Origin of the sequence: Streptomyces canus (assembly GCF_030815415.1) — a bacterium.
Taxonomy (GTDB): Bacteria; Actinomycetota; Actinomycetes; order Streptomycetales; family Streptomycetaceae; genus Streptomyces; species Streptomyces canus_F.
In genome coordinates, this window is sequence record NZ_JAUSWW010000001.1 from 8,484,701 (window position 1) to 8,940,701 (window position 456,001).

Annotated in this window: 392 protein-coding genes, 20 pseudogenes and 1 riboswitch (2 of these 413 cut by a window edge); of the genes and pseudogenes, 195 read left to right on the forward strand and 217 right to left on the reverse strand. The window is 71.7% G+C overall.

All coding sequences use genetic code 11. The features are described 5' to 3' along the window. A protein-coding gene (locus QF037_RS39295; protein ID WP_307033639.1) for a 4-hydroxybenzoate 3-monooxygenase crosses the window boundary here: on the reverse strand, positions 1 to 628 show its 5' portion. It extends 596 nt beyond the left edge of the window; the window shows 628 of its 1,224 coding nt (coding positions 1–628); it begins with the start codon at positions 626 to 628; its stop codon lies off the left edge, out of view. Positions 629 to 637: 9 nt separating this feature from the next. Between QF037_RS39295 and QF037_RS39300 the strand changes: the two genes are divergently transcribed. Next, the gene (locus tag QF037_RS39300; protein WP_307033641.1) at positions 638 to 1,558 is read left to right on the forward strand and encodes a radical SAM protein; all 921 of its coding nucleotides are present in this window, start codon (positions 638 to 640) and stop codon (positions 1,556 to 1,558) included. Here the strand turns inward: QF037_RS39300 and QF037_RS39305 are convergent. Further along, positions 1,515 to 1,922, reverse strand: coding sequence for a CoA-binding protein (locus QF037_RS39305; protein ID WP_307033642.1), 408 nt, complete (start codon positions 1,920 to 1,922; stop codon positions 1,515 to 1,517). The two genes, QF037_RS39300 and QF037_RS39305, sit on opposite strands and share 44 nt — an antisense overlap. A 366-nt stretch (positions 1,923 to 2,288) precedes the next feature. Between QF037_RS39305 and QF037_RS39310 the strand changes: the two genes are divergently transcribed. From QF037_RS39310 to QF037_RS39335, 6 genes and pseudogenes are all read left to right on the forward strand, one after another. Further along, positions 2,289 to 2,990 carry a hypothetical protein gene (locus tag QF037_RS39310; protein WP_307033644.1) on the forward strand — a complete coding sequence of 234 codons (702 nt, stop codon included), beginning with the start codon at positions 2,289 to 2,291 and terminating at the stop codon, positions 2,988 to 2,990. Further along, positions 2,987 to 3,528: pseudogene (locus QF037_RS39315) on the forward strand (SixA phosphatase family protein). Before QF037_RS39310 ends, QF037_RS39315 begins: the two are co-directional and overlap by 4 nt. Further along, on the forward strand, positions 3,525 to 3,959 hold the full coding sequence (locus tag QF037_RS39320) for a DUF6210 family protein (protein ID WP_307033646.1): 435 nt from the start codon (positions 3,525 to 3,527) through the stop codon (positions 3,957 to 3,959). Before QF037_RS39315 ends, QF037_RS39320 begins: the two are co-directional and overlap by 4 nt. 52 nt (positions 3,960 to 4,011) lie before the next feature. After that, entirely contained in the window at positions 4,012 to 4,638 is a 627-nt protein-coding gene (locus tag QF037_RS39325) for a YigZ family protein (RefSeq protein WP_307033648.1), read from the forward strand. A 51-nt stretch (positions 4,639 to 4,689) separates the two neighbouring features. Further along, positions 4,690 to 5,862: an exonuclease SbcCD subunit D gene (locus QF037_RS39330; RefSeq protein ID WP_307033650.1), complete on the forward strand. Its 1,173-nt coding sequence runs from the start codon at positions 4,690 to 4,692 to the stop codon at positions 5,860 to 5,862. 34 nt (positions 5,863 to 5,896) lie between these two features. Then, positions 5,897 to 8,890 (forward strand): AAA family ATPase, encoded by a 2,994-nt coding sequence (locus tag QF037_RS39335; RefSeq protein WP_307033652.1) that lies wholly within the window; start codon positions 5,897 to 5,899, stop codon positions 8,888 to 8,890. Position 8,891: 1 nt separating this feature from the next. Here the strand turns inward: QF037_RS39335 and QF037_RS39340 are convergent, their stop codons facing one another. After that, positions 8,892 to 9,338, reverse strand: coding sequence for an Lrp/AsnC family transcriptional regulator (locus QF037_RS39340; protein WP_307033654.1), 447 nt, complete (start codon positions 9,336 to 9,338; stop codon positions 8,892 to 8,894). Between the two features lie 145 nt (positions 9,339 to 9,483). On the opposite strand from QF037_RS39340, the gene QF037_RS39345 reads away from it, so the two are divergent. The 3 genes from QF037_RS39345 to QF037_RS39355 all read left to right on the forward strand — a co-directional run bounded on the left by QF037_RS39345 (position 9,484) and on the right by QF037_RS39355 (position 11,525). Beyond that, positions 9,484 to 9,966, forward strand: coding sequence for a rhodanese-like domain-containing protein (locus tag QF037_RS39345; RefSeq protein WP_307033656.1), 483 nt, complete (start codon positions 9,484 to 9,486; stop codon positions 9,964 to 9,966). 165 nt (positions 9,967 to 10,131) lie between these two features. Then, positions 10,132 to 10,650: an immunity 21 family protein gene (locus QF037_RS39350; protein ID WP_307033658.1), complete on the forward strand. Its 519-nt coding sequence runs from the start codon at positions 10,132 to 10,134 to the stop codon at positions 10,648 to 10,650. A 41-nt stretch (positions 10,651 to 10,691) separates the two neighbouring features. Then, positions 10,692 to 11,525 carry an SDR family oxidoreductase gene (locus QF037_RS39355; RefSeq protein WP_307033659.1) on the forward strand — a complete coding sequence of 278 codons (834 nt, stop codon included), beginning with the start codon at positions 10,692 to 10,694 and terminating at the stop codon, positions 11,523 to 11,525. Positions 11,526 to 11,549: 24 nt separating this feature from the next. Here the strand turns inward: QF037_RS39355 and QF037_RS39360 are convergent, their stop codons facing one another. Together QF037_RS39360 and QF037_RS39365 are read right to left on the reverse strand one after the other, a co-directional pair. Continuing rightward, positions 11,550 to 13,238 (reverse strand): DUF885 domain-containing protein, encoded by a 1,689-nt coding sequence (locus QF037_RS39360; RefSeq protein WP_307033661.1) that lies wholly within the window; start codon positions 13,236 to 13,238, stop codon positions 11,550 to 11,552. 32 nt (positions 13,239 to 13,270) lie between these two features. After that, positions 13,271 to 13,762 (reverse strand): Lrp/AsnC family transcriptional regulator, encoded by a 492-nt coding sequence (locus tag QF037_RS39365; protein WP_307033663.1) that lies wholly within the window; start codon positions 13,760 to 13,762, stop codon positions 13,271 to 13,273. 60 nt (positions 13,763 to 13,822) lie between these two features. On the opposite strand from QF037_RS39365, the gene QF037_RS39370 reads away from it, so the two are divergent. Next, the gene (locus tag QF037_RS39370; RefSeq protein WP_307033665.1) at positions 13,823 to 15,025 is read left to right on the forward strand and encodes a trans-sulfuration enzyme family protein; all 1,203 of its coding nucleotides are present in this window, start codon (positions 13,823 to 13,825) and stop codon (positions 15,023 to 15,025) included. A gap of 4 nt (positions 15,026 to 15,029) precedes the next feature. Here QF037_RS39370 and QF037_RS39375 read toward each other — a convergent pair whose 3' ends face one another. From QF037_RS39375 to pdxR, 5 genes and pseudogenes are all read right to left on the reverse strand, one after another. Next, entirely contained in the window at positions 15,030 to 16,424 is a 1,395-nt protein-coding gene (locus QF037_RS39375; protein WP_307033667.1) for a GNAT family N-acetyltransferase, read from the reverse strand. A 141-nt stretch (positions 16,425 to 16,565) separates the two neighbouring features. Further along, positions 16,566 to 19,208, reverse strand: a complete 2,643-nt coding sequence (locus QF037_RS39380; protein WP_307033669.1) for a DUF7824 domain-containing protein — start codon at positions 19,206 to 19,208, stop codon at positions 16,566 to 16,568. After that, the gene (locus tag QF037_RS39385; protein WP_307033671.1) at positions 19,205 to 20,608 is read right to left on the reverse strand and encodes an SWIM zinc finger family protein; all 1,404 of its coding nucleotides are present in this window, start codon (positions 20,606 to 20,608) and stop codon (positions 19,205 to 19,207) included. The genes QF037_RS39380 and QF037_RS39385 overlap by 4 nt, the downstream gene beginning before the upstream one ends. Positions 20,609 to 20,762: 154 nt before the next feature. Continuing rightward, positions 20,763 to 22,333: pseudogene (locus QF037_RS39390) on the reverse strand (alkaline phosphatase D family protein). Positions 22,334 to 22,483: 150 nt separating this feature from the next. Further along, a complete protein-coding gene (pdxR, locus tag QF037_RS39395) occupies positions 22,484 to 23,959 on the reverse strand; it encodes a MocR-like pyridoxine biosynthesis transcription factor PdxR (protein ID WP_307033674.1) in 1,476 nt (491 codons plus the stop codon). A gap of 47 nt (positions 23,960 to 24,006) precedes the next feature. Between pdxR and QF037_RS39400 the strand changes: the two are divergent. Then, positions 24,007 to 24,795, forward strand: a pseudogene (locus tag QF037_RS39400) (DMT family transporter); the annotation flags it as partial. An 81-nt stretch (positions 24,796 to 24,876) separates the two neighbouring features. On the opposite strand, the gene QF037_RS39405 reads toward QF037_RS39400, so the two are convergent. Beyond that, positions 24,877 to 25,707, reverse strand: coding sequence for an alpha/beta fold hydrolase (locus tag QF037_RS39405; protein WP_266832571.1), 831 nt, complete (start codon positions 25,705 to 25,707; stop codon positions 24,877 to 24,879). A gap of 142 nt (positions 25,708 to 25,849) precedes the next feature. Here QF037_RS39405 and QF037_RS39410 point away from each other — a divergent pair, with 142 nt between their 5' ends. Continuing rightward, positions 25,850 to 26,731: an RNA polymerase sigma-70 factor gene (locus QF037_RS39410; protein ID WP_307033676.1), complete on the forward strand. Its 882-nt coding sequence runs from the start codon at positions 25,850 to 25,852 to the stop codon at positions 26,729 to 26,731. 166 nt (positions 26,732 to 26,897) lie between these two features. Next, positions 26,898 to 27,659 carry a GntR family transcriptional regulator gene (locus QF037_RS39415; RefSeq protein ID WP_307033678.1) on the forward strand — a complete coding sequence of 254 codons (762 nt, stop codon included), beginning with the start codon at positions 26,898 to 26,900 and terminating at the stop codon, positions 27,657 to 27,659. A gap of 190 nt (positions 27,660 to 27,849) precedes the next feature. Here QF037_RS39415 and QF037_RS39420 read toward each other — a convergent pair whose 3' ends face one another. The 3 genes and pseudogenes from QF037_RS39420 to QF037_RS39430 form a co-directional block, all read right to left on the reverse strand. Then, the gene (locus QF037_RS39420; protein ID WP_307033680.1) at positions 27,850 to 29,007 is read right to left on the reverse strand and encodes an ROK family protein; all 1,158 of its coding nucleotides are present in this window, start codon (positions 29,005 to 29,007) and stop codon (positions 27,850 to 27,852) included. Positions 29,008 to 29,106: 99 nt separating this feature from the next. Then, on the reverse strand, positions 29,107 to 29,769 hold the full coding sequence (locus tag QF037_RS39425) for a response regulator transcription factor (protein WP_307033682.1): 663 nt from the start codon (positions 29,767 to 29,769) through the stop codon (positions 29,107 to 29,109). Positions 29,770 to 29,783: 14 nt separating this feature from the next. Further along, a pseudogene (locus tag QF037_RS39430) lies at positions 29,784 to 30,954 on the reverse strand (sensor histidine kinase). A gap of 108 nt (positions 30,955 to 31,062) precedes the next feature. Between QF037_RS39430 and QF037_RS39435 the strand changes: the two are divergent. Genes QF037_RS39435 through QF037_RS39445 form a run of 3 tightly spaced genes read left to right on the forward strand, consistent with a single transcriptional unit; the run spans position 31,063 to position 33,138 of the window. Continuing rightward, positions 31,063 to 31,983, forward strand: a complete 921-nt coding sequence (locus tag QF037_RS39435) for an ATP-binding cassette domain-containing protein (RefSeq protein WP_307033685.1) — start codon at positions 31,063 to 31,065, stop codon at positions 31,981 to 31,983. Position 31,984: 1 nt separating this feature from the next. Then, positions 31,985 to 32,710, forward strand: a complete 726-nt coding sequence (locus QF037_RS39440) for an ABC transporter permease (RefSeq protein WP_307033687.1) — start codon at positions 31,985 to 31,987, stop codon at positions 32,708 to 32,710. A 41-nt stretch (positions 32,711 to 32,751) separates the two neighbouring features. Then, entirely contained in the window at positions 32,752 to 33,138 is a 387-nt protein-coding gene (locus tag QF037_RS39445; RefSeq protein WP_307033689.1) for a hypothetical protein, read from the forward strand. A 4-nt stretch (positions 33,139 to 33,142) separates the two neighbouring features. Here the strand turns inward: QF037_RS39445 and mug are convergent, their stop codons facing one another. From mug to QF037_RS39490, 9 genes are all read right to left on the reverse strand, one after another. Further along, the gene (gene mug, locus QF037_RS39450) at positions 33,143 to 33,688 is read right to left on the reverse strand and encodes a G/U mismatch-specific DNA glycosylase (protein ID WP_307033691.1); all 546 of its coding nucleotides are present in this window, start codon (positions 33,686 to 33,688) and stop codon (positions 33,143 to 33,145) included. A 13-nt stretch (positions 33,689 to 33,701) separates the two neighbouring features. Then, positions 33,702 to 35,144, reverse strand: coding sequence for an adenylosuccinate lyase (gene purB, locus QF037_RS39455; protein WP_307033693.1), 1,443 nt, complete (start codon positions 35,142 to 35,144; stop codon positions 33,702 to 33,704). 83 nt (positions 35,145 to 35,227) lie between these two features. Beyond that, positions 35,228 to 36,010, reverse strand: a complete 783-nt coding sequence (locus QF037_RS39460; RefSeq protein WP_307033696.1) for an SGNH/GDSL hydrolase family protein — start codon at positions 36,008 to 36,010, stop codon at positions 35,228 to 35,230. Positions 36,011 to 36,080: 70 nt separating this feature from the next. Next, positions 36,081 to 37,103, reverse strand: a complete 1,023-nt coding sequence (locus QF037_RS39465; RefSeq protein ID WP_307033698.1) for a hemolysin family protein — start codon at positions 37,101 to 37,103, stop codon at positions 36,081 to 36,083. Next, a complete protein-coding gene (locus QF037_RS39470) occupies positions 37,100 to 38,443 on the reverse strand; it encodes a hemolysin family protein (protein WP_307033700.1) in 1,344 nt (447 codons plus the stop codon). Before QF037_RS39470 ends, QF037_RS39465 begins: the two co-directional genes overlap by 4 nt. A 171-nt stretch (positions 38,444 to 38,614) precedes the next feature. After that, the gene (locus tag QF037_RS39475; protein ID WP_307033702.1) at positions 38,615 to 39,040 is read right to left on the reverse strand and encodes a GNAT family N-acetyltransferase; all 426 of its coding nucleotides are present in this window, start codon (positions 39,038 to 39,040) and stop codon (positions 38,615 to 38,617) included. 58 nt (positions 39,041 to 39,098) lie between these two features. Next, a complete protein-coding gene (locus tag QF037_RS39480) occupies positions 39,099 to 39,956 on the reverse strand; it encodes an LLM class F420-dependent oxidoreductase (RefSeq protein ID WP_307033704.1) in 858 nt (285 codons plus the stop codon). A gap of 74 nt (positions 39,957 to 40,030) precedes the next feature. Next, positions 40,031 to 42,598 carry an ABC transporter permease gene (locus QF037_RS39485; protein WP_307033706.1) on the reverse strand — a complete coding sequence of 856 codons (2,568 nt, stop codon included), beginning with the start codon at positions 42,596 to 42,598 and terminating at the stop codon, positions 40,031 to 40,033. A gap of 4 nt (positions 42,599 to 42,602) precedes the next feature. After that, positions 42,603 to 43,475, reverse strand: a complete 873-nt coding sequence (locus QF037_RS39490) for an ABC transporter ATP-binding protein (protein ID WP_307033708.1) — start codon at positions 43,473 to 43,475, stop codon at positions 42,603 to 42,605. Positions 43,476 to 43,677: 202 nt separating this feature from the next. Between QF037_RS39490 and QF037_RS39495 the strand changes: the two genes are divergently transcribed. Both QF037_RS39495 and QF037_RS39500 read left to right on the forward strand, forming a co-directional pair. Next, positions 43,678 to 43,917, forward strand: coding sequence for a toxin-antitoxin system HicB family antitoxin (locus QF037_RS39495; RefSeq protein ID WP_307033709.1), 240 nt, complete (start codon positions 43,678 to 43,680; stop codon positions 43,915 to 43,917). Between the two features lie 43 nt (positions 43,918 to 43,960). After that, a complete protein-coding gene (locus QF037_RS39500; RefSeq protein ID WP_307037592.1) occupies positions 43,961 to 44,299 on the forward strand; it encodes a fic family toxin-antitoxin system, toxin component in 339 nt (112 codons plus the stop codon). On the opposite strand, the gene QF037_RS39505 is transcribed toward QF037_RS39500, so the two are convergent. Further along, the gene (locus QF037_RS39505) at positions 44,300 to 44,983 is read right to left on the reverse strand and encodes a class I SAM-dependent methyltransferase (RefSeq protein ID WP_307033711.1); all 684 of its coding nucleotides are present in this window, start codon (positions 44,981 to 44,983) and stop codon (positions 44,300 to 44,302) included. It abuts the gene before it with no gap. Positions 44,984 to 45,056: 73 nt separating this feature from the next. Further along, positions 45,057 to 45,743, reverse strand: a complete 687-nt coding sequence (locus tag QF037_RS39510; RefSeq protein WP_307033713.1) for an esterase/lipase family protein — start codon at positions 45,741 to 45,743, stop codon at positions 45,057 to 45,059. Positions 45,744 to 45,858: 115 nt separating this feature from the next. Between QF037_RS39510 and QF037_RS39515 the strand changes: the two genes are divergently transcribed. Further along, the gene (locus QF037_RS39515; protein WP_307033715.1) at positions 45,859 to 48,207 is read left to right on the forward strand and encodes a helix-turn-helix transcriptional regulator; all 2,349 of its coding nucleotides are present in this window, start codon (positions 45,859 to 45,861) and stop codon (positions 48,205 to 48,207) included. A 72-nt stretch (positions 48,208 to 48,279) separates the two neighbouring features. Here the strand turns inward: QF037_RS39515 and bioD are convergent, their stop codons facing one another. Genes bioD through bioB form a run of 3 tightly spaced genes read right to left on the reverse strand, consistent with a single transcriptional unit; the run spans position 48,280 to position 51,497 of the window. Beyond that, the gene (gene bioD / locus QF037_RS39520) at positions 48,280 to 48,996 is read right to left on the reverse strand and encodes a dethiobiotin synthase (RefSeq protein WP_307033717.1); all 717 of its coding nucleotides are present in this window, start codon (positions 48,994 to 48,996) and stop codon (positions 48,280 to 48,282) included. Position 48,997: 1 nt separating this feature from the next. Next, on the reverse strand, positions 48,998 to 50,278 hold the full coding sequence (locus QF037_RS39525) for an adenosylmethionine--8-amino-7-oxononanoate transaminase (protein ID WP_307033719.1): 1,281 nt from the start codon (positions 50,276 to 50,278) through the stop codon (positions 48,998 to 49,000). Then, positions 50,271 to 51,497 carry a biotin synthase BioB gene (bioB, locus tag QF037_RS39530; protein ID WP_307033721.1) on the reverse strand — a complete coding sequence of 409 codons (1,227 nt, stop codon included), beginning with the start codon at positions 51,495 to 51,497 and terminating at the stop codon, positions 50,271 to 50,273. The genes QF037_RS39525 and bioB overlap by 8 nt, the downstream gene beginning before the upstream one ends. A 147-nt stretch (positions 51,498 to 51,644) precedes the next feature. Between bioB and QF037_RS39535 the strand changes: the two genes are divergently transcribed. Then, the gene (locus QF037_RS39535) at positions 51,645 to 52,772 is read left to right on the forward strand and encodes an 8-amino-7-oxononanoate synthase (RefSeq protein ID WP_307033723.1); all 1,128 of its coding nucleotides are present in this window, start codon (positions 51,645 to 51,647) and stop codon (positions 52,770 to 52,772) included. 36 nt (positions 52,773 to 52,808) lie between these two features. Here the strand turns inward: QF037_RS39535 and QF037_RS39540 are convergent, their stop codons facing one another. Together QF037_RS39540 and QF037_RS39545 are read right to left on the reverse strand one after the other, a co-directional pair. Further along, positions 52,809 to 53,030, reverse strand: coding sequence for a DUF397 domain-containing protein (locus tag QF037_RS39540; protein WP_307033725.1), 222 nt, complete (start codon positions 53,028 to 53,030; stop codon positions 52,809 to 52,811). A 10-nt stretch (positions 53,031 to 53,040) separates the two neighbouring features. Beyond that, a complete protein-coding gene (locus QF037_RS39545) occupies positions 53,041 to 53,910 on the reverse strand; it encodes a helix-turn-helix domain-containing protein (RefSeq protein ID WP_307033727.1) in 870 nt (289 codons plus the stop codon). A 212-nt stretch (positions 53,911 to 54,122) separates the two neighbouring features. Here QF037_RS39545 and QF037_RS39550 point away from each other — a divergent pair. Then, positions 54,123 to 54,580, forward strand: a pseudogene (locus QF037_RS39550) (ATP-binding protein). A gap of 97 nt (positions 54,581 to 54,677) precedes the next feature. Here the strand turns inward: QF037_RS39550 and QF037_RS39555 are convergent. The 3 genes from QF037_RS39555 to QF037_RS39565 all read right to left on the reverse strand — a co-directional run bounded on the left by QF037_RS39555 (position 54,678) and on the right by QF037_RS39565 (position 56,656). After that, entirely contained in the window at positions 54,678 to 55,151 is a 474-nt protein-coding gene (locus QF037_RS39555; protein ID WP_307033731.1) for a C40 family peptidase, read from the reverse strand. 3 nt (positions 55,152 to 55,154) lie between these two features. Next, positions 55,155 to 55,353, reverse strand: a riboswitch (cyclic di-AMP (ydaO/yuaA leader). Between the two features lie 351 nt (positions 55,354 to 55,704). Further along, entirely contained in the window at positions 55,705 to 56,013 is a 309-nt protein-coding gene (locus tag QF037_RS39560) for a hypothetical protein (protein ID WP_307033732.1), read from the reverse strand. 7 nt (positions 56,014 to 56,020) lie between these two features. Further along, the gene (locus QF037_RS39565; protein ID WP_307033734.1) at positions 56,021 to 56,656 is read right to left on the reverse strand and encodes an ATP-dependent Clp protease proteolytic subunit; all 636 of its coding nucleotides are present in this window, start codon (positions 56,654 to 56,656) and stop codon (positions 56,021 to 56,023) included. A gap of 64 nt (positions 56,657 to 56,720) precedes the next feature. Here QF037_RS39565 and QF037_RS39570 point away from each other — a divergent pair, with 64 nt between their 5' ends. After that, positions 56,721 to 57,017, forward strand: a complete 297-nt coding sequence (locus QF037_RS39570; protein ID WP_307033736.1) for a type II toxin-antitoxin system Phd/YefM family antitoxin — start codon at positions 56,721 to 56,723, stop codon at positions 57,015 to 57,017. Positions 57,018 to 57,074: 57 nt separating this feature from the next. Here the strand turns inward: QF037_RS39570 and QF037_RS39575 are convergent, their stop codons facing one another. Next, positions 57,075 to 58,079, reverse strand: coding sequence for an ABC transporter permease (locus tag QF037_RS39575; protein ID WP_307033738.1), 1,005 nt, complete (start codon positions 58,077 to 58,079; stop codon positions 57,075 to 57,077). Positions 58,080 to 58,196: 117 nt separating this feature from the next. Here QF037_RS39575 and QF037_RS39580 point away from each other — a divergent pair, with 117 nt between their 5' ends. From QF037_RS39580 to QF037_RS39615, 8 genes are all read left to right on the forward strand, one after another. Then, positions 58,197 to 58,844 (forward strand): TetR/AcrR family transcriptional regulator, encoded by a 648-nt coding sequence (locus QF037_RS39580; protein WP_307033740.1) that lies wholly within the window; start codon positions 58,197 to 58,199, stop codon positions 58,842 to 58,844. A gap of 112 nt (positions 58,845 to 58,956) precedes the next feature. Continuing rightward, complete coding sequence (locus tag QF037_RS39585) at positions 58,957 to 59,259, forward strand: urease subunit gamma (RefSeq protein WP_262059644.1); 303 nt, start codon at positions 58,957 to 58,959, stop codon at positions 59,257 to 59,259. An 11-nt stretch (positions 59,260 to 59,270) separates the two neighbouring features. Beyond that, complete coding sequence (locus QF037_RS39590) at positions 59,271 to 59,582, forward strand: urease subunit beta (protein WP_307033743.1); 312 nt, start codon at positions 59,271 to 59,273, stop codon at positions 59,580 to 59,582. Then, on the forward strand, positions 59,575 to 61,296 hold the full coding sequence (locus QF037_RS39595; protein WP_307033745.1) for an urease subunit alpha: 1,722 nt from the start codon (positions 59,575 to 59,577) through the stop codon (positions 61,294 to 61,296). The genes QF037_RS39590 and QF037_RS39595 overlap by 8 nt, the downstream gene beginning before the upstream one ends. Then, positions 61,296 to 61,970, forward strand: a complete 675-nt coding sequence (locus QF037_RS39600) for an urease accessory protein UreF (RefSeq protein WP_307033747.1) — start codon at positions 61,296 to 61,298, stop codon at positions 61,968 to 61,970. The genes QF037_RS39595 and QF037_RS39600 overlap by 1 nt, the downstream gene beginning before the upstream one ends. A gap of 224 nt (positions 61,971 to 62,194) precedes the next feature. Then, positions 62,195 to 62,872, forward strand: coding sequence for an urease accessory protein UreG (gene ureG / locus QF037_RS39605; RefSeq protein WP_266832493.1), 678 nt, complete (start codon positions 62,195 to 62,197; stop codon positions 62,870 to 62,872). Next, positions 62,869 to 63,624: an urease accessory protein UreD gene (locus tag QF037_RS39610; protein WP_307037595.1), complete on the forward strand. Its 756-nt coding sequence runs from the start codon at positions 62,869 to 62,871 to the stop codon at positions 63,622 to 63,624. The genes ureG and QF037_RS39610 overlap by 4 nt, the downstream gene beginning before the upstream one ends. 113 nt (positions 63,625 to 63,737) lie before the next feature. Continuing rightward, positions 63,738 to 65,339 (forward strand): alpha/beta hydrolase, encoded by a 1,602-nt coding sequence (locus QF037_RS39615; protein ID WP_307033750.1) that lies wholly within the window; start codon positions 63,738 to 63,740, stop codon positions 65,337 to 65,339. A 36-nt stretch (positions 65,340 to 65,375) separates the two neighbouring features. On the opposite strand, the gene QF037_RS39620 is transcribed toward QF037_RS39615, so the two are convergent. The 5 genes from QF037_RS39620 to QF037_RS39640 all read right to left on the reverse strand — a co-directional run bounded on the left by QF037_RS39620 (position 65,376) and on the right by QF037_RS39640 (position 70,207). Then, a complete protein-coding gene (locus QF037_RS39620) occupies positions 65,376 to 66,389 on the reverse strand; it encodes an NAD-dependent epimerase/dehydratase family protein (protein WP_373463983.1) in 1,014 nt (337 codons plus the stop codon). Positions 66,390 to 66,463: 74 nt separating this feature from the next. After that, complete coding sequence (locus QF037_RS39625; protein WP_307033754.1) at positions 66,464 to 67,189, reverse strand: lysophospholipid acyltransferase family protein; 726 nt, start codon at positions 67,187 to 67,189, stop codon at positions 66,464 to 66,466. Between the two features lie 333 nt (positions 67,190 to 67,522). Then, the gene (rocD, locus tag QF037_RS39630; RefSeq protein WP_307033756.1) at positions 67,523 to 68,746 is read right to left on the reverse strand and encodes an ornithine--oxo-acid transaminase; all 1,224 of its coding nucleotides are present in this window, start codon (positions 68,744 to 68,746) and stop codon (positions 67,523 to 67,525) included. After that, positions 68,743 to 69,567: a dimethylargininase gene (ddaH, locus tag QF037_RS39635; RefSeq protein ID WP_307033758.1), complete on the reverse strand. Its 825-nt coding sequence runs from the start codon at positions 69,565 to 69,567 to the stop codon at positions 68,743 to 68,745. The genes rocD and ddaH overlap by 4 nt, the downstream gene beginning before the upstream one ends. 124 nt (positions 69,568 to 69,691) lie before the next feature. After that, on the reverse strand, positions 69,692 to 70,207 hold the full coding sequence (locus tag QF037_RS39640) for an Lrp/AsnC family transcriptional regulator (protein ID WP_307033760.1): 516 nt from the start codon (positions 70,205 to 70,207) through the stop codon (positions 69,692 to 69,694). Between the two features lie 78 nt (positions 70,208 to 70,285). On the opposite strand from QF037_RS39640, the gene QF037_RS39645 reads away from it, so the two are divergent. Genes QF037_RS39645 through QF037_RS39660 form a run of 4 tightly spaced genes read left to right on the forward strand, consistent with a single transcriptional unit; the run spans position 70,286 to position 74,367 of the window. Then, positions 70,286 to 71,050 carry a LytR/AlgR family response regulator transcription factor gene (locus QF037_RS39645; RefSeq protein ID WP_307033762.1) on the forward strand — a complete coding sequence of 255 codons (765 nt, stop codon included), beginning with the start codon at positions 70,286 to 70,288 and terminating at the stop codon, positions 71,048 to 71,050. Beyond that, on the forward strand, positions 71,047 to 71,418 hold the full coding sequence (locus QF037_RS39650; protein ID WP_046262946.1) for a hypothetical protein: 372 nt from the start codon (positions 71,047 to 71,049) through the stop codon (positions 71,416 to 71,418). Before QF037_RS39645 ends, QF037_RS39650 begins: the two co-directional genes overlap by 4 nt. Then, on the forward strand, positions 71,415 to 73,127 hold the full coding sequence (locus tag QF037_RS39655; RefSeq protein WP_307033765.1) for a sodium/solute symporter: 1,713 nt from the start codon (positions 71,415 to 71,417) through the stop codon (positions 73,125 to 73,127). The genes QF037_RS39650 and QF037_RS39655 overlap by 4 nt, the downstream gene beginning before the upstream one ends. A gap of 34 nt (positions 73,128 to 73,161) precedes the next feature. Further along, positions 73,162 to 74,367 (forward strand): sensor histidine kinase, encoded by a 1,206-nt coding sequence (locus QF037_RS39660; protein WP_307033767.1) that lies wholly within the window; start codon positions 73,162 to 73,164, stop codon positions 74,365 to 74,367. 23 nt (positions 74,368 to 74,390) lie between these two features. Here QF037_RS39660 and QF037_RS39665 read toward each other — a convergent pair whose 3' ends face one another. From QF037_RS39665 to QF037_RS39695, 7 genes are all read right to left on the reverse strand, one after another. After that, on the reverse strand, positions 74,391 to 74,567 hold the full coding sequence (locus tag QF037_RS39665) for a hypothetical protein (protein ID WP_046262943.1): 177 nt from the start codon (positions 74,565 to 74,567) through the stop codon (positions 74,391 to 74,393). 13 nt (positions 74,568 to 74,580) lie between these two features. Next, the gene (locus QF037_RS39670; protein WP_307033769.1) at positions 74,581 to 76,428 is read right to left on the reverse strand and encodes a serine/threonine-protein kinase; all 1,848 of its coding nucleotides are present in this window, start codon (positions 76,426 to 76,428) and stop codon (positions 74,581 to 74,583) included. Between the two features lie 116 nt (positions 76,429 to 76,544). After that, the gene (locus tag QF037_RS39675) at positions 76,545 to 77,882 is read right to left on the reverse strand and encodes a PASTA domain-containing protein (protein WP_307033771.1); all 1,338 of its coding nucleotides are present in this window, start codon (positions 77,880 to 77,882) and stop codon (positions 76,545 to 76,547) included. Positions 77,883 to 77,983: 101 nt separating this feature from the next. After that, a complete protein-coding gene (locus QF037_RS39680) occupies positions 77,984 to 78,934 on the reverse strand; it encodes a cytochrome c oxidase assembly protein (protein WP_307033773.1) in 951 nt (316 codons plus the stop codon). Between the two features lie 175 nt (positions 78,935 to 79,109). Further along, a complete protein-coding gene (locus tag QF037_RS39685) occupies positions 79,110 to 80,135 on the reverse strand; it encodes a 6-phosphofructokinase (RefSeq protein WP_266832467.1) in 1,026 nt (341 codons plus the stop codon). Positions 80,136 to 80,326: 191 nt separating this feature from the next. Next, positions 80,327 to 81,055, reverse strand: coding sequence for a type 1 glutamine amidotransferase (locus tag QF037_RS39690; protein ID WP_307033775.1), 729 nt, complete (start codon positions 81,053 to 81,055; stop codon positions 80,327 to 80,329). Between the two features lie 16 nt (positions 81,056 to 81,071). After that, positions 81,072 to 82,310, reverse strand: a complete 1,239-nt coding sequence (locus QF037_RS39695) for a MurT ligase domain-containing protein (protein ID WP_046257292.1) — start codon at positions 82,308 to 82,310, stop codon at positions 81,072 to 81,074. Between the two features lie 103 nt (positions 82,311 to 82,413). On the opposite strand from QF037_RS39695, the gene def reads away from it, so the two are divergent. Continuing rightward, the gene (def, locus tag QF037_RS39700; protein WP_307033777.1) at positions 82,414 to 82,959 is read left to right on the forward strand and encodes a peptide deformylase; all 546 of its coding nucleotides are present in this window, start codon (positions 82,414 to 82,416) and stop codon (positions 82,957 to 82,959) included. 64 nt (positions 82,960 to 83,023) lie between these two features. Here the strand turns inward: def and QF037_RS39705 are convergent, their stop codons facing one another. Continuing rightward, positions 83,024 to 83,668: a TetR family transcriptional regulator gene (locus tag QF037_RS39705; RefSeq protein ID WP_307033779.1), complete on the reverse strand. Its 645-nt coding sequence runs from the start codon at positions 83,666 to 83,668 to the stop codon at positions 83,024 to 83,026. Between the two features lie 173 nt (positions 83,669 to 83,841). Between QF037_RS39705 and QF037_RS39710 the strand changes: the two genes are divergently transcribed. Beyond that, a complete protein-coding gene (locus tag QF037_RS39710; protein WP_307033781.1) occupies positions 83,842 to 85,104 on the forward strand; it encodes an acyl-CoA dehydrogenase family protein in 1,263 nt (420 codons plus the stop codon). 35 nt (positions 85,105 to 85,139) lie between these two features. On the opposite strand, the gene QF037_RS39715 is transcribed toward QF037_RS39710, so the two are convergent. The 11 genes from QF037_RS39715 to QF037_RS39765 all read right to left on the reverse strand — a co-directional run bounded on the left by QF037_RS39715 (position 85,140) and on the right by QF037_RS39765 (position 96,879). Then, positions 85,140 to 86,372, reverse strand: coding sequence for a vWA domain-containing protein (locus QF037_RS39715; protein ID WP_307033783.1), 1,233 nt, complete (start codon positions 86,370 to 86,372; stop codon positions 85,140 to 85,142). After that, positions 86,369 to 87,610, reverse strand: a complete 1,242-nt coding sequence (locus QF037_RS39720) for an AAA family ATPase (protein ID WP_307033785.1) — start codon at positions 87,608 to 87,610, stop codon at positions 86,369 to 86,371. Before QF037_RS39720 ends, QF037_RS39715 begins: the two co-directional genes overlap by 4 nt. Positions 87,611 to 87,661: 51 nt before the next feature. Then, positions 87,662 to 89,038: a hypothetical protein gene (locus QF037_RS39725; RefSeq protein ID WP_307033787.1), complete on the reverse strand. Its 1,377-nt coding sequence runs from the start codon at positions 89,036 to 89,038 to the stop codon at positions 87,662 to 87,664. Positions 89,039 to 89,125: 87 nt separating this feature from the next. Further along, on the reverse strand, positions 89,126 to 89,647 hold the full coding sequence (locus QF037_RS39730; RefSeq protein ID WP_307033789.1) for a cupin domain-containing protein: 522 nt from the start codon (positions 89,645 to 89,647) through the stop codon (positions 89,126 to 89,128). After that, entirely contained in the window at positions 89,644 to 90,861 is a 1,218-nt protein-coding gene (locus QF037_RS39735) for a cytochrome P450 (protein ID WP_307033790.1), read from the reverse strand. The genes QF037_RS39730 and QF037_RS39735 overlap by 4 nt, the downstream gene beginning before the upstream one ends. Position 90,862: 1 nt before the next feature. After that, positions 90,863 to 91,924, reverse strand: a complete 1,062-nt coding sequence (locus QF037_RS39740) for a type III polyketide synthase (protein ID WP_307033792.1) — start codon at positions 91,922 to 91,924, stop codon at positions 90,863 to 90,865. 172 nt (positions 91,925 to 92,096) lie between these two features. After that, on the reverse strand, positions 92,097 to 92,333 hold the full coding sequence (locus tag QF037_RS39745) for a DUF6213 family protein (RefSeq protein WP_234762360.1): 237 nt from the start codon (positions 92,331 to 92,333) through the stop codon (positions 92,097 to 92,099). A 25-nt stretch (positions 92,334 to 92,358) separates the two neighbouring features. Further along, a complete protein-coding gene (locus tag QF037_RS39750) occupies positions 92,359 to 93,744 on the reverse strand; it encodes an NADP-dependent succinic semialdehyde dehydrogenase (RefSeq protein ID WP_307033795.1) in 1,386 nt (461 codons plus the stop codon). 65 nt (positions 93,745 to 93,809) lie between these two features. After that, positions 93,810 to 94,271: an NUDIX domain-containing protein gene (locus tag QF037_RS39755; RefSeq protein ID WP_307033797.1), complete on the reverse strand. Its 462-nt coding sequence runs from the start codon at positions 94,269 to 94,271 to the stop codon at positions 93,810 to 93,812. A gap of 11 nt (positions 94,272 to 94,282) precedes the next feature. Continuing rightward, positions 94,283 to 95,821, reverse strand: coding sequence for an ATP-dependent DNA ligase (locus QF037_RS39760; protein WP_307033799.1), 1,539 nt, complete (start codon positions 95,819 to 95,821; stop codon positions 94,283 to 94,285). Positions 95,822 to 95,952: 131 nt separating this feature from the next. Then, positions 95,953 to 96,879, reverse strand: a complete 927-nt coding sequence (locus tag QF037_RS39765) for an NAD(P)/FAD-dependent oxidoreductase (protein ID WP_307033801.1) — start codon at positions 96,877 to 96,879, stop codon at positions 95,953 to 95,955. 65 nt (positions 96,880 to 96,944) lie between these two features. Here QF037_RS39765 and QF037_RS39770 point away from each other — a divergent pair, with 65 nt between their 5' ends. The 6 genes from QF037_RS39770 to QF037_RS39795 all read left to right on the forward strand — a co-directional run bounded on the left by QF037_RS39770 (position 96,945) and on the right by QF037_RS39795 (position 102,208). Then, positions 96,945 to 97,517 carry a helix-turn-helix domain-containing protein gene (locus tag QF037_RS39770; protein WP_307033802.1) on the forward strand — a complete coding sequence of 191 codons (573 nt, stop codon included), beginning with the start codon at positions 96,945 to 96,947 and terminating at the stop codon, positions 97,515 to 97,517. Between the two features lie 111 nt (positions 97,518 to 97,628). Then, positions 97,629 to 98,606, forward strand: coding sequence for an NADPH:quinone oxidoreductase family protein (locus tag QF037_RS39775; protein ID WP_307033805.1), 978 nt, complete (start codon positions 97,629 to 97,631; stop codon positions 98,604 to 98,606). Beyond that, positions 98,603 to 99,787, forward strand: a complete 1,185-nt coding sequence (locus tag QF037_RS39780; protein ID WP_307033807.1) for an acyl-CoA dehydrogenase family protein — start codon at positions 98,603 to 98,605, stop codon at positions 99,785 to 99,787. Before QF037_RS39775 ends, QF037_RS39780 begins: the two co-directional genes overlap by 4 nt. Further along, positions 99,784 to 100,866 carry an acyl-CoA dehydrogenase family protein gene (locus QF037_RS39785; RefSeq protein ID WP_307033809.1) on the forward strand — a complete coding sequence of 361 codons (1,083 nt, stop codon included), beginning with the start codon at positions 99,784 to 99,786 and terminating at the stop codon, positions 100,864 to 100,866. Before QF037_RS39780 ends, QF037_RS39785 begins: the two co-directional genes overlap by 4 nt. A 172-nt stretch (positions 100,867 to 101,038) precedes the next feature. Beyond that, positions 101,039 to 101,902: a phosphatidylinositol-specific phospholipase C/glycerophosphodiester phosphodiesterase family protein gene (locus tag QF037_RS39790; protein ID WP_307033811.1), complete on the forward strand. Its 864-nt coding sequence runs from the start codon at positions 101,039 to 101,041 to the stop codon at positions 101,900 to 101,902. 111 nt (positions 101,903 to 102,013) lie between these two features. Beyond that, positions 102,014 to 102,208, forward strand: coding sequence for a hypothetical protein (locus QF037_RS39795; RefSeq protein ID WP_307033813.1), 195 nt, complete (start codon positions 102,014 to 102,016; stop codon positions 102,206 to 102,208). A gap of 3 nt (positions 102,209 to 102,211) precedes the next feature. On the opposite strand, the gene QF037_RS39800 is transcribed toward QF037_RS39795, so the two are convergent. Next, entirely contained in the window at positions 102,212 to 103,450 is a 1,239-nt protein-coding gene (locus QF037_RS39800; RefSeq protein ID WP_307033815.1) for a phosphodiester glycosidase family protein, read from the reverse strand. A 65-nt stretch (positions 103,451 to 103,515) separates the two neighbouring features. Continuing rightward, positions 103,516 to 103,875: a DUF779 domain-containing protein gene (locus QF037_RS39805; protein WP_307033817.1), complete on the reverse strand. Its 360-nt coding sequence runs from the start codon at positions 103,873 to 103,875 to the stop codon at positions 103,516 to 103,518. A gap of 61 nt (positions 103,876 to 103,936) precedes the next feature. On the opposite strand from QF037_RS39805, the gene QF037_RS39810 reads away from it, so the two are divergent. Next, positions 103,937 to 104,392, forward strand: a complete 456-nt coding sequence (locus QF037_RS39810; RefSeq protein ID WP_307033819.1) for an SRPBCC domain-containing protein — start codon at positions 103,937 to 103,939, stop codon at positions 104,390 to 104,392. A 3-nt stretch (positions 104,393 to 104,395) separates the two neighbouring features. Here QF037_RS39810 and QF037_RS39815 read toward each other — a convergent pair whose 3' ends face one another. After that, the gene (locus tag QF037_RS39815; RefSeq protein WP_307033821.1) at positions 104,396 to 104,848 is read right to left on the reverse strand and encodes a MarR family winged helix-turn-helix transcriptional regulator; all 453 of its coding nucleotides are present in this window, start codon (positions 104,846 to 104,848) and stop codon (positions 104,396 to 104,398) included. 184 nt (positions 104,849 to 105,032) lie between these two features. Here QF037_RS39815 and QF037_RS39820 point away from each other — a divergent pair, with 184 nt between their 5' ends. Beyond that, a complete protein-coding gene (locus QF037_RS39820; RefSeq protein WP_307033823.1) occupies positions 105,033 to 106,001 on the forward strand; it encodes an alpha/beta hydrolase in 969 nt (322 codons plus the stop codon). A 33-nt stretch (positions 106,002 to 106,034) separates the two neighbouring features. On the opposite strand, the gene QF037_RS39825 is transcribed toward QF037_RS39820, so the two are convergent. The 5 genes from QF037_RS39825 to QF037_RS39845 all read right to left on the reverse strand — a co-directional run bounded on the left by QF037_RS39825 (position 106,035) and on the right by QF037_RS39845 (position 111,683). Further along, complete coding sequence (locus tag QF037_RS39825; RefSeq protein WP_307033825.1) at positions 106,035 to 107,297, reverse strand: YhgE/Pip domain-containing protein; 1,263 nt, start codon at positions 107,295 to 107,297, stop codon at positions 106,035 to 106,037. 76 nt (positions 107,298 to 107,373) lie between these two features. Next, positions 107,374 to 109,185, reverse strand: a complete 1,812-nt coding sequence (locus QF037_RS39830; protein WP_373463868.1) for a SpoIIE family protein phosphatase — start codon at positions 109,183 to 109,185, stop codon at positions 107,374 to 107,376. A gap of 52 nt (positions 109,186 to 109,237) precedes the next feature. Continuing rightward, complete coding sequence (locus QF037_RS39835; RefSeq protein ID WP_373463869.1) at positions 109,238 to 109,918, reverse strand: class I SAM-dependent DNA methyltransferase; 681 nt, start codon at positions 109,916 to 109,918, stop codon at positions 109,238 to 109,240. Positions 109,919 to 110,079: 161 nt separating this feature from the next. Beyond that, a complete protein-coding gene (locus QF037_RS39840; RefSeq protein WP_307033827.1) occupies positions 110,080 to 111,255 on the reverse strand; it encodes an ATP-grasp domain-containing protein in 1,176 nt (391 codons plus the stop codon). A 41-nt stretch (positions 111,256 to 111,296) separates the two neighbouring features. Next, positions 111,297 to 111,683: a hypothetical protein gene (locus QF037_RS39845; protein ID WP_307033829.1), complete on the reverse strand. Its 387-nt coding sequence runs from the start codon at positions 111,681 to 111,683 to the stop codon at positions 111,297 to 111,299. A gap of 341 nt (positions 111,684 to 112,024) precedes the next feature. On the opposite strand from QF037_RS39845, the gene QF037_RS39850 reads away from it, so the two are divergent. From QF037_RS39850 to QF037_RS39870, 5 genes are all read left to right on the forward strand, one after another. Next, positions 112,025 to 113,011, forward strand: a complete 987-nt coding sequence (locus tag QF037_RS39850) for a hypothetical protein (RefSeq protein ID WP_307033831.1) — start codon at positions 112,025 to 112,027, stop codon at positions 113,009 to 113,011. Positions 113,012 to 113,119: 108 nt separating this feature from the next. Then, positions 113,120 to 114,955, forward strand: coding sequence for an HSP90 family protein (locus QF037_RS39855; protein ID WP_307033833.1), 1,836 nt, complete (start codon positions 113,120 to 113,122; stop codon positions 114,953 to 114,955). Positions 114,956 to 114,957: 2 nt separating this feature from the next. After that, positions 114,958 to 117,921, forward strand: coding sequence for a tetratricopeptide repeat protein (locus tag QF037_RS39860; RefSeq protein WP_307033836.1), 2,964 nt, complete (start codon positions 114,958 to 114,960; stop codon positions 117,919 to 117,921). Positions 117,922 to 118,032: 111 nt separating this feature from the next. Further along, positions 118,033 to 118,986 (forward strand): SMI1/KNR4 family protein, encoded by a 954-nt coding sequence (locus QF037_RS39865; RefSeq protein ID WP_307033838.1) that lies wholly within the window; start codon positions 118,033 to 118,035, stop codon positions 118,984 to 118,986. A gap of 87 nt (positions 118,987 to 119,073) precedes the next feature. Further along, positions 119,074 to 119,949 (forward strand): DUF3592 domain-containing protein, encoded by an 876-nt coding sequence (locus QF037_RS39870; protein ID WP_307033840.1) that lies wholly within the window; start codon positions 119,074 to 119,076, stop codon positions 119,947 to 119,949. On the opposite strand, the gene QF037_RS39875 is transcribed toward QF037_RS39870, so the two are convergent. The 4 genes from QF037_RS39875 to QF037_RS39890 are packed head-to-tail and all read right to left on the reverse strand — an operon-like array spanning position 119,942 to position 125,417. Continuing rightward, positions 119,942 to 121,186: a CHAT domain-containing protein gene (locus QF037_RS39875; RefSeq protein ID WP_307033843.1), complete on the reverse strand. Its 1,245-nt coding sequence runs from the start codon at positions 121,184 to 121,186 to the stop codon at positions 119,942 to 119,944. The genes QF037_RS39870 and QF037_RS39875 overlap by 8 nt on opposite strands. 17 nt (positions 121,187 to 121,203) lie before the next feature. Further along, the gene (locus QF037_RS39880) at positions 121,204 to 122,844 is read right to left on the reverse strand and encodes a hypothetical protein (protein ID WP_307033845.1); all 1,641 of its coding nucleotides are present in this window, start codon (positions 122,842 to 122,844) and stop codon (positions 121,204 to 121,206) included. A 3-nt stretch (positions 122,845 to 122,847) separates the two neighbouring features. After that, positions 122,848 to 124,056 (reverse strand): hypothetical protein, encoded by a 1,209-nt coding sequence (locus QF037_RS39885; RefSeq protein ID WP_307033847.1) that lies wholly within the window; start codon positions 124,054 to 124,056, stop codon positions 122,848 to 122,850. After that, positions 124,056 to 125,417 (reverse strand): hypothetical protein, encoded by a 1,362-nt coding sequence (locus QF037_RS39890; RefSeq protein WP_307033849.1) that lies wholly within the window; start codon positions 125,415 to 125,417, stop codon positions 124,056 to 124,058. The genes QF037_RS39885 and QF037_RS39890 overlap by 1 nt, the downstream gene beginning before the upstream one ends. Before the next feature lie 114 nt (positions 125,418 to 125,531). On the opposite strand from QF037_RS39890, the gene QF037_RS39895 reads away from it, so the two are divergent. Next, a complete protein-coding gene (locus QF037_RS39895) occupies positions 125,532 to 125,957 on the forward strand; it encodes a hypothetical protein (protein WP_307033851.1) in 426 nt (141 codons plus the stop codon). A gap of 80 nt (positions 125,958 to 126,037) precedes the next feature. On the opposite strand, the gene exaC is transcribed toward QF037_RS39895, so the two are convergent. The 6 genes and pseudogenes from exaC to xylB form a co-directional block, all read right to left on the reverse strand. Then, positions 126,038 to 127,561: an acetaldehyde dehydrogenase ExaC gene (gene exaC, locus QF037_RS39900; RefSeq protein ID WP_307033853.1), complete on the reverse strand. Its 1,524-nt coding sequence runs from the start codon at positions 127,559 to 127,561 to the stop codon at positions 126,038 to 126,040. Between the two features lie 95 nt (positions 127,562 to 127,656). After that, positions 127,657 to 128,958: a GAF domain-containing protein gene (locus QF037_RS39905; RefSeq protein WP_307033855.1), complete on the reverse strand. Its 1,302-nt coding sequence runs from the start codon at positions 128,956 to 128,958 to the stop codon at positions 127,657 to 127,659. Positions 128,959 to 129,048: 90 nt separating this feature from the next. Further along, entirely contained in the window at positions 129,049 to 129,654 is a 606-nt protein-coding gene (locus QF037_RS39910) for an N-acetylmuramoyl-L-alanine amidase (RefSeq protein WP_307033857.1), read from the reverse strand. 43 nt (positions 129,655 to 129,697) lie between these two features. Beyond that, positions 129,698 to 130,712 (reverse strand): annotated as a pseudogene (locus QF037_RS39915) (acetamidase/formamidase family protein). A 283-nt stretch (positions 130,713 to 130,995) separates the two neighbouring features. Beyond that, a complete protein-coding gene (locus QF037_RS39920) occupies positions 130,996 to 132,204 on the reverse strand; it encodes an ROK family transcriptional regulator (protein ID WP_307033859.1) in 1,209 nt (402 codons plus the stop codon). Positions 132,205 to 132,304: 100 nt separating this feature from the next. Next, positions 132,305 to 133,750 carry a xylulokinase gene (gene xylB, locus QF037_RS39925; protein WP_307033861.1) on the reverse strand — a complete coding sequence of 482 codons (1,446 nt, stop codon included), beginning with the start codon at positions 133,748 to 133,750 and terminating at the stop codon, positions 132,305 to 132,307. A 146-nt stretch (positions 133,751 to 133,896) separates the two neighbouring features. Between xylB and xylA the strand changes: the two genes are divergently transcribed. The 3 genes from xylA (at position 133,897) to QF037_RS39940 (ending at position 136,537) form a co-directional block, all read left to right on the forward strand. After that, positions 133,897 to 135,063 (forward strand): xylose isomerase, encoded by a 1,167-nt coding sequence (gene xylA / locus QF037_RS39930; protein ID WP_307033863.1) that lies wholly within the window; start codon positions 133,897 to 133,899, stop codon positions 135,061 to 135,063. A 397-nt stretch (positions 135,064 to 135,460) separates the two neighbouring features. Then, positions 135,461 to 136,057 carry a hypothetical protein gene (locus tag QF037_RS39935; RefSeq protein ID WP_307033865.1) on the forward strand — a complete coding sequence of 199 codons (597 nt, stop codon included), beginning with the start codon at positions 135,461 to 135,463 and terminating at the stop codon, positions 136,055 to 136,057. A 75-nt stretch (positions 136,058 to 136,132) separates the two neighbouring features. Next, positions 136,133 to 136,537 carry an NUDIX hydrolase gene (locus QF037_RS39940; RefSeq protein ID WP_307033867.1) on the forward strand — a complete coding sequence of 135 codons (405 nt, stop codon included), beginning with the start codon at positions 136,133 to 136,135 and terminating at the stop codon, positions 136,535 to 136,537. Here the strand turns inward: QF037_RS39940 and QF037_RS39945 are convergent. Genes QF037_RS39945 through QF037_RS39955 form a run of 3 tightly spaced genes read right to left on the reverse strand, consistent with a single transcriptional unit; the run spans position 136,524 to position 141,169 of the window. Next, entirely contained in the window at positions 136,524 to 137,075 is a 552-nt protein-coding gene (locus tag QF037_RS39945; protein ID WP_307033869.1) for a GNAT family N-acetyltransferase, read from the reverse strand. The genes QF037_RS39940 and QF037_RS39945 overlap by 14 nt on opposite strands. A gap of 6 nt (positions 137,076 to 137,081) precedes the next feature. After that, positions 137,082 to 138,317, reverse strand: coding sequence for an SWIM zinc finger family protein (locus QF037_RS39950; RefSeq protein ID WP_307033871.1), 1,236 nt, complete (start codon positions 138,315 to 138,317; stop codon positions 137,082 to 137,084). Next, positions 138,314 to 141,169, reverse strand: a complete 2,856-nt coding sequence (locus QF037_RS39955) for a DEAD/DEAH box helicase (protein WP_307033873.1) — start codon at positions 141,167 to 141,169, stop codon at positions 138,314 to 138,316. The genes QF037_RS39950 and QF037_RS39955 overlap by 4 nt, the downstream gene beginning before the upstream one ends. Positions 141,170 to 141,415: 246 nt before the next feature. On the opposite strand from QF037_RS39955, the gene QF037_RS39960 reads away from it, so the two are divergent. Then, a complete protein-coding gene (locus QF037_RS39960) occupies positions 141,416 to 141,598 on the forward strand; it encodes a hypothetical protein (RefSeq protein ID WP_266832363.1) in 183 nt (60 codons plus the stop codon). An 11-nt stretch (positions 141,599 to 141,609) separates the two neighbouring features. Here the strand turns inward: QF037_RS39960 and QF037_RS39965 are convergent, their stop codons facing one another. Continuing rightward, positions 141,610 to 142,995 (reverse strand): tannase/feruloyl esterase family alpha/beta hydrolase, encoded by a 1,386-nt coding sequence (locus QF037_RS39965; RefSeq protein WP_307033874.1) that lies wholly within the window; start codon positions 142,993 to 142,995, stop codon positions 141,610 to 141,612. 233 nt (positions 142,996 to 143,228) lie between these two features. On the opposite strand from QF037_RS39965, the gene QF037_RS39970 reads away from it, so the two are divergent. Continuing rightward, positions 143,229 to 146,591 carry a hypothetical protein gene (locus QF037_RS39970; RefSeq protein ID WP_307033876.1) on the forward strand — a complete coding sequence of 1,121 codons (3,363 nt, stop codon included), beginning with the start codon at positions 143,229 to 143,231 and terminating at the stop codon, positions 146,589 to 146,591. 6 nt (positions 146,592 to 146,597) lie between these two features. Here QF037_RS39970 and QF037_RS39975 read toward each other — a convergent pair whose 3' ends face one another. Both QF037_RS39975 and QF037_RS39980 read right to left on the reverse strand, forming a co-directional pair. Then, a complete protein-coding gene (locus tag QF037_RS39975) occupies positions 146,598 to 147,422 on the reverse strand; it encodes a hypothetical protein (protein WP_307033877.1) in 825 nt (274 codons plus the stop codon). 134 nt (positions 147,423 to 147,556) lie between these two features. Next, complete coding sequence (locus QF037_RS39980; protein ID WP_307033879.1) at positions 147,557 to 147,853, reverse strand: hypothetical protein; 297 nt, start codon at positions 147,851 to 147,853, stop codon at positions 147,557 to 147,559. 300 nt (positions 147,854 to 148,153) lie between these two features. Here QF037_RS39980 and QF037_RS39985 point away from each other — a divergent pair, with 300 nt between their 5' ends. Continuing rightward, positions 148,154 to 149,509: an NAD(P)/FAD-dependent oxidoreductase gene (locus QF037_RS39985; protein ID WP_307037602.1), complete on the forward strand. Its 1,356-nt coding sequence runs from the start codon at positions 148,154 to 148,156 to the stop codon at positions 149,507 to 149,509. A gap of 3 nt (positions 149,510 to 149,512) precedes the next feature. Here the strand turns inward: QF037_RS39985 and QF037_RS39990 are convergent, their stop codons facing one another. Beyond that, positions 149,513 to 150,190, reverse strand: a complete 678-nt coding sequence (locus QF037_RS39990) for a class I SAM-dependent methyltransferase (protein ID WP_307033881.1) — start codon at positions 150,188 to 150,190, stop codon at positions 149,513 to 149,515. Positions 150,191 to 150,304: 114 nt separating this feature from the next. On the opposite strand from QF037_RS39990, the gene pgm reads away from it, so the two are divergent. After that, positions 150,305 to 151,945, forward strand: a complete 1,641-nt coding sequence (pgm, locus tag QF037_RS39995) for a phosphoglucomutase (alpha-D-glucose-1,6-bisphosphate-dependent) (RefSeq protein WP_307033883.1) — start codon at positions 150,305 to 150,307, stop codon at positions 151,943 to 151,945. Positions 151,946 to 151,971: 26 nt separating this feature from the next. Here pgm and QF037_RS40000 read toward each other — a convergent pair whose 3' ends face one another. After that, entirely contained in the window at positions 151,972 to 152,496 is a 525-nt protein-coding gene (locus tag QF037_RS40000) for a PadR family transcriptional regulator (protein WP_307033885.1), read from the reverse strand. Between the two features lie 146 nt (positions 152,497 to 152,642). Here QF037_RS40000 and QF037_RS40005 point away from each other — a divergent pair, with 146 nt between their 5' ends. After that, a complete protein-coding gene (locus tag QF037_RS40005) occupies positions 152,643 to 153,398 on the forward strand; it encodes an alpha/beta fold hydrolase (protein ID WP_307033887.1) in 756 nt (251 codons plus the stop codon). An 18-nt stretch (positions 153,399 to 153,416) separates the two neighbouring features. Here the strand turns inward: QF037_RS40005 and QF037_RS40010 are convergent, their stop codons facing one another. After that, positions 153,417 to 154,016, reverse strand: coding sequence for a class I SAM-dependent methyltransferase (locus QF037_RS40010; RefSeq protein WP_307033889.1), 600 nt, complete (start codon positions 154,014 to 154,016; stop codon positions 153,417 to 153,419). 152 nt (positions 154,017 to 154,168) lie between these two features. On the opposite strand from QF037_RS40010, the gene QF037_RS40015 reads away from it, so the two are divergent. From QF037_RS40015 to QF037_RS40045, 7 genes are all read left to right on the forward strand, one after another. Next, entirely contained in the window at positions 154,169 to 154,942 is a 774-nt protein-coding gene (locus tag QF037_RS40015) for an MHYT domain-containing protein (RefSeq protein WP_307033891.1), read from the forward strand. A 45-nt stretch (positions 154,943 to 154,987) separates the two neighbouring features. Then, complete coding sequence (locus tag QF037_RS40020) at positions 154,988 to 157,537, forward strand: sensor histidine kinase (RefSeq protein WP_307033893.1); 2,550 nt, start codon at positions 154,988 to 154,990, stop codon at positions 157,535 to 157,537. After that, positions 157,534 to 158,004 (forward strand): roadblock/LC7 domain-containing protein, encoded by a 471-nt coding sequence (locus QF037_RS40025; protein WP_373463870.1) that lies wholly within the window; start codon positions 157,534 to 157,536, stop codon positions 158,002 to 158,004. Before QF037_RS40020 ends, QF037_RS40025 begins: the two co-directional genes overlap by 4 nt. A gap of 22 nt (positions 158,005 to 158,026) precedes the next feature. After that, complete coding sequence (locus QF037_RS40030) at positions 158,027 to 158,440, forward strand: DUF742 domain-containing protein (RefSeq protein WP_307033894.1); 414 nt, start codon at positions 158,027 to 158,029, stop codon at positions 158,438 to 158,440. Between the two features lie 147 nt (positions 158,441 to 158,587). Next, the gene (locus QF037_RS40035; RefSeq protein ID WP_307033896.1) at positions 158,588 to 159,193 is read left to right on the forward strand and encodes a GTP-binding protein; all 606 of its coding nucleotides are present in this window, start codon (positions 158,588 to 158,590) and stop codon (positions 159,191 to 159,193) included. Positions 159,194 to 159,325: 132 nt separating this feature from the next. Then, entirely contained in the window at positions 159,326 to 159,739 is a 414-nt protein-coding gene (locus QF037_RS40040; RefSeq protein ID WP_307033898.1) for a roadblock/LC7 domain-containing protein, read from the forward strand. Positions 159,740 to 159,864: 125 nt separating this feature from the next. Beyond that, a complete protein-coding gene (locus QF037_RS40045; RefSeq protein ID WP_307033900.1) occupies positions 159,865 to 160,776 on the forward strand; it encodes a DUF6397 family protein in 912 nt (303 codons plus the stop codon). Positions 160,777 to 160,798: 22 nt separating this feature from the next. Here QF037_RS40045 and QF037_RS40050 read toward each other — a convergent pair whose 3' ends face one another. Continuing rightward, the gene (locus QF037_RS40050; protein WP_307033901.1) at positions 160,799 to 161,665 is read right to left on the reverse strand and encodes an acyl-CoA thioesterase; all 867 of its coding nucleotides are present in this window, start codon (positions 161,663 to 161,665) and stop codon (positions 160,799 to 160,801) included. 19 nt (positions 161,666 to 161,684) lie between these two features. Next, on the reverse strand, positions 161,685 to 164,198 hold the full coding sequence (locus QF037_RS40055) for a DEAD/DEAH box helicase (RefSeq protein ID WP_307033904.1): 2,514 nt from the start codon (positions 164,196 to 164,198) through the stop codon (positions 161,685 to 161,687). Positions 164,199 to 164,343: 145 nt separating this feature from the next. On the opposite strand from QF037_RS40055, the gene QF037_RS40060 reads away from it, so the two are divergent. Next, positions 164,344 to 165,138, forward strand: a complete 795-nt coding sequence (locus QF037_RS40060; RefSeq protein WP_307033906.1) for a metal-dependent hydrolase — start codon at positions 164,344 to 164,346, stop codon at positions 165,136 to 165,138. 80 nt (positions 165,139 to 165,218) lie between these two features. Here the strand turns inward: QF037_RS40060 and QF037_RS40065 are convergent, their stop codons facing one another. The 4 genes from QF037_RS40065 to QF037_RS40080 all read right to left on the reverse strand — a co-directional run bounded on the left by QF037_RS40065 (position 165,219) and on the right by QF037_RS40080 (position 170,007). Beyond that, a complete protein-coding gene (locus QF037_RS40065; RefSeq protein ID WP_307033908.1) occupies positions 165,219 to 165,482 on the reverse strand; it encodes a type B 50S ribosomal protein L31 in 264 nt (87 codons plus the stop codon). A gap of 15 nt (positions 165,483 to 165,497) precedes the next feature. Further along, positions 165,498 to 165,959: a DUF5709 domain-containing protein gene (locus QF037_RS40070; protein ID WP_307033910.1), complete on the reverse strand. Its 462-nt coding sequence runs from the start codon at positions 165,957 to 165,959 to the stop codon at positions 165,498 to 165,500. A gap of 485 nt (positions 165,960 to 166,444) precedes the next feature. After that, positions 166,445 to 168,226 carry an ABC transporter ATP-binding protein gene (locus QF037_RS40075; RefSeq protein WP_307033912.1) on the reverse strand — a complete coding sequence of 594 codons (1,782 nt, stop codon included), beginning with the start codon at positions 168,224 to 168,226 and terminating at the stop codon, positions 166,445 to 166,447. Continuing rightward, positions 168,223 to 170,007 carry an ABC transporter ATP-binding protein gene (locus QF037_RS40080; RefSeq protein WP_307033914.1) on the reverse strand — a complete coding sequence of 595 codons (1,785 nt, stop codon included), beginning with the start codon at positions 170,005 to 170,007 and terminating at the stop codon, positions 168,223 to 168,225. The genes QF037_RS40075 and QF037_RS40080 overlap by 4 nt, the downstream gene beginning before the upstream one ends. A gap of 136 nt (positions 170,008 to 170,143) precedes the next feature. Here QF037_RS40080 and QF037_RS40085 point away from each other — a divergent pair, with 136 nt between their 5' ends. The 3 genes from QF037_RS40085 to QF037_RS40095 all read left to right on the forward strand — a co-directional run bounded on the left by QF037_RS40085 (position 170,144) and on the right by QF037_RS40095 (position 174,288). Next, positions 170,144 to 170,854 (forward strand): L,D-transpeptidase family protein, encoded by a 711-nt coding sequence (locus QF037_RS40085; RefSeq protein ID WP_307033916.1) that lies wholly within the window; start codon positions 170,144 to 170,146, stop codon positions 170,852 to 170,854. A gap of 222 nt (positions 170,855 to 171,076) precedes the next feature. Next, entirely contained in the window at positions 171,077 to 172,708 is a 1,632-nt protein-coding gene (locus tag QF037_RS40090; protein WP_307033918.1) for a peptide-N4-asparagine amidase, read from the forward strand. Positions 172,709 to 172,887: 179 nt separating this feature from the next. After that, positions 172,888 to 174,288: a cation:dicarboxylate symporter family transporter gene (locus QF037_RS40095; protein ID WP_307033920.1), complete on the forward strand. Its 1,401-nt coding sequence runs from the start codon at positions 172,888 to 172,890 to the stop codon at positions 174,286 to 174,288. 59 nt (positions 174,289 to 174,347) lie between these two features. Here QF037_RS40095 and QF037_RS40100 read toward each other — a convergent pair whose 3' ends face one another. Next, a complete protein-coding gene (locus QF037_RS40100) occupies positions 174,348 to 174,806 on the reverse strand; it encodes a MarR family winged helix-turn-helix transcriptional regulator (protein WP_307033922.1) in 459 nt (152 codons plus the stop codon). A 94-nt stretch (positions 174,807 to 174,900) separates the two neighbouring features. Here QF037_RS40100 and QF037_RS40105 point away from each other — a divergent pair, with 94 nt between their 5' ends. Together QF037_RS40105 and mltG are read left to right on the forward strand one after the other, a co-directional pair. After that, positions 174,901 to 176,703, forward strand: coding sequence for an ABC transporter ATP-binding protein (locus tag QF037_RS40105; protein WP_307033924.1), 1,803 nt, complete (start codon positions 174,901 to 174,903; stop codon positions 176,701 to 176,703). Between the two features lie 43 nt (positions 176,704 to 176,746). Next, the gene (gene mltG, locus QF037_RS40110; RefSeq protein WP_307033926.1) at positions 176,747 to 177,604 is read left to right on the forward strand and encodes an endolytic transglycosylase MltG; all 858 of its coding nucleotides are present in this window, start codon (positions 176,747 to 176,749) and stop codon (positions 177,602 to 177,604) included. A gap of 12 nt (positions 177,605 to 177,616) precedes the next feature. Here the strand turns inward: mltG and QF037_RS40115 are convergent, their stop codons facing one another. From QF037_RS40115 to QF037_RS51125, 5 genes are all read right to left on the reverse strand, one after another. Further along, positions 177,617 to 178,684, reverse strand: a complete 1,068-nt coding sequence (locus QF037_RS40115; protein ID WP_307033928.1) for an NAD(P)-binding domain-containing protein — start codon at positions 178,682 to 178,684, stop codon at positions 177,617 to 177,619. Positions 178,685 to 178,730: 46 nt separating this feature from the next. Next, entirely contained in the window at positions 178,731 to 179,753 is a 1,023-nt protein-coding gene (locus QF037_RS40120) for an ABC transporter substrate-binding protein (protein ID WP_307033930.1), read from the reverse strand. A gap of 41 nt (positions 179,754 to 179,794) precedes the next feature. Continuing rightward, the gene (locus QF037_RS40125) at positions 179,795 to 180,571 is read right to left on the reverse strand and encodes an ABC transporter ATP-binding protein (RefSeq protein ID WP_307033932.1); all 777 of its coding nucleotides are present in this window, start codon (positions 180,569 to 180,571) and stop codon (positions 179,795 to 179,797) included. Next, a complete protein-coding gene (locus tag QF037_RS40130) occupies positions 180,544 to 181,422 on the reverse strand; it encodes an ABC transporter permease (RefSeq protein WP_307033934.1) in 879 nt (292 codons plus the stop codon). Before QF037_RS40130 ends, QF037_RS40125 begins: the two co-directional genes overlap by 28 nt. 156 nt (positions 181,423 to 181,578) lie before the next feature. After that, positions 181,579 to 181,662, reverse strand: coding sequence for a putative leader peptide (locus tag QF037_RS51125; RefSeq protein ID WP_349817350.1), 84 nt, complete (start codon positions 181,660 to 181,662; stop codon positions 181,579 to 181,581). Positions 181,663 to 181,784: 122 nt separating this feature from the next. Here QF037_RS51125 and QF037_RS40135 point away from each other — a divergent pair, with 122 nt between their 5' ends. Next, positions 181,785 to 182,207 (forward strand): secondary thiamine-phosphate synthase enzyme YjbQ, encoded by a 423-nt coding sequence (locus QF037_RS40135; protein ID WP_307033936.1) that lies wholly within the window; start codon positions 181,785 to 181,787, stop codon positions 182,205 to 182,207. A 38-nt stretch (positions 182,208 to 182,245) separates the two neighbouring features. On the opposite strand, the gene QF037_RS40140 is transcribed toward QF037_RS40135, so the two are convergent. The 5 genes from QF037_RS40140 to QF037_RS40160 form a co-directional block, all read right to left on the reverse strand. Then, positions 182,246 to 182,884, reverse strand: a complete 639-nt coding sequence (locus QF037_RS40140) for a restriction endonuclease (RefSeq protein WP_307033938.1) — start codon at positions 182,882 to 182,884, stop codon at positions 182,246 to 182,248. A gap of 189 nt (positions 182,885 to 183,073) precedes the next feature. After that, positions 183,074 to 183,970: a S1 family peptidase gene (locus QF037_RS40145; protein ID WP_373463984.1), complete on the reverse strand. Its 897-nt coding sequence runs from the start codon at positions 183,968 to 183,970 to the stop codon at positions 183,074 to 183,076. Positions 183,971 to 184,175: 205 nt separating this feature from the next. After that, complete coding sequence (locus QF037_RS40150; protein ID WP_307033942.1) at positions 184,176 to 185,009, reverse strand: alpha/beta fold hydrolase; 834 nt, start codon at positions 185,007 to 185,009, stop codon at positions 184,176 to 184,178. An 88-nt stretch (positions 185,010 to 185,097) separates the two neighbouring features. Further along, entirely contained in the window at positions 185,098 to 186,303 is a 1,206-nt protein-coding gene (locus QF037_RS40155; RefSeq protein WP_307033945.1) for an SGNH/GDSL hydrolase family protein, read from the reverse strand. 136 nt (positions 186,304 to 186,439) lie between these two features. After that, positions 186,440 to 187,513, reverse strand: coding sequence for a LacI family DNA-binding transcriptional regulator (locus tag QF037_RS40160; protein WP_307033947.1), 1,074 nt, complete (start codon positions 187,511 to 187,513; stop codon positions 186,440 to 186,442). A gap of 281 nt (positions 187,514 to 187,794) precedes the next feature. On the opposite strand from QF037_RS40160, the pseudogene QF037_RS40165 reads away from it, so the two are divergent. Both QF037_RS40165 and QF037_RS40170 read left to right on the forward strand, forming a co-directional pair. Beyond that, positions 187,795 to 188,252: pseudogene (locus tag QF037_RS40165) on the forward strand (MMPL family transporter); the annotation flags it as partial. Positions 188,253 to 188,424: 172 nt separating this feature from the next. Continuing rightward, positions 188,425 to 189,345, forward strand: a complete 921-nt coding sequence (locus QF037_RS40170) for an NAD(P)-dependent oxidoreductase (protein WP_373463872.1) — start codon at positions 188,425 to 188,427, stop codon at positions 189,343 to 189,345. A gap of 54 nt (positions 189,346 to 189,399) precedes the next feature. Here QF037_RS40170 and QF037_RS40175 read toward each other — a convergent pair whose 3' ends face one another. Continuing rightward, positions 189,400 to 190,263 (reverse strand): glycoside hydrolase family 16 protein, encoded by an 864-nt coding sequence (locus QF037_RS40175; protein ID WP_307033951.1) that lies wholly within the window; start codon positions 190,261 to 190,263, stop codon positions 189,400 to 189,402. A gap of 254 nt (positions 190,264 to 190,517) precedes the next feature. Between QF037_RS40175 and QF037_RS40180 the strand changes: the two are divergent. From QF037_RS40180 to QF037_RS40190, 3 genes and pseudogenes are all read left to right on the forward strand, one after another. After that, positions 190,518 to 191,777, forward strand: a pseudogene (locus QF037_RS40180) (condensation domain-containing protein). 156 nt (positions 191,778 to 191,933) lie between these two features. Further along, a pseudogene (locus QF037_RS40185) lies at positions 191,934 to 192,245 on the forward strand (isocitrate lyase/phosphoenolpyruvate mutase family protein); the annotation flags it as partial. Between the two features lie 31 nt (positions 192,246 to 192,276). Continuing rightward, positions 192,277 to 192,702 (forward strand): isocitrate lyase/phosphoenolpyruvate mutase family protein, encoded by a 426-nt coding sequence (locus QF037_RS40190; RefSeq protein WP_307033953.1) that lies wholly within the window; start codon positions 192,277 to 192,279, stop codon positions 192,700 to 192,702. Here QF037_RS40190 and QF037_RS40195 read toward each other — a convergent pair. Then, a complete protein-coding gene (locus QF037_RS40195; protein ID WP_307033955.1) occupies positions 192,677 to 194,044 on the reverse strand; it encodes an MFS transporter in 1,368 nt (455 codons plus the stop codon). The genes QF037_RS40190 and QF037_RS40195 overlap by 26 nt on opposite strands. A gap of 114 nt (positions 194,045 to 194,158) precedes the next feature. After that, positions 194,159 to 195,070 (reverse strand): amidohydrolase family protein, encoded by a 912-nt coding sequence (locus tag QF037_RS40200; RefSeq protein ID WP_307033957.1) that lies wholly within the window; start codon positions 195,068 to 195,070, stop codon positions 194,159 to 194,161. A gap of 170 nt (positions 195,071 to 195,240) precedes the next feature. Here QF037_RS40200 and QF037_RS40205 point away from each other — a divergent pair, with 170 nt between their 5' ends. Then, positions 195,241 to 195,672 carry a hypothetical protein gene (locus tag QF037_RS40205; protein WP_307033959.1) on the forward strand — a complete coding sequence of 144 codons (432 nt, stop codon included), beginning with the start codon at positions 195,241 to 195,243 and terminating at the stop codon, positions 195,670 to 195,672. Between the two features lie 2 nt (positions 195,673 to 195,674). On the opposite strand, the gene QF037_RS40210 is transcribed toward QF037_RS40205, so the two are convergent. Then, positions 195,675 to 196,106: a DUF6174 domain-containing protein gene (locus QF037_RS40210; RefSeq protein WP_307033961.1), complete on the reverse strand. Its 432-nt coding sequence runs from the start codon at positions 196,104 to 196,106 to the stop codon at positions 195,675 to 195,677. 89 nt (positions 196,107 to 196,195) lie between these two features. Continuing rightward, a complete protein-coding gene (locus QF037_RS40215; RefSeq protein WP_307033963.1) occupies positions 196,196 to 197,155 on the reverse strand; it encodes a trypsin-like serine peptidase in 960 nt (319 codons plus the stop codon). Between the two features lie 208 nt (positions 197,156 to 197,363). Between QF037_RS40215 and QF037_RS40220 the strand changes: the two genes are divergently transcribed. Next, positions 197,364 to 198,569: a cysteine desulfurase-like protein gene (locus tag QF037_RS40220; RefSeq protein WP_307033965.1), complete on the forward strand. Its 1,206-nt coding sequence runs from the start codon at positions 197,364 to 197,366 to the stop codon at positions 198,567 to 198,569. Positions 198,570 to 198,600: 31 nt separating this feature from the next. Here QF037_RS40220 and QF037_RS40225 read toward each other — a convergent pair whose 3' ends face one another. Beyond that, positions 198,601 to 199,422, reverse strand: a complete 822-nt coding sequence (locus QF037_RS40225) for a DUF1684 domain-containing protein (protein ID WP_307033967.1) — start codon at positions 199,420 to 199,422, stop codon at positions 198,601 to 198,603. A gap of 159 nt (positions 199,423 to 199,581) precedes the next feature. Between QF037_RS40225 and QF037_RS40230 the strand changes: the two genes are divergently transcribed. Beyond that, a complete protein-coding gene (locus QF037_RS40230; protein WP_307033969.1) occupies positions 199,582 to 202,956 on the forward strand; it encodes a pyruvate carboxylase in 3,375 nt (1,124 codons plus the stop codon). 7 nt (positions 202,957 to 202,963) lie between these two features. Here the strand turns inward: QF037_RS40230 and QF037_RS40235 are convergent, their stop codons facing one another. Continuing rightward, positions 202,964 to 203,428, reverse strand: a complete 465-nt coding sequence (locus tag QF037_RS40235; protein ID WP_307033972.1) for a hypothetical protein — start codon at positions 203,426 to 203,428, stop codon at positions 202,964 to 202,966. A 26-nt stretch (positions 203,429 to 203,454) separates the two neighbouring features. Here QF037_RS40235 and QF037_RS51130 point away from each other — a divergent pair. From QF037_RS51130 to QF037_RS40255, 3 genes and pseudogenes are all read left to right on the forward strand, one after another. After that, a pseudogene (locus tag QF037_RS51130) lies at positions 203,455 to 204,393 on the forward strand (MFS transporter); the annotation flags it as partial. A gap of 49 nt (positions 204,394 to 204,442) precedes the next feature. Continuing rightward, entirely contained in the window at positions 204,443 to 205,360 is a 918-nt protein-coding gene (locus QF037_RS40250; RefSeq protein WP_307033976.1) for a TIGR01777 family oxidoreductase, read from the forward strand. Between the two features lie 75 nt (positions 205,361 to 205,435). After that, on the forward strand, positions 205,436 to 206,989 hold the full coding sequence (locus QF037_RS40255; RefSeq protein WP_373463873.1) for an MFS transporter: 1,554 nt from the start codon (positions 205,436 to 205,438) through the stop codon (positions 206,987 to 206,989). On the opposite strand, the gene QF037_RS40260 is transcribed toward QF037_RS40255, so the two are convergent. From QF037_RS40260 to QF037_RS40280, 5 genes are all read right to left on the reverse strand, one after another. Next, complete coding sequence (locus QF037_RS40260) at positions 206,978 to 207,787, reverse strand: helix-turn-helix transcriptional regulator (protein ID WP_307033978.1); 810 nt, start codon at positions 207,785 to 207,787, stop codon at positions 206,978 to 206,980. The genes QF037_RS40255 and QF037_RS40260 overlap by 12 nt on opposite strands. A 180-nt stretch (positions 207,788 to 207,967) precedes the next feature. Then, the gene (locus tag QF037_RS40265; protein ID WP_307033980.1) at positions 207,968 to 208,720 is read right to left on the reverse strand and encodes an SDR family NAD(P)-dependent oxidoreductase; all 753 of its coding nucleotides are present in this window, start codon (positions 208,718 to 208,720) and stop codon (positions 207,968 to 207,970) included. 9 nt (positions 208,721 to 208,729) lie between these two features. After that, positions 208,730 to 211,648: a glycosyl hydrolase 115 family protein gene (locus QF037_RS40270; protein WP_307033983.1), complete on the reverse strand. Its 2,919-nt coding sequence runs from the start codon at positions 211,646 to 211,648 to the stop codon at positions 208,730 to 208,732. 310 nt (positions 211,649 to 211,958) lie between these two features. Continuing rightward, a complete protein-coding gene (locus QF037_RS40275) occupies positions 211,959 to 214,013 on the reverse strand; it encodes a calcium-binding protein (RefSeq protein WP_307033985.1) in 2,055 nt (684 codons plus the stop codon). A gap of 108 nt (positions 214,014 to 214,121) precedes the next feature. Further along, positions 214,122 to 214,529, reverse strand: coding sequence for a DUF5997 family protein (locus QF037_RS40280; protein ID WP_307033988.1), 408 nt, complete (start codon positions 214,527 to 214,529; stop codon positions 214,122 to 214,124). 58 nt (positions 214,530 to 214,587) lie between these two features. On the opposite strand from QF037_RS40280, the gene QF037_RS40285 reads away from it, so the two are divergent. Then, the gene (locus tag QF037_RS40285; RefSeq protein WP_307033990.1) at positions 214,588 to 215,340 is read left to right on the forward strand and encodes a LysR substrate-binding domain-containing protein; all 753 of its coding nucleotides are present in this window, start codon (positions 214,588 to 214,590) and stop codon (positions 215,338 to 215,340) included. Between the two features lie 3 nt (positions 215,341 to 215,343). Here QF037_RS40285 and QF037_RS40290 read toward each other — a convergent pair whose 3' ends face one another. Then, complete coding sequence (locus tag QF037_RS40290; protein WP_307033992.1) at positions 215,344 to 218,169, reverse strand: beta-L-arabinofuranosidase domain-containing protein; 2,826 nt, start codon at positions 218,167 to 218,169, stop codon at positions 215,344 to 215,346. Positions 218,170 to 218,379: 210 nt separating this feature from the next. Here QF037_RS40290 and QF037_RS40295 point away from each other — a divergent pair, with 210 nt between their 5' ends. Together QF037_RS40295 and QF037_RS40300 are read left to right on the forward strand one after the other, a co-directional pair. Next, positions 218,380 to 220,998, forward strand: a complete 2,619-nt coding sequence (locus QF037_RS40295; RefSeq protein WP_307033994.1) for an ATP-binding protein — start codon at positions 218,380 to 218,382, stop codon at positions 220,996 to 220,998. Positions 220,999 to 221,107: 109 nt separating this feature from the next. Further along, positions 221,108 to 222,523 (forward strand): FAD-binding oxidoreductase, encoded by a 1,416-nt coding sequence (locus QF037_RS40300; RefSeq protein ID WP_307033996.1) that lies wholly within the window; start codon positions 221,108 to 221,110, stop codon positions 222,521 to 222,523. 4 nt (positions 222,524 to 222,527) lie between these two features. Here QF037_RS40300 and QF037_RS40305 read toward each other — a convergent pair. Next, positions 222,528 to 224,065: pseudogene (locus tag QF037_RS40305) on the reverse strand (acyl-CoA carboxylase subunit beta). A 90-nt stretch (positions 224,066 to 224,155) separates the two neighbouring features. Between QF037_RS40305 and QF037_RS40310 the strand changes: the two are divergent. Further along, positions 224,156 to 224,788 (forward strand): TetR/AcrR family transcriptional regulator, encoded by a 633-nt coding sequence (locus tag QF037_RS40310; protein ID WP_307033998.1) that lies wholly within the window; start codon positions 224,156 to 224,158, stop codon positions 224,786 to 224,788. Between the two features lie 7 nt (positions 224,789 to 224,795). On the opposite strand, the gene QF037_RS40315 is transcribed toward QF037_RS40310, so the two are convergent. Together QF037_RS40315 and QF037_RS40320 are read right to left on the reverse strand one after the other, a co-directional pair. Continuing rightward, entirely contained in the window at positions 224,796 to 225,491 is a 696-nt protein-coding gene (locus QF037_RS40315; protein WP_307034000.1) for an HAD family hydrolase, read from the reverse strand. A 13-nt stretch (positions 225,492 to 225,504) separates the two neighbouring features. Then, positions 225,505 to 225,981 carry an Lrp/AsnC family transcriptional regulator gene (locus QF037_RS40320; RefSeq protein ID WP_307034002.1) on the reverse strand — a complete coding sequence of 159 codons (477 nt, stop codon included), beginning with the start codon at positions 225,979 to 225,981 and terminating at the stop codon, positions 225,505 to 225,507. A gap of 211 nt (positions 225,982 to 226,192) precedes the next feature. On the opposite strand from QF037_RS40320, the gene QF037_RS40325 reads away from it, so the two are divergent. Continuing rightward, positions 226,193 to 227,686 carry an FUSC family protein gene (locus QF037_RS40325; protein ID WP_307034004.1) on the forward strand — a complete coding sequence of 498 codons (1,494 nt, stop codon included), beginning with the start codon at positions 226,193 to 226,195 and terminating at the stop codon, positions 227,684 to 227,686. A gap of 165 nt (positions 227,687 to 227,851) precedes the next feature. Then, on the forward strand, positions 227,852 to 228,877 hold the full coding sequence (locus QF037_RS40330; protein WP_307034006.1) for a lactonase family protein: 1,026 nt from the start codon (positions 227,852 to 227,854) through the stop codon (positions 228,875 to 228,877). 89 nt (positions 228,878 to 228,966) lie between these two features. Here the strand turns inward: QF037_RS40330 and QF037_RS40335 are convergent, their stop codons facing one another. From QF037_RS40335 to QF037_RS40350, 4 genes are all read right to left on the reverse strand, one after another. Further along, the gene (locus QF037_RS40335; protein WP_307034008.1) at positions 228,967 to 229,887 is read right to left on the reverse strand and encodes a sirohydrochlorin chelatase; all 921 of its coding nucleotides are present in this window, start codon (positions 229,885 to 229,887) and stop codon (positions 228,967 to 228,969) included. Between the two features lie 119 nt (positions 229,888 to 230,006). Continuing rightward, positions 230,007 to 230,993 carry an N-acetylglucosamine kinase gene (locus QF037_RS40340; RefSeq protein WP_307034010.1) on the reverse strand — a complete coding sequence of 329 codons (987 nt, stop codon included), beginning with the start codon at positions 230,991 to 230,993 and terminating at the stop codon, positions 230,007 to 230,009. A gap of 20 nt (positions 230,994 to 231,013) precedes the next feature. Next, a complete protein-coding gene (locus QF037_RS40345; protein ID WP_307034012.1) occupies positions 231,014 to 231,691 on the reverse strand; it encodes a uracil-DNA glycosylase in 678 nt (225 codons plus the stop codon). A gap of 72 nt (positions 231,692 to 231,763) precedes the next feature. Beyond that, positions 231,764 to 232,849, reverse strand: coding sequence for a WD40/YVTN/BNR-like repeat-containing protein (locus QF037_RS40350; RefSeq protein WP_307034014.1), 1,086 nt, complete (start codon positions 232,847 to 232,849; stop codon positions 231,764 to 231,766). 281 nt (positions 232,850 to 233,130) lie between these two features. Between QF037_RS40350 and QF037_RS40355 the strand changes: the two genes are divergently transcribed. Then, on the forward strand, positions 233,131 to 233,730 hold the full coding sequence (locus tag QF037_RS40355; protein ID WP_307034016.1) for an Rv1733c family protein: 600 nt from the start codon (positions 233,131 to 233,133) through the stop codon (positions 233,728 to 233,730). A gap of 11 nt (positions 233,731 to 233,741) precedes the next feature. Here QF037_RS40355 and QF037_RS40360 read toward each other — a convergent pair whose 3' ends face one another. Both QF037_RS40360 and QF037_RS40365 read right to left on the reverse strand, forming a co-directional pair. Further along, complete coding sequence (locus QF037_RS40360) at positions 233,742 to 235,745, reverse strand: HEAT repeat domain-containing protein (protein WP_307034018.1); 2,004 nt, start codon at positions 235,743 to 235,745, stop codon at positions 233,742 to 233,744. A 123-nt stretch (positions 235,746 to 235,868) separates the two neighbouring features. Continuing rightward, on the reverse strand, positions 235,869 to 237,509 hold the full coding sequence (locus QF037_RS40365) for a DNA alkylation response protein (RefSeq protein ID WP_307034020.1): 1,641 nt from the start codon (positions 237,507 to 237,509) through the stop codon (positions 235,869 to 235,871). Between the two features lie 65 nt (positions 237,510 to 237,574). On the opposite strand from QF037_RS40365, the gene QF037_RS40370 reads away from it, so the two are divergent. Then, positions 237,575 to 238,306 carry a PaaX family transcriptional regulator C-terminal domain-containing protein gene (locus QF037_RS40370; RefSeq protein WP_307034022.1) on the forward strand — a complete coding sequence of 244 codons (732 nt, stop codon included), beginning with the start codon at positions 237,575 to 237,577 and terminating at the stop codon, positions 238,304 to 238,306. Between the two features lie 63 nt (positions 238,307 to 238,369). On the opposite strand, the gene QF037_RS40375 is transcribed toward QF037_RS40370, so the two are convergent. Then, positions 238,370 to 239,173: a pectate lyase gene (locus tag QF037_RS40375; protein WP_307034024.1), complete on the reverse strand. Its 804-nt coding sequence runs from the start codon at positions 239,171 to 239,173 to the stop codon at positions 238,370 to 238,372. A 31-nt stretch (positions 239,174 to 239,204) separates the two neighbouring features. Beyond that, a pseudogene (locus QF037_RS40380) lies at positions 239,205 to 239,441 on the reverse strand (pectate lyase); the annotation flags it as partial. 345 nt (positions 239,442 to 239,786) lie between these two features. Between QF037_RS40380 and QF037_RS40385 the strand changes: the two are divergent. Next, positions 239,787 to 241,139: an extracellular catalytic domain type 1 short-chain-length polyhydroxyalkanoate depolymerase gene (locus QF037_RS40385; RefSeq protein ID WP_373463874.1), complete on the forward strand. Its 1,353-nt coding sequence runs from the start codon at positions 239,787 to 239,789 to the stop codon at positions 241,137 to 241,139. A 332-nt stretch (positions 241,140 to 241,471) separates the two neighbouring features. Here the strand turns inward: QF037_RS40385 and QF037_RS40390 are convergent, their stop codons facing one another. Next, complete coding sequence (locus QF037_RS40390) at positions 241,472 to 242,551, reverse strand: NADH:flavin oxidoreductase/NADH oxidase (RefSeq protein ID WP_307034028.1); 1,080 nt, start codon at positions 242,549 to 242,551, stop codon at positions 241,472 to 241,474. A gap of 120 nt (positions 242,552 to 242,671) precedes the next feature. Here QF037_RS40390 and QF037_RS40395 point away from each other — a divergent pair, with 120 nt between their 5' ends. After that, positions 242,672 to 243,025, forward strand: a complete 354-nt coding sequence (locus QF037_RS40395) for an ArsR/SmtB family transcription factor (RefSeq protein WP_307034030.1) — start codon at positions 242,672 to 242,674, stop codon at positions 243,023 to 243,025. On the opposite strand, the gene QF037_RS40400 is transcribed toward QF037_RS40395, so the two are convergent. Together QF037_RS40400 and QF037_RS40405 are read right to left on the reverse strand one after the other, a co-directional pair. Continuing rightward, positions 242,945 to 244,333, reverse strand: a complete 1,389-nt coding sequence (locus QF037_RS40400; protein WP_307034032.1) for a nucleobase:cation symporter-2 family protein — start codon at positions 244,331 to 244,333, stop codon at positions 242,945 to 242,947. The genes QF037_RS40395 and QF037_RS40400 overlap by 81 nt on opposite strands. Positions 244,334 to 244,421: 88 nt before the next feature. Next, on the reverse strand, positions 244,422 to 245,801 hold the full coding sequence (locus QF037_RS40405) for an FAD-dependent oxidoreductase (protein ID WP_307034034.1): 1,380 nt from the start codon (positions 245,799 to 245,801) through the stop codon (positions 244,422 to 244,424). A 199-nt stretch (positions 245,802 to 246,000) separates the two neighbouring features. Here QF037_RS40405 and QF037_RS40410 point away from each other — a divergent pair, with 199 nt between their 5' ends. Beyond that, the gene (locus tag QF037_RS40410; RefSeq protein WP_307034036.1) at positions 246,001 to 246,462 is read left to right on the forward strand and encodes a DUF6214 family protein; all 462 of its coding nucleotides are present in this window, start codon (positions 246,001 to 246,003) and stop codon (positions 246,460 to 246,462) included. 28 nt (positions 246,463 to 246,490) lie between these two features. Here the strand turns inward: QF037_RS40410 and QF037_RS40415 are convergent, their stop codons facing one another. Next, positions 246,491 to 247,159, reverse strand: coding sequence for a DUF305 domain-containing protein (locus QF037_RS40415; protein WP_307034038.1), 669 nt, complete (start codon positions 247,157 to 247,159; stop codon positions 246,491 to 246,493). A gap of 64 nt (positions 247,160 to 247,223) precedes the next feature. On the opposite strand from QF037_RS40415, the gene QF037_RS40420 reads away from it, so the two are divergent. Then, entirely contained in the window at positions 247,224 to 248,723 is a 1,500-nt protein-coding gene (locus tag QF037_RS40420) for an LVIVD repeat-containing protein (RefSeq protein WP_307034039.1), read from the forward strand. Here the strand turns inward: QF037_RS40420 and QF037_RS40425 are convergent. The 6 genes from QF037_RS40425 to QF037_RS40450 all read right to left on the reverse strand — a co-directional run bounded on the left by QF037_RS40425 (position 248,711) and on the right by QF037_RS40450 (position 253,032). After that, the gene (locus QF037_RS40425) at positions 248,711 to 249,388 is read right to left on the reverse strand and encodes a TetR/AcrR family transcriptional regulator (protein ID WP_307034040.1); all 678 of its coding nucleotides are present in this window, start codon (positions 249,386 to 249,388) and stop codon (positions 248,711 to 248,713) included. The two genes, QF037_RS40420 and QF037_RS40425, sit on opposite strands and share 13 nt — an antisense overlap. A gap of 153 nt (positions 249,389 to 249,541) precedes the next feature. After that, positions 249,542 to 250,258 carry an HAD family hydrolase gene (locus QF037_RS40430; RefSeq protein ID WP_307034042.1) on the reverse strand — a complete coding sequence of 239 codons (717 nt, stop codon included), beginning with the start codon at positions 250,256 to 250,258 and terminating at the stop codon, positions 249,542 to 249,544. Between the two features lie 9 nt (positions 250,259 to 250,267). Continuing rightward, complete coding sequence (locus QF037_RS40435) at positions 250,268 to 250,768, reverse strand: hypothetical protein (RefSeq protein ID WP_307034044.1); 501 nt, start codon at positions 250,766 to 250,768, stop codon at positions 250,268 to 250,270. Beyond that, on the reverse strand, positions 250,765 to 251,436 hold the full coding sequence (locus QF037_RS40440) for a phosphatase PAP2 family protein (RefSeq protein WP_307034046.1): 672 nt from the start codon (positions 251,434 to 251,436) through the stop codon (positions 250,765 to 250,767). The genes QF037_RS40435 and QF037_RS40440 overlap by 4 nt, the downstream gene beginning before the upstream one ends. 54 nt (positions 251,437 to 251,490) lie before the next feature. Then, on the reverse strand, positions 251,491 to 252,426 hold the full coding sequence (locus QF037_RS40445; RefSeq protein ID WP_307034048.1) for a M56 family metallopeptidase: 936 nt from the start codon (positions 252,424 to 252,426) through the stop codon (positions 251,491 to 251,493). Between the two features lie 75 nt (positions 252,427 to 252,501). Beyond that, complete coding sequence (locus tag QF037_RS40450; RefSeq protein WP_307034050.1) at positions 252,502 to 253,032, reverse strand: DUF5134 domain-containing protein; 531 nt, start codon at positions 253,030 to 253,032, stop codon at positions 252,502 to 252,504. A gap of 163 nt (positions 253,033 to 253,195) precedes the next feature. On the opposite strand from QF037_RS40450, the gene QF037_RS40455 reads away from it, so the two are divergent. The 4 genes from QF037_RS40455 to QF037_RS40470 all read left to right on the forward strand — a co-directional run bounded on the left by QF037_RS40455 (position 253,196) and on the right by QF037_RS40470 (position 258,604). Then, a complete protein-coding gene (locus QF037_RS40455) occupies positions 253,196 to 254,806 on the forward strand; it encodes an FUSC family protein (RefSeq protein ID WP_307034052.1) in 1,611 nt (536 codons plus the stop codon). Further along, a complete protein-coding gene (locus QF037_RS40460; RefSeq protein ID WP_307034054.1) occupies positions 254,803 to 255,339 on the forward strand; it encodes a MarR family winged helix-turn-helix transcriptional regulator in 537 nt (178 codons plus the stop codon). The genes QF037_RS40455 and QF037_RS40460 overlap by 4 nt, the downstream gene beginning before the upstream one ends. Positions 255,340 to 255,456: 117 nt before the next feature. Beyond that, positions 255,457 to 257,970 (forward strand): cellulosome protein, encoded by a 2,514-nt coding sequence (locus QF037_RS40465; RefSeq protein WP_307034056.1) that lies wholly within the window; start codon positions 255,457 to 255,459, stop codon positions 257,968 to 257,970. Between the two features lie 136 nt (positions 257,971 to 258,106). Next, a complete protein-coding gene (locus QF037_RS40470; RefSeq protein WP_307034059.1) occupies positions 258,107 to 258,604 on the forward strand; it encodes a cupin domain-containing protein in 498 nt (165 codons plus the stop codon). Between the two features lie 26 nt (positions 258,605 to 258,630). Here QF037_RS40470 and QF037_RS40475 read toward each other — a convergent pair whose 3' ends face one another. Both QF037_RS40475 and QF037_RS40480 read right to left on the reverse strand, forming a co-directional pair. Next, positions 258,631 to 259,683, reverse strand: a complete 1,053-nt coding sequence (locus QF037_RS40475) for an aldo/keto reductase (protein WP_307034061.1) — start codon at positions 259,681 to 259,683, stop codon at positions 258,631 to 258,633. Between the two features lie 89 nt (positions 259,684 to 259,772). Beyond that, positions 259,773 to 260,537, reverse strand: a complete 765-nt coding sequence (locus tag QF037_RS40480; RefSeq protein WP_307034063.1) for a VOC family protein — start codon at positions 260,535 to 260,537, stop codon at positions 259,773 to 259,775. A gap of 171 nt (positions 260,538 to 260,708) precedes the next feature. Here QF037_RS40480 and QF037_RS40485 point away from each other — a divergent pair. Continuing rightward, a pseudogene (locus QF037_RS40485) lies at positions 260,709 to 261,577 on the forward strand (GNAT family N-acetyltransferase); the annotation flags it as partial. A gap of 41 nt (positions 261,578 to 261,618) precedes the next feature. Here the strand turns inward: QF037_RS40485 and QF037_RS40490 are convergent. After that, the gene (locus tag QF037_RS40490; protein ID WP_307034065.1) at positions 261,619 to 262,011 is read right to left on the reverse strand and encodes a VOC family protein; all 393 of its coding nucleotides are present in this window, start codon (positions 262,009 to 262,011) and stop codon (positions 261,619 to 261,621) included. A 70-nt stretch (positions 262,012 to 262,081) separates the two neighbouring features. On the opposite strand from QF037_RS40490, the gene QF037_RS40495 reads away from it, so the two are divergent. Continuing rightward, positions 262,082 to 262,612, forward strand: a complete 531-nt coding sequence (locus QF037_RS40495) for a GNAT family N-acetyltransferase (RefSeq protein WP_307034067.1) — start codon at positions 262,082 to 262,084, stop codon at positions 262,610 to 262,612. 15 nt (positions 262,613 to 262,627) lie between these two features. Here QF037_RS40495 and QF037_RS40500 read toward each other — a convergent pair whose 3' ends face one another. After that, the gene (locus tag QF037_RS40500; RefSeq protein WP_307034070.1) at positions 262,628 to 263,311 is read right to left on the reverse strand and encodes a glycerophosphodiester phosphodiesterase; all 684 of its coding nucleotides are present in this window, start codon (positions 263,309 to 263,311) and stop codon (positions 262,628 to 262,630) included. A 381-nt stretch (positions 263,312 to 263,692) separates the two neighbouring features. On the opposite strand from QF037_RS40500, the gene QF037_RS40505 reads away from it, so the two are divergent. From QF037_RS40505 to QF037_RS40530, 6 genes are all read left to right on the forward strand, one after another. After that, complete coding sequence (locus tag QF037_RS40505) at positions 263,693 to 265,090, forward strand: DUF6421 family protein (protein WP_307034072.1); 1,398 nt, start codon at positions 263,693 to 263,695, stop codon at positions 265,088 to 265,090. A gap of 50 nt (positions 265,091 to 265,140) precedes the next feature. After that, positions 265,141 to 265,890, forward strand: coding sequence for an SDR family NAD(P)-dependent oxidoreductase (locus tag QF037_RS40510; protein ID WP_307034074.1), 750 nt, complete (start codon positions 265,141 to 265,143; stop codon positions 265,888 to 265,890). Next, complete coding sequence (locus QF037_RS40515; RefSeq protein ID WP_307034076.1) at positions 265,887 to 266,957, forward strand: threonine aldolase family protein; 1,071 nt, start codon at positions 265,887 to 265,889, stop codon at positions 266,955 to 266,957. Before QF037_RS40510 ends, QF037_RS40515 begins: the two co-directional genes overlap by 4 nt. A gap of 83 nt (positions 266,958 to 267,040) precedes the next feature. Further along, positions 267,041 to 267,634, forward strand: a complete 594-nt coding sequence (locus QF037_RS40520) for a transglutaminase domain-containing protein (protein WP_307034077.1) — start codon at positions 267,041 to 267,043, stop codon at positions 267,632 to 267,634. A gap of 8 nt (positions 267,635 to 267,642) precedes the next feature. Further along, positions 267,643 to 268,347, forward strand: coding sequence for a B3/B4 domain-containing protein (locus QF037_RS40525; protein WP_307034080.1), 705 nt, complete (start codon positions 267,643 to 267,645; stop codon positions 268,345 to 268,347). Between the two features lie 26 nt (positions 268,348 to 268,373). Then, on the forward strand, positions 268,374 to 269,567 hold the full coding sequence (locus QF037_RS40530) for a hypothetical protein (protein WP_307034082.1): 1,194 nt from the start codon (positions 268,374 to 268,376) through the stop codon (positions 269,565 to 269,567). Positions 269,568 to 269,573: 6 nt separating this feature from the next. On the opposite strand, the gene QF037_RS40535 is transcribed toward QF037_RS40530, so the two are convergent. The 3 genes from QF037_RS40535 to QF037_RS40545 form a co-directional block, all read right to left on the reverse strand. Beyond that, on the reverse strand, positions 269,574 to 270,596 hold the full coding sequence (locus QF037_RS40535; RefSeq protein ID WP_307034084.1) for a hypothetical protein: 1,023 nt from the start codon (positions 270,594 to 270,596) through the stop codon (positions 269,574 to 269,576). Between the two features lie 172 nt (positions 270,597 to 270,768). Continuing rightward, positions 270,769 to 271,497, reverse strand: a complete 729-nt coding sequence (locus QF037_RS40540) for a lysophospholipid acyltransferase family protein (protein ID WP_307034086.1) — start codon at positions 271,495 to 271,497, stop codon at positions 270,769 to 270,771. Positions 271,498 to 271,685: 188 nt separating this feature from the next. Beyond that, positions 271,686 to 272,102 carry a DUF4395 domain-containing protein gene (locus tag QF037_RS40545; protein ID WP_307034088.1) on the reverse strand — a complete coding sequence of 139 codons (417 nt, stop codon included), beginning with the start codon at positions 272,100 to 272,102 and terminating at the stop codon, positions 271,686 to 271,688. 76 nt (positions 272,103 to 272,178) lie between these two features. Between QF037_RS40545 and QF037_RS40550 the strand changes: the two genes are divergently transcribed. From QF037_RS40550 to QF037_RS40565, 4 genes are all read left to right on the forward strand, one after another. Continuing rightward, positions 272,179 to 272,592 carry a thioredoxin family protein gene (locus QF037_RS40550; RefSeq protein WP_307034090.1) on the forward strand — a complete coding sequence of 138 codons (414 nt, stop codon included), beginning with the start codon at positions 272,179 to 272,181 and terminating at the stop codon, positions 272,590 to 272,592. A 208-nt stretch (positions 272,593 to 272,800) separates the two neighbouring features. Then, complete coding sequence (locus tag QF037_RS40555) at positions 272,801 to 273,310, forward strand: flavin reductase family protein (protein WP_307034092.1); 510 nt, start codon at positions 272,801 to 272,803, stop codon at positions 273,308 to 273,310. Between the two features lie 214 nt (positions 273,311 to 273,524). Next, positions 273,525 to 274,313, forward strand: coding sequence for an electron transfer flavoprotein subunit beta/FixA family protein (locus tag QF037_RS40560; protein WP_307034094.1), 789 nt, complete (start codon positions 273,525 to 273,527; stop codon positions 274,311 to 274,313). Between the two features lie 53 nt (positions 274,314 to 274,366). Continuing rightward, on the forward strand, positions 274,367 to 275,329 hold the full coding sequence (locus QF037_RS40565) for an electron transfer flavoprotein subunit alpha/FixB family protein (protein WP_307034096.1): 963 nt from the start codon (positions 274,367 to 274,369) through the stop codon (positions 275,327 to 275,329). A gap of 62 nt (positions 275,330 to 275,391) precedes the next feature. On the opposite strand, the gene QF037_RS40570 is transcribed toward QF037_RS40565, so the two are convergent. Beyond that, positions 275,392 to 276,255, reverse strand: a complete 864-nt coding sequence (locus tag QF037_RS40570; RefSeq protein ID WP_373463875.1) for an endonuclease/exonuclease/phosphatase family protein — start codon at positions 276,253 to 276,255, stop codon at positions 275,392 to 275,394. Positions 276,256 to 276,458: 203 nt separating this feature from the next. Between QF037_RS40570 and QF037_RS40575 the strand changes: the two genes are divergently transcribed. The 3 genes from QF037_RS40575 to QF037_RS40585 all read left to right on the forward strand — a co-directional run bounded on the left by QF037_RS40575 (position 276,459) and on the right by QF037_RS40585 (position 279,881). Further along, on the forward strand, positions 276,459 to 277,754 hold the full coding sequence (locus QF037_RS40575; protein WP_307034100.1) for a DUF6986 family protein: 1,296 nt from the start codon (positions 276,459 to 276,461) through the stop codon (positions 277,752 to 277,754). An 18-nt stretch (positions 277,755 to 277,772) separates the two neighbouring features. Then, entirely contained in the window at positions 277,773 to 278,024 is a 252-nt protein-coding gene (locus QF037_RS40580; protein ID WP_307034103.1) for a DUF7660 family protein, read from the forward strand. Positions 278,025 to 278,102: 78 nt separating this feature from the next. Continuing rightward, a complete protein-coding gene (locus QF037_RS40585) occupies positions 278,103 to 279,881 on the forward strand; it encodes a serine/threonine-protein kinase (protein ID WP_307034105.1) in 1,779 nt (592 codons plus the stop codon). Here the strand turns inward: QF037_RS40585 and QF037_RS40590 are convergent. Then, positions 279,827 to 280,605, reverse strand: a pseudogene (locus tag QF037_RS40590) (hypothetical protein). The gene QF037_RS40585 and the pseudogene QF037_RS40590 overlap by 55 nt on opposite strands. 514 nt (positions 280,606 to 281,119) lie before the next feature. Next, on the reverse strand, positions 281,120 to 282,169 hold the full coding sequence (locus QF037_RS40595) for a LacI family DNA-binding transcriptional regulator (RefSeq protein WP_307034107.1): 1,050 nt from the start codon (positions 282,167 to 282,169) through the stop codon (positions 281,120 to 281,122). A gap of 194 nt (positions 282,170 to 282,363) precedes the next feature. Here QF037_RS40595 and QF037_RS40600 point away from each other — a divergent pair, with 194 nt between their 5' ends. The 4 genes from QF037_RS40600 (at position 282,364) to QF037_RS40615 (ending at position 285,428) form a co-directional block, all read left to right on the forward strand. Then, the gene (locus tag QF037_RS40600; RefSeq protein ID WP_307034109.1) at positions 282,364 to 283,311 is read left to right on the forward strand and encodes an ROK family protein; all 948 of its coding nucleotides are present in this window, start codon (positions 282,364 to 282,366) and stop codon (positions 283,309 to 283,311) included. 132 nt (positions 283,312 to 283,443) lie between these two features. Continuing rightward, complete coding sequence (locus QF037_RS40605) at positions 283,444 to 283,935, forward strand: HEAT repeat domain-containing protein (protein WP_373463985.1); 492 nt, start codon at positions 283,444 to 283,446, stop codon at positions 283,933 to 283,935. Between the two features lie 129 nt (positions 283,936 to 284,064). Continuing rightward, positions 284,065 to 284,250, forward strand: coding sequence for a hypothetical protein (locus QF037_RS40610; protein WP_307034113.1), 186 nt, complete (start codon positions 284,065 to 284,067; stop codon positions 284,248 to 284,250). Between the two features lie 137 nt (positions 284,251 to 284,387). Then, positions 284,388 to 285,428, forward strand: a complete 1,041-nt coding sequence (locus tag QF037_RS40615; protein ID WP_307034115.1) for an NUDIX hydrolase — start codon at positions 284,388 to 284,390, stop codon at positions 285,426 to 285,428. Here QF037_RS40615 and QF037_RS40620 read toward each other — a convergent pair. Next, positions 285,398 to 286,456 (reverse strand): protein kinase family protein, encoded by a 1,059-nt coding sequence (locus QF037_RS40620; RefSeq protein WP_307034117.1) that lies wholly within the window; start codon positions 286,454 to 286,456, stop codon positions 285,398 to 285,400. The two genes, QF037_RS40615 and QF037_RS40620, sit on opposite strands and share 31 nt — an antisense overlap. A gap of 239 nt (positions 286,457 to 286,695) precedes the next feature. Then, entirely contained in the window at positions 286,696 to 288,051 is a 1,356-nt protein-coding gene (locus QF037_RS40625) for a dipeptidase (RefSeq protein ID WP_307034119.1), read from the reverse strand. Positions 288,052 to 288,183: 132 nt separating this feature from the next. Here QF037_RS40625 and QF037_RS40630 point away from each other — a divergent pair, with 132 nt between their 5' ends. After that, positions 288,184 to 289,422, forward strand: coding sequence for a geranylgeranyl reductase family protein (locus tag QF037_RS40630; protein WP_307034121.1), 1,239 nt, complete (start codon positions 288,184 to 288,186; stop codon positions 289,420 to 289,422). Here the strand turns inward: QF037_RS40630 and QF037_RS40635 are convergent. After that, complete coding sequence (locus QF037_RS40635; RefSeq protein WP_307034123.1) at positions 289,412 to 289,861, reverse strand: nitroreductase/quinone reductase family protein; 450 nt, start codon at positions 289,859 to 289,861, stop codon at positions 289,412 to 289,414. The two genes, QF037_RS40630 and QF037_RS40635, sit on opposite strands and share 11 nt — an antisense overlap. 147 nt (positions 289,862 to 290,008) lie before the next feature. On the opposite strand from QF037_RS40635, the gene QF037_RS40640 reads away from it, so the two are divergent. Next, entirely contained in the window at positions 290,009 to 290,746 is a 738-nt protein-coding gene (locus QF037_RS40640) for a TetR/AcrR family transcriptional regulator (RefSeq protein ID WP_307034125.1), read from the forward strand. On the opposite strand, the gene QF037_RS40645 is transcribed toward QF037_RS40640, so the two are convergent. Then, entirely contained in the window at positions 290,695 to 291,486 is a 792-nt protein-coding gene (locus QF037_RS40645) for an AfsR/SARP family transcriptional regulator (RefSeq protein WP_307034127.1), read from the reverse strand. The two genes, QF037_RS40640 and QF037_RS40645, sit on opposite strands and share 52 nt — an antisense overlap. Before the next feature lie 198 nt (positions 291,487 to 291,684). Between QF037_RS40645 and QF037_RS40650 the strand changes: the two genes are divergently transcribed. From QF037_RS40650 to QF037_RS40660, 3 genes are read left to right on the forward strand one after another with little or no spacing between them, the layout of a single operon-like run. After that, a complete protein-coding gene (locus QF037_RS40650; RefSeq protein ID WP_307034129.1) occupies positions 291,685 to 293,826 on the forward strand; it encodes an MMPL family transporter in 2,142 nt (713 codons plus the stop codon). Positions 293,827 to 293,879: 53 nt separating this feature from the next. Beyond that, complete coding sequence (locus QF037_RS40655; RefSeq protein WP_307034131.1) at positions 293,880 to 295,100, forward strand: sensor histidine kinase; 1,221 nt, start codon at positions 293,880 to 293,882, stop codon at positions 295,098 to 295,100. Beyond that, entirely contained in the window at positions 295,097 to 295,762 is a 666-nt protein-coding gene (locus tag QF037_RS40660; protein ID WP_307034133.1) for a response regulator, read from the forward strand. The genes QF037_RS40655 and QF037_RS40660 overlap by 4 nt, the downstream gene beginning before the upstream one ends. Here the strand turns inward: QF037_RS40660 and QF037_RS40665 are convergent. Beyond that, positions 295,723 to 296,016 carry a DUF6332 family protein gene (locus QF037_RS40665; RefSeq protein WP_307034135.1) on the reverse strand — a complete coding sequence of 98 codons (294 nt, stop codon included), beginning with the start codon at positions 296,014 to 296,016 and terminating at the stop codon, positions 295,723 to 295,725. The genes QF037_RS40660 and QF037_RS40665 overlap by 40 nt on opposite strands. A gap of 75 nt (positions 296,017 to 296,091) precedes the next feature. Then, a complete protein-coding gene (locus tag QF037_RS40670; RefSeq protein WP_307034137.1) occupies positions 296,092 to 297,573 on the reverse strand; it encodes an MFS transporter in 1,482 nt (493 codons plus the stop codon). Positions 297,574 to 297,658: 85 nt separating this feature from the next. Here QF037_RS40670 and QF037_RS40675 point away from each other — a divergent pair, with 85 nt between their 5' ends. Then, entirely contained in the window at positions 297,659 to 298,057 is a 399-nt protein-coding gene (locus QF037_RS40675) for a MarR family winged helix-turn-helix transcriptional regulator (RefSeq protein WP_307034139.1), read from the forward strand. A gap of 15 nt (positions 298,058 to 298,072) precedes the next feature. Here QF037_RS40675 and QF037_RS40680 read toward each other — a convergent pair whose 3' ends face one another. Both QF037_RS40680 and QF037_RS40685 read right to left on the reverse strand, forming a co-directional pair. Next, on the reverse strand, positions 298,073 to 298,804 hold the full coding sequence (locus QF037_RS40680; RefSeq protein WP_307034141.1) for a maleylpyruvate isomerase family mycothiol-dependent enzyme: 732 nt from the start codon (positions 298,802 to 298,804) through the stop codon (positions 298,073 to 298,075). A 116-nt stretch (positions 298,805 to 298,920) separates the two neighbouring features. Continuing rightward, on the reverse strand, positions 298,921 to 300,126 hold the full coding sequence (locus QF037_RS40685) for an MFS transporter (protein ID WP_373463876.1): 1,206 nt from the start codon (positions 300,124 to 300,126) through the stop codon (positions 298,921 to 298,923). A 99-nt stretch (positions 300,127 to 300,225) separates the two neighbouring features. Here QF037_RS40685 and QF037_RS40690 point away from each other — a divergent pair, with 99 nt between their 5' ends. After that, positions 300,226 to 300,846: a DUF6629 family protein gene (locus QF037_RS40690; RefSeq protein ID WP_307034145.1), complete on the forward strand. Its 621-nt coding sequence runs from the start codon at positions 300,226 to 300,228 to the stop codon at positions 300,844 to 300,846. Positions 300,847 to 301,021: 175 nt separating this feature from the next. Here QF037_RS40690 and QF037_RS40695 read toward each other — a convergent pair whose 3' ends face one another. Next, positions 301,022 to 301,984 (reverse strand): nitronate monooxygenase, encoded by a 963-nt coding sequence (locus QF037_RS40695; protein ID WP_307034147.1) that lies wholly within the window; start codon positions 301,982 to 301,984, stop codon positions 301,022 to 301,024. A 59-nt stretch (positions 301,985 to 302,043) separates the two neighbouring features. On the opposite strand from QF037_RS40695, the pseudogene QF037_RS40700 reads away from it, so the two are divergent. Next, positions 302,044 to 303,012, forward strand: a pseudogene (locus tag QF037_RS40700) (LacI family DNA-binding transcriptional regulator); the annotation flags it as partial. A 20-nt stretch (positions 303,013 to 303,032) separates the two neighbouring features. Here QF037_RS40700 and QF037_RS40705 read toward each other — a convergent pair. Further along, on the reverse strand, positions 303,033 to 303,446 hold the full coding sequence (locus tag QF037_RS40705) for a VOC family protein (protein ID WP_307034149.1): 414 nt from the start codon (positions 303,444 to 303,446) through the stop codon (positions 303,033 to 303,035). 183 nt (positions 303,447 to 303,629) lie between these two features. On the opposite strand from QF037_RS40705, the gene QF037_RS40710 reads away from it, so the two are divergent. Next, positions 303,630 to 305,108, forward strand: coding sequence for a glutamate--cysteine ligase (locus QF037_RS40710; protein ID WP_307034151.1), 1,479 nt, complete (start codon positions 303,630 to 303,632; stop codon positions 305,106 to 305,108). 6 nt (positions 305,109 to 305,114) lie between these two features. Here QF037_RS40710 and QF037_RS40715 read toward each other — a convergent pair whose 3' ends face one another. After that, on the reverse strand, positions 305,115 to 306,215 hold the full coding sequence (locus QF037_RS40715) for a Gfo/Idh/MocA family protein (protein WP_307034154.1): 1,101 nt from the start codon (positions 306,213 to 306,215) through the stop codon (positions 305,115 to 305,117). Continuing rightward, positions 306,185 to 306,895, reverse strand: a complete 711-nt coding sequence (locus QF037_RS40720; protein WP_307034156.1) for a ThuA domain-containing protein — start codon at positions 306,893 to 306,895, stop codon at positions 306,185 to 306,187. Before QF037_RS40720 ends, QF037_RS40715 begins: the two co-directional genes overlap by 31 nt. A 209-nt stretch (positions 306,896 to 307,104) precedes the next feature. Between QF037_RS40720 and QF037_RS40725 the strand changes: the two genes are divergently transcribed. Both QF037_RS40725 and QF037_RS40730 read left to right on the forward strand, forming a co-directional pair. Then, positions 307,105 to 309,285 (forward strand): RICIN domain-containing protein, encoded by a 2,181-nt coding sequence (locus tag QF037_RS40725; protein WP_307034158.1) that lies wholly within the window; start codon positions 307,105 to 307,107, stop codon positions 309,283 to 309,285. A 39-nt stretch (positions 309,286 to 309,324) separates the two neighbouring features. Beyond that, entirely contained in the window at positions 309,325 to 310,014 is a 690-nt protein-coding gene (locus QF037_RS40730) for a class E sortase (protein ID WP_307034160.1), read from the forward strand. Here the strand turns inward: QF037_RS40730 and QF037_RS40735 are convergent. Beyond that, positions 310,002 to 310,580 (reverse strand): helix-turn-helix domain-containing protein, encoded by a 579-nt coding sequence (locus QF037_RS40735; RefSeq protein ID WP_444972121.1) that lies wholly within the window; start codon positions 310,578 to 310,580, stop codon positions 310,002 to 310,004. The two genes, QF037_RS40730 and QF037_RS40735, sit on opposite strands and share 13 nt — an antisense overlap. Before the next feature lie 160 nt (positions 310,581 to 310,740). Between QF037_RS40735 and QF037_RS40740 the strand changes: the two genes are divergently transcribed. Then, the gene (locus QF037_RS40740) at positions 310,741 to 311,949 is read left to right on the forward strand and encodes an RNA-guided endonuclease InsQ/TnpB family protein (protein ID WP_307034162.1); all 1,209 of its coding nucleotides are present in this window, start codon (positions 310,741 to 310,743) and stop codon (positions 311,947 to 311,949) included. Here QF037_RS40740 and QF037_RS40745 read toward each other — a convergent pair. Continuing rightward, on the reverse strand, positions 311,946 to 312,119 hold the full coding sequence (locus QF037_RS40745) for a hypothetical protein (protein ID WP_307034164.1): 174 nt from the start codon (positions 312,117 to 312,119) through the stop codon (positions 311,946 to 311,948). The genes QF037_RS40740 and QF037_RS40745 overlap by 4 nt on opposite strands. On the opposite strand from QF037_RS40745, the pseudogene QF037_RS40750 reads away from it, so the two are divergent. The 9 genes and pseudogenes from QF037_RS40750 to QF037_RS40790 all read left to right on the forward strand — a co-directional run. After that, positions 312,048 to 312,872, forward strand: a pseudogene (locus QF037_RS40750) (intradiol ring-cleavage dioxygenase); the annotation flags it as partial. The gene QF037_RS40745 and the pseudogene QF037_RS40750 overlap by 72 nt on opposite strands. Further along, positions 312,869 to 313,937 (forward strand): annotated as a pseudogene (locus QF037_RS40755) (maleylacetate reductase). The pseudogenes QF037_RS40750 and QF037_RS40755, both read left to right, overlap by 4 nt. A 26-nt stretch (positions 313,938 to 313,963) precedes the next feature. Next, positions 313,964 to 314,874 (forward strand): annotated as a pseudogene (locus QF037_RS40760) (YceI family protein). A 98-nt stretch (positions 314,875 to 314,972) separates the two neighbouring features. Next, positions 314,973 to 315,872, forward strand: a complete 900-nt coding sequence (locus tag QF037_RS40765) for an SCO3242 family prenyltransferase (protein ID WP_307034166.1) — start codon at positions 314,973 to 314,975, stop codon at positions 315,870 to 315,872. 59 nt (positions 315,873 to 315,931) lie between these two features. After that, positions 315,932 to 316,795 carry a sugar phosphate isomerase/epimerase family protein gene (locus tag QF037_RS40770; protein WP_307034168.1) on the forward strand — a complete coding sequence of 288 codons (864 nt, stop codon included), beginning with the start codon at positions 315,932 to 315,934 and terminating at the stop codon, positions 316,793 to 316,795. 50 nt (positions 316,796 to 316,845) lie between these two features. Beyond that, positions 316,846 to 317,562, forward strand: a complete 717-nt coding sequence (locus QF037_RS40775; RefSeq protein ID WP_307034170.1) for an EboA domain-containing protein — start codon at positions 316,846 to 316,848, stop codon at positions 317,560 to 317,562. Then, positions 317,562 to 318,416 (forward strand): TatD family hydrolase, encoded by an 855-nt coding sequence (locus tag QF037_RS40780; RefSeq protein ID WP_307037608.1) that lies wholly within the window; start codon positions 317,562 to 317,564, stop codon positions 318,414 to 318,416. The genes QF037_RS40775 and QF037_RS40780 overlap by 1 nt, the downstream gene beginning before the upstream one ends. 7 nt (positions 318,417 to 318,423) lie before the next feature. Further along, positions 318,424 to 319,608 (forward strand): metabolite traffic protein EboE, encoded by a 1,185-nt coding sequence (gene eboE / locus QF037_RS40785; RefSeq protein WP_307034172.1) that lies wholly within the window; start codon positions 318,424 to 318,426, stop codon positions 319,606 to 319,608. After that, entirely contained in the window at positions 319,605 to 320,981 is a 1,377-nt protein-coding gene (locus QF037_RS40790; RefSeq protein WP_307034174.1) for an alkaline phosphatase family protein, read from the forward strand. Before eboE ends, QF037_RS40790 begins: the two co-directional genes overlap by 4 nt. Before the next feature lie 85 nt (positions 320,982 to 321,066). Here the strand turns inward: QF037_RS40790 and QF037_RS40795 are convergent, their stop codons facing one another. The 5 genes from QF037_RS40795 to QF037_RS40815 form a co-directional block, all read right to left on the reverse strand. Beyond that, complete coding sequence (locus QF037_RS40795) at positions 321,067 to 321,858, reverse strand: ABC transporter permease (protein ID WP_307034176.1); 792 nt, start codon at positions 321,856 to 321,858, stop codon at positions 321,067 to 321,069. Further along, positions 321,855 to 322,847 carry an ATP-binding cassette domain-containing protein gene (locus QF037_RS40800; RefSeq protein WP_307034178.1) on the reverse strand — a complete coding sequence of 331 codons (993 nt, stop codon included), beginning with the start codon at positions 322,845 to 322,847 and terminating at the stop codon, positions 321,855 to 321,857. Before QF037_RS40800 ends, QF037_RS40795 begins: the two co-directional genes overlap by 4 nt. 115 nt (positions 322,848 to 322,962) lie before the next feature. Continuing rightward, positions 322,963 to 323,805: a DUF4097 family beta strand repeat-containing protein gene (locus QF037_RS40805; protein WP_307034180.1), complete on the reverse strand. Its 843-nt coding sequence runs from the start codon at positions 323,803 to 323,805 to the stop codon at positions 322,963 to 322,965. Between the two features lie 95 nt (positions 323,806 to 323,900). Next, positions 323,901 to 324,413, reverse strand: a complete 513-nt coding sequence (locus QF037_RS40810; protein WP_307034182.1) for a toxin-antitoxin system HicB family antitoxin — start codon at positions 324,411 to 324,413, stop codon at positions 323,901 to 323,903. A 196-nt stretch (positions 324,414 to 324,609) separates the two neighbouring features. Next, on the reverse strand, positions 324,610 to 325,797 hold the full coding sequence (locus tag QF037_RS40815) for an MFS transporter (protein WP_307034184.1): 1,188 nt from the start codon (positions 325,795 to 325,797) through the stop codon (positions 324,610 to 324,612). A gap of 132 nt (positions 325,798 to 325,929) precedes the next feature. Between QF037_RS40815 and QF037_RS40820 the strand changes: the two genes are divergently transcribed. Further along, the gene (locus tag QF037_RS40820; RefSeq protein ID WP_307034187.1) at positions 325,930 to 326,853 is read left to right on the forward strand and encodes an LLM class F420-dependent oxidoreductase; all 924 of its coding nucleotides are present in this window, start codon (positions 325,930 to 325,932) and stop codon (positions 326,851 to 326,853) included. Here QF037_RS40820 and QF037_RS40825 read toward each other — a convergent pair. Both QF037_RS40825 and QF037_RS40830 read right to left on the reverse strand, forming a co-directional pair. Next, complete coding sequence (locus QF037_RS40825) at positions 326,843 to 328,300, reverse strand: tryptophan 7-halogenase (protein WP_307034189.1); 1,458 nt, start codon at positions 328,298 to 328,300, stop codon at positions 326,843 to 326,845. The genes QF037_RS40820 and QF037_RS40825 overlap by 11 nt on opposite strands. Positions 328,301 to 328,337: 37 nt before the next feature. Further along, positions 328,338 to 336,074 (reverse strand): type I polyketide synthase, encoded by a 7,737-nt coding sequence (locus QF037_RS40830; protein WP_307034191.1) that lies wholly within the window; start codon positions 336,072 to 336,074, stop codon positions 328,338 to 328,340. Between the two features lie 250 nt (positions 336,075 to 336,324). Here QF037_RS40830 and QF037_RS40835 point away from each other — a divergent pair, with 250 nt between their 5' ends. The 3 genes from QF037_RS40835 (at position 336,325) to QF037_RS40845 (ending at position 340,107) form a co-directional block, all read left to right on the forward strand. Then, a complete protein-coding gene (locus QF037_RS40835; protein WP_307034193.1) occupies positions 336,325 to 337,476 on the forward strand; it encodes a S1 family peptidase in 1,152 nt (383 codons plus the stop codon). Between the two features lie 434 nt (positions 337,477 to 337,910). Continuing rightward, entirely contained in the window at positions 337,911 to 338,486 is a 576-nt protein-coding gene (locus QF037_RS40840) for an IS607 family transposase (RefSeq protein WP_307028721.1), read from the forward strand. Next, the gene (locus QF037_RS40845) at positions 338,479 to 340,107 is read left to right on the forward strand and encodes a transposase (RefSeq protein WP_307034194.1); all 1,629 of its coding nucleotides are present in this window, start codon (positions 338,479 to 338,481) and stop codon (positions 340,105 to 340,107) included. Before QF037_RS40840 ends, QF037_RS40845 begins: the two co-directional genes overlap by 8 nt. Here the strand turns inward: QF037_RS40845 and QF037_RS40850 are convergent. Then, the gene (locus QF037_RS40850; RefSeq protein WP_307034196.1) at positions 340,087 to 341,145 is read right to left on the reverse strand and encodes a LacI family DNA-binding transcriptional regulator; all 1,059 of its coding nucleotides are present in this window, start codon (positions 341,143 to 341,145) and stop codon (positions 340,087 to 340,089) included. The two genes, QF037_RS40845 and QF037_RS40850, sit on opposite strands and share 21 nt — an antisense overlap. 148 nt (positions 341,146 to 341,293) lie before the next feature. Between QF037_RS40850 and QF037_RS40855 the strand changes: the two genes are divergently transcribed. After that, entirely contained in the window at positions 341,294 to 342,349 is a 1,056-nt protein-coding gene (locus QF037_RS40855) for a glycoside hydrolase family 5 protein (protein ID WP_307034198.1), read from the forward strand. A gap of 74 nt (positions 342,350 to 342,423) precedes the next feature. Here QF037_RS40855 and QF037_RS40860 read toward each other — a convergent pair whose 3' ends face one another. After that, positions 342,424 to 342,942, reverse strand: coding sequence for a CGNR zinc finger domain-containing protein (locus tag QF037_RS40860; protein WP_307034200.1), 519 nt, complete (start codon positions 342,940 to 342,942; stop codon positions 342,424 to 342,426). Between the two features lie 26 nt (positions 342,943 to 342,968). Between QF037_RS40860 and QF037_RS40865 the strand changes: the two genes are divergently transcribed. Further along, positions 342,969 to 343,484: a GNAT family N-acetyltransferase gene (locus tag QF037_RS40865; protein WP_307034202.1), complete on the forward strand. Its 516-nt coding sequence runs from the start codon at positions 342,969 to 342,971 to the stop codon at positions 343,482 to 343,484. 19 nt (positions 343,485 to 343,503) lie between these two features. Here the strand turns inward: QF037_RS40865 and QF037_RS40870 are convergent, their stop codons facing one another. The 3 genes from QF037_RS40870 to QF037_RS40880 are packed head-to-tail and all read right to left on the reverse strand — an operon-like array spanning position 343,504 to position 346,324. Then, positions 343,504 to 344,490: an ABC transporter substrate-binding protein gene (locus QF037_RS40870; RefSeq protein ID WP_307034203.1), complete on the reverse strand. Its 987-nt coding sequence runs from the start codon at positions 344,488 to 344,490 to the stop codon at positions 343,504 to 343,506. A gap of 8 nt (positions 344,491 to 344,498) precedes the next feature. Beyond that, complete coding sequence (locus QF037_RS40875; protein WP_307034205.1) at positions 344,499 to 345,266, reverse strand: ABC transporter ATP-binding protein; 768 nt, start codon at positions 345,264 to 345,266, stop codon at positions 344,499 to 344,501. A 2-nt stretch (positions 345,267 to 345,268) separates the two neighbouring features. Next, positions 345,269 to 346,324, reverse strand: coding sequence for a FecCD family ABC transporter permease (locus tag QF037_RS40880; protein WP_307034207.1), 1,056 nt, complete (start codon positions 346,322 to 346,324; stop codon positions 345,269 to 345,271). Between the two features lie 313 nt (positions 346,325 to 346,637). On the opposite strand from QF037_RS40880, the gene QF037_RS40885 reads away from it, so the two are divergent. Then, positions 346,638 to 346,922, forward strand: a complete 285-nt coding sequence (locus QF037_RS40885; protein ID WP_307034209.1) for a hypothetical protein — start codon at positions 346,638 to 346,640, stop codon at positions 346,920 to 346,922. Here QF037_RS40885 and QF037_RS40890 read toward each other — a convergent pair. The 6 genes and pseudogenes from QF037_RS40890 to QF037_RS40915 all read right to left on the reverse strand — a co-directional run bounded on the left by QF037_RS40890 (position 346,852) and on the right by QF037_RS40915 (position 351,007). Beyond that, positions 346,852 to 347,946 carry an acyltransferase family protein gene (locus QF037_RS40890; protein WP_307034211.1) on the reverse strand — a complete coding sequence of 365 codons (1,095 nt, stop codon included), beginning with the start codon at positions 347,944 to 347,946 and terminating at the stop codon, positions 346,852 to 346,854. The genes QF037_RS40885 and QF037_RS40890 overlap by 71 nt on opposite strands. A 120-nt stretch (positions 347,947 to 348,066) precedes the next feature. Continuing rightward, complete coding sequence (locus QF037_RS40895; protein ID WP_307034213.1) at positions 348,067 to 348,753, reverse strand: LuxR C-terminal-related transcriptional regulator; 687 nt, start codon at positions 348,751 to 348,753, stop codon at positions 348,067 to 348,069. Positions 348,754 to 348,858: 105 nt separating this feature from the next. Next, on the reverse strand, positions 348,859 to 349,293 hold the full coding sequence (locus tag QF037_RS40900; RefSeq protein ID WP_307034215.1) for an acyl-CoA dehydrogenase family protein: 435 nt from the start codon (positions 349,291 to 349,293) through the stop codon (positions 348,859 to 348,861). Positions 349,294 to 349,777: 484 nt separating this feature from the next. Then, positions 349,778 to 350,023, reverse strand: a pseudogene (locus QF037_RS40905) (acyl-CoA dehydrogenase family protein); the annotation flags it as partial. Between the two features lie 54 nt (positions 350,024 to 350,077). Continuing rightward, complete coding sequence (locus QF037_RS40910; protein ID WP_307034217.1) at positions 350,078 to 350,608, reverse strand: DUF2269 domain-containing protein; 531 nt, start codon at positions 350,606 to 350,608, stop codon at positions 350,078 to 350,080. 81 nt (positions 350,609 to 350,689) lie between these two features. Beyond that, a complete protein-coding gene (locus QF037_RS40915; protein ID WP_307034219.1) occupies positions 350,690 to 351,007 on the reverse strand; it encodes a hypothetical protein in 318 nt (105 codons plus the stop codon). On the opposite strand from QF037_RS40915, the gene QF037_RS40920 reads away from it, so the two are divergent. From QF037_RS40920 to QF037_RS40935, 4 genes and pseudogenes are all read left to right on the forward strand, one after another. Then, positions 351,006 to 351,353 carry a hypothetical protein gene (locus tag QF037_RS40920; protein ID WP_307034221.1) on the forward strand — a complete coding sequence of 116 codons (348 nt, stop codon included), beginning with the start codon at positions 351,006 to 351,008 and terminating at the stop codon, positions 351,351 to 351,353. The two genes, QF037_RS40915 and QF037_RS40920, sit on opposite strands and share 2 nt — an antisense overlap. A gap of 2 nt (positions 351,354 to 351,355) precedes the next feature. After that, positions 351,356 to 353,437, forward strand: a complete 2,082-nt coding sequence (locus QF037_RS40925; protein ID WP_307034223.1) for an ATP-binding SpoIIE family protein phosphatase — start codon at positions 351,356 to 351,358, stop codon at positions 353,435 to 353,437. 37 nt (positions 353,438 to 353,474) lie between these two features. Continuing rightward, entirely contained in the window at positions 353,475 to 353,978 is a 504-nt protein-coding gene (locus tag QF037_RS40930; RefSeq protein WP_307034225.1) for a TetR/AcrR family transcriptional regulator, read from the forward strand. Further along, positions 353,963 to 354,102 (forward strand): annotated as a pseudogene (locus QF037_RS40935) (ABC transporter ATP-binding protein); the annotation flags it as partial. The gene QF037_RS40930 and the pseudogene QF037_RS40935, both read left to right, overlap by 16 nt. A gap of 34 nt (positions 354,103 to 354,136) precedes the next feature. Here the strand turns inward: QF037_RS40935 and QF037_RS40940 are convergent. Continuing rightward, entirely contained in the window at positions 354,137 to 354,454 is a 318-nt protein-coding gene (locus QF037_RS40940) for a hypothetical protein (protein WP_307034227.1), read from the reverse strand. A gap of 180 nt (positions 354,455 to 354,634) precedes the next feature. Here QF037_RS40940 and QF037_RS40945 point away from each other — a divergent pair, with 180 nt between their 5' ends. Beyond that, positions 354,635 to 355,585: a zinc metalloprotease gene (locus QF037_RS40945; RefSeq protein ID WP_307034229.1), complete on the forward strand. Its 951-nt coding sequence runs from the start codon at positions 354,635 to 354,637 to the stop codon at positions 355,583 to 355,585. A 3-nt stretch (positions 355,586 to 355,588) separates the two neighbouring features. Here QF037_RS40945 and QF037_RS40950 read toward each other — a convergent pair whose 3' ends face one another. Then, positions 355,589 to 356,515, reverse strand: a complete 927-nt coding sequence (locus QF037_RS40950) for a LysR family transcriptional regulator (RefSeq protein WP_307034230.1) — start codon at positions 356,513 to 356,515, stop codon at positions 355,589 to 355,591. A gap of 50 nt (positions 356,516 to 356,565) precedes the next feature. On the opposite strand from QF037_RS40950, the gene QF037_RS40955 reads away from it, so the two are divergent. Beyond that, complete coding sequence (locus tag QF037_RS40955; protein WP_307034233.1) at positions 356,566 to 357,261, forward strand: type 1 glutamine amidotransferase domain-containing protein; 696 nt, start codon at positions 356,566 to 356,568, stop codon at positions 357,259 to 357,261. 43 nt (positions 357,262 to 357,304) lie between these two features. On the opposite strand, the gene QF037_RS40960 is transcribed toward QF037_RS40955, so the two are convergent. After that, positions 357,305 to 359,587 (reverse strand): heavy metal translocating P-type ATPase, encoded by a 2,283-nt coding sequence (locus QF037_RS40960; RefSeq protein WP_307034236.1) that lies wholly within the window; start codon positions 359,585 to 359,587, stop codon positions 357,305 to 357,307. Between the two features lie 178 nt (positions 359,588 to 359,765). Here QF037_RS40960 and QF037_RS40965 point away from each other — a divergent pair, with 178 nt between their 5' ends. Beyond that, the gene (locus QF037_RS40965; protein WP_307034238.1) at positions 359,766 to 360,722 is read left to right on the forward strand and encodes a hypothetical protein; all 957 of its coding nucleotides are present in this window, start codon (positions 359,766 to 359,768) and stop codon (positions 360,720 to 360,722) included. Position 360,723: 1 nt separating this feature from the next. On the opposite strand, the gene QF037_RS40970 is transcribed toward QF037_RS40965, so the two are convergent. From QF037_RS40970 to QF037_RS40980, 3 genes are read right to left on the reverse strand one after another with little or no spacing between them, the layout of a single operon-like run. After that, complete coding sequence (locus QF037_RS40970) at positions 360,724 to 361,782, reverse strand: FecCD family ABC transporter permease (protein ID WP_307034240.1); 1,059 nt, start codon at positions 361,780 to 361,782, stop codon at positions 360,724 to 360,726. Next, entirely contained in the window at positions 361,779 to 362,825 is a 1,047-nt protein-coding gene (locus QF037_RS40975; protein ID WP_307034241.1) for a FecCD family ABC transporter permease, read from the reverse strand. The genes QF037_RS40970 and QF037_RS40975 overlap by 4 nt, the downstream gene beginning before the upstream one ends. Beyond that, the gene (locus tag QF037_RS40980; RefSeq protein WP_307034243.1) at positions 362,815 to 364,443 is read right to left on the reverse strand and encodes a (2,3-dihydroxybenzoyl)adenylate synthase; all 1,629 of its coding nucleotides are present in this window, start codon (positions 364,441 to 364,443) and stop codon (positions 362,815 to 362,817) included. Before QF037_RS40980 ends, QF037_RS40975 begins: the two co-directional genes overlap by 11 nt. 176 nt (positions 364,444 to 364,619) lie before the next feature. Here QF037_RS40980 and QF037_RS40985 point away from each other — a divergent pair, with 176 nt between their 5' ends. The 9 genes from QF037_RS40985 to QF037_RS41025 are packed head-to-tail and all read left to right on the forward strand — an operon-like array spanning position 364,620 to position 387,457. Continuing rightward, positions 364,620 to 365,963, forward strand: coding sequence for a salicylate synthase (locus QF037_RS40985; protein ID WP_307034245.1), 1,344 nt, complete (start codon positions 364,620 to 364,622; stop codon positions 365,961 to 365,963). A gap of 7 nt (positions 365,964 to 365,970) precedes the next feature. Next, positions 365,971 to 367,272 (forward strand): enterobactin transporter EntS, encoded by a 1,302-nt coding sequence (gene entS, locus QF037_RS40990; RefSeq protein ID WP_307034247.1) that lies wholly within the window; start codon positions 365,971 to 365,973, stop codon positions 367,270 to 367,272. 46 nt (positions 367,273 to 367,318) lie between these two features. After that, complete coding sequence (locus tag QF037_RS40995; RefSeq protein ID WP_307034249.1) at positions 367,319 to 368,122, forward strand: alpha/beta fold hydrolase; 804 nt, start codon at positions 367,319 to 367,321, stop codon at positions 368,120 to 368,122. Positions 368,123 to 368,169: 47 nt separating this feature from the next. Then, positions 368,170 to 368,595, forward strand: a complete 426-nt coding sequence (gene panD / locus QF037_RS41000; protein WP_373463877.1) for an aspartate 1-decarboxylase — start codon at positions 368,170 to 368,172, stop codon at positions 368,593 to 368,595. A gap of 3 nt (positions 368,596 to 368,598) precedes the next feature. Continuing rightward, on the forward strand, positions 368,599 to 368,817 hold the full coding sequence (locus QF037_RS41005; protein ID WP_307034251.1) for an MbtH family protein: 219 nt from the start codon (positions 368,599 to 368,601) through the stop codon (positions 368,815 to 368,817). Next, positions 368,817 to 371,951: an amino acid adenylation domain-containing protein gene (locus QF037_RS41010; RefSeq protein ID WP_307034253.1), complete on the forward strand. Its 3,135-nt coding sequence runs from the start codon at positions 368,817 to 368,819 to the stop codon at positions 371,949 to 371,951. The genes QF037_RS41005 and QF037_RS41010 overlap by 1 nt, the downstream gene beginning before the upstream one ends. Then, positions 371,948 to 376,318 carry an amino acid adenylation domain-containing protein gene (locus QF037_RS41015; RefSeq protein WP_307034255.1) on the forward strand — a complete coding sequence of 1,457 codons (4,371 nt, stop codon included), beginning with the start codon at positions 371,948 to 371,950 and terminating at the stop codon, positions 376,316 to 376,318. Before QF037_RS41010 ends, QF037_RS41015 begins: the two co-directional genes overlap by 4 nt. Next, positions 376,315 to 384,021 carry a non-ribosomal peptide synthetase gene (locus tag QF037_RS41020; RefSeq protein ID WP_307034256.1) on the forward strand — a complete coding sequence of 2,569 codons (7,707 nt, stop codon included), beginning with the start codon at positions 376,315 to 376,317 and terminating at the stop codon, positions 384,019 to 384,021. Before QF037_RS41015 ends, QF037_RS41020 begins: the two co-directional genes overlap by 4 nt. 16 nt (positions 384,022 to 384,037) lie before the next feature. Then, entirely contained in the window at positions 384,038 to 387,457 is a 3,420-nt protein-coding gene (locus QF037_RS41025) for an amino acid adenylation domain-containing protein (RefSeq protein ID WP_307034258.1), read from the forward strand. Positions 387,458 to 387,514: 57 nt separating this feature from the next. Here QF037_RS41025 and QF037_RS41030 read toward each other — a convergent pair whose 3' ends face one another. Together QF037_RS41030 and QF037_RS41035 are read right to left on the reverse strand one after the other, a co-directional pair. Beyond that, positions 387,515 to 388,519, reverse strand: a complete 1,005-nt coding sequence (locus QF037_RS41030; protein ID WP_307034260.1) for an iron-siderophore ABC transporter substrate-binding protein — start codon at positions 388,517 to 388,519, stop codon at positions 387,515 to 387,517. A gap of 32 nt (positions 388,520 to 388,551) precedes the next feature. After that, entirely contained in the window at positions 388,552 to 389,529 is a 978-nt protein-coding gene (locus QF037_RS41035; RefSeq protein WP_307034262.1) for a methionyl-tRNA formyltransferase, read from the reverse strand. Positions 389,530 to 389,612: 83 nt separating this feature from the next. On the opposite strand from QF037_RS41035, the gene QF037_RS41040 reads away from it, so the two are divergent. Next, a complete protein-coding gene (locus QF037_RS41040) occupies positions 389,613 to 390,920 on the forward strand; it encodes a lysine N(6)-hydroxylase/L-ornithine N(5)-oxygenase family protein (protein WP_307034264.1) in 1,308 nt (435 codons plus the stop codon). Between the two features lie 44 nt (positions 390,921 to 390,964). Here the strand turns inward: QF037_RS41040 and QF037_RS41045 are convergent, their stop codons facing one another. Beyond that, on the reverse strand, positions 390,965 to 392,791 hold the full coding sequence (locus tag QF037_RS41045; RefSeq protein WP_307034266.1) for a glycoside hydrolase family 15 protein: 1,827 nt from the start codon (positions 392,789 to 392,791) through the stop codon (positions 390,965 to 390,967). A 58-nt stretch (positions 392,792 to 392,849) separates the two neighbouring features. Further along, complete coding sequence (locus QF037_RS41050) at positions 392,850 to 393,629, reverse strand: DeoR/GlpR family DNA-binding transcription regulator (protein ID WP_307034268.1); 780 nt, start codon at positions 393,627 to 393,629, stop codon at positions 392,850 to 392,852. A gap of 137 nt (positions 393,630 to 393,766) precedes the next feature. Between QF037_RS41050 and QF037_RS41055 the strand changes: the two genes are divergently transcribed. Both QF037_RS41055 and QF037_RS41060 read left to right on the forward strand, forming a co-directional pair. After that, positions 393,767 to 394,651, forward strand: coding sequence for an SIS domain-containing protein (locus tag QF037_RS41055; RefSeq protein ID WP_307034270.1), 885 nt, complete (start codon positions 393,767 to 393,769; stop codon positions 394,649 to 394,651). Between the two features lie 8 nt (positions 394,652 to 394,659). Further along, a complete protein-coding gene (locus tag QF037_RS41060) occupies positions 394,660 to 395,508 on the forward strand; it encodes a class II fructose-bisphosphate aldolase (RefSeq protein ID WP_307034272.1) in 849 nt (282 codons plus the stop codon). A 5-nt stretch (positions 395,509 to 395,513) separates the two neighbouring features. Here the strand turns inward: QF037_RS41060 and QF037_RS41065 are convergent, their stop codons facing one another. Beyond that, positions 395,514 to 396,647 (reverse strand): methyltransferase, encoded by a 1,134-nt coding sequence (locus QF037_RS41065; RefSeq protein WP_307037612.1) that lies wholly within the window; start codon positions 396,645 to 396,647, stop codon positions 395,514 to 395,516. A gap of 67 nt (positions 396,648 to 396,714) precedes the next feature. Between QF037_RS41065 and QF037_RS41070 the strand changes: the two genes are divergently transcribed. Together QF037_RS41070 and QF037_RS41075 are read left to right on the forward strand one after the other, a co-directional pair. Next, entirely contained in the window at positions 396,715 to 397,389 is a 675-nt protein-coding gene (locus QF037_RS41070; protein ID WP_307034274.1) for an alpha-ketoglutarate-dependent dioxygenase AlkB family protein, read from the forward strand. Between the two features lie 36 nt (positions 397,390 to 397,425). Continuing rightward, positions 397,426 to 398,670: an ROK family protein gene (locus QF037_RS41075; RefSeq protein ID WP_307034276.1), complete on the forward strand. Its 1,245-nt coding sequence runs from the start codon at positions 397,426 to 397,428 to the stop codon at positions 398,668 to 398,670. Here QF037_RS41075 and QF037_RS41080 read toward each other — a convergent pair. Continuing rightward, positions 398,656 to 399,495: a helix-turn-helix transcriptional regulator gene (locus QF037_RS41080; RefSeq protein WP_307034278.1), complete on the reverse strand. Its 840-nt coding sequence runs from the start codon at positions 399,493 to 399,495 to the stop codon at positions 398,656 to 398,658. The two genes, QF037_RS41075 and QF037_RS41080, sit on opposite strands and share 15 nt — an antisense overlap. A 101-nt stretch (positions 399,496 to 399,596) precedes the next feature. On the opposite strand from QF037_RS41080, the gene QF037_RS41085 reads away from it, so the two are divergent. Continuing rightward, entirely contained in the window at positions 399,597 to 400,304 is a 708-nt protein-coding gene (locus tag QF037_RS41085; protein WP_307034280.1) for an SDR family NAD(P)-dependent oxidoreductase, read from the forward strand. Here the strand turns inward: QF037_RS41085 and QF037_RS41090 are convergent. Next, positions 400,271 to 400,585 carry a hypothetical protein gene (locus tag QF037_RS41090; RefSeq protein WP_307034282.1) on the reverse strand — a complete coding sequence of 105 codons (315 nt, stop codon included), beginning with the start codon at positions 400,583 to 400,585 and terminating at the stop codon, positions 400,271 to 400,273. The two genes, QF037_RS41085 and QF037_RS41090, sit on opposite strands and share 34 nt — an antisense overlap. Before the next feature lie 12 nt (positions 400,586 to 400,597). Here QF037_RS41090 and QF037_RS41095 point away from each other — a divergent pair, with 12 nt between their 5' ends. The 3 genes from QF037_RS41095 (at position 400,598) to QF037_RS41105 (ending at position 402,059) form a co-directional block, all read left to right on the forward strand. Further along, positions 400,598 to 400,810 carry a hypothetical protein gene (locus QF037_RS41095; protein WP_307034283.1) on the forward strand — a complete coding sequence of 71 codons (213 nt, stop codon included), beginning with the start codon at positions 400,598 to 400,600 and terminating at the stop codon, positions 400,808 to 400,810. A 309-nt stretch (positions 400,811 to 401,119) separates the two neighbouring features. Further along, entirely contained in the window at positions 401,120 to 401,599 is a 480-nt protein-coding gene (locus QF037_RS41100; protein ID WP_307034285.1) for a helix-turn-helix transcriptional regulator, read from the forward strand. A 10-nt stretch (positions 401,600 to 401,609) separates the two neighbouring features. Then, positions 401,610 to 402,059, forward strand: coding sequence for an RpiB/LacA/LacB family sugar-phosphate isomerase (locus QF037_RS41105; protein WP_307034287.1), 450 nt, complete (start codon positions 401,610 to 401,612; stop codon positions 402,057 to 402,059). Positions 402,060 to 402,071: 12 nt separating this feature from the next. Here QF037_RS41105 and ilvY read toward each other — a convergent pair whose 3' ends face one another. Continuing rightward, positions 402,072 to 402,923, reverse strand: coding sequence for an HTH-type transcriptional activator IlvY (gene ilvY, locus QF037_RS41110; RefSeq protein WP_307034289.1), 852 nt, complete (start codon positions 402,921 to 402,923; stop codon positions 402,072 to 402,074). Positions 402,924 to 403,011: 88 nt separating this feature from the next. Between ilvY and QF037_RS41115 the strand changes: the two genes are divergently transcribed. Next, positions 403,012 to 404,481 (forward strand): ketol-acid reductoisomerase, encoded by a 1,470-nt coding sequence (locus QF037_RS41115; RefSeq protein ID WP_307034291.1) that lies wholly within the window; start codon positions 403,012 to 403,014, stop codon positions 404,479 to 404,481. 47 nt (positions 404,482 to 404,528) lie between these two features. Further along, positions 404,529 to 405,071, forward strand: a complete 543-nt coding sequence (locus QF037_RS41120; protein WP_307034293.1) for a GNAT family N-acetyltransferase — start codon at positions 404,529 to 404,531, stop codon at positions 405,069 to 405,071. A 15-nt stretch (positions 405,072 to 405,086) separates the two neighbouring features. Here the strand turns inward: QF037_RS41120 and QF037_RS41125 are convergent, their stop codons facing one another. The 6 genes from QF037_RS41125 to QF037_RS41150 are packed head-to-tail and all read right to left on the reverse strand — an operon-like array spanning position 405,087 to position 408,174. After that, complete coding sequence (locus QF037_RS41125) at positions 405,087 to 405,476, reverse strand: tautomerase family protein (RefSeq protein WP_307034295.1); 390 nt, start codon at positions 405,474 to 405,476, stop codon at positions 405,087 to 405,089. Positions 405,477 to 405,503: 27 nt separating this feature from the next. Continuing rightward, positions 405,504 to 405,680 (reverse strand): DUF1272 domain-containing protein, encoded by a 177-nt coding sequence (locus QF037_RS41130; RefSeq protein ID WP_307034297.1) that lies wholly within the window; start codon positions 405,678 to 405,680, stop codon positions 405,504 to 405,506. A gap of 24 nt (positions 405,681 to 405,704) precedes the next feature. Next, the gene (locus QF037_RS41135; RefSeq protein WP_307034299.1) at positions 405,705 to 406,613 is read right to left on the reverse strand and encodes a phosphotriesterase family protein; all 909 of its coding nucleotides are present in this window, start codon (positions 406,611 to 406,613) and stop codon (positions 405,705 to 405,707) included. Then, positions 406,610 to 407,194, reverse strand: coding sequence for a DUF4865 family protein (locus tag QF037_RS41140; protein WP_307034301.1), 585 nt, complete (start codon positions 407,192 to 407,194; stop codon positions 406,610 to 406,612). The genes QF037_RS41135 and QF037_RS41140 overlap by 4 nt, the downstream gene beginning before the upstream one ends. Positions 407,195 to 407,205: 11 nt before the next feature. Continuing rightward, positions 407,206 to 407,601 (reverse strand): (R)-mandelonitrile lyase, encoded by a 396-nt coding sequence (locus QF037_RS41145; protein WP_307034303.1) that lies wholly within the window; start codon positions 407,599 to 407,601, stop codon positions 407,206 to 407,208. A 12-nt stretch (positions 407,602 to 407,613) separates the two neighbouring features. Next, positions 407,614 to 408,174 carry a TetR/AcrR family transcriptional regulator gene (locus QF037_RS41150; RefSeq protein WP_307034305.1) on the reverse strand — a complete coding sequence of 187 codons (561 nt, stop codon included), beginning with the start codon at positions 408,172 to 408,174 and terminating at the stop codon, positions 407,614 to 407,616. Positions 408,175 to 408,351: 177 nt separating this feature from the next. Here QF037_RS41150 and QF037_RS41155 point away from each other — a divergent pair, with 177 nt between their 5' ends. The 3 genes from QF037_RS41155 to QF037_RS41165 are packed head-to-tail and all read left to right on the forward strand — an operon-like array spanning position 408,352 to position 411,964. After that, a complete protein-coding gene (locus tag QF037_RS41155; RefSeq protein WP_307034307.1) occupies positions 408,352 to 408,642 on the forward strand; it encodes an SHOCT domain-containing protein in 291 nt (96 codons plus the stop codon). Next, the gene (locus tag QF037_RS41160; RefSeq protein ID WP_307034309.1) at positions 408,639 to 409,406 is read left to right on the forward strand and encodes an ABC transporter ATP-binding protein; all 768 of its coding nucleotides are present in this window, start codon (positions 408,639 to 408,641) and stop codon (positions 409,404 to 409,406) included. The genes QF037_RS41155 and QF037_RS41160 overlap by 4 nt, the downstream gene beginning before the upstream one ends. Then, positions 409,403 to 411,964 carry an ABC transporter permease gene (locus tag QF037_RS41165; protein ID WP_307034311.1) on the forward strand — a complete coding sequence of 854 codons (2,562 nt, stop codon included), beginning with the start codon at positions 409,403 to 409,405 and terminating at the stop codon, positions 411,962 to 411,964. Before QF037_RS41160 ends, QF037_RS41165 begins: the two co-directional genes overlap by 4 nt. A 32-nt stretch (positions 411,965 to 411,996) precedes the next feature. Here the strand turns inward: QF037_RS41165 and QF037_RS41170 are convergent, their stop codons facing one another. Both QF037_RS41170 and QF037_RS41175 read right to left on the reverse strand, forming a co-directional pair. Then, positions 411,997 to 412,536, reverse strand: coding sequence for an ATP-binding protein (locus QF037_RS41170; RefSeq protein WP_307034313.1), 540 nt, complete (start codon positions 412,534 to 412,536; stop codon positions 411,997 to 411,999). Positions 412,537 to 412,722: 186 nt separating this feature from the next. Continuing rightward, on the reverse strand, positions 412,723 to 413,046 hold the full coding sequence (locus QF037_RS41175; protein ID WP_307034315.1) for a hypothetical protein: 324 nt from the start codon (positions 413,044 to 413,046) through the stop codon (positions 412,723 to 412,725). 331 nt (positions 413,047 to 413,377) lie between these two features. Between QF037_RS41175 and QF037_RS41180 the strand changes: the two genes are divergently transcribed. Continuing rightward, positions 413,378 to 414,502 (forward strand): PLP-dependent cysteine synthase family protein, encoded by a 1,125-nt coding sequence (locus QF037_RS41180; RefSeq protein ID WP_307034317.1) that lies wholly within the window; start codon positions 413,378 to 413,380, stop codon positions 414,500 to 414,502. 110 nt (positions 414,503 to 414,612) lie between these two features. On the opposite strand, the gene QF037_RS41185 is transcribed toward QF037_RS41180, so the two are convergent. Next, on the reverse strand, positions 414,613 to 415,083 hold the full coding sequence (locus QF037_RS41185; RefSeq protein WP_307037613.1) for an SRPBCC family protein: 471 nt from the start codon (positions 415,081 to 415,083) through the stop codon (positions 414,613 to 414,615). Between the two features lie 52 nt (positions 415,084 to 415,135). Beyond that, a complete protein-coding gene (locus QF037_RS41190; RefSeq protein ID WP_307034319.1) occupies positions 415,136 to 415,966 on the reverse strand; it encodes a DeoR/GlpR family DNA-binding transcription regulator in 831 nt (276 codons plus the stop codon). A 292-nt stretch (positions 415,967 to 416,258) separates the two neighbouring features. On the opposite strand from QF037_RS41190, the gene QF037_RS41195 reads away from it, so the two are divergent. Further along, complete coding sequence (locus tag QF037_RS41195; protein ID WP_307034321.1) at positions 416,259 to 418,550, forward strand: hypothetical protein; 2,292 nt, start codon at positions 416,259 to 416,261, stop codon at positions 418,548 to 418,550. A 9-nt stretch (positions 418,551 to 418,559) separates the two neighbouring features. Here QF037_RS41195 and QF037_RS41200 read toward each other — a convergent pair whose 3' ends face one another. The 4 genes from QF037_RS41200 to QF037_RS41215 form a co-directional block, all read right to left on the reverse strand. Next, positions 418,560 to 420,998 (reverse strand): right-handed parallel beta-helix repeat-containing protein, encoded by a 2,439-nt coding sequence (locus tag QF037_RS41200; RefSeq protein ID WP_307037616.1) that lies wholly within the window; start codon positions 420,996 to 420,998, stop codon positions 418,560 to 418,562. 190 nt (positions 420,999 to 421,188) lie between these two features. Then, positions 421,189 to 421,794 (reverse strand): Rv1733c family protein, encoded by a 606-nt coding sequence (locus QF037_RS41205; protein WP_307037618.1) that lies wholly within the window; start codon positions 421,792 to 421,794, stop codon positions 421,189 to 421,191. A gap of 169 nt (positions 421,795 to 421,963) precedes the next feature. Beyond that, positions 421,964 to 422,794, reverse strand: coding sequence for an MOSC domain-containing protein (locus QF037_RS41210; RefSeq protein ID WP_307034323.1), 831 nt, complete (start codon positions 422,792 to 422,794; stop codon positions 421,964 to 421,966). Positions 422,795 to 422,836: 42 nt separating this feature from the next. After that, on the reverse strand, positions 422,837 to 423,274 hold the full coding sequence (locus QF037_RS41215) for a DUF6643 family protein (protein WP_266831761.1): 438 nt from the start codon (positions 423,272 to 423,274) through the stop codon (positions 422,837 to 422,839). A gap of 294 nt (positions 423,275 to 423,568) precedes the next feature. On the opposite strand from QF037_RS41215, the gene QF037_RS41220 reads away from it, so the two are divergent. Further along, positions 423,569 to 424,843, forward strand: a complete 1,275-nt coding sequence (locus QF037_RS41220) for a TerD family protein (RefSeq protein WP_307037620.1) — start codon at positions 423,569 to 423,571, stop codon at positions 424,841 to 424,843. Between the two features lie 4 nt (positions 424,844 to 424,847). On the opposite strand, the gene QF037_RS41225 is transcribed toward QF037_RS41220, so the two are convergent. Next, on the reverse strand, positions 424,848 to 426,014 hold the full coding sequence (locus QF037_RS41225) for a glycosyltransferase (RefSeq protein WP_307037622.1): 1,167 nt from the start codon (positions 426,012 to 426,014) through the stop codon (positions 424,848 to 424,850). Between the two features lie 66 nt (positions 426,015 to 426,080). Here QF037_RS41225 and QF037_RS41230 point away from each other — a divergent pair, with 66 nt between their 5' ends. Both QF037_RS41230 and QF037_RS41235 read left to right on the forward strand, forming a co-directional pair. Further along, complete coding sequence (locus QF037_RS41230) at positions 426,081 to 426,866, forward strand: glutamate racemase (protein ID WP_307034326.1); 786 nt, start codon at positions 426,081 to 426,083, stop codon at positions 426,864 to 426,866. A 94-nt stretch (positions 426,867 to 426,960) separates the two neighbouring features. Further along, positions 426,961 to 427,506 carry a hypothetical protein gene (locus QF037_RS41235; protein WP_307034329.1) on the forward strand — a complete coding sequence of 182 codons (546 nt, stop codon included), beginning with the start codon at positions 426,961 to 426,963 and terminating at the stop codon, positions 427,504 to 427,506. A gap of 1 nt (position 427,507) precedes the next feature. Here the strand turns inward: QF037_RS41235 and QF037_RS41240 are convergent, their stop codons facing one another. Beyond that, a complete protein-coding gene (locus tag QF037_RS41240) occupies positions 427,508 to 428,581 on the reverse strand; it encodes an O-antigen ligase family protein (protein WP_307034330.1) in 1,074 nt (357 codons plus the stop codon). 235 nt (positions 428,582 to 428,816) lie between these two features. On the opposite strand from QF037_RS41240, the gene lnt reads away from it, so the two are divergent. The 4 genes from lnt to QF037_RS41260 all read left to right on the forward strand — a co-directional run bounded on the left by lnt (position 428,817) and on the right by QF037_RS41260 (position 433,764). Next, on the forward strand, positions 428,817 to 430,427 hold the full coding sequence (lnt, locus tag QF037_RS41245; protein WP_307034332.1) for an apolipoprotein N-acyltransferase: 1,611 nt from the start codon (positions 428,817 to 428,819) through the stop codon (positions 430,425 to 430,427). A 10-nt stretch (positions 430,428 to 430,437) separates the two neighbouring features. Continuing rightward, the gene (locus tag QF037_RS41250; RefSeq protein ID WP_307034334.1) at positions 430,438 to 430,917 is read left to right on the forward strand and encodes an NUDIX hydrolase; all 480 of its coding nucleotides are present in this window, start codon (positions 430,438 to 430,440) and stop codon (positions 430,915 to 430,917) included. A 54-nt stretch (positions 430,918 to 430,971) separates the two neighbouring features. Beyond that, positions 430,972 to 431,772: a 3-hydroxybutyrate dehydrogenase gene (locus tag QF037_RS41255; protein ID WP_307034336.1), complete on the forward strand. Its 801-nt coding sequence runs from the start codon at positions 430,972 to 430,974 to the stop codon at positions 431,770 to 431,772. Between the two features lie 66 nt (positions 431,773 to 431,838). Next, positions 431,839 to 433,764 carry a helix-turn-helix domain-containing protein gene (locus QF037_RS41260; RefSeq protein WP_307034338.1) on the forward strand — a complete coding sequence of 642 codons (1,926 nt, stop codon included), beginning with the start codon at positions 431,839 to 431,841 and terminating at the stop codon, positions 433,762 to 433,764. Between the two features lie 62 nt (positions 433,765 to 433,826). Here the strand turns inward: QF037_RS41260 and QF037_RS41265 are convergent, their stop codons facing one another. Next, a complete protein-coding gene (locus QF037_RS41265) occupies positions 433,827 to 435,212 on the reverse strand; it encodes an MFS transporter (RefSeq protein ID WP_307034340.1) in 1,386 nt (461 codons plus the stop codon). A 270-nt stretch (positions 435,213 to 435,482) separates the two neighbouring features. Here QF037_RS41265 and QF037_RS41270 point away from each other — a divergent pair, with 270 nt between their 5' ends. Further along, positions 435,483 to 436,376 (forward strand): alpha/beta hydrolase, encoded by an 894-nt coding sequence (locus QF037_RS41270; RefSeq protein WP_307034342.1) that lies wholly within the window; start codon positions 435,483 to 435,485, stop codon positions 436,374 to 436,376. 27 nt (positions 436,377 to 436,403) lie between these two features. Here QF037_RS41270 and QF037_RS41275 read toward each other — a convergent pair whose 3' ends face one another. The 5 genes from QF037_RS41275 to QF037_RS41295 form a co-directional block, all read right to left on the reverse strand. Then, complete coding sequence (locus QF037_RS41275; RefSeq protein WP_307034343.1) at positions 436,404 to 437,231, reverse strand: SCO2400 family protein; 828 nt, start codon at positions 437,229 to 437,231, stop codon at positions 436,404 to 436,406. A 197-nt stretch (positions 437,232 to 437,428) separates the two neighbouring features. Further along, on the reverse strand, positions 437,429 to 438,082 hold the full coding sequence (locus QF037_RS41280) for a DNA alkylation repair protein (protein WP_307037624.1): 654 nt from the start codon (positions 438,080 to 438,082) through the stop codon (positions 437,429 to 437,431). A gap of 125 nt (positions 438,083 to 438,207) precedes the next feature. Continuing rightward, the gene (locus QF037_RS41285) at positions 438,208 to 439,059 is read right to left on the reverse strand and encodes an SDR family oxidoreductase (RefSeq protein WP_307034345.1); all 852 of its coding nucleotides are present in this window, start codon (positions 439,057 to 439,059) and stop codon (positions 438,208 to 438,210) included. 75 nt (positions 439,060 to 439,134) lie between these two features. After that, positions 439,135 to 440,628 (reverse strand): family 43 glycosylhydrolase, encoded by a 1,494-nt coding sequence (locus tag QF037_RS41290; RefSeq protein ID WP_307034347.1) that lies wholly within the window; start codon positions 440,626 to 440,628, stop codon positions 439,135 to 439,137. Next, a complete protein-coding gene (locus QF037_RS41295) occupies positions 440,625 to 443,030 on the reverse strand; it encodes a discoidin domain-containing protein (protein ID WP_373463878.1) in 2,406 nt (801 codons plus the stop codon). Before QF037_RS41295 ends, QF037_RS41290 begins: the two co-directional genes overlap by 4 nt. 77 nt (positions 443,031 to 443,107) lie before the next feature. Between QF037_RS41295 and QF037_RS41300 the strand changes: the two genes are divergently transcribed. Both QF037_RS41300 and QF037_RS41305 read left to right on the forward strand, forming a co-directional pair. Beyond that, positions 443,108 to 443,413 (forward strand): transposase, encoded by a 306-nt coding sequence (locus QF037_RS41300; protein ID WP_075033595.1) that lies wholly within the window; start codon positions 443,108 to 443,110, stop codon positions 443,411 to 443,413. Next, positions 443,410 to 444,303: an IS3 family transposase gene (locus tag QF037_RS41305; protein ID WP_307027911.1), complete on the forward strand. Its 894-nt coding sequence runs from the start codon at positions 443,410 to 443,412 to the stop codon at positions 444,301 to 444,303. Before QF037_RS41300 ends, QF037_RS41305 begins: the two co-directional genes overlap by 4 nt. Here QF037_RS41305 and QF037_RS41310 read toward each other — a convergent pair. Beyond that, complete coding sequence (locus QF037_RS41310; protein WP_307034349.1) at positions 444,248 to 445,198, reverse strand: hypothetical protein; 951 nt, start codon at positions 445,196 to 445,198, stop codon at positions 444,248 to 444,250. The two genes, QF037_RS41305 and QF037_RS41310, sit on opposite strands and share 56 nt — an antisense overlap. A gap of 108 nt (positions 445,199 to 445,306) precedes the next feature. Next, positions 445,307 to 446,335: a LacI family DNA-binding transcriptional regulator gene (locus tag QF037_RS41315; RefSeq protein ID WP_307034351.1), complete on the reverse strand. Its 1,029-nt coding sequence runs from the start codon at positions 446,333 to 446,335 to the stop codon at positions 445,307 to 445,309. Between the two features lie 170 nt (positions 446,336 to 446,505). Between QF037_RS41315 and QF037_RS41320 the strand changes: the two genes are divergently transcribed. The 4 genes from QF037_RS41320 to QF037_RS41335 are packed head-to-tail and all read left to right on the forward strand — an operon-like array spanning position 446,506 to position 451,589. Next, complete coding sequence (locus QF037_RS41320) at positions 446,506 to 447,825, forward strand: ABC transporter substrate-binding protein (RefSeq protein ID WP_307034353.1); 1,320 nt, start codon at positions 446,506 to 446,508, stop codon at positions 447,823 to 447,825. Between the two features lie 28 nt (positions 447,826 to 447,853). Continuing rightward, entirely contained in the window at positions 447,854 to 448,816 is a 963-nt protein-coding gene (locus tag QF037_RS41325) for a carbohydrate ABC transporter permease (RefSeq protein WP_307034356.1), read from the forward strand. 16 nt (positions 448,817 to 448,832) lie between these two features. Next, a complete protein-coding gene (locus tag QF037_RS41330) occupies positions 448,833 to 449,660 on the forward strand; it encodes a carbohydrate ABC transporter permease (RefSeq protein ID WP_307034358.1) in 828 nt (275 codons plus the stop codon). Between the two features lie 39 nt (positions 449,661 to 449,699). Next, the gene (locus tag QF037_RS41335) at positions 449,700 to 451,589 is read left to right on the forward strand and encodes a glycoside hydrolase family 127 protein (protein ID WP_307034360.1); all 1,890 of its coding nucleotides are present in this window, start codon (positions 449,700 to 449,702) and stop codon (positions 451,587 to 451,589) included. Here QF037_RS41335 and QF037_RS41340 read toward each other — a convergent pair. Beyond that, the gene (locus QF037_RS41340) at positions 451,578 to 454,745 is read right to left on the reverse strand and encodes a glycoside hydrolase (protein WP_307034362.1); all 3,168 of its coding nucleotides are present in this window, start codon (positions 454,743 to 454,745) and stop codon (positions 451,578 to 451,580) included. The genes QF037_RS41335 and QF037_RS41340 overlap by 12 nt on opposite strands. Before the next feature lie 77 nt (positions 454,746 to 454,822). Here QF037_RS41340 and QF037_RS41345 point away from each other — a divergent pair, with 77 nt between their 5' ends. Further along, positions 454,823 to 454,996 (forward strand): hypothetical protein, encoded by a 174-nt coding sequence (locus tag QF037_RS41345; RefSeq protein WP_307034363.1) that lies wholly within the window; start codon positions 454,823 to 454,825, stop codon positions 454,994 to 454,996. Next, positions 454,993 to 456,001, forward strand: the 5' end (the start) of a protein-coding gene (locus tag QF037_RS41350; protein ID WP_307034365.1) for a galactose-binding domain-containing protein. It continues 1,046 nt past the right edge of the window; the window shows 1,009 of its 2,055 coding nt (coding positions 1–1,009); its start codon is at positions 454,993 to 454,995; the stop codon falls past the right edge of the window. The genes QF037_RS41345 and QF037_RS41350 overlap by 4 nt, the downstream gene beginning before the upstream one ends.

Here is a 456,001-nt window from a genome sequence, read left to right on the forward strand (position 1 = left end):
ACGGCGGGGCCTCGGCGAGCAGCGCCAGCCAGCCGATGCCGTAGTCGAAGCGGGAGACGTGCGCGCGCTCCGGCGTCAGTACGGCGCGGGTCGCGCCGCGTGCACCGTCACAGCCCGCGACGAAGTCGCAGCGGATCAGCACCCGTTCGCCCGACTCCGGGTCCGTGTACGACACCGCCGGGCGGTCGGTGTCCAGGTCGTGCAGCTCCACGTCCCGCACGCCGAACCGTATGTCGCCGCCGCGCACGTCGGCGTACTCGCGCACCAGGTCGGTCACCAGCAACTGCTGCGGATAGATCCAGTGGTGATGGCCCGTCAGCTCGGCGTACTCGAACCGGTACCGCTCCCCGCCGAACCGGAACTCGCACTCGGCGTGCCGCTGCGCCCGCTCCAGCAGGCTCACCGCGAGGCCCCGCTCCTCCAGACCGCGTACGGCCCACTCCTCCAGAACCCCGGCCCGCGGCCGCCGCTCGATGAACTCTCGGGTCTCGATCTCCAGGACCACACAGTCGAGGGAGGCGGCCCGCAGAATGTTCCCGATGGTCAGCCCCGCGGGCCCGGCGCCGATGACGACGACCGGACTGCGGTGTACGGCACCGGAGTTGGAGCGGGGGGTGGGGGAAGTCATCCGAGCATTATGTCGCGCGACGGTGACACCGGCGCCTGCAAGGTGCGCCGGCGCGAGGGCGACCGGATCCTGACCGCGACCCGGGGCACCACCGTCGAGCACTGGTCGTCCGTCGAGCGCAAGCCCTTCTACCACTTCCGGCCCGGCCTGCCGCTGCTGACACTGGCCCCGCCGGGCTGCTCGTTCCGCTGCGACCACTGCGTCAACCACCGTGTCTCCCAGTACGGCAGGGACCCCGACAGCCGCGTCGCCCCGCGCGACACGGACCCCGAGGCGCTGGTGCGGAACGCGGTGGAGCGGGGCGGCGGCATCGCCCTGTCGTACTCCGAGCCCTCCCTCGCGGCCGAGCTGACCCTCGAACTCGGCGCGCACGCGCGGACGTCGGGCGTCCCGGTGGTCTGGAAGAGCAACGGCTTCCTCACCCCCGAAGCCGTGGAGCGCGTCGCGCCGGTCCTCGCCGCCGTCAACAACGACCTCAAGGCGGCCGGCGAGGAGGAGCACCGCCGGCTCACGGGCGCGCCGCTCGCCCCGGTCCTGGAGACGATCCTGTCGCTGAAGGACGCCGGGGTGTGGGTGGAGATCAGCACACCGCTGATCCCCGGGACCAGCGCCGAGGACGAACAGCTCGCGAGGATCGCCGAGTTCGTCGCCGGGCTCGGCCCCGACACCCCCTGGCATCTGCTGCGCTTCACCCCGACCTACCGGATGCACCGCCAACGGCCCACCTCACCGGAGCGGTTGGGGCGCGCGATGCGCATCGGACGGGGCGCGGGACTGCGGTACGTGTACGTCGAGCGGGCGCTGAGCCCAGAAGGACGCGCCACCCGATGCCCGGGGTGTACATCAACGCGTGCGGGGGGCAGGGGTGGTCAGGAACTCCGGCCGGTCAGCCGAGCCTGGGGATCTCGATGGCCGGGCAGCGGTCCATGACCATCTCCAGACCGGCTGCCCGGGTGCGCTCGTACGCGGCCTCGTCGATCACTCCGAGCTGGTACCAGACGGCCTTGGCGCCCTTCGTGACGGCCTCGTCGGCGACGGCACCGGCGAGGTCGCTGTTGACGAACACGTCCACGACGTCGACGTCGAAGGGGATCGCCTCCAGCGAGGGGTAGCCCTGCTCGCCGTGGACCGTCTCCGCCTTGGGGTGCACGGGCACGATGCGCTTGCCGTACCGCTGGAGCACGTCCGCGACGCCGTAGGCCGCGCGCCGCTGGTTCGACGACAGGCCCACGATCGCCCAGGTGTCGCCGCTCTCGGTGAGGATCTTGCGGATCGTTGCTGGGTCGCCGTACACGCTCGGCCTCCTTGAAAGTCCTGCCAGGGCTGATGTGCGCGACAACAGCGGACCGGGCACCGGGATTCCCGCGGCTCTCCCGGAGCGCAACGCGGGACACCGCGGACCTTCACCGGAGCACGGGCCGGATCCTCGATCACGCGGACCCGCGCAACCCCGATGGCGACGGAGGCGGCCCGGCACGAGTGTCGGGCCCTGCGGCGCTGTCCCCCCCATCGCCGACCACGGCCTGGTCGGAGACCTCCAGACGGCGGCGACCGGGCGGAGCGCTGAGTCGGCACGTACCGTTCCTCAGGACTCCGCCACCCTGACCGGAATCCGCGCCACCTGACTGCGCACGACCCCGACCCCGCCTACGCTCACTCCGTGCTGCACATCATCGACGCCCGAACCGGCGACCCCGTCCCTGCCCGCCGTGGCCCGACCCGCGTCGAGGCACATGTGCCCGGGTACGACGGCACCGCCCTGCGCGTGCTGCTCGTCGCCGACGTCCTCGCCCGCGCCCTGGAGATCGGGGGCACACCGGTCTGGTCACTGCTCAGCGCCGAACGGGACCGGGCGGAGCTACGGGCGGGCGCCGCGGCCCTCGGCATCCGGCCTTTCGAGGACGGCCGGGACAGCGGCCCGGGCGCGGGCGGGCCGCAGGTCATCCATGTGGTCGCCGAGGGCGGGTCGACACCCGACGGGGTGCGGCTCGCCGTCGCGCCGGTCGCGGGTTCCCCGGAGGACACCGACCCCGGTGTGCTGCGGCTGGCGTTGCTGTCCCACCGCCGTGGCCTGCCCGTACGGCTCGACGCGGCCGCCGTGTCGGAGGCCCACGACACACTCGTATGCTGGCGCCGAGCCGTCGCCGGATGGGCGCGCAATCCGTCGAAGCCGGTCCCCGAGGACGTCCGCGGAGAGCTGCGTACCGCCTGGGAGGACGATCTGGATGTCCCCGGGGTGCTGCGCGTCCTGCGTGGGGTCGAGGCCTCCGACCTCCCGGAGGGCGCCCGCTTCGAGACGTACGCCTACGCCGACCGGCTCCTCGGTCTGGAACTGACCCGCGACCTGGGGACCCTCGCGTGATCGCGCGCGCCGGCGCGGGCCCGCTGCGCCGCCTGGTCGTGCTGCGGCACGCCAAGTCCGCCTGGCCCGAGGGCGTTCCCGACCACCGGCGTCCACTGGCCCCGCGCGGCCGCCGGGACGCACCGCCGCGGGCCGCGCGCTCGTCGAGGCCGACTTCCTGCCCGACCTCGCGCTGTGTTCCACCGCCGTCCGCGCCCGTCAGACCTGGGACCTCGCCTCCGCCCAGTGGGGCACTCCGCCACCCGTCCGGCACGACGAGCGCCTCTACGGTGCCGACGCGGCCGAGCTGCTGGACGTCGTGCACGAGGTGCCCGCCGAGGTCGAGACGCTGCTGCTGGTCGGCCACAACCCCGGTCTGGAGGAGCTCGTACTCGATCTGGCGGGTGACGGCCTGGACGACACCCTGGAACGCGTCCACGTGAAGTTCCCCACCTCCGCCATCGCGGTACTGACCTGGCGCGGCACCGGATGGGAGGCCCTGCTCCCCGGCACGGCACTGCTGACCGCGGTGACGGTGGCCAGGGGCAAGAAGGAGTGACCGAGGCCAAGCGGTACGTCTTCCTCGACCCCGACGGCACCGGAACCGATCAGGGCTGGATGTTCGTGGTCGTCGCGGCGCCGACCGGCGTGGTCTACCGGACCCAGGGCGGAGGTCACGGCTGTGTGCCCTACGAGCAGGAGGGCTATCTGCTCCCTGTGTTCGGGCGGGACCTCGACGACGAGCTGAAGCAGATCTTCGCGCGGGAACTGAAGGGATGCGGTTCGCGCGGCCTGGACTGGTCCGAGGAGCTCCTGGTAAGGCTCAGGAAGGCGGTAGCCGTCCACCTCTACGGCTCCGCCAACCGCGACGACACCTGGCCCAGCCCCCTCGTCCTGGACGAGTCCCGCCTCGCCGAGGCCGACGAGGCCTGGGTCCCGGTCCTCGCCCCCGACGGCCCCGGCTTCCTGGCCTGGGAGAACTCCGACTAGCCGACGCGCACCCCCGGCCGTCGCCCCGGGACGGTCCGCATAAGGTGGCCGGATGCCGGACGAGTACCGCACAGTCGCCCACGCGGGCGTGCACGAGACCGAGGTCAACCGCTCGCGCTTCCTGTGCGCCCTCGCCCCCGCGGCCACGGAGCGGGAGGCGCAGGACTTCATCGCCTCCGTCCGCAAGGAGCACACCGACGCCACCCACAACTGCTTCGCCTACGTCATCGGCGCCGACGCAGCGATCCAGAAGGCGAGCGACGACGGCGAACCAGGCGGCACCGCGGGCGTCCCCATGCTCCAGATGCTGCTGCGCCGCGACATGCGGTACGCCGTCGCCGTCGTCACCCGCTACTACGGCGGCGTCAAGCTCGGCGCGGGCGGTCTCATCCGCGCGTACGGCGGAGCGGTCGGCGAGGCCCTGGACGTCCTCGGCACGATCACCCGCCGCCGCTTCCGACTCGCCACGGTCACCGTCGACCACCAGCGCGCCGGCAAGCTCCAGAACGACCTCCGCTCGACCGGCCGCGAGGTACGCGACGTGCGCTACGCCGAGGCCGTCACGATCGAGATCGGCCTGCCGGACGCGGACGTACCGGCCTTCGAGGCCTGGCTCGCCGACGTCACCGCCGGGACGGCCGGGTTCGAACTGGGTGGAGAGGCCTATGGCGATGCCTGAAAGGCCGGTAACCACCCGTGATGTCAGACCCGGCCGTTAGTCTCGGGGATCATGCGACTGCTGCACACTTCCGACTGGCATCTCGGCCGGGCGTTCCACCGCGTCAACATGCTCGGGGCGCAGGCCGAGTTCATCGGCCATCTCGTCACCACCGTGCGCGAGCGCGGCGTGGACGCCGTGGTCGTGTCGGGAGACGTGTACGACCGGGCGGTGCCGCCACTCGCCGCGGTCGAGCTGTTCGACGACGCCCTGCACCGGCTGGCCGACCTCGGTGTGCCCACGGTGATGATCTCCGGGAACCACGACTCCGCCCGTCGACTGGGCGTGGGCGCAGGCCTCATCGACCGCGCGGGCATCCATCTGCGGACCGAGCCCGCGGCATGCGGGACACCGGTGGTGCTCGCGGACGCCCATGGGGACGTGGCCTTCTACGGGCTGCCGTATCTGGAACCCGCCCTGGTGAAGGACGAGTTCGGTGTGGACAAGGCCGGTCACGAGGCCGTGCTCGCCGCCGCCATGGACCGCGTCCGCGCCGACCTCGCCGCACGCGCGCAGGGACAGAGCAAGACGCGGTCCGTCGTCCTCGCCCACGCCTTCGTCACCGGCGGTGAGGCCAGCGACAGCGAGCGGGACATCACGGTCGGCGGAGTGGCCGCCGTGCCGGCCGGCGTCTTCGACGGCGTCGACTACGCGGCGCTGGGACATCTGCACGGCTGCCAGACCATCACCGAGCGCGTGCGCTACTCCGGCTCCCCGCTGCCGTACTCCTTCTCGGAGGCCGGCCACCGCAAGAGCATGTGGCTGGTCGACCTGGACGCCGAGGGCGCGGTGAGCGCCGAGCGCATCGACTGCCCGGTGCCCCGCGCGCTGGCCCGCATCCGCGGAACGCTGGAGGATCTGCTCGCCGACCCGGAGCTCACACGCCACGAGGAGGCGTGGGTCGAGGCGACCCTCACCGACGCGGTCCGCCCCGCCGACCCGATGGCCCGTCTCACCGAGCGCTTCCCGCACACCCTCAGCCTCGCCTTCGATCCCGAGCGGGCCCCGGACGACCCCGACGTGTCCTACGCCCAGCGGCTCGCGGACCGCAGCGACCAGGAGATCGCCGAGGACTTCGTTGCCCATGTGCGCGGTGCGGGGCCCGACGAACACGAACAGGGTGTGCTGCGGGACGCGTTCGACGCGGTCCGGGCGGACGAGACGGTACGGGAGGTGGCGCGGTGACGCCCCGCGCGACGCAGACAGGGGAGGGCGCCCGGTGAGGCTGCACCGTCTGGACATCACCGCGTTCGGGCCCTTCGGCGGCTCCCAGAGCGTGGACTTCGACGCACTGTCGACGGCCGGTCTCTTCCTGCTGCACGGACCGACCGGCGCGGGCAAGACCTCCGTCCTCGACGCCGTCTGCTACGCGCTCTACGGCTCCGTCCCGGGCGCCCGCCAGTCCGGCCAGGGCATGACCCTGCGCAGCGACCACGCCGCTGCCGCCACCCGCACCGAGGTCCGCCTCGAACTGACCGTCGCCGGACGCAGGTTGGAGATCACCCGGCAGCCGCCGTGGGAGCGTCCCAAGAAGCGCGGTTCGGGCAGCACCCTGGACAAGGCCCAGAGCTGGCTGCGCGAGTACGACGCCCAGGCCCGTACCTGGAAGGACCTCAGCCGCTCCCACCAGGAGATCGGCGAGGAGATCACCCAGCTGCTCGGCATGAGCCGCGAGCAGTTCTGCCAGGTCGTGCTGTTGCCCCAGGGCGACTTCGCCCGCTTCCTGCGCGCCGACGCCGAGGCGCGCGGCCGGCTGTTGGGCCGGCTCTTCGACACCCACCGCTTCGCCGAGGTCGAGAAGCGCCTCGCCGAACGCCGCCGTGCCACCGAGACCCAGGTACGCGACGGCGACACCGAACTCCTCGCCGACGCCCACCGTATGCAGCAGGCGGCCGGTGACGCCATGCGGCTCCCCGACGCCGCACCGGGCGAACCGGGCCTCGCCGACGCCGTTATGAGCGCCGCCGCGATCGCCCGCAGCACCGCCCGTGAACAGCTGACCATCGCCCACAGCCGTCTCACGGCCGCCGAGTCGGCCCAGGCCGCCGCCGAACGCACACTGGCCGACGTACGCGAACTGGCGCGGCTGCAACAGCGGTTCGCACAGGCGCGGGACCGGGCCGCCCTGATGGCGGAGCGCTCCGACGGCTACCGGCAGGCACAGGCCCGCATGGAGCGGGCCCGCAAGGCGGAGGCCGTGGCGCCCGCGCTGGAGCTGCGGGAGGCCGCAGACGCCGAGCACGGCAGAGCGGACGTCGCACAGGCACGTGCGCGTGCCCTGCTGCCGGAGACCTTCGCGGGCGCCGGTGCGGCCGGGCTCGCGGCCGCCGCCCGCCGGGCGGCGGAGGAGCTGGGCGGGCTGGAGTCGGCGCGGCGCGGCGAGCAGCGGCTGGCGGAACTCGTCGCCGAGCGGGCGGGGCTGGACCGTCAGGAGCGTGCGGACGAGGACGTTCTCCAGGAGGCGGAGGCGTGGCTCGTCGGGTGGGAGACGATCCGCGCCGGGCTCCAGTCCCGGATCGACTCCGCGCAGGAGGCCGCGACGCGGGCCGAGCAGCTCGGAGTGCAGCGCGAGCCCGCGCAGAAGCGGCTCAACGCCGCACGGATGCGGGATCAGTTGGCCGGCGACACGGACACCATCGCCGATCGCCTCCGCGTCGCCCAGGAGGAGGCGCTCGCGGCCAAGGCGCACTGGCTCGACGTCAAGGAACAGCGCCTGAACGGCATCGCCGCCGAGCTCGCCGCGCAGCTCGCGGACGGTGAGCCCTGTGCCGTCTGCGGTTCGGCCGACCACCCGGCCCCGGCCCGCAAGGACGCCGGGCACGTCGACCGGGAGGCCGAGGAGCGCGCGCTGGCCGCCTACCAGCAGGCGGACGAACGGCTCGTCGAGCAGGAACGGCGCCTGGGCACCGTACGCGAGGCGCTGGCCGCCGCCACGGCGGAGGCAGGGGACACCCCCACCGGGCAACTCGCCTCAACGTTCGAGGAGTTGGAGCGGCTGTACGCCCAGGCTCACCGGGACGCCTCGGACCTGCACCCCGCGCGCGAGGAGCTCCGCCGTGCCGAGGCCGAGCACGAGCAGCGGACCACCGCACGGCAGCAGGCCGAGGTCCGGGCGGCCTCGCGGGTGGGGCACCGGGAGCGGTTGGACCAGGAACGGGCCCTGCTGGAGGCGGAGTTGACCCAGGCGCGCGGCCCCGCCGACAGTGTGACCGCGCGGGCCGCGCAGCTGGAGCGGCAGACCGCCCTGCTCACCGACGCCGCCGACGCCGCCCGCGCCGCCGAGGACACCGCCCAGCGACTCAAGGACGCCGACGCCCGGCTCGCCGACGCCGCCTTCCGGGCCGGCTTCGACACACCGCAAGCGGCGGCGGAAGCCCTTCTCGACGACGCCGCCCACCGCGAACTTCAACGGCGGCTCGACGCCTGGCAGTCCGAGGAGGCCGCCGTGCGGGCCGTCCTCGCCGAACCCGAGACCGCGGATGCCGCCCGGCAGCCGTCTGCCGACCTCGCGTCGGCAGAGCGGGGAGCCGCTTCTGCGGCCCAGCGGGTGCGCGACGCCGCCTCCGCGCGCGACGCCGCGGCCCGGCGCTGCGCCGACCTGGACCGGCTCTCCACGCGCGCGGCCGGCTCAGTCCGCCGACTCGCCCCGCTGCGCGAGGAGTACGACCGCGTCGCCCGCCTCGCCTCCCTCGCGGCGGGGACCTCGGCGGACAACGAGCGCAAGATGCGGCTGGAGTCGTACGTCCTGGCGGCCCGCCTGGAGCAGGTCGCCGCCGCCGCGAGCGTGCGGCTGCTGCGGATGTCCTCCGGTCGCTACACCCTCGTCCACTCCGACGACCGGGCGGGGCGCGGCCGCAGCGGGCTCGGGCTGCATGTCGTCGACGCCTGGACCGGCCGTGAGCGGGACACCGCCACGCTCTCCGGCGGCGAGACGTTCTTCGCCTCGCTCGCCCTCGCCCTCGGGCTCGCGGACGTCGTCACCGACGAGGCCGGCGGGGTCCGCCTGGACACCCTCTTCATCGACGAGGGGTTCGGCAGCCTCGACGACCAGACCCTCGACGAGGTCCTCGACGTCCTCGACTCCCTGCGTGAACGCGACCGCAGCGTCGGCATCGTGAGCCATGTCGCGGATCTGCGGCGCCGTATCCACGCACAGCTGGAGGTCGTGAAGGGGCGGGCCGGGTCGGCGCTGCGCCAGCGCGGCACGGAGTGAGTCAGCGGCCCAGCGGGCGGCGGGGGAGCGGCGAGGAGTAGACGACGCTCGTGGTCACCGAGCCCAGCGAGCCGATCTTGCCCGACACTTCCTCCAGGTGCCGCATCGACCGGGCGGCGACCTTGATGACGAAGCAGTCGTCACCCGTGACGTGGTGCGCCTCCAGGATCTCCGGCGTCACCTCGACGAGGTCGTGGAACGGCTTGTAGTTGCCGTTCGGGTACCGCAGCCGCACGAACGCCAGGATGGGCAGCCCCAGCAGGTCCGGGTCGACCACCGCGGAGTACCCCTGGATCACCCCCGCCTCCTCCAGCCGGCGCACCCGCTCGGTCACCGCGCTCGGGGACATGGAGACGGCACGGGCGAGCTCGGCGAAGCTGGCCCGGCCCTCCCGCTGGAGGACATCGAGAATGCGCCAGTCGGTGGCGTCCGGGGAAAACGCGGTCATGCCCGAGAGATAGCAGGGGAATCACCGGCGGATCAAGCCGGAGGCCGGGGATCGACACTTCTGAATCGTGATCACCGGCCGTAGATTTCTGGTCGTGGAGAGTCGTGGACATACGCCACGAGAACCGTCAGGGAAAGGCCAGAGCATGAGCACCAGCACCGCCGTCGTCAACCCCGTCCTGCGGGTCGCCCCCGCGGCTCCGGCCGAGGCCGCCGCCTACTTCCGTGCGAGCCTCGTCTTCCACGCCGACGTGTCCGACGTCGCCGCCGCCCTCGCCGCCGACGGCGACCCCGGTTTCGTCGTCCTCGACTCCCGTTCCACCGAGGCCTGGGACCAGGGCCACATCCCGGGCGCCGTCCACCTGCCGACCGCGCTCGTCCCGGAGCAGGCCGAGCAGCTCCTCGACAAGAACGTGCCGGTCGTGACGTACTGCTGGGGCCCCGGCTGCAACGGCGCCACCCGCTCGGCCCTGGCCCTCGCCGAACTCGGCTACCAGGTCAAGGAGATGCTCGGCGGCTTCGAGTACTGGGCGCGTGAGGGTTTCGCGTTCGAGACCTGGGAGGGCGCGGAGCGCCGGGACACCGACCCGCTGACGGCGCCGGTGGGCGCGGAGAGCTGCGGGTGCTGAGCCTGGCGCTCCGCCGCAGGGTCATGCTGGTGCGCCTGGCGCTACGCCGTCAGTCCGTGCTGCTGAACCGGACGCTCCGCGAACGGGCGCGATAGCTGAATCCGATGTTCCGCTTTTTTGGCATCCACCGACGCGAGCTGTCATGCACGCGGTAGATTCCGCGTCATGGTGCGATATGCGGAGCCGGGCGCGGCGGAGTGGGTCGAGTCGGGCGGCGGGCCGCTGATAGCGGTGCCGGAGACGGTGCTTCCGTTCTGGGCGGGCGCCGACGGCGACGAACTGGCCTCGGACTACGACCGGGCCTGCGAGGTGGACGGATACGTCGGACTGCTGCCCGTCGGGGACAGCGCCGCGCTCGTGCTCGGCGACGAGCCCGCCTCCACCACGTATCTGCCGGACCACGGCATCTTCGTACGGTGGTCCGCGGGGGAGTCCGAGGAGCGGCTGCTGGCCGAGGTGCCGACGGCGCTCGACACCGCCGTGTGGGGGCCCGAGGTCGCCTGGAACGTGCCGGGACCGGTGCTGCTGTTCGACGCCGCGTGGCCCGGGAGCGACTCGCTGCGCACCGATCATGTGTGGATCGCGCTGGACCCCGGCCGTTACGCGGTGCGGGCGGCGCATGTGCGGCCCGGCCCGGAGACATGGCTGGGACTCGTACAACTGAGGCCGCTGGCGCACGAATAATCATGTGCGCCACAGAAGCGCCCTGACCAACATGGTCGTCCATGCCCCGACTCCCGCACCCCGCACCCGAATCGCTCCGCCGCGACCCGCTGCCCCTGCGCGGTCGCACCGCCCTGGTCACCGGCGCCAGCAGACGCGGCGGCATCGGGCACGCGGTGGCCCGCCGGCTGGCCGCCTACGGGGCGAGCGTCTACCTGCACCACCACGTGCCGCACGACGCCGCCCAGCCGTGGGGCGCCGACCGCCCCGAGGACGTGCTCGCCTTCGTGCGCGCGGCACAAGGCGATCCACAGGCCCGGATCGCAGCGGGCCCCGGTGACCTGTCCGACCCGGCCGCCCCAGCCGAACTGATCGACACCGCCGTTTCCGCGCTCGGCGGCCGCCTCGACATCCTGGTCGCCAACCACGCCCTCAGCGGCAGTGACGGCACCCTCGACGAGATCGACGCGACCATGCTCGACGCGCACTGGGCGGTCGACACCCGCTCGGTACTGCTGCTCGTGCAGGCCTACACCCGCCGCCGCTCGGACACCCCGGGCGGCCGGATCGTGATGATGACCTCCGGCCAGGACATCGCCGGCGGCATGCCGGGCGAGATCGCCTACGCCCTCCAGAAGGGCGCCCTGGCCTCCGTCACCCGCTCGCTCTCGACCGCGCTCGCCGAGCAGGCGATCACGGTGAACACCGTCAACCCCGGCCCCGTGGACACGGATTACCTCACCGGCGAGGCGTACGAGGCCGTCGCGGCCCGCTTCCCCGCCGGCCGCTGGGGCATGCCGGACGACCCCGCCCGCCTCATCGCCTGGCTGGCGACGGACGAGGCGGGCTGGGTCACCGGGCAGGTGATCGACTCGGAGGGCGGATTCCGGCGCTGACTCCGAGCGGGTTCCGGCGCTGACTCAGAGCGCGGAGAGCTCGTCCACCAGATCGTCGAGGCCGAGGGAGCCCTGCGAGAGCGCCGCCATGTGCCACGCCTTGAGGTCGAAGGCGTCGCCGTGGCGGCGCCGCGCGTTCTCCCGGCCCAGCAGCCACGCCCGCTCGCCCAGCTTGTAGCCGATCGCCTGGCCCGGAATCGTCAGATAGCGGGTCAGCTCGCTCTCCACGAAGTCCGCCGGACGGCTGCTGTGCGCCCCGAAGAACTCCTGCGCCAGATCCGGCGTCCACCGCTCGCCCGGGTGGAACGGCGAGTCGGCCGGGATCTCCAGCTCCAGATGCATGCCGATGTCCACGATGACCCGCGCGGCCCGCATCATCTGCGCGTCGAGATAGCCGAGCCGCTGCTCCGCGTCCGTGAGGAACCCGAGCTCGTCCATCAGCCGCTCCGCGTACAGCGCCCAGCCCTCGGCGTTGGCACTGACGATGCCGACCGTGGCCTGGTAGCGGGAGAGGCTGTCGGCGACGTGCACCCACTGCGCGAGCTGGAGGTGATGACCCGGGACGCCCTCGTGGTACCAGGTCGAGACCAGGTCGTACGCCGGGAAGCGGGTCTGCCCCATCGTCGGCAGCCAGGTGCGGCCCGGGCGGGAGAAGTCCTCCGACGGAGGCGTGTAGTACGGGGCCGCCGCGCCGCCGGGCGGCGCGATGCAGGACTCCACCTTCCGTACCCGCTCGGCCAGTTCGAAGTGCGTGCCGTCCAGCGACTCGATCGCCTGGGTCATCAGGGCCTGGAGCCAGTCCCGGACCTCGTCGACGCCCTCGATGTGCTTGCCGTGCTCGTCGAGGTGCGCGAGCGCCGCCCACGGCGTCTCGGCGCCGGGGAGGATCTTCTCGGCCTCCTTCTTCATCTCGGCGAGGAGGCGGTGGTACTCGGACCAGCCGTACGCGTACGCCTCGTCCAGGTCGAGGTCCGTGCCGTTGAAGTAACGCGACCAGTGGGCGTAGCGCTCACGCCCCACCGTGTCCGGCGCGCCCTCGATCGCCGGCACGTACACGTCCCGCATCCAGTCCCGCAGCTCGGCGACGGAGGCGGTCGCGGCGCGGGCGGCCTCGTCGAGATCGGCGCGCAGGGCCTCGGGACCGTCCGCCGCGAAGTCCTCGAACCAGCCGCGGCCCGCACCCGTGTCCGCCCATTCGGTGAGCTGCTCGACGAAGGTGGCCGTGGGGCGCGGGGACGCGTACAGCTTGCGTTCCAGGCCGAGCGCGAGGGACTCGCGGTACCCCGCGTACGCGGCCGGCACGGCCCGCAGCCGTTCGGCGATCGCCGCCCACTCCTCCTCGGTCCCGGTCGGCGTCACGGTGAACACCTCGCGCACCGAGTGTGCCGCCGTCGCCATGTTGCCGACCGAGCGCAGCCCCTCGTCCGCCTGGTGCACGGCGAGCTCCGCGGTGAGCCGCTCGCGCAGCAGCCGGGCGCAGCGGCGCTCGCTGTCACTGTCCGCACCGGGCTGCCGCTCGGCCTCGTCGAGCCGGGCGAGTGTGGCCCGCTGCAACTGTGCGAGCGCCTCCTGGCCAGCCGGTGAGGTGTCGGGCAGCCTGCTCGAACTCTCCTTCACGCCGAGGTACGTACCGGTGATCGGATCGAGGGCGATGAGGTCGTCGACGTAGGTGTCGGCGACCTCACGGGGCAGCTGGCTCTTGGTCTCTGACATGCGGTCCATCCTCATACGAGGGGCCGCGCACGTCACGCGGATTGAGCCGAGGGCGTAGGCGGCAGCAGGGGTCCGCAGTCCCACTGCTGGAAGATCAGACGCGTCTCCACCCGGGCCACTTCACGATGGGCGGTGAACTCGTCCAGGACCAGCCGCTGCAGGTCCGTCATGTCCGCGACCGCGACATGGACCAGATAGTCGTCAGGGCCGGTCAGATGGAAGACGGTCCGTGACTCCGGAAGTGCCCGGATGCGCTCCACGAACGGCCCCACCAACTCCCGCCGATGCGGCCTGACCTGCACGGACAGCAGTGCTTCAAGGCCGCGCCCCAGCTTCGTCGGGTCCAGCCGCAGCTGATGGCCGAGGATCACGCCGGCGCGCCGCAGCCGGGTCACCCGGTCCAGACAGGTCGACGCCGCGACCCCCACCTGGGCGGCGAGGTCGCGATAGGTGGTCCGGGCGTCGTTCTGCAGCAGCCGCAGAAGATGAAGGTCCACCGGATCCAGTACGACAGATTCGGCCATTGGTCGAACGTAGCACGGTGTTTGGATCACTTACCCCGGTCGGTGTTCACTCTTGCCCGCATGGAGACGACGCCTGCGCCCATGAGAGCCCTGGCCACCGAAGCCGTTCACGCCGGCCGCGACGACCTCGCCCGGCAGGGACTGCACGCCCCGCCCATCGACCTGTCGACCACCTACCCCTCGTACGACAGCCGAGGCGAGGCCGCCCGTATCGACGCCTTCGCCACCACAGGCGCCGACCCGGAGGGCCCGCCCGTCTACGGCCGTCTCGGCAACCCGACCGTCGCCCGCTTCGAGACGGCCCTGGCCCGTCTGGAGGGCACCGAGTCCGCCGTGGCGTTCGCCAGCGGCATGGCCGCGCTGAGCGCGGTACTTCTCGTACGGGCCTCCCTCGGCCTGCGCCATGTCGTCGCCGTCCGCCCCCTGTACGGCTGCAGCGACCACCTGCTCACCGCCGGACTCCTCGGCTCCGAGGTGACCTGGACCGACCCTGCGGGCATCGCGGACGCGCTGCGCCCCGACACCGGCCTGGTCATGGTGGAGTCCCCGGCGAACCCGACCCTGGCCGAGGTGGACCTGCGGGCGGTGGCCCATGCCTGCGGCTCGGTCCCGCTGCTCGCGGACAACACCTTCGCCACGCCCGTGCTCCAGCGCCCTGTGGAGCAGGGCGCGCGGCTGGTGCTGCACAGCGCCACCAAGTACCTCGGCGGGCACGGAGACGTGATGGCGGGGGTGGTGGCCTGCGACGAGGAGTTCGCCGGACGGCTGCGGCAGGTCCGTTTCGCCACGGGCGGCGTCCTGCACCCCTTGGCCGGATATCTGCTGCTGCGCGGCCTCTCCACCCTGCCGGTCCGCGTCCGCGCCGCTTCCGCCAACGCCGCCGAACTGGCCCGCCGCCTCGCCGCCGACCCCCGGATCGCCCGGGTCCACTACCCGCGCATCGGCGGCGCGATGATCGCCTTCGAGGTCCACGGCGACCCGCACGAGGTGATCGCGGGCGTCCGCCTGATCACCCCGGCGGTGAGCCTGGGCAGCGTGGACACCCTGATCCAGCACCCGGCGTCCATCAGCCACCGCATCGTGAACGAGGGCGACCGGCGGGAGGCAGGGGTCAGCGACCGGCTGCTGAGGATGTCGGTGGGGTTGGAGGACCTGGAGGATCTCTGGTCGGATCTGAACAACGCGCTGGGCCTTGTGCCGGGAAGGGGCGCGGGGAACTACGCGATCAGCCACAACGCCCCCGCAGTCGCCGGCGCCCCCTGAGTCGCTACGGCGCTTCTGCGTTCGTCACACTGACCATGCCCTCTCCCAGCGCGGCGACCCCGTCCAGCCGCGCAGTGATCACCAGGGTCCCCTCCTCGATCTGATAGTCGAGGGGGAGCCCCAGCCCCCGCATCGCCGCGACCATCCCCGTGTTGGACGCCTGAGTCACCGCGTACACACTCTCGCACCCGGCCTCAAGAGCCATCCCCACCAACCTGCGGAGCAACTCCGCACCGATACCGCGCCGCTGCCACTCGTCCTCCACGAGCAGCGCGACCTCCGTCTCGTCCCCGTCCCACAGCAGATGACCCAGCCCGACCATCCGGCCCGAGGTCGTCTCCACGGCGACGGTCCGCCCGAAGCGCGGACTGAGCAGGTGGTTCAGGTACCGGTCCGCGTCGCCCACCGGCCCGTGATATCGCAGCGACAACGTCCGCTGCGAGCAGCGCTCGTGCATCGCCTTCGCCGCGTCCAGGTCGCCGACGTCGGCCCGGCGTACGGTGATGTCGTTGCCCTCGGGCAGCGTCAGTACGTCCTGGCTGCGCGGCACCCGGGGGCCGAGCACCGCGTCCAGCTCCACCAGGGCCCGCGCCCGCGCGAACTCGGTCGGGGTGAACGGCAGATAGGGCCGCTCGACGGTGATCACTCCGCCTTCCGGCGCCCGCAGCCGCATCACCGTGTCCTCGAGCGCGCCCTCGGTGGGCACGGTCTCGGGCCCCGGACCCGCGGGCGACTGCCGGATCGTGCACCGGCCCAGCAACTGCCGCAGCGTCAGCGGGAGTTCCGCCGCGTCCAGCGCGGTACGGGTCGCGAGACCGAGGACCCGGGTCGGAGCGTCGACCAGGTCGTGGGCGTCGGCCCGCTCGATCCAGGTACCGGCACCGCCGGCCAGCGAGACCGCCCGGGTGATGCCGGACGCCTCCAGCGAACCGGGCGCCCGCAGCAGGAACTCGTCCACCGTGCCCTCGGCCAGTGGATGCGTCTGCAGGCTGAGGATGTCGACCCGGTGACCGGCGAGCGCCGTGCACAGCGCGGCCAGTGATCCCGGCTCGTCCTTCACCGTCGTCCGCATCCGCCACAGCGTGTTCGCCCCGGCCTCGGCCGGGGACTGCTCGGACGGCCCGGCCTGCTCCGGGGAGAGCGGCCGGGCGTCGATATCGGTGGCGTCGATCGGCGGTGCGTGACCGTGGTGTCGTGCCCACCATGTGTGGAACGCCGCCGTGGCGACCAGTGCGACCGCCGAGATCAGCAGCAGCGCCGGACCGTCGGGTCCGTGCCCGACCAGATTCGCGACGGCGTCCGCCACCGCGACCGCCGTGAAGAGTGCGGCGAGTTCGATGACGTCCCGCCGCCAGTGGTGGACCGGACGGCCATGCCTCGCACGCGTCACATCGGACATTTCTCGTTTCATACAGCCACTGTGAAGGAACGGTGTTGCGTGATCACGAACGCTTTGTGACCGGGCGGTAAAGACTAGATCTGCACCATTTGTGGCTGTTCTTACGTTTGCGCTGAGGCAGACGGTGCAGGGGAGCGACGGTCAAGCGGCCGCCGCCAGAGCCAGCGCGCCGTGCAACCGCCGGGCCTGCGTCACCAGTCGGGACGAGCCGCGCCGGTCCGCGACCCGGGCCAGATGCGGCAGCTCGCCCCGCGCCCCGGACCGCTCGGCGCACTCCGCGGCCACGGCCAGCAGTTCACCCAGGCCCCGGACCTTCGCGGCCTGGCCGTCCGGACCGCCGGTGGCGAGGTCGGCGAGCAGCACGGGCAGGGTGTGCCGCAGCAGCCCCCAGATGGTGGCGTTCGCCCCGGTCGCCGCCGCCGCACGCACCGATTCCGCCAGCCGCAACGGCTTCACGGCCCCGCGTCGCACCAGCTGTCCGAGGTCCGCGCCCAGCAACGCCCCATCGAGCTGCGCCCGCGCGGCGAGTACCAGCAGGGCGTCCACGGCGGCGAGTCGATCCTCCTCGTGCCGGGCCCCGAGCCCGTACGCCAGGCACAGATGCACGGCGTCACCCGCCTCGCCGCCGGACTCGGCGAGCAGCGGAAGTACGGCGGCGGCTCCTCGCGCGTCGTCGACGGCGACGGTCGAGACATCGCGCAGGACGCGGGCCGCGACGAGTTCGCGGCGCTCGGGGAGGAGAGCGAGCCAGTGCTGACGGGCGGTGTCGTCCCAGTGGTGGCAGTGCCAGTGGTCCCCGTACACATTCACCGGCCGGCCCAGATGACGGAACTCGCGGCCGAAATCCTCCTGCAGCTCCGGGAGTTCACCGAGCTCCACCACCAGGCGCGCTCCCGCCGTCCGCCGCCGGTACGTGGGCAGCGCCGGCGGCCCCGAGGCGAGCCATCGGGCCAGGCGCTTCCCCTCCGGTGTGCCGAGCGCCGCCGCCTTCTCGGCCGCCGCCGCGGACGCCGCCTTGTCCGTGCGGCGCACGCGGAGCAGCGCCTGGTCGAAGTCCGCCGCCGACACCCGCGCACCGAGGCACCGGTACTCGTCGAGGCGGGCCACCAGCTCGTCGGGCTCCAGCAGCCCCGTGGTCCAGCCGGGTGTGGACAGCAGGAACGGCAGCGGATCGGTGGCGATCCGGTACGCGACCTCCGCGACGCGGGCGTTGAAGGCCTGCGCCAGCGGGCTGTGTACGCAGGCGCGCGCCGACGTGCCGTGCTGGACCGCGCTGTGGAGCGTGTCGGTACGCACCTTGCCCAGCAGCGTCGCCAGCACCACTTCGAGGGAGGACAGACGGCCACCGAAGGCGTACTGCCGCTCATGCTCGGGGTCGCCGACAACCCACCACAGGCGTGCCACGACCGGGCCGAGCGCCTCGATCAGGGAGTCCCGGTCCTGGTGGGCACGGCGCACGAGCCCGTCCAGGGTGCGCTCGAACGTCGCCACGTCCCCGCCGGACGCCAGCAACGCCCCCACCTCCTCGGCGAGTTCGGCGGCCGACCCGGGCGCGGGAGCGAGCCGCACCGGCTCCGGGGCCGGTGGCAGCACCTCCTCGTGAACCACGGTCTGCGATGCCGCCGGTGCCGCCCCCAGCACGCCGACCGCCCGGATGCGCAACGCCGGGATCAACTGGTCCGCCGAGACGATCAGTTCGTCCCGCACCCCGGCGCCGGCCTTCCCGGCATACCGCTCGACCAGCTTCAGCGCCCGCTCCTGCACATCCGAGTCCTCGTGCCCGAACGCGTGGGCGGCGGTCGGCAGCAGCTCGTCGACCGTGCCGGCGTTCCGTGCGAGCACCTTGCCCAACAGGGCGAGCTGGGCCCGTACCAGCTTCTTCTCCGTACGGAACAGCACGGCGGCCGACATCTCGGCGAGCCGGCGCACGGGCAGGGCGCCGTCCAGGGCCAGGGAGCCCAGGACCGACTGTGCGTGCGAGGCCACCGTCGACGTGCCGTCCGCGGCGAGGGCCAGCCAGTCCGCCGTCCGTTCGCGCTCTTCGTCGCGAGTGAGGTCCAGTGTCGTGAGGAGGCGGAGGAACACCCGGTGATCGGCGGGCCGGCCGCCCCGCAGGAGCCGTGCGACACACGCGTCGACCATCGTCCGCCGGTCGAGCGTGCCCTCGGCCGTGAGCCCGGCCAGAGCCCCGGTCCAGCTGTTCGGTCCGTCACCGGACAACCACCCCAGCAGGGAACCCATGTCGTCCGTCTCGAAGACGGCGGCCACCAACTGCGCGAGATGCGGCTCCCGGCGCAGCCGGTCCTGCACGGTGCCCTCGCGAGGCCAGGTGGTGCCGACGTGGAGCAGCCAGCCCCGGACGTACGCGTCCGTCGTCGGCACCGGACAGCCCGAGAGCCGCACCAGGCCGGACACCAGCTCGTACGCCACGTCGGCACCGGCCGGACGCTGTGCCAGCCGGTGCGCCACGTCCGCCAGCCACGCGGGATCACGGTCGCCCAGCACATCGAGCAGCACCGCCGGCTGCGCCTGCCACCAGCTCATGTCGGAGGCCCCGAGCCAGCTCGCCACCGCCGCCGCACCGGTCTGGCAGGCCGCGCCCGCCACGTGCAGGGCAGGGTGCGCGCGCCGCGCGGCCGTACCCCAGCGATCCGCCCGGAGCTCCTTGCGCAGCTCCTTCAACTCGGGGAAGGCCGCCCGCCGTTCCGCGTCCGTCATGCCGTCCAGCAGACCCAGCACCTCGGCCGTCCGCCCGCCCCGCACCGCGTCGATGAGCTCGCTCATCGCACACCCCCGTCGACCCGAACCGTCTCCTGCTCCACCGCGGCACCCCGCCGCGTCATGCGCACCGCCAGCGCGTGCTTGCACGGCCCGCGCCCGCCCCGGTACTTCGCCCACCACAGGCAACTGCAGCTGAGCACCCCCGCCTCGTCCCGGACCCGGTGCACATGTCCGTCCTCGGCCGTGACCGTGCCGCCCGTGCCCTCCGGGGCGACCGCACCCGCCGCCACCAGTGCCCGGGCCGACCGCAGCCGCGGGTTGTGGCGCTCCACGCGCTCGGCGTCGTAGGGCAGCTCCCGGTGGAAGTAGGCCGCCTCCGCCGTGTCGTACCCGACGCGGCCCGAGGTGCCCAGGCGGACCAGTGCCGCCCGGACCCGGTCGGTAGTCAGTCCCGCCGCGGCGGCGAGGTCGGCGACGTCGACGCGGGGTTCCCATGCCAGGAGCACCGAGAGCAGCTCGGCGTCCTCCGCGGCCTCGTCGGTCGCGAGCGCGTCGAGGACGCCGCCCTCGCCGGAGAACCCGCGTGAGGAGTCGGGCGACAGCGTCAGGGTGAGCCGCATGCCCGGCAGGACGGCCTCCCAGGCGCCGGCCGTGGCGGCACTGCCGGAGCCCGGGGCGACCGCCGGGCCGTACACCCGCAGGGCCGTCGCGTGCCGCAGCACCCGCTGGAGCGCGACCAGCCGCTCCGGCCCCGGCAGGCACACCGCACCCGGCACCGCGCGGGTGGTCGGCCGCAGCGTGCCGCCCGCCGGCACCACCCAGCGCGGGGCGCCGCGTCCGCCGCCGCGAGGCAGCGTCCGCAGGAACCGCACGGCCTCGGCGGCGGGCAACTCGGCCCGCAGGTCGAAGCCCGCGGCGATCACCTGGGCCTCCGCGAAGCCGCGCAGCCAGCGGTCGGGGAGCGGCACCTTCTTCTCCACGACCGGGCCGTCGAGCGTGGTCACGGCCAGCTCCTCGGGGCCGACCCGCAGATGGAGCGGGTCGTCCGCGCCGATCCGCGAGAGCGCCTCGCGCAGCGGGTTGTTGACGTCGACGTTCGTCGTGCCGTGTCCCACCTCGCCGCCGTCCAGGCCGGGCGCCAGCACGTCGAGGCGGGCGTAGACCCCGCCGCAGCCGGAGAAGGACTCGAAGCGCAGCCGGTCGCCGTTGCCCGTAACCACCGGGTCCAGCGAGGCGCGCAGCTGCGGCTGGAAGTAGCGCGCGGCCGCGACGTCGGCCACCGCGAGCAGCCCGGCGGAAGCCACCTGAGGGGACGTCAGGAAGCCCGCGAAGAACCGCGGATGGTCCTCGGCGCCCGAGGGCGTCGCACCCCGTGAGGTCTCGAGCCCCAGGCGCTGTGAGCCCGCTGCGGACTCCAGTGCGGAGGGTCGGCGATAGGCCACGGCCTGCAGAGATCGCGTCATGGAAAGACCGTAGGGGCGACCACTGACAATCGGCCCTGACCTGCGAAAACGCCCTGGGTGAGCGGGAGTTCGCAGGGTCATGGGCCGGGAGAACACGCAGGCCGCGCACCGGGGGATGACGCCGGGACGCGGCCCGCCTACGAGAGTACGGGAGTCACTGGCCCACACGGCCCGGCTGGAGCACCTGTGTGAACAGCACGGTGCCGTCCGACTCCCGCAGCCGGACCGTCAGCTCACCGCTGCCGCCGTCGATGTCGACCTCGCCGAAGAACTGGTAGCCGCCGGCGGGCGAGACGTTCGCGGTCGGCGGCGCCTTGACGAACACCCGCTCCGCGCCGAAGGTGCCGTCCAGCGTGTTGGCCTGGAAGGCGCCGGCGTTGAGCGGGCCCGACACGAACTCCCAGAACGGTTCGAAGTCGGTGAAGGCGGCCCGGGACGGTTGGTAGGCTGGGCCGAGGTGTAGTGGACGTCGGCGGTCAGCCACACCGTGCCGGTGATCCGCCGGTGCTTGATGAACCGCAGCAGCTCCGCGATCTGCAGCTCACGCCCGAGCGGTGCACCCGGGTCGCCCTGGGCGACGGCCTCGATGTTCGGTTTGCCGTCCGTGCCGTCCGGCACGACCAGTCCGAGCGGCATGTCCGAGGCGATCACCTTCCACACCGCCCGGGAGCGGGCCAGTTCCCGCTTGAGCCAGGCCAGCTGCCCGGCGCCGAGGATGCCCTGCGGGTCGGTGCTCTGGTCGTCCGGCGAGTTGGCGTTGCGGTAGGTGCGCATGTCCAGCACGAACACGTCGAGGAGCGGGCCGTGGTGGACCACCCGGTACACCCGGCCGTCGGGGCGGCGCAGGGTCGAGACCGGGAAGTACTCGGAGAACGCCTGGCGGGCGCGCGCGGCCAGCACGTCGATGTTCTTCTCGGTGTAGCGGGAGTCGGCGAGGATCTCGCCGGGGAACCAGTTGTTGGTCACCTCGTGGTCGTCCCACTGGACGATCGAGGGGACCTGGGCGTTGAACCGCCGGAGGTTGTCGTCGAGCAGGTTGTAGCGGAAGTTGCCGCGGAACTCGGCCAGCGTCTCGGCGACCTTCGCCTTCTCCTCGGTGGTGACATTGCGCCAGGTGCTGCCGTCGGGGAGGGTGACGGACGCCGAGAGCGGGCCGTCGGCGTAGATGTTGTCGCCGCTGCAGACGAAGAAGTCGGGGTCCAGGGCGGCCATCGCGTCGTAGATCCGGTATCCGCCGAGGTCCGGGTTGATGCCCCAGCCCTGCCCCGCCAGGTCGCCCGACCAGACGAAACGCACGCCGTCGCGCCTCCTGGCCGAGGCCGTGCGGAACGTGCCGGTGACCGGCTCGCCGGTACGGCGCGGGTCGTCGGGGTCGGCCAGCCGTACGCGGTAGTGGATCTGCTCGCCGGGCGGGAGGCCGTGCAGCCGGGTGGTGCCGGTGAAGTCGGTGTCCGCGCCGAGCAGCGGGCCGTGCCAGCGGCGCGGGTTGCGGAACGACTCGGTCGCGGACGTCTCGACGATCATGCGCGCCGGACGGTCGGAGCGCACCCACACCAGCCCCGAGTCCGAGGTCACGTCGCCCGTCTGCACGCCCCACCCCGCCTCGGGACGCCCGGATCGGGCGAAAGCCGGTGCCGAACCGGCGGCGGGCAGGGCCAGGGCCGCCGAAGCGACCAGGGAGCCGCGCAGGACGGTGCGGCGGGCGGGGAGCGGACGATGTGACATGGATGCGCCTCCAAGGACGGGATCCGGCCAGTGTGCGATGCCACAACTACTCGTGCGCCGCAGCGCACACGCAAACCACAAGTGAACAACTGACCGCGGGCGTAAGGGAACCGGTGTGCGATTCGCGGACACGACGAGGTACGCCGACCCTCACCCGGAGCCCGCGTCGGCCATCAGCCGTACGCCCGAACGGATCCGCGCGGGGGACAGATGCGCGTATCCGACCACGAGCCGGGTCTCCGCGGAGCCTTCGGCACGCGCGTGCGTGCAGTCCGACAACGGACGGACGGCCACCCCGGCCGCGGCGACGCGCGCGAGGAAGTGCTCCTCGGGCCCGTAGTGCTCCGGCAGCGTGGCGATGACGTGCAGCCCCGCGGCGATCCCGGACACCTTCGCGCCGGGGAAGTACTCCTCCAGAGCGGCCACGAGTGCGTCGCGCCGCTGGCGGTAGGCGCGCTGGCAGCGGCGCAGTTGACGGTCGTAGTCACCGCGCTCCACGAAACGGGCGAACAGCGCCTGGTCGAGTGTGGGATGGCCGAGGTCCATGGTCCGTTTGCGTTCGATCACCTCGTCGGCGAGTGACTCCGGTACGAGCAGCCAGCCCAGCCGCAGTCCCGGGGCGAGGGACTTGCTGACGGAGCCCGCGTAGGCCACGCGGTCGGGATCGAGGCCCTGGAGCGCGCCGACCGGGGCACGGTCGTAGCGGAAGTCACCGTCGTAGTCGTCCTCCAGGACGAACCCGTCCACGGACCGCGCCCAGTCGAGCAGTTCGGCTCGCCGGCGCGCGGAGTACGCGATCCCGGTGGGGTACTGGTGAGCCGGTGTGGTCACGACGGCCCGCACGCCCGAGGCCCGCAGGGGTTCGACGGCCAGTCCGTCCTCGTCCAGCGGCACGGGCACCGTGGTGACGCCCGCCGCGGCGTACAGGCCGTCGTGCTGCGGACTGCCGGGATCCTCCACGCCCACCTCGCGCAGCCCGCGCGCGTGGAGGGCGAAGCCGAGCAGGCTCGACGCCTGGGCCACCCCGGACACCACCACGATCCGCTCCGGGTCGGCCACCACGCCACGGCGGCGGGCGAGGAGTTCGGCCAGGGCGGTGCGCAGCCGGGGCAGCCCGCGCGGATCGGGATAGCCGAGTTCGTGGTGCGGCAGCTCCGCCAGCACCCCGCGCTGTGCCGCGGCCCAGGCGGCGCGCGGGAACAGGGACAGGTCGGGCGTCCCGGGCACGAAGTCCGCGCGGGCGCCGGGGGGACGCGGCGCGAGATCACGCGCGCGCGGTTCGACGGAGCGCACGGCACCGCCCACCCAGGTCCCCGCCCCCCGCCCGCTGCGCAGATACCCCTCGGCCGTCAGCTGCTCGTACGCCTCCGTCACGAGCCCGCGCGACACACCGAGGTCACCGGCCAGGTCCCGGCTCGACGGCAACCGGGTCCCCGGCGGGAGCTTCCCCGACCGGACCGCCTCCCGCAGCGCCGCCTGCAGCGCACGTCCACGCGAGCGTGCGGGTGCGGAGCCGAGCGGGAGCAACAACTCCCAGGCGGCGGAGCCCGCCCGCTCGTCCGACACGGGGCCGGACTCGCCGCCCGACGCCGTGGCCCGCTTCCGATTGGTCTCCGATGACGTCATGGGAATGGACCTTAATGCGGACCACCCCGCTCCCTAGCGTCGTTCCCATGAACGCCACCACCACCCGCGGAACGCTCCTCGCCGCACTCGCCTGCGTCCTCGTCGGCGCGTCCTTCACCGCCAACAGCGTCCTGGGCGACTACCCCTACGCGGGCGGCCAGTTCCTGCGTTACAGCCTCGCCTGTCTGCTGCTCGTGCCGCTGGTGGGGCGCGGTGCGACGGCCCGGCTGCGGGCGCTCGCGCCCCGGCGCTGGGCCCGTCTCGCGCTGCTCGCGGCCGTCGGCATGGTCGGCTTCAACATGGCCGTCATCGCGGCGGAACGTACGGCCGAGCCCGCCGTCCCCGGTGTCTTCGTCGGCTGCGCGCCGGTCGTGGTGGCCGTCGTCGTGCCCCTTCTGGACGGCCGCCGTCCCCAACGTGCCGTCCTGTACGGGGCGTTGCTCGTGGCCCTGGGCGCCTTCACGGTCCAGGGCTGGGGGCGGACGGACGGCGCGGGCCTGGCGTTCTCGGTGTGCGCGTTGGTGGGAGAGGTCGGTTTCGCGGTTCTCGCCGTGCCCGTGCTGCGGCCTTTGGGGCCACGGCTGCTGTCGGCGACGGTGTGCGGGATCGCCGCGCTCGAGTCCCTGGCGGCCGGACTGGTCGTGGACGGCACGGCGTGGCTGCGCCCGCCCGACCGGACCGAGGCCGCCGCGCTGCTGTGGCAGGCGGCGGTCGTCACGGTCGTCGGGTTCGTGTGCTGGTACATGGGCATGCAGCGGATCGGCGCAGAGCGCGCCACGCTGTTCTCCGGTCTCATCCCGGTCGCCGCCGCCTGCACCGCCCCGCTCGTCGCAACGGGCTCCTACGGTGTGGCGCAGGCCGCCGGGAGCGCCGTCGTCGGCGCCGGAGTCGCCCTGGGGTCTCGTGCGTCGAACAGGTCAGCGGCTGCCGTCGAGGATCACGCGCGCGACGAGCGCCGGGTCGTCGTTCATCGGGCAGTGGCCGCAGCCGGGCAGCCGCACGAGGCGGGCCTTGGGGATGATCTGCTTGGCGCGGACCCCCTGCCGGCGCAGGAGCAGACGGTCCTTGCTGCCCCAGGCCACGGTGACCGGAACACCGGGGATGTCGTCGACGAACTGCACGGAGCCACCCGCGCGGAGGGTCTCGGCGAAGCCGGTCGCGTTCACGAGCGCGAGGGTCTCGGCGACGACGGCCTCCGGTGAACGGCGGGCCGGGCGGGCGTAGATGGTGCTGGTGAGCGCGGTGCGGCCGGCCGCCGAGCGGGACAGCCGCTCGACCATCGGCCGGGGCATCCGCAGGGCTATACCGCGCATGGTGAGCAGCACGGCGAAGGCGTAACGCCGCTCCGCCTCCGACCAGAACCCCGCGGGGGAGAGGGCGGTGACGGACCGTACGAGCTTCTCGCGGCCGAGTTCCAGGGCGAGCAGGCCGCCGAGCGAGTTGCCCGCGACATGCGGCCGGTCGAGTTCCAGCGCCTCGCAGAAGGCGCCGAACACGGCGGTCGTGGTGGCGAGGTCGTAGGTCAGTCCGTCCGGCAGCCCCGGGGACGCGCCGAAGCCGGGCAGATCCACGGCGATGACCTCGCGCTCGGTCGCCAGGATGTCCACGACCGGGTCCCAGGCCTGCCGGTGGTGACCGATGCCGTGCAACAGGAGCAGCGGTTCGCCGCTGCCCACGCGCGCGTAGTCGACGGTCACGGTCCGCGGGCCGTGCGGGGAAGGGACCTTGAACGAGACAGTGGCGGCCATGTACGTGTGCTCCTCGTCTGGGACTCGCAGCCGGACGGCGTGTAGACAGCTTGTCAGCAATTGCTACCGACGGGTAGCCCCTTTGTGTGGCACGTGCCGGACTCGCCTGGACAGCACGCGGGACGTCGGCTGGGATGGTGTCGTGACCACCGACACCGTGACCGACGTATTCGAAGAACACCGCCCCGTCCTGGTGGGCGTCGCCTACCGCATGCTGGGCCGGGTGGCAGACGCTGAGGACGTGGTCCAGGAGGCCTGGCTGCGCTGGTCCGGCGCGGACCGCAGCGAGGTGCGCGAACCGCGCGGCTACCTGGTGCGTGTCACGACCCGCCTGGCCATCGACCGGCTGCGCCAGGTCAAGGCGCGCAACGAGGCGTATGTCGGCCCATGGCTGCCGGAGCCGTACGTCACGGACTTCGGGGACATGGTCCCGGACACCGCGGAGCGCGCCGTCCTCGCCGACTCGGTCTCCCTCGCCGTCCTCGTCGTCATGGAGTCCCTGTCGCCGCTGGAGCGGGCGGTGTTCGTGCTGAGGGAGGCCTTCGGCTACCCGTACGCGGAGATCGCGACCATGCTCGACAAGGGTGAAGCGGCCGTGCGCCAGCTCTCCGGGCGGGCCCGCAAGCACGTCGAGGAACGACGGCCCCGCTACGACGTCGACCCCGTCCAGCGCCGGGATCTCACCGAGCGCTTCCTCGCCGCCGCCGCTGAGGGCGACCTCCAGGGGCTCATGTCGATGCTGGCCCCCGACGTCCGCCTCGTCAGCGACAGCGGCGGCAAGTCCAAGGCGCCGCTGCGCGTCATCGAGACGGCGGACAAGGTGGGCCGCTTCCTCGTCGGCGCCGCACGCAAGGGCGTCCCGGACATGTCCTTCCGCTTCCTGGAGCTCAACGGCGGCCCCGCGTTGCTGCTCCTGTCGGGCGACAAGCCCGACTCGGTCTTCCAGTTGGACGTGGTCGACGGCCGGATCCAGTCGGTCTACGTCGTACGCAACCCCGACAAACTCCAGTCGCTCGCCGCGTAGCGAACCGCAGCGCGAAGCCCCCGTCCCACGACGGGGGCTTCGTCGTCATCGAGGATTGGTCTTGACCAAGGGTGGGGGCCGCCCTATGGTCGCAGAGAAGTGAAACAACCTTTAATAAACAAGGGCGCTAAAAAGCCGCCGGACCACGGCGATTGCGGAGGACAGGGTGGGGACCACGCAGCTGGAAACGGTGCCGGAACCGAAATACTGGCACCTCAAGACCGTGCTCACTGAGGCGCTGGACTCCGAGTTCTCGGTGGGGGAGATCCTGCCCAACGAGCGCGACCTCGCCGCCCGGTTCGGCGTCGCGCGCGCCACGCTCCGCCAGGCCCTGGAGCAGCTCGAGCTGGAAGGCCGGCTCCAGCGCCGCCGCGGCGTCGGTACGACCGTCGCCCCGCCCCGCGTGGGTGTCGCCGTCGGCACGGAACACCATGTCTGGCCGGGCACGGCCCCGGACGCCTGGCAGTCCGTCGACAGCACGCTGGACGTCCCGTCGGCAGCCGTCGCCGGGGCACTGGAAACCGGCCACGACGAACCCGTGCACATCGTCCGACGCTCCCGTATGACGCACGGTCAGCCCGTCGCCGCGGAACTGCTCTACATCCCGCAGTCCTCGGTGCCCGACCTCTCCGCCATAGACGCCCCGTCCGGTGCGGCCCGCGCGCGTGCCGTACTGCGCGAGCTCCAGCGCCTGGGGCTGGAGGGCCAGGACAGCGCCGTGGAACTGGGCTCGGCCCGCGCCGACGACGCCAAGCAGCTGGACCGGCTGCCCGGGGCACCCGTCCTCGTCGTGACGACCCGCTTCTTCTCGCAGGGCCGCACCGCCGCGCTGTCCGTCGCCACCTACCGCGCCGACACCTGCCGGCTGACCTTCGGCGACTCCGGCGGCGTGGAGATCCACGAGGACCCGGAGCGCCGGGCGTCCTGACCGCCGCAGCGCCCGACGCCTCGCGCCCCGGAGCGACTCCGGGGCGCGAGGCGTTTCGACGACAGCCGGCCGGAGCGCCCTGAAGGAGCGCCGGGCGGTGATCAATACGCGGCTCCGCCACGCACGCGCGACCGGCCACGACGGCGCCGCCCACGGACGACCGCAGCTCCCGGCACCTCCCACGGAGCGCTCAGCGCCGCGCCGTCACCGTGCCCTCCACCGCGAAGAGCTGCTCCTCCACATGGTCCAGCGCCAGCCGCAGCGCCCCCGTCGCCACGGCGGCCTCGCCGAGCAGCGACAGCGTCACCTTCGGCGGCCGCAGACAGTAGCGCGCCAACTCCAGCCGCAGCGGCTCCAGTACGTCGACGATCCCGGTCGCCCAGCCACCGATGACGACCAGCTCGGGGTCGAGGGCGAGGGACAGGGCGGCCACGTCGTGGACGAGCCGCTGGAGGAAACGGTCGACGGCCGCCCGGGCCCGCTGGTCGCCCTCGCGGGCCTGCGCGAAGACCTCGGCGACGGCCTGCTCGTCGAGCGGGTGCAGCGGCTCGTCCGTGGTGGACAGCAGCTTCTCCGGCGTCACCTCGCGGCCGAGCAGATGCAGCGCGCCGATCTCGCCCGCCGCCCCGCCGTACCCCCGGTGCAGCCGCCCGCCGATCAGCGCCCCCGCGCCGGGACTCAGCCCCGCCAGCACGAACACGACGTCGTCGGACTCGGTGGCGGCACCCTTCCAGTGCTCGGCGACCGCCGCCGCGTTGGCGTCGTTCTCCACCAGGACCGGACACTTGAAGGAACGGCTCAACCGCTCACCGAGGCGCAGCCCCGTCCACTGGGGCAGCGCGGCGCACAGCCGCACGGTGCCGTCCGCCTCGACGATCCCGGGCGAGGCGGCCCCCACCGCCCGCAGCGACTCGCGTGCGACGCCGGCCCGGCGCAGCAGGTCGGCCACCGCGGTGCGCAGCCGCTCCAGGCGCTCGTCGGCCGACGCCGTCTCGGAGACGTCCTTGGCGACGGCGCCGAGCACCCGGCCGTCCAGGTCGGACAGGAGCGCGGCGACCCGGTGGGGCCCGATGTCGAGGCCCAGCAGATGCCCGGCCTCGGCCCGGAACCTGAACCGCCGCGCGGGCCGCCCCTGCCGGCGTACGACACTCTCGTCGGCCGCCTTCTCGACGACGTACCCCGCCTCGATGAGCCCCTCGACCACGCCCTCGACGGTCGGCCGGGACAGCCCGGTCACCCGCGTGATCTCGGTCAGCGTGGCGCAGTCCGTGGCGCGCAGCGCGTGCAGCACCACCGCGGAATTGATCCTTCGCAGCAGCGAGGGATCCCCGCCGGTCAGCCGCCCCAACGTCCGTCCTCCCAGCTCGTGCGCGTGTTGGCCGGATCGTACTCGTAGGGACGGAGCCGGGCGAGTGCGGGGACCCGGGAGATCGTGAGCGGGTCCCGGTCAGCCGGGCGCCACGAACCCCGACTCGTACGCCGCGATCACGGCCTGCGTGCGGTCCCGCGCCCCGAGCTTCGCCAGTACGCCGCTGACGTGGGACTTCACGGTCTCCGTCCCGACGATCAGCCGCTCGGCGATCTCCGCGTTGGACAGCCCGCGGGCCATCAGCCGCAGCACCTCGGCCTCCCGCTCGGTCAACTGGGCCCGCTCCATCGCCGCCCGGGCCGCACGATTGCCGCCGCCCTCCCCGTACTCGGCGGCGAGTCGCCGCACCGACGCCGGGAACAGCAGCGACTCGCCCTCGGCGACCAGCCGCACCGCGTGCACGATCTCGGCCGGCCGGGCCCGCTTCAGCAGGAACCCGTCGGCTCCGGCCCGCAGCGCCTCGTACACGTACTCGTCGTTCTCGAACGTCGTCACCACCAGGATCTTCGGCGGCTTCTCGATCGTCCGCAGCACCGCGCGCGTGGCCTCGATCCCGTCCAGCAGCGGCATCCGTACGTCCATGGCGACCACGTCGGGCCGCAATTGCCGCACCAGCGGGATCACCGCGGCCCCGTCCGCCGCCTCCCCGACGACCTCGATGTCGGGCTGCGCCTCCAACACGGCCCGCAGACCCGCGCGTACGAGGGGTTCGTCGTCGACGAGGAGAACGGTGACCGGCATCCGGCCAGCGTAGATCAGCGCAGCGGCAGCTCCACCCGCACCTGCCAGTCACCCCGGTCGGGGCCGGTGTGCGCGCTGCCGCCCAGCAGGGCCGCGCGCTCGCGGATGCCGCGCAGACCGCTGCCCCGGCCCGGCCCGGGTATGTCGGCCGTCAGTGGATTGCGGACCTCCAGAGCGAGACCGTCCGCCACGACCGCGATGCGCACCCGGACGGGGACGGCCCCCGCGTGCCGCAGCACATTGGTCAGCGACTCCTGGAGGATGCGGTACCCCTCGCGGGAGACCGGTCCGGGCAACGTGTCGACGGGCCCGGTCACCTCGGCGTCGACCTTCGCGCCGGAGACGCGGGCGGACTCCAGCAGACGGTCGCAGTCCGCCAGCGTCGGCCGTCCGCCGACCGGCCGCTCGGACTCGCGCAGGATCCCGAGCACCCGTTCCAGATCCTCCAGGGCCGCCCGGCCGGTCTCCTCGATGGCGCCCAGGGCACGGTCGGTGAAGGCGGGATCACCGGCCGCGCGGGCGGCGCCCGCCTGGACGACGGCCACGGTCAGCGCGTGGCCGATGGAGTCGTGGAGCTCGCGGGCGATGCGGGTGCGCTCCAGGAGCTGCTCGGTGCGTTCCTCCATGGCGGCCAGGCGATCGGCCGGCGAGGGGCCCAGGAGACGGTGGGCGAGTGCCGTGATGAGCCGGCCCGAGCCGACCACCGTCACCGCCAGCGTGACGAGCGCCGGGGGTACGAGCAGGACGTGCCACCAGGCGTGGCCGTGGAGCGGGACCAGCAGGCCCTCCCCGACGTCACGGCCGAACGCCGACGCCACCAGGTCGACGGTCGCGATGAGCAACTGGACGGTGAACACCGACGTCGCGCAGCCGATCAGCAGCCGCGCCTCCAGCCAGACGACGACCCGCCCCCGGTCGCCCCAGGTGGCGGACGGCGTCACGACGATGTCGGTGCCCGCGCTGTCATGCCGGTGACCGGTCAGCAACAGCCGTGCCTGCAGACCCTCCACGGTGCGCATCGCGGGCACCAGCCGCGACGGGCGCGAGGACCACGCCGGCCATCACCCAGGTCCACCACGCCTCCTGGACGAACAGCCACATGCTCGGCCACACGATCGCGACGAACAGATGCAGCAACCGTGTGTACGTCACCGCCCGGCCGAACGGGCGCAGCAAACGGACCATTGCGTCATCGTGCCAGCCGCCACTGACAGCGAGCCTCCCCCGCACGGGGGAGACGATCTCCACCCGCGGGGGAGGCCCCGCCCCCGCCCCACCGGCCAGGCTGCACCCATGACCAGCATCGAAGTCCAGAACCTGACCAAGGAGTTCGGCACCCGACGAGCCGTGGACGACCTCACCTTCACCGTCCTCCCCGGCCGCGTCACCGGCTTCCTCGGCCCCAACGGAGCCGGAAAGTCGACCACCATGCGGCTCGTGCTCGGCCTCGACCGGCCGACGTCCGGCACCGCCACGATCGGCGGCCGCGCCTACGGAGGCCTCGGCGAACCGCTGCGCCATGTCGGCGCCCTGCTCGACGCGCAGGCCGCGCACGGCTCCCGCACCGGCCGCGACCACCTGCGCACGCTCGCCGCGAGCAACCGCATCCCGGACGCCCGCGTCGACGGACTGCTGGAGGAGACCGGCCTCGCCCCGGTGGCCCGGCGCCGGGTGAAGACGTACTCCCTGGGCATGCGCCAGCGGCTCGGCATCGCGGCCGCGCTGCTCGGCGACCCCGAGGTGGTCATGCTCGACGAACCCTCCAACGGTCTGGACCCCGAAGGCATCATCTGGATCCGCGGGCTGCTGCGCCGGCTCGCGGGGGAGGGGCGCACCGTCCTGGTCTCCAGCCACCTCATGAACGAGACCGCGTCCTTCGCCGACCACCTCGTGGTCCTCGGCCGGGGCAGGCTCCTCGCCGACACCCCGATGCGCGGGTTCATCCACGCACGTGTGCAGCCACGGGTACGGATCCGCACCACGGACCCCACCACCCTTAAGGCCGTCCTGACCGAACACGGGCTCGGCGGCGTCGAGCACGAGGACGGGCACTGGACCGTCCACCACGCGCGCGTGGACGACATCGGCCGCCTCGCGTCCGCCGCGGGCATCCCGATCCTCGAACTGACCGCGCAGGAGGGCACGTTGGAGCAGGCCTATCTGGACCTCACCGCCACCGAGGCCGAGTTCACCGCACAGCCGCAGGAGGCCTGACATGTCCTACGCACCCGTTCTGCACGCCGAGTGGCTGAAGATCCGTACGCTCCGCTCGCTCCTCGGGGCGCTGGCGGCGCTGTTCGCGGCGACCACGGCGTTCTCCGCGCTCGCCGGTGTCTCCGAGACGTCCGACCCTGACTTCGACCCGCTGTTCACGGCGTTGTCCGGGGTCGCGCCCGGTCAGATCGCCGCGATCTCCTTCGGCGCCATGGCCGTGTCCTCGGAGTTCCACGGGGGCGCGCTGCGGCTCTCGCTCGCCGCGGTGCCGCGGCGCGGACGGTGGTACGCGGCCAAGCTGACCGCGATCGCCGTGCCGACCCTGGTCGTCGGGCAGATCACCGCCCTGGCCGCGCTCCTGGTCGCGAGGGCGGGCCTGGGCGACGCGGCGAGCGGTCTGACGGTGGGGGAGCAGGCACGCGGTGTGGTGGGCTGCGGCCTCTACCTCATGCTGATGGCGCTGCTGGCGGCCGGCCTCACGGCCCTGCTGCGCAGCGGGGTGGGCGCGCTGTCCCTGCTGATCCCGTTCGTCCTCGTCGTCTCGTTCGTGATCGGGGACGCGGTGGGCGGCGCGACGGACTTCCTGCCGGACCGGGCGGGACAGGTGGTCCTGTACGAGTCCTACGACGGCCGGTTGGGGCCGTGGGCGGGGCTGGGGGTGACCGCGCTGTGGACGGCGGCGGTACTGGTGGCGGGCGCGTGGAGCGTGCGCCGCAGGGACGCCTGACGGCAGGCCAGTTGTCAGTGGGACCCGGTTTACTGGATCACATGGACATCGCGAAGGACCTCGCTCTGATCGACACGCTGTGCGCCCGGGACTTTCCCGCGGGGCACAGTGGCTATCACGCCGCGTGGTTAGGGCCCGGGGACTGGCCGGACGCGAGTGATTGCTATGCCTACGAGGCGGCTGTCGCCGAGCGGTTGACGGACAGGTGGGGCGAGCCGTCGCGCTGGGGGACGGTCACCCTCCAGGAGCGCATCGCGCGGGGTGAGGTCATATCCGAGCCCTGGGCGATGCTCGCCGCCCTGGCGATCGACCTGCGTACGTGGGACATACCCGGCAGCGACCGCCGGGCCGTCCTGGCGGTGGCCGACCGCAACGGCGAGGACCAGCCCCGACTCCGGGTGTTCGTCACCGACACCGACCCCCCGTGATCCGTCAGGCGTGCGCCGCCACCCGCAACCGCCCGAACTCCTCCGCCATCGTCGCCGTCGTCCAATGCGCGTTCAGCCCGCTCGGATTCGGCAGCACCCACACACGCGTGTCCCCGAACGTCCGCTCCTGCGGACCCACCCGGGCCTTCTTGTCGTCGAACGCCGCCCGGTACGCGGTGACTCCGACCACCGCCAGCCAGCGGGGCCGCAACCGCGCCACCTTGAGCGCCAGTTGCCGCCCGCCCTCGCGATACTCCTCGGCGCTCAGCTCGTCCGCCCGCGCGGTCGCCCGCGCCACGACGTTGGTGATGCCGAGCCCGTAGGACAGCAACTCCTGCTGCTCCGACGGCTTCATCAGACGAGGCGTGAACCCGGACAGGTGCAGGACCGGCCAGAAGCGGTTGCCGGGACGGGCGAAGTGATGGCCCGTGGCGGCGGTCATCAGACCCGGGTTGATCCCGCAGAACAGCACGTGCAGACCGTCCGCGACGACGTCCGGTACCAGACGGTCGCGGGCGGCCTCCAGCTCCGCGGGGGTGAAGCGCGTCATGCCGTGCGCCGGATCAGAGGATCGCGCCGGGCGTGTAACCGGCGGCCTCCGGGTGCTGCTTCACGATCTCCTCGATCCGGCCGACGACCACACCGACCTGGTCGGCCGCGGCGCCCGTGAAGGACAGCTTGTCCGCCATCAGCGCGTCCAGCTGCGCCCGGTCGAGCGGGATGCGCTCGTCCGCGGCCAGCTTGTCGAGGAGCTCGTTGCGCTCGGCGCCCTGCTCGCGCATCGCGAGCGCGGAGGCGACGGCGTTCTCCTTGATCGCCTCGTGCGCGACCTCACGGCCGACGCCGGCACGCACCGCGCCCATGAGCACCTTGGTGGTGGCGAGGAACGGCAGGTAGCGGTCCAGTTCGCGGGCGACGACCGCCGGGAAGGCGCCGAACTCGTCGAGGACCGTCAGGAACGTCTCCAGCAGACCGTCGAGCGCGAAGAACGCGTCCGGCAGCGCGACCCGGCGCACCACCGAGCAGGACACATCGCCCTCGTTCCACTGGTCGCCCGCCAGTTCGCCGGTCATGGACGCGTAGCCGCGCAGGATGACCATGAGGCCGTTGACGCGCTCGCAGGACCGCGTGTTCATCTTGTGCGGCATCGCGGAGGAACCGACCTGGCCCGGCTTGAAGCCCTCGGTCACCAGCTCGTGCCCGGCCATCAGCCGGACCGTCTTGGCCAGCGAGGACGGCGCCGCCGCCAGCTGCACCAGCGCGGTCACGACCTCGTAGTCCAGGGAGCGCGGGTAGACCTGGCCGACCGAGGTGAACGCCTGCGAGAAGCCCAGGTGCCGGGCGATCCGCTGCTCCAGGTCGGCCAGCTTCGTAGCGTCGCCGCCGAGCAGGTCGAGCATGTCCTGCGCGGTGCCGACCGGGCCCTTGATGCCGCGCAGCGGGTAGCGGCCGAGCAGCTCCTCGACCCGGCCGTGGGCGACGAGCAGCTCGTCGGCGGCGGTCGCGAACCGCTTGCCGAGGGTCGTGGCCTGCGCGGCGACGTTGTGCGAGCGGCCGGCCATGACCAGCTCGCCGTACTCGCCGGCCAGCTTGGCCAGACGGGCCAGGACGGCCACCGTACGGTCGCGCATCAGCTCCAGCGAGAGCCGGATCTGCAGCTGCTCGACGTTCTCGGTGAGGTCGCGCGAGGTCATGCCCTTGTGGACGTGCTCGTGCCCGGCGAGGTCGTTGAACTCCTCGATCCGCGCCTTCACGTCGTGCCGCGTGACCTTCTCGCGCTCGGCGATGGAGGCCAGGTCGACGGTGTCCAGGACACGCTCGTAGTCGGCGATCGCCTCGTCCGGCACCTCGATGCCGAGATCCTTCTGGGCCCGCAGTACGGCGAGCCAGAGCTGCCGCTCCAGCTTCACCTTCTGCTCGGGCGACCAGAGCGTGGCGAGCTCGGCGGAGGCATAGCGTCCGGCGAGGACGTTCGGGATGCGGGGCTTGGCGGGAGCGGAAGTCACGTGTACGGATTCTACTGGCGATTCGTGCAGGCCAGCGCCAGGGATGTCTTCGGTGGAACCTACGAGACCCGCGTCACGCCGGGTTACGCCGTCGGACCCTCGTACGGCAGCAGGTCGGGCCGCTTCGCCGGCAGGCCGTCACCCGAGGAGCGGCCGGTGAGGCGGCGGCCTATCCAGGGGAGCAGGTACTGCCGGGCGAACCGGGCGTCCGCGGCCCGTCGCGCGGCCCAGCCCGGCGGCAGCGTGGCCGGCATCGGCGTGCGCCACTCGGTGTCCTCGGGGTCGTAGCCCAGTGTCTGCCAGACCGCCTCGGCGACGCGGCGGTGGCCCTCGGCCGTGAGGTGCAGCCGGTCCACGTCCCACAGGCGCGGATCACCGAGGGACGGCGCCCCGTACAGGTCGACGACGATCGCGCCGTGCTTCGCGGCCAGCTCGTCGACGCACTCGAAGAGCTCCTCCATGCGTGGCCGGAAGCGCTCCAGGACCGGCCCCTGACGGCCCGGGCTGCGCATCAGTACGAGCTGCTCGCAGGCCGGGGCGAGCCGCTCCACTGCCTCGGTCAGCAGCGCGCGTACCCGCCCCATGTCGCACTTGGGCCGCAGGGTGTCGTTCAGCCCGCCCACCAGCGTGATCACGCCGGGCCGCATGGCCACGGCCACATCGACCTGCTCCTCGACGATCTGCTGGATGAGTTTGCCGCGGACCGCGAGGTTGGCGTACCGGAAGCCGGGCGTCACAGCGGCCATCCGGCCGGCCAGGACATCGGCCCAGCCCCGGTAGGAGCCGTTCGGGAGCAGGTCCGACATGCCCTCGGTGAAGGAGTCGCCGAGCGCGACGAGGCTGGTGTGTGCGGGGTTCTTCTGCATGGCGGAGAAAATGCTAACCCGTTCACATACCCGGCGGTCGGTCAGCCTCCCCGGACGCCCGGCCGGGCCCTCACGCCCGCTGTCCGAACAGCTCCCGCAGCACGTCCTCCATCGTCACCAGCCCCGCCAGCCGCCCGTCGCCCCCCAGCACCGCCGCGACATGCGTACGGCTGCCCCGCATCGCCGTCAGGACGTCGTCCAGCGGTGTGCTCTCCCGCACGCGCGCGATGGGCCGCATGTCCCGGACCTGGAACGCCAGATCCCGCGGGGAGGCGTCCAGCGCGTCCTTCACATGCAGATAGCCGAGGATGCGCCGCGCGTCGTCCACCACCGGGAACCGGGAGAACCCGGACTCGGCCGACAGCCGTTCCAACTGCTCCGGGGTGACGCCCACGCGCGCGTAGACGACCCGTTCCAGCGGCAGGACGACATCGCGCACCGGCCGGCGGCCCAGCTCCAGGGCGTCGTGCAGCCGCTCCCGGGTCCGGTCGTCGATCAGACCCGCCTCGTCGGAGTCCTTGACCAGCCGGGCCAGCTCGGCGTCCGAGAAGGTCGCCGTGACCTCGTTCTTGGTCTCCACCCGCAACAGCTTCAGCAGGGCGTTGGCGAACGCGTTGATCGCGAAGATCACCGGGCGCAGGCCCCGGGACAGGGTGACCAGCGGCGGGCCCAGCACCAGCGCGCTGCGCACCGGCTCCGCGAGCGCGATGTTCTTCGGCACCATCTCGCCGAGCAGCATGTGCAGATACGTCGCCGCGGTGAGCGCGATCACGAACGACACCGCGTGTCCGGCGCCCGCCGGCACACCGAGCGCGTGGAACACCGGCTCCAGCAGGTGCGCGATCGCCGGTTCGGCGACCACACCGAGGATCAGCGTGCACAGGGTGATGCCGAGCTGCGCCGCCGCCATCAGCGCGGACACATGCTCCAGACCCCACAGCACGCTCTTGGCGCGCCGGTCGCCCTCCGCCCCTTCTTCGACGTATCGCTCGATCTGCGAGCGCCGTACGGAGATCAGCGCGAACTCGGCCCCCACGAAGAAGGCGTTGACGACGAGGGTCGCCAGGCCGATCAGCAACTGGATCGCGGTCACTTCCGGGCCTCCCCTTCGAAGGATTCCGACGTGTCGTCGAGCGGAGCGTGCAGCAGCACGCGCGCGGCCCTGCGCCCGGAGGCGTCCACCACGTCCAGCCGCCATCCGGCGACCTCCGCGGTGTCGCCGACGACCGGGATGCGGCCGAGCTCGGTCGCCACCAGGCCGGCCAGGGTCTCGTACGGCCCCTCGGGAGCCCGCAGGCCCACGCGCGCGAGATGGTCGATGCGTGCCGAGCCGTCGGCCGAGTACAGGACGCGGCCCTCGTCGTCGGTCCCGGCCGCCGCCAGGTCGGGTGTCTCGTGCGGGTCGTGCTCGTCGCGGACCTCGCCGACGACCTCCTCGACGATGTCCTCCAGCGTGGCCACCCCGGCCGTACCGCCGTACTCGTCGATGACCACGGCCATCGTGCGCTTGCCGGACAGCCGGTCGAGCAGTCGGTCCACGGTCAGCGACTCGGGGACGAGCAGCGGCTCGCGCATCAGTTCGGAGACGGGGACTCGGGCCCGGCGCTCGGCCGGGACCGCCAGGACGTCCTTGATGTGGGCGGTGCCCACGACCGAGTCGAGGTTGCCGCGGTAGACCGGGAACCGGGACAGGCCCGTCGCGCGCGTGGCGTTCGCGACGTCCTCGCAGGTCGCCTGGGCGTCCAGGGCGATGACCTGCACGCGCGGCGTCATCACGTTCTCCGCGGTCAGGTCGGCGAGGTTCAGGGTCCGCACGAAGAGTTCGGCGGTGTCGGCCTCCAGCGCGCCCTGCTTGGCGGAGTGCCGGGCCAGGGCCGCGAGCTCCTGCGGTCCGCGCGCGGCGGCCAGCTCCTCCGTCGGCTCGACGCCGAAGAGACGCACGATGCGGTTCGCCGTGTTGTTGAGGTGGGTGATGAAGGGCCGGAACGCCGCGCTGAACCAGCGCTGTGCGTTGCCCACCCGCTTGGCCACGGCCAGCGGCGAGGAGATCGCCCAGTTCTTCGGCACCAGCTCGCCGACGACCATCAGGACGACGGTCGACAGCGCCGTACCGAGCACCAGCGCGACCGACGAGGCCGCCGAGCGGGACATGCCCAGCGACTCCAGCGGACCGGCGATCAGCTTGGCGATCGACGGCTCGGCGAGCATGCCGACCACCAGGTTGGTGACCGTGATGCCGAGCTGCGCCCCGGAGAGCTGGAAGGTCAGATTGCGCACGGCCTTCAGGGCGCCCGACGCGCCCCGCTCGCCGCGCTCCGCGGCCCTCTCCAGGGCGCCGCGCTCGACCGTGGTCAGCGAGAACTCGGCGGCGACGAAGGCACCGCAGGCCAGCGAGAGCAGGATCGCCACGAGCAGGAGGAGCACTTCGGTCATCGGGTCACCTCCGTCCCATGATCGGACAGGGTGCGGGGGATCGCGCGATCTCGCGTACTACTGGGAGGCTCGCCCATGGGCGGACGCTCACACCTTTCCTTGGAGGACCGAGTGGTCCCCCAATGTTAAAGGACCGGCAAAGGGGGGCCGGACGGTGAGGTGCTTCCCCGATCAGTCGGTGAGGTGCTTCACCCAGCGCCGCCACTTCTCCTCGGGCGCGTACCCGGCGGCCCGCCACGCATGCTGCCCCGTCTCGTTGCGGACCAGCACCATCGCGTCCGCGCGGCGCCCGCCGAGCCGTACGAACCGCTCCTCCGCGGCCGTGAGCAGCGCCGAGCCGATGCCCTGGCGGCGCCGCTCCGGGTGCACCGCCAGCCGGTACAGATGGCAGCGCCAGCCGTCGAAGCCCGCGATCACCGTGCCGACCAGTTCACCGTCCCGCTCGGCCAGGATCAACGCCTCGGGATCACGCGCCACGAGCCGTTCCACGCCGTCCCGGTCGTCGCTGATGCTCGTGCCCTCGGCGGAGATCTTCCAGAAGACCAGCACGGCGTCGAGGTCCGCGGGTTCGGCGGCGCGAAGGTGCAGTTCCGTCATACGGCGATCCCATCACGCACGCCGGACGGGTACGCGCCGAATTTCAGCATGCGGACGGTCACTTGCCGCCCAGCTCGGCGACGACCGGCGCGAACGCCTCCATGTACGGCTCCAGGACGGTCAGGTAGGTGAAGCCGTACGTGTCGCGCTGGGCCAGCACCTGCGCGGTGATCTGTTCCAGGGTGCCGACCAGGAGGATGGGCAGCTCCAGCGCCTGCTCCACGGTCGCGTCCGGCACCCGTTCCACGAGCGGTGCCACGGCGGCCGCGCGGTCGTCGGTGACGGCCACCATCTGGATGAGGAGGTTCAGCTCGGCCGGCTCCTCGCGGCCGGCCGCCAGCTCCTTGTACCGGGCGAGACGTGCCGCGAAGTCCGCGCCCGCCATCGGCACCAGCTTCCCCTCGGTGCTTCCCGGCACCAGGGACGCACCCGTGAAGGCCGCGATGTCGGCGTGCTCGGCGGCGAGCCCCAGCATCCGTTCGCCGTTGCCGCCGAGCATCAGCGGCACCTGCGAGTCCAGCAGCCGCCCCAACTCCTCGACGGTGCGCTGAAGATGGTCCACGCGCGCGCGTGGCGAGCCGAAGGGCAGCCCCGCCGCGTCGTGCTCCGCCTGTACGTACCCGGTGCCGAGCCCGAGTTCGAGGCGCCCGCCCGTCAGCGCGTCGGTCGTGGCCACCTCGCGCGCGAGCAACGCCGGGTTCCAGAAACCCGCGTTGAGCACGAACGTGCCCAGCCGCGGCCGTTCGGTCGCCCCGGCCGCCGCGACCAGCGCCGGGAACGGGGCGGGCATACCCAGATGGTCGGGGACGAGGATCACGTCGTACCCGAGCTCCTCGGCCCGGCGGCACTTGGCCCGCCACTCGTCGGCGGGCGCCGGGTCGATGAAGCTGACACCGAAGCGGAACGGACGCGGCATGAACTCTCCTCGTTCGCGGGCGACTTGAGATCACACCGATTCCCTCACCCGCCGGAGACGGCCGCCATCGCGCCTCACTCGTGCGCGATGGCCGTCAACACGTTCATCCGGGACGCCCGCAACGCCGGCAACAGCGCCGCCACGACACCCACCACCGCCGAGCCGACCACGACCGCGACGATCGTGCCCCACGGGATCGCCAGCGCCGACATGCCCTGCAACGCCAGCACCTGCTGGACGCACACCCCCCACACCAGGCCCAGCGCCAGCCCGAGGACCGCGCCGAACACCGCGATCACCACCGATTCCAGGCGGATCATCCGGCGCAGCTGACGCCGGGCGAGCCCGATGGCGCGCAGCAGCCCGATCTCCCGGGTGCGCTCCACGACGGACAGGGCGAGGGTGTTGACCACGCCGAGGACCGCGATCACGATCGCGAGCCCGAGCAGTGCGTACACGAGGTAGAGCAGAACGGCGATCTGGTCGTGGACCAGGTCCTTGTAGTCGGCGATGTCGCGCACCTGGACCTGCGGATACGGGTCGAGCGTCTTCTCCAGGTTCGCGCGCAGCTTGTCCGAGCCGGTGCCGGAGGCGGCGTTCACATAGAGCCCCGAGTCCTGCCCGCCGGGCGCGTACCGCTGGAGCGTGTCCAGGCCGAAGTAGATGCCGCCCTGCGTCCCGAAGCCCTCCGCGGACTCCTGGTCGGTGAGGGCGCCCACGGTCAGTTCGGCCGTCTTCCGGCTCTGGAACTCCACGGGGATCGTGGAGCCGATCCGCACGCCGTGGTCGCGCGCGAAGTCCGCGTCCATGGCGATGCTTCCGGAGGCGAGCGCGGCCGCGGTGTCGCCCTGTGCGTACGTGATGTTGGCGACGTCGTCGAGCTGCGGGTCGTAGGCCGCCGCGGTCGTCTTGACGCGGTCGCCGTCCGGCAGGCGTACGGCGACCGGGGCGAACTGCGAGCGGACCACGAGCCCCACGCCGTCCGTGTCGCGGACCTTTTCGGTGACCTCCTGCGGGAAGGGCACGAAGTTGCTGTTCTGGACGACGAAGTCGGCGCCCAGCGTGTCGTCGATCTGCTGGTCGAAGGACTTGGTCATGGAGGCGCTGGCGACGGACATGCCGCCGACCAGGGCGAGTCCGACCATCAGCGCGGCCGCGGTGGCGCCGGTGCGGCGAGGGTTGCGCAGGGCGTTGCGCTGGCTCATCCGGCCGATCGAGCCGAACAGCGCGGGGAACGCCCCGCCGAGGACACGGATCACCGGGCGCACGAGGAGCGGTCCCGCGATCACGGTGCCGATCAGCGTCAGGACGACACCGAGGCCCAGCAGGGACGCCGACGACGACGTGTCCGAGGAGAGGACACAGCCCAGCAGGGCTGCCGCGCCGGCCCCGAAGACGACGCCGCCCACCAGGGCGCGCATCTTCAACGGCCGGCCCACGCCCGCGATCTCGGCGTCCGCCAGCGCGGCCATGGGCGAGACACCGGCCGCGCGCCGGGCGGGAAGGAAAGCCGCCACGAAGGTGACGCCCACGCCGACGACGTACGCGGCGACCGGGGTGCCCCAGCCGATGACCATCTCGCTCGACCTGATGTTCATGCCGAGTGTGTTCATCAGCGCGATGAGCCCGGCGGCGAGTCCGATCCCGGTCGCGAGGCCCAGCGTCGAGCCGACCACACCGAGCAGCATCGCCTCGGTCAGCACCGAGCGGCGCACCTGGCGCCGGTCGGCACCCAGCGCCCGCAACAGGCCCAGTTCCCGGGTCCGTTGGGCGATGAGCATCGAGAAGGTGTTGACGATCAGGAAGACACCGACGAGGACGGCGATGCCCGCGAAGCCGAGCATGACGTACTTGATGACGTCGAGGAATCCGCCCAGTGACTCGACGTCGGACTTGGCCTGCTCGTCGGCGGTCCGGATCTCGTAGTCGCCGGTGCCGATCGCGGCGGCGACGCGCTGCTTCAACTGCGCGTCGCTCACGCCGTCCTGCGCGTCCACGGAGATGCCGGTGGCCGCGTCGGCGTCGCCGAGCAGCTTGGTCTGGGCGGTCGGGGTGTCCAGGAAGAGCAGGGTCGCCCCGGGGTTGGTGGTGGTGAACGTGGCGATGCCGACGAGCCGGACCTTGAAGGTGCCCTGCGGTCCGATGACGCTGAGCGTGTCACCGATCTTCAGGTCCTTGCGGTCGGCGGACTCCGAGTCGAGCAGGGCCTCGCCCGCGCCGTGCGGGGCGTGACCCGAGGTGAGTTCGACCGGACTGCGCGGACCAGGGCTCCAGTCGGTGCCGATGGTGGGGGCGCCGGTGGTCGAGCCGACCGCCTCGTTCTCGCTGTCGGCGACGGTGATGTTCTGGACCTCGGCCTCCAGACGCGCGTCGGCGACCCCGTCGATCCCGGACACCCGGTCCAGGAGCGAGGCGGGCAGGGTGGCCGTCATGCCGGAGGGGATCGCCTCGTTCAGCTCCTCGCGCGGGCTGACCGTGACATCGGGAGCGGTCGAGGCGAAGAGCCGGTCGAAGGTGCGGCTGAGCGTGTCCGAGAAGATCAGGCTGCCCGCGACGAACGCCACGGACAGGACGACGGCCAGCGCGGACAGCAGCAGCCGTCCCTTGTGGGCGAGGAAGCTGCGGAGCGTCGCCTTCAGCACGGCCTCAGTCCTTGTCGAGGGAAGGGGCGTCCGCGGGTGCGGCCCCCGGTGGCGGGCTCTCCTCGTGGTGCCCGCGGATCACGTCGGACCCGGGGGTCTGGGGGGAACCCCCGGTAAAGAGGCGCATGCGTTCCAGGACGGCCTCCGCCGTGGGCCGCTCCATCTCGTCCACGATCCGTCCGTCCCCGAGGAAGAGGACCAGGTCGGAGTGGGCGGCGGCGCCCGGGTCATGGGTGACCATGACGACGGTCTGGCCCAGTTCGTCGACGGCCTCGCGCAGGAAGCCGAGGACCTCCAGACCGGCCCGCGAGTCCAGGTTGCCGGTCGGCTCGTCCGCGAAGATCAGTTCAGGCCGGGAGGCCAGCGCCCGGGCACACGCCACACGCTGCTGCTGGCCGCCGGAGAGCTGGGCGGGCCGGTGCTTGAGCCGGTCCCGCAGCCCCAGGGTGTCGATGACCTGGTCCAGCCACTTCTCGTCGGGTTTCTTGCCCGCGATGTCCATGGGCAGGGTGATGTTCTCGGCGGCGTTCAGGGTGGGGATCAGGTTGAACGACTGGAACATGAACCCGATCCGGTCCCGGCGCAGCCGCGTCAGATCACGTTCCTTCAGCCCCGTGATCTCAGTGTCGCCGAGCCAGACCTGGCCGGCCGACACGGTGTCCAGCCCGGCCAGGCAGTGCATCAGCGTGGACTTCCCGGACCCCGACGGACCCATGACCGCGGTGAACCGGCCGCGCGCGATCTCCACGTCCACCGAGTCCAGGGCGATCACCGATGTCTCGCCCGAGCCGTACGCCTTGGTCAGACCGTGGGCGCGGGCCGCGATCCCGTCGGCCGACGCATGGCCCGGGGCGTGCTCCGCAGCGGGTGTGGACAAGGCCGCCTCCTCAAGGACGTACCGACTCCTCGGTCCCGGCCGAGGGTAGTGTGATCCACCCCACATCCGAAATCCTCCTGGGGTGCCGGTCGCTCTCCATCGCAGGTCGGGTCCCTGATTTCCGTGTAAGGGGCACGCTTAGGGGGCGGGCTCCGTCGGTACGCCCTTGCCCCTGCTAGCACTCCGGCGCTAGCGTCGAGGTATGGCGAAGACCCAGCTGAACGTAAGAGTGGACGAGGGCACCGCCCGCGCCGCTCGCGAACGCGCTCTGGCCCGCGGGATGAGTGTCAACCGCTACATCGAAGAACTCGTCAAGCAGGACACCGGGGAGGTCGGCCACACCTTCGTGGAGGCCGCCGCCGACTTCATGAAGCAGTACGAGAACGTCTTCGCCGAGGAACTGGGCGGGGAACGCGAGGGCTCGCGCGAAGGTCGCCGCTGATCCCTTGAGCCACCTCATCAGGATCGACCTCGCCTGGCTTCTCATGCTCGCCGACCAGAAGACCCCGGGAGACCCCCAGGTCACCGACTGGGGCGCCCTCGTCGCCGCCGTCGCGCGCCACGAGGCCGAGATCTTCGACGTCCCGGTCTACGACAGCCCGCACGCCCGGGCCGCCGCCCTGCTCCAACTCCTGATCCACGTACCGGCGTTGGAGCGCTCCAACGCCCTGTTCGCCTCCGCCGTCGCCTACGCCTATCTCGTGGCGAGCGGCCTCAAGGTCGTCACCTCGCCCGAACAGGTCCGGGAACTGGCCCGACTGGTCAAGAGCGGTGAGGCGTCCGTGCACGACATCGCGCAGGAACTGCGCCAGTGGAGCCTGTGATCAGCTCTCGGCGGGGCGCCATGCGGTGCCCAGCACACAGTAGGAGGACGGTAGCCTCGGCCCCTTCTCCGGCATCAACACCTGCCTATAGGGGCCGAGTTCGAAGCCGGCCTCCCGCAGGGCCGCGATCGGATCGCGGGACAGATGACAGCCCCCGCTCAGGGGCGGCCACACGGTTCGGTCCAGGGCGCGCTGAGTGAGACGCATCGCCTGCCCGCCGCCCCGGCCGTGCTCGAAGAACCGCACGGCACCGCCGGGCCGCAGCACCCGCCGTATCTCCGCCAGCGCCCGTGGCAGGTCCCGCACGCTGCACAGCACCAGCGAGACCACGACGGCGTCGAAGGCCTCGCTCTTGACCGGCAGCGCCTCCGCCGCACCCGGTACGACGTCGACGGGCACCCCGGAGCGCAGGGCGGCGTCCACCGCCAGCCTGCGCAGCGTGCGTTCCGGTTCGATCGCCACGACCTCCGAGACCGTGCCCGGATAGTGGGCGAAGTTCAGCCCGTTGCCCGCGCCGATCTCGATGACCCGCCCGGACACTCCGGCGAGCAGTCGTTCCCGCACACCGGCCATGCCGGCGCGGGTCTCCGCGGCGACGCTGACACGGGCGTAGTAGCGGGCGAAGAGCGGGTGGTGCACGGGATCGCGCGGCAGCTTGCCGGAACCGGCGGACCGTAGCGGCATGACGACCTCCCGGACAGGACGGGGTCCACCCCGATTCTCCCCCGGATGCGCCCCGCGCACCCTCGCTCGCGCGCTACGCGACGAAGTTGCGCACCTGCTCGTACACGCCGTGGTCGTTGTTCATGTCGGTGTGCGAGACGCACCCGACCTCGACGTTGGTCGCACCGCTCAGGATCGCGGTGGTGTCCGGGGTGAGCGCGTCGTCGCAGTTCGACCAGTAGCTCGCGTACGAGACGCTCCCCGGAGTCTCGTCACCGGAGTTGAGCGAGGCCAGGAACGAGCTGCCCGTGTACATCTGGGCACACGACGTATACAGCCACGAACACCAGGAAGCGGTCGTCGTGCCGTGGTTGACGCCCGCGGTCGACACGAAGTCGTCCACGTACGCCGTCCCGCCGAGGTTCTTGAGGTAGTAGCGGGAGTTGAGCGCGCCCATGGAGTGGACGACCAGGTCGACCTTCGACGCGCCGGTCTGGGAGAGCACGCTCTGGATCTTGGCGGACAGCTGCTGGGCGGTGGTGACGTTCGACTGCGTCCAGTCGTACGACCAGGCGAACAGCTCGGAGGAGGAGTAGCCGTCGGCCTTGAAGTCGGCGATCCAGTCGTCCCAGCTGCTCGCGGAACTGCTCAAGCCGTGGACGAAGACGATCGGATTGTGGGTCGCGGCCTGAGCGGGGGCCGCGGAGAGGGGGAGTGCCAGAAGGAGCGATGAGACGACGGCCGAGACGGCCGCTGAAATGCGACGCCGGGAGCGCTGCATGATGCCTCCTGAAACGGGTGGGGTTGTCAGGAGTGTCAGGCGGGGTCTACGCGCGCCGCATCGGCGAACTCGCCGGTCTTTACGTGTCAATTAACTCGCCAGTAACGTCAAAGGTGTGCTGACTCCTGTAACCCCACCGCCCCTCGAGGGCACGTCGTCACCGCAGCCCGCGGAGGCGTGGCAGGACCTGGCCGCCGGACTCCCGGAGGGCGTCCGGGTGCGGCTGCTGCGCGCGGTGCACGGCGATCCGCGCGCGGCCGCCGAGGCCGTACGGCTGCTCGGCGCACGCCAGTCGGCGGGGCTGGACCCGCTGCCGACGGAACCGGCGGAACTGGCCCCGGCGTTGCTGCGCGCACACCGTGCGCAGATCAGGGAACTGCCGGACGACACCCGGCTGTTGCTGCTCCTGGCCGCGGCCGATCAGTACCCCGTCGCCACCCACGCCTTCCTGCGGGCCGTGGCCGCCGCCCGGCTCGACACCCGGCCCCTGGAGGCCGCCGAGGCGGCCGGGATCGCGCACGCCTCGGCGACCGGGGTCGTCTTCCGCGACACATGGACGAGGATCGCCGCGTACGAGTCGGGATCCCCGGCGGACCGCCGCGAGGTCCACCGGCTGCTGGCCCGGGTCCTGCGCACCGGTGGTGAAACGTCCCTGCGCTCCTGGCACCGCGGCGCGGGTGCGCTCGGCCCGAGCACCCGGCTGGCGGCGGAACTCGGAGTGGCAGCGACGAGGTCCCGCGACGCGGGCCGCCTCCAGCAGGCCCGCGCCCTCGCCGAACGCGCCGCCGCGCTGAGCCCCGACCGACAGGGACAGACCCGGCTGCTGACCCGCGCGGCGGCGTACGCCTGGCAGGGCGGGGACGGGGACCGGGCCCGCCGGCTGGCCGCACCGGCCGACGGCGACGCGCTCAACGGGGTGCTCGCGCTGCGGGCCGGCAACGCGGCGGAGGCGTTCGACGCGCTGCTGACGGCCGTGGTGACGGAACAGGGCGACAGCGCCGAGCCCGCGGAGACGGACGCGAGGCAGACCCCGCCCCGAGGCGCCGGACATGCCGCTTTCACGGCGTCGTCCCCGATGCCCCTGAACGGCCTGCTCTCGCCGTCCGTCGATCCCTCGCCCCCACCGCGCCCCCGCACCACGGCCCTCGACGTCCCCGACCCCGCCCTCCATCTCCTCGCCCGCGCCACCGAGGCCGCCATCTACACCGGTGACCTGCGTCGATGCCGGGACGCGGCCCAGGTCGCCCGGCGGCTGGGGATCGTGCCGCCGGGCACGCTCGGCGGGCTCGCGGCGGCGTTCGAGGGGCGGTACGAGGATGCGCGGGACCTTCTCGCGGCGGCGGCCGGACGGTGCGGGCCCGGTGGCGACCCCACCCTCCTCGTGCACGCCGGCATCGCCGCACTCCTGCTCGGCGACCACACCCTCGCCGCCGCCGCGACCGTCCGCGCGGCCGCCTCGGCCCGGGTGCGCGGCGCGACGGTCGTCGTGGCGCAGGCCATGGAGTTCCGCGCCTACGCCGACTTCTGGACCGGACGCCCGCGGGCCGGCGAGGCCGCCGCGACGGACGCCCTCTGGCAGGCGTACGCCACCGGTCAGGACAACGGCGCCTGCCATCTGCAGGCCGCCCTCGCCATGTTCGCGGCGCTGACCGGCGACGCCGAGGTCTGCCGGGAACGCGCCGCCACCGCACGGTCGTACGCCCGCTCCCACGGCCTCGGTCTGCCCGCCGCCCTCGCCCAGTGGGCGCTCGCCTATCTCGACCTCAGCAGTGGCCGGTTCGCCGCCGCGGCGGCCCGGCTGCGCGCCCTCGCCGGCTTCGGCCCGGGCCACGGCCACCGGGCGATCCGCCACATGGCCACCCCGCACTACGTCGAGGCGGCCGTCCGCACCGACGACACCCGGGTCGCCCGTGCCGCCCACGCCGACTACCACCGCTGGGCGAGCGCCGTACGCAGCCCCGACGACCTGGCGCTCAGCGCCCGCTGCCGCGCCCTGCTCGCACCCGGCGCCGAAGCGGTCGAGCACTACCGCACCGCACTCGACCTCCACGCCCGCGGCACCCGGGACTTCGAACGCGCCCGCACCGAGCTGCTGTTCGGCAGCGCACTGCGCCGACTGCGCCACCGCACCGAGGCCCGCGACCGCCTGCACAGTGCCCTGGAGGCCTTCGAGCACTTCGGCGCCCCGCACTGCGCCGCCCAGGCCCGCACCGAACTCCGCGCCCTCGGCGCTCCCGCGACCCCGGCGCAGGGCGCCCCCGACGACCCCACCGTCCGTCTCACGGCCCAGCAGCTCATGGTCGCCCGCATGGCCGCCGAGGGCGCCACCAACCGCGAGATCGCCACCCGCCTCGCCCTGAGCCCGCGCACCATCGACCACCATCTGCGGGGCGTGTTCACCCGGTTGGGGATCCGGTCGCGGATCGAGCTGGTGCGGTTGCTGGGCGAAGAGGAGGCGCGGTGACGACGCAGGGACCGGCGGTGCCACGGGAGTCGACGCAGAATGCCGGACCCCGCTGACGCCGACCGGATCCGGTCAGTCGGCCGTCCGCTCCCGGAACACCTCCGCGTCCCACACCCCGTCCAGCCGCGGCGCCAGCCAACCCGGCGCCGCCGCACGGAAGTCGGCGGGGGCCAGCGACCCCGCGCCCACGGGCAGCGCCCCGAGCAGCGGCGCCCCCGAGACCTCCGGCAGATCCGCCACGTTGCAACGCGACGCCAGATCCGGGGAGTCGGGCCAGCTGCCGATCACGACACCGAGGAAGTCCAGGTGCCGGGCGCGCAGTTCACGGGCCGTCAGTTCCGTCGTGTTCAGCGTGCCCAGGCCCGCCGACGCCACCACGAGCACCGGAGCCCCCAGCAGTTCCGCCGCGTCCGCCAGGGTGCCGCCCTCCTCGTCGAACCGCACGAGCAGTCCGCCGGCCCCCTCGACCAGCACCAGGTCGTGCTCGGCGGCCAGCTTGGCGGCGGCCTCGGCGACCTCCCTCGGGCGCACCGGCGGGAGTCCGGCCCGCCGGGCCGCCGTCGCGGGGGCCAGCGGCTCCGGGTAGCGGGCGACTTCCGCGGTCGTCACCGGTCCCGCCAGCCGCGCGACCTCCTGCGCGTCCCCGGGCTCGTCCGGACGTACGCCGGTCTGGGCCGCCTTGAGCACGGCCACGGACCGGCCTGCCGCCACCGCGGCGGCAGCGATCGTGGCGGTGGCGACGGTCTTGCCGACCTCCGTGCCCGTACCCGTGATCACCAGTACCGACATGTCATCCCTCCCCGGCCGCCGCGCACACCGCGCGCGCGACCCGTGCCACGTCCGCGTCCCCCGTGACATACGGGGGCATCGTGTAGATCAGGTCGCGGAACGGCCGCAGCCACACGCCCTCGCGCACCGCCGCCGTCGTGGCGGCCTTCATGTCCACCGGGCGGTCGAGCTGGACCACGCCGATCGCCCCGAGGACCCGTACGTCCCGCACACCCGGCAACTCCCGGGCCGGCGCCAGCCCCTCCCGCAGGCCCGCCTCGATCCGTTTGACCTCGGCGAGCCAGTCCTGGCCGAGCAGCAGCTCGATCGAGGCACAGGCCACGGCCGCGGCGAGCGGATTGCCCATGAACGTGGGGCCGTGCGCGAGCACCGGGACCTCGCCCCGCGAGATGCCGTCGGCCACCTCCGACGTGCACAGCGTCGCCGCCATCGTCAGATAGCCGCCGGTCAGCGCCTTGCCCACACACATCACATCCGGCGTCACCGCCGCATGATCCGCCGCGAACAGCGCGCCCGTACGCCCGAAACCGGTCGCGATCTCGTCGAACACCAGCAGCACGTCGTGCGCGTCGCACGCCTCCCGCAGCACCCGCAGATACGCGGGGGAGTGGAACCGCATCCCGCCCGCGCCCTGCACGACGGGCTCCACGATCACCGCGGCCAGCTCGTCGGCGTGCCGTGCGATCGCCGAGCGAAGCTCCTCGGCGTACTCCTCCTCGTACTCGACCGGCGGAGGCCCCACGAACACCTGGCGCTGGAGCACTCCGGTCCACAGTTCGTGCATCCCGCCCTCGGGATCGCACACCGACATCGGCTGCCAGGTGTCGCCGTGATAGCCGCCGCGCCAGGTCAGCAGCCGCTGCTTGGCGGGGCGGCCCAGCGACCGCCAGTACTGCAGGCACATCTTCACCGCGACCTCGACCGACACCGATCCGGAGTCGGCGAGGAAGACATGCTCCAGACCGTCGGGCGACATGTCGACAAGGAGCTTCGCGAGCCGTACGGCGGGCTCGTGGGTGAGCCCGCCGAACATCACATGACTCATACGTCCCAGCTGCTCGCGCGCGGCCTCGTTCAGCACCGGGTGGTTGTAGCCGTGGATGGCCGACCACCAGGACGACATGCCGTCGACGAGCTCACCCGAGCTGTCCGCCATGCGCAGCCGCACCCCGCTCGCCGACTCCACGACGAGCGGCTCGGCGCGGCCCGGCATCGGACCGTACGGATGCCAGACATGCCGCCGGTCGAGCTCCAGCAGCTCGGAGACGGACAGCTCAGGCATTGGGCGCGAGATCCGTTCCGGCACCGCGGCGACGTACGGCGACCAGGTCCGTACGGGGCTCGTTCACCGCGGGCTCGCTCACGGCCGGCTCGGAAGCCGAACCGCAGACAGTGCCGCACCCGGCACTCTCGTGGGAGCCGCACCCGGCGCCCTCGTGCGATCCACAGCCCGCGCTCTCGTGCGATCCGCATCCGCCCCCGGCGGCGGCCACGTCCGCCCGGTGCTGCGGCAGCGTCACCTCGCCCGCGCCCTCCACCTCGAACCCGGCGTCCGCGATCATGTCCAGGTCGGCCTTGCCGGCCTGGCCCTCGCTGGTGAGGTAGTCGCCGAGGAAGATCGAGTTGGCCAGGTTCAGGGCGAGGGGCTGCATGCTGCGCAGATGGACCTCGCGGCCGCCCGCGATGCGCACCTCGACGTCCGGGCAGACGAACCGGACCATCGCCAGGATGCGCAGACAGCGCTGCGGGGTGAGGTTCCACTCCTTGGCCAGCGGGGTGCCCTCGAAGGGGATCAGGAAGTTGACCGGCACCGAGTCCGGGTCCAGCTCGCGCAGCGAGAAGACCACGTCGACCAGGTCCTCGTCCGACTCGCCCATACCGGCGATGAGCCCCGAGCACGCCGACAGACCGGCCGCGTGCGCCTTCTGCACGGTGTCCACGCGGTCGGCGTAGGTGTGCGTGGTCGTGATCTCGCCGTACGTCGCCTCGGACGTGTTGAGGTTGTGGTTGTAGGCGTCGGCGCCCGCCTCGCGCAGCCGCTCGGCCTGGCCGTCGGAGAGCAGACCGAGGCAGGCGCACACCTCGACGTCCTCGTGTCGGTCCTTGATCGCCTTGATGGTGTCGGAGACCCGGTCCACGTCCCGGTCCGTCGGCCCGCGACCGCTCGCCACCAGACAGACCCGCTTGGCGCCGCCCGCGAGTCCGGCCGCGGCGGCCTGGGAGGCCTCGTCCGGCTTGAGCCAGGTGTACTTCAGGATCCCGGCCTTCGAGCCGAGGCGCTGCGAGCAGTAGGAGCAGTCCTCGGGGCACAAGCCGGACTTGAGGTTGACGAGGTAATTCAGTTTCACCCGTCGGCCGAACCAGTGCCGGCGCACCTTTCCGGCCGCGGCCACCACATCGAGCAGGTCGTCGTCGGAGGTGGCGAGGACGGAAAGTGCTTCCTCGCGGGTCGGCAGCTCGCGCCGAAGCCCCTTGTCCACCAGCGTGTTCAGCAGGTCCATGAAAACTGATCCTGTCCTAAGGAGCCGTCTCGGGCCAAGGAGAGTTCGTACAACAGCGGCCATTCACTGTGTGGGTATTGCCACACAGTGGGTGGCTGCTCGCCCCACTAGTGTCTGTTCGCTGCCTACAAAACCCTCGGAGGACCCATGGCGTTCGGCTGGATCGACGAGCAGGCGCTGCTGCGCCGTCGCGCCGGACTCGTACGCACCCTGCGGCCCCGCCCCGCGGACTCGCCGCTCCTGGACCTGGCGAGCAACGACTACCTGGGCCTGGCCCGCCACCCCGAGGTCACCGAAGGCGCCGCGCGCGCCGCTCGGACCTGGGGCGGAGGCTCGACCGGATCCCGACTCGTCACCGGCACCACCGAGCTCCACAGTCAGCTGGAACTCGAGCTGGCCGAATACTGCGGCTTCGAGGCGGCCCTCGTCTTCTCCTCCGGCTACGCGGCCAACCTCGCCGCGGTCACCGCACTGGCCCCGCACGGCTCACTGATCGTCTCCGACGCCGGCAACCACGCCTCACTGATCGACGGCTGCCGACTGGCCCGCGGCACGACACAGGTCGTCGGCCACGCCGATCCCGAGGCCGTGCGCAAGGCACTCCAGACGCACGAGGGCCCCGCGGTCGTCGTGTCCGACACCGTCTTCTCGGTGGACGGCGACGCCGCCCCCCTGGCCGGGCTCGCCGAGGCATGCCGGGAGCACGGCGCGGGGCTGCTGGTCGACGACGCCCACGGCCTCGGCGTGCTCGGCGACGGCGGCCGCGGCGCCCCGCACGCGGCGGGACTCGCGGGCGCCGACGACGTCGTCGTGACGGTCACGCTGTCCAAGTCGCTCGGCAGCCAGGGCGGCGCCGTCCTCGGCCCCGCCCGGGTGATCGACCACCTGGTCAACGCGGCCCGGACCTTCATCTTCGACACCGGGCTCGCCCCCGCCGCGGCGGGAGCGGCCCTCGCGGCACTGCACCTGCTGCGCCGCGAGCCCGCGCGCGCGGCGCGGGCCCGCGAGGTGGCCGCCGAACTGCACGCACGGCTGACCGCCGCGGGTCACGAGGCGGTACGCCCGGACGCCGCGGTCGTCTCCGTGCGCGCGCCGTCCCCGGAGCAGGCCGTGCGGTGGGCGGCGGACTGCCGCACCGCGGGTCTGGCCGTGGGCTGCTTCCGTCCCCCTTCCGTGCCCGACGGCATCTCACGGCTCAGGCTGACCGCCCGCGCGGACCTCTCCGAGGCGCAGATCGAACGCGCTGTATGTGTGATCGGTGAGACACGACCATGAGTCGGCGTGACACGGCCGTGCCCGGGGTGGAAGGGATCAGAACGCGGCCGTGAACTCCGCCCAGCTCCCGGGGGAGAAGAGCAGCGCGGGTCCGGACGGGTTCTTGGAGTCGCGCACGGCGAGCAGCCCGGTCCCTGGACCGGTGTGCGGCCGAGCCGTCTCGACACAGTTGTTGGCTCCGGTGCTGTAACTGCTGCGCAGCCACCGCACCGGATGCAGATCAGTACTGGAAGGTATGTTCCGAGGCATTGCGGACATGGGTGCCTCCTTACGCGCCGTCACCTATCCCGGCGATGTAATCCAACGAGTCCTCGGGCGAAAGGGCGTGGATCTGAAGAGCGTTGAAGGCCTCGGTATAGGCCTGGAGGTCTTCTTTCCGCTCGAGGTAGAGGCTACTCGTCAAGTGGTCGAGAACAACCACGTCCAGATCAGATCTGCTCGAAAATGAGAAGATTACGAAAGGCCCGGTGATGCCGATGTGGGCTCCCGCGGCGAACGGCAGTACCTGAATCCGGACTTGGGGCAACCGGGCCGCCTCCATGAGCCGCCGCAGTTGTCGCGCCATGACGTCGGGCCCGCCGATCTCCCGGCGCAGTACAGCCTCGTCCAGCACCGCGCTCAGCTTCAGCGGCGGTTCGGCCCGCAGCACGTCCTGTCTGGCCAGCCGGACCTTCACCAGCGCGTCGAGCCGCTCGTCCGGCTCCGTGCCGAGCCCGTTCACCGCGGCCCGGGTCACCGCACGGGCGTACTCGGGCGTCTGCAGCAGCCCGGGCACCACGGCGGTCTCCAGCGTGCGCATCGCACCGGCCTGGGACTCCAGACTGATGAAGTCGCGATACGTCGGTGGCAGTACCCCGCGGTACTGGTGCCACCAGTGGTGCCGCCCGCCGCCCTCGTCGGAGCCCGCCAACGCCAGGAGCAACTCGCGCAGTTGGGTATCGTGCACCGCGTAGGCGTCCAGCAGTAACCGCACGTCGGCCGGTTTCACGCCGCTGGCGCCGGTTTCGATCCGGCTCACTTTCGACTGGTGCCAGCCCACCAGCCGGGCCGCCTCACCACTGGTGAGCCCCGCACTGGCGCGCAACGCACGCAGTTCGGCGCCCAGTTTCCGGCGGCGTACCGCGGGACCGTGCTGCATGGGCTACTCCTTACTCCTTCCGGGCCGCCCAAATACGGTCTTCCGTCGGAGAGTTCACCGCTTCGAGCGACAGATATATGCATATCTTGGTGGATCGGCACCGTGACCGGGCGGGTAATGGCAGTCTGGCGATGAAGCACCAGTCCGGGACCGTACTCGAACCATCCGCTCCGTGTCGGACTACGGTCCCGTGGGAAAGGGACGACGTCGCCATGGCAGACCATCTGGAAGCATCCGTCACTCTGCCGAGCGATCCCGCCTCGGTCTCCACGGCCCGCACCTATGTCATCGGCACCCTGGCGGAATGGGGCCTGCCGTCGGACACCGAGGCGGCCGACACGATCCGGCTCATCGTCTCCGAACTCGCCACCAACGCCGTACAGCACACCTTCGGACAGTCACCCACCTTCACGGTGGACATCCAGCTCGACCGTGACGAACACCTGCGCATCGGGGTCACCGACAGTCATCCGCGGTTCCCGAAGCGGCTGCCGGCCGCCGTCCAGCAGGACAACGGCCGTGGCATGGTCATCATCCGCTGGCTGACCGCGGAGTGCGGAGGCAAGCTGAGAGTCCGGCCCACCCGTGAGGGCGGCAAGACCGTCTCCATCGAACTCCCGTGGACGGTACCGGCCGAGCCGGTCTCCCAGCGGGGCAGCAGGAACCGTAGAGAGGCGCCTCCGGAAGTCGGAGGCGCCTCTCAGGGCGTGACGGCCGGCCCGCGAGGGTGACGGCAGGTCAGGTAGCCATCACCCTCACGGGACGGGTCACTTGACCCGGCCGTACCAGACGCTCTTGGTCCAGATTTTCTGCAGCTTCACGACCTCCCCGCTCTTCGGGGAGTGCCAGATCTTTCCCTTCCCGGCATAGATGCCGACGTGGTACACGCTGGAGCCGGAGTGGAAGAACACGAGGTCTCCGGCCTTGCGGTTCCCCACGGAGATGTGGCGGGTCTTGTTGTACTGCTGGGCCGCCGTCCGAGGCAGGCTTTTGCCAGCCTTCTTGAACGAGTACAGCGTGAGCCCGGAGCAGTCGAACCGATGCGGCCCCGCGGCGCCCCACTTGTACGGGGAGCCCTTTTTGGAGGCAGCGACCTGAAGTGCCTTCGTCGCCGGTGTCGCGGCCTCGGCGTCGGATGCGACGCCCGGGACCACGAGGGAGCCGCCCACGGCGGCGATGGTCAGAGCCGAGGCCGTACCGGCCCGGGCCATGAGCGACGGGACACGATTGAGCGCAGACATGCGCAACCCTTCGTCAGCCGCCTGTGAAGGATGACCTGTCGGATTCGGGCTGGCGAAGTTGCCCGGCCGCATACTGCGGCTTCACCCCAAGGGCTGCTCGGAACGGCTGTTGACGGCCGATCCGGCGACCCGTCGTGCCTGGGTCCTCCACTCCTGCCGATCCACTCCTGTCGACCGGTCATCCGGGCGGCGGCAGGACTCGGCGTCCGCCCGGATCGCCCCGCCGCTGCGGCGGGGTCTTGTCGTCAGACAGGGATCTTCACGTACTTCACGCCGAAAAACCCAATGGAATCGGGGATTTGTGGCGTTACTCACCACTCACCCGTTCGGGTGGACACTCGTCTGTTCGAGGGAGCGTCGACAGGGTCGAGGACCCCCGGACCAGCGACGGAGGTACTCATTCCGGAGCCGGGCTACGCGCGTTGCGCAACCTCGGCGGCCCTGTCGAAGGAGGGGTGTCTACTCCGAACGGGGGTACGCCGTTTGGTCCGTTTGAAGGCCGGTCCGGACGCGCCGCCACGCGGCCGGGCGCGCCGGACCGGCTGCCGTCACGTCAACTGTCGGAGTGCGGCGGCACCGTGACCCGGGCCGTGCGCCGCTCGCCGTCGAGCACCCGCAGCGCCCGCGCCAGGGTCATGGCGTGCACCTCGGTCTCGCCGCGCCGATGCATGGTCGCCAGCGCGTCGCGCAGTTCGGCGGCCTTCGTCACCAGCGCCTGGGCGGCCCGCAGGCCGCGGTAGGTGTCGCCGTGGCGCGCGGGGTTGATACGGCCGAGCAGGTCGACCACCTCGAGGTAATGGTCGATCAGCTCGCCCTCGGCGCGCGTCAGGGCGGGCAGCGGAGGAAGCTCCGGCGGCAGCATCGCCCGCTCACCGGGCGCCGGGCGTGGTGCGCGACGCCTTGCGGCTGGGGATGATCCCGTCCACCAGGCCGTACTCCACGGCTTCTTGCGCGTCCAGGATCTTGTCCCGCTCGATGTCCGCGGTGACTTGCTCGTGGGTGCGCCCGGTGTGCCGTACGAGCATCTCCTCCAGCCGGAACCGGATGCGCCCCAACTCCTCCGCCTGAATGGCCAGATCGCTGGCCTGGCCCTCCACCGGCTGGGGCAGGGACGGCTGGTGGATCACCACGCGTGCCCCGGGCAGGGCGAACCGCCGGCCCGGGGTGCCCGCCGCCAGCAGCACCGCGGCGGACGAGCCGGCCTGCCCCAGGCAGACCGTCTCCACGTCACAGGTGACGAACTGCATCGTGTCGTAGATCGCCGACATCGCGCTGAACGAGCCGCCGGGGGAGTTGATGTAGAGGGAGATGTCCCGGTCCGGATCCTGGTGCTCGAGGTGCATGAACTGGGCCATCACATCGTTCGCCGACGTGTCGTCGACCTGTGTCCCGAGGAAGACGATCCGCTCCTCCAGGAGCTTCGAGTACGGGTCCATCGTCCTCGAGCCGGAGCTCGTGCGCTCCGTGAACTCGGGCAGCACATAGCGGGCGGACGGTCGGGTCATGAGGCACCCCTCCTTCTGTGTCTGTAAAAAATGTACAGGATGTACTTGACGCTAGAATGGGGTCATGGCCTACGAGATTCCGGTGACGCAAGCCAGGGCTGAACTCGCCGACCTGATCAACCGCGTGGTGTACGGCGGTGAGCGCGTCGTCGTGACCCGCCACGGCAAGCCGCTCGTTGCCCTTGTCTCCGCCGCCGACCTGGAACGACTGGAGAAGCTCGCGGAGCCCGTCGGGCCGGCCGAGCTCGCCGAGGAGCAGGTGATCACCGCGGTCTCCGCCGTCCGGGAGGTCGCGTCCGCTCCCCGCGAACAGCAGCGCTTCGGCATCACGGCGCACCACGGGGGGACCGGGGCCTCCTGAGACACGGAAAGACCGTGCACCCGCAGGGGCGCACGGTCAGAGGCGCGGGGCGGTCCGTCAGCCGACCCGCGCGAGCTCTCGCTCCGTCACCCGGGGCTCGGCGTTCTTCCTCCGGTCCTTGAGTGCGCTTCCGAGCAGGACCGCGCCGAGGCCGAGCGCCGCCCACCAGGCCAGGGTCAGGGCGGGGCCCGTCGCCGCCGCGCCGTCGAAGTACGCCACGGAGCGCGTCAGGGTCGCGCTGGCGCCCGGCGGCAGCCACTGGCCGATGGCGCCGGCCGGCTCGGGCAGCATCTGCGGTGCCGAGGCCGCGCCGGACCACGGGTTGCCGAACAGCATGATCACACCGGCGACGATGCCCACGCCGGCGGTGCCGAGCAGAGCGGCGAGACCGGCGACGGCGCCGCTCACGGCCAGCGCCGACAGCCCGAAGACCCCGGCCTGCGCCCACCAGCCGCCCGTGATGACTCCGAGCCAGCTGTCCGCGACGCCGGCGGCGGCGACGCCGACCAGGGCGGAGGCGCCGACCAGGACGAGCACGGCACGCGTCCCGCGCAGCCCGCTGAAGGTCACCACCGCGCCCGCCGCCATACCGGCCAGGGCCAGCGGCAGCACGCTCGCGTTGAGGGCGGCACCCCGCGGGTCCGCGGCCGGGGCGGCCACCACGTCGACCGTCCTGACCTGTGCGCCGTCGGCGGCCGCCTGCTCCGCCACCGCCTGCTGGAGCAGCTGGGCGACGACCGGGCTCGCGGCCGAGGCGGTCAGCAGCCTGGGGCCGTCGGCGGTGACGACGACCGCCCCGTATACGGTCCGGTCCTCGATGGCGTCCCGGGCCGCGGCCTCGTCCTTGTAGTGGTGGAGCTCGAACGCTCCCTCGTGCTGTGTCAGTTGCTTCTCCACCTGGGCGGTCGCGGCGGCGGGCCCGGCCACGCCGAGCGGCAGGTCGCGGGGGGCGGTGCGGGCGGCGGGCCAGGCGAAGGCCCACAGGGCGAGCGCCGCGATGACCGGGACGAGGAGGGCGACTGCGATCATGCGGCGGGCGTTCCCGGTGGGGGCGGTGGACATGGCGTGTTCCTTCCGAGCGGAATCCAAAAAGAAGGATCGTTCGTTTTAGTTGCGCCACCACCGTCCTGCCGCCGCCGCCTCTTGTCAAGAAGGAACGTTCGTTTTAAATTGGTGACCATGGCCCGTGTATCCCAGGAACACCTCGACGCCCGTCGCCGGCAGATCCTCGACGGCGCCGCGGTCTGCTTCGCCCGCAACGGCTTCCACGCCACGTCCATGCAGGACGTGCTGAAGGAGGTCGACCTGTCGGCCGGAGCGGTGTACCGCTACTTCAGCGGCAAGGAGGAGCTGATCGCCGCGGTCGTCGGAGAGGTGCTCGACTCGGTCCGCGCGGCCTTCGAGGAGGCGTCGCACCAGAGCCCGCCCCCGCCGCCGGACGACCTCCTCACCCTGGTCATGGGCCGGACCCTGGCCGCCCGGGCGAACCTGACCGTCGACGGCGAGCCCGCCTTCCCGCGGCTCGTCATCCAGGTGTGGGGGGAAACGCTGCGCAACAAGGAACTGGCGGTCGTGCTGCACGGCGGATACGCCGGGGTGCGTCAGGCCTGGACGCGGATCGTCGAGGGCTACCAGGACGCCGGGATGATGAGAGCCGACGTACCGTCGGACCACGTGGCCCGCACGATGATCGCGGTCGCGGTCGGATTCCTCGCCCAGCAGTCCCTCTTCGGCCCCGCCCCGGTCGAGGTCCTCCGCGACGGCCTACGGGCGTTGATGAGCATGCCGGACCCGCGCACGGGGACCGGTGGATCACAGCTCGGTTAACTTGCTTGAAATGCGGTCCAACTAGCCTGCCGCCACGCCACCAGGGACTTTGCCCCGGGGCGGAGGCAACCGGACCCCGCACGGTCCGGAGCGAGGACTGTGAGGTGGGACATTGCAACTGACCCCGCACGAGCAAGAGAGGCTGCTCATCCACGTGGCGGCCGACGTGGCCGAGAAGCGCCGGGCCCGCGGGCTCAAGCTCAACCACCCGGAGACGGTCGCCCTCATCACGTCGCACATCCTCGAAGGCGCCCGTGACGGCCGTACGGTCGCCGAACTGATGGCCTCCGGACGCAAGCTGCTCACCCGGGACGACGTCATGGAGGGCATCCCCGAGATGATCCACGACGTCCAGGTCGAGGCGACCTTCCCGGACGGCACCAAGCTCGTCACCGTCCACGACCCGATCGTCTGACGGGGGCTGCCGTGATTCCCGGAGAGATCCTTTTCGCCGAGGGCCCGATCGTCTACAACGAGGGCCGTGAGGTCACCCGCCTCACCGTCCTCAACGCCGCCGACCGGCCCGTCCAGGTCGGCTCCCACTACCACTTCGCCGAGGCCAACCCCGGCCTGGAGTTCGACCGTGCCGCCGCGCACGGCAAGCGGCTGAACGTCGCCGCCGGCACCGCCGTGCGCTTCGAACCCGGGATCCCCGTCGACGTCGAACTCGTCCCGCTCGCCGGCGCCCGGATCGTGCCCGGACTGCGCGGGGAGACCGGAGGTCCCCTCGATGCCTGAGATCTCGCGTGCCGCGTACGCCGACCTGTTCGGCCCGACGACCGGCGACCGCATCCGGCTCGCCGACACCGACCTGATCGTCGAGATCGAGGAGGACCGTTCCGGCGGGCCCGGACTCGCCGGTGACGAGGCGGTGTTCGGCGGTGGCAAGGTCATCCGCGAGTCCATGGGACAGTCGCGTGCTACGCGCGCAGACGGCACCCCGGACACCGTCATCACGGGCGCGGTGATCATCGACCACTGGGGGATCGTCAAGGCCGACGTCGGCATCCGCGACGGCCGGATCACCGCGATCGGCAAGGCCGGCAACCCGGACACGATGAACGGCGTCCACCCCGACCTGGTCCTCGGCCCCGAGACCGAGATCATCGCGGGCAACGGGCGCATCCTCACCGCCGGCGCGGTCGACGCGCACGTCCACTTCATCTGCCCGCAGATCGCCGACGAGGCGCTGTCCGCCGGTGTCACCACGCTGGTCGGCGGCGGCACGGGCCCCGCCGAGGGGTCGAAGGCGACCACCGTCACCCCCGGTCCCTGGCACCTCGCCCGCATGCTGGAGGCGATGGAGCAGTACCCGCTCAACATCGGCTTCCTCGGCAAGGGCAACACCGTCTCGCACGAGGCGATGCTCTCCCAGATCCGCGGCGGAGCACTGGGTCTGAAGCTCCACGAGGACTGGGGCTCGACCCCGGCCGTCATCGACGCCTCGCTGACGGTGGCGGACCGGACGGGTATCCAGGTCGCCATTCACACGGACACCCTCAACGAGGCCGGCTTCGTCGGCGACACGCTTGCCGCGATCGCCGGACGCGGCATCCACGCCTACCACACCGAGGGTGCGGGCGGCGGGCACGCGCCGGACATCATGACCGTCGTCTCCGAGCCGCACGTCCTGCCCAGCTCGACCAACCCGACGCGGCCCTTCACCGTCAACACCGCCGAGGAACACCTCGACATGCTGATGGTGTGCCACCACCTCAACCCGGCGGTACCGGAGGACCTGGCGTTCGCCGAGTCCCGGATCCGGCCGACGACGATCGGCGCGGAGGACATCCTCCACGACCTCGGCGCCATCTCGATCATCTCGTCCGACGCCCAGGCCATGGGCCGCGTCGGCGAGGTCATCCTGCGGACCTGGCAGACCGCCCACGTCATGAAGCGCAAGCGGGGCGCACTGCCCGGGGACGGTCGCGCGGACAACCACCGGGTACGCCGGTACGTCGCGAAGTACACGATCAACCCGGCGATCGCGCAGGGCCTGGCCCGGGAGGTCGGGTCGGTGGAGACCGGCAAGCTCGCCGACCTCGTGCTGTGGGAGCCCGCGTTCTTCGGGGTCAAGCCGCACCTCGTCGTCAAGGGCGGGCAGATCGCCTACGCGCAGATGGGCGACGCGAACGCGTCGATCCCGACCCCCCAGCCGATCCTGCCGCGGCCGATGTACGGGGCGATCGGACGGGCGCCGGCCTCCAACTCGTTCAACTTCGTCGCCCCACTGGCGATCGAGGACGGGCTGCCGGAGCGGCTTCAGCTCGGGAAGCGGTTCGTGGCGATCGAGTCGACGCGCGGGGTCACCAAGGCGGACATGCGCGAGAACGACGCGCGGCCCCGGGTACAGGTCGATCCCGACAGCTTCGCCGTGCACATCGACGGAGAGCTGGTCGAGGCCACGCCCGCCGCCGAACTGCCCATGGCCCAGCGTTACTTCCTGTTCTGATGTCCAGGGGAGCACTTCTCGTCCTGGCCGACGGCCGCTTTCCCGCCGGAGGGCATGCGCACTCCGGTGGGGCCGAGGCGGCCGTCAAGGCCGGGCGGATCACCGGGGCGGCGAGCCTGGAGGCGTTCTGCCAGGGGCGGCTGTGGACAACGGGGCTGGTCTCCGCGTCGCTGGCCGCCGCTGCCGTACTCGGGGTGGATCCCGTGGAGTTGGACGCGGCGGCGGATGCGCGTACGCCGTCGCCCGCGCTGCGGGTCGCTGCGCGGAGGCTGGGGCGGCAGTTGATGCGTGCCGCGCGGGCCGCCTGGCCCTCGGGTGAACTCGACGCCCTGGCGCGGGAGTTCCCCAAGGGGGCGCACCAGCCCGTGGTGTTGGGTGTCACGGCTCGGGCGGCCGGGCTCGATGCGGTCGACGCGGCGTACTGCGCGGCGTACGAGAGTGTGAGCGGGCCGGCGTCGGCGACGGTGCGGTTGCTGAGTCTCGATCCGTTCGATGCGACGGGGGTGCTGGCGCGGCTGGCGCCGGAGCTGGACCGTGTCGCGGATCGGGCGGTGGAGGCCGGTCGCAGGGTGCGGGGCGAGGGTGTGGGTGCCTTGCCCGCGGCTTCCGCTCCGCTGCTGGAGATCTCGGCGGAGTTGCATGCGGCTTGGGCCGTGCGGCTGTTTGCGTCGTGACTATTCTCGCCCCCGCCGCCCCTACCCGTCCCATCCTCCAGGGGCTGCCGCCCCTTCGACCCCGCCCCTGGGGGCTCCGCCCCCAGACCCCCGTCGGCCCTTAAGGGGCCTCGTCCTCAAACGCCGGACGGGCTGAAGTGCCCAGACCCGCCGCTGACCTGTGAAACGCCGTTCAGGTCAGCCTCCACCGACCCGCACCCGACCACCACGTGTAGGAGCCGTACATGCACCTCGACCACCACCACGACGGCCCCGCCGCCCTCAGCGCGGACGCGCATCGGCCCGACGGTTCGCGCCGTGCCCTGCGGATCGGGCTCGGCGGGCCCGTCGGATCGGGTAAGACCGCCACCGTTGCCGCGCTGTGCCGTGCGCTGCGTGACGAGTTGTCCCTCGCGGTCGTCACCAATGACATCTACACCCGCGAGGACGCGGAGTTCCTGCTGCGTGAGGCCGTGCTGCCGCCCGAGCGGATCACCGCCGTGGAGACGGGGGCCTGCCCGCACACCGCGATCCGGGACGACATCTCGGCGAACCTGGAAGCGGTGGAGGATCTGGAGGACGAGATCGGGCCGTTGGATCTCGTGCTGGTGGAGAGCGGTGGGGACAACCTCACCGCGACCTTCTCCAAGGGGCTCGTCGACGCGCAGATCTTCGTGATCGACGTGGCCGGCGGGGACGACATCCCGCGCAAGGGCGGCCCCGGTGTGACCACTGCCGATCTCCTCATCGTCAACAAGACCGACCTCGCCCCCTATGTCGGCTCGGATCTCGCGCGGATGGCGGCCGACGCCAAGGCGCAGCGGGCCGAACTGCCGGTCGTCTTCCAGTCGCTCAGGAGCGAGGCCGGGGTGGCGGACGTCGCCGCGTGGGTGCGTGCGCAGCTGGCCGCGTGGACCGCATGACGGCGGGCGTGAAGGCCACCGCGCGGATCGGGGCGCGGGACGACGGACGCGGCGGTACGTCGCTGCCGGTGCTGGAGGGCGACGGACCGCTGGCGTTGCGGCGGACCCGGGGGAGTGCCGACGAGGCGCGGGTCATGCTCGTCGGTGCGATGAGCGGGCCGCTCGGCGGGGATCACTTCACCGTCGAGGCCGAGGTGGCCGAGGGGGCCCGGCTGCGGGTCGGGTCGGCCGCCGCCACCATCGCACTGCCGGGACAGGCCAAGGGGGAGTCCCGGTACGACGTACGGCTCACCGTCGCCGACCGGGGAGAACTGCACTGGCTGCCGGAGCAGTTGATCTCCGCGCAGGGCAGCGAGCTGTACGTCACCACGTGGGCCGACGTGGCGGCGACCGGGCGGCTCGTCCTGCGTGAGGAGCAGGTGCTGGGGCGTGCCGCGGAGCAACCCGGTCGGCTCACCAGCCGTCTCACCCTGTGTGTGGCCGGGCGTACCGTCCTCGACCAGGAGCTGGCCTGCGGGCCCGGGGCGCCGGCCGGCTGGGACGGTCCCGCCGTGCTGGCGGGACATCGGGCCGTGGGGCAACTGATCGTCGTACAGCCAAAGTTCGCCGCGGAGCCGGTCGCCGCGCGCGTCCTCGGGGACGGTGCCGTGGTCGTGCCGCTCGCCGGACCGGCCGTTCTGGTGAGCGCCGTGGCGCCGGACGCGCTGAAGCTGCGCAGGGTCTTGGACGAGGCACTGGCCTCGCTCGGGTAGCGAACGGCCCTCTCCGTTTATCGGATTGGTAAAGAAGCGGCGGCCACCCCTGTTCTCAGGCAACGCACAGCCGCGAGGATCCCCTTGTCATCAACGACATAGGGGAGTTCCAGTTGAGGCACCACAGATCGACAAGGCGGGCCGCGGCGTTCGGCTCGGCCGGAGTGCTCGTCACGGCGACCCTGATAGCGGGTGCCGTCACGGCCCCCACCGCCAGCGCGAGTGCGGCCGGCCGGCACGGCCAGGACCGTGAGGCCCGCGGCGCCGCCATCGCCGCCGCCCGCGCCGAGAAGGCCGGGATCGACTGGCAGGACTGTCCCGCCGACTGGGGGCTCGAGAAGCCGATCCAGTGCGGCTGGGTCAGCGTGCCGCTGGACTACGCGAAGCCGGGCGGCAAGCAGATCAAGCTCGCCGTCGACCGGATCGGCAACACCGGGACCAAGGCCGAGCGCCAGGGCGCGCTCATCTACAACCCGGGCGGTCCCGGCGGCTCAGGCCTGCGCTTCCCGCGCCGGGTCACCACCAAGGCCCCGGTGTGGGTCAACACGTCCAAGGCGTACGACTTCGTGGGCTTCGACCCGCGAGGCGTGGGCCATTCGGCGCCGATCTCCTGTATCGACCCGCAGGAGTTCGTGAAGGCGCCCAAGGCGGACCCGGTGCCCGGCTCCGAGGCCGACAAGCGCGCCCAGCGCAAGCTCGCCCGTGAGTACGCGGAGGGCTGTGCCGAGCGCAGCGGCGAGATGCTGCCGCACATGACCACGCCGAACACCGCGCGCGACCTGGACGTCATCCGCGCCGCGCTCGGCGAGAAGAAGCTCAACTACCTCGGCGTCTCCTACGGCACCTACCTCGGCGCCGTCTACGGCACGCTGTTCCCGGGGCATGTCCGCCGTATGGTCGTCGACAGCGTCGTCAGCCCCTCGCGGGAGAAGATCTGGTACGAGGCCAACCTCGACCAGGACGTCGCCTTCGAGATGCGCTGGAAGGACTGGCAGGACTGGGTCGCCGCCAACGACGCCGCCTTCCACCTCGGCACCACCCGTGCCGAAGTCCAGGCGAAGTGGCTGGAGTTGCGTGCCACGGCCAAGAAGAGCCCCATCGGTGGCGTCGTCGGCCCCGCCGAGCTGATCGGCTTCTTCCAGAGCGCTCCGTACTACGACTCCGCGTGGGTCTCGACGGCCACCGTGCTCAGCAAGTACTTCGCCGGCGACACCCAGGCGGTCGTCGACGCGGCCGCCCCCGACCTGTCGGACACCGCGGGCAACGCCACCTCGGAGAACGGCAACGCCGTCTACACGGCCGTCGAGTGCACCGACGCCAAGTGGCCCACCAGCTGGAAGAAGTGGGACCGCGACAACACCCGGCTGCACAAGGACTACCCGTTCCTCACCTGGGCCAACGCCTGGATGAACCTGCCCTGCGCGACCTGGCCGGTCAAGCAGCAGACCCCGGTGGACGTCAGGACCGGCAAGGGACTGCCCGGGGTGCTGATCGTCCAGTCCGAGCGTGACGCGGCGACCCCGTACGGCGGTGCGGTCGAACTGCACAAGCGGTTCAAGGGCTCCCGTCTGATCACCGAGAAGAACGCCGGCTCCCACGGTGTGACCAGCCTGGTCAACCCGTGCATCAACGAGCGGGTGGACTCCTATCTGCTCAGCGGCAAGCTGGACGCCTCCGACGTCACGTGCGGACCGCACGCGACGCCGAAGCCGTAACACCAGAGGGGCGGCCCCGGTCGGGCCGCCCCTCTTTCATGCCGTGAACCAGGCGTCCTCCGCGGCGTAGTCGAAGAGGTCGCCGTACGACTTCGCCATCTTCGGGTACGCCTCCCGCCAGTCCCGTCCGGCCAGGTTCCGCTCGATCCAGTCGACGGTCGCGGGCAGCGTCTCCGCGTAGCGGACCACCGCCCGGTAGCCCAACTCCCGCTCGGCCGCGCCCATGTCGCAGACGATCGGCACGGGCACCGACCACGGGGTGTCCCCGACCCCGAGAGCCGGAGGTGGCCCGTCCACGAGCACGTCCTCCCGTTCCACCCCCATCACGGCGTCGATGGCCCGGGCGATCTCCGCCACCGTCGGCGCGTCGGGGTCGACGGCGTTCAGGACGCGAGTGCCCGGCCGTGCGGCGGCCAGCCGGATCAGTTCCGCGATGTTGTGGACGCTCGCCGGGTGGAATCGGCTCCTGCCGCCGTAGGCGAGGACACGCCGGGTCCTCCCGTCCAGGTTCCGCTTGACGAACCAGAGCTCGCGCGGTGTCCGGCAGTGCGGCCCGTGGATGGCACCGGCCCGCAGCAGTGTGGTGGGCAACCGCTCCCCGGCGCCCAGCAGTTCGCGCTCCAGCGCGGCCTTGCGGGTGCTGTACGACTGCTCTCCCGGCTGAACGGTCCGCTGGTCCTCGGTGATCCCCACCGGGTACTCGGGGAAGCCGTCCGGCTCGTCCTGGGTGTCGAAGTTGCGGCCCTTGTCGTCCTCGTACACCGACACGCTGGACATGACGACGGCGGACCCGACACGATCGGCGAGGCCGGTCAACTGCCGTGCGTGCGCGGCCCCGTAGGCCACCATGTCGACCAGCACCTCGCACCCGTCACCCACCGCGGCGGCGAGCGCCGTACCGTCCTCGCGATCGGCGCGGGCGACCCGTACCTCCGCGGGCCAGTCCTCGTCCCGCCCGCCGCCCCTGGAGACGGCGGTCACCTCCCACCCGTCGCGGGCCAGCGCACCCACCGCCGCCCGGCCGATCTGCCCGGTCGCCCCGATCACCACAGCACGTCGCGTCATACGGCGACAGTACGGCGGCCGGCTCAGGGCGTTCCAGGGCCTTCTGCCGACAGCAGAGGTCAGCGCAGGGGGATCCGCGGGAACCGGCGTTCCTTCTCGGACCGCTCCGCGGCTTCCGCGGCCTTCGCGACGGCCGCGTACTCGTCGACGTACTCCTGCCCGGAGAGGTTGAGGATGGCGTAGATGATCTCGTCCGTGATGGCGCGCAGGATCGCCTTCTCGTTCTCCATGCCTTCGTAGCGGGAGAAGTCGAGGGGTTCGCCGAAGCGGATGGTCACGGGGTGGATGTTGGGGATGACCTTGCCGGGCGGCTGGGCCTCGAAGGTGCCGATCATCGCGCAGGGGATGACGGGCACCCCGGCCTTCAGCGCCATCACCGCCACACCGACCTTGCCCTTGTAGAGCCGGCCGTCGTGTGACCGCGTGCCCTCCGGGTAGATCCCGAGCAACTCGTCCTTGCCCAGCACCCCGAGCCCCTCACGGATGGCGGCCTGGCCGGCCTCCTTGCCGGTGCGGTCGACGGGGATCTGCCCGGCGCTGCGGAAGAAGAACGCGGTGAGCCGGCCCTTCACACCCGGGCCCGTGAAGTACTCCTTCTTCGCGAGGAAGGTGATGCGGCGCTTGAGGATCGCCGGCATCAGGAAGTGGTCCGCGAAGGACAGGTGATTACCGGCGACGATCGCCGCCCCGCTCGCCGGCACGTGCTCGAGCCCCTCGATCCGGGGCCGGAAAACCAGTCTCAGCAGGGGGCCCAACAACACGTATTTGAGCAGGTAGTAGAACAACTGGACGCTCCTCACTCCGGCAAATCGGCTCAACCGCCGCGTTCCAGCAGGTCAACCGGCGTGTCGTGGGGGTGCCAGTGTATGTGCATGCGGGGGCGCGCGGAACTGGGTCGCGGGCGGGGGGAGGCGACCGCGGGATCAGCCTGGTGCTACTGGCGGGTAGGCGGCAATGAGATCGCTCAGCATGACGGATTCGCGAGCATGGGTGGCGGAGAGGGAGGCCTTGCGTCCCGGCGCGATGAGGGGCGTGTGCTTCGACCGGGGACAAGGACGGGGCAGGCTCCCCGTGACCGTCCGGGAACGGTCGCGGGGAGCCTGCCCCTCGCCGGGTACTCAGCCCCGGGTCAGCACCTTCTCCAACGCCCCGAGCGCACCGGAGAGCTCATCCCCCGTGATCGTCAGCGGCGGCGCCAGCCGGATCGTCGAGCCGTGGGTGTCCTTCACCAACACGCCTTCCCGCATCAGCCGTTCACTGATCTCCCGCCCGGTCCCGAACACCGGGTCGATGTCGACGCCCGCCCACAGCCCGCGGGCACGGAAGCCGAGGACGCCCTTGCCGACCAGCTCCGACAGGCCGTCCCGCAGCACCACACCCAACTCGGTGGCTCGGCGCTGGAATTCGCCCGTCTCCAGGAGCTCGACCACGGCCGTGCCGACCGCGGCCGCGAGCGGGTTGCCGCCGAACGTGGAGCCGTGCTCACCCGGTCGCAGCACGCCCAGCACGTCCCGGCGGGCCACCACGGCGGACACCGGGACGATGCCGCCGCCGAGCGCCTTGCCGAGGAGCAGCATGTCCGGGACGACCGGCTCGTGCTCGACGGCCAGCGTGCGGCCCGTGCGGCCGAGGCCGGACTGGATCTCGTCCGCGATGAAGAGACAGCCCTTGCGGCGGGTCAGTTCGCGGACGCCGGTGAGGTAGCCCTCGTCCGGGATCACGACCCCCGCCTCGCCCTGGATCGGCTCCAGGAGCACCGCCGCCGTCGTGTCGTCGACGGCCGCCTCCAGGGCCGCCAGGTCGTTGTACGGCACGATCCGGAAACCGGGGGTGAAGGGGCCGAAGCCGGCGCGGGCCGTCTCGTCGGTGGAGAACGACACGATCGTCGTCGTACGGCCGTGGAAGTTCTCCGCGGCGACCACGATCGTCGCCCGGTCAGCGGGAACCCCCTTCACGTCGTACGCCCACTTGCGGGCCACCTTGATGCCGCTCTCGACCGCTTCGGCGCCGGTGTTCATCGGCAGCACCATGTCGAGACCCGTCAACCGGGCCAGGCGCTGGGCGAACTCGGCCAGCTTGTCGTTGTGGAAGGCCCGTGAGGTGAGGGTCAGACGCTCCAGCTGGCGGTGGGCCGCCTCGATCAGCGCCGGGTGGCGGTGGCCGAAGTTGAGGGCCGAGTAACCGGCCAGCATGTCCAGGTAGCGGCGGCCCTCGACGTCCTCCACCCAGGTGCCCTCGGCGCGGGCGACGACCACGGGCAGGGGGTGGTAGTTGTGCGCCAGCACCGGTTCCTCGGCGCTGATCAGATCGGCGGAGGAGCGCGTGTGTACGGCAGCGGTCATGAGCGGATCTCCTGGGTGCAGCACTTGATGCCGCCGCCGGCCTTGTGGAACTCGGAGAGGTCGACGGGGACGGGGACATAGCCGTGGTCGTCGAGGCGCGCGGCCAGCGCCTCGGCCTGCGGTGCGATGAAGACATGGCGGCCGTCGGACACCGAGTTCAGTCCGAACGCCATGGCGTCGTTGCGGGTCGCGAGCACCGCGTGGGGGTACAGCCGTGCGAGTACCTCGCGGCTGCCCGGGGAGAACGCCTCCGGGTAGTACACGATGTTGTTCTCGCCCTCGGAGTCGTCCAGGACGAACAGCGCGGTGTCCAGGTGGTAGAAATGCGGGTCCACCAGCGTCAGGCTGATCACCGGGTGGCCGAAGAACTCCTGCACCTCGCGGTGGGCCTCCCGGGTCGTCCGGAAGCCGGTGCCGGCCAGTACGTACCGGCCCGTCCAGACGAGATCGCCCTCGCCCTCGCAGACCGACGCCGGACGGTGGACCTCGTAGCCCGCCGTCTTGAACCACAGGTCGTAGTGCGTGGACTCGGGGCGCCGCTGGGGCGCGTGGAACAGCGAGCCGAAGACACGGCCGCCGACGACGACCGCCGAGTTCGCGGCGAAGACCATGTCGGGGAGACCGGGGACGGGGTCCAGGGCGTCGATGGCGTGGCCGTGGGAGCGGTAGGCGCCGATCAGCGCCTGCCACTGCTCCTGGGCCAGGTCCACATCGACGTGGGTGTCGGGATGCATCCAGGGATTGATCGCGTACTGCACGGCGAAGTGTCTGGGTTCGCAGACGAGGAAACGCCGTCGGCGCGGCACACGGGAGTCGGACACAGAGGGGTTCCTCCGCTTCCTACGGTGTCTACTGAGGGTTGACACCAAGGTAAGAAGTGGCGGTCACGCCCGACAAGCAACAAGAATTGCGTGTCTGCGCAGGAATGCTGCGTCTTTCTCCGGTTCAACGCAGGTCTGGTGCGCGCTGCGAGGTTTCGGCCGGTGCGGGCTGGCTCGCCCCCGCCTCCGGGCTCTCCGGGATCAGATGGGACAGCACCATCACACTGATCGTCTTGCGGATGAAGGGCTCGATCCGGATCCGTTCCAGCACCTCCTCGAAGTGCTCCACGTCCCGCGCCCGCACATGCAGCAGCGCGTCCGCACCGCCCGTCACGGTCATCGCCGCGGTGATCTCCGGATGGTTGCGCACCACCTCCGCGAGCCGCCGCGGCGGCGCCGCACCCTCGCAGTACACCTCCACGTACGCCTCCGTGCGCCAGCCCAGCGCCGACGGCTGCACCGTGGCCGTGAACCCGGTGATCACGCCGGTCTCGCGCAACCGGTCCACGCGCCGCTTGACCGCCGTGGAGGACAGCCCCACGGCGGTGCCGATCTCGGCGAAGCTCGTCCTGGCGTTCGCCATCAGAGCGGTGATGATCTTCCGGTCGAGCTCGTCGAACGGTGCGGGCGCGCTGTGCATGTCGGCACTGTATCCAGCGGGAACGTCCCTACCCCGGCACGTGTGCAGACGTGCGAATTACTCCTACACTCCGGGTTCATGCTGCGCGCCCTGGCTGTCGACGACGAACGCCCCTCGCTGGAGGAACTGCTCTACCTCCTGAACGCCGACCCCCGGATCGGCACCGCGGAGGGCGCGGGCGACGCGACCGAGGCGCTGCGCCGCATCAACCGGGCCCTGGAGTCCGGGCCCCTGGGCCCCGAGGCGATCGACGTCGTCTTCCTCGACATCAACATGCCCGGCCTCGACGGCCTCGACCTGGCCCGGCTGCTCACCGGGTTCGCCCGGCCGCCGCTGGTCGTGTTCGTCACCGCCCACGAGGACTTCGCCGTGCAGGCCTTCGACCTCAAGGCCGTGGACTACGTCCTCAAGCCCGTCCGCAAGGAACGCCTCGCGGAGGCGGTCCGTCGCGTCGTCGAACTGCGCTCGGCCGAGATCCGCGGCACCACCCCGCGCATCCCCGTCAGCGAGCCCGACCCCGACCACATACCCGTGGAACTGGGGGGCGTGACCCGTTTCGTCAGCGTCGAGGACATCACCCACGTCGAGGCCCAGGGCGACTACGCCAGGCTGCACACGACCAAGGGCAGCCATCTCGTCCGCATCCCCCTGTCCACCCTGGAGGAGCGCTGGCGCTCCCGCGGATTCGTCCGTATCCACCGCCGCCACCTGGTCGCCCTGCGCCACGTCGGCGAACTGCGCCTCGACGCCGGCACCGTCAGCGTCCTGGTCGGCTCCGAGGAACTCCAGGTCAGCCGCCGCCACACCCGCGAACTGCGGGACCTGCTGATGAGGAGGCCGTGACGGTGCCCCAGAACCAGAACCCCGCCGAACGCCGGGTCGTCGTCACCGGACCGCCCCGGCAGACCCGCCGCGTCCCCGGCTACAACCGCCCCCGCACCGAGATCGACGAGCAGACCACCCTCGGCCACACCTACGTCCGCTCCCTCATGCGCACCCAACTGCGAGCCGCCCTCACCGTGTTCGCCGTCCTCGGCCTGCTCGTCGGCCCGCTCCCGCTGCTCTTCGCCGCGATGCCGGACGCCCGCCGCGTGGAATGGGCGGTCCTCGGCTTCGGCCTGTACGTCCCGCTCGTGCTCCTCGCCCGCTGGTACGTGCGGCGGGCGGAGCGCAACGAACGCGACTTCGTACGCCTCGTAGAAGACCGATGAACTCCAGCTACGCCGTTCCGGCCGTCGCCCTCGTCGTGGTCGCCACCGTCCTCGTCGGCGCCTTCGGCCTGCGCATCTCCCGCACCACGTCCGACTTCTACGTCGCCTCGCGCACCGTCGGCCCCCGGCTCAACGCGGCCGCCATCAGCGGTGAGTACCTCTCCGCCGCGTCCTTCCTGGGCATCGCGGGCCTGGTCCTGGTCCAGGGCCCCGACATGCTCTGGTACCCGGTCGGCTACACCGCCGGCTACCTCGTCCTGCTGATCTTCGTCGCCGCCCCGCTGCGCCGCTCCGGTGCCTACACCCTGCCCGACTTCGCCGAGGCCCGGCTCGCCTCCCAGGCGGTACGACGACTCGCCGGGGCCTTCGTCGTCGGCGTCGGCTGGCTGTATCTGCTGCCCCAACTCCAGGGCGCGGGGCTCACGCTGACGGTCCTGACCGGGGCGCCCGACGGGCTCGGCGGAGTGATCGTCGCCGTCGTCGTGGTCGCGACCGTCGCCGCGGGCGGCATGCGCAGCATCACCTTCGTGCAGGCCTTCCAGTACTGGCTCAAGCTCACCGCGCTGCTCGTCCCCGCCCTCTTCCTCGTCCTCGCCTGGCAGGGCGACGGCGCTCCCACCCACGCCTTCGAGGAACCGGCCACCTTCCGCGAACAGCGGGTCGTCCGCGTCGACGACAGCCTCGACCTGGAACTCGACCGCCCGCTGACCGTCACGGTCGACGGCACCGTCGACGGCCGCACCCACGAGGACACCGAACTCCGCCTCCCCGCCGGCACCCACCACATCGACGCCGGCACCCGGCTGACCTTCGCCCAGGGTGCCCCCGTCCCCGAGGCCGACCGCAACCACGGAGCCGGCCTGTCGCCCTCCCAGGCCGAGACCCGCGGCGAACGCCCGCTGTACGCCACGTACGGACTGATCCTCGCGACCTTCCTCGGCACCATGGGCCTGCCGCACGTGGTGGTCCGCTTCTACACCAGCCCGCACGGCGTTGCCGCCCGCCGCACCACCGTCGCGGTCCTCGGCCTGATCGGCGCCTTCTACCTCCTGCCACCGGTCTACGGCGCCCTCGGCCGCCTGTACGCCCCCGAACTCACCCTCACCTCGAACGCGGACGCCGCCGTCCTGCTGCTGCCCGACCGGATGATCGGCGGCCTCGGCGGCGACCTGCTCGGCGCACTGGTCGCCGGGGGAGCCTTCGCGGCGTTCCTGTCGACCGCCTCGGGGCTGACTATGGCGGTGGCCGGCGTGCTCGCCCAGGACGTCCTCCCCTCCCGCGGCGTACGGCACTTCAGACTCGGCACGGTCCTCGCCATGGCCGTACCGCTGGCGGCGAGCGTCCTGGTCGGCGGCCTGCCGGTCGCCGACGCGGTCGGGCTCGCCTTCGCGGTGTCGGCCTCCTCCTTCTGCCCGCTGCTCGTCCTCGGCATCTGGTGGCGCCGTCTGACCCCGCCCGGCGCGGCCGCCGGGATGCTGGTGGGCGGCGGCTCCGCCCTGGTCGCCGTGGCCGCGACGATGGCCGGCCTGCCCGGCACCGGAGCGCTGCACGCCGTGCTCGCCTGGCCCGCCCTCTGGTCGGTACCCCTGGCCTTCCTCACCATGGTCCTGGTGTCCCTGGCCACCCCGGGCCGGGTCCCGGCCGGAACGGCGGCTGTCCTGGCGCGTTTCCATCTGCCGGAGGAGCTGCGGGCGGAGGTGAAGGCATGAGGACATCCCCGAAGAGCCTGATCGGGGCGGCCGTATGAGCGGCTTCCTCGCCGGCCTCTGTGTCGCGATCCTCCCCCTGCTCGCCGCCGGCTTCTGGCTGGGCCGCCGCACCGCGCGCCCCGAGAGTCTGCGCGGCCTCGGCACCCCCGTCGAGCACGCCACCTTCGAGACCCTGCACACCGCCTCCCTCGCCGCGCCTCCGCTCAGGGCGGGCCTCACCGAGGAGACCGCCGGCAAGTCGGCCCGCCGGCTGCGCACGCTCCTCGGCACGGACGCCCTGTGCCTGACCGACCAGAAGGCGGTACTGGTCTGGGACGGCATCGGCGGCCACCACCGCGCCCAGATCATGGAGCGGCTCGCCGGACCCCTGGAGACCGGCCGCGGCGAGGCCTTCCCGCTGACCTGCGACCACCTCGACTGCACGGTCCGCTGGGCCGTCGTGGCACCGCTCACCGTCGACGACCGGATCCATGGAACCCTCGTCGCCTTCGGGCCCCACGAGTCCGCCGTCCTCGTCCGGGCCGCCGGGGAAGTCGCCCGCTGGATCTCCGTCCAGCTCGAACTCGCCGACCTCGACCAGTCCCGCACCCGCCTCATCGAAGCCGAGATCAAGGCCCTGCGCGCCCAGATATCCCCGCACTTCATCTTCAACTCGCTCGCCGTGATCGCGAGTTTCGTCCGCACCGATCCCGAGCGCGCCCGCGAACTGCTTCTGGAGTTCGCCGACTTCACCCGCTACTCGTTCCGCAGGCACGGCGACTTCACCACCCTCGCCGACGAACTCCACGCCATCGACCACTACTTGGCGCTGGTGCGGGCCCGCTTCGGCGACCGCCTCTCCGTCACCCTCCAGATCGCCCCCGAGGTGCTGCCGGTCGCCCTGCCCTTCCTCTGCCTGCAACCGCTCGTCGAGAACGCCGTCAAGCACGGCCTGGAAGGAAAGGCCGACAAGGCCCACATCAGCATCACCGCACAGGACGCCGGAGCCGAGGCGCTCGTCGTCATCGAGGACGACGGCACGGGAATGGACCCCGCCGTGCTGCGCCGCATCCTCGCCGGAGAGGTCAGCCCCTCGGGAGGCATCGGACTGTCCAACGTCGACGACCGGCTCCGCCAGGTCTACGGCGACGACCACGGCCTCGTCATCGAGACCGCCATAGGGGCGGGAATGAAGATCACCGCCCGGCTGCCGAAGTACCAGCCGGGGGTGCACTCCGCCGGGCGCCTGAGCCGTGAATAGGCCTCAGACGCCGTGCGTGGGCCTCAGGTACTGCGCGTGACGACCATCCCGAGGGTGATCAGGCCCAGCACGACCCAGCCGAACCACAGCCAGCCGTTGCTGCCGAGCGCCACCGTGTAGGCCGTCACCACGACGAGACCGCCGACGGTGAGCACCCCCATCGTTCTGGTCGAGCCATCCGTGGAACCGGTACCGGGCATCGCAACACCCTCCTCAGGATTGGTCTCCCTCCATGGTGCCCCCGTTCTGCTTCCTGACGGTGCAGACGACGAAATGTGTGCCCGCCTTCCAGGGGCCTTCGCTCGTCCAGGAGCCCGCGGTGAACACCGACGGGTCGAAGCCGTAGTCCCGTGGCGGCACCTCCCGCCCGCACGCCACGTCCGACTCGGTGCGCGCCTCATCGAGCGTGACGTCGGCACCCAACCGGGTGAACCCGAGCACTTCCTCGTCATGCGCCCCCGCACAGGACATCAGCCGGGCGGACCGATTCGACCGCACGTCCAGACAGTCCCGTTTCTGCATGTTCGACACGTCGGAGAACGCGGAGCCGGGCTCGCGGTGATCGCCGAGCGGCCCGTACACCGGCCCGTGCACGCCCAGCACCAGACAGGCGGTCCGCTTCCCGGCGGCCACGAAACCCGCCTCGCTCGGCACGACGGCGAAGCTGCGGACATCCGCCAGCCTCCCGCGGAGCTCCTCGGTCCGCTCCTCGCACGCCGCCGGGCCCCGCTCCCGGGCTTCGGCGGCGGACGCGGCCCCGACGAAGGCCAGCACCTGTCCGTCGGCCGCGCTGCCGCAGCCGGGCTCCAGGCGCAGCCGCGGAGTGCCCTTGAAGGCGCCGGTGTCCCCCCAGTCGGCGAGCACGCAGTCGCCGTCCTTGAGAGGCCGGGAGAGCCCGATCCGGGTGCCGTACGGCTGTGCGGTCCCGCCCTCCTTCCCGTCGGCGGGCGGCTGCTGGGCCACGGCGTACCAGACCCCGCCCCCGGCGATGGCCAGCCCCAGCAGACCGGCGAGGGCGGAGTGCAGGGCCCGGGGGCGGGTACGCCGCCTGCTGCCGCCCGAGGTGACCAGGGGTCCGAAGCCCTCCGGGGCGGCCGGCGGCGGTGGCACCGGTGCGGGCGGAGGCGGCATCGGTTGGGCCCAGGGAGGCTGCGATCCGAGGTCGGTCCGGGTCCGGGCACGGGCCTCCGCCTGCGACACGACGAGCTGTGACAGCGCCGTCTCCGCCTGGGTCGCGGTGATCCGCCGCCCCGGGTCCTTGACCAGCATCGCCTCGAGTACGGGGCCCAGGGCGCCGGCCCGCCGCGGTGGCCGCGGCTCGTCCATGACCACCGCGGTGATCTCCGCGAAGTGCGACTCTCGGTCGAACGGACCGCGGCCCTCCACGGCGTGGTACAGCGTGCAGCCCAGCGAGAACAGGTCCGCCGCCGGGGTGGGCGACCCGCCCGTGGCCCGCTCCGGCGCCAGATAGCCCGCCGTGCCCACGAGTACGGACGTCAGCGTGTACCGCGTCTCGCCGGCGTCCGGCTGCACGGAGATGCCGTAGTCGGTGAGCAGGACACGGCCGTACGGCGACCCGGAGCGGTCCGGTGCGAGCAGGATGTTCGCCGGTTTCACGTCCCGGTGCATGACGCCCCGCTGGTGCCCGGCGGTCAGCGCGTCCAGCACAGCCAGGCCGACCCGGGCGCACTCCGCGGGCTGCAGCGGGCCACGCCGGGCGACCAGGTCGCGCAGGTCCACCGCGCCCGCCACGTACTCCATGACGATCCACGGCAGCCCCTCGTGCTCCAGTACGTCGTGCACGGTGACCACGTGCGGATGGCCGCGCAGCCCCGCCGCGTACCGGGCCTCCGCGCGGGCCCGCGCCACCCGGGCCTCCCGGTCGTGGCCGGCTTCCGCCTCGTCCCGGAAGACGATCTCCTTGAGCGCGACCTCGCAGGCGAGTCTCTGGTCGTGGGCGAGCCAGACATGGCCCATGCCGCCGCTGCCGAGCTGGTTCAGCAGCAGATAGCGGCCGGCGATGATCCGGCCCACTCCCGACGTCGATGGTCCTGAAGGCATCCGGCGACTCCCGGGATCTGCGGGGCGCCAAGCGCTCCGCTGGACGTGCGGTGCTTCGTCTGCGGGTCCGTCGTGGCCGGCCGCGCGGTTGCCCGCGCGGACTCCGTCGGCCCCGCTCAGACGGTGGCGCTTTCCGTGGGCTCCTCGGCGGCGGGCTCACTGGTGGGCGGCTCGCTCGTGACCGGCGCGGTGCTGGTGGCCGGGACGCTGGTGGTGGCCGGAGGCGGTGGTGGTGCGCTGGTCGTCTGCGGGGGTGCTGTGGTGACGACCGGGGGTGAGCTCGTCGCCGGTGAGCTGCTCGACGGGGGCGGCGACGGGCTGCCGCTCGACGGCGGGGGCGCGGAGCCGGCCGGGCCGGACGGGGGCGGGGGCGAGCCGCTGCCGGACCCCGAGCCCGCACCGGGACCCGGTGTCGACGGCTCGGAGGGCGGCGACTGCGGGGGTGCGGTGGTCGTGGGCGGGGGAGTGGTCGTGGACCCGTCCGAGGGGCCGGAGTCCCCGGCCACGCTCAGCATCACGTACTGCCCGAACCCCAGCTCGGTCCCGGCCGGCGGATCGGTCGCCGTGACCCGGGCGTCGTCCGGCGGCAGCCCCTCGCTGTCATAGCCGGCCGCGAGCCCCTTGTCGGTCAGCGAGCGCCGGGCCTGTCCGAACGTCTCCCCGGCGAGGTTCGGCACCGCGCGCTTCTCCCGGGTGTCGAACATGGCGTCCTTCGCTCCCGAGGTGCCGACCGGCCGGCTGATACCGCGGTCGGTGTCCTCGACGTCGACGAGGACGATCTTCTCCAGGGGCCGGGGCGCGGGCCGCACCGCGACGACGGAGGAACGGTCGTACCCCTTCCACTCCTGGTTCCCGTCCTCGAACTTGACCGAGATACGGTTCGTGTCACCCGCGAAGGGCCGCAGCGGATTTCCGCACGAGCACTTCACGGCGGGCCTGCCCTGCACATCGATCAGAATCGCGATTCCGGCCTGGAGCAGGGAATCGTAGGGAACAGCCTTTCCCTTTTTGTAGTCGTGGTTCTTCACGAGAGTGTCGTGACGCAACAGGACGGGCGTGAGCCGCTCGAGATAATCCGGTATCCGATCCGTGGAGATTTTGAGGGCACGTGCCCATGCCTGTGCCTTCTGGTCGTTCCTGGGATCGGTGAGGAATTGCTCGAGCTGGTCGACGTCACAGACGGTCGGCTGCTTCGAACCCCCGTACAGACCGGGGGTGTCGCCCTGTTGCAGACTGCCCCGCACGGACCGCGACGCGACCTGCGCGTCCTTCCCCAGCCCGCTGTTCTCGTCGAAGAAGGGATCGAGCGCGGGCACGCTCGCGGCGACCGCCTTCACCAGCGTCAAAGGCGTCCCGCGGTCGCAGCCGCTGAGCGCCAGTACACAGACCAGCAGCACCGCGATCCGGCGGATCGAAGATTTCCCGGCCCTTTGCAGAAAAACGCGAATTGTCATTACCGCTCCCCCCGGCGGTTCCCCAACGCGTTTCATGCTAACGAACGGAAAACCATTCCCGACGGATTGAGGAAAAAGAGCGGGCTGAGGGGAAAGAGGTGTCAGCGACTGCGTGCGTCGAGTGAGGCCAAATAGGCGTTGTACGCCTCGAGTTCCTTGTCCCCGTCCCGGTCGGCGGCCCGGTCCTTGCGCTTGGCCTGCCGCTGCTCGGAGCCGTACCACTGGAACAGCAGCGCGATCAGCACCAGCACGGACGGGATCTCGCTGAACGCCCAGGCGATACCGCCCGCGGCGTTCTGGTCGGAGAGCGCGTCGATACCGAGTGAGGCGGGCGGGTTCTCGAACGTCTTGACCATCGGGGCGGACGCCATCATCAGCGCGATCCCGAAGAACGCGTGGAACGGCATGCCCGCGAACAGCTCCAGCATCCGCATCAGATAGCCGGGCCGGGTGGGACCGGGATCGACACCGATGATCGGCCAGAAGAACACCACGCCCACGGCGAGGAAGTGCACCATCATCGCGACGTGCCCCGTCTTCGAGCCCATCAGGAAGTCGAAGATCGGCGTGAAGTACAGCGCGTACAGGCTCGCGATGAACAGCGGGATGGTGAACGCCGGATGCGTGATGATCCGCATGTACCGGCTGTGCAGCAGGGCGAGGAGCAGCTCACGCGGCCCCTTGCGCCCCCTGCCCGCGACCGGCAGCGCGCGCAGCGCCAGGGTCATCGGGGCGCCGAGCAGGATGAGGATCGGCGACAGCATGCTGATGATCATGTGCTGCACCATGTGCACGCTGAACATGACCATCCCGTAGTCGTTCAGCCTGGTGCACATCACCAGCCCGATGGACAGCACACCGGCGATGTACGACACGGTCCGCCACACCGACCAGGCGTCCCCCCGCCGCCTGAGCCGCACGACCCCCCACACGTACAGAGCCAGCCCCACGAGGCAGGCGACGAGAAAGAACGGGTCGGCCGACCACTGAAGACCCCGCCCCAGCGTGAACGGCGGCAGATCCATGGTCATGCCGTGCCCGCTGTGATCCATACCGCCGGCTCCTGATTCGTGGGGGTTGTGCAAGTCTGTCCGCACCCACACTAGAACTGCCCCCGGCCACATCTTGGACCGGGGGCAGGTTGACCCACCTAGGGGCGCGGGGAACTGCGCGACCCGCCACGACGAACCCGCGGCCTGCGACGCTCAAGCGCCCCGACGGCGAGACTCAGAGCACGCACTCAGCCTCTTCGTACCGCTCCGCGGGAACCGTCTTCAGTGTCTCCACGGCCTCGGCCAGCGGCACCATCACGATGTCCGTCCCCTGGAGAGCGGTCATGTGACCGAACTCCCCACGGTGCACGGCCTCAACCGCATGCCACCCGAAACGGGTCGCGAGCACCCGGTCGTACGCGGTCGGCGTACCACCCCGCTGCACATGCCCCAGGATGACCGGCCGCGCTTCCTTCCCCAGCCGCTGCTCCAGCTCGATGGAGAGCTGGCGGGCGATCCCGGCGAACCGCTCGTGCCCGTAGATGTCCTTCGCGCCCTCGTCAAACTCCATGGACCCGGCGGCCGGCTTGGCCCCCTCCGCGGCGACGACGATGGCGAACCGCTTGCCCGCCTCGAACCGTTCGCCGACCCGCTTGGCCAACTCCTCGATGTCGAAGGGCCGTTCCGGTACGACGATGGCGTGCGCGCCGGCCGCCATGCCCGAGTGCAGCGCGATCCAGCCGGTGTGCCGCCCCATGACCTCGACGACGAGCACCCGCTGGTGCGACTCGGCGGTGGTCTTGAGCCGGTCCAGGGCCTCCGTTGCCACCCCCACGGCCGTGTCGAAGCCGAAGGTGACGTCCGTGACCGCGATGTCGTTGTCGATGGTCTTGGGCACGCCGACGATGGGCAGACCGGCGTCCGACATCAGCCGGGCCGCCTTCAGCGTGCCCTCGCCGCCGATCGGGATGATCGCGTCGAGACCGAGGTCCTGGACATGCCCCTTGGCCCGCTCGACCCCGTCACGCAGATGCGAGGGCTGGACCCGGGAGGAGCCGAGGATGGTGCCGCCGCGGGCCAGGATGCCGCCCACCGCGTCGAGGTCGAGCTTGAGGTAGTCGCACTCCAGGAGGCCCTTCCAGCCGTCCCGGAAGCCGATGACCTCGTCGCCGTGGTCGACGACGGCACGGTGCACGACGGACCGGATGACGGCGTTCAGGCCGGGGCAGTCGCCGCCGGACGTGAGGACACCAATGCGCATAGCCCGAAACAACCTTCTCAACGTGGGCCGGGGACCGGACCACGCTGTCCGGCTCGATCCCCGCCACCCTAGCGGCAGGAGGGGGCGGGGCCGTACCGTGCGTCCGCCTGCTGGACGACCCCGCTCAGGTGTGCGGAGCCATCGTCAGACGGGCTGGTAAAAGCCGCCTGGAGCGCAGGTGAACTCGCAGCTCAGGCAGGCTGCTGGGCAGCGGCGATGCGCTCGGTGCGCAGCGCCTCGTACCACCGGTCGTCGGTGGGCGGCAGCGCGTTCACGTCGAGCGCCAGCTTCAGCAGCAGGTCGGCGATGAGCGGGTTGCGCGCCAGCACCGGGCCGTGCATGTACGTACCGAAGACGGTGTCGTTGTACGCGCCCTCCGTGCCGTCGCCCGTGCCGTTGCCGTTGCCGAACTTGACGCGGGCGAGCGGGCGGGCCGTCGGTCCGAGGTGGGTGATGCCCTGGTGGTTCTCGAAGCCGGTCAGCGGGGGCAGACCGAGTCGCGGGTCGATGTCCCCGAGCACGTCACCGACGCACCGCGCGCCCTCGCCGCGCACCGAGACCACGTCCAGCAGCCCGAGGCCGGGCTCCCGCTGGCCGAGGTCGTTGATGAACTCGTGGCCGAGGATCTGGTAGCCGGCGCACACCGAGAAGACGATCGCGCCGTTCTCCACGGCCCGGTGCAGTCCGCCGTCCCGGCGCAGCCGCTCGGCCGCGAGCCGCTGCGGACGGTCCTCGCCGCCGCCGATGAGATAGATGTCCCCGGAGGTCGGGATCGGCTGGTCGCTGCGTACGTCGAGACGGGCCACGTCGAGACGGCGCTGCCGCGCCCGGCGCTCCACGACCAGGACGTTGCCCTGGTCGCCGTACGTGCTGAGCAGGTCGGGATAGATCCAGACGATCCGCAGCTGGTTGTCGCTCACAAAAGTCCCCTGAGTGTCAGTTGCCGACGCGGCGGCGCAGGTCCTGGAAGGCGGTGTAGTTCGCGATGACCTCGATGCGGCCCGGCGGGCACATCTGGACGGCCTGGTCGAGGTTCTCGCAGACCTGGAAGTGCTGGTTGGCGACCTCCAGGCGCACCGCGAGGTCCAGCTTCCGGTCGCCGACGACGCAGATCGGGTGCCCGGTCAGCCGCGTGTAGTCGACGTCCCACAGCCAGGAGGTGTCGGTGCCGTCGGCGCCGCGCGCGTTCACGGAGAGGATCACCGGGGTGGGCGGCGGATCGATCAGGCTGAACGTTTCGAGCCAGCCCGCGGGGTTCTTCGCGAGCAGCAGTCGCAGGTCCCGCTCCTGGAACTGCACGACGTCGTAGCGTCCGGCCACGGCCTGCACCTGGTACATGCGTTCCAGGGCGACCTGCGGCGGCACCCCGAAGACGGCGGCGACGGCGGCGGAGGAGGCGGCGTTGGCCTTGTTGGCGCGGCCGGGCAGCTGGAGATGGATGGGCCACGCGGAGCCGTGCGGGTCGAGCACATGGTCCCCGGACAGCGCCCAGCTCGGCGTGGGCCGGCGGAAGCCGCACTCACCGCAGAACCAGTCGTCGCCGGGCCGCTGCATCACACCACCGCAGGACGGGCAGGACCAGGCGTCGTCCTTCCACATCTGTCCCGCGGCGACCCAGATCACATTGGGGGAGGAGGAGGCCGCCCACACCACGAGCGGGTCGTCGGCGTTGGCGATGATGACGGCCTTGCTGCCGGCCAGCCCCTCGCGCCAGTTCTCGGCGAGCATGCGGGTCTCGGCGGCCCGGTCCAGCTGGTCGCGGGAGAGGTTGAGCAGGGCGATGCACTTCGGGTCGGTGTCGCGGGCGACACCGGCGAGGTACTTCTCGTCGACCTCGATGACGCCGTAGCGCGCCTCCGAGCTGCCCGCGAGGGCCGAGGTGATGCCGGCCGGCATGTTGGCGCCGAGCGCGTTGGAGACGACGGGCCCGGCGGCGCGCAGGGCCTCCGCGATGAGCCGGGTCGTCGTGGTCTTGCCGTTGGTCGCCGACACCAGGACGACGTCCAGGTTCTGGGCGAGCCGGGCGAGAAGGTCGGGGTCGAGTTTGAGTGCCACCCGGCCGCCGATCACCGAACCGCTGCCGCGCCCCGCGGCGCGCGATGCCGCTGCGACCGCCTTACCGGCGGTCACGGCGATCTTGGCCCGCGGCGTGAGCGGGTCCGAGTTGCCTGCCATCAGTTCTCGATCCTCCTTGCGTACGCGCCGCGCCTGACGGCAACGTGGTGGTGGTCAGCCTATCGAGATCCATTCGCACTCCCGAATCCGTACCCTTGCCGGCATGCGACACGGTTTGATTCCGGGCACCCGCGGACGCGTGCGGCCGATGACTCTCTTCGGCGATCCGGTACTGCACTCCCCCTGCGAGGACGTCACCGACTTCGGTCCCGAACTGGCGTCCCTGGTCGAGGATCTGTTCGCCACGATGTACGCCGCCCAGGGCGTCGGCCTGGCCGCGAACCAGGTGGGCGAGTCCCTGCGGGTCTTCGTCTTCGACTGCCCGGACGACGATGACGTACGACACCTGGGCCATGTGGTGAACCCACGGCTGGTGGAGGCGGACGGTGTGGTGCTGCGCGGCCCGGAGGGCTGCCTGTCGCTACCGGACCTGGAAGCGGGAACGGAACGGTACGACCACGCGGTGGTCGAGGGCTTCACGATGACCGGGGACCCGGTGCGCGTCCACGGCACAGGCTTCTTCGCGAGGTGCTTGCAGCACGAGTGCGACCACTTGGACGGCAGGCTCTACGCGGACCGCGTGAAGGGCCGGCGCCACCGCAGGCTGATGCGCCAAGTGGCGCGAGCCTCATGGCGCCGGGTCACCTGACCCACTCAGGGGCGCGGGGAACTGCGCGACCAGCCCCCACCGGCCGGTGGTCGACATACGACCGTCAGAACCCCGGACCGCCCACTTTGTCCCCGGCCGCCGCAAGCCGCCCCCACAAGAGGTCGGCCAGACTTCGCACCAACTCCGCACGCGAGCACGGCCGTTCCCCCAGCCACCAGTCCCCGGCGGCGTGCATCATCCCGACGATCCCGTGCCCCCACACCCGGGCCAACTGCTGCCCCCCGGGCCCGAGATCCAGCCGGTCCTCGATGACCTGGGCCAACTCCTCGCCCATGCGTCGAAGCAGCGGCACGGAGTGCTTCCCGACATCGAACCCGGGTTCTCCGACCTGCCCGCCGTCCGCCGGATGCATCAGGAACCGGTACACCTGAGGCCGCGCCTCGATCGCCGCGAGATACGTGTCGAGCGTGGCCTCCACCCGCTCGCGCCGCTCCGCCGGAGCGTCCAGCGCGGCCCGCAGAGAATCCAGCAACGCGTCCGTATGCCTCTTGGCCAAAGCCGCGTAAAGTCCCCCCTTGTCACCGAAGTGACGGTAGAGGATCGGCTTGGTGATGCCGGCTTCCGCGGCGATCGCGTTCATGGAGGCCTGTGGTCCGTCACGCAGGACTACTCTGTCCGCGGCCTCCAGCAGCTCGCGCCGGCGGCGATCGGCGGACCGTTGCTGATCGGTCCGCTGCGTGGTGTCCATGAGCTCTCCCCACCCGTGCTGATTCGGTGACGCCTGCGCAAACTAACACTCACCATGCCCCACGCATCGAACGGGCTACCGAGCGGTCATCAGGAGTTGACTTTTCCTACCGACGGGTAACAGACTCGAGTTACCGCTAGTAACATTGCACGTGCGCCGCCGCTGGAGGGGACATGGCCGAGTTCACCATGGAGCTCAACGACGAACAGAGGGAGGTCCGGGACTGGTTGCACGGCTTCGCGGCCGATGTGATCCGGCCTGCGGCCGCCGAATGGGACGAGCGTGAGGAGACTCCCTGGCCGGTCATTCAGGAGGCCGCCAAGGTCGGTATCTACTCACTCGACTTCTACGCCCAGCAGTACTTCGACGCCACCGGCCTCGGCATTCCGATGGCCATGGAGGAGCTGTTCTGGGGCGACGCGGGCATCGCCCTGTCGATCGTCGGCACCGGGCTGGCCGCCGTGGGCGTCCTCGCCAACGGCACCGAGGAGCAGATCGGTACCTGGATCCCGCAGATGTACGGCGACGCGAACGACGTCAAGGTCGCCGCGTTCTGCTCCTCCGAGCCCGACGCCGGCTCGGACGTGGCCTCGATGCGCACCCGTGCGGTGTACGACGAGGCCAAGGACGAGTGGGTGCTCAACGGCACGAAGACCTGGGCGACCAACGGCGGTATCGCCAACGTCCACGTCGTCGTCGCCGTCATCGACTCCGAGCTCGGCTCCAAGGGCCACGCGTCCTTCATCATCCCGCCGAACACCCCCGGCCTGTCCCAGGGCCAGAAGTTCAAGAAGCACGGCATCCGCGCCTCCCACACCGCCGAGGTGGTGCTGGAGAACGTCCGCGTCCCGGGCTCCTGCCTCCTCGGCGGCAAGGAGAAGCTGGACGAGCGTCTGGCCCGCGCCCGTGAGCGCGCGAAGGCCGGCGGCATGGGGGTCCCCCCGCTCGAGCGAAGTCGAGAGTGGGGGAGCGTGAAGAACGCGGCGATGGCCACGTTCGAGGCCTCCCGTCCGGCCGTCGGCGCGATGGCGGTGGGCACCGCCCGGGCCGCGTACGAGGTCGCCCTCGACTACGCCAAGACCCGCGAGCAGTTCGGCCGCCCGATCATCGACAACCAGGGCGTCGCCTTCCAGCTCGCCGACATGCGCACCTCCATCGACGCCGCCCGTCTCCTGGTCTGGCGCGCCTCCTGGATGGCCGTCAACGGCAAGCCGTTCACCGCTGCCGAGGGCTCGATGTCGAAGCTCTTCGCGAGCGAGACGGCGAAGAAGGTCACGGCCCAGGCGATCCAGATACTCGGCGGCAACGGCTACACCCGGGAGTACCCGGTGGAGCGGATGCACCGTGACGCCGCGATCTACACCATCTTCGAGGGCACGAGCGAGATCCAGCGCCTGGTGATCGCCCGCACCCTGTCGGGGATGCCGATCCGATAGCGCCGGCGGGGGCGCCGGCACGGCAGCCGGCGCCCCTACCCGATCTCCACCACCCGGGCCCAGTCGGGCGGGGAGTCCGGCACGTAGTCGGGATCGTCCTCGTCCCAGGAAGCGGACCGCGGGAAGAGTCCCACCACCGTCCGGCACGGTGGCCGGGTGTCCGGCCAGGGTGTCTGGCCGTCCGTCAGGACCACGACGACATCGGGCTTGGGACGCGCCCGCAGCGCCCTGGCGAAGCCCGTCCGCAGATCCGTGCCCCCGCCGCCCGTCAGCGGGATGCCCTCGCCGCGGCAGAGCGGATGGATGAACTGGGCCGCCGCGTCGCACGGCAGCACCGAGACCAGGTCGCGCCGGCCGCCCACGGCACGCGCGATGGCGGCGACCTCCAACAGCGCACTGCCCAGTTCGGCATCGCTGACCGACCCGGACGTGTCGATCACCACGCAGACCCGGGGCGGTCTGCGCCGCAGGCTCGGCAGCACGGCACCGGGCACGGACGCCGAGCGCCGCGAAGGGCGGCCGTACGTGTAGTCCTCGCCCACGCCGGGGCCGGAGGCCGCCGAGCGGACCGCCGCGCCCAGCAACTCCCGCCACTGCTGCGGCGGATGGAACGCGTCCTGCGCCCACCGCTGCCAGCCCTGCGGGGTCGTCCCCGGACGCGCGGTGATGCCCTGGGCCACCCGGAACCGGACCGCGTCCCGTTCCTGCTCACTCAGGCCGTGCGCGCCCTTCGGCCCCAGGTCCCACTCCCGGTCCAGTCCGTCGGCGCCGCTGCCGCAGTCCAGCCAGGAGAGATCCTGCGTCAACGGCCCGAGCCGGAACTGGCGCAGGTAGTCCTCCATGAGCTGCCCGGCGGGCAGGCGCAGGGACTCCGGGCGGACCGCGCCCTCGGGCCGGACCAGGCCGTCGCCGAAGGCGTCGTCGTTGATCTCGCAGTCCGCGGCGATGTTCATCCGCAGCCGTTCCCCGGCTCCGGTCAGCCCGCGTTCCCGGGCCACCCGGTCCCCGCGCCCGTGATGGTCGCGCAGCAGGTGCGACACCTCGTGCACCCACACCCCGGCCAGCTCCTCGACGGGAGTCCGGTCCACGAACCCCGGTGAGACATAGCACCGCCAGTGCCGGTCGACGGCCATGGTCGGCACCCGTGGTGACGCGACGGTGTGCAGGGCGAACAGGGCCGTCGCGAGATAGGGCCGGGCCCGCGCGGCCTGGAGCCGGGCCGCGAAGAGCTTGTCGAGGTCCAGCGCCCCGCGCGCGTCCCCGCTCAACGGCCCGCCCTCACCGCGGCCTTGGCGCGCGACGCCGCCTCGTCGGCCCGCCGGGACAGGGTCACCACCCCGGCGAGCTGCTCGATCGACGCAGGCACGTCCCAGTCCTCCCGCCGCAGCGAGGCGAGCGTGCTCGCGGGCACGACCACCAGGTCCGGCGCCCCGGTCTCCACCGCGCGCACCAGCAGCGCCCACGCGGCGTCCCAGCGGGCCCGGTCCGGCCGTGCGCGGACCGCCGCCACCACCCCGTCGAGCGCGGCCTGCCGCAGATCGCCCCGCTCGGGCAGCACGGCCCCCGTCGGATCGGCGAGCAGCAGCTCGGGGTCGGGCAGATCCATCCGGTCGACGCTCGCCAGCAGTTCGAGCCCCGGCCCGTCGCCCACGGTCCCCCGGACCAGCAGGGACAGCACATCCCGGGAGGAACCGGCCGCGCTCGCGAAGGCGATCAGGCTCAGCGTCATGTCCCAGCTGCGGGGCGAGGGCCAGGGGCCGCCCCGGCGGGTCTCGCTGTTCGGCAGCCGGTGCACGAGCGCGGGGCGGGCGGCGAGCAGCCCGCACACCGCACGCCGCGCGAAGTCCACGGCCTCCGGCAGCTTCTCCGGGGCGAGCCGAGGCAGCGTCGCCCGGGGCCAGGTTCCGCCGAGACCGCGTACGACGACCTCGTGGTCGTGGGTCCACTGCAGATGGACGAACCGGTTGGCCAGCGGCGGGCTCAGCTCCCAGCCGTCGGCCGCCGAGGACCGCGGGTTGGCGGCGGCCACGATCCGGACCCCGGGCGGCAGTTGAAGGGCGCCGATCCGCCGCTCCAGCACCAGCCGGAGCAGAGCGGCCTGCACGGCCGGCGGCGCGGTGGACAGCTCGTCCAGGAACAGCAGGCCCCGGCCGGCCCGGACCAGGCGTACGGCCCAGTCCGGCGGGGCCATGGGGACGCCCTGTTCCGCGGGGTCGTCCCCCACGACGGGCAGCCCCGAGAAGTCGGAGGGCTCGTGCACGCTGGCGATCACCGTGGTCAGGGGCAGGTCCAGGGCCGTGGCGAGCTGGGTCAGGGCCGCGGTCTTGCCGATGCCGGGCTCGCCCCACAGCAGCACGGGCAGATCCGCGGCCACGGCCAGGGTCAGGGCCTCCAGCTGGATGTCGGGGCGCGGCTCGGTGGTGGTGTCGCGGAGCAGGGTCAACAGGTCGGCGGCGACGGCGAGTTGAGAGACAGGGGGAGCAGCAACGGGCGTACAAGTGGGCATGTGTCATCACCTTGGGTAGCAGGAAGGGACGTGAGGAGGGTGGGTGCGGGGTCAGCCGCGGGTGGCGAGGCGTGGGCGCGAGCGGTGGGCGCCCGGACGGGGGCGGGCCTCGTCGAAGCGGACGCGACCGGGTCCGGGGCCCGCCATGCCCGCCCTGAACAGCCCGTAGACGATCCGCTGTCGTGCGGCCGCCTCCAACTCGTCCCGCAGCGCACCGCCGCGCAGCACCGCGTCGGGGCCGAGCAGCCCCTCCACGACGGCCAGCGCACCGGAGACGTCCCCGTGGGCGAGGCGTTCACGGACGTCGTCGAGGCACTCCGGATGCCGGTGCGTCTCGTCGATGACCCGCAGACAGGGCAGCGGCGTGCCGCTCAGTGCGGCCAGCAGCTCTTCCCGCCGGACCTCGTCCGGATCGTGGTCCAGCGGGGCCAGCACCCCGTCGACCAGGCCGATCCGGTGCAGGGCGCCCCGGCAGTCGACGAGCCGAGGCCGTCCCGCCGGGTCCGGCGCCGCGGCCTCGGCATCCGGCACATGTCCCGGTACGAGGGCGGGGGCGACCAGCGGATGCAGCCGCCCGGCCTCGATCGCACCGGCGCGGAGGAGCTCCAGGTCGGGCAGTACCCAGGTCGCCGCGTCGGGCAGCACCGGCAGCGCGGAGGCGTCGGCAGATCTGGACGCCTCGGTGATCCGCATCGCCGGCGGCCCGTCCCGGTCGGCGGCCAGGTCCAGGGCCAGCCGCTGCCGGGCCCCGCACCGCACGATCACGCGACCGTCGGAACGGCCCTCGGCGCGGAGCAGGATCGCTGCCTCGGCCGCCCACCGCTCGACGGCACAGCGGCGCCCCGGCGGCACCAGCCGCAGGACAGCCGGATCCGTGACGGGAGGGTCGTCGACGCCTGAGCGGACCCGCAGCTCATCGACCCTGCGCGCATCCCACAGATGACGGTGCAGGTCGAGCCGGTACCGCCGGTGGGGCGGGGGATGCGGGTGCCGGCCGCCACCGGCCCCGGACGATCCGTCCCACAGCGCGAGACTGATCCGCTGCCCGGCATCCGCCCAGGCGGGCGGGGTTCGCACCACGAGGTGCACCGGCCGCACGCCGGGACTGTCGTAGCGGGCCAGCGTGAGGGTCACGCCCGGGCGCAGCAGCCCGTCGGGAGCGATTCTCGGCATGTGCCAGCGCAGCAGATCGGGAGCCAGATGCCGGAGATCGGCCCGGACCCGGGCGGCGAGCTCCGCGCCATGGACACGCGCCACGGAACGCGGCTGGAGATCGACATCGAACCCCGCGGCGGCACAGGCACCGCCCCAGTCACCGGCGAGGCGTCGAGCGGTCGCGGTCTCGATCATCGAGGGCGGCACGGCGAACTCGCGCACGCGCAGCCAGAAGGAAAGGCGGGAATCCCCGGTCACGGGCGAAGTGAGCATCAGCACTCACCTTGCGCGGACGGGTCCCCCAATCTGTGAACGGAGTGAATGGTCATCGAGCCGATCGTAGCTTCAACTCCCACCGTGTCAACGGTGTTTCAGCGGCGTCAGCTGCTCGATGTCGTACCGTCCGCGCAGTTCCTCGATCGCCGCGTCGTCCGGCGGACCCCCGTCGCCGAGGATCTCCAGGAGCTCCTCGAAGTACCGCTCGTGGTCCGGCGGCGGGGACGCCTGGAAGAACATCTTGGCGGGGGAGTCCGTCGGGTTCGCGAACGCGTGAGGGCAGCCGGGCGGTACGACGATGACCGTCCCCGGCGTCGCGCGCACCACCCGGCCGCCCGAACTCGACTCCCAGCGCTGCCAGTTGTCGGGGGTGCGGATTCGCGGCTCGAAGGCGAGGACGTCCAGCTCGCCTTCGAGGACGTAGAACAACTCCTCGCTGCGGGTGTGCACATGGGCACCCACATCGAAGCCGGGCGGCACGATCACCTCGAAGGTGGACGCCGCCTGGGAGTGCGGGCCCGTCACCTTGAAGGTCACGTGCTGGGCCGGGGTCTGGACGACCCGGCCGTGCCCCGGCGGCACCAGGAGCCCTTCGGTAGCCGTCACCACGTCACCGGAAGGGCCTCGGGACCGCGGATCAACGCGCCCTTCCTGAAGGGGACCTGGTCCTGTGGCACCGCCAGCCTCAGACCCGGAAGACGGTCCAGCAGAGCGTCGACCAGCAGCTCGGACTCCAGTCGGGCCAGCATGCCGCCGGGACAGTAGTGCGGGCCGAAGCCGAAGGACACATGGGGGTTGGGGCTGCGGGAGAAGTCGATCGTCTCCGGGTAGGGGAAGACACCCGGGTCGCGGTTCGCGGACAGGTACGACACGTAGACCGCGTCGCCCGCCCGGATCCGTACGCCCTGGATCCCGACATCCTCCAGGGCGATCCGGGACAGACCGACCGCGTTGCGGTGCGGGATGTAGCGCAGCAGTTCGTCGATGGCCCGGGGGCGGATGTCCGGTTCGGCGCGCAGCCGGTCGGCGAGGCCCGGGCGGGTGAGCAGCAGGTAGAACATCTGGCCGCTGTTGTTGGTCACGGCCTCGCCGCCGATCTGGAGCAGGACCGCGAGGCCCACCGCCTCCTCCAGCGTCACCTCACCGCGCCCCACGGCCGCCCCGAGCAGGGACGCCACGTCCTCGCCGGTGCTGCCCTCCCGGAGCCCGATGAGGTCGGCGAAGTAGGCACCCATCTCGTTCCTGGCCTTCTCGCTGACGTTCTTGCCGTGCGAGGAGGACAGGATCAGCTGGGTCCAGGTGTGCATGCCGTGCCGGTCGGCGGCCGGGACGCCCATCAGCTCGCAGATGACCGCGATGGGGAACGGCGTCAGGACGGTGGCCGTCAGATCGGCCGGCGGGCCGTCCTGCAGCAGTTCGTCGACCAGTTCGTCCAGCATCCGCCGGGACTTCTCGCGGATCCGCTCCACGCCCTTCGCGGTGAACGCGGCGGCCACCGAGCGGCGCAGCCGGGTGTGGTCCGGCGGGTCCAGGAAGCCCACCGCGCCGCGGGCCGGGATGAAGTGCGGGGCGAGCCGGGTGACCTCGGGCTGGTCCATGACGGCCGCGCGGCTGAAGCGGGGGTCGTTGGTCACCATGCGTACGTCCTCGTACCGGGTGACCAGCCAGGCCCAGCCCTGGCCGTTGGGCAGCTGGATCCGGGTGACGGGGCCCTCGCGCATCAGCTCGGTGAGCACCGGGTCGAAGTCCACGCCGTTCAGGTCGAGCGCGGGCCAGTGCCGGATGGGGGGCAGGATCTCGGTGATCGTCTCTTCGGTCATGTCATGCCGTCTCTGCGTAGCGCTGCCAGCGGCCCAGGGCCATTTCCGCGGTGATGCCGGGTCCGAACCCGGCGAGCAGCCCGCGCGCCCGGTCGTGCGCACCGCCCTCGTCGAACAGCCGGCGCAGCGCGTCCAGCACGACGGCGCTGGCGATGTTGCCGTACTCGGTGAGGGTGGCCCGGCTGAACCGGAAGGCGTCGGGGTCGACCTGGAGGAACTTGCTGAGGTCGTCGAGTATTCGGGGCCCGCCCGCGTGGACGATGTAGAAGTCCGGGTCGGCGGCGTCCCAGCCGTGCAGCCCCGCGAGGTCCTGGAGCGCGGGCGCGAGCGGCTCCATGGTGGCCGGCACCCGCTTGTCCAGCTGGAAGTGGAATCCGGTGGCCCGGACGTCGTACATGATCCACTCCTCGGTCTTGGGGATCAGATACGACCCGCTGTGCTCCAGCGAGATCCCCTCGCCGCCCCGTCCGCGCACCACGGCGGCGGCGATCCCGTCCCCGAACAGCCCGTTGGAGAGGAGGTTCCCGATGCCGAGGTCGGTGGGCTGGTAGCACAGCGAGCAGAACTCACAGGCGACGATGAGGGCGTTGGCCTCGGGGTAGGCCGTGCAGAAGTCGTGCGCCCGGTTGATCGCGGCCCCGTCGGCCGCGCAGCCCAGCTGGGCTATGGGGAGCTGCCGGGTGGTGCTCTCGAAGCCCATCTCGTTGATCAGCCAGGCCGTCAGCGAGGGCATCATGAAGCCCGTGCAGGACACGTAGATGATGACATCGATGTCCCTGGTCAGAACCCCGGCGTCGTCGAGCGCCCGCTGCACCACGGCCGGCACCCGCGTCTTCGCCTCGGCCACGTAGACCTTGTTGCGCTCCTCGAAGCCCGGGTGCTTCAGCGTCTCCTCGATGGGCTGCACGATGTGGCGGGTGCGGACCCCGGTGTTCTCGATCAGCCGGAGGGCCAGAGCCAGTTGGGGATGGTCGGAGTGCCGGGAGCGAGCCAGCTCCAGCGTCTCCTCCATCGTGATCACATACTCCGGGACGGACACCGAGGGTCTGCACAATGTCGCCATGAACCGTGCCTGCCTTCACCTCAGGAAGTGGTCCAGTCCACGATCACCTGAGAGTCCGACGACTTCGCGCGGGACTACTCCGAACGCAGGACGCCTGGAGACACCTGAAGGGGCGCGGGGAACTGCGTGACCAGCCACGACGAACCCGTAGACGGCATCGACAAAGCACCCCCTACGGCGCACTCCCGCTGCTGTGCGCGATGCACGCCACATCGATACGATCCGCAAGCTTCGCGAGCTCGATGGTCAACGCCGCCACGGTGTCCTCGTCGAGCCCGTCCTCCCCGGCCTCGACAAGATGCAGCCACCGCCCACCCACGGTCCGCAAAAGCTTGCTCACATCGGCCGCAGCCACCTGCAAGGTCCCGCGGTCATCGACGATCAGAGGCAAAGTCACTTCGCGGTTCACATCGGGGATGTTAGCCGCGCAAGCGTCACGCTCCGTGCCAAACCGTCGTGATGTTGCAGAACTCGCGGATTCCGTGCCCGGACAGCTCACGCCCGTACCCGGACCGCTTCACCCCGCCGAACGGGAACGCCGGATGCGAGGCGGTCATGCCGTTGAAGAACACACCGCCGGCCTCCAGATCCCGTACGAACCGGTCGACCTCGGCCTCGTCCCGGGTCCACACGTTCGAACTCAGTCCGAAGGGTGAGTCGTTGGCGATGAGCACGGCCTCGTCGAGGTCGCCCGCGCGGTACAGCGTGGCGACCGGCCCGAAGGCCTCCTCGCGGTGGATCCGCATCTCGCGGGTGATGCCGGCGAGTACGGTCGGCGGGTAGTACCAGCCGTCCCCGTCGGGCCGCTCCCCGCCGCACAGCACGCTCGCGCCACCGCGCCTGGCGTCGTCGACCAGCTCCTCCAGATCCGCCCGCCCCTGCTCGCTCGACAGCGGACCGACGTCCGTCCCCTCCTCCAGCGGATCACCGACCTTCAGCGCCTTCATACCCTCGACGAACCGTTCGGCGAAGGCGTCGTACACGTCCGTGTGGACGATGAACCGCTTGGCGGCGATGCAGGACTGCCCGTTGTTCTGGACACGCGCCGTGACCGCGATCCGCGCGGCCCGGTCGATGTCGGCGGACGGCATGACCACGTACGGGTCGCTGCCGCCCAGCTCCAGCACGGTCTTCTTCACCATGTCCCCGCACACCGACGCGACCGCCCGCCCGGCGGGCTCACTGCCGGTGAGTGTCGCCGCCCTGACGCGTTCGTCGCGCAGGATCTCCTCGACCTCGCCGGAGCCGATGAGGAGGGTCTGGAAAGTGCCCTCCGAGTAGCCCGCCTGGTGGAAGAGGTCCTCCAGGAAGAGGGCGGTCTGGGGGACGTTGGAGGCGTGCTTGAGGAGACCGACGTTGCCGGCCATGAGCGCGGGCGCGGCGAACCGGATCACCTGCCAGAGCGGGAAGTTCCACGGCATCACCGCGAGCACCGGACCCAGGGGGCGGTAGCGCACACGGGCCCGGGACGCGCCCGAGTCCTTGACGTCGTCGTCGGCCGGCTCCTCGTCGGCCAGCAGCGACTCGGCGTGCTCGGCGTACCAGCGCATCGCCTTGGCGCACTTGGCCACCTCGGCGCGGGCCTGCTTGACCGGCTTGCCCATCTCGGTGGTCATGATCCGCGCGATGTCCGGCTGCAACCCGTCGAGCAGACCGGCGGCCCGGTGCATCAGCCGGGCCCGTTCCGCGAAGGGCGTCGTCCGATACGTGCGGAACGTGGCCTCCGCGAGCTGGAGCCTGCGCTCGATCTCCTCGGGGCCCATGGCCTCGTATGTCTTGAGCGTCTCGCCGTTCGCAGGGTTCACCGTCGCGATGGGCATGACCGACCTCCTGGGCAGCGGACTGTGTTTCGACCTTCCCGCGCGGCGGCGCCCGCCGCAACGTGTCAGGGCGAGTGCTCCGCCAGCCGGTCGAGAAACGTGGTCTGTGCCGTGACGATCACGGTCCGGGCCCGGTCCAGGGCGAACCACGCGACGCGGTCCAGTTCGGGGAACTCCTGCTGCCGGCCCGACTTCGGCGGCCACTCCATCCGGAAGGTGCCCGGCACGACGGTCACCGGATCGAGGTCCGCCTCGATCGCCCACGCCGTGACGACCTTGCCGTTGGTCTGCTTCACCTCACCGAGCGCCACGGCCTCCCCGTCGGGCGGCGGCAGGCCGAGCTCCTCCTGGAACTCGCGCCGAGCGGCGTCCCAGGCGGATTCCTCGTCGGGCACGTACTCGCCCTTCGGCACGGTCCAGGCCCCGGCGTCGCGGCGCGCGAAGAACGGGCCGCCCATATGGCCCAGCAACACCTCGAGGCCGCCATCGGTGTGCCGGAACAACAGCAGGCCGGCGCTCGTCCTCACTCCCGGATGCTTCACGGCTTGACTCCCGGGTGCGCGGCCAGCAGCGTCTCCACCGTGTCGGCCTCCTCCGGCCGTTTGTCCTCCCGGTAGCGGACCACGCGGGCGAAACGGAGCGTGACGCCGGCCGGGTATCGGGTGGACCTCTGGAGACCGTCGTAGGCGATCTCCACGACGAGTTCGGGGCGTACGGTCACCACGTAGCCGTCGGTGTCGACGGCCAGTTCCTGGAGCCGCTCGGTCTGCCAGGTCAGCATCGCGTCGGTCATGCCCTTGAAGGTCTTGCCGAGCATGGCGAAGCCGCCGTCGGCGGTGCGGGCGCCGAGGTGGAGGTTGGAGAGCTTGCCCGTGCGGCGGCCGTGGCCCCACTCGGCCGCCAGGACCACCAGGTCGAGGGTGTGCACGGGCTTGACCTTCAGCCAGGACGCGCCACGGCGGCCCGCGCTGTACGGGGCGTCGAGTGACTTCACCACCACGCCCTCGTGGCCGCGCTCCAGCGTCTCGGCGAGGAAGGCCTCGGCCGCGCCGACGTCCTCCGGGCCGGACACCGGTGTCCGCCGCACCCGCATCGGCTCGGGGACCAGCCGCGCCAGCTCCGCGTGCCGCTCGGCGAAGGGGAGGTCCAGCAGATCGCGGTCGTCGACCGACAGGGCGTCGAAGAAGACGGGGGAGACGGGGACCTCGGCGGCGGCCGTCGTCACGTCCACCCGGGAGCCCACACGTCCGGCCGTCTCCTGGAAGGAACGCGGTCGCCCTTCCGCGTCGAAGGAGATGACCTCCCCGTCCAGAATGAAACGCTCGCCCCTCAACTCCAGTGCGGCAGCCGTCAGTTCGGGCAGCCGGTCGGTGATCTCGTCGAGGGTGCGGGTGTAGATCCGTACGTCGTCGCCGCTGCGGTGCACCTGGACCCGGATGCCGTCCAGCTTCTCCTCGACCACGCACGCGCCCAGCTTCTCGACCGCCTCGGCCACCGAGGACGCGCTGTGCGCCAGCATCGGCAGGACCGGGCGGCCGACGGTGAGCCGGAAGCGGTCCAGAGCGGCGGGGCCGTCCGCGAGCAGGGCCTCGGCGACCGTCTGGAGGGAACCCGCGAGCATCACCGCCCGGCGGACGTCGGCCGGCGGTGCCTCCGTCGCCTGCGCGAGCCCCTCCGTGGCGACCGCGTCCAGCGCGCCCTGCCGTACCTCGCCGCTGATCAGCCCGAACAGGAACCGCTGCTCGTCCTCGGTGGCGGCGCCCATCAACTCCCCGACCAGCCGGGTTCGTTCGGCCTGTGAGCCGGTGCCCGAGACCTTGCCGAGCTCGGTGAACAGGGTGTCCACGTCACGGACGGCCAGGCTCGGCACGGCGGCCGGGGCGACCGGGCGGCTCAGCACCTTCCAGCCCACCCCGAGCCGCCCTTGCGGCAGCCGTCCCGCCAGATACGGGATGACGACCGGCACGTCGTCCGGCTCGGCCTCCCGGAACAGCTCGGCGAGCAGCGCGATCTTCTTCGAGCGCGCCGAGGTCGCGGCGACCGCCTGGGACACCTGGGCCAGCCGGGCAAGCAGCATGCATCCAGGGTGCGGGACGCTTCGCTGGATTTCATGCCGAGTGACGGGTTGCGTTTCGTCCGCGGGTGCGTGGGGGCTGGTCGCGCCCCGCGGCGGAGCCGCTGATCGACACGGCCCGGCCCCGCGCCCCTTCAGGGCGTTGCGTCGAGGTCGGTCATCAGCAGGTCGCCGTTGATGGTGGCCCCGGCCCGGTAGCCGCCCGCCGCCGCGTTGACCACCTGCTCGCCGAAGCCCATCGCGTTGCCGGCAGCCCAGACACCGGGCACGGTGGTCTGGCCGGTCGGGTCGACGACGGGGTACGAACCGAAGGGGGTCTCGTTCAGCTTCGCGCCGAGCCGCGCGAGAAGATCCGTCCGGGGGACGGCCCGGGGGGCGGTGAAGACGACCTCGCGTGCGAACGTCTTGCCGTCCTTCAGGCGTACGGCCGTGAGGCGGTCCTCGGCCACCACCAGCTCGGCGACCTCGCCGGGCACGACCTTCACGCTCGCGGCGGCGAGCCTGCGCACGTCGTCGGCCGACAGGTCGGTCTCCGCGAGCTCGTGCAGGAAGAGCGTCACTTCCTTCGACCACTGCGACACCATCAGCGCCTGGTGGACGCTCAGCGGAGTGGTCGCGAGCACGCCGAAGGCCTGGTCGCGGACCTCCCAGCCGTGGCAGTAGGGACAGTGCAGCACGTCCCGGCCGAAGCGCTCGGCGACGCCGGGCACGGGCGGGAGCTCGTCCTTCAGGCCGGTCGCGATCACGAGGCGCCGGGCCCGGACCGTGCGGCCGCTCGCCAGCGTCACGGTGAAGTCGGCGGTGACATCCACCGCGCGGTCCTCCACGAGCTCGACGCCGTACCGTGCGATCTCCTCCCGGCCGATCGCCAGGAACTCGGCGGGCGGCATGCCGTCCCGTGTCAGATAGCCCTGCATGTGCGCGGCGGGCGCGTTGCGCGGCTCGCCCGCGTCGATGACGAGGGTGCGGCGCCGGGCCCGGCCCAGGACGAGAGCCGCGGACAGGCCCGCCGCGCCGCCGCCGATCACGATCACTTCGTAGGTCTCGCTTGTCTCCGTCATACCGACACGGTCGTCCCGCGGATGCGGGATTGACAAACTTCTTTGCTGATTCTGCAATATGCGACATGACTACCGATGACGTTCTCGCGGAGGTCGGGCCCCGGCTGCGACGGATCCGGAAGGACCGGGAGGTGACGCTCGCGGCGCTCTCCGAGTCGACCGGGATCTCCGTGAGCACCTTGTCCCGGCTGGAGTCCGGTCTGCGCAAGCCCAGCCTGGAGCTGCTGCTGCCGATCGCGCAGGCCCATCAGGTGCCGCTCGACGAGCTGATCGGGACGCCCGCGGTGGGGGACCCGCGGGTGCGGTCCAAGCCGCTCGTGCGGCACGGGCGCACCTACTGGCCGCTCACCCGGCAGCCCGGCGGGCTCCAGGCGTACAAGGTGCTGGTGCCGCAGGGCCGGGAGGAGCCCGAGCCGCGCACCCATGAGGGCTACGAGTGGCTGTACGTGCTGGCCGGCCGGCTGCGGATGGTGCTGGGCGAGCACGACGTGGTGCTCGCGGCCGGGGAGGCGGCCGAGTTCGACACGCGGGTGCCGCACTGGTTCGGGTCGACGGGGGAGGGGCCGGTGGAGTTCCTGAGCCTGTTCGGTCCGCAGGGGGAGCGGATGCACGTACGGGCGCAGCCCCGGAGGTCGTGACGCCCGCGTGATGCCCGCTACTGTTCCGCGGCGGGCTGTTCCCTGATGGGCAAGCGACCGCTTAGTATGCGGTGGACCCCGTCAGACGATGCAGTCGCGTGGAGGCACCGCATGCAGGCATGGCAAGTGCACGAGAACGGCGAGCCGAGCGAGGTGATGCGCCTCGAGGAGGTGGCGACACCGACGCCCGGCGACGGCCAGGTCCTGCTGAAGGTGCGTGCCGCGAACATCAACTTCCCCGATGTGCTGATGTGCCGCGGCCACTACCAGGTGCAGCCGCCGCTGCCCTTCACGCCGGGCGTGGAGATCTGCGGCGAGACCGAGGACGGGCGCCGCGTGCTCGCCAACCCCGCGCTGCCGTACGGCGGTTTCGCCGAGTACGCCGTCGCCGATGCCGCCGGGCTGCTGCCCGCGCCGGAGTCGCTGGACGACGCGGAGGCGGCCGCGCTGCACATCGGGTACCAGACGGGCTGGTTCGGTCTGCACCGGCGAGCCCGTCTGGAGGCCGGTGAGACGCTGCTCGTCCACGCCGCCGCCGGTGGGGTCGGCAGCGCCGCCGTGCAGCTCGGGAAGGCGGCCGGCGCCACCGTGATCGGTGTCGTGGGCGGTGCCGACAAGGCCGCGGTGGCGCGGGAGCTGGGCTGCGACGTCGTGATCGACCGGCGAGCGGAGAACGTCATCGCCGCCGTGAAGGAGGCCACCGGCGGCCGGGGCGCCGACGTCATTTACGACCCGGTCGGCGGCGAGGCCTACACGCAGTCCACCAAGGTCGTCGCCTTCGAGGGCCGGATCGTGGTCGTGGGCTTCGCCAGCGGGACCATCCCCAGCCCGGGCCTCAACCACGCACTGGTGAAGAACTACGCGATCCTCGGCCTGCACTGGGGCCTCTACAACACCAAGAACCCCAAACTGGTCCAGCACTGCCACGAGCAGCTCACCGAACTCGCCGCCCGGGGCGCCATCAAGCCGCTGGTCAGCGAGCGGGTGCCGCTGAGCGAAGCCGCGGCCGCGGTCCAGCGGGTCGGTGCCGGGGTCACGACGGGCCGGGTCGCCGTCGTCCCGTCTCTGCCGAACGGAGCCACCGCATGACCGACGCAGTCGAACTCAAGCGCCGCACAGCGGAATTGCTGGCCGCACACCCGCCGGCCACCACGGACCGCCTCGACTTCCTGAAGGCCCGCTTCGACGCCGGCCTGGCATGGGTGCACTACCCCGAGGGCCTCGGCGGACTCGGTGCCGCGCGCTCCCTCCAAGCCGTCGTGGACGCCGAGCTGGAGGCCGCGGGCGCCCCCGACAACGATCCGCGACGCAACGGCATCGGCCTCGGCATGGCCGCGCCGACCATCCTCAAGTACGGCACCGACGAGCAGAAGCAGCGCTTCCTGCGCCCCCTGTGGACCGGCGAGGAGGTCTGGTGCCAGCTCTTCAGCGAGCCCGGCGCCGGATCCGACCTGGCCGGACTCGGTACGCGGGCCGTCCATGAGAGTGGGGGAGAGTGGGTGGTGAACGGCCAGAAGGTGTGGACGTCCAGCGCGCACAACGCCCGCTGGGCCATCCTCATCGCCCGCACCGACCCGGACGTGCCCAAGCACGCGGGCATCACGTACTTCCTGTGCGACATGACCGACCCCGGCGTCGATGTGCGGCCGCTGCGCCAGATCACCGGCGAGGCCGAGTTCAACGAGGTCTTCCTCACCGACGTCCGCATCCCCGACTCCCGCCGCCTCGGCGAGATCGGCGACGGCTGGCGGGTCGCGCAGACCACGCTCAACAACGAGCGCGTCGCCATCGGCGGTATGCGGCTGCCCCGCGAGGGCGGCATGATCGGCCCGGTCTCCAGGACCTGGCGCGAGCGCCCCGAGCTGCGCACCCACGATCTGCACCAGCGCCTGCTGAAGCTGTGGGTCGAGGCCGAGGTCGCCCGTCTCACCGGCGAACGACTGCGCCAGCAGCTCGCCCTGGGCCAGCCCGGCCCCGAGGGCGCCGGCATGAAGCTCGCCTTCGCCCGCCTCAACCAGGAGATCAGCGGCCTGGAGGTCGAACTCCGCGGCGAGGAAGGCCTGTTGTACGACGACTGGACCATGCGCCGGCCCGAGATGGTGGACTTCGTCGGCCGCGACGCCGGCTACCGCTACCTCCGCTCCAAGGGCAACAGCATCGAGGGCGGGACCAGCGAGGTCCTGCTGAACATCGTCGCCGAGCGCGTCCTGGGCCTGCCCTCGGAACCGCGCACCGACAAGGACGTCGCATGGAAGGACCTGTCCCGATGAAAAAGGCGCCCGACCTGCTGTACTCGGAGGAGGAAGACGCGCTGCGGTCCGCCGTACGGGACCTGCTCGCCGACCACTGCGACGCCCCCGGCGTCATCGCCCGCACCGAGTCCGACGCCCCGCACGACCTCGCTGCCTGGAAGGCCCTCGCGGACGGCATGGGCCTCGCCGGACTCCTGGTGCCGGAGGCGCAGGGCGGCCAGGGTGCCACGCACCGCGAAGCCGCTGTCGTGCTGGAGGAGTTGGGGCGGGCGGTCGCCCCGGTGCCGTACCTCACCAGCGCCGTCGTCGCGACCGAGGCGCTGCTGGCCTGCGGCACCGAGGACCTGCTCGCCGAGGTGGCATCGGGACGGAAGATCGGCGCCCTCGCTGTCTCGCTGCACGTCGCCGCGGGCGGCGCCTACAAGGTCGTACGCCATGAAGGCGGCTCCCTGCACGGGGAGTTGACCGGCATCGCGGACGCCACGGCCGCCGATGTGCTGCTGGTCCCGGCGGACGACGGCGGGCTGTACGCGGTGGACGCCTCCAGCGCGACCGTCACCCCGCAGGTGTCCCTGGACCTGACCCGGCCGCTCGCGACCGTGACCCTGGACGGTGCGCCCGGTCGTCTCCTGGGCGACGCCGAACCCGCCGTACGACGGGCGCTGCGGTCCGGAGCCGGGCTGCTCGCCTCCGAGCAACTCGGGCTCGCCGACTGGACGCTGACCGAGACCGTGCGCTACCTGAAGGAGCGCAAGCAGTTCAACCGGTCCGTCGGCGGGTTCCAGGCGCTCAAGCACCGGCTCGCCCAGCTGTGGCTGGAGGTCGTCAACCTGCGGGCCGCGGCGCGCAACGCGGCCGACGCGCTGGCGAGCGGCGAGGACGCCGATGTGGCGGTCGCCGTCGCCCAGTCCTACGCGGCCTCCGTCGCCGTGCACGCCGCCGAGGAGGCCCTCCAGCTGCACGCCGGCATCGGTATGACGTGGGAGCACCCGGTCCACCTGTACCTCAAGCGGGCGAAGGCCGACTCCATCGCCTACGGCACCGCGGGCGCCCACCGTGCCGCACTGGCCGAACTCGTGGACCTCCAGGCCCCCTGACGTTCACCAGGAAAAGCCCGTCCCACCTGGGGCGGGCTTTTTCGTGCGCCCCGCGCGGGGGCGATGAACAGACGGCGGCAGTCCGGCCAACTCCTGTCACGAGCATGCCCTTTGAGGGACCGGCGACCCCATACTCGCCGGTGTCCCGTACCGCCCTCAAAGGGAGGCAGGCATGGCCCTCACCACCCGTCGCAGAGCCCTCACCACCCTCGGCGCAGCCCTCGCGGGCGCCGTCGCGCTGCCCGCCACCGACGCGTTCGCGGGTGAACAGAGGCACCGCCCGCGGCCGTTGTGGCGGGCCCACGCCCACAACGACTACGAGCACCCCCGCCCCCTCCTCGACGCCCTCGACCACCGCTTCGGCAGCGTCGAGGCCGACATCTTCCTCGTCGGCGACCAGCTTCTCATCGGCCACACCGCGGACGACCTCGACCCGGCCCGCACCCTGGAGTCCCTCTACCTCGACCCGCTGGCCGCCCGCGTGAGGGCCAACCACGGCTCGGTGTACCGGGGTCACCGGGGGCCCCTCCAGCTGCTCATCGACATCAAGACCGAGGGCTCCTCGACGTACCTCGAACTCGACCGGCATCTGCGCCGCCACAAGCACCTGTTCACCACGTACGCCCGCGGCCGTGTCCTGCCCGGCCCGGTCACGGCCGTCATCTCCGGCGACCGTGCCGCCCGCGCGCCCATGGAGGCGCAGACCGTACGACGGGCCTTCTACGACGGTCGCCTCGCCGACCTCGGCAGCCCGGCGCCCGCCTCCTTCATCTCGCTGATCAGCGACAACTGGACGCTCAACTTCACCTGGCAGGGCGTGGGAGCCTTCCCCGACGCCGAGCGGCAGAAGCTGCGCGGCATCGTCCGGGCCGCCCATGCGCGCGGGCAGAAGGTGCGCTTCTGGGCCACGCCGGACCTGGCGGGTCCCGCCCGTGACGCGCTGTGGGGCGAACTGCTCGCCGCCGGCGTCGACTACCTCAACACCGACGACCTCGCCGGCCTCGAAACCTTCCTGGACGCCCACCGGCCGGCGTAGACACCACACGTTCGGCGGACAGGTCAGCCGCCCGGACGAACCCTCCGCTACGCCACACTTGCGCCCGAACGCCGTGAACCGGGCGTACTGGCGTGGCGGAGGAGGCCGACGATGGCGATTTCCATCTCTGTGGTGATGTTGCTGCTGGTCCTGGCGGTGATCTTCCTGCGCAACGGAGGGCTGAAGGTCTCGCACGCACTGGTGTGCGCACTGTTCGGCTTCTACCTGGCCAGTACGAGCATCGCCCCGACCATCCACAGCGGTCTGACGGCGACGGCGGACATCGTCAGCAGCCTCCGGCCCTGAGGGTCATCCGGTCGAGAAGACCCCGATGCCGTTCGGTACCGGGCGTTCGGCGCCGCCGGTGGGGTGGTTGCGCACCGATACGGCACTCGCCCCGGGCTCGCGGGCGACCAGCGTCGACGATCCGCCGCCGTCCAGGCTGAAGGCGTCGACCGAGCCCAGCCCCTTCATGGTGTCCGCGACTTCGGCGACGGTCAGACCCGTGCGGTACGCGACCGCGCCGTCCACCGCGAGCAGCAGCACCCGCCGGCCGCCGTCCGCGATCCCCACGGCGGTGCGCACGGCCGCGGTCGTGCCGTCCAGGCCGGGCAGCGGCTGTCCGTCGTCGAGGACCGGGTAGCCGCCGATGGCGAAGCGGTACGGGATCCGGGTCGCGGAGGCGACCAGGCCGTGCCGGACCTGTACGTGCTCGCCGACGGAGAGCTTCCGTAACTGCCGCGCGCCCTCCTCCCGGCCGACGAGCACGGTGGTGTCCGCTGCGACGGGGCCGCCGCCCGGGGTGTCGGCGGCCGCCACGACCTGGCCCCGGCGGACCGTCACCTCGTAGGTGTCCGTGCTGCACGGGGCGGCCCGGTCGGTGTCCGTGCCGCAGGTGGCACGCACCCGGGAGGCGCTGCCCCAGGCGCTGGTGAAGGCGCCGACGGAGTTCACCGGCAGCGCGTACTGGTTGAGCCCGCCCAGCGGGAGCCGCGTCCCGGGAGCGCGGACGGACCCGGTCAGGGACAGGCTGTCGAGCCGGGCCCGTCGGTCGACCCCCATGCCGAGCACGTTCCTCGTGGAGGTGCCCGGTGGCATCGCGGGGCCGAAACGCTGGCCGTCGGGCACGGCCGCCTTGAGTGTGCGGCCGTGCGCGATCGCCGGGCCCACGCTCGCGCCGGTCGCCTCGACGCCGGGGTGCTGGGTCTCGGTGATGTTGAAGAAGTCACCGTTGACACCCGCGACCGCGCCCTGAGTGTCCGCCAGTTGCGAGACGGGCGCCCGCGCCGCGACCGCTCCCGGATGCAGCAGGTCGAGCCGGACGTGCGGATCGCGCAGGTCGACGGTGAGGACATGAACACGCGTGGGGCCCTTGGCCGCCTGGATGTCGTACTGCCGGTACGTGACGCCCGACGCGATCCGGACGGTGTCCTGCGCGGCGCCGGCCGGTGCCGCCCCCGTCAGGACCGCACCGGCCAGCGCACCGCATGCCGTGAGAAACGTCAGTACCGCTCTGCCTGCTCGGAACCTGTTCTGACGAAGCGTCACAGTCCCCCCTGAGGTCTCGTCAACTGTCCCAGGACTCAGACGAAGTGCACCAGACGGCGGTCTGTCTAGGAGCCGAGAAGACGGGAACGGATCAGGAAACGCACTCCTTCCGGTGCTTCGAGCGAGAAGCCGCTGCCCCGCCCCTCGACCACGTCGACGATCAGCCGGGTGTGGCTCCACACCTCGAACTGGCTGCGCGACATCCAGAACGTCACGGCCTCCCCGACGCCCTCGACCTCCAGCTCCGCGAGCAGCACGTCCGAGCCGCCGGTGCGGAACTCGCCCGCCGGGTAGCACATGGGGGCGCTGCCGTCGCAGCAGCCGCCGGACTGATGGAACATCAGCGGACCGTGCACCTCGTGCAGCCGGCGCAGCAGATCGGCGGCCGCGGGGGTGAGCTCGACGCGGGGGGTCTCCTCATACATGCGCCCCAGACCAGCACGCGCCACGTTGCGAGAAGGTTGCACCCCGGAGCAGGGTGGGGCCATGTACTCGACCCGTGTCTCCTGTCGTGTGAACGCCCCGCGTGCTGCCGTCTACCGGATGCTCGTGGACGCCGACGCGCTCGCCAGGTGGCGGGTGCCCGAGGGGATGAGCAGCGAGGTGCACGCCTTCGACGCCCGGGAGGGAGGCGCGTTCCGTATCTCGCTCACCTATGACCTGCCGACCGGCACCGGCAAGTCCGGCTCGCACACCGACACGTACCACGGCCGTTTCCTGGAGCTCGTGCCGGACGAGCGGGTGGTCGAGGAGTTCGAGTTCGAGACCGGGGACGCCGCGCTGCGGGGCACGATGACGATGACGACCACGCTCACCGACGTGGCGGGCGGGACCGAGGTCGTCGTCCTGCACGAAGGGATTCCCGACGCCGTGCCGGCGGACCAGAACGAGGAGGGCACGCGGATGGCGCTGGCCCATCTCGCGCGGCTGGCCGAGGGCTGAGCGTCAGACCTCGCCGACGTTGGTGGTGAGCAGGCGGAGCAACTGCTTGGCGGTGGCGTCCTGTTCGGGGGTCAGTCCCATGGCGTCCCCGATGGCCACCGGCACGGTCCGCGCCCGCTCGCGCAGTGCGGCTCCCGCGTCGGTGAGGGTGAGGGAGACCGAGCGCTCGTCCTCCGGGCGGCGTTCACGGCGCAGCAGGCCGTTCGCCTCCAGGCGCTTGAGCAGCGGGGAGAGGGTGCTGGACTCCAGCTGGAGCGCGGTGCCCAGATCGCGTACCGAGATCGAGTCCTGCTCCCACAGCACGAGCATGACCAGGTACTGCGGGTAGGTCAGCTGTAGCGCGTCCAGCAGGGGCCGGTAGCGGGCGGTGACCGCGCGGGAGGCGGCGTAGAGGGCGAAGCACAGCTGGTCGTCGAGGAACAGGGAACCGTCCTGCTTCGGTTCGGCGGTGCTCATGGCCTGGCTCCTTTGATGGGGTCCTCCCGATTCTATCGAGCCATAAACAGTCGCGAAATAGGTAGTCGTACTCGATTAAGTTGTGCACGACTAAATAGAGCGCTACAGTCATGGATGTGCCGCCGCTCCTGGCGAACAGCGTCGACGGAGCGCGCCCGCGGCCACCCGTTGCGAGGAGACAGCCATGTCCGACCAGACCGGCACCCGCCCCGTCCTCGAGCCCGCCGCCCAGGCCTTCGTCGAGGCGACCGCGAACCCGCCGTACCTCTTCGACCTGGGCCCCGTCGAGGGCCGTAAGGCGGTCGACGAGGTGCAGTCCGGGGAGATCACCAAGCCCGCGATCGACGAGGAATGGATCACCGTGTCCGGCGGGCCCACCGGCAGCGTCCGCACCCGGATCGTGCGCCCGGCGGGCGCTGAGGGCACCCTTCCCGTGATCCTCTACATCCACGGCGCGGGCTGGGTCTTCGGCAACGCCCACACCCACGACCGCCTGGTCCGTGAACTCGCCACCGGCGCCAACGCCGCGGTCGTCTTCCCCGAGTACGACCTCTCCCCCGAGGCCCGCTACCCGGTCGCCATCGAGCAGAACTACACCGTCGCCCAGTGGATCGTGCAGGAAGGCACCTCCAAGAACCTGGACGCCACCCGCATCGCGGTCGCCGGGGACTCCGTGGGCGGCAACATGAGTGCCGCGCTCACCTTGATGGCCAAGCAGCGCGGGGACGTCCCGCTGGTCCAGCAGGTGCTGTTCTACCCGGTCACCGACGCCGCCTTCGACACCGGCTCCTACCACCAGTTCGCCGAAGGCTACTTCCTGCGCCGCGACGCCATGCAGTGGTTCTGGGACCAGTACACCACCGACGAAGCCGACCGCGCCCAGATCACCGCCTCCCCGCTGCGCGCCACCACCGAGCAGCTCACCGGCCTGCCCCCGGCCCTCATCATCACCGGCGAGGCCGACGTCCTGCGCGACGAGGGCGAGGCCTACGCCAACAAACTCCGCACAGCCGGCGTCCCCGTCACCGCCGTCCGCTACCAGGGCATCATCCACGACTTCGTCATGCTCAACGCCCTGCGCGAAACCCACGCCGCCCACGCCGCGATCGACCAGGCCATCACCACCCTGCGCACCGCGCTCGGTACGGCGTGACCGTGTGAGCCGCCTCATGCGTCGCGGCCCGTCTCAGGCGGGCTGCGGCGTCAGGCGGCTGTGGCCCTTGCGGTCGTAGTAGGCGGTCATCGCGAAGCCGAAGAGGATGGCGAGGGCGGCGCCGATCGCGGTCATCGTCCAGGCGCGGGTGAGGCCCGCGTCGCCGCGGGCGTCGAAGTAGAGGATCGCGCGGACGCCGTCGCCGAGCTGGCGCATGGGCTCGAAGTGGGACAGGAAGCGGTAGAAGGCCGGCACCGCCTGGAGGGGGACGGTGGCGCCCGAGGACGGCAGGCCCAGGACGATGAACACGAACATCGACACGAGCTGTCCGATGCCGCCGAACGCGGCGTTGATCGCCTGCACACCCAGGCCGACCGCGAGTGACGCGCAGTACGAGTAGATCCACAGCAGCGGGAGATGGGTCGCGTCCATGCCCAGGATCGCGACGCAGGCGAGCATCACCAGGGAGACGGTGAGCACGGTGATGCCCGCGGTCATCGCCATCTTCAGCAGCAGCGTCTGGGTGCGGTTGATCGGCACGGTGGGCAGCCGGGTGTGCCAGGGGCCGATCTCGTTGTCGGCGTAGCCGAGGCCGGTGTCGACGCCGTTGCTGACGATGTTGCCGCCCATGAAGCCGGCGAGGACGAGCAGCAGCGTGTAGTAGAAGGCGGTCAGCCCCAGGCCGCTGTGGATGCCGACGGGGTGGCCCACCTCGGTGGTGACGGCCACGGGGTCGGCGAGCAACAGCTTCTGCGTGGCGTCGGCGCGTGGGGCCGACCGGGTGAGCTGCTTGCCGATGGTCTGCGAGGCCTGGTGCGCCGTCTGCGTGCTGATCTGACTGGCGAGGGAGGAGCCGAGGCTGCCCTTGCCGGGGTTGGTGAGCACCGTGAGCGTCGGCCGCGCGGTGGCGCCGGTGCCGGTGAGCGCGCCCACGGAGGCGGTGAAGTCGGCGGGGACGACGAGGGCTCCGTAGACCTTGCCCGAGTCCAGCTCGTCCTGGGCCTGCGTCCGGGTGAGTTGCCGCCAGTCTGCCTTGTCGCTCGACGTGTCCGACATGATCGCCGCGGCGATCTGCGTCCCCAGGTTCTGCTCCTGCCCGGCCGGCGGCTTGCCGGTGTCGGCGTTGACGAGCGCGATCGGCAGGTCCTTGAGGTCGCCCTGCGGATTGACGATGCCGCCCATGTACAGCAGGGACAGCAGCAGGGCGAGCAGTCCGCTCAGGAGGGTGGGTACCAGCCACAGCTTGGGGCGGCCGAGCAGTGCGGAGGCACGGGCCTGGGGAGCGGGGTCGTTCATGGCTCTCCGGGGGGTGGGCGGTGACGCGTTCCTCCCAGTGGTACGCGATCATGGCCCGTCCCGCGCGCGGAGCGGCTCACGCGGCCGGGTCGCGGGGCAGCGGCTGTTCGAACCAGACCACCTTGCCCGTGCTCACCCTGGTCGCCCCCCAGCGCCGTGCCAGCTGGTCGACCAGGAACAACCCCCGGCCGCCCTCGTCGCTCAGGCGTGCGTGCCGCATTCTCGGCACCGCGGTCGAGTCGTCCTCCACCTCGCAGCGGAGCACGTCCGTGCGCAGCAGCCGCAGGGTGATCGGCCGGCCGGCGAACCGCACGGCGTTCGCCACCACCTCGCTGACCAGGAGCTCGGTGGACTCCAGCAGGGATTCCAGGCCCCATTGGCGCAGCGTTCTGCGGGTCAGCCGCCGGGCCTGTCCCGCGGTCTGCGGACGCGGGGCCAGGTACCAGTACGCGACGGTGTCCGGCAGGATGCCCTCGAACCGGGCGGCGAGCAGCGCGATGTCGTCGTCCCGGTCGCCCGCGCCCAGGGTTCCGAGCGCACGGTCGCACAGCTCCTCCGGCGCCGGAGCGGTTCCCGAGGCGGCGCCCGCCCGCAGCCGCGCGCACAGTTGCTCCACCCCGGTCATCACGTCCGAGTCGCGGGACTCCACCAGACCGTCCGTGTACAGCAGCAGGGTCGCCCCGGCCGGTGCGTGCATCTCGACGGACTCGAAGCCACCACCGCCGACACCGATCGGCGCCCCGGGCGGCACCCGCACGACCTCCGTGCTGCCGTCGGGATGCAGGAGCACGGGCGGCGGATGGCCGGCGTTGGACATCAGCAGCCGGTGCAGCACGGGGTCGTACATGGCGTACAGGCAGGTCGCCGTGTGCTCGCTGCCCAGCCGCTCGGCCTGCTCGTCGAGGTGGTGCAGGATCTCGTCGGGGGAGAGGTCGAGCCCGGCGAGGGTCTGCACGATCGTGCGCAGCTGGCCCATGATCGCGGCCGACGTCATGGAATGGCCCATCACGTCGCCGATGACCAGTGCGACACGGTTGCCGGGCAGCGGGATCGCGTCGTACCAGTCGCCGCCGACCTGCGCGGTCCGTGAGGACGGCAGATAGCGGCTGGCCAGCCGGACTCCGGTCGGCTCGGGCAGCGACGCCGGGAGCATGGTGCGCTGCAACGCGTCCGCGACGGCCGCCTCGCGCGCGTAGAGCACCGCCTTGTGGATGCCGAGAGCGGTGTGGGTGGCGAGCTGGGAGGCGACGAGGAGGTCGTCGTAGGTGAAATCCGGCCGCTCGGGGCCCCGGAGGAGCACCACACTGCCCATGACATGGCTGCGACCGTGCAGCGGAGCGATGATCAGCCGCCGTCCGGGCGGCACCGCGCCCGGCGCGTTCGTCACCCCCAGCAGCTCGGCCACCACGGAACGCAGACCCGGGGTGTTCCCGAACACCGGTCGCCCGGCCCGGAGCAGCTTGGTGAGCAGACCGTCCGCGGCCGGCTGTACGGCATCGGCCGCCTGGACGGTGGCGGCGTCCGGGGCGGGTGCCGTGGTGTGCAGCCGTAGGACACCGGGGTCGGCGGTGCTCTCGTCGCCCACCGGAAGCGGCGCGTACAGATGGACGAACGCCGTGTCGGCGAAGGCCGGGACGGCCGCCCGGCACAGTTCGCCCAGTGTCTCGTCGAGGTTCATGCCGCGGGCGATCTGGCGGGTCGCCGCGTCGAGATAGCGGAGCCTGTCGGTCTGCGGCGCGGAGGCGATCGGGCGGCCGGCGGGTGCTTCCGGGGGCGGCGGGCGCATGGCCGCGCCGCCCGCCTCGGGCCGACGCGGGGCACCGGAGGGCTCGTGCACCCCGGCCGACTGCCCGCCGGTGCCGCCATCGGCTCCGGGCTGCTTCGTCACGCGTTTCCTTCCGGCCGTACGGGCCCGCGCGGAGCGGGCGGTTCAGCGGCTGTCAGCCACGCCGTCGGCAGCGCAGGAAGATCTGCACCTCGGGCGGCACGTCCACGGACGCCGGAGCGTACGAGTACGAGGACTCCTCGGCGATCTCGAAGCCCTCCGCCTCCACGACCTCACGCAGCTCGTCCCTGAGATAGCCGGAGACCCGGATGGTGCTGCCGATGAACGGGATCGAGAAGTCGTCCACATCGGCTTCCACCATCGACAGGGCGAACAGACCGCCCGGAACGAGCAGGTGGTGGATGGTCCGCACGGCGAGGGGGATCTCGGCTCGAGGCAGCATGAGCAGGGAGAAGAAGGCGGCCACCGCGTCGAACCGCCCGAGGTCCCGGGGGCCGTCGGGCCGCAGGTCCGCGATGTCGGCCCGGTGGAATGTCCCGGTGGGCACATAGCGCTGGGCGAGCGTGACCATCCGGTCCGACAGGTCGACCCCGACGACGTCCAGGCCGCCGTCCGCCAACTGGCGCGCGGTCGGGATCCCGGTGCCGCAGCCCAGGTCCAGTACGCGCGACCCGGCCGGCAGGGACCTGATGAGCCACTCGGCGGACGCGACCTGGCCCTCCTTGTGCGGGAAGGCCTCGTCGTAACGGTCGCCGATGGCGTCGAAGGCCTCGGCCTGGCCGGTGCGGTCGAGCCGCAGGCTCCCGTAGCCGAGCTCGTCGGCGGGGTTGCTCACGAGTATTCTCCTCCTTCGACGCAATATGGATAATTTTTTCACATTTATACGGATTGGGGCGCGGGCAGGCAGCTGATCACACCGGCCGGGTCGGCGTGCCAGCAGGTTCTCCTCCCCCGTGAGCAGAAGGATCTCTCCCTCGCCGCCGGTGAGGCGCGGGACTACCGTCCCGTCCGGCGGCGGAGGTCCTCGAGGATCGCCGGGATCGTGTCCGGGTCCTGTGCCGTCACCACCACGACGACCTCGTCCTCGGGGGAGGGCCACTCGGCGGCGACCCGCACGCCTGGGTGTTCCGCGAGACGGGACAGCAGTGCCGGGAGGTCGGCGTCGGCGGGGGCCGGCAGCAGGTGCATCGCCGCGGTGGTCACGAAGGGGGCGGGGCGGGGCAGTTCGCCGTCCGCGAGGGTCTCGACGAGCGAGCGGTACGGGTCTGCCGCGCCGTCGGTGGCGAGGGGCACGAGGTGGGAGTTGATCAGGTCGCCGCCGAGCCGTGCGCCGATCTCCAGGACGACGGGGCTCTCGGCGGCGTAGCGCAGGTCCACGTGGAAGCCGCCGGTCTCGATGCCCACGGCGCGCACCGCGCGTTCGGCCGCCTCGTGGACCCGTTCGAGCTGTTCCGCGGTGAGCGCGGACGGGACGACCGTGGTGGTCGTACGGAGTTCCCCGGGGGCCAGGTACTTGTCGGACACGGCGAGGATCACCACCTCGTCCCCGTGCACCAGCCCGGAGACCGAGTGCTCGCTGCCGTCGACGAACTCCTCGACGAGGAAGGCGTCGGAGTCCTCGTAGTTGAGGGACGTCAGCTTCATCAGCTCGTCCGGTTCCGTGTCCGCGTCGAGCACGACGGAACCGCGGCCGCCCGAGGAGTGGGCGAGCTTGAAGATCAGGGGAAGGCCGAACTCGCCGACCGCGGCCATCAGTTCCTCGGCCGTGGTTCCGGTGCGCCAGCGGGGGTTGAGGCCGTGCGGTTCCAGCGCCCGGCGCTGCGCCGCCTTGTCGAGGCACACGGCGGCCGCGGTGACCGAGGGCCCGCGCAGGCCGAGCGCCTGCGACACCCTGGCGGCGATGTCCACGTACCGGTCGCCCCAGCACAGCACCGCCGCGGGCCGGTGCCCGCCGTCCTGTGCCTGCCGCAGGGCGCGGGCCGCCACGTCCTCGGCGGGCTCCGTCCGGGTGAAGGCGGCGATCCGGTCGTCGGGCAGTCCGAGATGGCCGAGGCCGGTGTCGGAGTAGACGTACACGGCGTGGCCCAGTTGTGCGGCGGCGTCGATCTCGGGCTGCCACTCCAGGGGCGAGCGGCGCAGGCCGAGGTGGAGGACGGAACGGTCGGGGGACATGGGAGGGCCTTCCTGGGATCGGTGTGCGGGAGCGGAGGGTGTCACAGTGCCGCCGCGGCGGGTACGTGGCGTCGCTGGTACCAGGTGTTGCCGAAGTCCGAGACGACCAGGGCGGGTCCGGTGTGCTCCGAGCGGTCCGCGTGCGGCTGGTAGACGCTCTGGAGGACACGGCCGATGGCGATGGCCGCGCGCAGCTCCGGGACGCCGTAGGTCTCGCCGTCCGTGCGCATCAGGCGGACGTCGCGGATCCCGGGCCGGTGGGCGCCGGCCAGGGTCAGGCCCAGCGGGACCCGGATGGCGCGGCTTCTTCCAGCGCGCGGGATCGCCGAACCGCTCAGAACGGTCGCCTGGGCCGGATCCGGCTCGCCGACGCGGGTTACCGCCAACTGGTCGACACTGTCGGAGAAGAGGCTGCGCGCGTGCTGCACTTCCGAGAAATGCGGTGCATGTCCGCCCCATCGCCGAGCCCTCAGCTCACGGCGACGGTGACGTGATGCTCCGTGGGCACGGCTGCCTCGCCAGGCCCTGCGTCACCATAAGGTTGCCATCAAGCAACCTCAAGGGGCCGTCTTGTCCTACGAGATGGAACGTGTCACTCCGACCCCGATGATCATCTTCCCTGGCCAGACGGTCTTCCCCGGGTCGGTGTTCTGCGCCTTGAACGCCGTGTCCGGACCTTGAAGCACTGGTGAAAACCCTGTGGAAGCGTTGTCGGTGGGGCCCTTTATGCTGCACCGGACGATCACGCGGGACCAGGGGAGGGCACGGCATGTTGGGCAAGCTGTTCGGGAGAAGTGCGGAGAGACCGGCGCACCCACATGCCCTTCCGCCGCGCAAGCAGAAGCACGGGACGTACGCGTTGCGCGCGCTGGGGGACGCTCGCGTGCTCGCGCTGGTCGAGGCTGCCGACGCGGGCGACTGGTCGGCGGTCAAGGCGGCGCTGGCCCCCTTCGACCTCGGACGCGAACAGGCGGTCCTGGGGCAACTGACCGATGTGGACGGTGTGGAGGAGTGGATCGTCCGGGCCGCCGAGGAGGACAGGGACGACAAGGAGCTCAGGGCGACCGCACTGCTGATATCGGGTGCGCGCCATGTCGCCTGGGGCTGGGAGGCACGCACCTCCGCCCGTGCCGTGGACGTCGGTCGCGAGCAGTGGCAGACCTTCTACGAGCGGCTGCGCATCGCAGAGGAGCATCTGCTCGAGGCCGCCGAGCTGCGGCCCGGCTGGGTCACACCGTGGCGCCATCTGCTCACCTCGGGACGCGGTATGTCCGTCGACGACAGTGTCCAGGAGACCCGGCTCGCGGCGGGTCTGCGCCGTGATCCGCTGAACCTGGACATCCATCTGGAGTGGGTGTCGCACCTGCAGCCCCGCTGGGGCGGAGAGCCGGGCCAGGCCCTGGAGTTCGCCCGGAAGGCCTTCGCCGCCGCGCCCGACGGGCACCGGCTCGGCTGTGTCATCGCCATGGCACATATCGAGGAGTGGGTGGAGTCCGATGACCGCGAGTGCCTGCAACAGCCGCGGATCCGGGCCGAGTTGAGAGAGGCCGCGGAGCGCAGCATCCTGCACCACGCGTACGAGCGCCGCCTGGGCTGGCAGGGCGACTACAACACCTTCGCCATGGCCCTCTCGCTGGCGGGCAGCAGCACGGCCTCCAATGTCTTCCGCGAGCTCGAGGGTGTGATCACCCAGTGGCCGTGGACCTTCATGGCGGACCCCGAGAAGGCGTACGCGCGTTTCCGCAAGGCCTTCTGAGCCACCGGCCATACCGCGGCTGCACCGGCCACGCCGTCGACGCCCGTCTTCGGCCGGCTCCGCGGACCACCCTCCACCCCTGCCGTTCCCTCGACCCCGGACTGCCTCATGCCCCTGCGCGACTCCTCCGCCCACCAAGCCGCCACCGACCGTACCTTCCAGGTCGACCTCCGCGGCCTGGTGGACCTCCTCTCCCACCACCTCTACTCCAGCCCCCGCGTCTACCTGCGTGAACTGATGCAGAACGCGGTCGACGCCCTCACCGCACGGCACGCCATCGAGCCCCACGGCGCCTTCGGCATCCGCCTGTACGCGGACGGCTCCGTCGTACGCGTCGAGGACGACGGCGTCGGTCTCACCGAGGACGACGTACACACCTTCCTCGCCACGATCGGCCGCAGCAGCAAACGCGCCGAGGGGATCGCCGAGCAACGCGCCGACTTCATCGGCCAGTTCGGCATCGGCCTGCTCTCCTGCTTCCTGGTCGCGGACGAGATCCACGTCCTGAGCCGCTCCGCCCGCACCGCGGACGCCCCGGCCGTGGAGTGGCGGGGGCGCGGCGACGGCAGCTACACCGTCCGCACCCTGCCCGCCTCCGCGCGTCCCCGGCCCGGCACCACCGTCACGCTGACCCCGCGCGCCGACGCCGACGAGTGGACCCGCCCGGCCCAAGTGCACGCCCTGGCCCGGCACTTCGGCTCCCTGCTGCGCCATCAGGTGACCTTCGACGACGGCACGGGCGAGAGCGCACCGGTCAACCCCGAGCCCGCGCCCTGGTCGCGTACGTACCCCACACCCGGAGCCCGCTCCCGCGCCCTGGCCGCGTACGGCGAGGAGGTCTTCGGCTTCACGCCGCTGGACACCATCGAACTGGACCTGCCCGCCGTGGGTCTGAAGGGCATCGCGTGCGTGCTGCCCGAGGCGGTCCCGGCCGGGCGCCGTCACGGCCACCGGGTGCACGTCAAGGGCATGCTGCTGTCCGAGCAGGCCGAGGAGATCCTGCCCGAGTGGGCGTTCTTCGTCCGCTGCGTCGTCGACGCCGAGAGCCTGCGCCCGACGGCGTCCCGCGAGTCCCTGTACGAGGACGACACCCTCGCCGCCGTCCGCGACGCCCTCGCCGAGCGGCTGCGCGCATGGATCGCCCGGGCCGCCGCCAGCGACCCGGACCTGCTGCACCGCTTCCTCCAGGCCCACCACCTGGCCGTCAAGTCGCTCGCGGTGCACGACGACGAGATCCTGCGGATGCTGCTGCCCTGGCTGCCGTTCGAGACCACCGACGGCCACTGCACCCTCGACGAGTTCGCGCGCACCCATCGCACGGTGCTCGTGACGTCGAGCGTGGAGGAGTTCCGACAGGTCGCGGCGATCGCCTCGGCGGCCGGGCTGGGCGTCGTCAACGGCGGTTACACCTACGACCGTGAACTGGTCCACCGGCTGCCCGAGATCAGGCCCGAGGTCAGCGTCGCCGACCTCGACCCGGCGACCCTCACCGCCCATCTCGACCCCGTCGACCGGGAGACGGAACTGGCCGCCGCGGCCTACCTCGCCCAGGCCCGCGACGCCCTGTCCGTCTTCGACTGCGACGTCGCGCTGCGCACCTTCCAGCCCGCCTCCGCACCCGCCCTGCTGGTGGACAGCCGCGAGGCCCGGCACGAACGCACCCGCTCCCAGCTCGCCCGGGAGCAGGAGGGCGGCCTGTGGGGCGACATCCTCGGCGCCCTGCGCCAGGAGGCGCCGCGGGCCCAGCTGATCCTCAACCAGCTCAACCCGCTGGTCCGTACCGCCGTCACCATCGACGAGCCCGAGCTGGCCCGCACCAGCGCCGAAGCTCTCTACGGACAGGCCGCGATGCTGTCCCGGCGTCCGCTCAGGCCCGCCGAGTCGAGCCTGATCAACCGCTCCTTCCTCGACCTTCTCGCCCACGCCCTGCGCAAGGACAGCTGACGATGCCGACCGCACACCTTCCCCAGAACACGGACGAACTGTTCCAGGCGCTCCAGGAGAACGACCGGCGCCCGTACGGCCGTACCCGCACCGTCACCGCCGAGGAACTCGTCGACGCCGCCGAGCAGTTCGAGGACCCCGCCGTCCTCATCCACGCACTCCTCGAACTCCAGGAGGCGTACACCTACGGATCCGAACCCCGGAAGTCGCCGGTCGTCTTCGCGCGGCTGCTCACCCTCTTCGACGAGCAGCCCGACATCTTCGACGAGCGCCTGCGCCACATGCTGTTCTGGCGGTTCAAGTGGGTGGCCCACGCCCTGCGCCAGCTGCCCGAGATACCCCTGACCAGCCTGCGCCAGTGGCTGACGGAGATGCGCGACCGGTACGAGAAGGCCGACCTCGGCCTCCAGCCCTACTACGGACAGGCGTACCAGCTCGCCGTCCACGTCGGCGAGGACACCGCCCTCGCCTACGAGTTGTGGGCAAGCCGCACCCGCACCCGGCTCAGCGACTGCGAGGCCTGCGAGACCTGTCAGCGCGCCCGCTACCACCTCAGGGCGGGCGACGACGAGCGGGCCCTGCGCACCTGGGAGCCCGTCCTGGCCGGGAAGGAGTCCTGCAAGGAGGAGCCGGCCCGCTCCGCCTCGTACGCGCTGCTGCCCCTGCTGCGTACCGGCCGCACCGACCGGGCCCGCGAACTGCACCTCGTCGGCTACCGCGCCTGCCGCCGCAACCCCTCGATGTCCGAGGAGGTCGGCCGGCACCTGGAGTTCTGCGCGCTCACCGGCAACGAGGCACGCGGTCTGGAACTGCTCGCCGAGAACCGGAACCTGTTCGACGAGGTCGACTCGCCGCTGGACCAGTTCGGCTTCCTCACCGGCGTGGAGGTCCTCCTCCAGCGCGTCGAAGTCCTCGGCCACGGCGACCTGCCCACCGTCGGATACGCGGGCCGCACCTGGACGGTGTCCGGGCTGCGCGCCGAGGTCCGCAAGCGCGCCGACGACCTCGCCGCCCGCTTCGACACCCGCAACGGAACCACGGCCCACGCCGACCGCCGCAGGGCCCGTCTCGACCGGGCCCCGCTCCTGGACGCGCTGGAACTGACCCTGCGCCCCCGCAGCCTCGACGACGCGGCCCCGGCACCGGTCACCGTGCCCGTCGCCCGTACGACCGCCGCCGTCCCCGAAGCGCTGCCCGAACTCGTTCTCAGGGCGCGAGCGGCGGAGGAGGAGGGGCACCCGGACGCAGTCGCCTGCTGGGCGCGGCTGCGCACGCTGGCGGCCGCCCGTGACTACACCCACCCCGACGACCCGGCCGTGGGCTCGCTCCTGCGGCTGCGCGCGGACCTGCTGGCCGACGAAGGGAACCGGGCGGGCGAGAAGGACGGGTTCGCCGACGCCGCCGCCCTCCACGAGGAGGCCGCGGCCCTGTACGACGACGCCGGACTGCCCGGCCACGCGGCGCTCGCCCGCGCCTGCGCCCTGCTCGCCACCGCCGAGATCCCCGCGGAGCGGGCGGAGGGGGAGAGCGACGCAGGGGAGAGCGCCGACGGAGCCGAGGCGAAGGCCGCGGCGCTGACCGCCGCGCACGCGTCCATCGTCCGCCTCCATGAGGAGACGCCGGGACTCGCCCCGTACCAGGAGGCCCGCCTGCTGCGGCTGCGGGCGACCGCGCTCGCCCTGCGCCTGCAGACCTCGGGCAGTGAGGACCATGTCGCACCGGTCTTCGCCGAGGTGGACGCGCTGCACGCGTTCGCCACCCGGCACGCCCTCGACGGGCAGATCTCCGGCGCCCTGCTGCTGCGGGCCAGCACCCACGCCATCTCCGGCAACCTGCCCACCGCGGTCACCGAGATCGACGCGCTCCTCGACCGGCTGAAGGCGCAGGGCCCCGCCTGGCACCTGCCCCGCACGCTCGGACTGCGCGGCCGGTTCCGGTTCGGCCTCCAGGACGCGCAGGCCGCGCACGCGGACCTGTCCGAGGCCCTGCGACTGGCCGCAGACTGGCCCGCCGACACCGTCGACACCGCCCGCCTCCACGGGGACATGGCCCAGGCCTGCCTGTACCTGGGCCGCCCCGAAGAGGCACTACGGCATCTGACGCGCTCCGCGGAACTGGAACTGTGCCGCGGCAGCCGGACGGACGCGTTCTGCACCTACAGCAACGCCGCCCAGCTCAGCCTCGACCTGGGCCGTGTCGAGGACTGCATCGCGCTGCTCGACTCCCTGCTGGCCGAACCGGACGTCACCGGCGGGGAGTTGAACGACCGGATCGTCGCCCAGCTGCGGCTGACCCGCGCCCGCGCGCTGCACACGGGGGAGGACCTCAAGGCCGCCACGGCGGAGTTCGTCGCCCTGTCCGCCGAGTCGGCCGGCTGGGACGACGACCCGGGGAGCCACGCCATGATCGCCGCGGAGACCGCCGTACTCCTCGGCGAGTCCGGCGAGTTCGAGCGGGCCCGCGACGTCGCGGACCAGGCCCTCGCCGCCCACGCCCGGGCCCCGCGCTTCGAGCACCTCAGCAACTCCCTGCGCGAACTCGCCCGCCTCCAGGCCCAGCAGCAGGGCCCCGACGGCCTGACCGAAGCGCTCGCCTACCTCACCGACGCGGGCCGCGTCGCCGACGAGGCGCGCGCCGCCGACTACCAGGCCCATGGCCGCTCCCTGGACAGCGCCCTGGCCTACGAACACGGTCGGGTCAACGCCTACGCCGGTGCGTACGACGACGCCCTGATCGCCCTGGACAAGGCCCTCGCCCTGCTCGGCGAGCCGGGGCGGGACGACGACGCCGGCGAATGGGCCGAGTGCGTCCGCCTCGCGGGCGCCGTGGAGGGCCTCTACCTGGAGCGCCCCGCCCCCGCCCTCACCCGCCTCGACGCGGCCGTCTCCCACCTGACCGCCCTGGGCCACACCGAGGAGACCGAGCCCCTGACCGCGTTGGCGGCCCGACTGCGCGACGAGGAGTGACGCGACGGGCGCCCGGCGTGGACGTGCGGCGGGCACGTCCGAGCCACCGCCGACTTCCGCGCCCTCCCGTGTGAAGGGCTGTGTCCCCCGATCCGCAAGGAGCATCAGGCCGTGAACATCGAGATCGCCCCGCACGTCCGTGAGACCGCTTCCCAGCTCGGAGAGGGTGTGCCCTATGCGCTGAAGGTCCTGGCCGGCCGGCTGGCGGACGACCCGGACATGGGAGAGCCCTCGGCTCTGCCCGGCATCCTCACCGTGATGATCGACGGCGACCTCTTCGAGGACTGCCCCGCCCTGGCCGTCGGCTACATTCGCGAGCTCGACCGGCTCGAGATCCGGTACGTGACCCCGGCCTCCTTCGTCCAGCCCGCCGCCGACAACCCCGACCGGCAGGAACCGCAGGGGCGGCATCAGGAGCGGCCTGCCGTTCCCGGGGCCGAGGCGGTCACCGTACGGGAGGTCGCGGACGCCTGGCGGCGCATCACCGGCTGGCTCCGGGCCAATGCCCCCGACTCTCATGCGGCCCTTCGGGCCGGCGCGAGCGCCGCTGCCGTCGCCGCCGTGGAGGGTGACCTCGGCATCCCGTTACCCGTGGAGCTGCGCGCCCTGTGGCTGCTGACGGCGGGCGACGACGGAGCCCACGGCTGGGGCTGCCTTCCGGGCAACAAGGCCCTGATGACCCTGGAGGCCGTGAGCGCCGTCCACCGCATGAAGACGGCCGCGCAGGTACAAAAGGACCCCCTCAACTCCGGTCGCCCCGAGGAGGAGCGGGTCACGGTGTGGCGGGCCACCTGGATTCCGGTGATCGCCCTCGGGCCGACCGATCACACCTCGGGCCTGTACCTGGACGCCGCAACCGGCTTTCTGGGCCGTTGGTCCCGCTACCACGAAGAGCCGGACGAGGAACGCGACACCCTGGTCACCTATCTGGAAGAGATGGCCGACACGCTGGAGTTCCCGGCCCTGGCCGCGCGGGACAAGCCGGGCCTGATCGGTGGGACGTTGGTGTGGCTCAGCAGCATCGACCCCGTGCGGGGAGACAGGTGGCAGCCCCTGACGGGCTGACACCGGCAGCCGACAACAGATCACCGCATGTCCGGCCCGACCCGAACCTGGGATCGGTAGGAGTCCCGGCAACGAAAGCCTCGCCGCATGGACCTGCAGAAGATGCTCGGGCTGTGGTGGACGGTGCCCGCGGGGCTGGCGTTGCTGGGTTACGCGTGTTCGCTGGCCGGGCTGACGCGGCCGCAGCGGGCGGTGTGGGTGACGGCTCGGGTCGTGGAGGTGCATCCGCCGGGACACGGTGAGCCGGGGGAGCACGGGATACCGGTGACGATCGTGTACCAGGACCCCGGCACCGGTCGGGAGTTCAGGCTGCGGCACGAGAACAGGCGTGGCGACCGGGTGCAAGTGGCCTGGGTGGGACAGGAGTTCCCGGTCCGGTTTGCGCGGCGGCGGCCGGAGCGGTTCTTCCTCATGCTGGACAGCGAGGGGCGGACCTCCGGGACCGGCGGGCCGAACTGCATGGTGATCCTGCTGGTGTTGGGACTGGTCGTCCAGTCGTTCTTCGCGTGGGGCTGGCAGTGGGGGCTGATCTGCGTCGGTGGCCTGCTCCTCCTCGTCGTCGCGCTGAGCCGGGACGGCGAGCACGTCCGCGCCCGCGCCGCTCAACTGGCCGAGGGCGTCACCGTCCAGGGTCGCGTGATCGCCGTCACCAGGGACGTCCACTCCGACGCCGAAGGCGGCGAGAGCGTCAGCCACGCCTCCGTCGTCGCCTTCACCACCCACGAGGGCGTCGAGGTCACCGCGCTGTGCGCGCAGGGCATCCGGAACATCGCCGGGTCCCTCGGCCGCGACATTCCCCTCCGTTACGCGCCCGCCGATCCGTCCCTCCTCACCGCCGACCCCGACCACGAACGCCGTGAGCGCACGTCGCACAGCAGGTTCGTCGCCACCCTGCTGGTCACCGGGATCGCCCTGGTCGGGGTGGGCGGTTACTGCCTCCACCACCCCTGGCTCCTCACCTGACGATGCAGGTCAGAGCCGCCCAGAGGAGAGGCGAGTGCTCGATCGGGCCGTCGGCGCGCCACCGGTCGAGCTGCTGCCGCTGCCAGGCACCGAGACGGCGGACCGGGTCATGGTCCTCGTGGGCCGCGTCCACGGCGACCACGGCCTCCGTGAGGGGCCGTACGGACTGAGGCAGACCGGCCAGGCGGTGGAAGGCGAAGCTGGTGGGGAGCACCCAGCGGGTGGCGGTGACCAGGTGGGCACCGTTGTGGATCAGCGCCGTCGCCAGGCCGAAGGACTCGGCGAAGCGGAGATCGCCGCCGCTCTCGCAGGCGATCAGCGCGACGCGCGGCGGTGCGGGCCAGAGTTCAGCGCCCGGCACGCCGTCCGCGCGCAGCGGGAGCGTGCCGAGGAGAAGGTCCTTGGCGGACAACGGGCGGTGGGTGCGCACCGGTTCGGTCATCCCCGTGGTCTCCGGGCCGCAGCACAGGTGGAGGGTGATGTCCTCGCTCTGCCCGCCCTCGACGGGGGCGCCGCTGACGTGACCGACGTACATCAGGCGACGGGCACCCTTGCGCAGCGCCTCGCCCAGCCAGTCGCGGTCGAGGTCGGTGCGGCGGAAGGCCTCGGCGGGGGTGGCGACGGACGGTACGACGGTGCCCGCGTCGAGCCTCCGCTGTACGAGGGACAGCAGTGCCGGGTCCGAGCCGGGCTGCCCCAGGACCGAGCCGAGCGGGGAGTCGGCGCGGAAGCCGGGAACACGGGGGTCCAGGACGAGAACCACGGCGTCCGAGTCCGGGTCCTGATCGGTCGGGGTGGTGCCTGCGTGTCGTAGCGATGCCGGTGCCGTGGTGGCGATGTCCACGAGGTCGATCAGCCGTACGTCGCTGTCGTCACCGTCCACGGCGAGCAGCTCCCACGGGACCTGGGCGACCCGGGGCGACGGCTGGAGCCGCATCAGCGGACGGCCCAGGTGCGCGGACACCTGGCGGATCTGGTCGGTCAGGCCCGGCGGCCACAGCACCTCGGCCAGCATGCGGGAGAGGCGGCGCTCTCCCTCGTACGTGGCCAGCGCGCCGGACTCGAACACGCGCCGCATGCCTTCCGCGCCGCCGCCCGGCAGTTCGGCGGCCAGCGCGCGGACGGCCTCGTCCACGTCCGGACCCGGGGCGTACCCGGTGCCGAAGCCCTGGGCCCCACGGACCCATGTCCAGGTCATGTGCAGGTCACCGGCGTCGGCGAGGCGGACCTGGACCACCGGACGGTTCGCGTCGGTCAGAGCGTCGGCGGACAGAACGGCACCTCTTCCTCGCTCACGATCCGCCGGTGATAACGGAACTCGGCTGCCTGGACGTACTCCTGGAGCGCGGTACGGCCGCCCGCCTCCGCCGACATCACGATCTTCGGTGGCGGTGCGACCCGCAGGCCGACGGAGGCGGCGGCCTCGGCCGCGATGCCGCCCAGCGTCAGGGGAGCGTCGTCATCGGGGGCGTACGTCTTCATGGCGGCGTCCGGGAAGACCGCCGCCTTGTCGGTGGTTGATGTGCGGCTCAGCGCCAGCGAGGCGCCCGCGCACCGGTGTTCCACCAGTTCGAAGATCAGCCCTTGGTCGTTGCTGCGGAGGGCCAGGCGGAAGACCAACTGCATCGCCTCGTCGGCCAGTTGGAGCCACTGGCTGCGGGCGTGGGCGGTGGCGAAGTCGTAGCGGGCCGCTTCCAGCGTCAGGGCGGCGGGCAGGGCGAGGGACAGAGCGTTGGCGAGCGAGGTGCGTTCGTGGACGCCGTGGTCGGTCCGGTTCAGGTTGTCCTCAAGGGTTCGCGCGAGCATCAGGTCCACCTGGGCGCACCGCTCGTACACCCCGCGTTCCTGGTACACGTCCCGCGCGCCCTGGGCGAGCCGCTTCATCTCGTCGATGTCACCCCGCTCGTACGCGTGCCGGGCACTCATCAGCATGGTGTCGGCGGCGGCGATCGCGGCACCGACCTGCTGGAAGCGGGCGAGGCTGGAGGCCGTCAGAGCGGCAGCTCCGGCCGCGTCCCCGCGGTGTGCGGCGATGGCGGCACGGGCCTGTTCGCAGACGGCCAAGTCCTCGGCCTGGCCCTGCCGTTCGAAGATCTCGGCGGCCTCCGCGTACAGCTCCTCCGCTCGGTCGAGGTCGCCCGCCCGCAGCGCCGCGTACGCCCGGTGGGAGAGCACCTGTTGACGCCCCGCGTGGTGGCCCAGCGTCAGATAGGCCTCCTCCGCGCGGGCGAAGTAGTCCTCCGCCTGCTCGAACCGCATGGTCGAGGCGCAGACGACCCCCAGACAGTCCAGCAGATACGGCTCGGTCGGCGGCGCGTCGGCCAGCAGCGCGGAGGCCAGTTCCTCGGCCGCGCCCCACGTGCTGCGGTCCATCAGCAGATGCACCCGGCTCAGGCCGGTCTCGGCGGTGCGCAGTCCCTCGGGGTCGTCGAACTCCGACAACAGGGCCGTCGCCTCGTCCATCACCTCCTGCGCCTCGTCGAACCGCCCCGTCCTGCGCAGCAGTTCGACCTTGGCCAGGAGTGTCTTCAGCAGGACCTCCTGCCACAGCCGGCGGCCGTTCGGTCCCATCGGCACGGACGCGATGCCCCGCACCAGATCGAGTGACCGCCCGATGGACAGGGTCGCCCCGGGCAGATCCGTGGCCGCGAGCTGAACCGTCCCGATGTCGGACAACAGGTGCCCGCGCAGCAGCTCTACGTCGGGGGAGTCCTCGAACGACTCTGCCACGGCGAGGAGTTCGCCGTAGACGGCCAGCGCCGCCGGGAGATCCGGGGTGAGTTGATGGCGTTCGGCGAGCGCGAAGCCGCTGTCGAAGGGCTCGCCGTAGCTGAGCCCCGCCGCCTGCTCTTCCCGGTCCGCGGCGGCGGCCGGGTCTTGCGGGTCCTCCTGCATGGGCTAGAAGTCCTCCTCCACGGCAGCGGTGGCCACGATCTCGGCGAGGAACGAATCCGGGTGTGCGGCCGCGCTGTCGTGCGGTGCCGCCGCGACGCCGAGCCGGTGCCGGGCCAGGGCTCGTACCGCCTCACGCGCCGCACGGTCATCGGTGTCCGGTCCCGGGTCGAACCCCGGCAGCAGGATGCCGACTTCGATGCTCGGCGTCGTCGACGCCGGGATGTCCAGGTCCGCCCGGCCGCTCCACACGTCGTCCCGCCTGGCCAGCGGAACGCGGTCCGACGGGCTGCCGTCCACGTGGACCTCCGCCGCGAGGTGCACCCCGCCCACGGGGGCCGCGATGTCGGCGACGACCTCGACCTCGATCCGCCGCCCGGCGCCGAGCGCGTACGCCGTCCAGGACACGGCGCCCTCGGACGCGTCGACGAAGCCGGGGGGATAGCGGCACCAGTCGTTGGTCCCCGAGCCCCGGGCGATCACGCGGTCGGTCGCGGTGCGGAGACTACCTGCCGCGAGGGTGAACTCCTGCTGTCGTGCGAAGAGTTCGCTGAGGTCGAGCGGTGTGGCAGTCGGCCGGTGGTCCTGTTCCAGGGCCGGCCCGAGGCGCCGTAGTGCCTCCCCGTCCAGCCCGACGTTGTCGGCCGCGTCGTCGATCAGCCGTAGAACGCGGTCCAGTTGGCGAGGCGGGGCCGCCGACCGCCGCCAGCGGATCAGCGGGTCGAGCGCGGCCAGGTGCTCCTTCAGCAGCTCGGTGCCTTCCAACTCTCCTGACGCGTCGAGGAGTTGCTGGCATTCGTGGGTCAGTGCGGCCAGCTCGAGGCCCAGCACGTCCGGTTCGAGCGCGGGAATCCCGTCCAGGTACGACGTCGGCCACCAGCGGGCCGCCCAGTGCCCGAGGGCGAGGCGGGCGGCAGCCTCGGCGAGCGCGGTCGGCTGCTCGGGCAGCGTCAGCTCGGCGGCCGGCGTTCCCGACGCGACGGCGTCGACAGCGGCGGCCGTACGCTCGCCGTAGAGCGCCCACAGCCACTGCTGGGCCCGGCCCACGTCATGGATCTCCGCTGCCGGCAGGCCTGTCGGGCCCAGGACGGGCCAGGTCAGGACGGCGCCCGCGACGTCGAGGACGGCCCGGGTGAAGGGGGGACCGGCGGAGGGTCCCGCGATGTGTACGGTGCGGTCCTCGGCTCGCGTGATGGCACAGCGCCGTTCAGGCATCACGCGCTCCTCGGCTCGGCGGCGGGCTCGGCGGCCGCCGACAGGGTGCGCAGTGCGGTACGGACTCGTGCGCGGTGGTCCATCATCACCGAGCGGGCGACCCCGTCGAGCACGCCCCAGGCCGATGCCGCGTCGGGCAGTGCCGCGTCGCGGACGTCGCGTCCGTGCAGCCTTACCCAAAGGCGCCGCATGTACGCGGCCCACGGGGTGCGCAGGTCCTGGGCGAGGGCGTTCAGTACACCGCCGTCCGGATCGGGGCGGGGGGAGACGGTCATCCTGCGGGCTCGGAGGACCGAAGCCTCCCGCTGCCAGCGGCTGTTGACGATGCGGTGGGCCGCCGTCGGCCCCGCCACAGAGGTCCCGGCGCCCAGCGGATCGAGGCCCACCGCGAGGCGGCCGCCGAGCACGACGGTGACGCGCAGGCTCTCGTCGTACAGGCCCAGCGGGGCGCAGCTGCGGTCGACCTCCCGCCGGACGAGCTCCGGCACGGTCGGCAGTTGCTCGCGGTGGGTCGACGCCTGGAGCACGGTGAAGAGCCGTTCGAAGAGCGTGCGGTCGAACGGCGCGGGGAGTGTGGCGGTCGAGGCGCTCCGGCCGACCTCGGGGCGTGGGGGCACGCGGTGCGCGGTCAGTCCGAGGTGCGGGGGTACGTCGGCGCGGTCCCAGACGTCGGCCGGGTGCGCCGCCCACAGGGCTCGCCCGAGCAGGCTGCCGTGCCCGGCCCGGACCATGGCGGCGAAGGCCGGCGAATCGGCCTCCGCCGCACCGCAGGCCTCGAGGACCTCGGCCGCCAGGCCCGTATCGGCGGCACCCGGTGCCGCTGCGCGTCCCTCCCACGCCGCTGCCAGCTCGGCGTCGAGCCGGGCGCACCGGGCGGCGTCCGCCAGATGCTCCTTCAGTGCCTCCACCGTGCGTCCGCCGGAAGCGTCCACGACGTCTTCGAGTACCGCCCTCGCCACCGCGTCCGCGCCGGGCCCCGGCGCCCCGTGCTCGGTCGCCAGCTCGAAGCACCGCTGGAAGTACAGGTCCTGGGGGTTGCCCGCCACGATGCCCAGCGCCCGGCGGGTCTTCTTCAGCAGCGTGAACCACTGTGCCGTCGCTTCCAGAACCGCACCGGACTCCCGTATCAGCGCGTCCAGTTGCTCCGCCTCCCGCGCGTCGAGGAAGTCGGCGGCGAGCTCCGGACGCAGCGCGGGCCGGACGATCAGCGGCAGCACGATCAGCTTGACCGTCCGGGTCAGCGGCGCGCCACCGGGCCCGCTCAGCGCCCGGGGACCCGGCCCGAGGCCGCGCCAAGCCGTGTCGATGACCATCGCGCGCGGACGGCGCTCGCCGGTCGACGGCTGGCTCGGGGACGGCATGGGCAGAGCGTACGTCCTGGGGGAACTGGTGGTCGAACCTGGGATCGGTAGGTGCTGCCCGCCTCCTAACGTCCACACCACCAGGCAGAACGGACCGGAAGGGCAGGCACAGCAATGGGAATCTTCGGCAAGCGCAAGAGCCGCGAGGAGAAGGCCGCCAAGATCGTGGAGCAGGTGGCCGGCGGCAAGGGTTTCTACGGCCGTATGACGCGCGCGACGCTCGGCGGCGAGGACTACGCCAAGCTCCAGCAGACGATCGGCGCGTACCACTCCGGAGCCGCTGTGCGGCAGTTGCTGGCCATGGGCGTGCCGACGACGCCCGCCGTCGTCGTGTCGATCAGCGACACCGGCAAGCTGGTCAACTTCGACCCGGTCGTCGACCTGGTCCTCCAGCTGACCGGGGCCACCGCCGACCCGATCACGCTCCAGACCATTGTCTCGAAACTGCGCATCCCCCGCGCCGGTGATCAGGTACTGCTGATCGCGGATCCCGCCAATCCCGGCGGCTACCTCTACGCGGGAGACGGGGCGACGCCGTGACGACACCGCCGTACGAGGTGTTTTTATCGTGTCGGCTTGCCTGGAGCGCAACGATGACTCCAGGCAACCGACTTCCGGCTCTAGAAGAACCCGAGTTTCTTCGGACTGTAGGAAACGAGCAGGTTCTTCGTCTGCTGGTAGTGGTCCAGCATCATCTTGTGTGTCTCGCGGCCGATCCCGGACTGCTTGTAACCGCCGAAGGCGGCGTGTGCCGGATAGGCGTGGTAGCAGTTGGTCCAGACGCGGCCTGCCTGGATGGCGCGGCCGGCGCGGTAGGCGGTGTTGATGTCGCGGGTCCAGACGCCTGCTCCGAGGCCGTACAGGGTGTCGTTCGCGATCTTGATGGCGTCGTCGAAGTCGTCGAAGGACGCGATGGAGACGACCGGTCCGAAGATCTCCTCCTGGAAGATCCGCATCCGGTTGTCGCCCTCGAAGATGGTCGGCTGGACGTAGTACCCGCCCTTCAACTCGCCGTCGTACTCGATGCGTTGGCCGCCGGTGAGAATCTTCGCGCCTTCCTGCCGGCCGATGTCGAGGTAGGAGAGGATCTTCTCGAGCTGGTCGTTGGAGGCCTGGGCGCCGATCATCGTGTCGGTGTCGAGGGGGTGACCCGGCTTGATCAGTTCGGTGCGGGCGACCGCCGCCTGAAGGAACTCGGCGTAGTGGCCGCGCTGGACCAGGGCCCGGGACGGGCAGGTGCACACCTCGCCCTGGTTGAGGGCGAACATGGTGAAACCCTCAAGGGCCTTGTCGCGGAAGTCGTCGTCGTGCGCCCACACGTCATCGAAGAAGATGTTGGGGGACTTGCCGCCGAGTTCGAGTGTGACCGGCTTGATGTTCTCCGAGGCGTACTGCATGATCAGCCGCCCCGTCGTCGTCTCGCCCGTGAACGCAACCTTCGCCACCCGCGGGCTCGACGCGAGCGGCTTGCCCGCCTCCACTCCGAAGCCGTTGACGATGTTGACCACGCCCGGCGGCAGCAGGTCGGCGATCAGGCTCATCCAGTAGTGGATGGACGCCGGGGTCTGTTCGGCCGGCTTGATGACGACCGCGTTGCCCGCGGCGAGGGCGGGGGCGAGCTTCCACACCGCCATCAGGATCGGGAAGTTCCACGGGATGATCTGCGCGACCACGCCGAGCGGTTCGTGGAAGTGGTACGCCACCGTGTCGTCGTCGACCTCGCCGAGCGAGCCCTCCTGCGCGCGGATCGCCCCCGCGAAGTAACGGAAGTGGTCGATGGCGAGCGGGATGTCGGCCGCCAGCGTCTCGCGCACCGGCTTGCCGTTCTCCCAGCTCTCCGCGACGGCCAGCGGCTCCAGATACGCCTCCATACGGTCGGCGATCTTCAGCAGGATGTCGGAGCGCTCGGTCACCGACGTACGGCCCCACGTCGGGGCGGCCGCGTGTGCCGCGTCGAGCGCCCGCTCCACGTCCTCCGCCGTGCCGCGCGCGACCTCGGTGAACGGCTGCCCGTTGACCGGCGAGGGGTTCTCGAAGTACTGCCCACGGGCCGGCGGTATGTACTCGCCGCCGATGAAGTGGTCGTAGCGCGCCTGGTAGGAGACGATCGCGCCCTCGGTGCCGGGCGCCGCGTAACGGGTCATGCTGGTCTGCCTCCCTGCAGCAGCGCTGCCCGCCGTTGGGCAGCTCTCTGCGCGAGGCTAGGGACGGGGACGTTGCAACTACGTTGCCGTCGGCTTCAGGGACCGGGGCGGAGCGCCTCCGGTGCCGCGACTCCCCGGCGCCGTACGCCCGGTGCCGACAGCTCCGCCTCCAGCGCCGCCAGCCGCGAGCGCGCCGCCGCCGTCGGACGGGCCGCCACCAGGGCCCGCCACACCTCGAAGTCGTCCTCGCCCCACGGCGTGTGCGCCCAGTCCGCCAGCAGATCCGGGTCGCGGCGGGCGATCAGCGCGGTACGGAGACCGTCGGCGAGACGGCGTCTGAGGCGCACCACCGAGGGGGCCTGGGAAGCGGGCAGCAGCGGACCGGAGTACGCCGTCGCCGCCGCCGTGACCGCACCGGTCTCCAGCCGCCGCTCCACGACGGAGACATCGGACTCGACCGGCACGGTGAGCCGGTAGGGGCGCGAGGCCAGCAGGCCGGGGCCGAGAACCCTGCGCAGCCGGGCCAGTTCGGCGCGCAGTGTCACCGGCGTCACCGACTCGTCCTCGTACAGCGCGCACAGCAGCTCGTCGCCGGTCAGCCCCTCCGGATGACGGGTCAGCAGCACCATGATCTCGCTGTGCCGGCGGCTGAGCCTGATCCGGCGGCCCCCGGTGAGCAGCTGGGCCTCGTCCCGGCCCAGTGCGGTCAACTCGGGCAGGCCGGCCGCGGGCATCTCCGGGGCGAGCAGCGCCAGATGGGACTCCGCGGCCCGCGCGACCGCCTGGACGAAGCCCAGACTGTGCGGATGCGCGAGCCCGTCCCCGCCGGTGATATCCACGGCACCCAGCACCCGCCCGGTACGGGGATCGTGCACCGGAGCCGCCGCGCAGGTCCACGGCTGCACCCGCCGGATGAAGTGCTCGGCGGCGAACACCTGCACCGGCCGGTCGAGGGCCACCGCCGTCCCCGGCGCGTTGGTCCCGACCGCGGTCTCCGCCCACCGCGCCCCCGGCACGAAGTTCATCAGCCCCGCCTGCCGCCGGGTCGACGCATGCCCCTCGACCCACAGCAGCCTGCCGTGCGCGTCGCAGACCGCGAGCAGATGCTCCCCGTCGGCCGCGAACGTACCCAGCAGTTCACGGAAGAGCGGCATCACCCGGGCCAGCGGATGCTCGGCCCGATAGACACCGAGGTCGCCGTCCATGAGCTCGACGCTCGCGCTCCCGTCGGGCCCGACACCGGCCCGCGCGGAACGCCGCCATGAGTCCGCCACCACCGGGCGCACCGGCCGCGGCACGGTACCCGCCTCGGTGAACGTCTCGTGCGCGAGGCGCAGCATCCGCGCACGCTCGGAGGGGTCGGCCCCCGGCTCCAGGGCCACCCACGGATCGGTCAACTCGGCCTCCGAAAGGCGATGCGGCTGGAGACATCGTCACTCCCGGTACGCGCGCGGACAACCTTTTCGACCGGCGTCACCCGAACGACGTCACTGCCCGGCGCGCTCGACCAGCCTCATATAGCGCTCCCAGTCCCAGTGCGGCCCGGGGTCGGTGTGGTCCGAACCCGGCACCTCGTAGTGCGCGATGATGTGCGCCCGGTCCCTCGGGATCGCGTACTTGGCGCAGATGTCGGCCGTCAGCCGCGCCGACTGTTCGTACAGGACGTCGGTGAAGTACGCGGGGCGGTCGACCCACCCCTCGTGCTCGATGCCGATACTGCGCGTGTTGTAGTCCCAGTTCCCCGCGTGCCAGGCGATGTCGGCCTCGCGGACGCACTGCGCGATGTTGCCGTCCCGGGAACGGACCACGTAGTGGGCGGACACCTGCTTTCCGGGACTTCGGAAGACACCCAGGGTCTTGCGGTAGCTCGTCTGCGTCACATGGATGATCACGAGGTCGATCGGGTGGCTCGTCGGGCGGTTCGCCGAGGTGCGGTTGGCGGACGTCGCCGGCTGCCACTCGGCGAGCGGGTGGTCGACGGCGTGGGTGTCCGCTCCGGCGCGCGCCTCCGGTAGCAGCGCGTACGGGACGACGGTGAGGGCGGCGCCCTTCAGGAGCCGTCGTCTGCTCGGCAGCGGTCTTGCCCGTTCCATGGACGATCGCCTTTCGGAGGTGCGGTGTTGATCAAGACGCGGGTCAGGGACGGACGGTTGCCGCGATCTCCCTCAGCCGCGCGTGCACACCACGGTGCGTCTCCCGTGCGGGCAGCCACTGTTTGCGGATCTTCGCCACGCACGTGTAGTTTGGTGTCGCACACATTGGCCAGCGGCGATTCCACGGCCTGGGTCGCGAACTGGTACGCGTCCAGTTCACTGAACCCGTAGTCGCGCACCAGCCACCGCACCAGATCGAGTTGGGATATCCGGAACGCGTCTTCCAGCGGCCGCGCCGACCCCGTCGAGATGATGTGGGTGTCCGACTCGATGCGCGGCCAGGGTGTCGCGATCCCCTTCAGCAGCTCCACGATCACGACGGTGTTCATCGCGCACTCGACGGCGACCCCGCAGGTCTCGCCCTCGCCCTGCCGGGCATGTCCGTCGCCGAGGCTGAGCAACGCGCCCTCGACGTTCACACCGAGGTAGCAGGTGACGCCGGCTCGCATCTCCGGTGTGTCCATGTTCCCGCCGTGTGCGTCGGGCACCAGCGCCGAGCGGACCTCCAGGTTGGCGGGGGCCACTCCCACGGTGCCGTGCATCGGGTCCATGGGCAGCTCGGCCTCGAAGTCGCTGTCGTGTGCGCGGAACAGCGCTGTGCGGCGGGTCCGGTCCAGCTGCCAGATCCAGACGGTCTCCGGGAGGGGCGGCTGCAAAGTGGCCGTCGTGTGGGTCGATGTGAGCGCGCCGAAGAGGGGGACCGTGGTGGATGCGGCCCAGTCCCGGGCCGGCTCGATCGACACGAAGTGCACGGCGACCGTGTCGCCCGGCTCGGCGCCCTCCACGTGGAAGGGACCGGTCTGCGGGTTCAGGAACGGGAACTCGCACACTTCGGAGACCAAGTCCTTCTCCGACCGCACCCGTCCGGCGAAGCAGTCCTCGGTGAACAGGTCGAGAACCGTGCCGGGCACGATGCGTGCCACGGGCGGCGCACCGCCGAACGTCCAGGCGTACTCGCCCGGTTCGGGCCGCACGGTCAGGATCCGGGGGTCGCTCATGGCTGCACTGCTCCGTTTCGCGGAAGGCCGGCGGGGAGGGCTCCTTGACGTGGACGCGGGTCGTTCCGGCCGCGCGTCCCGGGTGGCGTCGTATCAGGACGATCAGCACCAGGAGAGGCGGATACCGCACCGGCTGGAGCGACTCGCGTGCATCACGTTACGGCGCTTGCGGGTTGGGCAGAAGGACGCGGCGGGTTTCGGTGGACGGCCTGCGACCTGTGGATAACTCGCTCACTCAGGCGAGTGAACGAGGCGTGCGGGCCGGAGCGAAGTCGCCCTGGGGTCAGGCCCGTTCGGCCACGGCGGCAGGGTCGTCGAGGACAGCCCGTACCACCGAGTGCGCGGCCCCCAGCAACGGCCCCTCGGGACCCAGCCGCGACACGGACACCGGGCACGGCGGTCCCGCCGTCCGCCGGGCCAGCTCGGCCTCCAGCGAGGGCAGCAGCCAGGGTGCGAGCCCGGACAGCTCACCGCCCAGCACCACGTTCTCGGGGTCCAGCAGATTGACGGCTCCGGTCAGCGCGACGCCGAGGGCCCGCCCGGCATCCCGCAGGGCACGGCGTACGTCCTCGTCCCCTTCGGCGGCACGCGCCGCGAGCAGCCCGACCCGGTCGCCCCCTGGCTCCAGACCGGCCGCCCGCAGTACGGCCTCCTCACCGGCGTACTGCTCCAGGCATCCGCGCCCGCCGCACGGGCACTGCGGTCCCTCGGGTTCCACCGGTACGTGCCCCAGCTCGCCCGCGAAGCCGCGGGTCCCGCGCAGCAGACCGCCGGCCACGACGACGGCCGCACCGATGCCGATCTCCGCCGACACATGCAGGAAGTCGAGCGGGGTGCCGTCGCCGAGCCAGAGTTCGGCGAGGGCACCGAAGTTGGCCTCGTTGTCCACGGCCAGCGGGAACGCCGTGGGCAGCAGGGCGCCGAGGTCCGTGTCGTGCCAGTCGAGGTTCGGGGCGCGCACCACCGTGCGGCCGTCGCGCGCCACCAGGCCGGGCACGGCCACGGCGAGCCCCGTCGGCCACAGGCCCTCGCCCTCCGCCTCGGTGACGACCTGGTCGATCAGCTCGGTGAGTTCCTCGATCACCGGCCCGGGGGAGCGGCCGCGGTTCGCACCGTGCCGTACGGCCCGGGCCCGCACCTGGCCGCGCAGATCGACCGCGCAGACCGCGAGGTGGTCGACGCCGACCTCGGCGCCGATCCCGGCGGGACCGTGCGCGCTGACGGCGAGCGCCGACCCGGGCCGGCCCACCCGGCCCGGCCGCTCGGGGCCGAGCTCCTCGAGCAGGCCCGACCGTATGAGCTCGTCGACGAGAGTCGACACGGCGGCACGGGTCAGCCCGATCCGTGAGGCGACGGCGGCCCGGGAGAGGGGTCCCTCGGCGCTGACGGTGTGCATCACGCGGGCCAGGTTGCGGCGGCGCATGCCCTGCTGGGTGTCCGGCAGTGCGCGCCCCGGTCCGGCCGGGTGGGCGTCGTGCAGCGGTGCGGTCATGCCTCCGTCAGTCCTCTGGTGATCCATACGGTTCTCCGCGAGCCCGTCAGGCGGTGGCGACCTCAGTGGGCCGCCGGGCGCCTGTCCGGCGGCGGACGTCTCAGCCGGTCTCCGTCGGCCTGTCCAGCAGCGGAGCCGCGTCGGAGAGTACCCCGGAGATCCTCGCCATCGTCGTCTCGTCCCGCTCCACGGCCTCCAGCACCGGGCCGGCGGTCGTGTTCCAGCGCCGGGCGACCGCGGCCGGGTCCTCGCCGGTCAGCAGGCCCGCCGCCTGGGCGGCCGCGCCGAGTGCGACGAGCTCCTTGGCTTCGGGGATCTGCACGGGACGGCCCGAGAGCCGGCGTACGGTCTCCTGCCAGGCCCTGCCGCGGGCGCCGCCGCCGATCAGCAGCAGCGGGACCGAACGGTCCGCGTCCTCGTCGAGGACCAGGTCGAGCGCGCCCAGCAGCGCGTGGACGGCACCGTCGTAGGCGGCCTGGAGGAGCTGGCCGCCGGTGGTGTCGTGCCGCAGGCCGTACAGGAGTCCGGAGGCGCCCGGCAGCGCGGGGGTGCGCTCGCCGTCCAGGTAGGGCAGGAGCGTGACACCGGTGGTGGGCTCCACGGCCTCCCGGTCGAGGCCGAGGAGGGCGGCGACGCGGTCGACGGCGAGCGTGCAGTTCAGGGTGCAGGCCAGCGGGAGCCAGTCGCCGTGCGCGTCGGCGAAGCCCGCCACGGTGCCGGTCGGGTCCGCGGGGCGCCGCTCGGAGACCGCGTACACCGTGCCCGACGTGCCCAGGCTCAGCACGGGGGTGCCGGGACGCAGTCCGAGGCCCAGCGCGGCGGCCGCGTTGTCGCCGGTGCCCGGGGCGACCAGGGTGCCCTTGGAGAACGGCAGGTCATGGCGGTCACGCACGGTCCCCGCCACCTCGCCAGGGCGAACCACGCGGGGCAGCAGGGCGGGGTCGAGACCGACGTGCGCGAGGGTCTCCTCGTCGTACGCCTCGGTCGCCGACGCCCACCAGCCGGTGCCGGAGGCGTCGCCGCGGTCGGTCGTGCCCTGGCCCGTGAGGCGCTCGGTGAGGTAGTCGTGCGGCAGGCGCACCGCCTTGGTGGCGCGGATCGCGTCCGGCTCGTTCTCGGCGAGCCAGGCCCACTTCGTGACCGTGAAGGACGGGCCCGGCACGCTGCCGGTGCGCTCGGCCCAGGCCTTCGGCCCGCCCAGTTCCTCGATGAGCCGGGCGGCCTGCGGCGCGGAGCGCACGTCGTTCCACAGCAGGGCGGGGCGGACCGGCTCGCCCTGCGCGTCCAGCGTGACGAGGCCGTGCTGCTGCCCGCCGATGGACACGGCGGCGGCCTCGCGGGCCGCGTCACCGCACTGGTGCAGGGCCTCGCACAGCGCGTCCCACCACTGGCGCGGGTCGCTCTCGCGCCCCGCCCCGGAGGAGACGGTGTGCGATGCCTGACCGCTCGCCACCACCCTTCCGGTCGACGCGTCGACGACCAGGGCCTTGGTGGACTGCGTGGACGTGTCCACGCCGACGACGAGCGGACCCTCGGCAGCTGACATCGGGCTCTCCCTTTTGCGTGCTCAAGCGGCTCGTGTCTCCGTCCGAAGACCGTCGGAGACATCTTGTCTCTTCCCAGAGACGCGATCGCATACTAATTTGTAAACGGCCATGACGAAATAGTCGCAAGCGAGCAAGGAGCCGCGACATGAACTACCAGCCCACCCCCGAGGACAGGTTCACCTTCGGCCTGTGGACCGTCGGCTGGCAGGGAAGGGACCCGTTCGGCGACGCCACGCGGCCTGCCCTCGACCCTGTCGAGACCGTGCGGCGCCTGGCCGAGCTCGGCGCCCACGGGGTGACCTTCCACGACGACGACCTGATCCCCTTCGGGTCCTCGGACGCCGAGCGCGAGGGCCACATCAAGCGCTTCCGGGAGGCCCTCGACGCGACCGGCATGAAGGTGCCGATGGCCACCACCAACCTCTTCACGCACCCCGTCTTCAAGGACGGCGCGTTCACGGCGAACGACCGTGACGTGCGCCGCTACGCCCTGCGCAAGACGATCCGCAACATCGACCTGGCGGTCGAGCTCGGCGCCGAGACCTACGTCGCCTGGGGCGGCCGCGAGGGCGCGGAGTCCGGTGCCGCCAAGGACGTACGGGTGGCCCTGGACCGCATGAAGGAGGGCTTCGACCTCCTCGGCGAGTACGTGACCGAGCAGGGCTACGACCTGAAGTTCGCGATCGAGCCCAAGCCGAACGAGCCGCGCGGCGACATCCTGCTCCCCACGGTCGGGCACGCCCTGGCGTTCATCGAGCGCCTGGAGCGCCCGGAGCTCTACGGCGTCAACCCGGAGGTCGGCCACGAGCAGATGGCCGGGCTGAACTTCCCGCACGGCATCGCGCAGGCCCTGTGGGCGGGCAAGCTCTTCCACATCGACCTCAACGGCCAGTCCGGCATCAAGTACGACCAGGACCTGCGCTTCGGCGCGGGCGACCTGCGGTCCGCCTTCTGGCTGGTCGACCTGCTGGAGACCGCCGGTTACGCGGGTCCGAAGCACTTCGACTTCAAGCCGCCGCGGACCGAGGACTTCGACGGTGTCTGGGCGTCGGCCGCGGGCTGCATGCGCAACTACCTCATCCTCAAGGAGCGGGCGGCCGCCTTCCGTGCCGACCCGCAGGTCCAGGAGGCGCTGCGGGCCGCGCGTCTGGACGAGCTCGCGCAGCCCACGGCGGCGGACGGCCTGAAGTCGCTGCTCGCGGACCGTACGGCCTTCGAGGAGTTCGACGTGGAGGCCGCCGCCGCGCGCGGTATGGCCTTCGAGCAGCTCGACCAGCTGGCGATGGACCACCTGCTGGGCGCCCGCGGCTGAACGCACGCGCGCGTGCGTGTGTGATCGGTCTCCGCGGCTGACCGGCCCCGTGCGGAATGCTCCGGAACGATGCCGTCCTTGGCATGAGTCGGTATCAACTTCCGTGCGGGGGTCGCGCCGTGCCCCGTGCCCGGCCACCCTGGACGGTATGGCCATGCCGCCCGTACCGCCTCAGCCGCCCGGGCCGCCGGACGACACGCCGCCCTACGGCGGCGGCTTCGGCCCCCCTCCTGAAGGCTTCGGCTCCCCGGGAGGGGGCTATGGGCCGCCGGGCGGGTACGGGCCGCCTCCCGGAGGCAACGGACCGCCCTCGTACGGGGGATGGGAGCCGCCTCCTCCGCCGGAACCGCCCGGTGGCCCGGGCCGGGGCCGCAATCCGCTGTTCATCCTGCTCACCGTGCTCGTGGTAGGTGCCGCCGTCGCCGCGATCGTGCTGATGGCGTCGGGCAGCGACGACGACTCGCCGGGCGGCAAGCCCAGCGCGAGCGCGAGCAGCTCACCCCGCCCCACGCTGAGCCTGCCGAGCGGACTGCCCAGCGAGCTCCCGACGAAGCTGCCGACCCGACTGCCCTCGCAGTTCCCCACCGACCTGCCGAGCGAGTTCCCGAGCGGCCTCGAGTCGCTGTTCCCGTCCTTCGCGTCCGACGAAGTGCCCTACTACATGCTGCGGACCGGCGACTGCTTCGACACCGACGGCGACCGGCCCGGGCAGGCGGCCAAGCGTCCCTGTGGGAAACCCCACGACGCCGAGGTCGTGAAGATCGCGGAACTCCAGGGCGACTACACGACCGACGCGGCCCTGAAGAAGGCCGCGTCGGACCTGTGCGAGCGGACCCTCGACAGCAAGGCGGCGGACCAGCCCGGCGGTACCGTGCGCGGCACACTGGTGCAGCACCCGGACCCCGCCGGCTACCGGCTCGGCATCGACAACGTCGCCTGCAGCCTGGCCGCCGACACCCGGGGCACCCGCAAGCTGACCGCGCCCCTGACGTGATCGGACGCCGCGCGGCAGCCGCACGTACGTCACCGTCGGCAGGGGCTCGTCCGGGCGTGGGTGAGGATGGGGCCCATGACGCAAGAGGTACTGGAAGTCGTGGCGGCCGCGATCGTCCGCGAGGGGCGGCTCCTGGTGGTGAGCAAGCAGGCGGCTCCCGAGGTCTTCTATGTGCCGGGCGGCAAACCGGACCCGGGCGAGGCGCCCCTGGAGACCCTGTACCGCGAACTGGACGAGGAGCTTGGGGTACGGCCCCTGGAACCGCGCTTCCTGGCCGATGTCGAGGCCGTGGCGGCCCTCGAAGGCGTCCCCATGCGGATGTCCCTCTACGGTGCCCGCCTCGCCCAGGTGCCCCGACCCGCCGCCGAACTCGCGCATCTGCGCTGGATCACCGGGCACGAGGACGACATCCGGATCGCGCCGGCGGTCAGGGACCACGTCCTGCCGATGCTGTGGCAGGGCCGCCTCACGGAGTCGTAGCAGCCTTCGCGGGTGCCAGGAACACGACCACGTCCGTCTCCTGTCCGGGCAGCGGTTCGGGCTCCGTCCAGCCGATACGCCGGTAGAACGCGAGCGTGTCGTGCGCCTGGTCCCAGGTCAGCAACCACGCCCGGCCCTCGGGCACGGTGGCGGTGAGAGCCGACAGCAGCCGACGGCCCAGACCCGTGCCGCGGGCGCGCGCCCGTACGCCCAACTCATCGACCTCGAAGGCACCGACCAGCAGCGCGTCGACGCGGTCGGCGCCGAGCCGTCGGGTGACCTTGCCGTACGCGCGGTCGCTGCGGAAGGGAGACGGCGTGGTCCAGCCCGTGACGAAGCCGTCCACCCCACCGCTGTCCGAGAGCGCCAGAACGGCACGGAAACCGGGGCGGCGCGCGTCCGTCTCCAGCCGCTCCCGGAACGCCGAGCGGGTCTCCTCGGCGTTCCGGTGGTCCCACGGCGGGGCGGTGAAGATCTCGGTGTACGCCTCGGTGAGCTCGTCCGCGACGGTGAGGATGTCCTGGCCGAAGTGCCTCATGGCACGTCAACCTATCTCCAGGGCCTCCTGAGCCGCCGCGGCCAGCGCCGTCGCGGGATCCTGGACCGCGCCCCCCGCGGGCACCCAGCGGCCCCGCTCCTTCCGGTACGGCCACCAGCGGCCGTCCCGACCGAGGCGCAACTGGCTCGAAGAGCCCACGACCGTCCACCGGTTGCCCCTCGCCCGCAACGACGGCCGCTCCTCCTCGTCCCACGCCGAGTCGAGCGCGGCACGCGCGCGTGCGAGCGTTTCACCCCCGACCGTCCATTCCTCCTCGAGCACCTCCAGCGCGGCCACGCCTCCGTCCCGCCACGCGCGCAGGGCGAGCGCCAACTCCTCCGTGGTGCGCCCCGACCCCTCCGACAGCCGCTCCAGCACGGCCGTCCCGGGAGTGCCCACCGCGAGGCGGACGGCGTCCTGGGCGAGCGTCAACTCGTCGTCGAAAGCATCCTGTTCGGCCAGCAGACGGTGTGTCCGTGCCGCGGTCCGGGCAGCCAGGAACTCCAGAGCGGCCGGATCGACACCGGAGGGGGCCGGCGTCTCGGTGTCCAGGGAGGGCGGTACGCCGGGCTCCTCGGGGAGTTCCGGCAGGGCGGGCAGTGGCGGAAGGATGTCCCCGGCCGCGTACGCCTCGGCGGCGTCCACGCCCTCCCGATGGGCCGGAGCCTCATCGGGTACGGCGGTGCGGTCCTGGAGGGCGTCCAGCAGGGCGCGTTCGCCGCGGCCCCGCATCAGCAGCAGGACGAAGGGGTCCTCGTCCAGCAGCCGCGCCACCTGGTAGCAGAGCGCCGCCGTGTGCCCGCAGTGGTCCCAGGCGCCGCAGTCGCACTCGGGCTCCAGATCGCCCATCCCGGGCAGGAGCTCGACACCCGCGGCCGCCGCGTCCTCGACCAGGTGCGGAGGCATGTCGCGGTCCAGGAGAGCCGCGACATGGCCGGCGCGCTCGACGGTCATGTCCAGGAAGCGGTCCCACTGGTCGTCGGAGAGCTGCTCGAGCAGCACATCGGCCCGGTGCGGGGTGCGGTCGCGGTCCTGCACGACGGCCGTGATCCGGCCCGGCCGTACCGACACCGCGCCGACGGCTCCCGCGCGCGCGAGCCTTCGGCCGGTCTTGACCTGCGCGGTGTCGAGCGCGGCGTCCTCCAGCGCCTTCAGCCAGGCCTGGCCCCACCAGCTCTGCGCGAAGCCCCTCCCGTGCGCGGGAGGGAACGCGGCGAACGTACGCTCCGTCTCGTCACTCATCGTGTGCCCCCTCGCAGTTCGACCAGATCCGCCAGCTCCGCGTCCGTCAGTTCCGTGAGCGCCGCCTCCCCGGCGCCGAGCACCGCGTCGGCCAACTCCCGTTTGCGGCTCAGCATGTCGGCGATGCGGTCCTCGATGGTGCCCTCGGCGATCAGCCGGTGCACCTGCACCGGCCGGTTCTGCCCGATCCGGTACGCACGGTCGGTGGCCTGCGCCTCCACGGCCGGGTTCCACCAGCGGTCGTAGTGCACGACATGCTCGGCCCGGGTGAGGTTCAGCCCCGTGCCCGCCGCCTTCAACGACAGCAGGAAGACCGGGACCTCACCGTCCTGGAAGTGCTGCACCATCTCCTCCCGCCGAGCGACGGGAGTGCCGCCGTGCAGGAACTGCGTGGGCACTCCGCGGGAGGCCAGGTGCCGCTCGATGAGGCGGGCCATCTGCACGTACTGCGTGAAGACCAGCACGCTCGCCCCCTCGGAGAGGATGGTGTCGAGCAACTCGTCCAGGAGCTCCAGCTTTCCGGACCGTCCGACGATCCTCGGCCGGTCCTCCTTGAGGTACTGCGCCGGGTGGTTGCAGATCTGCTTCAGCCCGGTCAGCAGCTTCACGATCAGCCCCCGCCGCGCCATGTTGTCGGCGCCGGAGATCTCCGCGAGCGTCTCGCGCACCACCGCCTCGTACAGACCCGCCTGCTCCTTGGTGAGCGACACCGCGCGGTCCGTCTCCGTCTTCGGCGGCAGCTCCGGAGCGATGCCCGGATCCGACTTGCGGCGGCGCAGCAGGAACGGGCGCACCAGCCGCGACAGCCGCTCGGCGGCCCTCGGGTCCCGGCCGCCCTCGATGGCCTGCGCGTACCGCGCGCGGAACGTGCCGAGGCGGCCCAGCAGGCCGGGAGTCGTCCAGTCGAGGATGGCCCACAGCTCCGACAGGTTGTTCTCCACCGGGGTGCCGGTGAGCGCCACGCGTGCGCGTGCGCCGATGGAACGCAGCTGCCGTGCCGTCGCCGAGTACGGGTTCTTGACGTGCTGCGCCTCGTCCGCCACGACCATGCCCCACGACACGTCGGCCAGCCGGCCGGCGTCGAGCCGCATCGTGCCGTACGTGGTGAGCACGAACTCCCCGTCGGCCAGGGCGTCCAGGTCCCGGCGCGGCCCGTGGAAGCGGCGCACGCGCGTGCCGGGGGCGAACTTCTCGATCTCGCGCTGCCAGTTGCCCATGAGGGACGTCGGGCAGACCACGAGCGTGGGTCCGGCGGTGGAGGCATCCGTCTGCCGGTGCAGATGCAGGGCGATGAGCGTGATCGTCTTGCCGAGTCCCATGTCGTCGGCGAGACAGCAGCCCAGCCCCAGGGAGGTCATCCGCGCCAGCCAGTTGAGGCCGCGCCGCTGGTAGTCCCGGAGCGTGGCCGCGAGCTCCGCGGGCTGCTCGACCGGCTGTTGTGCCTCGGGGTCCGCGAGCCGCTCCCGCAGGGCCGCGAGCCATCCTGTGGGGTGCACCTCGACCCGGTGGCCGTCGATCTCCGTGGAGCCCGTGAGAGCGGCGCCGAGCGCGTCGACGGGGGTGATCTTGCGGTCCTGCTGGGCGCGGGCCCGGCGTACCTCCTGCGGGTCGACCAGGACCCACTGGTCGCGCAGCCGCACGACAGGGCGGTTCGACTCGGCCAGCCGGTCGAGCTCCTCGCGGGTGAGCTGCTGGTCGCCGAGTGTGAACCGCCAGTTGAAGGCCAGCAGCGCGTCGGCGGAGAGGAACGACGGCGCGTCCGAGGAGAGTCTGCCGGGCTCCGACGCGTCGTCCGGCGGACCGACCACCGCGCGGGCCGTCAGTTCGCGGGCGAGCTCCTTGGGCCAGTGCACGTCGACGCCGGCGACGGCGAGGGTCCGGGCGCCTGCCGAGAGGAGATCGATGACCTCCTCGTCGGCGAGCTCGATCTCGTCCGGGACGGCCGCCGAGAGCAGGGGCGCGAGCGGCGGCCAGGCGCGGGCCGCGCGGCGCAGCGCGAGCAGGGCGTCCATCCGCGCACGAGAACCGAACGCCCCGCCCGGTCCCGCCCACACCTCGGCGGCGTCCGCGACCAGCGCCGGATCGCCCATGTCGTGCACCTGCAGCACGGCCCGGAACGCCGGTACGGCCTCGTCCTGCGCCACGGTCGACAGACCCGCTACCTCGATCCGCAGCGACAGCCGTACGCCCGCGTCGTGACCGGCGGCCACATCGGCCGCCCAGGCCCGGTGACCGGGCACGTGCTGCGGTTCCCGCGCCGCGTAGGCGGGACCACCGGTCACGAGCGACGCGGCGGGGGAGCGGGGCAGCGTGTCGGCGATCGCGTCGAGAAAGGCGCGCAGCAGCCGCTCGGGGTCGGGCAGCCGCAGCGGTACGCCGCCGTCGAGCGGTACGGCGTGCGCCTCGGGCGGCATCGCCGCGGCCAGCGCCCGGACGCGCTCGACGTCCTCGGGGCGCAACGGGCCCACGCGCCAGGCGTCGTGGTCGCCCTCGGACAGGCCGGGCAGCAGCAGTCCGCGGGCCGCGAGCTGCAGTGCGTGGACGGCGGCCGTGCCCCAGAACACGGTCGCCCGGTGGCCGTTCGTGGCGGCACGCGCACGCGTGAGGACGGGCAGGGCCGCCCGCACCGGCAGCAGCACGGCCGGCACGGTCACCGTCTCCACCCCCTCTTCGCCGGGCACGACGACGGTCAGGTCCTCGACGGACCCCGACGCGACGGCCGGCGGCGCGTCACCCGCGGGGTCCCAGAAGGCGACGGAACCGGTGCGGGCGGGGTCGCCGGGGACGAACACGGCACAGCATCGGGCCAGTTCAGCGATCTCGGACGGTGTTGCCGCGGGAATCCTCGGCACAGGAATGCGACACTCCTCAAACTTGACTACTCGGTGCGGAGTGGCCGAGGGTACAGCACGTGCCCGGCCGACCCGGAATGGCCGGGCCGTGATCTGGGTCACCTCATGGAGAGGTTGGGTATCCCTGTCTCAGGGGCGCCTAGGGGTAGCGACTCAGGGACGTCTCAGGGTCGTGGTGCGGAACCGTGGAGAGCGCGGGCCCGTTCTCAGGACAGAGAGCGGCAGTGGCCGCGGAGGAGGCGACACATGTCGAAGAACGCGAAGATCGCCGCAGGAGGTGTGGCGGTCGGCATCCTTCTGCTGATCTGGCTGCCGTGGTGGGCCGCGCTCCTGATCGTCCTGGGAGTACCGGCCGCCGCGTACCTCACGCTGGACCCCTCGCAGCGGCGCAGGTTGCGCCGTGTCACACGCAAGGAGCTCGGTCGCTGAGACCCCTTGGGCTACCGGGCCGCCTCGGCCCGGTCGGCCAGGGTGCAGGAGTCGACCACGTCGCCGCTCGCGGGCCTGCTCACGGCATGGTCCGCGGGCGGCGGGGTGCCCCGCTCCACCCATGACACCAGCGCGTCGAAGGCCGACCGGTAGCAGGGCAGGATCGGCCGCAGCCGATCCGGATAGGTGTCGTACAGGCCGTCCACGTGCGTGCCGCCCTCGACCGTGTAGTAGCGGTGCAGACGGCCCCTGCCGCTCGCGTCGATCATGCGCGCGTACACGTCGGAGTCGGCGGCCTCGGGCAGCAGCGCGTCCAGGTCGCCGTGCAGGGTGATCAGCGGGCGCCCGATCCGTCCGGTCAGCGCCACCCGGGCCACGGCGCGATGGACGGATGCCGGGCGTGCGGCGTAGTCGTAGACCGCATCGCCAGCACAGGGCGCCAGCACCTGCTCCGTGGTCGTCCCGGCGGTCGGGCCGGGGCAGGCGGGGTCGTAGGCCGGGTCGAACTCGGCGCGGTAGATCTTCTGCGTGACTCCCCAGTAGGCCTTCTCGTGGTACGGCCACAGGAACTCCGAGCCGCGCGCGAAGCCCACCGCGTACAGGTCCTCGTCCCGCGCCGAACCGGTCATTCGGGCCACGGCCGCGGGCAGCGAGGTGAGCAGATTCGGGCCGTCCGCGGTCCACAGCGCCCCCTCCCAGTCCACGCCGCCGTCGTACAGCTCCGGATGGTTCTCCAACTGCCGGCGCGTCAGATAGCCGCCGTTGGAGATGCCCGTCATGTACGTGCGCCTCGGCGCGTGTCCGTAGCGCCGGGCCACCGCACGCTTGGCCGCCCGTGTGAGCTGGGTGGTGCGCGCGTTCCACTCGGCGACCGCGTCACCGGGACGGGTGCCGTCGCGGTAGAAGTCGGCGCCGTTGTTGCCCTTGTCGGTCGCGGCGTACGCGTAACCCTGCGCGAGCACTTGGTCGGAGATCGCCGTGTCCGTGGCGTACTGCCTGCGCGTACCCGGCGCGCCGGTGACGACGAGCCCGCCGTTCCAGCGGTCCGGCAGCCTGATCACGAACTGGGCGTCGTGCTGCCATCCGTGGGTGGCGTTGAACCGGGAGGAGTCCGGGAAGTAGCCGTCGATCTGCACACCCGGAACGCCGGACGGGGTGCGGGTCGCCCTGGCCGTCAGCCCCGCCTGGTCGGCCATGTCGGTGTACGGGGTGCCGGCCAGCCCGGTGGTCGTCAGGTCCGTGAGGCACGCGCCCCGTTGGAAGGCCGCGCCCGGCACGTGGACGCGGTCCTGTCGTGCGCAGTGACCGTCTGTCGTGCCTGCGGCGGGAGTCGGCCAGGTGAGGGCGCTCGCCACCAGTGTGGCGGCGAGGAGCGGGACGCCTCGGGACAGCTGCATGAGGGCCTCCAGGACGGGTCGGGGAGTCGCGGGCTGCCTCATGGTGCGAGTGCCGTACGACGCCATCCATGGGGCGGGGCCACATGGAATGAGGGCGCCGTATGTGAAGTGCCGTACGGAGAAAGGAGATCGAAGAGGCGCGAGAAAACAGTTTGCGCAGGTGACCGGCGGCACCCCACCATGACCGACATGACTTTCGGAAAGGGGGCCCAGCGACTCCACGGTGAGCGCTGATGGCCGCATACGAGGCGTCCCCGACGCCGTCCCGACAGCCCCAGAACCCGCCGGCGCCCATGACGTCCGCCTGGCTGAGGTCCCACTTCGACACCCTGCCCTTCCCGGCCCGTACGAGCGCCCTGGCGCGGTACGCCCGCACCCTCGCCCCGGGCGCCTACGAGACGCTCCACCACGCCCTCGACCACGGCGATCCCGCCGACCGGCACACCGCCCTCTTCCTCGCCGTGGTCCGCCGCGACCTGGAACGGGTGGCGGAGGCTCTCGCGGACCCGCTGCTGGGACGCCGGGCCCGCTCGGCGGCCATCCGGCTGCCCGTACCCGAACAGGCCCTGGAACGCCTGGCGCTGAGCGACATCAGGGCCGTACGCCACGACACCTATCGCCTCCTCAAGCTGAGCCGCCGCACGGCACTGGCGGCCAGGCTGCTGCCGCGGATCCACGAACGCCACGGCGGCCGGGAAGCGGCCGCACTTCTGTCCGCCTGCCCTCCCGAAACGGTGGCCGCATGGCTGCCCCGCGTCGACCCGGCACCCGGCGTCCTCAACTCCCTGGCCCGCACCGCCCCCTACGCCGTCGCCGTACACGTGACGGCTCAATGCGCGCACCGGCCCCAGCACTCGACCCGCCAGTTCCGTGCCGTCGCGTCGCTCGCCGCCCGGCGTGACCCACACGCGGCACTCCTGCTGCTGGACCGGACACCGCTGCTCCTCACTCCCGCAGCCGTCCTCTCCGCCCTGACCCGGCCCGCCGAAGCACTGGCCGTGCTGCGCACACCACCCCCCGGCCCCGGCGACCGTGAGCGCCTCGTCCCTGTGGGCCCGCTGCCGCCCTCGCTGCGCCGCAAGCTCCTCGCCCTGCCCGCCCGCGACCTGGTGGAACTCGCCGAGCACTGCCGCTGCACCGGACGCCGGCCCACCGCCCCGGGCCGCACCGACGTCACCCCGGACGGTCTGCTCGGTCTCCTCCCACCCGCCGAGCGGCGCCGCATCGTCGAGAAGCACACCAGCACGACGTCACGGCCCGTCCCGGCGCTGGTGGGCGCGCTGGCCGCCCTCGAACCCGCCGACCGGGCAGATCTGGTCCGCCCCTCGGCGGTGGGCAGCGAACGCCGCCCATGGGCCCTGGTCCGAGCGGCACAGGCGCTGCCGCTCGCGGAGGGTGAACCGTTGCTGAAGGCGCTCGCGGACAATCACCGCCTCCAACACCGCTCCCTGGCCTGGCCCGCCCTGCTGGTCTGCGCCGAACTCGAGGGCGACCCCGAACAGTTCGCACGCGTCGCCGCCGACTGCGAACGGGCCTGGCACGACCAGGACGCCGTGCGCCGTCCCGCGCTCGAACAACTCGCGGGCGCCGCCGGCCGCTTCCTCGCCGCACTGCCCGAACGCGTCCTGCGTGACGCCGTCCTCACCACCGTCCAGGCTCGCGACGCGACGGAAGGCACCGTCAGGGCCGCGCGCCGGCTGCTCCAGCGGGTCGTCGAGCGGGCGGCGGCGACCGGCCGACCGGACCGGGCGGCCTACGCGGCCGGACTGCTCGGCGAACTCGTCACACGGCCGGAACGGACCGGGACGCTGCCCCCGTTGCACATCGGCGAGACGACCGCCCGGGCCATCTGGACGGCGATCGCACCGACGGCCCTGCGCCGGCCCGAGGTGGGCACCGCCCTCGCCGAACTCCTCGCGACACACCTCACCGCGCTGCCGGAACTCGACGCCGAGGCACGGCGGGTCGCCGTCGAGTGCGACGATCCGCACCTCGCGACGCGTGCCGCGGCGGTATGGGTGCGGCCGCCGCGGCTGCGCGAACAGCGCTGCGCCGAACTGATCGCCCTGGACCCGACCTTCGTCACCGTTCCCGTCGTCCTGCGGACCGTCGCCACCCGCCGCACCGATCTGCTCGACCCCGTCCTGGCCGCCGCACGCGAGGGCCTCACGGGGCGGCTGCGGACCCGCCGGACCGCGTGGACACCGCACCTCGCGCCCGGCCTCGCCGGAAGATGGCTGCCTGCCCAGCGGGACGCCTGGGAAGAGCACCACGCGCGCGTGGTGCTCGACGAATCGGCTCCGCTGCGCGTGCGGACCGATGCGGCGCGGCTGCTGAGGGACCCCGAACGTCTGACGGCGCTCGCGCAGGACGCCCCACAACCGGTGGCAGCGGCGGCCCTCGGGGCCCTCGGCGACGTCCCGGACCGCGATCCCGTGACTCTCCTGCTGCGCCACGCGGGAACCGGGGGCGTGCGCGGCCGCGCCGCGATGGCCTCGGTGCGGCGGCTGATCGCACGGCTGCCGGACGACGACGCGGTACCCCTGCTGGCACCGGTGGCCTGCGCCGCGGACAGCCCGGTGGGCGCCCGCAAGGAAGCCGTACGGGCGCTGGCCGACCTCCCACGGCAGGACGCCTTCCAAGCCCTCCTGGCGGCCTGGGACGTGCCGCACCAGCATCGGGACGTGCGCGCCGTCCTCGCCCGCGTCCTGCTCCCGGCGATCGACCGCCGGGACGTGGCCGACCGTCTGGTGGGGGCCGTCCATGAGGCCGCCGTGCGCGACGAGGTCGTGCACGCGCGCGTGGGCCTCGGTTTCACGGTGCCGAGGGAGGCTTACGCCGCCTTCCTGGTGCGGCTGGTCCAGACGGGCGACGAGGACACCGTGGTCGCCGCTTGCCAGGTGCTTCCGACGTGGCCGGCGCCCGCCGGGGCCGGCGGGGCCCATGCGCTCGCGGACGCCCTCGCGGCCCCGGCCCGCCCGCGCAAGGTGTGGGACGCGGCCGCGCGCCAACTCGTCCGGCTGCCGCCCGGTCCGCTGACCGAGGCGGCGCTCAGAGGCGCATTCGACGCCCTGGCCGCACGAGCCGTGGACCCACGCACGCGTGCCGACGCGCTGCGGCGGCTGCACGCGTGCGCCGAGTACTCGGATCCAGGAGGGTGCGAGGAGCCGCCGACCATGCTGGACGCGCTCGCCGACACACTGGAGTCCGTGGGACTCCACGCCGATGCCGCCCGTGTGAGCTGGGACTGCGCCATGGCGCTCGTACGCAACGGCGAACACGACGAACACCGGTGGGAAAGAGTCGCGCGGCAGTGCGAGGCGGGGGCGGGACGGCTGCCGGCGCGGCACGACGTACCGGCCGATCTGCACCGGCCACGTGTGCGTGCCGCGCTGCTCGCCGCCGCGCGGACCCTCCGTGCCCGAGGCTCCGCCGTGACCGGCCGCCTCGCGTTGGACCTCGTCCGGGCCGGCGGCCGGGCGGCGTCCTGGGACGAACCCTGGCGAGCCGAACTCGACGCCCTCAGAGCTCACCAGGACGCGGACACCGTCGTGGACGCCCTGCTGGTGGACCCGGACGGCCGCGGCCGTCGATGACCCGGCTCAGAGGGGACGTACGGCCATCTTGTCGAGCGCCTCCAGCAGCCCCGGCAGCTCCGGGCCGCGGCCCACCGGCAGAACCTCGCCGGGCTCGTCGTCGAGCAGCACGAACGCGATGTCGTCGGTCCTGGCCACGAGCGACCAGCCGGGGCCGTCGGCGCGCAGGGTGCGGGCGTCGCCAGGCGCGAAGGACGACCGGACCCGGCCCAGGGGCGGCGGCGTCTCCACGTACCCGCGGGCCTCCGCGAGGACACGCCGGATGCCGCTGTGGCCGCTGGGAGAGTCCCCCTCGCCCTTGTCGGCGGACTCGACCGGTTCCGGCACCGGGAAGTCGGCGTCGTTGATCTGCTCACGCCACGTGGCCCACTGGAGGGCGATCTCGTCGGCCCCCAGCCGGCGCTGAGCCGGTCCCCACGTGCTGGTGTCCGGCGGTGTCAGCGGGGGACCGTCGACCTCCGGCGCGGGATCGTGCGGCGCGGGCACGTTCGGAGCCGCGACGGCGACCGCGAGGGGCCAGCCCGGCAGGGCGGCCACGACCGTGCGTTCGTCGGGCGACAGGTCGTACTCCATGCCGCAGTCCCAGGACGCGATGGCGACGGCGACCAGCGAGACGTCGTCGATGACGACCGTCCAGCGGGAGCCGTCGCCGTCCTGGCCGAGCACCAGGCCGTACCCGTCGGCGAGCGGCGCGAGACCGAGCGCCGCACAGGCCTCCGGATAGTCGTCGCCCAGCACGCTCGGGAACTTCGCCGGCGTCAACAGCACCGCCGTCAGCACATAGAGCGCGTCGTCCGCGGCGGCGACGGTGTCCTCGTCCGTCCCGGCCATCCCAGCCTCCCCATCGGTATGTCCAACGGCGCGCACCCTAGTGTGCGCGGAAGCCGCTTGTCACGACTCCCCAGCCCACCCGGAGCTGCTGTTTTCCGGCCGGACAGGGCGAATCGGCCTCTTTGGACCGTGGATCAGGCCGCCGGAAGCCCCAGGAGGGCGCGGGCCACGGTCTGCGGCGACTCGTCGCGTTCCCGCGCGAGCGCGATGACCGCCCGGCACGCCAGCTCGCTCACCCCGAACGACAACGCCTCCGGAGACACCCAGCCGACGGCTTCGTCGATCTGGTCCTGGTCGTCCTCGGCACACGCCGAGACGTACACCGCCGCGGCCTCGAACAGGTTGTGCGTGCGTTTGTCCCGGCCGTTGTCCGTATCGGCGCGCACGGTGTCGAAAAATCTGGCGAAGGACTTGCGGACCCTGCCGAACATGCTGACCACCTTCCCCCTGCGTGGTTGGCTGACCGATCGTTCATCTCCCCCTACTCAACGTAGGGTTGGATCTCCGGCGGCAGAAGGGGGCGGCACGGTGAAGGCGCCGCCGAGGCACTCACCGGTGGCGGGTTCGAGACGCTCTGAAGGGCCGGAACACGGTCAAGCCGCCTTGCAGCGAAGGATACTTGTGCCTTCTCACCACATGGCGACCAAGGGAGCGGATCGGTGAACTCTGCCGTAGGAACGGGCCGTCGGAGCGAGGGCGGTGGCGGTCGGGGCGGGCGGCATGCGGTCGTCGTGGGCGGCAGCATCGCGGGACTCCTCGCGGCGCACGTCCTGGCCGGGCACTGCGACCGCGTGACCGTCGTCGAGCGTGACCGGTTCCCGGAGGCCACCGGGTCACGGCCGGGCGTACCCCAGGGCAGGCATCCGCACGTCCTGCTGGAGGGCGGGCAGACGGCCCTGGAGTCGCTGCTGCCGGGCTTCCTGACGGAACTGGAGGAGGCGGGGGCGCCGCGGGTGGGGATGCCGTCGGACATGGTGCTGTGGCAGAACGGCCGCTGGCTCCGCCGGTGGCCCGCGTCGACGCACATATACACCGGCTCCCGCGCGCAGCTGGAGGAGCTGATACGGCGGCGGGTTCTCGCCAATCCGGTGATCGGCGTGGTGGAGGGGGCCGAGGCCGTCGGGCTTCTCGGTGATGCCTCGCGCGTACGGGGCGTACTCCTGAGGGAACGTTCCGGCGACGCCGGCGCGGAATCCCGGGCCCTGGAGGCCGACCTGGTGGTCGACGCCTCCGGCAGCGGCACCAAGGCGCCGCAGTGGCTCGCGGCGATCGGCGCCGAGAGCGCGCACGAGGAGACCATCGACACCGGACTCGCCTACGCCTCGCGCGTCTACCGCGGGCGGAAGGGCACCCTCGACGGCGAGACCCTCGGCCACTACGTCTATCCCGGGCCCGACCAGGTCAACGGCGGTGGTGCGCTGCCCCTGGAGGACGGCAGCCATCTGGTCATCGTCTCGGGGCTGCGCGGCGACGAACCGCCCACGGGCGACGACGAGTTCGAGGCGTACGCCAAGCGACTGGCGCATCCGCTCCTGGACCGCTGGCTGGAGGAGGCCGAACCGCTCACGCCGGCGTTCGGCTACCGGCGGACCGCGAACATCCGGCGCCGCTACGACCTGCCCGGCCGCCGCCCGGCCGGATTCCTCGCCACCGGCGACGCCCTGTGCACCTTCAACCCGATCTACGGGCAGGGCATGGCCATCGCCGCGATGAGCGCGGTCGCCCTGCGCGACACGCTCGCCGACCGTCGCCGCACCCCCACCACGCGCCGTGTGCAGCGGGCGCTGCTCGCGGCATCCCGGCAGGCGTGGGACATCTCGGCCGGAGCGGACCGCGGGATGCCGGGCGCGGTCGGCACCGCGGTCGCCGCCGGCCCCGCGGCCCGTGTCGCGGGCTGGTACCTGCGCCGGGTCACGGAACGGTCGCCCGGCGACCCCGTCGTGGGGCGTGCCTTCCGCGCCGTGCTGGTCCTCGCCGAGCCCGTGACCGCCCTGTTCGCCCCCTCCGTCGCGCGGGCCGTTCTCTTCAGCCGGCCCGGGCCGACGCCCGCCGAGCCGCCGGCGAGCCCGGAACCACGGGAGCGCTGAGCGTCAGAGCCCGGTCTCGTCGCGGCGGCAGTACAGGAAGAGATGGGGCTCGGGCTCCGCAGCGGGGTGGTCCGGGGTGAAGGTGAGGCTGTGCCGGGACAGCACCGTCAGCCCGGCCGCCTCCACCATGCCGATCACGTCGTCCTCGGCGAAGCTCGTCGCGCGGACCGGCTGGCCCATGAAGACCACCTCGAGGTCCTCCACGTCGGCGGGCACGGTGGCCAGCACCAGATGCCCACCGGGCCTAAGGGCCAGGGCCAGGCGCCGCATCAGTGCCGACTGCTGGGCGCGGGTCATCTGGAGCAGCGAGAAGAACACGCACACGCCGTCCAACGAGTCCGCGTCCAGCGGGACATCCCGGATGTCGGCGCTGCGGAACTCGGCCCCGGGCACCTGACGGACGGCGAGTTCCACCATGACGGGGGAGACGTCGACGCCCAGCACCGAGTGCCCCGCCCCGACGAGCGCCGCCGCGGTGGGCCGCCCGGTGCCGCTGCCCACGTCCAGCGTCCGCGCGGCGGGCGGCAGCCGCTCGATCAGCCACTCCAGCGCGGACAGGTGCGCGGGGGCATGGGCGAACGCCTTCTCGTAGTCGGCGCCCAGCGCGTCGAACAGCACGGCAGCGGGCGGCCGTTGGTCCTCGTGCGTCACGTCGGTGTCCCTTCGTTCGCCGACCCGCATCGTCGCATCCGTCGTACGTGTGCCACAACGGTCGCCCGGTGCGCGTCCCGGCGCACCGGACAGGGGAGAATGGGCCCGTAACCCCACGATCGACTCTTGCGGAGGAGCGGGCACATGCAGGACGCGCGAGCGGGACAGGTCGCCGGGCCCGAGGACCTCATCGATGTGGCCCGCCTGGTCACGGCGTACTACGCGCTGCACCCCGACCCGGCCGAGCCCGGGCAGCGAGTGGCGTTCGGTACCTCCGGACATCGCGGCTCGTCGCTCGCGGCGGCCTTCAACGAGGACCACATCGCCGCCACCAGCCAGGCCATCTGCGAGTACCGCGCCGCCCAGCGCACCGACGGCCCGCTCTTCCTCGGCGCCGACACCCACGCCCTGTCCGAGCCCGCGCGGATCACGGCGCTGGAGGTGTTCGCCGCCAACGACGTGGCCGTCCTCATCGACCAGGCCGACGGCTACACACCCACCCCGGCGGTCTCGCACGCCATCCTCGCCCACAACCGGAACCGCACCTCCGGCTTCGCCGACGGCGTGGTGGTCACCCCCTCGCACAACCCGCCCGCCGACGGCGGCTTCAAGTACAACCCGCCGAACGGCGGCCCCGCCGGGTCCGAGGCGACCTCCTGGATCCAGGACCGCGCCAACGAGATCATCACCGGCGGTCTGAAGGACGTACGGCGCATCCCCTACGCCCGTGCCCTGGCCGCGCCCGGCACCGGCCGCCACGACTTCCTCGGTACCTACGTGGCCGACCTGCCGAACGTGCTGGACCTGGACGCGATCCGGGCCGCCGGCGTGCGGATCGGCGCCGACCCGCTGGGCGGTGCCTCGGTCGCCTACTGGGGCCGGATCGCCGAACAGCACCGGCTCGACCTGACGGTGGTCAACCCGCTCACCGACCCCACCTGGCGCTTCATGACTCTGGACTGGGACGGCAAGATCCGCATGGACTGCTCCTCGCCGTACGCCATGGCCTCGCTCATCGAGCAGCGCGACCGGTTCGACATCGCCACCGGCAACGACGCCGACGCCGACCGCCACGGCATCGTCACACCCGACGGGGGCCTCATGAACCCCAACCACTATCTGGCGGTGGCGATCTCGTATCTGTTCTCGCACCGGGAGCAGTGGCCCGCGAGCGCCGGGATCGGCAAGACCCTGGTGTCCTCCAGCATGATCGACCGGGTCGCGGCGGACGTCGGCCGGCCGTTGGTCGAGGTTCCGGTCGGCTTCAAGTGGTTCGTCGACGGCCTGTCGGACGGCTCGCTGGGCTTCGGCGGCGAGGAGTCGGCGGGCGCGTCCTTCCTGCGCCGGGACGGCTCGGTGTGGACCACCGACAAGGACGGCATCATCCTGGCGCTGCTCGCCTCCGAGATCACGGCGGTCACGGGCAGGACCCCGTCGCAGCACTACGCCGGTCTCACGGACCGCTTCGGCGCCCCCGCCTACGCGCGCGTGGACGCCCCGGCCTCCCGCGAGGAGAAGGCGCTGCTCGCCAAGCTGTCCCCGCGCCAGGTCACCGCCGACACCCTCGCCGGCGAGCCGGTCACCACGGTGCTCACCGAGGCCCCCGGCAATGGTGCCGCCCTCGGCGGCATCAAGGTCGCCACCGCCAACGCCTGGTTCGCGGCCCGCCCTTCGGGCACGGAGGACGTCTACAAGATCTACGGGGAGTCATTCCTCGGCGCGGACCATCTGCGGCAGGTCCAGGAGGAGGCCAGGTCCGTGGTGCTCGCGGCGCTGGGTGCGTGACGCCCACGACCGGCGGTGAGGTGTCCTCAGCCGTCCAGTGAGGCAAGGGTGGCCCGCAGCCAGGTGAGTTCCGCCTGGGACGTGGCGCGCGCGATCGTCAGGATTCCGCGCCGGAAGGGATCGTCCAGCTCCTCGGCGCGCAGCGGCCGGTCACCCTCGTAGAAGAAGCTCGCGGGTTCCTCCAGGAACGCCAGCCTGCGCCGCAGTACGGCCGCCTGCGCCGCGGTGTCGTCCAGGTGTCGGAGGAACGCGAGCAGGGTGAACCAGCGGTTCTCGTCGGTGATGTCGCGCTGTACTGGCTCGGCGAGCCTACGGCGCAGATCGCGGCGGCCGTCCTCGGTGAGCGTCAGGACGTGCCGTGGCGCGGCGACGGAACCGGGCTCCGTCGCGCGCTCCAGCAGCCCGGCCTTCTCCAGGCGCTTGATCGCCGGATAGAGCGTGCTCTCCGCGATGGGCTTCACGTGCCCGGTCAGCGCCGCGATGCGTTTGCGCAGCTCGTAGCCGTGCAGGGGGGCGTCGTACAGGAATCCGAGGATGGCGAGCTCCAGCATGCCCGCATTCTGCCGTACGACCGGGGTACATCGCTCAACGAATACATCGCATTCTTAATACATCGTAACCGATGTATTGTCGTGGCGATGGCTCGCAAGGGCGGCTCGCGAGGGTGCCGCCAAGGACGCCGCTCAGGGAGGACGCGATGAAGCAGGCCGAGTTCGACGGCAAGGGAAGCCGCATCCGCTGGACGGAGGTGCCCGGCGAGGAACGCACGCGCGTGTACGTGCACGGACTGGGGTCGGTCTCGTGCGTGTACCACGCCCATATCGCGGCCCGGCCCGAACTCGCGGGCAACCGCAGCCTGTTCGTGGACCTGCCCGGACACGGCATCAGCGACCGGCCCGAGCACTTCGGTTACACACTCGACGACCATGCCGGCGCGCTGGCGGCGGCGCTGGACGCGGCGGGTGTCACGGGTGCCGAGCTCATCGCGCACAGCATGGGCGGCGCCGTCGCCCTGGTGCTCGCCCACCGGCGCCCCGAACTGGTCTCCCGCCTCGTGCTCACGGAGGCCAACCTGGACGCGTTCCCACCGCTCGCCGCGGGCAGCAGCGGCATCGCCTCCCACGAGGAGGAGGCCTTCGTCGACGGTGGCTACGCGCGCGTGCTGGAACAGGTCGGGCCGCTGTGGGCGGCGACCATGCGACTGGCCGACCCGCGCGCGCTGCACCGGACGGCCGTCGGGCTGAGGCGCGGCTCCGACCCTGTCATGCGCGACATCCTCGAAGCTCTCACCGTGGAGCGCGTGTATCTGCAGGGCGAGTTGAGCGGTGAACTCGAGGGCAGGGGTGAACTGGAGGCCGCGGGGGTGCGCGTGGTGACCGTGCCGGGCGCGGGACACAACGTCATGTTCGACAACCCCGACGCCTTCGTGGCGGAGGTCGCCGGGTGGGGCTGAAGGGGCTGGGCCGCAGGGTCAGTCGTCCCGCGCGGCCAGTGCCAGGAACCGGGTGTCCTCGTCGGCGTACGACGTCATGCGCCACCCGGAACCGGCCAGCAGAGACCGGAGGTTGGGCTCTGCACGCAGGTCGTCCGGCGTGATCTGCCGGCCCTGTCGTGCCGCGAGCGCGGCCCTGCCGATCGGGTGGAAGAGCGCCAGGGTGCCGCCCGGACGCACCACACGCGCCAACTCCCGCAGGTTCTCGGCCGGATCGGGCAGATGGGAGATCAGCCCCGCCCCGAACACCGCGTCGAGGGACTCCGCACGCAGCGGCAGCGCGGCCACGTCGGCCAGCAGCAACTGCCCGTCCCGGTCCCGTCCGGCCCGTACGGCGGCCTGGAGCATGGCCGGCGTCACATCGGCCCCGAGGACCACTCCCGAGGGGCCCACGGCCGCACGCAGGGGCGGCAGGGCGCGTCCGGTGCCGCAGCCGGCGTCGAGCACGCGATCCCCCTCACGCAGCCCGAGGACGGCGACCGCGGCGGCGTAGGCGGGGCCGTCGTCGGGGAAGCGGGCATCCCAGTCGGCGGCTCGGGCGCCGAAGAACTCCTGAACATGTGTGTGGTCGTCGCTCATGGTCCGCATGATCTCTCACCGACAAGGATGATGCTCCTGCGCACACGTTCGAGCGCGGCGCGATCGTTCAGGTGCATCTCTGCGTCATATTCCAACACCTTTCGAACTGCGCCCCCTTTGTGCGCCCATGCCCCGACTAGCGTCCCGGAGCCATGGGACACCTGGACCACGCCGCACTCGGCTGGCTGACCCCCGTGCTGTCGTACGTGATGGCCTGCATCGGCGCCGCACTCGGGCTGCGCTGCACCGTCCGCGCGCTCGGCGCCACGGGGCGTTCACGCCGCAACTGGCTCATCACCGCCGCCTCCGCGATCGGAACCGGCATCTGGACCATGCACTTCGTGGCCATGCTCGGTTTCAGCGTCACCGGCACCGACATCCGCTACGACGTTCCGCTCACCATCGTGAGTCTGCTCGTCGCCATGATCGTCGTCTGTGCCGGCGTCTTCGCCGTCGGCTACAGCAAGGACCGCGCGCGGGCGCTCTTCCTGGGCGGGCTCACCACCGGACTCGGCGTGGCGAGCATGCACTACCTGGGGATGGCCGCCGTCCGTCTGCACGGCGACGTGAAGTACGACCCGGCCCTCGTCGGGCTGTCCGTGTTGATCGCCGTCGTCGCCGCGACGGCTGCCCTGTGGGCCGCGCTCAACATCAAGTCGCCCGTCGCCGTCACCGTCGCCTCGCTCATCATGGGAGCCGCGGTGAGCAGCATGCACTACACCGGGATGTTCTCGGTGGGCGTGCGCGTCAGCCCTTCCGACACGGCCCTGCCCGGGGCCACCGCGATGCAGTTCATCTTCCCCCTCGCCGTCGGCCTCGGGTCCTATCTCTTCCTGACCTCCGCCTTCGTCGCGCTGTCGCCGACCTCGGGGGAGCGCGAGGCGTCCGCCTCGGCCCAGCGGCCGGCCGAGAGCGCCGCCCGCTGACGGGCCGCCGGGCCCGCCCACCGACCACTTCCGAGGCAGGAGGCCATGCGTACATCCCGTAGGACCCCCACGAACGGCGCCGAGCCATCGGCACCGTCCCCCGCCCGCGGCCGCCGCGCCCACGCCGGACCACCGGCCGACGAACGCCTGGACGAGCCGGTAGGAGCCGTACCGGACGAGACGCCCACGCGCGCGGGACAGTGGCTGATACGCCCGCGCACCGTGCGCGCCAAGATCGTCTGCCTGCTGATGGTGCCGGTCGTCTCGCTGCTGGCCCTGTGGGCGTACGCCACCGTCACCACCGCCCAGGACGTCTCCCGCCTGCGGCAGTTGCAGCGGGTGGACGCCGAGATCCGGGCCCCTGTCGCGGCCGCCGTCGCCGCGCTCCAGGCGGAACGCGCGGCCGCGGTGCGCTATGCGATCGTCCCGACCGGCGGCCGCGGCGCAGACCTCAAGACCCTCGCGGAACGCACGGACAAAGCCCTGGACAAACTCCGGCTCGGCGACGACAACACCGTCGCCGACGGCGAGGAACTGCCCGCCGGAGTGGCCCAGCGTCTCGAGACCTTCGTGGCCGGTGGTGAGCAACTGCGCTCCGTGCGGACCGCGGTGCTCGACCGCCGCGCCGGCTGGGACGAGACGTACGGGCGCTATACCCGGACCATCGCCACGGCCTTCGGCGTGGGCGGCGCCCTCACCGGCATCCAGGACGCCGAACTGGGCTCCGACGCGCGCGTGCTGCTCGAATTCTCCCGCGCGGGAGAGGCGTTGGCCCAGGAGGACGTCCTGCTGGCCGGCGCACGTCTCGCCGGGCGCATCGACGGCGAGCGGCTGAGGCTGTTCACCGGCGCCGTCGAAACCCGCCGAACCCTCACCGAGGCCGCCGTCGCCGACCTGCGCGGCCCCGAACGCGCCGCCTGGCAGGACCTCGCCGACGGCAGCGACTACGCGGCCGTGGACACCGTCGAGGACAAGGTCCTCGCGAGCCGGGCGGGCGCGTCGGCGATCGCCGCGGCGCCCGAGGCCACCTGGAGCAAGGCACACGCGCGCGTGCAGGACGGCATGCGGACCATCGAGGCGGACGCCGGGCGCGGCGTCGCGGACCAGGCGGACCCGTTCACCCGCGGTCTGCTCACCCCGGCGGGTGCCGCCGTCCTGTTCGGCCTCGCCGCCGTCGTCGCGTCGCTCGTCATCTCCGTACGCATCGGACGCGGCCTGGTCATCGAGCTCGAGGGCCTGCGCAACCTCGCCCTGGAGATCGCGCGGCGCAAACTCCCCGAGGCGATGCGGAAGTTGCGCGCCGGCGAGGAGATCGACGTCCAGGCCGAGGCCCCGCCCGGACCGCCGTCGGAGGACGAGACGGGGCAGGTCGCCGAGGCACTGGGGACCGTGCACCGCGCCGCGCTGCGGGCCGCCGTGGAACGCGCCGAACTCGCCAGCGGCATCTCCGGGGTGTTCGTCAACCTCGCCCGCCGCAGCCAGGTCCTCGTGCATCGCCAGCTGAGCCTGCTGGACAACATGGAACGCCGCTCCGAGGACCCGGGCGAGCTGAGCGACCTCTTCCGGCTCGACCACCTCACCACTCGTATGAGGCGGCACGCGGAGAGCCTGATCATCCTCTCCGGAGCGGCACCCGGCCGGGCCTGGCGCATGCCGGTCTCCCTGACCAACGTGGTGCGCGCGGCCGTCTCCGAGGTGGAGGACTACGCGCGCGTGGAGGTACGACAGCTCCCCGAGGCGTCCGTCATCGGCGGGGCCGTCGCCGACGTCACCCATCTCCTGGCCGAGATCGTCGAGAACGCCGCGCAGTTCTCGCCCCCGCACACGCGGGTGCGCGTCACCGGTGAACCGGTGGGCAACGGCTACGCGATCGAGGTCGAGGACCGGGGGCTGGGGATGGGCAAGGAGTCCCTCGCCGAGGCCAACCACCGCATCGAGCAGTCCGAGGCGCTCGACCTGTTCGACAGTGACCGGCTCGGGCTCTTCGTGGTCAGCAGGCTGGCGGCCCGGCACGGCATCAAGGTCCACCTGCGCACCTCGCCCTACGGCGGCACCACGGCCGTCGTCCTGCTGCCCACCTCCCTGCTGCACAGCGGTCCGGAGGAACGTTCCCCCCGCAAGGCCGTGGACCAGGAACACGTGTACGCGCGCGTGCCCGGCGCCGTCAGGCCGCCGCAGGAGTCCGTGCACGCCCCGGCCGACCGGCCGGCACTGGTGGCCCCCGCACCGGTCGCGGCGGAGGCCAGGGCGGAGGTCGCGGCGCCGGCGAGGGCGGAGTCCGGGTCCGACACCCCACCCCCCGGAGTCACCACCTTGCGACTGCACCGTCCCCCGGACGACTCCGAGGAATCGGACGACCTCCCGCGCCGCGTCCGCCAGGCGAACCTCGCCCCTCAGCTGCGCGAACGACGTACGGAGGAACCGGAACCACACTCCGACCCTCGGGGTGAGGACCAACGCACCCCCGAGCTCGTACGGGACCGGATGGCGGCCTACCGCGACGGCTGGGCACGCGGCGGCGGCCGCCGTCCCGGTCGCGGCGCCGCCCCGGATCCCGCCGCGGTCAGCGACAGCAGCGAAGGAGACCCCGCATGATCCAGGACCCCAGCATGAGGGACGGCGTGGGGGTCCCCCCGCGCGAGCGGAGCCGAGAGTGGGGGAGGTCCGGTGAACTCGACTGGCTGCTGGACGACTTGGTGCTGCGCGTCAGCGAGGTACGGCACGCCGTGGTGCTGTCCAACGACGGCCTGGCCGTGGGGGCGTCGACCGATCTGCGCCGCGAGGACGCGGAGCACCTGGCCGCGGTGGCCTCCGGCTTCCACAGCCTGGCCAAGGGCGCAGGCCGCCACTTCGGGGCGGGCGGAGTGCGCCAGACCATGGTCGAGATGGACGACGGCTTCCTGTTCGTGGCCGCCGCCGGTGACGGCTCCTGCCTCGCCCTGCTCACCGCTGTGACCGCCGACATCGGCCTGGTGGCCTACGAGATGGCACGGCTCGTCAAACGCGTCGGCGAGCACCTGTACACGGCGCCGCGCGTCGCCGCGCGGCCTCCCGCCGGATGAGACGAGAAGGCGGTCCACGCTCATGACGGAGGACATGACGGACGCCCCGCGGGAGCAGGGCAGTCAGTGGTACGACGGCGAGGCGGGGCCTCTCGTCCGCCCGTACGCCATGACGGGCGGACGCACCAAACCCGGCCCCACCGGGGTGCGTTTCGACCTCATCGCCCTGGTCACCCTGGACGCGGCCGCGCCCGGCGTCGACGACGACACCGCGCTCGGACCCGAACACCGGGTCCTGATCGAACTGTGCCGTATCGAGACCCAGTCGGTCGCCGAACTCGCCGCGGACGCCGACCTGCCCCTCGGCGTGGTCAGGGTGCTCCTCGGCGACCTGCTGGAACTCGGCTGCGTCACCGTCAGCCGTCCGGTACCGCCCGCGCAGCTTCCTGACGAACGGATTCTGCGCGAGGTGATCGAAGGACTGCGGGCACTGTAGATGAAACTTCGTAACCGAACGTGCGTGAACCGGCCACATCGGTCAAATAGCGGTGCAACCCCGCGAAGGGGTGCCGCAGTTGTCATCATGCTGACTTCGCACACCTGCACCGTCGGCCGTTACCGGTACTCCCGAGAGAAGTGATCAATGGTCTCCGAGACTTCCGATGCCCAGGGCGGCGAGTCGACCGCGCTGGCGTTGAAGATACTGGTCGCCGGCGGATTCGGCGTGGGCAAGACCACCCTGGTGGGCGCGGTCAGTGAGATCAGGCCGCTGCGCACCGAGGAACTCCTCAGCGAGGCCGGTCAGTTGGTCGACGACACCGGCGGCGTGGACCAGAAGGTCACGACCACGGTCGCCATGGACTTCGGCCGCATCACCATCCGCTCCGGTCTCTCCCTCTACCTCTTCGGCACCCCCGGCCAGGACCGCTTCTGGTTCCTGTGGGACGAGTTGTCGCAAGGCGCCCTGGGCGCCGTGGTCCTCGCGGACACCCGGCGACTGGAGGACTGCTTCCCGGCGGTCGACTACTTCGAGCACCGGCACATCCCGTTCGTCGTGGCCGTCAACTGCTTCACGGGTGCCCGCACCTACAACGCCGGGGACGTCTCCCGCGCCCTCGACCTCGACAGCGGCACCCCCGTGGTGCTCTGCGACGCCCGGGACCGTGACTCGGGCAAGGAAGTGCTGATCCGGCTCGTCGAGTACGCGGGACGAATGCACACCGCCCGACTGCTCGACTCGGTGGGATGACCCGGTGACCGAGCAAAGGTTCGGCCATCTTCCGCGGCTTGGCCCGTCCTCCTTGCCGAGGCCCTGGCCGTCGGGAAGGGTGGCCGGGAGATCCTCCGGCCAGGGGGAGACGTCACACGGGGAGACGGAGACATGGCGCAGAACCAGGGACTCGGCTGGTTGCTGGACGATCTGACGGAGCGTGTCAACCACGTACGCCACGCACTGGTCCTGTCCAACGACGGGCTGGTGGCGGGAGCGAGCACGGGGCTGCGCCGCGAGGACGCGGAGCACCTCGCCGCCGTCGCGTCCGGACTGCACAGCCTGGCCAAGGGGTCCGGACGCCACTTCGGCGCGGGCAGAGTGCGCCAGACGATGGTCGAGTTCGACGACGCGGTGCTGTTCGTCACCGCGGCGGGGACCGGCAGCTGTCTGTGCGTGCTCAGCGGCGCGGAGGCCGACATCGGGCAGATCGCCTACGAGATGACCCTGCTCGTCAATCGCGTGGGCGAGAACCTCGGCGTGGACGTCCGCCGACCCGAACGGAGCTCGGCCATGGACCTCTGACCTGCTCCTTTTCCTCCCCCGCGGAGTTATCCACAGGCTCACCAGGAGATCCGCCGGACCGGTTACGGTTTTTTCACGGCGAGCGCACACAGCGTGAGCGACCGACTCCACGGGGGAGTACGACCATGTCAGGCAGCACCGTCACCGCATCCCACCAGCTCTCCTGCGCGCCGAGCCGCGCGGCACGGGAACTGGGGCTCAAACGAAGCGAGTTCGACCTCGCCGTCCACCTCGGCCACATCTGGACCGTCCCCGACGAAGGCGGTGGAGGCCGCCGCGTCACCCGCTCCGAGCTCGACCGGCTGCGCACCGAGGACGGCTTTCCCGACGTGCTGCTGGAACGTGTGCGGGTCGTGGGCACCAGCGAGGGCGCGGCCGTCATGGATGTGCCCGTCAGCAGGTTCACGCGCCTGGCGCGACTGGGCGTGGTGGCGCCGGTGCGCTTCTATCTGAACCGGTACCGGGCGGTGGTCTGGCTGTATCTGGCCGAGGAACTCCGGCAGTTCGCCGCCGATGAGGAGAACTCCCGCCTGCTGAACGCCCGTCGTACGCCCGAGGGGATGCGCGACCTGCTGGACGCGGGGCTGGATCTGAGGGCACGCAACTGGCGCGGACGTCACCGGGAGTTCCTGCTGCGAGTGGCCGACGGCCCCTGGGAGAGCGCAGGGGCCCTGGCCGCCTTCCTCCACCCCGTTCAGATCTCGGAGATCGTTCCGGACCCCTATGAACGCTCGCATCTCATCCGCTTCCGGCCGGGCCCGCCGGCCCAGGGCGCGCAGGGATCACCCGCCGCCTACCTCGCCGAGAGGATCATGACGGCGGACGACCCGGACGAGATCAGCCGGCTGAGGGCCGATCTGACCCGGACGCTGGAGGACGCCCGCAGGCTCCGGCCCGCGCCACGACCCGCCGCGAAGCAAGCGCCTCCCGTGCCGGAGCAGAGGTCCACCGCCTGCGAGCAGCCGTTCGCCACCCCCGCCGGCCCCGAGCAACCGTCCCGTGGCCTGCTCGGCTGGCTGCGTCGCAAAAGCGCGTGACGCGCCGCGGCAACCGGGTGATCTACAGCGCCCGGAACAGCCCTTCCTGGACGACCGACACCAGCAGCCGCCCCTCCACGTCGTAGATCCGCCCGCGGGCCAGCCCCCGGCCGCCCGTCGCGACGGGCGACTCCTGGTCGTACAGGAACCACTCGTCCGCGCGGAACGGCCGATGGAACCACATGGCGTGGTCCAGCGACGCGATGTCGAAGCTCCGGGGGCCCCACAGGGGTTCGACCGGGATACGGACGGCGTCCAGGAGGGTCATGTCACTGGCGTAGGTCAGCGCGCAGGTGTGCACGACCGGATCGTCGCCGAGTGGCCCGACGGCGCGCATCCACACCGCGCTGCGCGGCTCGGCGTCCTTGACCTCCTCGGGCGTCCAGCGCAGCCGGTCCACATAACGGATGTCGAAGGGCTGGCGGCGCGCCATCCGCTCCAGCTGTTCGGGCAGCGCGCCCAGATGCTCCCGGATCTCGTCCGTGACCGACGGCAGCGACTCCGGGTCCGGGACCTTGCGGGCCGGCGGCAGCTGGTGCTCGAAGGAACCTTCCTCAGGCTTGTGAAAGGAGGCGGTGAGATTGAAGATCGTGCGGCCCTGCTGCACCGCGGTGACCCGGCGGGTCGTGAACGACCTGCCGTCCCGCACCCGTTCGACCTGGTACACGATCGGCACACCCGGCCGGCCCGGGCGCAGGAAGTACGCGTGCAGCGAGTGCACCGGGCGGTCGCCCTCGGTGGTGCGGTTGGCGGCGACCAGCGCCTGGCCCGCCACCTGGCCGCCGAAGACCCGCTGGAGGGATTCGTTCGGGCTCAGGCCGCGGAAGATGTTGAGCTCGATCTGCTCCAGGTCGAGCAGGTCGACCAGCTTTTCGGCCGGGTTCGTCATGGGTGGGATTCTCCTGTGCTCACAGCTGACCGACATCGGAGACGCGGACGACCGCGCGGCCCTCCGCGTCGGAGGCCGTCAGATCGACCTCCGCGCTGATGCCCCAGTCATGATCGTCGTTCGGGTCGTCGAAGATCTGGCGGACCCGCCACAGACGGTTGTCCGGCTCCTCCTCGATCAGGAGCAGCTTGGGGCCGCGGGCATCGGGACCGGTGCCGAGGTCGTCGTACTCGTCCCAGTACTTGTCCATCGCCTCGCCCCAGGCATCGGCGTCCCAGCCGGCCTCGGCGTCCAGCTCGCCCAGCTCCTCGACCTGGTCCAGGGCGGCGAGCTCGACACGGCGGAACATGGCGTTGCGGACGAGGACCCGGAAGGCGCGCGCGTTGGTGGTGACCGGCTTGACCTCGTCGGCCTTCTCCTGGGCCTCCTCGGCGGTCATCTCCTCCGGGTTGGCGAGCTGCTCCCACTCGTCCAGCAGGCTGGAGTCGACCTGGCGCACCATTTCGCCGAGCCACTCGATGAGGTCCTGGAGATCCTCCGACTTGAGGTCGTCCGGGATGTTGTGGTCGAGCGTCTTGTAGGCGCTGGCGAGGTAACGCAGGACGATGCCCTCGGTGCGGGCGAGCTCGTAGAAGGACACCAACTCCGTGAAGGACATGGCCCGTTCGTACATGTCCCGGATGACGGACTTCGGGGAGAGCGGATGGTCGCCGACCCAGGGGTGGCTCTTGCGGTACGTGTCGTACGCGTGGAAGAGCAGCTCCTCCAGAGGCTTCGGGTAGCTGATGTCCTGGAGGCGCTCCATGCGCTCCTCGTACTCGATGCCGTCCGCCTTCATCGCGGCCACGGCCTCGCCCTTCGCCTTGTTCAGCTGGGCGACGAGGATCTGACGCGGATCGTCCAGCGTCGACTCGACGACGGAGACCATGTCCAGCGCGTAGGAGGGCGATTCGGGGTCGAGGAGTTCGAACGCGGCGAGCGCGAAGGTGGACAGCGGCTGGTTGAGCGCGAAGTCCTGCTGGAGGTCCACGGTGAGGCGGACGATGCGCCCGCTGGCGTCCGGCTCGTCGAGCTTCTCGACGATGCCGCCGTCCAGCAGCGAGCGGTAGATCGCGATCGCCCGCCGGATGTGCTTCAGCTGCTGCTTGCGCGGCTCGTGATTGTCCTCCAGCAGGTGCCGCATCGCGTCGAAGGCGTTGCCGGGACGGGCGATCACCGACAGCAGCATCGTGTGCGTGACCCGGAAGCGGGATGTGAGCGGCTCGGGGTCGGAGGAGATGAGCTTGTCGAAGGTGTTCTCCGTCCAGGCGACGAAGCCCTCCGGAGCCTTCTTGCGGACCACCTTGCGGCGCTTCTTCGGGTCGTCGCCCGCCTTGGCGAGCGCCTTCTCGTTCTCGACGACATGCTCGGGCGCCTGTGCGACGACGTAGCCCGCCGTGTCGTAGCCGGCCCGCCCGGCGCGTCCGGCGATCTGGTGGAACTCACGGTTGCGCAGGGTGCGGACGCGGTTTCCGTCGTACTTGGTGAGAGCCGTGAAGAGCACCGTGCGGATGGGGACGTTGACGCCCACGCCGAGCGTGTCCGTGCCGCAGATGACCTTCAGCAGACCGGCCTGCGCGAGCTTCTCCACCAGACGCCGGTACTTGGGCAGCATGCCCGCGTGGTGGACGCCGATGCCGTGCCGCACGTAACGGGAGAGGCTGCGGCCGAACTTGGTGGTGAAGCGGAAGTTGCCGATCAGGGCGGCGATCTGCTCCTTCTCCTCCTTCGAGCACATGTTGATGCTCATCAGCGCCTGCGCCCGCTCCACGGCCTGCGCCTGCGTGAAGTGCACGATGTAGACCGGCGCCTGCCTGGTCTGCAGGAGCTCGGTCAGGGTCTCGGTGAGCGGGGTGAACTTGTACTCGTAGTACAGCGGCACCGGACGGGTCGCCGAGCGGACCACCGCCGTGGGGCGGCCGGTGCGCCGGGTGAGGTCCTCCTCGAACATCGAGACATCGCCGAGCGTGGCCGACATCAGGATGAACTGTGCCTGGGGCAGCTCCAGGATGGGGATCTGCCAGGCCCAGCCGCGGTCCCCCTCCGCGTAGAAGTGGAACTCGTCCATGACGACCTGGCCGACGTCAGCCTGCTTGCCGTCGCGCAGCGCGATCGAGGCGAGCACCTCGGCGGTGCAGCAGATGACGGGGGCGTCGGCGTTGACGGACGCGTCGCCGGTCAGCATGCCGACGTTCTCGGTGCCGAAGATCTTGCACAGCTCGAAGAACTTCTCCGAGACCAGCGCCTTGATCGGCGCGGTGTAGAAGGTGACCTCGTCCCGGGCCAGCGCGGCGAAGTGCGCGGCCGCCGCGATCATGCTCTTGCCGGAGCCGGTGGGCGTCGACACGATCACGTTCGCACCGGAGACCACCTCGATCAGCGCCTCCTCCTGATGGGGGTAGAGCGTGAGACCGCGCTCCACGGCCCACGACTCGAAGGCTTCGTAGAGGGCGTCGGGGTCTGCGGTCTGCGGCAGCTGATCGATGAGGGTCACCCACCCATCTTGCCTGCCCTCCTGCTCCATAGGGGAATCGGATGCGGGGGCGAAGATCACGAGCAGTACGCTGTGTCGCCGACAGAGCGTCAGCACGGCCGTTCAACTGGACAGCGGCACAAGAGAAATGGGGCGGGCCACGGCGATGATGGGACCAGCACACTCACTGTCGGGGGCTGCCGCCTGGCTCGGCGTCGGAGCCGCGGCCGCCGCGACGGGCCACACGATGCCCTGGCCGGTCCTGCTGGCCGGCGCCCTGATCTGCGCGGGGGCGGCGCTCGCCCCCGACCTCGACCACAAGGCGGCCACCATCTCGCGGGCCTTCGGGCCGATCTCACGGGGCCTGTGCGAGATCGTCGACAAGCTCTCGTACGCCGTCTACAAGGCGACGAAGAAGCAGGGCGACTCCCGTCGCTCCGGCGGCCACCGCACCCTCACCCACACCTGGCTGTGGGCCGTGCTGATCGGTGCGGGCGCCTCGGTCGCGGCGATCACGGGCGGGCGCTGGGCGGTCCTCGCGCTGCTCTTCGTGCACATGGTGCTGGCCATCGAGGGACTGCTGTGGCGGGCGACCCGCGGCTCCAGCGCCGACATCCTGGTCTGGCTGCTGGCCGCGACCAGCGCGTGGATCCTCGCCGGCGTTCTGGACAAGCCGGGCAACGGCTCGGACTGGCTGTTCACGGCGCCGGGCCAGGAGTACCTGTGGCTGGGCCTGCCCGTCCTGCTGGGCGCGCTGGTCCACGACATCGGGGACGCGCTGACGGTCTCCGGCTGCCCGATCCTGTGGCCGATCCCGGTGGGCCGCAAGCGCTGGTACCCCATCGGGCCGCCCAAGGTCCTGCGGTTCCGGGCGGGCAGCTGGGTCGAGCTGAAGGTGCTGATGCCGGCGTTCATGCTGCTCGGCGGCGTGGGCTGCGCGGCGGCGCTGAACTTCATCTGAGGAAGGGGCCGGGAGCAGACGACCGGGGCGGCCTCAAGGGGTGCTCGCCCCGTACCGCCCAGGCCCGCCTCGGTCGACGCTCATTCGGCGCCCTGCCCCGTTCCACCGCCGTACCGTCGCTCGAACTGCGCGATCCGTCCCTCCGAGTCCACCGTCCGGGCCTTGCCGGTGTAGAACGGGTGGCTCTCCGAGGAGATCTCCACGTCCACGACGGGGTAGGTCTCGCCGTCGTCCCACTCGATGGTCCGGTCGCTCGTGGCGGTGGACCGGGTCAGGAAGGCGTAACCGGCGGCGCGGTCGCGGAAGACGACCTCGCGGTAGTCGGGGTGCTTGTCCTGCTGCATGTGTGCTCCTCGGGGTCAGCCGGACAGGGCGTCCTCGTCGACGATGTGCATCGCGGCCTCCTCGGCCGACGCCGCCGCGCCGTCGATGCCCACGTCCGTGGCGATCAGGCCACTCTCGTCGTCCTCATGGGCGCCCTCGTCAGGGGCCACGAGCCGGCCGGAGCGGCGGGCGCCGACCTCGCTGTCCAGGAGTTCGCCGTCGCCGCCGTCGTAGTCGCCGATGCCGTCACCTTCGGGGACGGGGGCCTCCGGCAGCTCCTCGGCGAGCCGCTCGTCCAGGGTCTCGCGGCCGGCCGCCGTCACACCGGTGTGCTCGACCGCCCAGGGACGCTCCGGAGGCGACCAGCCCCGGTCGAGAGGGTCGCCGACACCGTCGTCCTCGAGGGTGTCCTCCGCGTCCAGCAGGCCGGCGTCGTCCTGGACCTCGGACCCGTCGGGCTGGTAGACGTCGTCTCCCCATCCGTCGGAGCTGTTCACGGATACCTCCAGGTGGTGGGGCCGGGCCCGTGGCCACCGCGGCCGTCCGCGGTGCGGGCACAAGCTGCGTCCGGCGCGAAACGCGTGGTTTCCGGACGCTCCCCGAACCGGTGCCGCTCTCCAGCCTTCCACCCCTTTTCACCCCGGCGCAACGGCACGGCGCGCGGACGGGCCGCGCGGCACGGGGTTCGGGTCACGTCGTGCCTGGTCGGTGACGGGTCCGGTCCACCGGGACGGGCCACGCCTGACCAGGTCGGCGGAGGGCCCGAGGCCCGGGGACGGTCCGCTGCCCCGCACCGGAGCGGCGCACGGCCTCCGGCCCAAGCGGACCACAACTCCGCCACCGGATCGGTCGCGCGGCTCGCACCGCCCGGGCCGCCCAACCCGTCGCCGGACGGTGACGCGAGGGCGTGCACGCCCACCGAACGGCCAGGGAGCCGCGGCACCGGAGTACGACGGCTCCCGAGACCGGCCGGGCCGCGGTGTCAGCCGTGCCACGACCGCCACAGCGACGCGTACGCCCCGTCCGCCGCCACCAGCTCGTCATGGCTGCCCAGCTCGCTGATGCGGCCGTTCTCCACGACCGCGATGACATCCGCGTCATGGGCGGTGTGCAGACGGTGGGCGATGGCGACCACCGTGCGGCCGTCGAGGACACGGGCCAGGGACCGCTCCAGATGCCGGGCCGCGCGCGGGTCCAGCAGGGACGTCGCCTCGTCGAGGACCAGCGTGTGCGGGTCGGCCAGCACCAGACGGGCCAGCGCGATCTGCTGCGCCTGGGCCGGGGTGAGGGCCAGACCGCCCGAGCCGACCTCCGTGTCCAGCCCCTCGTCCAGGGCCCGCGCCCAGCCGTCCGCGTCGACGGCGCCCAGCGCCGCCCACAGTTCCGCCTCGACGGCGGAGGTACGGGCCAGGAGCAGGTTGTCGCGGAGCGAGCCCACGAAGACGTGGTGCTCCTGGTTCACCAGGGCCACGTGCGAGCGGACCCGCTCGGCCGGCATCCGGGACAGTTCCGCACCGCCCAGGGTGATCCGGCCGTCCCGGGGCGCGTAGATCCCCGCGAGCAGCCTGCCCAGGGTGGACTTGCCCGCCCCGGACGGGCCGACCAGCGCCAGCCGGGTGCCGGGGGCGACCTCCAGGGACACCTTGCGCAGCACGTCCACGCCCTCGAGATAGCCGAAGTGCACCCGGTCAGCGTGCACCTCGCGCCCGTCGGGACTCACCGAGTCGTCGCCGGCGTCCGGCTCGACGTCCCGGACACCGACCAGCCGGGCCAGCGACACCTGGGCCACCTGGAGCTCGTCGTACCAGCGCAGGATCAGCCCGACGGGGTCGACGAGCATCTGCGCGATCAGCGCACCGGTCGTCAGCTCACCGACGTCGATCCAGCCGTGCAGGACGAACACACCGCCGACCATCAGGACCGAGGAGAGGATCAGCACGTGGGTGACGTTGATGAACGGGAAGAGCACCGACCGCAGATACAGCGTGTAACGCTCCCACGCCGTCCACTCCTTGATCCGCTGCTCCGACAGTTCGACGCGACGCGCGCCGAGGCGATGTGCCTCGACGGTGTGCCCGGCGTCCACGGTCTCCGCGAGCGCGGCGGCGACGGCCGCGTACCCGGCGGCCTCCGAGCGGTAGGCGGACGGCGCCCGCTTGAAGTACCAGCGGCAGCCGACCACCAGCACCGGCAGGGCGAGCAGCACGGCGGCGGCCAGCGGCGGCGCGGTGACGACGAGCCCGCCGAGCAGCAGGACGACCCACACCACACCGATCGACAGCTGGGGCACGGCCTCGCGCATCGCATTGGCCAGCCGGTCGATGTCGGTCGTGATCCGGGACAGCAGATCCCCCGTCCCGGCCCGCTCCAGGACACCCGGCGGCAGCCCGACCGACCGCACGAGGAAGTCCTCGCGCAGGTCGGCCAGCATCCGCTCGCCGAGCATCGCGCCGCGCAGCCGTACCTGCTGCACGAACACGGCCTGGACGACGAGCGCGAGCACGAACAGCCCGGCGGTCAGCTCCAGATGAAGTTCACGAGCCTCTTCGGAGACCCGCTCCACGAGCCCGCCGAGAAGCCACGGCCCCACCATCGACGCCAGCACGGACACCGTGTTGACGGCGATCAGGCCCAGGAAGGCACGACGGTGCCGACGGAACAGTTCGGTCACGTACGCGCGCACGGTCGCGGAGCCACCGACGGGCAGGGTGTTCGCCGTCGTCGGGGCCGCCGGGTCGTACGCCGGTGGCGCCACGCCGATCATGCCGTCTCCTCGATCTCTTCCAGTACGCCCGTCAGGGCGTCGTCGTCGGTGGACTGGGTCTCGCGGGTCACGACCGCGCGGTACCGGGGTTCCTTGTGCACCAGTTCGCGGTGCACGCCCACGGCCACGACCTCGCCCTCGTGCACCAGCACGACCCGGTCCGCACGGTCCAGGAGCAGCGGCGACGAGGTGAAGACCACGGTCGTGCGGCCGGAGCGCAGGTTCCGGACGCCCTCGGCGATCCGGGCCTCGGTGTGCGAGTCGACGGCGGAGGTCGGCTCGTCCAGGACCAGTACCTCCGGGTCCGTGATCAGCGACCGGGCCAGGGCGAGCCGCTGGCGCTGGCCGCCCGACAGGGAGCGTCCGCGTTCGGTGATCCGGGCGTCCAACGGGTCCTCGGTGCCGAGCGAGCCCTGCACGAGCGCGGCGAGGACGTCGTCGCACTGCGCCGCCGTCAGCGCCTCCCTCGGGTCGATGTCACCCGAGGCGGGCACGTCGAGCAGCTCGCGCAGCGTGCCGGACAGCAGGACCGGGTCCTTGTCCTGGACGAGGACGGCGGTCCGCGCGACCGAGAGCGGCAGCTCGTCCAGCGGCACCCCGCCCAGCAGCACGGACGTCCCCTCCTCGGCGGGGTGGCCGCCGAGGCGTTCCGCCAGCAGTCCCGCCGCGTCCGGGTCGCCGCACACCACGGCGGTGAGCCGGCCGGACGGCGCGAGCACACCGGTCGCCGGGTCGTACAGGTCTCCGGACGGCGCGTCACCGGCCAGCGAACCCTCCTCGGACGTGGCGCGCTCCAGCGACAGCACCCGCGCGGCCCGGCGGGCCGAGGGGCGCGAGAAGGAGTACGCCATGGCGATCTCCTCGAAGTGCCGCAGCGGATAGGTGAGGATCATGACCGAGCTGTAGGTGGCGACGAGTTCACCGATGGTGATCCGGCCCTCGCGGGCCAGTCCGACGCCGTGCCAGACGACCGCGATCAGCAGCAGCCCCGGCAGCAGCACCTGGATCGCGGAGATCAGGGACCACATGCGGGCGCTGCGCACGGCGGCATGGCGCACCTCCTGCGAGGCGCTGCGGTAGCGGTCGAGGAAGAGCTCCTCGCCTCCGATGCCGCGCAGCACCCGCAGTCCGGCGACCGTGTCCGAGGCCAGCTCGGTGGCACGGCCCGCCTTCTCCCGCTGGAAGTCGGCGCGCCGGGTGGCGCGGGGCAGCAGCGGCAGTACGGCGACCGCCAGCACCGGCAGACCCACGGCGACCACGACGCCGAGCGCCGGCTGGTAGACCACCAGGCCCACGCAGACGATCACGACGGTGAGCGCCGCGGCGGTGAACCGGGAGACGGCCTCCACGAACCAGCCGATCTTCTCGATGTCACCCGTGGAGACGGCCACGACCTCACCGGCCGAGACCCGTCGGGTGAGCCCCGAGCCCAGCGAGGAGGCCTTGCGGGCCAGCAGCTGCTGGACGCGGGCGGCGGCGGTGATCCAGTTGGTGATGGCGGTGCGGTGCAGGAAGGTGTCGCCGATCGCGCTGCCGGCGCAGGCCAGTGCCAGCAGCCCGCCCGCGAGGGCGAGCCGGCTGCCGGACCGGTCGACGACGGCCTGTACGGCGAGTCCCACACAGAACGGCAGGGCGGAGACGGACACGAAGTGCACCAGTCCCCAGGCCAGGGACCTGAGTTGGCCGCCCAGCTGATTCCTGAAGAGCCACCACAGGAACCGGGGACCCGAGCGCGCGTCCGGCACACCCGGGTCGGGATACGGAAGGTCGTGAATCTGCATGACGGATGACGTCCCAGTGGCTCGTGTCAGGGGGGTGGGGGGACCGCGGACGGCGGTAGCAAACCGTGAAAGGTTCGCGTCATCGCGGGGTCGGAGGCAAACGGTTTTCCGGTCGGGCGGATGCGACCATGGCGGGGTGGCGAGCGATGGACGACGTGCGGTGGCCTGCGGGATCCTCCTGGCGGCCCTGGCCGCCTGCGCGAGCCCCCGGACCGAACCGGCGAAACCCGCGGCGAGACCTACGGCCGCCGCCCCCGCCGCAGCCCCCACCGGCGTCCCGGGCATCGGCGACCGCTTCCGGCACCGCATCCCCGACGACTCCCGCCAGATCGTCGCGGTCTACGGCGACGGCAGGAACTCGCCGGACTCCACGGTCGTTCTCTACACGAAGCACGGCTCCGCCTGGGAACGCACCCGCAGTTGGCCCGCGCACAACGGCAAGAAGGGCTGGACCACCGACCACCGCGAGGGCGACAAGCGCAGCCCTGTCGGCGTGTTCACCCTCACCGACGCGGGCGGCGTCCTGGAGAACCCCGGCTCGAAACTCCCCTACACCCGCTCCACCGCCTTCGCGGCCCCGCGCTGGTGGGCCGAGTCCCACTGGCACGACTTCGACTACGTCATCGCCATCGACTACAACCGGGTCAAGGGCACCCCGCCGAACGACCCCACCCGGCCCGGCGGCGACGCCAAGGGCGGCGGTATCTGGCTGCACATGGACCACGGCAGCGGTACGTCCGCCTGCGTCAGCCTGTCCAGATCGGCGATGCGGTACCTGCTGCGCACGCTCGACCGGGACCGGCATCCTGTGGTGGTGATGGGGGACAGGGACGGCCTGGCGAGCTAGTGCCGCGGCAGGCAACGTTTGCCCCGTCGCGACGCCCGGCACGCACTCTCGCCGCACCGGCCGAAAGCCCAAGTACGTCCAGTACGAGGGCTTCCGGCCGGCACGCCGAGAGCACGCACCGGACGCCGCTCCTTGACGGGCAAACGTTGCCTGCCGCGGCACTAGCACTCGCGGGGGAGGCGTCATTGCGGAAGGCACCCGACTCGCCGTAGAACACCGGCCATGAAGAGACGGATCATCATGTCCATGCTCGCCGGAGCGACCCTCCTGGCGAGCACCCTCCTCGGGGCGACCCCCGCCCAATCCACCGATGCGCACGTCCAGTCAAGCGGCAGGCCCACTCAATTCACCGACGTCCCCCCCGAGTTCGGCTCCGACTGGCACGACCCCATCACCGCCGCCCCACCCGTCACCAGACCCTCCGGCAGGTCCTGTGACGTCACGCTCGCCGAGGCGCAGTTCCGTGACTTCGCGCCGTACAAGGGCACTTACACCCCGCCCGAGGGCTGCGGCGACCGCTGGAGCAAGGTCGTGCTGCGGATGGACGGCAAGGTGAAGGGGCGTCAGTACGACCGGCTCGGCTATCTGCACGTCGGCGGGATCGAGATCTTCCGTACGTCGACCCCGCAGCCGTCGCCCGACGGGATCGAGTGGTCGGTCGAGAAGGACGTCACGCGCTACAGCGACACCTTCCGCTCCGGCCACGACGTCGAGATGCTCATCGGGAACGTCGTCGACGACACGTACACCGGCATCATCGACGTCAAGGTCACCCTGACGTTCTACGCCGGCCGCCCCGCCGCGACCCCCGACCGGGTCCTCACCCCGACCGACGGCACGATCACCACCCCGCGCAACAGCGAACGCATCGTCGCCGAGGTGTACGCCACCGGATCCGGCGGCGGCTGCGAGGAGTACTGGTATCTGACGGTGCCCGACGAGGCGCCGTACTCCTGCAAAGCGACGGGCGGCCCCTACCGCGAGGTGCAGATCAAGGTCGACGGCCGACTCGCCGGGATCGCCGCGCCGTTCCCGCACGTGTGGACCGGCGGCTGGTCCAACCCCTTCCTCTGGTACGTCGTTCCGGGACCGCGCGCCTTCGACGTCAAGCCGATCGAATACGACCTGACGCCGTTCGCCGGGATACTCAACGACGGCCGTCCCCACCGCATAGAGGTCGACGTCGTCGGCGTCCCCGAGGGACAGACCGGCTGGAGCGCCCCCGTGAACGTCCTGGTCTGGCAGGACGCGAAGAGCACGCGGGTCACCGGCAAGCTCACCACGCACACCGTCGGCGACCTCGCCGACTCCTCGACGTACGCCCCCGGTTCGGAGCACCGCCTGGACACCGAGGGTGCGCACCGGCTCACCGTCGCCGGATACGTCGACACCTCGCACGGCCGGGTGACCACCACGGTCCGGCGCGCGCTCAGCAACACGTCCACCCACCGCTGGACCGACGGCGAGAACGTCGACGCACTCCAGGCCACCTGGGCGGACGACGAGTCGGTCACCGTCGACGGACGGGGCCCCGCCCGCACCACGCGTACGCATCGGACGTACACCATGGACGGCACCACCACGCTCGGTGCGGACGACCGGCTGCGGACCGTGCTGACGCTCGGCGACCGGGCCGCGGTCACCGTCACGCGCCATGGCCGCCGAACAGCGTGGTCGCGGCTCGACGACACCTACACCGGCGATGCCACCTGGACCGTCAACGTCCCGCGCGACCAACGGCACGCGGTCGGCACGACGAGCGAGCGCTACCGGCTGTACGGACCGGAGGGCTGTTACGACCGCTCCCTGACCAGTGTTCAGGGGGTGCTCACCGAGGATCGCCGAGGCTGCTGAAGGCAGTTGTGTGCGATGCGTCACTCAGGGACGTGATTTACGCGGCGGAAACACGGCGGTCTTGCGGGAGATCAACGGCGCCTTCAAAGTGATCGCCACGGAAGCCGCTTTCCGTATCGCAGAAGTCCCCGACGTCCCCTCGGGGCCTCTGTGCAACGACGTCCCCCCAAGGAGTGCCCGTGCCGCCGTCCGTCCCGTCCCTGCCGCGACGCGTCGCACGCATACTGCGTACCTCACTCTTCGCCCAGGTCGCCGTCGCGCTGGTCCTCGGCATCGTTGTCGGAAAGCTCTGGCCCGACTTCGCCTCCGACCTCCAGCCGCTCGGCGACGGCTTCACCCGGCTCATCAAGACGATCATCTCGCCGCTCGTGTTCTGTGTGGTCGTCGTCGGTATCGCCAAGGCCGGTGACCTCAAGGCCTTCGGCCGGATCGGGCTCAAGGCCCTGATCTGGTTCGAGGTCGCGAGCACGCTGGCCCTGATCATCGGTCTCCTCGCGGCCAACCTCGTCCAGCCGGGCTCGGGGATGAACGTCGACCCGTCCACGCTGAACAGCGCGGCGGTCGACGCGAAGACCGGCGGCGGCTCGCTGCCCTCGACAACCGAGTTCATCGTCAACGCGATCCCCACCAGTTTCATCGGCGCCTTCGCCGAGAACGAGCTCCTCCAGGTGCTCATCCTGGCCTGTCTGGTGGGTGCCGCGCTGCTCCACCTCGGCCACACCAAGGTGCCGAAGGTGCTGCCCGCCATCGAGCAGGCCCAGGAGATCATCTTCGCGGTCGTCGGCTTCATCATGCGCCTCGCCCCGATCGCGGTGTTCGGCGCGATGGCCGTCCTGATCGGCCAGTACGGCCTCGGGGTCATCGAGACCTACGCCAAGCTGATCATCCTGTGCTACGCGGCCGCCGCGCTCTTCATCGCGCTGCTCGCCGTCGCCCTCAAGGCGGTCACCGGGCTCAGCCTCTGGAAGTTCCTGCGCTACATCCGTGAGGAGATGCTGCTCGCGCTCGGCACGGCGTCCACCGAGTCCGTCATGCCGCGTGTGATGCAGAAGCTGCGCAAGGCCGGCGCCCGCGACGACGCCGTCGGTCTGGTGCTGCCGACCGGCTACTCCTTCAACCTCGACGGCGCCTCGCTCTACCTCTCCATCGGCACGCTGTTCATCGCCCAGGCCGTGGGCGTCGACCTCAGCCTCGGCCAGCAGATCACCGTGGTGCTGGTGCTGATGCTGACCAGCAAGGGCATGGCGGGTATCCCCGGCTCGGCCTTCCTCGCCCTGTCCGCGACCGCCTCCTCGCTGGGCGCGATCCCGGCCGGTGCCGTCGCCCTGCTGCTGGGCGTGGACCGCATCATGGACTCGATGCGCGTCGTGACCAACCTGCTCGGCAACTGTGTCGCCGTCTTCGCGGTGTCCCGCTGGGAGGGCGCGCTGGACCTGGAGAAGGCCAAGAGGGTCCTGGACGCGGGGGAGGCCGACCCCGAGCCCGGCACTGACCCCGCCCTCGAGCCGGAAGAGGCCGAGAACCCGATCGCCGCGGTACCCACCCAGAAGGCCAAGGAGACAGCCTCCGAAGCCAGTTGACGGCAACTGAACGAAAAAGGAGGGCCGCGGCGACCAGCCGCGGCCCTCCTTTCATGCCCTCAACAGCGCTTCCCCGGCTCGGGCACGGCTCCGTCCACCAACGTGTCCAGCAACCCGCCCAGCACCTCGCGCTGCTCCTCCGTCAGCGGCGCCAGGATCTCGGCCGCCGCCGACCTCCGAGCCCCCCGCAGCTCGCGCAGCGCCTTGTGCCCGTCGTCCGTGAGCTCGATCCGGATGACCCGCCGGTTCGTCGGATCCGGCACCCGTCGTACCTTGCCGCTCGTCTCGAGACCGTCGACCAGCGACGTCACCGCGCGCGGCACGACCTCCAGACGCTCGGCCAGATCGGCCATGCGCGGCGGCGAGCCGTAGTGCGCGAGGGTGCGCAGCAACCGCGACTGGGCAGGAGTGACACCCAGGCCGCTCTGCTCGATGTGCCGCTTCTGGATCCGGTGCACGCGCCGCGTGAACCGCAGCAGCTGCTCGGCGAGCGGGCCGTCGGAATCGGGGGTGGTCATACGGGAACAATAACAGGACCATGTTCATTGTGAGTGTAGGTAACAATGAGCTAAGGTCCGTGAGTCCCTCACGACGAGTCTCCCGAAGGAGCCCATGCACCCCGACAACGAACCCGCCAGGCCGTCGCCCGGCGACTCCGAGGAACAGCCCCGCCAGGTGCGCCGCATCCTGAAGCTGTTCCGCCCCTACCGCAGCCGGCTGGCCGTGGTCGGCCTCCTGGTCGGCGCCGCGTCCCTGGTCTCGGTCGCCACTCCTTTCATGCTGAAGGAGACGCTGGACGTCGCGATCCCCGAGGGCCGCACCGGCCTGCTCAGTCTGCTCGCGCTCGGCATGATCCTCAGCGCCGTGCTGACCAGCGTCTTCGGCGTCCTGCAGACCCTGATCTCCACGACGGTCGGCCAGCGCGTCATGCACGACCTGCGCACCGCCGTCTACGACCGCCTCCAGCGCATGTCGCTCGCGTTCTTCACGCGCACCCGCACCGGCGAGGTCCAGTCCCGCATCGCCAACGACATCGGCGGCATGCAGGCGACCGTCACCTCCACCGCCACCTCGCTGGTCTCCAACGTCACGAGCGTGGTCGCCACGATCGTCGCGATGATCGCCCTCGACTGGCGCCTGACCGTGGTCTCCCTGCTTCTGCTGCCGGTGTTCGTGTGGATCAGCCGCCGCGTCGGCAACGAACGCAAGAAGATCACCACCCAGCGCCAGAAGCAGATGGCCGCGATGGCCGCCACGGTCACCGAATCCCTCTCGGTCAGCGGCATCCTCCTCGGCCGCACCATGGGCCGCTCCGACTCGCTCACCCAGTCGTTCTCGGACGAGTCCGAGCGCCTGGTCGACCTCGAAGTCCGCGCGAGCATGGCCGGCCGCTGGCGCATGGCCGTCATCACGATCGTCATGGCCGCGATGCCCGCCGTCATCTACTGGACCGCGGGCCTCGCCCTCCAGATGGGCGGCCCGGACGTCTCGATCGGCACGATCGTCGCCTTCGTCTCGCTCCAGCAGGGCCTGTTCCGCCCGGCGGTCAGCCTGCTCGGCACCGGCGTCCAGATCCAGGCCTCGCTCGCGCTCTTCCAGCGCATCTTCGAGTACCTCGACCTGCCGATGGACATCACCGAGCGGGAGCGCCCGGTCCACCTCGACACCATCAAGGGCGAGGTCCGCTTCGAGGACGTCGAGTTCGGATACGACGGCAAGAGCGCCCCCATCCTCGACGGCATCGACGTCACCGTCCCCGCGGGCGGCAGCCTCGCGGTCGTCGGCCCGACCGGCGCCGGAAAGTCGACGCTCGGCCACCTGGTCCCGCGGCTGTACGACGTGACGGGCGGCCGCGTCACCCTCGACGGGATCGACGTGCGCGACCTCGACTTCGACACGCTCGCCCGCGCGGTCGGCGTCGTCTCCCAGGAGACGTACCTCTTCCACGCCACCGTCGCCGACAACCTGCGCTTCGCCAAGCCCGACGCCACCGACGAGGAACTGCACGCGGCGGCGAGAGCGGCCCAGATCCACGAGCACATCGCCGGTCTGCCCGACGGCTACGACACGGTCGTCGGCGAGCGCGGCCACCGCTTCTCCGGTGGCGAGAAACAGCGCCTGGCCATCGCCCGGACGATCCTGCGCGACCCGCCGGTCCTGATCCTGGACGAGGCGACCAGCGCCCTGGACACCCGTACCGAAGCGGCCGTCCAGGACGCCATCGACGCCCTGTCCGCCAACCGCACCACGCTCACCATCGCGCACCGGCTGTCCACCGTCCGGAGCGCCGACCAGATCGTGGTCCTGGACTCCGGGAGCGTGGCCGAGCGCGGCACGCACGAGGAGCTGCTGGAGAAGGACGGACGGTACGCCGCCCTCGTACGCCGGGATGCTCAACTGGAACCGACAAGCTGAAGATATGCCGGGTTAGTAACGATATGGGGGTTACCGTGCCCGCATGTACCAGAACACTCCGTCACGGAGCTCGATTCGACTGACCCGCCGGGGCCGCCTCGCCCTCATCGCGACCGGGGCCGTCGTGGCCGGCACCGCCGTGGCGGTGCCGCTGCTGGGCCTGGACAGCGACAAGGACGCCAAGCCCACTTCGCTGGTGATCCCGGAGGGCTGGCGCGCGAGCCAGATCTACGACGCCGTCGACAAGGTCCTCGCCCGTCCGGCCGGCACCACCAAGAAGGCCCTCGCCAAGGCGAACCTGAAGCTGCCGACCGACGCCGAGGGCAATCCGGAGGGCTACCTCTTCCCGGCGACGTATCCGCTGAACGACAAGACCACGCCCGAGGCGCTGCTGACGTCCATGGCCGACACGGCCCACCAGAAGTTCAACGGCGCCCCGATCGCCGCCGGGGCCCAGCGCAACGCCATGAACGTCTACCAGGCCGTCACCATCGCGAGCATCGTCCAGGCCGAGGCCGCCACCAAGGCCGACATGGGCAAGGTGGCCCGGGTCATCTTCAACCGCCTCGAGCGCGGGATGCCCCTGCAGATGGACTCCACCATCAACTACGCGCTGGGCCGCTCCACGCTCAGGACGAGCGAGGCGGACACGCGGATCGACAGTCCTTACAACTCGTACCAGCGCATGGGCCTGCCCCCGACCCCGATCGACAACCCGGGCGAGGAGGCCGTGCGCGCGGCGATCACCCCGACGCCCGGTGACTGGCTGTACTTCGTCACGGTCAAGCCGGGCGACACCCGCTTCACGGCCGACTACCAGGAGCACCTGCGTAACGTGGCCGAGTTCAACGCCCAGCAGAAGAGCGGCGGTTCGTCCGCTTCGCAGCAGCCGCCGAAGTGACCCTGCGGGGCCTCAGGCGGCGACCGTCTCCCCTTCCAGCAGCCGCCTGATGTCCCGTACGGCCGCGCGGCCCGCCCGGTTGGCGCCGATGGTGCTGGCCGACGGGCCGTAACCGACGAGGTGGATACGGGGGTCGGCGACCGCGCGCGTCCCCTCGACGCGGATCCCGCCACCCGGCTCACGCAACTTCAGCGGCCTCAGATGATCGACGGCGGCCCGGAATCCGGTCGCCCACAGGATGACGTCGACGTCCGCACGCCGCCCGTCGTTCCACTCCACCCCGTCCGGAGTGATCCGGTCGAACATGGGCTGACGGTCCAGGACCCCGTCCTCGATGCCCTGCCGGATCGCGTCGTTGAGCGGCAGCCCGGTCACCGAGACCACACTCCTCGGCGGCAGCCCCTGCCGCACCCGTTCCTCGACGAGCGCCACAGCCTCCCGGCCGATCTCCTCGGTGAACGGGCCCTCACGGAAGACCGGCGGACGCCGCGTGACCCATGTGGTGGAGGCCGCGAACGGCGCGATCTCCAGCAGGTGCTGGGTGCCCGACGCGCCCCCGCCCACCACGAGGACCCGCTGCCCCGCGAACTCCTCGGGCCCCGGGTACTGCGCGGTGTGCAACTGCCGCCCCCGGAACGTCTCCTGGCCGGGATAGCGCGGCCAGAAGGGCCGGTCCCAGGTGCCGGTCGCGTTGATCAGCGCCCGAGTCGCCCACGTCCCGGCCGAGGTCTCCACCAGGAGGCGCCCGTCCGTGCCCTCCCGCACCGCGTGCGCATCGACGGGCCGCCGCACCCGCAGGTCGAAGGCGCGCTCGTAGCTGTCGAAGTACTCGGCGATCACATCGGAGGACGCGCGCGCGGGATCGGCGTCGGTGAGCTCCATGCCCGGCAGGGCGTGCATCCCGTGCACCTTGCCGTACGTCAGCGAGGGCCACCGGAACTGCCAGGCGCCGCCCGGGCCGGGGGAGTGGTCCAGGACGACGAAGTCGCGCTCGGGCTCGAAACCGGTCCGGCGCAGGTGATAGGCGCTGGACAGACCGGCCTGACCAGCGCCTATGACGACGACCTCGATGTTGTTCACATTTCTACCAACTGCGCCGGGGTCGCAGATCTTCCCGGCGGCCGGCCTACGACTTCTCGCCGCGCGCGGGGGTCGTGGACGGCGGCAGATCCGCGTTGAAGCGCGTGTCCACGTAGTCCGCGAAGTCGACCTTGTGCGGGATCAGCTTCAGCTCGGTGAAGGCGTCCGCGATCTCCTGCTCGGAGGCGATGAGCGGCTTGTCGACCGCGACCGAGATCCGGCTGGCGTTGGTGCGCTTCACCGACGCCAGCGCCACCTCGTACGGTAGGCCGGTGTCCTTCGCCCACACCTCGGCCCACTCCTTCTGATGGTCGTGGACCCACGCGGTCGCCCGGCGCAGCCGCTCCAGGTAGTCCCTGATCGCGGCGGCCTTCTTTTTGTCCCGCAGTGCGCTCGGCGCCGCCACCTGGAAGGTGAGGCCGTTGGTGACGCCGTCGCCGGTGGTGAGGACGCGGCCCTGCTTGCCCTCAAGGATCTGGGAGGTGTACGGGTCCCAGACCGCCCACGCGTCGACCTTGCCGGAGGTGAACGCGGCCAGCGCGTCGGCCGGCTGGAGGTACTTGACCTTGACGTCGCTCAGACTCAGACCGGCCTCCTTGAGGGAGGCGACCAACTGGTAGTTGGCGGAGGAACCCTGAGCCACGGCGACCGACCTGCCCTTGAGCTGCTCGGCCTTCGTCAGCTTCGAGTCGTTCGGTACGAGGATGGCGTCACCCTTGGACGTGCCGTGGAAGGCGGCCACGACCTTGATCCGGGAGCCGGCTCCGGCGGCGAACACCGGCGGGGTGTTGCCGACGCCGCCGATGTCTACGGCCTTGGCGTTGACGGCCTCCAGCAGGGGCGGGCCGGAGGTGAACGTCGACCACTTGATCTTGTAGTCGAGGTTCTTGAGTTCACCCGCGGCACGCAGGATCGCCTCCGAACCCCCCTTCTGGTCACCGACCTCGAGGGTGAGCGAGCCCTGGCCGTCGGTGCCGGTCCCCGTACCGGCGGTGGCGTTGCCGCCGCAGGCGGTGAGCAGGAGGGCGAGGGGGAGGAGCAGTGCGGCGGGGGCGAGGCGTCGTCGCATGGGGGTTCCGTTCTGTGGGGTCGCTGTTGTCGTGGGGGGTTTCAGGCGGCTTCGGCGGCGGTGTCGACGCCCAGACGTTCCAGGAGGCCGGCGCGCAGCTCCGCGAACCGGGGGTCGGTGATGTCGCGCGGGCGGTCGAGGTCGATGCGCTGCTCGTGGGCGATGACCCCGTCGTCCATCACCAGGACACGGTCGGCGAGCAGGACGGCCTCCTCGACGTCGTGCGTGACGAGCAGCACGGCGCAGCCGCGGCGCTGCCACAACTCGCCCACCAGACGCTGGGCCTTGATACGGGTGAGTGCGTCGAGCGCGCCGAACGGCTCGTCGAGCAGCAGGAGATCGGGCTCGCGGACCAACGCCCTGGCCAGCGAGGCGCGTTGGGCCTCGCCACCGGAGAGGGTCTTGGGCCAGGCGTCCGAGCGGTGGCCCAGTCCGACCTCGTCCAGGGCCTTGTCGGCGACGGTCCGTGCGGGCTTGCCCGGCAGGCCGAGCAGGACGTTGCGCCACACCTTCTTCCACGGCATCAGCCGGGGTGCCTGGAAGGCGACAGCCTTGCGGCGCGGCACCAGAACGGTGCCCTCGATGTCCCGGTCGAGGCCGGCGAGGATGGGCAGCAGGGTGGACTTGCCGCAGCCGCTGCGGCCGAGAAGGGCCACGAACTCGCCGGGCCGGACGTCGAGTTCGAGGTCGTCGATGACGGCGCGGCCGTCGAAGGAGCGGGTCAGCCCTTCGACGCGGACCGCATGCGGGGCGCGGGGAACCGGGGGCGTGTCCGGCCCCTCGGTAGTGGTCACCGGCCGGTGAACGTCGGTCGCCATTGCAGCAGCAGCCTTTCGAGGGAGCGGACGATGAAGTCGGCGAGCAGGCCGAGGAAGGCGTAGACGATCAGGCAGACCACGATCACGTCGGTCCGCAGGAAGTCCCGTGCCTGGACCATGAGGAATCCGATCCCGGAGTCCGCGTTGACCTGCTCGGCGAAGACCAGCGCCAGCCAGGCGATGCCGAGGGAGTAGCGCAGACCGGTCAGGGCGCCGGGCAGCGCTCCCGGCAGGACGACGTGCCGCACCAGCCCCCATCGCGAGAGACCGAGGGACTCGCCCGCCTCGATCAACTGGGCGTCGACACCGCGGATACCGGCGTAGACATTGAGGTAGAGCGGGAAGGTCACGCCGAGCGTGATGATCGCGACCTTGGGTGCCTCGCCGATGCCGAACCAGATGATGAACAGCGGGATGAGACCGACGAACGGCACGGTCCGCAGCATCTGGACAGGGGCGTCCACGAGGTCCTCGCCGATCCGGAACAGGCCCGAGACGAGGGCGAGTCCGGTGCCGACGAGGGTGCCGAGAAGCAGACCGACGGCGACGCGCTGGAGGGAGATGGTCATGGCGGAGGCCAGCGAGCCGTCGGAGATCAGATCGCTCGCGACCTGCGCGATCCGGCCCGGTGAGGCGAGTACGTCGGAGGCCAGCACACCTGTGGCGCTGAGGAGTTGCCAGAGCACCAGCAGGAGGACCGGGCCGGTGGTGCGGCGCAGCCAGCGGGGGACGCGGGTGCGTCGGGAGGAGACGGGGACGATGGGTTCGAGGTCGAGCGGGGCGTCGCCCGACCCGGACTTGACCGAAATATCGGATTCGTGGGGGTGTGGTGGGGCATGGCTGATGCTCATGAGTGCTCCACGGAGGGGAGAGCGGCCGATGAGGGGGAGTTGGGGGGCCGCGACCGTGCGCCGTCGTCTCAGGTGTGCACCGGTGTGAGGGGGTGCGCGCGGATCAGACGTGCGGGCAGAGCGGAGCGCAGGCGCGAGGGGGTGCGAAAAGGGGCGTCAGCAGCCGCGGCGACACGCGGCGGAGGCCACCCGCAGCAGGTCGATGTGACCGCGCGTGGTGAGCAGAGCTGAACGCAACATGCCGCCGAAAGTAGCCAGATGGCGTGGCCATGGTCAATGGTGTCTCGCGGAGTGGACAGGCCGTATCAACGGTCGGGCGGCCGGTCACCCGCGACACCGGGCGAATGGGCGAGGATGGGTGTATGTCAGATGCGTTCACCACCCGAGTCCTGAACATCACTTCCGGTTCGACGGAGCGGGTCGTCGACCTGACCGCCGACTGCGAGGCGTTCCTGCGGGAGGCGGCCGCCGGCCGCGAAGGACTCCTCAACATCTTCGTCCCGCATGCCACCGCGGGCATCGCGATCATCGAGACGGGCGCCGGCAGCGACAGCGACCTCCTCGCCGCCCTGCACACCCTCCTCCCCTCCGACGACCGCTGGCAGCACCGGCACGGCAGCCCCGGCCACGGCCGCGACCATGTCCTCCCCGCGTTCGTACCACCGCACGCGACACTGCCGGTGGTGGACGGGCGGCTGGAGCTGGGGACGTGGCAGTCGGTGTGTCTGGTGGATACGAATCGCGACAACCCGGACAGGAAGGTCCGGTTGTCGTTCCTTGGGTGAGGCCCTGATCGCGAGGTCGCTTGAGACTGCCCTGTCGGTCACTTGCCGTACGCCTGCTTCCAGCGCGCCCGGTGGCGGGAATCTCCCTGTCCATGGCCGTTCACGCCGCTCAACGACAAGAGGGAAGCACCGTTGTTCCACAATCCGAGGTGATCCCGGTGCACGGCGAGGATGCCGTGCTCCACCGCGAACTTCTCCGAGGGGCGACTGAATCGCGTAGTCGTCACGAACACGGCCACATCTGCCCGGAAGTGCACTCTGGCTCCCAGCAGATCGCGCAACTCCCGACTCGCGATGGTGCTGCTCGGTGCGTACCGCTTGCATTGGACCACCATGGTCCGGCCGTCCGGGAGACGCCCGAGGACGTCAGCACCGTTGTCGTGCGAACCACCCACCCGCCGGACCTCCGTGCACCCGTCGCGGCGGCACAAGCCCGCCACCAGCTCCTCGAACTCCGTGCCGGTCATGGCATCCACCTCGGCGAGGGTCCGGCGGCCGGCCTTCACTTCCTCGTCCTGTCGCCAACGGCGGTCCCGTGCACGCACCATCCGATCCGTGCGCCACAACCACCAGCCGAGCGCCCCGATGCCCCCGAGCAGCAGGGCCGCCGTGACATACGGCCACACGGCCGACCAGTACGCCACCAAGAGGGCAAGCAGCACACCGCCGCCGATCACGGCCGACTTCAGCCGAGCCTTCCGCCTCCTCCGAGCAGCTGCGCCCCGTCCACGCCGAGCAGTCATCCCCGCCTCCCCCTGCCGTCCCTGATGGGCAGTCTGGGCAGTTCAGAGCCGAGCGAGAAGGGCGCGAGTCAGCCATGGTCCGATCGGCTCACACGCGTCAGTTCGGCACCGACCGCGTCGCCGTCAGTACACCGACAGCCCGTAGGCGCTCAGCGCTTCCTGGATGGGCTGGTAGAACGTGGTCCCGCCCGAGGTGCAGTTGCCGGAGCCGCCGGAGAGGATGCCGAGGACCTTGTCGCCGGCGTAGAGCGGGCCGCCGCTGTCGCCGGGTTCGGCGCAGATGTTGGTCTGGATCAGGCCGTAGACGATGTCTCCGCTCGCGTAGTTGACGGTCGCGTTGAGCGCGGTGACCCTGCCGCAGCGGACGCCGGTGATCGCTCCCCGGCGGCAGACGGTCTGGCCGACATAGGCGGTCGCGGTCCCGGTGATGTCGACGGATCCGATGGTGCCGGGGTGCGGTACGGCCGGATTGGAGTACCGGACGACACCGAAGTCGTTGCCGGGGAAGCTGGTGGCGGTGGTGGAACCGATCGTCGTGGTCTGGGCGGAGCTGGTGTACCAGGTGGTCGCGCCGTCGGTGCAGTGGCCCGCGGTGACGAAGTAGTAGGTGGATCCGCTCTGTACGTTGACCCCGGCCGAACAGCGCCAGGCGGACGTGTAGATGCCGTCGCCGCCCGAGAGGAGGGTGCGGAGCGGGCCGTCGAGCCGTTCGAGGCGCGCGGCACCCGGGAAACGCCCGGTGGTGCGCCGCAGTTGGGCCAGGTCGGTCTCCGTGACCGTGGAGTCGGCGAGCACCCGTAACGTCCCGGAGCGCTCGTCGACGGCCCAGCTCGTCCCCGCGATTCCCAGGTAACCGACGGCCGAGGCGGCGTCGGAGACCGAGGTGGCCGAGGGCGCGGCGCCGGCCGTGGGCTCCGCGGCCGCGCCGGCGTCGGACACCGCGAGCGCGGTCACGACGAGCAGGCTCAGCACCGAGGCGATCAGCCGTGGACGTCTGGTGGTGGTACGGCGTGCTCTGATCACCGAAGTCTCCCCGAGGTCGGTAGGCCGGGTTCGCGGCAGGCCCGAACGGTCGTCGGGCGTGCCGTACTTCCGTGCGTGGTGCTCCGGCGCCGTGATGCGTGCGCGATTGTTCAGGGCGCGGTGGCGGCGGGACGCGGCCTCAGTGTGCCCGGCCGCGCCCGGCGTGGGTAGGCGGTCGTCGGCCGACCTGGAACCGATGGGGTCAGGCGGCGGCCCGGAGGTGTTCGAGCAGCAGACGGTTCAGCGACTCGGGGGCCTCCTCGGGGATCCAGTGGCTGACATCTCGCAGGGTCTCGAACCGGTACGGTCCCTTGACCCACTGCGCGGTCTCCCGCGCGGCCGCCGGTCCGAACGCGAGGTCCGCCGTGCTCCAGACGTACAGCGTGGGTACGTCGATGACGCCGATGGCGCGTTCGGGGCGGCCGGCCCGGTACCAGTTCAGCGCCGCCGTGAGGGCGCCAGGCCGGGACAGATGCCGCACGTAGGCCTCGGCACTGGACTGCGGGACCTTCCCGGCGTAGAAGGCGCGCAGCTTCTCGGCGTCATGGGCCAGCATCTCGTTCTCGGTGGCGGGAGTCTCACGCCAGTCGATCATGTAGCGCGACCGTGCGCGCTGGTCGTCGTCGGTGCGCAGCGCGTGGGCGAGGGCGCCGGGATGCGGGGTCGAGACGACCGTCAGCGTGCGTACGCGGGCGGGATGGGTATCGGCCGTCCACCAGGCCACGGCGCCTCCCCAGTCGTGGCCGACCAGGTCGAACGTCGTCCAGCCCAGCCACTCCGTGATCGCGACGACGTCGTCGACCAGGATGTCGACGCGATAGTCCTCGGACCGCTCGGGGCGGACCCCGGGGGAGTAGCCGCGCTGGTCGGGAGCGACCACGCGGTAGCCGCGCGCGGCCAGTGTCGCGATCTGGTGCCGCCACGCCGCCCTCGTCTGCGGGAAGCCGTGCAGGAGCAGTAGCGGGCGGCCGTCCGGCGGGCCCGCCACCGTGGCGTCGAACGTGCCCGCGGAGGTGGGGATGCTCAGCTCGGCCACGGCCGCCTCCTTCATACCGACTGGTCGGTCAGCCTTCTTGCGCAGGGCCGGGATGTCAAGGCGGAGGGTGCCGGGCGACGGCGTGGACTCATGCCGAGGCCGGTCGGGCGGTCTCCGCTGTCGGAGAGGAGCCGCCGCGACTACCGGGACGTCGCCGACCGGTGGGAAGGGGCTCGCCGAACGACAAGGGCAGGAAGCGCTCGGCCATGCGGGCGTAGCCGACCGCGTTCGGATGCAGGCCGTCCGGGAGGTCGGCGATGTCCTCGGGCCCGAACAACGCCGTTCCGTCGATGAGCCGGAGTCGGTCGTCGCCGTCCTTGCGGCGCTGCTCGACGTGCTGTGCGAGCAGCTCGCGGATGCGGGTGAGGGTGAGTGCCCCCAGGGAGAGTTCGACGGGGCGGTCGACGGTGTGCACGCGCAGGTCGGGGCCCACGAGGGTGGGGCCGGGCCGGTTTTCGGCGGCCGGGCAGTCGATGGGGGTGATGATCAGGATCGGGGTGTCCGGGTGCCCGTCACGGATCGTGTCGAGGAATCCGTGGAAAGCCGGCACGAAGGTGCGCTCCCGCATGCTGTCGGCGTTCAGGACGTTGATGCCGAGTTCGAGACTGATCGTGTCCGCGGGCAGGTCCCGGATGGCGCGGGCCATGAAGGGGTCGAGATGGCACTGCCCGCCCAGGGCGAGGTTGAGCAGGGACAGGCCCGCGGAGCGGGCGACGATCGCCGGCCAGGTCCCGGTCGGCCGGTCCGCCTCCGCGCACTGGCTGATCGAGCTTCCGTGATGCACCCACAGCGGGCCGCTCGCGGGAGCCGCACGCACCGACGCCCCGTCCGGCACCCGTACGTCGAGCAGTTCGAGCCTCGAGGCGACAGGGAGCCAGACCTCGACATGGCGCTCACGGCAATCGGGGCCGACGGGGAAGCGGACGGTGGCGGGTTCGGCCGGCCGGGTCTCCTGGTCCCCGGAGACGGGGTCGAGGAAGAGCAGGGACTGTCGCGTGGCCACGACCGGTTCGCGCAGTTCGCCGTCGACCACCAGGTCGAAGACAGCGCCGCCGGCCGGCATGCCCGGCGGCAGGACCACGGTCAGCCGGACATCGAGCTCGATGTCGGTGGCGTCGGTGAGCAGGTCGAACCGGACACCCGAGGGCACGGCACTGTTGAATGCGAAGGCCTCGTCGGCCAGTTGGGCGCGCCCCGCCTCCGGTGACCGGTGCAGGGTCACTCCGGACGGGCCGGTGGTCTTCCCGAGGGCGCCGACGACACCTTCGAGCGCGAGACCGAGGACGGATTGCACAGCTGGGCCTTTCGGTCGTGGTCCTCGATCCGCCGGGTCACCTCGGGACGGTGGCGTCCTCGCCGGGCGGCGCGGTGACCTCGGTGACCTCATCGGCCACCGTGTTCCCCGGGACGCCGCGGACAATCGCGCATCCTCACCTCCCGGACCTCCCGGTGACGGCCGGGGGCGGGGGAGCCGTCGAGGCGCGGACGACGAGGTCGACCGGCGGGGCGCTCGCCGGCAAGGGGTCGGCGTCCGGGTTCTCGATGGCGTGCACCAGACGCTTGAGCCCCTCGTGTGCCACGGCATCGAAGGGCTGCCGCACCGTGGTCAGGGGCGGAGTGACGTAGGCGGCGACCGGAATGTCGTCGAAGCCCACCACGCTGACGTCGCCGGGCACGTGCCGCCCGGCCTCCGTCAGTGCGCGGACCAGCCCGATCGCCATGTCGTCGTTGGCGGCGAACACGGCGGTGACCTCGGGGTCCTGAGCCAACGCGCGGCCCGCCGCATACCCGGACGCGGCCGACCAGTCCCCCTCGACGACGGGGGGCACGTTCCTCCCGCGCGAGACCAGAGTGGTCCGCCACCCCTCCAACCGGTCCCGGGCGGCGAACCACCGCTGCGGACCCGCCAGGTGATGGACCGTCACATGACCCAGCCCCAGCAGGTGTTCGGTGGCGGCACGGGCCATGAGATCGGCGCCCCCGCCCGCGGAAAGCACCGCCGGGGAGCTGAGAGGCGGCGGCGGAGCGCCGATCACCAGGACCGGGACGTCGACACGGAGGGGTCCGGCTTCGCCGCCGCCCGGCTCGTCGATCGGCTCGGAGATCACGATGCCGTCCACGCCCTGGTCGAGGAGCGAGTCCACGGCACCGGCGAGCCCGGCCGGGTCGCCCTCCATCGTGTTGACCACGCGCAGCGCGTACCCCGTGTCCCGGACGACCCGTTCGACGCCCATGAGGAGGGACGCGGGCCCGTACAGGGCGGTGCCCAGCGTGATCACACCGATCGAGCGGGTCCGTCCCGACGCCAGTGCCCGGGCGGCGTTGTTGCGCCGGTAGCCGAGCTGTTCCGCGGCTTCGAGGACGCGTCTGCGTACCTCGGCGGAGACATAGGGCTCTTCGTTGAAGACTCTCGACACCGTCTTCTGGGAGACCCCGGCCAGACGCGCCACATCCACACCGTTCGGCGCCGCGGAGCTGCCGCTCCGTCCTGTGCCTCGCTTCATGGTGTCCCCCGGTTGACCGCACGATCGGGCCGCAATGATGCCAGACGCCACGGCCCGACCTCGGAGATGTCGTACCGGCGAAGGACCCGGCGGCCCGGACACGTACTGCGGTTTCAGCAGCGGGTCCTGCGGATGCGGTGGTCGGGAGCGCCAGTAGCCGCACGACGACGGGAGGGGGTCCGCCAGGACAGCCTGATCGGGTAGACGAGACCAGATGCGGAGTTCCCTGACGTGGCCACTTTTCTGTATCGACCGGGCCGGCCGGCCTTTCAAGCGCTCCTGCATCAGGTCGTACGCCTTCTGCGTCCGCGGTGAACGTCGTCCACCAGGACATCACCGGCACGAAGGGCGTCGTCTCGGTCGCCGCGCCGCGCTTCAACGATGCCGGCGACACGGCCGTGTTCACCGCGACACCGGGCACCAGCCCGACCGACGACTCGTCCCCCTCAAGGCGGCGCTGGGCTTCCTGCTCTCGGTTCTCGCGGCTCTGGGCGCGATCGTCCTGATCTTCCAACAGGGCCACGGAGCAGGTGTGTTCGGGGTGGAGCAGACCGGTCCGATCATGAGTCTGATGCCGATCTTCCTGGTGGGCATCGTGTTCGGCCTGGCGATGGACTACGAGGTCTTCCTCGTCTCGCGGATGCGGGAGGCGTACATCCACGGCGAACCGGCCGTCGTCTTCGCGGGCTTCATCGGCGAGAGCGACTCGATGATCAAGATGATCGGTTTCGGCTTGGCCACCGAAGCCGGGTGCCCGCGATCGCGCGCAACTCGTGGTGATCGCGTACCAGCCGGGCTCGTAAGGCCTGCGTCCCCCTCGGGGCCCGGCAGGCAGGTGACCGACCAGGGCCCCGCGGCGTGAGGGCGTTCACGAGCGTCACGGCGTCCTGGTCGACGAGCGTCCGAACCCTATGCTCGGGTCCCCACCCCCAAGGGAAGGTGACGTCATGACCGACCAGCTCACCGTGAGCGTCCTCGGCACCGGAATCATGGGTGCCGCGATGGCCCGCAACCTCGCCCGTGCCGGACACACCGTCCGCGCCTGGAACCGCAGCCGCGCCAAGGCCGAACCGCTCGCCGCCGACGGCATCGCCGTCGCCGGCACCCCCGCCGAGGCCGTCGAGGGCGCCGACGTCGTCCTGACCATGCTCTACGACGGTCCCGCCGCCCTCGACGTCATGCGGCAGGCCACCTCCGCGCTGCGCCCCGGCACCGCCTGGGTGCAGTCCACCACCGCCGGTATCGAGGGCGTCGCCGACCTGGCCGCCTTCGCCCGCGAGCAGGACCTCGTCTTCTACGACGCCCCCGTGCTCGGCACCCGCCAGCCCGCCGAGGCCGGACAGCTCCTCGTCCTCGCCGCGGGGCCGGTCGAGGGACGGCACAAGGTGACGCCCGTCCTCGACGCCGTCGGCGCGCGCACGGTGTGGACCGGCGAGGACGGCGCCGAAGGCAGCGCCACCCGGCTGAAGCTGGTCGCCAACAGCTGGGTCATCGCGACCACCAACGCGATGGGCGAGGTCCTGGCCCTGTCGAAGGCGCTCGACGTCGACCCGCAGAACTTCTTCGACGCCATCGCGGGCGGCCCGCTGGACATGGGATACCTGCGCGCCAAGTCCGCGCTGATCCTCGACGACAAGCTGTCCCCGCCCCAGTTCGCCGTGTCGACCGCCGCCAAGGACGCCCGGCTGATCGTCGAGGCCGGCGAACGGGGCGGGGTCCGGCTCGACGTGGCCGCCGCGAGCGCGGAGCGCCTGGAGCGTGCCGCCGCGCAGGGCCACGGCGACGAGGACATGGCCGCCGCGTACTTCGCCAGCTTCGACGAGAAGGCCTGAGTCACCGCAGGTGAGCCGGGCGCGGACACCTCGGCCCGGGCAGGTTCGGGCGGGTCACTTCCAGTCGTAGGCGTACGCGGCGACCCAGGTGATGTCGAGCTGGGCACTGCTGCCCGGAGCCGCGCCGGGGCCTTGCAGGGCGCTCTCGTTCTGGAGCACCCAGGACAGGGGCTGCCGGGGGACCTCGCGGGTGTCGTGCCCCACCTGCCGGCCGTCCACGAAGAAGCGCACATGGCCGGGCGTCCACTCGGTGGAGACCGTGTGCCACCGCGTCCAGTCCTCGCTCCCCGGGAAGTAGCCCTGTTCACCCCCGCCGCACGGATGGTGGAAGGCCGTGAGGTCGCCGGTCCACTCGCCCTCGGGGTGGTCCATCTCGCAGCCTCCGCCGTAGTGCAGCCAGGCCGACTTGTAGCCCGGGGCGAGTTCGGTCACCTTGATACGGGCGCTGTACTTGCCGTACTTCATCTGCATGACGGCACGAGGTACCACCGCCGCAGCGTGCACGGGACCCCCGTCGGCGGGCCGCCACATACGGATGAACATCCTGCCGTCGCCGTTCTCCGCGGGACCCACGCTCACGGTGTCCTCCGGGTGGTAGACACCCACGACCTGCCGGCCGCGGTCATTGGCCGTGTCACGCCAACCGGTCGGATAGGCCCACCAGTTGTCGCGGTACGCACCGCGCAGGCCCCCGCAGTACGCGGCCGAGGTGTCGACGGCGTGGTCGCAGTCGCTGAACCGGCCCAGCGGCACCCGGTCACCGTTGAAGTCCTCGGCGAGGACCTGCCAGAACGGCCCGCAGTCGCCGCGGGGCAGTTCGGTGCCGGTGGCGCGGCAGGCGTCGGCCGCACCGTCTTCCCCCGCTGCTCCGTCGGCACGGGGGATGCCGAGGACGGCGGCCAGGAGCACGAGCCCCATGGACGCCGGCAGAGCGCGCTTACGACCGTTCGGTGCTGCGTGTGATCCCATCGGGAGGCCCTCCGGTCCTCGGTGCGCCGATGTCGTACGACGGGAAGTGCCGCGCGAGGGAGCATCCTTGCCGCGAGCCGGTGCGAACACCATCCCCAAAACGGCCGGAGTACCGGAGCGTCAGCCTCCAGTCGCGTCGCTTCGGGCCCGTCCGCTCGTTGATCTCTCCGCGCGGTGAGCGATGATCGGAGAGCCCGGTGCGCATGACCGACCTCCAGCGGTGCGAGATCCGGCCCGGAAAGCTCGTGGAGTGGACCCTGCATCCGGCGTCGGTGGGCGCGGCGCGGGCGTTGCCGGACGACGCGAGGCCACCGGCGTACGTCCAGGAGTCCCACATCCGCACGGCACGGACGGTGCGGGAGGACGGGCTGTTCGTGCCGACCTGGCTCGGTACCGCCTTCGACATCCCCGGACGCGTCGAACTCGACGTTCTGCAGGGCGCGTTGGAGGCTGGATGCTGCGGCACGAGACGCTACGGTTCACCCTCGACTCCGATGCCGTCGCCCTGCATCGCGAGGACATCGGCGAGTTCGCGGACGCGGTGACGCTGACCCGGTACCTCCAGGACCGTTTCGACGTCGTCGCCGACGCGCTCACCTGGCCCAACTTCCTGTTCACGGCCGTCGTACGGGACGACGGAGCGAGTGTGTACATGGCGTTCGACCACAGCAACGTGGACGCGTACTCGATCCACCGCATCACCGCCGAGATCCACGAGCTGTACGCGGCCGGCCTCGAAGGGCGGGTGGTCGCGTCCGAACCGGTCGCCGGCTACGTCGACTTCTGCGCCGATGAACGCCCGGACGCCGACCGGATCGACGACACCCACCAAGTCGTCGGCCGCTGGCGGGAGTTCATCGTGAGGCGTACTGCCGTCCCTACGGCGGCAGTCTGGTCGGGATCGTCGCGGCCGTCGCGCTCGCCGCCCGCGAGATCAGCGGCCTGAGCGTGTACCGCACCGTCGCGCCCTTCCACACCTGGGTCAAGTCCCGCTGGGCCGACCCGGTCGGCTGGTACGTGGGCGGGGCGCCTGTCGCGATCCCGGTGGAGCGGGCCGTGGACTCGACGCCGCCCTGGCACTGGTCCGCGCCGCGCTGCGCGACACCCGGGCGCTGCCCCGGATGCCCCTGGCGCGCGTCCTGCGCCTGCTGGGCGCGGACTTCCGGCCCACCTCACCGGACCTGTACTCGATCCTCTCGTACGTCGACTCGCGTGACATCCCCGGTGCCGGGCGCTGGCCGGAGCTGAAGGCGTACGGGCTGATCAGGGTGTCGTACGGCGACCAGGTGTGCGCGTGGGCCACCCGGGTCCCCGAAGGCCTGCAGTTCGCCTGCCGACTGCCGGACACGCCGGTCGCCGACAAGAACATGCGGCGCTGTGCGGAGCTTCTGCGGGCCCGGATCGTCGCGGTGGCGCGCGAGACCGGGACCGTGGGCGCAGCGGCCGCGGCCCACCGGGGGTAGAGCCTTCGGCAGGTTCGAGTCCCGGCGGGCGGTGATGTGACCGTCGGGGCGGACGAGCAGTACGTTCGGTGCGTGAACATCGACAGCCGAGAACGAGCCGAGCGTTTCGTCGAGTTGCACCGGGAGGGGTGTTTCCTGCTCCCCAACGCCTGGGACGTGGGAAGCGCCCGGGTCCTGGAGTCGGCCGGCTTCCCCGCCGTGGCCACCACGAGCGCGGGGGTCGCCTTCTCGCTCGGGCGCCCGGACCACGACTTCCACGACGAGAAGGCGCCGGACGGGCGGATCGGCCGCGACACCATGATCCGCCGGGTCCGTGAGATGGCGGACGAACTCCGGGTGCCGCTCAGCGCGGACCTGGAGGACGGGTTCGGTGAGGCGCCCGAGACCGTGGCGGAGACCATCTCGATGACCCGCGCGGCAGGCGCCGCGGGGGGCAACATCGAGGACTTCACCGGCGACCGCGCCCGGCCCCTGTACGAGGAGCCGCTCGCGGTGGACCGTGTCCGCGCCGCCCGTGCCGCCGCGGACCGCCGCAGGCGATCCGTTCGTCCTGGTCGGCCGGACGGATGTGCTGCTGGTCGGAGGCTCGCTCGACGAGGCCGTACGGCGCGCCAACGCCTATCTGGCGGCCGGCGCGGACTGCGCGTTCGTGCCGGGAGCCGCCGACGCCGAGACCATCGGCACCCTGGTGCGGGAACTCGACGGCCCGCTCAATGTCGTCATGGGGCTCACCGGCAACGCACTGGCCCTGGACGACCTGCGCGAACTCGGGGTACGCAGGGTGACCGTCGGCGGCAGCATCGCCCGCGCGATGTACCGTCACCTCCTCACCGCCGCACGGGAGTTGGCCGAGCGAGGCACGTTCTCCTACGCCGACGATCAGCTCTCCCAGGCGGACCTCAACGACCTGTTCCGGCAGGGCTGACACTCGACACACTCGGGACGGTGGGGCGGGCGGCGGAGTCGTCGAGGGTGCCGCGGTGGGTCTCGCGGACGAAGCAGACGGTCACCGCGGTGACGGCGGCGCCGCCGCAGAGCAGCAGGGCGACGGGGGTGCTGTTGCCGCTCCCGGCCACCAGGCTTCCGGCGATCATGGGGGAGAAGCCGGCGCCGACGAGCGTGGCGCCCTGATAGCCGAGGGAGGCGCCGGTGTAGCGGACCTTGGTGCCGAACATCTCGGTGAGCAGTGCGCCCAGCGGGCCGTACATCGTGGACTGGGCGATGCCGTGACCGAGGACGACGGCGAGGATCAGCAGCCCCGGCGACTTCGAGTCGACCAGCGCCAGGACGGGGAAGGCGAGCGCGGCCGAGGCGATGGCTCCGGCGAGGACGACCGGGCGGCGGCCGATCCGGTCGGAGAGCGCGGAGGCACACGGCAGCACGACGAGCGCGACGCACGCGGAGACGGTGAGGGCGTTGAGCACCTGCGGCCGGGCGTACCCGATGCCGGTGGCGTACGCGATCATGTAGCTGGTCAGCAGCGACTGTGCGGTGAAGGCGCCGATGCCGACACCGCAGGCCAGCAGTACGGGGCGCGGGTTGCGCAGGACGTCGAGGATGGGCAGCCGGGACTCGGCGCGGTCCTTCTTCACCTCGGCGAAGAGCGGGCTCTCCACCACCTTGAGCCGGACGAAGAGGCCGACGCCGAGCAGGGCGACGCTGAACAGGAACGGCACCCGCCAGCCCCACGCCGCGAAGTCGTCCTTGGGGAGGGTGACGACGTACGCGACGACGGCGGTGGACAGCAGGGAGCCGAGCGGGGCTCCCATCTGCGTGAAGCTGGACCACAGGCCGCGGCGCCGCTCTCCGGCGTGCTCGACGACCATCAGAGTCGCGCCGCCCCACTCGCCGCCGATGGCGACGCCCTGGACGACGCGCAGGGCGATCAGCAGGACCGGGGCCCACACACCGATCGTGTCGTACGTGGGCAGCAGGCCGATGAGGAAGCTGGCGCCGCCCATCAGACCCATGGTGAGCAGCAGCATCGACTTGCGGCCGAGCCGGTCGCCGAAGTGGCCGAAGAGGATGCCGCCGAGCGGACGGGCCACATAGCCGGCGGCGAAGGTGCCGAACGCGGCGATCGTGCCGACGGCCGGATCGGCGCCGGGGAAGAACAGTTCGCCGAAGACGAGCGCGGCGACCGTGCCGTAGACGAGGAAGTCGTAGAACTCCACGGCGGTGCCGAGCAGCCCGGAGGCGGCGACCAGGCGCAGCTGCCGGGTTCGCTCGGCGGCCGTGGACGGTGATGCGACGGGGGACGGGGGCATCGCGGTCTCCCTTGACCGGGGGTAGGACACCGCGAAAGTAGGCTCTAACGTCACTGCAGTCAAGAAAGTGCACAACATTAGGGCGCGGGGCGGCTCGATACGCCCCACCCGGGTTCAGTGGTTCTCGCCGGTCAGCAGCCGCCGGGGGTTTGCGGTCCGGAAGGCATGGGCAATGGTCGCGCCCAGACCGAACCCGGGATGGCGCGGGGGCTCCGCGTACGGCCGGTCCGAGCCCTGGACCACGGCGTTCATCCCGAGGGCGCGGACCACGGCGTCCACCGAGCGCGGACCGTAGGAGGACGTCTCGACGAAGACATCCGGATCCACCGCTGCCGAGCCGTCGCCCCGGGCGGCGAAGCGCTCCCCGTGCAGCGGGGCCAGCCCGGCGAGCAGCGCGAAGCACACCCGCAGGCGAGGGTGGCGGGGGCGGCCGAAGGCGCGGAAGGCGAACCAGGCGGCGTGCATCTGCTGGACGTAGGGCACCATCGCGGGCCACCAGCTGGGCCACCAGCCGGGCCCTTCGGACCCGCCCGGTGCGGGCCCGGGGTGCACGAAGAGCGGCAGGTCGCGCTCCTCCAGCAGGTCGAGCAGCGGGGCGCAGCGCGCGTAGCCGGCGGAGTCCAGCAGGGCGTCGGCCGGGAGCTGGAGCCCCACGAAGCCCCCGTCGAGGTCCTCGGCCGTCGCCTTTGCGTCGATGTCCAGCACACCCGCGGCGGCCCAGGCGCCGAACGGCTCGGGGAGGGTGGCCGCGCCCTCGTGGTAGGCGTCGAGGAGCGGGCGGGCCTCGGCCGACGGCAGCCACTCCACGCCGATCGGGGCCGACAGCGAGACGAGCGCCCGCCCCGCACCGTCGGCGCGGGCGAGTTCGGCACGCCGGGCGATGTCGTGGTCGGCGGGCGGGATGTCGTACGGCGGCTCCCCGTCCAGGTGCAGCGTCCAACCGTGCAGATACGGCGGCTCACGGCGTGAGCGCAGGGCCGCCACCAGGGACGGCGTCCACAGATGCTGGTGCACGTCGACGTTCATGACACTTCTCCCACCCAGGCGCGCAGCGTGCTCCGGACGTCCTCCTCACTCAGGATCTCGCGGGCCCCCGCCGCCACGTCCACCCCGCGGCGGACCGGACTGAACACCCACCGCCTCGCACCCGTACCTCCTGGCATACGTCCGGCCGACGTCCCGAAACGGAGAGGTACGTGTCCCAGCGCGCCCGCAGTCCGCTCACCGCCCGCCTGCTACTGGCGGGCGGGCTGGCCCTGCTCACCCTGACCACGGGGTGCGGCGCGGGGTCGGACGAGTCCAAGGTGAGCAGCGCCACGAAGGTGACGGCCGCGCCTTCCGCCGGGGTCGTGGCTCCCGCGAAGGTGGAGGTCATCGCCGGGCTGGTCGGCTGCAAGGTCAAGATCCGCACGGACGCCGACGAGTTGAGGGAAGGCGTGTGCCACGGCAAGGACGGTGACTTCCTCATCACCACGTTCCCCGAGGAGCGGTTCAAGCTCACCTGGCTGGACGCCGCCTCCATCTACGGCGGCAAGTACCTCGTCGGCACCCGCTGGGTGGTCAGCGGCCCGGAGGCGCTGCTGAAGAAGTTCCGCCCCGAACTCGGCGGGAACATCAAGCAGTTGTAGGGCTAGTCGGCGGCCGGTTCGTAGTCGGTGATGTCGTAGCGGACCTCGTCGTCGACGGCGTTCTCCTCCCAGTCGAGCTCGATGTGCGTCGGATGCCCGTCCGCCGCGGTTCGAGCCCGCGCCGTGTCCGCGTCGTCGCCCCGTGCCTGCTCCAGCTCCTTCAACAACGCGCCCAGGGTGGGCACTGGGTCGGGCAGCTGCCGTACGACCCGACGCGCGCTGTCGTCGAGGCCGACCGCCTTGGTGACCTCGCTGCCTCGGACCGTGATCCGGAAGGTGCCGATGAGGGCCCGTTCGCCCTCGCTCGACGTCAGCGTGTACGTGTACGAGGCGGGCTCCTCCCAGGCGGGCGCGGCCGGTTTCGCCTCCTCACCGCAGGCGGCCAGGCCGCCCACCAGCACGGCCACAAGGAAGAGCGAGCGGACGACGGTCATGGCGGCCCCTTCGAAGACGGTTACCGCTACGACGCCGGCCGGCCCCGGGACGTTCGGGGCCGGCCGGCGCACGTACCGTCAGGAGCTGTTCAGGACGACTGGGCCGCCCGGTACAGGTTCTGTGCGTCCGCGCCGAAGTACGGGCCGTACATCGCGTTCGGCAGGAAGTTGTACTTGAAGCTGTTCACCGAGGACTGGAGTCCGGTGCCGGTGGCCTCGTCGAACTGGGTGAACCAGGGGCCGCCGCTGGCGCCGCCGGTCATGTTGCAGGTCAGACCGTGGTCGCTGGAGAGCAGGAAGTCGCGGTAGGTGGTGCCGCTGCAGTAGATGAACTTCTGGCCGTCGTACGGGGCGGCGGCGGGGAAGCCGAAGGCGTACATCGCCTTGCTGTAGCCGGTGTTGAACGCCAGGCCCTGACCGCCGACGACATCGGTCAGCAGCTGTCCGTTCAGCGGGGCCACCACGGCCGCGCCGATGTCGTAGTTGATGTCCTCGCTCGCCGTCCACTGCGGGGTCGACAGGGTCTTGGTCGCCGACCAGGTGCCGTGCGGCGTCTGCCCGTCGTGGTACCCGGGTGCGAACACCCAGTTGGTGTGCCAGGCGCCCTCCAGTTTCACGCAGTGCCCGGCCGTGAGGACGGTGGACTTGTTGGCGCTGGTGACGGCGTTGCCGGAGCAGGAGGCGGTACGGCCCTGATAGGTGAAGAACACCCGCCCGGCGGTCTGGACGACCGCTCCGCCACCGGTCCACGCGCCGCCGCCGTCGGGAAACGCCAGCGTTCCGACGGGCGAGGCGGGGGCGCTGGGTGCGATGAGCGTCTTCCTGCCCTTGCGGGGCTCGGATGCCGTCACCTCGGAGCGGTCGACGGACAGGACGTCGAGCGGAGTCGCCTGGCGCATCCGCTCCGGTGTCCAGAAGGCCTGGGTGCGTTGCTGCGCCGTGAGCGACACGGTTCCCGGGTCGGGGGCGGCGCCGGCCGGCGTGGTGAGGACGCCGGCGGTCAGCAGTGCGGCTGCGCCCACCAGGGCGGCACGAAGTCTGCCTATCACGCGGTCTCCTTCTGCGGTGGGGGTCGGAGGGTGTGACCGTTCTGCGCGCAGAGTGCCACCGAACGCCCTATTTGGGCAGGTGCACGTCAGAATGATGGCCGAAAAGACGCACCCTCTCTCCGCCGACGACACAGGGGGCGATCTCGCCGCCGCCCGGAGGATGGGGTTGACTTCGAGCCCCGGCCCGGAACCACGACAGGAGCCCTCCGTGACGTACGACATCACCGCCCTCCGCTCCCAGTTCCCCGCCCTGACCGCCAAAACGGCCCACTTCGACGGCCCGGGCGGCACCCAGACACCCCGGCCCGTGATCGACGCCATCGCCGACGCGCTGTCACACCCGCTGTCCAACCGGGGCAGCGTGACGCTGGGGGAGCGCAACGCGGAGAGCCTCGTCAGCGGGGCCCGCCGGGCCATGGCCGACCTGCTGGGCGCGGACCCGAGGGGGATCGTCTTCGGCCGCAGCGCCACACAGCTCACCTACGACGTCTCCCGCACCCTCGCCGACACCTGGTCGCCCGGTGACGAGGTCGTCGTCACCCGCCTCGACCACGACGCCAACATCCGCCCCTGGGTCCAGGCCGCCGAGCGGGTCGGTGCCACCGTGCGCTGGGCCGACTTCGACCCGGCCACAGGCGAGTTGACCCCGGACGACATCGGCGCCGTGCTGTCCGACCGCACGCGCCTGGTCGCCGTCACCGCCGCCTCCAACCTGATCGGCACCCGTCCCGACATCGCGGCGATCTCCCGACTCGTGCACGAGGCGGGCGCGTTCGTGTATGTCGACGGTGTCCATCACACCGCTCACAGCCTGGTCGACCTGGAGTCGCTCGGCGCGGACTTCTTCGTCTGCTCCCCGTACAAGTTCCTGGGCCCCCACCACGGAGCCCTCGCCGCCGCTCCGGAGTTGCTGGAGACCCTGCGCCCCGACAAGCTGCTGCCCTCCACCGACGCGGTCCCCGAGCGGTTCGAACTGGGCACCCTGCCCTATGAGTTCCTCGCCGGGACCAGGGCGGCGGTCGACTTCATGGCCGGCCTCGACGCGACGGCGACAGGCACGCGACGCGAGCGTCTGGCAGCGGCCTACGCGGAGCTCGAAGCACACGAGCACACCCTGCGCACCCAGCTCGACAAGGGCCTGGCCGCGCTGCCCGGCATCACGATCCACTCCAGGGCGGCAGACCGCACCCCCACCCTGCTGCTGACCTTCGAGCACCACGCCACGACCGACGCCTACGGCTTTCTCGCCGAGCGCGGCATCCAGGCCCCCTCCGGCTCCTTCTACGCCATCGAGGCCTCCCGCCACCTGGGCCTCGGCGACAGCGGCGGCCTCCGCGTCGGCCTCGCGCCCTACAACGACTCCGAGGACGTCGACCGGCTCCTGGCAGGGCTGGGGGAGTTCCTGGCGCGCTGACGGGCCGTCCGACCGTCAGCGTGCCCCTCCGTCAGGGCTGTCCGCCCCGCTCCAACGGGATCCGCTCGCCCGCCTCGACCGCGACCGGCAGCCGGTTCTCCGCCGGCGGCAGCGGGCAGGTGGCCAGGTCGGTGTAGGCGCAGGGCAGATTCCCGGCGCGGTTGAAGTCGAGGGTGACCTGGCCCTCGGCGTCGGGAGCCGCGATCTGGAGCGATCGGTTCGCCGCGTACGTCGTCACGCCCGAGGTCTCGTCCGTGAACAGCGCCATCAGCGCGCCGGGCCCCCTGCCGTTGAACGCCGTGAGGCGGTGCCGCACGCCGGCCAGCTCGAACTCGACCTGGCCGGGGGAGTCGTACACGTGCTCAAGGCCCTCGACGGCGGCGCCCACGGTCACCGGGCGCGGCTCGGGGAAGGGCAGGAAACGGCCGGGGACGACCCAGCGCGGGTCGGGGGCGTAGGCCGGGGTCCGGGTGAAGGACGTACGCAACGGGTTGTCGGGATGGCGCGGGCGCACGATGTCCTGTCCGCCGCGCTTGGCTACCTCGATGACCGCGTCACCCGCGCCCACGTACACGCTGTCCCGTTCCGCGACGACACCGAAGTCGTACCGGCCGCGCACCGGCTCCCCGTCGACGGTCAGCTCCTCGCCCTCGGCCAGCTCGACCACCACCCCTTCGGCGGTGCTCGACCAGGCTCCGGGCGCGTCCTCGAAGCGCTCCGGCTCCGGGCCCAGCCAGTGCAGGCCGGTGATCGCGAGGAAGCCGTGCGGGCCGGAGAGGACCGCCTCCTTCTGCCGGTGCCACTCCTGCCATTCCTGTGCGAAGCTCACTCGGTCGATGTCCTGGACGGTCATGTCCGCTCCCTCGCGCTGCGGTGGTGGTGCTCCGTGCAACCGCCGTACCGTCGCAGATCATCCCCAAACGGCAATCCGCGCGTGACCCGGCTCTCATGGCACGACGGAGACATTGCCGAGACGATGGGGGGCGTCACCGGCAGGCCGAAGGGATCCGGAATGCTCCGCAAGGTACTGGTAGCCAACCGTGGTGAGATCGCGATTCGCGCGTTCCGAGCCGGTTATGAGCTGGGCGCGAGGACGGTCGCCGTCTTCCCCCACGAGGACCGCAACTCGCTGCATCGGCTCAAGGCCGACGAGGCGTACGAGATCGGCGAACCGGGACACCCCGTGCGGGCCTATCTCTCCGTCGAGGAGATCATCCGGGCCGCCCGTCAGGCGGGCGCCGACGCCGTCTACCCGGGCTACGGGTTCCTGTCCGAGAACCCCGAGCTCGCGCGGGCCTGCGAGGAAGCCGGCCTCACCTTCGTCGGGCCGAGCGCGGAGATCCTGGAGCTGACGGGCAACAAGGCCCGCGCCGTGGCCGCCGCCCGCGCGGCCGGCGTACCGGTGCTGGGCTCCTCCGAGCCCTCCAGCGACGTGGACGAGCTGGTGCGGGCCGCCGAGGACATCGGGTTCCCGGTGTTCGTCAAGGCCGTCGCCGGTGGTGGCGGGCGCGGTATGCGCCGGGTCGAGGAACGCGCGCAGCTGCGGGAGTCCATCGAGGCGGCGGCCCGTGAGGCGGCCTCCGCGTTCGGCGACCCGACGGTGTTCCTGGAGAAGGCCGTCGTGGACCCCCGGCACATCGAGGTACAGATCCTCGCCGACGGCCAGGGCAATGTCATCCACCTCTACGAGCGCGACTGCTCCCTCCAGCGCCGCCACCAGAAGGTCATCGAGCTCGCCCCCGCGCCGAACCTCGACCCGGAGCTGCGCGACCGGATCTGCGCCGACGCCGTGCGCTTCGCCCGCGAGATCGGCTACCGCAACGCCGGCACCGTCGAGTTCCTGCTCGACCCGGCCGGCAACCACGTCTTCATCGAGATGAACCCGCGCATCCAGGTCGAGCACACGGTCACCGAGGAGGTCACCGACGTCGACCTCGTCCAGTCCCAGCTCCGTATCGCCGCCGGCGAGACCCTGGCCGACCTCGGGCTGTCCCAGGAGACGGTCGTCCTGCACGGCGCCGCACTCCAGTGCCGTATCACCACCGAGGACCCCGCCAACGGCTTCCGCCCCGACACCGGCCGCATCAGCGCCTACCGGTCGCCCGGCGGCTCCGGCATCCGCCTCGACGGCGGAACCACCCACGCCGGTACGGAGATCAGCGCGCACTTCGACTCGATGCTGGTCAAGCTCACCTGCCGGGGCCGGGACTTCGGCACCGCCGTCAAGCGCGCCCGGCGTGCCGTCGCCGAGTTCCGGATCCGCGGTGTGGCCACCAACATCCCGTTCCTCCAGGCCGTCCTCGACGATGCGGACTTCCAGGCGGGCCGTGTCACCACGTCGTTCATCGAGCAGCGCCCGCACCTGCTGACCTCCCGCACCTCGGCCGACCGCGGCACGAAGCTGCTCACCTACCTCGCCGACGTCACGGTGAACAAGCCGCACGGCGACCGCCCCGACCTGATCGAGCCCACGACCAAGCTCCCGCGCCAGACCGCCGAAGTGCCCCCGGCCGGCTCGAAGCAGCAGCTCACCGAACTCGGCCCCGAGGGCTTCGCCCGTTGGCTGCGGGAGTCCCCGACCATCGGTGTCACCGACACCACGTTCCGCGACGCCCACCAGTCGCTGCTCGCCACCCGCGTCCGCACCAAGGACCTCCTCGCGGTCGCCCCGGTCGTCGCGCGCACCCTGCCCGAGCTGCTGTCCCTGGAGTGCTGGGGCGGCGCCACCTACGACGTCGCCCTGCGCTTCCTCGCCGAGGACCCGTGGGAGCGGCTGGCCGCGCTCCGCGAGGCCGTCCCCAACATCTGCCTCCAGATGCTGCTGCGCGGCCGCAACACCGTCGGCTACACGCCGTACCCGACCGAGGTGACCGACGCCTTCGTGCAGGAGGCCGCCGCCACCGGCATCGACATCTTCCGCATCTTCGACGCCCTCAACGACGTCGGCCAGATGCGTCCGGCGATCGAGGCCGTACGGGAGACGGGCACCGCGGTCGCCGAGGTCGCCCTCTGCTACACCTCCGACCTGTCGAACCCGGGCGAGCGGCTCTACACCCTCGACTACTACCTGCGTCTGGCCGAGCAGATCGTCGAGGCGGGCGCCCACGTCCTGGCCGTCAAGGACATGGCCGGACTGCTCAGGGCTCCGGCCGCGGCGACCCTCGTCTCCGCCCTGCGCCGGGAGTTCGACCTCCCCGTCCACATCCACACCCACGACACGGCGGGCGGCCAGCTCGCCACCTACCTGGCCGCGATCCAGGCCGGTGCCGACGCCGTCGACGGGGCGGTCGCGTCCATGGCGGGCACCACCTCGCAGCCCTCCCTGTCGGCGATCGTCGCCGCGACCGACCACTCCGCCCGCCCCACCGGCCTCGACCTCCGGGCCGTCGGCGACCTGGAGCCGTACTGGGAGAGCGTCCGCCGGATCTACGCCCCCTTCGAGGCGGGCCTCGCCTCCCCGACCGGTCGCGTCTACGACCACGAGATCCCCGGCGGCCAGCTCTCCAACCTGCGCACCCAGGCCGTGGCCCTGGGCCTCGGCGACCGGTTCGAGGACATCGAGGAGATGTACACCGCCGCCGACCGCATCCTCGGTCACCTGGTGAAGGTCACCCCGTCCTCGAAGGTGGTCGGCGACCTCGCCCTGCACCTCGTCGGCGCCGGGGTCTCCCCGCAGGACTTCGAGGCGACGCCGGACCGGTTCGACATCCCCGACTCCGTGATCGGCTTCCTCCGCGGCGAACTGGGCACCCCGCCCGGCGGCTGGCCGGAGCCCTTCCGCAGCAAGGCACTCGAGGGCCGCGCCGACGCCAAGCCCGCTCCGCAGCTGACCACGGAGGAGCGCGACGGACTGGAGAAGGACCGGCGCGTCACCCTCAACCGCCTCCTCTTCCCCGGCCCGACGCGCGACTTCGAGACGCACCGCCAGTCCTTCGGCGACACGAGCGTCCTGGACAGCAGGGACTTCTTCTACGGTCTGCGCCCGGGGAAGGAGTACGCCGTCGACCTCGAACCCGGCGTGCGCCTCCTGCTGGGCCTGGAGGCCGTCGGTGAGGCCGACGAGCGCGGTATGCGCACGGTGATGTCCACCCTGAACGGCCAGCTCAGGCCCATCCAGGTGCGCGACGCGGCCGTCGCGTCGGATATCCCGGTCACCGAGAAGGCCGACCGCTCCAACCCCGGCCACGTCGCCGCCCCGTTCGCCGGAGTCGTGACCCTCGCGGTCGCCGAGGGCGACGAGGTCACGGCCGGCGGCACGATCGCCACCATCGAGGCGATGAAGATGGAGGCCGCCATCACCGCCCCCAAGGCGGGCAAGGTCTCCCGGCTCGCCATCAACCGGATCCAGCAGGTGGAGGGCGGCGACCTGCTCTTCGTGATCGGCTAGGACAGGGTCAGACCTCGAGCGCTCCCGCGGGGTGGCCGTACCGACGGCCGCACGCGGTGAGGGCGAGGACTCCGGTGCCGGTGATCCGGGTCCTCGCTCCGGGGTCGACCGAGAGGCGGACGGCGATGTCGGTGGCGTAGCAGGTGTCGGGTATCCCGAGGTCCCTCTTCACCTGGACGTAGCGGGCGTAGAACGCCTCGACGTCCAGCGGACCCGCCCCGTCGGGCAGGTCGCCGACAGCGTCGAAGGCGTCGCCGGTGTCCACGTGCTCGTGCGGCAGCCGGTAGCCGGACTCGGCCGGGTGCCCGGGGCCCTCGTCGCCCTTCTCCGCGGCGTCGAACGCGTCGTAGAAGCGCACCACTTCTCCGCCCTCGGCGATGCACCAGGCCGTCCAGCCGTCGCCGCAGCTCATGCCGTACCACTGCGCGGCCCCGAATCCGCGGCTCAGGTCGGCGCACCGCTCACACACCACCTCGGTGCGGGCCTTCTCCCGGTCGCCTGATCGCCCTCGTCTACAGCGCGCTCGTCCTGCCGCAGAGCAAGAACACCGCCGCCGCGGGGGAGAAGTTCGACATACCCGGCGTCGCCCTGCTCGCCGTGGGTCTGCTCGCCGTCGTGTTCGGTGTGGTCAAGGGCGAGACGTGGGGCTGGACTTCGGCCGGCACCCTCGGCGCGATCGGCGCGGGCGTGGTCGTCCTGCTGGTCTTCGGCCTCTACGAGACGCCTGAACTTCTTCGTCCTGCTCGGCACGATCTTCTTCGTCATGCTCTACCTGCAGAACGTGCGCGGCCTCTCCCCCGTCGAAGCCGGCGTCCGCACCCTGCCGTTGAGCCTCGCCTCCGTGGTCGCCTCCCCGCTCGGCGCCGCCCTGACCGAGCGGTTCGGCGCCCGGTTCACCATGCCGCTGGGCATGCTGCTCCAGGCCGCCGCCATGTTCACCATGCTCACCTGGAGCGCCGACTCCTCGTACGCCACATGTGGCCGCCCTTCATCGCGATGGGCCTGGGCGTCGGCATGGTGATGTCCGCCTCCTCGGAGGCCATCGCGGGCAACGCCCCGGTGCGGGACGGCGGTGTCGCCGGAGGTCTCCAGGCCACCGCGCTGCAGATCGGCGGCGCGCTCGGGACCTCGGTCCTGGTCTCCGTCATCAGCAGCCGGGTGGGCTCCACCCTCACCGGCGAACTGACCGACGCCGGGGTGCCCGCGCGGACGGCACACGGGCTGGGCGCGGCCCAGGACGCGGTGGCCATGGGGGTGGCGCCGGTCTCCGACGCGATGCCGGCACAGCTGAAGGCCGCGGTGGTCGAGGGCGGTGACGACGCGTTCATGAACGGTGTGCACACGGCGGTGCCGGCGACCGGTGTCCTCGAGGTGCTGGGCGCGATCGCGGCGGCGATCGGGGTGCGGCGGGCTCCGGCCGTGGAGCAGGGAGTATGATGTTTTAAATCTAAAGCATCTCGCGTGTCCCTCCGGATCGGGGTCCCCCATGCACGTCGTCATCAGCGGTTCTTCGGGATTGATCGGCGGCGCCCTGGCCGCGTCACTGCTGGACGACGGGCACCGGGTGACCCGACTGGTCCGCCGGGAGCCGCGGTCCCGCGACGACGGCAGCGCGGAGGCAGGGTGGGATCCGCAGGCGGGTCTGCTGGATCCCACCGTGCTCGAAGGCGCCGACGCGGTGGTCGGACTGGCCGGGGCAGGCGTGGGGGACCGCCGCTGGACACAGACGTACAAGAAGCAGATCCGCGACAGCCGTGTCCTCGGCACCACCGCCCTGGCGACGGCGATCACGGCCTGCGAGAAGCCACCGCCGGTGTTCGTGTCCGGTTCGGCCGTCGGCTACTACGGCGAGACCGGCACGGCCGAGGTCGACGAGTCGGGCGCGCCCGGCCGGGACTTCCTGGCCGGCGTCTGCCAGGAGTGGGAGTCGGCCGCCCAGGGCGCCGGCGCGGTCGGCACGCGGGTCGTGAACACCCGCTTCGGCATCGTCGTGTCGCCCCGCGGCGGGGCGATGGGACGCCTGCTGCCGCTCGCCCGCGCGGGCCTCGGCGGGCGCCTCGGCAGCGGCGACCAGTACTGGAGTCACCTCTCCCTGACCGACGCGGTCCGCGCCCTGCGCCACATCATCGCCACGGACGGCATCACCGGACCCGTCAACATGACGTCCCCGCACCCCGCCACCAACCGCGACGTCACCGCCGCCGTCGGCAGGGCCCTGCACCGGCCGACCGTCTTCGCGGTGCCGGGCTTCGCACTGCGGCTCGTCCTGGGCGAGTTCGCCGACGGCATCCTGATGAGCCAGCGCGTCGTGCCGGGCGCCCTGTCGGCCTCCGGTTTCACCTTCGAGCACCCGACCATCGACGCGGCGCTCGCCGCCGCGGTCGGCCGAGAGGGTGTCGGCTGATCGAGTGGTGACGTTCTTGGGGCAGGCGTACGGTCGAACAGTGGACGCCACCGTTCACTGAAAGCGCGATATCTCATGACCAGTGACTCGCAGCCGACTTCCGCAGTCCAGGCCCCCACCGGGAACACCGGCGGTGGCGGAAACAACCTGGCACTGCTGGTCATCGCCTCGTGTCAGCTGATGGTGGTCCTCGACATCACCATCGTGAACATCGCGCTGCCGGACATCCAGCGTTCCCTGGACTTCTCCACCACCAGCCTCGCCTGGGTGGTCAACGCCTACACGCTGACTTTCGGCGGTCTGCTGCTCCTCGGCGGCCGCGCCGGTGACATCCTCGGCAGACGGCGGGTCTTCATCTGCGGTGTCCTGCTCTTCGTCCTGGCCTCCCTGCTCGGCGGGTTCGCGCAGAACGAGGCCCAACTCCTGTCCGCACGCGCCCTCCAGGGCGTGGGCGGCGCCATCGCCTCCCCGACCGCCCTCTCCCTGATCAGTACGACCTTCCGCGAAGGCCCGGAACGCAACCGGGCGTTCGGGGTGTTCGCCGCGGTCTCGGCGGGCGGCGGAGCGATCGGGCTGCTCGCCGGCGGCATCCTCGTCGAGTATCTGAACTGGCGATGGGTGCTCTTCGTCAACGTCCCCATCGGACTGCTCATCGCCCTCGCCGCGCCCCGCTGGATCAGGGAATCCGAACGCCACCCGGGCCACTTCGACTTCACCGGCGCACTGACCTCCACCGTCGGCATGGTCCTGCTGGTCTACGGGTTCATCAGAGCCGCGCAGGAAGGCTGGCGGGACGCGCTCACGCTGGCCTCGTTCGGCGCGGCCGTCGTCTTCCTCGCGCTGTTCATCATGGTCGAACGGCGTTCCCGGCAGCCGATCACACCGCTGCACATGTTCGCCGACCGCAACCGCGCGGGCACCTACGGCATCATGCTGTGCCTCGCCGCCGCGATCTTCGGCATGTTCTTCTTCCTCACGCTCTTCGTGCAGAACGTCCTGAACTTCAGCCCGTTGGCCACCGGGTTCGCCTTCCTGCCGGTCAGCGCGGTCATCGCGGTCGGAGCCGGGCTGGCCTCGCGGTTCCTGCCCGTCTACGGGCCCAAGCCGTTCATGGTGGTGGGCGCGATCCTGGCCGCGGCGGGACTGGCCTGGCTGACCCTGACCGATGTCCACTCCACCTACGCGGGCAGCGTCCTCGGCCCGATCCTCGTCTTCAGCCTGGGCATGGGCATGGAGTTCGTCTCGCTCACCCTGATGGCGCTCTCCAACGTGCCGGTCCAGGAGACCGGCGCGGCCTCCGGACTCCTCAACGCCACGCAGCAGGTGGGCGGTTCGCTGGGACTGTCCATCCTGGTCACGACGTTCGGCACGGCCAGCACCAACGAGGCGGAGAAGCAGGTCCCGCGCTTCCTCGACCAGGCGACCCCGGCCGAACTCCTGCGGTTCAAGCGCACCGGGCAACTCCCCGGCCACTGGGGCGACGAGGTCCTGACCGCCGGAGTCTCGGCCGCCTTCGTCGTGGCGGCGATCTTCGCCGTCCTCGCCGCGCTGATCGCCGTCCTCGCCATCCAGGTCCGCCCGTCCGACCTGGAACGCCTCAAGGGCGACGGCGTGCCCTCACCCCCGTGACGCCGGCGCGGGCACAAGCCCCAACCGCTGGGCGCGCAGCACCGTCCCGAGCCGGTCATGAGTGCCGAGCTTCCGGTAGACGTTCGCGACGTGCTTGTGCACCGTCCGCTCGGATATGCCGAGGCGACGGCCCATGGCGGCGGCCGTCAGGGAGTCGCCCAGCAGGAGCAGCACGGTCGACTCCCGCGGTGTCAGCCCCACGTCGTCGCCGCTCGGCACGACCACCCGCTGAAGGAGCTGCCGTTGCTGCTCTATCCCCGCCAGCAGCGGCTGAAGCCGCCCGGCGACCACGATTTCCTCATCGGTGAAGTCCCGCCCGGAGCGGTAGACGAGGCAGCCGGTGATCGGCGCCCTCGACTGCGGCAGCGGAATCCCCAACGCGTGGTCCACGTCCATGATGTCGTCGAGCAACCGCGCGGTCGGGCTCGCGGACCAGTTCCGCCCGGCCGCACGACGTGCCGTCACGGGCTCCCGGTCCGGGCTCGCCCCGTAGTGCTCCGCGAAGGGATACCCGGCCCGCAGCAGCCCCACGGCCTCGTCGCCGAGCCCGTCGAACTCCGGTTCCACACCGGGCGACAGACCGATCGTGCCCCCGCTCTCGCTCCAGTCGTCCAGCTTGTAGATCAGGACCTCGGCCCCGATCAGGCCCGGCAGCGCACCCGCCACCAACGGCCACAAACGCCCCGGATCCCGCTCGTGGAGTGCGGCGACGGCCACCGCCAGCATGCGTTCATAGGCTCCGCCCAGCCCCTGTGCCACGTTCGCGCTCCACTCGTTCGCATACGCAGTTGTACCCATACCTGCGCAACCTCTTGCCCCTCCAGAATGCAACAGAGCAACAGCGACGTTCTCGTGTACTCCAGCACATCGGCGCCCCGGCGACCGCAGACAGGGGAGAACAGGCCCGGAGGGGATGCCTGGTTCTCTCCCGCTCTCCGTGCGGACCGCCGGCGCGGGGGACCGGCGGTCCGCACGGAGCTACGGTCCGTCCGGCCGCATCGCGTCCGAGATGGACTTGACGCCACCGTGAGCCGTGAGACCGCCGTCCACCGGGATGTCCGTCCCGGTGATGAACGAGGACTCGTCGGAGATCAGGAAGACCACGAGCGGGGCGATGTCGTCGGGCCTGCCGCTGCGCCCGAGCGGCGTCTCGCGGATCGTCGTCTCACGGAACGCCTCGGTGGCCGCGGCCGTCATGTCCGTCTCGATGTAGCCCGGATGGATCGTGTTGACCCGGATGCCCCGCGGCCCCAGCTCCATCGCCGCGATCCTCGACACCCCGCGCAGCGCCCACTTGCTGGCCGTGTAGGCGACGGGGTAGTAGCCGGTCAGCGCGGCGGACGAACCGACGTTGACGATCGACGAGCCGGGCGGCATCAGCGGGGAGAGCCGCTGGATGCCGAGCAGGGGGCCGGTCGTGTTGACCGCCTGCACCTGCGCCATCTCCTCGGGGCCGACCTCCCCGAGCCGCCCGCGCCGGATGACGCCCGCGTTGTTGACCAGACCGTGGACATGGCCGTACGTCGCTCTCAACTCGGCGGCCAGCTCCGCCCAGTCGGTCTCGCTGCTCACGTCGAGGCGGCGGCAGCCGTCGCCCTCCGGCCGTACGTCGGTGGCGATCACCTCGGCCCCGGCCCAGGTCAGGGCGGCCGCCTCCGCGGCGCCCTGACCACGGGCCGCGCCCGTGACCACCACGACTTTCCCGGCCAGCCGGGATGTGCTCTCACTCATGCGGGCAACCTACTGCCCCGGCACGTCCAGCCCCGGCTCGTAGGCGGGCTCGGGGTTGAACACCGGGTGATAACTCTCGGGCGGAGCAAGGTAACTGACGGGCGCTCCACCGGTGTCGACGACGATCTGGTCCACGGCGATCGCCGCGTCCACCATGAAGATCCGCAGCATGTGGTCACCGGCTTCGGTGACGGTCACGGTCGCCGTCAGTTTCTCGACGCCGTCCTCCACCTGACGCGCCCACGCGTCCCCCCGGTTGCCGGTGGCGACCGACTGCCCGGTGAGCACGGTGGCCGGCTGGTCGTCGAGCGCGACGGCCACCCGCCGATGGCCGCGCTCGTCGAGGGAGGGCAGCCGGAACACGGTGACCGGGAAGGTGCCCGTGCTCGCGAACCGCACCCGGTATCTCAACTCCGGTGCCCGGTCGGCGAAGTCCTGGGTGACCGCTGCGGCCGTCGACGGGACCGCCTCCATCGCGCCCGTACGACGACCGAGTCCGCGTACGACCCGCCAGCGCGCCCCGCCCCGCGCCACCCGCTGCGCGAAGTGCGCGGCGTCGATCGACACGAACCCGTTGGCCTCGACGAACCCCCGGGCCCGCCGCAGGGCCCGCTCCCCGTCGTTGACCACCCGCACCGGCACCTCGGCACTCTGGCCGGCCCCGGCGAAGGTGACCGTCGTGTCGAGCGTGCCCTCGGGTGCCCGCGCCCAGTCGACCTCGACCCACACCCGGGTCTGCTCGGTGAGGGATCCGCCCGCCGAGCTCAGCCGGAGCCAGGAGGCGCCGGGCTCGGCCGTCCAGTCCAGGGCGAGGAAGCCGGTGTTGAAGACGTCCACGAACCGCCGGTCGCGGGTGTAGGAGGAGAAGGACAGCGGCCGGGCCGCCCCGGTCTCGTTCCCCTCGGCCGCCACCCCCAGCCCCGAGGTCTCGCGCCGGGCCACCCGGGCGACGCTCGGCCGCCCCGGCGCCTTGGGGATCTGCGAGGGGTACGGGTTCACGATCCCGTCCCACTTCCCGCCCGCCACCTCGGTGTTGTACCGCTTGGTGAGCGCCGCCTCCTGAGTGTGGGCGGCCTCGGCCAGGTCCGCGAACCGGTTGGTCCCCGCACCGCGCCCCTGTGTCAGCGCCAGCCCGTTGCGGTCCGCCCAGTAGTACTTGAGGTTCATCAAGTAGGCGCCGTGAACCGGGTATTCGACCAGTTCGTAGAAGGCGTCCCGGTACGCCTCGGGCAACTCGGCGCCCACCGCCCGCACCCGGTCCAGCAGCCGGTCGTACGCACCCAGCCGGCGTCCCGCCTCGTCACCGTGGTGGATCACGGACAGGATCCCGCGGGCGATGAACTCCGGCCGCAGCTCCGCCGCCAGCCGGTAGTACTCGGTGCGGATCGCCGCGATCTCCCGCCGGTGCAGACGTCCGAACTGCCGCCCGGCCCACTCGGCGAGGAAGTCCTCCACGTCGTCGGCGTCCCACCGGTCCACGTCCCAGGCCATGTCCATGGAGAAGGACAGCCCGGTCTCGATCGACTTGAGGTCACCCACGTTGAAGATCCACATGCGGTCGACGCCGTGCTCGTACACACGGCGCAACTCCTGCCAGACCTTGGCCAGTTGCGTGGTGTCCAGCCACAGATAGCTCTTCGGGCGGCCCCAGTAGGAGAGGTGGTAGTAGATGCCGTTGCCGCCCGGGCGGGCGCGCTCCGCGTCGTTCGGCAGCTGGCGCATGTTGCCGTGGTTGTCGTCCGGCCAGATCAGGGTCACGTCCTCGGGGACCTGGACGCCCGCGTTGTAGAGGTCCAGCACCTCCTTGTACGGGATGAAGATCTGCGGTTCGGCCGCCGGACCGACCTCCTCGGTCAGGGTCCGGCGCTGGTCGGCGATGATGTCGTTCATCACGACGACCTTCTCGGGGATCGTCGTCGCGTACTTCGTCTCCAGCGCGCTGTCGTGCAGCCCCCGCATGCCGAGTGTCCAGCTGCTCTCGTACGCCGCGTTCTGTCTCGCCCGGGCTCTCCAGTAGTCGGAGATGACCGCCGGGTTCACGGTGTAGTCGTACACCGGCGGGGTGCCGTCCGCGTTCGGGTGCTCGGCGGCCCACGGCTCCCACTCGTGGACGCCGTTGCGCAGCAGCGCCTCGGGGTGGCTGGAGCCGACGACGATGCCGTAGCGGTCGGCCAGTTCGGGGTTCTCGCGGTGCTTGTTGAAGAAGTCGGAGTAGGGGTGCATGGCCGGCCACAGGTAGTTGGCCTTGAGCCGGAGCAGGAGCTCGAAGACGCGCTTGTACGTCTCGGGGCCGATGTTCTTGTCGGTCTCCTGGGTGCGGTGCGACCAAGTGGTCAAGTTCTGCTCGTCGTTGATGAAGATCCCGCGGTAACGGACGGACGGCTCACGCCGTTTGACGGTGTCCGCCGGGACCGCCACGGTGTCACGGTGCTCGACCGGCACGTCGGCCCACCAGTACCAGGGGGAGACCCCGATGCGCTCCGAGGTGTCGTAGACGCCGTAGACGGCGCCCCGCCGGTCGCTGCCCGCGATGACCAGGGCGCGCCGCACACCGGGCACCGGGCGCTCCACCACCTGGGTCACGGAGGCCTCCCAGCGCCCCCGGACCCCGGAGACGTCGAGCCGTCCCGCCGCGACGAGGCGGTCGATGACCGGACTCGAGCCGATCGTGCCCACCAGGACCAACCGGTCCGTCTTCGTGGGCAGTTCGTGCAGCAGTCCCGGCCGTACTCCGCCGACCCGCTCGATGTCCTCCCGCAGATCGCCGGCGGCGCGGATCACGGCGGGGTCGTCGACGGCGTCCACGAACACGTCGACGGCGGCGCCCTCACCCACCAGGAGGAAGTCGGGCCGGCCGGAGTCCGCGGCCCGGGCGGTCGCGGCGGGCAGCAGCCCGGGAAGCAGGGGAGCCGCTCCTGCTGCGGCCATTCCCCGCAGGAAGGACTTACGGGTCCACGACGTTGGCTGGCCGTTCGGTTCGTGGTGCGGCACGGAACGCTACCTTTCCGCGCCGGTCCGCGTCGGCTCGCGCACGGAACTGTCGGCGGAGCTCGGCGCATGACGGACTGGCTGGCTGCTTAGAAAGCGCTTGCCGCGCAGCCTAGGCCAGGGGTTCCCAGGGCGTCCAGAGTGGTGCGTGGGGTGACTTGGGGGCCGCCACTGTCACGGACGCGTGGCGACGAACGGGCGGCGGCCCTCCGGGGCATGGAGGGCCGCCGCCGTGTGACTGCGCCGGAGATCAGGGGCAGCTGATGCGGATGTCGCCCGCGTCGGTCGTGCAGGTGTCCGTGTTGAAGCCGCCGTTGGCGGTGTCGTTGCCGGAGACGCTGTCGACCGTGTTGAGGTTGTCGGTGCCGTAGTTGCCGATCAGGTTGTCGTTGCCGGGGCCGCCGTTGAGCGTGTCGTCGCCGAACTGGCCGTCGAGGCGGTCGTTGCCGTATCCGCCGTGGACGGTGTCGTTGCCGTAGCTCGCGTCGACGGTGTCGTCGCCGCCCAGGGCGCAGATCACATCGTTGCTGTAGGTGCCGGTGAGGGTGTCGTTGCCGCTGGTGCCGATACGGGTGCAGCCGCGGGCGTTGTTGACGGTGGTGGTCTTGGTGGCCGTGTTGTTGGCGGCGGCCGGGTCGGTCGTGGTGGCCGTGACCGTGGCGCGGTCGGTGAGGGTGCCGGTGGCGCGGGGCTCCACGACGACCGTCACCGTGGCACCGGGGCCGGCGGCGGAGATGCTGCCGAGGGCGCAGGTGGCGCCGGTGGCGGTGATCGTGCAGCTGCCCTGGGTGGTGGTGGCGGAGACGACCGAGGCGGCGAGTCCGCTGAGGGTGTCGGTGAGGGTGACGCCGGTCGCCGTGGTGCCGGCGGTGGTGTTGGTGACCGCCACGGTGTACGTGGCACGGTCACCGATGCTCACCGTGCCGGTACCGCTCTTCGTGACCGAGAGGTCCGTGCCGCTCGGCGGCGGTGGCGTGCTGCCGCCTCCCAGGAAGCGGGCCAGCGCGAAGTCGCTGTTCGGACCGCCCGAGCCGGCGACGACGATCCTGCTGGCGGAGTCGAGCTTCACGCCGCGTGCCGTGTCGACGCCGCCGAAGTCCGCGGTCGCCTGACCGGCGGTGCCGAAGCCGCTGTCCAGACTGCCGTCGGTGTTGTACCGCAGGACCGAGAAGTCGCTGCCCGCGGTGCCGGCGGCGACGATCCGCCCGTCCGGCTGGAGCACCATGTCGGCGGCACGGGCCGCGGGTGTGAGCACCCGGCCGTCGCCGTCGAAGCTCGTGTCCAGGCTGCCGTTGGTGTTGTAGCGGGCCAGCGCGGCCCGGTCGTCGCTGCCGCCCGCCGCGACGATCTTGCCGTCGGGCTGGACCGCCAGCGACTCCACACCGTCGTAGCCGCCGAAGTCGGTGCGGACGATGCCGTCGCCGTCGAAGCCGGTGTCCACGCTGCCGTCGGTGTTGAAGCGCATCAGCGCGAAGTCGAAGCGAGTGGAGCCGACCTCGCCCCCGACGACGATCTTCCCGTCGGCCTGCAGGGCCAGGGCACGGCCCTCCCCGCCCTCCTGGAGGACCGGGCCCGCCGGATTGGCGGTCACCGTGCCGTCGCCGCCGAACGTGCTGTCCGGGGTGCCGTCGCCGGTGAGGCGGAGCACGGCCATGCGGCCCCCGGTGTAGCCGGCCGCGACGATCCTGCCGCTGGAGTCGATCGCCACGTCGAGGGCCTCGGTCGGGCCGTCGATGTCGGCGAAGACCCGGCCGTCGCCGCTGAAGGTGTCGTCCAGGGTGCCGTCCGCGTTGTAGCGGACCACCACGAACCAGCAGCAGTTCTCGTACTCCCGCCAGCTGCTGCCCACCACGACGATCTTGCCGTCGGCCTGCAGGACCACGGCGTGGGCCTCGCTCCACTGGAAGTTCGTGTCCATGGTGTTGACGGCGGTCGTCACCGTGCCGGGGGTGTCGCCGTCGCGGCCGCCGAAGGCGGTGTCCAGGGTGCCGTCGGTGTTGTGGCGGGTCAGCGCGAAGCGGCTCTCCAGCACCGACTCGTCGGTGGAGGTGCCGACCGAGACGATCTTTCCGTCGGACTGCACCGCCACGTCATTGGCGTGATCGTCGTCGGCGAAGCCGGTGAGGACCTTGCCGTCGCCGCTGAAGCCGGGATCCAGGTCGCCCGGGGCCGCGAGGGCGGTGCCCGGAAGGGTCAGGACGAGTGCCAGGACGGTGACCGCGACCGTCCCGGCCCGGGCCAGGAGGGACCGGCGGCGGCGTCCGTCGTGTCGGCGCCGTGCTGACCGCACATGAGGTGTGAGCATGCGCGACAGCCTTCCGTCGCCGGATCGCGCAGGCGGTCACCACGAGCTGCGTCGCACTCACCGGACGCGGGAATCCATCCGAGCGGCGGAGCGCGGGGGCGGCTGAGCTCAGTCGCGGGTGTCGCGCTCGGCCTTCTCCGCCTCCTCGGCGCGCTTCTTCTTGATCCGGACCGTCTCGGTGCGGACCTCGGCCTGGGTGGCGCGCTCCTTGGCCAGCCACTCGGGCTGCTCCTGCTTCAGCGCCTCGATCTGCTCGGTGGTGAGCGGCTCGGTGACGCCGCCGCGCGCCAGGCCCGCGATGGACACGCCGAGCTTGGCCGCGACCACCGGACGGGGGTGCGGTCCGTGGGCACGGAGATCCTGGAGCCACTGGGGCGGATCGGCCTGGAGTTCGGTGAGCTGTGCCCGCGAGACGACACCCTCACGGAACTCGGCGGGGGTGGCCTCGAGGTACACACCCAGTTTCTTCGCCGCGGTCGCGGGCTTCATCGTCTGGGTGCTCTGGTGCTGCGTCATGGTGTCCAGGGTATCGACTGGGTGAACGTCCGCCGACCACGGCCGGTAACCTGGCCAGGTGACAGGCTCGGAAGAACCCCCGCAGTTCCGGCTCGCCTACGTCCCCGGCGTGACCCCCTCGAAGTGGGTGCGGATCTGGAACGAGCGACTGCCCGACATCCCGCTGACCCTCCTCCAGCTCTCCGTCGCCGAGGCGCGCGACGCGCTGCGGGACGGGGCCGCGGACGCCGGTCTCGTACGGCTGCCGGTGGACCGTACGGTGCTCAGCGCCATCCCGCTCTACGAGGAGAGCACGGTCGTCGTCGTCCCGAAGGACCACGTCGTCGCCGCGGTCGACGAGGTCACGACCGAGGACCTGGCCGACGAGATCGTGCTGCACCCCCTGGACGACGTCCTGGAGTGGCCGCGGCTGCCGGGACAGCCCGCCTTCGAGCGTCCCGCGACCACGGAGGACGCCGTCGAACTGGTCGCGGCCGGCATCGGCGTCCTCGTCGTCCCCCAGTCGCTCGCCCGGCTGCACCACCGCAAGGACCTCACCTACCGGCCGGTTACGGACGCCCCCGTGTCGTCCGTCGCGCTGTCGTGGCCGGAGGACGCGACCACGGACATGGTCGAGGACTTCATCGGCATCGTCCGCGGCCGCACGGTGAACAGCACCCGCGGCCGCCCGGCCGCTCAGGACATGGCCAAGGCGAAGGCCGACCCCAAGAAGCAGCCCAAGCGCCCCGACGCGGCCGGCGGGCGACGCAAGCCGCCTGCCGCCAAGAAGACCCAGGGCGCCAGGCGCGGCAAGCCCCGGCGCCGCTCGTAGACTTCAGGACACGTAGGTCGCCTGCCCCGCCGTGCTGATCACCACCTGGCCGTTCGCCTGGGAGAGCAGCCCGGCGGACACCCAGGCGTTCACGGTGCTCGTCACCTTGGTCACGAGCGCGCTCTTGCTCGCGAACGGCGCCCCCGCCCAGATCTCGTCGAGCAGCGTGGTGCCGTCGGACTTCGCGGGGTTGGCGATCCCGGAGTCCAGGGTGCCGAAGACGACCTTGGGCTCCGCGCGCCGGAAGTAGGCGTGCGTCGGATTCTCCGACCCCTCCAGGAAGGGCGCGAACTCCGTACCGTTGAGGGTGTAGTGGAGGGGCTTGCCGCTCACCGGCGCGAGGGTGGGCAGCAGGTCGCCGGACAGAGCCGCGTTGGCGTACAGCCCGAACGACAGGTAGCTCGTGGCCGAGTTGCGGGCGACCAGGTTGACCGGCCCGTAGAAGAGGGTCTGCAACGCCGGGTCGTCCAGGGCCTTTTCGACCCGCAGCCGGAAGGGGACGGTGATCCGGACGACGTCGCCCGCCTTCCAGGTCCGGGACACCGTGAAGTAGCTCCCGGCGGCCGGAGTCCCGCTCGCCGCGGTGCCGTTGACGGTCACCTTGAATCCGGACGTGGCCCACGACGGCACCCGCACCTTCAGGGCGAAGGCCGCGCTGCCGCCGCCGAAGGTGAGCGTGGTGCCCTGTTCGCGCGGGTAGTCGGTGGTCTGAGTGACGGTCACCCCCTTCTCGGCCCAGGTCAGTCGGGAGGGGCTGTAGAGGTTCACGTAGAGCGTGCCGCCGTCGGCGCCCTTGAAGTACACCGAGTCCTGGTACTTGGTGGCGCTCTCCATGCCGGTGCCCTCGCAGCAGGTCGTTCCCTGCTTGGGCGTGTAGTCCCGCACATGACCGGGCGTCAGCCCGATGAAGTAGGTGACGAGTGGCTTCTCCGCGTCGGCCTTGTCCTGCTTGGAGCCGAGTACCTGGTTGAGCAGCGCCCGCTCGTAGTAGTCCATGTACTTCGGGGTCTGCTCGTGGAAGAACAGCGTCCGGCTGAGCTTGAGCATGTTGTACGCACAGCACGTCTCGGCGTTGGTGTCGCTGATCGTGCCCGCGATCAGTCCGGAGGCCTTCCAGAACTCACCGGTGCTGGTGCCGCCGATGCCGTACATACGGTTCGGTACGACCATGCCCCAGAAGTTCCTCGCGGCGGTCAGGTAGCGCGTCTCGCCCGTCGCGTCGTACAGCCGCAGCAGACCGGTGAAGATCGGTATGTGCTGGTTGGCGTGCAGCCCGCCCAGCGTGTCGGTGTTCGCGGCGCAGGCGTCGATGAGGGAGTCGAGGTCGAACAGCTTGGCCAGCGCGAGGTGTTCGGCCTTCCCCGAGTTGGCGTGCAGGTCGACGATCGCCTCGACGATGCCGCCGAACTCGCCGCTGGAGAACAGCCCCCACATGCGCTGGAGCGTCGCCTCGGGCAGGACGGACAGCCGGGAGTACATCCAGTCGCCCATGCCGGACGCGAGGTCGAGGGCGCGCGCGTCGTCGGTGGCGGCGTACGCGTCCAGCAGACCCCGCAGGATCTTGTGCGCGGTGTAGTAGGGCGCCCACACCTTGGTGTAGTCGCTGGCGGTCCTCGTCTCCAGGTCGATGAACTGCGTCTCCGGGTACGCCGCCAGGAACCCGGGATGGCTCGGCCCGCCCCAGGTACGGCGCAGCGTGGCGGTCAGACCGCGGCCGGAGCCGTCCGGGAACGTGCCGCCGCCGGTGGCCTGGAACCAGTACGAGACGAGGTTGCCGAGTCCCGCCGTGGAGAGCTTGGCCTCGTTGGTCTGGAGCGAGGTGATCTCGGCCTGGGTCAGCGCGCGCGACCAGACGTTGAACTCGTCGTAAGCGCCCGCGTACACGGGATCGCCCGCGTAGTTCGAGCGGCCGAGCCAGTTGTTGGCGAGGGTGCCGAGCGCCGCCGGGTTGAGGGTCATCGCGGTGTTCGTGGCGACGGCCGTGCCGTTGACGTACAGCGTGCCGGTGCTGCCGGAGATCGTGACGGCCAGGTGGCTCCACTGGTTCAGCGGCAGAGCGGCCGTGCCGTTGAGGGCCTGCTCGCCGCCCGCGCCGTTGGTGGTGATGGCGAACCGGGGCACACCGTTCGCGTTGCGGGTGGCCAGGTACATGTACCGGGTGGTGTTGTTGCCGAAGTCGAAGGCACGCTGCCAGTTGGCGTCGTGGGTGGGCTTGACCCACACCGACAGGGTGATCGCGGAGGCGCCGCCGAGGACCGCGGCGGGCAGGTCGACGTACTGGTAGGAGCCGCGCACGTTCTCGTGTGCGGCGCCCCACTTCCCGGTGACGGCAAGCATCTTCGGGTCGGTGCGCAGGGCGGCGCGGGCCTCGGTCAGAGCGGTGATCATGGTGGTGATCTTGTCCGCGAACACCTGCTCGCCGGTGCTCGCGTACGCCTGCGCCAGCATGGTCAGGAAGTGGCCGGTGTAGTGCCCGCGCAGATTGCCGTTGGCCTCGCCGTCCAGGCCCTCCCAGCCGCCGGGCGCGACCGCGCCGCCGGTGGAGAGGCCCGCGTTGGCGCGAAAGACCTGGAGGAGCCGGTTCACGTCGTACCCGCGCGCGTGGTCGAGCATCAACTGCCGCTTGTCGGCGAAGACACCGGGTCCGAGGGCCACCTCGTCGAGCGCGAAGGGCTGCACGGTCCAGGCGGAGGGCGCGGCCGCGGCTGCGGCGGAGGTGGCGGACGTGGCCGCGGTGGCCCGGCCGCTCGCCGCGTACGAGAGCGCGGGTGCGGCCGCGGCGAGGGCGGCGGCCTGGAGGAGGTTCCGTCTGGAGAGGGGCGGTGCCATGTGTGCTCCTCTATCGGTGTTCTATATGTCGAACGTCATTCGAATAGTCGACCAGACGATAGGGAGGGGGCGGGTGAGCGTCAATGGGTCCGGAGCGATCAGTTCCGGCCGCTCGGTCGAGAGGTCACTGCTCGCCGGTCTCCCGGGTCGTGGAGGGCCGAAGGCGCGGAGGCGGGGCCCGTCCGGTGCCGCGGTGGCAGAATCTGCCGCGTGGACCGGTGGCTCCTCGAACGCGAGCCCGAACTGACGCGACTGGCCGCGGCCGCACGACAGGCGGCTGACGGCGCCGGTGCGGTGGCGCTCGTCTTCGGCGAGGCCGGAATCGGCAAGTCGAGTCTGGTGAAGGCGATGCCGGAGCGGCTGCCCGAGCGGGCGCGCGTCCTGGTCGGACAGTGCGACGACCTCGCCACCCGGCGCCCCCTCGGCCCGTTCCGCGACCTCGTCGGCAGCGTCGGCGCCGACCTGGCACGGGCTGTCATGGAGGGCGGCGACCGGCACCGCGTCTACGAGGCCCTGTACGGCGAACTCGCCGGCACCCCGCATCCGGCGGTCCTCGTCGTCGAGGACGTCCACTGGGCCGACGAGGCCTCGCTGGACGCCCTGCGCTTCCTGGTCCGGCGCATGGAACAGCTGCCAGCCCTCCTCGTCCTCACCTACCGCGACGACGAGTTGAGCCGCGACCACCCCCTGCGCCACCTCCTCGGCCAGGTCTCCCGCACGCCCCGAGTGCACCGGCTGCCCCTGGCCCGGCTGTCCCTCGACGCCGTCCGCACACTGAGCGCCCCCGGGTGCCTCGACGCCGCCCAGGTGTACGAGGTGACCTCGGGCAACCCGTTCTTCGTCGCCGAGATCATGGCCGCGGGCGGCACCGGGGGAGTGCCCCCGACCGTCGTCGACGCCGTCCTCGCCCGGCTGCGCGGACTGGACGCGGCCACGCTGGACGCGCTGGAGCAGCTCGCCGTCGTCCCCTCGGCCGTCGAACGCCCGCTGGTGGACGCGCTGCTGGCGGATGGTGTGGCCGTACTGGCGGAGGCCGAGCAGCGCGGACTGCTCGCCGTGGCACCCGAGCGCGTGGCGTTCCGGCACGAGCTGATCCGGCGCGCCGTCGCCGACTCCCTGCCCGCCGCCCGCCGTATCGCACTCAACCGCAACGTCCTGGCCGCACTCGTCGCCCGGCCCGGCTCCGACGCCGCCCGCATCGTCCACCACGCCGACCGCGCCGGCGACCAGGACGCCATCGCCCGCTACGGCCCGGACGCGGCCAAGGACGCGGCCGGCGCCGGCGCCCACCGCGAGGCCGCCGCCCAGCTCCGCCTCGTCCTGCGGCAACGCCATCGCTACGCCCCGGCCGAACTCGCCGAGCTGCTGGAACGCCATGCCGTGGAGAGCTACACCATCGCCGACTCGGCCACCGCCGTCACGGCCCAGCGCGAGGCCGTCGCTCTGCGCCGCTCCCTCGGCGACACGCTCGCCCTCGGCGCCGACCTGCGCTGGCTGTCCCGCATCCACTGGTGGGCCGGGGACGCCGACCAGGCCCAGGAGGCCGCCCGGGAGGCCGTCACCGTGCTGGAACACGCCGGCGACGACCGTCTCCTCGCCCTCGCCGTCAGCAATACCGCCCAGCTGCGCATGCTGTCCGACCGCTACGCCGAGGCCGTGGAACTCGGCGAACGCGCCATCGTCCTGGCCCGCAAGGCGGGCGACGCGGCGATCCTCTCCCACGCCCTCAACAACGTCGGCTGCGCCCGCTGGCGCGGAGGGGACCCCGCCGGGCGGTGGCAGCTGGAGGAGAGCCTCGACGTCGCGCTCGTCGCCGGCGAGGTCGAACACGCCTGCCGGTCCTACGCCAACCTGATCTGGACCCTCCTCGACCACCTCCGGTACGAAGAGGCCGACACGTTCCTGGTCCCGGCGATGGACCTCGCCGACCGCGCCGAACACCTCGGCTTCCTCAACTACCTCCACGTCGAGCTGGCCGTACGGCGGCTCGCGGCCGCCGACTGGGACGACGCCGAGAAGCACGCCGAGTACGGCATGCACGACTTCGTGCCCGCCCGCTGCCCCGCGCTCACCGTGCTCGCCCGGGTCCGCACCCGCTGCGGCCGGCCCGGCGCCGCCGAACTCCTCGCCGAGGCCTGGCAGATCGCCGTACGGACCAGGGAACTGCAACGCACCGGCCCGGTGGCGGCGGCCCTCGCGGAGGCGGCGTGGTTGCGCGGCGACCTCGCCGCCGTCGTCGCGGCGGCGGGACCCGTCCACGCCCAGGCCGACCGCCTGCCCGGCATCCCGTACCGCGCCGAGCTCGGCTACTGGCTCACCAGGGCGGGGCACCGCGTGTCACTGGAGGACTCGGACCATCCGTACGCGCTCCAGGCCCGCGGCCAGTGGCGCACGGCCGCCACCCTGTGGGAGGCGGCGGGCTGCCCCTACGAACACGCCGTCGCCCTCGCCGAGAGCCCCGACCCCGCCGACAAACTCAGCGCGCTCGCCGCCCTGGACGCCCTGGGCGCCGAGCCCCGGGCCCGGCTGCTCCGCACCGAACTGCGGCAGCTCGGCGTCCGCCACATCCCGCGCGGCCCCCTGGCCGAGACCCGCGAGAACCCCGCGGGCCTGACCCGGCGCCAGCTCCAGGTCATGCGGCTGCTCACGGAAGGCCTGACCAACGCCGAGATCGCGGCCCGGCTCGTCGTGTCCGTACGCACGGTCGACAACCATGTACGCGCCGTCCTCGACAAACTCGACGCGCCCTCCCGACGGCACGCCGCCGACCGCGCGGCGCGGCTCGGGCTGCTCCCGGAACGTGAAGCTTCGCTTCCCGGCGAAACGTAGGTACCCGGCGGCCCCGAGCTGGGTGACGGCCACGGATGTCCACTGTGGTGTGACGCGAGTAGAATATACGAATTGACCCGAATCGCCCGATTCCTGAACGGGGGACCGCATGACCACCACGATCGCTCAGGCGGCACGCAGGGAACTGACCGGATTCACCGGGGAGTTGATCGGCCCGGACGACGCCGCCTACGAAGAGGCCCGGACCGTCTACAACGCCATGATCGACCGGCGCCCCGCACTCGTCGCCCGTTGCGCCGACGCGGACGCCGTCGCCGGCGTCATCGCCTTCGCCCGCGCACACGACCTGCCCCTCGCCGTCCGCGGCGGCGGCCACCACGGCGCCGGTCTCGGCACCGTCGACGACGGGGTGGTCCTCGACCTGTCACCTCTGAAGGAGGTCCAGGTCGACCCGGACGCCCACACCGTACGGGTCGGCGGCGGCTGCGTCTGGGGCGAGGTCGACCGCGCCACCAACGCGCACGGTCTCGCCACCCCCAGCGGCATCATCTCCACCACCGGTGTCGGCGGCATCGCCACCGGCGGCGGACTCGGCCATCTCACCCGCAAGTGCGGGCTGACCATCGACAACCTGCTGGAGGTCGACGTCGTCCTCGCCGACGGCCGGAAAGTGCAGGCCAGCGGCTTCGAGAACAGCGACCTGTTCTGGGCGATCCGCGGCGGCGGAGGCAACTTCGGTGTCGTGACGTCCTTCCTGTTCCGGCTCCACGAGATCAGCACCGTCGTCGCCGGACCGACCTTCTGGGCCGTCGAGGACAGCGCCGAAGTCCTCGCCGCCTACCGGGACTTCCTGCCGAACGCGCCCCGCGAGCTCAACGGCTTCTTCCTGCACGGCACCGTGCCGCCGGCCCCACCGTTCCCCGAGGAGATCCAGCTCCGCAAGACCGCGGGCGTGGTGTGGTGCTACGCCGGCGCCGACCCGGAGGCGGCCGCCCGCGAGATGGCCCCGCTCCTCGACGCCCTGCCCCAGCCGCTGCTGCACGCCCCCATGCCGATGCAGCACCCCGACATCCAGTCCGCGTTCGACGGGCTCTACCCGCCCGGCCACCAGTGGTACTGGCGCGCCGACTTCGTCGAGAACATCCCGGACGACGCCGTCGAACTCCACGCCAAGTTCGGCGCCGAGGTCCCCACCATGCAGTCGACCATGCACCTCTACCCGATCGACGGCGCCGCCCACGACGTGGGCCAGGACGACACCCCCTGGGCCTACCGCCACGCCCGCTGGGCGTCGGTCTACGCCGGTGTCGACCCCGACCCGGCCAACGCCGAGCTGATCAAGCGGTGGACGGTCGACTACTTCGACGCGCTGCACCCGTACTCGGCGGGCGGCGCCTACGTGAACATGATGATGGACGAGGGCCAGGAACGCGTCCGGGCCAGCTACCGCGGCAACTACGACCGGCTGGCCCGCATCAAGGCCGACCGCGACCCGGACAACGTCTTCCGCCTCAACCAGAACATCCAGCCGGCGGCGAAGCCCTCGCACGAGACGCGGCCGTAGCGGCTCACCAGGTATCGACGAACGGGCGGTGCCCCGGCCGCGGGGCGGGGCACCCCTGAAGTGGCGCGAGGATCCAGTCCCGCGACCCGGCCGGGTCGATCACCGCGTCGATCTCCAGCGCCGCCGCCGTGTTGACCGCCTTCCCGCGTTCGTACAACTCGGCGACCCGCGCCTCGAAGGCACGCGTCCGCTCGGCCGGGTCCGCGATCGCCGCCAACTCCTTGCGGTAGCCCAGCCGGACGGCACCCTCCAGCCCCATGCCGCCGAACTCCCCACTGGGCCAGGCGGCGGTGGCCACAGGGGCGCGGGTCGAGCCGCCCATCATCGCCATCGCGCCGAGTCCGTACGCCTTGCGCAGCACCAGACTCACCAACGGCACCCGCAGATTCGCACCGGTCACGAAGAGCCGCGCGAAGTGCCGTACGGTCGCGGTCCGTTCGGCGTCCGGGCCGACCATGAACCCGGGGGTGTCGCACAGCGAGACGACCGGCAGCCCGAACGCGTCGCACAACTGGAGGAAACGCGCCGTCTTGTCGGCCGCGTCCCGGTCGATCGCCCCGCCCAGATGCGCCGGATTGCTCGCGATCAACCCCAGCGGACGCCCCTCGATCCGCACCAGGGACGTCAGCACCCCGATGCCGAACCCGGCCCGCAGCTCCAGCACGGACCCGCTGTCGGCCAGCCCGCCCACCACCGCCCGCACGTCGTACAACTGCCCTGCGGCCTTGGGAAGTACGACAGATACCGCCGGGCGGTCCGCACCGCCTCCGCCTCGTCCGCGACGGCGATGTCGACCACCCCGTTGGGCATCTGCACCGACAGCGGCCCGACCTCCTCCGGCCGGTACGCACCGAGCCCACCGCCCTCGGTCATCGCGGGCCCGCCCATTCCGATGCTCGCCTCGGGCGTCGCGATCACCACGTCACAGCAGCCGAGCAGCGCGGCATTGCCCGCGAAGTACCGCCCCGAGACGACACCGACGAGCGGAACGAGCCCCCTGAGTCGCCCCATCCGCTGGAAGGTGGTCACATCGAGCCCGGCCACGGCGGTGGTGTCCGTGTCCCCGGCCCTGCCCCCGCCGCCCTCGGCGAACAGCACGACGGGCAGCCGCCGTTCCTCCGCGAGCTCCAGCATGCGGTCGGTCTTGCGGTGGTTGTGCAGGCCCTGGGTACCGGCCAGGACGGTGTAGCCGTACGACATCACCACGCACGGTTCGCCGCCGCCGCGCGCGGTGCCGGTGACCATGCCGTCCGCCGGCGTCGACCGGATCAGGTCGTCCAGTGAGCGGCGCCCGCGCTGGGCGGCGACGGCGAGCGCGCCGAACTCGGTGAACGAGCCCGCGTCGCACAGGTCCTCGATGTTCTCGCGGGCGGTACGACAGCCCAGGGCATGCCGTTTCGCGACCGCCTCGGGCCGGTTCTCGTCCAGTCCGAAGGAGTGCCGGTGCCTGACCTCGGCCAGGTCGGGGCGCTCGGCGTCCGGATCGGCGGCCTGCGGGGACGCCTCCTCGTCGGCCTGCCCGGACACCCCGTCCAGAGCCACCAGCAGCTGCCCGTCGCCCCCACGCGCGCGTGCACCGCACCCACGAGCCCCGCACCGGGCGCCCGTACGACGTGTTCACATGCTCGCCGCGTGACCCGCACGCGGAAGCCCTGGGCGGTCCGCACCGCCCGCGACCGCACCGAGGCGCCGGCCCGGGCACGCCTCCTCGACGCCGCCGAGACCGTCTTCGCCGGGCTCGGCCACGGCCCGGCCACCGTCGCTGACATCACCGCCGAGGCGGAGGTGTCCAGGGCGGGCTTCTATGTGTACTTCGCGTCCAAGGAAGAGATCTTCCGTGTTCTCGCGGCACGCGTACGGGACGCGTTCCTCGCCGCCCAGGACGTGCCGGGCGTCGACACGGACGACACCCGTGCCGTCGCCGAGGCGTCCGTCGGCGCCTTCATAGCCGCCTATGTGCAACACCTGCCGCTGCTGCGGCTGTTGGAGCAGCAGGCGCGCACCGACGCGGACGTGGGCGCGCTGTGGGAGGAGATCAGGGAACGGCCCGTCCACTGCCTCGCCCGCTACATCGGTCGTCTGGTGGAGCAGGGGCGTGCGACTCCGCCCGCCGAACCGCTGACCCTGGCGCGGGCAGTGGGCGGCAGGTGCGTGGAGTTCGCGCGCGTGAGCGCCGAGCGGCCCGACCGGTACGACGACGCGGTCCGCGAAGTCACCGCCCTCTACCTGCACTTGCTCGGAGTGCCGGGAGGAACGGCGCCATGACGCCGGATCAGGACGACGAGGCCGTGCGCGCGAGCCAGTCGTACGCGGACCGTGCCGTGAACTCCGCCTGACCGCCGCGCAGCAGCAGACTCGCCGTGGTGAACTCCGGGGCGTCGGCCTGCGCGGCGACGTACGGGATCGCGATGCAGCGCATCCCGGCCGCGTGTGCGGCGGCGGCACCCGGGGCCGCGTCCTCCAGGACCACGCAGTGCGCCGGGTCCACGCCCAGCCGGCGGGCCGCCTCCAGGAAGACGTGCGGGGCGGGCTTGCCGCGCTCGACCTCGTCGGCGGAGACGACGGTACGCAGGAAGGTGTCGAGTCCGGTGCCCCGGAGGATCGCTTCGATGGCCTGCGGTGACGAGCCCGAGGCCACGGCCGTCGGAACGCCCTCGGAGGCCAGCAGCTCCACGAACTTGCGCATCTCGGGGTAGACGGGGGTGTTCGCCCGGGCCAGTTCCAGATAGCGGCGGTTCTTGGCGGCGAACAGCTGCTCGACGGAGGCGTCCAGGCCGTACTCCCGCTTCCAGAGCCCGACCGTCTCCAGGGTGCTGATGCCGACGTACCGCTCGTGCTCGGTCCAGGTGAAGTCCGGTACGCCGTGCTCGGCGAGGATCTGGCGGCCGGCCTCGTAGTAGTTCGGCTCGCTGTCCACGAGCGTTCCGTCGAGATCGAAGATGACCGAGAGGGTGCCGAGCTTGCTCATGGTGTTCAGGATGTCAGGTGCGGACGGAGCGGCCGATCGACTCCACGAGCGCCAGTAGCCGCTGCGGCACCCGCTCGCGCAGCGCCACCTCCGTACGGGTGCGGACCACTCCCGGCAGGCTGATCACCTTCTGGATCACGTCCTCGAGATGCGCGTTGTCCCGCGCCACGACCCGCGTCAGCAGATCTCCGCCGCCCGCGATCGAGAAGGCCTCCACGATCTCCGGTACGGAGGCCAGTGCGTCGCCCACGTCGTCGAGCCGGCCCTGGGTGACCTCGATGTGCACGAAGGCCAGCACCGGGTGGCCGAGGGCCGCGGGGGAGAGGGTCGGACCCGTGCCGGTGATCACACCGTCGCGCTCCAGACGGTCCAGGCGGGCCTGGAGCGTGCCGCGGGCGACGCCGAGGACACGGGCGTACTCGCGCACGCTCGTGCGGGGCTGCTCCAGGAGCAGCCGCAGGATGCGGGTGTCGAGCTCGTCCACGGCCATGGTGCGCGGCCTCTCCTCGTCCGTGGTCCGTTGGCCCGCTGATGGACGGACAAGGACCGATTCCGCTGTACCAATGGCCCAGGATATCCGATGCCACTTGAGCCAGCAGCGGCGGCGATGCTGCAATGAGCCTGTCGATGGCGCTGCGGACCCCGCGGCGCCTTTTTCGTGCCGGGATTCGGGCCGGGACATGAGCAGGGGGCGGACAGCAGTGCTGAAGAGGGTGTTCATGGCCCCGGACCCGGGGCGCGTACGGCTGCGCTTCGCCGCGCGGGCCGTGCTCGGCATCGGGCTCGCGGTCGCCGTCTGCGGCCTCGCCGGACACTCCCTCGTCGGCGCGGTCACCGGCGGGCTCGCCGCGCTGCTCGCCCTGTTCACCGTCACCGACGCCACGGTCCGCGCGCAGGCGGTCACCACCGCGCTGCTGCCCGTCGTCGGACTTCCCGTGCTCGCCGCCGCGGCCGCGCTGCACGGCCGACCCGTCGCCCGCGACCTCACCTTCCTCGCCGTGATCGGCGCGGGCGTGTACGCGCGCCGCTGGGGTCCGCGCGGCCACAGCCTCGGCGTGTTCGCGTTCATGACCTTCTTCGTGGCGCAGTTCCTGCGAGCGACCCCGGACCGGCTGCCCGAGCTGTACACGGCCGTCCTGCTGTCCGTGCTGATCGCCGCCGCGGTGCGCTTCGGCGCGTGGTGCTACGAGCGCCGACTGCCGCCGGCCCCCGTGCCCGCACCGCCCGCCGGCACCGGCCTCGCCCGCGTGACCACCCGCCAGGCGGTCCAGGCGACCGCCGGCGCGGCCCTCGCGCTCGTCGTGGGCCAGCTGGTGTCCCCGGAGCGCTGGTACTGGGCCGTCGGCGCGACCTGGTGGGTCTTCGTCAACACCACCTCGCGCGGGGAGACCCTCGTCCGCGGCTTCCGGCGGGTCCTCGGCACGGTGATCGGCCTCGGCCTCGGCCTGCTCGTCGCCGTTCCGGTGGCGGGGTCTGCGGTGCCCTCGGCCGTACTCCTCGCCCTGTGCGTCTTCGGGATCTTCTACACGGCCGCGGTGTCGTACACGTGGATGATGCTCTGCGTCACCGTCCTCGCCGAGCTGCTCTACGGACTCCTGGGCCTGCTCACCCCCGGTCTGCTCGCCCTGCGCCTGGTGGAGACCGGTATCGGGGCGCTCGGCGCGATGCTCGCCGTGCTGTTCGTGCTGCCGGTCAGCACCCACACCACCACCGACGCCTGGATCCAGCGCGCCCTGCGCTGCGTCCACGCCTGCACCGCCGAGGCCGCCGCCCGTCTACGCGGCGTGCCGGGCGCCGACCCGGCCCCGCGCGTGGCCGAACTGGAGCAACTCCTCGGGCGGGTACGGCTGTCCGTCGCACCGCTGGTGCACCCGCTCAACCCGATGCTCGGCCGCAAGCGGCGCGCCCGCCGGGTGCTCGCCCTGCTCGACGACTGCGCCCGTGAGGTCCGCGGCCTGGTCGCCGTCGCCGCCGACGCCGAGGCCTCGCACGACGCCCGTCTCGCCGCCGCCTGCTGGCGGGTGGAGACCGCGGTGGAGGCGCTCACCGGGGGAAGGCGCGAGGACGTGGAGCGGGTGGACGGTCCGCCCGCCGCGGAGCCCGCGCTGGCCCATCTCCACGGTCTGGAACGGGCCCTCACCGAGCTGGCGACGCCCCTGCGGACACCGTCCGGGTCGCCCCTGGTCGGAGCCTGACCTCCCGTCGGCCCGTGCGGGAGCGGTTCGCGGGCGGTCGTCGCTTCCGTCGCGGGTTCATGAAAGTTGTGGAAAGTCGAGGGGGTCGTCCCCCATTTGGTCTAGACCGTTGATGATCCGCTGCTACGGTCGCCCCGAACGGCACAGGACCGAGAGGGGACAGCGGTGGCAGAACGGCAGCGGAGGGCCTTCATCGGGTCGTTCACGGCGGCCGGGGGCCCCGGCATCGTGACAGCCGCGGTGGACCCGGAGAGCGGCGCCCTGACGCCCCTGAGCAGCGTGGACCGCGTACCCGACCCCGCGTATCTGGCCCTGGCGCCCGACGGCGGCACGCTCTACGCGGTCAGCGAGACCGCCGACGGCGCGGTGGCCGCGTACCGGGTCACCGGCGACAAGCTCGAGCCGGCCGGCGCGCGGGTGCGGGTCGGCGGCGACGGGCCCACCCACCTGGGCCTGTACGACGGTCACGTCCTGACCGCCAACTACGGCTCCGGCAGCGTCACGGCCGTGCCCGTCCGCTCCGACGGCACCCTCGCGTCCGCTGCCTCCGGCGTGCTGCGGCACACCGGCTCGGGCCCGCACGCCCGCCGCCAGCAGGGCCCGCACCCCCACCACGTCCAGGCCGACCCCAGCGGGCGCTGGGCCGTCACCATCGACCTCGGCACGGACTCGGCGCGGGTGTGCGCGCTGACCGGCGGCAGCCCGGTCCTCCATCGCGAGATCGCCCTGCGCCCCGGCTCCGGCCCCCGCCACCTGGCCTTCCACCCGGACGGCAGGTACGCCTACGTGCTCAACGAACTCGCCCCGACCGTCACCGTCTGCCGCTGGAACGCCGCCGAGGGCCTTCTGGAGCCCCTCACGGAGGTCCAGGTGCTGCCGGAAGCCCCGGCCGGCGACGCCTACCCGTCGGGCATCGTCGCCGCACCCGACGGCCGGTTCGTCTGGACCGCCACCCGCGGTGAGGACGTCCTGTCCACGTTCGCCGTCGAGGGAGAGCGACTGCGGCTCATCGGGACCGTGCCCTGCGGGGGCCACTGGCCACGGGCGCTCGCCGAGTCCGACGGCTTCCTCTACGTCGCGAACGAACGCTCCGGCGACGTGACCTGGTTCGCGGTCGACCCGGACACGGGACTTCCGCGCCGGAGCGGCTCCACCGACCTGACCGCCGCGTCCTGCGTGGTCCTCGGCTGAGCCCCACCGGACTTCCCGGCAACGCCGAAGGGCCCGCTCCCGCGCCGGGAGGGGCCCTTCGGCATGTCTTACGGTGGTCAGGCGCGACGTCAGCGCGTCGGCGCGCCCTGTGGCTGCTGCGGCGCGATGCCCAGCGCCGTCGTGTACTTGGCCAGGGCCAGCTTGCCGATCGCCGGGTAGGGGCCGAGCGCCTCCGCGGCCGCACAGCCCGCCTCCTTGGCCGCCTCCCCGATCAGACCCGGGTCGATCTCCGGCCCTATCAGGTACGGCGCCAGCGCCAGGTTCTGCGAGCCGGAGCCGCGCAGCTGGTCGGCCACCGAGGCGATCGAGCCCTCCTGGTCGAGCGCGGCGGCCATCACCGGCACGGCGAGGCGCGCGGCGAGCAGCATGCCGGTGATCCCGGCCGCCTGCACTGCCTCGTCACCGCCCACGGAGGCCAGGATGATGCCGTCCGCGGCGGTCGCCACGGTGAACAGCCGGGCCCGGTCGGCACGGGCCAGACCGGCCTCCGACAGACGCACGTGCAGCGCCTCGGCGAGCAGCGGGTGCGGGCCGAGCACATCGGTCAGGTCGGCCGCGACACGGCTGTCCATGACGGCCTGGCGGACGACCCGCAGCAGCGCGCTGTCCGGGCCGGCCAGCAGCGGCACGACGACCGCGACGGGGCCCTCGGGCTCCTTGACGTCCACACCGGCGGCCCTGGCCTGCTCGTACCGTGCGGCGCGCTCCTGGGCGGTGTGCGTGAGCACCGACTGGAGCGTGGGGAACTCCGCGTCGTCCCCGTCGAGGTACCCGATCCGGGCGTCCAGGCCGGGGAGCTCGGAGCGGGCGATGCTCACGACCTCTTCGGCGAGGCTGCGCGTGGCGGCGCTGGGCGTTCCCGGCACCGCGAGAACAAGCGCGGGCGCGCCCTCGGGAGCCGCCAGCGGCTCGGGACGGCGGTGCCGTCCGGGCTGGCGGGGGCGCGGCATTCGTACTGGCAGGCCGGCGGGCCCAGTGGGGGAGCTCATGGCGCCGCATGTTACTGGCTTACTGGGCTTCCCTGTTCGGGGAGGGTGCAGGTGAGCGGTATCCGTCCGGTTTTGTCTGATGAGTTACGTACGGATCGGAAGCGGCGGCCGTGTCTGGATCAGTCGCTCGTTCCGGTCACGACGTACAGCATCGTTTTGTCACCCGGCAGAGTGAGCGCCCCCGTGGCGAGGTCGGTCGCGATCCGCACGGACCCGTGCAGCGGATCTCCGGCCGCCGGCACCCGCCGTGCGTGGGGCAGCCGTCTCGCCAATTCCTCCTCCAGGGGTACGAGAAGGGGGTCGCCGATCTTGAACAGGCCACCGGTGAGGGCGACATCGGGCGTTCCCCCGGCAGGGCAGACGGCGGCCGCGGACTCGGCCATGTGCCGGGCGGCGGTACGCAGGATGTCCGCGGCGACGGGGTCGTCCGGGGCGCAGGCGGCGACCTGGGGGACGAAGGAGGCGAGGACGGCCGGACGGTCCGGACGCGGATAGAGCAGCCCGGGCAGCCCGGGCATCGCCCCGAACAACTCCTCGGCCCGGGCCCGCAGTCCGGTCGAGCCCCCCGGCCGCCCGTCGTAGGCACGCAGCGCGGCCTCCAGGCCGGCCCGTCCGATCCAGGCGCCGCCGCCGCAGTCGCCGAGGAGATGGCCCCAGCCGTCCGCACGGCGCCAGCCCGTCAGATCCGTCCCGATGGCGATCAGACCGGTGCCGGCGGCGACAACGGCACCGGGTGCCGACCCGAGGGCGCCCGCGTAGGCGGTGACGGCGTCGGCGACGAGAGCGACCCGCCCGGCTCCGAACTCCCGCTCCAAGGCGTCCGGGAGCTCGGCACGCAGGGCATCGCCGAGGGTGCTGAGACCGGCGGCCCCGATGACGGCGGTGCGCAGCCGGGCGACACCCGCCTGTGCGGTCAACGTCCGCACCATCGGCACCAGTTGTTCCATCAGGTGTACGGGGTCGATGCCCCGCGCCCCGGTGCGCACCGGTTCCCGTGACTCCCGCTGCGCCAACGCCCCGCGCCGCACCGTTCCGACGACGGCCCGCAGCCCGGAGCCACCCGAGTCGACGGCGAGAAATCCGGAGTCGTCGACCGGGAGAGCCACGGGGGACGCCCCCGCCCCGGTCACGGCAGGCGCCAGTCCACCGGCTCTCCGCCCTGCCCGACCAGCAGGTCGTTGGCCCTGCTGAACGGGCGGGAGCCGAAGAAGCCGCGGTCGGCCGACATGGGGGAGGGGTGGGCGGACTCCACGGACGGGAGGTTGCCGAGGAGCGGGCGGAGATTGCGGGCGTCGCGGCCCCACAGGATGGACACCAGCGGCTTGCCGCGCGCGGCAAGCGCCCGTATCGCCTGTTCGGTGACCTCCTCCCAGCCCTTGCCGCGGTGCGCGGCCGGCTGGCGCGGGGCCGTGGTGAGCGCCCTGTTGAGAAGCAGCACGCCCTGCTGGGTCCATGGCGTCAGATCGCCGTTGGATGGCTGGGGCAGGCCCAGGTCCGTGTTCAGTTCCCGGTAGATGTTGATCAGGCTGCCGGGCAGCGGTCGCACCTCCGGGCCCACCGAGAAGCTCAGCCCGACCGCGTGTCCCGGCGTCGGATAGGGATCCTGTCCGACGATCAGGACGCGGACGTCGTCGAAGGGCTGCTGGAAGGCCCGTAGGACGTTCGGCCCGGCCGGGAGATAGGTGCGTCCCGCGGCGATCTCGGTCCGCAGGAAGTCGCCCATCTCGGCGATGCGTCCGGCGACGGGTTCGAGGGCCTTCGCCCAGCCCGGTTCGACGATTTCATGCAAGGGTCGTGGAGGCACGGCGTCACCCTACTGCCGTACGGACAGCGGTGATCAACCGGTGGCCAAAGCCCGGCCGTCCCCCCTCATGACTCATCCGACCACCGCGGCCCGCACGCACAGCACGTCCGGCAGATGCGACGCGAGCTGGCGCCAGCTGTCGCCGTCGTCGGCCGATGCGAACACCTCGCCGTTGCGGTTGCCGAAGTACACACCGGCCGGGTCCGCGTCGTCGGTGCACAGCGCGTCCCGCAGCACCGTGCCGTAGTGGTCCTCCTGCGGCAGTCCCGCCGAGAGCGGCTCCCAGCTCTTGCCCGCGTCCGCCGTGCGGAAGACCCGGCAGCGGTGGTCGGCCGGGACCCGGTCCGCGTCGGCGTTGATCGGGAACACATACGCCGTGTCCCCGCGGTGCGGATGCGCCGCCGCCGCGAAACCGAACGTGGACGGAAGCCCCTCGCCGATGTCCGTCCAGTGCGCGCCCGCGTCGTCGCTGCGGTACACACCCCAGTGGTTCTGCAGATACAGCCGGTCCGGGGTCGCCGCGTCCCGCGTGACCTTGTGCACGCACTGGCCGAACTCCGGGTCCGGATCGGGCAGGAACACCGCGGAGACACCGGAGTTGGAGGGGGCCCAGCTCGCCCCGCCGTCGGTGGTCCTGAACACCCCGGCCGTAGAGACGGCGACCGTCACGGCCCGCGGGTCCCTCTTGTCGGTCAGGACCGTGTGCAGCCCCTCACCGCCGCCGCCCGGCACCCACTTGGACCGCGTGGGGTGCTCCCACAGCGGGCGGACCAGTTCGAAGGTCTCGCCGCGGTCCTCGGAGCGGTACAGCGCGGCCGGTTCCGTGCCCGCGTACACCACGTCCGGCTCCGCGGCCGCCGGGTGCAGCTGCCAGACCCGCTCCAGCGAAGCCCCGGTGTCCTTGGGGAACTTGACGGCCGGCTGGGCCGGCTCGGTCCAGCTGCGCCCCAGGTCGTCGGAGTGGAACACGGACGGGCCCCAGTGCGCGCTGTCGCCGCCGGCCAGCAGCCGTGGTCGCTCGCCTCGGGTGTCGATCGCGACCGAGTACACGGCCTGTGCGTTGAAGTAGGGACTCTCGTCGAACTCCCAGGTCCCACCCCGCCTGCGCCCGATGAACAGACCCTTGCGGGTGCCCACGGCGAGCAGTACCTCGGTCATGCCGACCACCTCCATGACGTCGTTGTCCCGGATATCGGCCAGTCTGCACCCCGGCACTGACAGTCACCCCCGCAAACCGCTCCGCCGCAGGTCAGGGGCGAGTCAGAGCAGGGACGGCAACCGCTTGCGGGAAGCCGCGCGCCGCTGTGCGCACGTCGCGGCCGTGGGATGTGACGCGTGCGACGGCCGTGTCGGGGGCCGGTCCGTGAGCACCGGGGAGCCGTCCCCCGTATGGAAAGGCGGTCCGGCATGTTCGCGCGTTCAGGAGGAGGAAGCCTTCGATGGCGTTGCGTGGTTCGAAGGTGTGGTCATGGCGCTGGCGGCGCAATCCGCTCAAGCGCCGCGCCGACAAGGTGGAGGCCTGGATCGTGCTCGGGGTCTGGCTGCTCACCGCCCTCACCGGGGTGCTCGCCGGTATGGGCGCCACCCGCTCCGTCGAGCGCAGCCTGGCCCGCGAGCGCGTCGAGTGGCGGCAGGTCGAGGCACGGCTCGTGGAGGAGGCGCCCGGGACGTTCGCCGGGCAGACCGGGACGGCGAGCAGCGACCAGGTGTGGGCGAAGGTGCGCTGGGCGGCGACGGACGGCTCGTCCCACACCGGCCAGGTCCGCGTCCGCCCCGGCAGTCCCTCGGGCACCACGGTCGGCGTATGGACGGACCGGGAGGGCCGCCTGGTCACCCGCCCGACCACCGCCTCCCAGGCCGCCCTGCGCGCCTGGCTGATCGGCGGCCTGGTCGGTGCGAGCGCCGCCTTCGTGCCCTTCGTCGGCGGCCGCATGCTGCGTGGCCGACTGGAATGCCGCCGCATCGACCAGTGGGACACCGAGTGGGAGCGGTTCGGGCCGATGTGGAGCGGGCGGCGGGCCGAGGGCGGCTCGTGGTGAGGAGACCGCGCCTACGCGTCCCTCAACGCCTCCCGGCACACGTCCAGCAGGCGCTCGTCGGTGAAGACGTCGTGCATTCCGTATCCCTCGGGTGCCGTGTGCCGTCGCGGGGCGGCCAGTTCGGTCCGGAGCAGGTCATGCAGTGCTACTCCGTCCGGGCCCATGGCCGCGACGCACTCGGCGATGGGGACGCGGGTGTCCGCATTCCGGGCCCACGCGTCGCGCAGCACCGGCAGGGCAAGCTCCGTATCACCCGCGATCCGCCACAGCGCGCACGCCACCGACTTGCGCTCCCACGGGTGAGACGCCCCGACCCGCCGCCGCAGCCCGTCGACCGCGGGCCCGGCCACCGGTCCCATCCGGGCGAGTACGTCGGCCGCGGCCCAGAGCTGACCGGGGCCCTCACCCTCCAATGCCCGCAGGAGAACCGGCAGGACAAGCTCGGCGTCACCCTCGACAGCCCACAGTGAAGCCGCCGCCGCGACCGCGCTCTCGCTCTCCAACAGCCCCCGGACCACCGGTATCGCCTCGTACGCCGCAGCCCCGAACGCCCCGAGCGTCCGCAGCCCTTCTACCGCCAAGGCGTCCCTCGATCGGTGGTCCTCCGGCGTCCCGAGCAGCAACCGCAGCACCAGCGGCACGCTCTCCCGGTCGTCGAGTTCCCTCAGCGCCATCAGCAGCGGACCGGCACGGTCGTAGGCGTCCGACGCGTCGAGGGGGACGTTCGCGAGCCTTTCCCGCAGCGCGGGCGCGAGCGGGGCCGCGGCCTGCCCCAGGTGCCGGACGACCCGGCCCAGCTCGTCGGGCACGTCGGACCCCGCGAGCACCTCGCCCAGGACCGGCACCGCTCGCGGATCCCCGCACCTGGCCAAGGCCTTGAGCGGCCCGCCCAACCACGAAGGGCTGCGCTCGAAGGGCTGCACCCACAGATCGGGACGGCGCGTCACCAGCGCGGCAAGGTCATCGGCTGCGGGTGCGGCCAGTTCGAACAGGCCCTCCAGGACGGACGTCGCGGCCGCGAGCAACCGGCCGTCCTCGGTGCTCAGTTGGGTCCCGATCAGGGCGACGGGTCTGGTGTGGTCGCCGCGCCACTCGCCGATCAGGCCCATCGACATCCACACGGCGTTGCACCGGTCGGTCGGGTCAGGGCTGGTCAACTGTCCGTTGAGCAGGGCGATCCGGTCGCCCACCCGGTCGCCCAGCGCGGTGTGCAGGGTGCGCAGCAGCTGAGCTCCCTCCTCGTCCGAGGGGCGCAGCCGCCGCAGCCGGCCGACCAGCGTGTCCGTGTCCGGACGGTCGGGTTCGCCCGGCGCGACGGGCCGGTGCGCGGACCGCTCCCGGAGCAGCGCGACGACCGTGGGCACCAGGTCGGCCGGGAGCCGGTCGGGAGCGCAGCCCGCGAGCTGCCCGAGCGCGGCCAGCCGCAGCCCGGGGCCGAACGGCGGTGCGCTCTGGGCCTCCAGGAGGCGGACGGCCTCCGCCGCGTGCCCGGGGTGGTGGCGGGCGAGGAACCCGAGCCCCTCGGCCAGCGCGAGGAGCACCCGGTCGTCCCGCTCCACCCTGATCCGTTCCCGCAACAGGCCCAGCACAGGTGCCGGTTCGTCGAGGAATCGCACGACGGCGCCCGCGGCGGCCCCGCGCACCGCGGCGTCGGCGTCCCCGGTCAGCCGCTCGAAGACCTCGGCACCCGACCGCACGGCCGTCCTGGCCATGGCGTACGGGCCGTCCTCGGGCAGCTCGCCGTCCCCGCCGATGCTGACCAGGAGCTCCACGATCTCGGCCCGCTCCTGCACCTCCTCCCGCGCGGCGAGCGCGAAGAGGAACGGCACACAGGCGAGTGTCGAGTCGTACACGTCTCCCTGGTGGTGCACGGCCCCGTACATCCCGTCGAGCGCGATCTCCCGCTCGGCGGGGTCCGCGGAGGCCAGCCCTTTCAGCAGGCCGGGCACGTCCTTCGCGCTGCCGTACGCATGCCGCATCGAAGCCCAGTCGACCTCGTCGATCCCCGTGAACACGCTGTCCTCCCCCATGCGAAACGCCAACTGATCGGAGTCTGCACCACGGCACTGACAACGAAGCGGAATCGCGGGGTGACTGTCTGCCAACGGCCCTACGGTGGCCGGTCGTTGCCGTCCGGGTCAGTCTGCCCCGGGCAGCGCACGCCCCAGGATCGCGCCCAGGCCGACCGTGTCGGGAAGCGTGCCGAACGCGTGCCCCCAGTCACCGCCGAGGCGGGTCGCGCAGAAGGCGTCGGCGACCGGGGCCGGGGCGTGGCGGACCAGCAGGGAGGCCTGAAGGGTCAGCGCCATCTGTTCCACCAGCCGCCGGGCGCCGCTCTCGGACGCCGAGGCCAGCAGTCCCCGCAACCGGGCCACGGCCGCGTCCAGGCGGGCGTCCGCCCCCTGCGCCAGGGCGAGTTCGGCGAACAGGGCGTCCGCCGTGCCGGGCTCCTTCACCAACGCCCGCAGCACGTCGAGGGCGTTGACGTTCCCCGAGCCCTCCCAGATCGACAGCAGGGGAGCCTCGCGGTAGTGGCGGGGCATGCCCGAGTCCTCCACGTAGCCGTTGCCGCCCAGGCACTCCAGGGCTTCCGCGGTGAAGGCCGGACCCCGCTTGGTGACCCAGTACTTGCCCACGGCCGTCGCGATGCGCCGGAAGGCCTGCTCGCCCTCGTCGCCGCGCACCGCACGGTCGGCGGCCCCGGCCAGCCGCAGCGTGAGCGTCGTCGCGGCCTCGGACTCCAGGGCCAGATCCGCGAGCACGTTGCGCATCAGCGGCTGGTCGGCCAGCCGGGCACCGAACGCGGTCCGATGGCGTGCGTGGTGGCCCGCCTCGACGAGCGTCTTGCGCATCAGCGTCGCCGACATCATCACGCAGTCCAGACGCGTGCAGTTGACCATGTCGATGATCGTCTTGACGCCCCGCCCCTCGGGCCCGACCAGCCAGGCGACGGTCCCGTCGAACTCGGGCTCGGAGGAGGCGTTCGACCGGTTGCCCAGCTTGTCCTTGAGCCGCTGGATGCGGAACGTGTTCCGGCTGCCGTCGGGCAGGACGCGCGGCACCAGGAAGCACGACAACCCCTCCGGTGCCTGTGCCAGGACCAGGAAGACGTCGCACATCGGCGCCGACGTGAACCACTTGTGCCCGCGCAGCGTGTAGACCCCGGGCTCGGCGGTGGGGGTGGCCGTCGTGCTGTTCGTGCGGACGTCGGAGCCGCCCTGCTTCTCGGTCATCCCCATGCCCGCCAGCAGACCGCGCTTCTCGGTCGGCACCCGCAGGACCGGGTCGTACTCCCGGGCGGTCAGCAGCGGTTCGTAGACCTTCGCGAGCTCCGGCTGGTGCCGCAGGGCCGGGACGGCGGCGTATGTCATCGAGGTCGGACAGCCGTGCCCGGCGTCGGTGTGTCCCCACGCCAGCCCGCCCGCGGTACGGGCGACATGGGCGCCCGGCCGGTCGTCGGCCCAGGGCGCCCCGGCCTGTCCCTCGGTGACCGCGACCCGCATCAGGTGGTGCCAGCTCGGATGGAACTCGACCTCGTCGACCCGATGCCCGTACCGGTCGTGCGTGCGCAGCACGGGCTCGTGGCGGTTGGCGAGCTCGGCCCACTCCTGGGCCTCCGCGCTCCCGGCCAGCCTTCCGAGCCGCCGCACGTCCTCCTCGGCCCAGCCGGCACCCTCGCGGCGCAGCCCCTCCAGCAGGGCCATGTCCTCGGACGCGTCGTACGGAGCCAGGGGAGGGGGCTGATTGGTGACGTCGTGCGTCGCGCTCGTGGAGTCCATGGACCGAGTGTTGCACTATCGATGCGGCCGTAGCAATCATGCAATACGACATACAGTACGTGACCATGCGGACGAACATCACGGTGCGGCCCGACGAGCTGGAACTGCGCCCGCTCTCCGCGCGCTCGGTCGTGCTGAGCCTGCTGCTGGGGGTGCATCCGCCCGAACTGCCGGTGAAGGAGCTCGTGCGCCGCGTGGAGCCCTTCGGCGTCGGCGGCTCCACCGCGCGGGCCGCGCTCAGCCGGATGGTCGCGGCCGGTGACCTGCGGCGCACGGACACCGTGTACCGGCTCAGCGACCGGCTGCTGGAGCGTCAGCGGCGCCAGGACGACGCCGTGCATCCCCGCACGCGCGCGTGGGGCGGCGACTGGGAGATGCTCGTGATCACCGCGACGGGACGCGGCCCCGCCGAACGGGCCGACCTGCGCACCCGGCTGACCGCGCTACGGCTCGCCGAGCTCCGCGAGGGTGTCTGGCTGCGGCCCGCCAATCTGCGCCGCCCACTGCCGGACGACCTCGCGCAGGTGGCCGAGCGCTGTACCGCCCGCCCGGACCGCCCCGCGGGCGAACTGGCCGCCGCCCTCTGGCCACTCGACGCCTGGGCGGCCACCGGCCGGGCGCTGCTCGCCCACGCGGCCCGCGCGGATCGCCCCGCGGAGCTCTTCACCGCCTTCGCGGCGGTCGTACGGCACCTGCTCGCCGATCCCGTCCTGCCCGGCGAACTCCTGCCCGGCGGCTGGCCGGGCGAGGCCCTGCGTGCCGCGTACGCGAACTACCGGCGGGAGCTGGGCACATGATGCGGCGGCCGTGCGAAGCGCCGTGCGGGGACGCTTCGTACGGCCGCCTTCACCGTGGGGGGACTACTTGTAGGTGATGTCCGACGTCGAGTACTTGCAGTAGGTGCCGTCGGGGTTGGTGCCGTTGGTGGTCGGCTCCTTGCCCGAGTTGTTGCCGATGTACTTCTGGCACGGGATGATCTTCTTGCTGGTGTCCCCGACGATCGTGATGCCCCGCAGGGTCGCGCTGTCGCCGTAGTTGGTGTTGATGCCGACGAGCTTGCTGCCCTTGTAGGTCGCCTCGATGGTGTTGAGGTTGATCGTCCGCTTGTACTGCGTGGAGCAGTTGCCGCAGGAGCGGACGAAGGTGCCGAAGTTCTTCACGGCGAAGTTGGAGACGTTGAGCGTCCCGGCGCCGTTGAACTGGAACACCTTGTCGCTGGCTTCCTTCGCGCCGCCGCCGGAGATGGTGTAGACGTTCGACGACGAGGAGCCGCGGAACGTCGCCGCGTCCTCGCCGACGTCCTCCCACCAGACGTTCTGCAGCGTGCAGCTGCCCGAGCAGTGGATGCCGTCCGCTGCGGGGGCGCCGATGATGACGTTCTTCAGGACGGTGCCGGCCGCCAGCTCCAGGATCGGGCCCTGGTCCTCGTCCTGGTTGTCACTGCCCAGGGCGCCCGAGCCGTACAGGCGCTTCATCCCGTAGTCCTTGGTGCCCGACAGCTGGATGGTCGAGGAGACGGCCTGGCTGCCGTTCGCCGTCGGCCATGTCGCGGCGCTCGCCGTCGGCGCACCCAATGTCGTGATCATGACAGACGAGAGGCCGAGGGCGGCCAGCGCGCCGGTCGGTGCGCGCCTGCGGGTGCGCGGTAGTGCTGGTGAAGTCATGTCCCGATGCCTTCTTCCAGTTGGGGGGTTGTCAGAGCTTTCCGGCGCCCGCGCCGGACGTCACCGAGGCGGACTCCGCGGTGTAGCCGTAGGGCGGCGCGGTGAACGTGCCGACCCGGGAGATCTCGGTGGCGGCCCCGCCGAGATCGTTGCCGCACAGATTCGCGTAACCGTCCACGTCACTGCTGCGGTTCGTGGTCACAGCGACTCCCGTGTTGCGGAAGACGTTGTTCTCCACGAGCATCTGGGTGCCCATGTGCGAGGAGACGTTGCCGTTGTCGGAGCCGACGTCGACCTGACCGCTCAGCGATAGCAGACCGCCGCTGGTGACGGGTAAGTGAGGGCGAGTACGCATGTGGGGTGCGTCCCTTCGGGCGGACTTACTCGATCATGTACGTGAACGCCGTACGCCAATCTAAACAGGGATGTGCGGACATTGTGACCTTTAGAGCTTCTCGTTCAGCCCGTTGGTCACGCTGCTGAACGGAACGTAGGGGGCAAGCGCTTTCTAGTCAACGCTTTGCGCACAACGGATTGCGTCGGCAACAGGGTGCGTGGGAGCGCTTCCATGGCAGCCATGTGCATGTCACCATGCCTGTTACTCCCCTCAGCGATGCCCCCACGAGCCGCCATCACGAAGGGATCCACCGTGTCCGCCACTGCCGGCACCCTCGCGAGGAGACCGCTGCGCGCGGTCCTCGTCGCGCTCAACGCACTGCTGGTGGCGTTACTCGCCGCCGGCTTCCTCGCCGCCCCGCAGGCCTCCGCCCGCGAGGAGGCCGCCCCGACCGCGACGCTCACCGAGATCACGAACTTCGGTACGAACCCCAGCAATCTGCAGATGTACCTGTACGTCCCCGAGAGCGTCACCGAGAACCCGGCGATCGTGGTCGCGGTCCACTACTGCACCGGTTCCGGCCCGGCGATGTACTCGGGCACCGAGTACGCCTCGCTCGCCGACCAGTACGGGTTCATCGTCGTCTACCCGTCGGTCACCCGCTCCAGCAAGTGCTTCGACGTCGCCTCGCCCCAGGCGCTGCGGCGCGGCGGAGGCAGCGACCCGGTCGGCATCAAGTCCATGGTCGACTGGACCGTCGACGCGTACGACGCCGACACCAGCCGGATCTTCGCCACCGGTATCTCCTCCGGCGCGATGATGACCAACGTCCTGCTCGGCGACTACCCCGACGTGTTCGCCGCGGGTGCCGCCTTCTCGGGCGTGCCGTTCGGCTGCTTCGCCACCACCGACGGCTCCGAGTGGAACAGCGCCTGTGCCCAGGGCACCGTGACCCGCACCGCACAGGAGTGGGGCGACATCGCCCGCGCCGCCTACCCCGGTTACACAGGACCCCGGCCGCGCATGCAGGTGTGGCACGGCACCGAGGACGACGTGCTGCGCTACCCCAACTTCGGCGAGGAGATCAAGCAGTGGACGAACGTCCGCGGCGTCAGCCAGACTCCCGCGGCCACGGACACACCCCAGTCCGGCTGGACCCGCACCCGCTACGGCGGCACCGGTGACCAGGCCCCGGTGGAGGCCATCAGCCTCCAGGGCGTCGGCCACAACCTGTACGCCTGGGGCATGGCGGCCCGAGTCCTCACGTTCTTCGGTCTCGACAGCGACGGCCCCGCACCCCAGCCCCCGGCCGGGCCCTGCAAGGTGAGCGTGACCACCAACGCCTGGAGCACCGGGCTGACCGCCTCGGTGACGATCACCAACACCGGCACGAGCACGCTCAGCGGCTGGCAGCTCGGCTTCACCCTGCCCACCGGCCAGACCATCACCAACGGCTGGAACGCCACCTACGCGCCGGGCTCCGGCGCGGTGACGGCGACGAACGCCTCGTACAACGCCACGCTCGCCCCGAACGCGAGCGTCAGCATCGGCTACCAGGCGACGCACACCGGCAACAGCGCGGCGCCGGGCGCGTTCACCCTCAACGGAACGGCCTGCACGACCGGTTGACGTCCCCAGGGCGGCCGGAGCTCTCCGGCCGCCTTCCGGCGGTTCAGTACGGCAGCAGGCGCCCCGAAGGTGTCCTGCGGTCGATCTTCTCGTCCCGGGGTGCCGCGGGTCGGCGGCTGACGCGGATGCGGGTCTGGCGGCTCATGGCGCCCTCCTGACGTTCGATGCCGCCAGCCTTGTCGCCGGGAGCCCCCGGCGCATCGTGCCTCTGGAGACACCGACCCCGATCTTCCGGGAGTACACGCCGGGGGCGCCGTACTCCGGAGGGAGGACCACGGGGAGGGGTCCACACGTTCAACGCCCAGGTGGTGCCCCGCCGCCCCGCGTGAGGCTCAGACCGACCGGTGGTACTGGTCCGGCACCCGCACGTCCCCGCCCAGCTCCCGCGCCGCGTGCCGCGCCCACGACGGGTCGCGCAGCAGCTCACGGCCCAGCAGTACCGCGTCCGCCTCGCCGTTGACCAGGATCTTCTCGGCCTGCTCGGGCTCGGTGATCATGCCGACCGCGGCCACCGGCAGCGAGGTCTCCGCCTTCACCCGGGCGGCGAAGGGGACCTGGTAGCCGGGGCCGGTCGGGATGCGGACGCCGGAGGCGTTGCCGCCGGTGGAGACGTCGAGGAGGTCGATGCCATGGGCCTGGAGGTCGGCGGCGAAGCGGACCGTGTCGTCCGCCGTCCAGCCGCCCTCCTCCAGCCAGTCGGTCGCCGAGATACGGAAGAACAGCGGCTTGTCGTCCGGCCACACCTCCCGTACGGCGTCCACGACCTCGAGGGCGAAGCGGGTGCGGTTCTCGTACGAGCCGCCGTAGGCGTCCGTGCGGTGATTCGAGTGCGGGGAGAGGAAGTTGCTGATCAGATAGCCGTGGGCGCCGTGGATCTCGGCGACTTCGAACCCCGCGGCGAGAGCGCGACGGGCCGCGTCGGCGAACCGGCCGACGACCTCCTGGATCTGAGCGTCCGTCAACTCGGTCGGCACCGCGTGCCGTTCGTCGAAGGCGAGCGGGCTCGGCGCCAGCGGCTGCCATCCGTACCCGTCCGTGCCGAGCGGCGCGCCGCCCTTCCACGGCCGGTCCGTGGCCGCCTTGCGGCCGGCGTGTGCGAGCTGGATGCCCGGCACCGTGCCCTGGGACACCAGGAAGCGGGTGATCCGGCGGAACGCCTCGACCTGGGTGTCGTTCCAGATCCCCAGGTCGTACGGGGAGATCCGGCCCTCGGGGCTCACCCCTGTCGCCTCGACGATGATCAGGCCCGTGCCGCCCGCCGCGCGCGCCGCGTAGTGCGCGAAGTGCCAGTCGCCGGGCGCCCCGGTCTCCGGGCCCTCGGGGGCCGCGGAGTACTGGCACATCGGCGGCATCCACACCCGGTTGGGGATCGTCAGATCGCGCAGGGTGTAGGGCTCGAAGAGGGCACTCACGGCGGGCTCCAATCGTCACGGGACCGAGGGGTCGACTCGTACGATAGGCATCGTAGTACGTAGAGTGTCAAACTACGAGAGGCCTCGTACAATGGGCTCCCCGAAGAGTCTGGAGCCACCGTGACCTCTCCCGCCGTCAGCAGCCGCGATCTTCCGCACCCGGCGCGCGAGGAGATCCGGCTGGAGCCGGTCCTGCACGCGCTCTCCGACCCGATGCGGCTCCGGATCGTGCGAGAGCTCGCCGCCGTGGGCGACGAGCTCACCTGTTCGCAGTTCGAGCTGCCGGTCACCAAGTCCACGACCACGCACCACTTCCGCGTGCTGCGCGAGGCCGGGGTGATCCGGCAGATCTACCGGGGCACCGCCAAGATGAACGGACTGCGCAAGAGCGACCTAGACGACCTCTTCCCGGGACTTCTCGACAGTCTCCTCGGTGCCGCCTCCCGCCAGGACGGCCGCCTCGGGAGCGACTGAACCGGCCTTCGAGGGAAGGTGGTTGAACAGCAGGTTCAGCACGATCGCCGTCAGGCAGCCCGCGCTGATGCCGCTGTTCATCACTGTCTGGAACCAGTCCGGGAACTTCTCGTAGACCGTCGGCACCCCGACCGGCAGCATGCCGACGGCGACCGAGACGGCCACCACCGTCAGGTTGTTGTTCCCCTTGAAGTCGACCTGGGTCAGCGTCCTCAGCCCGCTCGCCGCGACCGTCCCGAACATCACCAGACCCGCACCGCCGAGCACCGGTGCCGGTATGGCCGCCACGACCGCGCCCAGCTTGGGCAGCAGGCCGAGCAGGACGAGGATGCCGCCCGCCGCGGCGACCACCCAGCGGCTGCGGACCCGGGTCATGCCGACGAGACCGACGTTCTGCGCGTACGCGGTGTACGGGAAGGTGTTGAAGACGCCGCCGAGGACGGTGGACAGGCCGTCGGCGCGCAGGCCGTCCGCGAGGGAGCGCGGCTCGACCTTGCGGTCCGTCATCTCCCCGACCGCGATCAGGTCACCGGTCGTCTCGGTCATCGTCACCAGCGCCACGACCAGCATCGAGACGATCGCCGAGAACTCGAAGGTGGGCGCACCGAAGTGGAACGGCGTGCTGACGCCGAGCCAGTCCGCGTCCCCGACCCCGTCGAAGTCCGTGAACCCGAACGGAACGGCGACCGCGAGCCCGACCACGATGCCGGTCAGGACGGCGATCCGGCTCAGGAAGGCCGGCGCGAACCGCTGCACACCCACCACGACGAGCAGGACGAACGCGGCGAGCCCGAGGTTCTTCGGCTCCCCGAAGTCGGCCGCACCGACACCGCCCGCGGCCCAGTTGCCCGCGACCGGGAGCAGGGACAGCCCGATGATCAGGATCACGGTGCCCGTGACCAGCGGCGGGAAGAAGCGCAGCAGCTTCCCGAACACCGGCGCCAGCAGCATGATCGCGAGTCCCGCGACGATCACCGAGCCGTAGATCGCGGGCAGTCCGCCGCCGGTGGTGCCGATCAGCACCATGGGCGACACGGCGGCGAACGTACAGCCCTGCATGATCGGCAGACGCACGCCGAAGCGCCAGAACCCGATGCACTGGATGAGCGTCGCTATTCCGCACACCAGGAGGTCGGCGGTGATGAGGTACGCGAGGTCGGCGGCCGACAGTTTCATCGCACTGCCGACGATCAGGGGGACGGCCACGGCTCCGGCGTACATCGCGAGGACGTGCTGGAGGCCGAAGGCGGCCAACTGGCGTACGGGTGGGACTTCGTCGACGGGATGTACGGGAGCGGTTGTCGTCATGAGCGAGACCGTAGGCTCCTTGAACAGTTTGTTGATTTCCGAGCTGTTGCCGCTGTGTGTCATGCCCACCCGGGCACATTCCACTCTGCTACGAGGTGCTCCTCCGCGCCGCGGCCAGCAGCGATTCCCAGTCCGGCAGCTTGACCACGCTCCGCCCGAGCGTGGTCCCCAGCTCCGCCTCCGCCCGTTCGATGGCGCACCACCCCGTCCACTCGACGGGCTCGATCCCGTCCGCCCTCAGCGCCGCCATTGGATCACCGGGCAGCTCCCTGCGCAGGAGAGCGGCGGCATCCTCCAGCAACGACGTCACCGTCTCCTTCGCACAGGGGCGATTCGTGCCGATGACTCCCGTCGGGCCCCGCTTGATCCAGCCGGCCACGTACTCGCCCGGCGCGACGGCCCCCTCGCGCAGCACCCGCCCGCCGAGGTGCGGCACCGTACAGGTCGCGGGGTCGAACGGCAGCCCCTCCAGCGGCACCCCGCGATAACCCACCGACCGCAGCACCAGCTGCGCCGCGATGTCCTCGTACCGGCCCGTCCCCGTCACCCCGCCCCGTCCGTCGGGCACCGTCCGTTCGAAGCGCACCGCGGCCACCCGTCCTCCCCCACGCTCGGCTTCGCTCGAGCGGGAGGTGCCCCCACCGGCGAGGATTTCGACGGGACGCAGGAAGAAGCGCATACGGATCCGGCGCGCCGCGGACCGCCCGGGAGCGGTGGCCCAGCCGCGCAGCACCTCCACATTGCGGCGCGCTGCGGCGGGCAGCGCGGAGGGGTCGAGGTACGCCGGGTCCAGCGCCAACTCCTGCGGATCCACCGTCACTTCCGTGTCCGGCAGCGCGCCCAGCTCGCGCAGCTCCTTGGTGGTGAATCGAGCCTGGGAGGGGCCTCGGCGACCCACCATGTGAACCTCGGTCACCCGGCTCGCCGCCAGCGCGGAGAGCGCCGCCTGCGGCATGTCCGTGGGGCTCAGCTCCGCGGCGCCCCGGGCCAGCATCCGCGCCACGTCGACCGCGACGTTCCCCACGCCGATGACCACGGCCGAGCGGGCGTCGCGGACGAATCCGTCGTCCACGGCGTCCGGATGGGCGCTGTACCAGCCCAGGAACTCGGTCGCCGACCAGCTGCCCGGCAGGTCCTCGCCGGGCACGCCCAGATGCCGGTCGGTGGCGGCCCCCACGCAGTACACGACCGCGTGGTACAGCTCCCGCAGCCGGGCGGCGGGCACCCCGTCCTCGCCCACCCGCACCCCGCCGAGGAAGCGCACCCGCTCGTGCTCCAGGACCGTGCGCAGATTGCTCTGGAGGGACTTGATCTTCTCGTGGTCCGGCGCCACCCCGTAGCGCACCAGGCCGTACGGGCACGGCAGCCGGTCCAGTACGTCGACGCGGACCGAGGGATCCAGCTGGACCAGGCTCTGAGCGGTGTAGCACCCGCTCGGCCCGGAGCCGACAACGGCGACACGAAGCACGGCGGTACTCCTTACCCGAGGGATCAGAGGAGATCGCTGATGTCTCCAGCATCGCACCGTCGCAGCTGCGCTGACAGGGTGCTGTACGGGTCCGTGGACGCGTGTCCGTTGGTATGGAAAGTGATCATGCGGTTACTTTGCGTGTGTGCCAGAAGCATCGTTTCTTAATCTTTCTGATCGTTGCCCGACGGACGGTGCGGTGTCCGTGTGGCCCGCGTGGGAAGTGCGGGAGGGCGAGGGCGTGACAGCCTGGTTCCACGTCCGGCTGGCGTTCACCGACGGTGCCCGGGTCGACGCGCTCGCCGTCGTGGCCGAGGGGCAGGTCTCGGTGGAGGACGTCCGGGCCCAGCCGGCCCTCTCGCTGGACGACCTCGCGGTGTTCGCCGACTGGATCGAGGGCCCGCTCTTCGAGGCGTGCGGTGCCGGACCGGCGGAAGGGGGCGACGAGCCGGCCGGTTCGCGGCGCGCCCGGCCGGCCTGGCCGCGCGGCGTGGAGGGCCGCCTGCTGCTCGCCCAGGAGTACCGGGCGGCCCAGGAGGACGGCGTCGACCCGGTGCTCGCGGTGATGTGCGCGACCGGGCACAGCCGCCGCAAGTCGCTCCGGCTGATCGCGCAGGCGCGCGACGCCGGGTACCTGACGCCACGTCACGCCCGGCGCTGAGTGCGGCTGTTGCGCTCGGCGAGGGCCTTTACTGCATGTCCCGCATCCGGGAGATCTCGGCCGTCTGCTGGGCGACCACGTCGTCGGCCATCTCCTCGATCCGGATGTTGTTGCCCTGTCCCTTCACGTCGGTGGCCATGGTGATCGCCCCTTCGTGATGCGTGATCATCAGAGTGAGGAAGAGCTGGTCGAAGGCCGTGCCCTCGGCGGCCCGCAGCTTGTCGATCTGCGCCTCGGTGGCCATCCCGGGCATCGAGGCGTGGTCGTGCGCGTCGCCCTCCTGGGTCTCCTGTTTGCCGTACGTCTTCAGCCAGCTCCGCATGGCGGCGATCTCCGGCCCCTGGGCCGCCTTGATCCGCTCGGCCAGCTTCTCGACCTTCGTGGACTTCGCGCGCTCCGGGGCGAGTTCGGTCAACTCCAGTGCCTGTGTGTGGTGCTCGATCATCATCCGGGCGTACGAGACGTCCGCCGAGTTGGGGGAGTCGTCCTCGGCGCGCTGGTCCGCGGCCTCGTCGGCGGAGAGGGTGCGGTTCGCCTCGCCGGGCTTGCCGGGCACGAGCACCGACGGTCCGCTCGGGGCCGGTTCCGCGTCCGAGGCCGTGTCACAGGCCCCAAGTCCCAGCATCGCGAGGGCGGTGAGGGTCACCGGGGCGAAAAACTTCATTGCGATCTTGTTGCCCCCTGTTGGTATGTGCATGGCGAAGACAATACTTCGGTGGTGCGTGACCCGTTCCGAGGTGAACGGAACCAGGGAGGAAACAGTGATCCTGTTGAAGAACCCCCGAACCCGGCACAGACGACTGGGAGTTGCCGCGGCCGCGGCCGGGCTCCTGGCGGCGATGCTGACGGCGGGACCCGCGGCCGCGACCCCCGACCCCGGGGACGGCCCGACCGTGGGCGAAGAAGTGTCCCGGAGCACCGAGGCCGAGGTCCGGGCCGCGATAGCCGACGGGGAGATACCCGGCAAGGACGAGATCGTCCACTCCGCCAATATCGAGCACGTGGCCAACTCGCCCAAGGCCTTGGCGAGTCTCAACTCGGACCTGACGTTCCAGGGCAAGTACGCCTTCTCCGGCAACTTCGACGGCTTCGTCATCTATGACATCAGCAACCCGAAGGCACCGAAGACCGTGTCCCAGGTCCTGTGCCCCGGTTCCCAGAACGACATCTCGGTCTCCGGGAACCTGCTCTTCCTGTCGACCGACTCCTCGCGCACCGACAACAGCTGCAACAGCACCACGCAGCCCGCGACGGAGAAGTCCTCCTGGGAGGGCATCAAGGTCTTCGACATCAGGGACAAGGCGAACCCGAAGTACGTCGCCGCCGTCGAGACCGCCTGCGGCTCGCACACCCACACGCTGGTGCCCGAGCGCAAGAACGTCTACGTCTACGTCTCCTCGTACTCGCCGAACGCCGCCTACCCCGACTGCCAGCCGCCGCACGACGGCATCTCCGTCGTCAAGGTGCCGCGCAACTCCCCCCAGAACGCGGCGGTCGTGAGCTTCCCGGTGCTGTTCCCGGGTGAGGGCCCGGACGGCGGCGGCAACCCCGGCGGACCCACCAACCCGGGCGTCTCCAAGACCACCGGCTGCCACGACATCACGGTGCTGCCCTCGAAGGACCTGGCGGCGGGCGCCTGCATGGGTGACGGCATCCTGTTCTCCCTCAAGGACCCCGAGAACCCGAAGGTCATCGACCGGGTGCAGGACAACGTCAACTTCGCGTTCTGGCACTCGGCGACCTTCAACCAGAAGGCGAACAAGGTCGTCTTCACCGACGAGCTGGGCGGCGGCGGCGCGGCCACCTGCAACGCGGCGATCGGTCCGAACCGTGGCGCCGACGGCATCTACGACATCGTCGGCAAGGGCGACAAGCGCAAGCTCGTCTTCCGCAGCTACTTCAAGATCCCCCGCTACCAGGCGGACGTCGAGGTCTGCGTGGCCCACAACGGCTCGCTGATCCCGGTCAAGGGCAAGGACATCATGGTCCAGGCCTGGTACCAGGGCGGCGTCTCCGTCTGGGACTTCACCGACTCCTCGAAGCCGAAGGAGATCGCCTACTTCGAGCGCGGCCCGGTGGACACCGAGCAGCTCACCACCGCCGGTCCCTGGTCGGCGTACTACTACAACGGCTACATCTACTCCAACGACATCGCCAAGGGCTTCGACGTCCTGAAGATCAACGACCGGCGCACGGACCCGGCCAAGCGGGTACGGCTGGGCGAGCTCAACGTCCAGACGCAGCCTGACTACTTCGACTGACCGGCCGCGGGATCCCCGGTCGCGAAGAAACGCGACAGATCGGTCTCGTACGTCCCGCCGGACGCCTCATCGGTGTCCGGCGGGACGCCCAGTTCCCATTCCAGCCGGTAGCGCCCGAACAACTCGGCCCGCAGCACCGGGATCGGCATCGGGACCCCGGGCACCAGGGCCGCGTAGACCGAGCCCATGAGCAGGGCGCGCAGCATCGGATAGTCGGCGTCGACGTCGCCCGAGCCGTTGCGGGCGACGGTGTCCCTCAGCAGTTCGGCCAGGCGCCGCTGCTCCGGGCACGGCAGGAAACCCTCGGCGTGCAGCAGGCCGGCCATGTGCTGGCGCATCAGCACGGGCCGATCCCGGGCCAGGCCCAGAATCGCGTCGATGGCCCGCGCCATCCGCTCCTTGCCGTCGTCGGTGCGCGGCTCGCGCTCCAGCGCCTCCTCCAGCGTGCGGTGCATCAGCCGGTGCACGGCGGACTGCACGAGCTGGCGCTTGCCGGGGAAGTAGTACGACGTCAGCCCACGCGCCGAACCGGCCCGGTCCGCGATGTCCCCGAGCGTCGTCGCCTCGTAGCCGTGCTCGGAGACCAGCTCGACGGCCGCCTGCAGGAGCCGCTCCCGGGAACGACGGCGCAACTCTTCATTGACCGAGGCGCTGCGCGGGGACATGCTGTAACTCCTGCGTTGACTGGTTACCAGCCAACTATACTCAAGTCGTCCGGACCGGCCGGTGAAACGGCTGGTCAGGGCTGCCGTCTGTCTCGGGCGACGCGGGGGATCGCCCGAGACGGGCGGTTCTTCCGCCCCAGTGGTGGCCTGAGGCTACTTACCGGCGGCGTTCTCCCGTGCCCCGTCCACGAGATCCAGCACCGCCAGCAGCCCGTCCGGGCGCTCGGTCACCGGAAGATGGTCCACGAAGTGCACCCCGCAGCCCAGCGCGGCCGCACCGCCGTCGGCCCGCCGGTCGTCACCGACCATCAGGGTCTGGCGCGGGTCGGCCCCGAGGCTCTCGCAGGCGAGGGCGAACAGCCGCGGATCCGGTTTCTGGACGCCGTGCTCGTACGACAGCGCATACGTGTCGACGTACGGGTCGAGGCCGTGCTCCCGGAACACGGGCCGCAGGTCCCACCCGATGTTGCTCACGATCCCGACGCCGATCCCACGCTCGCGCAGCGCCCGGAGCACCTCGGCGGCGTCCGGGTAGGGCTGCCAGGCGGACGGCGACCGGTGCCGGTCGTAGAGCCGGTCGTACAGCCGCGGGTCGGGCAACGGCACCTGCCGGGAGAGCCCGGTGTAGGTGGCCCGGTGCAGCTCGGCGCTCTCGTCCCGGGTCGCCCACCGGCCCGCCAGCTCCTCGGGCACCCGTACGGGATTCGCCCCGCCCGGCAGCGCCCCCGCCACCTCCAGCGCCGTCGCCGCCGCGGTGATCTCGGCCTCGGGGAGCGCGATCCCGGTTTCGGCGAGCGTTCCGCGCAGCCAGGACTCGGTGGACTCGATACGGAACAGGGTCCCGGAGAAGTCGAACAGCACTGCGATCATGCACAGATCCTACGAGTCGACGTTCCACTCGACGGGAAGATCACTGCCGCAGAACACGCACACGAACTCGCTCTCACGCACCACGGAACACTCCCGGCACCGCTCGCAGCGACGGAACACCACCTCGTGGGTGAAGCGGCCGGGATGGCCGACGCCGGCGGAATCCAGGGCACGGGCGACCGCGTGCCACGACGTGAGGTCCGGGCAGTAACCGGTGGACTGGTTGCTGATCTCGTGGGCCGTCCACGGTCCGGACGCCCGGCTGAAGGCCATCTCGCCGGCCGCCAGCACGGAACCGCCGCCCGCGCAGGCCACGTGCTCGCTGCGCCGTGGCGCGAGCCGCAGCCGGCCGTCCAGATCCACGACGAAGGTGTACGGCTCCCGGGCCTCGGCCTCGCCGCGCTCGACCGCCCAGGCGCCCAGGTCGACCGGTGACCCGATGGCACGGCCCCCGGCGCCGGGGCGGACCAGCGCCCGGATCTCCGCCGGTCCCACGTAGCGGTAGCTCACGTCTTCCGCCGTGCGTGCACGAACACCGCCACGGCCACCACCAGCACCCCCAGCAGCCAGCCGCCCACGACGTCCGAGGTCCAGTGGACGCCGAGCCAGATTCGGGTGACGCCGACGCCGACGACGGAGACGAGGGAGACGGCCAGGACCGCGCGGAAGACGCGGCGGTCGGCGCCGTGGTGGTGCAGGAGCCACAGCAGGAGACCGCAGACGACCGTGGCGGTCATGGCGTGGCCGGAGGGGTAGGCCGCGTAGTGAGCCGAGTCAACAGGGTCCCGCCAGAACGGGCGGGGACGGTCGACGGCGGCCTTGAGCCCCTGTTGCAGCAAGGTGCCCAGCAAGCACGTGATCCCCAGCCACAGGGCCGTCCACCACGCCTGGCGCCGCCACATCAGCCACAGTGCGACCACCGCGCACAGCAGTCGCATCGTCCACGGATCCCACACCCAGTCGGTGAGGATGCGGAAGGCATGGGTCAGCCCTGACTCGTCCACCGCCCAGCGGTGCGTGGTCGTCGCGATGTCGTTGTCGAGGCTCATCAGCGGGTGCCACCGGATCGCGACCAGGATGAGCAGCAGTACGGAGCACACGGTCAGGACACCGGCCGAGTGGAGGGCGGTGCGCTGGCCCTGCGGGCGGGACGGGGCGTCGACGGTCGGCGAGTGCATACTACGATCCTCGCCGACCGGCGGGGCAGGAGGCGAATTCCGCCGGACAGGCCCCTAGCCGAGCGCGCGCAATCCCGGCACGAACGCCACCAGCACCGGAACCACCGGCACCAGTGCCGCCGTCGCCGTCAGTCGCAGCCGGCGGGCCGCCGTGAGCCGGTCCCGGGGAGTCAGCAACCGGTTCACGCGCTGCGGGACATGGGCCTGCGGGGTCGGACAGGGCCCGAACACGCCCCGGTCCTCGTTGAGTTCCACCAGTGCCAGCGCGGTCGTCAGACGCCCGAAGCGGCGGGAGGCCATGTCGTCCGCGGCGAGCTCGACGAGCCGGTGCATCTCGTCGCGGAACGCGGCGAACACCGGAACCTGCGGAAACCCGCCCGCCAACGCGCCGGAACTGTGCAGCAGCCAGTCGTGCCGGGCCTGCGCGTGACCCTCCTCGTGGGCCAGCAGAGAGTCCAGCTGGCGCCCCTTGAGGCGGCGCAACGCGGCCGTGGTGATGACCAGTTGGGGCGCCGACCCGGGCAGCCACCAGGCGTCGGGACGCTCGCCCTCCAGGACCACGAGAGGGCCGGCGCCCCGCTCCTCGCCGGGCAACATCGGGGCCCGCACCAGGAGTTCGGCCCTGCGCAGCCGACGCCGAGTATGCGCCCGTACGATCTCCCGGACCAGCATCGCCGCGCTCCACACCCCGCCCAGCGCCAGCGTCACCGCGGTCGTCGCCGCCCAGCTGCCGCCCCTGCCGAGCGCGTACGCCTCCACGACCCCGGACGGCGCCGGTGCGAAGACATGGCCGCGCACCGCCTGCCAGGCCGCGGCCGCGCTGAGCGTCATCGACAGGGCACAGCACAGGAGCACGGCCGCCACCGCGCACTGCCACACCCACAGGGCGACCACGGGTTCACGGTCCACCCAGTCGGCCCGGGCGAGCAGCCGGGGAGCGAGGACGGCGGTCAGCGCGCCGAGCAGCAACAGTGCCGCGGGGACCATCATGGGAGCAGCCTATGAGCGGCTCGCCACCCAGGGGTACGGACCGCGAGGGCAAAGTGACGCAGGACACGGAGGTGTTCAGAGCGTCGCCAGCATCGCGACCATGGCGATCCCCATCGACAGCCGGCACGCCCGCGCCAGCTCCGGCCGGTCGCCCCAGCCGACGGTCCCGCCCCCGGCGGCCACGGGCACCAGCCGCACCCCGGACAGCAGGACGTACCCCACGAAGTAGAGGAGTAACACCCCGGTCAGCAAGGGGATCCCGGATCCCGCGTGATGCCCGGGCGAGGCGGCCATCACGACCGCCATGTAGACCATGGCCGACGCCCCCACCAGGTGGTGCAGATGGTGGGTGCTCGCCCGTGCCGCCCACAGTGCCCGTAAGGCCGCTGCGCCGAACACGAGGGCATAGACGGACCAGGCCCACGGCGGCGGGGTGAACACCGCCGCCGGTACGGCCATCGCGGCCATGCCGAAGCCCATGAGCGCCTCGCCGCCGGCCGCACGGCGCTGCTCCTCGACCTCGCTGCGCATCCGCAGCAGACAGTAGGCCCCGGTCGCCGCGCACAGCGCCACCAGCAGCCAGCCGGGCGAAGCCGGTCCGTGCACACGCACCTCCCCGCTCGACGGTCGGTCAGGGATGCGATGCCCCGCCACTGTGGCGCGCACCCGGGCGCAAGGGTGTACACGGGGAGCATTCGGCGGAGCACGGCAGGTCAGCGAAGGCCCGTGAGAATCGTTTACGAGTAAAACACCTGCTAATGTTATCGGTATGAGCTGCGCGACCCCACGTCTCCCCCTCGCCGGCGTCCTGCGCCTCGGCCGGCCCTCGGACATCTGGTTCAAGCCCGCCCTGAGCGTGGTCGTCGCGGTCGCCCCGCCCAATCTGACCCTGCTGGCACTCGGCCGGCTCGACCTGGCGATGTACACGATGGCCGGGTCGCTGTGCGCGCTGTACGCCCACAACCGCCCCTACGCCGCCCGGGCCCGCGCCCTGGCCTGGGTCGTGCTCGGCATGCTCACCGGCCTCGCCGTCGCCCTCGTCGCCGCGTCGCTCACCACGAGCGCCGTGGCGCTGGTCACGGTCGGCGCCCTCCTGGCCGCGGCGCAGAAGGCCCTGTGCGACGCGGCCCGTACCGGCCCGCCCGGCAACGTGATCTTCACCTTCATCAGCTCCGCCGCCCTGTTCGCCCCACAGACCCTCGGCCAGGTCCCCGGCCACCTGGCCCTCGCCGCCACGGCGGGCGTCTGGGCCTGGCTCATCGGCATGGCGCCAGGCCTGGTCCGCCCGCACGGCCCGGAACGCCGGGCCACCGCCCACGCGCTGCGCACCGCCGCCGCGTACGCAGAGAAGCCCGACGACCCCCGCGCCAGGGCCGCCGCAGCCGCCGCCGTCCAGGCCGCCTGGCAGGCACTGCTGTCCGCCGGCGCCCGCAACGAGCCCCGCCGCGCCCTCGACCGCCTCGTCGTCCGCGCCGAGGTCGCCCTCGCCGCCCCTGGCGACACCGACCCCGAACGGCTGCGGGCCTGGGCGCGTGACCTGCGCGGCAACGGACCGGTCCCGCGGACCGAGGACCGGGGCGAACTGCTCGGCATCGACGCCGAACTCAGCCTCGACAGCGTCCCGTGGTGGCGCCGGCTCGGCCCCCTGACCCCGCTCGCCCTGCGCACCGCCCTCGGGTGCACCCTGGCCGGATACGCCTCCCTGGCCTTCGGCGTCGGCCGCCCGTACTGGGCCCTGGTCACCGCAGCCTCCCTCTACCAGGCCAACCTCACCCTCACCTGGAGCCGCGGCGTCCAGCGCGTGGTCGGCAATCTCGCCGGTGTCCTCCTCTTCGCCGCCGTCGTCCCGCTCGCCCACCTCGGCCCGGCCGCCCTCGTCCTGTGCTGCCTCGCCTTCAACTTCGGCGCGGAGGCGCTGATCAGCCGCAACTACTGGCTCGGCAGCGTCTGCGTGACCCCGATGGCGCTGCTCATCACCGAGTTCGCCGGCTTCCAGGAGCCCGGCCGGCTGATCACCGAGCGGGTCGTGGACACCGTCGTCGGCGCCCTGGTCGGCTTCGTCGCCGCGCTCGCCGTCACCGACCGGCGCGCCGGCGACCGCGTCGAGCACGCCCTGAGCGCCGTGGACCGCGCCCGCGAGCGCACGGCTCGCCTCCTCGCCGAGCCGGACCCGGCCACCGCTGCCCTGGAGTCGGCGCGCCGGACCCTGGCCGCCGCCCTGGTCGAGCTGCGTGGCACCGTGGACGCCGCGTCCGGCGAATGGTGGCAGCGCGCCCTGCCCCAGGAGCGGGTCGTGCTCGCCGAGCAGGCGGGACACCGTACGCTCGCCGCGACGACACGACGGCTGACCAGCGCGACGACGGAGGACGTACGGCCATGACGGCGCAGACCAGCGGGGGAGACGGCCCGAGGACGGACACGGTCGCGGCGGTCGTCCGGCAGTGGCAGACCGTCCATCCCGGCCTCGACACCGGGCCCATGGAGATCATCGGCCGTATCAACCGCTCCGCCGCCCTCCTCCAGCAGGCCGAGGACGCCCCGCTGCGGCGGGCCGGTCTGAGCCGCCCCGAGTTCGACCTGCTCGGCGCGCTCCGCCGCACCGGCCATGAACTGACCCCGGGCGACCTGGCCCGTGAGACCTTCTCCTCGGGCGCCGCCGTCACCAAGCGCCTCAAGCAGCTCACCGGGCGCGGACTGGTCGAGCGCCGCGGTGACACCCGCGACCGCCGGGTGGTCCACCTCCGCCTGACAGACGCCGGCCGCGATCTCGTGGACGGGATCCTGCCCGAGCAGCTCGCGTACGAGACCGCGGTGCTGTCCGTGCTGGACGGGGGGAAGCAGGGGGAACTGGCCTCACTGCTCGGCGAGTTGCTGACGCGGCTGGAAGGCCGTCTCGGAGCGCTCCGCGTCTGACCGGCCGTTGCGCAAATTCCGGAAGCGGCTCCTCCATTGACGTGATCCACACCTGCTCCCTAGGTTCGGTTCGATGCGCCGACTCGTGTGCGAAATACCGGGCGAAGGAGAGATGTCGTGGCAGCCGAAACGCTCACCGTCGACCTCGGCACCGAGACGGGCCCCTTCCACGGCGGTGCGAGCGGCACGCTCTACGGCCTCTACGGCGACGGTGTGCCCAGCCGTGCCGTCGTCGAGGGCATGTACGTCCGCACGGTCGCCACCAAGGCCCAGGACGGCATCCAGCACCCCGGCGCGGACGCCCTGGAGATCCTGCCGTCCTTCGTCGCTGCCGGCGGCCGGGACGTCTACCTCTACATGCCGGACATCCTGCGCGGCTTCCCCTACGAGTGGCCCGGCGCCACCGGCGAGGAACGGCTGGCCGGCTTCACGCAGAGCATCCGCAGGCAGGTCCGACAGGTCCTGACCATGGGTGCGTTGAAGTCCCACGTCGTCTACGTCCCGTTCAACGAACCCGAGGGCAACATGTTCGGCGAGGGGGAGTGGAGTTACGACGGCATCTCGTGGCACACCGACCCGGGGCACTACTTCGCCGCCTGGCGGGACACCTACCGGCTGATCAAGGGCCTCGACCCGGACGCCCGTATCGCCGGACCCAACACCTGCATCCTGTATCCCGAGGTCAAGGGCTTCCTCGCCTTCGCCAAGGAACACGACGTCCTGCCCGACGTGATCACCTGGCACGAGCTGTCCTCGCCCGCCGAGGTGCGTACGAACGTGGCCAAGTACCGCGCGTGGGAAAGCGAGTTGGGCATCGGACCTCTGCCGGTCAACGTCAACGAGTACGCCCACAACTACCACTTGTCCGTCCCCGGGCAGATGATCCAGTGGATCTCCGCGATCGAGGAGTCCAAGATCGACGCCGACATGGCGTACTGGAACATCGCCGGCAACCTCAACGACTCCGCCGTCGAGGCCAACAAGGCCAACGGGCAGTGGTGGCTGTTCAACGCCTACGGCCAGATGACCGGGAACACGGTCGCGGTGACGGCGCCACAGCCCAACGTCCAGTACACGCTCCAGGGCGTCGCCACGCTCGATCGGGAGAAACGGCAGGCACGGGTGCTGTTCGGAGGGTCGAGCGGTTGTGCCGACATCGTCGTGAAGCAGGTCGACCTCCTCGGCGCGACCGTCCGTGCACGGCTCCAGGAGATCCCCTGGACGGGCCAACTCGGCGCCTCCGCCCAGCCGCTGATCCTGAGGGATGAGCAACTCCCGGTGGCGGACGGCAGGGTGACGCTGCCCCTGACCGGACTCGACGAGATGTCCGCCTACCAACTGATTCTGTCGCCCGGCGGCGACGGACCTGTCCGCCCGCAGCCGTCGGCGGGCTGGCGCAGGACCTACGAGGCCGAGGACGCCGCCTACACGGGCGGCGGCTACTCCAAGAACGGTCCCGAGGGGTCCCCGGCGGACGTCGACAAGTTCGCCACCTCCGGCGGCTACCACGTCGGTGGTCTGCGCACCGGCTCCGACGGCGTGCTCGCCTTCGACGTCGAGGTCCCGCGGGACGGGACATACGAGGTCCGTGTCCACGCCAACGCGCACAACCTCGCCGAACCGGTGCGGGAGCACGGCCCCACCAACGTGTTCCTGCGCGTCGACGGCGAGGACCCGCGCGAGCTGCTGCTGCCGCTCGGCTACAAGCCGGCCGTCTGGGGCCACACCGACGCCGAGGTGGAGCTGACCGCGGGCCGCCACCTGATCACCCTCGCGGCACAGGACCCCGACCTCGGTGCCACCCGTGGCGACGCGGTCGTCGACCGGCTGGAGCTGGTCCTGCGCGACACGGAGAGGGTCGCGCGCTACGACGCCGGGTACGCGGCCCTCGCCGGCGGAGCGCGCGTGAGCGGCCCCGCCGCCGTGCTTCCGCCCGGCGGGAGCGCGACGTTCTGGGTGCACGCGGCCGACGACGGCGAGGCGACCCTCGCCCTGCACGGAGACGGCGAGGGCCTGCTGGCGGTCAACGGGGAGGAGATCGGTCGGATCGGGGCCGAGGACCTCCCTGTCTTTCTGGCCGGGGGCGTCAACAAGGTCACGGTCGCGGCTTCGGAAGATCTCCTTGTGGAACAGGTGACCGTCGGTCCGGCGCGCGGGCTGCTGCCCACCACGACGTACCCGGCGCAGGAGGGCGTACTTACCGGCACCGCGAAGGCGACCGCGTTCTCCTACGCCACCGGCGGCAAGGCCGTCGACGGCATCGGCCGCGGGCCCGCCAACGCGCTCACCCTGACGGTGACGGCGGACCGCCCCGGACGCCACGCGCTGACGATCCGCTACTCCAACGGCGAGCAGCCGCCGAGCACCCACTACAACCCGGACCCGGTCTGCCGTCACGCCGACATCACCGTCAACGGGGACGGCACCCGCCGCGTCCTGTTCCCCACCACCTTCCACTTCAACAACTTCTGGCGGCTCTCCGTCCCCGTCACCCTCCAACAGGGCGCGAACACCGTCACGTTCACCGCCGACGAGCTCCCCGACTTCGACGGCACCGGCACGAACGCCCATGGACAGCGCTCCGCCCACGCCCCGGTCCTCGACTCGGTGACGGTGACACCGCTCGCCTGACGACCGCATCGAGAAGAAGCAGGCCTAGGTCTGAGGCCCTCGTTCCCCGGATCCGCCAAGATCGACCGCAGGTCCGATGCGGCCGTCCGGGGGGCGGGCCAGGCTTCCGATGGAGACCTGCCAGAAGGAGCGCAGCATGTCCTACCCGGAACAAATCCCGTACCCGGAGCCCCGCTACCACGGCGACAAGGGTGAGGTGAACGCCGTCTTCCGCCCCGCCGACACCCCCGCGGGGGTCTCCTCGCCCGGCGGTTCGACCCACTTCCTCGCCACCCATGCCTCGACCGGCGGCGAGTTCGGCCTCTACAAAGCGGAGTTGGGCCCACGGTCCGCCGGCGCCAGTACCCACTTCCACAAGGCGATGTCGGAGTCCTTCTATGTCCTGTCGGGCGAACTGGAGCTCTACGACGGCGAGAAGTGGGTCACGGGCCGCGCGGGCGACTTCCTGTACGTGCCGGTCGGCGGCCTGCACGCCTTCAAGAATGTGACCGACGAGCCGATGTCCATGCTCATGCTCTTCTCCCCGGGCGCCCCGCGCGAGGAGTACTTCGAGCGGGTCGCGGAGATGGCGCAGCGCGGTGGCGAGGAACTCGAGCAGTTCCGCGTCCGGCACGACAGCTATTTCGTGGACTAGAAGGGACTGGAAGGGAAGAGAAGGGGCTAGAGGACGTCGGTGGCCGTACGCCGGTACCCGGAGCGGCGGTCGTCGATGTCCGCCCAGCGGTCGCCGTAGATCGTCCGGACGACGTCCGGGTCCCTCACGAAGTCGTGCGGGAAACCCAGCGACACCGCGCTCACCTCGTCCAGGCGGGCGACCGCGTCGGCGTCGAGGCGGACGTCGACGCCGGCGAGGTTGTCGGCGAGCTGGTGCTCCTTGGTGGCGGCGATGATCGGAACGATGTTGCCGGGCCGCTGGAGCAGCCAGGCCAGCGCCACCTGGGCCGGACTCCAGCCGCCCTGTTCGGCGACCTCCAGGACGGCGGTGACGACCTCTTCCTCCTGTGCGCTCGGCTTGCCGCCCCAGGAGTCGAGCCGGCCCGACTCGCCCCGCCGGTATTTACCGGTCAGCTTCCCTGCCGCCAGCGGCGCCCACGCCAGCACCGCCTGGCCGAACGCCCGCGCCTGCGGCAGCAGTTCACGCTCCGGCGTCCGCTCCAGCAGGTTGTAGCGCAGCTGCGAGCCCGCGAACGCGGTCCAACCCCGCAGCTCCGCCAGGGTGTTGGCCTGCGCGATCTCCCAGGCGGGCCAGTCCGAGACACCGACGTACAGCACCTTCCCGGTCCGTACGAGGTCGTCGAGCGCCCGCATCACCTCGTCGACGGGGGTGAAGTTGTCCCGCGCGTGCACCCACAGGACGTCGAGCCGGTCGGTGCGCAGCCGATTCAGGCTTGCCTCCACCGACCGCACCAGGTTCATGCGGTGGTTGCCGGCCGCGTTGACATCCCCCGCGTGGGTGCCGCACGTGTACTTGCTGGCCAGCACGAACTCCTCACGCCGGCCCTCCAGCAGTTCACCGAGGATCCGCTCCGAGCCGCCGCCCGAGTAGATGTCGGCCGTGTCGATGAAATTGCCCCCCGCGTCGGCGTAGGCGTCGAGGAGCCTGCCGCTGGTCTCCTTGTCGGAGCCGGCGCCCGGGTCCTCACCCATCACCATCGTGCCGAGGCTCAGCTCGCTCACGCGCAGTCCGGTCCTGCCGAACAGTGTGTAACGCACGATTCAGTTCCCCCTCCGGGCAGTTCGTGCGTACGACGCTATGGGCTGGAGCGCACTTCAACGCAAGCGCGTTTCGTGGCGGCGGCGGATCAGTGTTCCGCGCCCGCCAAGTACACCCCGAACATCGCCCCTTGGGGGTCCCGCAGCACCGCGATGCGCAGACTCTCGGGCACCGTGGTGGGCTCCATCAGGACCGTGCCGCCCGCCTCCGTCGCCGTGGCCGCGCTCGCGTCCACGTCCGCCACCGCGAAGTACGGCAGCCAGTGCGGCGGCACCTCGGGCGGGAACTTGTCGTCCATCGTCACCATGCCGCCGAAGTCGGCGCCGTCGAGGCCCCACTGTGTGTAGTGCTCCGAGGCGTTGACACTCCAGCCGAACACCGCGGTGTAGAACTCCACCGACCGCTCGGGCTGTCTGCTCATCAGCTCCACCCAGCCCAGCGAGCCCGGCTCGTTGAACAGACCCGCCCCTTCGAAACCCTGCGCCTGCCACACATGGAAACCGGCGCCCTGCGGATCGGCGACGGAGGCGAAGCGCCCCATGCCGGGAACGTCCCCGGGCTCGAACACCCCAGTGCCACCAGCCGACTTGATTTTCTCCACCGTGGCGTCGACGTCCGCCACGGCGAACGTCACGAACCACGTGACCGGCTGGGGCTCCCCGCCCAGCGGGACGAGCGCGGCGACGGGGAGATGACCCACGTACGCGATCGTGTAGCCGCCCATCTCCTCGCGGGAGTCGGTCTCCGTCCGCCAGCCGAAGAGCTCGCCGTAGAAGCGCCGGCCGGCCTCCAGATCCGGGGTTCCCAGCTCGGCCCAGCAGGGCCCGCCGGCCACCGGCCTGTCGAGTTTCATGGCGTCACGGCCTTCCTGCCGACGCGGGCGTCCCCTTTCGCACGCTAGCCCCGCTCGACCGCCGCTGCCATCCGGCGTCGCGCTCTGGCCCGGTGACGGTGAGCCCGCGTACCCTCGACGGCGTACCGCACCTCATGGCGGCCTCCCCTCACCACCGACCGGAGGTCTCCCATGCCCGCCCCAGAGGTGCGCCCCTTCCGCCGCGACGACCGCGAGCAGCTCACCGAGTTGGTCAACGTCTCCGTCTCTCCACGAACACCGTGCTGAGCGCCCTGGAACGGCAGCCCGACGAGTTCATCACCGACCGTTGGGTGTGCGAGCGCGTCACGCTCGTCGCCGAACAGCGCCGGTCCGTGGTCGCGGCCGCCCATCTGCTGCGTTACCGCGACGACGCCGAGGTCGGCGCGTCCTACCGGGAGGTGGGCGAGATCCACTGGTTCGTCCACCATCCGCGAGCGTCCTTCCGGCCGGATCCGCAGGAGGCCGTCGACCTGCTGATGTCCGCCTGTCTGGCCCGGCTCGCCCGCTGGAACGTCCGCGTGCGGTACGCCGACGGCTCCCTGCCCGCCCCCTTGGTCTACGGCCTGCCCCGCAACGGGCCGCACATCCGCGCCACGTACGAACGAGCCGGCTTCCGGCACGTCGGCGACACGGAGATCCTGCTGATCGCCCGTGTCACGGACCTCCCGGCACCGAAGCCGCGGCCGGGCGTCACGGTCGAGCGCACCCTGGGCGAGTGCGGTACCCGTTTCACGGCCTACGACGGGAAGCACGCCCTCGGCTTCATCGAGGTCGACACTGCCCTGGCCCGCCCCGAGTGCCACACCCGCGCCGCGGGCCTCGCCGACATCGGCAACCTGCACACCGAAGCCGACGGAGAGGAGCGCCGGCTCCTGGGCCACGCGGCCGCCTGGCTGGACCTGTGCGGCGTCGACCGCCTCATCGCCTACGAGAACGCCTCGGACACCCAGGCCCTCACCCTGCTGACCGCAGCCGGCTTCCACGAACTGACCCGCACCGACCGAGGCTGGGAACACCGGGCCTGGACGAGGATCCGGAGCCGCACCGCCACGTCGTCGCGTCAGATGCCCGGGCGGAAGCGGATCGGGTGGTCCTCGGGTACCTCGACGAGGACGATCCGGCAGCCGTCCGGATCGGTGATCCACATCTCGATCAGTCCCCAGGGTTCCTTCACCGGCGGCCGTACGATCTCGACGCCCTTCGCCACCAGCTCCTCGTGTGCGGCTGTCACGTCCGCGACCTGCATCCACAGCTGCACGGCCGGGGACGGGGGCGTTTCGGAGCGTCCTGAGAGCTCCAGGAAGCCTCCGCCGAGGAAGTAGACGGTGCCGCGCTCGGGCCCGGTGCCGAACTCGCGGTAGACGCCGAGGCCGAGCTGCTCGCCGTAGAAGGTCCGGGAACGCTCGGGGTCGGTGGGGTGGAGGAGGGTCCGGCCGCTCAGTACATGCACCATGCAGCGGAGCCTAGTGGGAGCGCTACGCTCTCCGTGCCCCGTGCCGTGCCCGAGAGCGGAGATACGCCTCATGACCGCTGGACTCACGTTCCGCGATGCCGTCGACACCGATGTGGACACCCTGGTCGCGCTGATCGAGTCGGCGTACCGCGGGGACTCCAGCCGGACGGGGTGGACCACCGAGGCGGACATCCTCGAGGGACAGCGGACCGATCCGGAGGGCGTTCTCGAGGTCATCAAGGCGCCCGACAGCCGGCTGCTCACCGTCGAGCGCGACGGCGAGGTCGTCGCCTGCTGCCAGCTCGAACACCGCGGGAGCCACGCCTACTTCGGGATGTTCGCGGTCAGCCCGAAGCTCCAGGGCGGCGGCCTCGGCAAGGTGATCATCGCCGAGGCCGAGCGCCGGGTCCGCGAGGAGTGGGGCGCCACGGAGATGCAGATGACGGTGATCTCCGTACGTGACGACCTGATCGCCTGGTACGAGCGCCGCGGCTACCGCCGTACGGGCCGGATGACCCCGTTCCCGTACGGCGACGAGCGCTTCGGTGTTCCGCAGCGCGACGACCTTCGGTTCGAGCTGCTGGTCAAGCCGCTGGTGTGACGTTCATGCAGAGGGCTACGCGGTGAAGCGGGCGGTGCGTTTGATCTCCGGGTAGTCGGTGGTCGCGCCGTCCAGCTGCAGGGCCCGTACGAGCCGCAGATGGTCCTGGGTGTTCACCACCCAGCCGATGATCCTGAGATCCGCCTTGCGGGCGGCCTCCACGACCTCCAGCGTGATCCGGCGGATGTTCAGACAGACGGTCGCGGCACCGGCCTCCACGGCACGGTCGACGATGTCGGTGCCGTACCGGCTGGCGATCAGCGCGGTCCGCACGCCCGGCACCAGGCGGGAGATCTCGGCGATCGCCTCGTCATGGAACGAGGACACCTCCACCCGGGCGACCAGGTCCCGCCTGAGCATGACCTCGGCCAGCGCCCGGGCCGCCTGCATGTCCTTGATCTCGGCCTGGAGCGGCGATCGCACCGCGTCCAGGACCTCCTCGAAGACGGGCACGCGCTCACCGCGGCCCGCGTCCAGGGCGCGTAGTTCGGCGAGGGTCTTCTCGGCGATCGGACCGGAACCGTCGGTCGTGCGGTCCACGTCCGTGTCGTGCATGACGACCAGGGCACCGTCCTTGCTCAGGTGCAGGTCGAGTTCGATGACGTCGAGGCCGGCCTGCTGGGCGGCCACGAAGGAACGGAGGGTGTTCTCGGGTTCGAGACCCATGACCCCGCGATGACCGATGGTAAGGAAGTTCAAGGTACAACTCGCTTCCGTCGACGGCGGCTCGGCGTCCGCGCGGACCGGAGCGGACGATCGCGCGGGCAGATCCGCAGCCTAGTGCGCCCGGCCGGTGATGTACCCGCGCGTACACGGGGGATCGGGGTGGCGCGAGGGGCGGACCTGCCCGGTACGGCTCCGGGTGGTCACCCTGGGGTGGGCGAGTCCTGCGGACATTGACCACGCGGGTCCGCCGAGAAGGGCACGTATACCCACCTGAGTGGCGCTCATGGCATCCGGCAGGAAAAAGTTTCGTGACCATGCGGTCGCGCGGGATAATCTCCCGAGTCTGCACTTGCTGGAAGGAAGTCCCTATGCATACGGTGTCCTGACGTGAGGTTCTCCCGTGGAGGATGGGGCATGACGGAAATTCTTGTGCAGGCGGCGACGGGGGAGCAGGCTCCTCCCGTGACCAGGGTGGTGGAGCACCCGGCCTGGCCCGTGCTCAAGGATGAGGTGGAGCGGATCCGGCCCTGGCAGGCCAAGGACGGGTCGATCGACTTCACCGCCGAGGGTGCCCCGGGGCGCGCGGACGCCGAGGCTGTCGTACGGCGGGTCGTCGACGCCGTCGAGGAGCTGTCCCCGCTGCTCCCGCATGACAGCGCTTATCACAGGGCCCTGGTCGAGGACCTGAAGCGCTGGGCCGACGGCGGCTTCGAGGTGCCCGACTTCCTCGACTCGCTGCTGGCCTTCCAGCCCGCCAAGGGGCGCGCGGACGGTCTCCAGCACCTGGTCGTCTTCCCGATGTACACCCAGAACGGCAATCCCGACCGCAATCTCGAAGCGGTCGTGCTGCGCATGGTCTGGCCCGAGTGGCTGGCCGAGCTGGAGCGCACGCGCTACGACAACCCGCTGTTCTGCGGCATCAAGTTCGAGGACTTCACGGCCGGCTACGACACCAACTCGGCCGTCCTCTTCCCGGAGACCATCGCCGTGCGTGAGGCGCCGGAACGATTCTCCTGGGGTGGCATCTTCTGCGACCGCGAGGCCGCCCGCTTCCGCCGGGTGACCGACGCCGCCATCGGCATCCTGGGCCTGGAGCTGCCCGAGGACGTCGCCGCGATGGTCCACGACCAGACGCGCTGCGAGGAGGCCTTCGTCCTGTGGGACATGGTCCACGACCGCACCCACAGCCACGGCGACCTGCCCTTCGACCCCTTCATGATCAAGCAGCGCCAGCCGTTCTGGATGTACGGCCTCGAAGAGCTGCGCTGCGACCTCACCGCCTTCAAGGAGGCCGTGAAGCTGGAGGCGGAAGGCGTCTCGCAGGCCCGCGACGTGCAGTTCGCGGTGCTCTTCGACCGCATGTTCCGCTTCCCGGTCACCGGCGAGCGGGTCCGCAACTACGACGGCCTCGGCGGCCAGCTGCTCTTCGCCTACCTGCACAAGCACGACGTCGTCCGCTGGACCGACAACAAGCTGCACATCGACTGGCAGCGCGCCCCGCAGGTCACCAACCAGCTGTGCGCCGAGATCGAGGACCTCTACCGGGCGGGCATCGACCGTCCGAAGCTCGTCCACTGGTTCGCCGCCTACGACCTGGTGTCGCAATACCTCGCCCCGCACCCCGGCTCCCGCTGGGCCAAGGGTCCCGACGCCCTCGACCTGAGCCAGCCGCCGCGAAAGCTCGTCGATGACGTGCTTCCGGACGAGTTTCCGCTGAGCATGTTCTATGAGGCCCTCTCCAAGAAATTGAAGACGGTGATCGCCTCGACCCGGGGCATCACCGCGAAGAACGCCGAGCGGATCGCCGCGTGAGTGACAGCGGCACCGAGAACACTGCACGGCAAGCTCAGGAGGCGAAGAACATGGCGGGGAACGGAGCTCTCAGCGGTGCGGTGATCGCGGTGGCCGGCGCGGGCGGTCCCGCGGGCCGCGCGACACTGCTGCGCCTCGCCGAGGCCGGGGCGACGGTCGTCGGCGCCGACAACGACCCCGAGCGCCTCGCGGAGGCCGTGGACGCGGCCCGCTACAGCGCCGGTGGCGCCTCGGTCACCGGTGAGCCGGTCGACCTGCTGGACCTGGAGTCCACCCGTGACTGGGCCGCGCGAATCGAGAAGGACTTCGGCGGTGTCGACGGCGTGGTCCACCTCGTCGGTGGCTGGCGCGGCAGCGAGACCTTCATCAAGACGAGCCTGGACGACTGGGATTTCCTGGAGCTGCTGCTCATCCGCACCGTGCAGCACACCTCCCTCGCCTTCTCCGAGGCGCTCCAGCGCAGCGACCGTGGCCGCTACGTCCTGATCAGCGCCGCGGGCGCCACCAAGCCCTCCGCGGGCAACGCCGCCTACGCCGCCGCCAAGGCGGCCGCCGAGGCCTGGACGCTCGCCATGGCCGACTTCTTCCGCAAGGCGGGGGCCGGTGAGGAGCTCACCTCGGCCGCCACCATCCTGGTGGTGAAGGCGTTGGTGCACGACGCGATGCGCGCCGAGCGACCCAACGCGAAGTTCGCGGGCTTCACGGACGTCAAGGACCTCGCGGGGGCCATCGCCGACGTCTGGGAGAAGTCCGCCGGGGAAGTGAACGGAAACCGTCTGTGGCTCACCGAGAAGCCGTGAACCCTCCGAAGACCGACGCCCGCCGGCACCACGACCCGGACAGCCGGGGCTTCGCCAGCGACAACTACGCCGGCGCCCACCCGGAGGTGCTCGCCGCCCTGGCCCTGGCCAACGGCGGGCACCAGGTCGCCTACGGCGAGGACGACTACACCGAGAACCTCCAGACGATCGTCCGCAGCCACTTCGGCGCCACGGCCGAGGCGTTCCCCGTCTTCAACGGCACCGGCGCCAACGTCGTCGCCCTCCAGGCGGTCACCGACCGCTGGGGCGCGGTGATCTGCGCGGAGAGCGCGCACATCAACGTGGACGAGGGCGGCGCCCCCGAGCGCATGGGCGGCCTCAAGCTGCTCACGGTGCCCACGCCGGACGGCAAGCTCACGCCCGAGCTGATCGACCGGCAGGCGTACGGCTGGGACGACGAGCACCGCGCGATGCCGCAGGTCGTCTCGATCACCCAGAGCACGGAGCTGGGCACCCTCTACACACCGGACGAGATCCGCGCCATCTGCGACCACGCCCACGCGCACGGCATGAAGGTGCACCTGGACGGCTCCCGCATAGCCAACGCGGCCGCCTCCCTGGACGTCCCGATGCGGACGTTCACCAACGCGGTCGGCGTCGACATCCTCTCGCTCGGCGGGACCAAGAACGGCGCGCTGTTCGGCGAGGCCGTCGTGGTCATCAACCAGGACGCCGTCAGCCACATGAAGCATCTGCGCAAGCTGTCCATGCAGCTCGCCTCCAAGATGCGCTTCGTTTCGGTCCAGCTGGAGGCGCTGCTCGCCAAGGACCTGTGGCTGCGCAACGCCCGCCACTCCAACGAGATGGCCCAGCGGCTCGCGGAGGGTGTCCGTGCCGTGCACGGCGTGGAGATCCTCTACCCGGTGCAGGCCAACGGCGTGTTCGCCAAGCTCCCGCACGACGTGAGCGTGCGCCTGCAGAAGCGGTTCCGGTTCTACTTCTGGGACGAGACGGCGGGCGTGGTGCGCTGGATGTGCGCCTTCGACACGACCGAGGAGGACGTGGACGCGTTCGTCGCGGCCCTGAAGGAGGAGATGGCGCACTAGCGGCCTCTCACATCATGCATAGATATGCGGTCGCCTGAAAAAGCATTGACTCTCGGGTGATCGCATTCCTATGCTCTGCGGTCATGGAGCTGATCCAGAACACCCCTGACCTGTCCGCGTACTTGGCCGCCGACGAGGTCATCGACCATGACCATCCACGGGTACGCGAGACGGCCGCGCGCCTCGCCGCGGAGGCCGCGGACTCGTATGCCTATGCGCAGCTGGCTTTCGAGTTCGTGCGCGACACCATCCCCCACTCGCAGGACTCCGGCGACCCTCGCGTCACCTGGCGGGCCTCCGATGTGCTCGAACAGGGCACCGGCATCTGCTACGCCAAGGCCCATGCGCTGGCCGCGCTGTTGCGGGCCGAGGACATCCCGACCGCGCTCTGCTATCAGCGGCTGGCGGACGACGACGGGGACGGACATGTCGTGCACGGCCTGGTCGCGCTCCGGTTCAACGGGGCCTGGCACCGGCAGGACCCCCGCGGCAACAAACCGGGGGTGGACGCCCGGTTCTCCCTCGAAGGCGAGCGGCTGGCGTGGATTCCGGACCCGCAGTCCAATGAGGTGGACTACCCGGTGCTGTACGCTGAACCGCATCCCACCGTGTTGAGTGTCCTGCGGGCCGCCCCCGACCGGCCCTCCCTGTGGAAGACGCTCCCCACCGCACTCTGAGGCAGCCGATGACCTTCTCCCTGACCGTGTCCGACGAGGTACGCGCGCTCGCGCCCGGCTTCACGCACGTCGCCGTCGAGGCGCACGGCCTCGTCAACGGACCCAGCACCGAAGCGAGTTCGGCGCTGCTCGACGACGCCGCCCGCCGTCTCGCCGTACGTCTGGACGGGCGGCCCCCGCACGAGGACCCGCACATGGCCGCCTGGCGCGAGGCCTACACGGCGTTCGGCTCGAAGCCGTCGCGCACCCGCAACTCGGCGGAGGCGCTGGCCAAGCGGGCTCTGGCGGACGGCGGGCTGCCCCGGATCAACCTGCTCGTCGACCTCTACAACGCCCTCAGCGTCGCCCATCTGATCCCGGTCGGCGGCGAGGACATCGACCGCATCGAGGGTGGGATGCGCCTGGTGCGGGCGACCGGCGACGAGGTCTTCGTGACCGTCGCCGGCGGCGAGGAGGTCGTCGAACACCCGGACGCCGGCGAGGTGGTCTGGCGCGACGAGCGGGGCGTGACCTGCCGGCGTTGGAACTGGCGCCAGGGACCGCGCACCCGGCTCACCGAGGCGACCGTCTCCGGGATCTTCCTGCTCGAGAGCCTCGCCCCGATGCCGGTCCCCGAGGTGGCGGCGGCCGCCGCCGAACTCGCCGAGCTGCTGGAGAAGTTCAGCCCCGGAGCGCGTATCGAGGTGCATGACGCCGACCCGGTGCGCGCCTGATCCGTCGCAGTCGCTAATCTCCCGGCATGCGTGATGGGGGAGCAGTGGACGACAGCACGAGCGTGGACGCGGAACAGCCGGCAGGACCTCTCGCCCGGCTGAGAAAGCACTGGCTGCTCACCTCGGCCGTGGCGCTGGCCGTGCTGGCGACGGCCACGGCCGTGCCGGTCGTCCTCGCCGACTCCGGGGACGGCCCCCCGTGCCAGGAGATCCCCGCGTCGACCCGCGCGCTCGCGAAGGACCCGGCGGCCGCCACCCGCGCCCTCGACCCGGGCGACGAACTGACCCTGTTCGGCGCCGTGCGCGACCTCCTGATGCACGAGAACCCGTGCGGGGACGGCGGCAAGGTGCTCGGCCAGGTCGTCGACGCGGCCACCCGCGCCCCGGCCGGCGGCAAGCCCCACACCCTCGCCCAGGCCCGCGCCGCCTACGCGGTCGTGGCCGCCTTCGACGACAAGGACGTGCCCGCCGGGATGGCGCCCGGCCTGGCCCGCCTGCTCGCCGAGTACATCGTGGACGCGAACCGCTACCTCAGCTCCGACGACGAGTCCTACACCCCCGCCGCCGACGCCACGTCGTCCGCCCCGGACGACACCGGCTGGACGCCTTACGGCCGCTTCCTCGCCCCTGGTGAGGCACACGCCGACTTCGAGCACGCCCAGCCGTATTCCTCCGTGGGCGCCGACCCGGAAGCCCTGATGGCCGAACTGGCCGAGGACCCCGAGGCGTTCGCGATCCTCTACGACGCCCAGCGCGCCTACCTCGCGTACTACCTCGAACGCCTCACCCGGATGGGCACGGACCCCGACTACCACCCGGAGCCGGACCAGGACGGTACAGCCCAGTCCACCGACACCTGGGTCGACATCGACCTGGAACACCTCGCCGACCGCGTCGGCACGCTGATGAACCTTCGGGCGCGCTACGCCAGGGAGGGCACCATCCCCGACCTCGCGGCCTTCGACAAAGCCGTACGGCAGCACACGCGGGGTGCCTACCGGGCGGCCGCGCGGCGGTTGAGCAGTCGGCCGCCGGTGGGGGACATTGCCGAGCGGCCGGTCTCCGGTCCGGTCGGAGGGGATCTGATGGACGGGCGGCACCAGTTGTTCACCGTGCTGGACGCCTGGACGAAGGCGCGGAACGTGCCGCGGGAACGCGCGGCGGACATGCGGCAGTTGCTGGACGACCGGTACGTCAGGGCGCTCTGGATGACGTTCTGAGCGGACTCAGCCGCCGAGCCGCAGACCGGTGCAACTCCGCTGCCGCACCTGCTCGCGGGCGAAGGCCGCGAGCAGCTTCCGCTTGTCGGCCTCGTCGACCCCGGGAGCGTCCTTGGCGGCGCTGAGGGCGAAGTGGGCCGCCTCGCCGTCGCAGCGGGCCGTCGCCGTACGGGCCGCGGGCAGGCGGCCGTCCTCGGCGATCAGACGGCCGCTCCAGTCGCCGTACCAGGCGGCGAACGTCAACTGGGGCCGCAGGTCGCCGGAGTCTGCGTCCCGCGCGTACAGGTCGCAACGTCCCACCGGACCCGCGTCGTTCATCAGCGTCGCGACCTGCCACTGGGACGTCTTGAGCAGTCCCGACTTGAGGGCCCAGCCGCAGGCGGTGTCCGCGGACCTGTCCAGAGAAACCGTCCTCGGGTCCTTCTCCGGATCCACCGGTGCGGCGTCGCCGCCGGGCGCCTTCAACGGCTCGGCGCCGCAACCCAGCCGCTCGGACGCGGAGTTGGTGAGGGCCACGGCCGTCTCGTAGGCGGCGGGCGTGCCCCACAGGGTGTCCCGGCCCAGCCGGGTGCGCACCAGCAGCTTGGGCCGCCGGCCCTCGTCGTCCTTCTCGAGGGCCGGACAGGGCACCAGGAGCTGGAGGTCGCCGAACTTGTCGATGAAGCCCGGCATTCCGTCCGGCATCGGCGCCATGGTGTCGAACCCCGTCTCCGGGAAGACCGTCATCAACTCCCGGTCCACGTCGTCCCGTCGGGTGTACGCCTCCATCCGCAGCAGGCGGTCGCTGCGCAGTTCGTCGCCCTCGAAGTCGAGGGAGCAGCCGTAGTCGCCGAGTTCCGGATGGGAGGCGCTCGTCGCGTCCTTGAAGTGCGAGCCGTTGCGCCCGAGTTCCCGCACCGCGTCCACGGGCAGCGCCCCGTCGCAGGCCGTGCGCAGCAGCCACCAGTCGTTGACGTACGGAGTGGCGACCCAGCCGCCGATCCCCAGAACGACCGCGGCCGTGACCGACACCTTGACCCAACGCCGCATGCACAGCCCCCGTAGCGAACCCCGGACATCTGACTTCCGGTCACCGCACGGACTCTATCGGGCCGAACTGCGCGCCGAAGAGGCGCGGGGCTGTGCCGAGACGCGGCTCCGCGGCGGGGTGTGACCAGCCTTCACCGGCCCGCGGCGGCAAGAGGACCGGTCCCGCCGAGTCTCAGCGGGCTTCCGCCGCCTTGACTTCCTCGGGCGTCGGCGCGGTCCCACCGAGGTGCGCCGGCATCCACCACGTGTCGTCGGCGTCCTTCGGCCGCACCGGATAGGCGCGCTGCGCGGCTTCCAGCATCTCCTGGACGCGCTCCCGCAGCTGACGGGTGATCGCGCCCGCGTACTTGTCCTTGGACGCCTCGATCGCCTCGCCCACCCTGATCGTGATCGGGATGTGGCTGCGCTTGAAGTTTTTGGGGTGGCCCTTGGTCCACAGCCGCTGCGTGCCCCACACCGCCATCGGGATCAGCGGGACGCCCGCCTCCTGGGCCATGCGCGCGGCACCGGACTTGAAGGACTTCAGGGTGAACGACGGCGAGATCGTGGCCTCCGGGAAGACCCCGACGATCTCGCCGGAGCGCAGCGATTCCAGCGCGTGCTGGTACGCGGTCTCACCCTGCTTGCGGTCCACGGGGATGTGCTTCATCCCGCGCATCAACGGTCCGGAGATCTTGTGCCGGAAGACGGACTCCTTCGCCATGAAGCGAACGAGTCGTTTCTGCGGGAGCGCCGCCAGGCCGTCGAAGATGAAGTCCAGGTAGCTGATGTGGTTGCTCACCAGCACGGCGCCGCCCGAGCGCGGGATGTTCTCCGAACCCTGGCAATCGATCTTGAGGTCCCACGCCTTGAACAGCGTGCGCGCGAGGCCGATAGCGGGTCGATAGACAAGCTCTGCCATGGACGGGGTGGACCCTTCCTTCTCTGCTGGGAACGACGGCTCCCGGCGGGAAAGTTACGGCGCCGTAGGTTTACGGCATCTCGCAGATCGTGCCCCAAGAACGGACCGGGGGCCAGTCCTCGTGCCCGTGAACGGCGAGATCCTTGTCACGTCGCCTGCTTGATCCACCTCGTGCTTTTGCGTCGCCTTTACTGCACGCGTACCGTCGCCCGCCGTACGAGGAGGTACATCTCGCAGCCCAGGCAGTACCCGAACGCGGAGTTGAGAAAGGCGGCCGCGAGCGCCGCACCGGTCGCGGCGAGTCCCAGCCACGTCGGTCCGAGCGCGTAACCGGCGAGCCCCACGACGGCGAATGCGAGCCCGACGGCCTGAGCGAACCGTGGCGGCTGAGGCGCCTCGAACTCGGTCGGCGGGCCGAGCCGGGGCCGTACGGCCTTGCGGAACAGCCAGCCGTACGGCGAACGGGCCACTCCGCCCGCCGCGCCCAGCGCGAACGCCAGGGTCTGCCAGGCCAGGAGCCACACGTTGCCGGTGATCAGTACGACCGCCAGTACTAGGGTCGTCACGGCCGCCCCGAAGCGCGGTCCCCTCACGTCGATGTCCATGAATCAAGCATTCCGCATGGGGAACGGTCAGTGGCGCCGGGAATCTTTGCAGTCTCGTGAACGCTGGAGCTGGGTGATGGCCGGAGTTGTGGTGTGTGTGATGGTGCTCGTCGCCGCGAGCGCCTATGGAGTGCTGCACAAGCGGCGGAGCGGGAGAGTACGCGTGCGCGGGCGGGACGACGGCAGGCGGCTCGGCGCGGCCGAACTGGGCGGGGAGTTGGGGGAGCGCGCCACGCTCGTCCAGTTCTCCAGCGCCTTCTGCGCGCCCTGCCGTGCCACCAAGCGGATCCTGGGCGAGGTGGTCGAGATGGTGCCCGGAGTCGCCCACATCGAGATCGACGCCGAGGCCCATCTGGACCTCGTACGCGAACTCGACATCCTCAAGACGCCGACCGTGCTCGTGCTGGACGCCGACGGCCGTGTCGTGCGGCGGGCCAGCGGGCAGCCGCGCAAGGCGGACGTCATCGCGGCGCTGGGGGAGGCGGTTTGACCCGGCTCACGCGGACGGTGAGGCATCTCCCATATGCCGGGACGTACTTGACTGTGCGCACCACCTATCGTCAGCCTGACCGTATGCCTTCGGAACTCCTTCTCTTCGGGCGGGTCCACGTCGACCTCGCCCACACGGCGAGCGCGCGCTGTCCGGGTTGTTGAGCACCCACGGACCCTCTCGCCCCTCCTTGCCGAAGGATCACTCCATGACGGCCTCGCCGGAACTCCGTACCCCTCAGCTCGCTTCCGCCGACCTCCTGCGCTCCGTCTTCCGGCGGCACGCGGCGGGGGTCGCCGTGATCACCGCCGGTGGTGAGGGAGGTCCGGTCGGCTTCACCGCCACCTCCCTCGCCTCGGTCTCCGTCGAGCCCCCGCTGCTCTCCTTCGGGATCGGTGTCGGCGCCTCCAGCTGGCCGGCGATATCCGAGGCCGACCATGTCGGCGTGCACATACTCGGCGAGCACCAGCAGGAGCTGGCCGCCACCTTCGCCCGCAGCGGCGCCGACCGCTTCGGCGCACCGACCGCCTGGCGGGAGGGTCCCGAAGGCGTTCCCGTCCTCGACGACGTCCTGGCCTGGCTGGTGTGCCGGGTCGCCGCGCGGGTGCCCGCCGGGGACCATCGCATCGTCCTGGCCGAGGTGCTTCTCGGCGATCCGGCCGGTGCCGGCCGTCCGCTCGTCTACCACCAGGGCCGGTTCGGCGGTCTGCGCGACTGACGCCCACTTCTGCGAAGCGGTCGAGTTCCGATTACGCTGCGTTGCGAAGGTCACAGTTCAAAGCGCTTGCTTAGCGGGAACGAACTGGGTGTACTGACGAGTAATATTTCGTTCGGAGCGCGGGTCGCCCCGAACGGGATCGGCCGCTTGGGGCGCCTATGCTGCCTGCAAGTAGGCAGCAGAGAAATGTCGACGCAGCAGTAGGAGAGCCGGCGTGAGCTTGAGGATCGTTGTCACCGTGAAGTACGTGCCCGACGCCACCGGCGACCGGCACTTCGCCGATGACCTGACCGTCGACCGTGACGACGTGGACGGTCTGCTCTCCGAGCTGGACGAATACGCGGTCGAACAGGCCCTGCAGATCTCGGAGAACTCCGACGACGACGTCGAGGTCACCGTCCTGACGGTCGGTCCCGAGGACGCCAAGGACGCGCTGCGCAAGGCGCTGTCCATGGGCGCCGACAAGGCCGTCCACGTGGAGGACGACGACCTGCACGGCACCGACGCGATCGGCACCTCGCTGGTGCTGGCCAAGGCGATCGAGAAGGCCGGCTACGACCTGGTGATCTCCGGTATGGCCTCCACCGACGGCACGATGGGCGTGGTCCCGGCACTGGTCGCCGAGCGTCTGGGCGTCCCGCAGGTCACGCTGCTGTCCGAGGTCTCCGTCGAGGACGGGATCGTGAAGGGCCGCCGCGACGGTGACTCCGCCACCGAGCAGCTGGAGGCATCCCTCCCGGCCGTCGTGTCGGTCACCGACCAGTCGGGCGAGGCGCGTTACCCGTCCTTCAAGGGCATCATGGCCGCCAAGAAGAAGCCGGTTCAGTCCTGGGACCTGTCCGACCTCGACATCGAGGCCGAAGAGGTCGGTCTCGAGGGCGCCTGGACCAAGGTCGACTCCGCGGCGCAGCGCCCGGCGCGTACCGCGGGCACGATCGTCAAGGACGAGGGCGAGGGCGGCAAGCAGCTCGCCGAGTACCTCGCGGGCCAGAAGTTCATCTAAGGCTCACCCCCCTTACCGCCCTGAAGCTTCGCAATTCGCAGGAGAGCATTCCCATGGCTGAAGTTCTCGTCTACGTCGATCACGTGGACGGCGCCGTCCGCAAGCCCACGCTGGAGCTGCTGACGCTGGCCCGCCGCATCGGCGAGCCGGTCGCCGTCGCGCTGGGCAACGGCGCCGCCGACACCGCCGCCGCGCTCGCCGAGCACGGCGCCGTCAAGGTCCTCACGCATGAGGCCGCCGAGTACGCCGACTACCTGGTCGTCCCGAAGGTGGACGCCCTCCAGGCCGCGTACGAGGCCGTCTCCCCCGCCGCCGTACTGGTGCCGTCCTCCGCGGAGGGCAAGGAGATCGCCGCCCGTCTCGCGCTGCGGATCGGCTCCGGCATCATCACCGACGCCGTCGACCTGGAAGCCGGTGACGAGGGCCCGGTGGCCACCCAGTCGGTGTTCGCCGCCTCCTTCTCCACCAAGACCCGGGTCGCCAAGGGCACCCCGGTCATCACCGTCAAGCCGAACTCCGCCGCCGTGGAGGCCGCCCCGGCCGCCGGCACCGTCGAGGCCCTGTCGGTGTCCTTCGGCGCGCTGGCCACCGGCACCAAGGTCACCGCGCGCACCCCGCGCGAGTCGACCGGGCGCCCGGAGCTGACCGAGGCCGCGATCGTGGTCTCCGGCGGCCGTGGCGTCAACGGCGCGGAGAACTTCGCGCTCATCGAGTCCCTGGCCGACTCCCTCGGCGCGGCCGTCGGCGCCTCGCGCGCCGCGGTGGACGCGGGCTGGTACCCGCACACCAACCAGGTCGGCCAGACCGGCAAGAGTGTCTCCCCGCAGCTGTACATCGCCTCCGGTATCTCCGGCGCGATCCAGCACCGGGCCGGCATGCAGACCTCCAAGACGATCGTCGCGATCAACAAGGACGCCGAGGCCCCGATCTTCGACCTCGTCGACTACGGCGTCGTCGGCGACCTCTTCGACGTCGTCCCCGCCCTCACCGAGGAGATCAACACCCGCAAGGGCTGATCGCACTCAGGCGTGACGAGGCCCCCGTGACCGCTCTCCGAGCGGGCCGCGGGGGCCTCCTCTCATGCCAGGGTGAGCGAGGCCTGCACCGGCAGATGATCGCTCGGGAACTGCCCGTGCCGCGCGAAGGTGTTGATCCAGGCGCGGTGGACGGTGGCGCCGAACGTCGCGAGGATCCAGTCGATCCGCTCGCCGCCGGGAGTGAGCGGCTTGTAGCCGTGGAAGGTCGCGTACAGCTCACCGCGCTCGGCCGCGGCGTCCCAGGTGTCGACGAGTCCGGCGGCCAGGAGCGTGTCGTAGGCCTGGTTGTTCCCGGCCGCCGCGTTGAAGTCGCCGGTCACGACGACCGGGGAGGAGCGGGCGAGTTCCGCGATCCGCTCGGCGACGAACGACGCGGAACGCTCGCGCGCGTACTGGCTCACATGGTCGAAGTGGGTGTTGAGGACGTGGAACTGGCGCCCGCCACGGGCCCGTTCACGGAAGCGGACCCACGTGACGATCCGGGGGAGGGCGGCTCCCCAGGTGTTCGAGCCGATGGTCCTGGGGGTGTCGGAGAGCCAGTAGGTGTCGTGCTCGACGGGGGACAGCCGGCGGGTGTCGTAGAAGATCGCCGTGGACTCGTCGTGGCTCCCGCCCTCGCGGCCGGTGCCGATCCAGTCGTAGTGCGGGCCGAGATCGGTGTGGATGTCCCGCAGTTGCTGGTAGAGGCCCTCCTGGGTGCCGATGAGCGTGGGGGACTCACGGCGCAACAGCTCGCGCATCACCGGGCGGCGGGCGGCCCAGCTGTGGGGTTCGGAGGTGCTCGCGAAGCGCAGATTGAACGTCATGACCTCCATCCGGCGGTTGCCCGACCTGGCGACGGAGGCGGGCATCGAGGCCATCAGCGGAACGGCGACCGCCGCGGCCACCACGGTTCTCAGACCCATGCGGCGCGTCATCCTGTTGGTGTGCGACATGTAATCCCCTCCCGACGGGTCAGGATGAATGCCCGGACCGCAGTGCGAAAGAGGGCGTCTGGAATGACGGGGGTGACTCATGCTGCGGACGGGTGTTGACCGGCAGGAACTCCATGGATAACTTCGTTCTACGGATTGTTGATTCCGTAGAGCGGAAAATAGGAGGGTGTGGCATGGGTCAGGGCCAGCAGGAGCAGGTGGCGACGAGCCTCGCGGGTGCCGTCAGCGAGGAGATCAGCGCCTCCCTCGCGCCGGTCGACGCCGAGCTGGAGCGCCGCTACCCCGGTGACCCCGGCACCCGCCAGCCCGTCCACACCGTCTACGTCCCCGGCGACGCCTTCGCCGCCGACACCCTGCGCTCCTGGGGCGACCAGGCCCACGCCGCCCTCGACGAACACGCCCCGGACGCCGCGTCCTTCGCCGCCGTACTGGGCCTGTCCGACGAACTCGCCGAGCCGGTGTACTCCCGGGTGCGCGCCAAGCTGGCGCGCGAGCCCATCGAGGACCTGCGGGTGGACTTCGAGGACGGCTACCAGGGCAAGGACGAGGACCAGGACGCGGCCCGTGCCGCCCGCCTGATCGCCGAGGCGTACCGGAACGGCACAGCGGCCCCGTACATGGGCATCCGCATGAAGTGCATGGAGACGGCGGTACGCGACCGCGGCATCCGCACCCTGGACATCTTCCTCACCGGCCTGCTGGAAGCCGGCGGTCTGCCCGAGGGGCTCGTCCTCACGCTGCCGAAGGTGACGTACGCCGAGCAGGTCACCGCCATGGTGCGCCTCCTCGAGGAGTTCGAGAAGGCGCGCGGCCTCGAGCCCGGCCGGATCGGCTTCGAGATCCAGATCGAGACCAGCCAGTCCATCCTCGCCACCGACGGCACCGCCACGGTCGCCCGGATGATCCAGGCCGCCGAGGGCCGCGCCACCGGTCTGCACTACGGCACCTTCGACTACAGCGCCTGCCTCGGCGTCTCCGCCGCCTACCAGGCCAGCGACCACCCGGCCGCCGACCACGCCAAGGCGATCATGCAGGTCGCGGCCGCGGGCACCGGCGTACGCGTCTGCGACGGCTCCACGAACGTCCTGCCGGTCGGCCCGACCGCGAAGGTCCACGACGCCTGGCGCCTGCACTACGGCCTCACCCGCCGCGCCCTGTCGCGCGCCTACTACCAGGGCTGGGACATGCACCCCGGCCACATCCCGACCCGGTACGCCGCCGTCTTCGCCTTCTACCGCGAGGGCTTCGAGCAGGCCGCCGCCCGTCTCGCCCGCTACGCCAACCACACCGGCGGCGACGTCATGGACGAGCCCGCCACCGCCAAGGCCCTCGGCGGCTATCTGCTGCGCGGCCTGGACTGCGGCGCCCTCGACATCGCCGAGGTCGCCCGCCTGACCGGCCTGACCAGGACCGACCTGGAGCGCTTCGCGGCACCCCGACGCGGGGACCTGACGATCTCCGGCCAGTAGGGCCCGTAGATTGCGGCCATGACGCTCGCACCCGATGACGAGACACGCACCCGCGAGGAACTGGCCGCGTTCGTCCGCGCACTGCACGAGGAGTGCCTCCAGCGCGGTGACGAGTGGGAGAACCGCACCGTCGACACCTTCCTGGAGGCGCTCTCGGCGTGGATCGACTCCGCGCCGGGCTGGTACCGGAACTTCGACAAGGACCGCCCCGCCGGGGGCGACTGGACCTTCCTGGCCCGGGCGTTGCGTGCGGCGACCGACTACGAGTGACGGGCGGCGCCCGAGGAGCCGTGCGTGACGGATTAGTCTGGGCGACACGCGCGGACGGGTCACAGGAACGGGGCAACGGTGTCATCGGGGGAGAACGGACGGACGGACGAGACCGGCCGAGTGCTGGCCGGGCGCTATCGCGTCGTGGCTCAGCTCGGCCGGGGCGGCATGGGCGTGGTCTGGCGGGCCGTCGACGAGGTCCTCGGCCGTGAGGTCGCCGTCAAGGAACTGCACACCTACACCGACTCCGAGGTCCCCGAGCTCGCCGGCCTGCGGCTGCGCATGCAGCGCGAGGCCCGCGTCGCCGCCCGGGTGCGCCATCCCGGTGTCGTCGCCGTCCACGACGTGACCGAGGTCGACGGCCGCCCGCTGATCGTCATGGAGCTGGTGGACGGACCCTCCCTGGACGACGTCCTGCGCGAGCGCGGCCCCCTCGATCCGGCCGAGGCGGCCGGGATCGGCGCCGAGGTCATGGACGCGCTGGCGGCCGCCCACCGCGTCGGCGTCCTGCACCGGGACGTGAAGCCCGGCAACATCCTGCTCGACCGGTCGGGGCGCGTCGTCCTCACCGACTTCGGCATCGCGACGATGGAGGACCTGGGCGACGGCTCCGCCGCCCACCTCACCCACAGCGGCGAACTCGTCGGCTCCCTCGACTACTTGGCACCCGAACGTGCCCAGGGCGCCGACCCCGGCCCGGCCTCCGACATCTGGGCCCTGGGCGCCACGCTGTACGCCACGGTGGAGGGCTCCTCGCCCTTCCGTCGTACGTCCACCTTCTCCACCCTCACCGCGATCGTCACCGAGCCGCTCCCGGAACCCGCTCGCGCGGGAGCGCTCGGACCCGTGCTCCGGAGGCTGATGGACAAGCGGCCCGAGGGCCGCCCGGAGGCGGAGGAGGCGCGGGAACTGCTGCGGGCGGTCGCGGACGCAGGCGGCACGGATGCACCGACGACGACCCTGCGGGGTACGGCGGGGGCGGCGTCGGCGGAAAGGGAGCGCGGTGTGCCGTCGGTGCCGCCGGGATTCGGGCCGGTGACGCCCCTCGCTCCGGCAGGACAGGGCTTCGCGACGGATGGACCGGGCTCGGAGGGTTTCGGCCCTCCCGGCCAGGGCGTCCCCGCCCCGCAGGGCTACGGTGCTCCCGGCCATGCGGGACCGCCTCCGCAGGGCTTCGGTACAACTGCCCCGGGACCGCCGGCCCCGGCTGTCACCGGACCCGCGCACACCACGCGACCCTCCCCCCGCAGGGGCCGCGTGCTCCTCGCCGCCACGGCCGTCACCGTCGTTCTGGCATCGGCCGGAGTCACCGTCGCCCTGTTGAACAACGGCGGAGACAAGGAGACCGGCGCGCGACCCACGGCGTCCGCCACCGGCGTCGGAGTCACCTCCTCGGCGAGCGGCCGTGGCGGCGCCGTCCGCACGGACGATCCCCAGCCCACCGGGCAGGAGGCCGAGAGGACCCCGAAGGCGACCGGGACACCGGGCCGCACGACCGGGAGTACCCCCACGGGCCGGGCCACCACGTCCTCCCCGACGAAGACCGCGGGCGGCGGTGACGCGACGCCCCCCGCCCCGGCCTGCTCCTCCATCGGCGGCGGCAAGTACAACTGCACGGTCTGGAAGACCGCCGACTCCTACACCGCCTCCGGGACCGAGGTCGGCATCCTCAAAGCGGGCACCAACTACTTCTACTGCCAGCAGAACCTGGGCCGCCGGGTGACGGACGGCGAGTGGACCAACGTCTGGTGGGCCAGGACCGACGACGACAGCGGCAACACGAACGTCTACGTCAGCGACGTCTACATCAAGGGCGGCGACAACGACGAACCGGTGCCGGGACTCCCCGTCTGCTGAGCCCGCACGTGGCGCTCCAGGCCGGACGAGGTGACCAGCTTCTCTCCTTGAACAGCCGCGTGCCCTGCCGGCACAGTTCCCGGTCGGCCCGTGCCCGGGCGCAGAACTCCTCGGGCGTGACCCCGAACAGCTCCCTCAACCGGGCGGAGCCGACGAGGAGTTCGGTGAGCAGCGCCCGCTGGCCCGGGTGGGTGCGGGGGACGCCGGTGCCGTCGTGGAGGACACCGTGGCGATTGACGTACACGTACACGCCCGGGAGTCGCGTGCCGTCCGCCAACTCGGTCCGGACCTCGGGGGAGGGCAGCCAGACGCGCTGGTAGTTGCCGCTCGGCAGCGGTACCCCCTCGCTCGCGTCGACCACCGCCAACTGCTCCGCGTCGAGCCAGGTCACGAACAACTCCCGTACGGCAGCGGGTGCGTCGACCGGCGAGGCGGACACATAGCCCAGCAGGCTCACATGCGCGGAGACGCCGACGTCGATACCCGTGACACGGGTCCGCACCATCGGAATGGGGGAGGTGATCCCGTACTCGGCCATCTTGTGGCGCAGTTGGGCCGGACTGGCGTTGGAGCCGACGGCGAGAACGGGGACGCGGTCCTCGTACAGCAGCCGGTCCAGGGGGAGGAGACGGCCCCCGTCCAACAGCCCGGAGTCGGCCGGCCAGGCACCCGGATAGAGCAACGGATGATCACGCGGCGCCTCGGCCAGCCCCAGAGCCTCCAGGGTGCGGCCGTCCGGGGCGGGTCCCGAGTCTCGTAGGCCGCTCCGTCGGCCGGCCGCGACCGAAGACAGCCGCGAGGGGGACTCCGACGCCGAACCCGGCTGTGACGGACCGCTCGCGTGTCCGTCCCGGTCTGGCTGGGGCTGCCGTGGATCGCCTGGTGTCGCGTTGGGCGGTGAACCTGTCTGTGGCAGGCCGGGCGTGTTTGCGCCCGGGGCGGGAGAGGGCTGCTGTGGATCGTCTTTCGACGCCTCGGACGCCGGACCTGGTGGTGACGGGCAGTCGGCGTGTCCGTCCCGGTCTGGCTGGGGCTGCCGTGGATCGCCTGGTGTCGCGTTGGGCGGTGAACCTGTCTGTGGCAGGCCGGGCGTGTTTGCGCCCGGGGCGGGAGAGGGCTGCTGTGGATCGTCTTTCGACGCCTCGGGCACCGGGCCAGGCTGTGACGGACCGCTCGCGTGACCGTCCGGGACCTGTTCGGGTTGAGCTGCCTCGCGTGTGCGTTGCTCCACCGGCCGCTCAGTCCGCCGGCGGCAGTTCGCCTGAGCCGCGGGTGATCAGGCGGGTGGGCAGCTCGATGCGTTCCGGGACGAGCAGAGTGCCGTCGAGCTGGCGGAAGAGGCGCTCGGCGGCGGTGCGGCCGAGGGCTGCCGCGTCCTGGGCCACGACGGTGACGCCCGGCTGGAGCAGGTCGGCGAGCTCGATGTCGTCGAAGCCCACCAGGGCGATGCGGCGCGGATGCTCGGCGAGGACGCGGATCACGGTGACCGTCACCCGGTTGTTGCCCGCGAAGACCGCGGTGACCGGCGTCGGTCCGGAGAGCATCTGCTCGGCCGCCCGGCGCACCCGCTCGGGGTCCGTGACGCCGAGGGACATCCAGGCGTCCTCGACCGGTATGCCCGCGTCCTCCATGGCGGCCCGGTAGCCGCGCAGCCGCTCGGCGGCGGTGTGGATGCGGGGCATGTCGCCGATGAAGCCGATCCGGCGGTGCCCGTGGGCGATGAGGTGAGCGACGCCGTCGCGGGCACCCCCGAAGTTGTCGGAGAGGACGACGTCGGCGTCGATCTGTCCGGCCGGACGGTCCACGAACACCGTGGCGACGCCCGCCTTCAGCTCGGGCTCGAGATACCGGTGGTCGTCACCGGCCGGGATGACCACCAGCCCGTCCACGCGCCGCGCGCAGAGCGCCAGGACCAACTCCTGCTCCCGGTCCGGGTCCTCCGCACTGGAGCCGTTGATCAGCAGGGCGCCGTGGGCACGGGCCACTTCCTCGACGGAACGGCTCAGCGGACCGTAGAAAGGGTCCGCGAGATCCTCCAGGACCAGCCCGATGCTGGCGGTGCTGCCTTTGCGCAGCACCCGCGCGCTGTCGTTGCGGCGGAAGCCGAGCGCGTCGATGGCCTCCTGGACCCGGCGCTCGGTCTCCGGCGTGACGCCCGGTTCGCCGTTGACCACACGGGAGACCGTCTTGAGCCCGACCCCGGCGCGCGCGGCCACGTCCTTCATCGTCGGACGGTTGCCGTAACGCGAGGTGGAGAGACGATCTGCGCGGCGGGTGGAGTCGGGCACGATGCGGCGTCCTGTTCCTGTCGTCCGAGAAAGGTGCGGCGTTCATGATTTTGTATGAGGATGTGGCGTCGAGCATAGAGCCTGGACAACGTTGTCAGATGCAGGGGACACTGTCCACCGCAATCTCCGGTTCCGTGCCCCCACCCCGGGATCGGCCCACACTTGCTCATGGTTGACCGGGAGATCACACACTGATGCACACCGACCTCGTGGCCGCGCTCGACATCGGCGGCACCAAGATCGCCGGAGCGCTGGTCGACGACCAGGGCCGGATCCTGGTGCGAGCCCAGCGCGCCACGCCCGCCAAGGAGGACGGCGAGACCGTGATGGGGGCCGTCGAGGAGGTGCTCGGCGAGCTCACCGCGTCGCCGTTGTGGGGAAGCGCCTCCGCCCTCGGCATCGGCAGCGCGGGACCCGTGGACGCCTCCGCGGGCACCGTGAGTCCGGTGAACGTGCCCGGCTGGCGCGACTATCCGCTGGTCCGGCGGGTCCGGGAGGCGACGGGCGGACTGCCCGTCGAGCTGATCGGCGACGGTGTGGCGATCACCGCGGCCGAGCACTGGCAGGGCGCGGCCCGCGGCCACGACAACGCGCTGTGCATGGTCGTCTCGACGGGCGTCGGCGGCGGTCTGGTCCTGGGCGGACGTCTGCACCCCGGTCCGACGGGCAACGCCGGCCACATCGGCCACATCAGCGTGGATATCGACGGCGACCCGTGCGCATGCGGTTCGCGCGGTTGTGTGGAGCGCATCGCCAGCGGCCCGAACATTGCCCGCCGGGCCGTCGAGAACGGCTGGCGCCCCGGCCCCGACGGCGACACCTCCGCGGCGGCGGTGGCCTCCGCCGCCCGGGCCGGCGACCCGGTCGCCGTGGCCTCCTTCGAGCGGGCCGCGCAGGCCCTCGCCGCCGGTATCGCCGCCACCGCGACACTCGTCGAGATCGACATCGCGGTGATCGGCGGCGGTGTCGGCAAGGCGGGCGACGTCCTCTTCACGCCGCTGCGCAAGGCCCTGACCGAGTACGCCACCCTGTCCTTCGTGCAGCGTCTGGTGGTCACACCGGCCCAGATGGGCACCGACGCGGGTCTGGTGGGTGCGGCGGCGGCCGCGCTCGCGAAGCGCGCGGACGTGGCCGCGGTCTGACCGGTCCTCGGCAGGAACGTTCACTCGGCGGCTGGACCCGACGGACGACCGTCGGGTCCAGCCGCCGAGTGCGTTCAACAGGCCGATGAGTGCCCGGTTTCACCAACATCCAGTTCCGGCCATCTGCGCAGGCTGGTCGCGGGCGACGATCCGCTGCTCGCGGCCAAGGCGGCCTACGCGGCCGGGCAGCTGGCGGGCGACGCCGGGCAGGACGTCGTGACCACGGCCGCCCGCAGCGACGACCCGACGCTGCGGGTCGCGGCGGCCAGTGCCGCGGCGAGTCTGCCTCCGGAGTCCGCCGCCGCGGTCCTCTCCGACCTGGTCGCGGACGACGACCCCGGCGTGCGCAAGGTGGCTCTGGCAGCCGTCCCCGCGGACCCGCCGACGGAGCTGGCCGACCGTATTCAGCAGGCCGCCCTCGCCCCGCAGGCGGTGCCGGCCGAGCCCGTGCCGAACGGTGAGCAGCCGCTGGGCACGATGCCCGGAGAGCGGGCCGACAGCGGGCTGATGCCCGGCGAGGGCCCCACGACCGGCCTGATGCCCGGCGAGGGACCGGGCGCCGACCGGGGCATGGGGGACTCCGGCATTCAGCCGAAGCCGGGAAAGATGCCCGGCGAGGAGTGAGATCCGGCAGAGCACGGGTGCCCGGGCCCAGGCGTCACCGCGCGCCGGACCCGGGCACTGCCCTACGTCCGCCGGCCGCTTTCGTCGGTGTTCCCGTGACTCCGGGTCGCCCGCGCCGTTGATCAGGGCATGAAGAAGCGCACCATGCTCGCCATCGCCACCATGGCCACCGGTTTCGTCGTCGCCGCGGTCACCCCGTCGCACGCGCTCGGGGACGACCTGCCCGACCTGGACAAGACCGTCAGCACGCTCGGCGACACGATCGCCAGCGACAGCCTCTCCGTCGACGACACCGCCCTCGGGCAGAACGGCTGAGGCCGACCGAACAAGGCGCCGGTGCCCCTCACGTCAGGGGGTGCCGGCGCCGTCGTATGCGCCCCCTCAACTGGGGCTGGTTTCCGTGGCAGGGTGAAGCGGGCAAGCCTCAGGGGGCCAACAGAAGAGGGGGAACCGTGATCGTCTGGATCAACGGTGCGTTCGGTGCGGGGAAGACCACCACCGCACGAGAACTGATCGAACTGATCCCGAACAGCACGCTCTTCGACCCCGAGGTCGTCGGCGGAGCGCTGACGCACCTGCTCCCGCCCAAGCACCTCGCCGAGGTCGGCGACTTCCAGGACCTGCCGATCTGGCGACGTCTCGTGATCGACACGGCCGCCGCCATGCTGGCCGAACTCGGCGGGACCCTCGTGGTCCCCATGACCCTGCTGCGCCAGGAGTACCGCGATGAGATCTTCGGTGGCCTCGCCGCCCGCCGGATCACGGTCCGGCACCTGCTTCTCGCTCCGGCCGAAACGATCCTGCGGGAGCGAATAGCCGGGCGGGAACTCCCGCCGGCCCTGCCCGACGGCGACATACGGATACAGCAGTGGTCGTACGACCACATCGAGCCGTACCGCACCGCCCTCGCCTCCTGGCTGACCGCCGACGCCCACCCCGTCGACAACGGTGCCCTCACCCCGCACGAGACGGCCGTCCGCATCGCGGAGGCGGTCGGATCCGGTTCCGTACCCGTCTGCGACATCGTGCAGACCCCCGAACCGACCGCCGAGACGCTCGCCGCCGGAGTCCTCCTCTTCGACGAGCAGGACCGGGTGCTGCTCGTCGACCCCACCTACAAGGCCGGCTGGGAGTTCCCCGGCGGCGTCGTCGAACCCGGTGAGGCCCCCGCGCGGGCCGGTATCCGCGAGGTCGCCGAAGAGACCGGGATACGGCTGGAGGAGGTGCCGCGGCTCCTCGTCGTCGACTGGGAACAGCCGCGGCCGCCCGGCTACGGCGGTCTGCGCCTTCTCTTCGACGGCGGCCGCCTCGATTCTGCAGAGGCTGAGCAGGTCCTTCTGCCGGGGCCCGAACTGCGCGCCTGGCGCTTCGTGACCGAGGCGGAGGCCGCCGAGCTGTTGCCGCCGGTGCGGTACGAGCGGCTGCGTTGGGCCCTGCGGGCGCGGGAGCGTGGGGCGGCGCTCTATCTGGAGGCGGGCATTCCGGCGCCCTGACCCCAGGAGTCGTACGGCGGTGTCGTGAGCCTGCTCTCCTCCTGGAACCGCCTGCTGAACTCGTCCATCGCGACTGCTGTCCGCGCATGCCGTGCGATGACGTCGGCGGCGGCCTCCGGGATGCCCTCCGCCCGGGCGCCGTCGGCGCACGCGCGGATGAAGGCGGAGCGTTGATCGCCGCGGTAGCCGTACAACTCGGTGACGAGCCACAAGACCAGGTACAGGGAGGTGTACGCGCGGTCGTAGGGGCGATGGCGGTCGAAGAAGTCGCGCTCGGACGGGGTGAGTTGGAAACGTGAGGTGAGGGAGAGGCCGTAGTCGGACAGGTAGAGCCGGCGGCCGTCGGTGAGGATGTTCCCGAAGTGGGCGTCCATGTGCAGGAGTTCGTGGATGTGGAGGAAGGAGGTGACGTCCGCCAGCCCCTGTTCCACCAGGCGGCAGGCGCTCTTCGCGCGGCCCGCTGCCAGCTGGGCGCGAAGCCAGTCGTGGACGGTGTGCGGGATGTACTCCAGGAACAACGCGACGCTCGCGGTGGCCGTCCGTATGGCCTCGACGTGCTGGCGCAGCCCCGGATCGCCGCCCCAGTAGCCGACGGTGCTTTCCACGTCCGCCAGTTGGGTCGGGAGGAGGTCCCCGGACTCGGGCAGGGCCCGCCAGTGAAACATCAGCGGGAAGCCCGAGAAGGTGTCCGCCAGCACCCAGTCGGTGGTCATCTCGTGCACGGTGAGCTCCCGCCAGACGCCGAAGCCTGGACTGGGGATGGCGCCGATGCCGTAGTGGCAGTACGGCGGCACCCGGAAGAGGTTCGCCGTGGACCGGACGTTCTCCGGCCGCAGTTCAAGGTCGGTCAGCGGCACCCGCTTCACGAAGACCCGTCTGCCGTCCACCTCGACACGTGCCGTACGTCCGCCGATCCCCGTGCCGAGCGGCGACCCGGAATCCACCAGCTCCTTGAGCTCGGTGTCGCTGAGGAGTGCGAGGGACGTGGCGATGTCGGCATGGGCGGTGCGGCGCTCGGTGCGGAACATGGACTCATCCTCGGCCGGATGCCGTGGATGAGTCCGCCGATCTCCGCAGCGCCGCCGAGGCTTGGCCGATCACCGGATCCCCCGTGGCCGAAACAGGCCACTTCCGCGCCGAGCGCGTCTTGGCGGCCTCCGCATGACAGAGGCGCTCTCGGCGTCGGGGCGCCGAAGACCGGCCTGGCCGACGACCGCGGAAAGGCCCCCGTCCGTGGGCGAGGGCCTTCTGGTGACGGTGGAGTCGGTCAGCCTGCCGCGTAGTTGCGCAGGAACAGTGCCTCGGCGACCGAGAGGCGCTCCAGCTCCTGCGGGGAGACGCTCTCGTTCACCGCGTGGATCTGGGCCTCCGGCTCGCTCAGGCCGATGAGGAGGATCTCGGCGTGCGGGTAGAGGGCGGCGAGGGTGTTGCACAGGGGGATGGAGCCGCCCTGGCCCGCGTACTGCATCTCCTGGCCCGGGTAGGCGACCGACATGGCCTCGGCCATCGCCGCGTACGCCGGGCTGGTCGTGTCGGCGCTGAAGGCCTGGCCCTGGCCTGTCTGCTCGGTGCGGATCCGGGCGCCCCACGGGGTGTGCGCCTCCAGGTGGGCCTGGAGCAGCTTGGTCGCCTCGGCGGCGTCGACGCCCGGCGGCACGCGCAGGCTGACCAGGGCGCGGGCGCTCGCCTGCACGGACGGGGTGGCGCCGACGACCGGCGGGCAGTCGATGCCGAGGACCGTGACGGCGGGGCGCGCCCAGATGCGGTCGGCGACCGTGCCGGAGCCGATCAGCTGGACGCCGTCCAGGACCTTCGCGTCCTCGCGGAACTGCTGCTCGTCGTACTGCAGGCCGTCCCACCCGGTCTCGGGGGCCAGGCCGTCGACCGTCGTCGAACCGTCCTCGGCGCGCAGCGAGTCCAGTACGCGGATCAGCGCGGCCAGCGCGTCGGGCGCCGCGCCGCCGAACTGGCCCGAGTGCAGGTTGCCCTGGAGCGTGTCGACCTGCACGCGGACCAGGGTCATGCCGCGCAGGGTGGAGGTGACCGTCGGCAGACCGACCCGGAAGTTGCCCGCGTCGCCGATGACGATGGTGTCGGCCTCCAGGAGGTCCGGGTGCTCCTCGGCGTACCGCTCCAGACCGCCGGTGCCCATCTCCTCGGAGCCCTCGGCGATCACCTTGACGTGCACCGGCACCCCGCCGTTCGCCTTCAGTGCGCGCAGGGCGAGCAGGTGCATGATCACGCCGCCCTTGCAGTCGGCGGCACCGCGGCCGTACCAGCGGCCGTCGCGCTCGGTCAGGTCGAACGGCGGAGTGGTCCAGGCGGCCTCGTCCAGCGGCGGCTGCACGTCGTAGTGCGCGTAGAGCAGGACCGTCTTCGCGCCCGCGGGGCCGGGCAGGTAGCCGTAGACCGACTGGGTGCCGTCCGGGGTGTCGAGCAGGGCCACGTCCTGGAAGCCCTCGGCGCCGAGCGCGTCGGCGACCCAGCGGGCGGCACCCTCGCTCTCGCTCCTGGGAAACTGGTCGAAGTCCGCCACCGACTTGAATGCCACCAGTTCGGTGAGCTCCGCCCGCGCCCTGGGCATCAGCGAGGCGACGGTCTCGGCGACCGGATTCGACGACATGGGCACGCTCCTTGTAGGTGCGACGTTGTACATGTGGGTATGGAGATCCTCCCACAGTGGCCTGCGACGATGACGGTCGTAGGATGCGGGAGGCAGGTGCGGCAACGGGCTTGATCGGAGCAGTAGACCATCGTGACCAGCGAGAACTCTTCGGCGGACGACGCGCAGCAGGTGTGGGACGTCGTCGTGGTGGGTGCGGGGCCGGCAGGTGCCTCGGCCGCGTACGCGGCGGCGGTGGCCGGCCGGCGTGTGTTGTTGCTGGAGAAGGCGGAGCTGCCCCGCTACAAGACGTGCGGCGGCGGCATCATCGGTCCCTCGCGCGACTCCCTGCCGCCCGGCTTCGAGCTGCCGCTGCGGGACCGGGTGCACGCGGTGACCTTCTCGCACAACGGCCGCTTCACCCGGACGCGTCGCTCCAAGCAGATGCTGTTCGGGCTGATCAACCGGCCCGAGTTCGACCACCAGCTCGTCGAGCACGCCCAGAAGGCCGGCGCCGAGCTGCGCACGGGCGTCGCCGTCCAGCGGGTCGAGCAGCACGGCTCGGCGGTGCCGGACCGGCGTACCGTCGCCGTGGTCCTGCAGGGCGGCGAGACGGTGCTCGCGCGGGCGGTCGTGGGCGCGGACGGCAGCGCCAGCCGGATAGGAGCTCATGTCGGGGTCAAGCTCGACCAGGTGGATCTGGGCCTGGAGGCGGAGATCCCGGTGCCGCAGACCGTCGCCGAGGACTGGCAGGGGCGGGTGCTCATCGACTGGGGGCCGATGCCCGGCAGTTACGGCTGGGTCTTTCCCAAGGGCGACACCCTCACGGTCGGGGTGATCTCGGCGCGCGGTGAAGGGGCCGCGACCAAGCGGTACTTGGAGGAGTTCATCGGGCGGCTCGGCCTCGCCGGGTTCGAACCGGGCATCTCCTCCGGTCACCTGACCCGCTGCCGGGCCGACGACTCGCCGCTGTCCCGCGGCCGGGTGCTGGTGTGCGGGGACGCGGCGGGACTCCTGGAGCCGTGGACACGCGAGGGCATCTCGTTCGCGCTGCGTTCGGGGCGGCTCGCGGGGGAGTGGGCGGTGCGGATCGCCGAGGCACATGACGCCGTGGACACCCGGCGCCAGGCCCTGAACTACGCGTTCGCCATCAAGGCGGGGCTGGGCGTGGAGATGAGCGTCGGCAAGCGGCTGCTGATGGCGTTCGAGCGCCGCCCCGGCCTCTTCCACGCGGCGCTGACCGGGTTCCGGCCGGCCTGGAGGGCGTTCATGGAGATCACCCGCGGGTCCACGACGCTGGGTGAGCTCGTCCGCGGCCGTCCCATGGCCCAGCGTCTGCTGGCCACGCTGGACCGTCGCCAGGTACCCGACGGCGACGAGGTCACTTCCTGACGGTGATCCGGAAGACGGGGTGGTCCTGGGCCGCCGCGACGATCTCCTCGTCGGAGGACTTCGCGGTGACCCCCTGGAAGTACTGGTTGACCTCCCAGCCCCATTTCTCCAGGTAGGTCCGCAGGATCGGGAGCTTCTCCGTGTCGGGTAGCTCCACCGCGGTGAACTCGCGGACCTTGCGGCCGACCCGCAGCTCCCCGCCGCCGGCCACCCGCATGTTGCGCACCCACTGGGAGTGGCCGCGGGCCGAGACCAGGTACTGCTCGCCCTCGTAGGTGTGCGGGTTGACCGGGATGCGCTGCATCTTGCCGCTCTTGCGGCCGCGCACCGACATCTCCGCCATCCCCGCCAGGCTGAAGCCGTGCCGGGCCAGCCAGCCGAAGACGCTGTTGAAGCGGACGTTGAGCGGGCTGCCCTTGAGGTAGTACGGCTGCGACATGGTGACCCCCATCGGATGGAGAGCGGTGCTCTCGCTGTGCCCTCAGTCTGCGTCAGAACGGTGCTCCAAAGCAAGAGCACTGCTCTCTTTTTTGTCCGGTGCTCTTGTTTGTGTGCACCGCTCTGTATTCATGGGACACTGGCACCCATGAGCACCGCACACGGCGCCCGTGCCCGGGCCAGGATCGAAGTCACCGCGGCCATCAAGGACGCGGCGCGCAGACAGCTCGCCGCCGACGGTGCCGCGAAGCTCTCGCTGCGGGCCGTCGCGCGCGAGCTCGGCATGGTGTCGTCCGCGCTCTACCGGTACTTCCCCAGCCGTGACGACCTGCTCACCGCCCTCATCATCGACGCGTACAACTCCCTCGGCGAGAGCGCGGAGGGAGCGCACGACAAGGCCGCGGCCGCGGGGCCGGCCGAGCGCTGGACCGCGGTGTGCGAGGCGGTGCGCGGCTGGGGACTGCGGCATCCGCACGAGTACGCGCTGATCTACGGCTCGCCGGTGCCCGGCTACACCGCGCCCGAGACCACCGTCCCGGCCGCCTCCCGCGTCGGCCTCGTCTTCATCGGCATCGTCCGCGACGCCCACCGGGGGGCCGCCCTGAGCGAGCCCCGGCTCTCCGCCGGACTGCGCCCCGAAGCCGAGCGGATGGCCGCCGACCTCGCCCCGGACCTGCCGCCCGGGTCGGTGGCGGCGCTCGTCGCGGCCTGGGCCCAGCTGTTCGGGCTGGTGGGGTTCGAGCTGTTCGGGCAGTTCAACCGGGTCGTCGAGGACCGCGACACGTTCTTCCGGCAGGCCGTGACCCAACTCGCCCACGGGGTGGGGCTGGCGGCTCAGCCGACCGGCACGACCGGCGAGGGCGACGGCAGCAGTTCCGGATCCTGACGCAGCACCCGCGCATGCAGGGACCGCAGCGCCGGTCCCGGGTCCGCGCCCATCGCCTCCGCGAGCCGCTGCCGGGTTCCCTCGTAGGCGCTGAGCGCGTCGGAGGGGCGGCCGAGGCGGCACAGGGCGAGCATCAGCAGCTCGGCCAGCCGCTCGCGCAGAGGGTGCGTCGCCACGAGGCGGACCAGCTCATGGACGTACTCGAAGGAACGGCCGAGCGCGATCTCGCCCTCCAGCCGTGCCTCCAGGACGGTGAGCCGCTTCTCCGCCCAGCGCAGCCGCTCCGCCGCCAACCAGGGTGCCCGCAGACCCTCCGCGAAGTCACCGCGCCACAACTCCTCGGCCCGACGCGCCAGTTCGACCGCTCGCCGCACCTCACCGGTGTCGCGCGCGGCGAGCGCCTCGTCCACCAGGAGCCGCCGGTCGGCCAGGTCGCCGATGACGGCGCCGGTCAGCCGGTACCCCGTGCCGGTCCACTCCAGCAGCACACCGTCCCCGAGCGCGCGGCGCAGCCCGGAGACGTACTTCTGCACGAGGTTGCGCACATGCACCGGCGGCGCCCCGCCCCACACCGCCTCGACCAGCCCGTCGTACGACAGGGTCCGCCCCTCCTGGAGCAACAGCACGGCGAGAACCGCGCGCTGCTTCGGCGGGCCCAGCGGGATCTCGGCGCCGTCGCGCAACGCCCTCAGCGGACCCAGCAGTTCGCATCGCACGGTCCCGGCAGTCCCCTCACCCATGCGTCGAGCCTAACGCCGTCCGAGCCTCATTCCGGGATGACCAGCCCCCGCGCGCGACGAAGGTCCACGGCTTGACGCCGTCACGCATCCGTTCGATGTCCTTCGCGTCTTCCAGTGGATCTTCCAGCGGGCCTTCCAGCGAGCGGGCGGACTGTGGGCGCGTCACTCGATCCCGAACTCCCCTGGAAGGGCTGCCCCATGCTCACCCGGCTCGGCCGTCTGGCGGTGCGGCGCAGTCGCGCCGTGCTGACCGGCGCACTTCTCGTCCTGCTCGGTCTCGGCGCCTACGGTGCCGGCGCCCAGCAGGATCTCGATCTGTCGCGCTGGAGCGCGCCCGGCACCGAGTCGGTGCGTGCCGGGGACCTGTTGCGTGAGGACTTCCGCACCGGGAACCCCGATCTCGCCCTTCTGGTCACGGCACGCGACGGTGACGTGGACAGTGCGCGCACCGAGCGGGCCGCGCGTGAACTCGTCGCGGAGGTCGCGGAGTTGCCGCTGGCCAGGGACGTGACCTCCTACTGGGACGCCGGCAGCTCCGCCCTGCGCGGCGAGGACCGGCGGCGCGCCCTGGTCCTCGTTCACCTGGCGGGCAACGCCACCGAGATCCGCGAGGAACTCGCCGCCCTCTCACCCCGGTTGACCCGCACCACCCCCGAGCTCGACGTCCGCGTCGGCGGGCAGGAGGAGATCTCCAGGCAGGTCGGCGAGGAGGCCCGCGCCGACTTCCTGCGGGCGGAGGCCTTCGGCCTGCCGGTCGTGGTGCTGCTGCTGATCCTGGTCTACCGGCGCACCGTGGCCGCACTGCTGACCGTGGGCGTCGGGCTGCTGTCCGTCCTCGGCGCACTCGCGGGCCTGCGCCTGCTGGCGCAGTTCACCGAGGTGTCGACGTTCGCCGCGAACCTGGCCCTCGTGCTCGGCCTCGGACTGGGCGTCGACTACGGCTTGTTCGTCATCCACCGCTACCGCGAGGAGCGCGGCGCGGGCCGCGACCGGGAGGCGGCCGTTCTCGCGGCGACCGTCGCCGCCGGCCGCACGGTCGTCTTCAGCGGGATCACGGTGGCCGTGTCGCTGTGCGCGCTGCTGGTGTTCCCGTTCTTCTTCCTGAGCTCGTTCGCGTACGCCGGTGTCCTCGTCGTGCTCTGCGCGGTCGCCGGGGCCGTGCTGGTCCTGCCGGCCGCGCTCGCCCTGTGGGGTCACCGTGTGGAACGGCCCGCCGCACCGGCCTCCGGTTTCTGGCACCGCACCGCGCTGGCGGCCATGCGCCGCCCGCTCCTCGCCGGTGCCGGAGTCCTCACGGTCCTGCTCGTCGCCGCCGCACCCCTGCTCGGCCTGCGTTTCGGCCTCCCCGACGAGCGCACCCTCCCCGCGGGCACGTCCTCGCGCACCACCTCCGAGATCGTCCACCGCGAGTTCGCCGCCGAACCCACCGACACCGTCCAGGTGGTCCTGACCGAACCCGCTGACACGCGCGCGTACGCCGCCCGGCTCTCCCGTATCCCCGGCGTGCACCAGGTCGACGCCCCCGACGGCGCCTACCGGGACGGCCGGCGCACCGGAGCCCCCGGCCAGGACCGGCTGACGGCACCCGACGGGCGTGCGCGCCTGGCCGTCGTACCCACACAGGAGGCGATGTACGGGAACGTCCCCGCCCTCGTCGAACGCATCCGGGACACCGCCGCCCCGGCCCCCGCCCTCGTCGGCGGCTACCCGGGCGAGACCACCGACTTCCGCGCCACCCTCCTCGACCGGCTGCCGATCGCCGTGGGCCTGGTGCTGGTGGCGACGTACGTGATCCTCTTCCTGATGACCGGCAGCGTGCTGCTGCCGCTGAAGGCGACCGTGCTCAACCTGCTCAGCCTGTCGGTGATGTTCGGCTGTCTGGTCTGGGTCTTCCAGGACGGACACCTGTCCGGGCTCCTCGGCTTCACCCCGACCGGCTCGATCGAGCCGAGCATCCCGGTGCTGATGTTCTGCGTGGCGTACGGGCTCTCCATGGACTACGAGGTGTTCCTGCTGGCCCGCATCAAGGAGGAGCACGAGCGGACCGGCGACACCGGGCGCGCGGTCGGTGAGGGCATCCGGCGCAGTGCGCCGCTGATCACCGCCGCGGCCGGGATCCTCGCGCTGTCCTTCCTGTCGTACGCCACCGGAGGCGTCGTCTTCCTCAAGGAACTCGGCGTCGGCACGGCCCTGACGATCCTCGTCGACGCCACCCTCATCCGGGTCGTCCTGCTGCCGGTGACGATGCGGCTCGCGGGGCGGGCGAACTGGTGGGCGCCGACGTGGCTGCGCCGGCTGCGGGTCAGGGAGGGCGACGTACTTCGCGGGGAGTACGTGTGATGACCACGCCCGGCTGACGTCCCGGGCGGCGGGCGGCGTCTAGCGTGGCGGACATGGACGAGCAGCGGGTATCCGGAGGTCTGTGGTGGCGGCACGGGCCGCCGTGGTGGCACCGCCGGAACGAGGCGGAGCTCGCTTCCCGGTGGCCCTGGCTGTCCACCGCGCTGATCACGGTCTTCGTGCTCGGCGGATCCCGCTTCGCCGCCGACCAGCAGGTGCCCGAGCGGGCCCCGCTCGACACCTTCGCGCGCGTGCTGCTCGTCGTGGCGGCCGGACTGCTGCTGTGGCGCCGGCGGTACCCGGTGGCCGTGGTGTTCGGCACGGCGGCCGCCACGATGCTCTACCTGGGCGCCGGATACCCCTACGGACCGGTCTTCGTGACCTTCGCGCTGGGCTGCTTCAGTGCCATCGTCGCGGGTCACCGCAAGGCCGCCTGGACGGCGCTCGGCCTCCTCTGGACCGGGCATGTCCTGGTGGCCCACTGGCTCTACCAGTGGCTGCCGCCGTCCGGGGACGACGCGGCTTCCTGGGGCTCGGAGGGGGTGGTGGCCGCCTGGGGTGTCGCCATCGTGGCGCTGGCGGAGGTGGCCAGGACCCGTCGCGAGCAGTGGGTGCGGGAGCGGGCCGAGCAGGCGCAGGCGGCGCGCCGGCGCGCCGACGAGGAGCGGCTGCGGATGGCCCGCGAGCTGCACGACGTCCTCGCGCACAGCATCTCGGTGATCAATGTGCAGGCCGGCGTCGGCCTCGCCCTCCTCGACAGCGACCCCGAACAGGCACGCACGGCGCTCACCACCATCAAGGCCGCCAGCAAGGAGGCGCTCGGCGAGGTCCGCCAGGTCCTCGACACCCTGCGCACCCCCGGGGACGCGCCCCGCGCGCCGGCCCCCGGGCTCGACCGGCTGCCGGAGCTGGTGGAGCAGGCGGCGAGCGCGGGACTGGCCGTGCGGATCGAGGGGGAGGCCCCGAAACTCGCGCCGGGCACGGATCTCGCCGCGTTCCGCATCGTCCAGGAGGCGCTCACCAATGTCGTACGGCATTCGGGATCGCGGCACGCGCGCGTGCACCTCGCTCATGACGACGGGACGACGCTACGGCTCCGTATCGACGACGACGGGCCCGCGACCGGCACCGACGCGGGCGGCAGCGGCAACGGGCTGGCCGGAATGCGGGAGCGGGCCGCGGCCCTGGGTGGCACGATCGAGGCCGGGCCACGTCCCGACGGAGGCTTCCGGGTGCTCGCCGTACTGCCCCTCACAGTGAAGGAGAACCGGTGATCCGCGTACTGCTCGCCGACGACCAGTTGCTTGTCCGGGCCGGATTCCGGGCACTGCTCGACGCGCAGCCGGACATCGAGGTGGCGGGCGAGGCCTCCGACGGCGAGGAGGCGGTGCGCCTGGTGCGAGAGCTGCGCCCGGACGTCGTCCTGATGGACATCCGGATGCCGGTGCTGGACGGTCTCGCGGCGACCCGCCGGATCACCGACGACGAGCGGCTGTCCGGCGTCAAGGTGGTCATGCTCACCACCTTCGAACTCGACGAGTACGTCTTCGAGGCGATCCGCTCGGGCGCCTCCGGGTTCCTGGTCAAGGACACCGAGCCGGAGGAACTCCTGCGCGCGGTCAGGGCGGTGGTGGAGGGAGACGCGCTGCTCTCGCCGGGGGTGACGCGGCGGCTCATCGCCGAGTTCGCAGCCCGATCCAAGGAGCCCGCGACGGCCGACGCCCTGGCCCGGCTCACCGAGCGGGAGCGGGAGGTGATGGCCCTGGTCGGCATCGGCCTGTCCAACGAGGAGATCGCCCGGCGCCTGGTGGTCAGCCCGCTCACCGCGAAGACCCATGTCAGCCGCACGATGGTGAAGCTGGGAGCCCGTGACCGGGCCCAACTCGTGGTGCTGGCCTACGAGTCGGGGTTGGTGCGGCCGGGCTGGCTGGGCTGAGCCGTGTCGTCCTCGCGCCGGAAGCGCAGCAGCACACTGAGGACCCGGGCCACGAACAGCACCGGCGCCAGCGCGAGGGCCATGTGCGTCAGGAGCTTCTCCACCGTCTGCGGCAGCTCGAAGAGCAGCGCCGGGCCCGCGAGCGCCCCGAAGACGACTGCCGCCGCGAACGCCGCCGTGAACAGCGCGTATCCGATCTCGACGGTGATCGCGTCCCGCGCGGCCTGATCCCGTCGTCCCCCGTATGCGGTCATACGACGAGTGTCACAGCCGTGCGCCCGACGGAGCAAGCACTCCGCCGGGCGCACGACAGGGGAGGCGTCCCCCTCTCAGTCGCGCACGGTCACGCGCTCCGCCTCCTCCTGGGATGTGGACGTGGCGACCACGACGGTCTTCCGACGGGGCCGGACCCGCAGTCCGGTCAGCGAGATCAGCAGGCCCGCGACCGCGACGCCGGTGACCACCGTCAGGCCGGGGAGGTAGCTGTCGAGGACGGCTTGGGGAGAGGCGTTCTCCGCGGGGGCGTTCGCCGTCAGCACCGCCGTGACGACGGCCAGGAAGAGCGCGCCGCCCACCTGGACCGAGGTGTTGAGCAGGCCCGAGACCATGCCCTGCTCGTGTTCGTCGACGCCGTTGGTGGCCTGGACGTTGAGCGAGGGGAAGGTCAGCGCGAAGGCGGCGCCGACGAGCAGCATGGTCGGCAGGATCACCGACGCGTAGACCGGGTCGAGGTCGATGCGCAGGAACAGCAGATAGCCGACGACCATCAGCGCGAAGCCGGTCACGATGAGCCGCGGGGTGCCGAACCGGTCGATGACGGTGCCCACCTTGGTCGCGGACAGCGCCACCAGTGTGCCCGCCGGCAGGAAGGCCAGCGCGGTGTGCAGCGCCGACCAGCCGAGCACCTGCTGCATGTAGAGGGTGACCAGGAACTGGAAGCCGATGTAGCTGCCGAGGAACGTCAACGCGCCGAGCTGGGCGCGGACCTGTGGGCCGGAGCGTAGGACGCCGAGCCGGATCAGAGGGCTGGGGCTGCGCCGCTCGACGGCCACGAAGGCGGTCAGCAGGACGGCGACGGCCACGAAGGACAGGATCGTGCGGGCGGAACCCCAGCCGGCCTCCGCCGCCTGGACGACGGTGTACACGAGGAGCAGCATCGAGGTGGTGCCGAGGACGGCGCCCGGGATGTCGTAGCCGCCGGTGCTCTGTTCACGTGCGCTGGGCGGCAGCAGCTTCAGGCCCGCGATCAGGGCGATCAGCGCGACGGGGGCGGGCAGCAGCATGGTGTAGCGCCAACTGGCCTCCGTGAGCAGGCCGGAGAAGACCAGGCCCATCGAGTAGCCGGTGGCGCCGCAGGTGGTGTAGATCGACAACGCGCGGTTGCGGAGGGGGCCTTCGGCGAAGGTCGTGGTGATGATGGACAGGCCGGCGGGCGCGGTGAACGCGGCACTCAGGCCCTTGATGAACCGGCTGGCGATCAGCAGCGGCCCGGAGTCGACGAGGCCACCGAGCAGCGAGGCGACCGCGAAGACGCCGAGGGCGACGAGGAACACCTGGCGCCGGCCCAGCAGGTCGGCGGCGCGACCGCCGAGCAGCAGCAGGCCGCCGTACCCGAGGATGTAGCCGCTGACGATCCATTGCAGGGTCGAGGTCGACAGGCCGAGGTCGGCGCCGATGGACGGCAGGGCGACGCCCACCATCGACACATCGAGCGCGTCCAGGAACATCGCGGCGCAGAGCACCAGCAGCGTGCCCCACAGTCGGGGAGTCCAACGTCCCGCGGACGCCGGGGTGTTGAGCGGAGAGGTCATGCCGGAGACACTACATGCGCATGCATTGAATGCAAGGGCACTTAATTACGGTGCAATAATTTCTGCTCTCTGCTACGGTGCGCCCATGGCGGCGAAGAAGGCCGAGCAGACGCTCGTGGACCAGTGGCGGGACATCCTGGCGCTGCATGCGCGCACCCAGTGCGAACTGGACCGTGCGCTCCACCGACACGGCCTGTGCGCCAGCGACTTCGAGGTGCTCGACGTCCTCGCCGACGTGCGGCGCGCCACAGGCGGTGACTGTTCCTATCGCGTCCAGGAGATCTCCGAGCGGGTCCATCTGAGCCAGAGCGCGCTGTCGCGACTGATCGCCCGGCTGGAGAAGGACGGACTCGTCGAGCGCGGCATGTGCTCGGAGGACCGGCGGGGTGTCCGGGTGGTGCTCACGCCGAAGGGGCGCACGCTGCACGGAGAGGTGCTCCCGGTGCAGCGTGCGGTGCTGACGAAGATGCTGGACGCGGACTGATCGGGCGGCCGGGGCTCAGATCCCGGACGTCGTGCGCCACAGTTCGGCGAGCGTGCCGTCACCCGTCACGCCGGGGAACGGCACGCGATTCCACAGCGACAGGTACAACTGGGCTGCGGGACCGGTGATTTCACACTCCGCGTCCCCCTCCGCGCTCCGCACGGCCGCGGGCGGCTCCTGGGACAGTCGTACGGTCCACACGGCATCCTCGGTGTCCGTCGCCCACACCCGCAGCACCCGGGGCCGCTCGCTGCGCACCCTGCTCCTGGTGCGGGCGTGGAATCCGGTCAGCAGTTCGTCGATGCCGTCGGCGGCGAACTCCGGCGCGATGCCGCTCGGCGTGCCGCCCCGCGCGGACTCCGCGTCGAAGCGGTGCACCGCGGTCTCGTGCGCCTGCCTGCGCGCCCAGAACGCGAGCGGCGAGGGTGCCGGCAGGAACTGCCAGCACTGCGTGTCCGGATCGGCGGAGGTGAGGGTGTCCACGAGGCGTCGGTGCCCCTCACGGAACCACGCCAGGAGCTCGGCACCGTCGAGGTCCGGCGAGCCTCCGAAGGGGCGGGGGGAGGCGTGCGCCTCGGCGACGTGCGCCTCCGCCCAGCGGTGCACCGCCCCCGTGTGCCGCACCAGATCCCGCACCTGCCACTCCGGGCAGGTCGGCACCTTGGCCCCCGTGCCGGCCTGTTCGGCGGCCGCGGCGAGCAACCGGCCCTCCTGGTCGAGGATGCGGACGAACTCGGCAGTTTCCATGAGGGTGAGTGTGCCGCATGGAGCGCGGTCGAAGAGGCGCCCGGCGGATCACTGAGCAAGTTGTCCGAGTCTCAGGGGAGTTGAGGCGAGGAACTGGTCGGCGTCCGTCACGCGCCTCAACTGTGACGTCGTGTGAGGAACCCGATGACGGCTGCCGTGGCGGCGAGGGCGGCCACGCTGGTGAGGGCGATGGGGAGGGAGAACCAGTCCGCCATGAAGCCGATCGCGGGCGGGCCCAGGAGCATGCCGCCGTAGCCGAGGGTGGAGGCGGTGGCGACGCCGCTGGGGCCGGCGAGCGTTCCGGCGCGTTCGATGGCGACGGGGAAGAGGTTGGCGAGGCCGAGTCCCGCGATGCCGAAACCGAGGAGCGCCGCCCACAGTTCGGGGGCGAGCGCGCCGAGCAGCATGCCGGCCGCCGCGGTGGATCCGCCGGCGATCACCGTGCGGGTGCGGCCGAGGCGCTCCAGCAGTGTCGTGCCGGTGAGCCGGCCGATGGTCATGGTGAGGGCGAAGCAGGAGAAGCCGACGGCGGCGACACCGGGGGAGGTGTGGAGGTCTTCCCGGAGATGCAGCGCACTCCATTCGGCCATGGCTCCCTCGCCGTACGCCGTGCAGAGGGCGATCATCCCGAAGACAATCACCAGCCCCCGGGTCCGCCGGTCCAGCCGGCGCGGGGCGGTGCCCGCTCGCGGTTCCGTCCGCTCGGGCGACACGGGCGGTTCGATCCGCAGCAGCGCGCGTCCTGCCACGGCCGTCACGAGCAGACCGATGACGGTGAGGCCGAGCAGATGACGGGTGGGGGAGAGGTGGGCGGCGACCACCCCGCCGAGGCCGGCGCCGACCATGCCGCCGAGGCTGAAGGCCGCGTGGAAGCTGGGCATGATGGGGCGCTTCAGGGTGGTGACCAGGTCGACGGCGGCGCTGTTGAAGGCGACGTTGATCCCTCCGTACGCACTCCCGAAGATCAGCAGTACGGCGCCGAGGGCCAGTGGGGAGTGGGTGAGTGGGGGCAGGGCCACGCTGAGGGAGAGGAGTACGGCGCACGCGACGGTGACCTGGTGGTTGCCGTAGCGGCGGCACAGGCGGCCGGTGAGCGTCATCGTGATGACGGCTCCGGCGGAGACGCCGAGGAGCGCGAGGCCGAGGGTGCTGGCGGTGGCGTGGGTCTGCTCCTTGATGGCGGGAATGCGGACGACCCAGCCCGCGAAGATGAAGCCGTCGAGGGCGAAGAAGGCGGTCAGGATGATGCGGAGGCGGGTGAGGGCGTTCCCTTTGTCACCCGGCACGTCGTTGTGCGTTCGGGTTTTGTTTATTAGCGGCACAAAGTCAGGCTAGGTGGGGCGGCGTGCCGGGGCAAGGGCATGGGGTTCGGCTTGGGCTTCCGGTGTGCGGCGGTGTCGGATCGTTGCCATGGTGGTGCCATGTGCTGGAGTGGCACGGCCGATCTCGTTGCCGGTGCCGGGATCGTCGGTGTCGGTGCGGTCTGTGTGGCGCGGGTGCGCAGAGGGGGCGATCTCCCGATGGCTTCGGTGCCGTTGCTGCTCGGTGCGCATCAGCTGGCCGAGGCCCGCGTCTGGCAGGTCGAGGGCGGGACCGGTCCCGCGACCGTCGTATGGGCGGTGATCGCTCTTCCCCTCCTGGCGGTGTGGGTGCCGCTGGCCGTGCTGTGCGCGGCACCGCGCCAGGCGTGGGGGCGGCTGGCGGTTCCCGTGGTGTGCGGTGTCGTGACCGCCGGTGTGATGGCGTACGCCATCATCACGCGGCCGGTGCGTGCGGAGATCCGCGGTCATACCGTCGGCTACGTCGTCGGGCTGCCCCACACCGAAGTGCTCATCGCCGGTTATCTGCTCGCCACGGTCGGCGGCCTGCTGATCTCCGGCGACCGTTGGCTGTTCGGGTTCGGAGTTCTGGCGGCGTTGGGTGCGCTGGCGTGCTGGGCGATGTGGCGGCTGGAGTTCGTCTCGACCTGGTGTGCGTTCGCGGCGGTGTGCTCGTTGGTGGTCTTCGGGTGGGTGCGCGGGCGGTCGGCGTATTCCCCCTGAGCGTGGTGGTGTTGCTCCTGGGATCGGTGATCCTGCCAGCGGGAGAGGGCTGGTCGGTCCTGACGGCCGTGGCGCAGGGTGGGTTTATGAACACCGGTGAGCCGTCACAGCTCCGCAGCCGTGTGACACCGCTGCGCTGCCTCAAGGGAGACATGTACGTACCGAGCAGGACCGGTCAGCGGCCCGCCGCTCTCGCCAGAGCCGCTTCGGCTTCGGCGGCCAGGGTGGATACGAGTGCGGTCGCGGGAGGCCGATCGGTGACGAGGTCGACCGCCTCGCCCGCCCAGACAGGCGACCGGGGTACGGCGCCGCGTTCCACGTCGGCGTCGTAGGCCTTGCGGGCAGCCGCGGGATCCGCGGCGAGTTCGGCCTCGCGGCCCCGCCATCGGTCGAGGTAGGTGTGTCCGAGGGTGCGAGCCGTGTACTTCGAGGGCCAACGGGAGCTTCGGGCGATGTCGAGGATGCGGTTGCGTTCGGTGTCCTGTCCCCGTCCCCGGACCAGGGCCTCGGCGACCGAGGGATCGACGAGTGCCTCGGCCGTGGCCTGGAAGCGGGTTCCGATCAGCGCCCCGGCGGCCCCCAGGGCCAGGGCGGCGGCCACCCCCCGGCCGTCGGCGATGCCACCGGCTGCCAGCACCGGCACCGGTGCCACCAGATCCACCACGACCGGTACGAACGGCAGCGTGGACCGCCCGTGCAGGGCGCCGTGGCCACCGCTCTCGGTGCCCTGCGCCACGATGACATCGGCGCCCAGGTCCACCGCCTGCCCGGCCTCCTCCAGATCGGTGACCTGGAGGAGCACCGCCACGCCGGCCTCATGGACCCGGTCGACGAACGGGCTCGGATCTCCGAAGGAGAACATCACCGCGGCGGGGTGGTGTTCCAGCACCTGATCGACCGCACGCAGCTCGGTCGCCCAGGTCTGGAACCCGACGCCCCACGGTTCCTCGACATCCGCCAGGATCGGCAACTCCCGGGCCAGCAGATCCGGATGCCCGCCTCCCGCCCCCAGCAACCCCAGCCCGCCACCGCGCGAGACGGCCGCGGTGAGCGCACCGCCCGCCGAACCGCCCATGGGGGCAAGGGCGATGGGATGCCGCACACCGAACAACGTCGTGAAAGCCGTCGACAACGTCATGCGCGGCATCGTCTCATCCACGCGCCGCCTCCCTAGGAGGCGAGCTCCTTCGTGATGCGAAGGCGGGCGTCTCCCGGGCGCTGGTCTCGATCGTGTTCCGCAACCAGCCGGGGGCGAGTGAGGAGACCCGGCAGCGGGTGCTGCGGGTGGCCGACGAGCTCGGCTAGCCCGCGGCCCGGTTGCTGGCCCGGGGGCGCAGTCGCACCATCGGCGTGATGTTCACCGTGCGCCAGACCTTCCAGACGGATCTCATCGAGGGGATCTGTCCGGAGGCGGAACGGCTCGGCTACGACGTGCTGCTCTCCGCCACCGCCCAGGGCCGCAGCGAGGAGAAGGCCGTCGAGGCGCTGCTCGGCCACCGCTGCGAGGCGCTGATCCTGCTGGGCCCCGACGCCGGGCCCGCCTGTCTCGACGAGTTCGGACAGCGTGTGGCCACCGTCTCGGTGAGCCGCAGGGTGCCGCGGGCCCGTGTGGACTTCGTGCACAGCGCGGAGGGCAAGGGCGTACGGCAGGCCATGGATCACCTGGTGGAGCAGGGGCACCGGCGGATCGTGCACATCGACGGTGGCCGTGGTCCCGGGGCGGCCGACCGGCGCCGTTCCTATCGGGCGGCGATGCGCCGGCACGGGCTGGAGGCGGAGGCGCGGGTCGTCCCGGGTGAGCACACCGAGCAGGCCGGCATCGAGGCAGGCCTGCTGCTGGTGGCGGAGCGCGACCAGGGGCTGCCCCTGCCGACGGCGGTCCTCGCGGGCGACGACCGGTGTGCCATGGGCCTGTTGATGGCGCTGACGCGGGCCGGCGTGGAGGTTCCGCGTGACATGTCCGTCGTCGGCTACGACGACAGCCACCTCTCACATCTCATGCCGATCGGGCTGACGACCGTACGCCAGGACGCCGTGCTGATGGCGGAGCACGCGGTGCGGTTCGCCGTGGAACGCCTGTAGCGCCCGGAGCTGGAGCCGCGGGAGGCGGTGCTGGATCCCAAGCCGGTGATCAGGGGGACCAGCGGGCCCGCCCCGCGGGCGTAGGGCGGGCGGACCGGCCTGGCTCAGCCCTGGGGCTCGGTGATGTTGACCATCCACGGGATGCCGAAGCGGTCCGTGCACATGCCGAACACATCGCCCCACATCTGCTTGTCGAGCGGCACGGCCACCGAACCGCCGGCCGAGAGCTTCTCCCAGTAGCCGCGCAGCTCCGCGTCGTCGTCGCCGCTGAGGCTCACCGAGAAGTTGCTGCCGGGGGTGTGTTCCATGCCGGGCGGGGAGTCGGCGCCCATGAGGGTGAAGCCGCTCGGGGTCTCCAGCATGCCGTGCATGATCTTGTCGGCCTCGGGGGAGTCCGGCTGGCCGAAGGCGCCGTAGGTGTTGAGCGCGAGCGTGCCGCCGAAGACCTCCTTGTAGAACTCCAGCGCCTGTCGGGCGTCTCCGTCGAAGCTGATGTAGGGATTGAGTCGCGAGTCCATGAAACCCTCCCGGAACGGGGTGAAGAGTCAGTAGTCCGGAGGCTAGCCCGGGGCACTGACAACGGCATTCCGGGCGGGCGGGTCGGGCCGCTGTGGTGTGCCCTCGTTCCTTGACTGTCCCGGGCGCGTCCGAAGTGCGACGCTGGGACGAGACACATGCGCCGAGGGGACTCGGAGGGCACGATGGGACGAGATGTGCCGGCCCTGGTGTTCACGCGGGAGGACCGCCGTCGGTACCGGGACAAGATGCACACCTGCCTCGATGTGCTGGCGCAGATGCTGCGCGAGTCGGGGTTCGAGAGCGAGCGTCCGCAGGTCGGGCTGGAGATCGAGCTCAACCTGGTGGACGACGACGGGCTGCCCGCGATGCGGAACACCGAGGTGCTCCAGGCCATCGCCGACCCGGCCTGGTCGAGCGAGCTGGGGCGCTTCAACCTGGAGATCAACATCCCGCCCCGTGAGCTGACGGCCGGCGGCCCCGGCGCCTGGGAGCAGGCGATCCGCGACGCGCTCAACCACGCCGAGGAACGTGCCTCGGCCGTGGGCGCGCATCTGATCATGATCGGCATTCTGCCCACCCTGGGCGAGGCGGACGTCGGCGAGCACGCCCTGTCCGGCGATCCGCGGTACCGGCTGCTCAACGAGCAGATCTTCGCGGCACGGGGCGAGGACCTGCGGATCACGGTGGACGGCGTGGAACGCCTGGCGATGTACGCCGACGCCATCACGCCCGAGGCCGCCTGCACCAGCACCCAGTTCCATCTGCAGGTCGCGCCGAAGGAGTTCGCGGACTACTGGAACGCGGCCCAGGCCGTCGCGGGCGTACAGATCGCCCTGGCGGCGAACTCGCCCTACCTCTTCGGCCGGGAGCTGTGGCGCGAGACCCGTATCCCGCTCTTCGAGCAGGCCACCGACACCCGCCCGCAGGAGATCAAGGCGCAGGGCGTGCGGCCCCGGGTGTGGTTCGGCGAGCGCTGGATCACCAGCGTCTTCGACCTCTTCGAGGAGAACGTGCGCTACTTCCCCGCCCTCCTGCCGGTGTGCGACGAGGAGGACCCGCAGGCGGTGCTGAACGGCGACGGAGTGCCGGAGCTGGGGGAACTGACGCTGCACAACGGCACGATCTACCGCTGGAACCGCCCCATCTACGCCGTCACCGACAGCGGACCGCATCTGCGCATCGAGAACCGGGTCCTGCCCGCCGGACCCACCGTGGCCGACATCATCGCCAACGGAGCCTTCTACTACGGCCTCACCCGCGCGCTGGTCGACGAGGACCGGCCGGTGTGGACGCGGATGTCCTTCTCGGTCGCCGAGGAGAACCTCCACGCGGGGGCCCGCGACGGCATCGACGCCCGTCTGTACTGGCCCGGCGTCGGCGAAGTCCCGGTCACGGAACTGGTGTTGCGACGGCTGCTGCCCCTGGCCCACCGGGGCCTGGAGCTGGCCGGCATGGACACGGAGTGGCGCGAACCGCTGCTGGGCATCATCGAGCAGCGCTGCGTCAGCGCCCGCAACGGCGCCCTGTGGCAGGTGGAGACGGTCCACCAGATGGAGAAGGAGGGCATCCACGACCGCCAGGAGGCGCTGCGGCGGATGACCTCGGCCTACATGGACTACATGCATCTCAACGCGGCGGCGCACACCTGGCCCGTGGACTGAGAGCGGTCAGCCCCTCCATTCCCGGGCGGGCGTCAGTGGCACGGGGGCGGGCGGGCGCGTCGACGTCGTCAGCTCGATGCGCCGGCCCTCGGCCGACGAGCGGAGCAGTGCGGTCATCGTCTCCAGTACGTGCAGGGCGAGTTCACCGCCGGCGCGGGGCGCCCGTTGGTCGTCGGCGGCGATGAAGTCCAGCAGGCCGATGCCCCGGGAGCCGTCGACGTAGCCCGCCGACCGCGGGAGGGTGCGCCACTGGGTGCCGCCGAGTTCGAAGAGACGGACCTCGCCGTCGAAGTGGTTCGGATCCGGCACCGTGAGGGTCCCGGTCTCGCCGTGGACCTCGATCGGCGCGGCGGTCGTGGTCACGCCGTCGAAGCTCGTCGTGATCGTCGTCAGCGTCCCGTCGGTGTGTTCGAGCACTCCGGAGACATGGCTGTCGACCTCGACCGGTATCCGCTCGCCCGCACGGGGGCCGGAGGCGATGACGCGCTCGGTGCGCAGCCGGCTGGACGCCCCGGTCACGGCCCGCACCGGGCCCAGGAGATGGACCAGGGAGGCGAGATAGTACGGGCCCATGTCCAGGAGGGGACCGCCTCCTGGGGTGTAGTAGAAGTCCGGGTGGGGATGCCAGCGTTCGTGCCCCGGGGTGATCATCACGGCCGAGGCGAACAGGGGGCGTCCGATGCGCCCCGCCGCGACGGCCGCCCGGGCCGTCTGGATTCCGGTGCCCAGGACGGTGTCGGGTGCGCACCCCACCCCCACGCCCGCTTTCGCGGCCGCCTCCAACACGGCGTGGGCGTCGGTGAGTTCGGCGGCCAGCGGCTTCTCCCCGTACACGTGCTTGCCGTGCGCGATCGCGCCGAGGGCGATCTCGGCGTGGGCCGCGGGGACGGTGAGGTTGAGGACCGTGTCCACGTCCGGGCTGCTCAGCAACTCCTCGACGGTCAGCGCCCGGACGCCGGGGAACTCGGCGGCGACCGCTGCCGAGCGGGCGGCGTCCAGGTCGGCGACCGCGGTGACACGGACGGCGGGAAGGCCGATCAGCGTGTCCAGATAGGCGCGGGAGATGACGCCGAGACCTACGACGCCGATGCGGTGCGCGTCGCCCACAGCATGCCCCTCTCGATGACGGTACGGACGTTGGGGTTCTCCAGCACGTCGAGGCTGTGCCCCGGCGTCGTCACGACGATCCGCCCGGCGCCCCACTGCCGGGTCCAGACCGCCGGCGTGGTGACCGGACGGTGCCAGGGCTGCCACGGCCGGGCCGGGTGGGTGGTGGTGGCCAGTACGTCGATCAGGTCGTCGTGGAGCACCCAGTACTGCTCGGTGGTCAGCTCGAAGTCCTCGAGGCCCGCGGTGACGGGGTGTTCGCGGCCGAGTTCGGTGAGGGTGACGGTGTGCGGCAGGAAGTTGTCCGACTCGTCCCCCCGACGCTCGCACGGCTCCTTGCCGGGGTGGGTCGCGAACTGGCCGCCCACCAGGTGGAGATAGTCGGAGGAGGCGCGGAAGGAGTCGGCGATCCCTCCGTGCCAGCCGGTGAAGCCGGTGCCGGCCACGACCGCCGCGCTCAGCCCCGCCAGTTGCTCGGCGGTGATCTCCGACATCGTCACGCACTGCACGACGAGGTCGGTGTCGGCCAACTCGGCGGTGTCGGCGTAGACATCGGTCGACTCCTCGACTCGAACGGCGTACCCGTTGCTTCGCAGGAAGGGCACGAACAGCTCCGTGGCCTCGACCGGCCGGTGCCCCTCCCATCCGCCTCGGACCACCAGGGCCTTCTTCTGCGTCATCTCGATCCTTTGCCCAGCCGGTGAACAGCGCCTTCACTATGCGCCAATCGCCCGCCCCTACGAAAGAGTTGCCGACTTTCGCGAAACTTTCGGCGGGTGGGCACCGGGAAAGGTGCTGGTCTGCACCAAACCCTTGACATGTCCATACCTCACTTCTTAAATCACGCAGTGAACTAAGTCGCCGCCCCCCACCAGAAGCGGATGTAGCCATGCTTCGACGACTTCCCCGACCATCCGTCGCCCTGGCGGCCACGGCCGTCATCGCCTCGACGCTCACCGTCCTGCAGCCCACCGAGGCCGCCGCCGCCCCGCCGACCGGCTGGTCCACGGTGGTGAACGGCGGCAGCGGCAAGTGCCTGGACGCCCGGTCGGCCGCGACCGTGAACGGCACCGCCGTGCAGCAGTACGCCTGCAACAACACCACCGCCCAGCAGTGGAGCTTCACGCCGACCAGCGACGGCTACGTCCGGATCAACAACCGCAACGACGCAGCGCAGGTCGTGGACGTCAGCGACGTGTCCACGGCGGACAACGCGGCCGTGCACCTGTGGACGTACGGCGGCGGCAACAACCAGCAGTGGCAGGCCGTCGACGAGGGCGGCGGCGCATACCACTTCGTCAACCGCAACAGCGGCAAGTGCCTCGACGTCCCCTCCGCCTCCACGGCCGACAGCGTCCAACTGGTGCAGTACACCTGCAACGGCACGGCCGCCCAGCGCTTCCAGATCGCACCCGTGAGCAGCGCGCCCGGGGACGTCGACCTCGGCCCCAACGTCGTCGTCTTCGACCCGTCGATGCCGTCGGCCACCATCCAGAGCCGGCTGAACCAGATCTTCCAGCAGCAGGAGACGAACCAGTTCGGCTCCCAGCGCTACGCGGTCATGTTCAAGCCCGGCACCTACAGCAACGACGTCAACGTTGGCTTCTACACCCAGGTCCTGGGCCTGGGTCAGTCGCCCGACTCGGTCACGATCAACGGCGCCGTGCATGTGGAGGCCGACTGGTTCCCGCCGCAGAACGCCACCCAGAACTTCTGGCGCGGCGCCGAGAACCTCTCGGTCAACCCCACCGGCGGCACGGACCGTTGGGCGGTCTCGCAGGCCTCCGGCTACCGGCGTATGCATGTCCGCGGCAACCTGGAGCTGAGCGACGGCGGCTGGTCCAGCGGTGGCTTCATGGCCGACAGCAAGATCGACGGCCAGGTCCGCTCCGGCACCCAGCAGCAGTGGCTGACCCGCAACTCCCAGCTCGGCAGCTGGACCGGCGCCAACTGGAACATGGTCTTCGTCGGCAGCCAGGGCGTCCCCGGCAACAGCTTCCCCAACCCGCCCTACACCACCGTGAACCAGACCCCCACGGTCAGGGAGAAGCCCTTCCTGTACGTCGACGCGGCAGGCGCCTACAAGGTCTTCGTCCCGTCCGTACGCACCAACTCCTCGGCCACCACCTGGGCGAACGGCAACGCCGCGGGCACCTCGCTCGGCATCGACCAGTTCTACGTCGTGAAGCCGGGCGCGACCGCCGCACAGATCAACGCCGCGCTGGCCGAGGGCAAGAACCTCCTGGTCACCCCCGGCGTCTACCACCTGAACCAGACCCTGCGGGTGACCCGCCCCGACACCGTCGTCCTCGGGCTCGGCCTCGCCACGTTCATCCCCGACAACGGCATCACGGCCATGACGGTCGCCGACGTCGACGGAGTCAAGCTCGCGGGCGTCCTCTTCGACGCCGGCACCACCACCTCGCAGACCCTCGTGGAACTCGGCCCGTCCGGCGCCGCCACCGACCACTCGGCGAACCCCACCTCACTGCACGACGTGTACTTCCGCGTCGGCGGCGCGGCCGTGGGCAAGGCGACCACCAGCCTCGTCGTCAACAGTGACGACGTCATCGGCGACCACATGTGGATCTGGCGCGGCGACCACGGCAGCGGTATCGGCTGGAACACCAACACGGCCGACACCGGGCTGGTGGTCAACGGCGACGACGTGACGATGTACGGCCTGTTCGTCGAGCACTACCAGAAGCACCAGACCATCTGGAACGGCAACGGCGGCCGCACGTACTTCTACCAGAACGAGATGCCCTACGACCCGCCCAACCAGGCCGCCTGGATGAACGGCTCCACCCAGGGCTACGCCGCCTACAAGGTCGCGAACTCGGTCACCAGCCACCAGGCCTACGGACTCGGCAGCTACTGCTACTTCAACGTCAACCCGGGCGTCACCGCGGAGCACGCCTTCGAGGTCCCCGGCAACCCCAACGTCCGCTTCCAGAACATGGTGACCGTCTCCCTCGGCGGCACCGGCACCATCCGGCACGTCATCAACGACCGGGGAGGCCCCTCCAACTCCTCGACCAACGTGGCGAACCTGGTGAGCTATCCGTGAGGGGAACGCCGTTTCCGGGCCGTTCGTTCACCATGCGAGATGCCTGCGTCCCGAGCTCGTAGCGCCCTCCTCGCCGGTACCGTCATCGCCCTGCTCCTCGGCTGCTCCGGCGGCGGGGGAGCGGGCGGTGAGCCCACGACGGACCGGGGAGCGGCACCACCTGTGACGGGCCCGGCGCAGTCCACCCCGACGTCGGCACCCGCGACCCCTTCGACGCCCCGACCCGCATCGCTCACCATCGCGGCGATCGGTGTCGAGAACCTGCGGGTCATCCCGTACGAGGGCACGACGGACGACACGGCGGGTACGAGGATCCAGAACCGTGGCCTCGCCGCCGGCCCCTACGGCGAACAAGGCGGCGTCGGCCCCGGCGAGATCGGCAACCACCTCGTCACGGCCCACTGTCTCTCCAACGGCGGCCCCCTGCGCCGGCTCCCCGACCTCGACGAAGGCGACTCGGTCCAGGTGGGCTCGGGCGGAACGGTCTACACGTACGAGATCACCGACACCAGGACCACCTCCTTCCGCTCCGCACGCTCCCTCGCCGAACAGCGGGCGGCGGTCCCGGGTTTCCCCGGCAGGCGCCCCACCCAGGCTGTGATCACGATCTCCACGTGTCTGACCCTGGAGGACGACGCGGCCGGCAACTACTGGCGCGACGACCACGGGAACCCCGAACACCGCGTCGACAAGATCGGCGTACTGTCGGCCGCGCGTCAGCCCCGATAACCCCGCAGCTTCCGGTACAGGGTCGCCCTGCCGATCCCCAGGGCCGCCGCCGTCCGGGCCTTGTTGCCGCCGTTGAGGCGGAGGGCCTCCAGGATGGCGGCGCGCTCGGCGCGTTCCATCGGCGTGAGGGGACGGGGCGCGGGTCCCTCGCGGACGGGGTCGGGGAGTTCGGTACGCCGGACCGGTCCCGTCGAGCGGCGACCCTCGGTCAAGGCCCGGACCAGGTGGGCGAGTTCGGTGATGTTCCCGGGCCACGGGTGCCGTTCCAGTGCGCGCAGCGCGTCCAGGGTCCAGGTGAGCGGAGGTTGTCCCGGTGTCGGCCCGGGGGTCAAGGATGTCAGCAACTCCCGTATGTCGTCCGGACGTTCACGCAACGCGGGGAGGCTGACCGAGCGGGCCGCCAGCGTGTCCAGCAGCCGTTGGAGACAGGGGCCCGGCGCCGCTTCGGGGGTGTAGGTCACGAGCAGAGGCACGCCCGGATGCGTGTCGAGGAGTGAGTTGAGGGTCGCCGTGTCGGGCGGGGCGAGACGCTCCACGTGACGGATGAGAAGCGGGCGGCCCTTCATCGGTGTTCTCCTTCGTGGATACCCCGGCGTTTAGGCCGGGGAGGAAACGAAGCTCCTGCGGAGCAGGGCAGGGAAGCCGGTTCGCCGCCAGGGCGGATCGGCGTGCACCATCTACCCGCCGACTCCCTTTGCTCACAGGAAAACTGATGCGGTGTTAGGTGTGATGCAGCAGGTCAAGCGGGCGTTCAAGTACCGCTTTTACCCCACCGGCGAGCAGGCGGCTGAGCTGTCGCGCACGTTCGGCTGTGTCCGCCTCGTCTACAACAAGGCGCTGGAGGAACGCACCCGGGCCTGGTACGGCGAGCAGCGCCGCATCTCCTACGTGCAGTCCTCCGCCGTGCTCACGGCGTGGAAGAAGACCGAGGAACTGGCCTTCCTGGCGGAGGTGTCCTCGGTTCCGTTGCAGCAGGCGCTGCGCCATCTTCAGACGGCGTTCGGGAACTTCTTCGCCCAGCGCGCGAAGTATCCGCGCTTCAAGTCCCGCAAGAAGTCGCGTGCGTCGGCCGAGTACACCCGCAGCGCTTTCACCTGGCGCTTGGGCAGGCTGACTTTGGCGAAGATGGCCGAGCCGTTGGACATCCGCTGGTCGCGTCCGCTGCCCGAGGGCACGGAGCCGACCACGGTGACGGTGTCCCGCGACGCGGCGGGCCGCTGGTTCGTGTCCCTGCTGTGCCAGGACACCATCGCCCCGGCTCCCGCCACCACGCACGCGGTGGGCCTGGACGCCGGGATCACCTCCCTGGTGACCCTGTCCACCGGAGAGAAGGTCGCCAACCCCCGGCATGAGAGGCGTGACGGGGCCCGCCTGGCCCGCGCGCAGCGTGAGCTGTCGCGCAAGGCGAAGGGCTCGGCAAACCGGGAGAAGGCCCGCCGCAAGGTCGCCCGTGTGCATGCGCGGATCGCCGACCGGCGCCGTGATGTCCTGCACAAGCTGTCGACTCGGCTCGTCCGTGAGAACCAAACGGTCGTGATCGAGGACCTGAGCGTCCGCAACCTGCTGAAGAACGGCACGCTCGCACGCGCCATCAGTGATGCGTCGTGGACACAACTGCGCGTCATGCTGGAGTACAAGTGCGCCTGGTACGGGCGTGAACTCGTCGTGATCGACCGCTTCTTCCCCAGCAGCAAGCTGTGCGGGAACTGCGGGACGGTCCGCGGGAAACTGCCGCTGAACGTCCGCGAATGGACGTGCGTCTGCGGCGCGGTGCATGACCGCGACGTGAACGCGGCGCGCAACATTCTGGCCGCCGGGCTGGCGGCGTCTGCCTGTGGAGACGGTGTAAGACCTCAACGGGAGTCCTCCCGGACGGGGCGGTCGTCGGTGAAGCAGGAACCCCAGCGGGCGACCGCTGGAATCCCCCGCCTTTAGGCGGGGGAGGAAGTCAACAACTCTTCGAGCTCAGCGCCGAGTTCGCTCTCGGCCACGTCCACGGTCACCGGGTCGGTGACCAGCTCCCGGGCGAGCAAGTCGACAGCTTCGACGGCACCACGGACCCCCGGCTGCGCGCACTGCTCGCCGCCCTCACCCGCCATCTGCACGCCTTCGTCCGTGAGACCGAGCCGACCATGGCGGAGTGGGAGAAAGCCGTCGACTTCCTGACGGCGACCGGGCAGACCTGCACGGACACCCGGCAGGAGTTCATCCTGCTGTCGGACGTGCTCGGCGTCTCGATGCTGGTGGAGACGGTCAACAGCGACGAGGGCGGTACCGAGAGCACGGTCCTGGGGCCCTTCCACATGACCGAGTCACCGGTCCGTGCCCTCGGCGCGGACATCGACCTGGTCGGCGGCGGCGAGCCGTGCGTGGTCAGCGGGCGGGTGCTGTCGGCGGACGGCACCCCGCTGCCGGGTGCGCTGCTCGACGTCTGGCAGGCCGACGGCAACGGCTTCTACGACGTCCAGCAGCCCGAGGTCCAGCCCGCCGGCAACGGACGTGGGCTGTTCACGGCCGACGACGAGGGGCGCTTCTGGTTCCGCACCTGTGTGCCGAGCCCGTACCCGATCCCCACCGACGGTCCCGTCGGGAAGCTGCTGCGGGCCACGGGCCGGCACCCCTACCGTCCGGCCCACATCCACTTCATCGCCACGGCCGACGGGCACGAGCCGGTCACCACGCACCTCTTCGTGGCGGGCAGCGACTACCTCGACTCGGACGCGGTGTTCGCGGTCAAGCGGAGCCTCGTCCAGGACTTCACCCCCACCGACGACCCTTCCCTGGCACGGGAGTTCGCCGTCCCCAACCCGTTCCGCCACGCCCGCTTCGACCTCGTGCTCAACCCGGTGGACTCATGAGGGAGTTCACGTACGAGGCCCAGCCGATGCGGGTCGTCCTGCGGCCCGGCGCCGCCGTGACAGCGATCCCCGGCGAGGCCGAACGGCTCGGACTGCGGCGGGTGTTGGTGGTCAGCGGGCCGCGAGGCGCGGAGACGGCCGGGCCGTCGCGGACGCGCTCGGCGATGCCTGTGCGGGGCTGCATGCCGAGGCCCGGATGCATGTGCCCGTCGAGATCGCCGACCGGGCTGTGGAGGTGGCGCGGGGCGCCGGAGCCGACGGCTGCGTGGCCGTGGGCGGCGGTTCCGCGATCGGGCTGGGCAAGGCGATCGCGCTCCGCACCGGACTGCCGCTGATCGCCGTGCCTTCCACGTACTCCGGCTCCGAGATGACCCCCGTCTGGGGCCTGACCGAGCACGGGGCCAAGCGCACCGGCCGCGATCCCTCGGTCCTGCCCCGCAGTGTCGTCTACGACCCCGAGCTCACCCTGTCCCTCCCGGTGGACCTCTCCGTGACCAGCGGCGTCAACGCCCTCGCGCACCCGGCCGAGGCCCTGTACGCGCCGGACACCTCGCCGCCGGTGTCACTGATGGCCGAGGAGGGCGTACGGGCCATGGCCGGTGCCCTGCCCGCGCTGGCCGCCGCTCCCCGGGACCTGGAAGCCCGCGGCCGGGCCCTGTACGGGGCCTGGCTCGCGGTGCCGTGCTCGGCGCGACCACCATGGGACTGCACCACAAGCTCTGCCATGTCCTCGGCGGCACCTTCGGCCTGCCGCACGCCGAGACGCACACCGTGGTCCTGCCCTACGCCCTCGCGTACAACGCGCCCGCCGCACCCGAGGCCATGGCGGCGCTCGGCCGGGCGCTGGACACGGCCGACGTGCCGGGTGCGGTGCGGGACCTCGCCGGCGGGACCGGCGTACCGCGCTCGCTGGCCGAACTCGGACTGGCCGAGGCCGATGTGGCGGTCGCGGCACGGTTGGCGGCCGAGCAGGCGTACCCCAACCCGCGGGCGGTCACCGCGGAGGGCGTGCTGGCCGTGCTGAGAGCGGCGTACGACGGCGGCCGGCCGCGCACAGATTTCTGAACGACCAGAACGGAAAGGTGAACCCCATGCCCCTCGGACTGCTCCGGCGGCGACTGAAGAATGCCTCCGGAGGTGCCGCGGGCCTCGCACTGCCGGTCCCGGCCGGCGCGGGCGCCGTCTGCCGCGAGGTCCTCGACCCGGTGAACCAGCCGCTCGGCGGCGCCGATGTCACGGTGACCGAACTCCGCAGCCACCAGGTCGCGGCACGCGGCACCACGATCCGTACGGACTGTTCCTGGCCGCGCTGCCACCGGGCGGCTACAGCCTGATGATCGCGGCCGAGGGACTGGAACCGCACCGCGAGAGCGTCGACGTCGTCGCCGACGCGGGCCTGTCGTCCCAGCGCGTCTGGCTCCAGCCCGCCCGGCAGGCCGAACTCCCGGTCCCCGGCACCTGGCTCTTCGACCCGCCGCACACCGCGATCCGGTTCATCGCCAAACACGTCGGCATGGCCCATGTGCACGGCCGGTTCGAACGGTTCGAGGGCGGTATCCAGGTCACCCAGGACGTCGGTGACTCCCGTGTCCATGTGCGCATCGACGCCTCCAGCATCACCACCGGCAACAACACCCGGGACGCGCACCTGCGGTCCGCCGACTTCCTCGACGTCGAGCACTTCCCGTACATCGACTTCAGGAGCACCCGCTTCGCCTACCGGGGCGGCAGCAGGTGGTCGCTGCTGAGCACGCTGACCATGCACGGCGTGAGCCGGTCGGTGTCGCTGGACACGAACTACCTCGGCATGGTCAACGGCGGCTACGGGGAAGAGCTCCGGTGCGCCGCCCTCGCCAAGGCCGAACTGCACCGGGAGGACTACACCCTCAACTGGCGTTCCATGCTGGCTCGTGGGATCGCCGTGGTCGGGCCGACCGTCCAACTGGAGCTGGACGTCCAGGCGATGTACCGCACACACGACACACCTACGCCGCCCGAGTAGGTCACTCGGCGGAGAGATGGCACACCCTGCCTGTAAATTCCTCACAGGTCGAGATAAGAGGATGTCCAAAACTGAAGTGATGGGCGTAGGGTCCGATCATGGACGGCCTCAAAAACCGCAATTCCTCCCCCCGCCTCGCTGATCTGGCGCAACTTGTGCGTCTGCCCGCAGCGTTGAGCGTGCCCGGTGATGTCCTGGCCGGTGCCGCCGCGGGCGCCGGGACACCGCCGCCCCGCATCCTCGGCACGATGGCCTCGTCCATCGCCCTCTACTGGGCCGGGATGGCGCTCAACGACTACGCGGACGCGACCGTCGACGCGGTGGAGCGGCCCCAACGCCCCGTGCCCTCCGGACGAGTCGAGCGCCGCACCGCGCTCGCCACCGCCTGCGGACTCACCGCCGCCGGACTCGGCCTCGCCGCCCTGACCGGCGGGCGGCGGGCGCTCGCTGTGGCGCTGCCGCTGACCGGACTGGTCTGGGCGTACGACCTCGGCCTCAAGTCCACCCCGGCCGGCCCCGCCGCCATGGCGGGCGCGCGGACGCTGAACGTCCTGTCCGGAGCGCGGCCGGGACACAGGGTGGCCGCACTCCCGGCCGCCCTGCTGGTCGGCGCGCACACCTACACCGTCACGGCGCTGAGCCGTCACGAGGTGTCCGGCGCCCCGCGCGAGGTGCCCGCCGCCACGCTGGCCGGCAGCACCGCAACCGCCGTGGCCGTCGCGGCACTTCCGGGCCTGCGACGGCACGCCAGAACGGCCCGGATCGGCGCGGCCGTGGGAGCGCTCGCCTACCTCGCCTCCTACGGCACCGCCCAGGCCCGCGCGGCACGCGAACCGTCCGCGACGAACGTGCGCAACGCCGTGGGCACCGGGATCATGTCGCTGATGCCCCTCCAGGCGGCGCTCACCGCGGGCGGCGGCAGGGCGGGGCTCGCCGGGGTCCTGGCCGCGGCGCATCCCCTGGCGCGCAGGCTCGCGCGGAAGGTGTCGCCGACGTGACCCCGATAACCGCCGACGATCCCTCGAGAGCCGCTCGAGTTTCCCCGACACCGGCCGCAGTGCCCGCAAAGCCCGCCGTACCCGCCGAGCGTCTCCGGTTCGGGTTCGGCACCAACGGCTTCGCCTGCCACCGCCTCGACGACGTACTGACCGTCCTCGCCGACCTGGGCTACGACTCCGTCGGCCTCACCCTGGACCACGGCCACCTCGACCCGTACGCCTCCGACCTGCCCCGCCAGGTCGACCGCCTGGCACGGCGGCTGGACCGCCTCGGTCTCGCCGTCATGGTGGAGACCGGAGCGCCGTACCTCCTGGATCCGTGGCACAAGCACCACCCCACCCTGATGTGCCCGTCCGACACCGAGCGGCGCGTCGACCTGCTGGCGCGCGCGGTGCGCATCGCGGCCGAACTCGGTGCCCCGGCCGTCCATCTGTGCAGCGGCCCGGCGCCGCGGGACATGCCCGAGGACGAGGCCTGGAAGCGGCTGGCCGCGGGCTGCGAAGAGATCCTGGAGATCGCCGGTGAGCACGGTGTGGCCCTGGGCTTCGAGCCCGAGCCGTACATGTTCGTCGACACCGTGCAGCGCGTCCTGGACCTGCGGCGGATGCTCGGCGATCCCGACCTGTTCGGCATCACCCTGGACATCGGGCACGCCCACTGCGTGGAGGAACTCGGGCTGCTCGACTGCGTCGCGCTGGCGGCGCCCCACCTGGTGAACGTGCAGATCGAGGACATGCGGCGCGGGGTCCACGAGCACCTCGAGTTCGGCGCGGGCGAGATCGACTTCCCGCCCGTCCTGGCCGCGCTGAAGGCCTCCGGCTATCGCGGGCCGGTCTCGGTGGAGATCCAGGGCGCGTCCCTGGACGCACCTGATGTCGCCCGCCGCTCCCTGGAGTTCCTGAAGGCCGCCGAGCCGTTCTGAGGCCGCGCCCTTCCTCCGACATCAGCACATCCGAACAGGAGACCTGTGCCGTGGACCCGCACATATCCACTGCCCTCGACCGCCACCTCACCCCCGACGCGCAGCTCTGGCTGACGCGGGCCGTCACCCGCGTCGGACAGGACGCCACCGCCGTACGCACCCTCTTCCCGGCCGTCGGCCGACGCTGCGGGCGCGGCCCCCTCGTCCCCGGCTGGACGGTGGCCGACGCCGCCCGCGCCCGACTGCTCACGGCCCTGCCCCTGCGCGGAGCCGAGCTCGCCGAGGAGGTCACCGCCCTCCACCGGTACGGGGACGCCGCCGAACAGCGGGCGGTACTGCGTTCGCTGGCCCTGCTGGAGAAGAGGGACCCCTCCTTCGCGGGCCTGGGCCTGCCGCTCGTCCACACGGCCCTGCGCGGCAACGACACCGGCCTGATCGAGGCGGCCCTCGGCCCGTACGCCGCACGCCACCTGGACCACGACGGCTACCGGCACGCCGTACTGAAGTGCGTCTTCTGCGAGATCCCCCTCGACCGGATCGCCGGCCTGGACGAGCGCGCGGACCGCGAACTCGCCCGCATGCTCGCCGACTTCGCCCATGAGCGGGTCGCCGCCGGCCGGGCGGTCCCCGCGGACGTCTGGCCGATCCTGCGCGCCCACCCCGGCACGCTGGAGGCCTCCGGGCTGCCCGCCGAGGCCGACTCACCCGTCCCCGCCCGCCGAACCGCCGCCGAACGGGCCCTCGCCGCCTTCACCGGAGCCGCATGATGCGCATCTTCGAGCCCCACATCCACATGACCTCACGCACCACCGACGACTACGAGGCCATGTACGCCGCCGGCGTCCGCGCGGTCGTGGAACCCTCCTTCTGGCTCGGCCAGCCGCGCACCTCGGTGGAGAGCTTCACCGACTACTTCGACGCACTGCTCGGCTGGGAGCCGTACCGCGCCGCGCAGTTCGGCATCCAGCACTACTGCACCATCGCCCTCAACCCGAAGGAGGCCAACGACCCGCGCTGCACCGGGGTGCTGGACATCCTGCCGCGCTATCTGGCCAAGGACCGCGTGGTGGCCGTCGGTGAGATCGGCTACGACTCCATGACGCCCGAGGAGGACGACGCCCTGGCCCGTCAGCTCCGACTCGCCGTCGAGCACGAGCTGCCCGTGCTGGTCCACACCCCGCACCGCGACAAGGCCGTCGGCACCCGCCGCACCCTCGACGTCGTACGGGAGTCCGGCATCCCGCCCGAGCATGTCCTCGTCGACCACCTCAACGAACTCACCGTGGGCATGGTCGCCGACAGCGGCTGCTGGATGGGCTTCTCCATCTACCCGGACACCAAGCTGACCGAGGACCGCATGGTGCGCATCCTTCAGGAGCACGGCACCGAGCGGATGCTCGTCAACTCGGCCGCCGACTGGGGGCGCAGCGACCCGCTCAAGACCCGGAAGACCGCCGACGCGATGCTCGCCGCCGGCTTCGACGACGACACCGTCGACCAGGTCCTGTGGCGCAACCCCGTGGCCTTCTACGGGCAGAGCGGCCGACTCGACCTGGAGGATGTCAAGGCCGACGACACGGCCCTCTTCGAGGGCAACTCGATCAAACGCGGCGGAGAGTGACCCCGCCGTGCGCTTCGGACACCCCGACGGCACCAGCGTCCACCTCGCCTATTGCAGCAACGTCCACCAGGCCGAGGACCTCGACGGAGTGGTGGACCAACTCGCCGCGTACGCCGAGCCCGTACGTGAGACCCTCGGCGCCGACCTGCTCGGCATCGGCCTGTGGCTGGCTCGCGATGTGGTCACCGAACTGTCCGCCGCTCCCGACGCCGTACGCCGGCTGCGCGCCGAACTGACCGCGCGCGGCTTGGAGACGGTCACCCTCAACGCCTTCCCCTACGGCGGATTCCACCGCGAGGTCGTGAAGAAGGACGTCTACCTGCCCCACTGGGCCGACCCCGCCCGGCTGCGGTACACGGTCGACTGCGCCCGGGTCTTGGCGGGACTGCTGCCCGACGACGCCCGGCGCGGCAGCGTCTCGACTCTTCCGCTGGCCTGGCGTGCACCGTGGCCGGCCGAGGCGCGGGACTCCGCGCGGCGGGCTCTCGACCAACTCGGCGGGCAGCTCGCCCGGTTGGCGCGGGAGACCGGCCGTACGATCAGGGTCGGGTTCGAGCCCGAGCCCGGATGCCTGGTGGAGAACACCGTCCAGGCCGCCCGGGAACTCGGGGGAGTGGACCCCGAGTGGCTCGGGATCTGCCTCGACACCTGCCATCTCGCCGTCCAGTTCGAGGAACCGGCCGCCGCACTGCGCCGGCTCGCCGACGCCGGGCTCCCGGTCGTCAAGGTGCAGGCGTCCAGCGCGCTCCAGGCCGACGACCCCGCCGACCCCGAGGCGCGGCGCGCCCTCGCCCGGTTCGCGGAACCCCGGTTCCTGCACCAGACGCGCACCGCCCCGAACGGCACCGTCACCGGAGTGGACGACCTTCCCGAGGCACTGGCGGGCGGGCTGGACCCCGGCTCGCCCTGGCGGGTGCACTTCCACGCACCCCTGCACGCCGCGCCCGAGCCGCCGCTCAGCACCACGGCGGACGAACTGACCTCCGCACTGGGCGCGTTGCTCGGCGGTCCGGAGGCCGCCTGCGACCACATCGAGGTCGAGACCTACACCTGGTCCGTCCTTCCCGAACACCTGCGGCCACGCGACCGTGAGGGCCTTGTCGCGGGTCTGGCCGCCGAACTCACCTGGGCGCGCAACAGGTTCGAGGAACTCGGCCTCAAGCCCCTCTCAGGAATGGAGCCCGTCTCATGACCCGACTGGTCGTCCTCGACATCGTCGGCCTCACCCCCCGCATGCTCCGCCACATGCCCGCTGTCTCGGCCGTCGCCGAACAGGGCTTCCAAGCCCGGCTCAACACCGTGCTGCCCGCCGTGACCTGCTCCGTGCAGTCCACCCTCCTCACCGGCGCGCCACCCTCCGAGCACGGAATCGTCGGCAACGGCTGGTACTTCCGGGACCTCGGCGAGGTCCTGCTGTGGCGCCAGCACAACGCCCTCGTCGGCGGGGAGAAGATCTGGGACACCGCCCGCAAGTCCGAGCCCGGCTACAAGGTCGCCAACGTCTGCTGGTGGTACGCCATGGGCGCCGACGTCGACCTCACCGTCACCCCCCGCCCGATCTACTACTCCGACGGCCGCAAGGAACCCGACTGCTACACCTGGCCGCCCGCCCTGCACGACGAACTCACCGACAGGCTGGGCGATTTCCCCCTGTTCACCTACTGGGGCCCGAACGCCGGCCTGCCCTCCAGCCAGTGGATCCTCGCCGCCGCCCGCCAGATCTTCGACGAGCACCGCCCCGACCTGACCCTGGTCTACGTCCCGCACCTCGACTACGAGCCCCAGCGCTCCGGCCCCGACTCCCCGCAGACCGCCCGTGAGGCCCGCCGTCTCGACGACGCCCTGCGGCCCCTGCTGGAGCACTTCCGGCGTGAGGACGCGACCGTCGTCATCCTGAGCGAATACGGCATCGCGCCCGCCTCCCGCCCCGTCGACATCAACCGCGCCCTGCGCCGGGCCGGACTGCTCGACGTGTACACCCAGGACGGCATGGAGTACCTCGACCCCTGGACGTCCCGCGCCTTCGCCGTCGCCGACCACCAGATCGCCCACGTCTATGTCCGCGACCAGGCCGACACGGCGGCGGTGGCGAAGATCGTCGCCGAACTCCCGGGAGTGGACCAGGTGTTGGACGCCGAGGGCAAGGCGGCCCACGGCCTCGACCACGAACGCTCGGGAGAGCTGGTCGCCGTGGCGGAGTCCGACGCCTGGTTCACGTACTACTACTGGCTGGACGACGACCGCGCCCCGGACTTCGCCCGCCAGGTGGAGATCCACCGCAAGCCCGGCTACGACCCCGCCGAGCTCCTCTACGACCCCGCGGTCCCTGCCGTGAAGGCCCGCGCCATCGGCCAGGTCGCCCGAAAGAAGGCCGGCCTGCGTTACCGCATCCGGACCGTCCCGCTGGACCCCTCCGGCGTACGCGGCAGCCACGGCCGTCTGCCGCAGGACCCGCAGGACAGCCCCGTACTGCTGTGCTCGCGACCCGACAGCGCACGCGACGAGATCGACGCGACCGACGTGAAGGACCTCCTCCTGACCCTGGCCGGCATCACCACCGACTGAACACCGGCCTGGGGACGCCGTCGAGGGCACCGGCCGCCTGGTGCGGCCGGTGCCCTCCGGTGGGCAGTGGGGCGAGTCGTCGCCCCTACTTCGGGTCGCGGTCGAAGAGCGACTTGGACCAGAAGTAGCCGAGCGCCGTGAGACCCAGGCACCAGGCGACGGCGAGCCAGCCGTTGTGGCCGATCTCGGTGCCGAGGAGCAGTCCGCGCAGGGTCTCGATGGCCGGGGTGAAGGGCTGGTACTCGGCGATGGGCCGGAACCAGCCCGGCATCGCGTCCACCGGGACGAAGGTGCTGGAGATCAGCGGCAGGAAGATCAGCGGCATCGCGTTGTTGCTCGCCGCCTCGGGGTTCGGGCTGGACAGGCCCATGCCGACCGCGATCCAGGTGAGCGCCAGGGCGAAGAGCGCGATCAGCCCGAACGCGGCGATCCATTCCAGGACGGTGGCGTCGACGGAGCGGAAGCCGATGGCCACCCCGACGGCCCCGACGAGGATCCCACTGGCGACGCACTGCAGCACGCTGCCGATGACGTGCCCGATCAGTACCGACCCGCGGTGGATCGCCATGGTGCGGAAGCGGGCGATGATGCCCTCGTTCATGTCCATGGAGACGGACACCGCGGTGCCGATCGTGGTGGAGCCGATGGTCATCAGCAGAATGCCGGGCACGAGATACGCGATGTACTCGGAGCGGTCCGCCCCGCCGCCCCCGATGCCGGCGCTCATCGCGTCGCCGAAGACGTAGACGAAGAGCAGCAGGAGCATGACCGGGGTGAGCAGCAGGTTCAGGGTGAGCGACGGGTAGCGGCGGGCGTGCAGGAGATTGCGGCGCAGCATCGTGGACGAGTCGCGGACGGCGAGGGACAGGGTGCTCATCGGACGGACTCCTTGGGCTTGTCGGTGTCGCCGGTCAGGGCGAAGAACACGTCGTCGAGGTCGGGGGTGTGGACCGTCAGTTCGTCGGCCTCGATGCCGGCCGCGTCCAACCAGTCGAGGAGGGAGCGCAGTTCGCGCTGGCTGCCGTCGCTGGGGATCTGCAGGGCCAGTGCCTCGTCGTCCCGGGTGACCTCACGCAGCGCCCCGGCGGCGCTCCGGTAGGCGTCCGGGTCGGTGAAGCGGAGCCGGACGTGACCGCCGGGGATGAGCCGCTTGAGCTCCTCGGCGCTGCCTTCCGCGGCGATCTTGCCGTCGTTGAGCACCGCGATGCGGTCGGCGAGTTGGTCGGCCTCCTCCAGGTACTGCGTGGTGAGGAAGACGGTGACCCCGTCCGTGATCAGCTCGCGGATGATCTGCCACATGGTGTGACGGGAGCGGGGGTCGAGACCCGTGGTCGGCTCGTCGAGGAAGATGATCCGCGGACTGCCGACGAGGGTCATGGCGATGTCGAGTCGGCGCTTCATGCCGCCGGAGTAGGTGGAGGCGGGCTTCCTCGCGGCCTCGGTGAGGTCGAACCGTTCCAGGAGTTCGGCGGTGACCCGACGTCCCTCCTGCTTCGGCAGGTGGTGCAGGTCCGCCATCAGGAGCATGTTCTCCTCGCCGGTGATCAGACCGTCGACGGCGGAGAACTGCCCGGTGACACCGATCGCGGCCCGTACCCCGTCCGGTGACACGGCGATGTCGTGGCCCGCGACCTGGGCCTGCCCGCCGTCGGCGGTGATCAGCGTGGACAGGATCTTCACGGCGGTGGTCTTGCCGGCGCCGTTCGGCCCGAGCAGCGCGAACACCGAACCGGCTGGGATGTGCAGATCGATGCCGTCGAGGACGACCTTGTCGCCGTACGACTTGCGCAGACCGATGGCGGAGACGGCGGCCGGCGACGGGTGACCGTCGCCTTGCCTGGGCGTGGGCATGACAGAAGAAGGCATGGGGCCCTCCGATCGAAGGCTGAAGGAGAACGAGGAGAAGGAGAACGAGGGGAAGGAGAACGAGGGGAAGGAGAGCGAGGTGAGCGGCTGGTGTGACAGGCAGGGCAGGTGGCGGTCAGACCTTGGCACGGAGGACGTCGATGTTGCCCCAGTTGGTCCGTGCGTGGACCTTGACGGTGTCCTCGGTCTGCTCCGGGGCCTCGGAGGCGGCGAGCGAGTTGCGTACCTGGCCGCGGTTGGAGCTGACGTCGAGCCAGGCGGCGGTGCCCTGGCGGATCCCGATCTCGATGGGGCCGTTGGAGGTCTCCAACCGGACCTCGCCGCGGGCGACTTCGGCGACGCGAAGGTGGCCGTTGGTCGTGGTGCCGGTGACCGATGCCTCGGCGCGTGCGATGTCGATGCCGCCGTTGGCGCCGTTCACCCGCAGCTCGCCGGTCACGGCCCCGACGGTCGTGGTGCCGTGTGTGTTCTTCAGGACGGCGGGTCCGTCGACGACGCCGACGCGCAGGTTGCCGGAGCTGGTGGTCAACTCGGCCTCGCCCTCGACCCGGTCGACGGTGATCGAGCCGTGCGACACGTTCAGCTGGAGCGGCCCCGTGGTGTCGAGACGGACGTCACCGGTGGAGGTCTTCACGCGGACCTCACCGAGCCGGCCCTCGCCGAGCACCTGGATCCAGGAGCCGGTCAGCTCCACGTGCGAGTCCGTGGGCAGGTCGACCGTCACGTCGACGGCGCCGCTGGGCCCGACGAGGCGGCGCTCCTTCGTCCTGATGGTCAGCACCCCGCTCGTGTACACGACCTCGGTCTGTTCGGCGGCCCGCACGTCCTTGTCCTTCTTCGGGTCGCGGGGCCGCACCTCCACGACGGTGTCGGGGCGGTCGCCCGCGGTGAGCTGGAGGGAACCGGCCCCCACGTGCGCGGTGACCGAGATCGGTTCGGAAGTGTCGAAAGAAGGCATGACTGTCCCGTCCTCTTGGGTCTTCAAGGCGTCCCCGCTGGTGGGACGTGGTGTGGGTGGTGGTGTCGATGTCCTGGGGCCGGGCGCGGGTGCGGTCAGCGCACCCAGCCCGTGAAGCTCTGGCCGAGGGTCTGGGTCTTCTCCGTCGTACGCGGCCGGGTGCCGCCGTCGACCGCGGCCGACACGGCGCGCACCAGCCACGCGTTGACCGACAGGCCCTCGCGGCTCGCGGCCTCCTCGGCGCGCGTCTTGAGGTGGGCCGGAAGCCGCAGATTGATCCGGGCGGTGCCGCCCTCGTCACCGTCGGCCGGGGCCCTGAGCGGCTCGGTGGGCGCGGCCGGCTCCGCGGGGGCAGCGCCGTAGGTGGGCGGCGGTGTCACCACGAAGTCGGGGTCGAGCCCGCGCAGCCGTACGTCGACCGAGCCGGGGGCGAGATCGCGGGTGATCTCGTCCATCGCGGCGGAGAGCACGTTGAGCATGGTCAGCCGAGTCGCCGACTCCAGGGGAGCGGTCAGCCGCTCCGCCAGCTCGCGGGCTTCGTCGCCACCGGCTTCGGCGGCCACCGCGAGTTCGCGGCGGAGGCTGTCGACATACGGGGTGAGGTCCATGACGCCATCATGGCACCACAGTGGCGCCACGCGCAAGCCAAAGAGTGGCGCCAGTGGCGTCACTTCGTTGCTTGACGGGTCTGACCTGCGATAACGCAGTGATGCCTGTATGGCTGACGGTGGTGCCGTGCGTATTCGGGCGTCATGGCGAGCACGGAATGGTGCCAGGTGGTGCCATGTGGTGCCACCGCACCCATCAGCTGAGAAAGAGCAGAAGCAGGACGACCGCGACCGACACCGTCAGAAGCCCACCCCCGGTGACGGCCCAGCCTGCCCCGAACGCGGCCCCCGCCACACCGTGCGCCAGGTCGCCCAACCGGGGCCCGCCCGCGGCCACCACCGTGTCGATCCCCTGGAGCCGGCCCCGCATCCCGTCCGGTACGGCCGACTGCAGAACCGTCCGACGGAAGACGCCCAGCACGAGGAGTGCGCCGCCCGCCAGGGCCAGCCAGCCCGCCGCCGCGACCAGCGAGCCGGTCGCCCCGAACCCCGCGACGGCCAGACCCCAGACGCCCACCGAGACCGCGACCGCGACGCCGTGCCGGTCCACGCGGGTGAGGGCCCCGGAGAAGAGCCCGGCCAGCACCCCGCCCGCCGAGAGAGCGGCGTACAGGACGCCGATGTCCGACGGCCGGAAGGTCTCCCGGGCCAGTTGCGGGAAGAGGGCCGTGGGCAACCCCAGGAACAGCGCGGCGAAGTCGGCGAGATACACCAGCAGCAGTACCTGACGCCGCGCCACGAACCGAAAGCCGTCGGCGATCTCCCGGACGCCGGCCCGCTTCCTCCCGGCGCGGTCGAGGGGAGGGAGCGGGGGCAGCCGCCACACCGCCCACACCGTCGCGCAGACGGCGACGGCATCCGCCAGATACAGCGTCCGCGCACCCACCACCGGCAGCAGCACTCCGGCCAGCAAAGGACCCGCGATCCCGGCGGACAGGACGACCGTCGACTGCAGGGCGTTGGCCGCCGTCAGCGACGCGGACGGCACCAGACGCGGAACGACCGCCCGCCCCACCGCGGCATTCGCGCCGAACAGGGCCTGCTGTACGCCCACCAGCACCAGCAGCACACCGGCCGACCGCAGACCCGCGCGGGCCTGGGCCCACAACAGCAGCGAGGTCACACCGATCCCGGCCGTCGTCACCAGCAGCACCCGCCGCCGGTCGCGTACATCGGCCAGCGCGCCTCCCCACAGCGCGGCCGCGGCCATCGGCGCGAAGCCCACCAACCCGGCCAGTCCGACGTAGGCGGACGACCCGGTGAAGCCGTAGAGCTGCAACGGCACCACGACCGCGGTGAGTTGAGCTCCCAGGCCGGTCACGAGGCCGGCCGCCCACAGTCGTCTGAAGGCAGCCCCGCGCAACGGTCGTACATCCACCAGCACCCGCGCCTCCTCGCCCGCCCGGCCGGTGCACCGATGCTGCGGGCTCCCCTTGGGGCAAGGTCAACGAGCGCTTCACACGCTTGTCATGTGCGAGCAGGAATGCGTCTCCCGCACGTGTCGGTTGCCCGGGGTATGACCATCGGTGTAGCACTCCCTGTCCAGAACCGGATCGATCCCACGGTGCAACTCGCCCGGGAGGCACATGAGTTCGGGCTGCGCTCCGCGTGGTTCGGGCAGACCTTCGGATACGACTCGCCCTCGCTCGCCGCGATCGTCGGCCGCGAGGTGCCCGGACTGCATGTCGGGACCGCCGCGATCCCCGTCTTCGGCCGCCACCCGCTCCTCGTCTCGAGCCAGGCCCAGACGGCCCAGGCCGCCACCGGAGGCCGGTACCACCTCGGGCTCGCCCTCGGCACCAAGCACCTGACCGAGACCGGCTTCGGTATTCCGTACGAGCGCCCGATCGCCCGGCTCCGCGAGTTCCTGACCGCCCTGCGCCTGCTGACGGAGACCGGGGGCGCCGACTTCCACGGTGAACTGCTCACGGCCGCCCCGCCGTTGCCCGCGTCGGTGCCCGGCGGCGCCGAGCCTCCGGTGCCGCTCCTCGTCGCCGCCATGGCCCCGCAGGCCCTGCGCGTCTCGGGTGAACTCGCCGACGGCATCCTCCCGTTGCTGGCCGGGCCGCGCGCCCTCGCCGAGCACATCGTCCCGGCCGTCACCTCGGCGGCCGAGGCGGCGGGGCGACCGGCGCCCCGGATCGTGGCCTTCGTGCCCGGCGTGGTCACCGCCGACGTCGAGGCGGTCCGGGAGGCGGCGACCGAGTCGCTCGCCTTCTACGAGCAGTTCCCCTCCTACCAGCGGGTCATCGGCCTCTCCGGTGCCACCCGCGCCGCCGACCTGGCCGTCATCGGCGACGAGGAGACCGTCGCCGCCGAGGTGCGCCGCTACCGGGACGCCGGGGCGACGGAGGTGGCGTTCACCGCGACGGACCTCGGCGGTGAGGAGGACCGGCGCCGCACCTGGAAGCTGCTGGGGGAACTGGCGGTCACGCCTTGACCCAGGACAGGCCGTCCGGTGTGACGGCCAGGCCGTCGGGGCCGGCCGGGCCGGGGTCGTCGAGCGGGCCGCCGTAAAGGGCCTGCTCCTGAAGGTCGTTGCCGGTGCGGAAGGTCTCGCCGACGACCGGGGCGGACAACAGCGGGTTGATACGGTCGTCGGAGACCGCCAACTGGCTGACCGCGCTGTCGAGTTGAGCCGCCGAGGTGTGCCAGTCCGCACGGACGACCGCGGTGTCGCCGGACACCAGTCCGCCCGCCAGCTCGGCGAACGCGGCGGCCTCGCCGAGCTCCACCTCGGTGATCTTCTTCGCCGACCAGAAGTACGAGTCCTCGTTGCGCTCCATGTCGTAGAAGGAGATCAGGAAGTCGTAGAACACGCGGTACTCGCGGCGGTAGCGGGCCTCGAACTCGGCGAAGCCCCGTTCCTCGGGCACGCTGCCGTCCAGCGCGGAGTTCACCGAACGGGCGGCGAGCAGGGCGCCGTAGGTGGCCAGATGGACGCCGGAGGACAGCACGGGGTCCACGAAGCACGCGGCGTCGCCGACCAGCGCCATGCCCGGAGTCCAGAAGGACTTCTTCCAGTACGACCAGTCCCTGCGCACCCGCACCTGGTCGTACGGCGGCTCGGTCGCCTCCGGTACGCCCGCCACCAGCCGGCTCACCTCGGGGCAGGCCGCGATCATGTCCCGCCACGCGGCCCGCGCGTCGCGCTGGACGGCCGGTGTGTGCTCGGGGGAGATCACCGCGCCGACACTCGTCAGGTCGTCGCGCAGCGGGATGTACCAGAGCCAGCCGGCGTCGAACGCGGCGCAGAAGATGTTGCCGCTGTTCGGCTCGGGCAGCCGGGCCCCGCCCGCGAAGTAGCCGAACACGGCGAGGTTGCGGAAGAAGTCGGAGTACACGCGCCCACCGCCGACCCCGCCGTGGATCCGGCTGGTGTTCCCGGACGCGTCGATGACGTAAGGGGCGTATGCCGTACGGGAATTGCCGTCGGCGTCGGTGTACTCGACGCCCCGCACCCGCTCGTCGTCGGCGACCAGGCGACGCACCGGGCTGCCCTCGCGGACCTCGACGCCTGCCCGCTGGGCACCGCGCAGCAGGATCTCGTCGAACCGTGAGCGCTCCACCTGGAAGGCCGTCGCGGTGGGCTCGGGCACACGCGGCGTCATCGCGAAGGAGAACTGCCACGGCTCGGGGTCACGACCCCAGCGCAGCGTGCCGCCGCGCTTGAGGGTGAAGCCGGCCTGCTGCACCTCGTCGGCGACGCCGAGGATGCGGCACAGACCGTGGACCGTGGCGGGCAGGAGCGACTCGCCGATCTGGTAGCGCGGGAAGGTCTCCCGCTCCAGCAGCAGGACCCGGTGTCCGCGCTTGGCCACGACGGTCGCGGCGGTTGATCCCGCGGGCCCGCCGCCGACGACGATCAGGTCGTACTCCTGGGTCATACGGCAACTCCTGTTTCCCCGGTGCGATGTGGGTGGATCATGCCGTCAGCCAGGCGCGCATCGCGGCGGCCGTGGTGTCGGCATCGTGGTGGACGAGGGTGTAGTGGTCGCCGGGGACGTCCGCGGTGTCGTGCGGCAGGGGCCAGCGCGGCAGCCAGTCCCCGTCGGGGTCGATGCGGCGCATCTGCGCGGTCGGCCGACCCCGCACCAGGAGAGCCGGGACCGGTGACGGCTCGGGGTCCCAGTTCTCCAGCACGCGCGCGTAACCCCCGCCGGCGATCAGCAGCGAGTCCTCGAACTCGGCGACGACGTCGTCCGGCAGCTCCGCGCCGGCGGTCATCAGGGCCAGCGCCCGTTCGTCGTCACGGCGCAGCACGCCCGCGTGGGCGTCGAGCAGGATCAGCCCGGCCGGCGGCCGCCCCGACCGTGCGAGCTCGCGCGCCACGGCGTGCGCGATCGCGCCCCCGGCGCAGTAGCCCACGAGGACGACCGGCCCCTGGGACGACAGAGCGCCCACCGCGTCGACGTGTGTCCGTACGACGGCGGCCGCACTGTCCGGCACGGCCTTGCGGGCACCGAGACCGGGGTGCTCCAGCAGGAACACGTCGCGCTCGCCGTCGAACTGTTTGGCCAGCCCGGTGGGGACGCGATGGTACGGCGTGAGGTAGTCCGGGATGTACGCCAGCGTGGTGCCCGCACCCCGCGCCAGCCGGACCGGGTCGACCGCGTACCGGCCGCGCTCGGCGGCGGTGAAGGACGGGAGGGCGTGGGACGCCAGGTAACGCAGCCCCATCGCCTCCAACGGGCCGCGCTCGCGCAGGACCTGGTGGTACAGGGGGCCGAAGCGGTAGGAGGACGGCGCGTCCCCGCCGTTGCCGTCTTCGGCATCGCCCCCGGTTTCGGTCTCGGCGTCCGGAAGGGCTTCTCGCAAGGCGTCGTGGAGGTGCGCGGCCAGCGAGTGCGGCGTCGGATGGTCGAACACGATCGTGGACGCCAGCCGCACGCGCGTGAACGCGCTGAGCCGGTTGCGGAACTGCACCGCCATCAGCGAGTCGAAGCCGAGTTCCCCGAAGGCGCGATCGGTGGGAAGCGCGGCCTGGTCCTCGAAGCCCAGCAGCAGGGCGAGTTCGGCGCGGATCAGCTCGACCAGCACGCCCTCCCGCTCGTGCGCCGGGACGGAGGCGAGCCGCTCCCGCCAGGCGCCGGGTGCCTGCGCGGCGGCGGTCGGGGCGGCGGCCGGGCGCTTCGGCACGAGGTCCGTGAGGACCGGCGGGGTGGCCGGACCGCCGAGCGCCCCCAGGTTCAGCGGGATCGGCACCAGCACCGGCTCGGGGGTCCGCAGCGCCCGGTCGAGCAACTCGATGCCCTCCTCCTCGTCGACCGACAGGACACCGCCGTCGCCGAGTCGGCGCGCCGGGACCTGGGCCGCCATGCCGTCGTCCCCGGCCGTGATCCACGGGCCCCAGGCCAGGGCCTGAGCAGGGAGGCCCTGGGCGACGCGATGCCGGGCGAGCGCGTCGAGAAAGCCGTTGGCCGCCGCGTAGTTGGCCTGTCCGGGGCGGCCCAGCACACCCGCGGCCGAGGAGTAGAGCACAAACGCGGACAGCCCGAGGCCCTTGGTGGCCTCGTGCAGATGCCAGGCGCCGTCCGCCTTCGGCGCGAGCACGGCCGCCAACCGCTGGGGGGTGAGGCCGTCCACGACTCCGTCGTCCACGACCCCGGCGAGATGGAACACCGCCGTCAGTGCCGGCCGACAGGACGCGACCAGGGCGTCCACGGCGGCGCGGTCGCTCACCTCGCAGGCCGCCGTGCGCACGGCCGCGCCGAGTTCGGCGGCCCATTCGGGCGTACGACCGCTGCGGTTCACCAACAGCAGGTGGCGGACCCCGTGTTCGGCCACCAGATACCGGGCGAGGCCCGCGCCGAGCGCACCCGTGCCGCCGGTGATGAGTACCGTCCCCTCGGGATTGAGGACGGGCGCCGCCGCCTGGGGCCGTACCGGGGTCAGCCGGGGCGCGAGAACGGCGCCGTCCTCCAGGGCGACCTGGGGTTCGCCGGTGCGCAGCGCCGCGTCGAGGTCCGCCGGGGACACGGGGCCACCGCGGCGGTCGACCAGCACGATCCGGCCGGGGTGCTCGGACTGGGCGCTGCGGACGAGTCCGGCGACCGCGGCCTGCGCCGGGTCGGGATCGTCGCCCGTGGCGTTGTGGGTGAGCACCAGGAGCCGCCCCGGCCGCGCGTCGGCGATCCAGCCCCGTACGCCCGCGAGCGTGGCGGTGAGCAGTGCCAACGCGCGGTCGGGCAGGGCGGTTGCCGCGTCCGGTCCCGTCAGGTCGAGCAGTTCGTGCCGCGTGTCGCCGTCGCCGGCCGCCGTCACGGGCCGCCAGGCAATGCGGTACAACTCGGCCTCGACAGCGGGGCGTTGGTCGGGAAGGACTCGCGTGACCAGGGACTCGACCGTGGCGATCGGCTGTCCGGCGTGGTCGGTGAGGGCGACCCGGAACTCGTCCGGGCCGAGCCGCTCCAGCTGGGCCCGGGCGGAGGTGGCGCCGGTGGCGTGCACCGTCAGTCCGGCGCAGGTGAGCGGGACCCGTGCCTCGCCCGAGCCGCCCTCCGCGAGGAGCGCGGCGTGCAGCGCCGCGTCGAGGAGCGCGGGATGCAGGGTGTACGAGCCGGCCGTCGCCGCTTCCCGGGGTGGCAGGGCCAGTTCGGCGAACAGGGACGTGCCACGGCGCCACAGCGTCGTCACCGCTCGGAAGGCCGGACCGTAGTGGTGGCCGTGCGCGGCGAGCCGGTCGTAGTCGACCGGCAGCCGCTCGGCACCGGCGGGCGGCCACGTCGCGCGCGCAACGACGGGCGCCGCGGCGGCCGGGGCGATGGTCGCGGTGGCGTGCCGCGTCCACGTGTCGCCCGCCCGGGCCCAGACCGTGACCGGCCGGTGCCCCGCCTCGTCCGGACCGTCGGTGACGACCTGAAGGCGCACCGGCTCCGGCTCCGGCAGGACCAGCGGCTCCCGGAAGGCCAGCTCGGTCAGCCGGACCGGGCCCGATGTCCCGGCCGCGTGGCAGACCAGCTCGGCGAACGCCGACGCGGGTACCAGGACCCGGCCGCCGATCACATGGTCGGCGAGCCAGGACTGGCGTACGACGGACAGCACCCCCGTGTGCCGCACGCCCGGTCCGTCGGCGTCCGGCTGCGGCTCGCCCAGCAGCGGATGCCCGGCCGGGGCGGCGTGCCGTAGCGCGTCCAGCCAGTAGCGCTGCCGCTGGAACGGGTAGGTGGGCAGCGGGCGGCGACGGGCACCGCTGCCCGCGTACACCGACCGCCAGTCGACCGGCACGCCCTGCACATGGAGTGCGGCCAGCCACGCGAGCGCGCCCCGGGCGTCGGCGCAGGGCGTGAACACCGCGCCCGCGTCCGGGGCGACACAGTCCTCGGCCGCGACACTGAGGGCGGCGGCCGGACCGGCCTCGACGAACGCCGTCACGCCCGCTTCCGCCAGCCAGTTCACCGCGTCGGCGAACCGGACGGTCTCGCGGACCTGCCGTACCCAGTAGTCGGCGCCGGCGAGCGCCTCGGGCTCGGGGCGGCCGGTCACCGTGGACACCACCGGTACCGACGGCCGGTGGTAGGTCACGGTCTCGGCGACCGCCCGGAACTCGGCCAGCATCGGGTCGAGCAGTGGCGAGTGGAAGGCGTGACTCACCCGCAGCCGTGTGCTCCGGCCGCCGAGCGAGTCGGCCAGCGCGGTCACCGCCTCCTCGTCTCCGGACACCACCACGGACGCCGGCCCGTTGACCGCGGCGATCGCGACGCGACCGCGCGCCTCGCCGAGCCGGCGTGCCACCTCGGCCTCCGGTGCCCGCACCGCGATCATCGCGCCACCGGCGGGCAGCGCGGCCATCAGCCGCCCGCGTGCGGCGACCAGCCGGACCGCGTCGCCGAGCGAGAACACACCGGCGAGGTACGCGGCCGCCAGCTCGCCGACCGAGTGACCGACCAGGTAGTCCGGCCGTACACCCCAGTCGGCGAGCAAGATGTGCACGGCCACCTCGAAGGCGAACAGCGCCGGTTGCGCGTAGTCCGTGCGGTCCAGCAGGTCGCCGTCGGGATCATCGATCACTTCCCGCAGCGGCCGGTCCAGCAACGGCCCGAACCACGCGCACACTTCGGAGAACGCCGCGTCGAACACGGGGAAGGCCGCCGCCAGTTCACGGCCCATGCCGGCCCGCTGCGTGCCCTGGCCGGCGCAGAGCAGCGCCAGCTTGGGCGTTCCGCGCACGGTGTTCCTGAGCAGCGCCGGACCGTCCTCCCCGGCCGCCAACCGCCGTAGACCGGCCAGCAGTTCGGAGGCGTCGGAGCCCAGGACGGCCGCGCGGTGAGGCAGGGGAGCCCTGGTGGTCGCCAGTGAGTACGCGATGTCCAGCGCGGCTTCACCGGTCGCGCCCGAAGCGGCGTCCGCGTCCGCCAGTGTCACCGCGAGCTTCCCGGCGTGGGCCCGGAGACCGGCCGCGTCGCCGCCGCTCACCAGCCAGGAGGCCACGGGCAGTCGACGCGTGGCCCCGGCCGTGCCGTCGGCCTCCGACGGCTGCTCGATGATCACATGCGCGTTGGTGCCCCCGATACCGAACGAGGAGACCGCCGCCCGGCGCGGCCGGTCGCGCCGCGGCCACGGCCGCGCCCGGTCGAGCAGCCGCACCGCTCCCGCGGACCAGTCCACGTGCGGCGACGGCCGCTCCGCGTACAGCGAGCGGGGCAGTTCGCTGTGGTGCATCGCCTCGATCATCTTGATCACGCCGGCCACCCCGGCCGCAGCCTGCGAGTGCCCGAGGTTCGACTTGACCGAGCCCAGCCACACCGGGTCGGCCCGGTCACGGTCCTGCCCGTAGGTGGCCAGCACGGCACCCGCCTCGATCGGGTCGCCGAGCGCGGTGCCCGTGCCGTGTCCCTCGACCACGTCCACGTCGGCCGGGCCGAGGCCCGCGTCGGCCAGCGTCAGCCGGATCAGCTCGCGCTGCGCCTCGCCGTTGGGGGCCGTCAGCCCGTTGGACGCGCCGTCGGAGTTCACCGCGGACCCGCGCAGCACGGCCAGCACCGGATGGCCGTTGCGCCGGGCGTCCGACAGCTTCTCCAACAGCACCAGGCCCACGCCCTCAGCCCACGCGGTGCCTTCCGCGTCCGCCGCGAACGACCGGCACCGGCCGTCCGCCGACAGCCCGCGCTGCCGGCTGAACGCGATGAACGGCTGCGGGCTCGACAGCACCGTCACGCCACCGGCCAGCGCGAGCGTGCACTCGCCCGCCCGCAGCGCCCTTGCCGCCAGGTCCATCGCGACCAGCGACGACGAACACGCCGTGTCGACGGTCATCGTCGGGCCGCGCAGGCCCAGGACGTACGAGATGCGGCCCGAGGCCACACTGCCCGACGACCCGATGCCGATGTGCGACTCCAGCTCGTGCGGCGAAAGGCCGGTTCCGTAACCGGCGTGCATCAGACCGACGTACACCCCGGTGCTGGAGCCGCGCAGCGACGGCGCGGGGATGCCGGCGCGTTCCAGCGTCTCCCAGGCCACCTCGAGGAGCAGCCGGTGCTGGGGGTCCGTGGCCAGTGCCTCGCGCGGGGAGATGCCGAAGAACAGCGGGTCGAAGTCGGCCACATTGTCCAGGAAGCCGCCGCGCCGGGTGTAGGTCGTGCCGAGCCGGTCGGGGTCGGGATGGACGAGGGCGTCGATGTCCCAGCCGCGGTCGGTGGGGAAGTCGCCGGTGGCGTCCACGCCCTCGGAGACCAGCCGCCACAGGTCCTCGGGCGAGCTCACGCCGCCCGGGTAACGGCAGCCGACGGCCACGATCGCCACCGGTTCGGCCTCCGGGCCACGGCGCGCGGCGGTCGTCGCGGCAGCGGGGGAGGACGCGGGAGCGGGGGTGTCACCGCTCATCCGGCTGTCCAGGTAGGCGGCGACCGCGGCCGGGTTCGGATGGTCCCAGACCAGCGTCGCCGGCAGCCGCAGTCCGGTGCGCAGACTGAGCCGGTGCCACAAGGTCATGGCGTCCAGCGAGGTCAGGCCGAGATCGGCGAACGCGATGCCGGGATCGGCCGCCGCGCCCCGGATCGCCTCGGCCTGAGCGCACACCAACTCCGTGAGCGCGGTGCGTCGTTCACCGGCCGTGAGACCGGCCAGCCGGGCCAGTTCCGGCGCCGGCGGACGCTCGGCGAGCGTCTCGCGCAACACCGCCCGCCGGGGTTTGCCCGCCGCCGTGCGCGGGACGGCCGGCGTGAACAGGACCTCCTCGGGCACCTTGTGCGCCGACAGCACCTCGGCGCATCCCCGCAGCAGACCGGCCGGGTCGAGCGACTGCTCCGCCGGCACCACGAACGCCACCGGGACCTCGCCGAGCAGCGGATGCTCCCGTGCCACCACGGCCGCGTCGCGCACCCCGGGCAGCGAGCGCAGCACCCGCTCGACCTCGGCGGGGTCGACGTTCTCGCCGCCGCGCACGATCCGGTCGCCCAGCCGGCCGGTGACGGTCAGAACGCCGTCCGCTCCGAGCCGGCCCAGGTCGCCCGTGCGGTACCAGCCGTCGCGCACGGCATCGGCGCTCGCCTCGGGTCGATTGTGGTAGCCGAGCATGACACCGGGGCCACGTACCCAGATCTCACCCTCGCCGCCGACCGAGTCCTCGGCGCCGACCGCGTCCAGTCCGCTGTCGGGGTCGACCAGGCGGACCTCCATGCCGGGCACCGGAGTGCCGCTGCCGCCCCGCGCCCGCGGCCCGCTCAGCGCCTCCATCGCGATCTTGCCGCACGTCTCGGTGGAGCCGTAGCCGTCCAGGAGCGGTGCGCCGAACCGCCGCTCGGCCTCCTCCCGCAGATCCGCGTCGCTCGGTGCGCCCGCGGTGACGCACACCCGCAGCGAGGGCACCGAGCCCAGGCCGCTGTCGAGCAGCTGCCGGAAGGTGAGCGGCACGCCGCCCAGCACGGTCGGCTCGAACTCGCCGATCAGCCTGACCAGTCGGACCGGGTCCGGCGCCGAGGTGATCCGCGCGCTCGCCCCGGCCACGGTCGTGCCCAGTACACAGAGGGAGTGGGCATAGGTGTGGGCCAGGGGCAGCGGCCAGAGCACGCGGTCCGTGTCCGTGAGCCCCAGCCGTGGCAGATAGCAGGCGAACGAGGACCAGAGCGCGGACCGTTGGCTGGACACGGCCGCCGTGGGCGCTCCGGAGGTGCCGGAGGTGTAGAGCAGCCAGGCCGGTTCGTCCAGCCCGAGATCGTCACGGGGAGCGACCGAGCCCCCGGCCTCAAGGCTGCCTCCGGCCAAGTGCGCGCCCCCGGCGATGAGTTCGTCGATGTGCGAGGCATCGTCCGGCACCTCGCCCTCGCCGGTCACCACCAGACGCACCGACCGTCCGGCGACCATTCCGGCGATGCGCGGCAGGCGCCGCTGATCGGTGACGACCACGGCCGGATCACAGTCGGCCAGCAGGTACGCGAGTTCGGCATGGGTGGCGCGCGGAGGCAGCGGTACACCGACCGCCGCGGCACGGACGGTGGCCAGCAGTCCCTCGACCAGCTCCACGCTGTTGTCCAGGCAGAACGCCACCCGGGTACCGCGCTCGACCCCGAGTCCGGCCGCCAACCGGGCGGTCCGACGGTCCAGTTCGGCCCAGCTGACACCGCGCCGGTCGTCGGCGAACGCGAGCTTCTCGCCGTACCGCACGGCGTTCTCCGCGAGCAGCTCCGCCACCGGCCGAACCACGACCGCTTCCGCCAAACCCATCGGGCCTCCTGTCAGGGGGAGTCCGCACCGCGGCGGATCTTGAAGCAGCGTACGTCGGTGAACGACAACCATGGCCGAAACCCGGCCAGTTGACCGGGAGGGGGCCGTCGGAAGGGGACCGTTCGTTGGTATGGACCTGTTCGTGATCGGCCGCTAGGCTCTGCCGCGCCACACCCCTGAGAGCGCTCTCAGAGATCCACTGCTCCTGCGGTTCCACCCCACTCCACTGGAACGACGAAGGGCAACCCCCATGAGACGCACCAGATTCACCCGTGCCGCCCTGGCCGTGCTGCTCACGCTCGGCGCCGGTCTCGCCGCGGGCACCACCCCCGCCTCGGCCGGCGATTCCACCGCGAAGGCACCCGCCTCGGCCGGTCTCCTCACCGCCATGCAGCGCGACCTGAACCTCTCGAAGGCCGAGGCCGAGGAGAGGCTCGCCGCCGAGCGGCAGGCCACGGCCCTGGAGCCCAAGGTCCGCCGGGCCGCCGGGACTTCCTTCGGCGGCACCTGGTTCGACGCCACCGCCGCCCGGCTGACCGTCGGCCTCACCCCGGACGCGACGCCGGCGACCCTCCGGGACGTACGGGCCACGGGCGCCGCCGTCCGCACCGTCACGCACAGCGCGCGCGAACTGGCCGCCACCCAGGCGCGGCTCGACAAACTGCCCGCACCCGCGGGAGTGAGCAGCTGGCACGTGGACCCGAAGGCGAACACCGTCGTCGTGAACGTCGTCGCGAGCGAGCGAGCCGACAACGATGTCCGGCGGTTCACGGCCCGGGCCCACCGCGCGGGCCCCGTCACCGTCCGGCACGTCTCCGCCGCACCCCAGACCCTTGCCGCCGGAACCGTCGGCGGTGACCCCTACTACACCGGCAACGTCCGCTGCTCCATAGGGTTCTCGGTGCACGGCGGGTTCATCACCGCCGGGCACTGCGGGCAGCCGTCCGCCGCCGTCTACGGATGGGACCGCAGCTACATCGGCAACTTCCAGGGCTCGTCCTTCCCGGAGAACGACTACGCCTGGGTCAACGTGGGCAGCGGCTGGTGGACGGTACCGGTCGTGCTCGGCTGGGGCACCGTCTCCGACCAGCTCGTACGCGGCTCGAACGTGGCACCGGTCGGCTCCTCGATCTGCCGCTCCGGTTCGACCACCCACTGGCACTGCGGCACGGTCCTCGCCATGAACGAGACCGTCAACTACAGCCAGGGCGCCGTGCGTCAGATGACCAAGACCAGCGTCTGCGCCGAACCCGGTGACTCCGGCGGCTCGTTCATCAGCGGCGACCAGGCCCAGGGCGTCACCTCCGGCGGCTGGGGCAACTGCGGCAGCGGCGGCGAAACCTGGTTCCAGCCCGTCAACGAGATCCTCAACCGCTACGGCCTGACCCTGCACACCGCCTGACCCATGGGGCCCGGCCCCACCCGGCCGGGCCCTCACGCGTCCCCACGCCCGAGTTGTCCGCCCGCTGCCGGTGGGCCGTCGCCCGGAGTCCGCCGTCGGCTCCGACGCGGCGAGCGATGATTCCGCGGTCCTGCCCCAGGAACTCGGTGGGCACTACCGGTGTGGCCAGGTCGGCAGGCTTACCGGCGATTGACCGCGGCCGAAGCAGACGGCGAGCCGGCGACCAGCCGTCGATGATGCCCGCGACAGCTCAGGTCACCCCGCGACCGTGGTCGCAACGCCGCCACCGTCTCGGCCGTCCGCAGGTCGAAGCGGACGGTCACCCACACCGCCGCGGCCATGCCGCCGACCAGCGGTAGGGGGTCTCTACCTGCTGGCCCTCGAAGTCGGGTAAGTGAGCGTAACCATGTATGAGTGAGTGTCGTTGTCAGAGCGTGAATCTGACGGAATGGGCGAAGACGCAGGGCGTGCATCCGCAGACCGCGTATCGCTGGTTCCGTGAGGGGACGTTGCCGGTACCGGCTCAGCGGGTGGGGCCACGCACGATCTTGGTGAACATCGACGCGAACACCACGCCCGAGGCCATCGGCGGTCTGGGCCTGTATGCCCGCGTCTCCTCGCACGATCAGAAGACCGATCTGGAACGCCAGGTCGCTCGGCTGTCGGCGTGGGCGGCGAAGGCCGGTCACCGAGTCGTTCGTGTTGAGGCGGAGATCGCTTCCGGGATGAACGGCTGCCGTTCCAAGGCCCGGCGTCTGCTGGCCGACTCGCAGGTGACCACCGTGGTGGTGGAGCACAAAGACCGGCTCGGCCGGATGAACGTCGAGCTTGTCGAGGCCGCCTTGTCCGCGGCGGGCCGTCGCCTGCTGGTGCTGGATGACGGCGAGGTTGAGGACGACCTGGTGCGCGACATGGTGGAGGTGCTGACGTCGTTCTGCGCCCGCCTGTATGGCCGCCGCTCGGCGAAGAACCGGGCGAAGGCCGCGCTGGAGGCCGCCGAACGTGGCTGACCTGCGCCCGATTGATCCGCCGTTCGTTGCTCTCGGGCCGTCCGGCGTCGCGGTCCGTACCCGGCTCAAGGCGATCACGGCCGAGGACGAGAAGGTGCTCAGGCTGGTCGGTGACCACTTGGGGACGCTGGCCGGGCGTGACCTCAAGGCCCGCTGTGCGGCCGGTCTGGAGCACGACACCGACCAGTGGGCGGAGCGGAAGCGCATCCTGACGCAAGAGGCGTCGTCCCGCTGGGCCGGGAGCATCACGAAGGCCACCCACGACCAGTGGGCGCTGTCCCGCCGCGCCCAACTCGCCCACATCCAGAACCTGGAGGCCGGTGTCCGTACGATTGCGCACCGGCTGTCCCTCCCGGTCGGGGAGAAGGGCACAAAGCGGGCGCCGGGCGGATACCGCACGAAGCAGGAGTGGTTCGCCAAGTCCCGCCGCCTGCACTTGCTTGAGGACCGGCTGATTGCTGAGCGGGCCGACCGTGGGGCCGGGCGCGTCCGGGTAGCACGCGGCGGTGAACGCCTGCTTGGCACCCGGCACAATCTCACGGCCGCGAACCTGACCGAGGCCCGATGGCGTGAGCGTTGGGAGGCCGAGCGCCGGTTTCTCCAGGCGGACGGCGAGTCGGGGAAGCGGTTCGGGAACGAGACGATCCGCGTCACCCCTGACGGGGAGGTCAGCATCAAGCTGCCCGCCCCGCTGGCTCATCTGGCCAACGCCCCACGCGGCCGGTACGTCTTCACTGGCACCGTGGTGTTCCACCACCGGGGCGACGAATGGGCCGACCGCGTCACCGGCGACCGGGCGGTCGCCTACCGCATCCACGAAGACGTGCAGCGCGGGCGCTGGTACCTGACTGCCTCCTGGTCCATTCCACCGGTCAAGACCGTTCCCCTGGCGCAGGCCCGCGCCGCAGGGCTGATCGGCGTGGACACCAACGCCGACCACCTGGCCGCCTGGCGGCTCGACCAGCATGGCAACCCGTGCGGTGAGCCCCGAAGGTTCTTCTTCACCTTGTCCGGCACCGCCGATCACCGTGACGCGCAGGTCCGGCACGCCCTCATCCGACTCCTGCACTGGGCAGCCCGGCGCCAACTCGCCATCGGCATCGAAGACCTGGACTTCAGCGCGGAGAAGACCAGGGAGAAGCACGGCCGCCGCAAGCGGTTCCGCAAGCTGATCTCCGGCATGCCCGTGAGCAAGCTACGCGCCCGGCTCGTCAGCATGGCCGCCGAACTCGGCTTGACGATCGTCGCCGTGGACCCCGCCTACACCTCGATGTGGGGCGCCAAGCACTGGCAAAAGCCCCTCACCAGCAACACCAGGAAGACCACCCGCCACGACGCGGCAGCCGTGGCGATCGGCAGGCGCGCCCTGGGGCACCCGATCCGGCGACGGACGGCACCGCCCCCGCACGACCAGAGCGATCGTGCGGGGCATCGGACCGTCCAGGCCCGACCGGGCGTCTCAGGGCGTGAGGAAATCCGCCCCTCCGTCCCCGGACAACGGGCACGACCCGTTGCGCCGCACGTGAGAGCGAAAGCGGGGGACCAGTGTGCCCAACACCGTTCGGGGCACGCGGCTGAGCACGGGTTCTGGCAACAGGACTCACTCCCGCTCAGTCTTTAGGAACGGTGCGGTGCTCTGTCTGAGGATCAGTCGGGTCGGGACCAGGTCGGTGCCCGGCCCGGAGCCGTCGCGGGTGCGGATCTGCTGGAGTGCCTTCTGCACACAGCGGTGGCCCACTTCGGCGAAGTCCTGGTGGACGGTGGTCAGGGGCGGCACGAAGAACGCGGCCTCGGGGATGTCGTCGAAGCCGACCACGCTGATGTCTTCGGGGACGGCGCGGCCACGCTCGTGGAAGGCGCGCAACAGGCCCAGCGCCATCTGGTCGTTGGCCGCGAACACGGCCGTGCAGTCGGGCTGTTCGGCGAGCGCGAGGCCGGCCGTGTACCCCGACTCGGCCGACCAGTCGCCGTGCAGCGGCGGGGGTACCGCACGTCCGGCCTCCGTCAGGACCTCGCGCCATGCCTGGGTCCGGCGCTGACCCGAGAAGGAGGTCCGCGGACCGGTGACATGCCATACGGTGCGATGGCCCAGGTCGAGCAGATGTTCCACGGCCTGGCGCGCACCGTCCGCCTGGTCGGTGTCGACCACGGTGTAGCGGTCGCCGGCGTCGGAGTCCACGACCACGGCGTGGACGCCGGGCGGGAGCTGGACGGTGCCGGCGTCGAGGAGACGGATCTCCATGATGACGATGACGGCGTCGACGGCCAGCTCGCCCATGCGTGTGAAGGCGCCCAGCACATTGTCCTGCGTCGGGACGTGGATGGGGATCAGGGTGATCGCGTAGCCCTCGGCCGCGGCGTGGGTCGCGATCGCCTCCACGGTACGGCTGTTGCCGGTGGAGGAGAGGCTGAAGAGGATCACGCCGATGGTGTTGAACTGGCCGTAACGCAGGGCGCGGGCCGCGCTGTTGGGCCGGTAGCCCAGCTCCCGCATCGCCGCGAGCACCTGCTCCCGCGTCGAGTCGATCACCCCGGGCTGGCCGTTGGCGACCCGCGAGACCGTCTGGGACGAGACGCCCGCGAGCTGGGCGACGTCGGCCATGGACACCCGCTGTTTACGGCGTCCGCCGGGCACGTCGGAGCCACCCCGTTCCACCACTGATGCCTCCTTCGATCGGATGTGAGCGCGGTTGCGCGGCGCATCGGATGTTACGTGTGGGAAACCTTGACGGCTGCTGGAGCGGATGTCACGATTCCGGCGCCGTCATGTTTACGTAAACATGCTGTCGTCCTGGAAGGGCACGTCGATGCGCAAGACCCCTGTCAGTACACGCCTCACCCCTCGACTGCGCGCCACCTTCGCGGCGGTCGCGGTCGCCGCCGTGACCGGCGCCACCCTGGCGGGCAGCCCGGCCTCCGCCGCGCCGAGCACCGACACCACCCAGTTCAAGGGCGTCAACTGGGCCGACCCCCGCGACAACTTCGCCGACGACCTGCTCCAGTTGTCCGGCCTGTCGACCTCGGACAGCTACCGGGAGACGTACACCAAGTCGAGCCGGATCATCGCGGCGTTCCGCGCGAACCTCGGCGCCAACACCGTCCGGCTGCCGATCAACCCGTACACCGTCAACGGCGCGTACTGGAAGTCGTACCGCGGTGTCATCGACGCGGCGACCGCGCAGGGCTTCAAGGTCATCGTGTCCTACTGGGAGGGCACGGGGGAGCGCAAGGACGGCTACATCGACGACACCGCCACCTACTGGCCCATGTGGGACACCGTGGTGAAGGCGTACAAGAACAACTCGAAGGTCTACTTCGAGCCGATGAACGAGCCGCACGGCTACACCGACACCGAGTGGGCCGACATAGCGGCGAAGTGGCTCCAGACCTACTCGAAGGTGCCGCGCAACCGGGTCTTCGTCAGCGGCGCCGGCTACAACGACCACGTCACCTCGGTCTGCGCCGACCCGCGCCTCAAGGGCACGTACCTGTCGCTGCACCACTACGGCTTCTGGAAGTCGTACGCCACCTACGACGAGTGGGTCGCCGACCTCAAGGTGCGTATCGGTGACTGCGCGAACCGGACCGTCGCGGACGAGTTCGGTGCCCCGATGACGACCGGCCTGAACTACGACGTGCCGACCCCGGACGACAACTACGTCAACTTCATCCAGGCCGTCACCGACACCTTCCGCGAGCTGAAGATGGGCTCCGTGTACTGGCCGGGGCTGCGCACCGACGACACGTACTCGATCCAGAAGCTGACCGGCGACCCGGCCAAGCCCTGGCTCGCCACCACCAACCAGTCCGGCGCGGACCGCCTCGCCTGGGCGTGGGGCCGCGGCAAGCCCGTCCAGGACTGACCCTCTCCCATCTGTTCGGCCGCGGTGCGCGCTCGCACCGCGGCCGACGGTTGTCCGGTACCCGTTCGGTACCCCTAGGCGGCGCGGGCCCGGTGGCGGCGGACCGCGTCGCGGTTGGCGCAGCGCGGGGAGCAGTAGCGCTGTCTGCCCGTGCGTGAGGTGTCGGCGAAGACCGTGGTGCACTCCGTCACGGCGCAGCGCCTGAGACGGTGCACGCCGCGTCCCGTCAGGTGGAGGGCGGTGCCCACGGCGATCAGGGAGAACAGCACGCCGCTGAGCGGCTGTCCCTCGTCGCGGTAGTGCAGATGCCAGCCGGAGCCCACGTGGTCGGTCATCCGCGGGTAGGCGGCGGCCGCGGCCAGCATCCCGTTGACCAGCTCGGCGCGCTCGTGCTCGTCCGTGGTGTCGACGACCTTCTCCCACGTGTCCAGCACGACCGCCGTGCGCTCCAGATCCTCCGGCGTGGCCGGGCCCTCCACCACCAGCCCGGCGGCGCGGCAGCGGTCGGCGAGCTCCTCGGCGCTCGCCGGGCGGCGGTTGGCCAGGTCGGCGGCCAGCTTCACGGCATCCTCGCCGTAAGGGTTGAGGTGCATAAGGTCATTACATCAGGGTCATGGTCATGGAACAACGCACCGGACCCCGATCCGACGTACGGCAGGCCGTAACCGATGTACGGCAGGCCGTGGAGTACGACCTCGTCGAACTCGTCCGCCTGCGGACGCTGCTGTTCGAGCACCTCGGAGGCGACTTCTTCGACCCCGCGACCACGGACGACGGCTGGCTGGACGCCCTGGCCGTGGTGCTCAAGGAGCAGCTGACCGCGGACGGCGTACGCATCCTCGTCGTGGACGGCACCGACGGAGGCCTCGCCGCCTGCGGCATCGGCACCATCGAGCAACGGCTGCCAGGACCGCACCTGCACAACGGCCGGATCGGGCAGGTCATCGGCGTGATCACCGACCCCGCGCACCGGCGGCGCGGGCACAGCCGCGCGATCATGCGAGGCCTGCTCAGCTGGTTCCGGGACCGCGAGGTCGCACGCGTCGACCTGTACGCCTCCGCGGAGGGCGAACCGCTCTACCGCGAGCTCGGCTTCACCCCGCACCCCGACCCCGCCCTGTACCGGCGCCCGTGAGACGCCATTCCCTGGTCGGTCACCCGGCCGTCCGGAGGTACGCGCCGAGCCGGGCGATCGCCGAGGGATTGCGGGGGCTCTCGACCAGGTCGACGTAGTCGAGCGTGAAGATCCGCCGGTGCTTGACGGCGGAGACGTTGCGCAGGGGGGCGTAGGAGAGCAGGAACCTCTTCTTCTGCTCCGCGCTGACGTCGCCGTAGTCGCAGATCACGATGGTGTCGGGGTTGCGCTCCACCACGCTCTCCCAGCCGACCGTGGTCCAGGAGTCCCGCACATCGTGCATGACGTTGACGCCGCCGGCCTCGCTGATGATCTGGTCGGGGGCGGCGTAGCGGCCGGAGGTGAAGGGCTGGTCCTGGCCGCTGTCGTAGAGGAACACCGTCGGCTTCTTCGCCGGAGCCTGGGCATGGACGTCGGCGATCTCCTTCTTGAACCCGGAGATCAGCGTGGCCGCGCGTTTCTCGACGCCGAACAGTTTCCCGAGGTTGGTGAGGTCGGTGTAGAGGGCCTCCAGCGGCGGCATGATGCCGCGCGAGGTCTTCGTCCGGTCGTTGCGGCAGGACTCGGTGAGGATGTACGAGGGGATGCCGAGCTTCTTCAGGGCGTCGGGGGTGAAGCCGGCGTCTTCGCGGAAGCCGTAGTTCCAGCCCGCGAAGACCATGTCGCCGCGGGCGTCGAGGACGTTCTCCTTGGTGAGCTGGTCCTTGGAGAGCCACGGGACCTTGTCGTAGCCGTCCTTCCAGGGGACGCCGCTGAGGTCGCCCTTGTCGTCGGGCATGGCGAACCCGGCCATCCGGTCCTCCAGGCCGAGCGCGAACATCAGCTCGGTGATCCCGACGTCGTTGGTGACGACACGCTCGGGGACCTTGTCGAACGTCACCTTCTTGCCGCAGTTGGTGAGGGTGACCGAGGACGACCCGGGACCCTTCGGCGTCGTCTCGACCGACGCACCGCATCCGGTGGCGGTCGCGGCGAGACACAGGGCGGCGGCGAGCAGTTTGCGCATGGGGGTCCTCACGGTTTCTGCGGAAGCAGGTCGAACAGCAGCTGGACGGCACCGGTCTCCGGATGCCGTACGGGATGCGCGCGCACCCCGAACACCTCGGCGAGCAGGGCCGGTTGAAGCACGTCGTGCGGCGATCCGGACGCGACGACGCGGCCGCCCGCGATCACGTACAGGACATCGCAGTGCGCGGCGGCCAGGTTGAGGTCGTGCAGGGCGGCGAGCACGGTCACACCGCTGGCGCGCACCAGGGACAGCACGTCCAACTGGTGGGCGATGTCGAGGTGATTGGTGGGTTCGTCGAGGACGAGCACCCGGGGCCGCTGGGCGAGGGCGCGCGCGATCAGGACGCGTTGCTTCTCACCGCCGGACAGGGCGAGGAACCCCCGCTCGGCGAGGTGCTCCACACCGGTCCGCCCCATGGCCTCGGCGCAGATCTCCGCGTCGGCGGCGGCCGTACGGTCCCGGTGCGGCAGCCGCCCCATGGCGACCACCTCGGCGACCGTGAAGTCGAACTCCGCCGACGACTCCTGCGGCAGCGCCGCCAGCACCCGGGCGGTGTCCCGGGCCGGCATCGTGTGCACGTCCTCCCCGTCGAGCCGGATCACACCCCCGGCGGGCCGCAGCGCCCGGTACACACAGCGCAGCAGCGTCGACTTCCCGCTGCCGTTGGGGCCGACGAGTCCGACGAACGCCCCGCTGTCCACGGCGAGTCGGAGCTCGTCCACGATCCGGGCCCCGGCGATCTCGACCGTGACGTCCTCGATGTCGAGCCTCATCGTCAGCGGCCTCCGAACGCATAGCCGCCGCGCCGCATCAGCAGCAGGAAGGCGGGCACGCCCACCACGGCGGTGATCACTCCGACGGGCAGCTCCGCGGGCGCCAGCAGCAGCCGGGACAGCACATCCGCCCACACCAGCAGGACGGCCCCGGCGAGCGGCGCCACGGCCAGCACCCGCCGGTGGTCCGCGCCGACCAGCATCCGTACGACATGCGGCACCATCAGCCCGACGAACCCGATGGCCCCGCTCACCGCGACCACGGTCCCGGTCACCGCGGCGGTCACGAGGAACAACTCCCGTCGCAGCGACGCCGGCCGGACACCCAGCGCGGCCGAGGTCTCGTCGCCCATCGCCAGCGCGTTGAGCGACTCGGCCCGCCACCGCAGCCACGCCCACCCGGCCGCCACGGTCACGGCGACGAGCGGCACCTGCGCCCAGGTCGCCCCGCCGAGACTGCCGAGGAGCCACATCAGCGCCGACCGGGCCGCCTCACCGCGCGCCGCGCCGAACACCATGACCGTGGTGACCGCCTCGAAGCCGTACGCCAGCGCCGTACCGGTGAGAACCAGCCGCAGCGGGGTCAGCCCGTGCGGAGACCGGGCCGCGGCGTAGACCAGCACCATCGCCGCGAGCGCCGAGGCGAACGCCGCCCCCGACAGGGCCCAGATCCCGAGCCCGGCGAACGCGCCGAGCAGGATGACCGCGTTGGCGCCCACCGCGGCTCCGGAGGAGATGCCGAGCACGAAGGGGTCGGCGAGCGCGTTGCGGACCATCGCCTGCACGGCCACCCCGACGGCCGCGAGCCCCGCCCCGACGACGGCACCGAGCACGACCCGCGGCAGCCGGATCTCCCAGACGATGGTGTACGCGGCGACGTCGTCGGTGTGAACGGTCCCGCCGGTCAGCCCGGCCCACAGAAACCGGAAGACCTCCGCCCAGCCGATCCCGGCGGCCCCCAGCCCCACACCACCGACCAGGGACACCAGAAGGAGCAGCGCCGTCCCGATCGCCAACGGGGGCAGGGGTATTCGGCTCGGTGCGGTACTTGGGCGCACGGTCGGGGCGGTCCTTCGGGTGGGGCCGCCTGGTGAACGTCAAGGAGCCGGCCCGTACGACCCCGAGGCCGCGCGGTCCCCTCTCGCAGTCCTCGGCGAGCAGTCAACGGGTCGCGCCACCCACGGGCGATCGGGCTCACGCGACACACCGTCGCGCACACCGTTGCGGGTCAGCGCCGGACTCTCACCGGACTTCCCCCGCGGGAGGCTCGGGGAGCGTAGCAAACAGGGGTGTCGACCGGCCGTGGGGGGAGGCGCGGTTGTGCCCTGTCCGGTGTCGGGTGGTCTGTGCTGTCATGGGAGGGGCGGGGAGGTGAACACCCATGCGCAGCCGCGCGACCCGCGCTCCCGGCTGCTCACGGCCCTCGTGCTGATCGCCCTGGCCGCCATGGCCGTGGTGATGGTCATCACCGCGATCCCGTCCGGCGGCGAGATCCGGCTGCCGGAGGTCACCCCGCCCCCCCACGGTCGCGGGCACCTCACGGCCGCCGTCCTCGCCGGCCACCACCCCGGCGCCGCGCTGAGCCTCATGCGCGCAGGACGACACGCTCCCGGTTCCGTTCGGCGCGGAAGGCCCACTTCAGGTCCGGCTCCATGACGAACCGGAACACCCTGCGCACGGGCGGTGTGCACAGCACGGTCACGATCGCGGCCGCGACGACGGTGACGACGATCTCGCCGAGCGGCTCGTACACCCAGGCGGGGTCGTACCAGCCCCAGGGCTTGGAGCCCTGGGCGACGAAGCCGTGCAGCAGATAGCCGTACAGCGTGCCCGCGCCCAGCGCCGTGAACCACATCCGCCGCCCGGGCACCCAGGAGAGGAAGCAGGCCACCAGCAGCGTCGAGCAGGCGAACACGACCAGGGTCATGAACGGGCCGTACCAGGCGGGCGCACCGAGTTCCTGGGCGCTGTCGCGGTGGTAGAACCAGGCGCCGCTCATCCGCGGCACCGCCCAGTACGCCGCCGCGAGCGCGCCGGCGAACACCGGCACCGCCGCGATCCGCACCTTCCAGCGCCGGACCAGCCGGAAGTGTTCCGGCTTCAGACACAGGCCGAGCACGAAGTACGGCAGGAACTGAAGGGTGCGCTGGAGATCGAAGTCCTCGCCGATGGACGGGGCCGTGGTCGCCAGCATGGCGACGGCGAGGGCGAGCGGCAGTGGCCACCGTACGGAACGCCACACCGGGGTGGTCAGCCGCCAGATGAACAGGGCGGCCAGGAACCACGTCAGATACAGCGGCTCCTGGAGGCTGACCGGACGGTCCGGGACCCCGTCGGTCCACCGGGTGTAGAAGGTGTACGCCGTCTCGAAGACGACGTAGGGGACGGCGACCCCGGTCACCAGCCGCCTGAGCCGCTGCGGGCTCGCGTCGAAACTCCGGGAGAAGTAGCCGGCGATCACGATGAACGCGGGCATGTGGAAGGCGTAGACGAGCATGTAGAGCGCGGAGACGGTCCTGCTGCCGTCGCGCAGCGGCTCCCAGGCGTGTCCCGTCGCCACCAGCACGATCGCCAGATACTTGGCGTTGTCGAAGAACGCGTCCCGCCGCTTCACCGGCTCGGTTCGCGGCGCCGTGTCCTGCCGGGGTGTCCTGGCTGGAACGTCCGTGGGCGCGCTCACCACACCGCCCCCTGCGCACCGCGCAGGAAGCCGGCCGATACGTGTCTGACGGAAGGGGCTGCTGTGATGAGTACCTGGGACATCCCACGCGCCTGACCACTTCTCGGCGCGGCAAACCTCTCAGGCCGCCGGGCGCACCAGCCCCGACTCGTAGGCGAACGCCACCGCCTGGACGCGGGCGCGTCCGCCGATCTTGGCGAGGATGTGGCTGACGTGCGATTTGACGGTGGTGGGCGCGATGGACAGCCGGGCGGCGATCTCGGCGTTCGACCAGCCGGAGGCGACGGCGGTCAGGACGTCGCGCTCCCGTTGGGTGAAGGTGTCGAGCCCGACGCCCGACGCGGTGGGGCCGAGGGGCTGCGACTGGCGGACCGTGTCGATGAGAGCGCGGGTCAGATGGGGGGTGATGACCGAGTCGCCGGTGGCCACGACGCGGATGGCGGCGATCAGCTCGTCGGGGGTGGCGTCCTGGGGGAGGAAGCCGCCGGCTCCGGCGCGCAGGGCGGCGTAGGCGTGCCCCTCGTCGCTGGTGGGGGTCAGGACCAGGACGCGTGCCGGGTCGGCGGGCTGGACCGTCACGGCGAGGGCCGGGGGCCGGGTGATCCGGCGGATGACCTCGGTGCCTTCCGTCTCATGGATACGGCCGTCCAGCAGGACGACGTCCGGGCGGAGCACGGCGGCCAGCCGGACCGCCTCGGTTCCGCTGCGGGCTTCACCGGCAACGGTCAGATCGGGCACGGCGGCCAGCAGGATGCGCAGGCCGTGCCGTTGGAGGGACTGATCGCTGGCGATGACTACGGAGGTCATACCGGCTCCTTCTAAACGAAACCGTTTCGTTCACCTGGATCTCAGAATACCCCTCCGGCATCGAAACGGACCCGTTCCTTTTGTGGTCTCGATCACCTCCTCCGCTCAGAGGAACGGCGTGCCCGGGTCGAGCCCGGCCAGGACCCGGCCGTACAGCTCCAGGTTGGTCGCCGGATTGACGAAGGAATGCAGATTCAGCGCCTGCACATCCCGTACCGCCCGCTGGATCGGCGTCTCCCGGCGCAGGGAGGAGGCCCCGGAGGCGGAGGCGACGAGATCCACGGCCTCCTTGGCCAGCCGCGCCGCATAGCCGGTCTGCGCACGGATCTTCGCCCGCTCCTCGGTCGTGAACGGCTCACCGGCCTCGATCCGGGCGACGAGGTCGCCCGCCAGCAGCTCGGCGCAGGAGACCTTCATCGCGGCCTCGGCCGACTGGAGATGGGTGACGGTGGCTTCGTGCTGCCGCTGGTGGAAGGTGTACGTGATGCCCCGCCGATGGATGCGCTCGGTGAACTCCGCCAGGGCGCCCCGGGGCCACACCGAGCGCGTGGGACGCGGTCCAGGCGCAGAACATCAGCAGCACGGGCATCCGGTAGAAGGGGTCGTCGGCGTTGGCCTTCGAGGGGAACTCGCCCGCCAGCAGCGGCCCGACGGGCAGGACCCGGTGCGCGGGCACGAGGACGTCGCGCGCGACGACGCTGTTGCTGCCGCTCCCGGCCAGCCCGGAGACGTACCAGTCCTCGAGAACCTCCAGCTCCGCCATGGGTACGGCGGTCCACAGCACCTCGGGCGGCCCCTCACCGGACTCGACCCGCGCCGTCAGCAGATGCCAGTCGGCGTCCTGGCAGCCGGTGGCGAAGCCCGAGGTGCCGTTGACGACATAGCCCTCGTCCGTCGCGACCGCCGTGGCGTCCGGGACGAGAGTCCCGCCGACCCGCACGTCGGGGCTCGTGAAGATCTCGTCCTGCGCCTCGTCGGGAAAGAGCGCGGCGATGAAGGCGCAGCCGGCCTGGATCAGCGCCGTGAACCCGGCCGAACCGCACGCGGCGGCGACCTCCGCCAGCGCGTCCACCTGGGTACGCGGCCGCGTCTGATAACCGCCGTACCGCCGGGGTACGTTCATCCGGTACACCCCGGCGTCCGTCAACGCGGCGACAACCTCGGCGGTTACCCTCCTCTGCTCCTCGGTGCGCAGCGCGTGCTCGCTGATCAACGGCCGAAGCGCGTGGACACGCGCGACGAGGTCCGCGTCGGAACGGGGTGCTGGCATGGGCGACCTCCGGTGCCCACCGTGACGCGAAGGGGCCGCATCGTCAATGGCCTGTCAGGCAACGGGAGTTGGGATCTTCGCGCGGCCGGAGGAGGCCGCCCGGAACTTGCGGCCGCGTCGGGTGGGGCCCCAGGGCTTGAGGACCGAGATCACCGTCATGAAGACGTAGGCGGACAGGGACACGATCGGCCCGAACAGCACGTCGCCGGCGTCGGGCAGCGGTCCGCCCGCGGCGACGGCCGCGACCGCGGAGTTCACCCCGGGGCGCAGCGCGAAGACCGTCGCGGTGGTCGTCGCGAGGGTCAGCCAGAACTTCGTCCAGACCCAGCGATGCCGCGCCAGACCCCACGGGGTGCCCAGCGAGAGCAGCAGGCCGCTGAGGAGCGTGAGGAAGGCCAGTGGGAGGAGCAGCCAGTCCGCGAACAGCTTCATGGTCCGGACGGAGGCTTCGACGGTCACCGCCGACCCGGTGGTGGTCGCGGTGACTCCCAGCGCCAGCAGCCCGAGCGTGAGCCCGAGCCAGCCGGCGGAGGCGGTGACATGGACGACGAGGGAGGCCCGGCGGGCGGGGCGTGTCAGTTTCACCCGACCCACGGTGCCGGGCCGGGGCTCCCGGGGCGTCTGACGGCGGGAGTAACCGCGCGTACTTGCCTCGGAGTACGGTGCTCAGCCCTTCGGCAGATACGCGCGCAGGGCGCTGATGAGCGCGTCGAGCGGCGGCTGCTCGGCGGAGCGGTCCGTGCGGACGGTGCGGCCCTCGAAGCGGACCTCGTACTGGAACATGTCCGCGGCGCCCATGTTCATCGTGACGTCCGATACGTCGTTCAGCGCCGGATCGCCGAGGAGCAGGCGCAGCTTCTCGAACTCGGCCGCGGCCGTCCGGTGCACCACCGAGCCCTTGCGGTCGTCGACGGCGTGCACGGCGCCGTCGCCGCGCAGGACCACCGACTGGCCGACCCCGGCGAAACCGCCGCTGATCTTCATGGACACCAGCGTCTGCCCCGGACTCCTGACGGGCACCGGCGTCGGGGACGGGCGCGCACTCGACCCCGCGCTCGCACTCGGAGTCGTGCTCGCCGGCGCGGACGACGAGGCGGGTGTGGACGCGGCGCTCGCCTCGGTCTCCGTCGCCTCGGCAGCCGTACTCCCGCCGCCGTCGAAAGTGCAGCCCGCCAGCGCCAGCACGCAGACCACCACCACAGCCGCCGAAACCCTGCCCCACACGGTGCCCCCACCTGTCGATCACCCCAGCTGCGGAGTCCCTATCACGGAATCCCGTACTCCGACCCGGAAGAGGCCCCACGCGACGGTGACCGGCGTACCGTCGTAAGAGTGGACGCCACCGCGGACCGTCTGGTGTCCCGGGCCGCGCAGGCACTGAGCCGGGCGGCGGACGGGCTGATCCGCGATGTCGAGGAGTGTCTGCGCGACGAGGTCCCCGAGCTGTGGGACGACCCCGAGGCCATGGCCTCGGCGAACATCGCCCACCACGTCGTCGCTGTACTGGAGGTCCTCCAGCACGGAGTCGGGCCGAGCCGCGTCGAACCGCCGGCCGCGGAGATCGAACGGGCCCGCCGGCTCGCCCGGCACGGCATCCCCGTCAGCACACTGCTGCGGGCCTTCCGCCTCGGACAGGGTGTCGTCCTGGACCGGCTGCTCCAGGAGCTGCCGCGGCTCACCGACGACACCGAACTGCTCAGCGCCGCGACCCGGGAGCTGCTGGCGACGGCGACCGGCTATGTGGACCGCACGTCCGAGTACGGCGTCCTGGCCTACCAGGAGGAGCGGGAACACCGGCTGCGGGCACGGCTCTGCCTGGTCAACGAGGCGGGGCTGCGCATCGGGACCACGCTGGACATCACCCGCACCACCCAGGAACTGGCCGACCTCGCCGTCGAGCACTTCGCCGACCGCGTGACCGTGGACCTGCTCGACTCCGCCCTGTACGGACCTGACATGCCGACGGCGGACCCGCCCGTCCTGCGCCGGATCGCCCAGCGACCGCCCGCGCGGAAACCGCGGCTCCACACCTACCCGGACGGATCGCCACCGGCCCGGGCCCTGGCCACCGGAGAGCCCTCCCGAAACCGTTCGACCCTGGTCGTGCCGCTGCGCGCCCGCGGCACGACCCTCGGCGTCGCCCAGTTCGTCCGTCACGACGCCGCCGACCCCTACGACGACGAGGACCTGCTGCTCGCCCAGGAGATCGCCGCGCGGGCCGCGGTCGCCGTCGACAACGCCCGCCGCTACACCCACGCCCGCGCCACCGCCCTCACCCTCCAGCGCAGCCTGCTCCAGCAGCACATGCCGCAGCAGTCCGCCGTCGAGGTCGCCTGCCGCTATCTGCCCGCCGGTGACCGGGTCGGCGTGGGCGGCGACTGGTACGACGTCATCCCCCTCTCCGGCGCCCGGGTCGCGCTGGTGGTGGGCGACGTCGTCGGCCACGGCATCCACGCCGCCGCCACCATGGGCCGGCTGCGCACCGCCGTACGCACCCTCGCCGACTTCGACCTGCCACCCGAGGAACTCCTCACGCACCTCGACGACATCGTCCTGCGCCTGTCCGCCGAGGCCGCCGGTGACCCGGACGGCGAGCCCGCCGGCGACATCGGCGCGACCTGCCTCTACGCCGTCTACGACCCTGTCTCCCGCCGCTGCACCCTGGCCCGCGCGGGCCATGTGCTGCCGGTCCTGGTGACCCGCGACGGCACCGTCGACCTCCTCGACCTGCCGCCGGGCCCGCCGCTGGGACTGGGCGGTCTGCCCTTCGAGGCGGCGGAGGTCGATCTGGCCGAGGGCAGCCTCCTCGCCCTCTACACCGACGGACTGATCGAGGCCCGCGACCACGACGTCGAGGCGGGCCTCGCCCTGCTGCGCGGCGCCCTCGCCCGGGCCGGCCCCTCGCTGGAGGCCGCCTGCGACACCGTCCTGGAGGCCCTGCTGCCGACTCGCCCGGACGACGACGTCGCCCTACTCCTCGCCCGCACCCACGCCCTGGGCGTCCGTCAGGTCGCCACCTGGGATCTGGAGGCCGACCCCGCCGCCGTCGGCCGGGCCCGCGCGAACGTCGCCCGGCAACTGCGGATCTGGGGCCTGGAGGAACTCGACTTCACCACCGAACTGGTCGTCAGCGAACTGGTCACCAACGCCATCCGCCACGGCCGGCCCCCCATCCAGCTGCGCCTCATCCACGACCGGGGCCTGCTGTGCGAGGTCTCCGACGCCGGCGGCACCACCCCGCACCTGCGCCGGGCCCGCACCTTCGACGAGGGCGGCCGCGGACTGTTCCTGGTCGCCCAGCTCGCCGAGCACTGGGGCACCCGCCACGCCTCCCACGGCAAGACGGTCTGGGCCGAGCTCAACGAGTCCGACGAGGCGCTCCAGACGTTGCTGGAGATCACTGTGCCGGAGTGAACGCCCACCCCGCAGCCGTCGACCGAGGTCGTTCCCCGTGACCAAGCCCGTGGTCCGCCAGGAACTCGGCCGTGACCCGGACGTCACCCTGGAGGAACTGGCGCGCGCCGCCGGTGTCGTACGACGCACACTGTTCGGCCACTTCCCCGGGCGTCAGGCGCTGTTGGGGGCCCTGGCCGACGAAGCCGCCGAGTCCCTGGGGGCCGCGCTGGAGTCCGGGGCGTGGCCCGAGGAATCGGCCGAGCGGGCGGCGCTCGCGCGCATCGTGTTCGCGTTCTGGCCCGTCGGGGACCGCTGCCGCCTCCTGCCGGCGCCGGCCCGACGCGACCTGGGCGTGGAGCGGGTGTCCGAGATCCCGGCCCCCGCCCGCGCTGCGGCCACCGCGATCCCGGAGCGCGGACGGCGCGACGGCGTCTTCCACACCCGGTTGCCGCCCGCCGTGCTCAGCGCGGGGCTCGAAGCCATGACGCTCGCCCTCCTGGAGGAGGTCAACTCCGCGGCCCTCAAGGACGATGGAGCCGACACGACGTCCCGGACCTGATCACCGACCTCAACCGGCAGCAGGGTCGCACGGTCGTCATGGTGCTGCACGACCTCAGCCAGGCCTGCCGGACGCCGATCACGTGATCGCCATAAAGGCCGGCCGGATCATCGACGAGGGCGCCGACGGTCGTCCCGGTCGGGCGGCCAAGGCGTCGATCAGCCGGAGGCCCGCACCTTGAGCACCTGATCGTCGATGTACAGAACCTCCAACTGGCGGTCCGCGCCGGGGACGCTGAGCGCGAGCCGATGCCCCTCCGCGTCCGCCGTCGCCCAGCGGCCGGTGCGCCGCCCGGGTGCGTCGGCGTGGCCGAGGGGGCGGTCGGTGAAGGTGCCGTCCGCGGCGAACTCCAGCCCCCGGCGGCCGCGTGCGGGCGGCAGCGGATAGCCCGCCGGGCGGTACACCGTGACGCCGGGGGAGTCCTCCTCGTACGCGTGCACCCAGGTTCCGATCAGTTCCGGCGGCGGACCGCTCATGGCCGGGCACCTCCTGATCTGTGACAGGTTGAACCGATACGGAAGACAACGCCGTACTTACGGCGGAATTTGCGATTCTGCTTACCGTGTCCGTTCCGTCGCCCTACGGTAAACCTCAACGGGCCCGCTCCACCCTCACCTCCGCGCCGTTGCGGTGCGGCCATCTCCAGGCGGTGCGACGTGCCCGAGAACGAGACAGACGAGACCACTCCCACCCCCGCACACCGTGTCTGCGGCACGATGCCGGTGCACCGGAGGCTGCTGACCGAGGACCCCTCGTACGCCATGGCGCGGGACGCGGTGGAGAACCGGGCCTTCGCCTTCGAGCAGGGTCTGGAGACGCCGGCCCGCGTCGGTGTGACGGTGATCCCCGTCGTGGTGCACGTCGTCCACCACACCGCCGAGCAGGACATCGGCGACGATCAGATCGCCGGCCAGATCGATGTCCTGAACCAGGACTACCGGATGCTCAACCCGGACGTGTCGAAGGTGCCCGCGGCCTGGCAGCCCCTCGCAGCCGACTGCCGTATCGAGTTCCGGCTCGCCTCCCAGGACCCCGACGGGCTGCCCACCAGCGGCATCACCCGCACCCGGACCGAGACGGACACCTTCGGGATGGACGACGCGATCAAGTTCACGGCGAGCGGCGGACAGGACGCCTGGCCCGCCGACCAGTACCTCAACTTCTGGGTGGCCCCGCGCCTCCAAGACCCCACCGTCGGCGAGATCCTCGGCTACGCCCAGTTCCCGGGCGGCCCGGCCGCCACCGACGGCCTCGTCATCGCCCACCCCTTCGTCGGTACGACAGGGACCGCGAGGGCCCCGTTCGACCTCGGTCGCACGGCGACCCACGAAGTGGGCCACTGGCTCAACCTGTTTCACATCTGGGGCGACGACGGACAGGGCTGCAGCGGCAGCGACTTCGTCGCGGACACCCCCAACGCGGGCGGCCCCAACTTCGGGACACCCACGTTCCCCCATGTGACGTGCAACAACGCGCCCGACGGGGACATGTTCGTGAACTACATGGACTACACCGACGACGCGGGGATGTTCATGTTCACGCAGGGGCAGCTGGCCCGTATGGACGCCACTCTGGAGGGCCCGCGCTCGTCGTTCCTCAAGCTCTAGCCCTCACTCCCGGGCGGCCCTCAGCAGGTGATCGCGGACCAGGGCCACATGAGGATTGCCCGAGGCGCCCGGGCGCTGCACGAGGAAGCCGGTGTTGATGGGCGGGTCGTCCGGATCGTGGAGCAGGATGAGCGCGCCCGACGCCAGCTCTGCCGCGCACAGATAGCGGGGCAGCACCGAGAACCCCGCACCGCCCATGACCGCCGCCTTCACCGCGTTCAGGTCGGGCATCGTGACCGCGGGGTCACGCGCCAGCCGCTTGCCGAAGACATGCCGCCAGTAGCGGCGCACGATGGGCAGGTCCTCGGCGTACGCGACCAGGGGGACGCCGTGCAGCGCGGCCGCCCCCTCCGCCGCGATCCGGGCCGCAGAGCCTGTCCGCTCCGCCCGCTCGGGGGCGGCGACCAGCACGAACTCCTCGTCGTTGAGGGCCACCGAGGTCAGGGTGCGCCCGCGCGGCCGGAACGTGGCGATCACCAGGTCGTGGCGGCCCGCGCGCAGCTCCTCCAGGAGCGGCTCGGTCAGACCCGGGGTCACGCGCAGCCGTACGCCCGACTCCACCAGCGGCGCGATACCGGGCAGGACGGAGACGGTGAGGAACTCGGCCGGGCCGGCGAGGTGCACGGGCTCGGCCGGGGCGTCGTCCGCTCCCGTGGCCGTGGCGAGCGAGTCCAGGGGCTCGGTGATCCGGGCGGCGAGCTCGTCGGCGTAAGGCCTGGGCGCGACACCGCGGGCCATCCGCTCGAACAGCTCGCGGCCCAGTTGCCGCTCCAGGGCGCGGATCTGGGTGGTGACCGTGGGCTGGGACAGGCCGAGGAGGCGGGCGGCGGCGGTGAAGGAACCGGTGCGGTACACGGTCAGGAACGTGCGGAGCAGATTCAGGTCCAGCGGTGCCGCCACCGAGTGGTGATTGGATTCCCTATCTCTCACATACAGGAGCCTATTGGATTCTTATGGGTGGATCGACTTACCGTCGGAGCATGGCAAAGATCCTCTTCGTAATCACCGGCGTCGACCACTGGACGCTGGCCGACGGCACGCAGCACCCCACCGGCTTCTGGGGCGAGGAGGCCGTGGCCCCCTACGAGGCCTTCAAGGCCGCCGGTCACGAGATCACCGTGGCCACTCCCGGCGGCGTCGTTCCCACCGTCGACAAGGGCAGCCTCGCCGCCGAGGTCAACGGCGGCCAGGAGAACGCCGACCGGGTCGCGGGTGTCATCGCCGCGGCGACCGAGCTCCAGAACCCGATCCGCCTCGAGGACGTGCACCTGGACGACTACGCCGCCGTCTTCTACCCCGGCGGCCACGGCCCCATGGAGGACCTCGCGGTCAACACCGACTCCGGTGAACTGCTCACCAGCGCGCTGGAGTCCGGCAAGCCCCTCGGCGTCGTCTGCCACGCCCCGGCCGCGCTGCTCGCCGCGGTCAAGGCCGACGGAGCCAACTCCTTCGCCGGGTACCGGATCGCCGCCTTCACCAACGCCGAGGAGACCCAGGCCGGCTTCGCCGACAAGGCCAAGTGGCTCCTCCAGGACCGGCTGACCGAGGCCGGCGTCCAGGTCCAGGTGGGCGAGCCGTGGGTGCCGAACGTCGTGGTCGACCGCAACCTGGTCACCGGCCAGAACCCGGCGTCCTCGGCCCCGCTGGCCGTGGAGCTGCTGAAGAAGCTGGGCTGACGTCACCGGAGTGCCGGACCACCGCGGTGGTCCGGCACTCCGCTCACTCGGCCGCCTTGAACGACCGCAGCCGCAGCGAGTTCCCCACCACGAACACCGACGAGAACGCCATCGCGGCCCCGGCCAGCATCGGGTTCAGCAGGCCCGCCGCGGCCAGCGGCAGCGCGGCCACGTTGTAGGCGAACGCCCAGAACAGGTTGGACCGGATCGTGCCCAGGGTCCGGCGGGCCAGCCGGATCGCGTCCGCCGCCGCGCGCAGGTCGCCGCGGACCAGGGTCAGGTCACCGGCCTCGATCGCCGCGTCCGTGCCCGTGCCCATGGCCAGCCCCAGGTCCGCCTGGGCGAGCGCGGCCGCGTCGTTGACGCCGTCGCCGACCATCGCGACCGAACGGCCCTCGCCCTGAAGCCGCTTGACGACATCGACCTTGTCCTGCGGCAGCACCTCGGCGATCACGTCCTCGGGCGCGATACCGACCTCGCGGGCGACGGCCCGCGCCACCACCTCGTTGTCACCGGTCAGCAGGATCGGGGTCAGACCGAGCGCCCGCAGCCGCGTGATCGCCTCCGCGCTGGTCTCCTTCACCGCGTCGGCCACCTCGAGGACCGCCCGCGCCTCGCCGTCCCAGGCGACCGCGACGACCGTACGACCGGACGCCTCGGCCTCCGCCTTCAACCGGGCCAGCTCCACGGGCAGTTCCATCGCCCTCCCGCACTCTCGGCTGCGCTCGAGCGGGGGGACCCCCATGCCCAGCAGCCGCTCCCGGCCGACGAGTACCGCGTGGCCCTCGACGGTGCCCTGCACCCCGAGCCCCGGCACGTTCGCGAAGTCCTCGGGCGTGGGCAGCGCACCCAGCTTCGTCAGCGCCCCGTCGGCCACCGCCCGGGCGATCGGATGCTCCGAGGCGTGCTCCAGCGCGCCTGCCAGCCGCAGGACTTCGGCCTCACTCGTACCGTCCGCGGTGTGCACGGCCAGCAGCGTCATCCGGCCCGTGGTGACCGTGCCCGTCTTGTCGAGGACGACGGTGTCGACCTTGCGCGTGGACTCCAGGGCCTCCGGGCCCTTGATGAGGATCCCGAGCTGCGCGCCGCGCCCCGTGCCCACCAGCAGCGCGGTCGGCGTCGCCAGCCCCAGGGCGCACGGGCAGGCGATGATCAGCACGGCGACCGCGGCGGTGAAGGCGGGCGTCAGACCGGCCCCGTTGCCGAGCCAGAAGCCGAGGGTGCCCAGCGCGAGGGCGATCACCACGGGCACGAACACGGCGGAGATCCGGTCCGCCAGCCGCTGGGCCGCGGCCTTCCCGTTCTGCGCGTCCTCCACCAGCTTCGCCATCCGCGCCAGCTGCGTGTCCGAGCCCACCCGGGTCGCCTCGACGACGAGCCGGCCGCCGACGTTGACCGTGGCACCGGCGACCGCGTCACCCTGGGCGACCTCCACCGGCACGGACTCGCCCGTCAGCATCGACGCGTCCACCGCCGACGAGCCCTCGACGACCGTCCCGTCGGTCGCGATCTTCTCCCCCGGGCGGACGACGAAGCGGGTGCCGACCTTCAACTCGCCCACGGGAACGGTCTGTTCACTGCCGTCGGCCCGCAGCACGGTGACGTCCTTCGCGCCCAGTTCCAGCAGCGCCCGCAGCGCCGCGCCCGCCTTCCGCTTGGACCGTGCCTCGAAGTACCGCCCGGCCAGGATGAAGGCGGTGACACCCGCGGCGGCCTCGAGGTAGATGTTCCCGGCACCGTCACCGCGAGCGATCGTCAGCTCGAAGGGGTGCGTCATGCCCGGCGTCCCCGCGGTCCCGAGGAACAGTGCCCACAGCGACCAGCCGAACGCGGCCAGCGTGCCGACCGAGATCAGCGTGTCCATCGTCGCCGCGCCGTGCCGCGCGTTGGTGAACGCCGCCTTGTGGAAGGGCCATGCGGCGTACGTCACCACGGGCGCGGCGAGGGTCAGCGAGAGCCACTGCCAGTACTCGAACTGCAGGGCCGGGATCATGGCCATCGCGACGACGGGGAGAGCGAGAAGGACCGCGGTGACCAACCGCTCGCGCAGTGACCGGAGTTCGTGGTCCACCGGTTCGTCCGAGGGTTCCTCCGGTACGGGTTCCTGTGCGGTGTACCCGGTCTTCTCGACGGTCGCTATCAGGTCCCGCACGCTGACCTCGCCGCCGTAGCTGACCTTCGCCTTCTCGGTGGCGTAGTTGACGGTCGCGGTCACCCCGGCCATGCGGTTCAGTTTCTTCTCGATGCGCGCGGCGCACGAGGCACAGGTCATGCCGCCGATGGCGAGCTCTACCTCGGCAGGGGCTCCGGTCGCGGTGGTGGTCATCGCCACTCCTTGTGGAATACGGGGCGGGGGTATCTGCGGCACATGCTCCTGTATACCCTTGGGGGGTATCAAAGGCAAGCGGTCCGGAGGGGTTGACTTCATACCCCCTAGGGGTATTGTCAGCTGCATCGAGGCCTCGTATCCCAAGGCGGGAGGCCGTGTTCTCCAGGAGCTGGTCATGCACGCAGGACTCAAGATCTCCGCGTTCGCAGCGGCGCTGGCGGCGACGTTCGGCACCGCGTACGGCGTGGGCAGGGCCATCGACCCGGCCGTCGCGGAGAGTGCGCCAGCGAGCCACGAAAGTCACGAAGAGTCGCCGGACGGAGGTGGTGCCGCGGGCGGCGGAGGCGCGGCGGGTGCCGGAGGTGCCGGTCACGCGCCCGGGGGACTGCAGATCTCCGAAGGCGGCTACACCCTCGACCTGAAGACCCCGAGCGTCGCCGCCGGGCAGCGAGCCGAGCTGCGGTTCGCCGTCCGCGACGCGAGTGGCCGTGCCGTCACCGCGTACCGGCGTGAGCACGAGAAGGAACTCCACCTCATCGTCGCCTCACGCGACCTGGTCACCTACCGCCACCTGCACCCCACTCGCGCCGCCGACGGCACCTGGAGCATCCCCGTCGAGTTGCCCCGTGCCGGCGGCTACCGCGTCTTCGCCGACTTCACCCCGGCGAAGAAGGGCGCCGAGAACCTCACCCTCGGCGCGGACCTGGCGGCCTCGGGCTCCTACGCGCCGCAGCGGCTTCCGGCGCCGGACGCCACGGCCGAGACGGACGGCTACGAGGTCGAGCTGAGCGGCGGCCTGCGCCCGGGCGGCGAGGGCGAGGTCAAGCTGACGGTCTCCCGTGACGGCAGGCCCGTCACCGACCTCCAGCCCTACCTCGGCGCCTACGGCCACCTCGTCGCCCTGCGCTCCGGCGACCTGGCCTATCTCCATGTCCACCCCAACGGTGAACCGGGCGACGGGAAGACCGCGTCGGGCCCGGACATCTCCTTCACCGCCACGGCACCGAGCGAGGGCGCGTACCGCCTGTTCCTGGACTTCAAGCACGAAGGACAGGTGCACACGGCGGCGTTCACGGTCAGGACCGGAGCGCAGGCCGGTACGCATACCGACGAGGGCGGCCACGGCCACTGACTCAGATCCGGCCCGACCGGCGCTGCCCGCGCAGCAGCAGCCCCAGATACAGCCCGCCGACCACCGCCGTCACCACCCCCACCGGCAGCTGGGCCGTCTCATGGATCCGCTGGGACGCGAAGTCCGCGGCGACCACGAGGAAGGCGCCGGTACAGGTGGCGGCCAGGAGGTTGGGGCCCGGCGCCCGGGTGAGGCGCCGGGCCAGCTGCGGTGCGACGAGGGCCACGAAGGGGATCGGGCCGGCCGCGGCGGTGGCCACCGCACAGGCCGCCGTGCCGAGGACGAGGATCAGCAGCCGGGTGCGCTGGACGGGCACCCCGAGACCGCCCGCCACGTCGTCGCCCATCTCCAGGATCTTCAGCCGGCTCGCGGCGAGCGCGACCAGGGGCAGCACGACGAGCAGTCCGAGGGCGGCCGGCCGGACATCCTGCCAACCCCGCCCGTTGAGGCTGCCGTTGAGCCACACCATCGCCTGCGCGGCCTGGGTGAAGCGGGCCTTGGCGAGCAGATAGGCGTTGACGCCCTGGAGCAGGGCACTGACGCCGATGCCGACCAGCACGAGCCGGTAGCCGTGGATGCCGTGCCGCCAGGCCAGGACGTACACCAGGATCGCGGTCGCGAGGCCGCCGCCCACCGCACCGGCCGCGATCTGGCCGCCGGTGCCGCCGGCGAGCAGGACGACCAGCAGACCGCCGGTGGCCGAGCCGTAGGTGAAGCCGACGATGTCCGGGCTGCCGAGCGGATTGCGGGTCAGGCTCTGGAACAGCGCCCCGCTCAGCCCGAGCGCGGCACCGACGAGGATGCCGGTGACCAGCCGGGGCAGTCGTAGCTCGTTGACGATGAAGTCCGTCCGCCGGCTCCCGTTGCCCAGCAGGGTGCGTACGACGTCCGCCGGGGAGATCGTGTACTCCCCGGTGCCGAGCGCGAGGACACCAACGCCCACGGTGGCGGCCAGCACCAGCGCGCAGACCGTCACCACCCGTACGTCCACCCGCAGGGAGAACCGGTGGGACCGGCTGCGGACGACATGGCTCCGCGCGGGGACCGTCTGCGTGGTCATACGCCCACCACCCGGCGGTGGCGCACGAGCGCGATGAACACCGGCGCGCCGATCACCGCGGTGACCACACCCGCGTCGAGCTCGTCGGGGCGGACCACGACCCGGCCCAGCACATCGGCGAGGAGCAGCAGGGCCGGGGCGAGCAGCATCGACAGCGGCAGAGTCCAGCGCTGGTCCGCCCCGGCGATCATCCGGGCCATGTGCGGCACGGCGAGCCCGACGAAGACCAGCGGACCCACGGCGGCGGTCGCCGCCCCGCACAGCAGCGTCACGGCGAGCAGGCCGACGAACCGGGTCCGGTCCACATGGGCACCCAGGGCGCGGGCGCCGTCCTCGCCGAGCGCCAGCGCGTTGAGCGGCCGGACGAGACAGAGCGCGAGCAGCAGGCCCACGCCGACGAACGGCGCGATGGTCGTCAGGGTCTCGCTGCCGGCCCGGGCGAGCGAACCCACGCTCCAGAACCGCAGCTGGTCCAGGGCCTGGGCGTCGAGCAGCATCAGGGTCTGGCCGATGCCGGTGAACACGGCGGCGATCACCGCGCCCCCCAGCGCCAGCCGCTCGGGGGTGGCACCGGCCCGTCCGCCCGAGGCCAGCGCGTACACCAGCAACCCCGCCACCACCGCCCCCGCCATCGCGAACCACACCGAGGCCCACAGACTGGTCAGCCCCAGCACCGTGATGGACACCACCACCCCGGCGGCGGCCCCCGCGTTGATGCCGAGCAGCCCGGGGTCGGCCAGCGGATTGCGGGTCAGTGCCTGGATGAGCGCGCCCGCGACACCGAGCGCGGCCCCGGCGGCGATGCCGGCCAGGGTGCGGGGCACCCGTACGTCCCAGATCACCGAACTCGCGGTCGAGCCGTCGTCGTGGAGCAGGGCGTCGACGACCGTGGACAGCGGCAGCGAGCGCGAGCCGACCGCCAGGCTGAGCATGACGGCCGCGAGCAGCAGGAGCAGGGCGCCGAGGACCGCGAGTGTGCGGGTGGAGTTCCGGCGCCGTGGGGGCTTTCGGGCAAGTGCCGCCGTGGCGGACTCAGTTGCCAACGCTTCCCTCCGCGCGCAGCCGCTCGGCGATGCGGCGGCCGAGCGTCTTCTTGTCGATCTTTCCGACGGAGGTACGGGGGAACGCGTCGGTCTGTTCGACGCGGTCGGGCAACTTGTAGGCGGCGACGCCGCGTTCGGTGAGGAAGGCGGCCAGCTCCCGCTGGGTCGGGGCCTGTCCGCGGGGTACGAGGTAGGCGCAGGTGCGCTCGCCCATCGTCGCGTCGGGCATGCCGACCACGGCGGCGTCGTGCACCGCGGGGTGGGCGAGGATGTGGTTCTCCAGCTCCTCGGCGGAGATCTTGTCGCCGCCCCGGTTGATCTGGTCCTTGGCCCGGCCCTCGACGATCAGATGGCCGGTGGGCAGCACCCTGACGAGATCGCCGGTGCGGTAGAAGCCGTCGTCGGTGAAGGACCGGGCGTTGTGCTCGGCGGCCCGGTAGTAGCCGCGCAGCGTGTACGGCCCGCGGGTGAGCAACTCCCCGGTCTCGCCCGGAGCCACGTCGTGTCCGTCCTCGTCGACCACCCTGACCTCGTCGGCCGGGGACAACGGCCGCCCCTGGGTGCCGATCACCAGCTCCGCGGGATCATTCAGGCGGGTGTAGTTGAGCAGTCCCTCGGCCATGCCGAAGACCTGCTGGAGCCTGCAGCCGAGCGCGGGTCCGACCCGGGCCGCCGGTTCGGCGCCCAGTTTGGAGCCGCCGACCTGGAGCAGCGCGAGGGAGGACAGATCGGCGTCCTCCCACTCCACCGCGTCCAGCCACAGCAGGGCGATGGGCGGGACCACGGCCGTGATGGTGACCTTCTCCCGCTCGATCAGCGCGAACGCGTCGTCGGGGCTGGGGGTGGGGGAGAGCACCACGGTGCCGCCGGCCATCAGGGTGCCGAGCAGACCGGGGCAGGCCAGCGCGAAGTTGTGCGCGGTCGGCAGGACCACCAGATAGACGGTGGACTCGTCGAGACCGCAGACCTGGGCGCTCGCACGGACGTTGTACGTGTAGTCGTCGTGGGTGCGCGGAATGAGCTTCGGCTTGCCGGTCGTGCCGCCGGACAGCAGCAGTACCGCCACGTCACCGGGGTCCGGTTCGGGCAGCGGCACCGGCTCGGCGTCCACGTCGGCGAGCGCGGTGAACTCGGCGGGGTCACCGGCCACCAGGACGTGCTCGACGCTCGGCACCGCCTTGCGCACGGCCCTGGCGAGCGGGCGGTGGTCGAAGCCGTCGAGCGTGTCGGGAATCGCCAGGGCGATCGCGCCGGCCGTCTCGGCGACATGGACGAGTTCGCTCTCCCGGTGCGCGGGGAGCGTCAGCACCGGCACGGCACCGGCCCGCAGCAGCCCGAAGAACAGCACCACGAAGGCGTCCGTGTTGGGGAGTTGGACGACGACCCGGTCACCGCTGCCGATGCCGGCCCTCCGCAGTCCCGCCGCCGTGCGGTCGGCGCGCAGATCGAGCTCCGCGTACGTCCAGCGGTTCCCCTCGGCGTCCACGAGCGCGATCCGCTCCGGAGCCTGCCGGGCCCGGTCCCGCAGCAGCCGGTCCAGTGGCCGGCCCGCCCAGTACCCCTCGGTCCGATACCGCTGCGCCAGCGGCTCCGGCCAGCGCACCCAACCGTCGAGCATGCTCAACTCCCGCCTGCCTGTTTAGGAAAGGCTTACCTAATGAGCGATCAGGGTCAAGCCTGGATGCGGGATCGGGAGGGGCGTACGGGGTGGGGGCGCTCTGGACGCGTCTCCGATGCGGAGTCTAGGGTTGACTTAATTAGGTTAGGTTAACCTAAGTCAACGGAGGTGGCTCGTTGCTGCGTTACCGGAGCGCGGAGACGGAACTGCCGGGAGATCCCGTTCTGTTGGCCGCGAGACTGGCCGAGTCGGGGTTGTTCGACCAGTACGTCGTGTACGAGCGGGAGGGCGACTGCTGGTTCGCCGGAGGAGCGCTCGGCGAGATCGTGGTCGACCGGTCCGAGATCCGCGCCAGATGGCTGACCGACGAGACGGTGACCCCGCTCGGAGCGCATCCGCTGCGCCAAGTGCAGGAAGAGTTAGCGGCCATGGACGTGGCCGGATGGCACGCCTACGGCTGGATGGCCTTCGAGTTCTCCCACCTTCACACCGACCGCCCGGACCGCGCCGGCGACGACCGGCTGCTCCATCTCGTCGTCCCGCACAGCGAAGTGAGGCTGCGTCAGAACGGCGCCCGGGTGCGCAGTACCGACCAGGAGACCCTCGAATCCCTGGTGGCCCTGCTGTCCGAGCCCACCGTCCCCCGCACCGCCGAACCCCGGCCCATCGAGGTCTCCGGCACCGGCAGCGGCTACCCGGAGATGGTGTCGGAGGCACTGGAGGAGATCCGCACCACCGAACTCCAGAAGGTCATTCTCTCCAGGACCCTCACGATCCCCTTCCCGGTCGACTTCGTCGCCACCTACGTCCACGGCCGCACCCACAACACACCCGCCCGCTCCTACCTGTTGAACCTCGGCGGCCGACGCGTCGTCGGATTCAGCCCCGAGACCGTCGCCGAGGTCGACGCGGACGGCCACGTCGTCACCCAGCCCCTCGCCGGCACCCGCGCCCGCGGCCTCGGCGAGCGGGAGGACGAGCGGCTGCGCGCCGAACTCCTCGCCGATCCCAAGGAGATCTCCGAGCACGTGCTCTCCGTCAAACTGGCCGAGGAGGAGATGGCCACCGTGTGCCGGCCCGGCTCGGTCCTGGTCCGTGACCTGCTGAGCGTGCGGCAGCGCGGCAGCGTCCAGCACCTCGGGTCCAGCGTGCACGGCGAGCTGGCCGACCATGCGAGCGCCTGGGACGTGCTCCGGGCGGTCTTCCCGGCGGTCACCGCGTCCGGCATCCCCAAGGGTCCGGCGTACGACTGCATCACCCGTCTGGAGCGGGAGCGCCGCGGGATCTACAGTGGCGCGGTGCTGATGGCGGGAAGCGACGGAGGCCTCGACGCGGCCCTGGTGCTGCGCAGCCTCTTCGAGGAGGGCGGGCGCACCTGGCTGCGGGCCGGCGCCGGCATCCTCTCCGGGTCCACTCCCGAACGGGAGCTGGAGGAGACCTGCGAGAAACTGCGCAGCGTCGCCCCCTACGTCGTCCCCGCGCAACCGGCGCGGGTCGTCGCGCCGTCCCTCCAGGGTTAGGAAGCCCGTGCGTCTCGGAGAAGTCGTCGTCGACGTCACGCCCCTGCGCTCCAGCAGGGACTTCCGGCTGGTGTTCGCCACCCAGGCGATCTCCATGCTCGGCACCCACCTCACCTCGGTGGCGGCGAGCCTGCAGATCTACCACCTGACCGGGTCCTCGGTCCAAGTCGGGCTGATGAGCCTGGTGCTGGGCCTGTCCCTGCTGGTCGGTCTGGTCGCGGGCGGGGTGCTCGCCGACCGGGTCGACCGGCGCCGGGTCGTGCTCGTCACCCGGGCGATCACCGCGGTGGTGATCGCGGCGCTCGCGGTCAACGCGGCCCTGCCCGACCCGCAGGTCTGGTTCGTCTTCGTCGCGGCCGTCCTCGCGGGCGGTGTCAGCGGCCTCGGCGGACCGGCCATGATGGCGGCCACCCCGAACCTGGTCGCCCCCGGCCAGCTCGCGGCGGCGGGCGCGCTGACCACCCTCACCGCCCAGCTCGGCGGCATGGCCGGCCCGTCGCTGGCCGGCGTCATCGCGGCCGGCCCGGGCGTGGCCTGGTGCTTCGGCATCGACGCGGCCGTGTACGTCGTAGGCCTGCTGCTCCTGGCCCCGCTGCCTCCGCTGCCGCCCGAGGGCTCCGGGGAGGCGCAGCATCCGCTGAAGGCCATGGGGGAGGGCTGGCACTTCCTGCGCGGCAACCGGGTCGTCACCGGACTGCTGCTCATCGACGTGTGCGCGGTGGTCTTCGCGATGCCGTACGCGCTCTTCCCGGAAATGGGCACCGAGCACTTCGGCGGCGGCGACACCACCGTCGGACTGCTCTACACCGCCCCCGCGGTCGGCTCCTTCTTCGGCGCGCTGACCAGCGGCTGGACCGGACGCGTGCATCACACCGGACGGGCCCTGATCGGCGCGGTGGCGGTGTGGGGCGTGGGGATCGCCTGCTTCGGCCTGAGCTCCGACCTGTGGCTGGGGCTGACCTTCCTGGCGCTGGCAGGCCTCGGTGACACCGCCTCCGAGATCCTGCGCCGGGCCCTGCTCCAGCACTACACCCCGGACCGTCTGCAGGGCCGCGTCGGCAGCCTGTGGCTCGCGCAGGCCACCGCGGGCCCCTCCGTCGGCAACCTGGAGGCGGGCCTGGTGGCGCGGGCGCTCGGAACCTCGGGCGGTGCCGCGGCGCTCGGCGGGGTCATCTGCCTCGCCGGTGTGGCGACGCTCGCTGTGGCCATGCCGGACCTGCGGAAGGCGACCCTGCACGGGCCGTCGGCGGAAGAGGGGGAGAAGGCGGCGGTTGAGGCCGTCCCGAGACCGACCGACAAGCCGTCGTAGGACCACCACCAGAGCCGCAGGGACCGCAGGAGCCGCTGGGGGAGCCATGCCGAGTGCGCAGATCGACGGAGTCCGGCTGCACTACGAGGACAGCGGCCACGGTGAACCGGTCCTCCTGGTGATGGGCCAGGGCGCTGCCGGCCGTGGCTGGCACCTGCACCAGGTGCCGGCCCTCGTGGCCGCCGGTCACCGGGTCGTCACCTTCGACAACCGGGGCATCCCGCCGAGCGACGACTGCTCCGAGGGCTTCGCGATCGACGACCTGGTCGCCGACACGGCGGGCCTGATCGGGCACCTCGGCCTCGCCCCGTGCCGTGTCGTCGGCGTCTCCCTGGGCGCGTACGTCGTCCAGGAACTGATGCTCACCAGGCCCGAACTCGTGCGCCAGGGCGTCCTGATGGCCACCCGGGGCCGCACCGACGCCTTGCGCACCGCCATGGCCCGCGCCGAACGCACCCTGTACGACAGCGGAGTCGTCCTGCCCCCGGCCTACGCGGCCTGGGTGCGAGCGCTCCAGAACCTCTCGCCTGCCACTCTGGACGACGAACTCCAGGCCCAGGACTGGCTGGAGATCTTCGAGTTCGCCCCGCCGGTCCACGGGCCGGGCGCGCGGGCCCAGTTGGACCTCCACGTCCCCGACGGACGGCTCGCCGCCTATCGGGCCGTCGCCGTGCCCTGCCTGGTCGTCGGGTTCGCCGACGACGTGATCCTGCCACCGCATCTGAGCCGCGAGGTCGCGGACGCGATCCCCGGCGCCGTCTATCGGGAGATCAAGGACTGCGGCCACTACGGCTATCTGGAGCGGCCGGACGAGGTGAACCGCGTGCTTCTCGACTTCTTCCGCACCTGACGATGTTGATTTAGGTTAGCCTCACCTAAGTATCTACGCTGGGGGTCATGGTGCGACGCACCCTGCTCAACGGAAAGATCCATCGAGCCACCGTCACCCAGGCCGATCTGCACTACGTCGGCTCCCTGACGATCGATCAGAACCTGCTGGACGCCTCCGACATCGTCGAGGGCGAAGCGGTACAGGTCGTGGACATCGACAACGGCGCCCGCCTCACCACGTACGCCATCGCGGGCGAACGCGGCAGCGGTGTCATCGGGGTCAACGGCGCCGCCGCCCACCTCATTCACCCCGGACACCTCGTCATCATCATGTCCTTCGCCGAGCTCGACGAGTCCGAACGGGCCGCCCACCAACCCCGGGTCGTCCACGTCGACCGGGCCAACCGCATCGTCGCGCTGGGCGCCGACCCGGCCGAGCCGGCGCCCGGGGCGAAGGACCAGTACGCCGGATCCGCGCAGGAGAGGAACTGAGCCATGGCCAACCCCTTCGACGACGACAACGGCGTCTTCCGTGTCCTGGTCAACGACGAGGGCCAGTACTCCCTCTGGCCGGACTTCGCCCCCGTGCCCGCCGGCTGGGAGAGCGTGCACGGACCCGGCACCCGGGCCGCCTGCCTGGAGCACATCGAGCGGCACTGGACGGACATGCGCCCGCGCAGCCTGGCCGAGGCCATGCGCGCGGCCGGGTCCTGATGGCGGCCCGCCCGGGCGTCGAGGACGTCCTCCCGCTCTCGCCCATGCAGGAGGGCATGGTCTTCCACGCGCTGTACGACACCCACGCCCGGGACGTCTACACCGGCCAGATGGTCATCCGCCTCGAAGGCCCCCTGGACCAGGGCCGGTTGCGCACCGCGGCCGAGGCCCTGGTCGCCCGGCACGCCAACCTCCGCGCCGCGTTCCGCACCCAGCGCTCCGGCCGCCCGGTCCAGGTCGTGCGCGGTGCGGTCACCGTGCCGTGGCACGTCGACGACCTGTCCGCCCTGCCGCCCCAGGAGCGCCGACCGGCCCTCGACCGGCTGCTGGAGCAGGACCTGGACGAACCCTTCGACCTGGCCCGCCCGCCCCTGCTCCGGTTCCGCCTGGCCGTCCTCGGCGACCAGGACCACCGCCTGGTCCTCTCCTCCCACCACCTGCTCTGGGACGGCTGGTCCGCCCCCGTGCTCGTGCGGGAGCTCTTCCAGCTCTACACCTCGGCCGGCGACCCGACGGCCCTGCCTCGCGTACGGCCCTACCGCGACTACCTCGCCTGGCTGTCCCGGCAGGATCGCGAGGCCGCGCGGGAGGCATGGCGGTCCGCCCTCCAGGGACTTGACGAACCGTCACTCGTCGCGCCGGGCGAACACCCCGCCCGGCAGCCCGAACGGCTCGTCCTGGAGCTCTCCGAGCAGGACACAGAGGCACTCACCAGCACCGCCCGCGCCCACGGACTGACGGTCAGCACCACCCTCCAGGGCCTGTGGGCCGTCCTCCTCGGCAGACTGACCGGCCGCACCGACGTCGTCCTCGGCGCCACCGTCTCCGGCCGCGACGCCGACGTACCCGGCATCGAGTCCATGGTCGGCCTCTTCATCAACACCCTCCCGGTACGCGTGCGGTTACGACCGGAGGAACCCCTCGCGGACCTCCTCCTGCGTCTCCAGTCCGAGCAGTCCGCCCTCCTGGACCACCGACACCTCGGCCTCGCCGACATCCAGCGCGCCGTCGGCCATCCCGTGCTCTTCGACACCCTGCTGGTCTTCGAGAGCTACCCGATCGACGACGGCGGCATCGCCCGCGCCCTCGACGGCCCGCGCATGACGGGAGTCTCCGTCCGGGACGCGACCCACTACCCGCTGACCCTCACCGCCCTGCCCGGCCCCCGGCTCACGCTGACCTTCAGCCATCAGCCGTCCGCCCTGGACCGCAGCGCGGTCGAGGACATCGCGGACCAACTGCGCGGCCTGATAACGGCGTTCACCAAGGTCCCCGCGTCTCCTGTCGCCCGCCTCGGCCCGCCGCCCACGGTCGAGAACCCGGTCGAGCACACCGCCACCACCGTGCGCGCCCTCTTCGAGGAACAGGCCGCCCGCACCCCCGAGGCCCCGGCCGTCCTGCACGGCGACACCGTCATCACCTTCGCCGAACTCGACGCCCGGGCCGACCGGTTGGCCGCCGCACTCGCCGCCCGCGGCGCCGGGCCCGAGTCCGTGGTGGCCGTCGCCTTGTCGCGCGGCCCCGATCTGGTGATCGCCCTCCTGGCCGTGCTCAAGGCCGGTGCGGCCTGTATGCCGGTCGACCTGGGGTATCCGCCCGACCGCATCGCCCTGATGCTCGATGACGCCGAACCCCACCTGGTGATCGCCAACGGTCAACAGCCGGGAATCAGTGCGGAGTTGCTGTGCGCGCCGGATGTCGAAGCCGCCGTACGCGAACAGCCTCCCCTGTCGCCCGACCAACCGGCCTACGTCATCTTCACCTCGGGCTCCACCGGCCGCCCCAAAGGCGTCGTCGGCACCCAACGTGCCCTGGCCAACCGCCTCGCCTGGGGGCGGGAGCTGACGGACGACGGCGTACGCGTCTCCAAGAGCCCGATCAGCTTCATCGACGGCCTCACCGAACTGCTCGGCGCCCTGGTCGCGGGCGAGCCCGTGGCCCTCGCCGACGACGAGGCGACCGGCGACCCCACCGCCCTCGCCGCACTGGCCGACCGCCACCGGGCCACCCTCCTGACCGCCGTCCCCAGCCTCTACGCCACCCTGGTCGAATCGGCCCCACCCGGCGCCTTCGATTCCGTGCGCACCTGGGTGTCCAGCGGCGAGCCCCTCACCGGCGAACTCGCCCGGGCCATCACCGAACGCTGGCCGCAGGCCCGGCTCGTCAACCTCTACGGCTGCTCCGAGGCGGCCGGAGACAGCCTGATCCACGTCCACGACGGCCAAGACGGCCCGGTCCCGCTCGGACACCCCATCGCCCACACCCGCGTCCACGTCCTGGACCCGTTCCTGCGGCCCTCCCCGGCCGGGGCGGCCGGCGAGCTGTACATCGCCGGGGACGGACTGGCCCGCGGCTATCTGAACCAACCCGGCCGCACCGCCGAGCGATTCGTCGCCAACCCCTTCGGCCCGCCCGGCAGCCGCCTCTACCGCACCGGCGACCTGGCCAGGCTGCGGACCGACGGCACGGTGGAGTTCCTCGGCCGGGCCGACAGCCAGGTCAAGATCAGGGGCTTCCGGGTGGAACCCGGCGAGATCGAGACGGCGGCCCGCGCCCTGCCCGGAGTGGCCCGTGCCGCGGTGGTCGCCCGGCAGGACGGCCCGGCACCGCTCAGGCTGGTGGCGTACGTGGTGCCCGAGCCCGGCACCACCCCCGACCCCGTCACCCTCCGGCGTGCGCTCGCGGAACGCCTCCCCGGCCAGCTCGTCCCCTCCGCCGTGGTCGTCCTGGACGCCCTGCCGCTCACCCCCAGCGGCAAACTGGACCGCCGCGCCCTGCCCGCCCCCGACTTCACGGAGGCGAGCACGTACGAACCGCCGCGCACCGAACCGGAGAAGGTGCTGTGCGCACTGTTCGCCGACGTGCTCGGGCTCGAACGGGCCGGTGTGCACGACGACTTCTTCGAACGCGGCGGCGACAGCATCATCTCCGTACGCCTGGCCGACCGGGCCCGCAGAGCCGGGCTCCCGCTCTCCCCCCGGGACGTGTTCACCCACCGCACCCCGGCCGGCCTCGCGGCGGCGCTGCCCGAATCCGGCGGCGGGTCCGAGGAGTTCACCGCGACCACCGCACCGCTGGTGTCGCTCAGCCAGTCGCAGCTCGACAACGTCAAGGCGAGGTGGAGAACCCGATGAGCGACGACGGTTCCCTGGTCGAGGACGTCCTGCCGCTGTCCCCGCTGCAACAGGGCCTGCTCTTCCACGCCCTGTTCGACGAGGACGCCCAGGACATCTACACCATGCGGTCCCTGGTGGAGATCGAAGGACCGCTGCGCCCCGAACTGCTGCGCACGGCCGTCGAGGAACTCTTCGCCCGCCACGCCAACCTGCGCAGCGCCTTCCTCCACGAAGAGCTGGACGAACCGGTGCAGGTGGTCCTCAAGCAGATCACCGTGGACTGGACCGAGGCCGACGCGGCCCAGGAGGCCGCGCTCGTCGCCGACGCCACGGCCCGCTTCGCCCTGACCGACCCCCCGCTGCTCCGGTTCACCCTCGTCGACCGGGGCGAGAACCGCTGGCTGCTCATCCTCACCAACCACCATCTCCTCCTCGACGGCTGGTCCGTGCCGCTTCTCGTACGCGAGCTGCTCCAGCTCTACGCGGCCCGACTGGCGCCCGACCGGGCCGCACCCCTGCCCGCCGTACGCCCCTACCGGGACTTCCTCGCCTGGCTGGCGGCACGGGACCGGGAGGCCTCGGGGCAGGCCTGGCGGCAGGCGCTCGCCGGGGCCACACCCACCCTCCTGGCACCCACGGCCCCCGGGCCGGTCCCGGTGCGGCCCGAGCTGCACACCCTGCGACTCCCTGCCTCGACGAAGGAGTTGGCGCGCTCGCACGGTGTCACCGTCAACACCGTCGTGCAGGGTCTGTGGGCGCTGCTGCTCGCCCGGCTGACAGGTCGGGAGGACGTGGTCTTCGGCGCGACCGTGGCCGGGCGGCCCGCCGAACTCGCCGGTGCCGAGGCCATGATCGGCCTGTTCATCAACACCGTGCCGGTGCGGGTGGCGGTCCCGCCGGGAGAGCGCGCCGGTGCCTTCCTGCGACGACTCCAGCACGAACAGGCCCGCCTGATGGACCATCAGCACCTCGGCCTCACCGAGATCCAGCGCCTGGCCGGGTCCGGGGACCTCTTCGACACCCTGCTCGTCTTCGAGAACTACCCGATCGACCGGGGCGCGGTCGCCGAGGCCGAAGCGCTCGCCGGACTGCGGATCGTCGACGTGAAGGGCTCCGGCGCGACCCACTATCCGCTGACGCTGGCCGTGCTCGACGAGCAGCACCTCGAGGTGATCTTCGAGTTCCGTCCCGACGCGTACGACCGGGCCACGGTCGAGGCACTGGCGGGACGCTTCGAACGGCTCATGCACGCGGTCGTGGCGGCGCCCGACACCCCGCTGGCCGCCCTGGACGTCCTCGTGCCCGAGGAGCGGGCCGCGCTGCTCGCGGGAGGTGTGGGGGAGCGGCTGCCGTCGGCGCGGGCCACCATGCCCGCGGTGTTCGAGAGCCAGGTGGCCCGGACTCCGGACGCTGTTGCGGTCGTGGGAGCCGGCCGGCGGCTGACCTTCGCCGAACTCAACACGCGGGCCAACCAACTGGCCCGGCTGCTGGTGGAGTCGGGCGCCGGTCCCGAGCGGATCGTGGCGTTCGCACTGCCGCCGACACCGGACACCATGATCGCGATCCTCGCGATCCAGAAGGCGGGCGCCGCCTATCTGCCGCTGGACCCGGCCTGGCCGTGGGAGCGGATCGCCGGGATGCTCGCCGATGCACGGCCCGTGGCGCTGCTGGCCACGGCGGAGACGGCCCTCGAATCGGCGCTCCTGCTGGACGATCCGGCCATCCGGCAGCGGCTCGCGGAGACGGACGGCTCGGACCTCACCGAAGAGGACCGCCTGTCACCCCTGCTCCCCGAGCACCCCGCTCACGTCATCTACACCTCCGGCTCCACCGGACGCCCCAAGGCGGTCGTGGTGCCGCAGCGGGCCATCGCCAACCTCTTCGCCGCCCACAACGCCACCCTGCACACACCGGCCTCCGATGCGGTCGGCGGGCGGCCCCTGCGGGTGGGGCACGCCTGGCCGACCGCGTTCGACGCCTCCTGGCAGCCGATGCTGTGGATGTTCGCCGGGCACGAACTCCACTTCGTACCCGAGGACGTGCGCCGCGACCAGGACGCCCTGCGCGGCTTCCTCACCGGGCACGGCATCGAGTTCATCGAGCTGTCCCCGTCCCTGCTGGGCGAACTGGTCGCCCAGGGCGGCGACTGGCAGGGGAAGTTGAAGGTCCTGGGTGTGGGCGGCGAGGCCGTGCCGCCGGACCTGTGGCGGACCCTGCGGGAGACGGACGGGCTGGCCGCGCACAATCTGTACGGACCCACCGAGTGCACCGTCGACTCCGCCGACTGCGACCTCGCCCTCAGCGAGCGGCCCGCCATCGGCCGACCGGTCGCGGGCGGCACGCTCTACATCCTGGACGGTCACCTCAACCCCGTCCCCATCGGAGTCGACGGCGAGCTGTACATCGCGGGAGCGGGCCTCGCCCGCGGCTACCTCGGACAGCCGGGCGCCACCGCGAGCCGCTTCGTCGCCGACCCCTTCGGCGACCGGCCCGGGGCCCGCATGTACCGCACCGGGGACATCGCCCGGTGGACCGAGGACGGGCTGGTGGAGTGCCTCGGCCGGATCGACGACCAGGTCAAGATCAGGGGCTATCGCATCGAGCCCGGCGAGATCGAGGCGGTCCTGCTGGAGCACGAGCTCGTCGAGCGCGCCGCGGTCGTCGTACGGGAGGACACCCCCGGGGTGCGGCGCCTGGTCGCCTACGTGGTGCTGAAGGCCGACGTCACGGAGGACGCGCTGCGCCGGTTCACGGCCGCAGCCCTGCCCGACTACATGGTCCCCTCGGCCTTCGTCCCGGTCGACGGCTTCCCGCTCACCCTCAACGGCAAGCTGGACACCGCCGCCCTGCCCGCCCCCTCCCGCTCCGCCGGACCGGCCGCCGCCCCACCGCGGAACGCGGCCGAGCAGCGCCTCGCCACCCTGTTCGCCGGTGTCCTCGGCCTGGACACCATCGGGGTGCACGACAGCTTCTTCGCCCTCGGCGGCGACAGCATCGTGTCGATGCGCCTCGTCAGCCAGGCACGCGCCGCCGGGCTGGCCGTCTCGCCCCGGGACATCTTCGAGGCGCCCACCGTCGCGGAGCTCGCCGAGCGCACCGGCTCCGCCGTCGAGCGCCCGGTGAGCGACCCCGACGCGGGCACCGGCGACATCCCCCTCACCCCGATGCTGACCTGGCTCACCGAGCAGGGCGGCCCGTTCCGCCAGGTCAGCCAGGCACGCTTCCTGCGGACACCCGCGGGAACCGACCTCGACCGGCTGCACCGGACCGTCCAGGCCGTCCTGGACCGGCACGACCTGCTGCGCGCCACGTTCACGCAGACGGACGCGGGAGCGTGGCGGCTGCACACGGCACCGGCGGGAGCGGTCCGCGCGGAGGAATGCGTACGGCGACGGGGGTACGGCGAACAGCCGGACCTGGCCGCCGCCTTCGACGAGCTGGTCACCGAACTCGACCCGGCGACCGGAGCGGTGGCGCGGTTCCTGTGGTTCGACGCGGGGCCCGATCGCGAGGGACGGCTGCTCGTCGTACTGCATCACCTGGTGACGGACGCGGCATCGTGGGGCGTGCTCGTGGCCGACCTCGCGGCGGCCTGGGAGGGCAGGGAACTCTCGCCCCGAGGAACCTCCTTCAAGGAATGGGCCCGGGCGCTGCACGAGGAGGCCCCGCGGCGCACGGCTGAACTCGCCCTGTGGAAAGGCATCCTGGACCGACCGGAGCCACCCCTGGGCGCGGCCCCGTTGGACCCCGCCCTGGACACCCGGGCCATGGTCCGCCGCCACTGGACGGACCACCCCGCGCCGACGACCGACGTGCAGGACGTGCTGCTGGAGGCCCTCGCCCGCGCGGTCCCCGCCTGGCGCAGGGAAGCCGCCCGCCCCACGCAGGACGACAGCGTGCTGATCGCCCTGGAGGGCCACGGCCGCGAGGAACGACTCCTTCCCGGTGCGGACCTGTCCAGCACCCTCGGCTGGTTCACCACCGTCGTCCCCGTCCGGCTGGAGTCCGGCCGGCGACTGCCGGAACTGCCCGACAAGGGCATCGGATACGGGCTGCTGCGCCACCTCGACCCGGCGACCGCCGCGGAACTTGCCGAACTGCCGCAGCCGCAGATCGAGTTCAATTATCTCGGCCGCATGACCATGGGCGAACGGCAGGACAGCGCCCTGTTCACCAGCGCCCCCGAGACCAGAGCCATGGGCAGCGCGGCCGACCCCTCGATGCCGGCCCCCTACCCCCTGGTCATCGACGCCGTGATCACGGACGGGGTCCTCAAGGTCTGCTGGCAGTGGCCCGAACGGCTCTTCACCGAGGCGGAGATCGGCCGGCTGGCCGAGCTGTGGGGCGCCTCCCTCGACCTGCTCCCGAAGGGCGGACACCAGTGACCGAGACCGACCTGGCGGCCCGCAAGCGCGAACTGCTGCGCCGCCGGCTGGAGAGCGCGGGCCTCGCCGACACGCGCGCCCGTGCCGAGCGCATCCCGCGCCGGCCCACGGACGCGGGGCGCCTGCCGCTGTCGTACGCCCAGTCCCGGATGTGGCTGCTCCAGCAGCTCGACCCGGCCGACCCCGCCTACAACGTCTGCCTCGCCATCCGCCTGCGCGGCCCGCTGGACCCGGCCCGGCTGCACACCGCCCTCCAGGGGCTGATCACCCGGCACGAGATCCTGCGCACCCGCTACCCGGCAGGCGAGGACGGCACTCCGGAACAGGTCGTCGACGCGTCGGCCGAGGTCCGGTTCACCACCGCCGAACTGCCGCCGGAGCGCGCCGCCGAACTGGCCCGCACCGAGTCGGCGACCCCGTTCGACCTGGCCACCGACCACCCCCTGAGGGCGGTCCTGATCCGGCACGCGGAACAGGACCACACCCTCGTGCTGACGGTCCATCACATCGCCTGGGACGGCGGCACGTTCAACGCCCTCTCCCGCGATCTGAGCGCCCTCTACCAGGGCCCGGACACCGTCGAACCGCTGCCCGTCCAGTACGCCGACTACGCCGTTTGGCAGCGCGACACCTGGACCGACGAACGACTGGACGAACACCTCCAGTACTGGCGCACCGCCCTGACACCACCACCCCGGCCGCTCGCCCTGCCTCTCGACGCGCCCCGTACCGCCCACCCCACCACCCAGGGCGGCCGTCGCTTCCACACCTTCGCCCCCGACGTCACCGAGCGGCTCACGGAGTTCGCCAGGAAGTCGGGCGCCACCCCCTTCATGGTGCTGCTCGCGGGCCTGGCCGCCCTCCTGCACCGCACCACCGGCGCCACCGACATCCCCATCGGTTCGGCGGTCATGAACCGCGACCTGCCGGGCCTGGAGAAGCTGATCGGCAACTTCGGCAACACCCTGGCCCTCCGCGCCGACCTCGACGGCGATCCCGACCTCGCCGAACTCGTGGAGCGCGTCCGCCGGTTGTGCACCGAGAGCTACGCCCACCAGGACATGCCCTTCGACCGGCTCGTGGAGCGGCTGCGCCCCGAACGGCACCCGGGGCGGGCCGTGTTCTTCGACGTCATGCTGCTCTTCCTCACCCAGGGGCTGGAGGGGCCGCAATTTCCCGGGGTGACCGCCGCATGGGAGACGGTCCACAACGACACCACCCAGTTCGACCTCTCCCTGGAGGCCTTCCTCAGCGGGGGACGGCTGCGGATCGAAGCGACCTACCGCAGCAGCCTCTTCACACCGGAGACCGTCGACCGGCTCCTGCGACAGCTGGAGACGCTTCTCGCGGCGGCCCTCGCCGATCCGGAACTGGCCGTGTCCCGCCTCCCGTTGATGACCCCCGCCGAGGAGCACCAGGTCCTGGAGGACTGGAACTGCACGGCCCACCCCGTCCCCGACGCCACCCTCACGGACCTGCTCGCCGAGCAGGCGGCACGCACCCCGCACGCCCCCGCACTCATCGCCGACGACACCCTCGACCACGCCGAACTGCACGCCCGCGCCAACCGCCTCGCCCGCCTGCTGATCTCCCGTGGGGTCGGCCCCGAACGCCTGGTGGGCGTCGCCCTGGAGCGCGGCCCCGACCTGGTGGTGGCGCTGCTGGCAGTACTGAAGGCGGGTGGCGCCTACCTCCCGCTGGACCACGACTACCCCGCGGAGCGGCTGGCGTACATGGTCGAGGACTCCCGGCCGACGCTGGTCCTGGCGCACGCCGAGGCCGACTACGGGGCACCCGTCCTGGTGCCGGCCGAGGAGGAGTACGCCCACCTCGACGCGGCCGAACTCACCGACGCCGAACGCCTCCAGCCCCTGCGCCCCGAGCACCCGGCCTACGTCATCTACACCTCCGGCTCCACCGGCCGCCCCAAGGGAGCCGCCGTCGCGCACGCCGCGATCGTCAACCGGCTGCTGTGGATGCAGGACACGTACCGACTCGGCCCCGACGACCGTGTGTTGCAGAAGACACCGGCCGGCTTCGACGTCTCCGTCTGGGAGTTCTTCTGGCCGCTGATCACCGGCGCGGGCCTCGTGCTGGCCCGTCCCGGCGGCCACCGCGACCCCGGCCACCTCGCCGAGCTCATCCGCGAACAGCGGGTGACCACCGCCCACTTCGTCCCCTCCATGCTGCGGGCCTTCCTCGACGACCCCGCCGCCGCGCACGTACGCGGTGTGCTGCGCCGCGTGGTGTGCAGCGGCGAGGCACTGCCCACCGAACTCGCCGAGCGCTTCGCCCGCCTGCTCGACGGCGCCGAGTTGCACAACCTCTACGGCCCCACCGAGGCCGCGGTCGACGTCACCGCCTGGGCATGCGCCGACGGCACCCGGACCGCCGCCGGTTCCGTACCGATCGGCCGTCCGGTGTGGAACACCCGCACCCTCGTCCTGGACGCGACCCTGCGCCCGGTCCCGCCCGGAGTCCCCGGCGAGCTCTATCTGGGCGGCACCCAGCTGGCCCGCGGCTATCTGGGCCGCCCCGTCCTCACCGCCGGCCGCTTCGTCGCCGATCCCTACGGACCGCCGGGCGCCCGCCTCTACCGCACCGGCGACCTCGTGCGCTGGACCGCGCAGGGCGCGCTCGAATTCCTGGGCCGCTCCGACGACCAGGTGAAGATCCGCGGTGTCCGCGTCGAGCCGGGGGAGACGGAGGCGGCCGTGGCCGCCCTGCCCGGCGTGTCGCAAGCGGCCGTGACGGTACGCGGAACAGACGAGCCGCGGCTGGTGGCGTACGCCGTCCCGCGGCCCGGCGCCCACCTCGAACCGCTCCGGGTCCGGCAGGACCTCAAGACCACGCTGCCGGAGCACCTGCTGCCCACGGCGGTCGTGATCCTCGACGAACTGCCCCTCACCCCCAACGGAAAACTGGACCGCGCAGCCCTGCCGGCCCCCGACCTCACGGACCTCACCACCGCCACCGCACCCCGCACCGAGGCCGAGACGGCCCTCGGCGCGCTCTTCGCCGATCTGCTCGGACTGCCCGCCGTCGGCATCCACGACGAGTTCTTCGCCCTCGGCGGCCACTCCCTGCTCGCCACTCGCCTGGTCGCCCGGGTCCGGGCCGAGCTGGGCGTCACGCTCCCGCTGCGAGCCGTCTTCGACACCCCGACCGTGGCCGCCCTCGCCCCGCTGCTGGAGTCCCCGGCCGAACAGCGCCCGGCACTGCGGCCCGCACGCCGACCGGACTTTGTCCCGCTGTCCTCCGCCCAGGCCAGGCTGTGGTTCCTGCACCGGCTGGAAGGTCCGAGCCCCACCTACAACATCCACACCGCCGTACGCCTCACCGGACCGCTCGACCCCGAGGCGCTCCGGCAGGCGCTTCACGACGTCGTGGGCCGTCATGAGGCGCTGCGCACGGTGTTCCCGGACCAGGACGGCGTGCCCCGGCAGGAGGTCGTGGCGGACGCCGTCGTCCCCTTCGACGTGGTGCCCGGCGAGCCGGACGCCCGCGACGCGCTGCTGAGGGAAGCCGCGGCGCACTGCTTCGCGCTGGACGCCGAGATCCCCGTACGCGCCACGCTGTACGCCCTCGCCCCCGAGGAGCACGTGCTGTTCCTGCTGGTCCACCACATCGCCACGGACGGCTGGTCCGCGGACCCCCTCCTCGCGGACCTGGAGAGGGCCTACGCGGCACGGCTGCGAGGTGAGCCGCCCGAGTGGCCGCCCCTGCCCGTGCAGTACGCCGACTACACGCTCTGGCAGCGGGAACTGGCCGACAACGATGCGGAACTGGACTACTGGACCAGCCAGTTGGCCGGTCTCCCCGAGGAACTCCAGCTGCCCGTGGACCGGCCGCGTCCGGCCATCCACTCGTACGACGCCGGAGCGGCGGACTTCACCGTCGACGCCGGCACCCACCGCGCCCTGCGTGACCTCGCCACCGAAGCCGGCGGCACCGTCTTCATGGCGCTCCAGGCCGCCCTCGCCGTCCTGCTCAGCCGCCTCGGCGCGGGGCACGACATCCCCCTCGGCACCCCGGTGGCCGGCCGCGGCGACGCCGCCCTCGACGACCTCGTCGGCCTCTTCGTCAACACCCTGGTGCTGCGCACCGACGTCTCCGGAGACCCGACGTACCGCACCCTCCTCGCCCGCGTCCGCGAGGCCGATGTCGACGCCTACGCCCACCAGGACCTGCCGTTCGAGCGACTCGTGGACGCGCTCGCCCCGACCCGCTCGATGGGCCGCCACCCGCTCTTCCAGGTGATGCTGGCCCACCAGCAAGCCCCGGACGAGGAAAGGGAGTTCGCCGGACTCACACTCCACGAGCTGCGCGTCGACCACTACACCGCCAAGACCGACCTGGCCTTCCACGTCTTCGAGCGGCCCGACGGCGGCGGACTCACCGGCTCGCTCGTCTTCAGCCGTGACCTGTACGACGCCGCGACCGCACAGGACATGGCCGAGCGATACGTCCGGCTGCTCACCGAACTCGCCGCCGAGCCGGACCGTCCCGTGGCCGCCGCCGACCTCCTCACCCCGCGCGAACGGACGCGGCTGCTGGAGGAGTGGAACGACACCGCGCACCCCATGCCGTCCACCACCCTCACCGCACTGGTCGAGGAACAGGCGGCACGGACCCCGAAACTGACGGCCGTGGAGTACGGCATCCCCGGCGGAACGGCACTGACCTACGGCGAACTCAACAACCGGGCAAACTCCCTCGCCCGCCGGCTGACGTCCCTGGGAGTGGGCCCGGAGCACCGCGTCGGCATCCACCTCGAACGCTCGGTGGAGATGGTCGTCGCCCTGCTCGCGGTCCTCAAGGCGGGCGGGGCGTTCGTGCCGCTGGAGCCGTCCTGGCCCGCCCGGCGTATCGCCGAGGTGTGCGACAACGCCGGACTGACAGCGGTGCTCGGAGCAGCCGTCCCCGGCGGACCGCCCGCCCTCTCCGTCGACCTGCGGGACCCGGTGACGGACACCGCGAACCCCCGCGTCCCCGTCGACCCCGAAGGCCTCGCCTACGTCATCTACACCTCCGGCTCGACCGGCGTCCCCAAGGGCGCGATGATCCGGCACCGGGCCATCGCGCACCGGCTGCTGTGGCAACGCGGCCTGCTCGGCTTCGGGACGGACGACGCGGCCCTGTTCAAGGCCCCGCTCGGCTTCGACATCTCCATCAACGAGATCTTCCTCCCGCTGGTGAACGGCGGCCGTGTGGTGGTCGCCGAACCCGGCGGCGAACGGGACGTCGACCATCTGCTGGACACCGTCGAACGCCACCGCGTGACCTTCACCTACCTGGTCTCCTCGATGCTCGACCTGCTCCTCGAACTCGACGGCTTCGCCCGGCGGGCCCGGTCGCTGAGACATGTGTGGTGCGGCGGCGAGGTGCTCACCCCCGAGCTGTTCGCCCGCTTCCGGACCGCCGGCAGGGCCGTGATGTACCACGGGTACGGCCCCGCCGAGGCCACCATCGGCGTCAGCCACGTCGTCTACCGCACCGGCGCCATCCGCAGCGCCGTCTCCATCGGCCGCCCCAACGGCAACACCCGCCTCCACGTCCTCGACGACCGCCTCCAGCCCACCCCGGTCGGCGTGCCCGGAGAGCTGTACGCGGGCGGCGTCTACCTCGGCCGCGGCTATGTCAACGACCCCCGCCGCACCGCCGACCACTGGGTCGCCGACCCGTTCGGACCGCCCGGCGAACGCCTCTACCGCACCGGCGACCTCGTGCGCCGGCAGCGCGACGGCACCCTGGAGTTCCTCGGCCGCGCCGACAACCAGGTCAAGATCCGCGGGATGCGCGTCGAGCTGGAGGAGATCGAGGCGATCCTCGAACAGCACCCCGGCGTCCGGCGCGCGGTGGTGGTGATCCGCGAGGACACGCCGGGCGTCAAGCGCCTGGCCGGATACTGCCTGGCCGCGGGCGACCTCACCGACCTGCCCGGATGGCTCCGTGAAAACCTCCCCGAACACATGGTCCCGGCCACCCTCACCGTCCTGGACGCCTTTCCGCTGCTGCCCTCCGGCAAGGTGGACCGCGCCTCGCTGCCCGCCCCCGAGACCACGAGCACCGCCGCCGCGACACGGGAGCCCGCCGACGCACGCGAACGGCAGTTGTGCGAGCTGTTCGCGTCCCTCCTGGGCCTGCGACAGGTCGGCGTCGACGACAACTTCTTCGAACTCGGCGGCGACAGCATCGTCTCCATCCGTCTGGTCACCCTGGCCCGCAAGGCCGGGCTCGCCCTCAGCCCCCGCCAGGTCTTCCAGACCCCCACCCCGGCGGGCCTGGCGGCGGCCGCCGCGGCAGAGCGCACCGAGACAGGCCCTGTCGACGAGCCGGTCGGCGAGGTCGAGCTGACGCCGATCATGCGGTGGACGGCGGGATCGTACGACGGTCTCGCCCAGGCCGTCCTGCTGGTGACGCCGCCGGATCTCACCTTCGGCACCCTGAGTGCCGTACTGCAGAGGGTCGTGGACCGGCACGACCTGCTGCGCGCCCGGCTCACCGGCCGACTGGTGGTGCCCGCCGAGGGCACCGTGCGGGCGGAGGACCTGCTCGGCCAGGTGCGGGGCACGGACATCCACGAGGAGCTGGCCGCCGCCGTGGCCCGACTCGACCCGGCGTCCGGGCGCATGCTCCAGGCCGTCTGGTTCGCCGACTCCGCGCGGCTGCTCCTCGTGGCCCATCACCTGGTCGTCGACGGGGTGTCCTGGCGGATCATCACCTCGGATCTGGCGGAGACCTGGCAGTCGGGCGAGGCCCTGCCGCGCACCGGGACGTCCTTCCGGACCTGGAGCAGGCTCCTGGACGAGGAAGCCGGCAAGCGGGGGAGTGAACTCCCCTGGTGGACCTCGGTGTCGGAGAGCGCCCGGCCACTGGTCGAGCGCGCCCCCGACCCCGGGGACTCGCTGCGCGAGCGGACGCTCGTGCTCCCGCCCGGGATCACCGGCCCGCTGCTGACATCCGTGCCCGCCGCCTACCATGCCGCCGTCCCGGACGTCCTGCTGACCGCGCTCGCGGTGGCGGCCGCCGGCTGGCGCGAGGAGCGCGGCGACCTGACGGGACGTTCGCTGCTCGTCGGCGTCGAGGGCCATGGCCGCGAGGAGGGCATCGCCGAGGGCGTGGACCTGTCGGCCACGGTCGGCTGGTTCACCACCTTCCACCCGGTCGGCATCGACCCAGGCCCCCTGGACCTCGGCGAGGCGCTCGACGGCGGTCCCGCGGCGGGCACGGCACTCAAGCGCGTCAAGGAGCAGCTGCGTGCCGTACCGGACGGCGGTCTGGGATACGGCCTGCTGCGCCACCTCAACCCCGACACCTCGGCGGCCCTGGAGAAGCTCCCGCAGCCGCAGGTCGCCTTCAACTACCTCGGCCGGTTCACCGCCTCCGCCGACGACCCCTGGGACCTCGCCCCCGAGGCTCCGATGCTGCCCCTCGCGGGGCCCGCGCGCTTCGGGCTGGAGCTCAACGCCGTCACCGTCGACGGGGACGACGGCATCCGCCTGCACATCTCGGCGGCCTGGCCCGAGTCGTTCCTGACTCCCGCCGAGGCCACCGACCTGCTCGCCCTGTGGGAGCGGGCCCTGCACGGGCTCGTACGCCATGTCGGGGAATCTCCGGCGGGCGGCCTGACGCCGTCCGACCTCCCACTGGTGGAGCTGACCCAAGAGGACATCGACGACTTCGAGAACGACGACTTCTGAACCAGCGGAGGAACCGGTGACGCAGCACCCCCCGACCGCGGACGAGCTGCTCCGTTCGGTCACCGACACATTCGGCGCGGACACCCCGCCGAGCGACGAGGACAGCCTCATCACCTGGGGCCTGGACTCCATCACCCTGATGAAGATCGCGAGCGGCTGGCGCCGGCAAGGTGTCCGCGTCACCTTCGCGGAACTGGCCAAGGAACCCACCCTGCGGGCCTGGCGGGCACTGCTGGCGGCCCATACGGGCGTGACGCCCGGACCCGAGCCCGCTCCCGTGACGGTTCCGGCGGCCGATCCGGGCGAGCCGTTCCCGCTGGCCGTCATGCAGCACGCCTACTGGATCGGCCGCGGCGAGGACACCACCCTCGGCTCCGTCGCCGCGCATCTCTACGTCGAGTTCGACGGCGCCGGGGTGGACCCGCAACGGCTCGACACCGCCGTACGCGCCCTCGTGGAGCGGCACGGAATGCTGCGCGCCCGCTTCGGCGACGACGGCCGCCAGGAGATCCTCCCCGCCCTCACCCGACCCGCGACCGCGGTCAACGACCTGCGGGGCCTGGACGCCGACACCGCCGCGGCCGAACTGGAGTCCCTGCGGCACTCCTCCTCGCACGCCCGGCTCGACGTCGCGGCCGGCGAGGTCTTCTCCGTCCGGCTCTCCCTGCTGCCGGGCGGCCGCAGCAGGCTCCACGTCGACGTCGACATGCTCGCCGCGGACGCCCTCAGCTACCGCGTCCTGCTCTCCGACCTCGCCCACTTCTACGAGCATCCGGCGACCCCGCTGCCGCCGATCCGCACCAGCTACCCGGATTACCTCGCCGAACGCGCCACCGTACGCCGGCTCAGCCGCGAGGACTCGCAGAAGTGGTGGCAGGAGCGCATCCCCGAACTGCCCAGCGCACCCGAACTCCCGCTCGTGCCCGAGGCGGAGCGCGCCGACCCCACCCGGGTCACGCGCCGCCACCACTGGCTGCGGGCGGAGGAGAAGCAGCGCCTGACCGCCCGGGCCCACCGGCACGGACTGACCCCGGCGATGGCGGTGGCGGCCGCCTTCTCGGAGGTGCTGGCCGCCTTCAGCGGTCAGGCGCGCTTCCTGCTCAACATCCCGATGTTCGACCGCCGCGGCTCCCACCCCGATGTCGACCTGCTCGTCGGCGACTTCACCAGCTCCGTCCTCCTCGACGTGGACCTGGCCGGGCAGGAGTCCTTCACCGCGCACGCCCGGCGCTTCCAGGACCGTATGCACACCGACGCCGCCCACGCCGACTACTCCGGCGTGGAGGTACTGCGCGACCTCTCCCGGCACCGGGGCGAACAGGTCCTCGCGCCGGTCGTGTTCACCAGCGCGCTGAACCTGGGAGAGCTGTTCGACGCGGGCGTACGGCAGTCCTTCGGGGAACCGGTGTGGATCATCTCCCAGGGCCCGCAGGTGGTCCTGGACTGCCAGGTGACCGAGGTCGACGGCGGACTCCTGGTCAACTGGGACGTGCGCGAGGACGCCTTCCCCGCGGGTCTGGTCGACGCCATGTTCGCCGCCTTCCACGGACTGGTGAGCAGGCTCGGCACCGAGGAGGCGGTCTGGGAGCAGCCGGTACCGGCGCTGCTGGGCGAGCGGGAGAAGACGGTCCGTGCGACGGTCAACACCACCGACGGTCCGCGCAGTCACCGGCTGCTGCACCAGGGGTTCTTCGAGCGGGCGGCCGAGCTGCCGGACGCGCCGGCGCTGCTGTGGGGCTCCGAAGGGACCCTGTCCTACGGCGAGTTGGCCGATCGGGCCCTGAGGGTTGCGGCCGACCTGGTGGAACGGGGTGTGCGGCCCGGAGACACGGTCGCGGTCAGTCTCCCCAAGGGGCCCGACCAGATCACGGCAGTCCTGGGTGTGCTCGCCGCGGGCGCCGCCTATGTCCCCCTCGGCGTCGGGCAACCGGCGGCTCGCCGGGAGCGCATCCGGGCCACCGCGGGATTCCGGGTCGTCCTGGACTCCGTGTCGCTACGCCACCCGCCCCTCGCGGAACCGGTGACCGTGGACGAGGAGCAGCCCGCCTATGTGCTGTTCACCTCCGGCTCGACCGGTGAACCCAAGGGTGTCGAGGTGCCGCACCGGGCCGCGGTGAACACCATCGACGACCTCAACGAGCGCTACGCCGTGGGTCCTTCGGACCGCTGCCTGGCCCTGTCCGCCCTCGACTTCGACCTGTCCGTCTACGACACGTTCGGGCTGCTGGGGGCGGGCGGCGCGCTGGTCCTCGTGGACGACGCCGACCGGCGGGAGGCCGGTCAATGGGCGGAGCTGGTGCGCACCCACGGGGTGACCCTCCTGAACTGCGTACCGCCCCTGCTCGACATGCTGCTCCTCGCGCCCGGCGAACTCGGCACGCTGCGGGCCGTGTTGCTCGGCGGCGACCGGGTGGGCACCGATCTGCCGGGGCGGCTCGCCGCACGGGCGCCGGGGTGCCGGTTCACCGGTCTCGGAGGGACGACGGAGACCGCGATCCACTCCACGGTCTGCGAGGTGACGGGCGGTCAGGTGCCCGCCGGGTGGAAGTCGGTGCCGTACGGCTCCCCTTTGCGCAATGTGCGCTGCCGGGTCGTCGACGGCCGGGGGCGGGACTGCCCCGACTGGGTGCCGGGCGAGCTGTGGATCGGCGGGGACGGGGTGGCGCTCGGGTACCGGGCCGATCCGGTGCGCACGGCCGAGAAGTTCACCGAGCGGGACGGCGTGCGCTGGTACCGCACCGGTGATCTGGCCCGCTACTGGCCCGACGGCACCCTGGAGTTCCTCGGCCGCCGCGACCATCAGGTGAAACTGCGCGGTTTCCGGATCGAGTTGGGCGAGGTGGAGGCGGCGCTCGCCGGGCACCCCGCCGTGCGCAGGGTCGTCGCGGGGCTGACCCGGGGGCAGGGAGTCCAGCTGGCGGCCGCCGTGGCCGCCGAGCGGGGCACGGCCGCGGAGGAACTGCGGGAGTGGGTGCGGTCGGTGCTGCCCTCGCACATGGTCCCGTCGCGGATCGCCGTCGTGCGGGAGCTTCCGCTCACCTCCAACGGCAAGCTGGACCGGCGTGCCGTGCAGCAACTCTGGCAGGTCGAGCAGGAGTTGGGGCACCGGGCGCCCGGCACCGCACTGGAGACGGTCGTGGCCCGGGTCTGGGCGGACGTACTCGGTGTCGAACGCGTCGGACTCGACGACGGCTTCTTCGCGCTCGGCGGCGACTCCGTGCTCGCCACGGTCATCGTGAGCAGGCTGCGGGAGGTCCTCGACACCTCCGAGGTGTCCGTCCGCACCCTGTTCGCCACGCTCACGGCCGGGGGCATGACCAAGCGGCTGTCCGCCGAGGAGGCGACGCCCGGCCGGCTGGAGGAGGTCGCCGCGATCCACCTGGAGATCGAGGACATGTCGGCCGAGGAGATCGACGAGGCCCTGCGCGACGCGTAGGGAACGAGGAAGGGCGGCCCGCCCCGAGTGCGGCCCGCCCTTCCTTCCCTCTTCGGGTCAGTCGAGCTTGGCGAAGCCCGTCTCCAGGTTGTCCAGCGCCCACGGGATGCCCAGGGCGGACGGACTGCGCAGCTGGCTGATCGTGGCGACGTCGGTCACCACGTAGTTGTCCTTCTTCACCGCGGACATGTTCTTCACCAGCGTGCTGGCCTCGAAGGCCTTCTTCAGGTCCGGCGTGGTGAACGCGATGATCACCAGGTCGGCGTCGAGCTTGTCGAGCTGTTCGAAGGACAGCTCACCGGTCGGACTCCCGCTCACCGTCTTGATGTCGGTGACCGACGGGGTCAGTTTCAGCCCGACCTCGCTCATCAGCCTCGCGGCGAAGTCCTCCTCGGAGGCGATGGTGTAGATCTTGGCCGGGGTGTTGCCGATGGACAGGCTGTAGGTCTTGCCCGCGAGGCCCGGGTGCTTGTCCTTCACATCGGCGATGCGGGCCTCGGTGTCCTTGACGACCTTGGCCGCCTTGTCCGGCTTGCCGACGGCCTGGCCCACCACCTGCACGTGCTCCTGCCAGGTCTGCTGTCCCCAAGCCGTCCTGTAGCCGATGGTGGGGGCCACGGCGGCGAGCTTCTTGTAGTCCTTGTCGAGCGTGAAGTCCGAGGTGGCCAGGATCAGATCCGGCTGGAGGGCGGCGACCGCCTCGTAGTCCACCGCGGTGAGCGTGTCGAGCAGCTTGGTCTTCTTGGTGTCGATCTTGTCCTTGAGCCACGGGTAGATGCCGTCGGAGCTCAGGGCGTCCTTGGAGATGGCGACAGGCGTGACACCGAGGGCGTAGAGCGCGTCGATGTCGTCCGTACCGCCGTTGCCGATCACCACGACCCGCTCGGGCGCCGACGTGATCTCGGTGCTGCCGAACCTGTGCTTGACCGTGACGGGGAACGCGTCCGAGAAGGCGCCGTCGGAGGACGACGAGACGGGGTCGTCGTCCTCCACGGAGCCACAGGCGGCCGGCGCGGCGGCCAGGGTGACCGTGAGAAGGGCGGCGCGGAGTTTTCTCGACATGTGCGTCCTTTTTCGCCAGATGTAACGGTCAGTCATGCGGCCTTGTCCGACCGGGAGTTCGGGTGCCGAGTGAGATAGCCGCCCATCGTCCGGAAGTAGTCGGTGGCGGTGAACTCGGTGCCGTCCTCGGTGCGCAGCCGCCGGACGACGAGCCCACGGCAGCGGCCGGTGTGGGCGTCGGCGCCGGCCACGATGACCACGCCGTCGCCCTCGCGGATGAAGATCCGGCCCGGGGTGCCGCCGTAGAACGCCTCCGACACGGAGGCCTCGACGATCCTGAGACGTTCTCCGCGGTGGAAGGTGTACGCGTTCGGGTACGGGTCGGACTGGGCCCTCACGAGGCGCTCCAGGCGTTCCGCGGGCCAGCTCCAGTCGATGCGGCTGTCCTCGAGTGACCGTTTGTGGAAGAAGCTTGCCCGGCCGCGGTCCTGCGGCACCCACTGTCCGGCGTCCTTGCCGGCGGCGATCAGATCGAGCGACTCGCGCACGATCGGTGAGATCAGGTCGACGGTCCGGTGGAACAGGTCGGTCGCGGTGTCGGCCGGTCCGACCGGTACCGAACGCTGGACGAGGATGTCTCCGGCGTCGAGCTCGGCGTTCATGCGGTGCGCGGTGACGCCGACCCGTGCCTCGCCGTTGATGAGCGCCCAGATCAGCGGCGAGAAGCCCGCGTACGTCGGCAGCAGCGAGTCGTGGATGTTGAGCGTGCCGTGCGGAGGCAGGTCGAACAGCTCCGGTGGCAGCCAGGTCCGCCAGTTGTTGGCGACGATGATGTCCGGCCCGGACTCCCGCAGTGCGGCGAGGAGTTCGGGGTCGTCGGGCCGGTTGCGCAGCAGGACGGGGACGTCGTTCTTCTCGGCCAGTTCGGCGACGTTGTCGTCCCAGATCTTCTCGTAGGCGTGGTCGCTCTTGGGGTGGGTGACGACGAGGACGACTTCGTGGTCGGAGTCCAGCAGGGCCTGGAGTGTGCGGTGCCCCCAGGTCTGATAGCCGAACATGGCGACGCGCATGCGGTGCTCCCCTCGGACGGCCTCATTGCAAGGTAAGGCTTACCTTATCTAACATGTGGCTGCCTGAGGGAGGCGATGCCACGGTGAACTCACCGCTCACGGGATCGGATCGCACCTACGACATCCTCGGAATCGGCTTCGGCCCGTCAAATCTGGCCCTGGCCATAGCCATTGCCGAACACAACGCAGACCTTCCACCCGAGCGACGGCTGGACGCCCTTTTCCTGGAACGCCAACCGGGCTTCGGCTGGCACCGGGGCATGCTCATCGACGACGCCACCATGCAGGTGTCCTTCCTGAAGGACCTGGTGACGTTACGGGACCCGGCCAGCGACTTCAGCTTTCTCTGCTTCCTGCGCGACCGCGGCCGGCTGGTCGACTTCCTGAACCAGAAGACCCTGTTCCCGCTGCGCGTCGAGTTCCACGAGTACTTCGAATGGGCCGCCGACCGGGTCCGCTCGCTCGTCGCCTACGGCCACGAGGTGACCGCCGTCGACCCGGTCCGGGACGACTCGGGCGCCGTCACCAGCTTCGAGGTGGTCTGCGGCGGGGTGACCTACCGGGCCCGCAATCTGACCGTGGCCGTCGGTCTGGAACCCCATGTGCCACCTGGCGCCGAACTGTCCGAACGGGTCTGGCACAACAGCCAGTTGCTGCCCGGCGTGGAAAAGCTCCTCGCCGAGGGCAAGTCCGTGCGGCGGGCCGTCGTCCTGGGCGCGGGGCAGAGCGCCGCCGAGTCGGTCGACTACCTGCACCGCTCCTTCCCGGAGGCCGAGGTCTGCGCGGTCTTCTCCAAGTACGGCTACACCCCGTCGGACGACAGCCCGTTCGCCAACCGCATCTTCGACCCGGAGGCGGTGGACGTGTACTTCACCTCCCCGTCGGAGGTGAAACAGTCCCTGTTCGACTACCACCGCTCGACCAACTACTCCGTGGTCGACATGGAGTTGATCGAGTCCCTGTACGCGAGCGCGTACCGCGAGAAGGTCACCGGCCGGGAGCGGCTGCGCTTCCTCAACGTCTCCCGCATCCGCGAGGTGTGCCAACGCGCCGACAACGCCCTCGACATCACCGTCGAGTACCTCCCCACCGGCGACGAGCAGACCATGGAGGCCGACCTGCTGGTGCACGCCACCGGATATCGGCCGCGCGACTTCACGACCCTGCTCGGAGAGGCGGCCAAGGTCTGTCTCCGGGACGACGGGGACGCCATCCGCGTGACCCGCGACCACCGCGTGGAGACCGCACCCGACGTCACCGCGGGCATCTACCTCCAGGGCGGCACCGAGCACACCCATGGACTGACCTCGACCCTGCTGTCCACGACGGCGATCCGGGCCGGCGAGATCCATCGCTCACTGCTCGCCAGGCAGGCGGCACGCTCCGGCTGAGCCGCCCGCGGGTGCGCCTGACGAGTGGCCCGTCCCCGGGCCCGTCAGCCCAGCGCGCGATCCAGGTTGAACGCCGCGCTGATGAGCGCGAGATGCGTGAACGCCTGCGGGAAGTTGCCCTGTTGCTCGCCGGTGTGGCTGATCTCCTCGGCGTACAGACCCAGATGGTTGGCGTACGTGAGCATCTTCTCGAAGGCGAGCCGTGCCTCGTCGACCCGGCCGGCGTGCACCATCGCCTCGACGTACCAGAAGGAGCAGATGGAGAACGTGCCCTCGTCGCCGCGCAGCCCGTCGGGGCTGGCCAGCGGGTCGTAGCGGTAGACCAAGGAGTCGGAGACCAGCTCCTGGGTGAGCGCGTCCAGGGTGGACAGCCACTTGGGGTCGGTCGGGGCGATGAACTTCGTCAGCGGCATCATGAGGACGGCCGCGTCCAGCACGTCGCCGTCCTCGTGCTGCACGAACGCCTTGCGGGTCTCGGACCAGCCGCGGCTCATGATCCGCCGGTAGATCGTGTCGCGGCACTCCAGCCAGCGCGGCAGATCGGCCGGCAGACCGCGGCGGCTCGCCATGCGGATCGCCCGCTCGATCGCCACCCAGCACATGAGACGTGAGTACAGGAAGTTCTTGCGGCCGCCCCGGGTCTCCCAGATCCCCTCGTCGGGCTGGTCCCAGTGCTCGCACACCCATTCCACCAGGGCGCACACGTCGTCCCACTGGTCGCTGGAGATCGGCTTGGCCCACTTGTCGTAGAGATAGATCGAGTCGATCAGCGCGCCGTAGATGTCCAGCTGGAGCTGGTCCGCCGCGGCATTGCCGATCCGTACCGGTGCGGAGCCCTGATGCCCTTCGAGGTGGGGGAGTTCGGTCTCGGTCAGGTCGGTGCGGCCGTCGATGCCGTACATGATCTGCAACGGTCCGGAGTGCTTGCCGTCGCCCGGACTGATGTGCTTGGTCACGAAGTTCATGAACGCCTCGGCCTCGCCGGTGAAGCCGAGCCGCAGCAGGGCGTACACACAGAACGCGGCGTCCCGCACCCACACGTACCGGTAGTCCCAGTTGCGTTCCCCGCCGAGCTGCTCGGGCAGGCTCGTGGTCGGCGCGGCCACGATCGCGCCGGTCGGAGCGTAGGTGAGCAGCTTCAGGGTGAGGGCCGAGCGGTGCACCATCTCCCGCCACCGGCCCCGGTACTTGGAGGCGGAGAGCCAGCGGCGCCAGTAGGCGACCGTGCTGTTGAACTGCTCCTCGGCCTCGGTGCGGGCGCATCTGCGCGGGGTCACCTCACCGCCGACCTGGTCCAGCGCGAACACCGCCGACTCGCCCTCGGCGAGCTTGAAGTCGGCACGGGTGTCCTGGCCGTCGGTCTCCAGCGGCACCGTCGCGGTCAGGCCGAGCGACAGCTGCGCCGATTCGAAGACGGCGACGTCGCCGGCCATGCGCACGGTGTGCGGCGTCCTGCCGTAGTCGAACCGCGGGGCGACACGGGTGCGGAACGGGAGGGAGCCGCGTACGCACACCACCCGCCGGATCAGCCGGTGCCGCTCGGTCTCGGCCGACTCGCCGTCCACCGGCATGAAGTCCTGCACCTCGCCGACGCCGTCCTCGGTGAAGAAGCGGGTGATCAGGACGTTGGTGTCGGGGAAGTAGAACTGCTTCGTCTTCGCCGGCACCGACGCGGCGAGCTGGAAGGACCCGCCGCGCTCCGCGTCGAGGATCGAGGCGAAGACGCTGGGGGCGTCGAAGGCCGGGCAGCAGTACCAGTCGATCGTGCCGTCCGTGCCCACCAGCGCCACGCTCCGCAGGTCGCCGATCAGCCCGTGCTCGGCGATCGGCAGATACGGTTGGTCCGGCTGGTCCAAAGGTGTTGCGCTCATCGCGGCCTCCCTGGAACCACCCTAGGTCGGTTCGGCCCGGCAGGTGCCGCGAACGGACTCAGACCGCGACGACCCGGATCCCCGCCTCCTCGAAGCTCCGCACGGCGTCCTCGTCGGCCGCCGTGTCCGTGACCAGCGTGTCCACCGCGTCGGACGCGCAGATCCGGGCGAACGCGCGCTGCCCCAGCTTGCTGGAGTCGGCGGCCACGATCACCCGCTCGGCACGCTCGCACAGCAGCCGGTTGATGGCGGCCTCGGCCTCGTCGTGCGCGGCCGCGCCGTGCGTGACGTCGAAGGCGACCACACCGAGCACCGCCACATCGATGGTGATCTGGCTCAGCACCCCGTCGGCGAGCGGCCCGATGAGCTCGTACGACTGCGGGCGTGCCACCCCGCCGGTCACCACGATCTTGAACTGCGGGCGCACGGCCAGCTCGTTGGCGATGTTCAGCGCGTTGGTGACGACGGTGAGCGCGGGGGAGCCGGATGCCAGGTCGGGGCGCACGGCCAGGGCGCGGGCCACCTCGGTGGTGGTCGTGCCGCCCGTGAGGCCCACGGCGGTGCCGGGGGTGACGAGAGCGGCGACGGCCTGGGCGATGCGCTGCTTCTCGGAGGCGTGCCGGGCCGTCTTGTAGCGCAGCGGCAGCTCGTAGGACACCCCGTGCACGACCGCGCCGCCCCGGGTGCGCACGAGCATCTGCTGCTCGGCCAGCTGGTCGAAGTCGCGGCGGATCGTGGCGGACGAGACCCCGAGCTCGGCGGCGGCCTCCTCGACGTCCAGCCGGCCGCGCTCCACGAGCAGTTCCAGCAGCGCTTTCCAGCGGGCGTCCCGGGACATCCGCGGCCTCCATTCCTCGACCTCTCCGTGACCTTAGCGCACCTCCATGTCACTCGAGTGCTTGATTCTGCTCGAAAACTCGCTATATCTTGCAGAAACAATCACGGCGGTGTTCGTTGACGGGGAGGGACCGCGACATGACTCATGTCGAGGACGAGCTGTTCAGTCAGCCCGAGTGCTGGATCCGCGCGGCGGCCCAGGCGCCGGAACATGCCGCCGTGCTGCCGGTGCCGGGGGAGCGGGTCGCGATCGTGGGGTGCGGCACCTCGTACTTCATGGCGCAGTCCGTCGCGGCGCTGCGCGAGGGCGCGGGACAGGGCGAGACGGACGCCTTCGCCGCCTCGGAGTACCCGCACGGCCGCCCGTACGACCGTGTCCTCGCCCTCACCCGCTCCGGCACCACCACCGAAGTGCTGGAACTCCTCGAGCGGTTGAAGGGCCGTACCCGGACCACGGCCCTCACCGCCGACCCGCACACACCGGTCATGCGGGCCGCCGACGACACCGTCGTGCTCGACTTCGCGGACGAACGGTCCGTCGTGCAGACCCGGTTCGCGACCACCGCCCTGACCCTGCTCCGCGCCCACCTCGGTCTGCACACCGACGCCGTCGTCGCCGACGCCCGCAGCGCACTCACCGCCCCGCTGCCGGACGGGCTCGTGGACTGCACGCAGTTCACCTTCCTCGGCCGCGGCTGGACCGTGGGTCTGGCCAACGAGGCAGGCCTGAAGATGCGCGAGGCGGCCCTGTCCTGGACCGAGGCCTACCCGGCCATGGAGTACCGGCACGGCCCCATCAGCATCACCACCGCGGGGACCGCGACCTGGATGTTCGGCGACGCGCCCGAGGGGCTGGCCGAGCAGGTGCGGGAGACCGGCGGACTGTGGGTCGCGGGCGGTCTCGACCCGCTCGCCGAACTGGTCCGCGCCCAGCGGCTCGCCGTGGCCGTCGCCGCGGACCGGGGTCTCGACCCGGACCGGCCGCGCCATCTCACCCGTTCCGTGATCCTCGCCGGTTCGTAGGAGCGGCCGTGCCCCTGGTCACCACCGGCGAGCTCGTCACGCGGGCCGCCGCCGCGCACCGCGCCGTCGCCGCGCTCAACGTCGTCACGCTCGAACACGTCGAGGCGGTCGTCGCCGGCGCCGAGTCGGCGGACGCCGCCGTCGTCCTCCAAGTCAGCGAGAACGCCGTCAAGTTCCGCCTCGGACGACTGCAACCCCTCGCCCGCGCCGCCGTCGCCGCGTGCGAACGCGCCGCCGTCCCTGTCGCGTTGCACCTGGACCACGTCCAGAGCGACTCCCTCCTGAGACAGGCCGCGGACGCCGGATTCAGCTCCGTGATGTACGACGCCGCCCACCTGCCCTACCGGGAGAACCTCGCCGCCACCCGTGCCGCCGCGGACTGGGCCCATGCCCAAGGCCTCTGGATCGAGGCGGAGTTGGGTGAGGTCGGCGGCAAGAACGGCGAACCGCCGCTCGACGCCCACGCGCCCGGCGCACGCACCGACCCCGCCGAGGCCCGCGCCTTCGTGACCGACTCCGGAGTGGACGCCCTCGCCGTCGCCATCGGCAGCTCGCACGCGATGACCACCCGCACCGCCAGCCTCGACCACGCCCTCCTCGCACGCCTCTCCGGCGCGCTGGACGTACCGCTCGTCCTGCACGGCTCGTCGGGCCTGCCGGACGACGAACTGACCGCCGCCGTCGCGGGCGGCATCACCAAGGTCAACATCGGCACCGCCCTCAACATCGCCATGACCGGCGCCATACGCGACTTCCTCACCGCCCACCCCGAGGCGGTCGACTCGCGCACGTACCTGGGGGTGGGGCGGGCGGCGATGGCGCGGGCCGTGGCGGGGATCATCCGGGTGCTGGGCTGACGCGGCTACTTCCTGACAGCCCTCAGCACCACGAACTTCGGGTCGCTGGCCATCAGTTCACTGTTCCCGAACAGCCGACGCAGCTTGGCGTGGTAGCCCAGATGGCGGTTGCCGATCACCCACAGCTCGCCGCCCGGCCGCAGCGCGCCGTGCGCGCCCGTGAACATCCGCCAGGCCGTGGCGTCGGTGGTGGTCTGATGGGAGTGGAACGGCGGATTGTTGAGCACGAGGTCAACACTCCCGTCCGCCACTCCGGCGAGCCCGTCCCCGACCCGGAACTCGGCATGCCCCGGAACGCCGTTCGCCTTGTACGTCGCCTCCGCCGAGGCCACGGCCTGGAACGACTCGTCCACGAACAGCACCTCGGCCTCGGGGTTCGCCAGCGCCACCCCCGTACCGACGACCCCGTTGCCGCAGCCCAGGTCCACCACCCGCTGCGCACCCTTGCCGTCCGGCAGGTGCTGGAGGAAGAACCGGGTGCCGACGTCGAGGCGGTCGGCACAGAAGACACCCGCGTGATTGACCACCGTGCGCCCCGAGACCGTGCCGATGCCGTCGGGCAGCTCATAGCGGTACGGCCACGGACTGGTGGTCGTGCGCGGTGCCGTCCCGGGCGTGCAGAAGATGAGCCGCGCCTTCTTCTCGGCGAGCGAGGTGCGGGTCGGTCCGAGGATCCGCTCGAACAGCTTCAGCGTCGAGGTGTGGATCTCCTTCACCATCCCGGTCCCGACGACGACGGTGCCCTCGTGCACCGCGGGCGCCAGCCGCAGCAGCTGGTCCTCCAGCAGGGCCAGGCTCTTCGGCACCCGCACCAGCAGGACGTCGATCCGGCCGGGCGGCGGGTCCTGGGTGGTGAGGAGCCGCACCGCCCCGTTCTCGACACCGCCCCGGGCCAGGTTCGCCCGGGTCGCCTCCTGGGAGAGGTAGGAGTCGGTGATCTGCACCGGCCGGTGCGCGGCGAGCGCCGTGGACAGCGCGCCCCAGCGATCACCCAGGACAACGACCGTGCCGGACAGCGGGACCGCCTGTTCGGCCAGGTGCGTCAGCAGGTACTCGTCCGAGGCGTCCCAGGCACGAAGCCTGTCACGCGGGTCCTCGGGGAAACGGGCCAGCGTGAGCTGGCCCCAGGGCGTCGCCATACGGTCGTTCATCGTGGGTCCAGGCTATCGGAGCCGCAGCTCAGGACTGTTCGGGCAGGATGGCCTCATGGACACCGAGCTGTTCCCGAGGCCCCGCACGGAGGTCGCGCCGGGCGCGGTGCACCTGCCGGACTGGCTCGACGCGAGCCGGCAGCACGAGCTGCTGGAGGCCTGCCGCGAGTGGGCCCGCCCCCCGGCCGGGCTGCGCTCGGTCCGCACCCCCGGCGGCGGCACGATGACCGCCCGGCAGGTCTGTCTGGGCTGGCACTGGTACCCGTACGCCTACGCCCGCACCGTCGTCGACGGCGACGGCGCCCCGGTCAAGCCGTTCCCCGAGTGGCTGGGGGAGCTGGGCCGCAGCGCCGTGCGGGACGCCTTCGGGGCGCCCTCTCCCACGGCCGGGAGCGCACCCCGGGTGACCTCACCGCCGTACGACATCGCACTGATCAACTTCTACGACGGCGACGCCCGCATGGGCATGCATCGCGACAGCGACGAGAAGTCGGACGACCCGGTGGTGTCCCTGAGCCTCGGCGACACCTGTGTCTTCCGGTTCGGCAACACCGAGACGCGGACGAAGCCGTACACGGACGTCGAACTGCGCAGCGGCGACCTGTTCGTGTTCGGCGGCCCCTCGCGGCTCGCGTACCACGGCGTGCCGAAGGTGTACCCGGATACCGCGCCCCCGGAGTTGGGGCTGGCCGGACGGCTGAACATCACGCTCAGAGTCAGTGGCCGGTAGGACGGCGGCCCAGCGGATCATGGGAGACTCGCCCTCATGAGCGGCAAGGCGGACCCCCGGCCGACGGGGGAAGGAACGACCTCGAGGACGCGGTTGGACCGGGGACGCGGTGCGCTCGGGCCCGCTCTGGAGCTCGTGCACACCGGACGCGCCCCCACCCGCGCCGTGCTCACCGCCGAACTCGGAGTGACACGCGCCACGGCCGGCGCGGTCGCCGCCGAGCTGGAGGCGCTCGGGCTGATCCGGGTCGACGCCCGGCCCGGCGCGGCCGCCGGTTCGCAGGGCCGGCCCTCGCACCGGCTCGCGGTCGCCGAGGAAGGGCCCGTCGTCCTCGCCGCGCAGGTGCACGCCGACGGATTCCGGGCGGCGCTGGTCGGCCTGGGCGGCCGGATCGTCGCCACCGCACCCGGCTGCGAGACCGTCGACGCCGACCCGGCGAAGGTCCTCGCCTCGGTCGTCGAGGCGGGCGCCGGGCTGCTGCGCACCACCGGTCTGCGCTGTGTGGGCGCCGGTCTCGCGGTCCCCTCCGCCGTCGCCGAGCCCGACGGGACCGCGCTGAACCCGCTGCACCTGGCCTGGCGCGTGGGCGCCCCCGTCCGCCGGATCTTCGCGGAGTGCGTCCGGGCCGCCGGTATCGCCGGACCGGCCTTCGCGGGCAACGACGTCAACCTCGCCGCGCTCGCCGAGCACCGGCACGGCGCGGGCCGCGGCGCCCGCGACCTGCTGTGCGTGGCCACCGGACACCGGGGCGTCGGCGGGGCGCTGGTCCTCGACGGCCGCCTGCACACCGGCAGTTCGGGCCTCGCGCTGGAAGTCGGCCACCTGACCGTCAACCCCGAGGGCCGGCCCTGCCACTGCGGCAGCCGCGGCTGCCTGGACGTCGAGGCCGACCCGCTGGCCTTCCTCGACGCCGTGGGCCGCGCGCCCGGGCCCGAGGTGTCCCTGCTCCAGCAGTCCAACGAACTGATCCGCGACCACTACGACGACCCGGCCGTCCGCACCGCCACCGAGGCCCTCATCGACCGCCTCGGACTGGGCCTCGCGGGCCTGGTGAACATCCTCAACCCGGACCGCATCATCCTCGGCGGCCTGCACCGCACCCTCCTCGACGCCGACCCGCACCGGCTGCGCGCGGTCGTCGCCGACCGCAGCCTGTGGGGGCAGAGCGGCGGCGTACCGATCCTCGCGTGCACCCTCGACCACAACAGCCTGGTCGGTGCCGCCGAGTTGGCGTGGCAGCCGGTGCTGGACGACCCGCTGGGGGCGCTAACCCACCAGTGACTGGATGCCGAGCACCGAGACCAACTCCAGCTTCTCGGCGGCCTCGGTCCCCGGTTCGGCCGAGTAGACGAGGATGTGCAGATCGCTGCCCTCCACCCGGAGCAGATCGCAGTCCAACGTCACCGGGCCCACCTGCGGATGCTCGATCGTCTTGCGTGAAGCCTCCAGCCGGCCGACCGTACCCGCGTCCCACAGCTCGGCGAACCGCTCGCTGCCCGACCGCAACTCCGCGATCAGGCGCCGCAGTTGCGGGTCGGCGGGATACCGAGAGGCCGTCGACCGCAGTTCGGCGACCATGCCCACCTCGAAAGCGCGCCGCTCCTCGGGAGTGTGCCGGACCCGGCCGGGCGCGCCGAGGAAGTTGCGCCACACCCCGTTGCGCTCGAAGCCGCGCAGACCGGAGGGGTCGCCCATCAGCGCCGCGTACATCGGATTGGCCACGAGCAGCGTCATCGCCGCGTCGGAGACTCCGACGGGAGTGCCCACCAGCCGGTCCAGCAGCCGCTGCACGCTCGGCGTGATGTACCCGGGCACCGTCTCAGGACCGGGCGGCACCAGCCCGGCCAGCCGGAACAGATACCCCCGCTCGTCCCCCGACAGCCTCAGCGCCCGCGCCAGCGCCTCCACGACCTGCCCCGACGGACTGGCCGCCCGGCCCTGTTCGAGACGGGTGACGTAGTCGACCGAGATCCCCGCCAGCAGCGCCAGCTCCTCGCGCCGCAGCCCGGCCGCCCGCCGCTGACCACCGGCCGGCAGCCCCGCGGCCCCGGGGGCGACCCGGTCGCGCCAGCGCCGCAGCGCCCGCCCCAGTTCCGTCGTCGTCATGCCTCCAGTCAACCGCGTCGGCCGCCACGGTGCCTGGTACTGCCAGTCCCAGGAAGAAGGGTCTTCTGGCTGTCCCGCCGGTCCGGCAGGACGGTGGAGCCATGACTACGACACTCATCACCGGAGCCAACAAGGGCCTGGGCCTCGAAGCCGCCCGCCGACTCGTCGCCGCAGGTCACACCGTCTACATCGGCGCCCGGAACGCCGAACGCGGCCGCCACGCCGCCGAACGGCTCGGCGCCCGCTTCGTCCAGCTCGACGTCACCGACGACGCCTCCGTCCAGGCCGCCGCGAAGACCATCGAGGCCGAGGGCGGGCTCGATGTCCTGGTCAACAACGCAGGCATCGAGGTCCGGGGCGAGCACAACGCCATCCCGGCCGCCGCCGACACCACCGCCGACGAGATGCGCACGGTGTTCGAGACCAACGTCGTCGGCGTCGTCCGGGTGACCCACGCCTTCCTGCCGCTGCTCCAGCGGTCCGCGGCCCCCGTCGTCGTGAACGTGAGCAGCGGCCTGGCCTCGCTGACCCGGCTGTCCGACCCGGACTCACCGGCGCACTTCTACCCGGCCCTGGCGTACCCGGCCTCCAAGACCGCCCTCAACATGATCACCGTGCAGTACGCGAAGGCGTTCCCCGAGATGCGTGTCAACGCCGTCGAACCGGGCTTCACCGCCACCGACCTCAACGGCCGCACGGGCACCCAGACCGTCGAACAGGGCGCCGAGATCATCGTCCGCATGGCCCGGCTGGGCCCGGACGGCCCGACCGGCCGCTATGTCGACGTCGACGGCTCGCTGCCCTGGTGATCCTCGGCGGTCTCCAGGATCCGGGTCCGAGGCGCCCCGGCCAGCGCCGGGGCGTTCCCGGACGAAGCCCATATCGTCGACTTCAGGAATCCCAGGAACCGCTCGGCACCCGCCACATCGTCGAAGTCGAGGTCCACGACGACATAGGCGGGGTCGTCGACGGGCCGCTGGACGCGATGGCGCCGTACGCCCGCGTCGGCTCGCGCGGCCGCGAAGCGGTCGAAAGCGGTCTTCCAGGTGGCGAAGTCCGTGATCGGATGCTCGATGTGCAGGGTCGGCATGATTCCCGGACCATGTCCGGACGGGACCGCATCGTGCGGCTGTGCGAGGCGGGCGGCGACGCCCGGGAACTGCGCCTGCGGCTCCTCGGCGAGCTCCGCGCCACCATCGGGTTCGACGCGTACGCCTTCCTCCTCACCGACCCGGAGACCTCGGTCGGCTGTGCCCCGATCGCCGATGTCCCCGTCCTGCGGGAGCTGCCCCGGGCGATCCGCCTCAAGTACTGACACGGGGCGAACCGTTGGACGGAGCTGCGGGACGCCGCCCTGCTCAGCGACCTCCCCGACCGCTCGGCGAGCCCGCTCTGGAACGAGCTCCTGCGCCACCACGGCATCGGCGACGTCGCCTCGGCGGTCTTCCGGGACCGCCACGGCACCTGGGGCTTCCTCGACCTGTGGCGCCGCGACCGCGACTTCACCCCGGCGGAGGCGGCCCTCCTCGCCGACCTCACGGCACCGATCACGACGGCGCTGCGCCGCAGCCAGGCCGCCACCTTCGTCGTACGACCGTCCCACGAGCCCCGCTCCGAACCCCTGGTGCTGGTGCTGTCGCCCGACATGGGAGTCGTCGGCCAGACCCCGGGCACCCACGCCTACCTGCGTGTCCTGGTCCCCCCGGAGAACGGCCGCCCGACCGTGCCGGCCGGCGCCTACAACGTCGCCGCCCAGCTCCTGGCCGCGGAGGCCGGGGTCGACGACCATCCGCCGCGAGCCCGCGTCCACCTCACCGACGGTCTCTGGCTGACCCTGCGCGCCGCACGGATGGCAGGCGCCGTCGCCGTCACCATCGAGGAGTCCTCGCCCGCCGAGCGGCTGTCCGTCTTCTGCCGGGCCCACGCCCTCAGCGCCCGGGAGACCGAACTCGTCGGCCTGCTCGCCAAAGGCGGCGACAGCCGTACGGTCGCCGCCACCATGTACGTCTCCGAACACACCGTGCAGGACCACCTGAAGTCGGTGTTCGCGAGGACGGGCACCCACGACCGCCGCGACCTGCCCGCCCGCGCGCTCGGCGCGTAGGCTCGGGGGCATGCGGATCTCCGTCTCCTCGGACATGGACGAACCCGTGGCCCGCGGCCTCGTCGCCGAGCTGCGCGCACGGGGTCACGACGTGACCGCCCACGGGGCGTTGCACCCCGGCTCCGACCCCCAGTGGGCGGCGTGCTCGGAGGCGGCGGCCCGGGACGTGGCCACCGGCGCGGCGGACCAGGCGGTCGTGTGCTGCTGGACCGGCACGGGCGCGTCGATCGCCGCGAACAAAGTCCCGGGCGTACGGGCCGCCCTGTGCACCGACGCCTACACCGCGGACGGCGCCCGCCGCTGGAACGACGCCAACGTACTCGCCCTCAGCCTGCGCCTGACCTCCGAGCCGCTGCTCAAGGAGATCCTCGACGCCTGGTTCACCGCCGAGGCCAGCGAGGACGCCGAGGACCGGGAGAACGTGGCCCGGATCGGGCGTCTGGACCGCAGGGAGCCCTGAATCCGGGCGGGCTCAGGGTGCCGTGAGGCTCCACAGCGCCGCCACCAGCGGGCGGCGCAGATCGGCCCGCCGTACGCACAACCCGATGGGAAACGGCTCCGGCGCCGGATCCGCCGCGACCACCGACAGCCGGTCGCGCACCGCACCGTGCTCCAGTACGAGACGGGGGACCACCCCCGTGCCGCAGCCGAGGGCCACGAGCGTCAACAGCCCTTCGTGGCCGTCCGGTTCGCAGACCACCTCGGGCGCGGTGCCGCGGGCGCGGAACCAGCGGTCGGCGGCGTCGCGGACCAGGCCGCGGTGGGGCAGGACGAAGGGTCCGGCGAGGTCCGGGTCGGGCCGGTCCTGGGCCGTGACCAGGACCAGCTCGGTGACCGCGACCGTCCGGCCCACCAACGGCTCCGGCAGCCGCGCCGGGATCCCCGCCACGGCCACGTCCACCTCGCCCTCGTCCAGCCGGGCCAGTGCCGCCGCCGCGTCACCGGTGCGCAGGTCGAGCCGTACCTGGGGGTGCGCGGCGCGGAACGGGGCCAACAGGTCCGGCAGCAGCGCCTGGCAGGCGGTCACCGTGGCGAACACGGCCAGTCGGCCGGTGAGTTCGGCCGGATCGGGGTGCTCCTCACGATAGGAGCGCCACAACTCCAGTGCCTCGACGGCGTATGCGCGGAACCGGTGCCCCTCCGCCGTCAGCGACACCCCGCGCGGGCCCCGGTCGAGCAGCCGGTGCCCGAGCCCGGCCTCCAGCCGCTGTACGGTCCGCGTGAGCGTCGCCGCGCTGACGTGACAGTCGAGACTGGTCCGCCCGAAGTTCAGCGTCTGCGCCAGGTGCAGGAAAAGACGCAGGTCCCGATGGTCTTCCCGCATGCTGTGACCTGCGTCTTTCATTCGGTGCAACACCCCGCTTCAGATGTTGCGCTTGCCGCAACGCCCGCCCGGAGCCTACAACTCGACCATGACCTCGACCAAGTACAGCTCCCGTGTCTTCTCCCTCGAGACGATGGACGTGCCCGGCGGCACCGAGACCATCCTGCGCGGCGGCCGGCACCTCTTCCCGCTGCTCCCGCGGGCCTTCGCCGGGGTCCGCCGCATCGGTGTCATCGGCTGGGGCCCCCAAGGCCGCGCCCAGGCCCTGAACCTGCGCGACTCGCTCACCGGCACGGACATCCGGGTGGCCGTCGGACTGCGCCCCGGTTCGCGCTCGGCCGCCGACGCCCGCGCCCACGGCTTCACCGAGGAGGACGGCACCCTCGGCGACTGGCTCGCCGTCACCGCCGACAGCGACCTGGTGATCCTGCTGATCGCGGACGCCGCACTCGCCGCCCACCACCAGGAGATCTTCGCGGCCCTGAAGCCGGGCGCCGCCATCGGCCTCTCGCACGGCTTCCTGCTCGGCCACCTCCGCGAGACCGGCGGCGGCTTCCCGCCGGGACACCCGGTGATCGCGGTGTGCCCCAAGGGCATGGGCGACTCGGTGCGGCGGCTCTACCAGCAGGGCGCCGAGATCAACGGCGCCGGGATCAACAGCAGTTACGCGGTCCACGCCGATCCCGACGGCCGGGCCGTCGACCTCGCGCTGGGCTGGTCGGTGGCGCTCGGCTCGCCGTACACCTTCCGCACCACGCTCGACAGCGAGTACCTCTCCGACATCGTCGGCGAACGCGCCATCCTGCTGGGTGCCGTCCACGGCATCGTCGAGAGCCTCTTCACGCGTTACCGCCTCGCCGGGGAGGACGAAGTGACGGCGTACGAACGCTCCTGCGAGAACGTGACTGGCCCGATCGCCCGCACCATCTCCCGGGCCGGCCTGCGGGCGGTCCGCGAGAACCTCGACGCCGGCGCCCGTGACGTGTTCGACCGCGCGTACACGGCGACGTACGGCCCGGCCCGCGAGATCGTCGCGGAGATCTACGACGAGGTCGCCGACGGCACGGAGCTGCGCAGTGTGATCCTGGCCGAACGGCGGCTCGGCGCCCGTGAGATGAGCCGGATCGGCGGTTCGCCGATGTGGTCGGTGAGCGACCGGGCGCACGCCCGCGGGGCCGAACGGACCCTGCCTGTGGACCCGTTCACCGCCGGGGTCTTCGTCGCCACCATGACGGCCCAGATCGACGAGTTCGCCGACCGCGGCCACCCCTGGTCCGAGATCGTCAACGAGTCCGTCATCGAGGCCGTGGACTCGCTCCTGCCCTACATGCACGCCCGCGACGTCGCCCACATGGTCGACAACTGCTCCCGCACGGCCCGCCTCGGCGCCCGCCGCTGGGGCCCGCGCTTCCAGAGCGCCTACGAGCAGATCGCCTTCCCCTCCGCCGAACGCCCGGCGGACACCGCCCTGTTGACCGCCTTCGACGCCCACCCGGTGCACGAGACCCTGGCCGCGGCGGCCAAGCTGAGGCCGTCGGTGGACATCTCGGTGGCGTAGGAAGAAAGGGGTTGTCGTCGGCGCTGCCGGTCGGATAAGAAGCCTGCATGCTCAAAGGCACCAAGGTCGGGCTCAGGGCCCGCCACGAGGACGACATCCCGATCCTGCGGACCGAGCTCTACGACGACGTGGCCAACTCCGCGCGGGCCGAGGGCCGGCCGTGGCGGCCGATCACACCGGGCTCCAAGGACTCGCGGCTCGTGGTGGACGACGAGGAGGAAGGGCACGTCCCGTTCTCCGTGGTGGAGCTCGACGGCGGCACCCTGATCGGCACCGCGACCCTGTGGGGCATCGACAACCACAACCGGTTCGCGCACATCGGCCTCGGCCTGCGTCCGTCCGCTCGCGGCAAGGGCTACGGCACCGACGTGGTCGCGGTGCTGTGCCACTACGGCTTCATCGTGCGCGGCCTGCATCGGCTCCAGATCGAGACCCTGTCGGACAACGCCGCCATGCTGCGCTCGGCCGAGCACAACGGCTTCGTCCGCGAGGGCGTGCTGCGCTCCTCGGCCTGGGTGATGGGCGAGTTCGTGGACGAGGTGCTGCTCGGCCTCCTCGCCCGGGACTGGAAGCCCGAGACGGCCACCTGAACCGCCGCACAGGTCCTACTCCCCGGGCTCGTACTGTGCCACACCGTGACCGAGCGACCAGTCGATCGACGCGTTCTCGGTCACGGTGACGAACACGTTCCGCGGCTCGGTCCCGGCGTAGGCGTGGGCGAGTTCGGCGATCCGGCGGTACAGGGCCCGCTTCTGGTGCGGGGTGCGCCCGGCGCGCATCGTGATGGCCACGTACACGATGCCGTCGTCGCGGCGCACTCCCAGATACTCGCCGTGGCGGAGTGTGCCGTTCACGCCGTCATGGCCGGTCAGTACCTGGAACCGGTCGTCCGGCGGGATGCCGATCGTCTCCACCATCGCCTCGTGCACGGCACGGCCCAGGGCGTCGAGCCGGCCGGGATCGGTGCCCAGGGTGTCGATGCGGATGAACGGCATGTCAGGGGTTGTCCTTTCAGACGCGACTCAGACGCGACGCGGCCGGGGGACCAGTTCGCCGCCGCAGTTGGGGCAGATGCCCCGCATCGCCTCGGTGCAGGGCACACAGAAGGTGCACTCGTACGAGCAGATGCGGGCCGGGGCGTGCGGCGGCAGCTCGGCCGTCTCACAGCGTTCGCATCTCTCGCGCATCTCCAGTGCCATCCGTACTCCCGCTTTCTCTTCCGGTCAGTGCCACTCGACGCCGAGGGCCCGCCCAGGATTCTCGCCCATGATGCGTTCGACCAGGTCAGCGCCGAGTTCCGCCGCCAGTCGCGGCCGCACCCGACGCAGCAGATACGGCATCCCCGGACCGCCGTTCACCGAACGCGCCGCCGCGGTCGTCGTGTCACCGCCCAGGAGGAGCCGATCGCCGTGGCCCGCCTCGGCCAGGGCCCGTACGGCGTCCGGCATGCGCCAGTCCGTGGCGTGGTTCGCACGTGAGGGACCGTCGAAGGCCAGGTAACAGCCCGACGCCGCGGCCTGCCGGTGCGCCACGAAGTCCGGGGAGCGGTTCAGATGGCCCAGGATCACCCGGTACGGCGCCACGCCCAACTCGCCGCACAGCAGCTCCAGTACGTCGAGCGCGCCGGTGCCCAGCTCCAGGTGGACCGCGATCGGCGCACCGGTCGCGTGGTGCGCCTCGGCCGCCGCGGTCATCGTCCAGCGGGCGTGTGCGTCGAGAGCGTGGAAACCGCCGGCGACCTTGATGAGTCCGGCACGGACGCCCGATGTGCCGATCCCGTCGGTCAGTTCGGCGACGAAGAGCTCGGCGAGCCTGCCGCGCAGTCCCCTCAGAGTCCGGTCGTCGTAGTGGGCGGCCTGGTGCAGCCCGGTCGCGGCCACCACCAGGACCCCCGTCTCCCGGGACAGCGGCGGCAGATCGGCTGCTCGTCTCCCCAGCCCGTACGGCGTCCACTGCACCACGCTGTGCCCGCCCTGGGCGCGGAACGCCGCCAACTCCGCGCGGGCCGCGGACACGTCCCGCAACTCCTGCCCGGGCAACTGAGGGCTGCCGAAGAACAGATGGTCGTGCGCGTCGCACACCCCCAGCCGCTCCGGCTCCACATCCCCGACAACCGTACGGACCGCGCTCACCACCGGCGCCCCCGCGGCAGCCCGGCGAGCCCCGGCGCCGACAGGTGCAGCACCTGGAACACATCGCCGTCGGCCTTGGGCGTGTCATGGGCCCAGAGCGAGAAGTGGAGCAACTCCCAGCGGCTGGAGTCCACGACGGCCGCCGCGAGCACCGCCCCGTCCTGCGCCGCCAGCCGCCCCGCCTCACGCACCGCGTCGCCCATGACCTCCGCCAACTCCATTCCCTCCGGCACCGGTTGCCGCCTCCGTACGGCGACCCGCGCCGGCGAACCGGCGGCGCCGCCCTCCTCGAGGGCCAGCCCTGTCCACTGCCGGACCGACGGCCGCCCGAAGTCGTTGCTCAGCCCCTGGAAGGCGCCTCCCCACAGGAAGGAGTTCATGCCCGCCACGGTGTCCCAGAGGTAGAACGGCGCGTACTGGTTGACCGGCGAGCCGTGCACCCCGCGTTCCCGCATCAGGTACGCCTTGAGTCCGAGGCCCTCCCACTCGTCGAGGAGATGTCCGACACGGGCCACGCGAGCGCGGATCACGCCCAGGTCGTAGTCGGCGGGCAGGGTGAGTTCGTACTGCATGGCATGCATCGCGTGCCTCCTCAGGCGGGGTACTCCGCGGTGTCGACGTGCGCTTCCCAGTGCGTGGTCGTGCCGTCCTCGGTGGCCTCCACGACCGCGAGGTGGGTCATGAAGGTGCGCGGTCCGGCGCCGTGCCAGTGCCGTTCGCCCGGCTCGATCCACACGGTGTCGCCCGCCCGGATCGCCTCGGTCTCGCCGCCCTCCCGCTGCACCAGCCCCTCGCCCTCCAGGACGTGCAGGACCTGGCCCCGGGGATGACGGTGCCAGGCGGTGCGCGCGCCCGGGGCGAAGTGGACGTTGAACATCCGCAGCCGTGACGGGGGTTCGGGCGCGGCGATCTCGTCCAGCCACACCGTGCCGGTGAAGTTCGCCGCCGGACCCTGCCATGTGTCGGGACGCTTCCTCGTGATGTGCACGTGCGTGAACTCCTAATGCCGTGGTGAGAGAAGGGAGAGGAGCCCCCGGACGCCCGCGTCGAAGGCGGCGGGGGAGCCCGAGGCGCGGGCGAGGACATAGCCGCCCTGCACGGTGGCGACGACCGTCGCCGCGATCGCCTCGCCGTCGAGCGAAGCCGCGAACTGCCCCTGCTCCTTGCCCTCCTCGACGATCCCGGCGATCCGTTCACGCAGCCAGTCGAGGGTCTCGTCCACCGGCTCGCGCAGCTCGTCGCTGGCGATGATGTCCGCATCCATCGTCAGCCGCCCGACCGGGCAGCCGCGCAACACATCGCGCTCGCGCAGCAGATACGCCTCGATGCGTTCGTACGGCGTCCCCGGCCCGCCGAGTACTCCCTCGGCGGTAGCCCTCATCTCCGCTGCCGTGCGCCGGATCGCGGCCAGCGCGAGGTCGGGCTTGCCCTTGAAGTGGTGGTACATGCTGCCCTGCCCGGCACCCGAACGCTCCAGGATGGCCTTGGGGCTGGTGCCCACGTAGCCGCGCTCCCACAGCAGCTCTCGGGTGGACTCGATCAGACGTTCCGGGGTGCTCATACACGCACTGTACATACTAGTAGTTACAGAAGTCGAGCCCTTGCGGAGCAGCCGGAACGCCCCCTTGTACTCCCTGGGAGGTACACGCACTGCCGCTGGCCGTACGACGACCCGCACCCCTGCCCGGGGCCAGTCTCGAGACATCACCGGAAGCCACCTCTAGGGAGATGACCCGAGATGCAGACCCTGGCGCACTGGGACGGCGGGCCCGGCCCGTGGATCCTTCTCTTCCCGCTGATCTGGGCGGCCGTCGTGGTCGGCGCCGTCACCGTCCTGCGCCGCACCGGCCTGCGCGGCCGCCGTGGCCCGTGGCGCGCGACAGCCGGCACCGGCCCGTCCGGCGACTCGCCCATCGCCGTGCTCGGACGCCGATTCGCCTCCGGCGAGATCGACGAGGACGAGTACTGGCGCCGGCTGTCCGTCCTGGACGAGCAGTTCGGCCGCATGGGCAAGGGCGGTGCGGTATGACGACCACGACCGCCGTCCGGTCGGCCGCCCGGGTGGTCGACGCCGTGAAGGTCTACGGCACCGGCGACACCAGCGTGAGGGCCCTGGACGGGGTGAGCGTCGACTTCCCGGCCGGCCGCTTCACCGCGATCATGGGGCCCTCGGGCTCCGGCAAGTCCACCCTGATGCACTGCGCGGCCGGTCTCGACACGCTCACCTCGGGCACCGCCCACATCGGCGACACCGAACTGGGCTCCCTCGACGACCGCCGCCTCACCCTGCTGCGCCGCGACCGTGTGGGCTTCGTGTTCCAGGCGTACAACCTGGTGCCCACCCTGACCGTCGAGGAGAACATCACCCTCCCCCTCGACCTGGCGGGCGGCAAGGGTGACCGCGAGTGGATCGACGCACTCGTCGACGTCGTCGGCCTGCGCGACCGCCTCCACCACCGCCCCTCCGAACTCTCCGGCGGCCAGCAGCAACGCGTCGCCGTGGCAAGGGCGTTCGCAGGCCGGCCGGACGTCGTCTTCGCCGACGAACCGACCGGCAACCTGGACTCCCGCTCCGGCGGCGAGGTCCTCGGCCTCCTCGGCCGTGCCGTACGCCGGACGTCCCGCACGGTCGTCATGGTCACCCACGACCCCGTGGCCGCCGCCCACGCCGACGAGGTCGTCTTCCTCGCGGACGGGCGCCTGGTCGACCGTATGACCGCACCGACCGCCGACAAGGTCCTGGACCGCATGAAGGCCTTCGACACCACCTCACCCCCCGGAGGACCGTCATGAACGCCTCCGTCCGCCTGAGCGTGTCCTCCCTGCGCGCGCACAGGCGCCGCTTCGCCGGAACCTTCCTCGCGGTGTTCCTCGGCGTCGCCTTCCTGGCCGGGACGCTCGTCATGGGCGACACCCTGCGCGCCGGCTTCGACACGATGTTCGGCAGGGCGACCAGCGGCACGGACGCCGTGGTCCGCAGCGCCGACGCCATCACCACACCGGGCGAGAGCGAGGGCGTACGCCAACCCGTCGCCACCGACCTGGTGAAGACCGTCGAACGCGTTCCCGGCGTGGCCGCCGCCGCCCCCAGCATCCAGGGCGCGGGCCAGCTGGTCGGCGCGAACGGCGACCCCATCGGCGGCCAGGGTCCGCCCACCCTCGCGGGCAACTGGATCGCCGATCCCGAGCTGAACGCCTACCAGCTCGCCGAGGGCCGTGCCCCCGCCACGTCGGGCGAGGTCGTCATCGACCGGGGCACCGCCAAGCGCGGCGACCTGAACATCGGCGACACGACGACTCTCCGGACGCCGGACCCGGTCGAGGTGAGGATCGTCGGTCTGGCGACCTTCGGCGGCGAGGACGGCATGGCCCAGGTGACGTTCACCGGCATGAGGCAGGCCGACGCCGAGAAGTACCTCACCGCACGGCCCGGCGAGGCGGCCACCATCCAGGTGCGCGCCGGTCCCGGCGTCAGCCAGCAGGAGCTCGTCGACCGGCTGACTCCCGTGCTGCCCAAGGGAGTCGAGGCGATCACCGGCCAGAAGTCGGCCGAGGAGAACACCGAGATGATCTCCAGCCAGTTCCTGACCATCTTCACCCTCTTCCTCCTCGTCTTCTCCGGCGTCGCCCTGCTGGTGGCGACCTTCTCCATCCACAACACCTTCGCGATCGTCGTCGCCCAACGCACCCGCGAGAACGCCCTGTTGCGCGCCCTGGGCGCCTCCCGCCGCCAGGTCACCGCGTCGACCCTCGTGGAGGCGACCGCGGTCGCGGTGACGGCCTCGCTCGCGGGCCTGGCGGGAGGCATCGGCATCGCCGCGGGTCTTCAGATCTTGTTCCCGGCGATCGGATTCCCGTTCCCCGAGGGCGACTTGGTGGTCAGCGCGCTGTCCATGCTGCTGCCGCTCGCGGTCGGCACCGTGGTCTGCCTCGGCTCCGCGCTCCTGCCCGCCGTACGGGCGGGCCGCACCGCCCCGATGGCGGCACTGCGAGAAACCGCCGTCGACACCTCGGGCGCCTCCCGCGTGCGCGCCGTCACGGGAACGGGCCTTGCCGCCCTCGCCCTCGGCGTGACGATCAGCGGTGTCCTCGTCTCCCCGTCGCTCTGGCTCGCGGGCACCGGTGCCGTCCTGGCCCTGGCCTCGTTCGTGGTCCTCGGCCCGGTCGCCTCCACCACAGCGGTGCGCGTCCTCGGCGGCCCCCTCGACCGACTGCGCGGAGTCACCGGGGGCCTCGCCCGCCGCAACGCCTTGCGCAGCCCCAAGCGCACGGCCGCCACCGCCAGTGCCCTGATGATCGGCGTCGCGGTCGTCTCCCTGTTCACCGTGTTCGCCGCGTCCCTGAAGGCGACCATGGACCAGACCGTCTCCCGCTCCTTCGCGGGCGACATCGCGGTGAGCACCCCGGCCTTCGGCGCGGGCGGCAGCGGCCTGAGCCCTCGTCTGGCCGGCGCGGTCGACCAGCTGCCCGAGGTGGACACGGCCGTCGGACTCGGCCGCGGAGTCGCCGAAGTCGACGGCAAGGGAAGGGCGTTGACCGTCACCGACCCCCTGGCGCTGGAGCGCACCTTCGACCTGGGCACGGTCAAGGGGTCTCTGAGTGGTCTCGGCACGGACGGCATCGCCATCACCGAGAGCGAGGCCGACAAGCAGGGGCTGAAGACCGGCGACACGACCCGACTGACCTTCACGGACGGCATGAGTGAGACGTTCACGGTCCGTGCCGTCTACGGCCGGTCCGAACTCGCGGGGGAGTACGTCATCACCCGCGCGGCCTGGGAACCGCACCGCACCCAGGACGCCGACTCCCTCGTCGCCGTGTCGTTCAAGGACGGCGTGAGCACGGACACCGGCAAGGCCGCGGTGGAGAAGGTGGCCGAGCGCTACGGCAACCCCGAGGTGCAGACCCGGGACGAGTACGCGCAGTCATCGGCGGGCGGCATCGACATGATGCTCACCCTGGTCTACGCCCTGCTGGCGCTGGCGGTCCTCATCGCGCTCCTCGGCATCGCGAACACCCTGACCCTGGCGATCCACGAACGCACCCGGGAACTGGGCCTGCTGCGGGCGGTCGGCCAGACCCGCTCCCAACTGCGGGCCATGGTCCGCTGGGAGTCGGTCCTGGTGGCCGCGTTCGGCACGGTCGGGGGACTGGTGCTCGGCGGCTTCCTCGGCTGGGTCCTGGTCAAGGCCTCCGACGGCGCGAGCGACAGCGACTTCGCCTTCGCGATGCCGCCGCTGCAACTCGCGATCGTGGCCCTGGTGGGCCTGGCGGCGGGCGCCTTGGCGGGCCTGCGTCCGGCCCGCCGCGCGGCACGCCTGGACGTACTGCGGGCGATCGCCACCGAGTGAGACAGGGGCCGCCACAGGATGTCACCGCCCGGTCAGCCGACAACGGCCGACCGGGCGGGAGCATGTTCGGTCCTCAGGGCGTCGACCTCGGCGAACACCCGAGGTGTCTTCTCCGCGGGACGCCGCGGCGGACGCCCCGCCCCGGCTTTCACAACGGCGGGAGCGGACAGCGCGAACCACACGACCTTGCCCGCCTCCCCGTCCGACCGCACGCCCCAGCTCTCACTGAAGGCGGCCACCATGGCGAGCCCTCGCCCACGGGTGGCGAGCGTCTCGGCTTCCAGGAGGTCGTCGGGCACGTCCTCCACGACCGGCAGACGCGGGTCGTGATCATGCACCGAGACCATGAGCCGGTCGAGGACCAGCTCGATCTCCACGGTGCACATCTTGTCGGGCTCGGCGTGCCGGTGGACGTTGGTCAAGAGCTCCGTCACACCGAGCGCCGCCCGGTCTATGAGGGGGTCGAGATGCCAGTAGCGCAACTGCGCAGAGACGATTCTGCGGACCTGGCCGATCCGCGACGGCAGGGCTTGGAGCTCCACCGTGCAGTGCCTGCTTGGGTGACTGATCACGGCTGCGACTCCCCGACTGAAGAGGTCCGGAAGAACACGGAGTTCGGATCGATCCAGCAAGGCGCCTGGTGAACGGCTGCCTGCTGCCATGCCCGGCGGGCTGGTTCGCAGCGTTATCGCCGGTAAACCCAGAGTGACGTGAGAACAGCGTGACTCAGGGGGTGGGGTCCCGCAACTCGCGGTGCCTCACCCGTGACGTCCCGCGGCCCTCCGTACGGCCTCGATGAACCGGCGTGCCGCGGGTGGGCCCGGCTCGCCCGGCGCTGGATCGTGATCGCCGAGGGTCAGCAGATACCGCTTGCCGTTGAGGTCGGCGAGGGCCCGGTCGTCGGCGGCGAACCAGGGCTTGGACGCCCGCACCGCCTGCACCGGCGCGCTGTCGATCTCGCTGCCGTAGCTGGTGAGCAACTCCAGCCTGCCGTCGCTGATCCGGACCTGTCCGGCCCGGGTGAGCGAACGCAGCCGCTTCCCGATCCGCACGCCCGTGGCCGTGAACTCCGGCTCCGCCATGCTCCCGCCCCCTAGTGCGCTCTCGGTGTGCCGGCCCATGATCCGGCTGGTTACGTGACCCAGTGTGCGCCCCCGTCCGGGACCGGCGCGTCCCGTTCGATGCAGTCTGCCCGCACCCGGCGTCGAGCACCAGTGCGCACGCGACCCCCGGTACGCAAGCCCGGAGCACTCGTCCGAATGCGCCCCCATGGTCTCGCGGAGCCGGCCCCCAGGGTGGCCTTTGGGGAGCTCAAAGGTGTGTTTATGCAGGTGAGAAGGGTGCGGAAGGTGCTTATGATCGATGTGTCGACAGCGCGATCCGCCGTCGGCGCGAAGCCTAAGGAGCCCCGCCGTGAGCACCCCCCAGCAGATCCGGACCGGCGCCACCCTCGACGTCGACCACAGCGACGCCGCCTACCGTGCCTGGCTGAAAGAGGCCGTACGCAAGGTCCAGGCCGATGCCAACCGCTCGGCCGACACGCACCTCCTGCGCTTCCCGCTGCCGGAGCAGTGGGGCATCGACCTGTACCTCAAGGACGAGTCGACCCACCCTACCGGCAGCCTCAAGCACCGCCTGGCCCGCTCCCTGTTCCTGTACGGCCTGTGCAATGGCTGGATCCGGCCCGGCCGCCCGGTGATCGAGGCGTCCAGCGGCTCGACGGCCGTCTCCGAGGCGTACTTCGCCGGACTGATCGGCGTGCCCTTCATCGCCGTCATGCCGCGCACGACCAGCGCCGAGAAGATCCGCCTCATCGAGTTCCACGGCGGCCGGTGCCACTTCGTGGACGACTCACGCAGGATGTACGAGGAGTCGGCCCGGCTCGCGGTGGACACCGGCGGCCACTACATGGACCAGTTCACTTACGCGGAACGGGCCACGGACTGGCGCGGCAACAACAACATCGCCGAATCCATCTTCCGCCAGCTGGAGCTGGAGCGGTTCCCGGAACCCGCGTGGATCGTCGCCACGGCCGGCACCGGCGGCACCTCGGCGACCATCGCCCGATACGTCCACTACACCCAGCGCGACACCCGCATCTGTGTCGCCGACCCGGAGAACTCCTGCTTCTTCGAGGGCTGGACCACCGGCGATCCGGACGTCACCTGCGACTGCGGCTCCCGCATCGAGGGCATCGGCCGGCCGCGCATGGAGCCGAGCTTCGTGCCCGGCGCCGTCGACCGGATGATGAAGGTCCCCGACGCCGCCAGCGTCGCCGCCGTACGGGCACTCGAACAGGCCATCGGCCGCAAGGCGGGCGGCTCGACCGGCACCGGCCTGTGGAGCGCGCTGAAGATCGTCGCCGAGATGGTGGCCGAGGGACGGCGGGGCAGCGTGGTGACACTGCTGTGCGACCCGGGGGACCGGTATCTCGACAAGTACTACTCGGACGCGTGGCTGGCCGAACAGGGGCTGGACATCCAGCCGTACGCGGCGGCGATCGAGTCGCTCCTCGAGACCGGCGTCTGGCCCTGCTGAGCGGCCTTGGTGAAGTCCAGTGCGGTACCGCGCCCCGTAAGGGGCGCGGGGAACAGCGCGACCAGCCCCCACCGGCCCGCGGGTTCATCACCGTTCTTCCAGCGGAGCGCTTAGGCGGCGATACGCCGGTCCAGTGCGGCGACCGCACCCCGGAACGCCCGCCCCAGCCCGGCACGTCCGAGCTTCGCCATGAAGCGGACCGCGGCCGTGCCGTCGAGGGCGAAGGTCCAGCGCACCAGGGTGCCCGTGCCCGAGGGGGCGAGCCGCCACTCCTCGGCGAAGGCGTGGATGCCGGGCGTGTTCGCCACGTCGACGCGGTAGGCGTACACCTCGGGCTCCTTCGCCGCGATGATCGTCTCCTGGAAGCGTCCACCGCCCCTGAGCCGGACCTCGCGCGTCGAGCCGTCGCCGGTCGGCCGGGCGAAGGTGACCGCCGAGAACCACTCCGCCCAGCCCGGCACATCGTCGGCGAGGGCCCGGTAGACGGCCTCCGGGCCGGCGGACATCTCCCGGGCGAAGACCAGGCGCACGGGAGCGACCTCGATGAAGTCGAGCCCCACGGCGCGCAGTTGGTGAGCCACGGTCACACCCCCCAGGCGACGGCAGAGGGGTGACACCCTAACTGACAGCCAGTCAGCTGTCTGCGACCCCACCGGGCTCACCGGCCACCACCAGCCGCCGCAGATGCTCGGCGACCTCCTCGCGCGCCGCCGTCGGCAGCCCCGCGTCCGTCACCAGCGTGTCGACCTGCTCCAGCGCCGCGAACGAACTCAGGCCCACCGTGCCCCACTTGGTGTGGTCGGCGACCACCACGACCCGTCGCGCCGACTGCACCAGACGGCGGTTGGTCTCCGCCTCGGCGAGGTTCGGCGTGGACAGACCGGCCTCGACCGATATCCCGTGGACCCCGAGGAACAGCACGTCGAAGTGGAGCGCCGCGATCGCCTGGTCGGCCACCGGGCCCACCAGCGAGTCGGACGGCGTCCGCACACCGCCGGTCAGCACGACCGTGGCCGCACCCTGGCGGGGGCCCGTGGTGCGCTGAGCCGCGTGGAAGACGTCGGCCACCCGCACCGAGTTGGTGACGACCGTGAGGTCCGGCACGTCGAGCAGATGGTGGGCGAGCGCGTACGTCGTCGTACCGCCCGAAAGAGCGATCGCGGAGCCCGGCGCCACCAGTTCGGCCGCCGCTCGCGCGATGTCCTCCTTGGCGGTCAGCTCCAGGCCCGACTTGGCCTCGAAGCCCGGCTCGTGCGTGCTCGCCTCGACCACGGGGACCGCGCCGCCGTGCACCTTCTCCAGAACACCCTGGCGGGCGAGCGCGTCGAGATCACGACGCACGGTCATGTCCGACACGCCGAGCTTGCGGGTCAGCTCGTTGACCCGGACGCCGCCGCGACGCCGGACCTCGTCCAGGATGAGCGCGCGCCGCTGCTCCGCGAGGAGGTTCTGATTCTCGCTCACGTACGCTCCGGTCCTTTCGCCTCAACCCGTCCGACACGCCCCGCACACCGGCTCCGACGAGGACATTCTCGCCGCTCCCGGTGCAGGGACGCCCCATCCTCGCACGGCACGGTACCGGTCGTGCCACCGACCGTCACGACGCGCGCATGTCACTTCGGCCTTATCCTCCGTCCCGACCGTCACACGGAACGGGGAGATTCCGTGACGAGAGGTGTAGGGCGCGGCCTCAGCGGAGATCCTTGAGGCCGCACCGACATATGCGGACGGCGCGTCACGGGGGAAGAGCGAAACAGTGGAACATGCGCAGGAACGTGCCTCGACGGGCGGGCCGGAGGGCTTCGCACTGGAGCTGCTGGTCCACGGGGTGGGCGGTACGACGCCCGAGAAGATGCTCGACGATCCGCGGACGGTACGGATCACCGGCGACGACACGGCGGCCGTGTTCCGGCGCGCCGAGGACGCCGAGGCCGACACCGGACCCGGCAACCAACGGCGCGAGCCGGTGCCCGAGGCGTACGTCTGGTGCAACCTCACCTCCGGCAACGCCTCGCGCGCCCTGTGGCTGCTGCTGCTCCCGTTCATGGTGGTCAACCTCGCCCACTGGATGCGCCCCGCCGCCCGCGGCCGCACCCGCACGGTCCGTCTGTACGGGCTGCTGGTGCGACTGGCGGGACTGTCCCTGACGGTGCTGCTGGTCGCGGCCGTCTGCGAGGTGGCCCTCGACCTCACGGCATGGCAGTGCGCGGGCACACGCGCGTGTGCCGACCGGCACTCCTGGCTGGGCTTCCTGTCGCCGACCGTCTCCGACGGCGGCTGGTGGAGCCGCCCCGGCCGCAGACTCGCCCTCGCCGCCCTGCTCCCCGCCGTGCTCACCTGCCTGCTGTGGTACCTGTCCCACCGCACCTGGAACGCCTACGAGTCGCAGGCGCCGATGTCCCGCCCGGCCGAGCCCGACGAGGACACGGCCCGCACCGCCCTCGGCCGCCCCGGCTTCTGGTACGGACGCCGACTGGTGGCCCGGCTGCGCGCCGCCCACACCGCCGCGGCCCTGCTCACGGTCGCCGCGGCCGTCGGCTCCGCGGCGGCCCGCTTCGACCGCCGTCCCGACGGACCCGCCCTGCTCGACGCGGTGGGTCGGCTCCTGATGGTGGCACTGGCCGGCGGCGCGGTCATGGTCGTCTGGGTGGTCTGCCGCCGCGGCCGCAGCGAGAACCGCCTCGACCGGGAGCTCGACGAGCACCTCGTACGACGTCTGCCGCTCGCCGCGCTCGGCCTGCTCGCCCTGACCATGCTGTACGCCGGCTGGGAGCGCCCGGGATGGGAGTCGCGGGGGCGGCTGCCGGGCGACGCCACCTTCGGCACCATCGCCCTGGTCCAGGGACTGATCGTGATCGTCATGGCCGTCGTGGCGCACACCCTGCACCGCACCCACCCCGACCCGCGTGCCGCCATGCGCGGCCTGGGCGGGCCCGCCGTCGCGATGCTCGCCTGCGCCCTCGGCGGGGTGATGTCCGGCGGAGTGTCGCAGCGCGTGGCCGACTGGCTGGACGGCACCGGAACCACCATCACCGGGCCACCCGTCCTGCTGACCTGGCAGGCGTCCGTGATCCCACCGCTCCTCGTCGTCCTGCTGGTGCTGTGCGGCTGGCTGGGACGGCGCACCTGGCAGCTGCGCCGCACCGAGCTGGCCGCCGTGGACAGCGACTACCCGGACAAGCCCAAGGACCGGGCCCGCACCCGGCGTATCGCCAACGCCCGCGCGCTGGCCGCACTGACCGACCGGGCCCCGCTGATCGTCGCCGTCACCTCCGCCGCCACCCTGCTCCTGGGCGCCGGCGCACTGGTGGGCGCCCTCGCCACCGGCAGGACACCCGGCGAGGCGGCGGACAGGACGTACGCGTTCGTCCAGGGCGCCGCCGAGACCGCGCAGGCGCTGGGCTCCTGGCTGATCGGATTCGGCTTCATACTGTTCGTCACCTGGGGTCGGCGCGCTTACAAGGACGCCTCCGCACGCCGCACCATCGGCATCCTGTGGGACGTCGGCACGTTCTGGCCGCGCGCCGCCCACCCCTTCTCGCCGCCCTGCTACGCCGAGCGCGCGGTGCCCGATCTGACCTGGCGGATAGCCACCTGGACCCGCGCCACCGGCGGCCGTCTGGTGATCTCGGGACACTCCCAGGGCAGCGTCCTCGCCGCCGCGGCGGCCTGGCAGCTGACGCCGGCCGACCGCAGGCGGGTCGCGCTCCTGACGTACGGCTCACCGCTCGAGCGGCTCTACGGCCGCTGGTTCCCGGCCCACTTCGGGCCGGCCGCGCTCAGCGCCCTGCACCACGACGTCGCCTGCTGGCGCAACCTGTACCGGCCCACCGACCCCATCGGCGGCCCGGTCCGGCTGTCCGGCGAATGCGGCCCCGAGGTCGACCACGAACCCCTCGAGGACCCGCTGGCCTATGGCCGCACCGAGCAGCACCCGCTGCCCACACCGATCCTGGGCCACTCCGACTACCAGGCCGACCCCGGCTTCGCGCAGGAGCGGACGAAGCTGCTGGCCCGGCTGCGTCCGGACGTACCGGCGCAGCGGTAGCCGCTCAGGTCAGCCGAGGTCCGGCAGATCCTCCGCGTACAGCAGCGTCAGATCGTCCGTGCTGGGCTCCGCGAACTGGGCGACGCGGCTCGCGTGCCGCTCGACCATGGCCTCGAAGGTCCGGCGGGCGGTGCGGCCGTTGCCGAAGGCGGGGCCCTTGGGGATCGCCGTGAAGTACTTGAGGAGAGCCTCCGGCGCGCCCGACGCCAGTCGGTACTCGTGCTCGTCGGCCTGCTGTTCCACGATCCGCAGCAGTTCGTCGGGGGTGTAGTCGCCGAAGGTGATGGTCCGTGAGAAGCGGGACGCCACACCGGGGTTGACCGAAAGGAACCGCTCCATCTCGGCCGTGTAGCCCGCGACGATCACCACGACCGCGTCCCGGTGGTCCTCCATGAGCTTCACCAGGGTGTCGATGGCCTCCTTGCCGAAGTCGCGGCCGGAGTCCTCGGGGGAGAGCGCGTACGCCTCGTCGATGAACAGCACACCGCCGCGCGCCTTGTCGAAGGCCTCCTGGGTGCGGATCGCGGTGGAGCCGATGTGCTCGCCGACCAGGTCGACGCGGGACACCTCGACGAGATGTCCCTTCTCCAGGACACCGAGGGAGGCGAGGATCTCGCCGTAGAGGCGGGCGACCGTCGTCTTGCCGGTTCCGGGGGAGCCGGTGAAGACCAGGTGGCGTTTGACCGAGGCCGCCTTGAGGCCGGCCTCCCGGCGGCGCCGGCCGACCTCGATCATGTCGGTGAGGGCCCGCACCTCGCGCTTGACGCTGTCCAGGCCCACCAGGGCGTCGAGTTCACCCATGACGGCCTGGGAGGTGCGCGCGGGCTGCTCCGGCCCGGCGGGGGCGGCAGGCTGCTCCGGCTCGGTGATGCGCTGCCCGGGGATCGCGCCGAGCAGACCGGGGGACTGGCTCGCCGTCTGCACGACGGGCTCCGGGTCGGCCGACGGGCGCAGCCCCGCACTCTCGTCGCTCGTGCAGTCCTCGACGACCGGGCCGACGCCGGATCCCGTGTCCGGGCCGGCATCCGCGAACTCGTAACCGCCCCGTGCGCACCGCTCCGTGCGGCACTTCTTGAGCGTCGTACGGGAGCCGTCGATCACATGGAAGCCATAGCCGCCGCTGCCGGTGACCCGGCAGTTCAGGAAGCTGCCCCGGCCGCCCGCCGACACGTAGAAGCCTGCCTCGGCGGGGGAGTCGACCGTGCACCGCTCGATCGTCGGGTCGGCGCCCTTGGTGACGATCACGCCGGTCTGGGTGCCGTCCACCGTGCAGTTGTTGAGGGTGCCGCCGCTGCCGTGGTCCCGGAACCAGGCGCCGGTGGCCGCGTCCCGGATACGGCAGTCGTCGAGCTGTGCGGTGGCTCCGTCGCTCACCGACACCGCGGTGTTGCGCACCTGGGAGAGGTCGCTGTCGACGACGTCCGCGCGGGAGCCGCGGTCCAGGACGAACAGCGCGTCCGGCACGTCGTGCACCCGGCACGAGTCCAGCACCACGGTCGCCCCGTCGCTCACCCACACCGCGGGATAGTCGCCGGTGCTGTCGAAGATCTCGCACTGGTTGGCGTCCACGCGCGTGCCCGGATCCCACACCGACAGGCCGTTGCGTCCGAACCGGCGCACCGTCGTGCGGGTGAGGGTGAGGACGGCACGCGACCTGAGGTCCACCGCGTTCTCGGGGATGTCGTGGATGCTGCAGTCGGCCAGGGTCAGCACGGCGTCCGTGTCGAGCGTGACGCCGTCCCCGGTGGTGCGGTGCACATCGCAGTCGGTGAGGTGTGCGGTGGCCTTGCCGGTGATCTGCACGCCGCTGCCACGGACCTCGTAGACCTCGCAACCCACCGCTTCCAGCGCGGAGTTCTCACCGGTCACCGACAGGCCCACACCCGACGCGTGATGCACCCGGCAGCGTTCGAGGCGCGGGTGGGCCCCGCCGCGGACCGCGACGCCCGCCTGGCCGGCCGCCACGACCTCGCACTCCTCGAACACGCCGCCCCCGTCGTCGAGTACGGCGATGCCGATGCCGGCCGGGTTGTCGACGGTGCAGCGCCGCACGGTGGGCCGGGCGCCGCCGCGCACCTCTATCCCGGCCGCGGACCGGGTGACGATCCGGATGTCCGTCAGCTCCGGGGTGCCCTCCTCGACGAGCAGCGCGGGCGCTGCCGCGTCCTGGCCCTCCACATGCAGGTCCTGGACCACCGCCGAGGCGCGCACGGTCAGCGGCACCCCGTCGAGGGGCGCGATGCGCACCGAGCCGGGGGAGCCCTCGGGCCCGCGCAGGGTCACCGCCCGCTGCACGACGAGGTTCTCCCGGTAGGTGCCGGGGGCGACAGTGAGGATGTCGCCGTCGGCCGCGGCCTCCAGGGCGGCGGCGAGCGATGCGTACTCACCCGTGCGGCGCCGCCACCGCGAGGTACCGGTGTGCGTCACCTGGACCGTGCCCTGTGCCATGGCGTTGCCGTGCCCCCACTGTGCGGTACTCATGGCTCGCGGGCCGTCGGGACACCGGTACCGACGTCAACTGCCGGACACCGGCACGTCCCTGCGGCTCGCTCGCTCGCGGGTTCGTGCTGCCGAAGAAGTTCGGCCGGTCCACCGTAGCGTGCGCGCAGGCGGTGGGTTGACCAGAGAGGGAAGGCTGTCAGCTGCCGGTGCCGGTCCTGCCCCAGTCCGGGCCCACCCGCTCCCAGGCCTGGTCCCAACGGGCGTACCGGCGACGGACCATGCGCCAGACGATCAGTCGGCGGGCACTCTCGACGAGTCCGATGCCGAGCAGGGCCGCACCGAACCCGGCGAGGACGGCATGGGTCGTGGCGGTCGCGGAGTCCAGCGGCCGGGCCACTATGTGGCCCTGGGCGTCCGTCCAGATCGTGAAGTGGTCGCCCCGGTGCGGGTCCTTGAGGTTCGCCAGCACCGGGCCGTGCTGTGCGGTGCCGTCCGGCGCGGTCCAGTCGGCGAGGACGCGGGTGCGCATCTCCCGCCCGGTGGAGGTCTCGGGGTCGGCGTCCAGCGGGGACCGGTCCAGCTTGCGGGCCACGGTCGCCGTCACCACATGACGGGTGCCGCGCTGGTCGCGCACCGAATCCTGGAGGGAGTCCTGGGCGATCCCGCCCACGACGACGCCGGCCACCGGCGCGACGACCAGGATGAGCAGCAGGGCCGCGAGGGCGACCCAGGCCTCGGCCAGATCGGTCGCACGGCGCAGCGGATTGCGCCGCCAGCGCCAGAGTCCGCTCATCGCTCGCACTGTCCGCACCCCCTTCCCGCTCCGTGATAACCCCTGGCGGAGATGTTCACGCGCAGGCCCGGTCAAAGAGAGAGCGAAATCACCGGCCGGACCTCTCATGAACTTCTCACGATTATCAACGCGCGGTCCCCCGCGGTGGGTTCCCGCACATCAGGCGTCGAGCGGGTCTCTACCGATCGAGGATCGTGACGGGGTCGCCGACGCGGATCGTGCCACGGGACCGGGCCACCAGGTTCTGCCCGAAGACCAGCTTTCCGCCCAGGCGACGGTGGCGTCCCAGGGTGTGCAGAGGTTCCCTGCCGCGGGCGGCGGTGGACTGGTCGGTGGTGGTCACGACACACCGCCCACAGGTCTTGGCGACCCGGAAGACGACCTCGCCGATCGCGAGCCGCGACCAGTCGTCCTCGGCCCAGGCGTCGGTGCCCGACACGACCACGTTGGGCCGGAACCGGTCCATGGGCAGCGGACCCTCGTCGGCATGATCACCCTGCGCGATCAGGGAGTTCAGGGCGTCGAGCGAGGCCGTCGTGGTGAGCAGCAGGGGAAAGCCGTCGGCGAAGGAGACGGTCTCTCCGTCGAGCGCGTACTCCGGATCGACGGGCCGGCGCGTGGCGGGATCGTCCATGTGCACCAGACGGACATCCGCGCCGAGATAGTCGCTGCACCAGGCGTGCGCGGCCGCGTCCTCGGCGGGCACCGCCTCCACCTTGTCCCGGAAGATCGTCACCGGCACGGTGCCGACCGGGCGCGGTACGGGGACCTCCAGCGGCTCCATGCCGGGCGCGGACAGCCGGACGCCGCCGCCGGGCAGCAGCTCGGCGGCGGCAAGCGCGACACGCGGCTCCCGGCGTTGCGAGACGACCTTTCCCCCGTCGTCGATCAGCGCCCAGCGCCTGTCCCCGGCCAGCCCCCAGGGCTCCACGTCGGCCTTCCCGGGCGCGAGGCCCCGGAACGCCTTGACCGGATGGACATGAATCGACTGAAGCCGCGCATTACCCATGAACCCATCGTGCCAGCAGACAGGGCAGGTCCAGGGGGCGGCTCAGTAACCGCGGTACTGCTGGTTGTTGTACGGGTCCTGATACGGAGCCGGAGCGGGGCGGGGAGCCGCGGGGCGCATCGCCTCGTAGCCCATGCCCTGCGCCGCCGCCGGACGGGGCTGCTGTGGCTGCGGACCGGGATAGCCGCGCGGGGCGCCGGCCTGCTGCGGGATGTACGCGGCGGGCGCCTGTTGCAGCGGAGCCGGCTGCTGCGCCTGCGGGTAGCCGTAGGAGGGCTGGGAGGGACCCGCCGGGAGGGCGGGCAGTGCCGACGGCAGCGCGGGCAGATTGCTGCTGCTCGGCATGGCGTACTCGGCAGGGACCCGGATCGGGGCGATCTGCGGGGTACCCCGCTCGGCCACGAGCGAGTCGTAGATCGGAGTGTCCGGGAAGGAGGCGGAGTAGTAGCCGCCGCCATAAGTGGAGCGGGGGGAGGTCATGGCACATAAGTTAAGCCCACGATGTGCTGGTTGGGGAGACCGATAAGAGGGTTGTTTTCCGTGTCGGCAGTGACGTCGGATCCCCAATGCGAGCGAAGGTGGGGAAAAGGGGCAGCGGCAGGGGCTCGGATCCTGTAAAGGCCGAGTTCCGAGCGGGTTACCGAGGGTTGGCGGGCGATCTCCCTGTACACCGGATGGACTTCGCTGTCGCGGGGAATAGGTTGGCCCTGTGGAGAACGATGGGCTGCCGGGACATGCCTGGCACGGTGACACGTGATGGGGGCGGACATGTCGATGTCGAAAGGGTCCAATGCTCCGGTGCCGACGACGGCACTGCGGGTCGAACTGGGCTGGAGTTCCGGACCGGGCGTACCCGACGCGGATGCGTCGGCGCTGCTCCTGGTCGGCGGAAAGGTCCGTTCCGACGGTGACTTCGTCTTCTACAACCAGCCGGCGCACACTTCCGGCGCGGTCCGTCACGAGGGCAAGCAGAACGCCGGTGGCCGGGTGGTCGACACCCTTCTCGTCGACCTCGCGCGCGTGGAGCCCGCCGTCGAGACGGTGGTCCTGGCCGCCTCCAGCGACGGCGGGTCGTTCGGACAGGTGCCCGGCCTCTACATCGAGGTCAAGGACGCCGCCCAGGGCGCGGTGATCGCCCGCTTCGACAGTACCGGCGCCAGCGTCGAAACCGCTTTCGTCCTCGGCGAGTTCTACCGCCGCCAGGGCAACTGGAAGTTCCGTGCCGTCGGCCAGGGCTACAGCAGCGGGCTGGAAGGGCTGGCCACGGATTTCGGCATCACCGTGGACGAACCGCAGCAGTCCGCCCCGCCCGCACCGGTGGCCCCCGCGGTCACCGCCCCGCCCGTCACCGCCCCGCCGGTGACCGCCCCGCCTGCGCCGGCCGCCCCTCCGGCACCTCCGGCGCAACCGGTCCGCCTCACCAAGGTCACGCTCACCAAGGCGTCCCCGTCGGTCTCACTGACCAAGCAGGGCGGCACCTCGGGCGCGATGCGCGTGAACCTCAACTGGGAGGTCCGCAAGCAGTTCTCGGGCTGGGCGAGCAAGCTGGGCCGCCCGGTCGCGACGCACAACGACCTCGACCTGGACCTGTGCGCCCTGTACGAGCTCACCGACGGCAGCAAGGGCGTCGTCCAGGCCCTCGGCAACGCCTTCGGCGCGCTGCACCAGCCGCCGTTCATCCACCTCGACGGCGACGACCGCACCGGCGCCGTCGCGAGCGGCGAGAACCTCACCGTCAACCTCGACCACAAGCAGGCCTTCCGGCGCATCCTCGTCTTCGTCACGATCTACGAGGGCGCGCGCTCCTTCGCCGACCTGCACGCCACCGTGACCCTCCAGCCGCAGTTCGGCGCCGCGATCGACTTCTCCCTCGACGAGTGCACCGTCCCCTCGACGGTCTGCGCGCTCGCCCTGATCACCAACACCGGCTCCGACCTCGTCGTCCAGCGCGAAGCCCGCTACCTGGTGCCCGAGCGCGGAGTGAGCCCCCAGCGGACCGTCGACTACGCCTACGGCTGGGGCATGAACTGGACCCCCGGCCGCAAGTAGCGGGTCAGCCCTCGTCGGGCACCGCGTTCGGACGTGCGTAGGTGCGGCCCTTCCAGGCCGCACCGCGCCCCCGGTAGTGCTGGACGGCCGAGTCGAGCGTCATCAGGAGGTAGAGGAACGCCGTGAACGGCAGCAGGGGAGCGAGCCACAGGGGCTGCCGGTAGTAGCGGAGCATCGGGACGTACGTCCCCGTCATCACCAGCCACGCCAGCCCACCGAGGACCACGGCCGCCGTACTCCCCGCGACGAGCCCCGCCACCAGGGCCACGGGCGGCACCAGGTAGACCAGCGCGAGCCCGGCCACCGTTCCGGCCAGCAGCGAAAGGCGGTGCCGCAACTGCGCGTACGCGCTGCGCGAGACCATGCGCCACAGGTCGTGCAGCCGCGGATACGGCCGGACGCTGTCCACCCGCTCGGCCAGCCCCAGCCAGATGTGACCGCCCCCGCCCTTGACCGCGCGCGCGAGCGCCACGTCGTCGATGACGGCGTGCCGGATCGCGTCCGGGATCCGCGCCCGCTCGGCGCTCTCCGTGCGCAGCAGTACGCAGCCGCCCGCGGCCGCCGCCGTCCGGGACCCCTTCTTCCCGATACGGCGGAAGGGGTAGAGCTGGGCGAAGAAGTAGACGAAGGCCGGCACGACCAGCCGCTCCCACAGGCTCTCCACCCGCAGCCGGGCCATCTGCGACACGACGTCGAAGCCGCCGGTGCGCGCCGCCGCGACCAAGGCGCGCAGACTGTCCGGCTCGTGCGCGATGTCCGCGTCCGTGAGCAGCAGGTACTCGGGGTCACGCGCGCGTGCCAGGCCGATGCCATGACGCACCGCCCACAGCTTGCCGGTCCACCCGGCGGGCGGTTCACCGGGTGAGCCCACGGTGAGCGGCAGCCCGCCGTACCGTCGCGACAGTTCCCGGGCCAGCTCCGCGGTGCCGTCCGAGCTGCCGTCGTCGACGAGGAAGACCTCGGCCGTCCCGGGGTAGTCCTGGGCCAGCAGCGACGGGAGACTGGCGGACAGGACGGCGGCCTCGTCGCGCGCGGGGACGACGACGCAGACGGACGGCCACTCGTCGGGTTCCCGCCGCTTGGGCAGTCTGACGTCCGTACGCCAGAAGAAGCCCCGGCAGAGCAACAGCCACAGCCAGACGGCGAGGGAAGCGGCGGCGGTCCACGTCATGGCACTCACTGGCGCAGTGTCCCCCACCGGACCGGCCCGCAAGGGCTCATCGTCTATCGTGGCCGGGTGAAGATCGCGCTCATGGACTCCGGAATCGGCCTGCTTCCAGCCGCTGCTGCGGCACGCCGGCTCAGGCCCGACGCGGATCTCGTCCTGTCCTGGGACCCCGACGGGATGCCCTGGGGGCCGCGCACCCCCGAGGACATCACGGAACGGGCGCTGGCCGTCGCCGAGGCCGCCGCGGCGCACCGTCCCGACGTGCTGATCGTCGCCTGCAACACCGCCTCGGTGCACTCGCTGCCCGCGCTGCGGGCCCGTTTCGAGCCGGACCTGCCGATCATCGGCACCGTTCCGGCGATCAAGCCGGCCGCCGCGGGCGGTGGCCCCCTCGCCATCTGGGCGACCCCCGCCACCACCGGCAGCCCCTACCAGCGCGATCTCATCGAGCGGTTCGCCATAGGTGTGGACGTCGCCGAGGTGCCGTGCCCGGGCCTCGCGGACGCCGTGCACCATGCCGACGAGCCGGCCATCGAGGCCGCGATCGCCGCCGCCGCGGCACGCACCCCCGCCGACATCACGACCCTCGTCCTCGGCTGCACCAACTACGAACTGGTCGCCGAGCGCATCCGCGCGGCAGTGCAACAGCCCGGCCGGGCGCCGCTCATTCTGCACGGCACCGCCGGAGCCGTGGTCGCCCAGGCACTGCGCAGGATCGGTGAGCTGCCCGCTCCCGAGGCAGCCGCCGACGGCCGTCTCACCGTGCTGCTCAGCGGACGTGAGGCCGAGCTGCCCGGGACCGCGCTCACCTATGCGGAAGGCCGTTTCCTCTCGGCGGTCAGCCCCGCCCGCTGACCGAGCGTGGCGAACGCGCCCCGTTCAGTCCACCGGCCCACTCACCCTCCGCCACGCGCTACCCGCGCAGCGAAACCTGAGTAACCTCATAAGCATGAGGGACCACCCCCACGGCGTGAACGCGCCGCATCCCGACGTCTGGACCGGACGCGCCACCAACCGGGTCCAGTGGCTGCTGGCGCTCGTCGGCGCCGCGTGCATGGCGCTCGGCATCGAGCTGGCCGTCGACTCGGCGTGGACCTCGGGCATCGCCCCGCTCGCCATGGCGGTCGTCGGATGCATCGCGGCCGGCCTGCTCGTCCTCTTCGGCACCCTGGCGTTCGTGCATGTCGCGCTCAAGGTCGACGAGGAGTCCCTCGAGGTGCGCTGCGGTCACATGGGCCTGCCGCGCCGCCGCATCCTGCTGTCGCACGTGGCGGATGCCGAGGTCGACCATGACGTCACCCCGCGCCACTGGGGTGGCTGGGGCTACCGCTGGCGGCCCGAGAAGGGCACCGCCGTCGTCGTACGCCGTGGCGAGGGCATCGTGCTGAGCCTGTGGGACGGGCACACGTTCACGATCACCGTGGACGACGCCGAGGCCGCCGTGCAGATCATCAGGGACCGGCTGCGTTCGCGATCGCACGGCGGGACGCACTAGGTCACGGAGCCGGTCGGCCGTCCCAGGGGCGGATCTCGTCCGACTCGTGGCGCGCCGACTCGTCGGCCAGCGGGCGGGCCGTGGCCAGCCCCGCCAGGAGGCCGGCGCCCACCGACACCGTCGTGAAGCTGAGGGCGTTGCCGACCGCCGCGATGGCCGCGAGCGCGGTGAGCGCCGCACCCGCGGTGAGCGCGACCGGCGTGGGGCGTGGGGAGCGCCACAGGGTGTAGAGAAGCCAGCAGAAGGCCGCGGCGAGCAGGACCACGCCGATGACTCCCTGTTCGGCGGCCTGCTGGAGCGGCGCCGAGTGCGGTTTGCCGTCCGGCAGCAGCGTCTGGGCCGCCGTCGTGCTGAGCTCACCGAAGCGTCCGGGGCCGACGCCCAGGGCGGGGTCGCGGTACGCCATGTGCAGGGCGTCCTGCCACAGTCCGATGCGATGCCGGGTCAGCTGGCCCTCCAGCGACACGGCGAGTCCCTCCGGTACCGCCCTGCCGGCGACCGCCCAGGCCAGCCCGGTCACCAGGGCCGCCGTCAGGACGAGCCCGGCGAAACCCGCGCCGCGGTGGTCCCGCATACGGCTCGCGGCCAGCGAGCACAGCAGCACCGCGGCACAGGCGACGCATCCGCTCCCCGAACCCAGGACGGCGGCGGTCACCACGATCCCGACGGCCGACGCCCGCAGCACGAGCCGCCAGGCCGGCGCCCGCACAGCCCACGCGGCACAGCACACGGCACCCGTGGACAGGGTCAGCACGGCGGCGGTGGAGCCGGCATGGCCCAGCGGTGCGGCGATCTCGGGCCCGGCGGAGAGATGGGGGGCCGCGGCGGTGAGGCCCACCCCGGCGGCCGCCGCCGCACAGAGCGCCGCGACCTGCAGAATCGCTCCGCAGATCCGTCCCGCCGCATAGCCGGCGGCCACGGCGAGGACGGCGAGCAGCACGCCCTCGGGACGGCCGTCGTGCACGGCCGCCGTGATCAGGGACCAGGTGGCGCAGGCCCCGAGCACCACCACGCCCGTCGCGTCCGAAACGTTTCGTCTGTCGCCGTCCGCTGCCGGACCGGCCGCAGACGTCATCCCCGTGGACCCCACCCGACCCCCCGAACCGGCCGCCCCCGCGACCTGTGCCGGGCCCCGGTCGTACGGCCGCCTGACCGGCGGTACGACAAAGGCTCCGGCACACGGTAACGGCTGATGGACGGTTTGTGGACGAGTTGCGCAGGAAGGATGCGTCAGAAGCGTTCCCCGGAGCCCTGTGCCGCCGTACGGACCGCGCTGTCGGCGCCGAGGTCGACCGCCGTACACTCCGGGAGTGACCGTCACCGCAACATCCGTGGACGAGTCGGACCAGAAGCAGCCGGCCGCGCCCGCCTCGCGCACGGCCCGCCTCGCGCGCTTCGTCCCGGCTCTCGCCGCCGCACTCTCCGGAGTGCTGCTCTACGTCAGCTTCCCGCCGCGCCCTCTGTGGTGGCTCGCCCTCCCGGCGTTCGCCGTCTTCGGCTGGGTACTGCGTGGCCGCAGCTGGAAGGCGGGTCTGGGCCTCGGCTACCTCTTCGGCCTGGGCTTCCTGCTGCCGCTGCTGGTGTGGACCGGCGTGGAGGTCGGGCCCGGCCCGTGGCTGGCGCTCGTGGTGATCGAGGCGGTCTTCGTCGCGCTGGTCGGCGCGGGTGTCGCGACAGTGTCCAAGCTGCCCGGCTCTCCGCTGTGGGCGGCCGCCCTGTGGGTCGCCGGAGAGGCGGCACGCGCGCGTGCGCCGTTCAGCGGCTTCCCCTGGGGCAAGATCGCGTTCGGTCAGGCCGACGGCGCCTTCCTCCCGCTCGCCGCGGTGGGCGGGACCCCGGTGCTCGGCTTCGCGGTCGTCCTGTGCGGCTTCGGGCTGTACGAGGCCGTCCGGCTGGGGGTGGAGAAGCGCCGCTGCCGAGAGGTGCGCCGGTCGGCCGCCGTGGTCGCCCTGCTGAGCGTGGCCGTTCCCGTGCTGGGGGCCGTCGCCGCCCGCCCGCTGGTCAGCGACAAGGCCGAGAACGGCACCGTCACCGTCGCGGCCATCCAGGGCAACGTGCCCCGCGCGGGCCTCGACTTCAACGCCCAGCGACGGGCCGTCCTCGACTACCACGCACGTGAGACCGAGCGGCTGGCCGCCCAGGTCAAGGCCGGCGAGATGCCCAGGCCGGACATCGTGCTGTGGCCCGAGAACTCCTCCGACATCGACCCGTTCGCCAACGAGGACGCGCGCGCCGTCATCGACGCCGCCGCCAAGGCCATCGACGCGCCGATCTCGGTCGGCGGAGTCGTCGAGCGGGACGGCAAGCTCTACAACGAGCAGATCCTGTGGGATCCGGTCAAGGGACCGACCGACACCTACGACAAGCGCCAGATCCAGCCGTTCGGCGAGTACCTCCCGCTGCGCTCGCTCATCGGGGCGATCAACAGCGACTGGACGTCCATGGTCCGCCAGGACTTCAGCCGCGGCACCGAACCGGGCGTGTTCACCATGGCCGGCGCCAAGGTCGGACTCGTCACCTGCTACGAGGCGGCCTTCGACTGGGCCGTGCGCTCCGAGGTCACCGACGGCGCCCAGCTGATCTCCGTGCCGAGCAACAACGCGACCTTCGACCGCAGCGAGATGACCTACCAGCAGCTCGCCATGTCCAGAGTGCGCGCCGTGGAGCACAGCCGGACCGTCACGGTGCCGGTGACCAGCGGCGTCAGCGCGATCATCATGCCGGACGGGAGGATCACCCAGAAGACCGGCATGTTCGTCGCCGACTCCCTCGTCCAGAAGGTGCCGCTGCGTTCCTCCGAGACTCCGGCCACCAAGCTCGGCACCCTGCCGGAGATGCTGCTGGTGCTGGTCGCGGCGGGTGGCCTGGGCTGGGCGATCGGTGCGGGTGTGCGCAACAGGCGGGCGGGATCTGCCGGTTAGGGTCGGCGGCATGGCTACTCCTGACTTCATCCGTGAGATCCGGGCCTTCGCCGGACACCAGCTGTTGTGGCTGCCCGGCGTCAGCGCCGTCGTCTTCGACGACGAGGGGCGGGTCCTGCTGGGCCAGCGCGCGGACAACCACGAGTGGACGGTGATCTCGGGCATCCCCGACCCCGGGGAGCAGCCCGCGGCCGCTGCCGTCCGGGAGGTCCACGAAGAGGCGGGCGTGCACTGCGTCGTCGAGCGGGTCGTCCTCGTCCGGTCGGGGAGCGAGGTCGTCTACCCCAACGGCGACAAGTGCCAGTTCATGGACATCACCTTCCGCTGCCGGGCCGTCGGCGGCGAGGCACGGGTGAACGACGACGAGTCCCTCGCTGTCGGCTGGTTCGAGGTGGACGCGCTGCCCTCGATGGGCGAAGGCCAGCTGTTCCGGATCAAGCAAGCACTGTCCGATGAACCCACATGGTTCGAGCCCATGAGTTCCGAATGAAGTATGGGCGCTGACCACATGGGGTGAGTCAGGGGCGCTGCTTAGGGTCGAGCCATGACCCCGCCCAGCGCCCTCTCGGCCCCCCACGCCTCCTCCCTCGACCTCGGCGGCCGCACCGCCCTCGTCACCGGCGCCGCCGGTGGCATCGGCCGCGCCTGTGCGCTGCGGCTCGCGGCCGCCGGGGCGAAGGTGAGAGCGGTCGACCGGGAGGCACGGGGGCTGGAGGAACTCGCCGACGGGGCCCGGAACCTGGCGGGCGCCATCGAACCGCACGTCCTGGACCTGACCGACCTGGACGCCGCCGAGCTCGCCGCGGCCGGCACCGACGTGCTGGTCAACAACGCCGGGCTGCAGCTGGTGCGCCCCATCGAGGAGTTCCCGCCCGACGTCTTCCACACCGTGCTCACGGTGATGCTGGAGGCGCCGTTCCGGCTCATCCGCGGCGCCCTGCCCCACATGTACGGGCAGGGGTGGGGCCGGATCGTCAACGTGTCCTCGGTCCACGGGCTGCGGGCCTCGGCGTTCAAGTCGGCGTACGTGGCCGCCAAGCACGGCCTGGAGGGGCTCTCCAAGACGGCCGCCCTGGAGGGCGCGCCCCACGGTGTCACCTCGAACTGTGTGAACCCCGCCTATGTGCGCACCCCCCTGGTCGAGAAGCAGCTCGCCGACCAGGCACAGGCGCACGGCATCCCCGAGGAGCGCGTCCTCGCCGAGGTGCTGCTGCAGGACAGCGCGGTCAAGCGGCTCATCGAGCCCGAGGACGTCGCCGAGGCCGTGGCGTATCTGTGCGGCCCGCAGGCGTCCTTCGTGACCGGCACGTCCCTGGTGATGGACGGGGGCTGGACGGCGCACTGAGCCGCGCCCCGGCGGGGTTGTCCACAGGGCTGACGAGGTGACGGTGCGATGAGGAATCCTGTGAGCATGTCCCGCGATCACGTGCAGTCCGCCGAGCGCTCCGCCGGCAGCGCCGAGGCACCGTTCCTCGAGCTGCTGGCCAGGGGCGCGTCCGCCGACGCCTACGAGCAGCCGGTGCTGGTCGCCCGCGCCGAGGGCCGGCCGGCCGAGCGGATCGCCGCACTGGAGCAGGCCAAGCTGGTGGCGCTGCGCGTGCGCTCGGAGCTGGAGGGACGGCGCAGGCGCGAAGCCGAGCTCTCCGCCCTCTTCGAGACCGCGCACGACCTGGCGGGACTGCGCGACCTGGACGCCGTGCTCCAGGCGATCGTGCAGCGCGCCCGCTCCCTGCTCGGCACGGACGTCGCCTATCTCAGCCTGAACGACCCGGCCCGCGGCGACACCTACATGCGCGTGACCGAGGGCTCGGTCGCCGCCCGCTTCCAGCAGCTGCGGCTCGGCATGGGCGAGGGGCTCGGCGGCCTCGTCGCCCAGACGGCCCGGCCCTACGTCACCGACGACTACTTCAAGGACGAGCGCTTCCAGCACACCCGCACCATCGACGGCGGCGTACGGGACGAGGGCCTGGTCGCCATCCTCGGCGTGCCGCTGATGCTGGGCCACCACGTCATCGGGGTGCTGTTCGCCGCCGACCGGCGCGCCCGGGTCTTCGAGCGGGAGCAGATCGCCCTGCTCGGCTCCTTCGCCGCCCTGGCTGCCGCCGCCATCGACACCGCGAACCTGCTCACCGAGACCCGCTCGGCCCTCGCCGGCCTGGAGCGGGCCAACGAGATCATCCGCGACCGCAGCGGCGTCATCGAGCGCGCCTCCGACGTGCACGACCGGCTCGCCGAACTCGTGCTGCGCGGCGGCGGGGTGCACGACGTGGCGGCCGCGGTCGCCGAAGTCCTCGACGGCAAGGTCGAGTTCACCGAGGCCGCCGCCACGCCCGCCGAGGCACTGGAGGCCTCCCGGGCCGAAGGACACGCCGTACGGCACGGCGACGACTGGATCGCGGCCGTCGCCGCCGGCGGCGAACTGCTCGGCGCCCTCGTGCTGCACGGCCACCCCGGACTCGACCCCGTCGACCAGCGCACCCTGGAGCGGGCCGCGATGGTCACCTCGCTGCTGCTGCTCGCCAGACGCTCGGCGGCCGAGGCCGAACAGCGAGTCCGTGGCGAACTCCTGGACGACCTCCTCGACGCCCGCGACCGCGACCCGCGCCTGCTGCGCGAACGTGCCTCCCGGCTGCACGCCGACCTCGACGCCACCCATGTCGTCCTCGCCGCCCGGCTCGACGGCACCGCGGCCGACGCCGAGCAGGAGGCGGACGCCCGCCGACGCCTGTGGTCCGCCGCCTCCCACCTCGCGGCGACCCGGCACGGACTGGCCGCCGCCCGCGACGGCGGCACCGTCCTGCTGCTGCCGCTGAAACCCGGCGACACCGCGACCGCCCTGGCCCGCCGTACCGCAGGCCACCTCGGCACGGCCGTCCACGAGGCCGTCACCGTCGGAGCGTCGGGCCCGGTCGAGGATCTGGCCACCCGCCCGGACAGCGTGGCGGCCGCCTACGAGGAGGGCCGCCGCTGCCTCGACGCCCTGCGGCTCCTGGGCCGTTCCGGCGACGGGGCGGCCGCCGAGGACTTCGGGTTCCTCGGTCTGCTCCTGGCCGGCGACCGGGACATCACGGGCTTCGTCGACCGCACCATCGGCCAGGTCGTCACCTACGACGAACGACGCGGCACCGATCTCCTGCGCACTCTCGACGCGTACTTCGCCTGTGGCATGAGCCCGGCCCGCACCAAGGACGAGCTGCACGTCCATGTGAACACGGTCGCCCAACGTCTGGAGCGCGTCGGCCGCCTCCTCGGCGACGACTGGCAGAGCCCCGCACGCGCCCTGGAGATCCAGCTCGCCCTGCGCCTGCACCGGTTGTCCGCACCGACACAGCACTGAGTGCGCACCGGCACAGCACCGGCCCCCGCACGCGCGAGCGCACGGGGGCCGGTCGGGGGAGATCAGACGGTGTGGGCGTCCGCGGTCGCGGCCTTCACCGGCTCCGTGTCCGCGGGGGCGTCGACGTCGGCGAGGTCCCGGTTGCGGGTCTCCTTGGCCACCCCCACCGCGATGAGGGTCAGGACGGCCGCGGCGATGACGTACAGGGCGATCGGGGTGGAGCTGCCGTAGTCGTCCAGGAGCGCGGTGGCGATCAGCGGCGCGGGCGCTCCGGCGGCGACCGAGGCGAACTGGGCACCGATGGAGGCGCCGGAGTAGCGCATCCGGGTCGCGAACATCTCGGAGAAGAAGGCGGCCTGGGGCGCGTACATCGCCCCGTGCAGCACCAGACCCACGGTGATGGCGAGGATCAGGTTGCCGAAGCTGCCGGTGTCGATGAGGGAGAAGAACGGGAACATCCACAGCCCGATCCCGGCCGCGCCCAGCAGGTACACCGGCCGTCGGCCGATGCGGTCCGACAGGGCGCCCCACATCGGGATCACCGCGAAGTGCACGGCGGAGGCGATCAGTACGGCGTTCAGCGCGGTCTGCTTGGAGACGTCGGCCGCGGTGGTGGCGTAGACGAGGATGAACGCGGTGATCACGTAGTAGCTGATGTTCTCGGCCATGCGCGCGCCCATCGCGATGAGCACATCGCGCCAGTGATGGCGCAGTACGGAGACGATCGGGAGCTTCTCCGCGGCGGTCCCCTGCTCTGCCTTGCGGGCCTCGGCGTGGGCCAGGGCCTGCTTGAAGACCGGCGATTCATCGACAGACAGACGAATCCACAAACCGACCATCACGAGGACGCCGGAGAGCAGGAACGGGATCCGCCAGCCCCAGCTGGTGAAGGCGCTGTCCGAGAGGACGGCGGTGAGCAGGGACAGCACACCGGTGGCCAGCAACTGCCCCGCGGGGGCGCCGGTCTGCGGCCAGGAGGCCCAGAACCCGCGCCGCCGGGCGTCCCCGTGCTCGGACACCAGCAGCACGGCCCCGCCCCACTCGCCGCCGAGCGCGAAGCCCTGGACCAGGCGCAGCACGGTCAGCAGCACGGGTGCCGCCGAGCCGATCGTCGCGTGCGTGGGCAGCAGCCCGATCGCGAAGGTCGCCCCGCCCATCAGCAGCAGGCTCAGCACCAGCAGCTTCTTGCGTCCCAGCCGGTCGCCGTAGTGCCCGAAGACGAGGGCACCGATCGGACGGGCGGCGAATCCGACGGCGTACGTCAGGAACGACAGCAGGGTGCCGACGAGCGGGTCGGAGCCCGGGAAGAACAGCTTGTTGAAGACGAGGGCCGCGGCGGATCCGTAGAGAAAGAAGTCGTACCACTCGATGGTCGTGCCGATGAGGCTGGCGGCGACTATGCGCTTCAGGTTGTTCGGCGACGGTGGAGCGGGTGCTGCGGAGGCCATGTGCGCCACTTCCTCGTGTGCGGTGGGGACGGGTACGTGTCGGAACACCGTAGGAATCCGCACGTCAGGCGCACATGTGGCGGGACAACATACTTCGGGGCCGGAGTGTAAGCGTGACCTCCACGTCCGCCTCGTGGAGTTGGAGACGGTCGGCGACGGCGGCCGCCTCCTGCCGATCGCGCTCCTGTCTGCCCATTGCGGAATGAGGAACGAGGCTCCATCATCAGGAATCCTGTTAATTTAACTTTGTAGCGATGGGTGGATCAGGTCATGCCGATCAGCGCCAGACTCCAGGCCAGAGGGATCCAACTGCTCATGGGCCGCGTGATGGCCCGTGTGCACAAGGACCTGCGCTTCACCGACATCCCGAAGCGCGCCGAGGCCCTCCGGGTGGAGACCGGAGCCGGACCGGTGTCCTGCACCGTCTACCGCCCGCCCGTGGCCACCGAGGCCCCCGCTCCCGTGTACATCAACTTCCACGGCGGCGGATTCGTGGTCGGCCGCCCCGAGCAGGACGACCACATCTGCCGCTACATAGCCGCCAAGGCCGGCTGCGTCGTCATCAATGTCGATTACGCCGTGGCCCCGCAACGGCCGTTCCCTGTGCCCGTCCATCAGGCGTACGACGTCGCCGCCTGGGTCGCCGCGAACGGCGCCGCGGGCGGCTGGGACGGTTCCCGCCTCGCCGTGGGCGGACACAGTGCCGGCGCCAATCTGACCGCCGCGGTCTGCCGCCTGGCCCGGGAGCGCGGGACATTTTCCCCCCGGCTGCAGATCATCGACTCGGCACCACTGGACCAGGTCGCCGACCCGGCCACCAAGCAGTCCCTCATCGCCAAGCCGCTGCTCAGCCCGCAGCTCATGCGCACCTTCACCGCCGCCTATGTCCCGGACGCCGCCGACCGCGCCGATCCGCTCGTCTCGCCCGCACTGGCCGACGACCTCGCCGGGCTCCCTGCCGCGCTGGTCATCACCGCGGAGAACGACCGCCTGCGCGACGAGGGCGACGCCTACGCCAAGGCGCTGGAGGCCGCGGGCGTCGCGGTCACCCACCGGGTCTTCGAGGGCGTCGACCACTACTTCACCCACACCGGCCCGGTCGAGGCGGGAAGGGAAGCCATCGATCTGATGGCCACCGCTCTGCGCACGGCACTCAGCGCCTGACGAAGCCGACCCCTGCGGTGTGTGGGGTCAGCTGATGCAGACCAGCCCGAGCAGGCAGAGCCCCGAGGGCGAGGACGGCGACGAGGAGTCGGAGGCTGGGGGAGTCGCCGACGTGTCCGTGCCCGACGTGCCCGTGGTGTCGGTGTTGTCGGTGGGAGTGGGCGAGGCCGACGTCTGGGGGACCGAGTCCGTGGTGTCGGACACCGTGGAGGCTGCCTGTGACCCGGCGGAGGACACCGCTGTGGTCAGCGAATCCGTGACGCTGTCCTGCTGGACCGCCTCGGTCGTGGGTGTGGCCCGGGGTGTGGTGGCCGTCTGCTCGTGGGGCGCGTTCGCGGTGGACGAACGCTTCGTGGACGAGCTGCCCTTGGACCGGTTCGTATCGGCCGGTGTCGCCGAGGCCGGAACCGGTGCCGTGGCCTGCTCCTCCGCGATGCCCATGGCCTGCCTGTCCGGTGCGGAGGCCGCCTGCGTGCGGTCCGTGGACTGCCGGTTCATAGAGGTGACGGTCAGACCGCCGCCGACCAGGGCGACCGCCGTGGCCACCAGGGCCCTGCGCTGGGTCTTCTTCCAGCGTTCCCGCTGGCGCCGCCGTGCCGCCCGGCCCGTCGGCGCGAGGGGCGGAGCGTCCGGGCTGTCGTACGGGTGCTCCTGCGGTGCCTCGCCGCTCTCCTCGGCACCGGAACCCTGGTCGTGCCACAGGTGGCCCGGGGATTGCCACGGTGCCGCGACCGGGTCGGGGGCCGGTGCGGTCGTTCCGACGGCGAGGGGCGCGATGTCCGGGGCGTAGGCGCCGCACCCGGGGCACACCAGGGCGCCGTTGAGATGCCGACGGCATGTGGAGCAGTAGTCCATCTGCGGTCTTCCTGTGTTCACTTTTTCGCACGGGGGAGCGATTCGCGAGCAAAGGTAGCGACGCTTTCGAAGGGGGTGTGTGCAGCCTGTGTGACATCCCTGCGCAGATGTGCCCGGGGTGTGACCGCATAACGACACATCCGGGTGTCGTTTCCCTTGATTGCGGGGCGTTTGACCTGTTTTCCGAATGAGCCGCTTCAGGCACCCGGCTCGGCGTGCTGTCGGCGCACCATCTCGGAGATCCAGACGGGGGCGAACGGGGAGGTGCAGCCGGGGGAGGTCGGGTAGTCCTTGAGGACCTGTAGGCGCTCGCCGATGGCGATGGCGCGGGTGCGGTGCTCGGGGTGGTCGATGCCGATCTGGGCGAGGCAGTGGTTCATCGCCCATTGCAGGCGGTCCGGGGCGTCCTTCATCTCGGCCTCGATGACGTCGAGCAGGCCCGCGAGATCGAGGCCCTCGGGCTTCTTCGCGACGCGTTCGGTGGTCAGTGCCCAGCCGGCGCTCGCGACAGCGGAGTCCGGATCGGCGAACCAGGCCTGACGCAGCTCTTCGCAGTGCGGGCTCTTCTTCACCACGTAGTTCACGAGCCAGTCGTGCACCTTGGGTGTGCGTGCCGTGCGCAGCATGGTGTCCAGCTCGTCACGCTCGAACGCCTTCGGGCGGCAGATCAGGGTCGCCAGCAGCTTTGCCGCGGTGTCGTCGGTCTCCCAGAGCCGGTGCGCGAGTTCCTGCTGTGTCTTGAGCCGCTTCGCGAGCGCGCGCAGCTTGCCGAGGTTCACCCCGTGATCGTCACCGTGTCTCTCGTTGACCTCGCGTGCCTTCGGGTCCTCGAGCCCGGCCAGCTCGGCCATCACCTCGGCCGCCGTCGTCCCGGTCACCTCGGCCTCCTGTTCCTGGCCGCGTGGGCCTCCCGTCCGTCACGAGCGGGATTCAGCCTACGAGGGAAGCCATCGGTCGGGCGGCGGCGAGATTTCTGTCAGCGGGGAGGCATGCCGCGTACGACGTCGGCGACGCTCGTGGCGGGACGTCCGGTAAGACGGGGAACGGCATCGCTGACGCGGTCGAGCTGACCCGCCGCGATGGCCGTGTACGTGGACACCCAGGCGTCGAGCTCCCACTGCGGGGCACCGTAGGAGGCCCGGGAGGCGTACGCCTCCTCGATCGTCTCGGGGTGGTAGGTGACCCTGCGGCCCTGAACCTCGGACAGCACGGCCGCGGCCTCGGCCAGTGACAGGGACTCCGGTCCGGTCAGGTCGTAGACCGCACCGGTGTGCTCGTCCGGCCGGTTCAGGATCGCGGTGGCCGCGTCGGCGATGTCGTCCTGGGAGACGAACGCGGCCCGCCCGTGCCCGGCCGGGCCGCGGATGACACCGTCCGCACCGGCCAGGTCGGGCACGAAGTCGGCGTAGATGTTGTCGCGCAGGAACGTGTACGCCAGCCCGGTGGCGCGGATGTGCTCCTCGGTGTGGAAGTGGTCGCGGGCGAGGGTGAACATGGCGTCGGGTGCCGCGCCGAAGAAGGAGATGTACACCAGGTGCCGTACGCCGGCCTCGACGGCGGCGTCCACGAAGGTCCGGTGCTGGGCGAGCCGGTCGGCGCTCTCGGAGGCGGACACCATGAGCACCGTCTCCGCGCCGGCCAGACCGCGTACGACGGCCTCGTGGTCGTCGTAGCTCGCGCGGACGGGTGTCGCCCCGGGGAGCCGCGGCGCCCGCTCGGGGCTGCGCACCAGCAGCCGCTGCGGGACGTCCCGCTCGGCCAGGCGGCGGGCAATGCGCCCGCCGAGGCGTCCCGTGGCCCCGGTGACGACCAGTGTCGGCTCGGGCATGGTCCAGATCACTTCCTTACACGGTCGGTGCGGCCGGCGGACCCGCTCCGGTACCGGAGCGGGTCCGCCGACAACCTACTCCCCGGACGGTGCGGTCAACGGCACGCCCAACGCCACCGGGGTGCCGAAATTCGGAGTGCCGTCCGCGTTCCAGGTGAACTTCTGCGCCCGGGTGGTCCGGTTCATGTCGCAGCCGCCGCTCGTGGAGTTGTTGGCGTGGTACACGATCCAGTCCTCGGTGCCGTCGGGTGACTTGAAGAAGCCGTTGTGACCGGGGCCGTACACGCCGTTGGCGTTGGACCGCTGGAAGACCGGGTCGGGGGACTTGGTCCAGGAGGCGGAGTTCAGCGGGTCACCGCCGTTGTAGGTGAGCATGCCCAGCTTGTAGTCGGGTGTGGAGCAGTGACTGGCGGAGTAGACGATGAACGTCTTCCCGTTCCGCTGGAGGACCTCCGCGCCCTCGTTGACGGCGCCGCCCACCGTCTCCCAGCTGTAGGTCGGGGTGGACAGGATTCTGCGGGTGCCGCTCGCGGTCCACGGGTTCGACAGCGGCCGGATGAACATCGGCTGCGAGCCGTTGTAGAAGGTGCCCAGCAGATAGAGCTGTCCGTTGAGTTGAAGGATTCCGGGGTCCAGCTCCCAGGTGTTGTCCTGGGTCGGGTCGAGCAGGTCGGCCTTGAAGCTGTACGGCCCCATCGGGTCGAGGCCGGCGCTCTCCAGGACGTGGATGCGCTGGGTGCCCAGGTCGTACGGCTCGCGTCCGGCCGTGTAGTAGAAGTACCAGCGCTTGCCGCCCGGCCCGTCGAGGAGATGGAACTCCGGCGCCCACATCGTGCCCGCCCCGTTGGGCCGGGTCAGGTTGAAGATCACCTGGTCGGTGGCGGTGGCGAGACCGGCGAGGGTGGGGGCCTTGCGCATGGTGATCGTCGAGTTCCAGGTGGTCGTGGCGAGGTAGTAGTACCCGTCGTAGTACGTCAGCCAGGGGTCGGGTCCGTGCTGGGAGAGCGGGTTGGTGAAGGTGCCGGGGGTCGTGCCGCCGCCGGTGAAGCCGGGCAGCCGCCACACCCTGCCGTTCGCGGTGGAGCACGGCAGCTGCACCAGGTTGGTGTTCGAGGCGGACGATCCGCCGCTCGGGGCGACGCACTTGCCGGAACCGACGGAGACCAGGTTGAACGTCTTGTCGGTACCGGCGACCGTCACCGGGACGAGCCGCCACTGCTGGTTCGAGCCGCTGTGGCAGGGCCACTGGATGATCGCCGCGTTGTCCGCCGTGGACGCGCCGTACACGTCGAGGCACTGACCGGACTGGGTGGTGATCGTGTAGGCGTCGGCCGAACCGGACACAGGGGTGAGACCGAGGCTCTGGTTCGCGGCCGAGTTGCAGGCGAAGGCGCGCAGTTGAGCCCCGGCAGTCGTCGAACTGCCCGGCAGGTCCAGGCAGTTGCCGCCGTTCTGGTTCACCGCCGTCGAGGTGAAGGCGACGGCGGCGGAGGCGGGCGGTGCGACGAGGAAGGCGACCGCCATCGTGAGCGCGGCGAGGAGCGCGGACAGACATCGGGAACGGGTCACGGGCCGTACACCTTTGCTTCGAGGAGGCCGACGGAATCGGTGCCGTTGCTCGTGAGCAGCACCCGTAGTCGCGTGGTGCTCGTGGCGGTGAACGTGACGGTGTTGTACTGGTTCTTGGCCAGCGGGTACGCGCTCGCGCCGGGGACGTCGACGTAGGCGCTGCCGTTCCAGTACTGGAGCTTCCATGCGGACGGCATGTCGATGCCCTGGTCGTCGTCGAAGAAGTAGACGTCGGCCTTGTTGAGGTTCTTCGCGGCCGGCCAGGTCAGCTCGGCCCACTGCTGGCCGGTCTCCGGCCAGGTTCCCCAGCGCGGGTTCACCGTGTCGTTGGAGGACGGCGGGTCGATCCCGTCGTTGACCGCGGTGACGGCCTCCCAGGGGGAGGTGTACGACGCGGTCGCGGTGGCGGATCCAGCCTGGTTCGCCGGTGGTTGGGCCCCGCCGCGGTGGAACACCTTCACCTCGGTGAGGCCCGTCTTGGCGCCGGAGGCGTTGGTGGCCAGGACCCGGACGCGCTGGGCGCTGACCGCGGGGAACGTCACCAGGTTGTAGTTGGCGCGCGGGACGGCCGGACTCCTGGTCTGGCTCGGCACGTTCACCCACGAACTGCCGTCGTAGTACTGGATGGTGTACGCCGACGGCGCCCGGTAGGTCGTGCTCGCCGGGCGGCTGTCCTTGAAGTACAGGCGCACCTCGTTGAGCGTGCGGGCGGTGCCGAAGTTCAGCTCGTACCAGTCCTGGCCGTTGGGCGAGCCGCCGGCGCCCCAGAAGGGCTCGTTGGTGGGGTAGCCGTCGACCGCGCCGGACGCGGTGCTGCCGGACCCGGTGTGGGAGGCGGACACGGTCGCGCCGGAGGCCAGGTTGGTCAGGTCGGCGGTGAGGTCGACGCCTGCCTTGGCGAGCATGTCGACCATTCGGGGGCTGCTCTGCACGACCTGGTGGGGTGCCTTGAGACCGGAGACGGCCGTGTGGTGGGTGACTGTGCCGTTCGTGGTCACGTCGCCCGTGGCCGGATCCCAGGTGAACGGCACCAGGGTGCTCACCGTGGCGGCCCGGCTGCCGTTGACGTAGATCGAGTAGCCCTCCGGGATGCCCGGGTAGCGGACCACGCCGTCGGCCGGGTCGTCCCAGACGATCGACAGATCGGCGCCCCGGTAGCGGAGGTTGTTGACGGTGAAGTGGCTCCACCCGATGTCGATGGGGGAGAGCTCGACCTTGGCGTCGTTGCGGGGCCGCAGCCCGGCGACGTCCTCGATCACGGTCCAGTTGCCGCTGCCGAGGATGTTGTGGTGGATCCAGGAGCGGTAGGTGATCGAGCTGCCGTTCCAGTCCGCCCAGAACTCGTTGGCGTCGGGCCACTGGGTGTTGCCGCCGATGTACTGCGCCCAGGTGTTCCAGTAGAGGAGCTTCTTGTAGTCGGTCGCGTTCATCCAGGAGTTGGGGTAGTTGCGCAGGACCGAGGAGTAGAGCCGGAACTGGACGGTGGAGTTGATGGTGGAGAAGTTGTTGGAGCCCGGGTTCCCGGCGTCGGCCGCGGCCTGCTTGTCGACCTGGTTGGCCGTGTAGAACGGGAAGATCGGGTACTGGGCCGGGTCGTCGTACAGGCGCAACGCCTGCTTGTACGTGGCGGTGTCGGGCACCGCGCCGACCGAGAACGGGTAGTAGTTGTTGATCTCCTTCCAGGGCACCCACTCGTTCGTCGACTTCAACCGGTGCTCGAACAGCTGTCGGTTGGGGTTCCACAGCACATTGACGATCGCGTCCTTGATCTGTGTCGCGAGCGTCCGCATCTCGGTGGCCTTCGCCGTGTTGCCGATCGCCTCGTAGGCCTGGGCGGCGGCGAGTGCGCCGCTGTACTGGTAGGCGGACTCGGCGCGGTCCATGTTTCCGGGCTTCCAGTGGAAGGAGACGGCGTCGGCGTCGTTGCCGGTCAGGGCGCCCCAGTCGTACTCGATCAGCTTGTTGTTGTCGTGGTCGTAGTGGGCGAGCTGTCCCTTGACGTCGCCCTCCGCGTAGTGGGCCAGGCTGGCGGCGATGCCGGGCTGGCCGCCGTGGATCTGGTAGCTCTTCCAGGCCGCCTCGGCGATGTACTGGGTGTAGCTGTTGGACCAGTTCTCCGGGTCGCCCGGGTTGTCGAGGAACCGGCCGCCCTTGGAGGTCTGGCCCACGCTCAGCCAGTCCCCGTACGCGTAGGACGGGTCCCGCAGGTACTTGAGGTCGTCGATGTGCATCGGCTGGGTGAGCGCGATCGCGTTGTTGTAGCCGAGGACGCCCTCGGTGGAGGTCGGGAACTGGAAGGTCTGCCCGGGGATGTTCGCGTCGAGGCTGTTGAAGCGCATCAGCCACCAGCGGTAGTAGATGTTCTTCTTGATCGCCGGTTCGGGCACGTCGATGTAGGGCACGTTCTGCGCCCTGAACCTTCCCCTTGATCGTGGACACCTGGAGACTGGGACGTGAGTTCCAGAGGAAGTAGTGCCAGGTGGGAAGTAAGAGCAACCGCAGCAGGCGGTACACGGAGGAGTTCAAACGGGACGCAGTCGCTCTCGTGCGTTCCTCCGGGAAGACCGTCACCGAGGTGGCCCGGCAGCTCGGGGTCAGCGCCGAGGGCCTGCGGAACTGGGTCAAGCAGGATGAGATCGACCGCGGGCAGGGGGCGCCGGGAGAGCTGACGACGGCCGAGCGTGAAGAGCTGCGCCGGTTGCGGAGGCTGGCCGCCGAGCAGGCGGAGACGATTGAGGTGCTGCGAAAAGCGGCGGTCTTCTTCGCGAAGGAGAGCGATCGATGAGCCAGGTGTACGCGTTCATCGAGGCGGAGAAGACCACCCACCATGTTGCTCTGCTGTGCCGGCTGCTGAAGGTGGCCCGCTCCTCCTTCTACGCATGGCTGGCCGGTGAGAAGACCAGGCGGGCGAAGCAGGCCGCGGACGATGTCCTGGCGCACGAGATCACCGTGCTGCACCTCGCCTCCCGCGGCGCCTACGGAGTGCCGCGCATCCACGCCGGACTGCGCCGGCTCGGACACCGCGTGAACCGCAAACGGATCGAGCGCGTCATGCGTGAACGCGGCATCAGCGGCGTCACACGGCGCAGGCGAAAGGGTCTGACCCGCCCGGCCAAAAGGGCGGTGCCCGCCCCGGATCTGATCGCCCGCGACTTCACCGCACCGGCGCCCGGGGTGAAGCTCGTCGGCGACATCACCTACATCCCCACCGACGAGGGCTGGCTGTATCTGGCGACCTGGCTGGACCTCGCAACCCGCGAGATCGTCGGCTACTCGATGGCCGACCACCACCGCGCATCCTTGGTCGTGGACGCACTGGGCATGGCTGCCGGACGTGGCCGGCTCCAGCCCGGCTGCATCGTGCATTCGGACCGCGGCAGTGAATACACCTCGGACGAACTACGGTGTGAAATACGCCAGTTGGGACTACGGCAGAGCATGGGCCGCACCGGCTCATGCTTCGACAACGCCGCCGCCGAGTCGTTCTTCGCTCTACTGAAGGCGGAGCTCGGAACCCGCCGCTGGCCCGACCGTGCCAGCGCCCGCGCGGACATCTTCGCTTTCGTCGAGACCTTCTACAACCGGCAGCGCCTGCGCCGCCATCCGCTCTGGGGCTACCTCACTCCGCTGGAGACCCGGCAGCGTCTGGAACAACAACACGCCCTCGTGGCGTAAGCATCGAGTGTCCAAGATCACGGGGAAGCTTCACCCACCACTGGTTGTAGGCCCGGACATGGGTCGCGAAGGCGGTGGCGTTGGAGTAGCCGGCGTAGGCGGTGTACTCCGTGAGCGAGGCCGGGATCTCGTCGGTGACGAAGCCCATCACGACCTTCGCGGTCGCCGTGGCTCCGGCCGCGATGGTCACCGAGCGGTTGAGGCCGCCGCCGGAGACGCTGAAGCCGTCGCCGGTGAGCCGGGGGCGCAGCGTGGTCAGGTTGTTGTACGCGTTGACCTGGCCGGTCAGTTCGCTGCCGCTGCCCGTGGTGGCGTACGGCGAAGTCGCCCGCAGCTGGAGGGTGGTGGAGCCGCTGCCGTTGTTCTTGATCGACAGGTTCGTCACGGCGACGTTGTTGTCGGTGATGAACTTGGTCTGGGTGACCGCGATCGACCCGCTGGAGTGCACGCTCCTCCAGTGGCTCGGCGCCTGCCACCGCTGGGAGACCTGTTCGGTGAAGGTGCCCGGGCTGATCGTGACGCTGTAGGCGTTCTGGTCGTCGACGCTCTCCCAGTAGGCCACGTTGCCGCCGAAGCCGAGGATCGCGGGGTTGTGGGTCTTCATGAACAGGGCACGCCCCCGGCTCATCAGCCAGGGGCCGGCCGGGTCGTCGCCGGAGCGGGCCAGCAGCCGGTCCATCCAGAAGTCGGTGCCCGAACTCTCGGCGTCGTAGATCGCCTTCATCATGTCGCCGGGCGTGTGGGCGACGGGCGGGGCCGGGATCGCGGGGCCGCTGAAGGTGGGGAAACCGATGGTCTGGGCGGCACGAGCGGGGGTGGCGGTGAGGACGGAACAGACGAGGAGCGCCAGGACGATCAGGAGGCGCTGTAAGACGGGCTCGGTTCGTCTTCGCATCGGATGCTCCCCTTGGCGGAAAAGACCTAAAAGGTTTTCGCAACGTAGGAGCGAGCTGATGGAGTGTCAAGGGAGCTCGGAGAGGCTGGAGTTGGCGGACCGTGCGGTTCAGGACAGTGGGGCTGTGGAGCCTCGGATCACCACCCGGCAGGGGAGCGCCTCGACGCCGGAGTCCTTCGCACCGCCGATCGCGCCGAACAGCGCCTGCGCCGCCGCCCGGCCGACCTGCTCCAGGTTCATGTCGACGCTGGTGAGCAGCGGGCGCGAACCGGACGTCAGGACCTGCCAGTTGTCGAAGCCCATGACCGCCACGTCGTCCGGCACCCGGTGGCCGCGCTCGCGCAGCACGTCCATGACGCCCCGCGCGATCTGATCGCTGCCGCACAGCACCGCGTCCACATCCGGATGCCGGTCCAGCAACAGCGCCGTGGCCGCCCGCCCCCACCCCTCCGACCAGGCACCGAACCGCGGCTCGCCGACCGGGACGACCCCTGCGTCGGCGAGCGCGGCCCGCGCGCCCGCGGCCCGGTCGTGCGCGGCGGCGTAGCCGGGATCCCCGGTGATGTGGGCGATCCTGGTGCGGCCGCAGGCCAGCAGGTGCTGCACCGCGATCCGGCCCGCGTCGACGTTGTCCGGGACGATGGACAGGTCCGCCGGGTCGTCCGACGGCGCATACGCGTAGACCACGGGAACGGCCAGGTCGCGGCCGAGTGACGGCCGGGGATCGGTCCGGCTGCCCACCACGATGAGGCCGTCCACCCGACGCCCGAGCAGCGCGCGGACATGGTGCCGCTCACGGATCGCGTCCCCCCGGGCGTCGCACAGGAACACCGCCACCTCGCCCGCCCCGAAGGCGTCCTCGGCGCCCATCAGTATCGGGATGCTGAACCGGCCCTCCAGATCACTGGTCAGCAGACCCACCGTCCCCGTCCGCCCGGCGAGCAGACCGCGGGCCAGCTGGTTGGGGCGGAACGACAGGCGCTCGGCGGCCTCGATCACCCGCTGCCGGGTCTCGGCGCGCACCTGGCTGCGTCCGTTGAGGGCCTTCGAGGCGGTGGCGACCGACACCCCCGCCAGCCGGGCGACGTCGCTGAGGGTGGCGGTGTGCGAACGAGCGGGGCCGGGGGCTGGTGTCATGCGTGTCTCCTGTCTCGCATCACGTCCGTAAACCGTACGCGAGAACTTTCGGCATGCACCTGAAAGTACGTTCGTACGCGAGGGATTGACGGGTCATCAGCTCGGCTCTAGCTTGACGAAAGCCTTTTCGGCCCGTTTCTTCCCGGTGTTCGTCACGGAGGGAGATCGTCATGGGGAGCCCCACCGGATCGCACGGACGTGTCCGCCGCCTCGTCACGGCCGCGGTCCTTCTCACCAGCCTGGGACTGGCCACGGCCTGCGGGTCGGGCGACGGCGATCCGGACGACGGAGGCGGCGGGGGAGGGGGCGCGGCGAACGCCACCGGCCTCGACGACGGCGCCGAGCTGACGATGTGGACACGTGCGGCGACCCGGCCGCAGAGCGAGGCCCTCGTCAAGGCGTACAACGCGAGCCACAAGAACCAGATCAAACTCACCGTCATCCCCACCGACGACTACCAGGCCAAGGTCGGTGCCGCCGCGGGCTCCCGCGACCTGCCGGACCTGTTCGCCTCGGACGTCGTGTTCGTGCCCAACTACACCAGCAGCCGGCTCTTCGCCGACATCACCGACCGCATCGACGCCCTGCCCTTCGCCGACGACCTGGCCCAGTCGCACATCAAGGCTGGGACGTACGAGGACAAGAAGTACGTCGTACCGCACACCCTCGACCTGTCGGTGCTCTTCTACAACAAGGACCTCTACCGCAAGGCGAAGCTCGACCCCGACAAGCCGCCCACCACTCTGGCGGAGTGGGACGAGCAGGCCCGCGCCGTCGACAAGCTCGGCGGTGGCGTCAACGGCACGTTCTTCGGCGGCAATTGCGGCGGCTGCGGGGTCTTCACCTGGTGGCCGTCCATCTGGGCCGCCGGGGACGAGGTGATGAACGCGGACGGCACCGCGGCGACGCTCGACTCCACCACCGCGAAGAAGGTCTACGACACCTACCGCGGCTGGGCCGACGACGACATCGTGGCCCCCGGCGCCCGCGACGAGACGGGCGCCACCTGGACCGGGCTGTTCCCGAAGGGACAGATCGGCGTGATGCCGATGCCGTCGACCACCCTCGGTCTGATGCCGAAGAACCTCGACCTCGGGGTCGCGCCCATCCCCGGTCCCGACGGCGGCAAGGCCACCTTCGTCGGCGGTGACGCCATCGGCATCTCCGCCACCAGCAAGTCGGCCGACCAGGCCTGGAACTTCCTCGCCTGGTCCGTGGGCGACAAGGCACAGGTCGACGTGGTCGCCGCGCACAAGGACGTGGTGGCGCGCACCGACCTCGCGTCCAACAAGTACTCGAACGCGGACCCGCGCCTGGTCACCATCAACGAGCTCGTGGCGGACGGCCACACCCCGTACGCGCTGAAGTTCGGCCAGACCTTCAACGACCCCAACGGGCCCTGGCTGACCATGATGCGCAACGCCGTCTTCGGCGACGGGGACTCCCTCGACAAGGACAACGACGAGGTGAGCGCCTCGCTGGCGGACTGAGCCCACCGAGCCGACCGACAGGAGAGCCATGCAGGTCAAGGCGCCCGACCGAGCGCCGGTCGATCACTGGGTGCGGCCACCACGTCCGGCACGCCGACCCCGTACAGCCAAGTCCCTGTGGCGCTCCCGCACCGTCCAGGGACTCGGATACGCGGCACCCACAGCCGTGTTCGTCGCCGTCTTCTTCGTGTGGCCCCTGCTCCTGGTCGGCCGGATGTCCCTGAACGACTGGCCGCTCCTCGCGGGCGACCAGGGCGGCAACGCCCCCGAGAACTACACCGACATCACCGACAGCCCCCTGTTCTGGCCCGCCGTCCGCTTCACCCTCCTCTACACCGTGATCGTCACGGTCGTCCTCCTCGGACTCGCGCTCCTGCTGGCCCTGCTGGTCCAGGGGTCCCGCCCCGGCGCCGGCTTCTTCCGCACCGTCTACTTCCTGCCCGGTGCCCTCGGACTGGCCTCCGCCTCCCTGCTGTTCTGGGGTCTGTACAGCCCGACCACCGGACCGATCAGCAGCACCCTCGAACACCTGGGCCTGGTCGACGAACCGGTGTCCTTCCTCGGCACCTCGACCAACGCCCTGCTGTCGACGGTGTTCCTGGTGGTCTGGAAGTTCGCCGGGTTCTACATGCTGATCCTGCTCGTGGGGCTGCAACGCATCCCCCACGAGCTGTACGAGGCGGCCCGCATGGACGGCGCGAGCCGGGGCCAGATCTTCCGCCGTATCACCCTGCCGCTGCTGCGCCCGTCGCTCGCCCTGTCCCTCCTCCTCTGCGTCACCGGATCGCTGCTCGCCTTCGACCAGTTCTTCGTCCTCACCAAGGGCGGCCCGGACAACAGCACCGTCACCATCGTGCAGTTGATCTACCGCGAGGCGTTCCAGCGGCTCGACCTCGGCACCGCGGCGGCCCTGTCGATCATCGTGCTGGGAGCACTGGTGCTCCTCAACGTCCTGCAGTTCCGCGGCCTGCACCGCGCCGACGAGTCGTAGAAAGGGGGCACCCGCCATGCTCGACCGATCCCAAGTCCTCGGCAGGACGCCGTACTACGTCGTCGCCGGAGGGCTGGCCGTCATCTTCCTGTTCCCCCTGGTGTGGAACGGCTGGGCCTCGGTCAGTGAACAGCCGGGCACCGCACAGGACTCCGGCTACGGCCTCGGCAACTACCGCACCCTGCTCGACTACGACGCCGGTCTGTGGCAGTACCTCCTCAACAGCACCCTCGTCTCGGCGCTCACCGTGACCCTGACCCTCGGGGTGTCCCTGCTCGGCGGCTACGCCTTCGCCCGCTTCCGGTTCCCGGGCAAGAACCTGCTGTTCCTGCTGACCCTGGCCATCCTCATGGTCCCGTACGCCACCCTCCTCATCCCGCTCTACGTGCTGCTCGGCAGGCTCCATCTGCAGAACTCGCTGATCGGGCTGAGCCTGGTACTGGCCATGTTCCAGCTGCCGTTCGCCACCTTCATGATGCGGATCTCCTTCGAGGCGGTCCCGCGCGAACTGGAGGAGTCGGCCCTCGTCGACGGCTGCGGCACGGCGGGCGCACTGCGCCGGGTCCTGCTCCCTGCGGTGCGGCCGGGGCTGATCACCGTGGGGCTGTTCGCCTTCCTCGCCGCCTGGAACGACTTCATCGCACCCCTGATCCTCATCTCCGACAGCGAGAAGGCGCCCCTGCCGCTGGCCGTGGCCAATCTGCGGCAGCAGAGCATGGGCGCGGTCGACTACGGCGCCACCGAGGCGGGGGTCGTGGTCCTCGCCGTGCCGTGTCTCCTCGTGTTCCTGCTGCTGCAACGCCATTACGTGCGGGGCTTCATGTCGGGCGCCCTCAAGGGCTGAGTCCGGCGTCCTCACGGGCTGAAAGGACGAAACGAAGGCATGAACAAGGAGCTGTCCACTGTCCTGCCCGTGGCACCCACCCGGGGACGGTTACGCCCGCTCGGCCTCGACGAGGTCAGGATCACCGGTGGTTTCTGGGCCGCACGCCGGCATGTCAACGCGACGGTCAGCCTCGACCACTGCCGCGACTGGATGGAACGCGTCGGCTGGACCGGCAACTTCCGTGCCGCGGTCGAGGGCCGCATTCAACACGACCGCCGTGGACGGGAGTTCGCCGACTCGGACGTCTACAAGCTCCTGGAGGCCATGTCCTGGGAGACCGGTGGTGACGTCGACCCCGCCCTCACCGAGGCCATCGCCGCCGCCCAGGAACCGGACGGCTATCTCAACACCGCCTACGGCCGGCCCGGCCAGCAGCCCCGCTACAGCGACCTCGCATGGGGCCACGAGCTGTACTGCTACGGGCACTTGATCCAGGCCGGCGTGGCCCAGGCCCGGGCGCGCGGCGAGGGCGAGCTGACGAAGATCGCCCGCCGCGCCGCCGACCATGTGTGCGCCCTCTTCGACGCCAGAGGCAACCAGGGCGTCTGCGGGCATCCGGAGATCGAGACGGCCCTGGTCGAACTGGCCCGGCTCACCGGCGAGCAGCGCTACCTCGACCAGGCCGCGCTGTTCATCGACCGCAGGGGTCGAGGCACTCTCGGTGACGGGGAGTTCGGCCGCGCCTACCACCAGGACGACATGCCCGTGCGGAAGGCGACCGTCCTGCGCGGTCACGCCGTCCGCGCCCTCTACCTCGCCGCCGGTGCCGTCGACGTGGCCGTGGAGACCGGGGACGAGGACCTGCTCGCCGCCGTCGGACGGCAGTGGGAGACTGCCGTCGCCCGGCGCACCTATCTGACCGGCGGCATGGGCTCGCACCACCGCGACGAGTCCTTCGGCGACGACTTCGTCCTGCCACCCGACCGCGCCTATGCCGAGACCTGCGCGGGCGTCGCCTCCGTCATGCTCAGCTGGCGCCTCCTCCTCGCCACCGGCGAATCCCGCTTCGCCGACCTGGCGGAGCGGACCCTGTTCAACGTGGTCGCGACCTCCCCGGCCGAGGACGGGCGGTCCTTCTTCTACTCCAACACCCTGCACCGGCGCCGCCGCGGCACCGTGCCCGCGGCCGACGTCCAGATACCGCGCGCCGAGTCGAGCCTGCGTGCGCCCTGGTTCGCGGTGTCCTGCTGCCCGACCAACGTGGCACGGACCCTGGCCCTGCTGCCCGGGTACCTGGCGACGACCGACGACCACGGCCTCCAGCTCCACCAGTACGCCGACGCCGAGATCACCACGGGTGGCATCGCGCTGCGGATCCGCACCGACTATCCCTCGGACGGACGCGTGAGCGTACGCGTCGCCCGGTCGCCCGACCACCCGTGGACCCTGTCGCTGCGCGTCCCCGCATGGGCGGCGGGCGCCACCGCATGGCTCGTCGACCCGGACGGGGGGCGCCGTGAGGTGACCCCGGGCATGGCCGAGGTCACCCGCGTCTTCCGGCCCGGCGACGAGACGGTCCTCGAACTGCCCGTACGACCTCGCTGGCTCGGGGCCGACCCGCGCGTCGACGCCATACGCGGCACCGCGGCCGTCCAGCGCGGACCGCTGGTGTACTGCGCCGAGTCCGTGGACCTGCCGCACGGCCACGAGGTCGACGCGGTGCGCGTGGATGCGTCCGCCCCGCCGGAGGAGAGGGCGGACGGATCCGTCGCGGTCGCGGGCGAGATCAGCGTCCCGGGGGACCGGCCGTGGCCGTACCCGCCGTACGACGCCCCGCCGACGGCCGGCGACCGCACGGGCATCGTTCTGGTCCCCTACCACTCCTGGGCGAACCGGGGCCCCTCGACGATGCGCGTGTGGCTGCCGACCGTGGACTCAGCGCCGTAGGAGCGTGAGGCGGTACGTCGTCCTCCGTGACCCGTCCTCACTGGTCACGGTGACCACGGCGCGCTCACGGCTCCGCTCGACGTCGACCGTCGCGTAGGGGTCGCGGGCCGTCGCCGTGACCACGGCGTGGTGGGGATCGGCGGTCCGGACCCGGTAGTCGGTCGTGCCGGGGGCGAAGTCCGCGACCGGCACGCCGGCCACCTCGATCGACGCGGCGGCCGCGGCCGAGGAGACGCCGGGAGCCTTGGCGTACACCTCGACCTCGCTCATCGTGAGGTAACCGCCGGACCGGGCGGTCATGACCAGCCGCACCCCGGTCGCCGGGCCCGCCTGGATCGGTACGCCGACCACGGGCGTGCCCTCGGTCCCGACCGTGATCTCCTCGCTCGCGTCGACCCAGGCGCCGTCCGCCGCGCCGCGCACCTGCGCCTTGAGGCTCGCGGGGAAGGAGGCGTTGCTCCCGTCCCGGTAGAAGTGCGCCACGACCCGGTCGAGGTCGCGTGGCGTCGGGAGGGTGAAGGTGATCGTGTCGGACGGGTTCTTGGTGCCGGACCGCCAGTTGGACCAGCCCTTGTCGGAGGTGTCGCCGTTGCGCAGGCGTTCGGCGGAGTAGCCGCTCTCGGTGTACGTGGCCGCGACCGAGACGCCGGAGTCCGAGGCGATGTCGGTCTGCGTCGGCTCGGTGACCTGTACGCGGACCGACGCGTCGACCGTGCTGCCGTCCACCACTCGTGCGGCCCCGCGCAGGGTCACCACTCCGGTCTCGGCGAACGCGCCCTCGGGGGCCGCGTCCCAGGTCACCGGAAGGTCGGTGCGTCCGCCGTGCGCGCCGACGCCGGCGACCGTGTCCGGCAGGCCGGGGCTGCCGCCGACGTAGGTCTTGGCGCGGCCGGGCACCGTCGAGGCGATGGTGTCGACGGTGACGACCGCCTCGGCGCGGATCTTCCGGCCGAGCGGATCGGTCGCGGTGCCCTTGACCCGTACCGTGCCCGGATCGGCCCACGCGTCGTCCGACGGCGGGTCCCAGACGACCGGCAGCGCGCCACGGGCGCCGTCCCGGTAGACCGGGGTCACCGTCTCCGGGAGCGCCGGTGTCCGGCCGGGCACGGTGAACACCTCGGCCTTCTCGGTGCGCAGTACGGTCTCGTCGCTCACCGTCCAGCGCTGGTTCGCCGCCGAGGTCGGGGTGTACGTGGACACCTTGGCGCCGTCCGCCGACGACTGCCCGCCGACGTCGAGCAGCCGGCCCGTGGCGGCGTTGACGAACGTCCACGTGTCGTCGCCGGTCGTCGACAGGATCCACTGCGCGGCGGCGCTGTCCGACGGATCTTCCAGAACGGCCTGGTTCTCGCGTACGGCGAGCTGCTTGCCGCTGGTGGCGCTGGTGAGGGCGTAGCGCTCGCGATGGTCGGTGCCGGGCGTCAACTGGCGTACGGACCAGAGCTGTCGGGCGCTGCTCGTGTCGTTCGTGCGGATGACGACGCCGGTGCCGTCGTCCGACGGGGCGAGCGACTTGCCGCTCTGTGCGCCCTTGAGCCGGTAGACATGGCCGCTCTGGACGAGCGCGGCGTCCTTCGCGACGCCGCTGACGCCCTTGACGAGGAAGCTGGTGACGGACTTCGCGGGGACGGTGAGGGTGGCCGTCCGGTCGGTGACGCGGACCGGGGCGCCCTGGACGAGGGCGCCGTCCGTGCTGGTCACCACGGGGGTGACGGTGGCGCCTCGGGTGACCTTGCCGAAGCGGGACAGGTCGAGGGTCACGGATCGGGCGGTCGTGCCGCCGTTGACGTGCACCACGGTCGCGGAGCGGCCGGACTTGGCGACGGCGGCGACGCTGGAGGCGTCGTCGACCTTCACGAAGCGGTCGCCGGGGCGGATGTAGTGGGTGAAGTTCCGGATGGTGTGGAACTTCGAGTTGGCCCGGATCGGGCAGCTCTCCAGGGTGTCCTCGGCGGTGCAGTTGAACGGGACATGGATGCTGCCCCAGTTCTTGCCGGCGGCGGCCTGCGGGACGGAGTCCTCGACGGGCTGCCAGAACACCCAGGCGGAGGGCTCCAGTTCACGCATGTCGTCGACCATGCGGGTGGCGATGCCGAGGCCCGGCTCCATGCTGGTGAAGTCGGTGCCGGTGCCCCAGGTGCCCTCGACCTCGCTCATCCACAGCTTCTTGTCCGCGCCCTTGGCGATGTCGCGGGCGCTGGTGCGCTGGCCGGTGCCGTAGGTGTGCACGTTGAGCTGGTCGACGGCGGCCCGGGCCTCGGCGGTGTAGGCGTTCCAGTTCGTCGTGAAGATGCCGGGGTTGGTCTCGTCCATCGCGGAGACCTCGGCCTTGGTCGTCGCGCCCGCGAGGGCCTGGTCCAGGGCGAGGATCACCTTCTGCTGGAGGGCGGGCCCGGCGTGCGCGCCTTCCTGCCGGCCGCCCGTGGGCTGCCCGTCGGCGCCCAACCGGGTGCCCCAGTAGGAGGTGTTGGGTTCGTTGAGCGGGTCGATGGTGTCGAAGGTGATGCCGTGTTCCTTCTCCATCTCCTCACTCACACGGACGAGGTAGGCGGCGAAGTCGTCGACGCGGTCGGCGCGGATCTGGTCGGCGCCGGCGTCGAAGCCGCCGGAGACGTACCCGCTGACCGTCTGGAACCAGGGCGGCGAGTTGCTGAACGCCTCCCACTTGGTGACCTTGTCCTTGACCTGGTCCACCCACCACCGCTGGTTCGCGTCGGCGTTCCAGTCCCAGTGGTCCGCGTTGTCCGGGTCCCACCAGTCCATGTCCGTCCGGGTGGTGCCCTCGGGCGCCTTCCAGAAGCCCTCCATGGTCGCGCCGGCCTTCATGTAGTCCTTGCGGACGTCCGGGGCGTTGCCGCCACCGATGTTGTAGCGCGCGATGTTCAGGGCCAGCCCGTCCTCGCCGAACAGCATGTCGACGACCTGTCTTCGGATCGGCTCCGGATAGCCGCCCGTGGCATTGGCGAACCAGACGAGACTCGTCCCCCAGCCCTCGAACTCCTGCTGCTGGTACGAGGGATCGACCCGCACCGTCACCGAGCTGAGGGGTGCCGCCGTGTCCGCGGCGGGGGCGGGGGCGGCGGTGACGAGTCCTGCGGCGAGCGTGAGGGGGATGACCGGCGTCAAGACCCGGACGATGCGGCGTCGGCTGGACACGGAGCTCCCTTCCGGAGCGCGGAGAGGCACAAGCGCGAAGAGGAACAGAATCAACCAGAAGCGATCAGGCTCAAGGCATGCTCATCGACGAAAATGAACACGTCAAGACACCGCGCATGCCGGGCACTCATCAGGTCAAGCGTCCCGGACTATTGACTCGCAACTCGCCAGTAGCCATTCTCGTCGAACAGATTGCGCCGGTCATGACAAACTCATGGGGCGCCGACCGAGGGGCGTGGTATCGACCATGACTCGATGTTCGTATCGCAGGCGCAAAGACGTGACCGTCGTGTCGCTGCTCCTCTTCGTCCTGGCCATCGCCCTCGGCCCCACGCCGAGTTCGGCGGCCGCGAGCGACTGGTGGAACCCGAGCGCGCGTCCCACGCCGGACTCCCAGGTCAACGTCACCGGCGAGCCGTTCACCGGCACCAACTCCGCAGGTGAGGTACGCGGGTTCGTCGACGCGCACAACCACCTGTTCTCCAACGAGGCCTTCGGCGGCCGGCTGATCTGCGGCAAGGTGTTCTCCACCGCGGGCGTCGCCGACGCGCTCAAGGACTGCCCCGAGCACTACCCGGACGGCACCCTCGCGATCTTCGACTACATCACCCACGGCGGCGACGGCAAGCACGACCCGGTCGGCTGGCCGACCTTCAAGGACTGGCCGGCGTACGACTCGATGACCCATCAGGCCAACTACTACGCCTGGATCGAGCGCGCCTGGCGCGGCGGGCAGCGGGTGCTGGTCAACGACCTCGTCACCAACGGCGTGATCTGCTCCGTCTACCCGTTCAAGGACCGCAGTTGTGACGAGATGACCTCGATCAGGCTGCAGGCCAAGCTGACTTACCAGCTCCAGGACTACGTCGACGCGATGTACGGCGGCGCGGGCAAGGGCTGGTTCCGGATCGTCACCGACACCGCGCAGGCCCGCAAGGTCATCCAGCAGGGCAAACTCGCCGTGATCCTGGGCGTCGAGACCTCCGAGCCGTTCGGCTGCAAGCAGATCCTCGACATCGCGCAGTGCAGCAAGGCGGACATCGACAAGGGGCTCGACGAGCTCTACGACCTCGGTGTGCGCAGCATGTTCCTGTGCCACAAGCTCGACAACGCCCTGTGCGGCGTCCGCTTCGACGAGGGCGGCCTCGGAACGGCCATCAACGTGGGCCAGTTCCTGTCGACCGGCACCTTCTGGAAGACCGAGAAGTGCACGGGCCCCCAGCACGACAACCCCATCGGAACGGCCGCGTCCGACG

Excerpts from the sequence above, each read along its gene's own strand:
- QF037_RS39300 (WP_307033641.1), top strand. The coding sequence starts at position 638 with ATGTCGCGCGACGGTGACACCGGCGCCTGCAAGGTGCGCCGGCGCGAG.
- QF037_RS39325 (WP_307033648.1), top strand. The coding sequence starts at position 4,012 with ATGCCGGACGAGTACCGCACAGTCGCCCACGCGGGCGTGCACGAGACC.
- QF037_RS39330 (WP_307033650.1), top strand. The coding sequence starts at position 4,690 with ATGCGACTGCTGCACACTTCCGACTGGCATCTCGGCCGGGCGTTCCAC.
- QF037_RS39340 (WP_307033654.1), bottom strand. The coding sequence starts at position 9,338 with ATGACCGCGTTTTCCCCGGACGCCACCGACTGGCGCATTCTCGATGTC.
- QF037_RS39345 (WP_307033656.1), top strand. The coding sequence starts at position 9,484 with ATGAGCACCAGCACCGCCGTCGTCAACCCCGTCCTGCGGGTCGCCCCC.
- QF037_RS39350 (WP_307033658.1), top strand. The coding sequence starts at position 10,132 with ATGGTGCGATATGCGGAGCCGGGCGCGGCGGAGTGGGTCGAGTCGGGC.
- QF037_RS39355 (WP_307033659.1), top strand. The coding sequence starts at position 10,692 with ATGCCCCGACTCCCGCACCCCGCACCCGAATCGCTCCGCCGCGACCCG.
- QF037_RS39360 (WP_307033661.1), bottom strand. The coding sequence starts at position 13,238 with ATGTCAGAGACCAAGAGCCAGCTGCCCCGTGAGGTCGCCGACACCTAC.
- QF037_RS39365 (WP_307033663.1), bottom strand. The coding sequence starts at position 13,762 with ATGGCCGAATCTGTCGTACTGGATCCGGTGGACCTTCATCTTCTGCGG.
- QF037_RS39370 (WP_307033665.1), top strand. The coding sequence starts at position 13,823 with ATGGAGACGACGCCTGCGCCCATGAGAGCCCTGGCCACCGAAGCCGTT.
- QF037_RS39375 (WP_307033667.1), bottom strand. The coding sequence starts at position 16,424 with ATGTCCGATGTGACGCGTGCGAGGCATGGCCGTCCGGTCCACCACTGG.
- QF037_RS39380 (WP_307033669.1), bottom strand. The coding sequence starts at position 19,208 with ATGAGCGAGCTCATCGACGCGGTGCGGGGCGGGCGGACGGCCGAGGTG.
- QF037_RS39385 (WP_307033671.1), bottom strand. The coding sequence starts at position 20,608 with ATGACGCGATCTCTGCAGGCCGTGGCCTATCGCCGACCCTCCGCACTG.
- pdxR (WP_307033674.1), bottom strand. The coding sequence starts at position 23,959 with ATGACGTCATCGGAGACCAATCGGAAGCGGGCCACGGCGTCGGGCGGC.
- QF037_RS39405 (WP_266832571.1), bottom strand. The coding sequence starts at position 25,707 with ATGGCCGCCACTGTCTCGTTCAAGGTCCCTTCCCCGCACGGCCCGCGG.
- QF037_RS39425 (WP_307033682.1), bottom strand. The coding sequence starts at position 29,769 with ATGCCGGTCACCGTTCTCCTCGTCGACGACGAACCCCTCGTACGCGCG.
- QF037_RS39435 (WP_307033685.1), top strand. The coding sequence starts at position 31,063 with ATGACCAGCATCGAAGTCCAGAACCTGACCAAGGAGTTCGGCACCCGA.
- QF037_RS39440 (WP_307033687.1), top strand. The coding sequence starts at position 31,985 with ATGTCCTACGCACCCGTTCTGCACGCCGAGTGGCTGAAGATCCGTACG.
- QF037_RS39445 (WP_307033689.1), top strand. The coding sequence starts at position 32,752 with ATGGACATCGCGAAGGACCTCGCTCTGATCGACACGCTGTGCGCCCGG.
- mug (WP_307033691.1), bottom strand. The coding sequence starts at position 33,688 with ATGACGCGCTTCACCCCCGCGGAGCTGGAGGCCGCCCGCGACCGTCTG.
- QF037_RS39460 (WP_307033696.1), bottom strand. The coding sequence starts at position 36,010 with ATGCAGAAGAACCCCGCACACACCAGCCTCGTCGCGCTCGGCGACTCC.
- QF037_RS39470 (WP_307033700.1), bottom strand. The coding sequence starts at position 38,443 with ATGACCGAAGTGCTCCTCCTGCTCGTGGCGATCCTGCTCTCGCTGGCC.
- QF037_RS39475 (WP_307033702.1), bottom strand. The coding sequence starts at position 39,040 with ATGACGGAACTGCACCTTCGCGCCGCCGAACCCGCGGACCTCGACGCC.
- QF037_RS39480 (WP_307033704.1), bottom strand. The coding sequence starts at position 39,956 with ATGCCGCGTCCGTTCCGCTTCGGTGTCAGCTTCATCGACCCGGCGCCC.
- QF037_RS39495 (WP_307033709.1), top strand. The coding sequence starts at position 43,678 with ATGGCGAAGACCCAGCTGAACGTAAGAGTGGACGAGGGCACCGCCCGC.
- QF037_RS39500 (WP_307037592.1), top strand. The coding sequence starts at position 43,961 with ATGCTCGCCGACCAGAAGACCCCGGGAGACCCCCAGGTCACCGACTGG.
- QF037_RS39505 (WP_307033711.1), bottom strand. The coding sequence starts at position 44,983 with ATGCCGCTACGGTCCGCCGGTTCCGGCAAGCTGCCGCGCGATCCCGTG.
- QF037_RS39510 (WP_307033713.1), bottom strand. The coding sequence starts at position 45,743 with ATGCAGCGCTCCCGGCGTCGCATTTCAGCGGCCGTCTCGGCCGTCGTC.
- bioD (WP_307033717.1), bottom strand. The coding sequence starts at position 48,996 with ATGTCGGTACTGGTGATCACGGGTACGGGCACGGAGGTCGGCAAGACC.
- QF037_RS39525 (WP_307033719.1), bottom strand. The coding sequence starts at position 50,278 with ATGCCTGAGCTGTCCGTCTCCGAGCTGCTGGAGCTCGACCGGCGGCAT.
- bioB (WP_307033721.1), bottom strand. The coding sequence starts at position 51,497 with ATGGACCTGCTGAACACGCTGGTGGACAAGGGGCTTCGGCGCGAGCTG.
- QF037_RS39535 (WP_307033723.1), top strand. The coding sequence starts at position 51,645 with ATGGCGTTCGGCTGGATCGACGAGCAGGCGCTGCTGCGCCGTCGCGCC.
- QF037_RS39540 (WP_307033725.1), bottom strand. The coding sequence starts at position 53,030 with ATGTCCGCAATGCCTCGGAACATACCTTCCAGTACTGATCTGCATCCG.
- QF037_RS39545 (WP_307033727.1), bottom strand. The coding sequence starts at position 53,910 with ATGCAGCACGGTCCCGCGGTACGCCGCCGGAAACTGGGCGCCGAACTG.
- QF037_RS39555 (WP_307033731.1), bottom strand. The coding sequence starts at position 55,151 with ATGTCTGCGCTCAATCGTGTCCCGTCGCTCATGGCCCGGGCCGGTACG.
- QF037_RS39560 (WP_307033732.1), bottom strand. The coding sequence starts at position 56,013 with ATGCTGCCGCCGGAGCTTCCTCCGCTGCCCGCCCTGACGCGCGCCGAG.
- QF037_RS39565 (WP_307033734.1), bottom strand. The coding sequence starts at position 56,656 with ATGACCCGACCGTCCGCCCGCTATGTGCTGCCCGAGTTCACGGAGCGC.
- QF037_RS39570 (WP_307033736.1), top strand. The coding sequence starts at position 56,721 with ATGGCCTACGAGATTCCGGTGACGCAAGCCAGGGCTGAACTCGCCGAC.
- QF037_RS39575 (WP_307033738.1), bottom strand. The coding sequence starts at position 58,079 with ATGTCCACCGCCCCCACCGGGAACGCCCGCCGCATGATCGCAGTCGCC.
- QF037_RS39580 (WP_307033740.1), top strand. The coding sequence starts at position 58,197 with ATGGCCCGTGTATCCCAGGAACACCTCGACGCCCGTCGCCGGCAGATC.
- QF037_RS39595 (WP_307033745.1), top strand. The coding sequence starts at position 59,575 with ATGCCTGAGATCTCGCGTGCCGCGTACGCCGACCTGTTCGGCCCGACG.
- QF037_RS39600 (WP_307033747.1), top strand. The coding sequence starts at position 61,296 with ATGTCCAGGGGAGCACTTCTCGTCCTGGCCGACGGCCGCTTTCCCGCC.
- ureG (WP_266832493.1), top strand. The coding sequence starts at position 62,195 with ATGCACCTCGACCACCACCACGACGGCCCCGCCGCCCTCAGCGCGGAC.
- QF037_RS39610 (WP_307037595.1), top strand. The coding sequence starts at position 62,869 with ATGACGGCGGGCGTGAAGGCCACCGCGCGGATCGGGGCGCGGGACGAC.
- rocD (WP_307033756.1), bottom strand. The coding sequence starts at position 68,746 with ATGACCGCTGCCGTACACACGCGCTCCTCCGCCGATCTGATCAGCGCC.
- QF037_RS39640 (WP_307033760.1), bottom strand. The coding sequence starts at position 70,207 with ATGCACAGCGCGCCCGCACCGTTCGACGAGCTCGACCGGAAGATCATC.
- QF037_RS39645 (WP_307033762.1), top strand. The coding sequence starts at position 70,286 with ATGCTGCGCGCCCTGGCTGTCGACGACGAACGCCCCTCGCTGGAGGAA.
- QF037_RS39655 (WP_307033765.1), top strand. The coding sequence starts at position 71,415 with ATGAACTCCAGCTACGCCGTTCCGGCCGTCGCCCTCGTCGTGGTCGCC.
- QF037_RS39660 (WP_307033767.1), top strand. The coding sequence starts at position 73,162 with ATGAGCGGCTTCCTCGCCGGCCTCTGTGTCGCGATCCTCCCCCTGCTC.
- QF037_RS39665 (WP_046262943.1), bottom strand. The coding sequence starts at position 74,567 with ATGCCCGGTACCGGTTCCACGGATGGCTCGACCAGAACGATGGGGGTG.
- QF037_RS39670 (WP_307033769.1), bottom strand. The coding sequence starts at position 76,428 with ATGCCTTCAGGACCATCGACGTCGGGAGTGGGCCGGATCATCGCCGGC.
- QF037_RS39675 (WP_307033771.1), bottom strand. The coding sequence starts at position 77,882 with ATGACAATTCGCGTTTTTCTGCAAAGGGCCGGGAAATCTTCGATCCGC.
- QF037_RS39680 (WP_307033773.1), bottom strand. The coding sequence starts at position 78,934 with ATGGATCACAGCGGGCACGGCATGACCATGGATCTGCCGCCGTTCACG.
- QF037_RS39685 (WP_266832467.1), bottom strand. The coding sequence starts at position 80,135 with ATGCGCATTGGTGTCCTCACGTCCGGCGGCGACTGCCCCGGCCTGAAC.
- QF037_RS39695 (WP_046257292.1), bottom strand. The coding sequence starts at position 82,310 with ATGGCAGGCAACTCGGACCCGCTCACGCCGCGGGCCAAGATCGCCGTG.
- def (WP_307033777.1), top strand. The coding sequence starts at position 82,414 with ATGCGACACGGTTTGATTCCGGGCACCCGCGGACGCGTGCGGCCGATG.
- QF037_RS39705 (WP_307033779.1), bottom strand. The coding sequence starts at position 83,668 with ATGGACACCACGCAGCGGACCGATCAGCAACGGTCCGCCGATCGCCGC.
- QF037_RS39710 (WP_307033781.1), top strand. The coding sequence starts at position 83,842 with ATGGCCGAGTTCACCATGGAGCTCAACGACGAACAGAGGGAGGTCCGG.
- QF037_RS39720 (WP_307033785.1), bottom strand. The coding sequence starts at position 87,610 with ATGCCCACTTGTACGCCCGTTGCTGCTCCCCCTGTCTCTCAACTCGCC.
- QF037_RS39725 (WP_307033787.1), bottom strand. The coding sequence starts at position 89,038 with ATGCTCACTTCGCCCGTGACCGGGGATTCCCGCCTTTCCTTCTGGCTG.
- QF037_RS39735 (WP_307033790.1), bottom strand. The coding sequence starts at position 90,861 with ATGACCGAAGAGACGATCACCGAGATCCTGCCCCCCATCCGGCACTGG.
- QF037_RS39740 (WP_307033792.1), bottom strand. The coding sequence starts at position 91,924 with ATGGCGACATTGTGCAGACCCTCGGTGTCCGTCCCGGAGTATGTGATC.
- QF037_RS39750 (WP_307033795.1), bottom strand. The coding sequence starts at position 93,744 with ATGCCCATCGCGACGGTGAACCCTGCGAACGGCGAGACGCTCAAGACA.
- QF037_RS39760 (WP_307033799.1), bottom strand. The coding sequence starts at position 95,821 with ATGCTGCTTGCCCGGCTGGCCCAGGTGTCCCAGGCGGTCGCCGCGACC.
- QF037_RS39765 (WP_307033801.1), bottom strand. The coding sequence starts at position 96,879 with ATGACGGAGACAAGCGAGACCTACGAAGTGATCGTGATCGGCGGCGGC.
- QF037_RS39770 (WP_307033802.1), top strand. The coding sequence starts at position 96,945 with ATGACTACCGATGACGTTCTCGCGGAGGTCGGGCCCCGGCTGCGACGG.
- QF037_RS39775 (WP_307033805.1), top strand. The coding sequence starts at position 97,629 with ATGCAGGCATGGCAAGTGCACGAGAACGGCGAGCCGAGCGAGGTGATG.
- QF037_RS39780 (WP_307033807.1), top strand. The coding sequence starts at position 98,603 with ATGACCGACGCAGTCGAACTCAAGCGCCGCACAGCGGAATTGCTGGCC.
- QF037_RS39785 (WP_307033809.1), top strand. The coding sequence starts at position 99,784 with ATGAAAAAGGCGCCCGACCTGCTGTACTCGGAGGAGGAAGACGCGCTG.
- QF037_RS39790 (WP_307033811.1), top strand. The coding sequence starts at position 101,039 with ATGGCCCTCACCACCCGTCGCAGAGCCCTCACCACCCTCGGCGCAGCC.
- QF037_RS39795 (WP_307033813.1), top strand. The coding sequence starts at position 102,014 with ATGGCGATTTCCATCTCTGTGGTGATGTTGCTGCTGGTCCTGGCGGTG.
- QF037_RS39805 (WP_307033817.1), bottom strand. The coding sequence starts at position 103,875 with ATGTATGAGGAGACCCCCCGCGTCGAGCTCACCCCCGCGGCCGCCGAT.
- QF037_RS39810 (WP_307033819.1), top strand. The coding sequence starts at position 103,937 with ATGTACTCGACCCGTGTCTCCTGTCGTGTGAACGCCCCGCGTGCTGCC.
- QF037_RS39815 (WP_307033821.1), bottom strand. The coding sequence starts at position 104,848 with ATGAGCACCGCCGAACCGAAGCAGGACGGTTCCCTGTTCCTCGACGAC.
- QF037_RS39820 (WP_307033823.1), top strand. The coding sequence starts at position 105,033 with ATGTCCGACCAGACCGGCACCCGCCCCGTCCTCGAGCCCGCCGCCCAG.
- QF037_RS39825 (WP_307033825.1), bottom strand. The coding sequence starts at position 107,297 with ATGAACGACCCCGCTCCCCAGGCCCGTGCCTCCGCACTGCTCGGCCGC.
- QF037_RS39840 (WP_307033827.1), bottom strand. The coding sequence starts at position 111,255 with ATGTCCCCCGACCGTTCCGTCCTCCACCTCGGCCTGCGCCGCTCGCCC.
- QF037_RS39850 (WP_307033831.1), top strand. The coding sequence starts at position 112,025 with ATGTTGGGCAAGCTGTTCGGGAGAAGTGCGGAGAGACCGGCGCACCCA.
- QF037_RS39855 (WP_307033833.1), top strand. The coding sequence starts at position 113,120 with ATGCCCCTGCGCGACTCCTCCGCCCACCAAGCCGCCACCGACCGTACC.
- QF037_RS39860 (WP_307033836.1), top strand. The coding sequence starts at position 114,958 with ATGCCGACCGCACACCTTCCCCAGAACACGGACGAACTGTTCCAGGCG.
- QF037_RS39870 (WP_307033840.1), top strand. The coding sequence starts at position 119,074 with ATGGACCTGCAGAAGATGCTCGGGCTGTGGTGGACGGTGCCCGCGGGG.
- QF037_RS39880 (WP_307033845.1), bottom strand. The coding sequence starts at position 122,844 with ATGCAGGAGGACCCGCAAGACCCGGCCGCCGCCGCGGACCGGGAAGAG.
- QF037_RS39885 (WP_307033847.1), bottom strand. The coding sequence starts at position 124,056 with ATGCCTGAACGGCGCTGTGCCATCACGCGAGCCGAGGACCGCACCGTA.
- QF037_RS39890 (WP_307033849.1), bottom strand. The coding sequence starts at position 125,417 with ATGCCGTCCCCGAGCCAGCCGTCGACCGGCGAGCGCCGTCCGCGCGCG.
- QF037_RS39895 (WP_307033851.1), top strand. The coding sequence starts at position 125,532 with ATGGGAATCTTCGGCAAGCGCAAGAGCCGCGAGGAGAAGGCCGCCAAG.
- exaC (WP_307033853.1), bottom strand. The coding sequence starts at position 127,561 with ATGACCCGTTACGCGGCGCCCGGCACCGAGGGCGCGATCGTCTCCTAC.
- QF037_RS39910 (WP_307033857.1), bottom strand. The coding sequence starts at position 129,654 with ATGGAACGGGCAAGACCGCTGCCGAGCAGACGACGGCTCCTGAAGGGC.
- QF037_RS39920 (WP_307033859.1), bottom strand. The coding sequence starts at position 132,204 with ATGACCGCACCGCTGCACGACGCCCACCCGGCCGGACCGGGGCGCGCA.
- xylB (WP_307033861.1), bottom strand. The coding sequence starts at position 133,750 with ATGTCAGCTGCCGAGGGTCCGCTCGTCGTCGGCGTGGACACGTCCACG.
- xylA (WP_307033863.1), top strand. The coding sequence starts at position 133,897 with ATGAACTACCAGCCCACCCCCGAGGACAGGTTCACCTTCGGCCTGTGG.
- QF037_RS39940 (WP_307033867.1), top strand. The coding sequence starts at position 136,133 with ATGACGCAAGAGGTACTGGAAGTCGTGGCGGCCGCGATCGTCCGCGAG.
- QF037_RS39945 (WP_307033869.1), bottom strand. The coding sequence starts at position 137,075 with ATGAGGCACTTCGGCCAGGACATCCTCACCGTCGCGGACGAGCTCACC.
- QF037_RS39950 (WP_307033871.1), bottom strand. The coding sequence starts at position 138,317 with ATGAGTGACGAGACGGAGCGTACGTTCGCCGCGTTCCCTCCCGCGCAC.
- QF037_RS39960 (WP_266832363.1), top strand. The coding sequence starts at position 141,416 with ATGTCGAAGAACGCGAAGATCGCCGCAGGAGGTGTGGCGGTCGGCATC.
- QF037_RS39965 (WP_307033874.1), bottom strand. The coding sequence starts at position 142,995 with ATGCAGCTGTCCCGAGGCGTCCCGCTCCTCGCCGCCACACTGGTGGCG.
- QF037_RS39970 (WP_307033876.1), top strand. The coding sequence starts at position 143,229 with ATGGCCGCATACGAGGCGTCCCCGACGCCGTCCCGACAGCCCCAGAAC.
- QF037_RS39975 (WP_307033877.1), bottom strand. The coding sequence starts at position 147,422 with ATGGCCGGGACGGACGAGGACACCGTCGCCGCCGCGGACGACGCGCTC.
- QF037_RS39980 (WP_307033879.1), bottom strand. The coding sequence starts at position 147,853 with ATGTTCGGCAGGGTCCGCAAGTCCTTCGCCAGATTTTTCGACACCGTG.
- QF037_RS39990 (WP_307033881.1), bottom strand. The coding sequence starts at position 150,190 with ATGCGGGTCGGCGAACGAAGGGACACCGACGTGACGCACGAGGACCAA.
- pgm (WP_307033883.1), top strand. The coding sequence starts at position 150,305 with ATGCAGGACGCGCGAGCGGGACAGGTCGCCGGGCCCGAGGACCTCATC.
- QF037_RS40000 (WP_307033885.1), bottom strand. The coding sequence starts at position 152,496 with ATGCTGGAGCTCGCCATCCTCGGATTCCTGTACGACGCCCCCCTGCAC.
- QF037_RS40005 (WP_307033887.1), top strand. The coding sequence starts at position 152,643 with ATGAAGCAGGCCGAGTTCGACGGCAAGGGAAGCCGCATCCGCTGGACG.
- QF037_RS40010 (WP_307033889.1), bottom strand. The coding sequence starts at position 154,016 with ATGAGCGACGACCACACACATGTTCAGGAGTTCTTCGGCGCCCGAGCC.
- QF037_RS40015 (WP_307033891.1), top strand. The coding sequence starts at position 154,169 with ATGGGACACCTGGACCACGCCGCACTCGGCTGGCTGACCCCCGTGCTG.
- QF037_RS40020 (WP_307033893.1), top strand. The coding sequence starts at position 154,988 with ATGCGTACATCCCGTAGGACCCCCACGAACGGCGCCGAGCCATCGGCA.
- QF037_RS40025 (WP_373463870.1), top strand. The coding sequence starts at position 157,534 with ATGATCCAGGACCCCAGCATGAGGGACGGCGTGGGGGTCCCCCCGCGC.
- QF037_RS40030 (WP_307033894.1), top strand. The coding sequence starts at position 158,027 with ATGACGGAGGACATGACGGACGCCCCGCGGGAGCAGGGCAGTCAGTGG.
- QF037_RS40035 (WP_307033896.1), top strand. The coding sequence starts at position 158,588 with ATGGTCTCCGAGACTTCCGATGCCCAGGGCGGCGAGTCGACCGCGCTG.
- QF037_RS40040 (WP_307033898.1), top strand. The coding sequence starts at position 159,326 with ATGGCGCAGAACCAGGGACTCGGCTGGTTGCTGGACGATCTGACGGAG.
- QF037_RS40045 (WP_307033900.1), top strand. The coding sequence starts at position 159,865 with ATGTCAGGCAGCACCGTCACCGCATCCCACCAGCTCTCCTGCGCGCCG.
- QF037_RS40050 (WP_307033901.1), bottom strand. The coding sequence starts at position 161,665 with ATGACGAACCCGGCCGAAAAGCTGGTCGACCTGCTCGACCTGGAGCAG.
- QF037_RS40060 (WP_307033906.1), top strand. The coding sequence starts at position 164,344 with ATGATGGGACCAGCACACTCACTGTCGGGGGCTGCCGCCTGGCTCGGC.
- QF037_RS40065 (WP_307033908.1), bottom strand. The coding sequence starts at position 165,482 with ATGCAGCAGGACAAGCACCCCGACTACCGCGAGGTCGTCTTCCGCGAC.
- QF037_RS40075 (WP_307033912.1), bottom strand. The coding sequence starts at position 168,226 with ATGATCGGCGTGGCGCCACCGGCGTACGACCCGGCGGCCCCGACGACG.
- QF037_RS40080 (WP_307033914.1), bottom strand. The coding sequence starts at position 170,007 with ATGCAGATTCACGACCTTCCGTATCCCGACCCGGGTGTGCCGGACGCG.
- QF037_RS40090 (WP_307033918.1), top strand. The coding sequence starts at position 171,077 with ATGAAGAGACGGATCATCATGTCCATGCTCGCCGGAGCGACCCTCCTG.
- QF037_RS40100 (WP_307033922.1), bottom strand. The coding sequence starts at position 174,806 with ATGACCACCCCCGATTCCGACGGCCCGCTCGCCGAGCAGCTGCTGCGG.
- QF037_RS40105 (WP_307033924.1), top strand. The coding sequence starts at position 174,901 with ATGCACCCCGACAACGAACCCGCCAGGCCGTCGCCCGGCGACTCCGAG.
- mltG (WP_307033926.1), top strand. The coding sequence starts at position 176,747 with ATGTACCAGAACACTCCGTCACGGAGCTCGATTCGACTGACCCGCCGG.
- QF037_RS40120 (WP_307033930.1), bottom strand. The coding sequence starts at position 179,753 with ATGCGACGACGCCTCGCCCCCGCCGCACTGCTCCTCCCCCTCGCCCTC.
- QF037_RS40125 (WP_307033932.1), bottom strand. The coding sequence starts at position 180,571 with ATGGCGACCGACGTTCACCGGCCGGTGACCACTACCGAGGGGCCGGAC.
- QF037_RS40130 (WP_307033934.1), bottom strand. The coding sequence starts at position 181,422 with ATGAGCATCAGCCATGCCCCACCACACCCCCACGAATCCGATATTTCG.
- QF037_RS51125 (WP_349817350.1), bottom strand. The coding sequence starts at position 181,662 with ATGTTGCGTTCAGCTCTGCTCACCACGCGCGGTCACATCGACCTGCTG.
- QF037_RS40135 (WP_307033936.1), top strand. The coding sequence starts at position 181,785 with ATGTCAGATGCGTTCACCACCCGAGTCCTGAACATCACTTCCGGTTCG.
- QF037_RS40160 (WP_307033947.1), bottom strand. The coding sequence starts at position 187,513 with ATGAAGCGAGGCACAGGACGGAGCGGCAGCTCCGCGGCGCCGAACGGT.
- QF037_RS40170 (WP_373463872.1), top strand. The coding sequence starts at position 188,425 with ATGCTCGGGTCCCCACCCCCAAGGGAAGGTGACGTCATGACCGACCAG.
- QF037_RS40175 (WP_307033951.1), bottom strand. The coding sequence starts at position 190,263 with ATGGGGCTCGTGCTCCTGGCCGCCGTCCTCGGCATCCCCCGTGCCGAC.
- QF037_RS40195 (WP_307033955.1), bottom strand. The coding sequence starts at position 194,044 with ATGCCCCCGTCCCCCGTCGCATCACCGTCCACGGCCGCCGAGCGAACC.
- QF037_RS40200 (WP_307033957.1), bottom strand. The coding sequence starts at position 195,070 with ATGAACGTCGACGTGCACCAGCATCTGTGGACGCCGTCCCTGGTGGCG.
- QF037_RS40210 (WP_307033961.1), bottom strand. The coding sequence starts at position 196,106 with ATGACCGTCGTCCGCTCGCTCTTCCTTGTGGCCGTGCTGGTGGGCGGC.
- QF037_RS40225 (WP_307033967.1), bottom strand. The coding sequence starts at position 199,422 with ATGACCGTCCAGGACATCGACCGAGTGAGCTTCGCACAGGAATGGCAG.
- QF037_RS40230 (WP_307033969.1), top strand. The coding sequence starts at position 199,582 with ATGCTCCGCAAGGTACTGGTAGCCAACCGTGGTGAGATCGCGATTCGC.
- QF037_RS40250 (WP_307033976.1), top strand. The coding sequence starts at position 204,443 with ATGCACGTCGTCATCAGCGGTTCTTCGGGATTGATCGGCGGCGCCCTG.
- QF037_RS40255 (WP_373463873.1), top strand. The coding sequence starts at position 205,436 with ATGACCAGTGACTCGCAGCCGACTTCCGCAGTCCAGGCCCCCACCGGG.
- QF037_RS40260 (WP_307033978.1), bottom strand. The coding sequence starts at position 207,787 with ATGGGTACAACTGCGTATGCGAACGAGTGGAGCGCGAACGTGGCACAG.
- QF037_RS40265 (WP_307033980.1), bottom strand. The coding sequence starts at position 208,720 with ATGAGTGAGAGCACATCCCGGCTGGCCGGGAAAGTCGTGGTGGTCACG.
- QF037_RS40270 (WP_307033983.1), bottom strand. The coding sequence starts at position 211,648 with ATGGCCGCAGCAGGAGCGGCTCCCCTGCTTCCCGGGCTGCTGCCCGCC.
- QF037_RS40275 (WP_307033985.1), bottom strand. The coding sequence starts at position 214,013 with ATGCTCACACCTCATGTGCGGTCAGCACGGCGCCGACACGACGGACGC.
- QF037_RS40280 (WP_307033988.1), bottom strand. The coding sequence starts at position 214,529 with ATGACGCAGCACCAGAGCACCCAGACGATGAAGCCCGCGACCGCGGCG.
- QF037_RS40290 (WP_307033992.1), bottom strand. The coding sequence starts at position 218,169 with ATGGCACCGCCCCTCTCCAGACGGAACCTCCTCCAGGCCGCCGCCCTC.
- QF037_RS40300 (WP_307033996.1), top strand. The coding sequence starts at position 221,108 with ATGACCACCACGATCGCTCAGGCGGCACGCAGGGAACTGACCGGATTC.
- QF037_RS40315 (WP_307034000.1), bottom strand. The coding sequence starts at position 225,491 with ATGAGCAAGCTCGGCACCCTCTCGGTCATCTTCGATCTCGACGGAACG.
- QF037_RS40320 (WP_307034002.1), bottom strand. The coding sequence starts at position 225,981 with ATGGCCGTGGACGAGCTCGACACCCGCATCCTGCGGCTGCTCCTGGAG.
- QF037_RS40335 (WP_307034008.1), bottom strand. The coding sequence starts at position 229,887 with ATGAGCTCCCCCACTGGGCCCGCCGGCCTGCCAGTACGAATGCCGCGC.
- QF037_RS40350 (WP_307034014.1), bottom strand. The coding sequence starts at position 232,849 with ATGACCGAGGTACTGCTCGCCGTGGGCACCCGCAAGGGTCTGTTCATC.
- QF037_RS40355 (WP_307034016.1), top strand. The coding sequence starts at position 233,131 with ATGGCGTTGCGTGGTTCGAAGGTGTGGTCATGGCGCTGGCGGCGCAAT.
- QF037_RS40365 (WP_307034020.1), bottom strand. The coding sequence starts at position 237,509 with ATGGACTCCACGAGCGCGACGCACGACGTCACCAATCAGCCCCCTCCC.
- QF037_RS40370 (WP_307034022.1), top strand. The coding sequence starts at position 237,575 with ATGCGGACGAACATCACGGTGCGGCCCGACGAGCTGGAACTGCGCCCG.
- QF037_RS40375 (WP_307034024.1), bottom strand. The coding sequence starts at position 239,173 with ATGACTTCACCAGCACTACCGCGCACCCGCAGGCGCGCACCGACCGGC.
- QF037_RS40385 (WP_373463874.1), top strand. The coding sequence starts at position 239,787 with ATGCCCCCACGAGCCGCCATCACGAAGGGATCCACCGTGTCCGCCACT.
- QF037_RS40400 (WP_307034032.1), bottom strand. The coding sequence starts at position 244,333 with ATGACGACAACCGCTCCCGTACATCCCGTCGACGAAGTCCCACCCGTA.
- QF037_RS40415 (WP_307034038.1), bottom strand. The coding sequence starts at position 247,159 with ATGCACATACCAACAGGGGGCAACAAGATCGCAATGAAGTTTTTCGCC.
- QF037_RS40425 (WP_307034040.1), bottom strand. The coding sequence starts at position 249,388 with ATGTCCCCGCGCAGCGCCTCGGTCAATGAAGAGTTGCGCCGTCGTTCC.
- QF037_RS40430 (WP_307034042.1), bottom strand. The coding sequence starts at position 250,258 with ATGATCGCAGTGCTGTTCGACTTCTCCGGGACCCTGTTCCGTATCGAG.
- QF037_RS40440 (WP_307034046.1), bottom strand. The coding sequence starts at position 251,436 with ATGCACTCGCCGACCGTCGACGCCCCGTCCCGCCCGCAGGGCCAGCGC.
- QF037_RS40445 (WP_307034048.1), bottom strand. The coding sequence starts at position 252,426 with ATGATGGTCCCCGCGGCACTGTTGCTGCTCGGCGCGCTGACCGCCGTC.
- QF037_RS40455 (WP_307034052.1), top strand. The coding sequence starts at position 253,196 with ATGAGCTGCGCGACCCCACGTCTCCCCCTCGCCGGCGTCCTGCGCCTC.
- QF037_RS40460 (WP_307034054.1), top strand. The coding sequence starts at position 254,803 with ATGACGGCGCAGACCAGCGGGGGAGACGGCCCGAGGACGGACACGGTC.
- QF037_RS40470 (WP_307034059.1), top strand. The coding sequence starts at position 258,107 with ATGTCCTACCCGGAACAAATCCCGTACCCGGAGCCCCGCTACCACGGC.
- QF037_RS40480 (WP_307034063.1), bottom strand. The coding sequence starts at position 260,537 with ATGAAACTCGACAGGCCGGTGGCCGGCGGGCCCTGCTGGGCCGAGCTG.
- QF037_RS40490 (WP_307034065.1), bottom strand. The coding sequence starts at position 262,011 with ATGGTGCATGTACTGAGCGGCCGGACCCTCCTCCACCCCACCGACCCC.
- QF037_RS40495 (WP_307034067.1), top strand. The coding sequence starts at position 262,082 with ATGACCGCTGGACTCACGTTCCGCGATGCCGTCGACACCGATGTGGAC.
- QF037_RS40505 (WP_307034072.1), top strand. The coding sequence starts at position 263,693 with ATGACGGAAATTCTTGTGCAGGCGGCGACGGGGGAGCAGGCTCCTCCC.
- QF037_RS40510 (WP_307034074.1), top strand. The coding sequence starts at position 265,141 with ATGGCGGGGAACGGAGCTCTCAGCGGTGCGGTGATCGCGGTGGCCGGC.
- QF037_RS40520 (WP_307034077.1), top strand. The coding sequence starts at position 267,041 with ATGGAGCTGATCCAGAACACCCCTGACCTGTCCGCGTACTTGGCCGCC.
- QF037_RS40525 (WP_307034080.1), top strand. The coding sequence starts at position 267,643 with ATGACCTTCTCCCTGACCGTGTCCGACGAGGTACGCGCGCTCGCGCCC.
- QF037_RS40530 (WP_307034082.1), top strand. The coding sequence starts at position 268,374 with ATGCGTGATGGGGGAGCAGTGGACGACAGCACGAGCGTGGACGCGGAA.
- QF037_RS40535 (WP_307034084.1), bottom strand. The coding sequence starts at position 270,596 with ATGCGGCGTTGGGTCAAGGTGTCGGTCACGGCCGCGGTCGTTCTGGGG.
- QF037_RS40540 (WP_307034086.1), bottom strand. The coding sequence starts at position 271,497 with ATGGCAGAGCTTGTCTATCGACCCGCTATCGGCCTCGCGCGCACGCTG.
- QF037_RS40545 (WP_307034088.1), bottom strand. The coding sequence starts at position 272,102 with ATGGACATCGACGTGAGGGGACCGCGCTTCGGGGCGGCCGTGACGACC.
- QF037_RS40550 (WP_307034090.1), top strand. The coding sequence starts at position 272,179 with ATGGCCGGAGTTGTGGTGTGTGTGATGGTGCTCGTCGCCGCGAGCGCC.
- QF037_RS40555 (WP_307034092.1), top strand. The coding sequence starts at position 272,801 with ATGACGGCCTCGCCGGAACTCCGTACCCCTCAGCTCGCTTCCGCCGAC.
- QF037_RS40565 (WP_307034096.1), top strand. The coding sequence starts at position 274,367 with ATGGCTGAAGTTCTCGTCTACGTCGATCACGTGGACGGCGCCGTCCGC.
- QF037_RS40570 (WP_373463875.1), bottom strand. The coding sequence starts at position 276,255 with ATGGGTCTGAGAACCGTGGTGGCCGCGGCGGTCGCCGTTCCGCTGATG.
- QF037_RS40575 (WP_307034100.1), top strand. The coding sequence starts at position 276,459 with ATGGGTCAGGGCCAGCAGGAGCAGGTGGCGACGAGCCTCGCGGGTGCC.
- QF037_RS40580 (WP_307034103.1), top strand. The coding sequence starts at position 277,773 with ATGACGCTCGCACCCGATGACGAGACACGCACCCGCGAGGAACTGGCC.
- QF037_RS40600 (WP_307034109.1), top strand. The coding sequence starts at position 282,364 with ATGCACACCGACCTCGTGGCCGCGCTCGACATCGGCGGCACCAAGATC.
- QF037_RS40610 (WP_307034113.1), top strand. The coding sequence starts at position 284,065 with ATGAAGAAGCGCACCATGCTCGCCATCGCCACCATGGCCACCGGTTTC.
- QF037_RS40620 (WP_307034117.1), bottom strand. The coding sequence starts at position 286,456 with ATGTTCCGCACCGAGCGCCGCACCGCCCATGCCGACATCGCCACGTCC.
- QF037_RS40625 (WP_307034119.1), bottom strand. The coding sequence starts at position 288,051 with ATGTCGTCGAATCCGGTCGCCGAGACCGTCGCCTCGCTGATGCCCAGG.
- QF037_RS40635 (WP_307034123.1), bottom strand. The coding sequence starts at position 289,861 with ATGTCGCAGCCGTACTACCTCAAGGGCAGCCCGCTCAACGTCCGCTTC.
- QF037_RS40640 (WP_307034125.1), top strand. The coding sequence starts at position 290,009 with ATGAGCACCGCACACGGCGCCCGTGCCCGGGCCAGGATCGAAGTCACC.
- QF037_RS40645 (WP_307034127.1), bottom strand. The coding sequence starts at position 291,486 with ATGGGTGAGGGGACTGCCGGGACCGTGCGATGCGAACTGCTGGGTCCG.
- QF037_RS40650 (WP_307034129.1), top strand. The coding sequence starts at position 291,685 with ATGCTCACCCGGCTCGGCCGTCTGGCGGTGCGGCGCAGTCGCGCCGTG.
- QF037_RS40655 (WP_307034131.1), top strand. The coding sequence starts at position 293,880 with ATGGACGAGCAGCGGGTATCCGGAGGTCTGTGGTGGCGGCACGGGCCG.
- QF037_RS40665 (WP_307034135.1), bottom strand. The coding sequence starts at position 296,016 with ATGACCGCATACGGGGGACGACGGGATCAGGCCGCGCGGGACGCGATC.
- QF037_RS40670 (WP_307034137.1), bottom strand. The coding sequence starts at position 297,573 with ATGACCTCTCCGCTCAACACCCCGGCGTCCGCGGGACGTTGGACTCCC.
- QF037_RS40675 (WP_307034139.1), top strand. The coding sequence starts at position 297,659 with ATGGCGGCGAAGAAGGCCGAGCAGACGCTCGTGGACCAGTGGCGGGAC.
- QF037_RS40680 (WP_307034141.1), bottom strand. The coding sequence starts at position 298,804 with ATGGAAACTGCCGAGTTCGTCCGCATCCTCGACCAGGAGGGCCGGTTG.
- QF037_RS40690 (WP_307034145.1), top strand. The coding sequence starts at position 300,226 with ATGTGCTGGAGTGGCACGGCCGATCTCGTTGCCGGTGCCGGGATCGTC.
- QF037_RS40695 (WP_307034147.1), bottom strand. The coding sequence starts at position 301,984 with ATGACGTTGTCGACGGCTTTCACGACGTTGTTCGGTGTGCGGCATCCC.
- QF037_RS40705 (WP_307034149.1), bottom strand. The coding sequence starts at position 303,446 with ATGGACTCGCGACTCAATCCCTACATCAGCTTCGACGGAGACGCCCGA.
- QF037_RS40710 (WP_307034151.1), top strand. The coding sequence starts at position 303,630 with ATGGGACGAGATGTGCCGGCCCTGGTGTTCACGCGGGAGGACCGCCGT.
- QF037_RS40720 (WP_307034156.1), bottom strand. The coding sequence starts at position 306,895 with ATGACGCAGAAGAAGGCCCTGGTGGTCCGAGGCGGATGGGAGGGGCAC.
- QF037_RS40725 (WP_307034158.1), top strand. The coding sequence starts at position 307,105 with ATGCTTCGACGACTTCCCCGACCATCCGTCGCCCTGGCGGCCACGGCC.
- QF037_RS40730 (WP_307034160.1), top strand. The coding sequence starts at position 309,325 with ATGCCTGCGTCCCGAGCTCGTAGCGCCCTCCTCGCCGGTACCGTCATC.
- QF037_RS40735 (WP_444972121.1), bottom strand. The coding sequence starts at position 310,580 with ATGAAGGGCCGCCCGCTTCTCATCCGTCACGTGGAGCGTCTCGCCCCG.
- QF037_RS40765 (WP_307034166.1), top strand. The coding sequence starts at position 314,973 with ATGGACGGCCTCAAAAACCGCAATTCCTCCCCCCGCCTCGCTGATCTG.
- QF037_RS40780 (WP_307037608.1), top strand. The coding sequence starts at position 317,562 with ATGCGCATCTTCGAGCCCCACATCCACATGACCTCACGCACCACCGAC.
- QF037_RS40790 (WP_307034174.1), top strand. The coding sequence starts at position 319,605 with ATGACCCGACTGGTCGTCCTCGACATCGTCGGCCTCACCCCCCGCATG.
- QF037_RS40795 (WP_307034176.1), bottom strand. The coding sequence starts at position 321,858 with ATGAGCACCCTGTCCCTCGCCGTCCGCGACTCGTCCACGATGCTGCGC.
- QF037_RS40800 (WP_307034178.1), bottom strand. The coding sequence starts at position 322,847 with ATGCCTTCTTCTGTCATGCCCACGCCCAGGCAAGGCGACGGTCACCCG.
- QF037_RS40805 (WP_307034180.1), bottom strand. The coding sequence starts at position 323,805 with ATGCCTTCTTTCGACACTTCCGAACCGATCTCGGTCACCGCGCACGTG.
- QF037_RS40810 (WP_307034182.1), bottom strand. The coding sequence starts at position 324,413 with ATGGACCTCACCCCGTATGTCGACAGCCTCCGCCGCGAACTCGCGGTG.
- QF037_RS40820 (WP_307034187.1), top strand. The coding sequence starts at position 325,930 with ATGACCATCGGTGTAGCACTCCCTGTCCAGAACCGGATCGATCCCACG.
- QF037_RS40825 (WP_307034189.1), bottom strand. The coding sequence starts at position 328,300 with ATGACCCAGGAGTACGACCTGATCGTCGTCGGCGGCGGGCCCGCGGGA.
- QF037_RS40830 (WP_307034191.1), bottom strand. The coding sequence starts at position 336,074 with ATGGGTTTGGCGGAAGCGGTCGTGGTTCGGCCGGTGGCGGAGCTGCTC.
- QF037_RS40835 (WP_307034193.1), top strand. The coding sequence starts at position 336,325 with ATGAGACGCACCAGATTCACCCGTGCCGCCCTGGCCGTGCTGCTCACG.
- QF037_RS40855 (WP_307034198.1), top strand. The coding sequence starts at position 341,294 with ATGCGCAAGACCCCTGTCAGTACACGCCTCACCCCTCGACTGCGCGCC.
- QF037_RS40860 (WP_307034200.1), bottom strand. The coding sequence starts at position 342,942 with ATGCACCTCAACCCTTACGGCGAGGATGCCGTGAAGCTGGCCGCCGAC.
- QF037_RS40865 (WP_307034202.1), top strand. The coding sequence starts at position 342,969 with ATGGAACAACGCACCGGACCCCGATCCGACGTACGGCAGGCCGTAACC.
- QF037_RS40870 (WP_307034203.1), bottom strand. The coding sequence starts at position 344,490 with ATGCGCAAACTGCTCGCCGCCGCCCTGTGTCTCGCCGCGACCGCCACC.
- QF037_RS40875 (WP_307034205.1), bottom strand. The coding sequence starts at position 345,266 with ATGAGGCTCGACATCGAGGACGTCACGGTCGAGATCGCCGGGGCCCGG.
- QF037_RS40895 (WP_307034213.1), bottom strand. The coding sequence starts at position 348,753 with ATGACCTCCGTAGTCATCGCCAGCGATCAGTCCCTCCAACGGCACGGC.
- QF037_RS40920 (WP_307034221.1), top strand. The coding sequence starts at position 351,006 with ATGGACACCAGCGTCTGCCCCGGACTCCTGACGGGCACCGGCGTCGGG.
- QF037_RS40915 (WP_307034219.1), bottom strand. The coding sequence starts at position 351,007 with ATGAAGATCAGCGGCGGTTTCGCCGGGGTCGGCCAGTCGGTGGTCCTG.
- QF037_RS40940 (WP_307034227.1), bottom strand. The coding sequence starts at position 354,454 with ATGAGCGGTCCGCCGCCGGAACTGATCGGAACCTGGGTGCACGCGTAC.
- QF037_RS40955 (WP_307034233.1), top strand. The coding sequence starts at position 356,566 with ATGGCAAAGATCCTCTTCGTAATCACCGGCGTCGACCACTGGACGCTG.
- QF037_RS40960 (WP_307034236.1), bottom strand. The coding sequence starts at position 359,587 with ATGACCACCACCGCGACCGGAGCCCCTGCCGAGGTAGAGCTCGCCATC.
- QF037_RS40965 (WP_307034238.1), top strand. The coding sequence starts at position 359,766 with ATGCACGCAGGACTCAAGATCTCCGCGTTCGCAGCGGCGCTGGCGGCG.
- QF037_RS40970 (WP_307034240.1), bottom strand. The coding sequence starts at position 361,782 with ATGACCACGCAGACGGTCCCCGCGCGGAGCCATGTCGTCCGCAGCCGG.
- QF037_RS40980 (WP_307034243.1), bottom strand. The coding sequence starts at position 364,443 with ATGCTCGACGGTTGGGTGCGCTGGCCGGAGCCGCTGGCGCAGCGGTAT.
- QF037_RS40995 (WP_307034249.1), top strand. The coding sequence starts at position 367,319 with ATGCCGAGTGCGCAGATCGACGGAGTCCGGCTGCACTACGAGGACAGC.
- panD (WP_373463877.1), top strand. The coding sequence starts at position 368,170 with ATGGTGCGACGCACCCTGCTCAACGGAAAGATCCATCGAGCCACCGTC.
- QF037_RS41005 (WP_307034251.1), top strand. The coding sequence starts at position 368,599 with ATGGCCAACCCCTTCGACGACGACAACGGCGTCTTCCGTGTCCTGGTC.
- QF037_RS41010 (WP_307034253.1), top strand. The coding sequence starts at position 368,817 with ATGGCGGCCCGCCCGGGCGTCGAGGACGTCCTCCCGCTCTCGCCCATG.
- QF037_RS41015 (WP_307034255.1), top strand. The coding sequence starts at position 371,948 with ATGAGCGACGACGGTTCCCTGGTCGAGGACGTCCTGCCGCTGTCCCCG.
- QF037_RS41030 (WP_307034260.1), bottom strand. The coding sequence starts at position 388,519 with ATGTCGAGAAAACTCCGCGCCGCCCTTCTCACGGTCACCCTGGCCGCC.
- QF037_RS41035 (WP_307034262.1), bottom strand. The coding sequence starts at position 389,529 with ATGCGCGTCGCCATGTTCGGCTATCAGACCTGGGGGCACCGCACACTC.
- QF037_RS41045 (WP_307034266.1), bottom strand. The coding sequence starts at position 392,791 with ATGAGCGCAACACCTTTGGACCAGCCGGACCAACCGTATCTGCCGATC.
- QF037_RS41050 (WP_307034268.1), bottom strand. The coding sequence starts at position 393,629 with ATGTCCCGGGACGCCCGCTGGAAAGCGCTGCTGGAACTGCTCGTGGAG.
- QF037_RS41055 (WP_307034270.1), top strand. The coding sequence starts at position 393,767 with ATGACTCATGTCGAGGACGAGCTGTTCAGTCAGCCCGAGTGCTGGATC.
- QF037_RS41065 (WP_307037612.1), bottom strand. The coding sequence starts at position 396,647 with ATGGCGACGCCCTGGGGCCAGCTCACGCTGGCCCGTTTCCCCGAGGAC.
- QF037_RS41070 (WP_307034274.1), top strand. The coding sequence starts at position 396,715 with ATGGACACCGAGCTGTTCCCGAGGCCCCGCACGGAGGTCGCGCCGGGC.
- QF037_RS41075 (WP_307034276.1), top strand. The coding sequence starts at position 397,426 with ATGAGCGGCAAGGCGGACCCCCGGCCGACGGGGGAAGGAACGACCTCG.
- QF037_RS41080 (WP_307034278.1), bottom strand. The coding sequence starts at position 399,495 with ATGACGACGACGGAACTGGGGCGGGCGCTGCGGCGCTGGCGCGACCGG.
- QF037_RS41085 (WP_307034280.1), top strand. The coding sequence starts at position 399,597 with ATGACTACGACACTCATCACCGGAGCCAACAAGGGCCTGGGCCTCGAA.
- QF037_RS41090 (WP_307034282.1), bottom strand. The coding sequence starts at position 400,585 with ATGCCGACCCTGCACATCGAGCATCCGATCACGGACTTCGCCACCTGG.
- QF037_RS41095 (WP_307034283.1), top strand. The coding sequence starts at position 400,598 with ATGTCCGGACGGGACCGCATCGTGCGGCTGTGCGAGGCGGGCGGCGAC.
- QF037_RS41105 (WP_307034287.1), top strand. The coding sequence starts at position 401,610 with ATGCGGATCTCCGTCTCCTCGGACATGGACGAACCCGTGGCCCGCGGC.
- ilvY (WP_307034289.1), bottom strand. The coding sequence starts at position 402,923 with ATGCGGGAAGACCATCGGGACCTGCGTCTTTTCCTGCACCTGGCGCAG.
- QF037_RS41115 (WP_307034291.1), top strand. The coding sequence starts at position 403,012 with ATGACCTCGACCAAGTACAGCTCCCGTGTCTTCTCCCTCGAGACGATG.
- QF037_RS41120 (WP_307034293.1), top strand. The coding sequence starts at position 404,529 with ATGCTCAAAGGCACCAAGGTCGGGCTCAGGGCCCGCCACGAGGACGAC.
- QF037_RS41125 (WP_307034295.1), bottom strand. The coding sequence starts at position 405,476 with ATGCCGTTCATCCGCATCGACACCCTGGGCACCGATCCCGGCCGGCTC.
- QF037_RS41130 (WP_307034297.1), bottom strand. The coding sequence starts at position 405,680 with ATGGCACTGGAGATGCGCGAGAGATGCGAACGCTGTGAGACGGCCGAG.
- QF037_RS41140 (WP_307034301.1), bottom strand. The coding sequence starts at position 407,194 with ATGCATGCCATGCAGTACGAACTCACCCTGCCCGCCGACTACGACCTG.
- QF037_RS41150 (WP_307034305.1), bottom strand. The coding sequence starts at position 408,174 with ATGAGCACCCCGGAACGTCTGATCGAGTCCACCCGAGAGCTGCTGTGG.
- QF037_RS41155 (WP_307034307.1), top strand. The coding sequence starts at position 408,352 with ATGCAGACCCTGGCGCACTGGGACGGCGGGCCCGGCCCGTGGATCCTT.
- QF037_RS41160 (WP_307034309.1), top strand. The coding sequence starts at position 408,639 with ATGACGACCACGACCGCCGTCCGGTCGGCCGCCCGGGTGGTCGACGCC.
- QF037_RS41165 (WP_307034311.1), top strand. The coding sequence starts at position 409,403 with ATGAACGCCTCCGTCCGCCTGAGCGTGTCCTCCCTGCGCGCGCACAGG.
- QF037_RS41175 (WP_307034315.1), bottom strand. The coding sequence starts at position 413,046 with ATGGCGGAGCCGGAGTTCACGGCCACGGGCGTGCGGATCGGGAAGCGG.
- QF037_RS41200 (WP_307037616.1), bottom strand. The coding sequence starts at position 420,998 with ATGGCACAGGGCACGGTCCAGGTGACGCACACCGGTACCTCGCGGTGG.
- QF037_RS41210 (WP_307034323.1), bottom strand. The coding sequence starts at position 422,794 with ATGGGTAATGCGCGGCTTCAGTCGATTCATGTCCATCCGGTCAAGGCG.
- QF037_RS41215 (WP_266831761.1), bottom strand. The coding sequence starts at position 423,274 with ATGACCTCCCCCCGCTCCACTTATGGCGGCGGCTACTACTCCGCCTCC.
- QF037_RS41220 (WP_307037620.1), top strand. The coding sequence starts at position 423,569 with ATGTCGAAAGGGTCCAATGCTCCGGTGCCGACGACGGCACTGCGGGTC.
- QF037_RS41225 (WP_307037622.1), bottom strand. The coding sequence starts at position 426,014 with ATGACGTGGACCGCCGCCGCTTCCCTCGCCGTCTGGCTGTGGCTGTTG.
- QF037_RS41235 (WP_307034329.1), top strand. The coding sequence starts at position 426,961 with ATGAGGGACCACCCCCACGGCGTGAACGCGCCGCATCCCGACGTCTGG.
- QF037_RS41240 (WP_307034330.1), bottom strand. The coding sequence starts at position 428,581 with ATGACGTCTGCGGCCGGTCCGGCAGCGGACGGCGACAGACGAAACGTT.
- QF037_RS41250 (WP_307034334.1), top strand. The coding sequence starts at position 430,438 with ATGGCTACTCCTGACTTCATCCGTGAGATCCGGGCCTTCGCCGGACAC.
- QF037_RS41255 (WP_307034336.1), top strand. The coding sequence starts at position 430,972 with ATGACCCCGCCCAGCGCCCTCTCGGCCCCCCACGCCTCCTCCCTCGAC.
- QF037_RS41260 (WP_307034338.1), top strand. The coding sequence starts at position 431,839 with ATGTCCCGCGATCACGTGCAGTCCGCCGAGCGCTCCGCCGGCAGCGCC.
- QF037_RS41265 (WP_307034340.1), bottom strand. The coding sequence starts at position 435,212 with ATGGCCTCCGCAGCACCCGCTCCACCGTCGCCGAACAACCTGAAGCGC.
- QF037_RS41270 (WP_307034342.1), top strand. The coding sequence starts at position 435,483 with ATGCCGATCAGCGCCAGACTCCAGGCCAGAGGGATCCAACTGCTCATG.
- QF037_RS41275 (WP_307034343.1), bottom strand. The coding sequence starts at position 437,231 with ATGGACTACTGCTCCACATGCCGTCGGCATCTCAACGGCGCCCTGGTG.
- QF037_RS41280 (WP_307037624.1), bottom strand. The coding sequence starts at position 438,082 with ATGGCCGAGCTGGCCGGGCTCGAGGACCCGAAGGCACGCGAGGTCAAC.
- QF037_RS41285 (WP_307034345.1), bottom strand. The coding sequence starts at position 439,059 with ATGCCCGAGCCGACACTGGTCGTCACCGGGGCCACGGGACGCCTCGGC.
- QF037_RS41305 (WP_307027911.1), top strand. The coding sequence starts at position 443,410 with ATGAGCCAGGTGTACGCGTTCATCGAGGCGGAGAAGACCACCCACCAT.
- QF037_RS41310 (WP_307034349.1), bottom strand. The coding sequence starts at position 445,198 with ATGCGAAGACGAACCGAGCCCGTCTTACAGCGCCTCCTGATCGTCCTG.
- QF037_RS41315 (WP_307034351.1), bottom strand. The coding sequence starts at position 446,335 with ATGACACCAGCCCCCGGCCCCGCTCGTTCGCACACCGCCACCCTCAGC.
- QF037_RS41320 (WP_307034353.1), top strand. The coding sequence starts at position 446,506 with ATGGGGAGCCCCACCGGATCGCACGGACGTGTCCGCCGCCTCGTCACG.
- QF037_RS41325 (WP_307034356.1), top strand. The coding sequence starts at position 447,854 with ATGCAGGTCAAGGCGCCCGACCGAGCGCCGGTCGATCACTGGGTGCGG.
- QF037_RS41330 (WP_307034358.1), top strand. The coding sequence starts at position 448,833 with ATGCTCGACCGATCCCAAGTCCTCGGCAGGACGCCGTACTACGTCGTC.
- QF037_RS41335 (WP_307034360.1), top strand. The coding sequence starts at position 449,700 with ATGAACAAGGAGCTGTCCACTGTCCTGCCCGTGGCACCCACCCGGGGA.
- QF037_RS41345 (WP_307034363.1), top strand. The coding sequence starts at position 454,823 with ATGCTCATCGACGAAAATGAACACGTCAAGACACCGCGCATGCCGGGC.